This is a genomic window from Actinomadura scrupuli (assembly GCF_050971785.1).
Classification (GTDB): domain Bacteria; phylum Actinomycetota; class Actinomycetes; order Streptosporangiales; family Streptosporangiaceae; genus Actinomadura_E; species Actinomadura_E scrupuli.
In genome coordinates this window covers 967337-1342997 of the sequence record NZ_JBPCCU010000001.1, presented here as the reverse complement: position 1 = coordinate 1342997, position 375661 = coordinate 967337, and the positions used below count along the sequence as shown (strand labels likewise).

Annotated in this window: 344 protein-coding genes, 1 tRNA gene and 1 pseudogene (1 of these 346 only partly in view); 164 read left to right on the top strand and 182 right to left on the bottom strand. The window is 71.4% G+C overall.

All coding sequences use genetic code 11. The annotated features are described in order from the left end of the window. The first annotated feature begins 70 nt into the window (after positions 1-70). Positions 71-1132, top strand: a complete 1062-nt coding sequence (locus ACRYCC_RS06210) for a COG1361 family protein (RefSeq protein WP_433809569.1) — start codon at positions 71-73, stop codon at positions 1130-1132. A gap of 31 nt (positions 1133-1163) precedes the next feature. Here the strand turns inward: ACRYCC_RS06210 and ACRYCC_RS06205 are convergent, their stop codons facing one another. Further along, the gene (locus ACRYCC_RS06205; RefSeq protein WP_433809567.1) at positions 1164-2204 is read right to left on the bottom strand and encodes an endonuclease/exonuclease/phosphatase family protein; all 1041 of its coding nucleotides are present in this window, start codon (positions 2202-2204) and stop codon (positions 1164-1166) included. Positions 2205-2306: 102 nt separating this feature from the next. Then, positions 2307-4799, bottom strand: a complete 2493-nt coding sequence (locus ACRYCC_RS06200) for a glycoside hydrolase family 2 TIM barrel-domain containing protein (RefSeq protein ID WP_433809565.1) — start codon at positions 4797-4799, stop codon at positions 2307-2309. Positions 4800-4966: 167 nt separating this feature from the next. On the opposite strand from ACRYCC_RS06200, the gene ACRYCC_RS06195 reads away from it, so the two are divergent. Next, positions 4967-5569 carry a TetR/AcrR family transcriptional regulator gene (locus ACRYCC_RS06195; RefSeq protein WP_433809563.1) on the top strand — a complete coding sequence of 201 codons (603 nt, stop codon included), beginning with the start codon at positions 4967-4969 and terminating at the stop codon, positions 5567-5569. Positions 5570-6068: 499 nt separating this feature from the next. Here ACRYCC_RS06195 and ACRYCC_RS06190 read toward each other — a convergent pair whose 3' ends face one another. Next, the gene (locus ACRYCC_RS06190; protein WP_433809561.1) at positions 6069-6725 is read right to left on the bottom strand and encodes a hypothetical protein; all 657 of its coding nucleotides are present in this window, start codon (positions 6723-6725) and stop codon (positions 6069-6071) included. 251 nt (positions 6726-6976) lie between these two features. Here ACRYCC_RS06190 and ACRYCC_RS06185 point away from each other — a divergent pair, with 251 nt between their 5' ends. Together ACRYCC_RS06185 and ACRYCC_RS06180 are read left to right on the top strand one after the other, a co-directional pair. Next, positions 6977-7987 (top strand): permease, encoded by a 1011-nt coding sequence (locus ACRYCC_RS06185; RefSeq protein ID WP_433809559.1) that lies wholly within the window; start codon positions 6977-6979, stop codon positions 7985-7987. Next, positions 7984-8718: a TIGR03943 family putative permease subunit gene (locus ACRYCC_RS06180; protein WP_433809557.1), complete on the top strand. Its 735-nt coding sequence runs from the start codon at positions 7984-7986 to the stop codon at positions 8716-8718. Before ACRYCC_RS06185 ends, ACRYCC_RS06180 begins: the two co-directional genes overlap by 4 nt. Before the next feature lie 427 nt (positions 8719-9145). Here the strand turns inward: ACRYCC_RS06180 and ACRYCC_RS06175 are convergent, their stop codons facing one another. Beyond that, the gene (locus ACRYCC_RS06175) at positions 9146-9595 is read right to left on the bottom strand and encodes a MerR family transcriptional regulator (RefSeq protein ID WP_433809921.1); all 450 of its coding nucleotides are present in this window, start codon (positions 9593-9595) and stop codon (positions 9146-9148) included. On the opposite strand from ACRYCC_RS06175, the gene ACRYCC_RS06170 reads away from it, so the two are divergent. From ACRYCC_RS06170 to trpS, 5 genes are all read left to right on the top strand, one after another. After that, a complete protein-coding gene (locus tag ACRYCC_RS06170; RefSeq protein WP_433809555.1) occupies positions 9594-10280 on the top strand; it encodes a methyltransferase domain-containing protein in 687 nt (228 codons plus the stop codon). The two genes, ACRYCC_RS06175 and ACRYCC_RS06170, sit on opposite strands and share 2 nt — an antisense overlap. Before the next feature lie 367 nt (positions 10281-10647). Beyond that, complete coding sequence (locus tag ACRYCC_RS06165; protein WP_433809553.1) at positions 10648-11088, top strand: Hsp20/alpha crystallin family protein; 441 nt, start codon at positions 10648-10650, stop codon at positions 11086-11088. Between the two features lie 101 nt (positions 11089-11189). After that, entirely contained in the window at positions 11190-11630 is a 441-nt protein-coding gene (locus ACRYCC_RS06160; RefSeq protein ID WP_433809551.1) for a MerR family transcriptional regulator, read from the top strand. A gap of 82 nt (positions 11631-11712) precedes the next feature. Next, positions 11713-13344 (top strand): RNA-guided endonuclease InsQ/TnpB family protein, encoded by a 1632-nt coding sequence (locus tag ACRYCC_RS06155; protein ID WP_433809549.1) that lies wholly within the window; start codon positions 11713-11715, stop codon positions 13342-13344. A 175-nt stretch (positions 13345-13519) separates the two neighbouring features. Continuing rightward, complete coding sequence (trpS, locus tag ACRYCC_RS06150; RefSeq protein ID WP_433809547.1) at positions 13520-14641, top strand: tryptophan--tRNA ligase; 1122 nt, start codon at positions 13520-13522, stop codon at positions 14639-14641. Between the two features lie 56 nt (positions 14642-14697). On the opposite strand, the gene ACRYCC_RS06145 is transcribed toward trpS, so the two are convergent. From ACRYCC_RS06145 to ACRYCC_RS06125, 5 genes and pseudogenes are all read right to left on the bottom strand, one after another. Continuing rightward, a complete protein-coding gene (locus ACRYCC_RS06145) occupies positions 14698-15360 on the bottom strand; it encodes a response regulator transcription factor (RefSeq protein WP_433809545.1) in 663 nt (220 codons plus the stop codon). A gap of 13 nt (positions 15361-15373) precedes the next feature. Next, a complete protein-coding gene (locus ACRYCC_RS06140; protein ID WP_433809543.1) occupies positions 15374-16801 on the bottom strand; it encodes a sensor histidine kinase in 1428 nt (475 codons plus the stop codon). A gap of 10 nt (positions 16802-16811) precedes the next feature. After that, a complete protein-coding gene (locus tag ACRYCC_RS06135; RefSeq protein WP_433809542.1) occupies positions 16812-17585 on the bottom strand; it encodes a hypothetical protein in 774 nt (257 codons plus the stop codon). A gap of 62 nt (positions 17586-17647) precedes the next feature. Further along, positions 17648-18304 (bottom strand): annotated as a pseudogene (locus ACRYCC_RS06130) (ABC transporter ATP-binding protein); the annotation flags it as partial. Positions 18305-18622: 318 nt separating this feature from the next. Beyond that, positions 18623-20422, bottom strand: a complete 1800-nt coding sequence (locus ACRYCC_RS06125; RefSeq protein ID WP_433809540.1) for a glycoside hydrolase family 15 protein — start codon at positions 20420-20422, stop codon at positions 18623-18625. A gap of 450 nt (positions 20423-20872) precedes the next feature. Between ACRYCC_RS06125 and ACRYCC_RS06120 the strand changes: the two genes are divergently transcribed. Continuing rightward, complete coding sequence (locus ACRYCC_RS06120) at positions 20873-21079, top strand: hypothetical protein (RefSeq protein ID WP_433809538.1); 207 nt, start codon at positions 20873-20875, stop codon at positions 21077-21079. A gap of 109 nt (positions 21080-21188) precedes the next feature. On the opposite strand, the gene ACRYCC_RS06115 is transcribed toward ACRYCC_RS06120, so the two are convergent. Beyond that, entirely contained in the window at positions 21189-23057 is a 1869-nt protein-coding gene (locus ACRYCC_RS06115; RefSeq protein WP_433809537.1) for an alkaline phosphatase family protein, read from the bottom strand. Between the two features lie 184 nt (positions 23058-23241). Further along, positions 23242-24819, bottom strand: a complete 1578-nt coding sequence (locus ACRYCC_RS06110) for a carboxylesterase/lipase family protein (protein ID WP_433809535.1) — start codon at positions 24817-24819, stop codon at positions 23242-23244. A 166-nt stretch (positions 24820-24985) separates the two neighbouring features. Here ACRYCC_RS06110 and ACRYCC_RS06105 point away from each other — a divergent pair, with 166 nt between their 5' ends. Next, positions 24986-26263 carry a CaiB/BaiF CoA transferase family protein gene (locus ACRYCC_RS06105; protein WP_433809533.1) on the top strand — a complete coding sequence of 426 codons (1278 nt, stop codon included), beginning with the start codon at positions 24986-24988 and terminating at the stop codon, positions 26261-26263. A 33-nt stretch (positions 26264-26296) separates the two neighbouring features. Here ACRYCC_RS06105 and ACRYCC_RS06100 read toward each other — a convergent pair whose 3' ends face one another. After that, positions 26297-26776 (bottom strand): SRPBCC family protein, encoded by a 480-nt coding sequence (locus ACRYCC_RS06100; protein ID WP_433809531.1) that lies wholly within the window; start codon positions 26774-26776, stop codon positions 26297-26299. An 84-nt stretch (positions 26777-26860) separates the two neighbouring features. Between ACRYCC_RS06100 and ACRYCC_RS06095 the strand changes: the two genes are divergently transcribed. The 7 genes from ACRYCC_RS06095 (at position 26861) to ACRYCC_RS06065 (ending at position 32796) form a co-directional block, all read left to right on the top strand. Beyond that, positions 26861-27493 carry a TetR/AcrR family transcriptional regulator gene (locus ACRYCC_RS06095; protein WP_433809529.1) on the top strand — a complete coding sequence of 211 codons (633 nt, stop codon included), beginning with the start codon at positions 26861-26863 and terminating at the stop codon, positions 27491-27493. Between the two features lie 105 nt (positions 27494-27598). Further along, positions 27599-28390, top strand: coding sequence for a PIG-L deacetylase family protein (locus ACRYCC_RS06090; RefSeq protein ID WP_433809527.1), 792 nt, complete (start codon positions 27599-27601; stop codon positions 28388-28390). A gap of 10 nt (positions 28391-28400) precedes the next feature. Beyond that, on the top strand, positions 28401-29102 hold the full coding sequence (locus tag ACRYCC_RS06085) for a 4-carboxy-4-hydroxy-2-oxoadipate aldolase/oxaloacetate decarboxylase (RefSeq protein ID WP_433809526.1): 702 nt from the start codon (positions 28401-28403) through the stop codon (positions 29100-29102). Next, complete coding sequence (locus ACRYCC_RS06080) at positions 29099-29893, top strand: DUF1932 domain-containing protein (protein ID WP_433809524.1); 795 nt, start codon at positions 29099-29101, stop codon at positions 29891-29893. Before ACRYCC_RS06085 ends, ACRYCC_RS06080 begins: the two co-directional genes overlap by 4 nt. Positions 29894-29898: 5 nt before the next feature. Further along, a complete protein-coding gene (locus ACRYCC_RS06075; RefSeq protein ID WP_433809920.1) occupies positions 29899-30990 on the top strand; it encodes a 4-oxalomesaconate tautomerase in 1092 nt (363 codons plus the stop codon). Between the two features lie 67 nt (positions 30991-31057). Continuing rightward, positions 31058-32011, top strand: a complete 954-nt coding sequence (locus ACRYCC_RS06070) for a VOC family protein (RefSeq protein WP_433809522.1) — start codon at positions 31058-31060, stop codon at positions 32009-32011. A gap of 116 nt (positions 32012-32127) precedes the next feature. Beyond that, the gene (locus ACRYCC_RS06065; RefSeq protein WP_433809521.1) at positions 32128-32796 is read left to right on the top strand and encodes a GntR family transcriptional regulator; all 669 of its coding nucleotides are present in this window, start codon (positions 32128-32130) and stop codon (positions 32794-32796) included. A 73-nt stretch (positions 32797-32869) separates the two neighbouring features. Here the strand turns inward: ACRYCC_RS06065 and ACRYCC_RS06060 are convergent, their stop codons facing one another. The 5 genes from ACRYCC_RS06060 to ACRYCC_RS06040 form a co-directional block, all read right to left on the bottom strand. After that, complete coding sequence (locus ACRYCC_RS06060; RefSeq protein WP_433809519.1) at positions 32870-33649, bottom strand: FAD:protein FMN transferase; 780 nt, start codon at positions 33647-33649, stop codon at positions 32870-32872. After that, the gene (locus ACRYCC_RS06055; RefSeq protein ID WP_433809517.1) at positions 33646-34107 is read right to left on the bottom strand and encodes an FMN-binding protein; all 462 of its coding nucleotides are present in this window, start codon (positions 34105-34107) and stop codon (positions 33646-33648) included. The genes ACRYCC_RS06060 and ACRYCC_RS06055 overlap by 4 nt, the downstream gene beginning before the upstream one ends. Positions 34108-34123: 16 nt before the next feature. Next, positions 34124-35554, bottom strand: a complete 1431-nt coding sequence (locus ACRYCC_RS06050) for a ferredoxin reductase family protein (RefSeq protein WP_433809515.1) — start codon at positions 35552-35554, stop codon at positions 34124-34126. Positions 35555-35653: 99 nt separating this feature from the next. Then, positions 35654-37867 carry a WD40 repeat domain-containing serine/threonine protein kinase gene (locus ACRYCC_RS06045; RefSeq protein ID WP_433809513.1) on the bottom strand — a complete coding sequence of 738 codons (2214 nt, stop codon included), beginning with the start codon at positions 37865-37867 and terminating at the stop codon, positions 35654-35656. A gap of 152 nt (positions 37868-38019) precedes the next feature. Next, on the bottom strand, positions 38020-39345 hold the full coding sequence (locus ACRYCC_RS06040; protein ID WP_433809511.1) for an MFS transporter: 1326 nt from the start codon (positions 39343-39345) through the stop codon (positions 38020-38022). A 73-nt stretch (positions 39346-39418) separates the two neighbouring features. Here ACRYCC_RS06040 and ACRYCC_RS06035 point away from each other — a divergent pair, with 73 nt between their 5' ends. Further along, entirely contained in the window at positions 39419-40486 is a 1068-nt protein-coding gene (locus tag ACRYCC_RS06035; RefSeq protein WP_433809509.1) for an ArsR/SmtB family transcription factor, read from the top strand. Here ACRYCC_RS06035 and ACRYCC_RS06030 read toward each other — a convergent pair. Further along, entirely contained in the window at positions 40407-41645 is a 1239-nt protein-coding gene (locus ACRYCC_RS06030; protein ID WP_433809507.1) for an MFS transporter, read from the bottom strand. The genes ACRYCC_RS06035 and ACRYCC_RS06030 overlap by 80 nt on opposite strands. Before the next feature lie 86 nt (positions 41646-41731). Between ACRYCC_RS06030 and ACRYCC_RS06025 the strand changes: the two genes are divergently transcribed. Next, positions 41732-42670, top strand: coding sequence for a GlxA family transcriptional regulator (locus tag ACRYCC_RS06025; protein WP_433809505.1), 939 nt, complete (start codon positions 41732-41734; stop codon positions 42668-42670). Between the two features lie 40 nt (positions 42671-42710). Here the strand turns inward: ACRYCC_RS06025 and ACRYCC_RS06020 are convergent, their stop codons facing one another. Then, complete coding sequence (locus tag ACRYCC_RS06020; protein WP_433809503.1) at positions 42711-43055, bottom strand: ArsR/SmtB family transcription factor; 345 nt, start codon at positions 43053-43055, stop codon at positions 42711-42713. Positions 43056-43116: 61 nt separating this feature from the next. Between ACRYCC_RS06020 and ACRYCC_RS06015 the strand changes: the two genes are divergently transcribed. After that, positions 43117-43881, top strand: a complete 765-nt coding sequence (locus ACRYCC_RS06015) for an SDR family NAD(P)-dependent oxidoreductase (protein WP_433809919.1) — start codon at positions 43117-43119, stop codon at positions 43879-43881. Positions 43882-43943: 62 nt separating this feature from the next. Here ACRYCC_RS06015 and ACRYCC_RS06010 read toward each other — a convergent pair whose 3' ends face one another. From ACRYCC_RS06010 to ACRYCC_RS05965, 10 genes are all read right to left on the bottom strand, one after another. Continuing rightward, positions 43944-44417: a hypothetical protein gene (locus ACRYCC_RS06010; RefSeq protein WP_433809501.1), complete on the bottom strand. Its 474-nt coding sequence runs from the start codon at positions 44415-44417 to the stop codon at positions 43944-43946. Between the two features lie 11 nt (positions 44418-44428). After that, positions 44429-45037 (bottom strand): TetR/AcrR family transcriptional regulator, encoded by a 609-nt coding sequence (locus tag ACRYCC_RS06005; protein ID WP_433809499.1) that lies wholly within the window; start codon positions 45035-45037, stop codon positions 44429-44431. A 200-nt stretch (positions 45038-45237) separates the two neighbouring features. After that, positions 45238-46404 (bottom strand): acyl-CoA dehydrogenase family protein, encoded by a 1167-nt coding sequence (locus tag ACRYCC_RS06000; protein ID WP_433809497.1) that lies wholly within the window; start codon positions 46402-46404, stop codon positions 45238-45240. A 6-nt stretch (positions 46405-46410) separates the two neighbouring features. After that, the gene (locus tag ACRYCC_RS05995) at positions 46411-47136 is read right to left on the bottom strand and encodes an enoyl-CoA hydratase-related protein (RefSeq protein ID WP_433809495.1); all 726 of its coding nucleotides are present in this window, start codon (positions 47134-47136) and stop codon (positions 46411-46413) included. Then, positions 47133-48428: an amidohydrolase family protein gene (locus ACRYCC_RS05990; protein ID WP_433809493.1), complete on the bottom strand. Its 1296-nt coding sequence runs from the start codon at positions 48426-48428 to the stop codon at positions 47133-47135. Before ACRYCC_RS05990 ends, ACRYCC_RS05995 begins: the two co-directional genes overlap by 4 nt. 81 nt (positions 48429-48509) lie before the next feature. Next, entirely contained in the window at positions 48510-48893 is a 384-nt protein-coding gene (locus ACRYCC_RS05985) for a hypothetical protein (protein ID WP_433809492.1), read from the bottom strand. Beyond that, positions 48890-49597, bottom strand: a complete 708-nt coding sequence (locus tag ACRYCC_RS05980) for an ABC transporter ATP-binding protein (protein WP_433809490.1) — start codon at positions 49595-49597, stop codon at positions 48890-48892. The genes ACRYCC_RS05985 and ACRYCC_RS05980 overlap by 4 nt, the downstream gene beginning before the upstream one ends. Next, a complete protein-coding gene (locus ACRYCC_RS05975) occupies positions 49594-50280 on the bottom strand; it encodes an ABC transporter ATP-binding protein (RefSeq protein WP_433809488.1) in 687 nt (228 codons plus the stop codon). Before ACRYCC_RS05975 ends, ACRYCC_RS05980 begins: the two co-directional genes overlap by 4 nt. A 4-nt stretch (positions 50281-50284) precedes the next feature. Beyond that, complete coding sequence (locus ACRYCC_RS05970) at positions 50285-52399, bottom strand: branched-chain amino acid ABC transporter permease (protein ID WP_433809486.1); 2115 nt, start codon at positions 52397-52399, stop codon at positions 50285-50287. Beyond that, positions 52400-53770 (bottom strand): ABC transporter substrate-binding protein, encoded by a 1371-nt coding sequence (locus ACRYCC_RS05965; protein ID WP_433809484.1) that lies wholly within the window; start codon positions 53768-53770, stop codon positions 52400-52402. It abuts the gene before it with no gap. A gap of 406 nt (positions 53771-54176) precedes the next feature. Between ACRYCC_RS05965 and ACRYCC_RS05960 the strand changes: the two genes are divergently transcribed. The 9 genes from ACRYCC_RS05960 (at position 54177) to ACRYCC_RS05920 (ending at position 60440) form a co-directional block, all read left to right on the top strand. Continuing rightward, positions 54177-54647, top strand: a complete 471-nt coding sequence (locus ACRYCC_RS05960) for a pyridoxamine 5'-phosphate oxidase family protein (RefSeq protein WP_433809482.1) — start codon at positions 54177-54179, stop codon at positions 54645-54647. A 74-nt stretch (positions 54648-54721) separates the two neighbouring features. Further along, positions 54722-54853: a hypothetical protein gene (locus ACRYCC_RS05955; protein WP_433809480.1), complete on the top strand. Its 132-nt coding sequence runs from the start codon at positions 54722-54724 to the stop codon at positions 54851-54853. Continuing rightward, positions 54853-55383, top strand: coding sequence for a carboxymuconolactone decarboxylase family protein (locus ACRYCC_RS05950; protein WP_433809478.1), 531 nt, complete (start codon positions 54853-54855; stop codon positions 55381-55383). The genes ACRYCC_RS05955 and ACRYCC_RS05950 overlap by 1 nt, the downstream gene beginning before the upstream one ends. 4 nt (positions 55384-55387) lie before the next feature. Further along, a complete protein-coding gene (locus ACRYCC_RS05945) occupies positions 55388-56653 on the top strand; it encodes an aromatic ring-hydroxylating oxygenase subunit alpha (protein ID WP_433809476.1) in 1266 nt (421 codons plus the stop codon). Continuing rightward, positions 56637-56960 carry a hypothetical protein gene (locus tag ACRYCC_RS05940; RefSeq protein WP_433809474.1) on the top strand — a complete coding sequence of 108 codons (324 nt, stop codon included), beginning with the start codon at positions 56637-56639 and terminating at the stop codon, positions 56958-56960. The genes ACRYCC_RS05945 and ACRYCC_RS05940 overlap by 17 nt, the downstream gene beginning before the upstream one ends. Position 56961: 1 nt before the next feature. Further along, positions 56962-58170 carry a metal-dependent hydrolase family protein gene (locus ACRYCC_RS05935; RefSeq protein WP_433809472.1) on the top strand — a complete coding sequence of 403 codons (1209 nt, stop codon included), beginning with the start codon at positions 56962-56964 and terminating at the stop codon, positions 58168-58170. Further along, the gene (locus tag ACRYCC_RS05930; RefSeq protein WP_433809470.1) at positions 58160-58570 is read left to right on the top strand and encodes a nuclear transport factor 2 family protein; all 411 of its coding nucleotides are present in this window, start codon (positions 58160-58162) and stop codon (positions 58568-58570) included. The genes ACRYCC_RS05935 and ACRYCC_RS05930 overlap by 11 nt, the downstream gene beginning before the upstream one ends. Next, positions 58567-59655 carry an acyl-CoA dehydrogenase family protein gene (locus tag ACRYCC_RS05925; protein ID WP_433809468.1) on the top strand — a complete coding sequence of 363 codons (1089 nt, stop codon included), beginning with the start codon at positions 58567-58569 and terminating at the stop codon, positions 59653-59655. The genes ACRYCC_RS05930 and ACRYCC_RS05925 overlap by 4 nt, the downstream gene beginning before the upstream one ends. A gap of 2 nt (positions 59656-59657) precedes the next feature. Further along, positions 59658-60440 carry an acyl-CoA dehydrogenase family protein gene (locus ACRYCC_RS05920; protein ID WP_433809466.1) on the top strand — a complete coding sequence of 261 codons (783 nt, stop codon included), beginning with the start codon at positions 59658-59660 and terminating at the stop codon, positions 60438-60440. A 21-nt stretch (positions 60441-60461) separates the two neighbouring features. On the opposite strand, the gene ACRYCC_RS05915 is transcribed toward ACRYCC_RS05920, so the two are convergent. From ACRYCC_RS05915 to ACRYCC_RS05905, 3 genes are read right to left on the bottom strand one after another with little or no spacing between them, the layout of a single operon-like run. Next, complete coding sequence (locus ACRYCC_RS05915) at positions 60462-61244, bottom strand: enoyl-CoA hydratase (protein WP_433809465.1); 783 nt, start codon at positions 61242-61244, stop codon at positions 60462-60464. 10 nt (positions 61245-61254) lie between these two features. Next, positions 61255-62430, bottom strand: coding sequence for an acyl-CoA dehydrogenase family protein (locus tag ACRYCC_RS05910; RefSeq protein ID WP_433809463.1), 1176 nt, complete (start codon positions 62428-62430; stop codon positions 61255-61257). Next, positions 62414-63412, bottom strand: coding sequence for an acyl-CoA dehydrogenase family protein (locus tag ACRYCC_RS05905; RefSeq protein WP_433809462.1), 999 nt, complete (start codon positions 63410-63412; stop codon positions 62414-62416). The genes ACRYCC_RS05910 and ACRYCC_RS05905 overlap by 17 nt, the downstream gene beginning before the upstream one ends. Positions 63413-63606: 194 nt before the next feature. On the opposite strand from ACRYCC_RS05905, the gene ACRYCC_RS05900 reads away from it, so the two are divergent. Beyond that, positions 63607-64284: a TetR/AcrR family transcriptional regulator gene (locus tag ACRYCC_RS05900; RefSeq protein WP_433809461.1), complete on the top strand. Its 678-nt coding sequence runs from the start codon at positions 63607-63609 to the stop codon at positions 64282-64284. Between the two features lie 47 nt (positions 64285-64331). Further along, the gene (locus ACRYCC_RS05895; RefSeq protein ID WP_433809460.1) at positions 64332-64535 is read left to right on the top strand and encodes a hypothetical protein; all 204 of its coding nucleotides are present in this window, start codon (positions 64332-64334) and stop codon (positions 64533-64535) included. A gap of 25 nt (positions 64536-64560) precedes the next feature. Here ACRYCC_RS05895 and meaB read toward each other — a convergent pair whose 3' ends face one another. From meaB to ACRYCC_RS05880, 3 genes are all read right to left on the bottom strand, one after another. Continuing rightward, positions 64561-65439, bottom strand: a complete 879-nt coding sequence (gene meaB / locus ACRYCC_RS05890) for a methylmalonyl Co-A mutase-associated GTPase MeaB (RefSeq protein WP_433809459.1) — start codon at positions 65437-65439, stop codon at positions 64561-64563. A gap of 109 nt (positions 65440-65548) precedes the next feature. Beyond that, positions 65549-66691, bottom strand: coding sequence for a thiolase family protein (locus ACRYCC_RS05885; protein WP_433809458.1), 1143 nt, complete (start codon positions 66689-66691; stop codon positions 65549-65551). After that, the gene (locus ACRYCC_RS05880; protein WP_433809457.1) at positions 66684-68138 is read right to left on the bottom strand and encodes a class I adenylate-forming enzyme family protein; all 1455 of its coding nucleotides are present in this window, start codon (positions 68136-68138) and stop codon (positions 66684-66686) included. The genes ACRYCC_RS05885 and ACRYCC_RS05880 overlap by 8 nt, the downstream gene beginning before the upstream one ends. 54 nt (positions 68139-68192) lie before the next feature. On the opposite strand from ACRYCC_RS05880, the gene ACRYCC_RS05875 reads away from it, so the two are divergent. Then, positions 68193-68960, top strand: a complete 768-nt coding sequence (locus ACRYCC_RS05875; protein ID WP_433809456.1) for an SDR family NAD(P)-dependent oxidoreductase — start codon at positions 68193-68195, stop codon at positions 68958-68960. After that, a complete protein-coding gene (locus tag ACRYCC_RS05870) occupies positions 68957-69697 on the top strand; it encodes an SDR family NAD(P)-dependent oxidoreductase (RefSeq protein ID WP_433809455.1) in 741 nt (246 codons plus the stop codon). Before ACRYCC_RS05875 ends, ACRYCC_RS05870 begins: the two co-directional genes overlap by 4 nt. A 79-nt stretch (positions 69698-69776) precedes the next feature. Here ACRYCC_RS05870 and ACRYCC_RS05865 read toward each other — a convergent pair whose 3' ends face one another. The 7 genes from ACRYCC_RS05865 to ACRYCC_RS05835 all read right to left on the bottom strand — a co-directional run bounded on the left by ACRYCC_RS05865 (position 69777) and on the right by ACRYCC_RS05835 (position 77310). Further along, positions 69777-70754 carry an NADPH:quinone oxidoreductase family protein gene (locus ACRYCC_RS05865; RefSeq protein ID WP_433809454.1) on the bottom strand — a complete coding sequence of 326 codons (978 nt, stop codon included), beginning with the start codon at positions 70752-70754 and terminating at the stop codon, positions 69777-69779. After that, positions 70751-71800 carry a phosphotransferase family protein gene (locus ACRYCC_RS05860; protein WP_433809453.1) on the bottom strand — a complete coding sequence of 350 codons (1050 nt, stop codon included), beginning with the start codon at positions 71798-71800 and terminating at the stop codon, positions 70751-70753. The genes ACRYCC_RS05865 and ACRYCC_RS05860 overlap by 4 nt, the downstream gene beginning before the upstream one ends. Further along, positions 71797-73098, bottom strand: a complete 1302-nt coding sequence (locus tag ACRYCC_RS05855) for an acyl-CoA dehydrogenase family protein (protein ID WP_433809452.1) — start codon at positions 73096-73098, stop codon at positions 71797-71799. The genes ACRYCC_RS05860 and ACRYCC_RS05855 overlap by 4 nt, the downstream gene beginning before the upstream one ends. Before the next feature lie 66 nt (positions 73099-73164). Further along, the gene (locus tag ACRYCC_RS05850) at positions 73165-73947 is read right to left on the bottom strand and encodes an enoyl-CoA hydratase/isomerase family protein (RefSeq protein ID WP_433809451.1); all 783 of its coding nucleotides are present in this window, start codon (positions 73945-73947) and stop codon (positions 73165-73167) included. 1 nt (position 73948) lies between these two features. Further along, positions 73949-75037, bottom strand: coding sequence for an acyl-CoA dehydrogenase family protein (locus ACRYCC_RS05845; RefSeq protein ID WP_433809450.1), 1089 nt, complete (start codon positions 75035-75037; stop codon positions 73949-73951). Further along, positions 75024-75929: an acyl-CoA dehydrogenase family protein gene (locus ACRYCC_RS05840; RefSeq protein WP_433809449.1), complete on the bottom strand. Its 906-nt coding sequence runs from the start codon at positions 75927-75929 to the stop codon at positions 75024-75026. The genes ACRYCC_RS05845 and ACRYCC_RS05840 overlap by 14 nt, the downstream gene beginning before the upstream one ends. Beyond that, positions 75907-77310, bottom strand: coding sequence for a class I adenylate-forming enzyme family protein (locus ACRYCC_RS05835; protein WP_433809448.1), 1404 nt, complete (start codon positions 77308-77310; stop codon positions 75907-75909). Before ACRYCC_RS05835 ends, ACRYCC_RS05840 begins: the two co-directional genes overlap by 23 nt. A 136-nt stretch (positions 77311-77446) precedes the next feature. Between ACRYCC_RS05835 and ACRYCC_RS05830 the strand changes: the two genes are divergently transcribed. Continuing rightward, entirely contained in the window at positions 77447-78439 is a 993-nt protein-coding gene (locus ACRYCC_RS05830) for a 2Fe-2S iron-sulfur cluster-binding protein (protein WP_433809447.1), read from the top strand. Here the strand turns inward: ACRYCC_RS05830 and ACRYCC_RS05825 are convergent. From ACRYCC_RS05825 to ACRYCC_RS05790, 8 genes are all read right to left on the bottom strand, one after another. Further along, positions 78430-79482: a CaiB/BaiF CoA transferase family protein gene (locus ACRYCC_RS05825; protein ID WP_433809446.1), complete on the bottom strand. Its 1053-nt coding sequence runs from the start codon at positions 79480-79482 to the stop codon at positions 78430-78432. The two genes, ACRYCC_RS05830 and ACRYCC_RS05825, sit on opposite strands and share 10 nt — an antisense overlap. Then, positions 79479-80435: a TIGR03564 family F420-dependent LLM class oxidoreductase gene (locus tag ACRYCC_RS05820; protein ID WP_433809445.1), complete on the bottom strand. Its 957-nt coding sequence runs from the start codon at positions 80433-80435 to the stop codon at positions 79479-79481. The genes ACRYCC_RS05825 and ACRYCC_RS05820 overlap by 4 nt, the downstream gene beginning before the upstream one ends. 82 nt (positions 80436-80517) lie before the next feature. Beyond that, the gene (locus ACRYCC_RS05815; protein ID WP_433809444.1) at positions 80518-80919 is read right to left on the bottom strand and encodes a cobalamin B12-binding domain-containing protein; all 402 of its coding nucleotides are present in this window, start codon (positions 80917-80919) and stop codon (positions 80518-80520) included. After that, the gene (locus ACRYCC_RS05810; protein ID WP_433809443.1) at positions 80919-82496 is read right to left on the bottom strand and encodes a methylmalonyl-CoA mutase family protein; all 1578 of its coding nucleotides are present in this window, start codon (positions 82494-82496) and stop codon (positions 80919-80921) included. The genes ACRYCC_RS05815 and ACRYCC_RS05810 overlap by 1 nt, the downstream gene beginning before the upstream one ends. 42 nt (positions 82497-82538) lie before the next feature. Then, positions 82539-84011: a FadD3 family acyl-CoA ligase gene (locus tag ACRYCC_RS05805; RefSeq protein ID WP_433809442.1), complete on the bottom strand. Its 1473-nt coding sequence runs from the start codon at positions 84009-84011 to the stop codon at positions 82539-82541. Beyond that, the gene (locus ACRYCC_RS05800) at positions 84008-85186 is read right to left on the bottom strand and encodes an amidohydrolase family protein (RefSeq protein ID WP_433809441.1); all 1179 of its coding nucleotides are present in this window, start codon (positions 85184-85186) and stop codon (positions 84008-84010) included. Before ACRYCC_RS05800 ends, ACRYCC_RS05805 begins: the two co-directional genes overlap by 4 nt. A gap of 29 nt (positions 85187-85215) precedes the next feature. Further along, the gene (locus tag ACRYCC_RS05795; RefSeq protein ID WP_433809440.1) at positions 85216-86760 is read right to left on the bottom strand and encodes an AMP-binding protein; all 1545 of its coding nucleotides are present in this window, start codon (positions 86758-86760) and stop codon (positions 85216-85218) included. Positions 86761-86846: 86 nt separating this feature from the next. Continuing rightward, positions 86847-87422: a class I SAM-dependent methyltransferase gene (locus ACRYCC_RS05790; RefSeq protein WP_433809439.1), complete on the bottom strand. Its 576-nt coding sequence runs from the start codon at positions 87420-87422 to the stop codon at positions 86847-86849. 75 nt (positions 87423-87497) lie between these two features. Here ACRYCC_RS05790 and ACRYCC_RS05785 point away from each other — a divergent pair, with 75 nt between their 5' ends. The 3 genes from ACRYCC_RS05785 (at position 87498) to ACRYCC_RS05775 (ending at position 90011) form a co-directional block, all read left to right on the top strand. Beyond that, on the top strand, positions 87498-88331 hold the full coding sequence (locus tag ACRYCC_RS05785; protein WP_433809438.1) for a helix-turn-helix transcriptional regulator: 834 nt from the start codon (positions 87498-87500) through the stop codon (positions 88329-88331). Positions 88332-88528: 197 nt separating this feature from the next. After that, positions 88529-89248: an enoyl-CoA hydratase/isomerase family protein gene (locus ACRYCC_RS05780; protein WP_433809437.1), complete on the top strand. Its 720-nt coding sequence runs from the start codon at positions 88529-88531 to the stop codon at positions 89246-89248. Between the two features lie 34 nt (positions 89249-89282). Next, on the top strand, positions 89283-90011 hold the full coding sequence (locus ACRYCC_RS05775; protein WP_433809436.1) for an alpha/beta hydrolase fold domain-containing protein: 729 nt from the start codon (positions 89283-89285) through the stop codon (positions 90009-90011). Positions 90012-90066: 55 nt separating this feature from the next. Here ACRYCC_RS05775 and ACRYCC_RS05770 read toward each other — a convergent pair whose 3' ends face one another. The 4 genes from ACRYCC_RS05770 to ACRYCC_RS05755 are packed head-to-tail and all read right to left on the bottom strand — an operon-like array spanning position 90067 to position 93855. After that, the gene (locus tag ACRYCC_RS05770) at positions 90067-91386 is read right to left on the bottom strand and encodes an AMP-binding protein (protein WP_433809435.1); all 1320 of its coding nucleotides are present in this window, start codon (positions 91384-91386) and stop codon (positions 90067-90069) included. Positions 91387-91398: 12 nt separating this feature from the next. After that, positions 91399-92307, bottom strand: a complete 909-nt coding sequence (locus ACRYCC_RS05765; protein ID WP_433809434.1) for an alpha/beta hydrolase — start codon at positions 92305-92307, stop codon at positions 91399-91401. A 40-nt stretch (positions 92308-92347) separates the two neighbouring features. Next, positions 92348-93052 carry an SDR family NAD(P)-dependent oxidoreductase gene (locus ACRYCC_RS05760; RefSeq protein WP_433809433.1) on the bottom strand — a complete coding sequence of 235 codons (705 nt, stop codon included), beginning with the start codon at positions 93050-93052 and terminating at the stop codon, positions 92348-92350. Continuing rightward, positions 93049-93855 (bottom strand): TauD/TfdA dioxygenase family protein, encoded by an 807-nt coding sequence (locus tag ACRYCC_RS05755; RefSeq protein ID WP_433809432.1) that lies wholly within the window; start codon positions 93853-93855, stop codon positions 93049-93051. Before ACRYCC_RS05755 ends, ACRYCC_RS05760 begins: the two co-directional genes overlap by 4 nt. Before the next feature lie 293 nt (positions 93856-94148). Between ACRYCC_RS05755 and ACRYCC_RS05750 the strand changes: the two genes are divergently transcribed. The 3 genes from ACRYCC_RS05750 to mftR all read left to right on the top strand — a co-directional run bounded on the left by ACRYCC_RS05750 (position 94149) and on the right by mftR (position 97586). Further along, positions 94149-95666: an aldehyde dehydrogenase family protein gene (locus ACRYCC_RS05750; protein ID WP_433809431.1), complete on the top strand. Its 1518-nt coding sequence runs from the start codon at positions 94149-94151 to the stop codon at positions 95664-95666. Next, positions 95663-96754 (top strand): NAD(P)H-dependent amine dehydrogenase family protein, encoded by a 1092-nt coding sequence (locus tag ACRYCC_RS05745; protein WP_433809430.1) that lies wholly within the window; start codon positions 95663-95665, stop codon positions 96752-96754. Before ACRYCC_RS05750 ends, ACRYCC_RS05745 begins: the two co-directional genes overlap by 4 nt. A 196-nt stretch (positions 96755-96950) precedes the next feature. Next, positions 96951-97586 carry a mycofactocin system transcriptional regulator MftR gene (gene mftR / locus ACRYCC_RS05740; RefSeq protein WP_433809429.1) on the top strand — a complete coding sequence of 212 codons (636 nt, stop codon included), beginning with the start codon at positions 96951-96953 and terminating at the stop codon, positions 97584-97586. 18 nt (positions 97587-97604) lie between these two features. Here the strand turns inward: mftR and mftG are convergent, their stop codons facing one another. Next, entirely contained in the window at positions 97605-99167 is a 1563-nt protein-coding gene (gene mftG / locus ACRYCC_RS05735) for a mycofactocin dehydrogenase MftG (RefSeq protein WP_433809428.1), read from the bottom strand. A 168-nt stretch (positions 99168-99335) separates the two neighbouring features. Here mftG and mftA point away from each other — a divergent pair, with 168 nt between their 5' ends. From mftA to mftF, 6 genes are read left to right on the top strand one after another with little or no spacing between them, the layout of a single operon-like run. Then, positions 99336-99479, top strand: coding sequence for a mycofactocin precursor MftA (gene mftA / locus ACRYCC_RS05730; protein ID WP_433809427.1), 144 nt, complete (start codon positions 99336-99338; stop codon positions 99477-99479). A gap of 10 nt (positions 99480-99489) precedes the next feature. After that, positions 99490-99768 carry a mycofactocin biosynthesis chaperone MftB gene (gene mftB / locus ACRYCC_RS05725; RefSeq protein ID WP_433809426.1) on the top strand — a complete coding sequence of 93 codons (279 nt, stop codon included), beginning with the start codon at positions 99490-99492 and terminating at the stop codon, positions 99766-99768. Beyond that, positions 99765-101012, top strand: a complete 1248-nt coding sequence (gene mftC / locus ACRYCC_RS05720) for a mycofactocin radical SAM maturase (RefSeq protein WP_433809425.1) — start codon at positions 99765-99767, stop codon at positions 101010-101012. The genes mftB and mftC overlap by 4 nt, the downstream gene beginning before the upstream one ends. A gap of 36 nt (positions 101013-101048) precedes the next feature. Next, the gene (mftD, locus tag ACRYCC_RS05715) at positions 101049-102245 is read left to right on the top strand and encodes a pre-mycofactocin synthase MftD (RefSeq protein ID WP_433809424.1); all 1197 of its coding nucleotides are present in this window, start codon (positions 101049-101051) and stop codon (positions 102243-102245) included. Positions 102246-102275: 30 nt separating this feature from the next. Next, positions 102276-103046, top strand: a complete 771-nt coding sequence (gene mftE / locus ACRYCC_RS05710; RefSeq protein ID WP_433809423.1) for a mycofactocin biosynthesis peptidyl-dipeptidase MftE — start codon at positions 102276-102278, stop codon at positions 103044-103046. Between the two features lie 6 nt (positions 103047-103052). After that, on the top strand, positions 103053-104555 hold the full coding sequence (mftF, locus tag ACRYCC_RS05705; protein WP_433809422.1) for a mycofactocin biosynthesis glycosyltransferase MftF: 1503 nt from the start codon (positions 103053-103055) through the stop codon (positions 104553-104555). A 100-nt stretch (positions 104556-104655) separates the two neighbouring features. Here the strand turns inward: mftF and ACRYCC_RS05700 are convergent, their stop codons facing one another. Beyond that, a complete protein-coding gene (locus tag ACRYCC_RS05700; protein WP_433809421.1) occupies positions 104656-105228 on the bottom strand; it encodes a TetR/AcrR family transcriptional regulator in 573 nt (190 codons plus the stop codon). Positions 105229-105393: 165 nt separating this feature from the next. On the opposite strand from ACRYCC_RS05700, the gene ACRYCC_RS05695 reads away from it, so the two are divergent. Next, positions 105394-106935 (top strand): LVIVD repeat-containing protein, encoded by a 1542-nt coding sequence (locus ACRYCC_RS05695; RefSeq protein ID WP_433809420.1) that lies wholly within the window; start codon positions 105394-105396, stop codon positions 106933-106935. Further along, positions 106932-107585, top strand: a complete 654-nt coding sequence (locus ACRYCC_RS05690) for a DUF305 domain-containing protein (RefSeq protein WP_433809419.1) — start codon at positions 106932-106934, stop codon at positions 107583-107585. The genes ACRYCC_RS05695 and ACRYCC_RS05690 overlap by 4 nt, the downstream gene beginning before the upstream one ends. A 57-nt stretch (positions 107586-107642) precedes the next feature. Here ACRYCC_RS05690 and ACRYCC_RS05685 read toward each other — a convergent pair whose 3' ends face one another. After that, positions 107643-108260 (bottom strand): TetR/AcrR family transcriptional regulator, encoded by a 618-nt coding sequence (locus ACRYCC_RS05685; protein ID WP_433809418.1) that lies wholly within the window; start codon positions 108258-108260, stop codon positions 107643-107645. Positions 108261-108604: 344 nt separating this feature from the next. On the opposite strand from ACRYCC_RS05685, the gene ACRYCC_RS05680 reads away from it, so the two are divergent. Then, positions 108605-109810, top strand: coding sequence for a PucR family transcriptional regulator (locus ACRYCC_RS05680; protein WP_433809417.1), 1206 nt, complete (start codon positions 108605-108607; stop codon positions 109808-109810). Between the two features lie 55 nt (positions 109811-109865). Next, a complete protein-coding gene (locus ACRYCC_RS05675) occupies positions 109866-110546 on the top strand; it encodes a TetR/AcrR family transcriptional regulator (RefSeq protein ID WP_433809416.1) in 681 nt (226 codons plus the stop codon). A 156-nt stretch (positions 110547-110702) separates the two neighbouring features. Here the strand turns inward: ACRYCC_RS05675 and ACRYCC_RS05670 are convergent, their stop codons facing one another. Continuing rightward, complete coding sequence (locus tag ACRYCC_RS05670; RefSeq protein WP_433809415.1) at positions 110703-111896, bottom strand: thiolase family protein; 1194 nt, start codon at positions 111894-111896, stop codon at positions 110703-110705. Positions 111897-112226: 330 nt separating this feature from the next. Continuing rightward, positions 112227-113933 carry an N-acyl-D-amino-acid deacylase family protein gene (locus ACRYCC_RS05665; RefSeq protein ID WP_433809414.1) on the bottom strand — a complete coding sequence of 569 codons (1707 nt, stop codon included), beginning with the start codon at positions 113931-113933 and terminating at the stop codon, positions 112227-112229. A gap of 186 nt (positions 113934-114119) precedes the next feature. Here ACRYCC_RS05665 and ACRYCC_RS05660 point away from each other — a divergent pair, with 186 nt between their 5' ends. After that, the gene (locus ACRYCC_RS05660; protein ID WP_433809413.1) at positions 114120-114914 is read left to right on the top strand and encodes an SDR family NAD(P)-dependent oxidoreductase; all 795 of its coding nucleotides are present in this window, start codon (positions 114120-114122) and stop codon (positions 114912-114914) included. A gap of 43 nt (positions 114915-114957) precedes the next feature. Continuing rightward, complete coding sequence (locus ACRYCC_RS05655; protein WP_433809412.1) at positions 114958-115146, top strand: ferredoxin; 189 nt, start codon at positions 114958-114960, stop codon at positions 115144-115146. 87 nt (positions 115147-115233) lie between these two features. On the opposite strand, the gene ACRYCC_RS05650 is transcribed toward ACRYCC_RS05655, so the two are convergent. The 6 genes from ACRYCC_RS05650 to ACRYCC_RS05625 form a co-directional block, all read right to left on the bottom strand. Next, positions 115234-116442: an amidohydrolase family protein gene (locus tag ACRYCC_RS05650; protein WP_433809411.1), complete on the bottom strand. Its 1209-nt coding sequence runs from the start codon at positions 116440-116442 to the stop codon at positions 115234-115236. Positions 116443-116548: 106 nt separating this feature from the next. Next, positions 116549-117631, bottom strand: a complete 1083-nt coding sequence (locus ACRYCC_RS05645; RefSeq protein WP_433809410.1) for an acyl-CoA dehydrogenase family protein — start codon at positions 117629-117631, stop codon at positions 116549-116551. After that, a complete protein-coding gene (locus ACRYCC_RS05640; protein ID WP_433809409.1) occupies positions 117631-118839 on the bottom strand; it encodes an acyl-CoA dehydrogenase family protein in 1209 nt (402 codons plus the stop codon). The genes ACRYCC_RS05645 and ACRYCC_RS05640 overlap by 1 nt, the downstream gene beginning before the upstream one ends. A 2-nt stretch (positions 118840-118841) precedes the next feature. Beyond that, positions 118842-119618: an enoyl-CoA hydratase/isomerase family protein gene (locus tag ACRYCC_RS05635; RefSeq protein ID WP_433809408.1), complete on the bottom strand. Its 777-nt coding sequence runs from the start codon at positions 119616-119618 to the stop codon at positions 118842-118844. Next, positions 119615-120568: an acyl-CoA dehydrogenase family protein gene (locus ACRYCC_RS05630; RefSeq protein WP_433809407.1), complete on the bottom strand. Its 954-nt coding sequence runs from the start codon at positions 120566-120568 to the stop codon at positions 119615-119617. The genes ACRYCC_RS05635 and ACRYCC_RS05630 overlap by 4 nt, the downstream gene beginning before the upstream one ends. After that, entirely contained in the window at positions 120565-121713 is a 1149-nt protein-coding gene (locus tag ACRYCC_RS05625) for an acyl-CoA dehydrogenase family protein (RefSeq protein WP_433809406.1), read from the bottom strand. Before ACRYCC_RS05625 ends, ACRYCC_RS05630 begins: the two co-directional genes overlap by 4 nt. Before the next feature lie 109 nt (positions 121714-121822). Between ACRYCC_RS05625 and ACRYCC_RS05620 the strand changes: the two genes are divergently transcribed. Together ACRYCC_RS05620 and ACRYCC_RS05615 are read left to right on the top strand one after the other, a co-directional pair. Then, positions 121823-122629, top strand: coding sequence for a FadR/GntR family transcriptional regulator (locus tag ACRYCC_RS05620; RefSeq protein WP_433809405.1), 807 nt, complete (start codon positions 121823-121825; stop codon positions 122627-122629). A 34-nt stretch (positions 122630-122663) separates the two neighbouring features. Next, the gene (locus tag ACRYCC_RS05615; RefSeq protein ID WP_433809404.1) at positions 122664-123050 is read left to right on the top strand and encodes a nuclear transport factor 2 family protein; all 387 of its coding nucleotides are present in this window, start codon (positions 122664-122666) and stop codon (positions 123048-123050) included. A gap of 18 nt (positions 123051-123068) precedes the next feature. Here the strand turns inward: ACRYCC_RS05615 and ACRYCC_RS05610 are convergent, their stop codons facing one another. The 5 genes from ACRYCC_RS05610 to ACRYCC_RS05590 form a co-directional block, all read right to left on the bottom strand. Continuing rightward, positions 123069-124145: a Zn-dependent alcohol dehydrogenase gene (locus ACRYCC_RS05610; RefSeq protein WP_433809403.1), complete on the bottom strand. Its 1077-nt coding sequence runs from the start codon at positions 124143-124145 to the stop codon at positions 123069-123071. A gap of 161 nt (positions 124146-124306) precedes the next feature. Then, positions 124307-125506 (bottom strand): amidohydrolase family protein, encoded by a 1200-nt coding sequence (locus ACRYCC_RS05605; protein ID WP_433809401.1) that lies wholly within the window; start codon positions 125504-125506, stop codon positions 124307-124309. Between the two features lie 122 nt (positions 125507-125628). Then, complete coding sequence (locus tag ACRYCC_RS05600; protein WP_433809399.1) at positions 125629-126042, bottom strand: nuclear transport factor 2 family protein; 414 nt, start codon at positions 126040-126042, stop codon at positions 125629-125631. Next, complete coding sequence (locus ACRYCC_RS05595) at positions 126039-128372, bottom strand: CaiB/BaiF CoA-transferase family protein (protein WP_433809397.1); 2334 nt, start codon at positions 128370-128372, stop codon at positions 126039-126041. The genes ACRYCC_RS05600 and ACRYCC_RS05595 overlap by 4 nt, the downstream gene beginning before the upstream one ends. Positions 128373-128376: 4 nt before the next feature. Next, on the bottom strand, positions 128377-129333 hold the full coding sequence (locus tag ACRYCC_RS05590) for an LLM class flavin-dependent oxidoreductase (protein WP_433809395.1): 957 nt from the start codon (positions 129331-129333) through the stop codon (positions 128377-128379). Between the two features lie 244 nt (positions 129334-129577). Here ACRYCC_RS05590 and ACRYCC_RS05585 point away from each other — a divergent pair, with 244 nt between their 5' ends. The 4 genes from ACRYCC_RS05585 (at position 129578) to ACRYCC_RS05570 (ending at position 133380) form a co-directional block, all read left to right on the top strand. Beyond that, complete coding sequence (locus ACRYCC_RS05585; RefSeq protein WP_433809394.1) at positions 129578-129997, top strand: Zn-ribbon domain-containing OB-fold protein; 420 nt, start codon at positions 129578-129580, stop codon at positions 129995-129997. Then, positions 129997-131178: a thiolase family protein gene (locus ACRYCC_RS05580; protein WP_433809392.1), complete on the top strand. Its 1182-nt coding sequence runs from the start codon at positions 129997-129999 to the stop codon at positions 131176-131178. Before ACRYCC_RS05585 ends, ACRYCC_RS05580 begins: the two co-directional genes overlap by 1 nt. A 35-nt stretch (positions 131179-131213) precedes the next feature. After that, positions 131214-132056 carry an SDR family NAD(P)-dependent oxidoreductase gene (locus ACRYCC_RS05575; protein ID WP_433809391.1) on the top strand — a complete coding sequence of 281 codons (843 nt, stop codon included), beginning with the start codon at positions 131214-131216 and terminating at the stop codon, positions 132054-132056. A gap of 121 nt (positions 132057-132177) precedes the next feature. Continuing rightward, positions 132178-133380, top strand: a complete 1203-nt coding sequence (locus tag ACRYCC_RS05570; protein ID WP_433809389.1) for an amidohydrolase family protein — start codon at positions 132178-132180, stop codon at positions 133378-133380. A 72-nt stretch (positions 133381-133452) separates the two neighbouring features. On the opposite strand, the gene ACRYCC_RS05565 is transcribed toward ACRYCC_RS05570, so the two are convergent. The 4 genes from ACRYCC_RS05565 to ACRYCC_RS05550 all read right to left on the bottom strand — a co-directional run bounded on the left by ACRYCC_RS05565 (position 133453) and on the right by ACRYCC_RS05550 (position 138737). Continuing rightward, the gene (locus ACRYCC_RS05565; RefSeq protein WP_433809388.1) at positions 133453-134214 is read right to left on the bottom strand and encodes a histidine phosphatase family protein; all 762 of its coding nucleotides are present in this window, start codon (positions 134212-134214) and stop codon (positions 133453-133455) included. Continuing rightward, positions 134211-134501, bottom strand: coding sequence for an RsfS/YbeB/iojap family protein (locus ACRYCC_RS05560; protein WP_433809387.1), 291 nt, complete (start codon positions 134499-134501; stop codon positions 134211-134213). Before ACRYCC_RS05560 ends, ACRYCC_RS05565 begins: the two co-directional genes overlap by 4 nt. A gap of 298 nt (positions 134502-134799) precedes the next feature. Beyond that, positions 134800-137088, bottom strand: a complete 2289-nt coding sequence (locus ACRYCC_RS05555) for a CoA transferase (protein WP_433809385.1) — start codon at positions 137086-137088, stop codon at positions 134800-134802. Positions 137089-137096: 8 nt separating this feature from the next. After that, complete coding sequence (locus ACRYCC_RS05550; RefSeq protein WP_433809383.1) at positions 137097-138737, bottom strand: N-acyl-D-amino-acid deacylase family protein; 1641 nt, start codon at positions 138735-138737, stop codon at positions 137097-137099. Between the two features lie 162 nt (positions 138738-138899). On the opposite strand from ACRYCC_RS05550, the gene ACRYCC_RS05545 reads away from it, so the two are divergent. Next, positions 138900-140378, top strand: coding sequence for an aldehyde dehydrogenase (locus tag ACRYCC_RS05545; RefSeq protein WP_433809382.1), 1479 nt, complete (start codon positions 138900-138902; stop codon positions 140376-140378). Positions 140379-140447: 69 nt separating this feature from the next. Next, positions 140448-140786: a hypothetical protein gene (locus tag ACRYCC_RS05540; RefSeq protein WP_433809380.1), complete on the top strand. Its 339-nt coding sequence runs from the start codon at positions 140448-140450 to the stop codon at positions 140784-140786. Between the two features lie 49 nt (positions 140787-140835). On the opposite strand, the gene ACRYCC_RS05535 is transcribed toward ACRYCC_RS05540, so the two are convergent. The 5 genes from ACRYCC_RS05535 to ACRYCC_RS05515 all read right to left on the bottom strand — a co-directional run bounded on the left by ACRYCC_RS05535 (position 140836) and on the right by ACRYCC_RS05515 (position 148020). Next, positions 140836-141168, bottom strand: coding sequence for a hypothetical protein (locus tag ACRYCC_RS05535; protein WP_433809378.1), 333 nt, complete (start codon positions 141166-141168; stop codon positions 140836-140838). 62 nt (positions 141169-141230) lie between these two features. Beyond that, positions 141231-141950 (bottom strand): EthD domain-containing protein, encoded by a 720-nt coding sequence (locus tag ACRYCC_RS05530; RefSeq protein WP_433809377.1) that lies wholly within the window; start codon positions 141948-141950, stop codon positions 141231-141233. Next, on the bottom strand, positions 141947-145453 hold the full coding sequence (locus ACRYCC_RS05525; protein ID WP_433809375.1) for an indolepyruvate ferredoxin oxidoreductase family protein: 3507 nt from the start codon (positions 145451-145453) through the stop codon (positions 141947-141949). Before ACRYCC_RS05525 ends, ACRYCC_RS05530 begins: the two co-directional genes overlap by 4 nt. Then, positions 145450-146700 carry an amidohydrolase family protein gene (locus ACRYCC_RS05520; RefSeq protein ID WP_433809373.1) on the bottom strand — a complete coding sequence of 417 codons (1251 nt, stop codon included), beginning with the start codon at positions 146698-146700 and terminating at the stop codon, positions 145450-145452. Before ACRYCC_RS05520 ends, ACRYCC_RS05525 begins: the two co-directional genes overlap by 4 nt. Positions 146701-146772: 72 nt before the next feature. Next, the gene (locus ACRYCC_RS05515) at positions 146773-148020 is read right to left on the bottom strand and encodes a cytochrome P450 (RefSeq protein ID WP_433809371.1); all 1248 of its coding nucleotides are present in this window, start codon (positions 148018-148020) and stop codon (positions 146773-146775) included. A gap of 153 nt (positions 148021-148173) precedes the next feature. On the opposite strand from ACRYCC_RS05515, the gene ACRYCC_RS05510 reads away from it, so the two are divergent. Beyond that, positions 148174-149676: an aldehyde dehydrogenase family protein gene (locus ACRYCC_RS05510; protein ID WP_433809369.1), complete on the top strand. Its 1503-nt coding sequence runs from the start codon at positions 148174-148176 to the stop codon at positions 149674-149676. Between the two features lie 37 nt (positions 149677-149713). Here ACRYCC_RS05510 and ACRYCC_RS05505 read toward each other — a convergent pair whose 3' ends face one another. From ACRYCC_RS05505 to ACRYCC_RS05480, 6 genes are all read right to left on the bottom strand, one after another. Further along, complete coding sequence (locus ACRYCC_RS05505; RefSeq protein ID WP_433809367.1) at positions 149714-150883, bottom strand: aromatic ring-hydroxylating oxygenase subunit alpha; 1170 nt, start codon at positions 150881-150883, stop codon at positions 149714-149716. Positions 150884-151073: 190 nt separating this feature from the next. Further along, on the bottom strand, positions 151074-151541 hold the full coding sequence (locus tag ACRYCC_RS05500; RefSeq protein ID WP_433809365.1) for a hypothetical protein: 468 nt from the start codon (positions 151539-151541) through the stop codon (positions 151074-151076). Between the two features lie 26 nt (positions 151542-151567). Beyond that, positions 151568-152164: a TetR/AcrR family transcriptional regulator gene (locus ACRYCC_RS05495; protein WP_433809363.1), complete on the bottom strand. Its 597-nt coding sequence runs from the start codon at positions 152162-152164 to the stop codon at positions 151568-151570. 205 nt (positions 152165-152369) lie between these two features. Then, entirely contained in the window at positions 152370-153539 is a 1170-nt protein-coding gene (locus tag ACRYCC_RS05490; RefSeq protein ID WP_433809361.1) for an NAD(P)/FAD-dependent oxidoreductase, read from the bottom strand. A 78-nt stretch (positions 153540-153617) separates the two neighbouring features. Next, positions 153618-154913: an amidohydrolase family protein gene (locus ACRYCC_RS05485; RefSeq protein ID WP_433809359.1), complete on the bottom strand. Its 1296-nt coding sequence runs from the start codon at positions 154911-154913 to the stop codon at positions 153618-153620. Between the two features lie 11 nt (positions 154914-154924). Beyond that, on the bottom strand, positions 154925-155254 hold the full coding sequence (locus ACRYCC_RS05480) for a hypothetical protein (protein ID WP_433809357.1): 330 nt from the start codon (positions 155252-155254) through the stop codon (positions 154925-154927). Between the two features lie 373 nt (positions 155255-155627). On the opposite strand from ACRYCC_RS05480, the gene ACRYCC_RS05475 reads away from it, so the two are divergent. From ACRYCC_RS05475 to ACRYCC_RS05465, 3 genes are all read left to right on the top strand, one after another. After that, positions 155628-156305: a TetR/AcrR family transcriptional regulator gene (locus ACRYCC_RS05475; protein WP_433809356.1), complete on the top strand. Its 678-nt coding sequence runs from the start codon at positions 155628-155630 to the stop codon at positions 156303-156305. A gap of 132 nt (positions 156306-156437) precedes the next feature. Then, the gene (locus ACRYCC_RS05470) at positions 156438-157304 is read left to right on the top strand and encodes an acyl-CoA thioesterase (RefSeq protein ID WP_433809354.1); all 867 of its coding nucleotides are present in this window, start codon (positions 156438-156440) and stop codon (positions 157302-157304) included. A gap of 117 nt (positions 157305-157421) precedes the next feature. Continuing rightward, positions 157422-158189, top strand: a complete 768-nt coding sequence (locus tag ACRYCC_RS05465; protein ID WP_433809918.1) for an SDR family NAD(P)-dependent oxidoreductase — start codon at positions 157422-157424, stop codon at positions 158187-158189. A 112-nt stretch (positions 158190-158301) separates the two neighbouring features. On the opposite strand, the gene ACRYCC_RS05460 is transcribed toward ACRYCC_RS05465, so the two are convergent. From ACRYCC_RS05460 to ACRYCC_RS05410, 11 genes are all read right to left on the bottom strand, one after another. Next, complete coding sequence (locus ACRYCC_RS05460) at positions 158302-159144, bottom strand: NAD(P)-dependent oxidoreductase (protein WP_433809352.1); 843 nt, start codon at positions 159142-159144, stop codon at positions 158302-158304. Positions 159145-159181: 37 nt separating this feature from the next. Next, positions 159182-160000 carry an NAD(P)-dependent oxidoreductase gene (locus ACRYCC_RS05455; protein WP_433809350.1) on the bottom strand — a complete coding sequence of 273 codons (819 nt, stop codon included), beginning with the start codon at positions 159998-160000 and terminating at the stop codon, positions 159182-159184. A 110-nt stretch (positions 160001-160110) separates the two neighbouring features. After that, entirely contained in the window at positions 160111-160902 is a 792-nt protein-coding gene (locus ACRYCC_RS05450; protein ID WP_433809348.1) for an enoyl-CoA hydratase, read from the bottom strand. 11 nt (positions 160903-160913) lie between these two features. Then, positions 160914-162062 (bottom strand): acyl-CoA dehydrogenase family protein, encoded by a 1149-nt coding sequence (locus ACRYCC_RS05445; RefSeq protein WP_433809346.1) that lies wholly within the window; start codon positions 162060-162062, stop codon positions 160914-160916. Then, positions 162059-162910: an acyl-CoA dehydrogenase family protein gene (locus ACRYCC_RS05440; protein ID WP_433809344.1), complete on the bottom strand. Its 852-nt coding sequence runs from the start codon at positions 162908-162910 to the stop codon at positions 162059-162061. Before ACRYCC_RS05440 ends, ACRYCC_RS05445 begins: the two co-directional genes overlap by 4 nt. A gap of 120 nt (positions 162911-163030) precedes the next feature. Then, positions 163031-163543, bottom strand: coding sequence for a DoxX family protein (locus tag ACRYCC_RS05435; RefSeq protein WP_433809342.1), 513 nt, complete (start codon positions 163541-163543; stop codon positions 163031-163033). 87 nt (positions 163544-163630) lie between these two features. After that, on the bottom strand, positions 163631-165289 hold the full coding sequence (locus ACRYCC_RS05430; protein ID WP_433809340.1) for a thiolase C-terminal domain-containing protein: 1659 nt from the start codon (positions 165287-165289) through the stop codon (positions 163631-163633). Between the two features lie 160 nt (positions 165290-165449). Next, the gene (locus ACRYCC_RS05425; RefSeq protein ID WP_433809338.1) at positions 165450-166808 is read right to left on the bottom strand and encodes a cytochrome P450; all 1359 of its coding nucleotides are present in this window, start codon (positions 166806-166808) and stop codon (positions 165450-165452) included. A gap of 158 nt (positions 166809-166966) precedes the next feature. Then, positions 166967-168325, bottom strand: coding sequence for a cytochrome P450 (locus ACRYCC_RS05420; RefSeq protein ID WP_433809336.1), 1359 nt, complete (start codon positions 168323-168325; stop codon positions 166967-166969). Positions 168326-168374: 49 nt separating this feature from the next. Next, a complete protein-coding gene (locus tag ACRYCC_RS05415) occupies positions 168375-168566 on the bottom strand; it encodes a ferredoxin (RefSeq protein ID WP_433809334.1) in 192 nt (63 codons plus the stop codon). Between the two features lie 113 nt (positions 168567-168679). Further along, the gene (locus ACRYCC_RS05410; protein WP_433809332.1) at positions 168680-169540 is read right to left on the bottom strand and encodes a mycofactocin-coupled SDR family oxidoreductase; all 861 of its coding nucleotides are present in this window, start codon (positions 169538-169540) and stop codon (positions 168680-168682) included. A gap of 636 nt (positions 169541-170176) precedes the next feature. On the opposite strand from ACRYCC_RS05410, the gene ACRYCC_RS05405 reads away from it, so the two are divergent. After that, positions 170177-171694 carry an aldehyde dehydrogenase family protein gene (locus tag ACRYCC_RS05405; RefSeq protein WP_433809330.1) on the top strand — a complete coding sequence of 506 codons (1518 nt, stop codon included), beginning with the start codon at positions 170177-170179 and terminating at the stop codon, positions 171692-171694. Next, positions 171691-172896, top strand: coding sequence for a CaiB/BaiF CoA transferase family protein (locus tag ACRYCC_RS05400; RefSeq protein ID WP_433809328.1), 1206 nt, complete (start codon positions 171691-171693; stop codon positions 172894-172896). Before ACRYCC_RS05405 ends, ACRYCC_RS05400 begins: the two co-directional genes overlap by 4 nt. Here ACRYCC_RS05400 and ACRYCC_RS05395 read toward each other — a convergent pair. Continuing rightward, on the bottom strand, positions 172889-173332 hold the full coding sequence (locus ACRYCC_RS05395; RefSeq protein ID WP_433809326.1) for an SDR family NAD(P)-dependent oxidoreductase: 444 nt from the start codon (positions 173330-173332) through the stop codon (positions 172889-172891). The two genes, ACRYCC_RS05400 and ACRYCC_RS05395, sit on opposite strands and share 8 nt — an antisense overlap. Before the next feature lie 563 nt (positions 173333-173895). Between ACRYCC_RS05395 and ACRYCC_RS05390 the strand changes: the two genes are divergently transcribed. The 11 genes from ACRYCC_RS05390 to ACRYCC_RS05340 all read left to right on the top strand — a co-directional run bounded on the left by ACRYCC_RS05390 (position 173896) and on the right by ACRYCC_RS05340 (position 185246). Next, a complete protein-coding gene (locus ACRYCC_RS05390) occupies positions 173896-174732 on the top strand; it encodes an MlaE family ABC transporter permease (protein ID WP_433809324.1) in 837 nt (278 codons plus the stop codon). Beyond that, the gene (locus ACRYCC_RS05385) at positions 174732-175586 is read left to right on the top strand and encodes an ABC transporter permease (protein WP_433809322.1); all 855 of its coding nucleotides are present in this window, start codon (positions 174732-174734) and stop codon (positions 175584-175586) included. The genes ACRYCC_RS05390 and ACRYCC_RS05385 overlap by 1 nt, the downstream gene beginning before the upstream one ends. Continuing rightward, complete coding sequence (locus tag ACRYCC_RS05380; RefSeq protein WP_433809320.1) at positions 175583-176650, top strand: MlaD family protein; 1068 nt, start codon at positions 175583-175585, stop codon at positions 176648-176650. Before ACRYCC_RS05385 ends, ACRYCC_RS05380 begins: the two co-directional genes overlap by 4 nt. Further along, positions 176650-177792 carry an MCE family protein gene (locus tag ACRYCC_RS05375; RefSeq protein WP_433809318.1) on the top strand — a complete coding sequence of 381 codons (1143 nt, stop codon included), beginning with the start codon at positions 176650-176652 and terminating at the stop codon, positions 177790-177792. Before ACRYCC_RS05380 ends, ACRYCC_RS05375 begins: the two co-directional genes overlap by 1 nt. Next, positions 177792-178871 carry an MlaD family protein gene (locus ACRYCC_RS05370; protein WP_433809316.1) on the top strand — a complete coding sequence of 360 codons (1080 nt, stop codon included), beginning with the start codon at positions 177792-177794 and terminating at the stop codon, positions 178869-178871. The genes ACRYCC_RS05375 and ACRYCC_RS05370 overlap by 1 nt, the downstream gene beginning before the upstream one ends. Next, positions 178868-179908, top strand: a complete 1041-nt coding sequence (locus tag ACRYCC_RS05365; protein ID WP_433809314.1) for an MCE family protein — start codon at positions 178868-178870, stop codon at positions 179906-179908. The genes ACRYCC_RS05370 and ACRYCC_RS05365 overlap by 4 nt, the downstream gene beginning before the upstream one ends. An 8-nt stretch (positions 179909-179916) precedes the next feature. After that, on the top strand, positions 179917-180936 hold the full coding sequence (locus ACRYCC_RS05360) for an MCE family protein (protein WP_433809312.1): 1020 nt from the start codon (positions 179917-179919) through the stop codon (positions 180934-180936). Further along, on the top strand, positions 180933-182222 hold the full coding sequence (locus tag ACRYCC_RS05355) for an MCE family protein (RefSeq protein WP_433809310.1): 1290 nt from the start codon (positions 180933-180935) through the stop codon (positions 182220-182222). Before ACRYCC_RS05360 ends, ACRYCC_RS05355 begins: the two co-directional genes overlap by 4 nt. After that, entirely contained in the window at positions 182219-183193 is a 975-nt protein-coding gene (locus ACRYCC_RS05350; RefSeq protein WP_433809308.1) for a hypothetical protein, read from the top strand. Before ACRYCC_RS05355 ends, ACRYCC_RS05350 begins: the two co-directional genes overlap by 4 nt. A gap of 222 nt (positions 183194-183415) precedes the next feature. Beyond that, on the top strand, positions 183416-184273 hold the full coding sequence (locus tag ACRYCC_RS05345; protein WP_433809306.1) for an SAM-dependent methyltransferase: 858 nt from the start codon (positions 183416-183418) through the stop codon (positions 184271-184273). A 145-nt stretch (positions 184274-184418) separates the two neighbouring features. Continuing rightward, complete coding sequence (locus tag ACRYCC_RS05340; protein WP_433809304.1) at positions 184419-185246, top strand: SAM-dependent methyltransferase; 828 nt, start codon at positions 184419-184421, stop codon at positions 185244-185246. A gap of 71 nt (positions 185247-185317) precedes the next feature. Here ACRYCC_RS05340 and ACRYCC_RS05335 read toward each other — a convergent pair whose 3' ends face one another. From ACRYCC_RS05335 to ACRYCC_RS05305, 7 genes are all read right to left on the bottom strand, one after another. After that, on the bottom strand, positions 185318-186301 hold the full coding sequence (locus ACRYCC_RS05335; RefSeq protein ID WP_433809302.1) for an alpha/beta hydrolase: 984 nt from the start codon (positions 186299-186301) through the stop codon (positions 185318-185320). Between the two features lie 112 nt (positions 186302-186413). Continuing rightward, positions 186414-187499, bottom strand: a complete 1086-nt coding sequence (pqqE, locus tag ACRYCC_RS05330) for a pyrroloquinoline quinone biosynthesis protein PqqE (protein WP_433809300.1) — start codon at positions 187497-187499, stop codon at positions 186414-186416. Continuing rightward, the gene (gene pqqD, locus ACRYCC_RS05325; protein WP_433809298.1) at positions 187496-187771 is read right to left on the bottom strand and encodes a pyrroloquinoline quinone biosynthesis peptide chaperone PqqD; all 276 of its coding nucleotides are present in this window, start codon (positions 187769-187771) and stop codon (positions 187496-187498) included. Before pqqD ends, pqqE begins: the two co-directional genes overlap by 4 nt. Then, entirely contained in the window at positions 187761-188459 is a 699-nt protein-coding gene (pqqC, locus tag ACRYCC_RS05320; protein WP_433809296.1) for a pyrroloquinoline-quinone synthase PqqC, read from the bottom strand. Before pqqC ends, pqqD begins: the two co-directional genes overlap by 11 nt. After that, positions 188456-189337: a pyrroloquinoline quinone biosynthesis protein PqqB gene (gene pqqB, locus ACRYCC_RS05315; protein WP_433809294.1), complete on the bottom strand. Its 882-nt coding sequence runs from the start codon at positions 189335-189337 to the stop codon at positions 188456-188458. Before pqqB ends, pqqC begins: the two co-directional genes overlap by 4 nt. A gap of 1 nt (position 189338) precedes the next feature. Beyond that, a complete protein-coding gene (locus tag ACRYCC_RS05310; protein ID WP_433809292.1) occupies positions 189339-189467 on the bottom strand; it encodes a hypothetical protein in 129 nt (42 codons plus the stop codon). 70 nt (positions 189468-189537) lie between these two features. Next, the gene (locus tag ACRYCC_RS05305; protein WP_433809290.1) at positions 189538-191697 is read right to left on the bottom strand and encodes an outer membrane protein assembly factor BamB family protein; all 2160 of its coding nucleotides are present in this window, start codon (positions 191695-191697) and stop codon (positions 189538-189540) included. 239 nt (positions 191698-191936) lie between these two features. Between ACRYCC_RS05305 and ACRYCC_RS05300 the strand changes: the two genes are divergently transcribed. Further along, complete coding sequence (locus ACRYCC_RS05300) at positions 191937-192926, top strand: ThuA domain-containing protein (RefSeq protein ID WP_433809288.1); 990 nt, start codon at positions 191937-191939, stop codon at positions 192924-192926. Between the two features lie 137 nt (positions 192927-193063). On the opposite strand, the gene ACRYCC_RS05295 is transcribed toward ACRYCC_RS05300, so the two are convergent. The 8 genes from ACRYCC_RS05295 to ACRYCC_RS05260 form a co-directional block, all read right to left on the bottom strand. Then, positions 193064-193825: an ABC transporter ATP-binding protein gene (locus ACRYCC_RS05295; protein ID WP_433809286.1), complete on the bottom strand. Its 762-nt coding sequence runs from the start codon at positions 193823-193825 to the stop codon at positions 193064-193066. Further along, a complete protein-coding gene (locus ACRYCC_RS05290) occupies positions 193822-195642 on the bottom strand; it encodes a branched-chain amino acid ABC transporter ATP-binding protein/permease (RefSeq protein ID WP_433809284.1) in 1821 nt (606 codons plus the stop codon). The genes ACRYCC_RS05295 and ACRYCC_RS05290 overlap by 4 nt, the downstream gene beginning before the upstream one ends. Next, positions 195639-196508 carry a branched-chain amino acid ABC transporter permease gene (locus ACRYCC_RS05285; RefSeq protein WP_433809282.1) on the bottom strand — a complete coding sequence of 290 codons (870 nt, stop codon included), beginning with the start codon at positions 196506-196508 and terminating at the stop codon, positions 195639-195641. The genes ACRYCC_RS05290 and ACRYCC_RS05285 overlap by 4 nt, the downstream gene beginning before the upstream one ends. Positions 196509-196666: 158 nt before the next feature. After that, complete coding sequence (locus ACRYCC_RS05280; RefSeq protein ID WP_433809280.1) at positions 196667-197809, bottom strand: ABC transporter substrate-binding protein; 1143 nt, start codon at positions 197807-197809, stop codon at positions 196667-196669. A 30-nt stretch (positions 197810-197839) separates the two neighbouring features. Then, positions 197840-198214: a cupin domain-containing protein gene (locus tag ACRYCC_RS05275; protein WP_433809278.1), complete on the bottom strand. Its 375-nt coding sequence runs from the start codon at positions 198212-198214 to the stop codon at positions 197840-197842. Then, positions 198211-199971 carry a thiamine pyrophosphate-binding protein gene (locus ACRYCC_RS05270; protein WP_433809276.1) on the bottom strand — a complete coding sequence of 587 codons (1761 nt, stop codon included), beginning with the start codon at positions 199969-199971 and terminating at the stop codon, positions 198211-198213. Before ACRYCC_RS05270 ends, ACRYCC_RS05275 begins: the two co-directional genes overlap by 4 nt. Further along, positions 199968-200957, bottom strand: a complete 990-nt coding sequence (locus ACRYCC_RS05265; RefSeq protein WP_433809274.1) for a zinc-dependent alcohol dehydrogenase — start codon at positions 200955-200957, stop codon at positions 199968-199970. Before ACRYCC_RS05265 ends, ACRYCC_RS05270 begins: the two co-directional genes overlap by 4 nt. Further along, positions 200954-202435 carry an aldehyde dehydrogenase family protein gene (locus ACRYCC_RS05260; RefSeq protein WP_433809273.1) on the bottom strand — a complete coding sequence of 494 codons (1482 nt, stop codon included), beginning with the start codon at positions 202433-202435 and terminating at the stop codon, positions 200954-200956. The genes ACRYCC_RS05265 and ACRYCC_RS05260 overlap by 4 nt, the downstream gene beginning before the upstream one ends. Positions 202436-202789: 354 nt before the next feature. On the opposite strand from ACRYCC_RS05260, the gene ACRYCC_RS05255 reads away from it, so the two are divergent. From ACRYCC_RS05255 to ACRYCC_RS05230, 6 genes are all read left to right on the top strand, one after another. Further along, on the top strand, positions 202790-203569 hold the full coding sequence (locus ACRYCC_RS05255; RefSeq protein ID WP_433809271.1) for an IclR family transcriptional regulator: 780 nt from the start codon (positions 202790-202792) through the stop codon (positions 203567-203569). Between the two features lie 58 nt (positions 203570-203627). Then, on the top strand, positions 203628-204824 hold the full coding sequence (locus ACRYCC_RS05250) for a CaiB/BaiF CoA transferase family protein (RefSeq protein WP_433809269.1): 1197 nt from the start codon (positions 203628-203630) through the stop codon (positions 204822-204824). Next, positions 204821-205609: a citryl-CoA lyase gene (locus ACRYCC_RS05245; protein ID WP_433809267.1), complete on the top strand. Its 789-nt coding sequence runs from the start codon at positions 204821-204823 to the stop codon at positions 205607-205609. Before ACRYCC_RS05250 ends, ACRYCC_RS05245 begins: the two co-directional genes overlap by 4 nt. A gap of 87 nt (positions 205610-205696) precedes the next feature. Further along, positions 205697-206368 (top strand): TetR family transcriptional regulator, encoded by a 672-nt coding sequence (locus ACRYCC_RS05240; RefSeq protein WP_433809265.1) that lies wholly within the window; start codon positions 205697-205699, stop codon positions 206366-206368. A gap of 92 nt (positions 206369-206460) precedes the next feature. Then, entirely contained in the window at positions 206461-208314 is a 1854-nt protein-coding gene (locus ACRYCC_RS05235; RefSeq protein WP_433809263.1) for a bifunctional sugar phosphate isomerase/epimerase/4-hydroxyphenylpyruvate dioxygenase family protein, read from the top strand. A 302-nt stretch (positions 208315-208616) separates the two neighbouring features. Next, entirely contained in the window at positions 208617-208973 is a 357-nt protein-coding gene (locus tag ACRYCC_RS05230) for a hypothetical protein (RefSeq protein WP_433809261.1), read from the top strand. Positions 208974-209023: 50 nt separating this feature from the next. On the opposite strand, the gene ACRYCC_RS05225 is transcribed toward ACRYCC_RS05230, so the two are convergent. The 6 genes from ACRYCC_RS05225 to ACRYCC_RS05200 form a co-directional block, all read right to left on the bottom strand. Beyond that, entirely contained in the window at positions 209024-210607 is a 1584-nt protein-coding gene (locus ACRYCC_RS05225; protein ID WP_433809259.1) for a DUF4153 domain-containing protein, read from the bottom strand. Continuing rightward, positions 210604-211644, bottom strand: a complete 1041-nt coding sequence (locus ACRYCC_RS05220; RefSeq protein ID WP_433809257.1) for a sensor histidine kinase — start codon at positions 211642-211644, stop codon at positions 210604-210606. The genes ACRYCC_RS05225 and ACRYCC_RS05220 overlap by 4 nt, the downstream gene beginning before the upstream one ends. After that, a complete protein-coding gene (locus ACRYCC_RS05215) occupies positions 211641-212327 on the bottom strand; it encodes a response regulator (RefSeq protein WP_433809255.1) in 687 nt (228 codons plus the stop codon). Before ACRYCC_RS05215 ends, ACRYCC_RS05220 begins: the two co-directional genes overlap by 4 nt. A 129-nt stretch (positions 212328-212456) precedes the next feature. Continuing rightward, a complete protein-coding gene (locus ACRYCC_RS05210; protein WP_433809253.1) occupies positions 212457-213362 on the bottom strand; it encodes a hydroxymethylglutaryl-CoA lyase in 906 nt (301 codons plus the stop codon). Continuing rightward, positions 213359-214039, bottom strand: a complete 681-nt coding sequence (locus ACRYCC_RS05205) for a GntR family transcriptional regulator (protein ID WP_433809251.1) — start codon at positions 214037-214039, stop codon at positions 213359-213361. Before ACRYCC_RS05205 ends, ACRYCC_RS05210 begins: the two co-directional genes overlap by 4 nt. A gap of 36 nt (positions 214040-214075) precedes the next feature. Continuing rightward, complete coding sequence (locus ACRYCC_RS05200; RefSeq protein WP_433809249.1) at positions 214076-215308, bottom strand: CaiB/BaiF CoA transferase family protein; 1233 nt, start codon at positions 215306-215308, stop codon at positions 214076-214078. Between the two features lie 393 nt (positions 215309-215701). Here ACRYCC_RS05200 and ACRYCC_RS05195 point away from each other — a divergent pair, with 393 nt between their 5' ends. After that, positions 215702-216466: a MerR family transcriptional regulator gene (locus tag ACRYCC_RS05195; RefSeq protein WP_433809247.1), complete on the top strand. Its 765-nt coding sequence runs from the start codon at positions 215702-215704 to the stop codon at positions 216464-216466. A gap of 39 nt (positions 216467-216505) precedes the next feature. Next, positions 216506-217279: a glycoside hydrolase family 16 protein gene (locus ACRYCC_RS05190; protein ID WP_433809245.1), complete on the top strand. Its 774-nt coding sequence runs from the start codon at positions 216506-216508 to the stop codon at positions 217277-217279. 45 nt (positions 217280-217324) lie between these two features. Here the strand turns inward: ACRYCC_RS05190 and ACRYCC_RS05185 are convergent, their stop codons facing one another. Continuing rightward, positions 217325-217927: a TetR/AcrR family transcriptional regulator gene (locus ACRYCC_RS05185; RefSeq protein ID WP_433809243.1), complete on the bottom strand. Its 603-nt coding sequence runs from the start codon at positions 217925-217927 to the stop codon at positions 217325-217327. Positions 217928-218012: 85 nt separating this feature from the next. On the opposite strand from ACRYCC_RS05185, the gene ACRYCC_RS05180 reads away from it, so the two are divergent. The 4 genes from ACRYCC_RS05180 to ACRYCC_RS05165 all read left to right on the top strand — a co-directional run bounded on the left by ACRYCC_RS05180 (position 218013) and on the right by ACRYCC_RS05165 (position 221717). Continuing rightward, positions 218013-218750 carry an SDR family oxidoreductase gene (locus tag ACRYCC_RS05180; protein WP_433809241.1) on the top strand — a complete coding sequence of 246 codons (738 nt, stop codon included), beginning with the start codon at positions 218013-218015 and terminating at the stop codon, positions 218748-218750. A gap of 246 nt (positions 218751-218996) precedes the next feature. Continuing rightward, entirely contained in the window at positions 218997-219620 is a 624-nt protein-coding gene (locus ACRYCC_RS05175; protein WP_433809239.1) for a DUF4956 domain-containing protein, read from the top strand. 32 nt (positions 219621-219652) lie between these two features. After that, positions 219653-220456, top strand: a complete 804-nt coding sequence (locus tag ACRYCC_RS05170; protein ID WP_433809237.1) for a VTC domain-containing protein — start codon at positions 219653-219655, stop codon at positions 220454-220456. A 100-nt stretch (positions 220457-220556) separates the two neighbouring features. Then, the gene (locus tag ACRYCC_RS05165; protein WP_433809235.1) at positions 220557-221717 is read left to right on the top strand and encodes a M24 family metallopeptidase; all 1161 of its coding nucleotides are present in this window, start codon (positions 220557-220559) and stop codon (positions 221715-221717) included. Positions 221718-221757: 40 nt separating this feature from the next. Here the strand turns inward: ACRYCC_RS05165 and ACRYCC_RS05160 are convergent, their stop codons facing one another. Then, a complete protein-coding gene (locus ACRYCC_RS05160) occupies positions 221758-223749 on the bottom strand; it encodes a bifunctional copper resistance protein CopD/cytochrome c oxidase assembly protein (RefSeq protein WP_433809233.1) in 1992 nt (663 codons plus the stop codon). Beyond that, on the bottom strand, positions 223739-224302 hold the full coding sequence (locus ACRYCC_RS05155; RefSeq protein WP_433809917.1) for a copper resistance CopC family protein: 564 nt from the start codon (positions 224300-224302) through the stop codon (positions 223739-223741). The genes ACRYCC_RS05160 and ACRYCC_RS05155 overlap by 11 nt, the downstream gene beginning before the upstream one ends. Before the next feature lie 192 nt (positions 224303-224494). Between ACRYCC_RS05155 and ACRYCC_RS05150 the strand changes: the two genes are divergently transcribed. The 4 genes from ACRYCC_RS05150 to ACRYCC_RS05135 all read left to right on the top strand — a co-directional run bounded on the left by ACRYCC_RS05150 (position 224495) and on the right by ACRYCC_RS05135 (position 226956). Beyond that, on the top strand, positions 224495-225346 hold the full coding sequence (locus ACRYCC_RS05150; protein WP_433809231.1) for a DUF72 domain-containing protein: 852 nt from the start codon (positions 224495-224497) through the stop codon (positions 225344-225346). Positions 225347-225524: 178 nt separating this feature from the next. After that, positions 225525-226151, top strand: coding sequence for an MDR/zinc-dependent alcohol dehydrogenase-like family protein (locus tag ACRYCC_RS05145; protein WP_433809229.1), 627 nt, complete (start codon positions 225525-225527; stop codon positions 226149-226151). 3 nt (positions 226152-226154) lie between these two features. Further along, the gene (locus ACRYCC_RS05140; RefSeq protein ID WP_433809916.1) at positions 226155-226547 is read left to right on the top strand and encodes a zinc-binding dehydrogenase; all 393 of its coding nucleotides are present in this window, start codon (positions 226155-226157) and stop codon (positions 226545-226547) included. A 13-nt stretch (positions 226548-226560) separates the two neighbouring features. Then, a complete protein-coding gene (locus ACRYCC_RS05135; protein ID WP_433809227.1) occupies positions 226561-226956 on the top strand; it encodes a MerR family transcriptional regulator in 396 nt (131 codons plus the stop codon). Between the two features lie 138 nt (positions 226957-227094). Here ACRYCC_RS05135 and ACRYCC_RS05130 read toward each other — a convergent pair whose 3' ends face one another. After that, on the bottom strand, positions 227095-230928 hold the full coding sequence (locus tag ACRYCC_RS05130; RefSeq protein WP_433809225.1) for an alkaline phosphatase family protein: 3834 nt from the start codon (positions 230926-230928) through the stop codon (positions 227095-227097). A gap of 187 nt (positions 230929-231115) precedes the next feature. Here ACRYCC_RS05130 and ACRYCC_RS05125 point away from each other — a divergent pair, with 187 nt between their 5' ends. The 3 genes from ACRYCC_RS05125 to ACRYCC_RS05115 are packed head-to-tail and all read left to right on the top strand — an operon-like array spanning position 231116 to position 234863. Then, positions 231116-232486, top strand: coding sequence for an NtaA/DmoA family FMN-dependent monooxygenase (locus ACRYCC_RS05125; RefSeq protein ID WP_433809223.1), 1371 nt, complete (start codon positions 231116-231118; stop codon positions 232484-232486). Beyond that, the gene (locus ACRYCC_RS05120; RefSeq protein WP_433809221.1) at positions 232483-233721 is read left to right on the top strand and encodes an LLM class flavin-dependent oxidoreductase; all 1239 of its coding nucleotides are present in this window, start codon (positions 232483-232485) and stop codon (positions 233719-233721) included. The genes ACRYCC_RS05125 and ACRYCC_RS05120 overlap by 4 nt, the downstream gene beginning before the upstream one ends. After that, complete coding sequence (locus tag ACRYCC_RS05115; RefSeq protein WP_433809219.1) at positions 233718-234863, top strand: LLM class flavin-dependent oxidoreductase; 1146 nt, start codon at positions 233718-233720, stop codon at positions 234861-234863. Before ACRYCC_RS05120 ends, ACRYCC_RS05115 begins: the two co-directional genes overlap by 4 nt. A 78-nt stretch (positions 234864-234941) precedes the next feature. Here the strand turns inward: ACRYCC_RS05115 and ACRYCC_RS05110 are convergent, their stop codons facing one another. From ACRYCC_RS05110 to ACRYCC_RS05080, 7 genes are all read right to left on the bottom strand, one after another. Next, positions 234942-235334: a 4Fe-4S dicluster domain-containing protein gene (locus ACRYCC_RS05110; RefSeq protein WP_433809217.1), complete on the bottom strand. Its 393-nt coding sequence runs from the start codon at positions 235332-235334 to the stop codon at positions 234942-234944. Continuing rightward, positions 235331-236935: an FAD-binding protein gene (locus ACRYCC_RS05105; RefSeq protein ID WP_433809215.1), complete on the bottom strand. Its 1605-nt coding sequence runs from the start codon at positions 236933-236935 to the stop codon at positions 235331-235333. Before ACRYCC_RS05105 ends, ACRYCC_RS05110 begins: the two co-directional genes overlap by 4 nt. Continuing rightward, positions 236932-237912: an ABC transporter substrate-binding protein gene (locus ACRYCC_RS05100; protein WP_433809213.1), complete on the bottom strand. Its 981-nt coding sequence runs from the start codon at positions 237910-237912 to the stop codon at positions 236932-236934. The genes ACRYCC_RS05105 and ACRYCC_RS05100 overlap by 4 nt, the downstream gene beginning before the upstream one ends. A gap of 73 nt (positions 237913-237985) precedes the next feature. Next, a complete protein-coding gene (locus ACRYCC_RS05095; protein WP_433809211.1) occupies positions 237986-238366 on the bottom strand; it encodes a 4Fe-4S binding protein in 381 nt (126 codons plus the stop codon). Further along, on the bottom strand, positions 238363-239949 hold the full coding sequence (locus ACRYCC_RS05090) for an FAD-binding protein (RefSeq protein WP_433809209.1): 1587 nt from the start codon (positions 239947-239949) through the stop codon (positions 238363-238365). Before ACRYCC_RS05090 ends, ACRYCC_RS05095 begins: the two co-directional genes overlap by 4 nt. Beyond that, positions 239946-240701 carry an ABC transporter ATP-binding protein gene (locus tag ACRYCC_RS05085; protein WP_433809207.1) on the bottom strand — a complete coding sequence of 252 codons (756 nt, stop codon included), beginning with the start codon at positions 240699-240701 and terminating at the stop codon, positions 239946-239948. The genes ACRYCC_RS05090 and ACRYCC_RS05085 overlap by 4 nt, the downstream gene beginning before the upstream one ends. Beyond that, the gene (locus ACRYCC_RS05080) at positions 240698-241564 is read right to left on the bottom strand and encodes an ABC transporter permease (RefSeq protein WP_433809205.1); all 867 of its coding nucleotides are present in this window, start codon (positions 241562-241564) and stop codon (positions 240698-240700) included. The genes ACRYCC_RS05085 and ACRYCC_RS05080 overlap by 4 nt, the downstream gene beginning before the upstream one ends. Before the next feature lie 565 nt (positions 241565-242129). On the opposite strand from ACRYCC_RS05080, the gene ACRYCC_RS05075 reads away from it, so the two are divergent. Further along, the gene (locus ACRYCC_RS05075) at positions 242130-243470 is read left to right on the top strand and encodes a sensor histidine kinase (protein WP_433809203.1); all 1341 of its coding nucleotides are present in this window, start codon (positions 242130-242132) and stop codon (positions 243468-243470) included. A gap of 183 nt (positions 243471-243653) precedes the next feature. Here the strand turns inward: ACRYCC_RS05075 and ACRYCC_RS05070 are convergent, their stop codons facing one another. Then, positions 243654-243830 (bottom strand): hypothetical protein, encoded by a 177-nt coding sequence (locus ACRYCC_RS05070; RefSeq protein ID WP_433809201.1) that lies wholly within the window; start codon positions 243828-243830, stop codon positions 243654-243656. A 136-nt stretch (positions 243831-243966) separates the two neighbouring features. Between ACRYCC_RS05070 and ACRYCC_RS05065 the strand changes: the two genes are divergently transcribed. The 3 genes from ACRYCC_RS05065 to ACRYCC_RS05055 all read left to right on the top strand — a co-directional run bounded on the left by ACRYCC_RS05065 (position 243967) and on the right by ACRYCC_RS05055 (position 248924). Next, complete coding sequence (locus ACRYCC_RS05065; RefSeq protein ID WP_433809199.1) at positions 243967-244377, top strand: hypothetical protein; 411 nt, start codon at positions 243967-243969, stop codon at positions 244375-244377. A 100-nt stretch (positions 244378-244477) separates the two neighbouring features. Next, a complete protein-coding gene (locus tag ACRYCC_RS05060; protein ID WP_433809197.1) occupies positions 244478-246661 on the top strand; it encodes a DEAD/DEAH box helicase in 2184 nt (727 codons plus the stop codon). A gap of 694 nt (positions 246662-247355) precedes the next feature. After that, positions 247356-248924 (top strand): cellulose binding domain-containing protein, encoded by a 1569-nt coding sequence (locus ACRYCC_RS05055; protein WP_433809195.1) that lies wholly within the window; start codon positions 247356-247358, stop codon positions 248922-248924. 111 nt (positions 248925-249035) lie between these two features. Here ACRYCC_RS05055 and ACRYCC_RS05050 read toward each other — a convergent pair whose 3' ends face one another. Together ACRYCC_RS05050 and ACRYCC_RS05045 are read right to left on the bottom strand one after the other, a co-directional pair. Then, the gene (locus ACRYCC_RS05050; protein ID WP_433809193.1) at positions 249036-249503 is read right to left on the bottom strand and encodes a low temperature requirement protein A; all 468 of its coding nucleotides are present in this window, start codon (positions 249501-249503) and stop codon (positions 249036-249038) included. Next, positions 249416-250249 (bottom strand): low temperature requirement protein A, encoded by an 834-nt coding sequence (locus tag ACRYCC_RS05045; RefSeq protein ID WP_433809191.1) that lies wholly within the window; start codon positions 250247-250249, stop codon positions 249416-249418. Before ACRYCC_RS05045 ends, ACRYCC_RS05050 begins: the two co-directional genes overlap by 88 nt. Before the next feature lie 152 nt (positions 250250-250401). Between ACRYCC_RS05045 and ACRYCC_RS05040 the strand changes: the two genes are divergently transcribed. The 3 genes from ACRYCC_RS05040 (at position 250402) to ACRYCC_RS05030 (ending at position 253052) form a co-directional block, all read left to right on the top strand. Continuing rightward, a complete protein-coding gene (locus tag ACRYCC_RS05040; RefSeq protein WP_433809189.1) occupies positions 250402-251148 on the top strand; it encodes a sensor histidine kinase in 747 nt (248 codons plus the stop codon). Between the two features lie 44 nt (positions 251149-251192). Beyond that, entirely contained in the window at positions 251193-252086 is an 894-nt protein-coding gene (locus tag ACRYCC_RS05035) for an RNA polymerase sigma-70 factor (RefSeq protein WP_433809187.1), read from the top strand. A 210-nt stretch (positions 252087-252296) separates the two neighbouring features. Further along, positions 252297-253052, top strand: coding sequence for an SDR family oxidoreductase (locus ACRYCC_RS05030; RefSeq protein ID WP_433809185.1), 756 nt, complete (start codon positions 252297-252299; stop codon positions 253050-253052). A 60-nt stretch (positions 253053-253112) separates the two neighbouring features. On the opposite strand, the gene ACRYCC_RS05025 is transcribed toward ACRYCC_RS05030, so the two are convergent. The 3 genes from ACRYCC_RS05025 to ACRYCC_RS05015 form a co-directional block, all read right to left on the bottom strand. Then, a complete protein-coding gene (locus tag ACRYCC_RS05025) occupies positions 253113-254312 on the bottom strand; it encodes a hypothetical protein (protein WP_433809183.1) in 1200 nt (399 codons plus the stop codon). A 214-nt stretch (positions 254313-254526) separates the two neighbouring features. Then, the gene (locus tag ACRYCC_RS05020; RefSeq protein WP_433809181.1) at positions 254527-254964 is read right to left on the bottom strand and encodes a DUF8820 family protein; all 438 of its coding nucleotides are present in this window, start codon (positions 254962-254964) and stop codon (positions 254527-254529) included. 10 nt (positions 254965-254974) lie between these two features. Continuing rightward, positions 254975-256051, bottom strand: coding sequence for a DUF6745 domain-containing protein (locus tag ACRYCC_RS05015; protein ID WP_433809179.1), 1077 nt, complete (start codon positions 256049-256051; stop codon positions 254975-254977). Between the two features lie 157 nt (positions 256052-256208). On the opposite strand from ACRYCC_RS05015, the gene ACRYCC_RS05010 reads away from it, so the two are divergent. After that, a complete protein-coding gene (locus ACRYCC_RS05010) occupies positions 256209-256841 on the top strand; it encodes a nucleoside/nucleotide kinase family protein (protein ID WP_433809177.1) in 633 nt (210 codons plus the stop codon). 74 nt (positions 256842-256915) lie between these two features. Continuing rightward, positions 256916-258454, top strand: coding sequence for a protein kinase domain-containing protein (locus tag ACRYCC_RS05005; RefSeq protein ID WP_433809175.1), 1539 nt, complete (start codon positions 256916-256918; stop codon positions 258452-258454). A gap of 69 nt (positions 258455-258523) precedes the next feature. Here ACRYCC_RS05005 and ACRYCC_RS05000 read toward each other — a convergent pair whose 3' ends face one another. The 4 genes from ACRYCC_RS05000 to ACRYCC_RS04985 all read right to left on the bottom strand — a co-directional run bounded on the left by ACRYCC_RS05000 (position 258524) and on the right by ACRYCC_RS04985 (position 261143). After that, positions 258524-258934, bottom strand: coding sequence for a VOC family protein (locus tag ACRYCC_RS05000; protein WP_433809173.1), 411 nt, complete (start codon positions 258932-258934; stop codon positions 258524-258526). Between the two features lie 154 nt (positions 258935-259088). Next, a complete protein-coding gene (gene lysA / locus ACRYCC_RS04995; RefSeq protein WP_433809171.1) occupies positions 259089-260414 on the bottom strand; it encodes a diaminopimelate decarboxylase in 1326 nt (441 codons plus the stop codon). A 1-nt stretch (position 260415) separates the two neighbouring features. Then, positions 260416-260766 (bottom strand): Lrp/AsnC ligand binding domain-containing protein, encoded by a 351-nt coding sequence (locus ACRYCC_RS04990; RefSeq protein ID WP_433809169.1) that lies wholly within the window; start codon positions 260764-260766, stop codon positions 260416-260418. After that, the gene (locus ACRYCC_RS04985; protein ID WP_433809167.1) at positions 260763-261143 is read right to left on the bottom strand and encodes an SAV_915 family protein; all 381 of its coding nucleotides are present in this window, start codon (positions 261141-261143) and stop codon (positions 260763-260765) included. Before ACRYCC_RS04985 ends, ACRYCC_RS04990 begins: the two co-directional genes overlap by 4 nt. A 500-nt stretch (positions 261144-261643) precedes the next feature. Between ACRYCC_RS04985 and kdpF the strand changes: the two genes are divergently transcribed. The 7 genes from kdpF to ACRYCC_RS04950 all read left to right on the top strand — a co-directional run bounded on the left by kdpF (position 261644) and on the right by ACRYCC_RS04950 (position 271976). Next, entirely contained in the window at positions 261644-261733 is a 90-nt protein-coding gene (kdpF, locus tag ACRYCC_RS04980; RefSeq protein WP_433809165.1) for a K(+)-transporting ATPase subunit F, read from the top strand. Continuing rightward, entirely contained in the window at positions 261733-263403 is a 1671-nt protein-coding gene (gene kdpA, locus ACRYCC_RS04975) for a potassium-transporting ATPase subunit KdpA (protein WP_433809163.1), read from the top strand. Before kdpF ends, kdpA begins: the two co-directional genes overlap by 1 nt. Continuing rightward, entirely contained in the window at positions 263404-265575 is a 2172-nt protein-coding gene (gene kdpB, locus ACRYCC_RS04970) for a potassium-transporting ATPase subunit KdpB (protein WP_433809161.1), read from the top strand. Position 265576: 1 nt separating this feature from the next. Further along, positions 265577-266488: a potassium-transporting ATPase subunit C gene (locus ACRYCC_RS04965; RefSeq protein ID WP_433809159.1), complete on the top strand. Its 912-nt coding sequence runs from the start codon at positions 265577-265579 to the stop codon at positions 266486-266488. Positions 266489-266565: 77 nt separating this feature from the next. Next, positions 266566-269181 (top strand): sensor histidine kinase, encoded by a 2616-nt coding sequence (locus ACRYCC_RS04960; RefSeq protein WP_433809158.1) that lies wholly within the window; start codon positions 266566-266568, stop codon positions 269179-269181. Next, on the top strand, positions 269178-269855 hold the full coding sequence (locus tag ACRYCC_RS04955) for a response regulator (protein WP_433809156.1): 678 nt from the start codon (positions 269178-269180) through the stop codon (positions 269853-269855). The genes ACRYCC_RS04960 and ACRYCC_RS04955 overlap by 4 nt, the downstream gene beginning before the upstream one ends. A 102-nt stretch (positions 269856-269957) precedes the next feature. Then, positions 269958-271976: an APC family permease gene (locus ACRYCC_RS04950; protein ID WP_433809154.1), complete on the top strand. Its 2019-nt coding sequence runs from the start codon at positions 269958-269960 to the stop codon at positions 271974-271976. A 16-nt stretch (positions 271977-271992) separates the two neighbouring features. On the opposite strand, the gene ACRYCC_RS04945 is transcribed toward ACRYCC_RS04950, so the two are convergent. Next, positions 271993-272973, bottom strand: coding sequence for an SDR family NAD(P)-dependent oxidoreductase (locus ACRYCC_RS04945; protein WP_433809152.1), 981 nt, complete (start codon positions 272971-272973; stop codon positions 271993-271995). 184 nt (positions 272974-273157) lie between these two features. On the opposite strand from ACRYCC_RS04945, the gene ACRYCC_RS04940 reads away from it, so the two are divergent. Continuing rightward, positions 273158-273745 (top strand): TetR/AcrR family transcriptional regulator, encoded by a 588-nt coding sequence (locus ACRYCC_RS04940; protein WP_433809150.1) that lies wholly within the window; start codon positions 273158-273160, stop codon positions 273743-273745. 61 nt (positions 273746-273806) lie between these two features. On the opposite strand, the gene ACRYCC_RS04935 is transcribed toward ACRYCC_RS04940, so the two are convergent. Then, positions 273807-274589: a TetR/AcrR family transcriptional regulator gene (locus ACRYCC_RS04935; RefSeq protein ID WP_433809148.1), complete on the bottom strand. Its 783-nt coding sequence runs from the start codon at positions 274587-274589 to the stop codon at positions 273807-273809. Between the two features lie 195 nt (positions 274590-274784). On the opposite strand from ACRYCC_RS04935, the gene ACRYCC_RS04930 reads away from it, so the two are divergent. Continuing rightward, positions 274785-276041 (top strand): DUF6801 domain-containing protein, encoded by a 1257-nt coding sequence (locus tag ACRYCC_RS04930; RefSeq protein WP_433809146.1) that lies wholly within the window; start codon positions 274785-274787, stop codon positions 276039-276041. 528 nt (positions 276042-276569) lie between these two features. Here the strand turns inward: ACRYCC_RS04930 and ACRYCC_RS04925 are convergent. The 3 genes from ACRYCC_RS04925 to ACRYCC_RS04915 all read right to left on the bottom strand — a co-directional run bounded on the left by ACRYCC_RS04925 (position 276570) and on the right by ACRYCC_RS04915 (position 280664). Then, on the bottom strand, positions 276570-277469 hold the full coding sequence (locus ACRYCC_RS04925; RefSeq protein WP_433809144.1) for a hypothetical protein: 900 nt from the start codon (positions 277467-277469) through the stop codon (positions 276570-276572). A 208-nt stretch (positions 277470-277677) separates the two neighbouring features. Continuing rightward, positions 277678-279996 carry an ABC transporter permease gene (locus ACRYCC_RS04920; RefSeq protein ID WP_433809142.1) on the bottom strand — a complete coding sequence of 773 codons (2319 nt, stop codon included), beginning with the start codon at positions 279994-279996 and terminating at the stop codon, positions 277678-277680. Next, positions 279993-280664, bottom strand: a complete 672-nt coding sequence (locus tag ACRYCC_RS04915) for an ABC transporter ATP-binding protein (protein WP_433809140.1) — start codon at positions 280662-280664, stop codon at positions 279993-279995. Before ACRYCC_RS04915 ends, ACRYCC_RS04920 begins: the two co-directional genes overlap by 4 nt. A 138-nt stretch (positions 280665-280802) precedes the next feature. On the opposite strand from ACRYCC_RS04915, the gene ACRYCC_RS04910 reads away from it, so the two are divergent. After that, the gene (locus tag ACRYCC_RS04910) at positions 280803-281633 is read left to right on the top strand and encodes a sensor histidine kinase (protein WP_433809138.1); all 831 of its coding nucleotides are present in this window, start codon (positions 280803-280805) and stop codon (positions 281631-281633) included. Beyond that, on the top strand, positions 281630-282280 hold the full coding sequence (locus tag ACRYCC_RS04905; protein WP_433809136.1) for a response regulator: 651 nt from the start codon (positions 281630-281632) through the stop codon (positions 282278-282280). Before ACRYCC_RS04910 ends, ACRYCC_RS04905 begins: the two co-directional genes overlap by 4 nt. A gap of 15 nt (positions 282281-282295) precedes the next feature. On the opposite strand, the gene ACRYCC_RS04900 is transcribed toward ACRYCC_RS04905, so the two are convergent. Further along, the gene (locus tag ACRYCC_RS04900) at positions 282296-282838 is read right to left on the bottom strand and encodes an SRPBCC family protein (RefSeq protein ID WP_433809134.1); all 543 of its coding nucleotides are present in this window, start codon (positions 282836-282838) and stop codon (positions 282296-282298) included. Further along, positions 282838-283152 (bottom strand): ArsR/SmtB family transcription factor, encoded by a 315-nt coding sequence (locus ACRYCC_RS04895; protein WP_433809132.1) that lies wholly within the window; start codon positions 283150-283152, stop codon positions 282838-282840. The genes ACRYCC_RS04900 and ACRYCC_RS04895 overlap by 1 nt, the downstream gene beginning before the upstream one ends. Before the next feature lie 152 nt (positions 283153-283304). On the opposite strand from ACRYCC_RS04895, the gene ACRYCC_RS04890 reads away from it, so the two are divergent. Next, on the top strand, positions 283305-284111 hold the full coding sequence (locus tag ACRYCC_RS04890; RefSeq protein WP_433809130.1) for a hypothetical protein: 807 nt from the start codon (positions 283305-283307) through the stop codon (positions 284109-284111). A 6-nt stretch (positions 284112-284117) separates the two neighbouring features. Here ACRYCC_RS04890 and ACRYCC_RS04885 read toward each other — a convergent pair whose 3' ends face one another. From ACRYCC_RS04885 to ACRYCC_RS04850, 8 genes are read right to left on the bottom strand one after another with little or no spacing between them, the layout of a single operon-like run. Continuing rightward, the gene (locus tag ACRYCC_RS04885; RefSeq protein ID WP_433809128.1) at positions 284118-284573 is read right to left on the bottom strand and encodes a MaoC family dehydratase; all 456 of its coding nucleotides are present in this window, start codon (positions 284571-284573) and stop codon (positions 284118-284120) included. 27 nt (positions 284574-284600) lie between these two features. Continuing rightward, positions 284601-285518: an SDR family NAD(P)-dependent oxidoreductase gene (locus ACRYCC_RS04880; RefSeq protein ID WP_433809126.1), complete on the bottom strand. Its 918-nt coding sequence runs from the start codon at positions 285516-285518 to the stop codon at positions 284601-284603. An 11-nt stretch (positions 285519-285529) separates the two neighbouring features. Beyond that, complete coding sequence (locus tag ACRYCC_RS04875; RefSeq protein WP_433809124.1) at positions 285530-286912, bottom strand: DUF6351 family protein; 1383 nt, start codon at positions 286910-286912, stop codon at positions 285530-285532. Positions 286913-286947: 35 nt separating this feature from the next. Continuing rightward, entirely contained in the window at positions 286948-287895 is a 948-nt protein-coding gene (locus tag ACRYCC_RS04870) for a branched-chain amino acid ABC transporter permease (protein ID WP_433809122.1), read from the bottom strand. Next, entirely contained in the window at positions 287892-288755 is an 864-nt protein-coding gene (locus tag ACRYCC_RS04865) for a branched-chain amino acid ABC transporter permease (protein WP_433809120.1), read from the bottom strand. The genes ACRYCC_RS04870 and ACRYCC_RS04865 overlap by 4 nt, the downstream gene beginning before the upstream one ends. Beyond that, a complete protein-coding gene (locus ACRYCC_RS04860) occupies positions 288752-289429 on the bottom strand; it encodes an ABC transporter ATP-binding protein (RefSeq protein WP_433809118.1) in 678 nt (225 codons plus the stop codon). Before ACRYCC_RS04860 ends, ACRYCC_RS04865 begins: the two co-directional genes overlap by 4 nt. Next, complete coding sequence (locus tag ACRYCC_RS04855) at positions 289426-290205, bottom strand: ABC transporter ATP-binding protein (protein WP_433809116.1); 780 nt, start codon at positions 290203-290205, stop codon at positions 289426-289428. The genes ACRYCC_RS04860 and ACRYCC_RS04855 overlap by 4 nt, the downstream gene beginning before the upstream one ends. Next, positions 290202-291383, bottom strand: a complete 1182-nt coding sequence (locus ACRYCC_RS04850; RefSeq protein ID WP_433809114.1) for an ABC transporter substrate-binding protein — start codon at positions 291381-291383, stop codon at positions 290202-290204. Before ACRYCC_RS04850 ends, ACRYCC_RS04855 begins: the two co-directional genes overlap by 4 nt. A gap of 184 nt (positions 291384-291567) precedes the next feature. Here ACRYCC_RS04850 and ACRYCC_RS04845 point away from each other — a divergent pair, with 184 nt between their 5' ends. The 3 genes from ACRYCC_RS04845 (at position 291568) to ACRYCC_RS04835 (ending at position 293952) form a co-directional block, all read left to right on the top strand. After that, positions 291568-292422: a PaaX family transcriptional regulator gene (locus tag ACRYCC_RS04845; protein WP_433809112.1), complete on the top strand. Its 855-nt coding sequence runs from the start codon at positions 291568-291570 to the stop codon at positions 292420-292422. 208 nt (positions 292423-292630) lie between these two features. Then, positions 292631-293239, top strand: coding sequence for a hypothetical protein (locus tag ACRYCC_RS04840; protein ID WP_433809110.1), 609 nt, complete (start codon positions 292631-292633; stop codon positions 293237-293239). 119 nt (positions 293240-293358) lie between these two features. Beyond that, on the top strand, positions 293359-293952 hold the full coding sequence (locus ACRYCC_RS04835; RefSeq protein ID WP_433809108.1) for an Rv1733c family protein: 594 nt from the start codon (positions 293359-293361) through the stop codon (positions 293950-293952). Between the two features lie 77 nt (positions 293953-294029). Here the strand turns inward: ACRYCC_RS04835 and ACRYCC_RS04830 are convergent, their stop codons facing one another. Next, a complete protein-coding gene (locus tag ACRYCC_RS04830) occupies positions 294030-294959 on the bottom strand; it encodes a universal stress protein (protein WP_433809106.1) in 930 nt (309 codons plus the stop codon). Positions 294960-295196: 237 nt separating this feature from the next. Continuing rightward, positions 295197-295814, bottom strand: a complete 618-nt coding sequence (locus ACRYCC_RS04825; protein WP_433809104.1) for a TetR/AcrR family transcriptional regulator — start codon at positions 295812-295814, stop codon at positions 295197-295199. Positions 295815-295893: 79 nt separating this feature from the next. On the opposite strand from ACRYCC_RS04825, the gene ACRYCC_RS04820 reads away from it, so the two are divergent. From ACRYCC_RS04820 to ACRYCC_RS04795, 6 genes are all read left to right on the top strand, one after another. Beyond that, on the top strand, positions 295894-296907 hold the full coding sequence (locus ACRYCC_RS04820; protein ID WP_433809102.1) for a saccharopine dehydrogenase NADP-binding domain-containing protein: 1014 nt from the start codon (positions 295894-295896) through the stop codon (positions 296905-296907). Between the two features lie 52 nt (positions 296908-296959). Then, a complete protein-coding gene (locus ACRYCC_RS04815) occupies positions 296960-297847 on the top strand; it encodes an NAD(P)H-binding protein (RefSeq protein ID WP_433809100.1) in 888 nt (295 codons plus the stop codon). 58 nt (positions 297848-297905) lie between these two features. Then, complete coding sequence (locus ACRYCC_RS04810) at positions 297906-298994, top strand: beta propeller repeat protein (RefSeq protein ID WP_433809098.1); 1089 nt, start codon at positions 297906-297908, stop codon at positions 298992-298994. Between the two features lie 136 nt (positions 298995-299130). Then, positions 299131-299727, top strand: coding sequence for a hypothetical protein (locus tag ACRYCC_RS04805; RefSeq protein ID WP_433809096.1), 597 nt, complete (start codon positions 299131-299133; stop codon positions 299725-299727). A gap of 112 nt (positions 299728-299839) precedes the next feature. Continuing rightward, a complete protein-coding gene (locus ACRYCC_RS04800; RefSeq protein ID WP_433809094.1) occupies positions 299840-302266 on the top strand; it encodes a DUF8508 domain-containing protein in 2427 nt (808 codons plus the stop codon). 64 nt (positions 302267-302330) lie between these two features. Further along, a complete protein-coding gene (locus ACRYCC_RS04795; protein WP_433809092.1) occupies positions 302331-303026 on the top strand; it encodes a hypothetical protein in 696 nt (231 codons plus the stop codon). An 87-nt stretch (positions 303027-303113) separates the two neighbouring features. Here the strand turns inward: ACRYCC_RS04795 and nhaA are convergent, their stop codons facing one another. Both nhaA and ACRYCC_RS04785 read right to left on the bottom strand, forming a co-directional pair. Further along, entirely contained in the window at positions 303114-304436 is a 1323-nt protein-coding gene (gene nhaA / locus ACRYCC_RS04790) for a Na+/H+ antiporter NhaA (protein ID WP_433809090.1), read from the bottom strand. Between the two features lie 105 nt (positions 304437-304541). Continuing rightward, complete coding sequence (locus ACRYCC_RS04785) at positions 304542-305648, bottom strand: TetR/AcrR family transcriptional regulator (protein ID WP_433809088.1); 1107 nt, start codon at positions 305646-305648, stop codon at positions 304542-304544. Between the two features lie 110 nt (positions 305649-305758). Between ACRYCC_RS04785 and ACRYCC_RS04780 the strand changes: the two genes are divergently transcribed. Continuing rightward, positions 305759-306970 (top strand): cytochrome P450 family protein, encoded by a 1212-nt coding sequence (locus ACRYCC_RS04780; protein ID WP_433809086.1) that lies wholly within the window; start codon positions 305759-305761, stop codon positions 306968-306970. A gap of 35 nt (positions 306971-307005) precedes the next feature. On the opposite strand, the gene erm is transcribed toward ACRYCC_RS04780, so the two are convergent. After that, positions 307006-307791, bottom strand: a complete 786-nt coding sequence (gene erm, locus ACRYCC_RS04775; RefSeq protein WP_433809084.1) for a 23S ribosomal RNA methyltransferase Erm — start codon at positions 307789-307791, stop codon at positions 307006-307008. 285 nt (positions 307792-308076) lie between these two features. On the opposite strand from erm, the gene ACRYCC_RS04770 reads away from it, so the two are divergent. Together ACRYCC_RS04770 and ACRYCC_RS04765 are read left to right on the top strand one after the other, a co-directional pair. Continuing rightward, positions 308077-308868 carry an alpha/beta fold hydrolase gene (locus ACRYCC_RS04770; protein ID WP_433809082.1) on the top strand — a complete coding sequence of 264 codons (792 nt, stop codon included), beginning with the start codon at positions 308077-308079 and terminating at the stop codon, positions 308866-308868. 95 nt (positions 308869-308963) lie between these two features. Then, entirely contained in the window at positions 308964-309734 is a 771-nt protein-coding gene (locus tag ACRYCC_RS04765; RefSeq protein WP_433809080.1) for an SDR family NAD(P)-dependent oxidoreductase, read from the top strand. A gap of 101 nt (positions 309735-309835) precedes the next feature. On the opposite strand, the gene ACRYCC_RS04760 is transcribed toward ACRYCC_RS04765, so the two are convergent. Continuing rightward, positions 309836-311230: an FG-GAP-like repeat-containing protein gene (locus tag ACRYCC_RS04760; RefSeq protein ID WP_433809078.1), complete on the bottom strand. Its 1395-nt coding sequence runs from the start codon at positions 311228-311230 to the stop codon at positions 309836-309838. 349 nt (positions 311231-311579) lie between these two features. Here ACRYCC_RS04760 and ACRYCC_RS04755 point away from each other — a divergent pair, with 349 nt between their 5' ends. After that, positions 311580-313067, top strand: coding sequence for a GGDEF domain-containing protein (locus ACRYCC_RS04755; RefSeq protein ID WP_433809076.1), 1488 nt, complete (start codon positions 311580-311582; stop codon positions 313065-313067). Between the two features lie 19 nt (positions 313068-313086). On the opposite strand, the gene ACRYCC_RS04750 is transcribed toward ACRYCC_RS04755, so the two are convergent. Both ACRYCC_RS04750 and ACRYCC_RS04745 read right to left on the bottom strand, forming a co-directional pair. After that, on the bottom strand, positions 313087-313536 hold the full coding sequence (locus ACRYCC_RS04750; protein WP_433809074.1) for a protein-tyrosine phosphatase family protein: 450 nt from the start codon (positions 313534-313536) through the stop codon (positions 313087-313089). A 30-nt stretch (positions 313537-313566) separates the two neighbouring features. After that, complete coding sequence (locus ACRYCC_RS04745) at positions 313567-314448, bottom strand: hypothetical protein (protein WP_433809072.1); 882 nt, start codon at positions 314446-314448, stop codon at positions 313567-313569. Positions 314449-314674: 226 nt separating this feature from the next. Between ACRYCC_RS04745 and ACRYCC_RS04740 the strand changes: the two genes are divergently transcribed. The 4 genes from ACRYCC_RS04740 to ACRYCC_RS04725 all read left to right on the top strand — a co-directional run bounded on the left by ACRYCC_RS04740 (position 314675) and on the right by ACRYCC_RS04725 (position 318880). Beyond that, positions 314675-315670 carry a YihY/virulence factor BrkB family protein gene (locus ACRYCC_RS04740; RefSeq protein ID WP_433809070.1) on the top strand — a complete coding sequence of 332 codons (996 nt, stop codon included), beginning with the start codon at positions 314675-314677 and terminating at the stop codon, positions 315668-315670. 110 nt (positions 315671-315780) lie between these two features. Continuing rightward, the gene (locus ACRYCC_RS04735) at positions 315781-316830 is read left to right on the top strand and encodes an NAD-dependent epimerase/dehydratase family protein (protein ID WP_433809068.1); all 1050 of its coding nucleotides are present in this window, start codon (positions 315781-315783) and stop codon (positions 316828-316830) included. A 48-nt stretch (positions 316831-316878) separates the two neighbouring features. After that, positions 316879-318135, top strand: a complete 1257-nt coding sequence (locus ACRYCC_RS04730) for an amidohydrolase family protein (RefSeq protein WP_433809066.1) — start codon at positions 316879-316881, stop codon at positions 318133-318135. 91 nt (positions 318136-318226) lie between these two features. Beyond that, a complete protein-coding gene (locus tag ACRYCC_RS04725) occupies positions 318227-318880 on the top strand; it encodes an HhH-GDP family DNA glycosylase (protein WP_433809064.1) in 654 nt (217 codons plus the stop codon). 65 nt (positions 318881-318945) lie between these two features. On the opposite strand, the gene ACRYCC_RS04720 is transcribed toward ACRYCC_RS04725, so the two are convergent. The 8 genes from ACRYCC_RS04720 to ACRYCC_RS04685 all read right to left on the bottom strand — a co-directional run bounded on the left by ACRYCC_RS04720 (position 318946) and on the right by ACRYCC_RS04685 (position 329381). Then, on the bottom strand, positions 318946-321171 hold the full coding sequence (locus ACRYCC_RS04720) for an MMPL family transporter (protein WP_433809062.1): 2226 nt from the start codon (positions 321169-321171) through the stop codon (positions 318946-318948). Between the two features lie 185 nt (positions 321172-321356). Next, positions 321357-323525, bottom strand: coding sequence for a xanthine dehydrogenase family protein molybdopterin-binding subunit (locus ACRYCC_RS04715; protein ID WP_433809060.1), 2169 nt, complete (start codon positions 323523-323525; stop codon positions 321357-321359). Next, positions 323522-323983 carry a (2Fe-2S)-binding protein gene (locus tag ACRYCC_RS04710; RefSeq protein WP_433809058.1) on the bottom strand — a complete coding sequence of 154 codons (462 nt, stop codon included), beginning with the start codon at positions 323981-323983 and terminating at the stop codon, positions 323522-323524. Before ACRYCC_RS04710 ends, ACRYCC_RS04715 begins: the two co-directional genes overlap by 4 nt. A 144-nt stretch (positions 323984-324127) precedes the next feature. Continuing rightward, entirely contained in the window at positions 324128-325183 is a 1056-nt protein-coding gene (locus ACRYCC_RS04705; protein ID WP_433809056.1) for an alpha/beta hydrolase family protein, read from the bottom strand. A gap of 106 nt (positions 325184-325289) precedes the next feature. Continuing rightward, positions 325290-326459, bottom strand: coding sequence for an LVIVD repeat-containing protein (locus ACRYCC_RS04700; RefSeq protein ID WP_433809054.1), 1170 nt, complete (start codon positions 326457-326459; stop codon positions 325290-325292). 3 nt (positions 326460-326462) lie between these two features. Next, entirely contained in the window at positions 326463-327578 is a 1116-nt protein-coding gene (locus tag ACRYCC_RS04695; RefSeq protein ID WP_433809052.1) for an ABC transporter substrate-binding protein, read from the bottom strand. Between the two features lie 76 nt (positions 327579-327654). After that, complete coding sequence (locus ACRYCC_RS04690) at positions 327655-328497, bottom strand: ABC transporter permease (protein WP_433809050.1); 843 nt, start codon at positions 328495-328497, stop codon at positions 327655-327657. Then, positions 328494-329381 (bottom strand): ABC transporter ATP-binding protein, encoded by an 888-nt coding sequence (locus ACRYCC_RS04685; protein WP_433809048.1) that lies wholly within the window; start codon positions 329379-329381, stop codon positions 328494-328496. The genes ACRYCC_RS04690 and ACRYCC_RS04685 overlap by 4 nt, the downstream gene beginning before the upstream one ends. Positions 329382-329750: 369 nt before the next feature. Between ACRYCC_RS04685 and ACRYCC_RS04680 the strand changes: the two genes are divergently transcribed. The 6 genes from ACRYCC_RS04680 to ACRYCC_RS04655 all read left to right on the top strand — a co-directional run bounded on the left by ACRYCC_RS04680 (position 329751) and on the right by ACRYCC_RS04655 (position 336833). After that, positions 329751-330686 (top strand): ABC transporter substrate-binding protein, encoded by a 936-nt coding sequence (locus tag ACRYCC_RS04680; RefSeq protein WP_433809046.1) that lies wholly within the window; start codon positions 329751-329753, stop codon positions 330684-330686. Beyond that, positions 330679-331842 (top strand): MFS transporter, encoded by a 1164-nt coding sequence (locus tag ACRYCC_RS04675; protein WP_433809044.1) that lies wholly within the window; start codon positions 330679-330681, stop codon positions 331840-331842. The genes ACRYCC_RS04680 and ACRYCC_RS04675 overlap by 8 nt, the downstream gene beginning before the upstream one ends. Positions 331843-331888: 46 nt before the next feature. Beyond that, positions 331889-332920 carry a LacI family DNA-binding transcriptional regulator gene (locus ACRYCC_RS04670; protein WP_433809042.1) on the top strand — a complete coding sequence of 344 codons (1032 nt, stop codon included), beginning with the start codon at positions 331889-331891 and terminating at the stop codon, positions 332918-332920. Between the two features lie 204 nt (positions 332921-333124). After that, positions 333125-334081 (top strand): NAD(P)-dependent oxidoreductase, encoded by a 957-nt coding sequence (locus ACRYCC_RS04665; protein ID WP_433809040.1) that lies wholly within the window; start codon positions 333125-333127, stop codon positions 334079-334081. Continuing rightward, positions 334074-335318 (top strand): M24 family metallopeptidase, encoded by a 1245-nt coding sequence (locus ACRYCC_RS04660; protein ID WP_433809038.1) that lies wholly within the window; start codon positions 334074-334076, stop codon positions 335316-335318. The genes ACRYCC_RS04665 and ACRYCC_RS04660 overlap by 8 nt, the downstream gene beginning before the upstream one ends. A 75-nt stretch (positions 335319-335393) precedes the next feature. Beyond that, the gene (locus tag ACRYCC_RS04655; protein WP_433809915.1) at positions 335394-336833 is read left to right on the top strand and encodes an NAD-dependent succinate-semialdehyde dehydrogenase; all 1440 of its coding nucleotides are present in this window, start codon (positions 335394-335396) and stop codon (positions 336831-336833) included. Positions 336834-337516: 683 nt separating this feature from the next. On the opposite strand, the gene ACRYCC_RS04650 is transcribed toward ACRYCC_RS04655, so the two are convergent. Continuing rightward, entirely contained in the window at positions 337517-338914 is a 1398-nt protein-coding gene (locus ACRYCC_RS04650; protein WP_433809036.1) for a dihydrolipoamide acetyltransferase family protein, read from the bottom strand. A 34-nt stretch (positions 338915-338948) separates the two neighbouring features. Further along, positions 338949-341129, bottom strand: a complete 2181-nt coding sequence (locus ACRYCC_RS04645) for an alpha-ketoacid dehydrogenase subunit alpha/beta (protein WP_433809034.1) — start codon at positions 341127-341129, stop codon at positions 338949-338951. A gap of 139 nt (positions 341130-341268) precedes the next feature. Here ACRYCC_RS04645 and ACRYCC_RS04640 point away from each other — a divergent pair, with 139 nt between their 5' ends. Together ACRYCC_RS04640 and ACRYCC_RS04635 are read left to right on the top strand one after the other, a co-directional pair. After that, positions 341269-341799: a VOC family protein gene (locus tag ACRYCC_RS04640; RefSeq protein ID WP_433809032.1), complete on the top strand. Its 531-nt coding sequence runs from the start codon at positions 341269-341271 to the stop codon at positions 341797-341799. Between the two features lie 24 nt (positions 341800-341823). Next, positions 341824-342498 carry a GntR family transcriptional regulator gene (locus ACRYCC_RS04635; protein WP_433809030.1) on the top strand — a complete coding sequence of 225 codons (675 nt, stop codon included), beginning with the start codon at positions 341824-341826 and terminating at the stop codon, positions 342496-342498. Here the strand turns inward: ACRYCC_RS04635 and ACRYCC_RS04630 are convergent. From ACRYCC_RS04630 to ACRYCC_RS04615, 4 genes are all read right to left on the bottom strand, one after another. Beyond that, on the bottom strand, positions 342492-343112 hold the full coding sequence (locus tag ACRYCC_RS04630) for a YoaK family protein (protein ID WP_433809028.1): 621 nt from the start codon (positions 343110-343112) through the stop codon (positions 342492-342494). The two genes, ACRYCC_RS04635 and ACRYCC_RS04630, sit on opposite strands and share 7 nt — an antisense overlap. Positions 343113-343237: 125 nt before the next feature. Continuing rightward, positions 343238-343813, bottom strand: a complete 576-nt coding sequence (locus ACRYCC_RS04625) for a TetR/AcrR family transcriptional regulator (RefSeq protein ID WP_433809026.1) — start codon at positions 343811-343813, stop codon at positions 343238-343240. 177 nt (positions 343814-343990) lie between these two features. After that, positions 343991-345037 (bottom strand): PP2C family protein-serine/threonine phosphatase, encoded by a 1047-nt coding sequence (locus ACRYCC_RS04620; protein ID WP_433809024.1) that lies wholly within the window; start codon positions 345035-345037, stop codon positions 343991-343993. 287 nt (positions 345038-345324) lie between these two features. After that, a complete protein-coding gene (locus tag ACRYCC_RS04615; protein ID WP_433809022.1) occupies positions 345325-346014 on the bottom strand; it encodes a TetR/AcrR family transcriptional regulator in 690 nt (229 codons plus the stop codon). A gap of 229 nt (positions 346015-346243) precedes the next feature. Between ACRYCC_RS04615 and ACRYCC_RS04610 the strand changes: the two genes are divergently transcribed. From ACRYCC_RS04610 to ACRYCC_RS04560, 11 genes are all read left to right on the top strand, one after another. After that, positions 346244-347029, top strand: a complete 786-nt coding sequence (locus ACRYCC_RS04610) for an MlaE family ABC transporter permease (protein ID WP_433809020.1) — start codon at positions 346244-346246, stop codon at positions 347027-347029. Then, positions 347029-347907, top strand: coding sequence for an ABC transporter permease (locus ACRYCC_RS04605; protein ID WP_433809018.1), 879 nt, complete (start codon positions 347029-347031; stop codon positions 347905-347907). The genes ACRYCC_RS04610 and ACRYCC_RS04605 overlap by 1 nt, the downstream gene beginning before the upstream one ends. Before the next feature lie 70 nt (positions 347908-347977). After that, positions 347978-348994: an MCE family protein gene (locus tag ACRYCC_RS04600; RefSeq protein WP_433809016.1), complete on the top strand. Its 1017-nt coding sequence runs from the start codon at positions 347978-347980 to the stop codon at positions 348992-348994. A gap of 1 nt (position 348995) precedes the next feature. After that, positions 348996-350069 carry an MCE family protein gene (locus tag ACRYCC_RS04595; protein WP_433809014.1) on the top strand — a complete coding sequence of 358 codons (1074 nt, stop codon included), beginning with the start codon at positions 348996-348998 and terminating at the stop codon, positions 350067-350069. After that, positions 350069-351103 carry an MCE family protein gene (locus ACRYCC_RS04590; RefSeq protein ID WP_433809012.1) on the top strand — a complete coding sequence of 345 codons (1035 nt, stop codon included), beginning with the start codon at positions 350069-350071 and terminating at the stop codon, positions 351101-351103. The genes ACRYCC_RS04595 and ACRYCC_RS04590 overlap by 1 nt, the downstream gene beginning before the upstream one ends. Next, positions 351100-352152, top strand: a complete 1053-nt coding sequence (locus ACRYCC_RS04585; RefSeq protein WP_433809010.1) for an MCE family protein — start codon at positions 351100-351102, stop codon at positions 352150-352152. Before ACRYCC_RS04590 ends, ACRYCC_RS04585 begins: the two co-directional genes overlap by 4 nt. Continuing rightward, a complete protein-coding gene (locus ACRYCC_RS04580) occupies positions 352149-353162 on the top strand; it encodes an MlaD family protein (protein ID WP_433809008.1) in 1014 nt (337 codons plus the stop codon). Before ACRYCC_RS04585 ends, ACRYCC_RS04580 begins: the two co-directional genes overlap by 4 nt. After that, on the top strand, positions 353159-354448 hold the full coding sequence (locus ACRYCC_RS04575) for an MCE family protein (RefSeq protein WP_433809006.1): 1290 nt from the start codon (positions 353159-353161) through the stop codon (positions 354446-354448). The genes ACRYCC_RS04580 and ACRYCC_RS04575 overlap by 4 nt, the downstream gene beginning before the upstream one ends. Before the next feature lie 17 nt (positions 354449-354465). Beyond that, on the top strand, positions 354466-355269 hold the full coding sequence (locus tag ACRYCC_RS04570; protein WP_433809004.1) for a hypothetical protein: 804 nt from the start codon (positions 354466-354468) through the stop codon (positions 355267-355269). A 172-nt stretch (positions 355270-355441) separates the two neighbouring features. Beyond that, positions 355442-356095 (top strand): TetR/AcrR family transcriptional regulator, encoded by a 654-nt coding sequence (locus ACRYCC_RS04565; RefSeq protein WP_433809002.1) that lies wholly within the window; start codon positions 355442-355444, stop codon positions 356093-356095. 95 nt (positions 356096-356190) lie between these two features. Beyond that, positions 356191-356751 (top strand): NADPH-dependent FMN reductase, encoded by a 561-nt coding sequence (locus ACRYCC_RS04560; RefSeq protein ID WP_433809000.1) that lies wholly within the window; start codon positions 356191-356193, stop codon positions 356749-356751. A gap of 86 nt (positions 356752-356837) precedes the next feature. On the opposite strand, the gene ACRYCC_RS04555 is transcribed toward ACRYCC_RS04560, so the two are convergent. Further along, positions 356838-357302 (bottom strand): MarR family winged helix-turn-helix transcriptional regulator, encoded by a 465-nt coding sequence (locus ACRYCC_RS04555; RefSeq protein WP_433808998.1) that lies wholly within the window; start codon positions 357300-357302, stop codon positions 356838-356840. Positions 357303-357470: 168 nt separating this feature from the next. On the opposite strand from ACRYCC_RS04555, the gene ACRYCC_RS04550 reads away from it, so the two are divergent. Both ACRYCC_RS04550 and ACRYCC_RS04545 read left to right on the top strand, forming a co-directional pair. After that, entirely contained in the window at positions 357471-358247 is a 777-nt protein-coding gene (locus ACRYCC_RS04550) for a protein kinase family protein (protein ID WP_433808996.1), read from the top strand. 112 nt (positions 358248-358359) lie between these two features. After that, on the top strand, positions 358360-359127 hold the full coding sequence (locus ACRYCC_RS04545) for a GIDE domain-containing protein (protein ID WP_433808994.1): 768 nt from the start codon (positions 358360-358362) through the stop codon (positions 359125-359127). A gap of 25 nt (positions 359128-359152) precedes the next feature. Here the strand turns inward: ACRYCC_RS04545 and ACRYCC_RS04540 are convergent, their stop codons facing one another. Further along, positions 359153-360382: a sensor histidine kinase gene (locus ACRYCC_RS04540; RefSeq protein WP_433808992.1), complete on the bottom strand. Its 1230-nt coding sequence runs from the start codon at positions 360380-360382 to the stop codon at positions 359153-359155. Positions 360383-360515: 133 nt separating this feature from the next. Between ACRYCC_RS04540 and ACRYCC_RS04535 the strand changes: the two genes are divergently transcribed. The 4 genes from ACRYCC_RS04535 to ACRYCC_RS04520 all read left to right on the top strand — a co-directional run bounded on the left by ACRYCC_RS04535 (position 360516) and on the right by ACRYCC_RS04520 (position 366074). After that, entirely contained in the window at positions 360516-361355 is an 840-nt protein-coding gene (locus ACRYCC_RS04535) for an ABC transporter ATP-binding protein (protein WP_433808990.1), read from the top strand. Beyond that, the gene (locus tag ACRYCC_RS04530; protein WP_433808988.1) at positions 361352-363880 is read left to right on the top strand and encodes an ABC transporter permease; all 2529 of its coding nucleotides are present in this window, start codon (positions 361352-361354) and stop codon (positions 363878-363880) included. The genes ACRYCC_RS04535 and ACRYCC_RS04530 overlap by 4 nt, the downstream gene beginning before the upstream one ends. Before the next feature lie 3 nt (positions 363881-363883). Continuing rightward, complete coding sequence (locus tag ACRYCC_RS04525) at positions 363884-364600, top strand: YqeB family protein (protein ID WP_433808986.1); 717 nt, start codon at positions 363884-363886, stop codon at positions 364598-364600. 193 nt (positions 364601-364793) lie between these two features. After that, positions 364794-366074 (top strand): sensor histidine kinase, encoded by a 1281-nt coding sequence (locus ACRYCC_RS04520; protein ID WP_433808984.1) that lies wholly within the window; start codon positions 364794-364796, stop codon positions 366072-366074. A 57-nt stretch (positions 366075-366131) separates the two neighbouring features. On the opposite strand, the gene tsaA is transcribed toward ACRYCC_RS04520, so the two are convergent. After that, on the bottom strand, positions 366132-366548 hold the full coding sequence (gene tsaA, locus ACRYCC_RS04515) for a tRNA (N6-threonylcarbamoyladenosine(37)-N6)-methyltransferase TrmO (protein ID WP_433808982.1): 417 nt from the start codon (positions 366546-366548) through the stop codon (positions 366132-366134). A gap of 161 nt (positions 366549-366709) precedes the next feature. Here tsaA and ACRYCC_RS04510 point away from each other — a divergent pair, with 161 nt between their 5' ends. Continuing rightward, entirely contained in the window at positions 366710-368044 is a 1335-nt protein-coding gene (locus tag ACRYCC_RS04510; protein WP_433808980.1) for a serine/threonine-protein kinase, read from the top strand. A 46-nt stretch (positions 368045-368090) separates the two neighbouring features. Here the strand turns inward: ACRYCC_RS04510 and ACRYCC_RS04505 are convergent. Continuing rightward, positions 368091-368173 (bottom strand) — tRNA-Tyr (locus ACRYCC_RS04505). A gap of 329 nt (positions 368174-368502) precedes the next feature. Between ACRYCC_RS04505 and ACRYCC_RS04500 the strand changes: the two genes are divergently transcribed. Together ACRYCC_RS04500 and ACRYCC_RS04495 are read left to right on the top strand one after the other, a co-directional pair. After that, positions 368503-369741, top strand: coding sequence for a serine/threonine-protein kinase (locus tag ACRYCC_RS04500; protein ID WP_433808978.1), 1239 nt, complete (start codon positions 368503-368505; stop codon positions 369739-369741). Positions 369742-369864: 123 nt separating this feature from the next. Next, entirely contained in the window at positions 369865-370164 is a 300-nt protein-coding gene (locus ACRYCC_RS04495; RefSeq protein ID WP_433808977.1) for a hypothetical protein, read from the top strand. A gap of 77 nt (positions 370165-370241) precedes the next feature. Here the strand turns inward: ACRYCC_RS04495 and ACRYCC_RS04490 are convergent, their stop codons facing one another. Next, positions 370242-373811 carry a WD40 repeat domain-containing protein gene (locus tag ACRYCC_RS04490; protein ID WP_433808975.1) on the bottom strand — a complete coding sequence of 1190 codons (3570 nt, stop codon included), beginning with the start codon at positions 373809-373811 and terminating at the stop codon, positions 370242-370244. A 192-nt stretch (positions 373812-374003) separates the two neighbouring features. Beyond that, positions 374004-375661, bottom strand: partial view of a vWA domain-containing protein gene (locus tag ACRYCC_RS04485; protein WP_433808973.1) — the 3' portion only. Its footprint extends 337 nt past the window's final position; only the last 1658 of its 1995 coding nucleotides appear in the window; its start codon lies beyond the right edge, outside the window — the gene reads right to left on this strand; its stop codon occupies positions 374004-374006.

Below are 375661 nucleotides of genomic sequence, written 5' to 3'. Positions count from 1 at the left end.
GGGCGCCGCAGGGCGCCCACCCCACCGCACGTCTTCATCCGCCGCTCCCAGACACCCCGAGGATCACCAGATGCACCCGCCCAGACCGCGTACGACCACGGCCCGAGCCATCGCACAGGCCGCCCTCATGGTGCTGCTCGCCGCGCTCGGCTTCCTGGAAGTGGGAGCCGGACCCGCCGCGGCGGCGGACGGCGACGTCTCCTGGGCGGTCACGACGGCCTCCAACGACTTCGGGGCCGGCCGGCAGAACTACAGCTACACCCTCAACCCGGGCGGGCGGCTCAAGGACGGCCTCGTGGTCGTCAACCACGGCACCACGCCGCTCCACCTGGCCGTGTACGCCGCCGACGGGTTCACCAAGGAGGGCCGGCTCGACCTGGTGACCAAGGACGTGCAGTCGACCCGAGTGGGGGCGTGGGTGCGCACGGACCGGCCCGACGTGACGGTTCGGCCCGGCGAGTCGGTCGAGGTGCCGTTCACGGTCACCCTTCCGGGCGACGCCGCGCCCGGCGAGTACATGGGCGGCATCGTCACCTCGCTGACGCAGACCGGCGACGGAGTCCCCGTGGACCGGCGTCTCGGCATCCGGATCCGTCTGCGCGTGGGCGGACCGCTCAAGCCGAGCCTGTCGGTGGCGGACCTGCACCTGCGGTACTCGGGTACGCCCGATCCGTTCGGGAAGGGTGACGCCACCGTCACGTACACGATCCGCAACACCGGCAACGCCATCCTCACCGCCCGGCAGGCGGTGTCCGTTTCCGGCCCCTTCGGGCGCTTGGGCGGCCGCGCGGGCCCGATCGCCGATTCGCCCCAGCTGCTCCCGGGCGACTCCTGGAAGGTCTCCGTGCCGGTACACGGAGTGGCCGCCGCGCTGAGACTGACCGGGACGGTCACCGTCGTCCCCCTGCTCACCGACGCGTCGGGCTCCATCGCACCGCTCGCCGCCGCCGAGACCACGACGCGCGCCTGGACCGTCCCCTGGGCACTGCTGCTCCTCCTCGTCGTCCTCTGCGGGCTCGTCGCGGGCCTGGTCTTCCGGCGCCGCCGCCGGCGGGCCGAGCCCCGCGAGGACTCTCCCGTCCAGAAGGCCGCCGAGCAGGCGCCGCGCGACCGGGAGACCTCCGACCGGTAGCCGTTCGAGCCGGCAGGCTCGTGAGACGGTTCTACGGCCGAAGCAGCCGACCGCCCTGCGATCGGGCGGGCGATGACGCCGGCAGGCGCCAGGCTCCTCTGGTGTAGCAGTGATCGCTGGCGACGTGGTCGTCGCAGTAACCGCCGTAGGCACGGAAGGTGCCGGCCCGGTCGACCCAGATGTAGTCGATCTTCCGGTCGGGGACGGCCGGCCGGGCAAAGGTCCGCGGGTCGTTGTCCCAGTCCCCCCAGAGCGGGAAGGTGTTCCCGTTCACCAGGTCCCGCATTCGGGCGGAGTAGACGTCGGGGACCTCCGCGGGCGGGAGGTTGAAGTCGCCCGCGAGCACCTTCCGCCGCCCCGCCGCGAAGGCGGTGGCGATCTGGAGGTACTCGTTCGCCTGCTTCTGCGGGATGGTCAGCTCGGGGGGAGCGAGGGGATTCCCGCGCTTGGTGTCGAGATGCGTGGTGCACACGGTCATCGGACCGGCCAGCGTTCTCAGGTGGAGGCAGAGCATGGTGCGGCACTCGATCGTGGCGGCGCAGGTGGTGGCCTCCTGGGTCGGCAGGTACCGGGCCAGTCGTCCCTCGTACAGCCCGCCGGGATGGAGGATCGCGTTGCCGAACGGCCCGCTCGCTCCGTCGTTCATCGGGCCCGAGCACGAGTCGCGGCTGGGCTGGCTGTAGACCATCGTCCCGGCGACCTTCAGCGTGCGGGTGAGATCGTCGAAGTCCCGCTTGCAGATCTCGTTGAGGGAGATGAACCAGGCGCCGTCGGAGACCGCGAACCGCCTGACGAGGCCACGTGCCACCTTGACGTAGTCGCGGTTGGCGATGCAGGTGTCGTTCCCGGCGCACAGGTTGTACTGCTGGATCCGCACCGTCACGGCCGCCCTCGCCCGCAACGTCCGCGGCGCCTGCCGGCCGGCGGGGGCGGAGACGGAATAGGTCTGCGCCGCCGGAAGCCGCATGGTCTCCTCGACCACCCCGGAGGTCGCGCCCGTCGCGGCGATGACGACCCCGGCCACCATGACCACCGCCCCCGCCAGCGCCGCCGCGCGCGATCTCAACAGCATCGACGTCTCCCGTCGCGCGGCCTCGGCCGGTGAATCTCGCCGGCGGTCGTATCGGATTGTCCCAGCCGAGAATACGCATGTCAGGGCCGCCCGCCATCGGGCTCAGGTCGTGTGCTGCACGCTGTAGACCGTGCTGGCGTCGCGGTACAACGTGCCCTCACCCGGCTTGGAGACCTGGAGATCGAGGTAGAGGGGCCCCCGGGTGTCCGGCACGGTGAAGGTGATGGGCGACTGCCGTCGGCTGCCCAGCGCGAGGTCCGATGCGAACCGTCCTTCCTCCAGGACACGGCCGGCCGGAGAACCGGACCGTAGCCGCCAGGTGACGTTCAACCGCTCGCCCTGGAACGTGTCGTTGAAGAGCGTGAGCAACCGGGTGGTCCTTCCCGGAGCGACGGTCGCCGGTGTCGTGGGCCAGTCGCCGGCCTCGTCCGACATCTTGTTGGCGTCCCAGAACGCCGAGTCGATGACGGCCACCGGGTTGAACGCGTTCTGGATGAGCTTGATGGTCGGGTTCGCCCAGGGGTCCGGCAGGTTGTCCTCGCCGTAGATCGGGTGTGGCCCGTCGGGGTAGTTGATCTCGAGCTTCATGTCGGTGCGCTTCACCCCGGGGATGACGGAGGACCAGGCCGACAGGAGCGTGTACGGACGGGTGTCCGATGCGCCCTTCTCCCGCATCCTCATGGAGGCGGTCCCGAACCAGGCCATTCCCTGAGGGGTGCTGTCGACCCACCAGATGAACTCGCCCTGGCCGTGCGGCTTTCCCTGCGGACCGGCGCAGGTGCTCTCGGTGTACTTGCCGAACGAGAACCCGTCGTAGTGGCAGAAGACGGTGTAGTTGTCGTGCGGCAGGTCCGCGGAGTCGCCGTCCGTGCTGATCGGGCGGGTCGTGTCGTTGCTCATCACGGTGGCGTAGAGCGCCTCGTCGAAGTCGGGTCCGGCTCCGGGGTTCGTGAAGAACGCCACCCTCGGTTCGTTGGCCTGGCTCCACCGGAGCACCGACGCGTGGTTGCGGTCGCGCCGAACCAGGCCGGCCAGGTGCCCGATCATGTTGTCCCGGCCGGTGACGAAGTTCTCCCGGTTGTTGGAGCCGCGGATGGCGGTCTCGTCCTGGACCATGAGCCCGAGCTCGTCGCTGACGTCGAGCATGTACGGAGTCGCCGGGATCTGGTGGATCCGGACGCCGCTGTAGTTCAGGCGCAGGTAGTCGTCGACGGCCTTGGGCCATCCGCCGTTGCCCATCGACGGCCGCAGGAAGCCGGGAAAGGTGTCGTAGGCATCGCTGCGACCGTGGAAGTCGATGTTGTCGTAGTTCGCGCCCTGAAGGCTGTCCCCGCGGAAGTTCACCCGCTCGCCGTTGAGCTCGTAGTGGTCACCGACCTGCTCGATCTCCCGGAAGCCGAAGCGGACTCGCGCCTGGGACGGGACGACGGCGTGGTCGCCCACCTGGCCCCGGCCGGATGCCGCGCGAGCGGGAGTGAGCCTGACGACGAGATCGTGGAGCTGGGCCCGGTAACCCGCCCGGTACGGGACGTTCGGCAGCCAGTAGGAGGCCGGGCCGGCGCGCCAGTCCAGCGGGCCCACGGTCACCTTGGTCGTCGTTCCGGCCGGGACGCGCAGCGAGCGCTCAGGAACGGCGGGGTACTTCCAGTTCTTCCCGTTCCACGAACCGAGCCTCCCGTCCAGCACGACGTCCTGCGGGCGCCGGCCGTTGTTGGACACGTAGACGTCGTAGCTGAGCTGCCGCTTCGCCACCGAGGTCCGCACGACGGTGTCCGAGACGAAGACCGAGGGGAAGACCTCCAGCTCGGCGGAACGGAAGATCCCCTGCGCGACGTCGCCGGACCAGGACGCGCCCTCGGGCACGTTGTAACGACCGTCGGGCCCGACCATGGCCTTGCGGCCCTGGACCAGCAGCTTGATCTCGTGCGTCGTCCCGGGCTCGGCGAAGGCACTGATGTCGAAGACGGAGGAGGTGTAGGAGGTCACCTGAGAGCCCACCTGCCGGCCGTCCACCCACAGCGTCGCCCTGTGGTTGACGGCCCCGAAGTTCAGCCTCGTGACCTGCGCCCCGGGGATGTCGGGCACGCGGATGGTCCGGCTGTAGACGGCCTTGGACAGGTCGGTGTATCCCTGCTTCAGCCAGCCGCCGCCTGGCACCTGGATGGTCGTCTTCTTCTTGCCCGCCGGTGAGTTCACGCACGTCATGGGCCCGGTCGTGGAACCGAAGCTCCCCCCGCCCGTGCACACCGTGTTCGTGACCGGTGTGAAGTCCCACGGTCCGTCGAGGCTGACCACCCGGGTGGGCTCAGGGCCGGAGACACCGTTGAGGTACGGCGCCGCGAACGTCGGCGCGTACGACCGGGCCTGCGCGAGGGCGTGTGGAGCCGGCTTGCCGTATGACGCCGGGGCGACCAGCACGGACGCGATTCCGGTGGCCAGCAGGCCCAGGAACACGGTACGGCGCCGTCCGCTCGACCTGCGGCGAGAGGCGGGCTCGGCTCTCCGCGCGTCCTGGGAGCCTTGGCCCTCCTCCCGGGACGATCGCCTGAAGGGCCGCCGGGCCTGGCCGCTCGGGGGGTGAACTGGCTGGGTCATGTAGTGCTCCTGGATTCTCGTCGGCCTCCGCCGCCACCGCGAGGTCACACGAGAACGCTCAATTGTTAGCGCTCACACGGACCCGGGTGAACGTCACCGTAGGGAGTGACGTGGGAGAGCGTCAATACCTACTTCAAGTAAGTTTTTGGCCCGCGTATCGTTGGCGCATGTCCACCCGTCCGCCTCGGCGTGGCCCCTACGCCAAGGGAGTCGCCCGCCGGCAGGAAGTGCTCGAGGTGGCTCTCGAGGTGCTGGCCGCCAACGGGTTGCGTCACTCGTCGCTCGAGGACATCGCCACCCGCGCCGGTCTCACCCGCCCCGGCCTTCTGCACTACTTCGGCACCCGGGAAGAGCTGCTCGTCTCGGTTCTTCGCGCACGTCACGAACGAGATATCGAGCAGGCCGCCCAGCAGGACAGCCCCCATGAGCCGCTGGCGGCGCGTGTGGTCAGCGGTGTCCTCCGGCAACATCGGTCCCCCGGCCTGGTCCGGCTCGACGCCGCGATGGCGGCCGAGGCCACGGACCCGGCCCACCCGGCCCACCTCTACTTCCGCCAGAGATCACGCCGGCTCGAACACACCTACGCCCGGGCCATCGCCAACGAGATCGCGGCGGGCAGGGTCTCCCCCGACATCGACTGCGACCTCGGTGCGCAGCAGCTGAACAGCCTGATCGACGGGCTGCATGTCCAGTGGCTCATCGACCCCGGCCTTGACGTACGCGCGATCTTGACGAGCGCGCTCAGGCTGCTCCTCCCACCACCGAGGTGAGCGAGCCCGGATTGGGCAAAATGGCGCGACATGAGCCGACCAGGCGCCGTGGACCATTTCGGCGCGAGCCGCTACCGGTACCTCTATCCGCCCGACGGGGAGGGCATCTTCTGCGTCGGGAACGCCATCGAATGTGATCACCTCACCCAGGACGGTGCGGTGCGGATTCCCTGGGGTGGCTCGCCGCGGCCGGAGGACGTGCCCGAAATACGCTGCCTGGACCTGTGCCCCACCAGCGCTCAGCTACGGAGGCCGGGGTTGCCGGCGTTCCTGCCGACCCTGACGAATCTCGAGTCGTTGACGCTGCCGACGCCGCTGGTGGCCCACCTGGCGCCCGATGGCGTCGGCGCGGGCCTGGCGACGCTCGTCGTCGGCCATGACCACGCCTATCCGGAGCCGGCGGTTCCGCTCGGTGCCGACGTCGCCGTGCCGGGGCTGCGGGCTCTGATGTGGGTCAGCGCGACCGCCCCGCCGAGCCGGTTCGCCGCGAATACGGAGCTCACGACCCACTCATGGCCCGGAGCACCGACCGGGTCGCGCCGCCGATCGGACGCAGAACCGCGGCCATCACCCAGCGCAGGGTGCTCACCACCAGCAGATTCCATGCCCATCGCACCGCCACGAGAACCGGTCGCAGCACGGTCCGCCACAGCCACCGGAGCGGCCGGACGATCACCTGGTACAGCACCCGGCCGATGAACCGGACCACGACGTCGCCCGCACGCCGGCCATAGGACAGCGCGTCCCCCAGCACGCGGCCGAACGCGGCCAACGCCGGCCGGACGAAGCGGTACAGCGCCAGGACGACCTTCACGACGCCCTCGACGACCCACGCGATCGGCGTGACGATGATGATCGCCAGGACGGCGACGAGCCGGCGGAGCCCCCGTCCGACGGGCACGAGCAAATGGCGGTACAGGGCCCGCCCGACCGGCACGAGCACCGCCCGGTACAGCAGGCTCGCCGGGCGGACGACCAGCCAGAGCCACAGCCACCGCACCGGCGACACGACCAGCGTCAGGAACAGCCAACGCAGCGGTACGACGATCAGCATCCTGACCAGCCATCCGATCGGCCGCAGCACATAGGCGTTGAGGAAGCGGCCGATCAGCGCGACGGCCTCCCACAGCAGCCGGAGCGGCACCACTATCAACACCGCGATCACCCGTGCGGGCCACGCGATGCAGCCGGGCGGCCGTGGCTGAACCTGGGGGGCGGTCTGCGGTTTCGTCCGGTTCGGCTGCGGGGAGGTCGTCACGGTCGTCAGACGTTACTGCGGCCCGGCCGGTTCACTCCACCCGGCCAGAAGACTCGTGGCGTGACGCACGGCGCCGCTACGCTGTCGTCGGCGACGCCGCACACTGCCGGCCACGGCGGCCCCCGCGCCATACCGGAGGTACCTCACCCGTGACCACCACCGGAGCAGTCCCGGCCCCGGTCGACGACCGCGACGCGGACGACCGGGACGGCTGGCAGTTCAACTCACTGCACGTCCTGACCATGCTGGTGGTCCTGCTGGTCGCGCTGCAGGCACCGATCCGCCGGGCGTTGTCCGCGCCGGTGATGCAGAGCTGGGTGACCGTGTTCGTCGCGGTGGTCATCCAGGCCCTGCCCTTCCTCGTCCTCGGCGTGCTGCTGTCGGCGATCATCGCGGTGTTCGTCCCACCCTCGTTCTTCGCCCGCGCACTGCCGAAACAGCCCAACCTGGCGGTACCGGTCGCCGGGCTCGCCGGGGTGGTCCTGCCCGGCTGCGAGTGCGCCTCCGTGCCGGTGGCCGGAGCGCTCGTGCGCCGTGGGGTCACCCCCGCGGCGGCGTTGGCCTTCCTGCTGTCCGCCCCGGCGATCAACCCGATCGTGCTGACCGCCACCGCCGTCGCCTTCCCCCGCGACCCCCAGATGGTCCTCGCCCGGTTCGTGGCGAGCCTGTGCGTGGCGTGCGCGATGGGCTGGACGTGGCAGCGGCTGGGCCGCACCGACTGGCTGCGCCCACCGGCCCACCCCTCGTCCGACGGCCTCACCAAGGGAGCGGCGTTCTGGGGGTCGGTACGGCACGACGTGATGCACGCCGGCGGCTTCCTCGTCGTCGGGGCGATGGCCGCGGCCACCCTCAAAGCCGTGGTGCCGGCGGGCTGGCTGCACACCGCGGCCACCAACCCTGTGGTCTCGATCCTCACCCTGGGGATCCTCGCGGTGGTGTTGTCGATCTGCTCCGAGGCCGACGCGTTCGTGGCCGCGTCCCTGTCCCAGTTCTCCCTCACCGCCCGGCTGGCATTCCTCGTCGTAGGACCGATGATCGACCTGAAACTGTTCGCCATGCAGGCCGCCACGTTCGGCCGCGGGTTCGCGCTGCGGTTCGCCCCCGTCACCTTCATCCTGGCCGTCCTCATCTCGGCCCTGGTCGGGGCGGTGCTGCTGTGAACCGGCTCGCGCAGGCAATGGTGCTGTTCCTCGTCGGCGGCGCGTCGCTGCGCGCCAGCTCCACCGACCTCTACCTGCGCTACGTCAAGGCCGGGTTGCGCCCGCTGCTTCTCGCGGCCGGCATCGTCCTGATCGCCGCCGCCATCGCCACCGTCTGGTACGAACTGCGAGGGGCACGCGCGACCCAGGACGACCCGGCCGAGCCCGAGCACCCCGAGCCGCGCGATCACGCCCACCGCGAACCACGAATCTCCTGGCTGCTCGTCCTGCCCCTGCTGGGTCTCATCCTGGTCGCCCCGCCCGCACCGGGCTCCTACACCGCCAACCGCACCGGCACGGCCCTGCAACCACCCCCCGGCTTCCCCACCCTCCCCTCCGGCGACCCGCTCCGGCTCAGCGTCGTCGACTACGCCGGCCGTGCGGTCTACGACCGCAGCCGCTCGCTCGGCGACCGGCGAGTCAAGATCACGGGCTTCATCACCCTCGACCGCAGCGGCAAGCCCTACCTCACCCGCATGGTCCTCAACTGCTGCGCCGCCGACGCCCAACCCGTCAAGGTCGGCCTGGCCGGTCGGATCCCGCCCATCCTGCAACCCGACGCCTGGCTCGAGGTCGTCGGCACCTACACCGGCGAACAGACCAGAGACCCGATCAACAACCGTGTCATCCCGTTCATCGACATCAGCCAGACCAGACCGGTCCCGGCCCCGGACGACCCGTACGAGAACTGACCGCCTCGAGGAACTCCCGCGCCGGGCCGGGGACGTGCGGCCATCGGCAACTAGCCGCCCTCCCACGTCAGGGTCGAGAACGGCGCCGAGGCCATGAGAAAGCCCCGAGAGCGGTTGAACGTAGTTTGCTCGCGAGTAGCAGTTCCGTCTCGGGGCTTAAGTCCATGCTATGCGACACATGGGCGGCCATCGATGTGCGGGAGCTTTGGCCATATGGCCTTCAAGAAATCGTACGCCGCCGACGATTCCGAGGTCTCTTCCCTCAAATCCAATGCGGGATATCAGAAAGCCGAATTGGCACGGGGCTCGAGCTCGAAGGCCGCAAGCGCCACATCGCCACCGTGTCGCCGGCATGGGCCGACGGCGGCTACGCGGGGCGGCCGACCGGCCGGAACCAGTTCCGGTACGGACGGCGCAGATCTCAGGCTCAGCCGCCCCCAGTCGGCATCCGACTCGACGCGGTCTGGGCCGGCTGCAGTCGGTCGGCCAGAATTCCCTGGAAATGCGGGCACGTCATGATGTCGTCGTGCGGGCATTCCAAGCCGCCCTCGAGCATGTCGAGTGCGGCCTGTGCCCGGGCGATCCGTGCCAGCAACCTCTCGCGGTGGCGGGCCATCACCTCATGGCGGGCCGGTGCGGAAAGGGCGGCCAGCATCGTCCGGATGTCCGCGAGACCGAAGCCCGCCTCCTTCGAGATCAGGATCGCCGCCACCCGGTACACGTCCGCGTCGGCGTAGCGGCGGCGGTCGCCCGCGCGGGCCGGTGCCAGCAGCCCTTCCGCCTCCCAGTGGCGCAGCACGTGTGTCGGCAACCCGAACTGAGCCGCCACCTCGCCGATTGACTTCATGTCGACATTAAGTCGCACAATGACGGCCATGTCCACGTTGCTTACCATCCTCGACGGCCTTGACGACCTACCCCAGGCCCGTAACCTGCGGGAACGCACCTACCAAGCGCTGGGCGACACCGTTGTCGACGTCGGCTGCGGGAGCGGGCGCGCCGTCGGCGAGTTGGCCGCCCGTGGGGTGAGGGCCATCGGCGTCGACCTGGACCCCGCCATGGTCGAGATCGCCGTCCGGCGCCGGCCCGCGGGCGAGTTCCATGTCGCCGACGCCACCGCGCTGCCTCTCGACGACGGCTCGGTCACCGGCTACCGCGCCGACAAGGTCCTGCACGTCCTCGCCGAGCCCGAGCGAGCCGTCGTCGAGGCCCGCCGGGTTCTGGCCTCGAACGGCCGCGCGGTGCTCGTCGGCCACGACTGGGACACATTCGTGATCGACTCCGACGATCCCGCACTCACCCGCACGCTCGTCCACGCTCGCGCGGACGGCATGCCGAACCCGCGGATCGCCCGCCGGTACCGGAACCTCCTGCTGGACAACGGGTTCGTCAACGTCACCGTCGAGGTCCACACGATCGTGTGGACGGACGCCGCGATCCTGCCGATGCTCGCCACCATCGGAGAAGGCGCCTGGCTCGACGACCAGGCCGCCAGGGCACGCGATGACCGGCTGTTCGTCGCCGTCCCGATCTTTCTCGCTGCCGGGACTCGCGCCGGTTGAGTACCGGCCCGGCGTCGGCGGCGATCGTCGGAAATGTGGCGGGCGATGCGATACCCATCTCTGCAACTCCGGCTGCAAGTAATCGGCAAAACCGCGTCGGCACGCCGCATCGCCCCGTTCGCGCCAGGTTCGCGTCAGGACCGCGCAGCGGGAAGCCCCGGCTCCAGAAGTCACCGCTTGACTTCGCCGTTACCAGCGGGCGTACCGGCCACGAAGCCACCCATCCGGCCCTCCCCAGGGGTCCGGTCCTCGCCGCCACGGCTTGACAAACAGCGGGAGGAAACCTATAAATTGAATTGTAGGTTCTCTCTTGGGAGGAGAGGTGTCAGGAGGCCGACACAGGCCTGGTCTTCGGAGGTGAAGTGGGATGTTGCTGACGTCGATCGACCCTTTCGTGCAGGAGTTCGAGCGTCAGTTCGACCGGCTGACCCGGCAGGCGGCCGCGGAGGGTACCGGAGCGGTCATGCCGATGGACGGGTTGCGGCGCGCCGATGACGTGGTGCTCCGGTTCGACCTGCCCGGTATCGACCCCGACTCGATCGAGGTCACCGTCGACCGCGGAGTCCTGTCGGTGACGGCCCGCCGGGAAGAGGAGTACGACGAGGACGACCGGGTGTTCGTGCGGGAGCGGGTGATGGGCGCCTTCACCCGCCGGGTGTATCTGTCCGAGCATCTGGACGCCGAAGCCATCGAGGCCGCGTACAACAATGGCGTGCTGGCGGTGCGCATTCCGGTGATGGAAAGGGCAAAGCCGCGCAAGGTGGAGATCCAGCGGACCGCCGAGACCTCAAAGGCGATCAAGGGCTGACGTGGTCCGCGGCCGGTGACGACCCGGCTGGTGGAGGGCGGTCCGCCCGCCCACCGGCCGGGCGTCGCGATCCCGGGAGTGAAACGGATCGAGGTGCGGGCATGGCGCTCTCTCCGCTTGATGACGAACACGCGCCGCTGTACACGGTGGGGCAGGTCGCGTCGATGCTCGACGTCCGGCAGGCGTTCCTGCGCCGCATCGACGACCAGCGCGTCGTCTCACCTCGCCGGTCCCCGGGAGGACAGCGCCGCTACACGCGTCACGAGATCGGCCGGGTGCAGCAGGTCGTGACCATGATGGGCGAGGGCATGACCCTGCCCGCGATACGCCGGATCGTCGAACTCGAACACCAGCTGGCACAGATCACCCGCGAGCGCGACGAACTCACCCGGCGCCTGGTCGAACACCGCCGACAGCGAGGGGCGGCCGACGGACCACGGAGGCATCCTCGAGAAGGTGGCCGGCCGGACAGGTCTCAAGATCGCTCGGCCGGCCCGGACTCCCGGGACGGCCCCGGCCCCCGGACCGAGCGAACTCCCTGAAGGTGTCGGTGGTACCCGCTAGATTTCACGGTGGCCGGCTACCCGTGGGCCATCCGGTCCAGCGGCAGGGAGAGGCGAGGCGGTGACGGAGTCGGTGGTGTCGCGGCGCGCCTACCGCTACCGGCTGGACCCCACTCCACGGCAAGAACGCACATTGCTCCGAAACTGCGGTGCCCGGCGTTACGCCTACAACTGGGCGATCAGCATGATTCACGACGCCTTCGAGCAGCGGCGCAGCCTCGAGAGCGCCGGTGCACCCCCTGAGGAACTGCCGAACGCACCGACTTTCATCACCCTGAACAACGCCTTCAACGACTGGAAGAAAGGACGCACCGGCCCGGAGTCCCGGCTGCCCGGCTGGTGGACCGATCGCCACCCCGACCTGCACGCCCCCGAGTGGATACCGGACAACTCATGGGACGTCTACATGTGGGGGATCTACGAAGCCTCCGAGGCGCTGCAACGGTGGTTCAACTCCCGCAGCGGCAGGCTGCGCGGCCGAAGGATCGGTTTCCCCCAGTTCAAGGCCAAGAAGCGGGACAGTGCCCGGTTCAAGGTCACCGCCCGCGCCGCGGCCGCCCGGCCGATCGACTACCGGCACGTCCGGCTTCCCAAGATCGGGTCCGTGCACACCCGCGACCACATGAAACGGCTGGTTCGCGGGCTCGAAGCGGGCCGGGTGAAGCTGAAGCAGGCCACGATCCGGCAGGACGCCCGCGGAGCGTGGTGGATCGCGTTCAGCGTCGAAGAGACCACTGCCGGGCCGGTGCGGGCCACTCGCCGGATGCGCGACAACGGCGCCGTGGCGATCGATGTCGGTGTGAAGTCACTGGCCGTGCTGTCCTTCGGGGAGACCGTGCCCAACCCACGGTTCCTGGACGCGGCCGAACATGAGCTGCGGCGGGCGCGCCGGGCGGTGAGCCGCCGGGTGAAGGGCTCGAAGGGGCACGCTGCCGCGCGACGGCGGGTCGCCCGGCTGCACGCACGGGTCACCGGGCTCCGGCGCAACTACCTGCACCAGCTCACCTCGGTGCTCGCGCGCTCCTTCGCGCACATCGCCGTGGAAGACCTCAACGTGAAGGGCATGACCGCCAGCGCCCGCGGCACCAGGGAGAAACCCGGCCGCCAGGTCCGGCAGAAGGCCGGGCTGAACCGACGCATCCTCGACGCGAGTTTCGCCGAGATCAGGAGGCAACTGGACTACAAGGCCCGCTGGTACGGCGGCACCATCCAGGCCATCGACCGATACGCACCCACGTCGAAGATCTGCTCCGCGTGCGGGTGGCGACACCCAAACCTCACGCTCTCGGACCGGACGTTTCGCTGCGGCGGGTGCCGCGTCAGTATCGATCGGGACCTCAACGCCGCCTGGAACATCGCCCGGCTTGCCGCCGAGCACACCGATCACGCCTTCGCTCAAGGCGTCCAAGCCGTGAGGTTGCGTAAGCCCTTGCCCGGCCACGGCCGGCCACGGCACTTCCATCGAGCGGCGAACCTCGCACCGCGACACGGCCACAGCACCACCGTGGCCGCCCCCTGGGGCTCGGCGGGTCAGACGAGGAGACCGGGACCGCAAGGTCCCGGCATCCCCCACCCCCCGACGAACGGCCTACCGCGCGGCGGACCCCCAGCGCGACACGGGCCGGCACCGGCGGTCAGGGATGGCACACTAGACGGACGCGTGTCTGATGATCACTTCCCGGGGTCTCCATGACCCGGCGAAGCCGGATCACGTACTCTGACGTCATGCATCGTTTCTCGTGCCTGAGCTGGTGGCCGTCCTAGGACGGCCGTCTTCCATGCACGATCAGGGCCGTCCGGTTGGGCGGCCCTTTCTCTTCGGCGGGGGCTGATCCGGTCGGCGGGCCTCCGACTTCGAGGAGACTCTCGTGACCCACCCCATCACCGCGTCCGGCCCGATGGCACCGGTGACCGGATCACCAGTGCCGACCGACGGCTCGCTGACGCTGCGGGCCGCGCTGCGCCGGAGCGGCGAGCTGGAAGCACAGATCGCCCGAGATCCCGCGCGATTCCGGATCCTGACCGGAGACCGGCCGACCGGGCCGCTGCATCTGGGGCACTACTTCGGCACCCTGGCAAACCGCGTTCGCCTGCAACAGGCCGGCGTGGAACTGTTCGTGCTGATCGCCGACTATCAGGTGCTCACCGACCGCGACATCGCCGACCGCCTGACCGAGCACGTCGAAGGGCTGGTGGCCGACTACCTGGCCGTCGGCATCGACCCGGGCACCGCCACCGTGTTCGCCCACAGCGCCGTGCCCGCCCTCAACCAGCTGCTGCTGCCGTTCCTGTCCCTGGTGTCGGTCGCCGAACTCCAGCGCAACCCCACGGTCAAGGAAGAGATCGCCGTGTCACGGCAGGCGGCGGTCAGCGGCCTGATGTTCACCTACCCGGTCCACCAGGCCGCCGACATCCTGTTCTGCAAGGCCAACCTCGTGCCGGTCGGCAAGGACCAGCTCCCGCACCAGGAGCTCACCCGCACCATCGCCCGCCGCTTCAACGATCGTTACGCGCCCGCCGAGCCGGTCTTCCCCGTCCCCGACGCGCTGTTGTCGCAGGCCCCGAACCTGCTGGGCATGGACGGGCAGAAGATGAGCAAGAGCCGCGGCAACGCCATCGCCCTCTCCATGACCGCCGACCGGACCGCCCAGCTGATCAAGCGGGCCAGGACCGACGCCCACCGCCACATCACCTACGAACCGGACACCCGTCCGGAGGTCTCCAACCTGGTGCTTCTGGCAGCACTGTGTCAGGACCGCGACCCGCACCAGGTGGCCGAGGACATCGGACCCGGCGGAGCGGCCGCCCTCAAACGAGCCGTCACCGAAGCCGTCAACGAGTTCCTGCGCCCCATCCGGGCCCGGCGCACCGAGTACGTCACGGACCGCGGCCACCTGCGGCGTCTGCTCGCCGCCGGCAACGACAGGGCCTGCGTCATCGCCGAACGGACACTCGCTCAGGTCCGCACCGTCATGAGCACCAGCTACTGAGACAGACCCCGTGAGTGGTGCCCGTACCACCGCTGTGTCCTCACCGCGCGGCCGGCTCAGGTGGTCAGCGATCTGAGATGGTGCAGGACCGCGAGCACCCGGCGGTTGTCGCCTTCGGCGGGCGGTAGCCCGAGTTTGCCGAAGATCCCGGCCACGTGCTTTTCGACCGCTCCCGCGGAGACGGTGAGTGCGGCGGCGATCCCGGCGTTGGACCTGCCCTCGGCCATCAGGGCGAGTACGTCGCGCTCGCGTGCGGTGAGGGCGGTCAGTCCGTGGACGTGGCGGCCGCCGGCCAGTAGCTGCCCGACCACGTCGGGGTCGAGGGCGGTGCCGCCCGCGGCGACCCGGGCCAGCGCGTCGGTGAACTCGGCCACGTCGGCGACCCGGTCCTTGAGCAGGTAGCCCACCCCGGCGGCGCTCGCCGTCGTACCCGCCAGGAGACGAGCGGTGTATCTGGTCTCGATGTACTGGGAGAACACCAGCACGCCGGTGGACGGGTGGTCGTGGCGGATCTTGAGGGCGGCGCGCAGTCCTTCGTCGGTGTGCGTGGGCGGCATCCGGATGTCGACCACGGCGACGTCGGGATGATGGTGTCCGACGGCGGTGAGCAGCGCGTCGCCGTCGGCGACGGCGGCGCACACCTCGTGGCCGCGGTCGGCGAGCAGCCGGATGAGCCCCTCCCGCATCACGGCCGCGTCCTCGGCGATGACCACGCGCATAATCGCGATGCTTTCACGCTCCCCCGCCCGGTGCGGCGAGTGGCAGCTCGACGGTGATCCGGGTCGGCCCGCCGGGTGGGCTGTCGATGTCGAGCCGGCCGTCCACCGTGCTCACCCGCTGCAGCAGCCCGGCCAGGCCGCCGCCGCGGGCGGGGTCGGCCCCGCCCGTGCCGTCGTCGGTGACGGCGAGGCGGAGCACGCCGTCCCGCACGGTCGCTCGGAGTCCGATGAGGTGGGGCCGGCCGTGTTTGGCGGCGTTGGCCAGCAGCTCGGCGGCGCAGAAGTAGGCGATCGTCTCGATCGCCGGGGTCGGCCGATGCGGGATGTCGGTGATCAGCTCGACCGGGAGGGCGCTGCTGGTGACCAGAGTGGCGAGCGCGTCGTCCAGGCCGTTGTCGAGCGCCGGTGGGTGGATGCCCCTGACCAGGTCGCGGAGCTCGATGAGGGCCTGTTTGGCGTCTTCGTGGGCGGTGCCGACGAGGTCGCGGAGCTGTGCGAGGTCCATCGTGCCCTGGCCGTCGAGCTTCTCCCTGGCCATGCCGAGGGTCATCGCGAGGGCGGCCAGCCGGATCTGCGCGCCGTCGTGCAGGTCACGTTCGATCTGGCGTAGCAGAGTGGCGGCGTCCTCCACCGCCAGCGCCCGGGTGCGCTCCAGATCGTGGACCCGCTGCGCGAGCCGGTCAGGGCTGAGCATCACCCGCATCAACCGGCGGTCGAGCCTGGTGGCCGCCCTGGTCACCCAGGGCGCGACGAGGATCAGCCCCGCGCCCGCCGCGAGCGCGAGGAACGTGCCGGGGTAGGTGGTGACGTCGGCCAGGTGGCCGAGGGGGGTGATGATCGGGACCGGGCTGAGACGCGCGCCGGGTGGGTGGTTGCGGTACAGCCCCCACCAGAACGGATAGGTCAGGTTGATCAGCCCGGTGGCCCAGCAGGCGACGGCGTACCCCTCGAAGAGCGCGACCGGCAGTTTCACCAGCAGGTATGCCGTCGCCCGCCAGCCGACGCCGTCACCGAGCCGGGCGCCCAGCCGGCCGGCGGCTCCCCGGCCGGGTCGGAACGGCGAGGGTGCCGGGATCGATGCGCCGAGCAGCCGTGCCGCCAGCCGGCGGTGGACCGCGCTGATCCGGCGGGCGGAGGGTATCGCCAGGCAGAGCACCAGCAGCGCGGCGACGACTCCGCCGGGCGAGGCGTTCTCTCCCCGGCCGGGCGCCACCCAGCCGATCGCGAGGACGAAGGCCGCCGCGCCGACCGGCACGCCGACGCCGACCGGTACCGCCAGGACGCTGAACAGCAACTCGGCTCCGGCCCGGCGGGTGAACGGGGCACGCACGACGGCACGGGGGATCGCGAGAACGGTCGAGGCCGCTCCTGCGCCGGGGCTGCCCGCCTCCGGCGCGTCCGCACCCATCGGATCACCCCGCCCGTCCGCCGACGTGTCCACCGAAGCCCCTTCAGGCGTCCCGCCGTGTCAGCAGCCACCCGCCCGTGACCAGCAGCGCGGCGGCGTACAGGCACAGCGTGGCGAGCCCGGACCACGGCGACAGCATCTCAGGGTCCGGCCTCGCCACGGCGAGCGAGTTCCCGACGATCGCCATCGGGACGTACGCCCCCACCGCCGGGGCGATCCCGCCGATGAACTGCGCGACGATGTAGACGCCGCCGACCAGCACGGCGATGGCGGCCGGGGTGTGCCGGATGATGGCTCCCAGGCCGAGACCGATCAGGCCGATCAGGCAGAAACCGGTGCCGGACAGCACCACGGCTCGCAGCACCCCGGGCTGACCCAGCGCAGGCGCGGCGATGCCGGGCCGCAGGGCGGCCCCGCCGGCGAAGAACGCGATGAACGCCGTGACCTCTCCCACGGCCAGCGTCACCGCACCGAAGACCCCGGCCTTGGCGGCCAGCAGCAGCGGACGGTTCGGAATCGCGGCCAGCGTCGCCTGGATCATCCCGGAGGCGTACTCGCCGGTCATCACCAGCGCGCCCAGCACCCCGGCGAACAGCAGACCGGGGATGATGCCGGCCAGCGCGTTGTTGGTCAGGTCACCGGAGGCGTTCTCGGTGTTGAGACCCACGGCGACGCCGATGCCGATCGCGGCGACGGCGGTGACCGCCAGGGTCCACCACGTGGAGCGCAGGCTGCGCAGTTTGATCCACTCCATCCGCGCCGCCTGCGGGAACCGGTAACGGCCACCGGGCGCACGCGACGTCGTCGCGGCCGTCATGACGTTCTCCCCTGGTACTCGGCGCTGTCCGCGGTCAGCTCCAGGAACGCGTCCTCCAGCGATGCGGACCGGGCCGCCAGCTCCGCGACCGTCGTGTCGGCGAGCAGCCGGCCGGCACTGATGACGATCAACCGGTCGGCGGTCAGGGCCATCTCGCTGATCAGATGACTGGAGACGAACACGATCCGGCCCTCGTCGGCCAGCGACTTCATCAACGTGCGGATCCAGCGGATGCCCTCGGGATCCAGGCCGTTGACCGGCTCGTCGAAGAGCAGCACCCCCGGGTCGCCGAGCAACGCCGCGGCGATACCCAGCCGCTGCGCCATGCCCAGGGAGAACCTCCCCGCCCGCCGGTGCCCCGCACGCTCCAGGCCGACCAGACCGAGCACCTCGTCGACCCGTGAACCGAGGATGCCACCGCCGGCCGCCAGCGCCGCCAGGTGGGCCCGGGCCGACCGGCCCGGGTGGAACGCCCTGGCCTCCAGCAGCGTCCCGACCTCGCGCAACGGCCAGCCGAGCTCCTGGTAGCGGCGCCCGCCGATCCGCACCGTGCCCCGGTCGGGCCTGTCCATCCCCACCATCATCCGCATGGTGGTCGACTTGCCCGACCCGTTCGGGCCCAGGAAACCCGTCACCACCCCGGGCCGCACATCGAAACTCAACCCGTCGACCGCCGGAACCGGCCCGTAGCGTTTGGTCAGATCACGACACTCGATCATCAGACCTCCTCACGTGTCTGGCCTGAACGCTACGAATCCCACCGCCTGCGTGGAATGCGGATACCACCCGACTTGCCGCAGGGGGTTTTCCCCCGGCCGGCCGAACATGTCCCCGGTGCGCGCCACCAGGGCGTCGAGGGAGTCGAGGTCGCCGAGAGGAGGGCGGCACGCGATGCGCTTCGGTCTCGGCGCAGGCGTCCGGCTCGCGGCTCGCCACGACCCCGTACGCCGGCGGCCGGCCGTCCCGACGCTGGCCGAAGAGGAACCGGTCCGCACCCTGGGGGGTGCGGACCGGTCATGGAGCGTCAAGCGCGGCCGTTACTCAGCCGCGCTCGTCATGCAAACTGCGTTCAAGGCACCGAGGTGGGAGAAGGCCTGCGGCACATTCCCCAACTGGCGCCCCCTGTCCGACATTTCGGCCAGGAGACCGGTGCGGCCCCTGCAGGCCTGGAGCTTTGCCAGGAGCTCCTCAGCGCGTTCGTGCTCGCCGAGCAGCCTCCAGCACTGGACGAGCCAGAAGGAGCAGAGGATGAAACTGCCTTCCTTCTGACCACCCAGGCCGTCGTCGACCGCCTCCGCCTGGTACCTCTCGAGGAAGCCCTGCGGATCGGCTAGCTTCTCCGCGATCGCCTCCACCGTCTTCCACGCCGCGGGGTCATCCGGCTGGATGAATCCCTCGGTCAGCAGGAGCAGGCACGAGGCGTCGACGTTGTCGTCTCCGGGGGCGATGGTGAAGTAGCCCCCGGCGCCGACCGCGGTGTCGAAGATGTCGGCCTTGATGGAGTCGGCCTTCTCCGCCCACCTTTTCGCGTGACGTCGATCGCCCCAGAAAGCGGCGATGTCGGCACCCCGCTGCAGGGCGAGCCAGATGAAGAGTCGTGAGCTGGTGAACCTTTTCGGCTCGCCACGAATCTCCCAGATCCCACAGTCGGGATCGTCGGCCGCCTCCAGAGCGAACTCGACCAGGCTGATGACCATCGCCCAGGTCTGCTCGTCCAGTTCCTCGGACATCATGAGGTGTACCAGAACGATGACCTGGCCCCACATGTCGTTCTGCTGCTGGTCGTATGCATCGTTTCCGATGCGGACCGGCGAGGAACCCTCATAGCCGGGGAGGTGATCGAGGATCACCTCGTCCAGCTGGGTCTCCCCGTGCAGGCCGTACATGATCTGGAGCTTGCCGTGCGTGTCGAAGCACTTCACGACAAAGCGAAGAAAGTCCCGCGCCGGTTGCTTGTAGCCCAAGCGCCAGAGCGCTGAGACCGTCATGCACCCATCGCGGAGCCAGGTGAACCTGTAGTCCCAGTTCCGGGATCCACCGAGTGTCTCCGGCAGGGACGTCGTGGCGGCTGCCATGACGCCCCCCCACTCGTGACACAGACCGTAGAGGGTCAGTGCGTCACGGACGGTCTCGGGCTTCCACCGGGTGTCGGGCAGGTCTCCGGTCGCCAGCCAGTCGCGCCAGGCGCGAACGGTCCGGTCGACCGCCTTCTGAGCCTGTTTGAAACTCGTGGGAGGTCCGTTCTGCCCCCAAGAGAGGGCGACGAACGTGCCCTTCCCCTTCTTGAGGGTGAAGCGGGCTTTGGCGCGTGACCCCTGGTACTCCAGCGGGGAACCGGATGCCACCGTCACCTCCTGCCCGCTCATTTCCATGACCGCAGTGTTGTAGCCGTCATACCGGCGAACCCGCGTCCACGGGACACGCGTTCTGCCGTAGTCGGGGACCGGCTCGAGGTCGATCGTGACCTCCACGCTCCCCTCGGTGCAGATCACCTCTCGTACGAACGTCCGGCGAGCACCCTTCTTGCGGGTCCACTCCAGGGCGTCCCTGACCTTGAGAACCCCGGTCGAGGTGACCCAGGTCGTCTCGAGGACATTCGTCCCGGGGACGTACCCGAACGAGGTCGAGTGCTCGACTCCGACGGGGGCCACGCGGAAGTGACCGAGTCCACCCAGCAGTCCGGAGAAGAAGGTGTCCTTGTCGGCCTCCAGCGCGCCCGAGAGAACCCTGCCGTCCGGGGCGACGACGTAAGTCGTCCTCCGGTCGGAGAGAACCCCCAGATCCTCTATCCGGAAGGATCCTCTGAGCCGCGGTGTCTGTTCCAAACCCTGACGCATGGTCTGGTACTCCTTTTTGTTTGTAGGTGCACGGCCGCCGTTGCGACCGCGCTCCCGCTGCACCGAGTGCAGCGGGCTTTTCGGTACTGTCCGGGGGATTCGGACCGCCGCAACACGCCGGAAACAAAAATGCGACGTTGCGACCGGGTGAACTTTCACCGAAGAGACGCCGCTGAGGTGCCGTGATTCCCGGACCGGCACCGCGGTCGCACGGTGGGACACACGGCAGGAGCGGGGCGGGCCGCTGTACGTCCGGATTTCCGGACATGCCCATGGCGCGCGACACGAAGATCACACGATCCGGCACTCGATGCGATGGATCGAACACGGACACGAGGTCACGTGAAATCGATCTACGGGGACATCCCTCACCACAGACGATCTGCCATCGGCTCTCCGGTGGCGGTACCGTCGGAGACGACCCCGCCCGCCCGAGATCGGAGGCCCCCGATGACCGCCGCTCCGCGCCGCGACCACTCCGCGGAAGAACCTCTCCTCGACGCGCTCGGCTCGCTGGCCGACGCGCTCGCCCGGACCTCTCCGCGCCGCGTCCCCGTACGGTCTCCGGGTCTCCTCGGAGCACTGGCCTCTCTCCTGACCTCCTCTCCTCCCTCCACCGGCCCGTGCTTCGACAAGCCCAAGGGCACCCGCCGCTGACCTACATCGACTGACCGCCTATTCGGCTGCGAGCAGGTGGGCCGGGGGCGATGCGGTTCAGGGCCCGGATCGGGATGAAGAGGGTCACGCTGATCGGACCGTCCGGCCGTTACGGGGCGTGCGGGCCCTGCGGTCCGAAGGCGGTCAGGAACCGGTCGCGGAAGGTGTCCATCCGCCAGACCGGGGCGCGCGGAGCGGGCTTCAGGCCGTCCTGCCAGCCCCATCCGGAGATCCGGTCCAGGACGGTCTTGTCGTGGGCGACGATCGTGATCGGCACGTCCCGGTCGGCGTTGGCGCCGACGACGAGCGGGGCGGCCTGGTGGTCGCCGAGGAAGACGAGCACGAGGTCGTCGTCGCCGTAGGTCTCCACGTAGGAGATCAGGCTGTTCAGCGAGTACTCGATCGTGCGCCGGTACGCGGCGCGTACGCGGGTGGGGTCGCGCCAGGCGTTGCGCCACACGGTCCTCGGCGCGGCGCCGACTCTGGACTGGAGGTCGAAGACCGAGCCGTCGCCCACGCCGTGCCAGTCGACGAGCTGCCGGGGGGTGGGCGTCCAGGGCGAGTGGCTCGTGACGAGGGGCATCTCCGCCATGACCGGGGCGTGGCCCGGCGTCGCGCGCTCGAGGCGCTGGAAGGCCGACAGGGTGTACTGGTCCGGTGGGGTGCCCCAGTTGAAGGGCACTCCGCGATACCCGAGGTTGCGGCCGTCGTAGATCTTGTCGTAGCCGAAGAAGCCTCCCTCCGGCCACGCCCGCGTGTTGCCCGGCATGACCGCGACCGACCGCCAGCTCGCGCGCCGGAACGCGCCGTTGAGGGTCAGCCTGTCGCTCGCGACGAGGCTGCGGTAGCGCTGCTGGTTGTTGATCCACAGACCGGACAGCAGGGTCGCGTGGGCCAGCCAGCTCCCGCCGCCCGACGTCGGCGAGGTGAGGAAGGCGCTGCGGGAGGCGAACCCGGCGGCGCGCAGCCGGCGGGTCCCGTCGTCGAGCACCGCACCGACCTGCGACGCGTACTCCGGATCCTCGACCGCGTCGCGGCCGTAGCTCTCGACGAAGGCGAGGACGACGTCCTTGCCGCGCAGGCCGGTCAGCAGATCCTTGCCCGGGGTGTCACGGAAGGCGTCGACGGCGGCCTGCGCGGCGAACGCCTCCCGATCGTTCAGGTCCTCGCCCACCTGCCGCACGTGGCGATAGGCGAGGGCGCCCGCGCTCTTGGATGCGACCGGCACGCCCGGGACGATCTGCACGCCGAGCACGGCGGAGACGAGCCAGACGATCCCCAGCACCGCCACCGACCGGGTCGCCACGGTGTCGTGCCGGGCCACGAGCCGGGTCAGGCGCAGGACCGACAGCGTCATGAGGACGAGCACGGCGACGACGAGGACCACCACCGCGACCACGGTGCCGATCGCGCCGGCCCGGCCGACCGACGTGGTGAGAAACTCCACGCCGGCGCCGACGAAGGCCCAGTCGAGCATCGGGTCGAACGGCCGGGCGAGAGCCTCGAAGAAGCCCATGTCGAGGATCTTCACGATGACCAGCACACCGAGGCCCGCCCCGAGGAGTGCCGCCACCACCCGCCTCGCCCGCACCGGCAGGACGAGAAGGAGCGCGACGCCGAGCAGCCCCTCCACCGGGATGCGCACGAACGCCCCAGGTTTGAGGAGACCGACCTTCTCCGGCGCGAGGAGGGCGAACAGCACCAGCAGGCAGGCCAGTGCGGTGGTCAGCCACGCGAGGACGGGGCGCCTTCGCCGGGTGTCGCCGGCGGCGTCCGACGCCCCGTCCTCGTCCCCGGGGCTTTCCTCGGTGTCCCGGCGGTCGCCGGCACCTGGGGCGTCGTCGGTCGCGACGGTGCCGGCCGTGGCGTCCGCACCCGCGGCGTCGTCACCCGGCATGCTCTCCAGGCGGCCCTCGGTCGCCGGGCCGTCTTCCGCGGTCGCCTCCCCCTGAGCCGGCAGCCGACGAAGATGTGTCAAGAACGACAACCCGAACGCCCTTCCGCGCGAAGCCCCGCCATGTGGGCCGCCACCGCGAAAGCCGAAACGGCATGCGGACGAATCGGCGGCACCGACTGGGTGTACGGCCCACCGGCGGCGGCAGTTCAATCGTGGCCGGAGACCACCCGCCCGCGCCGCGGCGATGCCGTGAGCGCGCCGGACCTCAGTCCCACAACGCGCACTTGTGGTCGACGGCGAAGGTCGTGAACGGCGCGGTGCCCTGTGCGGTGAGCCGCTGCATCCGGGCCGAGCCGGAGGTGAACGCGGGCCACGCGGGGGTGCCCGGCCCGTTGGGGTTCCCGGTCCTGGCGAAGGTGGTCCAGTACGTGGTCATCTGGTCCGACAGCCGGAGTTGGCCGGCGGTCAGGCCGAGCGGCGGCGGCAGGCCCCGCACCGTGTCGAAGAGGTAGAGCACCTCCGCGGCGTGGTAGTCGCCCAGTGGCATGAGCGGGTCGGTGGCCGACAACGGCGGATCGGGATCGGCGAACTCGTAGGCGTACACCCTCTGCCCGGCGTTCGCCGCCGCGGCCTGGTCGGTGAGCAGCGCGGGGCAGGAGAAGAGGCCGTCGGTGAGCACCGCGGACAGCGCCAGGTCGGCGTCGTCGGCGGCCTTGGGCGGATAGGCGGCCCGCAGCTCCGGCGTGACCTCGCCCGCTCTGAGCCGGATCGCCGCCTCCAGGTCCGCGGCGTTCGCGCGGCGCAGCTTCAGCAGGTGGTACTGGAGCGCGACGAACAGCCTGCCCTCGTTCTTGTTGGTGCCCGAGATGAGCGGCACCTTGTTGTACCGTCCCGACGCCAGCGCGGTACGGGCGGGCTCCTTGATCACTTTGCCGTCGATCACCGGCGCCCAGGTGAGCCCGCCGACCGGGAGGACCTCCCCCGCGGCGGCCTGCAGATCCTTGAGCGGCTTGCCGCGCAGGCAGCTCACCGCCGTCTCCGGGACGGCGCAGCCGACCGCCTCGGCGAAGTCCCCGCTCCGCTCGTAGGCCGTGCTCGCCGGCACCGGCCCCAGGTCCGTGCCGGCGCAGCCGCCGCTCTCGGAGATGGCCCGGTGGAAAAGTCCCGCCGCCGTCGGTGAGATCAGCTGCATGCAGACGCTGTGGCCGCCCGCCGACTCGCCGAAGATGGTGACGTTGCCGGGGTCACCGCCGAACGCGCCGATGTTGTCGCGCACCCACCGCAGTCCGGCCTGCTGGTCGAGGAGGCCGTAGTCGCCGGTGGTGCCGGACTCCGCGGCCAGGCCGGACAGGGCCAGGAAGCCGAGCGGACCCACGCGGTAGTTCACCGTCACCACGATGACGCCGCCCTTGGTCACCATCGTCGTCGGGTCGTACATGCCACCCGAACCGGCGGTGTAGGCACCGCCGTGGATCCACACCATCACGGGCAGGTTCTTCGACTCGGCCGCCGGTGGGGTGTGGACGTTGAGCACCAGGCAGTCCTCGGCTCCGATCGGGAGCCCCGCCTGCGGGCACATCTCGCCCTGCCGCCGCGTGTCCCGTACGCCTGACCAGGGCGTCGCCGGTTGCGGCGGCCGGAAGCGCCGTTCCCCGGTGGGGGGCGCCGCGTACGGCACGCCCAGGAACCGGCGCCCGGCACCGTTGACGGTGCCGCGCAGGGTGCCGTTCCCGACCGTCACCAGCTCGCCCTGCGCCGCCGCCGACACCGAGGCCGAGGCGGGCATGACACCCACGACGAGCGCCATCGCGCAGAGTCCGAGCACAGCCCGAAAGAGACGCATCAGACACTCCTCGTCCACAGGGTCACTGGACGGTACGTGGCGGTGCGGTGGAACACTGCGCACCGATCGAAAAAAATTAATGAACAAATACTCACTCTGATGACAGCGGGTCGTGCATCATTTCGACCTGGGGGTACGAAGTTCGGCCGGACGCGGAGACAGCCAAATGGCGATCAGCAAGGGGTCGGGGCCAGATCACGGAGCAGGCGGCGGTGCGGACGAGATGACGGCCCTGCCGCTGGCCGGTGTGCGGGTCGTGGAGGTGGCCTCCCATGTGTTCGTTCCGATGGCCGGGGCGGTCCTCGCCGAGTGGGGTGCGGAGGTCATCAAGGTCGAGCACCCCGAGACGGGCGACCCGTACCGCGGGCTCGTCACGGCCGGCCTCCACAAGGTGCATCACGGCGTCGACGTCCAGTTCCAGGCGGCCAACCGGGGAAAGCGCTCGGTCGGCATCGACCTGAAGCACCCGGACGGGCGACGGCTGCTGTCCAGGCTGCTCGCGTCGGCGGACGTTTTCGTGACGAACCTGCGGCCTGCCGGCCGCAGGCACCTCCGTATCGACGTGGCGGACGCGCGGGCCGACAATCCGTCGATCATCTACGTGAGCGGGACCGCGTTCGGCCCCCGCGGGCCGGACGCGGGCCGGGGCGGATACGACGCCGGCGCCTACTGGGCGCGCAGCGGGATGCAGCAGATCTTCAGCGGGCCCGGCGACTCGTGGCCGGCGCCGCCCCCGCCCGCGTTCGGTGACGTGGTCGGCGCGCTCGGCATCGCCGCGGCCGTCGGTACCGCGCTGTATCGTCGCGCGGCCACGGGCGAGCCGTCCGTGATCGACGCCTCCCTGCTCGCAACGGGCATGTGGCAGGTCCAGATGGACCTGGTCAATGCCCGCATCGACCACCCCGGGACCGCCCGGCCCGCGCCGGACCGCTACGAGGCCCCGAACCCGTTGATGCTGGCCTACCGCACCGCCGACGACCGGTTCATCGTGCTGCAGATGCTCGCCCCCGACCGCAACTGGCCGGGCCTGTGCCAGGCGATCGGCCGGCCGGAGATGGCGGCCGACCCGCGCTTCGCCGACCTGGCCGCACGACGGCGGAACGCCCGGGCCTGCGTGGAGTGGCTCGACGGCGTCTTCGCCCAGCGGGACTTCGACGACTGGCGGCGGGTGCTGGCCGGCTTCGCGGGCGAGTGGGCCCCGTCGCTCCTGCCACACGAACCGGCGGACGACCCGCAGGTCCAGGCCAACGGCTACCTTGCCGAGGTCGACCTCGGCGGCGGCCGCTCGCTGCCCATGGTGGCCGCGCCCGTACAGTTCGACGGGCGACCCGGCCGGCCGGTGCGCGCCCCCGAGCACGGCGAGCACACCGAGGCCGTGCTGCTGGAGCTGGGCCTGTCCTGGGAGGAGCTCGGTGCGCTCAAGGACGACAAGGCCATCCCCTAGGGACGGCATGGAGGCGCCCGGCGGGGCCCGACGCTAGGGCCGGTGCGCGTACCGGGGGCCGCCGGCCATGAGGTGCTTGCGCACCAGCCCGTGCCAGCGGCGCTGCCGGTAGCGGAAGATCAGCCGCCCGATGAGCACCGTGAGCCCGGTGAAGGGGCCGGCGTCGATCTCGACGGTGTCGCTGTAGCGGCAGCGGTCCGGGCCGAGCGGTTCGGCGTGCAGCGTGTGGTTCCAGGTCCTGATCGGCCCGCCGTGCTCGTGCGAGCGCATGGTGCGGGTCGTGTCGTCGAGCGAGACCAGCCGCATCCTGTGCCGCCACAACGGGACGACGTGGAAGAGCGTGAGCCGGCCGCTGCCGTGTTCGGCCTGCCGGAACCTGCTGCTCCGGCCGGTCAGGGCGGGGAAGCCGAACAGCCCCCGGGTGACGTACAGGAACGAGCCCGGATACTGCATCGCGTCCCAGACCCGGTCGGCGCTGGTGGGCAGCTCGGTCTGGACGTGGATGGTCTTCATCGGTGACTCCCTCGGCTCTCTCCTCCTAGAATTGTGAGCAATCGCTCGATTTGCTGGCTACTCGCTTTTACGGAGGCCGGGTCGGTGACGTCCAGGCGGCTGCGGCCCCGCAAGGCTCCGCGTCAGGAGCGCGCAATCGAGACGCGGGCCCGCCTCCTCGCCGCGGCTGCTCGCGTTTTCTCCGAACACGGCTACTCCGCGGGCACCACCAACCGGATCGCCGAAGCCGCCGGCCACTCCATCGGCTCGCTCTACCAGTACTTCCCGAACAAGGACGCGATCCTGGCCGAGCTCGTCACCGCGCACGCCGAAGCGGGCATCGAGGCGATGACGCGGCGGCTGGACGCCGGGCTGCCGGACTCGCTGGAGGACAAGATCAGGCTGTTCGTACGGGTGGCCATGGACAACCATCGCGACGACCCGGCACTGCACCGGGTGCTGTTCGAGGAGGCTCCCCGCCCTCCCGAACTGCTCAGGATGCTGCACACCGCCGAGGAGCAGGCGATCGAGACCGCCCGCGGTCTGCTCGCGGCCGACCCGCAGGTGCGGGTCACGGATCTCGCGATGGCGGCACGCCTGGTCGTGAACTCGATCGAGTCGCTGGTGCACCGCTTCTATTCCTACGGCGAACCGGACGACGCCGGGCGGTTCGAGCACGAACTGGTCGCCATGCTCCACCACTACCTGACCGGCCGTGCGCCGGGAGCGCCGCGGTAGCCGGCCCTCGACCGTCCCGGGGGCGGCGGCCGCCCGCCGCTCGCCCGCTCCAGGCGACCCGGTTGCGGCAGATAGATGGTTGGCCATATTGTTGACAATCTCGTAGTGAATGATGCCATGCGGGCGATCGGCGGTGTCGCCGCCACGCACGGGAAACGGACGGGAATGTCGGCCAAGGGACCCCTGCTGGTCATCACCGCTCATCCAGGAGACTTCGTCTGGCGCGCCGGTGGGGCCATCGCACTGGCGACCCGGAGCGGGCAGCGCGCCGTGATCGCCTGCCTCAGTTTCGGCGAGCGCGGCGAGTCCGCCAGTCTGTGGCGCAAGGGGCACAGCCTGGACGAGGTCAAGGCGGTCCGGCGCGAGGAGGGCGAGAAGGCGGCCGGCGCGCTGGGCGCCGAGGTGGTCTTCTTCGACGCGGGCGACTACCCCCTGGTCGAGACGCCGGAGCTGACCCGGTCACTGGTCGGCCTGTACCGGAACCTGCAGCCGTCGGTCGTGCTGACCCACGCGCCGGACGACCCGTACAACATCGATCACCCCGTCGCCGGGGAGATCGCCCGCAGGACCCGGATCCTCGCCCAGGCCGCCGGGGTACCCGGTGACGGGGAGGTGATCGGCGCTCCCCCGGTGTTCTGCTTCGAGCCGCACCAGCCGGAGGTGTGCGGCTTCCGGCCCGACGTACTGCTGGACGTCACGCCGGTGTGGGAACAGAAGCTCGCGGCGATGCGCAGTCTCGGCGCGCAGGGCCACCTGGTGGAGTACTACAGCGATCTGGGCCGCCGGCGCGGGGTCCAGGCCAAGCGCAACAGCGGACCGAACCTGGGACTGCCCGTGGAGACGTTCGCCGAGGCGTACCAGCGGGTCTTCCCGCAGGTCACCTCAGAGCTGGGCTAGGAGGGCCGGCATGGCAGGGCACTTTGTCGTACGGAACGTGACACGCCCCGAGCCGGAGGTCGTACGGGGGCTGCGCGAGGCCGGCGTGGCCACGGTGCACGAGGCCCTGGGCCGTACGGGGCTCGTGGCGCCGGCCGTCAGCCCCCGGCTGGAGGGCGCGGTGATCGCGGGCCCCGCGATCACGGTGTCGTGCCATCCGGGTGACAACCTGATGATCCACGCGGCGGTGGAGATGTGCCGGGAGGGCGACGTCCTCGTGGTGACGACGACCTCTCCCTCCACCGACGGCATGTTCGGGGATCTGCTCGCGACCTCGCTGCTCGCCCGCGGAGTGGTCGGGCTGGTGACGGACGCGGGGGTGCGCGACATCGCCGCCCTGCGCGCGATGGGCTTCCCCGTCTGGGCGCGCGCCGTCTCCGCGCAGGGCACCGTCAAGGCCAGCCCGGGCTCGGTCAACGTGCCGGTGGTCTGCGGCGGCCAGGTGGTGCGGCCCGGCGACGTCGTGATCGCCGACGACGACGGGGTCGTGTGCGTGCCGGTCCGGTCGGCCCCCGGCGCGCTGGCCAGGGCGCGGGCCCGGATCGCGGCAGAGGAGGACAAGCGGGAGTCCTTCCGGTCCGGCGTGCTCGGCGTCGACATGTACGGCCTGCGCGAACTGCTGTCCCGGCTCGGGGTCAGCTATGTCGACGACCTGCCCGAGAGGGAAGCATGAAGCCGCACGTCGCCCTGCTCGGACTCGGTGAAGCCGGTTACGCGATCGCCCAGGGTCTCAGCGCACACGCGCACGTGACCGGCTTCGACCCGGCGTGGACGGAGCGCCCGGCCGGCTTCACCGTCACCGAGACCCCTGCCGAGGCCGTGGCGGGGGCACAGGTGATCATCGCGCTGACGGCGGCCGCCGATGCGCCCGGCGCGCTGAAATCCGCCCTCGGGCACACGGCGGACGGTGCGGCCTACCTCGATCTGTCCACCGGGAGCCCGGGCCTCAAGCGGGACCTGGCGGAGACCGCGACCGCGCACGGGCTGACCTTCGCCGAGGGAGTGCTGATGGCGCCCGTGCTCCGGCTGCTGGTGCGGACACCCGTCCTGGCCGCCGGCCCCGGGGCCGGGCGGGCCGCGGAGCTGCTGTCCGCCTGCGGGATGGACATCACCTCGCTCGGCGGGAAGGTCGGCGAGGCGGCGGCGCGGAAGCTGCTGCGCAGCATCGTGGTGAAGGGCCTGACCGCCCTGATGGTGGAGTCGTTGCGGGTCGCGGAGACCCAGGAGCTGGGGGAATGGTGTTACGACCACCTGGTCGGCACCCTGACCGAGCTCGACGGCGACGTGATCCGCGGGCTCCTCGGCGGCACCGCGCTGCACAGCGTACGGCGCGTGGCCGAGATGGAGGCGGCGGCCCAGATGGCCAGGGCGGCCGGAGAGCCCGCGACGATGACCCGGGCCACCGCCGAGGTCCTGAGGTCGGTGTCCGACCGGGGCGTTCCGCGGTGGGGGGCGGAGCCGTGACCACCATGGAGGAGATCGAGGACGTGGGGGTCCGGTGCATGCTGATGCGCGGCGGGACCTCGAAGGGGGCCTACTTCCTCGCGGAGGACCTGCCCGCGGAGGAGGACCGGCGCGATGATCTGCTGCTGCGGCTGATGGGCTCGCCCGACGCCCGGCAGATCGACGGGATCGGCGGGGGGCATCCGCTGACCAGCAAGGTCGCGGTGGTGTCGCGCTCGGCGGATCCGCACATCGACGTGGACTACCTGTTCCTGCAGGTGCAGGTCGCCGAGGCCCGGGTCTCCGCGCGGCAGACCTGCGGGAACATCCTGGCCGGCGTCGCGCCGTTCGCCCTCGAGCGCGGGCTGGTCCCGGTGGCCGGCGACACCACCGCCGTGCGCATCCGCATCGTCGACGGGGGCGTGGCCACCGCCACCGTGGACACCCGTGACGGCCGGGTGCGGTACGCGGGCGGCACGCTCATCTCGGGCGTGCCCTTCCCGTCCGCACCGGTGACCCTCTACTTCGAGGAGACGGAGGGGTCCACGTGCGGCGGTCTCCTGCCCACCGGATCGGTCCGGAACGACATCGCCGGGGTGGAGACGACCTGCGTCGACAACGGCATGCCCGTCGTGCTGATGGCCGCCGGGGCGTTCGGAGTGACGGGCTACGAGTCCCCCGCCGAGCTGGAGGGCGACGCGACGCTGAAGGCGAAGGTCGAGGAGATCCGCCTCCGGGCGGGGGAGCTCATGGGGCTGGGCGACGTGCGCACGACCACGGTGCCCAAGATGACCCTGGTGGCCGCCCCCCGCGACGGCGGCACCCTCTCGACCCGGACCTTCATCCCGCACCGGGTCCACACCTCCATCGGCGTCCTGGGAGCGGTCTCGGTCGCCACCGCCGTCCTCGTGCAGGGCTCGGTCGCCGCCGAGGTGGCCGCGCGCACGACGCCGGGAGACACCCTGCGGATCGAGCATCCGACCGGCCACTTCGACACCTCGGTCGAGGTGTCGGGGCACGGGACGGCCCTGCGCGTCCGCCGTTCGGGGGTGGTGCGCACCGCGCGCAAGCTGTTCGACGGCCGGGTCTGGCCGCGCCAGGACCACCCCCGGCCGTGAATCCGCAGTCCTGGGCACGCAGGCACCGTGAGCCGTCTGAGCACGGCAGCGGCCAAGAGGAGGTCCGATGCAGCCAGAAGCGTTCCGCGACATCGCCCATGTGGGATCGGTCGAGCTCTTCACCTCGGTACCGGAGGAGACCCGCGCCTTCTTCGTCGACCTGATGGGGATGAAGGAGGTCCACCGGGAAGGCGACTCGATCTACGTGCACTCCTGGGACGACTACGAGCGTTACACCGTGAAGATCACGGCCAGGGACCAGGCCGGCGTCGGCCGCACCTTCCTGCGGGCGGCCGGCCCGCAGGCCCTGCGGCGCCGGGTCGAGGCCGTCGAGGCGGCCGGCCTCGGCACGGGATGGAGCGAGTCGGAGTTCGGGCTCGGGCCCGTCTACCTCTGCACCGACCCGGACGGCCACGACCTCGGCCTGTACTACGAGACGGAGAGGTACGTCGCGACCGGGGAGCACCGGCCGTCGTTGAAGAACCAGGCTTCGGCCTTCCCCGGGAGGGGCGCGAACGTCCGGCGTCTGGACCACGTGAACTACCTCGCCGCCGACGTACCGGCCGCCTCCACCTTCATGACGGGCACGCTGGGCGCACGCGCCACCGAACAGATCGTCACCGACGACGGTGAGCCCGCCGCCATCTGGTACTCGGTCTGCAACAAGTCCTACGACCTCGTCTACACCGCCGACTGGCTCGGCGCGCGGGCACGCCTGCACCACGTGGCGTTCGCGACCGACACCCGGGAGGACATCCTGCGGGCCGCCGACGTCTTCCTCGAGGCGGGCATCCACATCGAGACCGGCCCGCACAAGCACGCCATCCAGCAGACGTTCTTCCTCTACGTCTGGGAGCCCGGCGGCAACCGCATCGAGCTGTGCAACGCCGGCGCCCGGCTGATCCTGGCCCCCGACTGGGAGGTCATCAGCTGGACGCAGGCGGAGCGCGCCAAGGGCCAGGCGTGGGGGCTGAAGACCATCGACACGTTCCACACCCACGGCACCCCCGTGATCACGTGATGCCCTGGTCCGCGGGCGACCCGGGTGAGCGCTTAAAGATCATGCGCATGTTCGGTACCTATAATGTTGACAACTTTCAGTCGCCGCTCCAGGCCGACCGACACGGGAGGAAGATCATGGGACCGGGCGATCCCCAGGATCTGGTCGTGAAGATCCGCCGCTCGGTGCTGGACGGGCACTTCACCGCCGGGCAGCGCCTCGTCGAGTCCGAGCTGTCCGACCTCTACCAGGTCAGCCGCTCCACCGTACGGCAGGCACTGCGCGAACTCGTCGCCGACGGCCTTGTCGAGGTGCAGCGCAACAAGGGCGCCCGCATCCGCGTGATCTCCACCGAGGAGGCCGTGGAGATCACGGAAGTACGGATGGTGCTCGAGGGCCTGCAGGCGGCGAAGGCCGCCGAGCGGGTGACGCCCGAGCAGGCCGAGCGGCTGCTCGCGATCAGGGAGGCGATGCGCGAGAAGGTGGCGGCACACGACCCGCTGGCCTACTCGGATCTCAACGCGTCACTGCACGCCCTCATCCAGGAGATCGCGGGGCAGGTGACCGCCCGCACCATCCTCACCCGGCTCCAGGGCCAGCTCGTCCGCCACCAGTTCCGGCTGTCGCTCCAGCCGGGGCGGCCCGCCGTCTCCCTCGGCCAGCACGAGAAGATCATCGACGCCATCGTCGCACGGGACCCGGACGGCGCGGAGGCCGCGATGCACGAGCACCTGCGCGACGTGATCACCCAGATCTCGGGTTCCGCGAAGCCCCACGCCGAGGCAGCGGTCCTGGCCAAGTCCTGAGGCCCCGGAACACCCGGACTCTCGTGCCTCCAGCTGAGCGGGGAAGCGTCACCGGCTCGCGTGGTGGTCGGCCCTAGGGCCAGCGGCGAGTGGTGCGCAGCAGACCCGAGGAGGTGACCAGCAGCGCCTCGTAGCCGTCGAGACCGTCGAGCCGGGCCAGCGACGCCGGGCCCTGCGCGGCGGCGGCGGCGGTGGCGTACACGTCGGCCCACAGCAGCTCCGGCCCGGCGACGGTGACCGCCCGCACCGACGTGGCCGGCCGGCGGGTGCGCGGATCGATGATGTGGGCACCGCGGTGGGCGGTGCCCGAGGTCGCCACCGCGCCGCCGGAGCGGGCCACGACCCGCATCACCCGGGCCGGGTCGTCCGGGTCCTCGATACCGATCCGCCACGGCGGCCGGCCGGCGGGTGCGTGCACCAGGACGTCACCGCCGGCGTTGACGCACCATCCGTACCCGTCCAGGCCCGCGAGGTGCCGGGCGGCGCGCTGCACCGCCCAGCCCTTGACCAGGCCGGACGGGTCGTACCGGGGGACGCCGGTGCGCGGGTCCGGCAGCCCACGCGGGTCGAACCAGCCACCGGTGCGCTCCCTCGCCTCCTCGCACAACGCCATCACCTCCGCCAGCGCGGGGTCGGCGTCGGCGAGGGCGAGCTCACCGCGCTCCCAGCGGGACAGGTCACTGTCGGCGCGGTAGGGGCTGAGCACGGCGTCGGCGTGGCACAGGTCGTCGAAGACTCCGGCGACGAGGTGCTCGACGTGCGCGTCGGACGGGTCGCCGCCGCGCACATGGATGCTGATCGGCAGGCCCATGATCTGCTCGACCCACGCCCGGCGCGGAACGGCGGTGGTCATGACAGGTGGGCGGCGTCGAGGGCGGCCTGCAGGGACTGCTTGTAGCCGTCGCTGGTGACGGTCGCGCCGGAGACGGTGTCGATGTCGGCGCTCTGGGAGGCCAGTGCCTCCTGATGCAGGACGGGCAGCGCATAGGCGTTGATCTCCTCGTCCCGGGGGTTGCCGTTCGGGTAGACCGGCACCGCGACATCCGTGATCTTTCCGCCGGTCACGGTGATGGTGACCTGCACCGGTCCCCAGCGGGTCTGCGCGACCGAGCCCTTGTAGGTGGTGGTGCCGCTCGGTGCGCCGCTCCCGCCGGCGGCCGTGCCGGTGGAGCCGCCCGGGGTCTCCGGGTTCCGGCCGGACGTGGCGCCCGCGCCGGCCGCCGTGCCGCCGCCCATGGTGCTGGTGCGATAGCTGAACAGCAGCACCAGCACCGCCACCGTGGACAACAGCCAGAGGGTGATCCGTCGCATCGTCACTTCCTTCGAATTACCAGGCGAACTGTTCGGTGTGCAGGTGATCGGCGCGGACCCCCGCGGTGCGCGCGGCGGCGCGCACCGCCTCGGTCCACGCGTCCGGACCGCAGACGTAGACGTGGGAACCGGCGATGGCGGGCGCGACTCGGCGCAGCGCCTCGACGTCGCCGTGGGCGGCCGATGTCAGCGGCAGCCACGAAGGCCGCGCGGAGCGCGGGCCGAACGCGTAGACCACCCGCACCCCGCGTTCCGCGGCCAGCCGGTCCAGCTCGCCGCGGAACGCCGCCTCCGCCTCGTTACGAGCCCGGTAGACCAGCGTGGCGTCGCCGGGGCGGTAGGGAAGATCCCACAGCAGGGCCAGCAACGGTGTGATGCCGATGCCGCACGCCAGCATCACCACCGGGCCGCCGGTGTACGTCTCGCCGGTCAGCCTCCCGTACGGCCCCTCGATGAGCGCCTTCGTCCCGGGCCGGAGGGACGCGATCCGGGCGCTGCCGTCGCCGAGATCCTTCACGGTGATACGGATGAGATCGCCACGATCGCCACGAGGGGGACCGGACAGCGAGTACGGGTGTGATCGCGACCAGCCGGGCCCGTCGAGAAAGCGCCACTGGAAGAACTGCCCCGCCCGGACCGGCAGCTTCTCCAGCCGGCGGCCCCGGAGATAGACCGAGGTCAGTCCGGGCCCCTCCGGCACGACGTGACTGACGGTCAGCCGGTACCGCCGGCTGCGCCAGGCGGGCAACCCGATGCGGTAGACCAGGACCGAGCCGGCCGACACCCCGTACACCGTCCACCAGTACGTCCTCGCCCACGCGGAACCGGCGAAGTCCGTGCCGGTCCACAGCTGGTGCGGGAGCGCGAGGCCCGCGCCGAGATAGCCGTAGAGGTGCAGCAGGTGCCAGGACTCGTACCGCAGCCGCCTCCGGGCGGCCCGCACCGACGTGACGACGACCATGACCAGCGCGGCGGTGCCGGCGGTGGCCAGCAGCATGCCCGGGTAGGAGACGATCAATTCCCATGCTTCCGCGAACACGTTGGCGTGGGTCGATCCGGCGTAACCGACCGTGATCAGCACAAGGTGGGCCAGCATCAGATGGAACGACGTGAACCCCGTCCACCGGTGCCAGCGGGCCAGGCGGTCCTGCCCGAACGCCCGCTCCACCAAGGGCACACGCGCCATCAGCAGCACCTGCACCAGCAGCAGATCCGACGCCCAGAGTCCGGTCAGCCGGCCGATCGCCGACACGGCGTCCGGGCCGCCGGCCAGTGCCTGCTGCACACCCCGCTCGCTCATCCAGAGCGCCGTCACGACCAGCAGGCTCAGCCCCGCGCCGGCACCGGCCGCGTCCGCCCACCAGCGAGGGGTCGGGCGCGGCCGGGCGACACCGGGCGAACGAGCCGATCGAGGCTCAGCGGGCCGGGACGCGGCTGTGGTCGTCATGCCCTCCACGATCGGCCCGGACGATGAAACCTACGATCACCTTCTCTGAAGGTTGCATGAGAAACCCGGCGCCCGCGGGCGGCCGTGGCCGGCAGGTCATCACCTGATCCTCCACAGCCCGATGTGGCCGTCGAAGCCGCCGGTGGCGAGAGTCGTGCCGTCCGGGCTGAACGCCACCGAGGTGAGGCCCCGCCCCGGGAGGGTGGCGGTGAGGCTGCCGGTGGCCACGTCCCACAACCTGACCGCGTTGTCGGAGCCGGTGCTTCCGCTGCTGGTGGCGAGAGTCCTGCCGTCGGGACTGAACGCCACCGCGAAGACGGCGCCGCTGCCGCCGCCGGTGAGAGTCCTGGTGGTACGGCCGGTCGCCACGTCCCACAGGCGAACCGTCTTGTCGGAACTGCCGGTGGCCAGGCTTCTGCCGTCCGGGCTGAACGCCACCGACAGGACGTAGTCGGCATGGCCGGTGAGGGTCGTGCCGATACGGCCGGTGGCCGAATCCCACAGCTGTGCCTTCCGGCCGGCGGCGCGGTTGCCGGCGCCGTTGCCGACGGTGGCCACGGTCCTGCCGTCGGGACTGAACGCCACATCGACGCCGGTGAGGGTTCTGGTGGTACGGCCGGTGGCCACGTCCCACAGCCGGACCGCCTTCTCGTAGCTGCCGGTGGCCACGGTCCTGCCGTCCGGGCTGAACACCACCGACACGCCGGCGAAGGTGGCGGTGACATGGCCGGTTCGGACATTCCACAGCCGCACGGTCTCGTTGTGGTAGGTGGCGGTGGCCAAGGTCCTGCCGTCCGGGCTGAACGCCACCGAGTCGACCGCGTCGTCATGGACGGTGCCGGCGAGCGTGGCCGCGAAGGTGGCGGTGGTGCGGCCGGTGGCCAGGTCCCACAGCCGTGCCGTCTTGTCGTAACCACCGGCGGAGGCGAGAGCCTTGCCATCCGGGCTGAACGCCACCGAGTCGACGTCACCGGAGTGCCCGGTCAGCGTGCGCTCCCTGCTGGGGGCGACCTGGTGAGCGGCCGGTGCGCCGGAGACGCCGGAGACGCTGGGAGAGATACGGGTGGCGCCAGGACGTGGCGAGGAGTCGAAGAGGACCACTCCGGCCGGAACGCCGACCGCCCCGGCCACGAGCACGGCGAGCAGCAGCCGGCGGCGGGTGGCTCCCGGCTTCGGAGCGGCGCGGATCGGGGGCGCCGTGGCGGCCTCCTGATCGGTCGGCCCGGTACCCGCGGCCGGGCCGGTCTCGGCGGGCCCGACCGTCCGCGGCCGGGCCTGCGGGCCGGTCCCCGGCCCGGTACCGCCGGTCCCCGGCCCGGTACCGCCGGTCTCCGGCTCGACTCCGCTGCCGTCCGGCTCGGCGGCGCCGGTCTCGGCGGGCGAGGCCGGGAGGCGGGGTCCCGGACCGGCGATGGTCGCCGGTGCCGTCGGCGGCCTGACCGGCGGAGCCGTCTCGGGTGGTGCCGTGTGCGTCTGCGGGGTCGCGGCGGCGGGCAGGGCACGGAGGGCCTCGCTGACCTGGGTGCCGGATGCGGGCCGGTCGCCGGGGTCCTTGGCGAGCAGGCGCAGCAGCAACTGTTCCAGTTCCGCCGGGACGTGCGGGCGTTCCGTGGTGAGCCGGGGCGGGGGTGCGGTGAGGTGCTGGTGCATCACGGCGGCCAGTGACGGGCCGGTGAAGGGCGGCCGGCCGGTCAGCAGGGCGTACAGGGTGCAGCCGAAGGAGTACAGGTCGGTGCGGGCATCGGCGGGCCTGCTCTCGTACTGCTCCGGAGCCATGTAGGCCGGTGTGCCCAGCAGCCTGCCGGGCTGGGTGAGCTGGGTGGTGGCGTCCGCGTAACGGGAGATCCCGAAGTCGCAGATCTTGACCCCGCCCTCGGTCAGCTTCATCAGGTTGGCGGGCTTGATGTCGCGATGCACCACGCCCTTGCGATGGGCGTAGGCCAGTGCCTCGGCCACCGGGCCCATCAGCGCCACCACCTGCTGGACCGGCAGCCCACCGGGGTCGCGGGTCAGCAGGGTGTTGAAGTCGGTGCCCTCCAGTAACTCCATCACGAAGAACGGATGCCCGTCGTGCTCTCCGATGTCGTGCACCACGGTGATGGCGGGATGCTGCAAGCCGCCCGCCGTCCTGGCCTCGTGACGCAGCCGGGCGATCAACGCCGGATCAGCGCCCAGGTCCGCCAGCACGACCTTGATCGCCACCCGCCGGCCCAATTCCTGATCGGCGGCCGACCACACCTCCCCCATGCCGCCCCGCCCCAGCCGGTCGGCCAGCCGGTACCTGCCGCCCAGCAGCACCCCAGGCTCCACCACGCCGCCTCTCTCAGCCACCCGCGGTCAAGACGAACTGGAGGGTGCTCCCCCGAATGCGACCCGACCAGAGCCTCTCAAAAAACGGCCCGTCCGTGCACCGGATCGGCGGCGAAGACCGCCACGCCGGTGGCCGCCTTCGCGGCCCGGCGGGATCACCGGCCATACGGACGATCGGCTACCGCCCGATCGTCCGAGCACGCCCGGGAGGGATCCGGATCCGCCGCCCGGTGGTGGATGCGCTGCCGCGCTGGACCGGGCCTCCGGCCGAACAGCACCACGAGGTGTCGGGCCAGGGCGAGCGCGGCGAGCAACGCCACGAGCGCGCACACTCCCGGCCATCCGGCCTGGCCGTAGGCGCGCACCCCGAGCCACGAGCCCGCGCTGCCGCCCAGGTAGGCACAGGTCATGTAGGCGGTGTTGAGCCTGCTGCGGGCGTCGGGACGCAGGGCGAGGACCCGTGCCTGGTTGGCGACCATGCCGGACTGCATCGCGACATCGAGCAGCAGCGTGCCGAGGATCAGGGCGGTGAGACCGGGCGCGCCGCCCGCGGCGCCTGCGGCGAGGACCACGGCCGAGACGAGGACCCCGAGCATGCAGACGAGGTTCACCGGATCGGGCCCCCGGCGGTCCACCAGGCGTCCGGCGAGCGGGGTGCAGAGCATGGTCGCCCCGCCGACCAGGGCGAGCAGGCCGACCGCCTGCGCGTCCAGGCCGTACGCCGGACCGGCGAGGAGGAGCGCCAGGCAGGTCCAGACGGCCGAGAACCCCGCGAAGATCGTCGCCTGGTAGAGGCAGGAACGGCGCAGGTCCGGCTCGGTGCGGAGCAGGCGCAGCGACTCGGCCAGCAGTGCCGGGTACGGCCGGCGCGAGGGCGGGGTCGTGACCGGCACCGCGAAGGCCAGGACCGCCGCGAGGACCAGGACCAGGACGGCGGCCACCAGGTACGGGGCCCGCCAACCCAGCCAGTCGCCGAGCGACCCGCTGAAGGTGCGGGCCAGCAGCATGCCGCCGATCGACCCGCTCAGCAGGGTGCCCATCACGGCTCCGCGGCGATCGGCGGCCACGAGCCCGGCCGCCAGCGGGGCGACGACCTGCGCGGCCACGGTGGTGACACCGACGAGGACGCTCGCGGCGACGAGCGGCGCGAGGGCGGGTGCGCAGCCCGCGGCGAGCAGGCCCGCGCCGGTCAGAGCGAGCAGGGTGACGAGGAACGTGCGATGCGGGAGCCGGTCGCCGAGCGGCACCAGCAGGAAGATCCCGGCGGCGTAGCCGACCTGGGTGGCGGTCACCACCAGCGCGGCGGAATCGGGTGACACCCCCAGCCCGGCGGCGACCAGCGGGCTTACCGCCTGCGGGAAGTAGATGTTGCCCACGGCCACGGCGCAGGTCACGGCCAGGATCAGGACCATCCGGCGGCTCATCTCGGCCCACCGGCCCGCCCGCGCCGCGTGCCGGGCCTGTGCGGATCGCCGTGCCATGGAATCGCAGGTGTCATGCCTCGAAGTCCACGGCACCGGCGTTCCGCCGCCAATCGATGTAGCGTACGGCTTAATGATCGACTTTGTGCTCGGCGTCGAGGACCTCGCGGACACGCGCTTCGCCGTCTCGCCCCTGAACGAGACCATGCTCAGCCTGCGGGTGCTGCAAGACCCGGGCCTGTCCGCGTTGCACCTCCCGTGGCGCAGGTCCGTTCTTGGTGGGCTCGGCGCGCTCGACAGCGGTCTGCTGATGTCCCTGGTCGGGGACACCCGCGCCCTCCCCGACTTCCTGACCCCGCGCCCCGCGAGCTTCGCCCCGGCCTTCGAGGAAGAACTCGCCCGCGTCCGCCGGGCCGCTCCCGATCTGGTCCGCCGCGACCTGCGGGCCGCGCACGCGCCGGGCTCGCTCCCCGAAGCCCTCCGGGACGCCACCGCCGCCGATGACGCGTCCGTCGTCGGGCTCCGCGATGCCCTCTGCGAGCTCCTGCGGCAGTACTGGGAGCTCGCCGTCCGGCCGATATGGCCGCAGGTCCAGCTGCTGCTGGAGGCCGACATGACCTACCGTGCGCGGCAGCTGGCCATCGGAGGCGCTCGCCTGCTGTTCTCCGACATGCACCCGAATCTGGAGTGGCGGAACGGCGTGCTGCACATCGACCAGATGATCGGCCGGCACCGCGTCGCGGCGTCCGGCCGAGGGCTGCTGCTCGTGCCATCGGTGTTCGCCCACAAACCCACGCCCCCGATCAGCCCGGAGGAACCGCCGCTGCTGGTGTATCCCAGCCGTGGCGTGGCCACGCTGTGGGCCCCGGCGCCGGCCACCGACGCGCCCGCGCTCGCGTCGCTGCTCGGCGTGCCGAGAGCGAGGCTGCTCCACCTCCTCGATGAGCCGCTGGCCACGGTGGAGCTCGCCCGCCGCCTGAGGGTGACCCCGAGTGCGGTGTCCCAGCACCTGCGCGTGCTGTACGCCACGGGCCTGGTCACCCGGGCTCGCAGCGGACGGCAGGTCCTGTACCGCCGCAGCCCTCTCGGCGACCGGTTGGCCGGCCGGCGTGAGCCCGTCGTCACCCCGGCTGGTCCCGGGCTCGGCGCAGCCGCCGGACCGGAGGCGTCAGCAGCAGGGCCGCGCAGACCGCGAAGCTGACGCCGGTGGAGACGAACAGCAGGTCCCGGGGGTCGACGAGGTCCGAGACCGGCCCCACCAGCGCCTGGCCGACGGCGACGCCGGCCACCGATCCGGCCACCTCGTAGGCGGTGACCCGGTTGAGGACGTCGGCGGCGACCTGCGTCTGCACGCTCGTCGACCACATCACCGACCAGAACGCCCAGGCCGCCCCGCCCAGCAGATGACCCGCCATCAGCAGCGGCAACGGCAGTTCCAGCGCCACCGACAGCGGGATGAACGCGAACGCGGACATGGCCACGCCGCCGGCGGCGAGCGGTCGCGACGGCCGGAACCGGATCGCGACCAGCCCGCCGAGGACGGTGCCGGCGCCGAAGCCGGCCATCACCCAGCCGTAGGCGGCCTCGCCGAGCCGGTCACCGATCAGGCGGGAGCTCAGCGGAATGTACGGGCCGAAGACCAGGACGCCGAAGAACACCCACATGAGGATCACCGACCACATCCAGCTGCGGGAGCGGAACTCCGTCCAGCCGCGGCGCAGGTCGAGCATGACCGTCGAGCGCTCCCTGGCCCCGGCGGCCGGGGCGAGCCGGATGAAGGCCAGGCACAGGCCGCTGAGCAGGAAGGTCGCCGCGTCGACGGCGTAGACGGCGCCCGCGCCGGTCAGCACCATCAGCAGGCCCGCGAGGACGGGCCCGCCGAGCTGGGTGGCCGCGTCGGCGATCTTGAGGGTGCCGTTGGCGCGCTGCGGATCCCCAGCGACGAGGGGCACCATGCCGTTGACGCCGGGCTGGAACATCGCGGCGGCCGTCCCGGACAGGAACGAGGCGGACAGCAGCAGCCACAGCGGCGGGGTCCCGGTGAAGAAGGCGACGGCCACCGTGGTCTGGGTGAAGATCCGTACGACGTCCGCGCCGACCATCATGGTCCGGGCGCCCAGCCGGTCGGCGAACACCCCGCCGAACAACACGAAGATCACGAATGGAGCGGTCCAGACGGACAGCACATAGCCGACGCCGGACACCCCGTAGATCGCGCCGACGGCCAGTGCCGCCGCGACGGGCATCATCGCGTCACCGAGCAGCGACACCACCCGGGCGGTGAAATACAGTGCGAAGTCCTTGGTCCAAAGCCTGGCCGACGCGGTGAGGGATTCTTCGCGGCCGAGAAGTGCGGTCATTTCCTGAGCTCCATGGGCACCATTTTCGACACCCTCTAAAGCCGGCCGCAGGCGTCCACAATGACATCATCAGGTACATTCGTGCCATGAGCCACCGCGTGGTCACCCTGGTGAGCCCGCCCCAGGAGATGTACCCGGTGACCAGTGCCTCCGCCGTCTTCGGCTACCACGGCCCGGACATCCCCCGGCACTACGACTTCGCGCTCTGCGCCGAGCGTCCGGGGCCGGTCCGGACGACCATGGGCGTGGACATGATCGTCGAGCGCGGGCTGGAGGCCCTCGCCGAGGCCGACACCCTGCTCATCTCCGGCTGGTGCGCGGACTGGGAGATCTCCCCCGAGCTCGGCACGGCGGTCCTCGCGGCCCACACCCGCGGCACGCGGATCATGGCCATCTGCTCGGGGATCTACATCCCGGCGAGCCTCGGCCTCCTGGACGGCCGCACCGCCGCCACCCACTGGGAGCTGACCGCCGAACTCGCCGCCCGCTTCCCGCGGGTCCGGCCCGACGCGTCCGTGCTCTACGTGGATCACGGTGACGTGGCGACGGCCGGCGCCTCGGCCACGACCGTCGACCTCTGCCTGAACCAGGTGCGGCGCGACCACGGCGCGGCCCTGGCGATGCGGATCGGCCGGCAGCTGGCGGCCGCCCCGCACCGGGAGGGCTGCCAGCGCCAGTACCCCGAGCTGCCGACCACCGGCCCGGTCCCCGACTCGCTCGCCCCGCTGCTCGACTGGATCACCGCCAACCTGGACCGGCCGCTGACGGTCGAGGACATGGCGGCCCGCTCCGGCGTTTCCCGCCGTACCCTCAGCCGTCACTTCACCGACCAGCTCGGCGTCTCCCCCGGCCGCTGGCTGCTCGACCGCCGCATGGCCAGCACCCGCGCCCTCCTCGAGGAGACCGACCTCCCCGTCGAGACGATCGCCCGGCGCGTCGGCCTGTCCTCGGCGGTGAACCTGCGCCGCCGCTTCCACTCCGCGCTGAACACCACGCCCGCCGCCTACCGGCGCTCCTTCCGCTGACCCCGGCCGGATCCGGCCGTGGCCCGCGGCAAGGGCCGGCTCACGGGCCGGGGCCGAGCGTGACGTCCGCGCCGACGCCGTCGGCGGCCACCACGGACAGCACCGTCGCCATCAGCTGGGGGAACCGGGTGTCGAGGTCATCGCGGCGCAGCTGGACGAAGCAGCGGGTGCCTTCCTGACGGGTGCGGGTGATGCCCGAGTTCCGCAGCACCTTCAGATGGTGACTCAAGGTGGATTTGGCGACCGGTGCCCGCAGCTCACCCCAGCCGCGTTCCCGGCCGTCGGCCAGCAGCCGTACGAGCCCGAGCCGGATGGGGTCGGAGAGGGCGGCCAGCACGCGGGTGATCGTGATCTCGCTCAGGTCGGGGTGGTGAGGATCCTTCACGCCTGCATGCTAGCTTCATTTGATATTCAACGAACATCGAACAACGGAGGTTGTCGTGACCATGTCAGACCCGGTGACCAGCCACTTCGCCGACCAGGTCGTGATCGTGACCGGAGCCGGTTCGGGCATCGGACGTGCCACTGCGGCGGCGTTCGCCGACGCGGGAGCGCACGTCCTGGGGGTCGGCCGCCGGGCGGACGCCCTCGCCGCGACCGCCGCGCACCATCCGGCCATCGTGGCGTTTCCCGCCGACCTCAGCCAGGACGGTGGGCCGGCGGCGGTCGTCCAGGCCGCCCTCGACCGGTGGGGCCGCGTCGACGTCCTGGTCAACAACGCCGGGATGTTCACCGCGATGCCGCTGGGCGAGGTCACCGCCACCCGCGTCGCCGAGGTGCTGGCCATCAACGTCACCGCTCCCAGCCTGCTGGCGAGCGCGGCGTTGCCGTATCTGAAGGTCTCCCGTGGGGCGATCGTCAACGTCTCCAGCACCTTCGGGCACCGGCCCGCGGCCGGCGCCGGCCACTACGGCGCGTCCAAGGCCGCACTCGAGCATCTGACCCGCAGCTGGGCGCTGGAGCTGGCGCCCGACCGGGTCCGGGTCAACGCCGTCGCCCCCGGCCCGACCGAGAGCGAGGCCCTGACCGCCGCCGGCCTCCCGAGCGCCGTGATCGACCAGATCAAGGCCGACGAGGCGGCGCGAATCCCGCTGGGCCGCCGCGGTGACCCCGCCGAGGTCGCCGCGTGGATCCTGCGGCTCGCCGACGCGCACACCGCCTGGCTCACCGGGCAGGTCCTCACCGTCGACGGCGGACTCGAACTGACCTGAGCGGCAGAACGGATCCCCGTCCCGGATCCGGTGGCAGGGCCCGGAGGCCGCGCCGGGACGAGTCAGGCGCTCCCCGAGGGACGGCGCAGTTCGCTCCGCCGGAAGACCTCGGTGACGTCACAGGAATCGACCGGAACGGCGGCCGCCGCGAGGGCCTGCGCCTTGAACGCCCGCGCGGCCGCGCTCAGCCGGTGCCGTATCGGGTCGACGCCGTCGCCGAGGTCCGCCGGCCAGCGGTCACCCCAGAGCCGCACCTCGACCAGCCTTGCGTCGAGCGCGTCGAGCACCATCCGCCGGACTCGTTCGTCGGAGCCGTACAGATCGGTGCCGACCGCGATGGCCTGCGGCTGCGGGCGCCGGACCGGTGACGCCAGCGTGCGCTCCAGGTCGACGGCGCGGGCTCCGAGGATCCGCAACGGCCGGGAATCGGCGCGGTCCGCGGTGAGCACCGTGACGTCCCACCCGGCCATCACCCGGTCGAACAGCCAGCCGCCCGCGAACCGCACCACGTCCACCATGCTGGGCGTGACGACCACCAGCCGGTGCCTCAGGGGGTGTCTGAGGGCGGGGCGAACTGCCGGGCGAGCGATCCGGTGTACTCCTTGAAGACATCGGTCAGCGGAATCGAAGGGTCGAGCAGCCATGATGTCTCTATCCCGTTGAGAAAGGCGACGATCTCCACCGCCTTGACGGCCGGATCCAGGTCGGCGCGGTACCTGCCTGCGCGTTGGCCCCGCCGGATCAGATGCGCCACGGTGTCGACCGCGGCCCGGTACCTGCCGAGAACGCGTCCGTGCAGCGGGGCATCGGGGTTGAGGTTCTCCGTGAGGAGGACGATGAACATGCCGACCAGATCGGGTGCCCGCTGGAACCGCTCCGGGACTCTTTCGAGTTGCTCGAGGATGTCGCCCGACCGGTCGGCATGGGTGTCGTCGTAGGCGTCGCGGGCGTCGAGAACCGCGTGGAGCAACTGCTCCTTGGACTCGAAGTGATGCAGCAGGCCCGCCGGGCTGACCCCGGCCTCCCGGGCGATCTGCCCGAGCGTCGTGCCCCGCCATCCGTTCCACGTCAGCAACCGCTGCGCCGCGGCCAGGATCCGCTGCCTGCGGTCCTCGCCCTTCGCGAGGAGCGCGGCATAGGGCCGTTGATCGGACATCTGACTCCCTTCAACCAACCTACTGAATTTATATTAGGTTGGTTACAGACCTGTGACAAGGGTCACATGAACGTCAACCGGCGTGCGTCGAGCCGCCGGGTCAAGAGGGCCGATCGCGCCGCGCCTGAGATCCCGCCGCGGAGCGGCCGGGGGCAGGACGGCCGCCCGGGCTCAGGACGGCCGACCCGGGTGCCGGCGGGTCACCAGCCCGGCCGCCCCTTGCCCGACACCAGCGACCGGGCGATGACCAGGCGCTGGATGTCGTTGGTCCCCTCACCGATGGCCATCAGCGGGGCGTCCCGGTACAGCCGTTCGACGATGAACTCCGCCGAGTAGCCGTAGCCGCCGTGGATGCGCATCGACTCCAGCGCGCACTTGATGGCGACCTCCGAGGCGTACATCTTGGCCATGCCCGCTTCGAGGTCGACCCGGCCGCCGGTCGCCTCGGCCCTGGCCGCCGCCCAGTAGGTGAGCAGCCGGGCGGCCTGGATCTCGGTGGCCATGTCGGCGAGCTTCAGCTGGATGGCCTGGAAGTCGGCGATCGGCCGGCCGAACGCCTCCCGGTCACGCGAGTAGCCGAGGGCCGCCTCGTACGCCGCCTGTGCCACCCCGACGGCCCGGGCGGCGATGTTGATCCGGCCCATCTCCAGCCCGCCCAGGACCTGCTGGAGCCCGCGGCCCTCCGCGCCGCCCAGGAGGTTCTCCACCGGCACCCGCACCTCGTCGAGGACGAGTTCGCAGGTCTCCGGTCCCTTGTACCCGAGCTTGGGCAGGTCCCGGGTGACGGTGAAGCCGGGCCAGGAGGTCTCCACGAGCAGCACCGACATCGCCTCGTGGGCCCGCTCCGCCCGCCCGGTCTTCACCAGGACGGGCAGGAGGCCTGCGACCCGGGCGTTGGTGATCCAGGTCTTGGTCCCCGACACCACGTAGTGGTCGCCGTCCCGGACCGCCATCGTCTCGATCCCCTGCAGGTCGGTTCCCGCACCCGGTTCGGTCAGCGCGATCCCCGACCGCAGCTCGCCGCTCGCCATCGCGGGCAGATACCGCTCCTTCTGCGCGGACGTGCCGTTGCGCGCGATCATCAGGCAGGCGACCGAGTGCGGGCCGATCAGCCCGGCCGCGCCCAGCCAGGCTCGGGCGATCTCCTCGAAGGCCAGGGCGTAGGAGACCCGGTCGGCGGAGAGCCCGCCGTACTCCTCGGGCACGTTCAGACCGAACAGCCCGAGTTCCCGCAGCCGTTCGACGATCTCCGTCGGGTACCGGCCGGTCCGTTCCCACTCGGGGGCGACCGGCACGATCTCCTTGTCGGCGAAGTCCCGGAGAGTCTGCTGGAACAGCCGCTGTTCGTCACTGAGCTCGAAGTCCACCCCGGCTCACCGTCCCGTCCAGACCGGCGGCCTGCGCTCGGCGAACGCCCGGGCACCCTCCACCGCGTCGGCACTGCGAAAGACCGTCTCGACCTCGGCCGGATCACCCCACCGGCGCTCGCGCATCAGCTTCTTGGTCATCGCGACGCCCAGCGGCCCGTTGCCGGTGATCCGCACGGCCAGGGCGAGGGCCTCGGCCCGCACCTGCCCGGCGGGAACGACCCGGTTCACCAGCCCGATCTCCTGGGCGCGCACCGCAGTGATCGGATCGCCGGTGAGTCCCATCTCCAGCGCGACCGCCATGGGCACCCGGGCGGAGAGCGTCGTCCCTCCCCCGGCCGCGAACAGCCCTCGCTTGACCTCGCTGATCCCGAGCTTCGCGTCCTCTGCCGCGACGACCAGGTCGCACGCCAGCAACAGTTCGAAACCCCCGGCCAGCGCCGGTCCGTTCAGCGCCGCGATGACCGGGGTGGCGACGCCCTGGTGGTAGAACCAGAGCAGTCCCTTGAAATCACCGCCGCTCCCGAACGCCTTCAGGTCGAGTCCGGCGCAGAAGACCGTTCCCGCCCCGGTCAGGACGATGGCCCGGACCTCCGGGTCGGCGTCCGCGGCGCGCAGCGCCGCGGACAGCTCGTCCATCAGCGCGGGATTGAGGGCATTGCGCACCTCGGGCCGGTTCAGCGTCGCCACCAGCACGTTGCCGACCCGCTCGGTCAGGACCACGTCGCTCATTTGGCCGCTGCCACGGCCGCGCGCGCCCTGGATCGGTACGCCTCGAGCTTGTCCGCGGGATCGATGATCCGGTGACTGCGCGAGCGGATGGAGACGTCGTGGCCTTCGGAGCGTTTGCGCAGGGCCGCGACGGTGGCCTGGTCTCGGGGGATGTGGGTGAAGGGATCGAAGGAGTACCACCGCATGGCGTTCTCGTGGGTCATCTTGCGGGTGTCCTCATCCGGCACCTGCCACTTGTCCAGCACCGCCGACAACTCCTCCGGAGCCCCCGGCCACATCGAGTCGCTGTGCGGATAGTCCGCCTCCCAGCAGATGTTGTCGATCCCGATGTCATGCCGCAACCGCACCCCCAACGGATCACTGATGAAACACGTCAGGAAATGCTCCCGGAACACCTCACTGGGCAACCTCCCCCCGAAATCCTGCAACGTCCAGGTGGCGTGCATCTCGAACGTGCGGTCCACCCGCTCCAGGAAGTAGGGGATCCACCCGGTGCCGCCCTCGGACAACGCGATCCGGATGGCCGGGAACTCCTTGATCACCCGCGACCACAACAGATCCGCCGCCGCCGAGACGATGTTCATCGGCTGCAACGTGATCAGCACATCCGGCGGCGAATCCACCGCCGGCACCGCCAACCGCCCCGACGACCCGATATGCACATTCAGCACCGTCCCGGTGTCGCACAGCGCCCGCCAGAGGGGGTCCCAGTGCTCGCTGTGGAAGCTCGGGTATCCGAGGACGGCCGGATTCTCGGTGAACGTCAGCGACCGGCACCCCTTCTCCGCCACCCGGCGCACCTCCGCCGCGCACAACTCCGGGTCCCAGATCGCCGGCAACGCCATCGGGATGAACCGCCCCGGATACGCCGCGCACCACTCATCGATGTGCCAGTCGTTGTAGGCGCGCACCAGCGCCAACGAGAAGTCGGGGTCGTCGGTGGCGAACAACCGGGCCGCGAACCCGGGGAAGGACGGGAAGTTCATCGACGCCAGGATGCCGCCCGCGTCCATGTCCTTGACCCGCTCGTGCACGTCGTAACAGCCGGGCCGGATCTCGTCCAACCCCTGCGGCTCCAGCCCGTACTCCTCCTTCGGCCGCCCGGCCACGGCGTTGAGGGCCGAGTTTGGGATCACCGCGTCCCGGAACTTCCACACATCGGTGCCGTCGTCACGGTGCACGAGCTGCGGGGCGTCGTCGCGGTAACGCTCCGGCAGATGGTTCACGAACATGTCGGGCGGCTCGATGATGTGGTCGTCAACACTGATCAAGATCAGGTCGTCCTTCTTCATGACGGCCCCTTTCAGTCCGAAGCGGGCAGCGGCTTGGCCGCTTTGAGGGTCATCGGGACACCGTCGGTGCCGGTGGGCCGGTCACCGGGACGCGGAGTCGGGGCTGGTGAGGTCATGCCGCACCTCCTTTTCGAGCAGGCGGTCGCCGAGCTGGGCCAGGTCGTAGGACTGGCGGGCCATCCAGAACCGCAGGAAGCCGGTGAGCGAATAGCGCAGGAAGAGCGCCGCGCCCACGACGCTCGCGCTGATCCCGCCGAGCCCGAGCGCGAGGGCGTCCCGCTGGACGAGCGCATTGCGGGTGCCGTGGGACATCAGGTAGGCCGACGCCCCGAGCACCAGGCCGAGCACCATCAGCGCCACCCCGAGGCGCAGCCAGAGACGGGCCCTCCCGGTGGCCGGGTCGGGGATCTTGAGTTCCGCCAGTTCGCGGACGAAGCGGTCCGCACGCGTCTCGGTCGAGGTCATGTGGAACTCCCCAGGTAGAGGGCGGACAGGTCGGCGCGCAATCCGCCGTCGGGGTGGCCCCGCCGTTCGACCCGGCCGCGCACCAGTACGGCCGCGTGGTCGGCGATGCCGAGGACGGCGGCCGCGAACTGCTCGACGACCAGCACGGCGACGCCCTGCCGGGCGATCTCGGCGACCTGCTCGTACAGCCGGCCGACGACCAGGGGGGCCAGCCCCATGGAGAGTTCGTCCAGCAGCAGTACGGCGGGATCGGTGGCCAGCCCCCGGGCGAGCGCGAGCATCTGCTGTTCGCCGCCGGACAGGGTTCCGGCGGCCTGTGCGGCACGCGGGGCGAGGGCGGGGAACCGCGCGAACGTGATCTCCTCGATCTCCTCGCGGGAGCGGCCGGTGAAGGTCATCATCAGGAGGTTGTCGCGGACGGACAGGTTGGGGAACACTCCGCGGCCCTCGGGGATCAGGCAGACCCCGGCGCGCGCCAGATCGCGGGGGTCGGCTCCGGTCACGTCCCGGCCCCCCAGCAGCACCCGGCCGGACCCGGCCGGGTGGACCCCCGCGGCGACCCGCAGCGTGGTCGTCTTGCCCGCCCCGTTCGGGCCGAGCAACGCCACCACCTGGCCGGCGGAGACGCTCAGATCCACGCCGTGCAGGACGGCGATCCGGTCGTAGGCGGCGCATACGTCGCGTAGTTCGAGCAGTGCGCTCATGCGTCCCCCAGGTAGGCCGCCAGGACGGTCTCGTCGCGCCGGATCAGCTCGGGCGGGCCGACCGCGATGATCTTCCCCAGGTCCAGGACGTACACCTCGTCGCAGACGCTCATGACCAGGCCCATGTCGTGTTCGACCAGGACGACGGCCATCCCGTCGCCGGCCAGCGAACGCAGCAGGTCGGCGAACCGTTCGGTCTCCTCGCCGTCCTGACCGGCCGCGGGCTCGTCGAGGAGGAGGAACGCCGGACGTACCGCCAGCGCCCTGCCCACCTCCACCAGGCGGCCCACCCCGGTGGGCAGTGTGTCCGCGTGAGTGTCGGCGATCGCCGTCAGGCCGAGCCTGCCGAGGATCTCGGTGACGGCCTGGCCCGCCCGCCGCCGTTCGGGTCCCAGTTCCGCGGCGACGAGCAGGTTGTCGCGGACACTCAGCCGGCCGAAGAGCTCCAGCCGCTGGAACGTCCGGGCCAGCCCGTGCCGGGCCCGGCGCGCGGGCCGCATCCGGGTGACGTCCCGCCCGTCGAGGAGCACCCGCCCCGACGAGGGCCGGCGCAGTCCGGACACGACGTCGAACAGGGTGCTCTTCCCCGCGCCGTTGGGCCCGATCAGTCCCGTGATCCGGCCGGCTTCGGCCGCCATGCCGACCCCGTCCAGTGCGCGGTTCCCGCCGAAGGCGACGGTCACGCCGCTAACCTCCAGCGATGCCACGGACCAGCACCCCCTCGTCCTCCGGCCGCCAGGCACGCCGCACGCCCCACCACTCCATCGGGACCTCGGGCTCGGCCGGCGTGGCCGCTCGCGCGGCCGCGTAGGCCTGCAGCGCCAGCGCCAGAACCAGCGAACCGCCCAGGAACGTCCAGCCACTGATCACGTCGCCGAGCCGCAGGACCCATCCCAGCGCGAGCCCGCAGAGCAGCACGGGAGGGGCGATCCGGTCCCGGGCCACCGGCTCCCAGCGGTGCCGCATCCCGGCCACGACGCCGCCGGGATTGTTGCCGATCCCGATCCCGGCCAGTCCGGGCAGCAGCGCGACGAGGTTCTGCGACCAGGGCGCCACCGCGACCAGCCCGCTCAACGGCACCACGAAGGCGGTACCGGAGAACAGGCCCGTCCCGACACTGCCGAGACCGGCGACGACCGCGATCAGGAAGATCGGCAACCCCGCCACGAAGTTGAACTGGTCGGCCGTGATCGACCGTTGCTGCATCCCGTACAGGGCCCCGCCGAGGCCCGCGATGCCCGCCGCCAGTGCGAACACCGCCACCTTGGCCACCAGCAGGTTGCCGCCGAGCGTGGCGTAGGCCGCCTCGCTGTCCCGTAGCGCGATCAGCCTCCGCCCGAACCTCCCGCGGCGCAGCGCCGCCACCCCGATCGAGGCGAGCGCGAGGCAGACCGCGGCGAGCACCATCAGTTCCGCCTCGGTGTCCAGCTGGAATCCGAAGAGCCGGGGCCCGATCACCTCCACCGAGCCCTGGTCGAACAGCGAGATCCGCACGCCGAGCAGGTCGAACGACGGCAGCGTGAAGATCCACCGATCGAGGACGACCGCGAAGGCGGCCGTCCCCAGCGCCAGGTACACCCCGGACAGACGCAGCGCCGGAAGCGCGATGAGCGCCCCGGCCAGCGCCGAGATGACGACCGTGGCGCCGAGCGCCCACGGCTGCCCATGGGCACCGAGGTGCGCCCACACGACCGCGCCGATCCCCGCCACGCTCAGCTGGCACAGCGAGATCTGACCCGCGAATCCGGACAGCGGGACGAACGACAACGCCACCACGCCGAGTGAGAAGATCGGCCCGTAGGTGATGAGGTCGCCCTGGCCCAGCACCGACGCCAGCACCACGCCGAAGGCCACGGTCGCCAGCGCGAACACCGCCGTCCCGCGCATCGTCGGCACCGGCACCTGGCGCAACCGGCGGTCCCGGCCCCGCAGCCGCCGGTGCGGGAACGCCAGCAGCGCCACGAACAGCAGCAGTGCGGGCGCGGCCAGCCGCACCCCCGGCAGATAGTCGTTCTGCGGGAGGTAGCCGGTCAGGTAGCTCTCCAGGCAGCCGACGACGATCGCGCCGGCGAAGGTGAGCGGAAGGCTCCGCATCCTGCCGAATATCGCGGCGCTGTAGGCGCTGACGATCAGCAGCGAGAGCTGCGCGGCGTCCAGCGCGACGATCGGCGCGATGAGGATGCCGCCGACCGCCGCCAGCTGGGTACCGAGCATCCACGCGACCCGGTTCGCCCGGACCGGATCGGCTCCCGTCAGCCCGACCAGCGCCCGGTCGTCGACGGTCGCCCGCATCTCCGTGCCGGTCCGGGTCCGGGTCAGCAGGATCCGCAGACCGGCCGCGACCGCCACCGCGACCACCATCGTGACGGCCTGATGCCAGGTGATGGTGGTCGGCCCGACATGGAAGGGCGTGCGATCGGCGAAGAAGGTCGGCAGCGACCGTGAGACGTTCGGATCCCAGATCCATCGGGCGACGGCGATGAGCCCGCTCAGCAGCGCGATCGTCATGACCAGCCGTTCGGCCTCGCCCAGAGCCTGCACGGGCCGCATCACGACCCGCTCGATCAGCAGGCCGAAGCCCGGGGCGAGCACGAGCAGCACCATCGCCAGGGCGACCGGGACCGGCCATCCCCAGCCGATGGTGAGCTGCCAGTAGGCGAACGCCGCGAACATGCCCGACGCCCCGTGCGCGAAGTTGAACACGCCGGTGGTGGTGTAGGTGAGCACCAGCCCGCTGCCGATGACCGCGTAGATCGCGGCTGTGCTCAGCCCTACAACACCGAAGATCAGGAATTGCTCCATCTACTTGAAGTCGTTCATGGTCTTGCCGACGTTCGCGAGGGTGAGCGGCTTGGTGTAGGGACCGGTGAACTTGTACGCGGGAGCGTCACACCGGTAGGCGCCCTGGTTGGGCTTGAAGTCGGCGGGCTTCCAGCCCTGCGGGGTGGCCTTCTCGACGTTGAAGCACTTCAGCGGGGCGTCGAGCTGGGAGAGGTCGACCGGAGCCTGGAGGCCGGCCCCCGTCCACGCGGTCTCCTTGACGGCGGCGTCGTAGACGCACTTGCGGGTGAGGTCGTCCCCGCAGGACGCGGCGGACTTGGTGAACAGCAGCCAGGCGGAGAAGGCCCGCAGCACCGGCAACGTCACGTGCGCCTTGGGCGCGTACTTGGCGAACAGGTCGATGACCTGCTTGGTCGCGGGGTTGGCGGAGGCGTTCTCCAGCGGGTAGACCCCGCTGAGGTCGGCCAGGTTGTTCTGGGAGGCCAGCGACTTGCCCGCGATCTGGAGGAAGGCGGGGTTGTAGGCGTTGTTGTTGGCGTCGACCCAGTCGAGCTTGTAGCCGATGTTGGTGAGGACCTCTTCGAGCTTGGCGAGCTGCCGGAAGTCCCCGTAGTACACCAGCCCCTTGACGCCCTTGGCCTTGATGGCCTGGGCGTAGGGGGTCCAGTCCGAGACGCCCTGGACCGGGAAGACGTCGGTGTAGGCGAACGTGGCGCCGGCGGCCTTGAGGCCCTCCTTCACCTGCTCGGTGAGGGCCTTGGTGATCGGGGAGTCACCGGAGAGCACGCCGACCTTGCCCGCCGAGCCCGGGTAGCCCTCCTTCATCAGCCAGTGGTAGTAACCCGCGTAACGGTTGTAGGACCCGCCGCCCGTCTGGGTGAGCTGCAGTTCCGAGCCGTTGTTCTCGAGCTGGACCGCCTGGGCGGGGAAGGCCGGCAACAGGCAGGACAGCCGGTCCTTGACGCCCGTGCCGTCCAGGGCCGCGCCACCGCCGACGAGCGCGAAGTCCTCGCGGCAGGATTCGAGCATCCGCTGGCGGACCTCGAACAGCTTCGTGTCCCGGACGTCGGCGACGAGCTTGCGGCCGTTGACGCCTCCCGCGTCGTTGCACCAGGACGTGAACACCTTCGCGGCGTCCACGAACTCCGGGTTCTTGGTGAAGCCCAGGTCGGTGAAGACGCCGACCTTGATCTGGTCCGCGGTGACCCCCTGCGCCGGGGTGCCGGTCGCCTTGCCGGACTTGCAGATGCCCTTCAGGTCACCGAAGTCGCCCGAGACGGCCTGCGCGGCCTTGGTGGGTGTCTCTTCGCCGTCGGAGCCGCTGCGGCCGCCGCATCCGGCGGCGAGCAGGGCGACCGCTGCGAGGGCGGCGATGGGGGTATGCGATTTCACGGGAAGTTCCTCCTCAGTGCTGTCCCCGATGACCGATGTGAATCAGGTGAGAGCCCTTGCCGCCTTGAGCTCGGTGGTACGAGGCCAGTCGAGACCGAGCAGGATCTGCCCGGTCCGGGGGTGAATGCGGGGTGGGCGTGCGACCCCGGGCTCCTCCAGCGGGAGCCCGTCACGGCTCCACCGGAGGACAGGTCCTCAGGTCCCGGGGTGATACCAGCGACCGGATCGACGGCGACCGCCCCGCGCACCGGGACCGGCTCGGCGGTCCGGCGGCGCTGATCCTCCTGGGGCGTCGTGACCATGAGCTGGAGGCAGTCACCTTCTACCGTCATCTGACATCCTCTCGCTGAGAGGAAGCTAGCTTCTCACTGAGCGAGAATCAACCATGCGTTTCAAGGGAGGAAGCATGACGGGACAGCGCAGAGGCATCGCGATGGCGATGACCGACGACGAGCGGGACGCCTTCCTGCGGACCCAGCAGGTCTGCCGGGTCGCCACCGTGGGCCTGAGCGGGCATCCGCACACCAGCGCGCTGTGGTTCGTGTGGGACGGAACCGCCCTGTGGCTCAACTCACTGGTCCGCAGCCAGCGCTGGGCCGACCTGGACCGCGATCCGCGGCTCAGCGTGATCGTCGACGCGGGAGGCGCCGACTTCCTGCGCCTCCGCGGGGTCGAGCTACAGGGCAGCGCGCAGATCGTCGGCGAGGTGCCCCGCAGAGGCGAGCCGCTCGACGCGCTCACCGGCCCGGAACGGCTCTTCGCGGACAAGTACGCGGGCGGTGGCGACTTCCGGTACGACGGCCGGCACGCCTGGCTCCGACTCTCCCCGAAAAAGATCGTGAGCTGGGACTTCGCCAAGCTCCGCCGAGGACGTTGACGCCACGGCCCCACCCGTGAAAACCTTACACTCAGAATTGAGAATGTTATTCTCTGAAAAGGGAAGGGGATCGTATGACCACCACCGCCCTGGTGACCGGTGCGGACCACGACCATGTCGCGGCGGCCCGTCCCCTCGTCCGTTCCCGGGAGGCCGGTCACCGCATCGGCCGGGCCGGCGGCGCCGGCCACCGGAGGCACCTCTGATGCGCCTCCCCCCGCTGCCGGGAGACCAGTGGGACGAGCGGGCGCGCACCGCGCTGGCCGGCCTGCTGCCCGAAGACCGGCGCGATCCACGCAATGCCGGAAACGCGCTGGCCACGCTGGTCCGCCACCCCGCCCTGACCGGGGCCTTCCTGACCTTCAACGCCCATCTGCTGCTGCGTTCCACGCTGCCGGCCCGCCTGCGCGAGCTGGCGATCCTGCGGGTCGCCCGCCGCCGCGGCTGTGTGTACGAGTGGACGCAACACGTGAAGCTGGCCGCGAGGGCGGGCCTGTCCGAAGCCGAGATCGAGGCCGCCGCGCGCGGCGAGGCCACCGACGGGCTCGAGATCGCGGTCCTCAACGCCGTCGACGAGCTCGACGACGACTCCGAACTGTCCGACCGGACCTGGGCCGCGCTCAGCGAGCACCTCGATGAGCGCCAGCGGATGGACCTGGTCTTCACGATCGGCGCCTACTGCCTGCTGGCCATGGCCTTCAACACCTTCGGCATCGAGCCCGAGGACGAAAGGTAGACCCGTGCCCCACTTCGTCAAGCCGGCGGAGGGAAGCTGGACCGAGCAGCACCCCGAGCTCGGGACCGGCCCCGTCGACTACACCGATTCCATCGACCCCGCCTACTACGAGGACGAGCGCGCCGCCATCTTCCGGCGCACCTGGCTGAACGTCGGCCGGGTGGAACGCGTCCCGCGCACCGGCACGTACTTCACGAAGGAACTGGCCGCCGCGGGGACTTCGCTGGTGATCGTCAAAGGCGCGGACGGGAAGATCCGGGCCTTTCACAACATCTGCCGTCACCGCGGCAACAAGCTCGTGTGGAACGACTTCCCCGGCGCGGAGACGGCCGGCACCTGCCGCCAGTTCGCCTGCAAGTACCACGGCTGGCGCTACGACCTCACCGGCAAGCTCACCTTCGTCCAGCAGGAGGGCGAGTTCTTCGACCTCGACAAGGCCGACTACGGGCTGAAGGAGGTCGCCTGCGACGTCTGGGAGGGCTTCATCTTCGTCAACCTCGACCCGCAGGAGACCCTCACGGAGTACCTCGGTGAGATGGCCAAGAGCGTCGAGGGCTATCCGTTCCACGAGATGACCGAGGTCTACACCTACACGGCGGAGATCGGCAGCAACTGGAAGCTGTTCATCGACGCGTTCGCCGAGTTCTACCACGCACCCGTCCTGCACCAGAAGCAGGCCGTCAAGGACGAGGCCGACCGGCTGCTCGGCTACGGCTTCGAGGCGCTGCACTACGACCTGAAGAGCCCCCACTCGATGATCTCGTCCTGGGGCGGCATGGCCCCGCCCAAGGACCCCAGCATGGTCAAGCCGATCGAACGGACCCTGCGCAGCGGCCTGTTCGGGCCCTGGGACCGGCCCGACATCGACGGCCTCGACCCCCTGCCCCCCGGCATCAACCCGGCCCGCCACAAGTCCTGGGGCACCGACTCCTTCGAGTTCTTCCCCAACTTCACGCTGCTGTTCTGGGCACCCGGCTGGTACCTCACCTACCACTACTGGCCGACCGCCGTGGACCGGCACATCTTCGAGACCAGCCTCTACTTCGTCCCGCCGAAGAACGCCCGCGAACGGCTGGCCCAGGAACTCGCCGCGGTGACCTTCAAGGAGTACGCCCTCCAGGACGCCAACACCCTGGAGGCCACCCAGTCGATGCTGGCCTCGCGCGCGGTCACGGAGTTCCCCCTGAACGACCAGGAGATCCTCCTCCGTCACCTGCACAAGGTCGTCGGCGACTACGTCAAGGAGTACCGCGATGCCGCTGCCCGCTGAGTTCGAGGACCTGAAGCCGTACGCGGCCTGGGCGCTGCCCACCGAACCGGAACGCTACGCCCGCCGCCTGGCCTCCTCCATGGCCGAGATGCAGGACTTCTACGACGCCGCCTTCCCCCGCTTGGAGGACGCGATCGCCTACTGCGACACGTTCGACTGGGACGACCTCCCCGACGAGGCCCGCACCCTGATGCACCTCATGCAGTCCCTGGTCATGGTGTCGTTCCCCGTGGAGGTGTGGAAGCAGCCCCGTGTCCCCGACAGCGGCGCCGCCTACCTGGACCTGATCAAGGAACCCGTGGTCTGACGTGCTGACGCTCAAAGCGGCCGGGCTGCTCGACCTCGACACGGGGCACATCGTCCGGCCCGGGATCCTGCGGATCGAGGGTGACCGGATCGCCGGTGTCGGTGGCCCGGCGGAAGGCGAGATCCTTGATCTCGGCGAGCTGATCCTCCTGCCCGGTCTCATGGACATGGAGGTCAACCTGCTCATGGGCGGGCGCGGCGAGACCGCCGCGTACTCACCGGTCCAGGACGATCCGCCACTGCGCATGCTGCGTGCGGTCGGCAACGCCCGCCGCACGCTGCGCGCCGGATTCACGACCGTCCGGAACCTGGGGCTGTTCGTGAAGACCGGCGGCTACCTGCTGGACGTCGCCCTCGCCAAGGCGATCGACGCGGGCTGGATCGACGGTCCCCGGATCGTGCCGGCCGGGCACGCGATCACTCCGACGGGCGGGCACCTCGACCCGACCATGTTCGCCGCGTTCGCACCCGGCGTGCTGCCGCTGACGGTCGAGGAGGGCATCGCCAACGGTGTCGACGAGGTGCGCCGGTCCGTCCGGTACCAGATCAAGCACGGCGCGCAGCTGATCAAGGTGTGCGCCTCGGGCGGGGTCATGTCGCACACCGGCCTGCCCGGCGCCCAGCACTACTCCGACGAGGAACTGCGCGCCATCGTCGACGAGGCGCACCGGCGAGGCCTGCGGGTCGCGGCGCACACCCACGGCGCGGACGCGGTACGGGCGGCGGTCGAGGCGGGCATCGACTGCATCGAGCACGGCTTCCTCATCGACGACGACGCGATCGCGCTGATGGTCGAGCGCGGGACCTTTCTGGTGCCGACCACCTTCCTGGCCGACGGCATGGACGTGTCCAAGGCCGCCCCCGAGCTCCAGGCCAAGGCGGCCGAGATGTTCCCGCTCGCCCGTGCGTCGATCCGGGCCGCCATCGAGGCCGGGGTGCGGATCGCGGTCGGCACCGACGCGCCCGCGATACCGCACGGCAAGAACGCGAGCGAGCTGGTCGCGCTGGTCGGACGCGGCATGAGCCCGCTGGCGGTGCTGCGGGCGGCGACCGTCACGGCCGCCGAGCTGATCTGCGTCACCGACCGGGGACGGCTCGCCGAGGGCCTGCTCGCCGACGTCATCGCCGTTCCCGGCGACCCGCTGCAGGACATCACCGTCACGCAGAACGTACGGTTCGTAATGAAAGGCGGAAAGGTCTTTGTCCACTGACGACCTGGTGGAGATCCACCAACTGCTCGCCCGCTACGCGGTGACCATCACCCAGGGCGACATCGAGGGGCTGCTCGGGGTCTTCACCCCCGACGGCACCTACAGCGCCTTCGGAGACACCTATCCCCTCGCCGAGTTCCCGGCGCTGGTCGCCGCGGCTCCCAAGGGACTGTTCCTCACGGGAACGGCCGCCGTCGAACTGTCCGGTGACACCGCGACCGGCACCCAGCCGCTGTGCTTCATCGACCAGACCACCCACGAGATGCGGATCGGCTACTACAACGACACCTACCGGCGGACCGCCGAAGGCTGGCGGCTGCGGACCAGGGCCATGACGTTCATCCGCCGGAGCGGGGCACATGACTCGGGACGCCCGCACGCCTACAAGCCCGGTGCATGAACGTCACGCGGTTCCGCGCTGATCTGGAGGCCTGGCTCGACGGTCACGACCTGTCCCCCGGGCCCGACCGCTCCCTGGACGGGCAGGTCGCTCAGCTCGCCCGGGTGCGTCGCGCCCTGTACGACGCGGACTGGATGCGCTACGGCTGGCCCGCCGAGGTCGGCGGGCTGGGCGGCCCCGCCGTGCTCCGGGCGGTGCTCGGCGAGGAGGTCGCCGGCCGTGGCCTGGCCGAGCCGGGCATCTATTCGATGGTCGAGGTCCTCGCCCCGACGATGATCTCCTATGCCCCGCCTCCGCTGGCGGCGGAGATGGTCCCCCTGCTGCTCAGCGGGCGTGAGCAGTGGTGCCAGGGGTTCTCCGAACCCGGTTCCGGCAGTGACCTGGCGTCCCTGACCACCCGGGCGGTCCCCCGCGGCGCCGACTGGGTGGTCAACGGCCAGAAGGTCTGGACGAGCCTGGCCCAGTACGCCGCCCGCTGCGTCCTGCTCACCCGCACCGGCCCGGGGCACGGCGGGATCACCGCTTTCTTCGTCGACATGGACGCCCCCGGCATCACCGTCAGGCCGTTGCGCACGATGCACGGCGTCGACGAGTTCGCCGAGGTGTTCCTCGACGACGTGGTCGTTCCCGGCGACCGGATGCTCGGCGTTCCCGGGGACGGCTGGCGGCTCGCGATGGACCTGCTCCCCCACGAGCGCTCCACCTGCTTCTGGCACCGGATCGCCCATCTGTACACGCGGCTGGACCGGCTCCTGGCCGAGACGACGGTGCCGGACGACGCCGCTCTCGGCGCCGCGTACCTGGCGCTGCACACCGCCCGCTGCCGGTCGCACGCGACCCAGCGGCGGCTGGCCGACGGGGCCCGGCTCGGCCCGGAGACCTCGGTCGACAAAGTGCTGCTGGCCGGCGCGGAGCAGCGCCTGTTCGACACCGTCCGCGATCTGCTGCCCGGCGTCCTGGAGCTGACCGAGTCCTCGTGGCGGCCGGACTACCTGTTCTCGCGGGCGGCCACCATCTACGGCGGCACCGCGGAGATCCAGCGCAACATCATCGCCCGCCGGCTACTGGATCTGGGGAGAGAGTGAGCATGGACGCCGCGGAACGGGACCTGCTCGCCGAGACGCTGCGCAAGGCGATGGCGGCGGCGACCGGCCGCGTCCTCGACCAGGCGATGGTCGAGCTCGGCTGGCCCGACCTGCTCGCGGAGCTGCCGGACGTCGCGGTGCCGCTGGTCTTCCGCCTTCTCGGCGAGACCGGGGCGCACGCCCCCCTGGTCAACGACGTCCTGCTCGACGCCGCGGGAGGCCGCGTCGGGGGCACCCTGCCGCTGCCCTATGCGGGCGGTTCGTGGGTCGTGTGGGAGCGCGCCGACCGGACGAGCGGCGCGCTGGACGGTGACCTGCCGTTGTTCCCGGTGCCGGACGGGGACCCGGTGGCGCTCGCCGCGGGCCGCCGGGCGCTCGGCTGGTGGCTGGTCGGCACCGGGCGGGCCATGCTCGCCCTCGCCCGGTCGCACGCTCTGGACCGCGTCCAGTTCGGCCGGCCCCTCGCCTCGTTCCAGGCCGTCCGGCACCGGCTCGCCGAGAGCCTCGTCGCCCTGGAGGGCGCCGAGGCGACCCTGGTCGCCGCCACGGACGACCTCGGCTCGCTGCTGGCCAAGGCGGCGGCCGGACAGGCGGCGCTCGTCACGGCCCGCCACTGCCAGCAGGTGCTCGGGGGGATCGGTTTCACCGCCGAGCACGGCCTGCACCGGCACGTCCGCCGCGCCCTCGTCCTGGACGGCCTGCTGGGCAGCGCCCGCGAACTGACCCGCGAGGCCGGAGCGCTCCTGCGGGAGGAACGCTCGGCCCCGCGGCTCGTTCACCTGTGACCGGCGCCGTGCGGTCCGGGCCTACTGCAGTTTCGCCTTCATCTCGTCCAGCTTCACCAGGATCGGGTAGCCGCCGACGCTGAGGGCGTTGCCGTGCCCGGTCTGGTGCACGTCGAAGACCGACTGGACCGCGGCGTGGAAGCCCTGGACGTCCAGCGTCTGGTTGACCGCGCGTTTGGCCTGGCGGAGCCCGAACGGCGGCATCGCGGCGATCCGCTCGGCCAGCGCCCTCGACTCGGCGTCCAGCCGGTCCCGCGGCACCACCCGGTTGACCATGCCGATCCGCTCGGCCTCCTCGGCGGTCAGCGGGCGTCCGGTGAAGAGGATCTCCTTGGCCTTGCGAGCGCCGAGCTCCCACGTGTGCCCGTGATATTCGACGCCCCCGATGCCCATGGTGACGACCGGATCGGAGAACAGGGCGTCCTCGGCGGCGACGATCAGGTCGCACGGCCAGCACAGCATCAGACCGCCCGCGATGCACCGCCCCTGGACGGCCGCGATCGACGGCTTCGGCACGTTCCGCCAGCGCAGCGTGTACTCCAGATAGCGGCGGCTCTCCGCCCGGTAGATCCACTCCAGGGTGATCTCCTCCGGCGGCGGCCAGCGGTCGTTCAGGTCGTGGCCCGAGGAGAAGTGCCTGCCCTCCCCGCGCAGGACGATCACCGCCACGTCGTCGTCCTCCGCGGCCCTGGTCCAGGCGGCGTCGAGCTCGTCGAGGAGTGCCGAGCTCTGCGCGTTGGCGACCTCGGGCCGGTTGAGGGTGAGGGTCGCGATCCGGTCGGCGACCTCGTAGAGAACGTTCACGTGGGACCTCTCAGCTTCGGGGCAGTCCGAGCACCCGCTCGGCGATGATCGTCCGCTGGATCTCGGAGGTACCGCCGGCGATGGTGCCGCCGAAGCTCCGCGCGTAGCGTTCGAACCAGCCGGAGGAGAAGACCTCCAGTCTCATGTGGGAGGGGTGCGCCGTGGTCGCGGGATGGGCGAGGGCGGCCGGCCCCGCCGCCTCCAGCGCTCGTTCCGTGGCGTTCTGAACCGCTTCCGAGCCGAGCAGCTTCAGGACGGACAGGGCCGCGACGTCCTGGTCGCCCCGCGCGGCACGCGCCAGGGCCGCGGACCCCAGCAGGCGGAGGGCCTGGGCGTCCATGATGAGCGTGGCGTACCAGTCGCGGTCCAGCGCCGCGGCCGGCCGGAAGTCGCGGATCAGGTCCTCCAGCCGCTCGGCGAAGCTCAGCCACAGCATGGTGCGCTCGTGGCCGAGGGAGCCGGTCGCCACCCGCCAGCCCTTGTGCAGCTCGCCGACGAGGTTCTCCGCGGGCACCCGGACGTCCTCGAAGAAGACCTCGTTGAAGTCCAGGTCGTCGGGGGCGGCGATCGAGCCGAACGGGCGGCGGGTCACGCCGGGCGTGTCCGTGGGGATCAGCAGCACGCTGATGCCCTTGTGCTTGGGCGCGTCGGGATCGGTACGGACGAAGGCGAGCAGGACGTCGGCGTCGTGCGCGCCGGACGTCCAGACCTTCTGGCCGTTCACCACGAAGTGGTCGCCGTCCAGGACCGCGCGGGTGCGCAGCGAGGCCAGGTCGGAGCCGGCGCCGGGCTCGCTCATCCCGAGTGCGGCGGTGAGCTCCGCGCGGAGGATCGGAACGGCCCAGCGCCGCTTGTGCTCCTCCGAACCGAACGAGAGCAGCGAGGCGGCGATGATGCCGAGGCCCTGGGGGTTGAAGCTGTGGTAGATCCGGCGCCGGGCCAGCTCCTCCAGGTGGACGTACTGCTGCAGGAGGGTGGCGTTGCGGCCGCCGAACTCCGGCGGGTTGCCGGGCAGCAGCCAGCCGTGGTCGAACTGGAGCCGCTGCCAGCGGCGGGCCCAGCCGGGGATATGGGCGCTGGAGCGGGACCGCTCCGAGGCCTCGGCCTCCGTGGGCAGATGCTCGGCGAGAAACGCCACGAACTCGGCCCGGAAAGCCTCGACGTCGGGGTCAAAGGTCAGCTGCACGGTACTCCTCGGCGATCAGGGCCCGGTGCTCGGCCGCGCCACCGAGCAGCAGCTCGCCGGCCTTGGCCCGCTTGAGCGCGAACTGCAGGTCGTTCTCCCACGTGTAACCCATGGCACCGAACAGCTGGTAGCCGTTGCGGAACACCAGGGACTGGCACTCTCCCGCGGCGGCCTTGGCCATCGAGGCGGCATCGCGGCGGCGCGGGTCGTCGGCGGCGATCGTCAGCGCCGCGTAGTAGGCGAGGGCGCGGGCCCGTTCGATCGCCACGTACATGTCGGCCGCCTTGTGCTGGACCGCCTGGAACGAGCCGATCGGGGCGCCGAACTGGTGCCGGGTGCGCACATGCTCGATGGCCAGGTCGAGGACACGACGGCAGGCGCCGACCATGGTCAGGGCCAGGCCGGTGAGGGCGACGTGGCGGGCCCGCTCCGGGTCGGCCGCGCTCCGGTCCTGGCCGGTCACCCGCACGCCGGAGAACACGACCTCGGCGACGTGCAGCACCGGATCGAAGACGGGGGTGCGCACGGCGGTCACCTCGCCGGCGGGAACGACGAAGACGCCCTCCCCGGTGACGACGGCGAACCAGTCGGCGCGGTCGCCGTCCAGGACGTGGTGCCCGGTGCCGTCCAACAGCCAGCCACCGCCGTCGCGGCGCGCGGTCACTCCGCCGAGCACTGCCGCCCCGGACTGTCCCGGCCGGGCGGTCTCCGGCGCGAGAGGGACGAACTGGGTCATCGTCGCCAGGTACGGCGTGGGATCGGTGGCCCGTCCCAGTTCCTCCAGGACGATCGCGAGCTCCACGGTCTCGGCGGGATCGGTGAGACCGGTCCAGCCGAGGTCGCCGTAGACCCGCCAGAGCGGAGCCGGGTCCACTCCGTCGTCGACGACCTGCCGGATCAGCGTTGCCGGGCATTCCTTGGCGACGGCCTTGCGTACGGTCTCCTGCCACAGGCGCTGGTCGGCGTCGAGCTCAAAGAGCATCCCGGCCTCCTGACAGCCCGGGGCCGGTCAGTTGGAAGTCCCCAGTCACGAAAATCCCCTCGCCGGTGTTTCGATTGTGCTGGTTTGAGAATAGCATTCTCATCAATGGGAAGTAAGAGTCTCGCTACCCTGCGTCGACACCGGCCGATCGGAGCAAAGGTGCCCTACCAATACCGTGCAGTAAGGTTTTACACATGGCGCAGAAGACTGATTCGCCCGTGAGCATCCCCAGCACCGAGCCGGCGTGGAAGCAGCGCGCGGTCGAGCGCTCCACCAAGGCCGCGAAACTCCGCGCCGAGCAGAGGGTGGAGCGGTTCCTGGACGCCGCCCAGGCGATCATCGCGGAGAAGGGCAGCACGGACTTCACCGTGCAGGAGATCGTCGATCGGTCCCACCAGTCGCTGCGCAGCTTCTACCAGCACTTCGACGGCAAGCACGAGCTGCTGCTCGCCCTGTTCGAGGACGCCCTGAACCGCGCGGCCGACCAGATCCGCGCCGCCGCGGCGGGCCAGCCCGATCCCCTGGACCGGCTCAAGGTCGCCGTCGAGCTGCTCTTCGAACTGTCCCGGCCCGACCCCGCGGTCCAGCGCCCCCTCTTCACCGACTTCGCTCCGCAGTTGCTGGTCTCGCACCCCGCCGAGGTGAAGATCGCCCATGCGCCCCTGGTGCGGCTGTTCACCGAGCTGATGACCCAGGCCGAGGCCGCCGGCCGGCTGCGCGCAGGCACCAAGCCGCGGCGCACGGCGGCCCTGACGATGCAGACTGTGATGTTCATCGCACAGACCAACGGCGCGTCCGCCGATGAGCACGCCCACCCCATCACCGCGGACGAGATCTGGGATTTCTGCGCCATGGGATTCGACCGCAGCTAGTCGAGAACACTATTCTCACAGCGGAAGAATTACCTTACACTGAGGCCATGTCCGCTGCCGCCGCGAGGGGCGCCGCCTCCGGCGTCACTCGTGCCCTCGCCGCCCTCGGTGCCAGTGCGTTCTTCGCCGAGATCGCGACCGCCTACCTCGCTCTCTTCGGCACTCCCGAACCCGGACGAGCCCTGCCGTACCCGCCCGGGCGGCCACCGGAGCCGTTTCCCTTCCCCGATCCGCGCCGGGAGCATCGCTGACCGGCTCGCGCGACCTGGACAACGGTCAACCGGCGGTCCCGGAGGACGGCCGGAGGAGCAGGTCGGCCGCTGTGTAGGGGTCGCCATGACCGTTGGCGACGTCGGCGGCGAGGCGGGCGAGGTCGGGATGGGCGCGCAGGCGGGTCTGCGCCAGCGAGAGGATCTGGGCACGGGCGCGGGCCGTCCGGCGGGCGAGGGTGTCGGACCGGTGATGGGCCTCGATCGCCTCGACCAGGGCGGGCAGTCCATCGCCTCGTGAGGCGACAAGGGTGAGGATCGGCATGCCGGTCTCGGTGTGCAGGTCGCGGACCGTCCGGTCGGCGCCGTCGCGGTCGGCCTTGTTGACGACCAGGAGGTCGGCGACCTCCAGCAGTCCCGCCTTCGCGGCCTGGACGGCGTCGCCCGCCCCCGGGGTGAGGATGACGATCGTGGGGTCGGCGACGGCGGCGATCTCGATCTCGGACTGCCCGACACCCACCGTCTCCAGCAGGATCAGGTCGTACGACAGGGCGGAGAGCAGCCGCACGGCCGCGGGGACCGCGGCGGCGAGCCCACCCAGATGACCGCGGGTCGCCAGCGACCGGATGAGCACCCCCGAATCGGTCGTGTGCGCGGCCATCCGGATCCGGTCGCCGAGCAGCGCACCGCCGCTGTAGGGCGAGGACGGGTCGACGGCGAGCACCGCCACTCGCAGACCGCGCTCCCGGTACGCGCCGACGAGCGCCGCGACGGTCGTCGACTTGCCGGCGCCGGGCGGCCCGGTCACGCCGACCACCCGGACCGGAACCGGGTCGAGGGCCGCCAGCACCTTCTCCCTGTCCTCGCCCTCGACCAGGCTCAGCAGCCGCCCGGCCGCCCGGAGAGATCCGTTACGCGCCGCGGCGACCAGGTCCTCGACGTTCATCGGGCGTGCGGGTCGACGAAGCAGCCATCGGGTGCGACGCCGCCGGCCGCCTCGGCGCGGCCACGCCGGATCGGGACGGTCGCCTCGTACGGGCGGCCGCGGCGTCGGGTCATGGGGCGTGGACTTCGATGACGGTGGCCGAGCCCATGCCGCCTCCCGCGCACATCGCGGCGACGCCGATGCCACCGCCCTGGCGGCGTAGCTGGTGGACGAGGGTGACGAGCATGCGCGCTCCGGTCGCGGCCACGGGGTGCCCGAGGGAACAACCGCTGCCGTTGACGTTCACCCGGTCGGGGTCCAGCCCCAACAGCCCGATGGTCGCCACGCACATCGCGGCGAAGGCCTCGTTGATCTCGAACAGGTCGACGTCGGCGACCTGCAGCCCGGCGCGGGCCAGAGCCTTGGGGATCGCCTTGACCGGGGCCAGCCCGGTCTCGGCGGGGTCGACGCCCACCGACGCCCAGGATCGCACCGTGGCCAGGGCGGGCAGGCCGAGCCGGTCGCTGGCCACCACCAGGGCGGCCGCGCCGTCGTTGGCACCGCAGGCGTTGCCCGCGGTGATACTGAACCCCTCGATCTCGGGATGCAGCGGTTTCAACGACGCCAGCTTCTCCAGCGTCGTGTTCCGCCGCGGGTGCTCGTCGACCGCGAACGTGCCATGCGGCGTCTCGATCGGCACGACCTCTTCGTCGAAGCGCCCCTCATCGATCGCGCGGACCGCATGGCGATGCGAACGCAACGCCCACGCGTCCATCTCCTCCCGCGACACACCTGCCTTGACGGCCGCGTTCCACCCCACAGTGATCGACATGTCCATGTTCGGCGCGTCCGGCCGATCCGGATGCGTCGGCGGAACCCACGGATCCACCCACTCCCCCTCCACCCGGAACCGGGCCTGGGGGGAGGTGGAGGCGGAGTTGACGCCGCCGGCGATGACGAGTTCGTCCATACCCGCGCGGATGCCGGCGGCGGCTCCTTGGACGGCGGCCTGACCGGCGGCGCAGTGCTGGTTGTGGGCCAGCCCGGCCACCGAGGTCAACCCGGTCGTCACCGCCGCGTGCCGGGCCAGCACCCCGCCGCCGTAGTGCCCCTCGCCCAGGATGACCTGGTCGATCAGGGCCGGGTCGAGTCCGGCCGCGGCGGCGGCGACCACGTGGTGGGCCAGGTCGTAGGCGGTGGTATCCCGCAGGGTTCCCTTCACGGCGGTGCCGATCGGGGTGCGCAGCGCGGACACGATGACGGCTTCAGGCATGCGAGGTCTCCAACTCGGCCAGTAGGGCGCGGCGTAGCAGCTTTCCGGTATCGGTCTTGGGCAACTCGGCGCGGAACACGATGGTGTCGGGGGTCTTGGAGGAGCGAAGCCGGTCCTTGACCCACCGCCGGATCTCCTCCGGGTCGCCGTCGCCGACCAGGACGGCGACGACACGCTGCCCCCATTCGGGATCGGGCAGACCTACCACGGCCGCCTCGACGACCCCGGGGTGGGCGAGGAGGACGTCCTCGATCTCGGCGGGGGCGATGTTCTCCCCGCCGCGGATGATGGTGTCGTCGGCGCGGCCCTCGATGAACAGGTACCCCTCGGCATCGAGCCGCCCCCGGTCGCGGGTGGGAAACCAGCCGTCGGCGTCCAGGACACTGTGCCCGCCGTACTCGCCGGAGATCTGCTCACCCCGCACGAAGACCAGCCCGGTCCGGTCCGGGCCGAGCGGCCGGCCGTCGTCCGAGCGGATCTGGAATTCCACCCCCGGCAGCGCCCGCCCCACCGACCCCAGCCGGGCCCGCACCACCGGGTCCTGCGACTCCAGCGCCTTGCGGTGGTCTCCTGGCCCCAGCACCGCGACCGACGACGCCGTCTCGGTCAGCCCGTAGGCGTTGACGAACCCGGCTCCCGGAAAGACCTGCAACGCCCGTTCCAGCACGGGGCGGGGAGTGCGCGCACCGCCGTAGGCCAGGCTGCGCAGCGTCGGGGTGGCGGCGTCGTCACCCTCGACCCGCGCGACGATCCGCGCCAGCATCGTCGGCACCAGCAACGCATGCGTGACCCGCTCCCGCCGTACCGTCTCCAGCCACTCACCCGCCTCGAACCCCGCCAGATACACCACCCGGCGCCCGGTGTAGAGATTGGTCAGCAGGTTCGCCAGCCCGGCGATGTGATACGGCGGCACCGCCACCAACGCCGCGTCGCCCTCCTCGGCAGAGGCGAACTCCAGAGTGTTCAGCACGTACGCGAGCAGATGCCGGTGCCGCAGGACGGCCGCCTTCGGGGCGGCGGTCGTGCCACTCGTGTAGAGCAGCACGGCGACGGCGTCCTGGTCCTCGCCTGAGGCGGACGTCTCCCCTTCCCCGCCGAGGGGACCCTGGGACGGCTGGTCCGCCGGTTCGAGGAGTGCGTCGAGGTCGGAGGGGCGCAGGACGAGGGCGCCCGGGTGGCGGTCCTGCAGGCTGCTCAGCTGCTGTTCACCGAGCCGGTAGTTGAGAGGGACGAAGGGGACGCCTGCCAGCGCCGCTCCGAAGAGGGCGACGGGATAGGCGAGATGGTTGGCGCCCAGGTAGAGAACCGCCGGGTACTTCCGGAATCGTCCGGCGGCGGTCTGGGCGAGGGACATGAGCTCGGAGGCGGTCAGCGAACGACCGCCGGCCGTCACCACCGCCCGGTCACCGGCCGAGGCCGCCATTTCCAGGATCATGACTATGTTCATGAGAATGATATTCTCCCAAACCAGAAGCCATACTTGCAAGAGAGGATAACATTGATGCAGATCAGTGGGAGCTCAGCCATCGTGGTCGGTGGGGCCGGTGGGCTGGGAGAGGCCACCGTGCGCCGTCTCCACGCGGCCGGGGCCAAGGTCGTGGTCGCCGACCTCGCCGATGACAAGGGCAAGGCCCTGGAGGAGGAGCTGGGCGTCCGCTACGTACGCACCGACGCCACCGACGAAGACTCCGTCCAAACAGCCATCGCCGAAGCAGAGGCCGCAGGCCCGCTGCGGATCTCGATCGACACCCACGGCGGACCCGCCACCGGAGGGCGACTCGTCGGCAAAGACGGCCAACCCCTCGACCTCGCCGGATTCCGCCAGACCATCGAGTACTACCTCACCGCCGTCTTCAACATCATGCGCCTGACCGCCGCCGCCATCGGCCGACAACAACCCACCGACGACGACGGCAACAGAGGCGTCATCATCAACACCGCCTCCATCGCCGCCTACGAAGGCCAAATCGGCCAACTCCCCTACGCCGCCGCCAAAGGCGGCGTCCTCGCCATGACCCTCGTCGCCGCCCGCGACCTATCCCCCCTCGGCATCCGCGTCGTCACCATCGCCCCCGGCACCTTCCTCACCCCCGCCTACGGCACCGCAGGCGACCAACTCCAAGCCTTCTGGGCCCCCAAAATCCCCCACCCCAAACGCATGGGACACTCACCCGAATACGCCGCCCTCGCCCACCACATCTGCGAAAACGACTACCTCAACGGCGAAACCATCCGCCTCGACGCCGCCCTCCGATTCCCACCCAAATGAGCCGCTCGCTCGAGGGGAAGGTCGCGTTCGTGGCCGGTGCCAGCCGGGGCATCGGCCGGACGGTCGCGATGGCGCTGGCGGAGGCGGGGGCGGCGGTCGCGGTCGCCGCGCGCTCGGAGCGTGAGGGACGGCTGCCGGGGACCATCCATGCGGTCGCCGACCGGATCCTCGCGTCGGGTGGCAACGCGCTGGCCGTGCCCTGCGACGTCACCGCCGAGCAGTCGGTCGAGGCGGCGGTGGCCGCGACGGTCGCCGAGTTCGGCGGAATCGACATCCTGATCGCCAATGCCGGGGTCCTCTGGCTCGGCCCGATCGAGACCACCCCGCTCAAGCGGTGGCAGCTCTGCCTGGACGTCAATCTGACCGGGGTGTTCCTTGTGACCAGGGCCGTTCTCCCCCATGTCAGGGCGCGTGGTGGTGGCTCGCTCGTGGCCGTGACGACCGGAGGCGTCGCGATGACCGACCGGGGCGCCAACGCCTACTGGGTCTCCAAGGCGGGCGTCGAACGCCTCTACCTCGGCCTGGCGACCGAGCTGAGGCCGGACAACATCGCGGTGAACTGCCTCGCCCCGTCCCGGGTCGTCCGCACCGAGGGCTGGCTCGCGGGCGGCGGCCAGGAGATCCCCCCGGAGATGGTCGAGCCTCCGGAGGCGATGGCGAGGGCCGCCGTGCTGCTGGCCGGGCAGGACGCGGCCGGCATCACCGGCACCGTCCAGCGCTCCGAGTCGCTCTGCTGAGGCGGGGACCGTACCGCACCGAAGGCCGCGGTCCCGGGGGCCGGTGCTCCCGGGACCTCGGCCGCATCAACCGGTACGGCTAAGGACCGTCCGAGCCCCGGGGGACGATGAGGACCTTGCCGACGGAGGTCCGCTCGGCCACGGCCGCCAGCGCGACCGCCGCCTCCTCCAGCGGATGGACGGCGTGGACATGCGGCTTCAGCGCTCCCGTCAGGAAGAGACCGGCCAGCTCGGCCCGGCCTCGCAGGAGGGCGTCGCGATCGTGCCGGGCCCAGCCGCCCAGGTCGAAGCCGTGCACGGTGACGCCCTTGAGCATCACCAGGTTGAGCGGAATGCTCGGGATGTGTCCCGCGGCGAAGCCGACGGTCACATAGCGGCCGCCCCAGCGCAGCGCGCGCAGTGCCGGTTCGGCGTGGTCACCGCCGACGGGGTCGAGAACGACGTCCGCCCCACCGGCCTCGGCGAGGCGCCGCTTGAGTCCGTCATAGGGCAGCACCACGTCGGCTCCCCTGGTCAGGCACAGGTCGCGTTTGGCCGCGGAGGAGGCGACGGCGATCACGCGCGCGCCGAGCAGATGTCCCAGTTCCACGGCCGCCAGGCCCACCCCGCCGGCCGCGCCGAGGACCGCCAGCGTCTCCCCCGCCCGGAGCCCCGCGACGAGGGTGAGTGCGTGGTGGGCGGTGGCGTGGGAGACGCCGGACGCGGCGGCGGCCAGGAGATCGGCGTCGGGCGGCAGCGCGGTCAGGCTGGTCGCGGGCACGACGACCCGTTCGGCGAAGGCCCCGACGAACACCGAACCCGACACCGCGTCGCCGGGCGCGAACCCCGCGACGCCGGGCCCTGCCTCGACGATCCGGCCGGCGAACTCGCTGCCGGGGGTGAAGGGCACCGGCGCGGCGACCTGGTAGGCCCCCTGGACGACGAGGATGTCGGCGAAGTTCACCGCGGCGGCGCGCACCTCCACGACGACCTGTCCGGGGCCGGCGTCCGGCTCGGGCACGTCCTGCACCGTCAGGTCGTCCAGGGAGCCGTGCACCGTGCAGCGCAGGGCCCTCACAGCTTGGTGGTGGCGGCCAGGCCGGCGGCTTGGCGCGCCATGTCGAGGACCACGTCGCCGTAGTAGGCCATCTTCTGGTTGTCGGCCTCACCGCGCACGAACCGGGCGTAGCCGCCCTCCAGGACGATGGCCATCTTGAAGCGGGCGAGCACGACGTAGTAGTCGATCTCGTCGACCGGGCGGCCGCTGACCCGCGCGTAGTACTCGAGCAGATCCTCGCGGTCGGGCATGCCGTGGTAGTCGACGTAGCCCGCGCGCGTGCGGTCCTCGTCGGCGTTGGGCCAGCCCATGACGACCCAGGCGAGGTCGAGCAGCGGATCGCCGACCGTGGCCATCTCGAAGTCGACGATGGCGGCGAGGCGGGCGGGACCACCGTGCTCGAACATGACGTTGGCGAACTGGTAGTCGCCGTGGATGATGCCGGGCGTCCAGGCCCGGGGGCGGTGGCCGCGCAGCCAGGCGGCGGCCTCCTCCAGGCCGGGTAGCTCCCGGAACCGGAACGCGGCGAGATGGCTCAGCCAGCGGTCGACCTGCCGGTCGTGGAAGCCGTCGGGCTTTCCGAAGCCCTCCAGCCCCCGCGCCTTCCAGTCGACCGAGCCGAGCTTGGCGATACCGTCCACGAGCTGGTAGGCGAGGCCGGCCCTGGCCTCCAGGTCGGTCCCGAAGGGCTCGGGCCACTTCTCGATCCCCATCGGCGACCAGCCGTCGACGTAGTTCATGAGATAGAAGGACGCGCCCATCACCTCGGGGTCGTCGCAGGCGGCGATCGCCTCGGGATGCGGGACGTCGGTGCCGTTGAGCGCGGTGAGGACGCGGTACTCGCGGAGCATCGTCTTGTCCCGGCCCGGGGGGACGATACGCGGGGGCCGGCGGAGGACCATCCGCTCGCCGCCGCGCAGCACCTCGAATATCTCGTTGGACGTTCCTCCGGAGATGTACCGCAGCTCGGGAACCTCACCCTGCCCGGCCAGCTTCTCGGCATCCATCCAGCGGGCCAGCCGCACCGGATCGATCAGGGCGGTGGAGGTCGGGGCGGTATCGGTCATGAGCTGGTCACCTCGTGTTCCAGTAGCGCGGCGATGCGTTCGCGGGCCCACGCGCGGCGGGCCGGCAGGTGCTCGGTCGGCCAGAGGCCGGGGGCGGCGCTGTGTTCCTTGAGGACCTCGCGGGCGACCGTCACCTGGTGGACCTCGGTCGGCCCGTCGACGACGGCCATGACGGCGGCGGCCCGCCACAGATCACCGAAGGGCATTTCGTTCGAGACGCCCAGCGCGCCGTGCAGGTGCATGGAGCGGTGGACGATGTCGTGCAGGACCTGGGGGGTGAGCAGTTTGATGGCGGCGATGTCCTTGCGGACGCGCCGGTAGTCGCGGTATTCGTCGATCTTCCAGGCGGTCCGCAGGACCAGCAGCCGGAACTGCTCGAGCTGGGCGTAGGACTCGGCGATCGCGGCCTGGACGAGTTGCTTGTCGCCGAGGACGCCCTGGCGGGTCTCGCGGGACAGGGCGCGTTCGCACATCATGTCGAGCGCCCACTGGCACTGGCCGACCACCCGCATGGCGTGGTGGACCCTGCCTCCGCCCAGCCGGGTCTGGGCGATGGCGAAGGCCTGGCCCTCGCCGCCGAGCAACGCGTCGCCCGGGACCCGGACGTCGTCGTAGCGGATGAGGGCGTGCATGCCCTCCTCCTCGCTCTCGCCCATGATGCCGAGGTGTCGTTCGATCCGGATTCCCGGGGTGTCGGAGGGGACCAGGAACATCGACATGCCCTGGTAGGCGTTCACCTCGGGGTCGGTGACGGCCATGACGATGACGAAGCGCGACGTCCTGGCGTTGGAGGAGAAGAACTTCCGGCCGGTGATCACCCAGCCGTCGCCGTCGCGCACGGCCCGCGTGGTGAACAGTGCCGGATCGGAACCGGCGTGCGGTTCGGTCATGGAGAAGCAGGAGAAGCACTCGCCCTCCAGCAGCGGGGTCAGGTAGCGCTCCCGCTGCTCAGGGGTGCCGTAGTGAGCGATGATCTCGGCGTTGCCGGTGTCGGGTGCCGCGGTGCCGAAGATGATCGGCGCCCAGCTCGAAGACCCGAGTATCTCGTTGATGAGGGCCAGCTTGACCTGGCCGAACCCCTGCCCGCCCAGCTCGGGGCCGAGGTGCGCGGCCCAGAGGCCGGCGTCCTTCACCCGCTGCTTCAGCGGCTGGACCAGCGGGGCGAGCTCCTCGTCCAGCGGGTGGTAGGCCCGCCCCGGATACACCAGGTCGAGCGGGTGGACGTTCTCGGTGGTGAACCGGCGGATCCACGCCAGCCGCTCCGCGAACTCGGGGTCGGTCTGGAAATCCCACGCCACGAAAGGCCTCCTTGCCTGGGGACGAACTGCGCGAGAATACAATTCTCGCTAGCGAAAGTCAGAGTCTCATTCCCCGGTCCCGGGTCCGGCCCCGGCGGTGAGCCTCCCGACGATGGAGCGGAAGTCGTCGGTCTGGAACGACTGGTCCTCCGCGGTCGTGGCGAAGTCGAGGGTGGCGAGGACGGCTCGTTCGAGGTGCAGGTTGAGCAGCCGTTTGGTGCTCTCGACCGCCTGCCGCGGCAGCCCGGCGATCCGTTTCGCGCACGCCAGGGCCTCGGCCAGCGGATCGGCGGCGACATGGTTGGCCAGCCCGAACGCGACGGCGCGGTCGGCCGGGATGCGCGCCCCGGTGAGCGCGTACTCCTTGGCGATGAGCAGGCTGGTGTGCAGGGGCCAGGTGAGCGGGCCGCCATCGGCCGCGACGAGGCCGACCTGCACGTGAGGGTCGGCGAGATAGGCGGTCTCGGCCATGTAGACGAGGTCGCTGAGCGCGACCAGGCTGCAGCCCAGGCCGACGGCCGGGCCGTTGACGGCCGCGACCACGGGGACGCGGCAGCGTGCCATGCCCAGGACCAGGTCGCGGCCGTGCGCGATGGTCCGGGCGCGCAGGCCGGCGTCGCGCCGCAACTCGTCCAGGTAGGCGAAGTCACCGCCCGCCGAGAACGCCTTGCCGTTTCCCGTGAGCACCGCGGCGCGCGCCTCCCGGTCCTCGCTCAGCCGCGGCCACAGCCGCGCCAGCCCGGTGTGCAGAGGCTCGTTGACGGCGTTGAGCGCCTCGGGCCGGTTCAAGGTGATGATCCTCAGCGGACCGTCCTCACAGACGTCGATCTCCTGCGGCAGGTCGTACATGTCAGGCTCCCAGTCCGAGGATCCGCGAGGCGATGATGTTCTTCTGGATCTGCGACGTACCGCCCATGACGCTCTGGGCGCGGCTGTAGAGGTAGGCGCTCAGCAGTTCGGGGTCGCGCGTCCCGCCCACGGCCAGCGCCGCGTGCCCGACCGACTGCTCGACCCAGGTCATGAGCAGCTTGTCCAGCGAGCCCTCGGGCCCGTGCGCGACCCCGTCGAGCCGTTCGGACAGCCGTCGCCGCACGTGCAGCCGGAGCATCTCGGTCTGCACCGCCGCCCAGGCGAGCTCGTCGGACGCGGTCCCTCCCGTCCTGGCCGCCAGATCGCGGACGAGCTTGCCGTACCGGGCCGAGTAGCCCAGCTCGGCGGGTTCGCGTTCGTGGCCGACGACCGTCATCGCCAGCGCCCAGCCCTCGCCCGGTTCGCCGACCATCTGATCCGCCGGCACCCGCACCCCGTCGAAGAGGACCTGGCCGAACTCGTTGGTCACCCCGTTCATCATCCGGAGCGGACGCTGCTCGATGCCCGGTTCGCGCATCGACACGACGAACGCCGACAGGCCCCGGTGGCGGGGCACGTCCGGGTCGGTACGGGCCAGCACGAGGCACCAGTCGGCGACGTCGGAGTAGCTCGTCCAGACCTTGTGGCCGGTCAGGACGTAGGCGTCGCCGTCACGGGTGGCGGTCGTCGTCAGGGAGGCGAGGTCCGAGCCGGCTCCGGGTTCGCTGAACCCCTGGCACCAGCGCTCGTCCCCGGCGATCATGCCGGGGAGGAACCGGCGCCGGAGCTCCTCGCTGCCATGTCTGCCCAGCCCCTGGACCAGGTAGCCGAGGCTGGGCCGGGGCGGTGCGCCCGAGCTCGCGAGTTCCTCGTCGAGGATGACGTCGTAGACGGGCGGCAGCTCCCGCCCGCCGTACTTCCGGGGCCACGACAGGCCGAAGAATCCGGCCGTGTAGAGCGCCCGGTGCCATTCGCCCTGCCGTCTCCAGTAGTCCTCTCCCGAGGTCGGGAACGTTCCGGCCCGCTCGGCCAGCCAGGTCCGCAGCCGGTCCCGGAACGCCGCCTCCGCCGGTGAGTCACGAAAGTCCAAGATCGATCTCCTCCAGCCGCACGGGGAACAGGTCGGTGGAGGCCAGCGCACGCCGCAGGTACACGTGGACGAGGCACTCCCAGGTGTTGCCGATACCGCCGTGCACCTGCACGGCCGTCTCACAGATGGTCCGGGCGGCGCGCGCGCAGTAGAGCTTCGCGATCCGGGCGGCCTGGATCGCCTCCGCCGGGGTCAGGGCGTCGACGGCCCAGGCCGCGTGCCGCAGGACGCTCACCGAGCCCTCGATCAGGGCGAGACCTTCGGCCAGCGGATGGGCCACGGCCTGGTACGACCCGATCGTCTTCCCGTACTGCTCGCGGACGTTGGCGTAGTCGCGGGCCATCGCGTGCGCGCCACGGGCCGCCCCCACCAGATCCGCGCACGTCACGACCAGCGCCAGCGCCCGCCACCGCCCCGCCGATTCCGCAGACAGCTCGCCGACCGGTTCGAGCGGGCCGAGTACGCCGGCGTTCCTCCTGGTCAGGTCGGCTCCGGGGACCAGAGCCCCGACCCGGCCGGCCAGGATCCGGTTCCCGCTGAGCGTCAGGACGTTCTTGACGCCCCGGGCGTCCGTCGCCTCGGCGTCCACCGCGATCGTCCAGGGCCGGGCACCGTCGGCGTCGTCCCCGCGCAGGCCGTCGGCGAGCACGGGGCCGAGGAAGGGAACGTCGACCAGGCCCCGGCCGAACTCCTCGACGACGATGGCGACCTCCACCCCGGACGCCCCGTCGGAGCGCAGGGTCCGCCAGCCGGTCGCGGCGACCGCCTTCTCCAGCCGTGCGACCCGGTCGTCGTCGGCCAGCTCGTGTACGGAGCCGGGGCCGAGATCGTCGGCCAGCCGGGCTGCCGCGTCACGCAGTTCCCGCTGTTCACGTGTCAGACGTGCGTCCATGGCGCTCCTTCAGGACTCGGCGCAGCACCTTGCCGGAGGGCAGGCGAGGGATCTCGGGCACGAGGACCACCCGGCTCGGCCGCTTGTAGGAGGCCAGCCGTTCTCCGACCAGCGCGATGAGCTCCGCGGGCTCGACCGGGCCGGACGTCGCCACGGCCGCGACGACCGCCTCCCCGTCCTCGTCGTCGGGGATTCCGAAGACCGCGCAGTCGGCGACGGCCGGGTGACCGTGCAGGACTGCCTCGACCTCGGCGGGCGCCACCTGGAACGCCCGCACTTTGATCATTTCCTTGGACCGGTCGGTGAGCCGCAGCCACCCGTGCGCGTCGAGGTCGCCGACGTCGCCGGTCCGGTACCAGCCGTCGCAGAAGGCCTCCGCCGTCGCCTCGGCCGGCAGGTAGCCGGCCATCAGCGACTCCGACCGCGCCTGGATCTCCCCGGTCTCACCCGGCCCGACCGGCTCCCCGGTCTCCAGCGACACCACCCGCAGGCGCACGCCAGGCACCGGGCGTCCGGCGCTGTCGAGCCGTGCCCGGTCGAGCGGGTTGCAGGCGATGACGGGCAGTTCGCTGGCCCCGTAGGCGGGCACCCAGCCGACCCCGGTCCGCCGGGTGACGGTCTCGGCGACGCTCCGCGTCACCGGCGTCGCGCCCCACATGATGAAGCGCAGCGACGAGAGATCGTACGATTCGAGCTTCGGGTGGGACGCCAGTGCCAGCGCGATCGGCGCGACGGCCATCTCCACCGTGATCCGGTCGGTCTCGATGTGGTGGAGCAGCCGGTCGAGGTCGAACCGGCGGTGCAGCCGCGACCAGGCCCCCGTCTCCAGCGCCGTGACGATGTTGAGCAGGCCGAGGATGTGCGAGGGCGGCGTCGCGATCTGAATCCGGTCCCGGGCCGTCAGCTCCAGCGCGTCCCGCCAGTGCCGTACGGCGGCGCCGAACGACGCGTGCGTGTGCCGGACGGCCTTCGGCAACCCCGTCGTGCCCGAGCTGAACACCAGCACGGCGTCCGCACCCGGATCGGGGTCGGGAAACGGGCCGCCCCCGGGCGTGACCGGCTCGTCCAGGTGCAGCATCGGCATCAGCTCGGCCAGCACCGGATGGTCGCCCACGGCGTGCGCCGGCTCCGTGATCGCCAGGGCGTACTCGGCCTCGCCCCGCTTCCAGGCCGGGCTGAACAGCACGACCGCCGCGCCCAGCCGCCAGATCGCCCGCACCGCGACCACGAACTCCGGGCGGTTGGACGCCATGAGCGCGACGCGCTCACCCGCCCGCACCCCTCGTCGCGCCAGCGTCCCGGCCAGCCCGTCGGCCAGCGCCTCCAGCTCCGCCAGGCTGTATTCCCGCTCCTCGAAGACGAGCGCGGCGCGCTCGCTCATGCCCTGTCCCCCGCGGTCCTCGGGGAGGACCCGGGGCCCGTCCGATGCGTGCTGCACGACATTGAGAGGCTCCCACCTCGTGAATGAGAATAGTATTCTCATGCTATCAGAATCTTAATATCAGAAGGAGCCGTCCATGCCGAGACCCCCTCTGTTCCAGCGCGCGACCGTCACGCGGATCGTGCGGGAGAACGCCGACGCACGGACCTTCGTGCTCGCTCCGCATGAGGGGCCGTTCAGTTACCGGGCCGGGCAGTTCTGCACGTTCCGCGTCCGCGTGGACGGCATGGAACTGCTGCGCTCCTACTCGATGTCGAGCGCCCCGGAGACCGATGCGGAGCTGATGACGACGGTGAAGCGGGTGCCGGGCGGCCGGGTCTCGAACTGGCTGCACGAGCACGTCGCGGAGGGCGACGAGGTCGAGCTGACCCGGCCCGCGGGGGTCTTCTGCCTGCGCGAGACCCGGGTGCCGTTGCTGGGGTTCTGTGGCGGCAGCGGGATCACCCCGCTGCTCTCGCTGGCCAAGAGCGCGCTGGCGACCACCGGGCGCGCGGTGCGGTTGCTGTGCGCGGACCGGGACCGGGAATCCATGCTCTTCGACTCGGCCCTCGGCGAGCTGGCCCGGCGGTATCCCGGCCGGCTCTCGGTGCTCCGCCATCTCGACGTGGAACAGGGCCTGGTCGGCCCGGCGGCCGTCCGGGAGTTCGTCGGGCCGGACGGCGACGCGGACTGCTACGTGTGCGGGCCGGAGCCCTTCATGGACATCGTGGAGGCCGCGCTGCCCGGACCGGGCCGGGTGTTCGTCGAGCGGTTCGGCGTCACGCCCACGCCCGTGGCCGATCCCGGCCCCGAACTCGAGGGCGAGATCACCATCGTGCTCGGCAACAGGCGGGTGTCGGTGCCCCCGCACGCCGGCGAGACCCTTCTGGAGAGCGCCCGCCGGGCGGGCCTCGCGCCGCCGTTCTCCTGCGAGGCGGGCAACTGCGCCACCTGCATCGCCAGGCTGACCGAGGGCGCCGTGAAGATGCGGGTCAACGACGTCCTGACCGAGGAGGAGGTCGCCGAGGGGTACGTCCTGACCTGCCAGAGCGTGCCGGAGACGCCGACGGTGACGGTCCGCTACGAGTGATCGGGCAGGCCGTCGTGCTCGCCCAGGCGGGGCGGCGGCCGGTACTCGGGGACGTGTCCCGCGACCCGGACGGGGCTGCCGACCAGGCGGTGGCCACCGGCGGTCACGATCATCTCCGGGGTCGCCGCCAGTGCCTCCGGCAGCGTCCGCACGGCCGCCGCCGGGACGCCCAGCGGACGCAGCCGGGACTCCCAGGCCATGGCGGTGTCGGCGGCCAGTGCCTTGGTCACGGCGGCCAGTACCTCCTCGCGCCGCGCCGCGCGCTCGGCCATGGTCGGGAAGCCCTCGACCCCCGCCTCGGCGGCGAAGGACTTCCAGAAGCCGTCGTGCGTGACGAACAGCGCCAGATACCCCTTCGCCGTCGGAAAGAGCTGAGCCGGTACGTAGTAGGAGTGCGCACCGTTGGGCAGGCGCTGCGGCTCCGTCCCGTCGTTGAGGTAGGCCGATGCCCGGTAGTTGAGCTGGGACAGCATCACGTCCCGCAGCGAGACCTCCACCTGCCCGCCGCGCCCCGAGACGATCTGGGCGAGCAGGCCGAGTGCGGCGGTGAGGCCGGCGGAGTTGTCGGCCGAGGAGTACCCCGGCAGTGTCGGCGGACCCGCGGGGTCGCCGGTGAGCGCGGCGACCCCGGTGGCCGCCTGGACGACGTAGTCGAAGGCCGGATCGTCGCCTGCCGCCAGGCCGAAGCCGGTGAGCGCCACGCACACGATCCGCTCGTTCCACCGCCGCAGGGCGTCGTAGGTGAGCCCGAGCCGGTGGATCGCCGACGGTTTCAGGTTGACCAGCAGCGCGTGCGCTCCGGCGGCGAGCTCGCCCAGGCGGAGCCGGCCCGCCTCGGAGGTCAGGTCGAGGCGGACACTGCGCTTGCCCCGGTTCAGGCTGGCGAAGTAGGAGTCGCCCACCTGCCGTGAGATGTCCCCGCCCGGTGGCTCGATCTTGGTGACCTCGGCGCCGAGATCGGCGAGCATCATGGTCGCGTACGGGCCCGCCAGCATGTGGCCGACCTCGAGGACGCGGATGCCCGTGAGCGGCCCACCGGTCATCTCAGCTCCGCCGCGAGCTCGGCGATCATCTCTCGGGTGCGGAGTTTGGAGGCGATCAGTTCGTCCCGGCCGTCGCCGAGCGGCAGCAACCGCACCGACAGATCGGTGACCCCGGCATCGGCGAACCGCCGGAACCGCGCCGCGATGGCCGCCTCGTCGCCCGCCGCGCACAGGTCACCGACGTCCCGGGCGTCTCCGTACTCCAGCAACCGCTGGTAGTTGGGAGAGATCTCCGCCTCGCCGAGGATCCGGTTGGCGCGCTCCCGCGCCGCCTCGACCTCCGACGGCCGGCACAGGCAGACCGGGATGCCCGCGACCACGCGCGGAGCCGGTCGTCCCGCGCCGTCGGCCGCCTTGGTGATGCGCGGCAGGACATGGTCGGCGACCGCCCGCTCGTCGGCCATCCACAGCACGGTCCCGTCGGCCCGCTCACCCGCGAGCGACAGCATGACCGGGCCGAGCGCGGCGACCAGCACCGGCAGCGGGGCGACGGGGCCGAGGTCCATCGGGTTGTGCACCGTGAACGTCGTGTTCTCGACGTCGACCGGCCCCGGTCCGCGCAGCGCGACGTCCAGGACCTCCAGGTAGTCGCGGGTGTACCCGGCCGGCCGCTCGTAGGGGAGCCCGAGCATGTCCCGCACGATCCAGTGGTGCGAGGGCCCGACGCCCAGTGCCAGCCGGCCGCCCGCGGCGGCCTGCGCGGACAGCGCCTGCCGCGCCAGCGCGATCGGATGCTGCGCCTGGAGCGGCACCACCGCGGTCCCCAGCTCGATCCGCGCCGTGCGCGCCCCCATCAGGGCCACCGCCACCAGCGCGTCGAGCTCCGTCGGAATCTGCGGCACCCACGCCGTGCTCAGGCCCGCGGAATCGGCCCACTCCACGTCCTCGATCATCCGCGCGACCTTCCGCGCCGAGTCGCCCCGCTCCGGCCCGATCATCACTCCGACCCGCATGATGCCTCCAAGTTGAAGATCCGGTTCAGTAGGACCGGGCAGGTCGGCCCGGCCGTCGCCCTCCGCACGCCGCGCAGAGGGTTCAGGGTGGGGCGGGGGTGCCGGTCAGCGCCCGCAACTCCGTCACGAGGACGTCGAGGGGGGTACCGGTCGGGAAGACCGCGGCGGCGCCCGCGGACCGCAGGCCAGGGACGTCGGCCTGGGGGATCGTGCCGCCGACGACGACGGCGATGTCGGCGGCGTCGGCGGCCCGGAGTGCCTCGATGGTGCGGGTGGTCAGCGCGAGATGCGCACCGGACAGGATGCTCAGACCGACGACGGCCACGTCCTCCTGGAGGGCGATCGCCACGATGTCCTCGATGCGCTGGCGGATGCCGGTGAAGACGACCTCGAAGCCGGCGTCGCGCAGCGCGCGTGCGACGATCTTGGCGCCGCGGTCATGGCCGTCCAGACCGGGCTTGGCGATCAGGACCCGGGCCGGCATCAGAACACCACCGGCTGCTGGAACTCGCCCCAGGCCGCCTTGAGCACGGCGACCATCTCCCCGACCGTGCAGTACGCGTTCGCGCAGTCGATCAGGGGGCCCATGAGGTTACCGGTGCCCTCCGCGGCACGCGCCAGGTCGTCCAGCCGGGCCCGGACCGCCGCGGGATCGCGCTCGGCCTTCACCCTGGCGAGCCGCTTCAGCTGCCGCTCGCGGCCCGCCGCGTCCAGCTCGTAGGTCGCGAGCTCGGGGGCCGGCTCGGCGGAGACGAAACGGTTGACGCCGACGACCGGCCGGGTGCCCGCCTCGATCTCCTGGTGGAGCCGGTACGCCTCGTCGGCGATCATGCCCTGCAGGTAGCCGTCCTCGATCGCCCGGACCATGCCGCCGTGCCGGTCGAGGTCTTCCATGATCTCGACGATGCCGGCCTCCGTGGCGTCGGTGAGCGCCTCGACGAAGTACGAGCCGCCGAGCGGATCCACGACCCGTGCGACGCCGGTCTCGTGGGCGAGGATCTGCTGGGTGCGCAGGGCGAGCGTCGCCGACTCCTCGCTGGGCAGCGCGAACGGCTCGTCCCAGGCGGCGGTGAACATCGACTGGACGCCGCCCAGCACCGAGGCCATCGCCTCGTAGGCCACCCGGACGATGTTGTTCTGCGCCTGGGGGGCGTACAGGGAGGCGCCGCCCGCGACGCAGCCGAAGCGGAACATCGACGCCTTGTCCGAGGTCGCCCCGTAGCGCTCCCGTACGATCGTCGCCCAGCGCCGGCGTCCCGCCCGGTACTTGGCGATCTCCTCGAAGAAGTCGCCGTGCGTGTAGAAGAAGAAGGAGATCTGGGGAGCGAACTCCTCGATCGTCATACGGCCGCGGGCCAGCACGGTGTCGCAGTAGGTGACCCCGTCGGCGAGGGTGAAGGCCATCTCCTGCACGGCGTTGGCCCCGGCGTCACGGAAGTGCGCGCCGGCCACCGAGATGGCGTTGAACCTCGGCACCTCGGCCGCGCAGAACTCGATGGTGTCGGCGATCAGCCGCAGGGACGGCTCGGGTGGCCAGATCCAGGTGCCGCGCGAGGCGTACTCCTTGAGGATGTCGTTCTGGATCGTCCCGGTGAGCGCGGCCCGTGGCACACCCTTGCGCTCGGCGGCGGCCACGTAGAACGCCAGCAGGATCGCGGCCGTCCCGTTGATGGTGAAGCTCGTGCTGATCCGGTCGAGCGGGATGCCCTCGAAGAGGATCTCGGCGTCGGCGAGGGTGTCGACCGCGACACCCACCCGGCCGACCTCCTCGCTCACCTCGGGGTCGTCGGAGTCGTAGCCGCACTGGGTGGGCAGGTCGAGCGCCACGGACAGCCCGGTGCCGCCCTGGTCCAGCAGATAGCGGTACCGGCGGTTGGACTCCTCTGCGGTACCGAAGCCGGAGTACTGCCGGAAGGTCCACAGGCGCCCCCGGTAACCGGAGGGGAAGTTCCCGCGCGTGAAGGGAAAGCGGCCCGGGTCGGGCGGCTCGGCATGCCGGTCCGCCGGTCCGTAGACCGGCTGGAGGGGGATGCCGGACGAGGTCTGGGCGAAGTCGTTCATCTCTGCATGCGTTTCTTTCGAAGAGAGAATGCCGATACCGGTTCACTGCCCGGCGGGGGCGGCCCGGTCCTGGCCGGCCTCGTGACCACGAAGCAACTGGTCCTTCATCACCTTGCCGGTCGCGTTCAGCGGCAGTTCGTCGAGGAACTCCACGTACCTGGGCACCTTGAACCCGGCCATCCGCGCACGGCTCCAGGCGATCAGATCCTCCGCCGAGACAGGGCCGTGCCGGACCACGAAGGCCTTCCCCACCTGACCGAGCCGCTCGTCCGGGACTCCCGCCACCGCGACCTGGGCGATGGCCGGATGCTCCAGGAGGAAGCCCTCGATCTCGGCCGGGTAGGCGTTGAAGCCGCCCACGATGAACATGTCCTTCTTGCGGCCGACGATCCGCAGGTGCCCCCGGTCGTCCAGCGTCCCGAGGTCTCCGGTGTGCAGCCAGCCGTCCTGATCGATCGCCTCGGCGGTCGCGGTCGGGTCGTCGAGGTATCCCTTCATGACGCTGTACCCGCGGACCAGCACCTCGCCGTCGCCGGCGATGCGCACCTCGACGCCGTCGCACGGCGTGCCGACCGTCGTCGCGATGTCCTCGAACGAGTCGCCGGGCCTGGACGCGGTGACCGTCCCCGCCTCCGTCAGCCCGTATCCGGTCATGATCGACTGGAAGGGCAGCTCGCTCCTGATCCGGCGGATGAGCTCCACCGGGATGTCGGCCGCGCCGGTCACGGCCGCACGCAGGGACGACAGGTCGCGCTCGCCCGGTGCCGACAGCAGCGAGTGGTAGAGCGTGGGCGGGCCCGGCAGCATCGTCACCTTCTCGCGTTCCACCAGGTCGAGCACCTGGTCTACATCGAAGACCGGCACCGGAATGATGGTGGCGCCGCGGATCAGGGACGCGATGCAGCCCGCCTTGTACCCGAAGATGTGGAAGAACGGGTTGACGATCAGGTACCGGTCGCCTTCCCGCAGGTCGGCCAGGTCGCACCACTCCGCGTACAGCCGGAGGGTCTGGGCGTGGGTCATCAGGACGCCCTTGGGCCGCCCGGTCGTCCCGGAGGTGAACGAGATGTCGCAGACGTCCTCGCCGCTCACCCCCCGTTCGAAGGGCGAGCCGCTGGAGAGGAAGTCCGACTTCAGGTCGATCACCGGTACGCCCGGGGGGCCCGCGTAGTCCAGGCCGAGGAAGCCCTTCTGGACGAGTACGGCCTTCGCCCCGCTCCGGCGGATGATGTCGCCCGCCTCATCCGCCTTGAACCTGGTGTTGACCGGAACCATCACTCCACCGGCGGTCAGCAGGCCGAACGCCGCGATGATCCATTCGGCGGAGTTGGGCGCCCAGATCGCCGCCCGGTCGCCCTTCTCGATCCCCGCCTCCGCGAAGGCGCCCGCGGCGACGCGGACACGGCCGGCCAGCTCGGTGAAGGTGAGCCGGACCGGCCCGTCCACGATCGCCTCGGCGTCGCCGAAGCGGTCGGCGGCGCTCAGCACCATCCGGGGGATGGTCTCCCACTTCATTTCGCGATGAGCCGGGCCAGGTTGCCGCCCATGATCTTGGCCTGGTCCTCTTCGCTCAGCTTGCCGAGGGCGTCGACGTAGGAGACCGGGTCCGCCAGCCCCTCGGGATGCGGGTAGTCCGAGCCGAACAGCACCCGGTCGACGCCGATGAGGTCGGCCAGCTCGGCCATGTCCTCCTCCCAGAACGGGCTGACATGGATGCTCTGCTTGAGGGCCGCGACCGGGTCGCCGGCGAACTCCGTCGGCATCTTCTTGTAGACGTCGGCCAGCGTCTTCAGCAGCGGCGCCACCCAGGACGAACCGTTCTCGATCACCGCGATCTTCAGCCCGGGGACCCGGAACAGTGCGCCGTGGCAGACCCACGAGGCCACCGCGTCCTGGATCGGCCGCCACTCGGCGATCGCCCGGAAGGCGTCCGCCTTGAACGGCAGCATCTCCTTGCCGCCGCCCTCCCAGTCGCTGGTGTACCGGGCGTAGCCGCTGTCGGAGGAGTGCATCGCGACCAGGACACCGTGCTCGACCACGCGCCGCCAGAACGGATCGAACTCGGGCAGCGCGAACGAGCGCGAACCGCCGTAGCCCGGAACGGGCGCGGGCCGCACCAGGATCGCGCGCGCACCGCGCTCGACGACCCAGTCGAGCTCGGCGATCGCCTTCTCCACGATCGGCAGGCTGATCACCGGGGTGGTGAAGATGCGGTCCTGGTAGTTGAACGACCAGGTCTCGTGCAGCCACTCGTTGAGACCGTGCACGACCGCGTGGATAAGTTCGGGTGAGTCCCGCATCCGCTCCTCGATGAGGGACGCCAGCGTGGGGAACATCAGGGTCTGCTGGATGCCCAGCTCGTCCATGAGCTTCAGGCGCGGCCCGGGCTCCCGGAAGGCCGGGATCGACCGCATCGGCTCGCCGAAGATCTCGCGGCGGCTCTTGCCCTCGGGGTTGCCCACCCGGAAGTAGTCCTCCATCGCGCCGGGGCGGGCGACGACCTCGAAGGTGGGGTTGGGGATGTACTCGCTGATCTGACCGCGGATCGCGATCTTCGTACGGCCGTTCACCTGCACGTACTGGATCGCGCTCCGGTATTGCTCCGGAAGGTACTTGGTCAGCGCCTCCTCGGTCTCGTACAGATGGTTGTCCGCGTCGAACAACGGATACGGCAGAACGCGCGACGACATGAGATCCTCCCTTGCTGATTGCGAGAATCTTATTCTCGACCCTGGCGTACTGCAATGTCTTGACGGAGAAGGAACTTCTGGATCTTGCCGCTGGCGGTGCGCGGAAAGTCGTCCACGGCGTGCAGTTCCTCCGGCCATTTCTGCCGGGCCAGCCCTGACCTGTGGAGATGGGCCCGCAGCTCGTCCATCGTGGGGAGGGGGAATTCGAGCCTCAGCCGTACGACCGCCGCGGCGTGTTCACCGAGTCGCGGGTCGGGAGCGGCCACCACCGCGGCCTCCGCGATACCGGGCATCGCGAGAAGCACCTCCTCGACCTCCAGAGCGCTGATGTTCTCGCCACCGCGGATGATGAAGTCGGCCTTGCGGTCGGTGATCGTGAGGTAGCCGTCCTCGTCGATCACGCCGATGTCACCCGTGCGGTACCAGCCGTCCTCGTCGAACGCCGCCTCGGTCAGGGCCTCGTCGGTGTAGCCGAGGCACAGATCCGGGCCCCGGCTGAGGATCTCGCCGTCGGCGTCCAGCCGGATCTCCGCGCCGGGCAGGACGTTCCCGTCGGTGTACAGCCGCTTGCGCTCGGGCGCGGTGTGCCGCGAGCCCGTGATCGACGGGTGCTCGGTACTGCCGTAGGAGCGGAACACCGTGATGCCGAGATCCGCCAGCCGGGTGGTGACCGCCGCCGGGACCGACGAGCCGCCGAGGCCCACGTACTTCATGTGCGGCAGATGCCGGGCCGTGAAGTCGGGATGGTCGAGGAGGCTCGTGACGTAGTAGGTCGCGCCGCCTCCCACCGTGAGGCCCTCGCCCGTCATCAGCGCCAGCGCCCGGCCCGGGTCCCAGACGTCGGTGAGGTTCACCGGCGTACCGTCCAGCACCGGGATCAGGAAGGCGTTCACCATGCCCATGAAGTGCCCCACGGGGGTCGCGGTGAGCTGCCGGCCCCGGTCGGGCGGGTAGAGCCCGGCGAGCTGGCGCGTCTCGCAGCCGAGCGTCCGATGGCTGTGGACGACGCCCTTGGGATCGCGTGTGGTGCCGGAGGTGAACGCGATCAGAGCGGGGCCCGCCGGGTCCGCCGCGACGGTGCCGGGCATGGGGTCGGCACTGAGCAGGTCGTCGAAGTCGCGCCCCACCACACCGACGATGGGCACTTCCGCGTACAGGTCGGGCTGGCACTCCATCCGCCCGAACCGCTCGGCCGTGACGAAGACGCGAGGCTCGATCGCGTCCAGGATGTAGCCGAGCTCCTTGCGCCCGTAGAAGTGGACGACCGGCACCACGGCCGCACCCAGGAACGCCGATGCCCAGAAGACCGCGGCGGCCTCCATCCAGTTGGGCAGCTGGAACGCGATCACGTCACCGGGGCCGACGCCTCGCGCGCGCAGGCCCCCGGCCAGCCTGCGCGCGACCCGCTCGACGTCACGGAAGGTCCCCGACCACGGCCGTACGGCCGAGTGCACGCGGAACGCGGCCTCGGGAGCTGCGGCGAGCCCACGCGCCAGGAGGTCACCGATCGTGTCCTGAGTCCACCAGCCCTCGGCTTCGTACCGCTTGACCAGCTCGGCGGGGATCGTTCGCATGGTGAGGGTTCCCTCCGTGAGACGAGAACTACACTCTCTCAGTCAGAGAAGGGAAATTCCAAGACTTGCCGGCCCGCGGCCGGGACCTAGAGATCCAGCGGCTTCCGCGCGCTGAACCGGAACTGGTGCTCGTTCGTCCTGGTCACGGTGACGTCGGTGAACCCCGCCGCCTGGAGCCGCCGGTCGAGGGTGTCGGGGTCGACCGGGACGAAGGTGTCGTCGATATGGCCGCCCCGGATCAGCTCCGTGTCGAGGGAGTCGACTCCCAGGAGTACCGCGCCGGGACGAAGGACGTGGTGCAGCCGTGCGAACAGCCGGTCCTGCTCCTCCGGTGACTCCATGTGGTGCAGCATCGAGAAGCAGGTCGCCGCCGAGAACCGGCCGGGCGCCAGATCGACGGTGGTGGCGTCGCCCTGGACGACCTCCACGGGAGCGTCCTGGAGCCTGGTGCGCAGTTGCGCGGCGAGGCCGGGGTCGATCTCGATGGCGGTCACCTTGGCGGTCAGTCGCAGGAGCAGGTCCGTGGTGAGCCCGGGACCGGGTCCGATCTCCAGCACGTCGTCGCCGAGGTCGGCCGTCTCCTGCAGCCAGGGCAGCAGTTCGGTGCGCAGCGTCCGGGCCCATTCGGGGCTCGCCAGGTAGGTCAGGTGGGACTGGTTCATCGCGCGGCCTCCGGGTCGGCCGGACGGTACGGCCGGTAGGCGGGAGTCATACCTCCATGAGTACAGTCATCGGCGATGACCGGCTTTGCGCGAACGGCCGATTCACCGCCCCCCGCGGCCACCTCCCGATGGGTGGCACTGCGCGGCGAGGCGGGAGTGGCCGCGGGGTCGTACTCGTACGAGGGCGACACCGCCGCCACCTCGTGGCACCGTCACGACCTGCACCAGCTCGAGTACGCCTTCGAGGGGATCGTCGAGGTCGAGACCAGGGCGGCGCGCCACCGCCTGCCGTCCCGGCAGGCGGTGTGGATACCGGCCGGGCTCGCGCACAAGAGCTCCTTCGACAAGGCCAGGACCGTCTCGGTGTTCTTCGATCCAGGGCTGGTACGCGACACGGCGGGGCGGGCCAGGGTCCTGCCGGTGGAGCCGGTCTTCCGAGAGATGATCATTTATGCCGCGCGCTGGCCGATAGGCCGCCCGGCCAGCGACGCCACCGCCGACTCCTACTTCGAGACCCTGGCCGGCCTCGTCCTCGAACGCCTGGACCACGAGCGGCCCTTCTACCTGCCGACCAGCCCGGACCCGCTGATCACGGCGGTCATGCGGTACACCGACGAGCACCTGGCCTCGGTCTCGCTCGACGAGGTCTGCCGTGCCGCCGCCGTCTCCGAGCGCACCCTGCGGCGCCGGTTCCGCACCGCGACCGGCATGACGTGGCGCCAGTACCTCCTGCACAGCAGGCTGCTGCACGCCATGACGCTGCTGATCCGGCGCGACGACACCGTGCTCGGCGTGGCCACGGCCGTGGGATTCGACAGCGCGAGCGCCTTCAGCCGGGCCTTCCAGGCCTACTCCGGGCAGACGCCCACCGCCTTCCGCCAGGAGAGGCCGAAGACGGCGAGCACCTGAGGACGCGGCGCGTCCGGAGGTGCCGTCGAGGCGGGACGACACCGGCTCGGCCCGGATCAGGTCATGCCGTCCAGGGGCCGCCGGACCGTGCCCGGGCCGGACAGGTAGATCGGCGTCCATCTGGATTGCGGCCCCCATCGGCGAATATACTGTTCGCGAAAAATGAGAATGCTCATATCACCGCTGGAGAGGCTGGCATGGTAGATCTTGAGCTGGAGCAGGGGCTGGCGGTCATCACCATCAACCGCCCCCAGGCCCGCAACGCCATCGCGCCGGCCACGATGGGCGAGCTGGAGAAGGCCCTCGACGCGGCGGCCGGCGCCCGGGCCCTCGTCATCACCGGGGCGGGCGACCGGGCGTTCGTCTCAGGAGGCGACCTGAAGGAACTGGCCGCGATCCGTACCGAGGACGAGGCGACGGCCATGGCGCTGCGGATGCGGCGGATCTGCGATCGGCTCGCGGCCTTCCCCGCCCCGGTGATCGCCGCGCTGAACGGCCATGCCCTGGGCGGCGGGGCCGAGGTCGCGGTGGCCGCCGACATCCGGGTGGCCGCCGACGACATAAAGATCGGATTCACCCAGGCGACCCTCGCGATCATGCCGGCCTGGGGCGGTGCCGAACGGCTCGCCGCGCTGGTCGGCAGAGGCAGGGCCCTCCTGCTCGCCGGCACCGGCTCCCTGCTCGGCGCCGCCGAGGCCGGGCAACTGGGGCTGGTGGACCAGGTCCTGCCGCGGGCCTCCTTCGCGGAGGGCTGGCGCTCCCTGGCCAGGTCGCTCGCCGACGGGCCCACCCGGGAGGTCAAGCACATCACGTCGGGTGCCGTCTCCGCGGAAGAGGCGGCGCGCACCTTCGCGCGCCTCTGGGTGGCCGACGAGCACTGGCAGGCAGTGGAAAGGGCGATGCGGCGTGGTAAGTGACCTGCGGATCGAAGCGAGCCCGGTGGGACCGGTCGTGCGCCCCCCGGGCCCCGTCGAGACGGTCGTCCTGTATCTGCGAGGTGACCGCGACCTCAGTGGCACCCCGCATGCGGCACTCGATCTGGCCGCACCCCTCGCCCTGCGGACCGGGGCCGCCGTCGTCTGCGCCCGCCACCGGCCCACCTTCCCCGCGGCACTCGAGGACGTCCAGGCCGCCTACCGCCACTGCCGGGCCTCCGGCCCGGTGGTGGTGGCGGGCGAGCGGGCGGGTGCCGGGCTCGTTGCGGCGCTGCTGATCCGCCTGCGCGATCTCGGCGCTCCCCTCCCCCGCCGCGCGGTGCTGGTCTCGGCGCTGCTCGACCTGACCCTGGAGGCGCCGAGCCTCAGTCTCAACGCGGGCGCCGATCCCACCTTCGACGTCGTCGAGCTCCGGCGGCACGTCACGCGGTACGCCGCCGGCAGCCGGCTGGCCGACCCCCTGGTGAGCCCGCTCTTCGCCAACCTGCACGGCCTGCCGCCGGTCCAGCTCCTGACGGCGGGCACCGATCCCCTGCTGGACGATTCGCTGGCGTTCGCCGCCCGGGCCGCACGGTCCGGCGTCACGGTGGACCTGCGCGTCCTGCCGGACGCGACCACGCTCCACCAGGAGGCGGTGGCGACGATGGCCCCCTTCCTGGCCGGCGACCGTCCCGACACGCACGGCGGGCCCGGCACCGCCACCGGCCGTGGTGACGCGGAGCGGCTGCCGATCTCTCCGCCGTAGGCCCGGTGCTCGCGGAGCCGCACCGGGCGGGGGTACCGCCGGCCTGGCCGGCCGTTCAGACGATCCTGGTGTCGTGGTCCTGCCAGTACGCCTCCCGCAGGAGGCCCTTGCGCAGCTTTCCGCTGGGGTCCCTGGGCAGCTCCGGCACGAAGTCGACGCCGCGCGGGCACTTGTACGAGGCGAGCCGCTCCCGGCAGTACGCGAGAAGCTCCTCCTCGGTCACGTCGGCCGCCGGCTCGACCACCGCGAGGACCCGCTCGCCCATCTCCGGGTCCGGGACCCCGATCACCGCGACGTCGGCGACGTCCGGGTGCATCACCAGGACGTTCTCGGCCTCCTGCGGATAGATGTTGACGCCACCGGACACGATCATGTGCGCGACCCTGTCGGTCAGATAGAGATAGCCGTCGTCATCGAGGTATCCGACGTCGCCCAGGGTGCGCTCGCCGAAGTAGACCACGCCGTCCTCGATATGGACGTCGCCGGTGGGCTTGCCCACCGACCCCGGGTGCGCCAGCCACTCCTGCGGCCCGATGGCCGTGTGGCCGTACCCCTCGGTCCCGGAGTAGTACTCGTGGATGATCGGGCCGAACCAGTCGAGCATCCGCCGTTTGACCTCGACCGGGCAGGGCGCGGCACTGTGGAAGACCAGCCGCAGGCTGCTCAGGTCCCTGGCGCGCTCCTCGGCCGGCAGCTTCAGGAGCCGGACGAACATCGTCGGGACGAACTGGGCGTGCGTGACCCGGTGCCGTTCGATCAGCTCCAGGCAGCCGGCCGCGTCGAAGCGGTCCATGACGACGAGGGTGCCGCCCAGTCTGAGCAGCGACATGCAGTACACGAGCGGCGCCGCGTGGTAGAGCGGGGCCGGTGAGAGGTAGACGGTGCCGGGGCCCATGCCGTACCGGGCCAGACCCAGCGCGATCTGCACGCACGCGTCCGCCTGGTCGCCCATCGGGCCCGCGGTGAGCGGCTTGCGCACGGGCTTGGGACGCCCGGTCGTGCCCCCGGAGTAGAGCAGCTCCCGCCCCTCGCACTCCTCCGGCTCCCGCGTGACGGGCGTGGCGAGAAGGCGCTCGTACACCTCCTCGGTGACCAGCAGCTTCCCCTCCACCATCTCGTCGATCTCGGCGGGAAGCAGGTGTGCGTTGACCGGCGTGTAGTAAAGGCCCGAACGCTGTGCGGCCCAGGCGACCTCGAGGAACGCCGCGCCGTTGGGCATCCGGATGGCGATCGAGTCTCCCGGCTTCTTGCCGAGCGCCGCCGCGAGGTGACGTGAGCGCGCGTCGAGTTCGGCGTAGGACACGGTCCGGCCGCCGCTCTCGATGACCGCGACCGCATCGGGCTGCTGCTCCGCCTGCCATCCCAGGTGATACATGGCTGGAGAATATCATTCTCCATTTATGGAATTAAGAGTCTTCTCTCGGGCCAGCACGCATTCCTCGGCGAACGACAGTACCTGCAGGTGATACGACAGAGCCGACAGCCCGAGGCTCAGGTTGTGACCGCCGCCCGCCTGCTCGTGGACGGCGACCCGGGCGGAGGCGGTGAACAGGGCCGCGACGTCGGCCAGCGCCGCCGGCCCGGCTCGCCACCACCTCTCGTGGTCGCCGAGGGTGTAGTGAACCGGGATGCGCACCCGGGCGGCGAGCCTCGGGAACTCCTCCATCCAGCGCTCCGCCTCAACGCCCTCGTAGGCGGGAGCGGGAGAGGAGATGCCCGCGCCGCCGGCGACCTCGGCCGGGTAGAGGCCCGGCGGCCCCCACAGCAGGTCACGCAGACCGGTTCCGGCACCGTTCGGCGACGGGCCGGCTCCCCTTCTCGCCGCCTGGACCGCGACGGCCCGGGGCTGCATCCGCCGCCCGGTGCCGGCGAGCTCCAGGCCCAGCAGATCCGCGCCCCGCTCGTCGCCCGCCATCCGCAGCGCCAGATCGCAGCCCCTCGAATGCGCCATCACGAACACACCCGCGCCCCGGGGACGCGACGCGAGCAGCCGCTCCACGGCCGCGTACGCGAGATCGACGCGCCGGGCGGCCGGGAACATCCGGCCGGCGTGCGCGGCGGAGTCACCGTAACCCGGGCGGTCGAGGGCGATGACGGTGAAGCCGAGCGCGGCGCCGGTCCGGAGCAGCGACAGCCGCGGCCGGTTCGGGGCGTCGAAGTACACCGAGGTCGTCGCACCGCCGTGCAGGGCGAGGACGACCGCCCTGGGCCGCGGCGCCTCCCGTACCAGCGCCGACATCGGAACGCCGCCGACCTCCACGACGTGGGCCGTCCCAGGGCCGTCTTCGGGCGTCATGCCGGAATCGGCATGACCTGCGCGGGCGAGGGGGCGCGGCTCATGTGTTGCGCCCGCCGTTCACGCCCAGGATCTGGCCCGTGATGTATCCGGCCTCGTCGGCGACCAGGAACGCGCAGGTGGCCGCGATGTCCTCCGGCCGGCCCACGCGACGGACGGGCGTCCGCTCGATGTGATCCGCTATCGAGCCGCCGAGCAGGTTGCGCTGCTCGGCCCTGCGCAGCATCGGGGTGTCGATGAAACCCGGTGGCACGGCGTTCACCGTGATGCCCTTCGGCCCGAGTTCCAGCGCCAGCGCCTTGGTGAGCCCGTTGACCGCCGACTTGGCCGCCACGTAGTGCGCCATGAACGCCTGGCCCGAGTGCGCGCTCGAGGAGGAGATGTTGACGATCCGCCCCCATCCGGCGTCCAGCATGTCGGGGAGCACGCCCTGGACGCAGTGGAAGACACCGTTCAGGTTGACGTCGATCACCCGCTGCCAGGCCTCGAACGTGAGGTCGGAGAAGCGCTTGAAGCCGTCCAGCCCGGCCGCGTTGACCAGGATGGTGATCGGGCCCAGGCGTTCCCTGACGGCGGCCAGCGCGGCGTTCACCTGTGCGGGGTCCGTCACGTCGGCCACCTGGGAGACCCCCGTGTCGCCGGGTTTGAGATCGAGCACGGCGACGTGGTAGCCGTCGGCGCTCAGCCGCTCGCTGATGGCCAGGCCGATGCCCGAGCCGCCACCGGTCACGACGGCGGTCTTCACGAGAGTGCCTCGTCGCCCACGATGGTGGTCCGGTGCAGGGTTCGCTCGGAGGCGACGTCGTACGGCAGCGCCTGGTGCAGCATGCCCGTGTTGTCCCACATCACCAGGTCGCCGACCTGCCACTCGTGGGTGTAGCAGAAGCGGTCCTGAGTGCACCAGGCGAGAAGCTCGTCAAGGAGCGCCCGGCTCCGGGCGGGCTCCATGCCGACGATGTGGTCGGCCGTCGCGCCGATCACGAGCGAGCGGCGGCCGTCGCGGCGCTTCCAGACCAGTGACGTCTCCTGCGGGCGCTGGGTGCGCCAGATCGCGAGCTCCTTCTCGGTCGGATCGGGCTTCACCAGCCGCTGCGCCGCCTCGAAGCTGTGCACCACGCGCAGATCGTCGTAGCGCTTGCGGTCCTCTTCGGACAGGTTCTCGTAGGCGGCGTAGGTGCTGGCGAACGCGGTCCCGCCGCCCACCATGGCCACGTGCCGGCCCGTCAAAGTGGTCGCCTTGATGGGCACCCGGTCGGTGGTGCCGTCCATGTGCCAGAAGAAGGTGCCCTTGAGGTACTCGGCGGACGGGTTCGTCGCCGGGTCGAGGGAAACCTTGAAGATCTCGTTTCCACCCAGCGTCACGACCTCGCCCAGCTTGCGGCTGAAGGCGAGCTGGGCTTCGTCATCCAGGTGCAGGCCACGGATGAGCAGGACTCCGCGCCACTTCAGTGCTTCCAGGCACCGGCTGATCAGCGCGGCGTCGAGCAAATCCTCGACGCCGGTGACCTCCACGCCCAGGTTCGGGCTCAGCGCTGTCGTCTCGATCACGAGAATCTCCCTTCCTAGTACGAGAATCCTAATCTCACCGGAGTCCCTTCCGGAAGCCCCGAATGACAACCTTGTGACGTATGAGACGTCGCCCAGCTCAGCGGCCACCGCGACAATCTCCGCCCCCGCGCGCGCAGGCTCCAGGCCGGACGATCGCCTTCTGAGCAGCAAATACCTCCGCGAAGACGGGCATCACGGGCGCCGGCAGACCGGCCGGGCCCGGCCCGGCCTCCTCGGACGATTGATTTGCAAATTATGAGAATGTAGTTTCCAGTCATTAAGAAGGAGACGGGATGAAATCTCAGGACAACGTGCCGATCGCCACGGACCCCGCGCGGGGAACCGGCGAGGACGGCATTCGGGCGCAGGACGCGGTGCGGCGCCTGCTCATCGACGGACGCCTCGTCGAGGCCGGACGGACGTTCCCCTCGGTCAATCCCGCGACCGGCGAGGTGCTCGGCCAGGCACCGGACGCCACGGTCGTCGAGGCCAGAGCCGGTGTCGCGGCGGCCCGCCGTGCGTTCGACACCACCGGCTGGCCGACCGACCCGGAGGCCCGCGTCCGGTGTCTCGACCAGCTCCACCGGGCGTTGACCGAGCACAGCGAGGAGCTGCGCGAGCTGACGATCGCGGAGGTCGGCGCGCCCCGCATGCTCACCTACGGCCCCCAGCTCGACGACCCCATCAAGATCGTCAAGTACTACGCCGATCTGCTCGAGACCTACCCCATGACCCAGGACCTCGGCGAGGTCGAGAGCCGGGGCCGGCGTCATCGCCGCTGGGTGGAGAAGGAGGCCGCGGGGGTGGTCGCCGCGATCATCCCGTACAACTATCCCAACCAGCTCGCGCTGGCCAAGCTGGCTCCCGCGCTCGCGGCGGGATGCACGGTCGTGCTCAAAGGCTCTCCGGACACGCCGCTGGTCACGCTGGCTCTGGGCGAGCTGATCGCCCGCCACACGGACATCCCGCCCGGCGTGGTCAACATCCTGACCTCGTCCGAGGCCGCGGTCGGCGAGGCCCTCACCACCCACCCCGACGTGGACATGATCAGTTTCACCGGCTCCACGGCCACCGGCCGCCGGATCATGGAAGCCGCGAGCCGTACGGTGAAACGCGTCTTCCTGGAGCTCGGCGGCAAGTCCGCCATGATCATCCTGGACGACGCCGACCTCGCCGCCGCCGCGATGTTCGCGGCTTTCACCATCTGCGCGCACTCCGGGCAGGGCTGCGCGCTCACCTCCCGGCTGCTCGTGCCGAGGGCACGGCACGACGAGATCGTCGAGCAGGTCGCGGCCGGCCTCGGCCGCGTGCGGTACGGCGATCCCGCCCATCCCCGGACGTACATGGGACCGCTCATCAGCGAGCGGCAGCGCGACAAGGTGGACGGGCTGGTGCGACGGGCCGTCGCGGCGGGCGCGAAGCTCGTGACCGGCGGCGAGCGCGTCGATCCCGGCTTCTTCTACACCCCGACCCTGCTCAGCGGGGTCGACCCGGACAGCGAGATCGCGCAGGAGGAGGTCTTCGGGCCGGTCCTCGCCGTCATCCCGTACGACGACGAGGACGACGCGGTGCGCATCGCCAACAACTCGATCTTCGGTCTCTCCGGCGCGGTGCACAGCGGTGACCAGGAGCGCGCCGTCGCGGTGGCCCGCAGGATCCGCAGCGGGACGTTCAGCATCAACGGCGGCGACTACTTCTCCGCCGACGTGCCGTTCGGCGGGTACAAGCAGTCGGGCATCGGCCGCGAGATGGGCGCCGCCGGGCTCGAGGAGTTCCTGGAGAGCAAGGCCTTCGGCGCGGTGGTCGCATGACGGCGGCACGGCAGGAGGAGCGTCTCCCGGCGCCCGGCGGCCCCGCGGAGGCGGCGCGGGCACCGCGCGGCGTCGTCCAGTGGGCCACGGGGAACATCGGCACCCACGCGCTGCGGTCGGTGATCGAGCACCCGCACCTTGCGTTGGCCGGGGTGTACGTCCATACGGAGGCCAAGGCCGGGGTCGACGCCGGCGAGCTGTGCGGGCTCGGGACGACCGGGGTCACCGCGACGCGTGACATCGAGGAGGTGCTCGGGCTCGGCGCCGACTGCGTCCTGTACATGCCGCGCTCCTGCGATGTCGACGAGGTCTGCCGGCTGCTGGCGTCGGGCGTGAACATCGTGACGACCCGGGGCGAGTTCCATCATCCCGCCGGCCTCGACCCCGCGGTCCGCGAACGGGTCGAGGCCGCGTGCGACCTCGGCGAGACCTCGATCCACAGCACCGGCAGCAGCCCGGGATTCATCACCGAGGCCCTCCCGCTGGTCCTGGCGTCGATCCAACGGCGGCTCGACGCCATCACGATCGACGAGTTCGCCGATCTCTCGCGACGCGACTCGCCGGGCTTGCTCTTCGACGTGATGGGCTTCGGCAAGCCTCCCGCGGAGTTCGACGAACGCCGGCTGTCGCATGGGCGGAGCAGCTTCGGCCCGTCGCTCCGTCTCCTCGCCGACACGCTCTCGATGCCCCTCGACTCCGTGGAGGCGAGCGGGGAGGTCGCGGTCGCCCGCCGCCCGGTCGAGATCGCCGCCGGGGTCCTGGCGGCCGGCACCGTCGCCGCACAGCGGATGACGGTGTCGGGGATGCGGGGCGGCCGGCCGGTGCTGCGCTTTCGCGCCGCCTGGTACTGCTCCACCGACCTCGATCCCGGATGGGACGTCCGCGCCACCGGCTGGCACGTCTCGGTCGAGGGCGACGCCCCGCTCGACCTCGACATCCACTTCCCGGTGCCCATCGAACGGTGGGCCGCGGTGTCGCCCGGACTGACGGCCAACCGCGCCGTCAACGCCGTGCCCTTCGTCTGCGCGGCACCCCCGGGAATCCGCACGACGGCCGACCTGCCGCAGATCGTCCCGGTGTTCGGGTGACCACACGACGGGGCGGGAACGCCGCGGATCTGCCCGCCGGCGTCCCCCCGCGGGGTCCGCCGGGCCCGGCGGGCCGATGAACACCGCCTTGCCGGGCCGGTCGTGGCAGCCTGGGAGACATGACAGGTGAGCTACGCGTACGGGACGAGCCGGCGGCCCCGGCCGCCAGCGCCCGGACGGCCGGGGACGGCCGCACGTGACGCATCCCGGCAGGGGCAGGCGCGGCGACCAGGCGGTGATGGGCAGGCCGCGGGTGACCTCACGCGCGGCCCTCGAACGGCTGGGCTTCGAGCTGTTCGCGCGGCAGGGTTTCGGCGACACCACGGTCGACGACATCGCCGCCGCCGCGGGCATCGGCCGCAGGACGTTCTTCCACTACTTCGCGTCCAAGAACGATCTGGTGTGGGGTGACTTCGAAGCCCATCTGCTGACGCTGCGGGAGCTCCTGGCCAGGACCGATCCGCGCACGCCGATGATGGACGCCCTCCGCGAGGCCGTCGTGGAGTTCAACCGGTTCGACGTCGCGGACGTGCCCTGGCACCGCCAGCGCATGGAGCTCATCCTGGGAGTGCCCGCCCTGCAGGCCGACGCGACGCTCCGCTATGCCTCCTGGCGGGCGATCGTCACGGAGTTCGTGGCGGAGCGCACCGGGCTGCCGCCCTCCGCGATGCTCCCCCGGCTCGCCGGCCACGCCCTCCTCGCGGCCGCGGTCTCGGCGTACGAGCACTGGCTGGCGGCCGAGGACGGCACCGGGCTGTCGGAGCTGCTGGCGGAGACCATCGGCCGGATCGCGGCGGGCCTGGACGGCCTGGAGCGCAGACCCGAACCGTGAAGCCTTCCCGCGCGGTGATCAGCCCAATTCCTGGCGGATGGCGTGGGCGATCAGCTCGCCGACGAGAACGGCCGTCGCGGCCGGGCCGCGCAGCGGCGCCGTCGGGAGGATCGAGGTATCGGCCACGCGAAGGCCGCTGAGCCCGTGCACCCTTCCGTAGGCGTCGACCGCGGCCGACGGCGCACCGGCCGGGCCCATCGGGACGGTGCCGCAGGTGTGCTGGGACGTGCCGAGCCGCGCGCGTATCCACCGGTCGAGCGCACGGTCGTCCGCCAGGATCTCCGGCCCGGGTTCCGCCGGTCCCGCGGCGACCTCGCCGAACGCGTCGGCGGCGATCAGGGCCGCCGTCGTCCGGACCGCCTCGCGCATCCGGCACCGGTCGCCGTTCGTCTCCAGGTATCCGTACTCGATGCGCGGCGGGACCTCGGGATCCGCCGACCGCGTGGACAGGCGGCCACTCGTCCGCGGACTCAGCACGGACACGAGGAAGGGCAGGGGCGCGCCGGGGACCGCCACCGCACCGCCGACCAGGCCGGCGATCGGCACGAGCGACTGCAGGATCTCCAGATCCCCCTCGGGGGGGCCGCCGGACGAGGACAGGTGCAGGGCGCCGCCCAGCCACGAACCGGACGGCTCGGCCATCGGCCGCCGGGGCGTCCACTCCATCACCACCTGAGGGTGATCGCTGAACGTGGCCCCGACCGCGGGGAGGTCCTGGACGACCGGAACGCCGAGACGCGCGAGGTCGTGTGCCGGTCCGATCCCCGACAGGTGCAGCACCTGCGGTGAGGCGAACGAACCGGCGCAGAGCACGACCTCCCCGGCCTCCACCACGAACCGTCGCCCGGCGTGCTCGGCCACCACGCCGGTCGCCCGGCCGCGGCTGACCGTCACCGAGCGCACGGTGCACCCACCCGTCACGGTGAGGTTCGGCCGTCCGAGCGCTCCCAGGAGGTAGGCGATCCCGGTGTTGATCCGCTGCCCGCCGACCGCATTCGACGGAAGGGGGCCGAAACCGGGAGGGTCCTGAGCGTTCTTGTCCGGCTCCTCCGGAAAGCCCATCTCGCGGGCCGCGCGGCCGAACGCCGCCACGGCGGGGTGGCCCACTCCGGTGCGGCGGACCCGGATCGGCCCGGTGCCCCCGTGCAGCGGACCGGCCCCGTGGTCGAGGTCGGTCTCCAGCGAGCGCAGGAACGGCAGGACGCGCTCGTACGACCAGAAGCCGTCGCCCACGTGCGCGGCCCAGCGATCGAAGTCCGCGCGCCGCGCCCGGACGAAGTAGCCGCCGTTGACGGTGGTGGAACCGCCGAGGATCCGCCCCCTCGGCACCGCGTACGGGCGCTCTGGGGTGAGATGGGCGGGATACGACCGGACGGAGCCGTGGCCCGGCTGCGCGCCTGGGACGAGCCGCGCGTCCAGTAGCCCGGTGGGGAACTCCGACACCCTCCTCGGCACCGGCCCGGCCTCCAGGACCCGGACCTCACGGTCGGGGTCCTCGCTGAGCCGAGCCGCCAGGACGGCTCCGCTGCCGCCCGCCCCGACCACGAGCACGTCCGGGTGTCGCGTCGCGCGGGTTCTCACGACGAGGAGTCACCGGAAGGGAAACCCGCAGGTGAACGAGCGACTTTCATCGGCGACCTATCTTTTGGCACTCAATGCAAATACTATTCCCCCCAAATACGCGCGATGTCAGCTAAGTCGTGTAAGTCGTACATCGCGATGGCCGCCACGTGCTCTGAGGGAGCTTCCATGAGCGAGACCCACGCCCTTGTCACCGAGCCCGCCGAAGTCGCCACCGGACTCGCCGCCGAAGAGGTGCACGACGAGGAGACCTCCGCCGCCGAGTCGCTCATCGAAGAGGTCTCGATCGACGGCATGTGCGGCGTCTACTAGGGACCGCACGGTGCCCGGGATCGACCTCGACGGCGCCTGGGACCTGCATCCGCAGGTCTCCGTGCGGCCGGAACCGTTCGGCGCGCTGCTCTACCACTTCGGGACGCGCAAGCTGTCGTTCCTCAAGGACCGGCTGCTGCTCGACGTCGTGCGCTCCCTCGCGGAGACGCCCTCGGCCCGCGCCGCCTGCACGGCGTGCGGCGTCCCCGCCTCCGACCTGCCGCGCTACCACGCCGCGCTGACGGCGCTCTTCCGGTCGTCCATGCTCGTCGAAAGGACCGCCCCATGACCGTCACCGCCCCGCGGGTGGCCGAGCCCGCGTCCGGGTCCCGGCTGGTCGACCTGTTCGAGTACGGGCTCGACGCGCCGATCTGCCTGACGTGGGAGCTCACCTACGCCTGCAACCTGGCCTGCGCGCACTGCCTGTCCAGCTCCGGGCGGCGCGACCCTCGTGAGCTGAGCACCGCGGAGGCCAAGGCCGTCATCGACGAGCTGGAGGCCATGCAGGTCTTCTACGTCAACATCGGCGGTGGAGAGCCGACCGTGCGCCCCGACTTCTGGGAGCTCCTGGACTACGCCACCGCGCACCACGTCGGCGTCAAGTTCTCCACCAACGGCGTCCGGATCACCCCCGCCGCCGCCCGGCGGCTGGCCGCCAACGACTACGTCGACGTCCAGATCTCCCTCGACGGCGCCACCGCCGAGGTCAACGACGCGCTGCGCGGCCCGGGCTCCTACGACACCGCCGTGACCGCCATGCGCAACCTCGCCGACGCCGGGATGAAGAACTTCAAGCTCTCGGTCGTCTGCACGCGGCACAACATCCCGCAACTGGACGAGTTCAAGGCGCTGGCCGACCGCTACGGCGCCCAGCTCCGCCTGACCAGGCTGCGTCCCTCCGGGCGCGGCGCGGACGTCTGGGACGACCTGCACCCGGCCCGCGAGCAGCAACGCGAGCTGTACGACTGGCTGGTCGCGCACGGCGAGGGGGTGCTGACCGGCGACTCCTTCTTCCATCTGTCCGCGTACGGGCAGGCGCTGCCCGGGCTCAATCTGTGCGGGGCCGGACGGGTCGTGTGCCTCATCGACCCGGTCGGCGACGTCTACGCCTGCCCCTTCGCGATCCACGAGGAGTTCCTCGCGGGGAACGTACGGCGGCCCGGCGGCTTCGCGGGGGTCTGGCGCGACTCCAAGCTCTTCCGCGACCTGCGGTCACCGCAAAGCGGCGGGGCGTGCAGTTCCTGTGCCTTCTACGACACCTGCAAGGGCGGCTGCATGGCCGCCAAGTTCTTCACCGGCCTGCCGCTGGACGGCCCCGATCCCGAGTGCGTCCAGGGCTACGGCGAGGAACTGCTCGCCAAGCGGCCCGAGGACCGGGCGGGCATCCCCAGGCCCATCGCGGATCACTCCCGCCGCACCGCTCCCGCCCGGGGGGGTCCGGTCCCCCTCACGCTCACGCGCCGTCCGGAGCTGGACCGGCCGCCGGTGAGCGCGTGCGCCGAGGACCCGCTGTCGGGCCTGCGGGTCACCTGAGTCCGCCCGGCAGCCCCCACCGAGGAGACAGCACAGATGAGCAGGAACCCCTGGTTCGAGACCGTGGCCGAAGCGCAGCGCAGGGCCGAGAAGCGCCTGCCGGGCATGGTCTACGGCGCGCTGGTCGCCGGATCCGAGCGCGGCCGGACGATCGACGACAACACGGACGCCTTCGCCGAGCTCGGCTTCGCCCCCCGCGTCGTCGGGCACCACGCGGTGCGGGACCTGTCCACGACGGTGCTGGGCGTGGAGACGTCGTTGCCGATCCTGATCTCCCCCACCGGCGTGCAGGCCGTGGACCCCGACGGCGAGGTCGCCGTCGCGCGCGCCGCCGCCAACCGCGGCGTCATCATGGGCCTGAGCTCGTTCGCGAGCAGGCCCGTCGAGGAGGTCTGCGCGGCCAACCCGAACGTCTTCTACCAGATGTACTGGAGCGGCGAGCGCGAGGCGATGGTGCAGCGGATGGACCGGGCGAGGAGCGCCGGGGCCAAGGCGCTCATCGTGACCCTCGACTGGTCGTTCTCCAACGGCCGGGACTGGGGCAGCCCCGCCATCCCGGAGAGGATCGACCTTAAGACCATGGTGCGCCTGGCGCCCGCGGTCCTGACCCGGCCCGGCTGGCTGTGGCGCTTCGCCCGCACCAGGAGCATCCCGGACCTCACCGCGCCGAACCTGCGGCCACCGGGCGGCGAGGCCCCGACGTTCTTCGGCGCCTACGGCGAGTGGATGAACACCCCTCCCCCCACCTGGGACGACGTGAAGTGGCTCCGCGAGGAGTGGGGCGGCCCCTTCCTGCTCAAGGGCGTGACCCGGGTGGACGACGCCAAGCGGGCGGTCGACGCGGGAGTCACGGCCCTGTCGGTCTCCAACCACGGCGGCAACAACCTGGACACCACCCCCGCCACCATCCGGCTGCTGCCGTCCATCGCGGAGGCGGTCGGGGACCAGGTCGAGGTGCTGCTCGACGGGGGCGTGCGGCGCGGCGGGGACGTGGCCAAGGCGCTGGCCCTGGGCGCGCGGGCGGTGCTCATCGGGCGCGCCTACCTGTGGGGCCTGGCCGCCAACCGGCAGGCCGGGGTCGAGAACGTCCTGGACATCCTGCGCGGCGGCCTCGACTCCGCGGTCCTGGGCCTCGGTCACTCCTCCGTGCACCAGCTCTGCCCGGACGACCTGCACATCCCGCCCGGCTTCGCGGTCACCCTCGGCCGTACGGCCGCCGAACCCGCGCGGTGACATGAACGGCCCAGACACGACCGGCGCGACATGACCGGCACCGGCACGACCGGCGATGCGGACTCCACGGACGCCCGCGACCTGGCGGGAGCGGTCTGGCCGTCCCTGCCCGCGGGCTCGCTCGTGCTCCTCCCCCTCGGATCCACCGAGCAGCACGGTCCCCACCTGCCCCTCTCCACGGACAGCGTGATCGCCCAGGTCGTCGCGGAGCGCGTGGCCGCGGCCCTCCCGCCGGGCGCGGCCGGTCCGCCGCTGGTCGCGCCGGCACTCGGCTACGGGTCGAGCGGCGAGCACGCGGGCTTCCCCGGCACGGTCTCCCTCGGCCACCAGGCCCTGCACGCCGTGATCGTGGAGACCACGCGCTCCCTGGCCCTGTGGGCGGAGCGCGTCGTCTTCGTCAACGGGCACGGCGGCAACGTCCCGAGCCTGCGTACCGCCGTCGGGCAGATGCGCGCCGAAGGGCACGACGTCGCCTGGGTCGGCTGCGGCGTTCCCGGCGGCGACGCCCACGCCGGCTTCACCGAGACCTCGGTCATGCTCTGTCTCGCCCCCGGGCAGGTGCGGATGGACCGCGCGGTCGCCGGCGACGACCGGCCGCTCGCGAGCATCATGCCGGAGCTCGTGGCGCACGGCGTCCGCGCCGTGTCGCCGTCGGGCGTCCTCGGCGACCCCTGCGGCGCGACCGCCGAGCACGGGCGGGAGATCGTGCGGGCGATGGTGTCGGACGCCGTCCGCAGGATCGCGGCCTGGCGCGCCGACCCCCAGGGCATGCTCCTCGACCCCGACGAACCGTCCCGGTAGCCGGACATGCCCCAGGATCACGACCCCGCCCGGACCGCCCTCCCGCCGGTATTCCCCATCGCCCTCGACCGCGGGACGTCCTTCTGGGCGGGTGGACGGGTGGCCACCGGCGGCGCCCCCTGGAAGGTCCTCCGCTTCAAGGATGCAGCCCTGCCGTACCTGGGCGTCCTGCGCAGGGCGGGGGCCCGGGGCGCCGCCGCCGACTCGGCGGTGGGACGGGCACTGGCCCGCCAGCTCCTCGACCACGGTCTCGCCCATCCGGTGCCGGCATCACGTCCCGGGCCGCACGCGGTGACCGTCGTCGTACCGGCGTTCGGGCGGGTCGATGAGCTGGAACGCTGCCTGGCCGCACTCAAGGGCCTGCCGGTGATTGTCGTGGACGACGGCTCCCCCGACCCGGGGCCGCTGCGCCGCATGGCACGAGCGCACGGCACCCGGCTGGTACGGCACGAGGTCAACCGGGGGCCGGCCGCCGCGCGCAACACGGGCCTGCGGCTGGCGGACACGCCGTTCGTCGCGTTCGTGGACTCCGACTGCCGGCCGGTGGAGGGCTGGCTGGACGTCCTCATCCCGTATTTCGACGACCCCCGGGTGGCCGCCGTGGCGCCGCGGATCGTCCCAGGTGCCGGGAGCTCCCGCCTGCTGGCGCGGTACGAGGCCGCGCGGTCCGCTCTCGACATGGGTTTCCGGCCGGCCCTGGTCCGTCCCAGGGCGAAACTGGGCTTCGTGCCGACCGCCACGCTCGTCGTACGGGCGGCGGTGTTGCGGGACATCACGTTCGACGAGGAGATGCGGCTCGGCGAAGACGTCGACTTCGTCTGGCGGCTGGCCGACCGCGGGATGCACGTCCGGTACCAGCCAGAGGCCCAGGTCGAGCACACCCCGCGGTTGGAGGCGCGGGCGTGGGCCCGCCGCCGGCACGAGTACGGCACGTCGGCGCCCGCGCTGGCCCGACGGCATCCCGGGCGGCTCGTCCCCCTCAGCCCGTCGGCCTGGAACCTCGCCACCCTGGCGTTCCTGGCGTCCGGTCACCCCTGGCGCGCGGCCTCGAGCGCCGTGCTCACCACCGCCCTGCTCACCCGCAGGCTGACCGGCACCCACGAGGCCTGGACGCTCAGCGCGGCGATAGTCGGCAAGGGCGTCATCGCCGACGCCGCCGCCATCGGCCATGCGCTGCGCCGCGAGTGGTGGCCCCTGGGCCTCGTCTGCCTGGCCGCCGGCGGGCGCAGCCGGGCCGCCCGCTGCGCGGCGACCGCCATGCTCGCCCCGGTGGCCCTCGAATGGCTGACCCACCGGCCCGCCCTCGACCCCGTCCGCTACACCGCCCTCAGGCTCCTGGAGGACGTGGCCTACGGCTCCGGGGTCACCGCCTCCGCCTGGCGGCACCGATCCCTCGAGCCGCTGCTTCCCAGGCTCCGGGACTCCCCTGTCCCCGCACTCCGGGACGGTGTGCGGTGGCTGGTCGGACGGCGGACCACCCGTCGTCCACCGGAGGGACGGCGCCGTTGATGTCGCCGGCGGCGTCGGAGGCGAGGAGGACGATGGCCGCGGCCCGCTGGTCGGCGGTGCGGGGCCGCCCGAAGTCGCGCAGGTAGGAGGCCCGGACGGGTCACAGGCCCAGGGCGGGCGCGATCACGTGGTCCACGTAGCCGTAGAGGAAGGCCGTGTCGAGGGTGTCGCCGAAGAGGTCCTCGCCGCCGAGGGCCCCCAGCAGCATGTTCTTGACATAGGGGAGGGCCTCGCAGTCGGCGGCCAGCTCGCCGCGGGCGATGCTGCGGGCCAGCACGCTCTCCAGCGCGAGGACCCCCGGCTTGACGAAGAACTCACGGAAGGCCGTCATCAACCGGGGATCGCGGTGTATGGCCTGCGTCATCGCCCGGTTCATCTCGCGGTCCAGGATCGTCCTGCTCCCGAACTGGTCGATGTAGGCCTTCAGATCGCCGATCAAGGTCCCGGTGTCGATGTCGTCGACCTTCAGCCTGTCGAGCGACCGCACGGCCGCGAGCACCAGCTCCGGCTTGCCTCCCCACTGCCGGTAGATCGTGGCCTTGCTCATGCGGGCGCGGGCGGCGACCGCCTCGACACTGAAGCTCTCGTAGCCCGCCTCGCGCAACTGGTCGAGCACCACCCCGAACAACTCCGCCTCGCGGTCGGGCGAGATCCGGCTTCGCCGCGTCCTCACCGCGTTTTCATCGGCGGCCACACATCCCTCCCCCGGAACACTCACCTGCGCGCATAACCAAAACGCGCGCGTTCTCTTACAGTAGGGCGGCCGTTAAGAGAACGACAGCGTTTCGCTAGCGACCTCGTGACACGGCCCGGAAGACCCACCCCTCCAGGAGCCGCCATGAGACCCCGGACCCCTTCCACCGTGCCGATCGACGCCGCCCCAGTCCCGGGCGGGCGCGACCCCGGCCGGGCACGGCGTGCCGGAAGGCGGGCGGCCGGAGCGCTGGCCCTGGCCGCGGCCGCCCTGTCGCTGACGGCCGGCGGCGTCGAGCACGCGACGGCGGTCGCCCCCGCCGACACCACGGTGCCCCGGGCGAACTGCGGGCCCGGGGCGGCGCCGGAGACCGGACTGCAGGGGCAGGTCCCCCTGGCGGACCGCACCAGCGGACGCAGCAAGCGGGGCTACCAGTGCAACCTGGAGCTGATCAGCCGGTACCAGGGGCAGGGGCAGGGCACGGTCGGCGCGTCCTACGGCAAGTGCCAGTATCTGGGCACCATCCTGCCGAGCGCGGTGACGGCCAAGCGGCCGGGCGTCAACGTCATCGACATGTCCGACCCGCGACGGCCACGGCTGACGGACTCGCTGCTCAGCCCCGCGACGCTCGCCGGGACCTGGGAGACGCTCAAGGTGCACCAGGGCCGCGGGCTGCTGGCGGCGGTGTCGGTCGGTGCCCTGTCCGGCGGGTTCTTCGTCTCGGTGTACGACGTCAGGACCGACTGCGCCCATCCCCGGCTGCTCAACGGGATCCGCGGGACGAAGCTGACGATGCCGGGCTTGTTCCCCGGCCATGAGGCGAGCTGGTCGCCCGACGGCCGCACCTACTGGACGACCGGAACGGTGGGCGGCACCATCGCCGCGCTGGACATGTCCGATCCGGCGTCCCCGCGGGTGATCTACAACGGGATCATCGGCCTGACCGACCACGGCATCGGCGTGAGCGGCAACGGTGAGCGGATCTATGTCGCCAACATCCCGACGGGCGTCACGATCTTCGACGCCGGCGACATCCAGCGCCGCAGGCCGCAGCCGCAGTTGCGCCGCATCTCCGAGACCACCTGGGCCGACGGCCTGGTCACCCAGCACGCCATCCCGTTCACCGACCACGGCAGGCCCTATCTGGTGGCGGTCGACGAACTGGGCTCCGGCGGGGTACGGATCCTGGACATCTCCGACGAGCGCCGGGTCACGACCGTCCGGCAGCTCAAGCTGGAGATCAACCGGCCCGAGCATCTGAAGACGCGGGGGGCCGACACCGCCAAGAACGGCATCTTCGGCTACGACTCGCACTACTGCACCCTCGACCGCCTGGCCGACCCCACCGCGCTGGCCTGCGGCTGGGCGCAGTCGGGGATCCGGGTGTTCGACGTCCGCGACCTGAAGCGGCCCCGCGAGATCGCCTACTTCAACCCGGCCGCCCAGGTCGGCAAGCGCGAACTGCTGCGCAACTCCGCGCACGCGTTCGTCCCCTTCGGCGCGAGCTTCTCCGACATCCTCGGCGACTACCCCGACAAGCCGCCGCTGTACACGGGCCCCACGGACATGACCGCGGACTGGTGCATGTCGCCGCCGCGCTTCGACGGCGACCGGCTGTGGGTGTCGTGCGACGACAACGGCGCGCTGCTCCTGCGCTTCACCAACAACGCCTATCCCCTGCGATGAGCGCACGGCCCAGCGCCGGGCGAGTGCTCTCGGCCATCGCGTTCATGGTGATCGGGGCGGGGACGGTGATGCTGCTGCCCGACCATGGCCCCGCGGCGGGCGCGGCGCGGGTCTCGGCCGCCGGCACGGTCGGCATCGGGTTCAGCCAGGACATGATCGTGCATCACCAGCAGGCCGTGACGATGGCCCAGGCGGTCCACGGCAGGGTCAGCCCGCCGGTGGCCCGGATGGCCTCCGCGATCGAGCTCAACCAGATCAAGGAGATCGGCCAGATGCAGGGCTGGCTCGCCCTCTGGAACGCCCCGCAGGTGCCCTCCGGCCCCCCGATGACCTGGATGGCCGCCGGCCACCAGGGCCACGCCGGCCGTCGCGGCCCCGGCGCGATGCCGGGGACGGCCTCGCTGCGGGAGATGGACCGCCTCGGCGAGGTCAAGGGCGAGGACGTGGACGTGTGGTTCCTGCAACTCATGATCCGCCACCACGAGGGCGGCTCGATCATGGCCGCCGCGGCGGCCCGGGACGCGACGAACCCGCACGTACGCGGCCTCGCCATCCTGATGGCCACCGGCCAGCGCCAGGAGATCGCCACGATGACCGGCCTGCTGTCCGCCCTCGGCCACCGTCCCCTGCCCGCACCGACACCGCCGTGAACGGCGGACATGCCGGCCCGGTGGAGTGAGACCGCGCCCGGCGCTCCCGGACGGCGCCTAGCGCGGCCCGGGTGCGTCCGGCACCGTGTTCGCCGCGGGCCCCTCGAACTGCTGGAGGCAACGCTCGACGAACTCGACGGTCTCGGCGTGCCCGGCGGACATGCCGAGCGACTCCTCGATCGCGAGCACCTGCGAGGCGGTCGTCAGCAGCACCATCATGACGATGGGCGGGACCGCCTCCGGATCGACCGTGCGGCGTTCCAACAGGCCGGACAGCGCGTCGAGCTGCTGAATGCGGACCTGTTCCGCGTAGTGCACGAGCTCCGCCCGCATCGCCTTGCGGTGGTTGGCCAGGGCGGCGAACTCCATCGTCAGCGCCGTGCCCCGCGGATCGGTGTTGAACTCCCACAGTGCCCGGAGCGGCTGCGGAGAGGCCAGCACCCGCGCCTGGCGTTCGAGCGCCTCCTCGGCGCGGCGGCGGAAGGCGGCCAGGAACAGATCGTCCATTGTGCGGAAGTAGTAGTGCACGAGCTGGGGTTTCAGGCCCGCCTTGGCGGCGACGCGCCGCGAGCTGACGGCGGCGTAGCCCTCCTCCAGCATGAGGCGCTCCGCGGCGTCGAGCAGGATCGCGCGGTTCTTGGCGTCCGGCGCGCCGATCCTGCGCGGCGATGCCATGTCGTTGACCTCCGCAAACTGTACGACCGTGTCCGCTGGACACTGCCGGCCATCATATCCACCCCGCGAGAGTGACCTTGACCACACGATTCAGTCTATGCTAATCAAGTGCTCAGCAATGCTGTGCAGGTGCTCAGCAGGGCCGGTCCGATCCGCCGCGGTTCGTGCGCGTGTTCGTAGGAGGCTCACCGAACTCCACCTGGAATACACCCCCGCCGTCTGAGCGACCACCCGAGAGGCCGCCATGCGCAACACCCGGACCGCCCCCAGGCGCCGCCGGGCCGGGCGCGGCCACTGTCGCATGGTTGCTTGAGGTTCGGAAGGCTGCCATGACCCAGATGACCATGACCATCCGTCCTGCCAGATCCGCCCCGTGGTGGGTGCTTCCTCCGGCTCTGGCCGACACGCTGCGGCCCGAGCTGGCACAGCTCGCCGACGAGATCGTGGAGGAGATCCGGCGCGGCGTCCCGGAGTTCGACCGCCCGCTGCAGGGTGCGTTCGGGGCCGGGATCCGGTTGGGCGTCGAGCAGGGCCTGCGCCAGTTCGTCGACCGCATCGCCGATGCCGCCACGCACCTGCCGCACGACCCGCGCGTCCCCCGGGCGCTGGGTCGCGGCGAGTTCCGTGAGGGCCGCAGTGTGGACGCCCTGCAGGCCGCCTACCGGATCGGCGGGCGCGCCGCCTGGCGCCGCTTCGCCGCCATCGGCATGAGCGCCGGTCACTCACCCGAGACCCTGTGCGCCCTGGCCGAGGCCGTCTTCGCCTACATGGAGGAAATCGCCAACCAGTCGGTGCAGGCCTATGCCGAACTGGCCACCAGGGCCACCGGCACTCTGCACCGGCGCAGACGCCGCCTGCTGGAACTGCTCACCGCTGACGCGCGGCCCGCCTCTCCCGAGACCCTCGCCCGGCTGGCGGCCGAATCCGAATGGCGGCTGCCCACCCACGTCGCGTGCGTGGCACTGGCCGGCTCCTGGCCGGACGGGCACCTGATGTCGCCCGCGGTGAGCGCGGACGCCCTCATGGACCTGGAACGCCCCGACCCGTTCCTATTGGTCCCCGATGCCGAGGGCCCCGGCCGCCAGGAGATGCTCGTACGCGCCCTGAACGATTCGATCTTCGCGATCGGCCCCACCGTCGAGCTCGCCGACGCGGCGCTGTCACTGCGGCTGGCCCGCCAGACCCTCGCCCTGTGCCGCCGCGGCATCATCGCCGCCGATCCGCCCGTGCGCAGCGCCGACCACCTCCCCACCCTGCTGATGCTCGCCGACGAGGGCATCATGAACCTCATGACCCACGGCGAGTACGCCCTGCTCGCGGAGATGGCACCCGCCAAACGCGGACGCCTGGCCGAGACGCTCCTCGTCCTTCTCGCCGAGGGCGGCACCGCCCCCGAGATCGCCCTCCGGCTCCACGTCCACCCCCAGACCGTCCGCTACCGCATGAACCAGCTCCAGGACCTCTACGGCGACCGGCTCCACGACCCCGACTGGCGCTTCCACATGCAGATAGTCCTGCGTATGCAAACCCTCCTGGCACGCGCTGTCTAGTATGGGAGTATGCGCACACTCACCACATCGGGAGCCCCGGCGGCGAGGAGACCTCGTGACTGAGCCGGCCACCCACTCGTCCAAACCCGCGGGCGACGCGCCCCGCCCGCGTCGACGGCTCACCGCCGAGGCGCGGAAGAGCTCGATCCTGGCCGCTGCGAGGCGTGCGTTCAGCGAGACCGGCGACATGAGCGGCACCACGATCAAGGTGATCGCCGAGCACAGCGGCATCAGCGAAGGAGTGATCTACCGCCACTTCGAGAGCAAGGACCAGCTGTTCCTCGAGGCCGTCGTCGAACCGCTCAAGAAGGCCGTGGACGATCTCGTCGCCGCGACCGCGGCCGTCGACCGGGACCAGCCCCTGACGCCCCAGCGGCAGCGCGGCACGATGAACGGCCTTTATCTGCAGCTCGTCTCGACGCTGGAGGAGATACTCCCGCTGCTCGGCCTGGTGCTCTTCGGAGACCCCCAGGTGGCTCGGCGGTTCTACCGGGACGACTTCTCGGTGGCCATGGACCGGCTGGCCGAGGCGTGGCGTGAGGTGGAGCAGCGGTACGGTTTCCCGTTCGAGTCTCCGGACATCTCGGCCCGCGCGGTGATGGGCATGGCGCTCATCCTGGCGCTGGAGAGCCACCACCGGAAGGACTTCGACCGTGACCGCGCGGTGGCCTTGATCAGCGATGGCACCGTCAAGGGTTTCTTCCCCACCATCGAGCCGGCGGGCAAGCAGCTCTGAACCGGTGGACCACGCCGGAAGCCCCCCTCGGCGCCGGGGGGCGCCGAGGGGGTCTTCCGCTCAGCGGACCCTGCCGACGTCCTGGCGACGCGATCGTGGCCATGCTGTTCCGTCCCTGACGATCGCCGCGCCGGGGCGGATGAAGTCACCTCGTCGTCATCGGGCGGGAGCCGGCACGTCGAGCACGAGTGCGGTGGCCATCCCGCCGCCGGCGCACATCGCGGCCACCCCGACGCCGCCACCGCGGCGACGCAGCTCGTGGGTGAGCGTGAGCACCATCCGGGCCCCGGTCATCGCGATGGGATGCCCCAGGCTGCAGCCGCTTCCGAGGACGTTCACGAGGTCCTCGTCGAGCCCGAGCGCCCGGGTCGCGGCGATGCTCACGGAGGCGAAGGCCTCGTTGATCTCCCAGAGGGAGACGTCCCCGGCCGACAGGCCGGCCCGGGCGAGCGCCTTCGGAATGGCGTCCGCCGGCGCCAGGCCGGTCTCGGCCGGTGGCACGCCGACCGATGCCCACGCCCGGACGGCCGCCAGCGGCTCGAGACCGTGCTCCTCCGCGAAGGACCGGTCGGCGACGACCATCGCCGCCGCGCCGTCGTTCACACCCGCCGAGTTGCCGGCGGTGATGCTGAAGTCCTTGATCTCGGGATGCAGCGGCTTCAGCGACGCGAGCTTCTCCAGGCTCGAGTTCCGCCTGGGGTGCTCGTCGACCGCGAAGGTGAACCGCGTCCCGTCACGACGGGTGACCTCGATGGGAAAGATCTCGTCCTCGAAGCTTCCGGCGTCGATTCCGGCGATGGCCCGCCGGTGGGAGCGGAACGCCCACGCGTCCATCTCCTCGCGGGTGATGCCGGCCTTCACCGCGGTGTTCCAGCCGACCGTGACCGGCATGTCCCTGATCGGAGCGTCGGGCGTCTCGCGGTGGCTGGGTGCGAGCCAGTCCTCCTCCCAGTCGTCGGTCCCCGGAACGCGCCGGTTCGTGCGCGGGGCGGTCGAGCTCGACTGGGCGCCACCGGCCACGACGACGCGGTCCATGCCGGCGATGATCGATGCCGCGGCGCTCTGCAGCGCGGCGAGCCCCGAGGCGCAGTGCCGGTTGTGGGCGATGCCCGGCGCGTTCACGAGTCCGGCCTCGATCGCGGCGTAGCGGCCGATGGCCCCGCCGCCGTAGAGCGACTCGCCCATCACGACGTCGTCCACGAGCTCGGGCGGGATACCCGATCGCCGCACGGCCTCGGCGACCGCCATCGTCCCGAGGTCGAGTGCGTCGACGTCGGCCAGCGACCCCTTGTACGCGGTCCCGATCGCGGTCCGGGCGCCCGAGACGATCAATGCCTCACGGCTCATCATGTGTCGCTCCTCTCGCGGAACACTCACCGGAGCACCGGGGTCGTCCAGTCCCCCTCGCGGGACGGCGGCTCATGTCACCCTTCCGACGTCATCGTCGGGAACCTGGGCGTCACATCGGCGCGGACGGCGAAACCGGGTCGGCAGTCCGTCTCCTTCACGCGGGGCACGGGGGTGTGAACCGCGCGCCCGGGCGATGCCTGGTGAAGAGGCCGGGCGCGCGCTTCGGCGGGAGTCCGCTTCGGCGTGCACGCGGGCACAACTGAGTGAGTGTTTCCTTACCTGTGCCCATGGTAACGCCGGCCTATGGCGACGGCAAGGGTGGACGGCCGGTCAGCCGGGGGTCACCAACCGCCCGGGCCGCTGCCCGGTCAGCTCATCGTGGTCGACGATGACGCTGCCGTTGACGATCGTGTAGTCGTAGCCGCGAGCGCGCTGGACGAACCGCTTCGCCCCGAGCGGGAAGTCGGCCACCATCTCGGGTGTGTGGAGGTAGAGGCCCTCGAGGTCGAGCACGTTCACGTCGGCGAAGGCGCCCGGCGTCAGGACACCCCGGCCCGCGAGCCCGAAGAGGTCGGCGCCCTCCAGCGTGAGCTTCCTGACGGCCCGGCCGATGTCGAGCAGACCCTCGTCGCGCACCCAGTGCCTCAGGAGGTAGGTCGAGTTGCCGGCGTCCATCGTCAGGGCCACGTGGGCACCGGCGTCGGCCACTCCCACCACGACGTCGGGGTTGGTGATCATCTGGGCCACCGCGTCGAGGTCCTGGTTGAGCACCGGGTAGTACAGGAGTCCGAGACCGCGGGTCTCGACCGTGTAGTCGAGGAACGCGGCGGCGGGGCTCGTGCCCCGCCGGGCGGCCTCGGCGGCCAGGCTGTTCTCAGGGCGCACGTCGTAGTCGGCCGACCCCGGCGGCATGAGGTAGAGCTTGGCCGGGTCCTTCGGTGCCAGCGGGCCGGACATCTCGGCCGGCCGCTCGGCCTCCGCGAGCAGCCGGCGCCGCACCGGCTCGTCGGCCAGCGCCTCCAGGCGGGCGGCGAACGGCCCGGCCATGAACTCGGCCCATGCCGGCAGCGTGTCGTAGGGCGTCCGGCCGGCCAGGCCGTAGACGATGGCGCTCCCCCGCACCGCCGTCATCGGGCGTACGTCGGCGCCGCGGCCCCGGGCCGCGGCGACCTGCTCCATCACCCACGACCAGAGGCCCGGGCGACGGTCGCTCTGCATGATGGAGAACGCCAGCGGCCGACCCGAGGCGCGGCTCACCTGCTCCATCCACGTCATCTCGGCGACGGAGTTCTGCCGGTCGGCGCCGTCACGTTCGCCGATCCGGGGCACGACCTGGAGAGTGCCCCGGCCGCGAGCGGCGAGGACGCCGGCGATGGCGGCGAGCTCGGCGGGCTGCGCGTGGGTGCCCGGCACCGGCCGGCCGCCGGGCACCGTGTGCATGAAGGTGCGCGACGTCGAGAAGCCGAGGGCGCCGTTGTCCATGGCCTCGGCCACGACGGCCGCCATGCCGGCGAGGTCGTCGTCCGTGGGGGGTGACTCGCCGAGGCTGCGCTCGCCCATGACGTAGTACCGCAGGGCGCAGTGGCCGATCAGGCCGCCCACGTTCACGCCCAGCTCGCGCTGGCCCACGGCCTTCAGATACTCGCCGTAGGTCTCCCAGCCCCAGCCCAGGCCCGCCATGATCGTCTCGGCCGGGATGTCCTCGACCGACTCCATCATCTCGGCGAGGTACCGCTCCTGACCGGGGCGGACGGGCGCGAAGGTGACGCCGCAGTTGCCCATCACCACGGTGGTGACGCCGTGGTAGCACGACGAGGTGACCATCGGGTCCCAGAAGAGCTGGGCGTCGAGGTGAGTGTGGACGTCGACGAACCCCGGGGTCACGAACCGGCCGGAGGCGTCGAGCTCGCGCCGCCCCCGGTCGCCGATCACGCCCACGCCGGTGATGCGGTCCCCGTCGATGGCGACGTCGGCCCGCCGCGGGGCCGAGCCCGTCCCGTCGACCACCTCGCCGTGACGGATCACGATGTCATGCATGGCTCACGTCCTTCCGCCGCCGGCCGGGATGCCAACAGAGCATGTGCTTACTCACTCTAGCTCCTGGGTCCAGGGCGCCAGCAAGTGAGAGTATGCGTTTACTTTGCTACAGTTGGCCGCGGTTCGGGTGCCACCTGCCCCCGACTGCTCACTTCGGGAGTGCTCTTGGGATCGATGGATGGCCGCGTGGCGATCGTCACCGGTGCGAGCCGCGGAATCGGGCAGTACATCGCCGAGCGGCTCGCGGCCGAAGGCGCGGCGATCGCTCTGGTGGCACGAACGGTCGCCCCCGGCTCGCCGTCCCTGCCGGGGTCGCTCGAGGAGGTCATGGACCGCATCCGGGCCGACGGCGGCCGGGTCGAGGCCGTACCCGCCGATCTCACCCTGCCCGAGTCCGTCGAGACGATCGTGGCACGGGCCGAGGCGGCGCTCGGCCCGGTGGACACCCTGGTGAACAACGCCGGCGTGAACTTCTACGGGCCCGCACTCGACATCACCATGCGCCGCTACGGGTTGATGTTCCAGATGATGGTCCACGCGCCGTTCCGGCTGTGCCAGCTGGCGGTTCCCGGCATGGTCGAGCGAGGACGGGGCTGGGTGCTGAACATCACCTCCAAGCAGGCCCGCCATCCGATGGGACCCCCGTACCCGGACTGGGCGAGCGACGGCTGCGTGCCGTACGGGATGTGCAAGGCGGCGCTGGACCGGCTCACGACCGGTCTGGCGGCGGAGCTGCACGGCTCGGGCGTGAGCGTCAACTCCCTCGGGACGTCCGGGCTGGTGATGACACCCGGCGTGGCCGTGGTCTCGCCGCACACGCCCGACAACGCGCCCGTCGAGGACGACAGCGCCATGGCGGACGCCGCCCTCAAGCTGTGCAGCGCACCCCCGGGCACGGTGACCGGCAGCGTCGCCTACAGCATGGACCTGCTCGGCCGGCCCTTCCCCGACGGGCCGTGGGCCCTGTCGGCCACGTTCTGATCGATCCGAAGCCCGTCGATCCGAAGACCAGGGAGAACGACTGATGAAGGTCACAGTGGATCCGGACCGGTGCCAGGGACACGCTCGTTGCTGGGACATCTGCCCGGAGGTGTTCGCACTCGACGACCAGGGGCACGGAGTGGTGCCGGCCCCCGAGGTGCCGGTCGAGTTCGAGGCCAAGGCGCGCCAGGCGGCGGCCAACTGCCCCGAGCGCGCCATCACCGTCCACTGAGGGCATGCCTCCCGCTCCCCCGGAGCGCCCGGCGGACCGCGTCGCCGCCGCCCTGCGCGGGCGGCGGCGACGGATGGCGGTGGGGCGTCAGGACCTGCCGATGGTGGCGGGGTCGGCCGGGGTGAAGTCGTAGACCCGGCAGGCGTTGCCGATGGTGATCTTGTGCTGCACGTCGTCGGGCAGGTGCCCGAGCCACTTGTTCGCCAGCTCGATCGTGTCGGGCCAGGTGGAGTCCGAGTGCGGGTAGTCGGCCTCGAGCATCACGTTGTCCTCACCGATGATGTCGAGCAGCCGGACGCCCGCCTGGTCCTCGATGAACGTCCCGAAGACGTGGTCCTTGAACAGCCGGCGGATGTCCGTGTTCAGATCGAACCGGGCCTCGCTCTTGTTCTCGCCGCGGTCGTGGGCGGCGTTCATGTCGATGTCGAAGCGGGACGCCCAGAACCGCTGCTTGTCGATGACCTGCTCGGCCCGCTCGAGGAAGTACGGGATCCAGCCGATCGAGCCCTCCGACAGAGCGATCTTCAGATTGCCGAACCGCTGGAAGTTGCCGCTGAACAGCCAGTCCAGCAGCGTGCCCGCCTGGTTGGCCGCCGCGGAGTACGCCATGAACGCGAGCGTCGGCATGTCCGGGGACGTGCGGATCAGGTTGGACGACGACCCGACGTGCATCGACACGACCAGGCCGGTCTCGTCACAGGCCCGCAGGACCGGGTCCCAGTGGTCGGTGTGGATCGACGGCAGTCCCAGCTTGGTCGGGTTCTCCGAGAACGCGATCGACTTGGCGCCGCGGGCGGCGGTCCGCTCGATCTCGGCCGCGGCGGCGACCGGGTCCCACAGCGGGATGATCATCATCGGGATGAACCTGCCGGGGAAGGCGTCCGAGAACTCCTCGAGGATGAAGTCGTTCCACGCCTGGACGCACAGGAGCCCGAGCTCCTTGTCCTTCGCCTCGTGGAAGATCTGCCCGCAGTAGCGCGGGAAGGACGGGAACAGCATCGACGACAGCACGAAGCCCTGGTCCATGTCGGCCACCCGGGCCGCGGGGTCGTAACAGCCGGGCCTCATCTCGTCGTAGGTGATCGGCTCCGGGGAGAACTCCTCCCGCTTCTTGCCGGCCACCGCGTTCAAGCCGGTGGTGACGATCTGGCGGTCCTCGTACACCCAGAACTCCGCGTCTCCGTCCCGAACCATCCGGGGTCCGGCGTCACGCCGGCGCGCCGGCAACCGTTCCTGCCACAGCCGCGCCGGCTCGATGAGGTGATCATCGACCGAGATGAACCAGTTGAACGACATGAAGACCTCCGAACCACTCGCCGGAACGAGCGAGACTATGAAAGCGAACGCTCACTACCATCTTAGGTGCGGGGTCGCCCGGGTGCCAGGGGCAAACGGCGACCGCTCAGCGGTAACGCTCGGCCAGGCGCCTGCGGTGGGCGGCGGGCGAGCCGAACAGCGAACGGTCGAGGACGGCGCGCTTGAGGTAGACGTGGACGCCGCTCTCCCACGTGTAGCCCATGCCGCCGTGCAGCTGCATCGCCTTGCCGACGACGTCGACCGCGGCACCGCACGCGTACGACTTCGCCATCGACGCCGCCACGGTGGCACCGGGATCGTCACCGGCCAGCCGGCGTACGGCGGCGGAGACGAGCTGCCGGGACACCGAGATCCGCACGAGCATGTCGGCGCACGCGTGCTTCACGGCCTGGAACGAGCCGATCGGGCGCCCGAACTGCTCCCGCACCCCGGCGTAGGCGACGGTCGCGTCCAGCATGGCCTCGCTCACGCCCAGGCTGTCGCAGGCGACGGCGACGGCGGCCCGATCGAGCAACCGCCGGACGGCGGCCACGGGATCGCCGCCGAACCGCCACACCGACGCCTCGCCGACTTCGACATCGTCCGCGGTCACGAGTGCGAGCCGCCGGGTCGTGTCCAGGACCGGCTGCGCGGTGCGGCCCAGCCCGGGGGCGTCCGGCTCGACCTCGACGATCACGGGCACGCCCTCGGGATCGAGCGCCGGCACCAGGAGCCGGCCGGCCTCCGCCCCGTCGGGCACGAAGGCCGCCCGGCCGTGCAACCGCAGCCCGTGTGACAGCCGCTCGACGCGGAACGGCAGCTCGCCGGCCGCGCCGCCGCTCTCGTCGCCCGCCAGCGCGACGGTCGGAACCACGCCGCCCGACGCCGTCTCGCGGAGCAGCCGGTCCCGGCCGGGACCTGGCTCCAGCAGGTTGAGCGTCCCCACACCGAGGACGACGGCCCCCAGGTACGGACCGCGCGTCGCCGCGCGGCCCATCTCCTCGAGGACGACGGCGACCTCGGCGAAGGTGGCGCCCGCGCCGTCCAGCGATCCCGGCGCCTCCAGCCCGAGCCACCCGGATCCGGCGATCAGCCGCCAGTCGACCCCGCCCTCGGGAGCCGCCTTGCCGAGCAGGTCGCGCGCCACCGCCCGGAGCTCGTGGTGGATCTCGGAGAAGTCGGCGGACATCAGCTTCCCCTAGGCTCTCGTGGCAGCCCGAGGCCGCGCTCGCCGATGATGGTGCGCTGGATCTCGCTCGCCCCGCCCGGGATCGTCCATTCCCATGAGCCGATGAAGTCGAGCACCCAGGCACCCGACTCCCACCCGCTCGAGACGGGTTTCCGCAGCACGGTGTGGGCGGCGAGCCCGGCGACCTCGGCGCCGAAGTCCATCATCCGCTGCAGCAGCTCGCTGTAGTACAGCTTGACGATCGAGGCCTCGGCCGGGCCGGCGGTACCGGCGTCGTGGCGTTCCACCAGGTCCCGGCAGAGCGCGCGGAGGCCGGCGACCTCGGTCTCCAGCACCGCCAGCCGGTCCCGCACCAGCGAGTCGTCGAGCAGGCGTTCCCCGCCGGGGCCCGGCCGGGCGCAGGATTCCACCAGCCACTGGAAGCCGCTGCCGAGCCGCTCCGCCAGCTCGAGCATCGTCATGCCGCGCTCGGCGCCGAGCGTCTCCTGTGCCACCCGCCAGCCGGCGTTCTCCGGCCCGACGAGCTGAGTGGCCGGGATGACGACGTCGTTGAGGAAGATCTCGCAGAAGTGGGACTCGCCGGTCGCCTGGCGGATGGGACGCACGTCGAGGCCGGGCGACCGCATGTCCAGCAGGAAGTACGAGATGCCGCGCCGCTTGGGAGCGCCCTCGTCGGTGCGGGCGAGGAGCAGGCACCAGTCGGCGTGCATCGCGCCGCTCGCCCACAGCTTCTGCCCATTGACGACGTAGGTGTCGCGCTGCCTGCGGGCGGTCGTCTTGAGGGCGGCGAGATCGGATCCGGCATCGGGCTCGGAGAAGCCCTGGACCCAGATCTCCCCGTCGAGGATCGCCGGCAGGTGCCGCCGGCGCTGCTCGTCGGTGCCGGCGGCGAGCAGCGTGGCCGCGGCGTGGTGGATCGCGACGAAGGCCAGGACCAGCCGGGGCGCGTCGTGGGCGGCGAGCTCCTGGTAGAGCACGATCTGCTGGGCGACGGACATCCCGCCGCCCCATTCCTTCGGCCAGTGCGGAACCGCGAAACCGGCCCGGCGGAGCTCCTGGAACCACGTCTTCTGGAAACGGACGAACTCCTCGTCCGGGACGTCCGTCTGCGCCTGCCGCCATCCGGCGGGGACGTGCGCCCGGCACCAGTCGCGCACGGCGGCGCGGAACCCGTCGAGGTCATCGAGGTCGCCGGAGGAGCGCGTCATCGTCAGCGCGCCTTCCGCCGGAGCACGAGCAGCCGGTCACGGTGCTCGCCGGACCGCATGGTGACGGCCTCGGCGGCGAAGCCGGCCTGCATGGCCCCGCTCAACGCCTGGGACAGGTGCATGTTGAGCACCCGCTTGGTGCCCCGGAGCGCCTCCACCGGCTGCGCGGCCAGCCGCGCGGCGAGGCGCCGGGCCTCCGGGAGCAGGTCCTCCGGAGCGGTCGTGCGCGTGGCGAGCCCGAGCTCGACGGCGGTGGCCGCGGCGATGCGGTCGCCGGTGTAGAGGTACTCGCGGGACCGCAGGATCGGGGTGAGCAGCGGCCAGAACGCGGCGCCGCCGTCCCCCGCCACCAGGCCGACGCTGACGTGCGGGTCGGCCAGGTGCGCGGTCTCGGACATCAGCACGATGTCGCACAGCACCGCGAGGCTGCAGCCGAGACCCACCGCCGCGCCGTTCACGGCGGCGATCACCGGCAGCGGGAAGCGGAGCATCTCCTCGATGATCTGCGCGCCCTCTCGCAGGCTCTCGTCCCGGGCGACCGGGTCGTCGAGGAAGGACGTGATCCAGTCCAGGTCGCCGCCCGCGGAGAACGTCCGTCCGGCGCCCGTGAGGATCACCACCTTGGCCGCCCGGTCCGCGGCCAGCTGCCGCCAGACGTCGGCGAGCGCCCGGTGCAGCGCCGCGTTGACGGCGTTCAGCTCGGCGGGCCGGTTGACGACGAGTGTGCGGACCGGGCCGTCGGCCTCGACGGTCAGCTCCTCGGGAAGGTCGTAGGTCACGGCGCGACCTCCTCCACGGCATCGGTGAACAGGCCGGTCAGGCCACGCCGGCCGAGCCTGCGGGTCAGCCGGTCGCGGGTCGCGGACGGGCCGAACGGCAGCCGCCGCAACGGCTGGCTGTAGCGCGAGAGCCACGACAGGCTCGTCTCGTCGCAGAAGCCGAGGGCGCCGTGCAGCTGGTGCGCGACCCGGAACACGATCTCGGCCGCCTCGACGGCGGCCAGCCGGAGCGCGAGCGCGTCGTCGAGCGCGTCGCCGCGGCCGGCCTGGACGCTCCACAGCGCGTACTTGGCGAGCACCTCGACGCCACTGCGCTCCATCTCGGCATCGGTCAGCTGGAACTGGACGCCCTGGAACTCCGCGAGCGGCCGGCCGAACTGCTCACGTACGAGCACGTACTCCCGGGTGAGGTCGATCGCCCGGTCGAGCATCCCGAGCAGCGTCCAGCACGGGAGGACCAGGCCGAGCGCCACGTCCTTCGCGCCGTCGCCGTCGATCGGCCTTAGGTCCAGCTCCGTGACGAACGCCGACGTGCGCGGCGGCGCGCTCGGCGGCCGGGCGACGGCCCCGCTGCGGCGGCCGTCGAGCGTCACCGCCGCCCAGCGCAGATCGAGGCCGGCCACCGCGCCGGCCGGGCCGGAGCCGACGACCACCACCAGCCCGTCGACGTCGAGGTCGGCGGGCCGGGAGAGCCGCTCGGCCACCGGATAGGCGATGGCCCGGTAACCGGCGCTGCGGCAGAGCGCGGCCGCCGCCTCCAGCTCGTCGGGATCGCCGCGGGGATCGAGCTCCCACGCGCCGAGCTCGCCGAGGACCGGCGCCACGAGACCCTCCCGGCGATCGGGCTCGCGCTCGGCCAGCTGAACGAGCCGGTCTCCCCCGGCCGCCTCGAGCGCCCGGAGCGCCTGCCGCCCGTAGCCCACCGCCTCCTCGCTCAGCTCGATGTTCACGACGCCGCCAGCAGGGCTCGGGCCAGCAGGATCCGCTGCATCTCGATGCTTCCCGACGCGACGGTGGAGGCCTGCGAGTAGCGCCAGTGGTCCTGCACCCCGAGGCGGAACCGGTGGGCCTCTTCACCGGCCGGCGACGCGAGCGCGACGATCTCCATGAGCACCTCGGCGCTCTCCTGGTCGAGCCTGGTCACCGCGATCCGGTAGGCCGCGGCGTCACCCGGCCGCACCCGGCCCTCGCTCTGCATCGACACCACCCGGTAGGCCAGCAGCCGAGCCCGCCGGCAGTGCGTGAGCATCCGCGCCCACCGGCCCCGGAGCTCGTCCGGCAGCTCGTCCCACCGGTCGCCGAGCACCGCGGGCGCGGCCTGCAGCAGGCGCTCGCAGCGGGCGTAGCGGGCGATGCCCACGCGCTCGAACGCCAGCACCTCCTGCACCACCTGCCACCCCTGGTCCACGGTGCCGAGGACGTCGGCCTCGGTGACCCGCAGGCCGTCGAAGAAGACCTCGTTGAGGTGGTGCGGCCCCATCATGCAGGGAATGGGCCGGACCTCGATTGCCGGGTCGGACATCGGCACGAGGAAGATCGTCAGCCCGTGCTGCTTCCTCTCCCCCTTCGACGTCCGGGCGAGCAGGAAGCACCACTGCGCCATGGTGGCGTAGGACGTCCAGATCTTCTGGCCGGAGACCCGCCAGCCGTCGCCGTCGGGGCGGGCCGCCGTGCGCAGCGACGCCAGGTCGGAACCGGAATCGGGCTCGCTGAAGCCCTGGCACCAGATCACCTCACCGCGCGCGATCGGCGGAAGATGCCGCCGCTGCTGCTCGGGGGTGCCGTGCCGCATGATCGTCGGACCCACCCAGTTGACGCCCATGTACTGCGCGCCCCGGGGCTCGTGATGGGCCCACATCTCCTCGCGGACCACGGTCTGCTCCCAGGCCGAGGCGCCGCGGCCGCCGAACTCCTCCGGCCAGGCCGAGCACAGCAGCCCGCGCGCGGCGAGCAGCCGGCAGAACTCCTGGGCGACCTCCAGGTCGGCCGGGTCGTCGGTGAACGCCCCGAGGAAGTCCGGGGGGACGTGCTCCTTCACCAGCCGGCGCAGCTCACCCCGGAGCGCGGTGGCGGCCTCGCCCATCGTGAAGTCCATGCCACCCGACGGTAGGACAATCCTTATAAGGTTTGCAATACTTGATGGAGTAAGCGGTGATGGCTAGACTGCCGCGCATGGTCCCCGAGCTCCACAGGAAGCGGCCTGCGTGACGAACGCCCGACCCAGCCGCGTCCCGCAGCACCGCATCGCGGAGACCGTCGCCGCGGAGCTGCGCGCCCGCATCCTGTCCGGCGCCGACGACTACCGGCTGCCCACCCAGGACCACCTGGTGAAGGAGTTCGGCGTCAGCCATCCCTCGATCCGGGAGGCCATCCGGATCCTGGAGACCGAGGGCCTGGTGACGGTCCGGCGCGGCAGCGTCGGGGGCGCCGAGGTGCACCGCCCCGACGGGTCGTCGGCGGCCTACCATCTCGGCCTCGCACTTCAGGGCGGCCGGGTCACCCTGGGGGACCTCGCGGCCGGCCTGCAGATGCTGGAACCCATGTGCGCCGGCGAGTGCGCCAGGCGAGCGGACCGCGCCGAGGTGGTCGTCCCGGTGCTCAGCGCCAACGTCGAGACCTCCGCCGGGCTGGTCGGCGACGGCATCGCGTTCACGCAGGCCGCTCGGGAGTTCCATGACCTGGTCGTCTCGTTCACCCCGAACGCGACCGTCCGCTACGTCGTCAGCAGCCTCGTCGCCCTGTGGTCGGTGCAGGAGGAGGCGTGGGCAGAGGCGCTCACCAGGCGCGGCGAGTACCCCTCCAGGGCCGAGGCGGAGAGCGCCGTCCGCACCCACCGGCGGATCGTCGAGGACATCGCGGCGGGGCGGGCCGCCGAGGCGGAGCGGGTGGCCCGCGCCCACCTCACCGCGACCCAGGAGCTGCTGCTCGAGCGCTTCGACGACGGCGTCGTGAACGCGTCGTCCGCCCTGGCGCGCCAGAAGATCCGATCCGGCCGGCACGCACGGATCTAGCGTCCGGCGCGGGCCGCACCAAGGAGATGACCGAATGCTCGACGACACGACGGTGGAAGACCTGCGGCGGCACTGGCACGAGGGGTGGAACCACGGCGACCTCTCCACGATCATGGCGCCGTTCGCCGCCGAGGTCGTCTTCAGCTCGCCGTTCGTCCCGAGGCTGACCGGCGATCCCGCGAAGACGACGATCGACGGGCACGACGCGTTGCGCTCGTACGTCGACCACGCGCTGCGCCGTACCCCGGGGATCCGCTACACGCTCGACGCGACGTACGCGGGCACCGACACGCTCGTGCTCGTCTACACCTGCCACTCCCCGGACGGCACCGTCCGGCGCGGGGCCGACTCCATGCGCGTGGACGCGGCGGGCAAGGTGGTCGAGTGGCGTTGTCACTACTCCCGGGACTCGATGGCGTAGGTCTCGCGGGCGGCGGAGCTACACGATGACGGTCCGCACTCCCTCCGCCCGGGTCATCAGGTCGATGCCGTCGTTGATCTCGTCGAGCTTGATGCGCCTGGTGACCATCGAGCCGAGGTCCAGCCTGCCGCTCTCGGCGAGACGGATGAACCGGGGGAAGTCGCGCAGGATCTGGGCCCCGCCGACGACGGACCCGGCGAGACGTTTGCCGGAGAACACCGCTTTCAGGGCCGGCAGCGTGAGGGTCTGGCCCACCGCCGGCATGCCGACGAGCGTCACCGTGCCCTCCACGCGGGCCATGTCGAAGGCCTGCACCATGAGCTCGGGACGTCCGACGACCTCGAAGGTGTAGTCGGCGCCGCGTCCGTCGGTCAGCGCCCGTACCTGCTCGACCGGGTCGCCCTCGGCCGGGTCGACGGTGTGCGTGGCCCCCACCCGGGTACTCGCCTCGCGCCGGCCCGGCACCGGGTCGATGGCGATGATGACCGCGGCGCCGGCGATGCGCGCCCCCTGGATCACCGACTGGCCGACACCGCCACAGCCGATCACCGCCACGCTGGAGCCCGGGACGACGGCGGCGGTGTTGAGGGCGGCCCCCACGCCGGTCGTGACACCGCACCCGAGCAGGGCGAGCTCCTCGTCTCCGAGATCGGTCCGCACGGGGAGCACCGACGCCTCGTGCACGACCATGGCCTCGGCGAACGTCCCGCAACCGCAGACCGCGGCGGCCCACCGGCCGTCACCGAGCTCGAACCGCGGCGCCCCGCTCACGGCCGAGTTGAGCTCGCAGTGGTTGGACATGCCGTTGACGCAGTGCCAGCAGTTCCCGCACGCCGGCGTGACCGACGCGAGGACGCGGTCCCCGACGCGGACCCGGCGCACCTCGGAGCCGACCTCCTCCACGATCCCGCACCCCTCGTGGCCGGGCACGATCGGAAGCGGCAGCGGCGACAGCCCATTGACGACGTTGAGGTCCGTGTGGCACATGCCGCTCGCGCTGATGTTCACCAGGACGTCCCGTGGCCCGACGCTCGGAACGGGGAGGTCCTCCACCACGAGCGGCCGGCCGGCCTCGTATGCGACGACGACTTTCACAGCTGAATCCTTGGAGATCCGGTCCTCCACCGACGGAGGACGGTTGGCGGCCGACCGCGGGCGGGGTCGGGCGAATGACGGCTCACTTCTCCCCGGCGGGGCCGCCACCACGGCATGGCGGCGGCGTGCTCACCGCGCCGGCCGGTCCCCTCTCCTGATGGCTAGCCCGGCAGTGCCGGCGCGTGGTCGCGCAGGCCGAGCAGCCCGGCGGTGTTGCCGCGCAGCACCTTGCGCGTGACCCCGTCGTCGCAGGCGGCGAGCCGGTAGACGTAGTCGCGGGGCTCCCGGAGTCCTTCGGGGTGCGGGTAGTCCGAGCCGAACAGGACGTGGTCGGCGCCGATGGCCTCGATGAGCTCGTTCACGTCGTCCTCCGGGAAGGGGCAGATCCAGAGGTGCTCCGCCAGGGCCTCGCTGGGGCGGGGTGGGAGTTTGCCGCCGATCATGGGGCCGCGGCGGCCGAGTGCCGCCGCCTTGTCGACCGTCTTGAACAGCGGCTTCAGCCAGCTAGAGCCGTTCTCGATCGAGATGATCTTCACGGCGGGATGGCGGCCGAACAGGTTGTGCAGCGTCAGTGCGATGAGCGTGTCGACGACCGGCCGCTCGGTGTTGCAGAGGGCCCACTGCAACGGGGACTGCATGTGGGAGGGGTTGCCGGCGTCCTCGGACCAGTGCGTGCCGTAGAAGTGGTTGTAGCCGCTGTTCGACACGTGGAACGCCACCGGGATCCCGGCCTCGCTCACGGTCGCCCAGAACGGGTCGAACAGCGGGTCGGCCGGCGAACGGCCCCCCACCGGCCCCGGGCAGAGATGCACGAGACGGGCGCCCGCGTCGATGACCCGGTGCAGCTCGGTCATGGCGTGCCCGAGGTCGAGAAGCGACAGCATGGGCGCGCCGAAGATCCGGCCGTCGGCGCCGTACCCCCAGTCCTCCTCCAGCCAGCGGTTGAAGGCCCGCAGGCTCGCGTACGTCAGCTCGACATCGTCCCTCATGTCGTACTCGACCGCGACGCCCAGGGTGGGGAGCACGATCGTCGCCTCGAGGCCCTGCTCGTCCATCAGCCGGAGCCGGGCCGGCTTCTCGATGAACGCCGGGTGGTCTCTGGCGTTGATCACCTCGCGGTGCGTGAACCCGTCGGCGACCTCACCGGCGAACAGCCCCTCCAGGGCGCCGGGCGCCGAGGCGTAGTCGCCGGGCATCACGCTCATGAACGTGCGCCGGCCCCCGAGGAAGATGCGGCCGAGACCGTCGGCGCCCCGCTCGACGCGTACGGTCATGTCCTTGTAGCGCGCCTCGATGTGACGGGAGAAGCAGTCGTCGGGCTCGTAGTAGTGCCCATCCGCGTCGATCAGCAGATAGTCCATCGCCGTGCACCTCCGGACAGCCCGTCACATCTCGTGCGTCCCATTAGAAAGTGAACGCCCAGTTACTAATGTTCCATCGCCGCCCCGGCCTGTCAAGGCGCGGGCCCGCCGGCCGCCCGGGGTTACGCCTCGTCCAAGGTGGCCAGGAGCGCGTGCGTGTCCTGCTGGAAGACCCTTATCTCCGCGATGCGCCCGTCGGCGAAGGAGAACAGCTCGACCACGTCGACGGTCGCCGAGCGGCCAGACGGCTTCGCCGTCCACGTCTGCGTGGTGATCTGCACGACGCGGTCGCCGCAGCCGAGGACGCGCGGATCGCCGATCGTCCGGTCCCAGTGCCGTGCGAACGTCACGCCCATCTCCACCATGCCGTCGCGGCCGCGGTGCCATCCGCCGTGCGGAAGCGACGCCGGTTGCTGGATCCGGAAATCCGGATGGAGCAGCTCGAACGCGCCGTCGTGGTCGCCGGCCCGGAACCGGCGCGCCATCTCGTTCACCAGCTCCACGGCGTCGATCCCGGCGGTGTCGCGTGTGCTCATGTCCTCTGCGCCTCCTCGTGCTCGGCCGGGCTCGCGATGTCCTCCATCTGCCGGGCGACCCTCGCGGCGAGGAGCGCATCGATCTCCGCACGGCCGAGACCCAGCTCGCTGAGGACCTCCACGGTGTGCTCGCCGATGCCCGGAAGCATCAGCCGTGGACCGCCGCCCGCCATGGGCCCGCACCGCACCAGCGGGCCGATCTGCTCGAAGCGGCCCCAGTCGGTGGTCTCGTACGACACCACCCGGCCGAGCCGGCGGTTCACCGGATCGTCGAGGATCGCGCGCCGGAAGCCGTCCCGGTCCAGCGGCTCGATGAGCTCGGCGAGGAGCCCCAGACCGCGCAGCCGGCCGACCCACTCCGCCGCGGGAGCCGTGCGGAACGCCGCTTCGAGCACCGACTCCGCCTGACGGGCGACGGCGTCGGCGGCACCGCCGCGCAGCGGCGCGTAGATCGCCGGAAGCGACGAGGCCTCCGGGAGGGCGGCCAGCCGCAGCCACGCCGCCCGGTCGGGGAGGACGAGCGCGAACCAGCCGCCGTCGCCGCACTCGTAGATGCGGTACCCGGGCCCGTATCCCGTCTGCCCCGGGTCGAGCTCGGGACCGCGCACGATCTCGCCGTCGCGCTGGAACACGCCGCTCTGCAGCAGCATCCCGGAGCCGACCAGGCTCGTCGCCACGCGCTGCCCTCCGCCGCCCGCCGCCCTCGCGTACAGGCCGGCCAGCACCCCGGTGGCGGCGACCCACCCGCCGGACATGTCGATCGGAATCCACGTCGCCGCCAGCGGGTCGTTGCCGGCGCCGCCGAGGGCCCGCTCGAACCCGGTCACCGCCTGCATGAGCGCGTCGTTCGCGGGGAACCTGGCCCGGGGACCGGTGGTGCCGAAGGCGGTGGCGTGGCAGTACACCGCGTGCGGGTTCAGGCGGGCGACCGTCTCCTCGTCGATGCCGAGCCGCTCCGACACCCCGACGCGGAAGTTGTGCAGGACGACGTCGGCCCACGCGAGCAGCCGCTCGACCACGGGCCGGGCCTCTGGGGCGCCGATGTCCAGCGCCACGCTGCGCTTGCCTCGCTGGCACGCCGCGACGGCGTACGCGGCGGCGCGCATCGCCTCGCCCCCGGGCGGCTCGACCTTGACGACGTCCGCGCCGAGGTCGGCGAGGATCTCGGCGGCGAGCGGGCCGGCCACGAACGCCGAGAAATCCAGGACGCGAAGACCGTTGAGGAGGCCCGCCCCCGTGCCGTCGGGCGGCGGCGGCCGGCTCTCGTCCCGGGGCGTGCGGCCGAGCGGGCGGATCGAGATCGGTGAGCCGACCACGACGTCGCGGTGGCTTCCGTCGGCCCGCGCGACGGCCAGTCCGATCTCGGCCAGATGGGGGTCGGCCAGCACCTCGCCGGGGCCGAACACGGGCTCGCACGCCACGCCCGCCTCCCGGAGGCGCCGGATCCAGTCATCGCGCGGCCGGGTCGCGAAGAACGACCTCCAGCGCGCGGCCCGCTCGCCCAGCCTTCCGGTCATCTGGTCGGTGTAGTAACCGTCGGCGCTGGGCTCGTCACCGAGGACCTCGATGATCGAGCGGTACATCCCCTTGCCGCCGACCCACACCTGGATCAGCTCTCCGTCGGCGCAGCCGTACAGGAAGTCCGGGAACGTCGAGCCCTTCTCCCAGTACCCCTCGATCTCGGGCGCGGCGCGCTCCGACCGGCCGATCATGCAGCCGAGCGTGGCGAGCATCCCGTCGTAGAGCGAGGTCTCGGCCCACCCCCCGACCCCCGTCCGCGCCCGGTGGCGCAGGAGCGCGAGCACCGACACGGTGAGCAGGGACGCGGTGCCGATACCGGACGCCCGGGCATCGACGAAGATCGGGCCGGGCCGGTGGCCGGCGAGCTGGGTACAGAGCCCGGCGGCCGCCTCCACCAGGAGGCCGAAGTCCGTGACGGTCCCCCTGGCGGTCCGGCCGGGGCGGCACCGGGCGTAGACGAGCGAGGGGTTCGACACCCGCAGGTCGCGGTGGCCCAGGCCCCGCCTTTCGACGAGCGCCTCCGGCCCGTACACCAGCGCGACGTCCGCGTCGCGCAGCAGCGCCGACACCTCGTCCCGGTCGTCGGTGGCGATGACCCGCTTGTCGCGGTGCCACGCCCGGCCCCACGGCACGTCCCGGTCGATCGGCATCGCCGCCGCACCCACCACCCGCACGACACTGGCGCCGAGGTCGGCGAGCACCATGCCGGGCACCCCTCCGGCCGGCCCGAGGCCGAGGTCGCTGGTGCCGGCGGCGAGCTCGACCACCGACAGGCCCACGCACGGCGGCACGGCGGCAGGTGCGCTCACGGCCTCACCCCGCCACGGCCGGCACGGACAGGCGCGGCAGCACTTCCTCGGCGGCGAGCGTGACCACCTCGAGGGTGTCGCCGGGCGCGGCCGGGGAGATCACGAAGTGACGGACCCCGGCGTCGACGTACTCCTGGAGCCGGGCCGCGACCTCCTCCGGCGTGCCGGCCGGGGCGATGCGGTCGAGCATGTCGCCCGGCTTGTCGCCGTAGGCGCCGCCGAGGAACGTGGCGACGTCGTCACGGGCGCGATCGCCGTCCCCGCGGATCGAGCAGTAGAGGTACATCATCCATTCGAAGCCGGCCAGGTCCCGGCCCGCCGCCCGCGCCTCCTCCTCGATGGTGCTCACCGAGCGGGCGTAGGCGTTCGGCGACATGAGGTACGGCATCCACCCGTCGCCCAGCCGGGCCGCGCGGCGCATGGCGAGCCGCTTGCGGCCGGACACGAGCAGCGGCGGCCCGCCCCGCCGCATCGCCGGCGCGCCGACCCCCGGCGGCCGCACCGGCCGGAGCTCCAGATCGTCGAATCGGAAGAACGTGCCCTGGTGGCCGGCCGGCCCGCCCCGCCAGAGCGTCCGGAGAATCTCCATCGCCTCGTCGGTCCTCGGGCCGCGCTCGCCGATCGGCACGCCGACGGCCTCGAACTCGTGGCGGAACTCGCCGCCGACGCCCACGCCGACCGACACCCGGCCACCGGACCGGGAGTCGAGGTCGGCGAGTTGCTTGGCCACGACCACCGGGTGGTACAGCGGCAGCAGGAGGACGGCGGTGCCCACCCGTACCCGCTCGGTCCACGCGGTCATCAGGGCGAGACGGGTGATCGCCTCGCCGGTCGGGCCGGGCGGCAGGAGGTGACCGCCCTGCCAGATCGACTCGATCGGAAGGCGCTCGGCCGCGGCCAGCCAGTCCCGATCCGGCTCCGGTATCGCCGCCGCCCCGAAGATGATGCGATCGTCTGGCAACCCGACTCCTTCGTGACGGCACTCGGGCCGGCCCTGGACGGCACCGACGGCCCGAAGATAGCAAAGGCTCACTTTCTCTCGGTAGTGGCTATAGTGAGCGAATACTTTCTTAGCTTCGGACGCCGGACCCGTGGGGAGGCACATGCCAAGGCCCGTGCCGTCGCGAGCGCCGGAGCGGGCGCGCCGCTCGACGCCGCGGGCCGGCCTCGGCACACCGCCCCGCCGGACCAGCGATAGGGGAAAGATGGACGCTTCGACAGGGATACCTCCCGCCGTCACCGAGGAGACCGAGCCGTTCTGGACCGCGGCCAAGGAGGGCCGCCTGGTCGTCGAACGCTGCTCGTCCTGTGGCGCCGAGTCGTTTCCGCCGAGGGGGATGTGCCGGTCCTGCCGCGCCAGAGCGATGGTCCCCGTCGAGATCACGAGTCGCGGGCACGTGTACAGCCTCACCGTCAACCACCAGCGCTGGCTTCCGGATCTCGAGGTGCCGTACGCCATCGTCCTCGTGGAGTTCGCCGACCATCCCGGGGTGCGGGTGGTGGGCCGGCTCCGGGGGTGCCCGCCGGAGCAGGCGGCCATCGGCATGCCGGTCGACGTCGGTTTCGAGCCGGGGCCGGGCGGCTTCGCCATCCCCAGTTTCGTGGCCGTCGGCGGAGCGGCGTGATGGGAACCGACCTCTTCGAGCGCCGGGTGGTGATCTCCGGCGTCGGCCAGTCCGTCATCGGCCGCCAGGTCGACCGGTCGGGCTTCCAGCTCACGATCGACGCCATCCTCGCCGCCGTCGAGGACGCCGGCCTGACGGTCGACGACATCGACGGCCTGGCGATGTTCCCGGGCGGCGGCGCGGCGAACCTGCCCGGCTACGCGAACGGGAACCTCTACGAGGTCCAGGACGCGCTGCGGATCAGGACGACGTGGCGTCAGGGGCTCGTCGAGGGGATGTCGCTGCCCTTCTACGGACCGGCGCAGGCGGTGGCCACCGGTCAGGCGCGCCACGTCGTCGTCTGGCGCACCGTGAAGGAGGGCAGCGCCGGCCGCGACGCCGGGGGCCGCCCCGCGTACGGCTCGACCAAGCCGGTCGCCGAGGGCCCGCTCGCCTGGCTGCTGCCCGTCGGAATGCTGTCGCCGGTCTGCCAGGTGGCCCCGTACGCCGCCCGCTACATGCACGAGTACGGCGTCACCCGTGAGCAGCTCGCGTGGATCCCGGTGACGCAGCGGGCGCACGCCGCCCTCAACCCGGACGCCGTGTACCGGTCGCCGCTGACCGTCGGCGACTACCTCGAGTCGCGGATGATCTCGTCGCCGATCTGCCTGTACGACTGTGACGTCCCCTGCGACGGCGCCACCGCCATCGTCGTCTCGGCCATCGAGACGGCGCCCGATCTCCGGGCGCCCGTCCGCATCGAGGCGATGGCCGGGGTCGTCGAGGGCAGGCCGTCGTGGGACCAGTGGGAGGACATGGGCCACGTGGGCTACGGCGCCGCCGCGGCGATGTGGGCGCGGACCGACCTCTACCCCCGCGACGTCGACGTGGCCGAGCTCTACGACGGCTTCACCATCGAAGTCGTCTGGTGGCTGGAGGCCATGGGCTTCTGCGGGACCGGCGAGGCCGGTGCCTTCGTCGACGGAGGCAAGCGGATCGCGCTCGACGGCGAGCTCCCGCTCAACACCTGGGGCGGCCAGCTGTCCGGCGGCCGCCTCCACGCCGCCTTCGGCCACACCGCCGAAGCGGTGCTCCAGCTGCGCGGGGAGGCCGGCGCAGGGCAGGTCGCCGGCGCGGAGGTGGCCGCGGTGACCAACGTCGGCGGCTTCGAGGCGGGCGCGGCGCTGTTGACGCGCTGGTAGCGGTGAACGGTTCGAACAGAGAAGAGGAGCACCAGATGGTGGAGCGTGCCGGCCGGGTCGAGAACAAGGTGGCGATCGTCACGGGGGCCGGCTCGACGCCGGGCCCGGGAATCGGCACGGGGAAGGCGACCGCGGTCGTGCTCGCCCGGGAGGGAGCGAGCGTCCTGCTCGTCGACCTGCACCCCGAGCGCGCCGAGGAGACGCGGCGGCTGATCGAGGAGGAGGGCGGCAAGGCCGTGGTGTTCGCCGCCGACGTCACCAGGGCGGCCGAGTGCGAGGCGATGGTCCGCGCGGCCGTCGACGCGTTCGGGACGGTGGACATCCTCGTGAACAACATCGGCCTGGCGTCGCTCGGGACGGTCGTGGACACGACCGAGGACGCCTGGGACCGGGCCCTCGACATCAACCTCCGGACCGCCTTCCTCGCCTCCAAGTACGCGATCCCGGTGATGGCCGGGAAGGGCGCCGGAGCGATCGTCAACGTGTCGTCGGTCTCGGCCCTGCGGGGTGACGGCACCGTCGCCTACTCGGCGGCCAAGGGCGGGCTGATCGCCATGACGATCGACATGGCGTACTCGCACGGCCGCCAGGGCATCCGGGTCAACGCCGTCGCGCCCGGCCACATCACCACACCGATGGTGATGTCGGTCTCCGCCCCTGGGGCCCGCGCCGAGTTCATGAACACCATGCGGTCCGAGGCGGGTCTGCTCGGGACGCCCGGCACCGGCTGGGACGTCGGCTGGGCTGCCGCGTTCCTCGCGAGCGACGAGGCCCGGTGGATCACGGGCACGACCCTTCCCGTGGAGTCCGGTGTGCTCAGCGTGACCCCGCTCATGATGGCCCCGCACCTGCGCGGCGTTCCCGAACCCGGCGAATGAGCGGACCCCGGGGCACGGCGCGGCGGCCCGTGGCGGCTCGGCGGTTGCGCCCCCACGAGGCCGGCCGTAGAGTAAGTGAGTAAATACTTTCTAAGTGCCTACGCAGAAGGAGCTCACGCGAATGGCCGACCAGGATGCAGCCGGGGCCGCTCTCTGCGAGCGGTACGCGGTCGCCGACGTCGACTCCCACATCATCGAGCCGGCCGACCTCTGGACGTCGCGCGTCTCGTCGAAGTGGGGCGACCTCGTCCCCCACGTGCGGTTCCACGAACGGCGGCAGGAGGATGTCTGGTACATCGGCGACCGGAAGCTGTACGGCGTCGGCGCCTTCGCCCAGGCCGGCTGGCCGGAGTTCCCGCCCTCGCATCCGAAGCGGCTCTCGGAGGCGATCCCGGCCGCCCTCGACCCGAAGGCGCGCCTCGCGTACATGACCGAGGCCGGTATCTACTACCAGGTCATGTACCCGAACATCCTCGGGTTCCACAGCCACGTGTTCCTCAACGAGATGCCTCGCGAGCTGGCGACCGAGTGCGTCCGGGCCTACAACGACTGGCTGGTCGAGTTCTGCTCGGCGGACTCACGGCGGCTCATCCCGATGATGATGCTCCCGTTCTGGGACATCGACGAGTCGGTCGCCGAGATGAAGCGGGCCTACGAGATGGGCCACAAGGGCGTCCTGTTCGCCGCCCGCTACGACAAGATCGGCCTGCCGCGCCTGGTCGACGACTACTGGGAGCCGCTGCTCGGCCAGGCCCAGGACATGGGCCTCAGCATGAACTTCCACGTGGGCTTCCTGGCGTCCGACGAGGAGCTCAAGGGCGCCGTCGACCAGTCGAAGAAGCTCGACTTCACCAAGGAGAGCGCGCTGGTCCTCCTCGGCAACGCCCAGAACGTCGCGGAGGTGATCCTCAGCGGCGTCTGCCACCGGTACCCGGACCTGAAGTTCGTCTCGGTCGAGAACGGCGCCGGCTGGCTGCCCTTCCTCGGCGAGAGCATGGACTGGCAGTGGCTGAACGTCGGTGCCCACAAGGACTACCCGGAGCGGATGCTCCCGAGCGAGTACATGCACCGGCAGATCTACTGCATGTACTGGTTCGAGCAGAAGTCCCTGCGGGCGGTGATCGACCAGCTCGCCGACAACCTCATGTTCGAGACCGACTTCCCGCACGCCACCAGCCTCTCCCCCGGCCCGGCCTCGGAATCGCCGAGCCCCCGCGAGATCATGGAGCGGTCGCTCGGCGGTCTCCCCGAGGAGACCATCGGCAAGGTGCTCCAGCACAACGCGACCAAGCTGTACGGGCTGGAGCCGCCGGTCCGGACCTGAGCGGCGCCTCGTCTGGGGGTGTCCTATGGGATTCGTCAAGCGATGATCTGGAAGCGCTGGTGCCGGTGACCGTCAGGCGTCGCTCTCGGTCCGGTCGTCGCTGAGGACGGGTTCGGGCAGGGTGCCGGCGTTGTGTTCGACGAGCCGCCAGCCTTTGCGGCCTTCTTTGAGGATGGACCAGCAGCCGTTGGACAGCCCGCCGGAGCGGCTGACGACCGCTCGCCCGAGACGAAGCCAACCTGGTCTTCTCGATGATCTCCAAACGATACGAGAAAGGCTCCATCCCGCTGACCAGCCACGAAGCCGAGTCGGGCCCGGTCTTCGGCTCCAGAGTTCCTCCGGGAAGCCGAGCCAGTGCAGCATACCGATGCGTATGGCGGCGCCGTGGGACACGACGACGAGGAGGCCCCCGTCGGGGATGCGTTCCAGGGCGCGTTCGAGGGCGGCGCTGAACCGTTTCGCGACCTGTTCGCCTGTTTCGCCGCCGGGGGGTTGCCAGCTGGCGTGTTCGTCGGGGTAGCGGGTGCGGATCTCGTGGTCGGTGAGTCCTTCCCAGACGCCGCCGCTGCGTTCGATGAGGTCGGGATCGTGGGTGACGGTGAGTCCGGTGGTGTCGGCGAGGGCCCGGGCGGTGGCCGCGGCGCGTTGCAGCGGGGAGGAGACGATCTCGGTGGGGCGTAGGGCGGCGAGGAGCCGTGCGGCGCGGGCGGCCTGTTCGATGCCGACGGCGTCCAGCGGAATGTCCGTCGTGCCTTGGAAGCGGCGTTCGACGTTCCATGCCGTACGGCCGTGCCGCATCAGGACGATCTTGCGCGATCCGCCTCCCGCCGTCACTGGCCCTCCCCGGCGCGTACGCGCTGCGCCGCGTGGGCGTTGATGTCCTCGGGCAGCGGGAGTGCCGGGCGTTCTTTCCGGAGGCGTTCGAGAGCGTAGTAGACGCGGTCGTCATCGTGCTGGATGTGCACGGCGACGTCGGAGTGGTCGAGCGGCCCCCACCGGCCTTCGGGTTCGCCCTCGCGTCGGATCGATCTGGCGTCGGCGTCTTCGCGCAGGCCCAGGTTGCCGGTCGCGGCCTCGGCGGCGATCTGAACCAGCCGGGTGGCCTTGTCGGATGCGGTCACGGTGGTGTCGTGTTCCTCCCAGCGAGGGTTGGGGCGTCAGTCACGATAGAGCCCTCGCTTACCGACCGGTCAGCAGTTCCAGGCCGATGTCCTGGTTGCGGGGCCGCTCGGCGATGGGCCGTCACGACGTGGACGTCATGGGGCTCGTGCTGGGTTGCTGGGTTGCTGGGTTGCTCATGCGGCGTGGGCGGTGGGTTTTCGGTGGGGTTGGCAGGGCTGCTCGTCGCGGAGCATGGCGTAGATGACGTCGCTGCGCCGGCGGGCCAGGCGCGGGAGAACGGCGGCGGCCGCCGATCCGTCAGTGGGCGCGAATGGTGCCGGACGCCGCCAGGGCCGCCCGCCGTCCGGCGTCGAAGCCCAGCGACTCGAGCACCTCGGCGGTGTGCTCCCCGAGCCCGGGAATGCCCGCCGGGGCGCGGGGCGCGGGTGCCGGACCGAGCCGGGGCGGGAAGCGCGGCTGGTCTACCCGGCCCCGGTCCCCCCAGTGATAGCCGACCACGCGGCCGAGCGCGCGGTTGACCGGGTCGTCGACGAACCCCGCCACGAAACCGCCGCGGTCGACCTCGGCGACCGGTTCGACGGGTACCCCCGCGGCGCGCAGCTCGGTCACCCAGGCCGCCGCGTCCTTGGCGCGGAAGGCCTCCTCGAGCAGCGCCTCCTCGGGCTGGGTGCCGCCCGGCCCGGTCCGGAGCGGGGGCGGTGACGCGGGCAGGCCGCCGGCCCCGACGACGTCACGCAGCCGGTCCCACGCTCCCGCGTCGGGCACGGCCAGCGCGAACCAGGCGCCGTCGCCCCCCTGGTAGATGCGATAGGCGGCGCCGTACCCGGTCTGCCGGGCGTCGAGGACCGGTCCGCCCACCACACGATCCGCCGCGAGGAACGCGCCCGACTTCAAGGTCAGCGCGGCGCCGAGCAGACTGCTCGCCACCGACTGCCCGCCGCCGCGGTGCCCTCGGGCGTAGAGGCCGGCGAGCACCCCGCAGGTCGCCAGCCAGCCGCCCGTGACATCGATCGCCCCCCACACCAGGTACGTCGGCGGCCGGCCGTCGCCGCCCTGGGCCGCCTCGACGCCCGACAGCGCCTGCATCAGCTGGTCGTTGGCGGGGAGGAGCGCGCGGGGACCGTGGTCGCCGAAGCCGCTGGCGAAGCTGTAGATCACGTCGGGGTTGGCCGCCCGCACCGTCGCCTCGTCGTACCCGAGCCGCTCGGCCAGCCCGACCCGCGAGTTGTGGTGCACCACGTCGCTCCAGCGGAAGAGCCGTTCGAGCACCGCCGGTGCGTCCGGCGCCTTCATGTCGAGGGCCACGGCGCGCTTCCCCCGCTGGCCGGCGGCGAACATCGGCTCCATGTTCCGGTGCACGTCGCCGGTGAGCGGCTCGACCTTGACCACGTCGGCGCCGAGTTCGGCGAGGACGAGCGGTGTGATCGGCCCGGCCAGGTAGGCCGACAGGTCGAGGACACGGACGCCGGAGAGGAGCCTCGCGGTGGGGAGGCCCGCCCGCGGCGCGCCGTCGCCGGCCGCCGTGACGTCGCCGGCCGCCGTGACGCGCACCACCGGACCGACCACCGTCATCGCTCCGCGTTCGGGGTCCCGGTGGTCGACGCTCAGGCCGGTCTCCCGGACATGCGGGTCCCGCAACGCCTCACCCTGGCGCCACACCGGCTCGCAGCGGAACTTCCGGCCGCCCAGGTCCTTGATCCACCAGTCGCGGTCACGGGTGGCGAACCGCGCCGCCCACCGCTCCCCGCGCCCGGTCATGGCCCCGCTCATCAGGTCGGCGTTGTAGCCCCGCTCGCTGGGCGGATCGCCCATGTGCTCGAGGAAGTCCTCGTAGGCGCCCTTGGCACCGAACCACAGCTGCACGTACTCACCGTCGGCGCAGCGGTAGGCCAGCGCCTCGGCCGGCCCCTGGTCCCTCCAGAGCAGCGTGGTCGACGGCGAGTGGTGCTCCACCCTCCCGAGGATCATCGGGAGGAGCGCCTGCAGGCCGTCGTACAGCGAGGTCTCCACGAAGCCGCCGAGCCCGGTCGCCTCCCGCTCGTAGAGACAGGCCAGCGCGCCGACGGTCGCGGAGAGCCCCGCCCCGGCGGCGGCGACGGCGAGGTCGCCGAACACGGGACCGGGCCGGTGGCCGCGGATCTGGGTGAGCAGCCCCGACCGGGCATGGACCAGCAGCTCCAGGTCGGGGAGCACGCCCAGCGCGTTGTGGCTCGGCCGGATCCGCACCACGACCAGCCGCGGGTTCGTACCGGCCAGCTCCCGGTAGCCCAGCCCCTGCCGCTCGGCCGACTCCTCGCCGCCGGCGACGAACACCACGTCCGCGTCGCGCGCGAGCGCGGTGACCGTCCCGGCGGCGCGGGCGGGGTCCTCGTGGTCGTCGACCTCGACGATCTCCTTGCCCCGGTCCCACACTCGCGCGAACTCCACGCCCGCGTCGAGCGTGGACCGGCGCGCCGAGCACACCCGGGTCACGTCCGCGCCCAGGTCCCGCAGCAACGTACCGGGCAGGCAGCCGGCCATCCCCGCGCCCACGGCGCTGACACCGAGCGAGACCTCGACGACGCGCAGCCCCTCCAGCGGCGCCATGGCCGCCCTCAGCCCCGGAGGAGCCGGCCGGGGGCGGCTCCGGCGACGTCCTCGCCACCGGCCCGGGTCGCCACGCCGTTGACCCACATGTGCTCGACGCCGGTACTGCGCACGATCAGGCGGTCGGCGCCGCCGGGCTGGTCGTGCACCCGTTCGACGGGCGTGGTGCCGACGGTCTCCGGGTCGAAGGCGACGAGGTCGGCGTGGAAGCCCTCCCGCACCAGGCCGCGATCGGCGATGCGGAACGCCTGGTGGGGATGCCCGGTCAGCCGCCAGACGGCGTGTTCGAGTGTGAGCGCCTTCCGCTCGCGGACCCAGTGCCCGAGCAGGTGGGTCGAGTAGCAGGCGTCGCACAGCTGGCTGGCGTGCGCCCCCGCGTCCGAGAGACCGAGCAGCGTGCGCTTGTCGGCGAGCAGTTCGCCGACCTCGTCGTCGCCGTCGTTGTCCAGGACGATCCGGAAGCGCGTGGCCATGTCGTCGCTCAGGGCCAGGTCGAGCATCAGGTCGAAGGGCGTCGTCCCGCGGTCGCTCGCGAGCCGGTCGAGGGGGATCCCGATCGCGTCGTGGTGGACCCGGGTCTCCTCGACACTGGTCTTCGGCCAGCGGTGGCTCCAGCCGTCGAGCGTCGCCGCGCGCGCCCTCTCCCGCCACCCCGCGTCGCGGTAGAGGCCGGCCCGCTCGGCGCGGGGACGGGCCAGCACGTCCTTCCACACGTCGATCTCGGCGAACGGGACGGGGTCGGACATGCTGATCTGCATGACGATCGGCCGGCAGGCGATCTGCGGATAGACCTCACCGGGGAGCAGGCCGCCGCGTTCGACCATGCGCAGCGCGGCACCCGGCTTGTCCGCACGTGCCATGAGCGCCGTCCAGGTGACGGGGACCCCGTAGCGCTCCGCGATCTCGGAGAACTGGTCGACGAACATCCCGGGGCCGATCGACACCTGCAGGATGCCCTTCCCGAGCTCCCCCAGCACCGACGCGATGGCGTACACCTCGTCGGGCTCGGCGTAACGGCTCGGCACGGGACGGCCGTAGGCGCCCTGATGGGCGGGCTGCCGCGAGGTCGAGAAGCCGATGGCACCGACCGCAATGGCCTCGCGCACGATGCGGCACATGGTCTCGACCTCGCCGGGGGTGGCCGGTCGTTCCTCGCCGCCGGTCACGAACAGCCGCAACGGCGAGTGCCCGATGAAGGCGCCCATGTTGAGGCGCTTGGGCCGCTGGTCGATGGCCGCCAGATACTCGGGGAACGTCTCGAAGCACCAGTCGATGCCCGCCTCGAGCGCCTCCAGCGACATGCCCTCGACGTTCTCGAGGGTGCGCACGATGATGTCGCGGTGCTCCGGAAGGGTGGGCGCGACCCCGAACCCGCAGTTGCCCATGACGACGCTCGTCACGCCGTGCCAGCTCGAAGGGGTGAGGTCGGCGTCCCAGAGGATCTGCGCGTCGTAGTGGGTGTGGACGTCGATGAAGCCGGGCGCCAGTGTCAGGCCGGCCAGGTCGACGACCTCGGTGCCCGGGCCGGGCGCCAGTTCACCGCACGCGCGAACCGCGGAGATGCGGTCGCCGTCGACGGCGACGTCGGCGGCCCGGGCCGGGCCGCCGGAGCCATCGATCAACGAAGCTCGGCGCAGGAGCAGATCCATCGGCTCTCCGATCGGTCGCCGGACGTGCCGGCCGCCGGCCGTCCGGAGGATTCGGTGGGACGGGCAGAAACTACGAGTAAGTCTTCACCTGCCAAGCTAACATAGCGGGCGTTCACTCATTATGCTACGGTTCAGGCGCCTGAGCCGAGCGTGGGAGGCAGCGTGGAAGACCGGCTGATGTATCGGCGGGAGTTCTTCATCGGCGGGTCCTGGACGGCACCGGCGGGCGACGGCCGGCTCGGCGTCATCTCGCCCTCGACGGAGGAGGCCGTCGGCGAGGTCCCGCTCGCCACGACGGCCGACATCGACCGCGCCGTCGGCGCCGCGCGCTCGGCGCTCGACGACGGGCCGTGGCCCCGCATGACGCCGGCCGAGCGGGCCGCCGTGCTCTCCCGCGCCGCCACCATCCTGCGCAAGCGCGAGGCGGAGATCGCCGGAGTCACCGTCGACGAGATGGGCTGCGCGATCAGCCAGGCGCCCACCGCCCAGACCGGAATGGTCGCCTCCCTGTTCGACTACTACGCCGAGCTCATCCGCACCTTCGAGTTCGAGCGCGAGGTGATCCTCGGCGATCGCACGGGTCTGGTGACGCACGAGCCCGTCGGGGTGGTCGCGGCCATCGTCCCCTGGAATGCCCCGGTCACCCTGGCCTCCTGGAAGACCGCGCCGGCGCTGGCGGCGGGGTGCCCCGTGGTGCTCAAGCCACCGCCCGAGGCGCCGCTGAGCAACTTCATCCTGGCCGAGGCCCTGGAGGAGGCGGGCGTTCCCGCGGGCGTGATCAACGTGGTGCCGGGCGGCCGCGAGGTCGGCGAGCACCTGGTGACGCATCCCGGCACCGACAAGGTCGCGTTCACCGGATCGACGGCGGCCGGCAAGCGGATCATGAGCCTCTGCGGCGACCAGGTGAAGCGGGTCTCGCTGGAGCTCGGCGGCAAGTCGGCGGCCATCGTCCTCGAGGACGCCGACGTGGCCGCAGTGATACCGAGGCTGGTGGCCGGGGGGATGCACCTCTCCGGCCAGGTCTGCGGCGCGCACACCCGGCTCCTGCTGCCCCGGTCACGGTACGCGGAGGCGGTCGAGGCGGCCGCCGCCGCGGCGTCGGCCGTGCCGGTCGGGGACCCCCACGACCCGTCCACCCTGGTCGGCCCGCTCGTCGCCGAGCGCCAGCGCGACCGGGTCGAGGGCTACATCGCCCTGGCCCTGGACGCCGGGGCCCGGCTGGCGGCCGGCGGCGGCCGTCCCGCCCATCTCCCGAAGGGGTGGTACGTCGCGCCGACGGTCCTGGCCGACGTGGACAACTCCATGCGGGTGGCCCGGGAGGAGATCTTCGGGCCGGTCCTCTGCCTCATCCCCTACGACGACGAGGACGACGCCGTCCGCATCGCCAACGACTCGCCGTACGGCCTCTCCGGCGGGGTGTGGACGGGCGAGCCGGCGCGGGGGCTGCGGGTGGCCCGGCGCGTGCGCACCGGGAGCATCGCGATCAACGGCAGCTACCCGCCGTTCCCGCTGGTGCCGTTCGGCGGGTTCAAGGAGTCCGGCCTGGGCCGCGAGCTCGGCCCGGAGGGGCTGCGGGGCTTCCTCGAGACGCGCAGCATCGGCCTGCCCGCCTCCCTCCGCTCGGGTACGGCGCGACCGTGAGCCGCCCATGGCCCCCGGCGCAGTGAGGGACCGGTCCCGGGACGGTATTCACTCGATTGGGGCCAGATCATGGATCAGGCGTCCCGCCTGCTCGTTCCGCGCTCGGAGGAGCCGCTCCTTCCGGCCACGCTCGAACTCGTCCGTCGCTGTCCCGCCCGGCCCGACTACATCGAGCTGTGCTTCACGACCTCCGAAGGCCGGCTGGAGTGGTGCTTTCCAGAGCCGGCTCGTCGCCGGAGGAAGGCCGCCGGCCCGCTCGCGCTGACGCTCGGGCCGTACGGCGTGCAGGCGCACCGGCTCCACGATGGCGCCCTCGGGCATGCCCTGCAGAGCTCCTCGGCCCTGCCGATGATCCTCGCCGGGGCGGACGTCCAGGTCGCGCGCAGGCTGGTCTGCTCAGGCCGGTAGCCGGTGCGGGGGCACGCGCGGCCCGCGGCCGGGCGTGCCACGCCGGCCGTCACTCGATGAGCTCGTAGAACGTGACCACCGGGGGCGGGTCGAGCCGCAGCGCGTCGCTCATCCGCATCCGGCCGGAGGCGGTACGGGCGCGCAGCTCCTTGACCGGACTGGTGAGATCATCAGCGTCGATCTCGTAGACCGCCAGGTACGCGGGCCGGGTCGGATCTGGCTCGGCGGCTTCCCCGTCGTGCACCTTGTAGCGGCGGGCGCCGACGAATCCCGGTACGGCACAGATCTCGGGCAGGTGCGTGTTGCTGTACCACTCGTTGTACTCGTCCTCGCGGGTGGGATCGCACGGACCGGACTGCACGACCATGATGCCCTTCGGCATGGGACCCCTCCTGGGTGTCGGTCGGCGACGCCGCCCCGGCGACGCCTCTGGCCGCGCCGGGCTCACGCCGACACGACCTCTTCTCGTACGGCGATGAACCACGACCGGCGGACGAGATCCTCCTGGCTTCCGGCGGCGAGGTTCTCGCGGAACCACTCGATCCGTGTCCGCAGGCTCTCGGCATCGTCGAAGTAGACCTCGTTCACCGCGTCGTAGGCCCATTCGCCGGACGTCCGCGGGCACGGATGGTTCTGGACGTAGGCATGGCCCCGGGCGTCGTCCGGGATGACGGTGGCGCCCGCCGCTCCCGGCCGGCGCACCTGACCCGCGTGGTTCCTCCACCGCTCGGAGAACTCCGCGGGGGTCAGCCCCTCGGCTCGCAGCGCGATGGCCATGTGCTTGAGCCTCTCGCCGCCGTCCCGCCACCGCCGCTCCAGCCATTCGGCGCCGCGCATGACCGACTCCTCGGCGACGACCACCGGGCCGGCGTTCCGGTCGACGACCGTGCCGGCCTGCTGGAGCAGCGGCCCTCCGGCAGGGGTGGCCAGCCACTCCTCGAAGCGCCGCAGGTGGTCGGCGCCGGTGAACCACTCGATGCCGATCCCGTCGTGCTTGGGATCGGGACCGGTGAGGCCGAGCAGGGTGGTGCACGCCACGACCCGGGACGGCCGCACGTCAGGCGGCGCGTGCGCGGCGCCGGCGACCGCCCGCGGCCAGGCCTCGCGGAACGCCTCGGCGGGCACGTCCTGCCGCCGCGTGGCGAACCGGAGCCGCTTGATCATGCGTGCGGCCCCGCGACAGCCGATCCCTGCCGCCGTAGCCCGGCGACGTCCTCCCGCCAGGCGGCCACGGCCGTCTCCTTGATCTCGGCGTAGCCCTTGATCGACATTGCCGATGCGGCGATGCGCACCAGCGCGTCGTACGGCAACAGGGACGACGACGGTCCGACGACCTCGCCGATCAACCGCTCGTACTCCTCGATGACGGCTCGCTCGGTGCGCCGTTCGTGATCCCACCCGAGGACGTCGAACGGTGTTCCGCGCAGCCCCTTCATCCGGCGGAGCACGTGGAACGCGAGCTCCCACGGCCTGCCCATCGGCACCTTCCGCATCATGCCCAGCCGGCGCAGGAAGCGCGGGTGGAGGTGGTACGTCACCGTGTACGGGCCCTCGATGCTCAGGTCGCGTGCGACCTCGTCGTAGTCGACCTTGAGGTGGAGCCGGGCCACCTCGTACTCGTCCTTGTAGGTGAGCAGCTTGAACCACGACTCGGCGACCGCCCGGGTGAGCGCCCAGTCCCGGTCGGCGTCGTCGCGCTCCGCCGCCTGTTCCACGAGGTCGAGGAAGCGCGCGGCCCGCCGCGCGTTCTGGTAGTCGGCCACCTGCGCGGCACGCCGGGTGAGCAGGTCGTGCAGCCCGGCCGGCAGGCGACGGCGCTCGGCCAGGCCGGCCGCCACCGCGAGCGCCCCGGGCGACGGGTCGAAGATGCTCCGCGCCCCGTGGTCGCCGTGCTCGGCGGCGTCGAGGGCCGCCTCGACGGCCGACGGCTCGTGCACCACCCAGCGGCCCCACTCGAACGCCGCGCGATTGTCGGCGGCGGCCCTGCCCTGGCGCATCGCCTGCTCGATGACGGCGAGCGGCATCGGCAGGCCGCCGAGCTGGAACGCCGCGCCGAGCAGGACCACGTTCGCCAGGAGGTGGTCGGCGAAGACCTTCTCGGCGATGCGCCTGGAGTCGACGAAGACGACACGGTCCTTGCCGACCCGCTCCGCGATCGCCGCTTCGAGGTCCGAGACGTCCGGCTGTGCCAGGTCGCTCTGCAGCATGGCCGTGGTCGGCGTGAAGTGCCGGTCGACGACGGCGATCGTCCGGCCGGGCCGGACCTTCCGGAGGTGGTTCGCGCCGGCGGCCTGCAGGATGTCGCCGGACAGGTACAGGTCGGCGCCGGCGTCGCTCACGGCCGCGGAGCCGAGGGCGCCGCCGTCCCGGGCCAGGTGGAGGTGCGACACGACCGCCCCCGCCTTCTGGGACAGGCCGGTCTGGTCCATGCCGCCGATCACGAACCCCGCGGTCTCGGCCGCGGACGAGATGACACGGCTCGCGGTGACGACGCCGGTGCCGCCGATGCCCGTGAAGTAGATGCCGTACCGCCCGTCGAACGACGGTGTCCCGGGAGCCGGCAGCGAGCCCGACGGCAGCGACGGCCGGGCCGGCCGGCCACCGTCCGGAGCCGGCGCCCCGCGCCGTCCGCGGCGCTTGGGCGTGATGGTCACGAACGACGGGCAGTTGCCGTCGAGGCACGTGTAGTCGCGGTTGCAGGACGAGTCGTGGATCTGCCGCTTCACCCCGAACTCCGTCTCGACCGGCAGCACCGACAGGCAGTTGCTCTTCGCGCTGCAGTCGCCGCACCCCTCGCACACGGCCTCGTTGATGACGACCCGGCGCGGCGGCTCCGGCAGCAGGCCGCGCTTGCGCAGCCGGCGGGCCTCCGCCGCGCACCGCTGGTCATAGATGATCACCGTGACGCCGGGAACGCGCCGGAGCTCCTCCTGCACCTCGGGGAGCCGGTCGCGCCCGAGCACCTCGACCCCCGAGGCCCACCGCGCCCTGCGGCCGTAGCGCTTGGGATCCTCGGCGCAGACGACCGTCCTGCGCACGCCCTCCGCCTCGAGTGCCCGCGTCATCGAGGGGACGTCCATCAGCCCCGTGACGTCCTGGCCGCCGGTCATCGCCACGGCCTCGTTATAGAGGATCTTGAACGTGACGTCGGTCCCGGCGGCGACGCTCGCACGGATGGCGAGCGTCCCGGAATGGCTGAGCGTGCCGTCGCCCAGGTTCTGGATGATGTGCGGTTCGGCGACGAACGGCGACAGGCCGATCCACGGAACGCCCTCGGCGCCCATCGGCGTCGGCGGAAGGCTTCTCATGCCCTTGTTGCGCGCCTCGAAGTACATGATCCCGTGGCAGCCGACGCCACCGCCGACCAGCGCGCCGTCCGGGACGACGGTGGACCGGTTGTGCGGGCATCCGCTGCAGTAGCCCGGCGCCCTGGACGGGAGCTGGATCAACGGCAACAGGGTCCGCTCCGGCGTCCTGTCCGCGCGGGGGGCGAGCGCGGGCAGGAGCCGGGTGAGGATCGCGGCCACCGCGGCCGGGTCCAGCTCGCCGGCCGAGGACGCGAGGGCCCGCCCGGACCGGTCGCGCTTGCCGAGCACCGGGACACGGCTTCCGGCCTCGTGCAGGATGCCGCGCAGTTGCGTCTCGACGAACGGCCGTTTCTCCTCGATGACGACGAGCTCGTCGACGGAGGCGGCGAACTCGGTGATCGTGTCCTCCACCAGCGGGTAGGTCATGCCCAGCTTCAGCACCCGCACGCCCGCGCCGGCGAGCTCGTCGGCGGGGACCCCGAGGTCGGCGAAGGCCTGGAGCACGTCGAAGTACGTCTTGCCGGCGCAGACCACGCCGAGGCACGCTCCCGGCGCGGCGCCCACGACGCGATCGAGCCCGTTGTGCCGCGCGTAGGCCTGCGCGGCACGGAGCCGGTGCTCCATCACCAGCGCCTCCTGGTCGGGCACGGCGTGCGGGCCGATCATCGCGAGCGGCCGATGTCGCCACGGCCGGCCGTCCACGACGGCGAAGGGATCGCTCGGGGAGTGCCGCTCGGGATCGAGGTCGACGGTGCCGACGCCGTCGGCGACGGCTGTGACGATCTTCAGTCCCACCCACGATCCCGAGTACCTCGAGAGCCGGAAGGCGTGCACCCCCAGGTCGAGCACGTCCTGCTGGTCCCCCGGGTAGAGCACGGGGACACAGGCGTCCTCGAAGGCGTACTGGCTGTCGCAGGCCAGCGTGGACGACTTCGCGGCCGGGTCGTCGCCGCAGAACATGACGGCGCCGCCGTTGGGGCCCGCTCCCATCGCGTTCGCGTGCTTCAGCGCGTCTCCGCAGCGGTCGAGACCCGGGCCCTTCCCGTACCACGCGCCGGCGACGCCGTCGACGCCGTCGTACTCGACGACCGCTCCCATCTGGCTGCCCCAGACGGTCACGGCGGCGAGCTCCTCGTTGAGTCCCGGGCGGTGGACGATCCGGTGCGCGGCGAGGACGTCGCTCATCTGGTCCAGGGTCAGGTCGAACCCGCCCAGCGGTGAGCCGGGGTATCCGGAGACCATCGTGGCCGTCGTCAGGCCGTCCCGCTCGTCCAGCCGCTGCCGGAGGACGAGCAGCTGCGCGAGCGTGTCGGCCCCGGACAGGATCGTCCCCGCCCGGGCTCGCCGGGTGCCGGTCACGGATAGACCTCGGGGTTGACGTACGCGAACTTCCCGTCCTTGAGGACGGCGCGCCGCAGGCCGGGCCGCTGCAGGACGGTCACGTCCTCGGCGGGGTCGCCGTCCACGATGACGAGATCCGCCAGGAAGCCCGCACGGACCTCCCCGATCTCGAGTCCGGCGACCGGTCCCATGTTGCGGGTGGCCGCGTGGATCGCCTCCACCGGCGTCATGCCCGCGAGCTCGACGTACCTCTGCAGCTCCGCGGCGTAGGTGCCGTGGTGCGTCCACTGGTGTCCGAAGTCGCCGCCGGCGAGGATCCGGATGCCGGACTCCCGCAGCCTGTGCAGCCCGTCCACCTGGGACCGGAACTCGTCGTGATAGCCCGACGCCTCGATCCGCTCGGGCGTCATGCCCCACGGCTCGGCGTGGCCGCTGACCATGGCGTACAGGTAGTGGAGGCCGGGGCACACCCAGACGTCGTCGCGCCGGGCCTCGAGCGCGCGCAGCGCCTCGTCGTCGAGGAAGCACGCGTGATGGATGATCCGGACGCCGGTGCGCGCCGCCATCGCGACGCTCGCCGACCCCCGGGCGTGGACCGTGATGAACGCGCCGTACTTGTCGGCCTCCTCGACGGCGGCGAGCAGCATCTCGTCGTTCATGTACACGTCGTCGGACGGGAACTCCGGTACCACCCCGTCGCCGGAGATGAACATCTTGAGCGCCCGCGCCCCCATGTCGCACTGCCGGGCGACGATCTCCCGCAGCCCCTTGGCGTCCGCGGCGACGTCCATCATGCCGCCGTCTCCCCCGAGCCCGCCCTCCTCCGCGATCATCGGGCCGCTGGGGACGATGCGCGGGCCCGGGATCAGCCCCCGGTCGATCGCGTCCTTCGCGAACAGGTCGTCGTACGGCTGGGTCACCCCGGCACCGATGATGAGGGTGTAGCCGCTCTCCAGGTACGTCCTGGTCACGGCGGCGACGTCGAGCATGTGCCTCCCGGCCGGCGCCGCGGCTATCGCGGCATGGTCGAACACGAAGTCCAGGGGCCAGCTGATGTGCGTGTGCGCGTCCCCGAGGCCGGGGAGCACGGTGGCGCCGTGCAGGTCGACGACCCGCGCCGACGCGGCGTCGAGGTCGAGCCGCCCCGCGGCGACCTCGGCGATGCGGTTCCCCTCGATCAGGACGTCACCGTCGAGCGGTTTCTCGGCCGGGTCGCCGGAGCAGGTGAGCACGCGTGCGTTCTTCAGGAGTGTCCGCTCGGCCATCTGCGATCTCCTTGCTCGAGCGAGTGTTGACGACGGATTCGCGCCGGACCGGCGGCGGCATGCGACGGAAGATCACGTCTCTGCGGCCGGGCCGTCCGCCGAACCGAGCCGCGGACCGGGCGTGAACGTGATGGGCAGGCTGAGGGGCGAGCGGGTCAGGCCGCGGTGATACCGGACGTCCGCGTCGTCCCGCAGCCGGATGTCGTCCAGACGCCGGAGCAGCTCTTCCAGCGCCACCTGCAGGTTGAGGCGAGCGAGGTTCGAGCCCGCGCAGCGATGCGGCCCGGCGCCGAAGGCCACATGCCGGTTCCGCTCACGGCCGAGCTCGAAGCTGTCGGGGTCCGGGAACTCGGCGTCGTCCCGGTTGGCCGAGGCCCAGTGGATCAGGACCTTGTCCCCCTTCTTGACCGACCGGCCGCCGAGCTCCGCGTCACGCACCGCCGTACGGCCGACGGAGATGAACGGAGGGTCGAGCCGCAGCAACTCCTGGACGGCGCTCGGTATCAGCTCCGGCCTGCTGCGCAGCAGGGCGGGAATCTCCGGCTCGTCACAGAACCTGGCGAGCATCAGCCCCAGCGCGCCGGCCGTGGTCTCCAGCCCGCCGAGGATGAGCAACTGCACCGTGCCGATGATCTCTTCCTCGGTGATGGGACGGCCGTCGACCTGGGCGTTCAGCACACCGTCGACGACGTCGCCGCGCGGCGGCCGGCCTCGCCGCTGCCGCACGAAGTCCTTGATCCAGTTGTAGAGGCCCAGCCAGCAGTCGCGCGCTTCCGGATCATCGGGGACCGATGACTTGGACGCCATGTGGGCGACCTTCTCGAGGTCGTCGGCGGGCGCGTTGAGCGCCAGGTCGAAGAACCCCAGGCTGGGGAACGGCCGGGCGAAGGCGTCCATGAACTCGCAGGTCCCGTCCTCGATGAAGTCGTCGATGAGACGGGTCACGAGAGCACGGGTCGGCTGCTCCCATCGTTCGATGGCGGCGGGGGTGAAGTACGGGTTGATGAGGCGCTTGAAGATGCGCTGCTCCGGCGGGTCGGCCTCGACCGGAAGGTTGCGGACGACCGTCGGCGCCCGCGACACCCCCAGACCATGGGCGGAGCTGAACACCTCCCAGTTCTGGGCGACCCGGAGAACGTCCTCGTACTTCGTCACCACCCAGAAGCCGCCGTGCTCCTCGCTGTGCGCCACGGGGCACAGCTCGCGCATGCGCGCCAGTGTGTCCGGCATGGTCGCGGCCAGCTCCGGAGACAGATGATCGAAGTGGTGCAAGCACCAGTCGTCGGGCATGGAGCCGGCCGTTGAGTTGGTCTTCGCCATCGCTTCCCCACCTGATCGGGCCGTGCGGGCAGCCGCACGGGCTACCGCAATATAACAAGGTGAGCGATTACTTTCTAGCGCTCCCATCCGCGAGGATGATAGTAAGTGAATACTCTTTTATGTGACCACCGGCCTCGCCACGGAGGAGTTCCCATGTCGACCGTCTCCCACAGCGGCACACCGGCGCCTGCCTTTCTCGACGGCCGCCCCAAGAAGCTGCTGATCGGCGGGCAGTGGGTGGAGGCGGCGTCCGGCAGGACCTTCCCGAGCATCAACCCCTCGACCGGCGAGGTGATCGCCGAGCTGGCCGAGGGCGGGGCGACGGACGCCGACCGTGCGGTCGCGGCGGCCCGGGCCGCGTTCGAGGGCCCCTGGCGGCGCGTGAAGCCGAGGGAACGCCAGGCCCTCCTGTGGGCGCTCGCGGACGCGGTGCAAGAGCACTACGAGGAGCTTCGGCTCCTGGAAGTGCTCGACATGGGCTCGCCGGTCGGCCGGCGCCGCTCCGGCACCACCCACGCCTGGGAAGCGGACGTGCTGCGCTACTTCGCCGGATGGGCGACGAAGATCCACGGTGAGACCATCCCGAACTCGATCCCCGGCTCGGTCCTGAGCTACACGCTCAAGGAACCGGTGGGGGTCGTCGCCGCGATCGTCCCGTGGAACAGGCCCATCAGCAACGCGGTATGGAAGATCGGGCCCGCGCTCGCCACCGGTTGCACGGTGGTGCTCAAGCCCGCCGAGGAGGCGAGCCTCGCCGCCATCCGCATCGGGGAGCTGCTGACCGAGATCGGCCTCCCCGAGGGCGTCGTGAACATCGTGACGGGCTTCGGCGAGCAGGTCGGCGCGGCGCTCACCGAGCATGCCGGCGTCGACAAGGTGGCGTTCACCGGCTCCACCGAGACCGGCCGGCGGATCATCCGGGCCTCGGCCGGCAACCTGAAACGGCTGTCGCTCGAACTCGGCGGTAAATCCCCTGACGTGGTGTTCGCCGATGCCGACCTCGCACGCGCCGTCCCCGGAGCGGCCATGGGCGTGTTCTCCAATTCCGGGCAGGTCTGCTGCGCGGGCACCCGCATCTACGTCGAACGGCCCATCTACGACGAGTTCGTCGACGGGGTGTCGGCGTTCGCGGACGGCCTCAAGGTCGGCAACAGCCTGGACCCGGAAACCCGGATCGGGCCCCTGGTGTCGGCCGAGCAACTGGAGCGCGTCACCGGGTACCTCGAGGTGGGACGCGAGGAGGGCGCGCGCACCACCGCCGGTGGCGCCCGGGTCGAGACCGATGAGCTGGCCAAGGGGTATTTCGTGGCCCCCACCGTCTTCGCGGACGTACGGGACGACATGCGGGTGGCCCGGGAGGAGATCTTCGGGCCTGTCGCGTGCGTCCTGCCGTTCGACTCGCTGGAGGAGGTCGCCGCTCGATCGAACGACACGGCCTTCGGGCTCGCGGGCGGCATCTGGACCCGGGACGTCGGCAAGGCGCACCGGCTGGCGGGCGAACTGCAGACCGGCACGGTATGGGTCAACACCATGCTGCTCTTCGACCCCGCCGTTCCCTTCGGTGGCTACAAGATGAGCGGATGGGGCCGGGAGATGGGGCAGCACTCGCTTGACGAGTACCTCCACGTGAAGTCGGTCTGGATCGACACGGCCTGAGGGCCGCGCCCGGCACCCCGCGCCCGGCACCTCGGCGCTATCCCGCGGAACCGCGCTCCTCGGCCGCCTGCAGGGCGGCGGCGAACCCTCGGTGCAGGTGCTGGGGAGCCGGCTCGTTGCGCCCGAACACGACCGTGTCGAGCAGCCCACTGCGGACACCGGGCTCGGTCCGCCCGGCGACCCAGAAGTCCTCTCCGTCGACCACCGTCTCGCAGATCCACGGCGCCATCTCCACGACCTTCGACCGCTCCTCGTCGCTCAGGTCGGGGCGAAGGTAGGCCGTGTGCAGGACCTCCGAGGAGTCGGCACCGACGGGGTAGATCTGCCACAGCTCGATGTGCCGGCTGTCGAAGGTCAGGCTCGTGTTGGGAAAGAGGGCGTACTGGTAGCTGAAGTGCTGTGCCACGTCGCCCCACTCCTCCTCCGGACGGCCCCGCAGCTCGTCGATGGATCGGAGCGCCGAGCAGTTGCGCAGGTGGGACCCGTAGGCGTCGAAGGTCAGCACGCCGCCGTAGGCGTACGACGCCAGCGTCCGCCGATGCAGGTAGTTGAAGTGGTAGTTCTCCCGGAAGGTGTCGAGGGTGACCTTCCAGTTGGCACCGACCGGATGGACGTGCGGCTCGCCGTGCGGTTCCCAGCTCGCGAAGTCGAACATGGCGAGCTCGTCCGCGAGTCCCGGGCCCAGGTAGTCGTCGATGTCCAGGGCGGAGCCCGGGCGGAGGCGGCCGACGACCAGCCCGTGGCCCTCGGTGACCGGCAGTTCCACCAGCCCCTTCTGCTCGAGGCACATCCCCTCGAAGGCGTCCGCGACGGGAACGCGGATGAGGCTGCCCTCGAGGTCATAGGTCCAGGAGTGGAAGGGGCAGGTGAACTTCTTCGCCTTACCCGCTCCGTCGGCGACCCGCACTCCCCGGTGGCGGCAGACGTTCGCCAGTGCCCGCACCCGCCCGTGCGCGTCCCGGGTCAGCAGGACCGGCGTTCCGCACAGGTCGACGGTACGGAACGTCTCCGGCCCGGGCAGGGCACCCGACAGGCAGAGGACCAGCGGCTGGTCGCGGAACAGGACCTCGAACTCCTGCTCGTGCCGCGCCTGCGAGTAGGTGTCGGTCGGCAGCTCCAGCACCTGGTCGGCGAGGTCGGTCGTGCGGTGCTCGATGTGGTCCAGCAACCGGCGGGCGAGGCCGCGCTCCAGGGCTTCCCTATCCACGGTCATCCTCCTCCGGCGAGTCGATGGCTCGCACCCGGGCGGGACCACGGGAGGGTCTTCGCCGGCTCGACCGCCGGCTCCGCCGCGCCGCCGTCACCTGAGGGCGTTCACACCAAGGGCAGGTGCCATTCTCGCCACTTGCGAGCAGCTTAGACAGTAATCGCTCACTCCGCAAGGATCGGCCGGCGCCTCAGGTGCTCGTGGACGAGCGCAGCAGTTCGCCGCGCCGGAACGTCTCGATCGCCTCTCTCGAATCGACCGGGACGGCGGCCGCGGCCAGCGCCTGCGCCTTGAACGCCCGCGCCGCCGCGCTCAGCCGGTGGCGCACCGAACCGGCTCCGTCATCGAGGTCCGCCGGCCACCCGTCGCCCCAGAGCCTTACCTCGACCAGCCCTTCGAGGGCATCGAGCGCCATCCGCCGCACTCGTGCATCGGAGCCGTACAGCCCCGCGTGGACCGCGAGGGCCTGCGGCCGCGGGCCGCGCACCGGAGACGCCAGCACGGACTCGAGATAGGCGGCGCGGGCCCCGAGGATCCGCAGGGGCCTGGAATCGGCGCGGTCCGCGGTGAGGACCGTGACGTCCCATCCCGCCATCACCCGGTCGAACAGCCAGCCTCCCGCGAGGCGCACCGCCTCGGCCATGTTCGGCGTCACCACGACGAGCCGGTACCTCAGCGTGCGTCCTACGGCGGAGCGAGCCGCAGGGAGAGCGATGCGATGTATTCCCTGAACACCTGGGTCAGCGGAATCGAAGGGTCGAGCAGCCATGATGTCTCTATCCCGTTGAGAAAGGCGACGATCTCCACGGCTTTGACGTCCGGATCCAGGTCGGTGCGGTACCGGCCGGCGCGTTGCCCACGCCGGATGCTGTCGGCGATGAGGCCGACCGTGATGCGGTGCCTCTCCAGAAACCGGTCGTGCAGCGGAGCGTCGGGGTGGAGGTTCTCGGTAAGGAGGACGACGAACATGCCGACGAGATCCGGTGCCTCCTCGAACCGCACGGCGCTCGCCTCGAGCTCCTCGAGGATGTCGCCGAACGGGTCGAACTTGGCTGTGTCGTAGGCGTCGCGGGCGTCGAGCACCGCGTGGAGCAGCCCCTCCTTCGACACGAAATGATGCAGCAGGCCCGCCGAGCTGACCCCGGCCTCCTGGGCGATCTGCCCGAGAGTGGTACCCCGCGACCCATTTCGTGTCAGCAGCCGCTGCGCCACGGCGAGGATCCGCTGCCGACGGTCCTCCCCCTTGGCGAGAAGCGCGGCATAGGGCCGTTGATCGGGCACGTGATTCCTTCCCCATGACCTACTGAATGCACATTAGGTTTCTCACGGGGGGTGTGACAACGGTTCCGTGGCGGCAATTTCGCACGAGAATCGGTCCGGGTACGGGGGCGCTCGAATGCGGGCACCTCGACGCCGTCGCCGCCGCCCGGACCATCGGCGAGGCGACCGCCCGCACCGGCCGGCGAGGGCGATCTCGGCAGCGCGGCTACGACGGCCAGGGGGCGTGGTCGACGACGAGTGGCCGGAGCTTGCGCAGCTCGAGCGGGCAGTTCCAGCCGAGCACGCCGACGACCTTGCCTTCGAAGGCGTAGCCGACGACGAACTTGCGGTCGGCCAGGTCGCCGTGCAGGACGATGCTCTCCGCGGCTTCCGGGAAGATGCCGTAGGCCTGGATACGGGCGTCGTACTGGTCGGTCCAGAAGTACGGGACCGGGGCGAAGGCCTGGTCCCCGCCGAGCAGGTTGACCGCCACCGCCGTGCCCTGCTCGGTGGCGTTCATCCGGTGCTCGACCCGCATACGCCGGCCGAAGTGGGGGTTGTACCAGGACGCGACGTCACCGGCGGCGTAGATCCCGGGGGCCGCCTGGCAGCGGTGGTCGCATTCCACGCCGTCGCCCAGCGGCAGGCCGGAGCCGGCCAGCCACCCGATGCCCGGGGACGCGCCGACGGCCACCACGACCACATCGGCGTCGAGCACCGAGCCGTCGGCCAGTTCGACGGCGACCACCCGGCCGGCGGCCTCGACGAACCGGGACACTCCGACGCCCAACCGGAGCCCGGCCCCGTGTTCCCGGTGCAGCCGGCCGACCAGTTCCCCGATCCGGGCCCCGAACTGCCGGTGCATGGGTACGGGCAGCGGGTCGACCAGCGTGACCTCCGAGCCCATCCGGCGGGCGGCGGCGGAGACCTCGGCGCCGAGGAAGCCGGCTCCGATCACGACGACCTTCGGGCCGCCGAGGAGCAAAGCGCGCAGCGCCAGGGCGTCGTCGAGAGTCCGCAGCAGGTGTACCCCGGCGAGGTCGGAACCCGGCAGGCGACGGGGAGCCACACCCGTGGCGATCACCAGTGCGTCGAAGGGAACCCGCTCCCCACCGTCCAGCAGCACCTGCCGCCCGGCGGTGTCCAGCCCGGTCGCGGTGCGGCCCAGCATCAGGTCCGCACCGAGCTTTCCGATCGCCTGTTCGTCGCGCAGCCACGCCTGTTCCGGTTCCCAGGCGCCGGTAAGGATCTGTTTGGACAGGGGCGGCCGGTCGTACGGCAGGTGCCGTTCGTCCCCGATCAGCGTCAGCGCGCCGTCGTACCCCTTGTCTCTCAGCGCTTCGGCCGCGGACAGTCCTGCGGCCGAAGCACCCACGATGACGACCCGTTCGGGCACGATGTCATTCCTCCACAGAGCCGGCCGGCGCCGGCGGCATCGCATCAGGTCGCCGACCCGCCGGATCGGCACGATGTGTCACTGCGCGGCGGCCGCCGCCTGCCGTGCCCTGGATCGGTACGCCTCGAGCTTGTCGGCAGGCTCGATGATCTGATGGCTGCGGGGCTGGATGGAGACGTCGTGGCCTTCGGAGCGTTTGCGCAGGGCCGCGACGGTGGCCTGGTCTCGGGGGATGTGGGTGAAGGGATCGAAGGAGTACCACCGCATGGCGTTCTCGTGGGTCATCTTGCGGGTGTCCTCATCCGGCACCTGCCACTTGTCCAGCACCGCCGACAACTCCTCCGGAGCCCCCGGCCACATCGAGTCGCTGTGCGGATAGTCCGCCTCCCAGCAGATGTTGTCGATCCCGATGTCATGCCGCAACCGCACCCCCAACGGATCACTGATGAAACACGTCAGGAAATGCTCCCGGAACACCTCACTTGGCAACCTCCCCCCGAAATCCTGCAACGTCCAGGTGGCGTGCATCTCGAACGTGCGGTCCACCCGCTCCAAGAAGTACGGGATCCACCCCGTCCCACCCTCCGACAACGCGATCCGGATGGCCGGGAACTCCTTGATCACCCGCGACCACAACAGATCCGCCGCCGCCGAGACGATGTTCATCGGCTGCAACGTGATCAGCACATCCGGCGGCGAATCCACCGCCGGCACCGCCAACCGCCCCGACGACCCGATATGCACATTCACCACCGTCCCGGTGTCGCACACCGCCCGCCACAACGGATCCCAGTGCTCACTGTGGAAACTCGGATACCCCAGCACGGCCGGATTCTCGGTGAACGTCAGCGACCGGCACCCCTTCTCCGCCACCCGGCGCACCTCCGCCGCGCACAACTCCGGATCCCAGATCGCCGGCAACGCCATCGGAATGAACCGCCCCGGATACGCCGCGCACCACTCATCGATATGCCAGTCGTTGTACGCACGCACCAGCGCCAACGAGAAGTCCGCATCCTCCGTGGCGAACAACCGCGCCGCGAACCCCGGGAACGACGGGAAGTTCATCGACGCCAAAATCCCACCCGCGTCCATGTCCTTCACCCGCTCATGCACGTCATAACAGCCCGGCCGGATCTCATCCAACCCCTGCGGCTCCAGCCCGTACTCCTCCTTCGGCCGCCCCGCCACCGCGTTCAGCGCCACGTTGGGGATCACCGCGTCCCGGAACTTCCACACATCGGTGCCGTCGTCGCGGTGCACGAGTTGCGGGGCGTCGTCGCGGTAACGCTCCGGCAGATGGTTCACGAACATGTCGGGCGGCTCGATGATGTGGTCGTCAACACTGATCAGGATCAGGTCGTCGCTCTTCATGACGGCCCCTTTCAGTCCGAAGCGGGCAGCGGCTTGGCCGCCTTGTGAGTCATCGGGACACCGTCACAACTCAGCTCGCCCGCTCCCGAGGAGGTGCAGAGCAGCTCGAGGGTCTCGTCGGCATCCACATAACGCTTGCCGATGAGCGTGCCGGCCTCCGGGCCGGGCACGCCGGACGGCGACGGCGACGGCCGGGCGGACGTCGCGGGGGCCATCGGGCTCCCCCCACAGGTGATCACCGGTCGTCCCTCGGCGGGAGCCCGGACGACGACCACCCGCGTGGTGCAGACCGTGCTGGCGAGCTGGGCACCGGGGCGCAGAGTCGGTACCGGTGGGGTCATGGCGCATATCCCCTTCGATGAGACGGTCGGTGAGCCTGGCGAGGTCCGGGCTGGTGGGCCGTCGAGGCGCGCAGGAAGGCTCGTATCGCACCTTCCTCTTAAAGGAGGAAACTATCTTCTCATCATCAGAGAATCAAGTATCCGGGTAAAGGTGCGACGTTGCCTCGCAGGCAGGGATCCGCACCGTCCCATCGCGGCGTTGACGCAGCCGCCCGCCCCGCCGACCTGCGGCCGCGGCCGGCCTGGCCTACCTGACGGTGAACGTGCTCAAGGTAAGATTCTCCGCGGGGGCAAATATGGCTCTCACCATCGTCGGAACATAAGCGATGTGAACGCAAGGTGCCTACCGGCACGGCGACGTAAGGTTCTTAACATGACCCAGGAGACAGATCGGCGCCCGAGCCTCCCGAACGAGGAGCCCGCGTGGAAGCAGCGCGCGGTGGAGCGTTCTACCCGGGCTGCGAAGCTCCGGGCCGAGCAGAGAGTGGAGCGCTTCCTCGACGCGGCACAGGCCATCATCACGGACAAGGGCACCACGGACTTCACCGTGCAGGAGGTCGTCGATCGGTCCCGCCAGTCGCTGCGCAGCTTCTACCAGCACTTCGACGGCAAGCATGAGCTCCTGCTCGCCCTGTTCGAAGACGCCCTGCGCCGTACCACGGACCAGATCCGGGCCGCCGCGTACGGCCAAGCGGACCCCATGGACCGGGCCAAGGTCGCCGTGCAACTGCTGTTCGAGATCTGCCGCCCCGACCCGAGCGTGCAACAGCCGTTGTTCACCGAGTTCGCCGCGCAGTTGATGGTCACCCACCCCGCCGAGGTGCGGATCGCCCACGCGCCGCTGCTCGCGCTGTTCACGGAGCTGATGACCCAGATCGAGGCCGCCGGCCGGTTGCGCCCCGCCATGAAGCCTCGCCGCGTGGCGGCCCTGATGATGCAGACGGTCACCTTCGCCGCCCGGTCCAGCCGTGTCCCGCAGGAGGAGAACACCCACCCCGTCACCGCCGAGGAGATCTGGGAGTTCTGCGCCAGGGGATTCGTGAGCAAGTAACGAGAAGCGTATTCTCAAAATTTAGAGTGTCACTTACACTGCGGGCATGTCCATTGTCATGACGGGCGTGGCCGGCCCCGGCCGCACCTTCCCCTGGTCCCCCGCCTCTCCCGACTCCGATCGGCCGTGCTCGTGACCGATCTCTGGAACGACCTGCTCGCCTGCCTCGACCTGCGCCGGCTCCCCTCAGGCCGGGGGCCCGGCACCGGCGATGCCGAGGGGGAGCGAGCCGAGGTCGACGGCCGCGACACCGCACGCGCCGATTTCGAGGGGCGTAACCAGCGGCTGAGCTACCAGCGGCTGTTCGGCGGGCAGCTGCTGGCCCAGTTCGCCCGAGCGGCGTCCCTTGCCTGCCCGGACAAGGTCGTCAAGTCCCTGCACGTGCTGTTCCCGCGCGCAGGCCACTCCGACGAGCCGGTCCGTTACGAGGTGGAGGGTCATCACCAGGGAAGCACCTTCGCGACCCTGACGATCGTGGCCCGGCAGAAGCGGGGTGTCCTGGCCACCGCTTCGGTGTCCATGCACGTCTTCGAGGAAGGGCTCGAACACCAGACCGTCGCCCAGGTGCCCTCGGTTCTCGGGGCGGAGCACCAGGTGAAGTTCGATCTGCTCCCGTGGGAGATCCGGGCGGCCACCGACCTGAACTCCCCGAAGCCGGAGCCGCCCGAGCTCGACCTCTGGATGCGCATACCGGCCGTCGGCCGGGAACTGACCCCCGCCCTGACCGCCTACGCGACCGACCTGACCATCATCGGCACGGCGCTGCGCCCCCTCGAAGGGCTCTGCCAGCAGGACGCCGGCACGGCGTTCACCTCCGGCGTCACCTCACACACCCTCTGGTTCCATCGGCCCTTCAGCACCGACGGATGGCTGCTGCTCCGCCAGCACAGCCCGCTGCTGGCGCACGGTCGCTGCTTCGGCCGGGGCGACGTCCTCACCGAGGACGGTTCACTCGTCGCCTCCTACGCCCAGGAGTCCCTGCTCCGCTTCCGGCGCTGACCCGCGGGTCTCGAACCTCCCTCGCGCCCTACCTCCCCAGGGCCGCCGGCCGGCGGCCTCGGGGAGAATAGTATTCTCCTCAATCAGAAGCTCTACTTGCAGAAGAGGGAAGTATTAATGCAGATCAGTGGGAGCTCAGCCATCGTGGTCGGTGGGGCCGGTGGGCTGGGAGAGGCCACCGTGCGCCGTCTCCACGCGGCCGGGGCCAGGGTCGTGGTCGCCGACCTCGCCGATGACAAGGGCAAGGCCCTGGAGGAGGAGCTGGGCGTCCGCTACGTACGCACCGACGCCACCGACGAAGACTCCGTCCAAGCAGCGATCGCCGAAGCAGAAGCCGCAGGCCCCTTGCGGATCTCGATCGACACCCACGGCGGACCCGCCACCGGAGGACGACTCGTCGGCAAAGACGGCCAACCCCTCGACCTCACCGGATTCCGCCAGACCATCGAGCACTACCTCACCGCCGTCTTCAACATCATGCGCCTGACCGCCGCCGCCATCGGCCGACAACAACCCACCGACGACGACGGCAACAGAGGCGTCATCATCAACACCGCCTCCATCGCCGCCTACGAAGGCCAAATCGGCCAACTCCCCTACGCCGCCGCCAAAGGCGGCGTCCTCGCCATGACCCTCGTCGCCGCCCGCGACCTAGCCCCCCTCGGCATCCGCGTCGTCACCATCGCCCCCGGCACCTTCCTCACCCCCGCCTACGGCACCGCAAGCGACCAACTCCAAACCTTCTGGGCCCCCAAAATCCCCCACCCCAAACGCATGGGACACTCACCCGAATACGCCGCCCTCGCCCACCACATCTGCGAAAACGACTACCTCAACGGCGAAACCATCCGCCTCGACGCCGCCCTCCGATTCCCACCGAAGTAAGCCACCCGCCGGAGAGGACAGGGCGGCCTTCCCTCCTCCCCGCGAGGGCGGAAGGCCGCCGGGGACGACCCCCTCACGTCATACGGACATCGGCCCGCCGTTCGCCTGTCCGCTACGCGCCCGGCTTCTCCCGCGGGGCAGACCGCTCGACGGACCTCATCGCACCGGCCAGGGCGTTGAGCGCGTCGTCCAGCGCACCGAGGTCCCCGCCGAGCTCGGCGACGACCTTCCTGGCGACGTCCACGTCCTTGCCCACGAAGCCGCCCGCCACCTCGGCGAACGACGCGACCGAACCTCTCGCCACGACACCGGTCAGAGCGCGGCTCGCTGCGCTTCCGTGCGCGAGCGCGTCGAGGAGCACCGCCTCCCCCACCCCCAGCCGGGTGGCCAGCGAGACCGCATCGGCGAGCAGCCCGAGGTGCGCCGCGAACAGCACATTGTTGACCAGCTTCACCCGCTGACCCGCACCCAGCGGACCGACGTGCAGCAGCGGGTCACCATAGCTCCGCAGTACGGGCCCGATCCGCGCCACGGCGTCGCCGGAGCCCCCCGCGAAGAGGGTCACGCGCCCGGCCGCCGCGTCGTGCGGGCCACCGCTGACCGGAGAATCGACCACCTGGATGCCGCGCTCCCCGGCGCGGGCGGCGATGGCCTCGGCCGTCTGCGGGCTCCCGGTGGTGTGCACCACGACGATGGATCCGTGCGGCATCCGGTCGAGCAGGTCGCCTCCCAGGCAGACGTCCCGTACCTGCTCGTCGGTGAAGACGCACACCAGCACGGCATCGGCACCATCGGCAACGTCACCGGCGGCGGTGACGACCTGGACGCCCTCCTCCTCGAGTGCCGCGCGCGTCTGCGCCGACCGGCCCAGCACGCGAACCTCGTGCCCCGCCCGGACGAGCCGGCGCACCATCGGACGGCCCATCCGCCCGGCCCCGACGAATCCGATGCGCATCAGGGCTCCTCCCCCGGCCGGCCGCGCTCCGCAGATCTCATCGCCGGTGGTCCATGCGCGCCAGGGCGGCGTCGGCAGCGGCCATGACGGTGCCCGCGGGAGCGTTCGCCGTGTCGGCGAGGTCGGCCACCAGCCGGGCGTCCTTCTGGAGCAGCGGTCCGGCATAGGCCGCGAGGCGATCGAGCGTGCCACCGGCGGCGGCGATGCTGCCGAGGGCGAAGCTGGACCCGCTGCCGTGGGAGATGACGTCGGCGAACCGCTCGGGGTCGACACCGAGCGCACGCCCGAGCTCGACCGTGCTGGCGGCGGTGCCGAGGTTGGCCGTGAACAGGACGTTGTTGAGCAGCTTGGTGACCTGTCCGGAGCCGAGCGGGCCGAGGTGGACGATCGGGTCGGCGTAGGTCGCGAAAACCGGCCGGCAGGACTCGACCGTGTCCGGTTCACCTCCCACCATCACGAGCAGACGGCCCTCGGCGGCCGCCGGGCCGCCACCGCTCACCGGCGCGTCGATCAGCGAGACGCCCTTCGTGCCGGCCTGGGCGGCCAGGCGGCGGCACGTGTCGGGGTGGACGGTGCTGTGCACGGCGATGACGCCGCCCTCCCGGAGTCCCGACAGCACGCCGCGTTCGCCGCAGACGACCTCCTCGACATCGGCGTCGCCGACCACGCAGAGGCAGACGAGGTCACTGGCCGCGGCCAGGTCCGCGGGTGACTCGGCGACCTTCGCGGGCGTGTCGGCGAACGGCTCGAGCGAGGCCTGGCGCCGCGCCCACAGCGTCATCGAATAGTCCGCGTCAATGATCCGGCGGGCCATGGGAGCGCCCTGACTGCCCAGGCCGATGAATCCGACACGCATCAGTGGACCTCCTGCTCGGATGGTCTGGTCACGGTCATTCCGTTCATTGGTTCTCCTGTCGGGCGGGCTGAACGCGGCCGTCACCGCCGACGATCGCCGTGGGCCAGGGCTCACTGGCTCTTGAGCCGGTCCTTCATCTCGTCGAGCTTCACGAGGATGGGGTAACCGCTGACGCTGAGCGCGTTCCCGTGCCCGGTCTGGTGGATGTCGAACACCGACTGGACGGCCGCGTAGAAGCCCTGCACGTCGAGGGTCTGGTTGACGGCCCGCTTGGCCTGGCGGAGTCCGAACGGGTCCATCTGGGCGATCTGCCGGGCCAGCTCCGTCGTGACCGTCTCCAGTTCGTCCAGCGGCACGACGCGGTTGACCATGCCGACCTTCTCCGCCTCCTCGGCGGTGACGGCCCGGCCGGTGAACAGGATCTCCTTGGCCTTGCGCGGGCCGAGCTCCCAGGTGTGGCCGTGGTACTCCACCCCGCCGATCCCCATGTGCACCACCGGATCGGAGAACTGCGCGTTCTCCGCCGCCACGATCAGGTCGCAGGGCCAGCAGAGCATGAGCCCGCCCGCGATGCACTTGCCCTGGACCGCGGCGATCGACGGCTTGGGGATGTTGCGCCAGCGCAGCGTGTACTCCAGATATCTGCGCGCCTCGATGCTGTAGATCGACTCCAGCGTGATCTTGTCTGGAGCCGGCCCGCTGCCCTTCAGGTCGTGCCCGGAGGAGAAGTGGCGGCCGTTGCCGCGCAGCACGATGACCCGTACGTCTTCGTCGGCCGCGGCCCGGGTCCAGGCCGCGTCCAGGTCGTCCAGCAGCGCCATGGTCTGGGCGTTGGCCGCCTCGGGCCGGTTCAGAGTGATGGTCGCCACGCGCTCGTCGACCTCGTAGAGAATCTGGTCCATCAGCGTCTTCCTTACCTGGGGAGGCCGAGAATTCGCTCGGCGATGATGTTGCGCTGGATCTCGGAGGTGCCGCCGGCGATCGTCCCGGCGAAGCTTCGTGCGTACCGCTCGAACCAGCTGCGGGTGAACGCGTCGGCGCTCATGTGGTTGAACGGGGCGGTCTGCGCGGGATGGACCAGGCTGTCGGCCTGGTGCGCCTCGAGTGCGTGGAGGCTGGCGGCCTGCACGGCCTCGGAGCCGAGCAGCTTGAGCACCGACAGCTCCGCCGGATCCCGATCGCCACCGAGCTGGCGGTAACCGAGCAGCCTGAGCGCCTGGGCGTCCATGAGCAGCGTCGCGTACCACTCCTCGTCGCTGGGCGCGTCCCTGATCAGGTCGTCCAGCCGCTCGGCGAAGCTCAGCCACAGCATCGTCCGCTCGTGGCCGAGGGAGCCGTGCGCCACGGTCCAGCCCTTGTGCAGGTCACCGATCAGGTTGTCCCGCGGCACCCGGACGTCGGTGAAGAACACCTCGTTGAAATCGAGGTCGTCGGGGTCGGCGATGGACCCGAACGGCTTTCTGACCAGTCCCTCGCTGTCGGTGGGGATGAGCAGGACGCTGATGCCCTTGTGCTTGGGAGCGTCCGGATCGGTGCGCACGAACGTCAGCAGCACGTCCGCGTCGTGCGCTCCCGAGGTCCACACCTTCTGCCCGTTCACCACGAAGTGGCCGCCGTCGAGCACCGCGCGGGTCCGCAGGCCGGCCAGGTCGGACCCGGCGCCCGGCTCGCTCATGCCGAGCGCCGCCGTGATCTCGGCCCGCAGGATGGGGACGGCCCACCGCCGTTTCTGCTCCTCCGTCCCGAAGGTCAGGATCGAGGCGGCGATGATGCCCAGGCCCTGCGGGTTGAAGCTGTGGTAGATCCGCCGCCGGGAGAGCTCCTCCAGATGGGCGAGCTGCTGCGGCAGCGTGGCGTTGCGGCCCCCGTACTCCGGGGGCTTGCCGGGCAGCAGCCAGCCCGCGTCGAACAGCGTCCGCTGCCACCGCCTCGTCCACTCCGGCATGTCCGCGCTCGACCGCGGACGCTGCACGGCCTCCGCCTCGGCGGGCACGTGCGCGTCGAGGAAGGCGGAGAACTCGGCACGGAACGTCTCGACCTCGGAGTCGGAGGTCAGCCTCATCGCAGCAGCGCCCTTCTGTGCACGGCGGCCGTCCCGAGCAGCAGGTCCCCGGCCTTGGCCCGTTTGAGATGGATCTGCAGCTCGTTCTCCCAGGTGAAGCCCATCGCCCCGAAGAGCTGCAGGCCGTGCTGGAACACCAGCCGCTGGCACTCCCCGGCGGCGGCCTTGGCCATCAGGGCCGCCCTTCCCCGGCGCGGGTCGTCTTCGGCGATGGTCAGCGCGGAGAAGAGGGCGAGCGCCCTGGCCCGCTCGATCGCGACGTACATGTCCGCGGCCTTGTGCTTGACGGCCTGGAAGGAGCCGATGGGCACGCCGAACTGGACGCGTTGCCGCACGTGCGCGACGACCAGGTCCAGGATGCGGCGGCAGCTTCCGACCGTGGAGATCGCCAGGCCCATCAGGGCCAGGTCCGGGATCCCGGGGACCAGGTCCGGCGCGTCCACGTGGGCCACGTGCAGGGTCGGGTCGAAGACGGCGACGCGTTCCGTGGCCACCTCCGAGCCGCTCACCACGACCACGCCGCCGCGGGTCACCAGCGCGATCTCCTCCGCCCTGTCGCCGTCCAGTACGAACCGCCCGGCGCCGTCGCACACGCCCGTCCCCGCCGCCGCGGGCAGCCGTCCGGCCAGCGGCGCGAACCAGGTGGTCGTGGCGAGGAAAGGGGTCGGGTCGGCGACATAGCCCAGCTCCTCCAGCACGATCGCCAGCTCCACCGGCGGAGCCTCCAGCCATCCCAGCTCCCGGTACGTCGCCCACAGCTGTTCCTCGGGCTGTGGCCGCGACTTGGCCACCGTCTCCCGGACCAGTTGCTGAAGCAGCCGCTGTTCCTCGTCGAACTCGAACTCCATGCGCGACCTCAGGTCCGTGTGAATACCCGGCCAACGGACTGGAGAATATCATTCTCCATCCAAGCAAGTAATAGTCTCGCCACGGCATGCCACGTGCGGGAGCCTTCCGCGGCGCGCGTCTCAGCCGACCGGCTCGGCCTTCTTGGCCTCCGGCCGCCAGAACGTGCCGAGCATGCCCGCGGTCGCGACCACGGCCACTCCGAGCGCGATGCCTCCGCCGGCCCAGCCGACCACGGCGATGTCGGCGGCCTCGTCCACCGACAGCCGCCCGGGCCCCAGCATGGCCAGCGCCACCGAGACCACCGCCAGCACGAGGACGTACTCGTATCCGTCCTTGAACACGAAGAACCCGTTCGGCCGGTGGGCGAGGATGCCCGCGACCAGCATCACGGAGATGACCGCGGCACAGGCCAGCGGTGTGAGGAGGCCGACCACCAGGAGCGCTCCCGCCCCGATCTCGGTGACCACGCTCATCCACGCCTGCAGCTTTCCGTGCCGCAGGCCGAGCCCGGCGAACCAGCCGGCGGTCCCTTCGATCCGGCCGCCGCCCCTCCAGTGGTTGTACCCGTGCGTGATCATCGTGGCTCCGACCACCACTCGCACGAGCAGCAGCGCGCCGACTTCGGCGTCCATATCTTTCCTTCCCGCCGGCTCGGTGCCGGCTTCGGCCTGGTCCGGGAATTCACCCCCGGCGATCTCCCGGAGCGCCATCGCCGAGGGTCATGCGTCCGTCCTGAGCAGGATCGCCCCGCCGGGTGTGAGGCCGCCGCTGCTGACCACGGCGACCCGGGCGCCGGGCACCTGTCGCTCTCCGCCCTCCCCGCGCAACTGGACGATCGCCTCGTGCACCAGTCCCATCCCGTGCGTACGTCCGTGCGACAGCTGGCCGCCGTGGGTGTTCAGCGGGAGCACGCCGTCTCTGGCGATGTTCTTCCCGCCCTCCAGGAAGTCCTTGGCCTCTCCGATCCCGCAGAAGCCCAGCGCCTCGATCCAGGACAGGCAGTTGAAGGTGAAGCCGTCGTAGAGCTGCGCCACGTCGACGTCCGAGGGAGTGAGCGACGTGCGCGTCCACAGGTGCGCGGCCGGTCCGAGGACCTGCGGCTCATGGGTCAGCGTGCTCTGCTCCCACTCGATCCGCTCGGTGATCTGGGTTCCGACCGCCTCGACCAGAACGGGCGGCTTCGCCAGGTCCCCGGCGGCGTCCTTCGCCGACACGATCACGGCGATGGACGCGTCGCACAGCACGTCGCAGTCGTAGAGGCCGAACGGGGTGGTGACGGGCCTGGCCTGGAGGTAGTCGTCCATCGTCATCGGGCCGCGATAGACCGCCGTCGGGTTGAGCGCGGCGTTGGCCCGCTGGTTCATCGCTATCCAGCCCAGCGTTTCGCGCGTGGTCCCGTAGCGGTGAAAATGCCGCTGGGCGTTCTGCGCCAGGGTGTGCGCCGCCGACGTCGCCCCGAAGGGCGCCATCCAGCCCGTCGTACGGCCGCTGGGCGGGGTGATCTTGCCGAGACGCATGAGCTCGCCGTACGTCGATTCCCAGAGTGTCCGGAAGCACAGCACGTGCCGGGCCAGCCCGCCGGAGACCGCCAGCATCGCCGCGATCAGCGAGCCGGCCGGGCCGAAGGTCTCCGAGGCGCCGTTGTGCCAGGCCGGCCGGATGCCCAGGGTGTCCTCGAGCCCCGACAGCCCCCCTTCCCCGAACCCGCCGGCCTGGATGCCACCCGGATACGTGGAGAGCCCGTCGATGTCGTCCAAGGTGAGACCGGCGTCCGCGACGGCGCGCTCGCACGCCTCCACGGCGAGCGAGAGGGGCGGGCGCATCAGCCGGCGTCCGATCTGGGACATCCCGATGCCGGTGATGGCGACCTGGTCCTCGAACTTCTCCCTGGTGAGCATCGGGCTCACGCGCTGCCGCATCCGCTCCGGCTCGATCTCGTCGGACGGCAGCGGCGCCGGCTCGCCCTGCTCGGCCACGGGCCGGAAGAGCGGCAGCCACACGTCCTCGACCTGCTCGAAGACGACCTCCATCCGCATGCCCAGCGTCAGCTGCCCGGGGTCGCACTCGACGGCGTTGGTCGTGAGCCGGACCCGTGGGTCCTCCTCGACCGCGACCTGCGCCACCACGTAGGGCGCGGGCAGCCCGGGCAGGCTGAACCGGTGGTTGACGGTGAATCCGATGAGCGTCGCGAAACCGGAGACGGCCCGCACGCCCATCTCGTGCTCGCGGCAGTACCGGCAGACCGGCCTCGGCGGATGGACCAGGGCCGAGCACGACCCGCACTCCTGAATGCGCAGCCGGCCATCGGCGCCCGATGTCCAGAAGAACTCGTTGTCCAGCGTGATCTGCGGCAGGGGACGTCCTGCGGATCCGGCCACGTCGTCTCCTCACTCGATGTCGGCGTGCCGGCCTTCGGCGGCGCGGCGGCGTACTGAACAGGTCTCCGGCCCACGGGTCACCGGTGGCGTCCGCCGGGCACCACCGCGTCCGGCCGGGAGCCCCCATGCCCGGTTCCGGGACCTCGGGATCGCGTAGGGCTCAGAGCTTCGCCCGCTCATGGTTGCGGGTGACCGGCTCGGCGAGCCGCTGCTCGTCGCAGACCTTCTGCAGGACGTCCAGGGTCTCGTCGAGCCCCCGCCCCAGCCTGGGGCCGGGGCTGAAGGTCGCCGGAAGGTTCCGCATGCCGTTGATGATGCCGATCGTCTCGTAGTGCACCGCGCCTCCGGGGTCGCACACGTAGTCCGGCATGCGGTCGAGCACCTGGATGATCATCCGCTTGAACACCGTACGCGCGACGTTGGAGCCGATGCAGCGGTGGATGCCCAGCCCGAAGCTGGCGTGCCGGTTACCCGTGCGCGCCAGGTCGACCTGGTCGGGCTCCGGGAACGCCGACGGGTCCCGGTTGGCCATCGCCCAGGACAGCCAGAGCCGCTCACCCTCCTTGAAGCGGGTTCCGGCGATCTCGCAGTCGGCGGAGATGGTGCGCCCGTCGCCTGGTGCCGGTGTGTAGAAGCGCAGGAACTCCTCGGTGGCGGAGTCCAGCAGCGTGTCGCGCTCCCGGCTGAGCCGGGCCCGCTCGTCCGGATTCTCCGACAGCCACTCCAGCGAGTGGGCGGTCAGCGCCGTCGTCGTGTCGAAGCCGCCGCCGATGATCAGAGCGAGTACTCCCAGGAGCTCGTCGTCGGGCGGCGTCCTGCCGTTGATGTCGGCGGTGATGAGCGCGTCCACCAGGCCGGGGCGGGGATTCTCGCGGATCTCCACGAGCCTGGCCTGCAGGTCCGCGATCATTCCGAAGAGCATCTGGATGACCCGCTCCATGTCGGGCGAGTTCGGCGGCGTGTAGATCGAGGCGTGCGCCGGCTCGTTGTAGAGCGACCAGTTCTTGAGCGGAATGCCCATCATGGCCATCGTGAGCGCGGCCGGTACGACGTTGGCCAGATCCTCGACGAAGTCGATCGCCCCTGTCTCGATCTTCTCGTCGAGGCAGGCCCGCACGAGTTCGTCGATCACCGGAACCCAGCGCTTGATCGCCGCCGGGGACAGGTACGGGTTGAGCGCCTGCCGGTAGTAGCGCTGGTCGGGCGGGTCCATCTCCAGGAAGCCGCCCCGGGTCGCCCCTTCGGCCGTCGGAATGGTGATTCCCTTGTATCCGCGCCGTTCATTGTGCACATCATGGTCGTTCGAGAGATATTCGGCCGACCGGGCGAGCTCGAAGACCTCACGGTTACCGCTGGCCACCCAATGGCCGCCATAGGTGTCCGACCAGGCGATGGGGCATTTGGCGTGCAGCTCCTGGGTGATCGCCTCGAATCGATGGCGGTATTCAGGCGTGTGCCGGTCGAAATGGTACCGGTTCTTCTTCCGGTCACCGTCGTCGGCGAGGTCTTCTGTGCTCACGGTGGAGTCCTCTCTCAAGGTGCGGAGCGCCGCCCGGACGGCTGCGACACATCAGGAAATCGAGATCTCCCCTCCGGCAGGACCCGGCCGCCTCCTGGACCTCGTCCAGGGCGCTCCCGCCCGATCGCACCTCCGGAAACCCCGGATCCGGCAGTGGCTCAGAGCTTCGCGCGCTCCTGCTTGCGGGTGACCGGCGCGGCGAGCTGCTGCTCGTCGCAGACCCTCTGCAGGTTCTCGAGGGTCTCGTCGAGCCCGGGCCCCAGCCGCTTGCCGGGGGTGAAGGTCGCGGGAAGGTGCTTCATGCCGTTGATGACGCCGACCGTGTCGTAGTGCACCGTGCCCGCGGGGTCGCACTCGAAGTCCGGCATGCGGTCGAGCACCTGGATGATCATCCGCTTGAACACCGTACGCGCGACGTTCGAGCCGATGCAGCGGTGGACGCCCAGCCCGAAGCTGTTGTGCCGGTTGTTCTTGCGGGCCAGGTCGATCTTGTTGGGCTCGGGGAACGCCGACGGGTCCTTGTTCGCCATCGCCCAGGAGACCCACAGGCGCTCGCCCTCCTTGAACTGGAATCCGAGCACCTCGCAGTCCTGGGAGAACGTGCGCCCGTCGCCCACCGCCGGATTGTAGAAGCGCAGGAACTCCTCGGTCGCGGAGTTCAGCAGGGTGTCCCGCTCCCGGCTGAGCCGGGCGCGTTCCTCCGGATTCTCCGACAGCCACTCCAGCGAGTGCGCCGTGAGCGCCGTCGTCGTGTCGAAACCACCGCCGATGAGCAGGCCCAGTATCCCGAGGACGTCCTCGTCGGACGGCTTCTGGCCGTTGACGTCCGCGTTGACGACCGCGTCCACCCAGCCCGGCCGGGGGTTCGCCTTGATCTCCTCCAGCTGCCGGGCGAGGTCCTGCATCATCTGTATGTGCAGACCGATGACCCGCTGCATGTCAGGAGAGTCCGGCGGCGTGTAGATCACGGCGTGCGCTGGCTCGTTGTAGATGGACCAGTTCTTGAGCGGGATCCCCATCATGGCCATCGTCAGCACGGCCGGAACGATATTGACGAAATCGTCGACGAAGTCGATCCGCCCTTCCTCGATCTTCTCGTCGAGGCAGGCCCGTACGATCTCGTCGATCACCGGGACCCAGCGGCTGATCGCCGCCGGGGACAGGTACGGGTTGAGCGCCTGCCGGTAGTACCGCTGCTCGGGCGGGTCCATCTCCAGAAAGCCGCCCCTGCCGGACCTCTTGGCCGCCGGGATGCTGATGCCCTGGTAGCCCCGGCGCTCACCCTTGACGTCGTGGTCGTTGGAGAGGACGTGGGCGCTGGTGACGAGCTCGAAGACCTCGCGGTGGCCGGCGGCGACCCAGTGGCCGCCGTGGGTGTCGGACCAGGCGATGGGACACTTGGCGTGCATCTCCTGGGTGATCGCGTCAAAGTTCTCGCGATAGTCCGGCGAATGCTTGTCGAACTGGAACCGGACCTTCTTGCGCTCTTCGTCGTTAACAAGATCTTCTGCGCTCACGGCGTTATCCCTCCCAGGGCGGAGTGCGAGACCGGACACCAGGTGATGTTCAGAAAATGGAGATCGCTCGTTCCGGGCAGGAATTGACGGCCTCGCTGACCTTCGCCTCGAGATCGGCCGGTACGTTCTCGTCGATGACCGAGGAGTGACCGTCGATCTCGCTGGGCTCGAATACCTCGGGAGCGACAATGGCGCAGAGCGTGTGCCCCTGACAGCGTTCCGAGTCGACTCGCACCTTCACGATGTTCCTCCCTGCCACAGTTGGATGGGTGTTCGCGCGTACCGGGCCCCGGCGGCGCCGGGGCCCGGCAATGCCCGGTCTTTGGAGCCCCCACGGCTCCGATGACGTCCTGGTCAGACGTGGTACTTGTGCCACTTGAGGTAGCCGCCGGCGTCGACTCGCATCTGCATGCCGGTCACGAACCGGGACTCGTCGGATGCGAGGAACAGCACGGTGTTGCTGATCTCCACCGGCTCGATGTGGGGGACCGGCATGGCCTGCTGCACGTAGAACCCCGGCTCGGCGTCCTCCCGGGTCGGCTTCTCCAGGTCCGGGCGGAACGCCCGGTACATCGGCTCGCTCTGCAGCATCGGAGTGTTGCAGTTGGTCGGATGCACGACGTTGGCCCGGATCCACCGCGGCGCGAGGTTCGTCGCCAGCTCGTGGACGTACTCGGACAGCGCGCGCTTGGTGTAGGCGTAACCGCTGCCGCCGGGGTTGGAGCCGGGCCGGTCCACCATGCCCTGCGGCATGAGCGCGGCGGCCGAGCCGACCGCGATGATGGAGGCGCCCTCGCCCAGGTGGGGAAGCGAGACCTGGATCGCGTTGATCGTGCCCATCAGATTGACGCCGACCACATCGGTCCAGGCCTGCAGCGGCGGCTCTCCCTGGAGCGGAGCGATGCCTGCCTGGGCCACCACGATGTCGAGTTTGCCGAGTTCGGCGATGCCCCGCTCCACCGCGTCGCGCAGCTGCCCGGCCTCGCGCACGTCGGCCTGCACCGTCACGGCCCGCTGCCCCTGCTCCTCGACCAGGCGGGCGGTCTCCTTGAGGTCCTCCGGCTTCGACATCGCGTAGCCGACGGTCTCGTAGTCCTGACACAGGTCGACCGCGATGATGTCAGCGCCCTCCTGGGCCAGCCGAACCGCGTGGCTGCGCCCCTGGCCTCGAGCCGCGCCCGTGATGAACGCGACCTTCCCCTGAACACGTCCCATATGCGCTGTCCTCTCTTCCGTGTTCCACCGCTCGCGGCCACCGGACGCGGCCGTCTCCGGCCCATCCGGTCGTGATCAGAACTGGGCTCGCCAACAGGCCCGGCAAGGCCGCCGTCCCGGACGGCCCCAGCGGCGCGGACTCGGCCGACGGCATCGGCCCGCCCTCGACGCGGGCAGCCGACGACCCTGCGCAGATGGCGCCCCCGCTAACCAGAGTGGTGATCGGAGACCAGGCGATCTCTGACGGCGGGCGGCACTCTCGTCGCAAGCACGATAATCATCCTTTCCAACATGAGAACCATACTCTCATGGTTGACTCTTCCGGAAGCCCCGTTCGGGAACCCAGCGCACGCCACCTCCGCCTATCCAGCGCAGGACAGGGGGTACGGCGCAGGGCGGAAGCCCCGCCACCGCCGGGTTTCCCGGTTCGCACGCCCGGCCCGGCCCGCAGCGGGACGGCCGAGCGGGTCCCGCCTCCCCCGGTGCCCACCGCGGGTCCCGACGGCATCGGCTCACCCGCTTCGGCCGGCGTCCGGCAGGCCCTTTCCGGGGCGCCCTGAAGTGGCCCCCTGCCTGCCGAGAGGTTGATTCGCCGAATATGAGAGTGTAGTTTCCTCTAACTGGCGAGGAGGCTAGATGCGATCTCAGGACACGACGGCGCACAGCGCGGGCGCCGAACAGGGAAGCGGAAAGAGCACAGCCCAGGCGACCGCCGCCGCCAAGCGCCTTCTGATAGACGGGCGGCTCGTCGAGACCGGACGGACGTTCGCCTCGGTCAACCCCGCGACCGGCGACGTCGTCGGCCACGCCCCGGACGCCACGGCCGTGGAGGCGGAGGCCGCCGTGGCGGCCGCTCGCCGTGCCTTCGACACCACGGCCTGGGCGACCGACGTACAACTGCGCATCCGGTGTCTGACCCAACTCCACCAGGCGTTGACCGAGCACAGCGAGGAGCTGCGCGAGCTGACGATCGCGGAGGTCGGCGCGCCCCGGATGCTCACCCACGGCGCCCAGCTCGACGACCCCATCAAGATCGTCAAGTACTACGCGGACCTGCTCGGGCACTACTCCCTGACCGAGGACCTCGGTGAGGTCGAGACCCGGGGCCAGCGTCATCGCCGCTGGGTGGAGAAGGAGGCCGCGGGGGTGGTCGCCGCGATCGTCGCGTACAACTACCCGAACCAGCTCGCGCTGGCCAAGCTGGCTCCCGCGCTCGCCGCGGGTTGCACGGTGGTCCTGAAGGGCGCACCGGACACACCACTGATCACCCTCGCGCTGGGAGAGCTGATCGCCTCGCACACCGACATCCCGCCCGGCGTGGTCAACGTGCTCAGCTCGTCGGAGGTCGTGGTGGGCGAGGTGCTCACCACCCATCCGGACGTCGACATGATCACGTTCACCGGCTCCACCGCCACCGGCCGCCGGATCATGGAAGCCGCGAGCCGTACGGTGAAGCGCGTCTTCCTGGAGCTCGGCGGCAAGTCCGCCATGGTCGTGCTCGACGACGCCGACCTCGCCATCGCCGCCATGTTCGCGGCCTTCGCCATCTGCTCGCACGCGGGGCAGGGCTGCGCCATCACCACCCGGATGCTCGTGCCGAGGGCACAGCACGACGAGATCGTCGAGCAGGTCGCGGCCACCATGGCCGGCGTGCCCTGGGGTGATCCCGGCGATTCCGGCAACCTCATGGGCCCGCTCATCAGCGAACGGCAGCGCGACAAGGTGGACGCCATGGTGCAACGGGCCGTCGCGGCGGGCGCGAAACTCGTGACCGGCGGCAAACGGGTGGATCCCGGTTTCTTCTACACCCCGACCCTGCTCAGCGGGGTCGACCCGGACAGCGAGATCGCACAGGAGGAGATCTTCGGCCCCGTGCTCGCGGTCATCCCCTACGAGGACGAGGACGACGCGGTGCGCATCGCCAACAACTCGATCTTCGGTCTGTCGGGGGCGGTGTACGGCCGCGACGAGGACCGGGCCATCGCCGTCGCGCGGCGGATCCGCAGCGGGTCGTTCAGCATCAACGGCGGCAGCTTCTTCTCCGTCGACACGCCGTTCGGCGGGTACAAGCAGTCGGGCATCGGCCGCGAGATGGGCAACGCCGGGCTCGAGGAGTTCCTGGAGCGCAAGACCTTCGGCGCGGTGGTCGCATGAAGCCGCTAGAGGGAATCCGCGTCCTCGAGGTCGCGATGTACGGCTTCGTACCGTCGGCGGGAGCCGTGCTCGCCGACTGGGGCGCGGACGTGGTCAAGGTCGAGCACGCCGTCACGGGCGACCCGCAGCGAGGGCTCCGGCAGACCGGCGCGCTCCGCGTCGAGGGCGACCCGAACCCCAACATCGAGCACGCCAACCGCGGCAAGCGCAGCATCGGCCTCCACCTGGGGCGGCCCGAGGGCAAAGAGGTACTGGACGAACTGGCCCGGCGCTCGGACGTGTTCCTGACCAGTTTCCTGCCGGCCGCCCGGCGCAGGTTCCGCATCGACGTGGACGACATCCGCGAGGTGAACCCGCAGATCGTCTACGCGAGGGGAAGCGCGCTCGGCCCGCGCGGGCTGGAGGCGGAGAAGGGCGGCTATGACGCGACGGCCTTCTGGGCCCGCGGCTCCACCGCGGCCAGTCTCACCCCGCCCGGCTCGGACGGCATAACCAACCCGCCCGGCCCCGCCTACGGGGACACCATCTCCGGCACCAACCTCGCCGGCGGCATCGTGGCCGCGCTGCTCAAACGCGAACGCACCGGCGAGCCGTCGGTCGTGGACGTCTCCCTGCTGGGCAGCGGCTTGTGGGCCATGGGGCATGGGGTGGCGGTGTCCCTCCGGCTCGGCCGGCCGATGGTGGCGTCCCCGCCGGGCTCCCACGCCTCCCCGACCAATCCCCTCACCAGCCTGTACCGCACGGCGGACGGTCGCTATCTGAGCTTCGTCATGTTGCAGCCCGCGAAGTTCTGGGCCGACGTGTGCCACCACGTCGACCGCCCCGACCTGGCCGACGACCCCCGGTTCGCCACCACCGAACAGATCGCCGCCCACACACCAGAGGCCGTGGAACTCCTCCGCGAAGCGCTCGCCACCCGCACCCTCGCCCAATGGACCGAACGCTTCGCCACCCTGGCCGGCCCCTGGGCACCCGTACAGGACTCCCTCCAGGTCGGCGACGACGCACAGATCCGCGCCAACGAATACATCCTGCCCGCAGGAGAACTCGAACTCGTCTCCAGCCCCGTGCAGTTCGACGTCACCGCCCCCCAGCTCCGGCCCGCACCCGAGTTCGCCGCCCAGACCGAAGAGATCCTCCTCGAACTCGGCCTGGACTGGGACCGGATCATCGCGCTGAAGGAGACGGGCGCGATCACCTGACCGTTGACCGGCCGGGGCCGATTCCCCGAAAGCCCGCTCCGGCCTTCGGGGAGCGGGCCTTCGGGGAGCGGCGCGCCCGTCCCGGCCGGGTGTGGTGCGCTAGCACTGCACCACACCCGGCCGATACCGGGACCCGCCCGGCACCGGCTCGTGCGCCGGTGCCGATGCCCGCCTGGATGTACCAGCCGCCGTTGACGTGCTTCGCTGGTGATGTCCGTTCCCCGGCGGCCTGCAGTGCCGCCTGGCCGTGCTGGTCGAGCAGCGCGACACGGTGACCCTGGCCGGCCAGGTGCCGGGCCACGCCCAGCCCGATTCCGGACGCGGCTCCGGTGACCACGGCCACCCGGCCCACCGGATCGCCCGAGGAGAACGCCGCAGGGTCGCGGTACACCGCCAACGCCTCCTCGTACCCGATCACACCATCATTGCTGAGCATCTGCCTAGCATTCCTGGTACTTGAGTAGCACAGACTGAATAATGTGGTCAAGGTCACTCATGCGAGCGGCCATGGCGACCCGGGACCCTCGGGCGACCCGTGGGGCCGCGCACCATGATCACGCACGCATCTCTTGCCCGGCGCGTCTTGACAATTGGACTCTCTGAACAATTTACTGTCGTTCTCCCCACACGGAGGTACCGCATGTTCAGAAACGAAAGTAGCGTTCTCACTCCAGGAAATGATCTTCTCTAGGGCGAGACACGGTAACGAGCCCCTACCCGAGACCGACGGGACGATGGCGTGCGTCATCGTCCCGGCCGAGCGCGTACGTGACCCTTCCCGGCCGGCCGCCCCACGTGCAAGCCTGTGGTCCCAGGTCGGGGGCGACCGCGGTCTTCGTCATCCGCCGCTGCTGAGCGCCTGCCGGCGCCGGCCCAGACAACATCATCGTGGCCGAGCGTGACCAGGATTCCGCACTGTGCGTGGCCGGGATCCGGTGACCCGGGAGCGCCCATCGAGTAGACGGAGGACAGGATGCGAGAACTGCGAGGAGCGGACTCGTGAGCGCGGTCCGGCCGGTTCCGGGGCACCGCGTCCGCCGGGCCGCGTCCCCGACGACGGAGTACCTGCGAAGGCTCGTGTTCGGCGGGCTGGAACAGTCGGGGCTGCTGATCTCGATTTCGCTGGAGGGATTCCGTAAGACCTGGGCCGTGCGCCGGTGGTGGGCCGAGTACGTGGAGCAGTGCTGGTTCATCGCGCGCGTCACGACCCTGCCCGTGATGCTGATCGCGCTGCCGCTGGGCGGCACGATCGCCCTTCAGGTGGGGCAGATCGTCCGCCAGCTCGGCGCGGACTCCGGCACCGGGGCGACGGTCGTGCAGGCTCTGGTCACGCAGGTGGCACCGGTGGCCGCGGCACTGCTGATCTCCGGGGCCGGTGGTTCGGCCATCACCTCCGACATCGGCTCGCGGCGGATCCGCGACGAGCTCGACGCCATGGAGGTCATGGGCATCAACCCCGTCCACCGCCTGGTGACGCCCCGGCTCTGGGCGGCCAGCACGGTCGGGGTCATGCTCTGCTCTCTCATCATTCTGGCCGGCGTCGCGGGCGGCTTCTTCTTCAACGTCGTACGGGAGGGCGTGACGCCCGGCTCGTACTTCGACGGCGCGACTTCGCTCCTCCAGCTCTCCGATCTGCTCATCACCCTGTTCAAGGCATGGGTGTTCGGCTTCATCGCGGCCTCGGTGGCGTGCTGGAAGGGCATGACCTGCAGTTACGGCCCCAGCGGCGTGGGACGCGCGGTGAACCAGGCGGCGGTCATCGCCGCGATGCTGGTCTTCGCCGCGAACTACGTGATCTCCACGCTGACCTACTCCCTCTTCCCTCCGAGGATCTGATGACCTCGCTCGTCCCGTACCGTGCCGCCAGCGTCGTCCGGCGCCGGGCGCGGCTGTCGCGCACTCCCGAGTTCCTGGAGTTCTGCATCTTCTGCGGCATGGTGCTCTACCACCTGCTGACCGACATCGTGCGCGGAAAGTATCTGAAGACCGTCTTCCGTCACATCAGCGACATCATCGCCGGAGTCGGCGCGGTCGTCATCGGCCTCGGCATGGTGCTGGTCATCTTCTTCATGTCGTTCTTCACCGGCACGACGGTCGGGCTCCAGGCCATTCCCGGGCTGCAGCGGCTGGGGGTCCAGTCGCTCGCCGGGATCATCGCCAGCTACGCCAACGTACGCGAGGTGACGCCGATCATCGCGGGCGTGGCCCTGGTCTTCCAGCTCGGTGCGTCGTTCACCGCCGAGCTCGGGTCGATGCGCATCTCCGAGGAGATCGACGCGCTGGAGGTGCTGGGGATCAACTCGCTGTCGTATCTGGTCTGTACCCGGCTTGCCGCGGCCCTGATGGCGCTGATCCCGCTGTATCTGCTCGCGCTGTTCGCCAGCTTCTTCGCCACCCGGTTGATCTCCGTCGGCTTCTTCGGCATCTCACCCGGGATCTACGACTACTACTTCCACCTGTACCTACCGCCCATCGACGTCTTCTACAGCGTCGTGAAAGTGGTCGTGTTCACGGTGATCATCGTGATCATCCACTGCTACCGCGGTTTCAACGCCAAGGGCGGCCCGGTCGGTGTCGGACTGGCGACCGGGCAGGCCATCCGGGAGTCCATGGTGGCGATCATCATGGTGAACCTGCTGCTGTCCTACATCTTCTGGGGCAACGGCGGAACAGTGAGCCTGACCGGATGAGAACCGTCGACCTCACACCGCGCTCCCGGCTCCGCTACGGCGTCATGGGGGCGGCCGGGCTCTCGGCCTCTCTCGTGCTGTCCTTCCTGGCCGCCCGGGAGACCCACCCCGGCGCGAGCTATCTGCGGGCCAGTTTCGGCCGGGCCGGCGAGGGGCTGGACACCCACTCGGACGTCAAGATCCGCGGCGTCAAGGTCGGCGGGGTCTCGTCGGTGCGCCTCACCGAAGACGGCCGGGCGCTGGTCACGATCCGGCTGAACCGTGGTGTCCGGGCGCCCGTCACCTCGGAGGCGGCGGTGGTCCCGCTGTCGGTGTTCGGGCCGAAGTACATCGACCTGCGGCCCGGCCAGGGCGAGGGGACCGGTCCGTTCCTCGCGGACGGCGCGCGCATCGCCAAGACCGCCGATCCGCAGGAGCTCACCGATGTCGCCGCACCGGCCATTCGCCTCTTCGACGCGCTCGCCCCGCAGGACCTGGCCACCATCATGAACGCGCTGGGCACCGGCTTCGGCGGCCGGGGCGAGCAGGTCGGCGGCCTGCTCGACGACTCGGCGAAGCTCCTCGACCTGACCGCGCGCCGCCGGAGCGACCTGGACGGCATCATCGGCAACGGCAGCGCGCTCGCCGATACGGCAGCCGCACACGGTGACCAGATCGGGCAGATCACCGACGACCTCAACGTGATCCTTCCTTCGGTCACCGGGGACCCCCAGCAGTTCGGCAGGCTTCTCTACGGCCTCGACCAGTCGGCGCGCACACTCGACCAGATCCTCGGATCCGACCCGGGAGGCCCCGGCCAGATCATCGACTCGGTCACGCCCATGGCCGGCACCCTGTACCGGTACCGCACCTACTTCCCCGACCTGCTCAGCGGCGGCAACTCCATCCTGACCCAGCTGGCCGGCATCGCCCGCGCGCCGGGGCCGCACAACACTCTGCTGTCCCGCGTGACCGTGCACATCAATCCGACCAACGTGCTGTGCGAATCGCTGCCCGGGCTCTGCGGGCCGATCGAGCCGGCGGTCCCCAACAAGCCGAATCCCGGTAAGAAGGCAGGGAACTGATGATTCGGCAATGGAGACGCCGCCGGCGCAAGTCCGGCCCGGACGGCCGTTCGGCGCGGAGATTCCTGGTCTTCGCGGTGATCACGACCGTGCTGACGGTTCTCATGGCCTTCCGCATCGTGGGCACGAACTTCGGCTCCGATGCGCGGCTCCGGGCCGCCTTCGACGACGTCAACGGCCTGCGGGCCGGCGACCTGGTCAAGGTGGCCGGCAGCCCGGTCGGCCGGGTGACGTCCGTCAAGGTCGTCGACGGCCGGGCCGTCGTCTCGATGGAGGTACGGTCGTCGCTCCGGATCCCGAACGACTCCTCGGCGGTCATCCGCTGGCGGGACCTCGTCGGCAAGCGCGAGGTCTACCTCGAACCCGGCTCCAGCCAGGTGATGGCCAAGGACGGGCAGACCCTGACCCGCACGAGGTCGGCGGTGGACCTGGGCTCGCTCATCAACGACCTGGGCCCACTGGTCGGCGGCATCAACCCCGAGAGCATCAACAAGATCCTGCAGTCGTTCGCCGTCGCCCTGGACGGCAACCAGGACAAGATCAACCAGATCACCGCCAACCTCGCGGCGCTGCTGCGGATGCTCGGCTCGCGGACCGGCACCATCCAGCAGATGATCGGCAACTACAAGACGGTCACGGACGCGCTGGCGGCCCGGGACCGGCAGATCGCCCAGACCATCGACAACCTGGCCGACCTCACCCAGGCCTTCGCCCAGGACCGCAGCGCCCTCGGCACCGCCACCGTCCGGCTGAGCGACATCGCGGCCAACCTCGACAAGGTGCTCGGAAACTCCGCTCCGGAACTCGGTGACATGGTCGACAGCACGAGCGATCTGATGGAGATCGCCCACCGCAACATGGGAGTGCTCGACAAGCTGGTCAACAACCTGCCCGCGGCGCTCCAGGCTCTCCTGACGGTCGTGGACGGCGGCCATTTCGTGCGGGGCAACGCGTTGTGCATCAACGTGGTCCACACCGACACCTGCCCGTTCCCGGAGAACCTGCCGCCTCCTCCTGCCGTCGCGTCCGGCAGCGGCCCGGCGGTGAGCGCCAAGGCGGCACAGCTGACGCCCGGCCAGCAGCAGGTCTTCCAGGCGATGGTCCGCATGCTCTTCCTGGGCAACCAGAACGGGGGCAAGTGATGAGACGACGAGCGAAGAACATGTTCGCCAAGTCGTTCCGCGACCGCGATCCCAAAGCCGTCGCGATGGTGGCGATCCCCCTGGCGGCCCTCGTGCTCATCGCGACCTACGCCTACGGCAATCTCGGCCTCGGCCAGGGGGGTTACACGGTGAGCGGTGTCTTCGCCGCCACCGGCGGCCTTCAGCGGGGCAGCGAGGTGCAGCTCGCCGGGGTCAAGGTCGGGAAGGTCACCGAGATCCGGCCCGACTTCACCCACGGCCACGTGGTCATCAGCTGGAAGGTCGACTCCGGCATCCGGCTGGGCCGCCGGATGCACGCCGACATCCGGCTGTCGAACCTGCTGGGCGGCCAGTACGTCAAGCTGTCGGGCCCGGTCGCCGGGCCTTATCTGAGTTCCCTGCCGGCCGCGCAACGGCGGATCCCGCTGGCGCGCACGAGCGTCCCGTACACGCTGAACAGCGCACTCGACTCCGCGTCCAACCTGGCGGGCAAGCTCGACGCCCGGTCGGTGGACCGGCTGCTGGGCGAGGCCGCGAAGGTACGGCTCCCCTCGCAGAAGGAGCTGGCGAAGATGCTGGCCGATCTGCGGAAGGTCAGCGCGACACTGAACGACTCTTTTCCTCAGGTCGCCGCCATCATCGCCAACAGCGGCAAACTCACCGACACGCTGGCCTCCAAGGACCGGCAACTCGGCCAGCTGCTCACCTACGGCGACAGCCTGCTCAAGGAACTGGTACGCCGCCGCAACGAGCTCGCCACGGCCCTGGGCAGCGGCAGCCGGGTCGTCAAGAGCCTCGACGACGTGCTCGCCAAGCACCAGAAGCAGTTGAACACGGTGCTCAACGACTTCCACCTCGCCGCGCAGACGTTGACCGGCGACAACCTGCCGTCACTGAACGTCGCCCTCGCGTGGTTCGGGCCCGCGTTCTACGCCCTGAGCACGTCCGGCAGCCGTGAAGGCCGATGGATCGAGGGCGGATTCGTCGGCTTCGGCCCGATCCAGCCGGGCGTGGTCGGCCCGCAACCCAATTTCAACCCGCCCAACTACCCCATGGTGCCGACAGGACAAGTCAAGTGACGCCACCGCCTCGCCATCTCCTGGCCGCCGCCGTCGCGGCCGTCCTGACCGTCTCCCTCAGCTCGTGCTCGGTCTTCACGAGCCCGTTGTCGGCCCCGGCGAACTACCGCGTCACGGCCTACTTCGCCAAGGCCGTGTCGTTCTACCCCGGCTCCCGGGTCCAGGTCATGGGCGTCAACATAGGCAAGGTCGACTCCGTCACCCCGGTGAACGGACAGGTCCGCGTCATCGCCTCCATCGACAAGAACGTGCCGCTGCCCGCCACCGCGACCGCCGCCATCGTGCCCCTGAGCCTGATCGGCGAACGCACCCTGACCTTCACCCCCGCCTGGCAGCCCGGCACGCCCAAACTCACCGACGGCACCGTCCTGCACCAAGACAGAACCCAAATCCCCGTCGAGGTCAACGACGCCCTCAAATCCTTCGGCACACTCCTCGACAGCTTCGACCCCACCAAAGCCGACAAAGTCCTCGCCAACACCGCCACCACCATCAACGGCAACGGACCCGCCTTCAACCAAGCCTTCCAACAAGCCGGACAGCTCATCACCAACCTCGCCGGCCAAGACCAGCAACTCCTCAAAGTCGCCGACAACCTCAACCAGATCGCCGGCGTCGTCCGCGGCCGGGAGAAGACCCTGGCCTCCCTGGTCGACAACTTCGCCCAAACCTCCAAGATGCTCTCCGACGAACGCAAGAGCATCCAGACCCTGGTCCAGGCCATCGCCGACCTCGCCAAACGCGGAAACGTCCTCATCAAGGCCTACCAGACGACCCTGCCCGGCGACCTGACGCGCACCGCCCAGATCGCCTTGATGGTCAAAGGCAACGCCGCGAACATCGGCCAGTTCCTCAGGGCGCTGCCGGGCCTCGGCTTCCAGTTCGTCAACGCCTTCAATCCGAAAACGCACACGATCACCACCCGGGTCACACTCGACAACTTCGTGCGCGCCTACCTGACCGCGCTCCTCAAAGAACCCAGGCCCAACTCGACGGTGCCGTGCCCGCTCCCGCCCCCCTACTCCAACTGCCAGTAGGAGCCACCGTGAGACCTGTCCTTCTCGCCGCGGTGCTCGTGATCTGTGGCGTCCTGTGCGGATGCTCGATCCAGACACTCCACGCGCCCAAGGGCCCGCTCACCCTCAGCGCCGACTTCACCGACGTCCAGAACCTTGTCACCGGGCACTACGTGAAGATCGCGGACGTCCCCGTCGGGTCCGTCACCAAGATCACTCTGGTGGGGAGCGGGAGCGGCTACCGGTCCCGGGTCACCATGTCGATCAAGAAGGGGGTGAAGATCCCCGTAGGGACGAGCGCCAAGGTCACCGTGACCTCGCTGCTCGGCGAGAACTACGTGCAGCTCGAACCCCCCGCGGGCAGGAACCTCACCCAGGGCCCCTTCCTCGCCGACAACGCCATGATCACTTCGACCAGCGCCAGCCCCGGATTCGAGGACATCGTCGGCCGGGCGGCCCCGCTGGTCGGCGCTCTCGCCGACAGCGACGTGCCAGGGCTCGTCCAGGCGGCCGGCACCGCGTTCGCCGGCCGCGGCCCGGAACTCAACGCGATGATCAGCAACGCCGGGACGCTGCTCGACACCTTCGGGAAACGCCGCAGGGAACTGGCCGAAGCCGTCGACGACCTCGCCGACCTGGGCAAGAAGCTCGCAGCCCACCAGGCTTCGATGGACCGCCTCCCCGGCCGCCTCGCCGGTGCGACGAAACTGCTGGCCGACGACCGGCAGAAGATCCTCACCGCGGTGCACTCGCTGTCCGCCCTCGCCAAGACCGTGAACGACACGGTGCTCATCGGCCACACCGACCAGATCCGCCGGCTCATCGAGCAGATCGGCCCCACGTTCGCGGTCCTGGCCTCCGACAAGGCCCGGCTCAGCGACCTGATCGTACGCGTCCAGGAGTTCGTCCACCGCATGCCCCGGCAGGTCTACAACGGCCAGCTCCTCACCTACCCCGTCCTCGAGTTCGACGGAGCGACCTACGGCGGCACTCAGACGGCGCCGAAGTCGCTCGCCGAACTCGTCCGCATGCTGGGCCCCCGCTCATGACCCGGCGCATCCAGGTCAACCTGGCGGTCTTCGCGCTGCTCGGCACCATCCTGTCGGTGTGGGCGCTGCGCAACGTCCTCAGGTTCGACGCCTTCTCGCACCCCTACCGGATCAGTGCGCAGTTCGCCAGCTCACCCGGGCTCCAGCCCGGCTTCGACGTGACCTATCTCGGAGTCGCGGTCGGGAAGATCCGCTCCGTGCGGCTGGACGGCCCGAAGGTGACCGTCCAGCTCTCCATCGACAAGAACCAGAAGATCCCGCAGGGCGTCACCGCCGCGGCGGCGCTCAAGTCCGCGATCGGCGAGCCCTTCATCGACCTGGAGCCGTCCCCCGGCCAGGCCGGCGCACCCCCCATGCGCCCCGGCGACACCATCCCGCTGGCCAGGACCAGCGTGTCCGAGACCTACGGCGACCTCTTCGCCGGAGTGAACAAAGCGATCAACGGCCTCAACCCGGAGAACCTCCGGATCGTCAGCCACGAGCTCGCGCTGGGACTCGACGGCCGCGGCGACTCGCTCAGGCTCACCGTCGACGGCGCCTCCCAGCTGGCCGGCACGTTCGCGCGGAACACCGGCACGCTCGACGGACTGATCACCAACCTGAGCTCACTGACCCGGGTTCTGGCCGGTCGGCACGCCGACCTGGCCACCGGGATCTCCAGCACCGCCGACCTCACCGCCTCGCTGGCCGAAGTCGACGACGCTCTCGTCCAGATCCGCGACAACACCCCTGACCTGCTGGCCAGATCGGCTCGGCTGCTGCGAGAGGCCGGCCCCGCGATGCGGTGCCTGATCAGCACGCTGGACACGGCGCTGCCCGTCGTGCTGTCCAAGGGCAACGTCGACGACTTCACCGAGGGCCTGCGCTGGTCGCCCCAGCTCGCCGACGCCATGACCGGAGTCCTGACCTACGTCAACGGTGACCCGAACCTCAACATCAAGTTCATCATCACCCCGACGCCGGTCAAGACGGCGGTCGAATACCGGGATCTGCGCCCGCTCCCCACGATCCCGCGGATCCCGACCTGCCCCGGCATCACCCTGCCCAAGCAGCAGATCCCGCCGATGTCCAAGCCGGCGGCCGCGAAATCGAACACCCGGAAGACCGCGGCCACCCCCGAGCCGGCCCAGATCGCGACCCGCGACAGCGCCGGCAGCGAACACCACGATCCCATGTCGTGGCTGATCTACATCCCACCCGTCGTGGCGGCTCTGATCCTGCTCAGAGTCCTCATGAACACGCTCAGGCTGACCTGGCGCCCGAGCCGGAGGAGGAAGAGCAAATGAAGGCCGAGAGCCCCCACGCGCCCACGACCGAGGAACGCCGCCCGATCGTCTACGAGAACGGCCCCGCGGACTTCGCCGCCGAAGACGGCAGCCCCGACCCCGGCACGGGCACCGGCACCGGCCCCGATCCCGACGGCAAGGACTCCGAGCACCAGGACGATGTGCTCGAAGACCGCGAACCCGAGAACGGCGAGTCCGCGGCCGGCGAGCCCGAAGTCCGTGCCTCCGAGGACGGCACGCCCAAGGACAGCACGCCCAAGGACAGCACGCCCAAGGACAGCACGCCCGAGAACAGCGCGGACGACGACGTACCGGATGCGGACGCACCGGATGTCGACCCGGTCGTGCGGCGCACGTCCCGGGTACGTGCTCTCGTACGGCGTGGCCGGATCCCCGTGACCAGCGGACTGCTGCTGCAACTCGTCCCCGCCGTCGCGCTGGTCGTGCTGAGCGTCCTTCTCGTCATCGTCTGGCGGCAGAACGCCGACCTGTCGGACGACGCGCGGCAGCGACGCGACCTGAACAGCAGCGCGGGCAAGGTCGCCAGCACCTTCTTCAACTGGGACTACCAGCACATGGACCAGTCCTTCGCCGCGAAGTACCCGCTGCTCACCAAGGCCGCCGCCGACGCGATCCGGCCCACGGCCGCCACCCTGACGAGCTACTTCACCGTCAACAAGGTCAGCTCCGCGGCCACCATCGGCGGCATCTACCCCGGCGAGATCAAGGGCGACGACGCCAACGTCATGGTCATCATCAACACGAAGGTGACCACCTCCAAATCGGTGCAGTCCAACACCGGGGCGACGGTCGCCATCAGCATGAAACGCGTCTCGGGCAAATGGCTGGCCGGCAACATCACCCTGCTCAGTTCGGGCGTGGAGTCCACCACCGACCAGAACGGGAAACCGCTGCCGAAGACCAATGGCTCCACCCAGCCGAACGCCATTCCGGGTCAGCCCACGCCGTGACCGATGACGGGGAAGTCGCCGGTACGTCCTCGGCTGGAATACGCTTTCGGTCACGGAGGGAATCTCACGCGCGCCGTTCTGCTGACCATCGTCGGTTTCCGCCTCCTCCCTGCTCGGGCGGGGAGATCGGCCCGAAAGCCGCCGAATGGCGGCCGCGTTCGCGGGATCCACTGGTCGGCGACCGGTAAAGTCGCCGGAGACGGCGAAAAGAGGCGTGCGCACGTGACCGAGGAAGCCCGGCGTGTGCCGGTGGGTGTGGATACGAGCACGCCCAACATCGCACGCATGACCGACTACTTCCTCGGCGGCAAGGACAACTTCGCCGTCGACCGCGAGGCCGCGGAGGAGCTCCTGGCGATCGCCCCTGAGATCAAGGTCATGGCGGAAGAGCACCATGCGTTCCACGGCCGGCTGGTCAGGCATCTCGTCGAGCGCGGCATCACCCAGTTCATCAACATCGGCTCGGGCCTGCCGACCCGGCGCAGCACCCACGAGATCGCTCAGTCACTCGCCGCCGACACCCGGGTGGCCTATGTCGAGAGGGATCCGGTGGTGCTCAACCACGCCCGGGCGATCCTGGCCAAGGCCCCCGGGACCACCGTCGTCGACGGCGACGTCATGCATCCCGACGAACTGCTCACCGACCCCGCGATCCAGCGGCTGCTCGATCTCGACCGCCCACTGGCGATGTTCATCTTCGGCATCCTGCAGTACATCCCCGACAGCCGCCGCCCCTTCGAGAAGGTCGCCCGGCTGCGGGACCTGATACCGGTCGGCAGCCATCTGGCCATCTCACACGTCGTCTTCGACATACGCCCCGAGCTGGCGGAGCCGATCGTCGACTTCTACCGCCGGTTCCTCAAGCGGGTCGAGGACCCCTCCCGCATGCTCCACCAGGTGCTGCCCTTCTTCGACGGGCTGGAACTGATCGAACCCGGCCTGGTCTACCTCCGCCAGTGGCGCCCCGACAACCCCCTCACCACCCAGACCTCCCAGAAGGGCTGGACCGTGGCCGGCGTCGGAGTGAAGACACAGGCCACGGACGGCCAGGTGCCGGCGGGAACCAGGACACAGCCGTAGCGGACCGGCCGGCCCGCAATGGCCCCACGATGCGCCGGCAGGAAAGCCGTTCCCGATGAATCACCGCGGAGCGGAAACCGGGGTCGGGCGCGCGGCTAGGATCTCCCAGAAGTCATGTGAGAATTGCCGGCCGAGGGGTTCCGCCGTGGCAGAGAACGCATCGGGGAAACAGCACCAGGCGCACGTCCCGGTCGAGAACGATGTGGCCGTACCGAGCGTGGCCCGCATTTATGACTACCTACTGGGCGGCAAGGACAACTACGCGGCCGACCGAAAGGCGGCACAGCAGCTCATCGACATCTCCCCCAACGCGGCGGTGGGGATACGTGAGAACCGGGCGTTCCTGCAGCGGGCGGTCCGGTATGCGGCTCAGGCCGGTGTCCGGCAGTTCATCGACATCGGCAGCGGGCTGCCGACCCAGGGCAACGTCCACGAGATCGCCCGTACGATCGCACCCGGCAGCCGGGTGGTCTATGTCGACAACGACCCCGTCGTCGCCGTCCACGGCCGCGCCCTTCTCCTCGACGACACCGGCAACACGGCCTTCGTCCAGGCGGACCTGCGGCAGGCGAAAAGGATCCTGCACGAACCCGCGGTGACGAAACTGATCGACTTCGGTCGGCCCGTCGCGATCCTGCTCGCCGCGGTCCTGCACTTCGTCTCCGACGCCGAGGACCCGCGAGCGCACCTGGCCGACCTCCGGGAGGCCACCGCACCCGGAAGCCTGCTCGTCCTCTCCCACGGCACCGCCGACCCCTTCCCCGAGAAAGGGGAGCGGGCGGCACAGGTCTACCAGGCGGCCACCGCGGGACTGTCGCTGCGCTCCCAGCCGGACATCCTCCGCTTCTTCGAGGGATACGACCTGGTCGAGCCCGGTCTCGTCTACGCACCCACCTGGCATCCCGAGGCGCCGCCCACGCTGAGCGATCCCCGCTCCAGCGGTCTGCTCGTCGGCATCGGCCGGAGAAGGTGAGTCCGGGAAGGCCCGATCACCGAGGTGGGCGGCCGCGCCCGGAGAGCCGGTCCGGGTAGATCTCGGCGGTCCTAGGTGCCGAAGGCCTGCATCACGGACGGAAGGGCCCAGCGCAGGTCGCGTTGCCAGTAGGGCCAGCTGTGGGTGCCGGGGCCGTAGTCGCGGTAAACGTGCGCGATGCCCAGCCGGGTCAGCTTGTCGTGCAGGGCGCGGGACATCTGCTGGACGGCGGACTCCGTGACCACCGAGGAGTCCGGCAGCGGCCGGGTGTCGTAGGGCCCCGGCAGGCCGTTGCCAGTGTAGATGCCGAGGTTGAGCCCGGCGAGATCGCCGGCGTGCTCCCAGGGATCGTGGGCGCGCCAGATGTCGGCGTTGAGCAGCTTGAGCCCCCAGACCGCCGTGGGCACGTCGAGGGTGGCGAGCGGGGAGATGTCGACGACCGCGGTGACCGGCAGTTGCCGGGTGTCGACCGCGCCGGAGAAGCTCATGGCCGAGGAGAACAGCCCGGGGTGGCGGGCGGCGTAGCTCATCGCGCCGAACCCGCCCATCGACAGCCCGGCGACGGCCCTGCCCTGCGGCCCCGCGGCCGTCCGGAAGTTCGCCTCGACCCAGGGGATGAGCCGGCCGATGTGGAAGGTCTCCCATTCCGGCGTCCCGTACGCGCCGAGGTTGTACCAGTTGGAGTACCACCCGCCCGGCCCCGCGTCCGGCATGACCACCAGGAGCGGAAGACCGGCGGTGATCGCTTCGGCGTCCCCCTTGTCGGTCCAGGATCTGTAGTCGTCGGTTCCGCCGTGCAGCAGATAGAGCACGGGGTAGGTCCGCTGCGGATCGGCCGCGTACCCGGTCGGCTGCAGGATCCGGACACGCACGTCCTGGCCGAGCGCATCGGTCGCCATGGTCACCTCGAGCAGCCGGTCGTCCAGCCGGCTGGCCGCGACGACGTGAATGCCGGCGGCGTCGGTGAGGGCGGGGGCGGCGGCCCATGCCCGGACGCCGGTGACCAGCGAGAGCATGGTCACTGCGGAGATCAGCCATGCAACGGTGCGCCTCATGACGCCGCCCTCATAACTCGGCCCGCGATGACCGGGCCGCGATGCCCGAACGTGACGACGATTGTGCGCTCCGAGAAGGGCCCCGACCATCCCTCTCACGGCAAGAGGCTTCTCACCCGCGCCGGGGGCCGGGGCGACGGTAGCTGAACTCCACCTCCGCGGTGGGGGTCTGGCCGTCTATCGCCTCGCCGACGAGGTGGTGGTCAGGTGAGAGGGCGCAGGCGGGGTCGGTGCGTGCGGCGTCGCCGGTGAGGGCGTACGCCTGGCATCGGCATCCGCCGAAGTCGACCTCACGCTGCGGGCATTCGCGGCAGGGGCCGGTCATCCAATCGGTCCCCCGGTAGGCGTTGAAGAGGGCGGAGTCCCGCCAGATCCAGCCGAGCGACCGGTCCCGTACGTTCGGCGGCGCCGGGTCCGGCATGCCGTACGCGGCCGGGCACGGCAGGGCGGTGCCGTCCGGTCCGACCGTGATCGACCGGGCACCCCAGCCGCCCATGCAGGGCTTGGGCAGGCCCTGGTAGTAGTCGGGCATGACCCAGACCAGCTCCATCCGGCGGCCGAGCCGTTGCCGCCAGCCGGCGACGGTCTCCTCGGCCCGGGTGAGCTGCTCGCGAGCGGGCAGCAGCGCCGCGCGGTTGCGCAACGCCCAGCCGTAGAACTGCGTGTTGGCCAGTTCGACGCGGTCGGCGCCCCACCGCACGCCCAGCTCGATGATCTCGTCGAGCCGGTCGAGGTTGTGCCTGTGCAGCACGACGTTGAGGCCGAACGGCAGGCCGGAGGCCCGGATCACCGCGGCCGCCCGCTCCTTGGCGCGGTAGGAGGGCCGTCCGGCGATCCGGTCGGAGCCCGGCTGCCGGGAGTCCTGAACCGAGAGCTGGACGCTGTCCAGCCCGGCCTGGACGAGCGTCTCCAGCCGGTCGGCGCCGAGACCGAGCCCGCTGGTGACGAGCTGGGTGTAGATGCCGGCGCCCTTCGCGGCGGCGACGATCCGCGCCAGGTCGGGGCGGAGCAGCGGCTCGCCACCGGAGATGTGCGCCTGCACGACGCCGAGGTCGGCGGCCTCCGCCAGGACCCGCTCCCAGTCGGCCGTGGCGAGTTCGGCGCCGCGGCGGACGAGCTCGAGGGGGTTGGAGCAGTACGGGCAGTGCAGCGGGCAGGCGTGGGTGACCTCCGCGAGCAGCGCCCACGGGGCGTTCACAGCACCCAGCCTTCCGCCCGTACCCGGGCCAGGAATTCGGGTACGTCCTCGGCGACCGCGGCCCCGGGGAAGGCCTCGGCGAGTTCGGCGACGATCTGCTCGGCCGTACGCCTGCCGTCGCACAACCGCAGGATGCGTCCCGCCTCGCCGGACAGCCGGACCGCGCGCTCGGGCATCAGCAGCAGGTCGGTCTCGCGGATCCGGTCGTAGCGCAGCACGATGGAGCGGGCAAGGGCCGGCCGCCAGCCGGCGGGCACGGTCTCAGCGGGCATGGTCCACCGCGTCCAGCAGCGACCACAGGACGTCGCACTTGAAGGTGAACGCGGCCAGCACCCGCTCCTGGTCGGCCGGTGCGGCCGCCCACCGGTGCACCAGGCCGATGGCCTCGCGCGCGTCGTGGCGGCCCTGGTCCACCCGGCCCTGGAAGTACCGGAGCCCGGCCGGTTCGATCCACGGGTAGTGACGCTCCCAGGCGGCGATCCTGGCCACCATCAGGTCGGGTGCGAACAACTCGGTCAGTGAGGAGGCCACCGCTTCGAGCGGCGTCGCGTCGCGGCAGAAGGTGACGTAGGCGTTGACGGCGAACCGGACGCCGGGCAGCACCCCTTCGCCCGACAGCAGCAGCCCGCGGTCCAGCCCGACGGCCTCGCCGAGCCGCAGCCACCGTTCGATGCCGCCGTCCTCGCCGTCCGTGCCGTCGTGGTCGTGGATGCGACGGATCCAGCCGCGCCGCAGCTCGCGGTCGTCCAGCTTGGCGAGGATCAGGGCGTCCTTGATCGGGATGTGCCGCTGGTAGTGGAAGCGGTTCAGGACCCATCGCCGCAGCTCCTGCGGGGAGAGCAGCCCCTCGTGCATCCGGAGGTTGAAGGGGTGGCGGTGGTGGTACCGCTCGTCCGCGAGAACCCGGAGCCGGTCCTCGAGCCGGCCGGCCTGTGCCGTACCCGCCAGTGCTGTGCTCATAGGTCGATCACCGCTTTCTCCCGGGCCACCTCGATGCCCATCCCGGCCAGCGTGCGGTGCTGCGGGGCGTTCGGGTCGACCAGCGGGTTGGTGTTGTTGAGGTGGGTGTAGAACCGCCTCGCGGCGGGCGACGCGGCCAGCCGCTCGGCCGTCTCGGTGATGGGCAGGTGCCCCATCTCGCGGGCGGTGCGGTCGGAGATCCCGCTGCGCCGTGGCTCCTCGTCGTCCCAGAAGGTGCCGTCGGCGAACACGCAGTCGGCGTCTCGCAACGCGTCGTCGAGCTCGGCCGGCCAGCCCGCGAGGCACGGGGCGTAGACGACGGCCGTGCCCGCCGCCCGGTCGGTGATGCGAAGAGCCGTCACCCAGGGGCCGGAATGGTCGATGCCCGCCGCGTACCGGGGGCGCTTGTCCGACATCGCGATGCCGTGGACCTCGAGGTCACCGAGCCGGACCGGCCGGTCCTCGTGGAGTTCCCGCCAGTCCAGCCCCGCGTAGGCGGCGAGGACCCGGTCCAGCCGGAGACCGTCGGACAGCGCGCCGAGGACCGCCGGCGGTGCCAGGATCTGGAGGTTCCGTGCCTCCCGCAGCCGCAGCAGCCCCAGGGTGTGGTCGAGCTCCGCGTCGGTGAGGATCACCCCGGCCACCGGCGTCTCCCGGTGGCCGGGTCCCGGCCGCAGCTCCGGGCAGGACTCGATCTGCGCGGCGACGTCGGGGGTAGCGTTGATCACCAGCCATCGGCCGGGGCCGGTCTGGACGGCGAGGGAGGCGTGGGTGCGCTGCAGGTCCGGGCACGTACGGGCGGCGGCGCACCCCTGGCACGTGCAGTTCCACTGGGGTACGCCACCGCCCGCGGCGGTGCCCAGGACCCGCAGCCGCACGTCAGGACCTGGCGCCGTAGTACGCGGTGACCTCGAGGGAGGTCTCGACGACCTGGTAGTCGGGCCTGCTCCAGCAGGCGGTCACCTCGGCGGCCTGCTCGGGGGTGCCGTGACCGTGTTGTTCAGCCATCCTCATTCTCCTTCGTGGTTGCCGGGCGGACCGCCCGGCGATCTGTGGCCGCCAGGACGACGCGCGGTGGTCACTGGACGACGATCTTGCCGGTGCTCTGGGGGAACACCGGGTCGTTGTAGAAGTACTCACCGGCCTCGGTGAACGTGTGGGAGTAAGACGTGCCGGGAGCCAGCCGCCCGGTGTTGAACTCGTGCCCGAAGAACGAGGCGGCACCGTGGCTGTGGGTGTTGTCGGCGGGGTTGACGAACGTGACGGTGGCGCCGACGGGGACGGCCAGGTGCTGCGGTGACATGGCGGTCTGCGCCACGATGTTCTCGGTGGTGCCGGGCGTCTGGGTGGCGCTGTTCCACACGCGTCCCAGGGTGACGGTGGTCCCGCTGACGGGGGCGACCCGGATCTGGTTGCGCTTCGAGGGCGGTGCCGGCGCGGCGGCGGGTGGCACGGACCCCCCTAGCTTGAAGGCCCACAGGTGGTCGCCCTTGGGGATGTCGGGGTAGGGCAACCCGTTGCCGCCGGCGAACACCGCGATGTACTGCTCGCCGTCGATCTCGTACGAGACCGGGCTGGTGTGCACTCCCGCGCCGGTCTGCCAGCTCCACAGCCTGCGGCCGTCGGTGTCGTCCATCGCGACCAGGACCCCGTCCGGGCCGCCCTGGAACATGACGCGGCCACCGGTGGTCAGGATCCCGTTGCCATGGGCGAGGGACCAGTCGCCCTCCTTGCGCCAGACGGGTCTGTTGGTGTGCGGGTCCACGGCGACGATCCCACCGGAGAAGTACTCCCCGTACGGGCGGGCGGTGTTGACCCTGCCGCCGTTGGTGTTGGAGTACGAGGAGTTGATCAGCCCGTAGCCGATGTAGAGGTGACCGGTGTGCGGGCTGAACGAGATGTGCGACCAGTCCGCTCCGCCGCCCGCCCCCGGGAACAGGATCGTCGCGTCGTCCCAGAAGGGGGTGAAGATCTTCCCCGTCGGGTAGTACGGCACCGGCCGGGTGGTGTCGTGGAAGCTCGGGGCCTGGTGGACGAAGGGCGCACCGCCCGGGAACGGCTGCGTGGGCCAGGTCTTCTGCCGGGGCTCCTGCGGCACCGGGCGTTCCTCGATCCCGTGAACGGGCTCCCCGTTGACCCGGTCGAGGATGTAGAACATGCCGACCTTGCTGCCGTACACCACGACCTTGCGCTTACGGCGTCCGATCCGCAGATCGATCAGGACCGGCGCCATGACGTTGTCGAAGTCCCAGATGTCATGGTGCACCGACTGGAAGTGCCAGCGGCGCTCGCCGGTCTTGGCGTCGAGGGCGAGCAGGCAGTTGGCGAACAGGTTGGTGCCGCCGCGGGTGGAGCCGTTGGTCCGCGGATAGGGGTTGCCGAAGGTCCAGTAGACCAGGCCGAGGTCGGGGTCGACGGCCGGGTGCATCCAGGTCACCGCGCCGCCGGTCCGCCAGGACTCGCCCTCCCACGTGTCGTTGCCGTACATCCCGGGCCCGGGCGCGCCCCAGAATGTCCAGGCGACCTCGCCGGTCGCCGCCCGCAGGGCGTACGCGCGTCCCCGTGCGCCGATGGTGCTGCCCTGCATGCCGACGTAGATCATGCCGTCCCAGTGGACGATCGCGCCGGCCAGCGTGCCGATGCTGCCGCCGCACTGCCCGTTGGCCGGATCGCAGCCGCCGTTGTCGCCGGTGCCCTCCAGGTCGGTGAGCAGTTGCCGCTGCCAGACGACGGCGCCGGTCTCCTGGTCGAGTGCGTAGACGATGTTGGCGCCCGAGGTGGTGAAGACCTTGCCCTCGGCGACCGCGACGCCCCGCATGTTGGTCTGCCTGGTGCCGACGCCGGTCTTCCACTTGGTGACCCCGGTCCGCCCGTCGACGGCGAAGACGTTCTGCTGGGTGGTCTGCACGTAGAGCACGCCGTCCTGGGCGACGATCGTGCTCTGCTGGGCCGCACTCGTGCTGCCGCCCTCGAGGTTGACATGCCATGCCCCGCCGAGCCGCGAGACGTTGCGCCGGGTGATCTGCCGGAGGGCCGAGTGGTTCTGGTTGCCCAGGTCCCCGCCGACCTTGGGGTAGTCCTTGCCGGTGGGGCCGAGACCGCCGGGTTGACGTGGGATGACATGCGGCTCCGCGCCAGGCTGCGCGGCGGCGGGCGGGGTCAGCGGGCGGAGGGCCAGGGCGCCGCCGGCGGTGGCGGCACCGGTCAGGAACGTCCGGCGTTCCAAGGGATCGGTCATGTGTGGCTCCTAGAGCGCGGCTGCCGAATGCTGAACCACTTAGTGGATCAACTGAACCGTCTAACGGCCGCAACCGTAAGCCGAGATTTTGAAACCCGCAAGACCTGCACGCGAAATGCGCTGTTGATAAGGGAAGGGTCTTGCTGGTCAGAGAAACGCATGAGATCGTCATGAAGCTCATGATGGTTCAATTGGTCCACTAGGCGGACCAGCGTCCTGAGCCGGAAGGAAGCACGCAGATGAAGAGACCTTCCTCGACACTCATGACCGCGCTGGTGGCGAGTGTCAGCACCGCGATCACCGTCGTCGCGGCCACCTTCGCCACGGGCCTGACCGCCTCGGCGACCGGACCGCGGAACACGCGGCCGAACCAGGGTGCCCAGGAGCTCGGCGACCCGGACTACGGCGTGTGCCGTGGCACCAGCGCGCGCTGCTACCACGACTGGGGCAACTTCGACCCGTCCAAGGGCTACAAGGTCCTGCTCTACACCCGCACCGCCGGACCACGCCACGCCGACCTCGGCCCCGCCCTCGGCACCGGCCTGAACCCCGCGCTGAGCCCCGCGAACGTGGTGCAGAACGCGATCGTGGGGCTCGGGCGGGACAACGGCTTCGGCGTCGACTGGACCGAGGACGTCGCCCAGCTGGCCAGCCCGTCGCAGCTGTTCAGGTACAACGCCGTGATCTTCTTCAGCACCTCCCGCGACAACCTCGACCTGCCCGCGCAGACCTCGCTGCGCCAGTACATGCGTGGCGGCGGCGGCTTCGTGGGCATCCACAACGCCTTCGGCACCGGGTACAACTGGCCGTTCTACGAGGGTCTGCTCGGCGGCGCCAACTACTACGACCACGGCCCGGTGCAGGCCGGCACCGTCCGCACGATCGACCGTCGTGACGCGTCCACCAAGGAGCTGCCCGCCACCTGGAGCTTCACCGACGAGTGGTACAACCTGGTGCCGTTCCCGACCAACGTGCGCTTCCTGGCCACGGTGGACGAGAGCTCGCTGGCTCAGGGCGCCAGGGGCTCCATGGGGCACCCGGGGCACGGCGACTTCCACCCGGTCGCGTGGTGCCAGTACTACGACGGCGGCCGGTCCTGGGTGACCACGCTGGGCCATGACGCCAAGGACTTCACCGACGACGCGACCTTCCCCGGAGCCACGCGGTTCCAGCAGCTGATCGTCGGCGGCATCGAGTCGGCCATGGGCAAGGAGCCCTTCTGCCGCTGAGCCCGCCGGCCGGTGGCGTCTCCCCGGGTGCTCTGGTGAGCACCCGGGGAGAGCGTCCCGGCTCATCGGCGAATCCACCGGATCAGGGCGAGCCCGGGGGGCCTGGCAGCAGGACGGCGCCGTCAGCGACCGCGCTCTCACAGCCCCAGGTAGATGCGGCGCACCCGGACGTCCCGGCGCAGCGTCTCGGAGCTGCCGACGATCGCGACCTCGCCGTTCTCCATGACGAGGCACTCGCTGGTGGCCTCGAAGGTCAGCTTGGCGTTCTGCTCGACGAGCAGCATGCTCAGGCCCTCCTCCCGGAGCCGCTGCAGGACCTGGAGGATCTCGTCCACGAGCTTGGGCGACAGCCCCATGGACGGCTCATCGAGCAGCAGCAGCCGGGGCCGCGCCATCAACGCCCGGCCGATGGCCAGCATCTGCTGCTGCCCGCCGGACAGCGCGCCCGCCATCCGGGCGTGCATCTCGCCGAGCACCGGGAACAGCTCGTACACCTCGGCCAGGCCCTGGCGGGTCTCGGCCTTCCATGGCCGGGCGTAGGCGCCGAGCAGCAGGTTCTTCTCCACCGACAGGCCGGAGAAGACGTGCCTGCCCTCGGGGACGTAACCGATGCCACGCCGTACCATGTCGCGGGCCCTGACCTTGGTGAGGTCATGGTCGCCGTAGCGGATCCGGCCCGAGCTGCGGGGCACCAGGCCCATCAGGGCCCGCAGCGTCGAGGTCTTCCCCGCGCCGTTGGCGCCGATGACGCCGACCGACTGGCCCGGGGCGACGGTGAAGCTGATCGACTTGACCGCGCAGACCCCTCCGTAGTGCACCGACAGTCCCTCGACCTCCAGCTCGGCTCCCTGTGCCGCCGCCGGGTCCTGCTCACTGGTCGTCGTGCTGGTGCCGCTCATCCGGTGACCTCCGTGCCGCTCGAGAGGGGAAGGGACAGCGGGGCGTCCGACATCGCCTCGTCACCCAGATAGGCCTCGATGACCGCGGGTGTGGCCACCACCTCGGCCGGGCCGCCCTCGGCGATGATCACACCGCTGGCCAGTACGGTCACCCGTTCGCACAGGGACATGACCAGGCCCATGTTGTGCTCGATGAGCACCACCGTGACGCCGCTGCCGCGGATCGACCGGACGATCTCGGCGAGCTGGCCGACCTCCTCGCCGTTGAGACCGGCGGCCGGCTCGTCCAGCAGCAGCAGCCGGGGGGAGCCCGCCATCGCCCGGGCGATCTCGATGCGGCGCTGGATCCCGTAGGGCAGCGAACCGGGCAGCGCCCCGGCGAACTCGGCGAGGCCGAACCGCAGCAGCAGCTCGTCGGCGTGGCGCTTCAGCGCCTGGTCCTGCCGCCAGACGCCGACCTGCCAGATCGCGTAGCGCCAGATCGCCCGTGTCCGGCTGCGGTCGAGCGCGACCAGCAGGTTCTCCCGGACGGTGAGGTTGCCGAACAGCCGGAGGTTCTGGAAGGTCCGGGCGACCCCGAGCTGGGAGAGGCGGTACGGCCGGGAGCCGGAGACCACCCGGCCGTCCAGGACCACCTGCCCGCCGGTCGCCCGGTACAGGCCGCTGACCACGTTGAACAGCGTGGTCTTGCCCGACCCGTTGGGCCCGACGATCCCGCGGATCTCCCCGGCGGCGACCGTGAGCGACACCCCGTCGAGCGCCTTGACACCGCGGAAGTGCTTGCTGATCTCCTTGATCTCCAGGAGGGGCTCCGGGTCATCGGCGGCGGCGACCGGTTCGTACGGCAGGAACGGCCGCAGCACGGCACGCTCGGTGCCGGTCCCGCGCCGCCGCCGCACCATCTCGCGCACCCGGGCGGGGATGCCCGCCAGGCCCGTCGGGGCGAAGACCACCATGAGCACGACGACCACGCCGTAGCCGAGCTGCGCGGAGGTGGAGAAGTCGGAGAGCCACTCGCGGATCAGGGACAGGCCCAGGGCGCCGACGACGCAGCCCACCAGGCTCTGCCGCCCGCCGATGATGACCATGGCGAGCAGGAGGAACATGTTGGCGACGCTGAAGGTGTCCGGTGCCACGTACCGGATCAGGCCCACGTACAGGATCCCGGCCATCCCGCCGTACAGGCTCGCGCACAGGAAGGCGGTCATCCGCAGCATCGGGATCTCCGCGCCGACGGCTCCCGCGGCGAGGGGGTCGTCGCGCATCGCCCGCAGCCGGCGGCCCAGTGGCGTGCGCACCACGAACAGGCCGAAGGCCAGCGAGACGGCGAAGACCACCACCTCCAGGTAGTAGTAGAGGTACTCGCTCGACAGGTCGACGCCGAACAGCGGCGGCACGGGGATCGCGGAGATGCCGTCCGCTCCCCCGGCCACGGAGGCGTTGGTGATCCAGTTGATGAACGCGAGCGCCAGCCCGAGCGTGACGATGCCCAGGTAGTGGGACTGCACGCGCAGTGCGGGCAGGCCGACGATCAGCCCCGCGAGGGCCGCGGCCAGCATCGCCAGGACGGCCGCGGTCCAGAAGCCCATCCCGGCCTGCGTGGTGAGGATCGCGGTCGCGTAGGAGCCCACGCCGAAGAAGGCGACCTGGGCGAGGTTGATCTGGCCGCCGATGCCCATGGCCAGGCCGAGGCCGATCGCCAGCAGGGCGAAGACGATCGAGACGTCCACCACGTGAATGGCGTAGACCCCGAGCTGGTACGGCAGGAGATAGGCGGCCAGCACCAGCAGGGCCAGCCCGCCGAGGCGGTACTTCATGCGCGGTTCACCGTCCTCTCGCCGAAGATGCCGGTCGGCCGGACCATGATGATCACGGTGAACACCACGAAGGTGACCAGGTCCGAGTAGCCCTGGAAGTGACCCGCGGCGAACGAGTCGAGGATGCCGATCCCGGCGCCCCCGATGATCGCGCCGGGGATGCTGCCGAAACCGCCCAGGATCGCCCCGGCGAAGCCCTTGATGCCCAGCGAACCGCCCATCGTCGGGTTCACGTACAGCAGTGGCCCGGCCAGGCCCCCGGCCAGCGCCGCCAGGCCGGCGCCGATGGCGAACGCGATCGCGTTGCTGCGGCCGACGTGGATGCCGACGGCGGTGGCCGCCTCGTGGTCCATCGCGACCGCCTGCATGGCGGCGCCCCGCTTGGTGCGCTGCAGGAACAGCACCAGCAGCAGCATGGCCGCCGCGGTGACCGCCAGCACGACCAGGTCATAGGTCCGGATGCGCACCCCGAACGCGTCCAGCGGGGCGGCCGGCACCGGATTGGCGACGGCTCGCCCGGTCGCGCCCCAGATCATGACGGCCAGCGCCTCCAGGACGATGCCGAACCCGATGGTGCCGATCAGCATCAGGTCGAAGTCCTTGTTCTCCAGCGGACGCAGCACCCGCTCGATGACGACGCCGACCAGGCCGGTGACCACGATCGCCACCGCCATCGCCAGCGCGAACGGGAGCTTGACCGACAGGTAGAACGTGGAGGCCACGTAGGCGCCGATCATCACCACGTTCCCGTGCGCGAAGTTGACCAGGCCCATGGTCCGGTAGACGAGCGAGAACCCCATCGCGACCAGGGCGTAGATGGCGCCGAGGCTGAGCCCGCCGACCAGGGTTTGGAGGAAGACCTGCATTGTTCTCCTTGCGTTCCACGAGTTGCGTTCCACGATGCCGACGCCCTCGCGTGCCCCGCGCCGCGTGGCGGAGCGGTCGACTCACAGCGGCCCGTTCCGGCTCACCGGACGGAGGTGATCCGATGAGCCGGAACGGGTCCATGGGCGGGAACCGGAGATCACCCTGCGGCGACGAGCTTCCCGTTCTTGATGGTCCCGATGGAGGTGGCGAAGATGCCCACCCCCGTCTTGTCGAAGGCGAAGTCGCCGAGCAGCCCCTTGTACCTGGTGGCCCGGATGGCGTCGGCGAGCTTCTGTCCCGTCGCCACACCCGAGCTCTTCAGGGCGGTCAGCACGATGTTGGTGCCGTCGTAGGCCTTCGCGCCGTGCAGTTCCGGGGCCTCGCCGTAGGCGGCCTGGTACGCGGCGGCGAACTTCTTCGCGGCGTCGCTCACGTCGTTGCTCAGGTAGGGCGTGCTGACGATGGTCCCCTCGACGTTGGCCGCACCGGCGGTGCTGGCGAACACCGGTGTGCCCTGCGGGGCCGCTCCGGCGAAGGGCGCCTTGATGCCCAGGTCACGGGCCTGCTTGACGATGAGGCCGGCCTCGACTTCCTCGGAGCCGACGAAGATCAGCTTGGGGTTCTTCTGCCGGATCCCGGTCAGGGCCGCGCTGAAGTCCTTCTGATCCGTCGTGACGACCTGGTCGGCCACCGGCTTCACGCCCCGGCTGGACAGCGACTTCAGGAAGGCGTCGCGCTCACCCTTGCCGTACGAGCCGTTGTTGGTGATCATCGCGATGCTCTTGATGCCCTGCTTGTCCACGACGTACTTGGCGAGCGTCTCGTCGTAGGTGGTGCTGGTCGGTCCGTTGAGGAACAGGAAGGGGCTGCCGAGAGCGGGCATGGCGGGTGACTGCCCCGAGGTGATGTTGGGAATCTGTGCCTGCCGCAGGGTCGGTGCCATGGCCAGCGTGACGGCGCTCTCCGCGGTGCCGATCATCGCCACGTACTTCTCGCCGCTGATCTTACGGGCGAGGTTGGTGCCGACCGTGGGGTCGCCCTGGTCGTCGAAGACGTCCAGCTGGATCTTCCGGCCGTTGATGCCCCCGGCCTTGTTCCACTCGCCCACGGCGAGCTTGGCGCCCTTGGACTCCCAGGCGCCCAGCGAGCTCAGCTGCCCGCTCTGTGCGTCGATGACAGCGATCTTGATCGGGCCGGTGCCGCCGGAGTCCGCCTTGCTGGACGAGCCCGGCGTACCGCAGGCGGAAACGGCAAGGGCCACGGCCAGCAGGCCGGCCGCGGGTGCGGAGAATCTGGACATGAGGGTCACCTCGGGGTGGTGGGGAGTGGGTTAGGTACGCGGAATCGAGCCGTGCGGGCCGTAGATGAAGACCAGCCACAGCGGTTCGCGCCCGGTGTTGACGTGCTGGTGCTTGACGCTCTTGGGGATGAACATGAAGGTGTGCGCGGCGAAGGGAGTGCGGCTGCCGTCCTCGGCCACCACCTCCCCGCTCCCCCGGACGATGAAGTTGATCTCTTCGGACTCGGGGTGGTCGTGCAGTGAGCTGGCCTCGCCCGGTTCGAAGATCGTCAGACCGCCGGTGAGGAACTCACTCGTGCGCAGGTGCTCGTCGACCACCTTGAAGACCTTGCGGCGGTGACCGCTGTCGTCGAGACCGAGCCAGGTGGGTGCGGCCTCGGTGAACGGGTCGATGACATGGATCATGAGATCCCCTCCTCGGGGAAGGCACCCTGGTAGATGTCCTTGATGTTCCAGTGCCCGGGTGTGGGCACCGGCTCATTGACCATCGGCACGTCCAGGACCGCCGGTCGGCGACGCTGGACGGCTGCGTTCAGTGCCGAACGGAGATCGGCGGGGGCGGAGATCCGGTAGCCGTCGGCGCCGCAGGCCTCACCGAACCCGGCGAAGTCCGGGCTGTAGGGCAGGCCGTCCGGATCGCGGAACTCGCATCCGTAGCTGGCACCGAAGTTGGCCGCCTGCAGATCCGCGATGGTGCCGTGGGCCCGGTTGTTCATCACCACGAAGATCACCGGGAGCCCCTGCTCGACGGCCATGGGCACCGCCGGCAGTTGCGCGCTCATGCCGCCGTCGCCGATGAGGGCGACCACGACGCGGTCCCGCTGGGCGATCTGCACGCCGACCGCGGCGGCCGGACCGAACCCCATGGTGGAGGCTCCGCCGGGAGTGATGAACCGGCCCTCCGCGGGCAGTTCGTAGCACTGCGCGACGCCGTTCTTGTTCCAGCCGACATCGGTGACCAGCACCGCGTCCGCGGGCAGCGCGTCGCGCAGGTCGCGCAGGATCCGCTCCGGGCGCAGCGGGAAGTCCTCGCTGCGGCCCCGTTCCCGGGAGTCGGCGAAGAGCCCGGTACGGACGGCGCGGATCCGGTCGCGAAGCTCGGGCCGGTCACCCGGTGGCAGGACCGCCGCGGCCCCGGCGATGGCCCGGACCGCGTACGTCACGTCGGCCACCGCTCCGATCTCCACTGGGTAGTTGCGCCCGATCTCGGCCTCGTCGATGTCGATCTGGATCAGCCCGCCGGAGGAGAAGTCCCAGGTGTAGGCCGGATCCCACGAGCTGGCGTCGGTCTCCGCGAAACGGGTCGCCAGGGCCAGCACGACGTCGGCGTCGCGGGCGTAGTCGTTGGTGGTCCGCAGGCCCCAGAAGCCGGGCATGCCCAGCAGCAGCGGATGGTCGTCGGGGACCACGCCCTTGCTCATGAGGGAGTGCACGATCGGGATGTCCAGGTGCTCGGCCAGCGACAGCAGCGCTTCCCGGCCCGGCTCCGAGCGCAGGCCGCCGCCGAGGTAGATCAGCGGCCGCTCGGCCCGGGCCAGGCGGTCGGCGATGCGCTCGGCGACCGGGCGGGGCAGGTCGGGCGCGGCGGTCTCCAGCGGCAGCGGCCGGCCGGTCTCCGCCACCTGCCGGGAGAACAGGTCCATCGGAACGTTGACCAGCACGGCACCGGGCCGGCCGGAGGTCGCGGTCCAGAAGGCGCGCTCGGTGAAACGGGTCAGGTCCTCGGCTCGGTGCACGTGCCAGGCCCGTTTGACGAAGGGCCGGTAGATGGCGGTCTGGTCCGCGTCGGCGTGGAGGTTGACCTCCTGGTGGGGGTGGCGGCCCCGGTAATAGGACGGGATGTCGCCGGAGATCGCGATGAGCGGCACCGAGTCCAGCGCCGCGGTGGCCACGCCGGTCACCGCGTTCATCATGCCCGGCCCGACGTGGAGCAGGACGACCCCGGGCCTGCCGCTGGCGCGCGCGTACCCGTCGGCCGCGTGTGCCGCCGCCTGCTCGTGCCGGCCGATGACGAAGTGGATGCCGCTGCGGCCCAGCGCGTCCAGCAGCGCGATGTTGGTGTGGCCACAGGTGCCGAAGACGTACTCCACGCCATAGGACTCGAGCTGGTGAACGAGCGCCTGCGCGGCGGACACCGTCCTGGTCTGGGCTTCCACGGTCATCGGGGGTTCTCCTCGGATGGGGATACGGTGATCCACGACTTGCCCGCGATGTCCGCGGCCTCGGCGAACGCGCGGGGCGCCTCGGCGAGCCCGAAGCGCGCCGCGAGCACCCGGCCGGGCCGCAGCCCGTTCTCGCCCAGGGCGGCGAGGGTGCGGGCGAAACCGCCGGGGTGGTCGTAGATGAGGCAGCCGCGCACGGTGAGGCGGTGCTGGACGAGGGTGAAGGTGGAGAGGCGCGCGGGGCGGATGCTCTGGCCCACCGCCACCAGCGTTCCGCCGGGGGCCGTGCGCCCGAGTGCCGCCTCGAACGCCTCGGGTACGCCCGAGGTCTCGATGACCACCGGGAAGGCACTGTGATCGTCGGCGAGCGCCCCGAGTTCGAGCGCGAGCTTCATCCGGCCGGCGTGCGGCTCCGTCACGGAGGCGACGCCGCCCGCGTGCTGGACGGCCAGGCACACCAGCAGGCCCTGGGCCCCGGCACCCACCACCAGGCAGCGATCGCCGGGCGCGACCCCGCCGATGCGCACGGCGTTGAGGGCCACGGTGAGCGGTTCGACGCACACCACGTCCCGCACCGGGCAGTCCTCCGGCACCGGCCAGGCGAAGCGGGCCGGGACCGCCACGCGCTCGGCCAGCATGCCCGGTTCGGAGATGCCGACGATGCGGCGGTCGCGGCAGCCCGCGGTCGCGCCGGAGACGCACGGTTCGCACACCAGGCAGGGGTAGTTGGGCTCGATGACGACGCGCTGGCCGACCCGGCGGTCACGCACGCCGGAGCCGACGGCACAGATCACGCCGAACGCCTCGTGGCCCAGCACCCAGGGCATCCGCGGAACCGCCCGCAGTCCGGAGACGACCGACAGATCCGAGCCGCACAGGCCGACGCCCTCCACGGCCACGATGACCTGCCCGGGCAGGCACCGGGGCTCCGGCCAGTCGTCGACGACCGCGACCTCGCCCGGAGCGACGAGAGTGACGGCCCTCACGCGTTCTCTCCCCAGACGGACATCCCCCGCAGCAGGAGCGTCTTGACGACCGTGTAGTCCTCGATCATGCAGCGCGGCGACTCCCGGCCGAAGCCGGAGTCCTTGACGCCGCCGAACGGCACGTGGTCCAGCCGGAAGTTGGACGAGCCGTTGACGATCAGCCCGCCGACCTCCAGCTCCCGCCAGGCCGTGATGACGCGGCCCAGGTCACGCGTGAACAGGCCGGCCTGCAGCCCGAAGCGGCTCGTGTTGCAGGCCTCGATCACCTGGGCGAAGTCGTCGTAGGGCAGGACCGCCACCAGCGCCCCGAAGACCTCCTGCGTGACCAGGGTCGCCTCCGGTGAGGGGTCGGCCACGATGGTCGGGGCGACGGTCGAGCCCGCCCGCTTGCCGCCGAGCACCACCCGGGCCCCGTCGGCGGCGGCCTCCTCCACCCAGCGGACCACCCGGTCGGCCGCCTCCTCGTCGACCATGGAGCCGACGTCGGTCGCCGGGTCCAGCGGATCTCCGACCCGCAGTGCCGCCACGGCCTGGGTGAAGCGGTCCAGGAACTCCTCGAAGCCGGCCCGGTGCACGTAGACCCGCTGGACCGAGATGCAGCTCTGCCCGGAGTTGCTGTAACCGGTCCGCGCGCAGACCCGCGCGGCCTCGTCGAGGTCGGCGTCGTCGCAGACGATGGTGGCGGCGTTTCCGCCGAGCTCCAGGACCAGGCGCTTGGCGCCCGCCGCCCGCGCGACGGCCGCGCCGGTGGCCGCGCTGCCGGTGAAGCTGATCACGCTGACCTCGTCCGCCGCGCACAGTGCGGCGCCGACCTCGCCACCGCCGTGCAGCAGTTGCACGGCCTCGGGAGGGGCGCCCGCCTCCAGCAGCAGCGCCACGATCGCCGCCGACGTCGCCGGGGCCTGCGGTGGCGCCTTGACGATGGTGGTGTTGCCCGCCGCGAACGAGGCCCCCAGCTTGTGGGCCAGCAGGTTGGCGGGCGCGTTGAACGGTGTGATCGCCAGGGCCACGCCGGCGGGCGCCCGGTAGGTGAGCGCGGTGTTGCCGACTCCGCGCGCCCACCCGGCCACCGGGAGGTTCTCCCCGCCGATCTGGCGGGCCTCCGCCGCGCACACCGTGAAGGTGTCCGCGACCCGGTCGATCTCGCCGCGGCCGTCCTTGACGGGCTTGCCCAGTTCGAGGGCGAGCAGCCGGGCCAGTTCGTCGCGGTTCCGTGCGGCCAGGGCCGCGGCCCGCTCCAGTACGGCGGCGCGCGCGGCAGGTGCGAGCGCCGCCACCACCTTGGCGTGGCTCCGCGCGTGGCCGAGGACCGCGGCGATGTCCGACGGCCGCGCCTGCGGTGCCCGGCTGACCACCCGGCGTGCGTACGGTCCGATCCGCTCGCTCTGCGGACCCTCCTCGGCCCACCCGCCGCCGATCAGTGCCGGCGCCTGGACCACACTGACCTGGGTACCGGCCGTGAGGATGGTGTCCAGCATCAAGCCCTCCTTGGACCGTGTGATGGTCTACTAGGACCACTCAGCGGACTTCGAGTAAGATATGAGCCATCTCTTGACCCTGGCAATAGCCGCCGCGAGGAAAGTTGCGACACCCGGCCCCCTTCTCCGCCGTGACCGTTGACGCGGGCCACCGCGGTTGATCACTGGGCGCAATGTACGAACCAGTGAGTTAGTTATAGTGACTCGGCTCACACAAGGGAAGAGGGAGGGCGAACTTTTCCCGCACCGACACTCAGACCGCTTGATGGTCTTGCTAGACCACTGTGCGGACTGCGTGTAATCTACGGACGGTTCCAGGGAATCGGACGCCGCAGATCGGGGAGACCGGAGACATTGAGCGCCACAAGCAACGACGGAGCCGAGTCACAGGGAGTGCGGAGCGTCCAGCGGGCGCTCGACATCCTCTCGCTCCTCACCGAGGAGCAGCCGTCGGTGTCCATCCGGGACATCGTCGAGGCGACCGGCCTGGCCAAGACCACGGTGATCCGGCTCGTGCAGACCCTGGAACAGAACGGCCTGCTGTGGGCCGCCCCCAACGGCTACCTCGCCGGCCCGGGGCTGTGGCGGTGGGCGCACCTGGCCCGCAGCAGCTGGGAGCTGCCGCCGGAGACCCAGAAGCTGATGCGCGACCTGGGCGCCCGGCAACGCGAGACGGTGAACCTCTACATGCTGCGCGACATCTACCGGGTGTGCGTGGCCCAGCAGGAGAGCCCGCAACCGCTACGGCACGTGGTGCACGTGGGCGACGAGCTCCCGCTCTGGGCCGGCGCCTCCTCCAAGGTGCTGCTGCGGGAGGCCCCCGACAGCCTGCTGGCCCGCATCGCCCGGGGCTCTCCCTACGGGGAGGGCCACGTCAAGCGGCTGCGTGAATGGATCGACGAGACCGCCTACCAGGGCTGGGCGGTCAGTCACGGCGAACGGGAGGACGGGCTCTCCGCGGTCGCCGTCCCGGTGCTCGGACGGTCCGGCGCGGTGGTGGCCGCGCTCTCGCTCAGCGGGCCCACGGTCCGTTTCGGGGACGACCGGGTCGACCAGTTCGTCGCCGACCTCAGACAGGTCGCCCAGCAGATGTCCGAGCGGGGCTTCGACCACCCGCTGAGTCCCTCGATCTGACCCCATCTCTCATCATCGCGGCGCCCGGTGTACCAGGGGCCGCGGAAGGAGCAGGCGAATGCGGGAGCGACCGCTCAGTGGTGTTCGAGTGCTCGACCTGACCAATGTGCTCGCCGGGCCCTACTGCAGCTACCAGCTGATGCTGCTCGGCGCTGAGATCGTCAAGGTCGAGGTGCCGGGCCAGGGTGATCTGGCGCGGCGCCTCGGTCCGGACCCCGAGCTCAACCGGGCCGGCCTGGGCACCTCGTTCCTCGCCCAGAACGCGGGCAAGAAGTCGGTCGAACTCGACCTCAAGGACCCCGCCGACCGGTCGACGTTCGAGGACCTCGTCCGTGGGGCCGACGTGCTGCTGGAGAACTTCCGGGCCGGCGTCATGTCGCGCCTCGGCTTCGGCTGGCCCCGCCTGCGGGAGCTCAACCCCCGGCTGGTCTACTGCGCCATCTCCGGGTTCGGCCAGACCGGCCCGATGAGCCAGGCACCCGCGTACGACCAGATCATTCAGGGTCTGTCCGGGATGATGAGCATCACCGGTACTCCCGAGACCGCACCCCTGCGCGTCGGCTTCCCCGTCTGCGACACCGTCGGCGGGCTGGTGGCGGCGCTGAACATCTCCGCGGCCCTGGCCGGGCGGGAGCGGACCGGCGAGGGCTGCTTCCTGGACGTGTCGATGCTGGAGGCCGCCGTCTCCGCGATGGGCTGGCCCATCTCCAACTACCTGGTCAGCGGTGTCGCCCCGGAGCCGATGGGGGACCAGAACGCCACGGCCGCGCCGTCGGGGACGTTCGACACCGCCGACGGACCGCTCAACATCGCGGCCAACCAGCAGCGGCAGTTCGAGACGCTCTGCGCGCTGCTCGACCGGCACGACCTCGTCGGCGACCCGCGCTTCGCCCAGCGCGAGGACCGCAGACTCCACCGGGAGGAGCTCAACGACGAGCTCAACGCCGCACTGCGCGGCCGGACCGCGCAGGAGTGGGAGCGGCTCCTCAACGCCGCGGGCGTGCCCGCGGCCAGGATCGTCACGGTGCCGCAGGCGGTGCGGCTGGACCAGCTGGCGCACCGCGGATTCTTCACCGATCTTCCGTTCCCGGACGGCTCCGGCCGGAGCCTGCGCGTCGTCGGCAGCGGCGTGCTGCACGACGACGAGGCACTGAGCGCACTGGAACCACCGCCACGGCTGGGCCAGCACAATGACCTGCGGGAGGAGCTCGCGGCCCGCTGGAACGCTCCCACGACAGAGGTGACCGCGCCATGACCGACGTCGACCCGACCGGTGAGGTCGCCGCCTGGTGGGGAACCGCCATCTCCCGCATGGAACCCGGAATCATCGAGCTGCGCGGCCGGCCCGTACAGGAGTTCATCGGCACCACCAGCCTCACCTCCATGGTCTGGCTGATGCTGCGCGGCGACCTGCCGAGTCCCGGCCAGGCCGCCCTGCTGGAGGCCGCGCTCGTCGCGGGCGTCGACCACGGGCCGCAGGCCCCGTCGATCGCCATCGCCAGGATGGCGGCCACCTGCGGCGTGGGGCTCAACAACGCGGTCGCGACCGGCGTCAACGTCCTCGGCGACGCGCACGGCGGCGCCGGGCAGCAATGCATCGAACTGCTCACCGACATCCTCGAGCTCGAGGCGGCCGGTACCGAGCTGGAGACGGCCGTGACAGAGGTGATCGCGGCGTGGCCGCGCTATCTGCCGGGCTTCGGCCACCGGTTCCACCCGGTCGATCCGCGCCGGGATCCGCTGCTGTCGCTGGTGGACCAGGCGGTACGGGACGGAATCGTCGCAGGTGACCACCTCCGCGCGGGGCGGGCGGTCGAATCCGCGCTCGGCCGGGGCCGGAGCAGGCCGGTCCCCATGAACATCGACGGCTCCACCGCGATCATCTATGCCGAGCTCGGCTTCCCCGCGCCGCTGGCGCGCGGCCTGTTCGTCCTCAGCCGGAGCATCGGAATCCTGGCCCACGCCTGGGAGGAGACCCAGCAGGGCCGGCGCAACAAAGGTCCCATTCCCCGGTCCGTCCTCCCCGCCTACCTCGGTTGACGGGGAGCGGCGTCAGGCGAGGAGCCGGCCCGCGACCGGCGACTAGACTGGGCGGCGATCTGGACTCTCCTCTCCTTCAGGAGCCGCATGCCCTCCTCGCAGCCCGCCACCACGGCGAACGGCGAGCGCCAGCGCGACGCCGAGCGCACCCGGGCGGAGATCATCGAGGTCGCCACCAAGGAATTCGCCCGGCAGGGGTACGACGGAGCCAGGGTCGACGAGATCGCCGCCCTCACTCGCACGACCAAGCGGATGATCTACTACTACTTCGGCGGCAAGGAGCAGCTCTACATCGCGGTGCTGGAGAAGGCCTACACCGAGGTACGCGCCGCGGAGGCCGCCATCGACGTGGCGCACCTGGCACCGATCGAGGCCGTACGCACGCTCGCCGAGCTGACCTTCGATCACCACGACGCTCATCCGGACTTCATCCGCCTGGTGGGCATCGAGAACATCCACCGCGCCGAGCACCTCCGCAAGTCGGACGTGCTCGCCAATCTCGCCGCCCCGATCAGCGTGCTCATCTCGCAGATCCTCGCCGCGGGCCGTGCCAGCGGCGACTTCGTCACTCCCGCCGACGCCATCGACCTGCACATGATGATCAGCGCCTTCTGCTTCTTCCGGGTGGCCAACCAGCACACGTTCGGCACGCTCTTCGAGCGCGACCTCACCGCCCCGGAGCACCGCGAGCGGCACCGGAAGATGATCGGGGAAATGGTCGTCGCCTATCTGACCGGCGCCGGCCGCATACCCGGCTAGAAACCCCGGCCCACCTCGCCGGAGACCCTTCCGCTTGTAATGTACGAACTAGTGTGTTAATTATGCGGGCACGTCCGGCTGCGGAGGATCACATGCGGAAATCCCTTGCCACGGTCTGCCTCAGCGGTTCGCTGACCGAAAAGCTCTCGGCCGCCGCCGCGACCGGATTCGACGGCGTGGAGATCTTCGAGAACGACCTGATCAGCTGCGCGTCCTCCCCCGCCGACGTCCGGCACCGGGCGGCCGACCTCGGCCTCACCATCGACCTCTACCAGCCGTTCCGGGACCTGGAGGCCGTCCCGGAGGAGATCTTCACCCACGGTCTCCGGCGAGCCGAGCACAAGTTCCGCGTCATGGCCGGGCTCGGCGCCACCCGGCTCCTCGTGTGCTCGAACGTCTCCCCCGCGGCGATCGACGACGACATGCTGGCGGCCGACCAGTTGCGGCGCCTCGCCGAGCGGGCCGCCGAGCACGGCATCGACATCGCCTATGAGGCGCTGGCCTGGGGCCGGCACGTCGACGACTACCGGCACGCCTGGGAGATCGTCGCGGCGGCCGACCACCCCGGTCTCGGCGTCTGCCTGGACAGCTTCCACATCCTGTCCCGTGGCAGCGACCCGGCCGGCATCAGGGACATCCCCGCCGAGAAGCTCTTCTTCCTCCAGCTGGCCGACGCACCCCAGATGAGCATGGACGTCCTGCAATGGAGCAGGCACTATCGCTGCTTCCCCGGCCAGGGCACCTTCGACCTGACCGGCTTCCTGGAGCACGTGCTCGCGGCCGGATACCGCGGGCCGCTCTCGCTGGAGGTGTTCAACGACGTCTTCCGGCAGGCCGACGCGGAACGCACCGCGGTGGACGCCATGCGCTCACTGATCGCGCTGGAGGACTCCCTCGGCGAACGCCTCCCCGCCGTCGAGCTGGCGGCGCTGCCCACGCCCGAGAAGCTGTCGGGGTTCGCCTTCGTCGAAGTCGCCGTGGACCCCCTGTCGGAGCCGGCCGCCGAGAACCTCCTGCTCGGCATGGGCTTCGCGCACACGGGACGGCACCGCACCAAGCCCGTGCAACTGTGGCAACAGGGCGAGGCCAGTGTCCTGCTCAACCGCGCCCACCCGGCGGACGGCAGGTGGCAGCGCGGCGACGCGGCGCTGTCCGCCCTCGCGGTGGAGACCGGCTCCCCCGGCCGGTCCGCCGCACGCGCCGACGCGCTCCTCGCCGTCCCGATCCCACGCCGCACCGGGCGCCACGAGGCCGACCTGCCCGCCATCACGGCGCCCGACGGGACCTCGCTGTTCTTCTGCCGGACCGACACCGCCCACGGGACCGGCTGGCTCGGCGACTTCGCGCCGATCGCCCCCCGGGAGCGCCCCGAGGGGGCCGGCATCACCGGCATCGACCATGTCGCGCTGTCGCAGCCGGCGAACCACTTCGACGAGGCCGCGCTGTTCTACCAGTCCGTGCTCGGTCTGCGACCGCGGACCAACGAGGAGATCGCCGACCCCTACGGCCTGGTCCGCAGCCGCGCCATCGCCGACACCGGCGGCCACGTCCGGCTCGTCATCAACATGCCGCTGCTCGGCGGTGGCCCGCTGCCTGAGACCTCCCGGTTCCAGCACATCGCGTTGCACTGCACGGACATCTTCGCCGCCGCGGAACGCCTGCGAGCCGGCCGGGTGCCGTCGCTGCCGATTCCGGCCAACTACTACGACGATCTCGCCGCCCGCACCGATCTGGAGAGCTCACTCATCGCGACCATGCGCGAATACGGAGTGCTGTACGACCGAAGCGATGCCGGCGAGTTCTTCCACTTCTACACCGCCATGCTCAGCAGGCACCTCTTCTTCGAGATCGTGCAGCGCGTCAAGGACTACGACGGCTATGGCGCGCCCAACACCGCGGTACGGATGGCGGCCCAGCACCGCCACACCACGATGTCCGGTGCGTGACTCAACACCCGAGCGACATACCTCCCAGACCGGGATCGACCGCCATACCCTCGGGTCGAAAGGCGCGTGTCGCCGAGCTTCGCTCCGCCACCCGGAGACGCCGGGACTGACGCCCCCGCTCCGGGCGGCACCGGGGGCTCGCCGCAGGCGCCTGTCATGGACAAAGAGCGGGTAATCATCTGCCCAGTCGGGCGCGGGAGTCGAAAACGAGCCCGGTCTCGGGGTAGGAAAGCGACGGCGCTGATGTCAGACGCACGGAGGGCACTCCACCGGCCACCCTGAAAGGACAGGTGTGCACCCAAATGATCCGTCAGGGAGTCACCGGTGCCGCCGTCCACGCGCGAAGGCTGACGCTGATCACGCTCGTCATGGCCTCCGGAGCCCTCCTGGCGGCACCGGCGAGCGCGAGGCCGGGCGGCTCAGGCCCCCATGGGACCGGTTTCCCCGACGATGGCCAGCACAATTCCGGGTCCATCAGCATGCACGGTGGAAACGGCCGGGCCAACCGTAACTTCCGGCAGGTGCTCAGCCATTCGACCAACAGTGGCCGGCAGCAGATACAGAACGCCAACATCAGCGGAAGGACGAACACCCAGCTCGGCTTCTGCAGGAAGAAGAACTGCGTCTGCCGAATCCGGCAGCGGCTACAGAGCCACTGACGAACGACCGGCCGCGTTCTCCAGGCTCAGGAGCCGCCCTCCGGGCATGGTCAGCACACTGGGGAGCGCTGGATCGGGTGACGCCGGAGCACGGCGCGGGCCCGGGTCCGCGAGAGGTTGAGGCCGGACCACGAGTCGCCGTGCCGGAGGGCGCCGGCGAGGGCGCGCAGGGTGCAGGAACGCTGTGGCTCGGGGAGACGGTCGAGAGCGGGGACCGCGTCGGCGGACAGGCCGGAGAGATAGGAGAGATCGGCGCTGCCGGTGTGCCGGAAATGGTCCACGTTGCGGGCGGCGATGAAACCGTCCGGGTTGAGCAGGCTCAGGGCCAGCAGCCCGGCCGCTCCGCTCATCGCGACCGCGCGGGGCAGCCAGGCCGCCCGGAGGCGGATGCCGGCGACGGCGATCAGCACGACGACCAGGCCCATCCAGAGCTCGAAGGCGTGCACCCACAGCCGCAACCTGGTCCAGCCGTACGTCTCCTCGTAGAGGTACAGCCGGCGCAGCGCCACGGCGACGACCACCAGGGTCAGCGCGCACAGCAGGCCGAGGAGCGTACGGACGGTGGCCCGGTCGGCCCGGCTCTCCAGCGGGGCGTAGCGGACGGCGACCGCCACGACCACGAGGACCAGACCGGTGACGATCAGTAGCTGCCAGAACCCCTGCCGGGCGTACTCCGCGTAGGACAGGCCGGTGCTGCGCAGCAGGCGGTCCTTGTCGGAGGCCAGCAGCACGTCGGCCTGGACCGCGGCGAAGCCGAGGAACAGCAGGTCGAGCGCGGCGACCGGGATGACCCAGGGGGTACGGCCGAAATGGGATGCCGCGGGCGGCCGGACGAACCGTGGCGGGGCGACGGCCAGGAACGCTCCGGTCAGCACGACGGCGGCGGTACAGCCGAAGACGAGAATCCGCAGCAGCAGCGGCCCTGCCGCGAGGTCGGGGAGCAGGCCGGTGACGGCCCGGCTGAACGCGGCGTCCGCCGTGGCGAACAGCCCGCCGAACACCGCGAGCAGTACGGCCGCGACGGCGACCGCGCCCACCACCGGCTCGATCGGCCGCCGCCTGGACCGGCCGAGCACGGCCAGGCCGCGGCCCGCCCAGAGCACCGTGTTCGGGGCGGCCAGCGGGAGTGCGAGACCCCCGCCGAGCAGATCGATCCAGGAGCGACCGCCGGTCAGGGCGTACGAGCCGAGGGGTACGGCCAGCGAGATCGCCAGGGCGGTGAGCCAGCCCGCGTCCACCAGGACGGGCACCACCAGCAGAGCCGACACGAGCGCGCCGAACACCATCGACGTGCGGTCCCGGCGGGCGACCGGGAACAGCGTGGCCGCCACGGCCACCCCCACGATCGGGACGTTCAGCCCAGGGCGCCCCGGGAACAACGCGGCGGCCAGGATTCCCGCCAGCGCCGCCCCGGCCGGCAACCTCGGGGAGAACGGCCGCCGCGCCGCCGGCCACTCGACCAGTCGCGGAACCGGCGGCCGCTTCGCCCCCGGCCCGGCCGCCACGACCGAACCCGACGAGGCCGAACCCGAGGAGGCCGAACCGGGCGGGGCCGTGTCGGCGGTCGCCGACCCGGACCGGCCTGGAGGTGCCGGCGAGCGCGGGCTGGTGGGGGGCTCGGGCAGATCGGTCATGACGATCCCAGGGGAGGTTGCGGAAGCAGGACACGGATGAGGCAGCCGCGCGGCGAGTCCGCGACGGCGATCTCACCGCCGTGCAGGTCCACCACCCAGCGGGCGATGGCGAGACCCAGGCCGGTGCCGCCACCGGGGGCGCCGGCGGGGGAGCCGGAGCCCCGGGAGAAGCGCTCGAAGACCTGGGCCCGCTCGCCGGCGGGGATCCCCGGACCCTCGTCCCGCACCTGCAGGCGGAGCGCGGCGGCCTGCGCCGTGGCGGTGACGGTGACGGCGCCGCCGGGCGGGCTGTGCCGGGCGGCGTTGTCGAGCAGATTGGCGACGACCTGGTGCAGGCGGTCCCGGTCCGCGCGGACGGTGAGACCGGGCTCGGCCCGCACCGTGAAGACCGGACCGGGATGGCCGACCCGGGCGTCCGCCACCGCGGCCTCCAGGAACGGGCCGATCTCGAACGCTGCCAGGTCCAGGGAGACCGCACCCGCCTCGACGCGTGACAGGTCGAGCAGCTGGGTGACCAGGCGGCCGAGGCGTTCGGTCTGCGCCAGGGCGCTTTCCAGCACCTCGGGCGTCGCCGGGGTGACGCCGTCCGCGACGTTCTCCAGGACCGCCCGCAGCGCGGTGATCGGGGTACGGAGCTCATGGGACACGTTGGCGACGAACTCCCGGCGCTGCCGTTCCACCTCGGCGAGATCGGCGGCCATCCGGTTGAAGGCCCGGCCCAGCTCGCCGACCTCGTCCCGGGAGGTCACCCGGACCCGGCGCCGGTAGTCGCCACGGGCCATCGCCCGGGCCGCCGCCGTCATCTCGCGCAACGGCGAGGTCATGCCGTGCGCCAGGATCTGGGTGATCAGGACGGAGATCAGCAGCGCCACCGGCAGCGTGATCCGGCCCCGGAACCCCAGGCCGTACCCCCACACCATCGTCAGCCCGCCGACGCAGGCGTTGCAGACGGCCAGCACACCGAGCTTGATCTTGATGGACCGCATCGGGTCGAGGGGCCGTGGCAGCGCCGTCCACATCCGGTGCAGCAGCCTCATGGAGTGATCTCCAGGGCGTAGCCGACGCCGTGGACGGTACGGATGAAGTCCGCGCCGAGCTTGCGGCGCAGTGCCTTGACGTGGGTGTCCACCACCCGGGTCCCGGAGCCGCCGGACCAGTCCCACACCTGTTCGAGCAGGACCGCCCGGGTCAGCACGGTTCCCGGCGTACGGGCCAGGCTGTCGAGCAGTTCGTACTCGATGGGCGTCAGGTGCACGGTCACCCCGTCCACCGCGACCTTGCGGGCGGCCCGGTCGATCTCCAGCGGGCCGAGCCGTACGACCTCGCGGGCGGGCGCCGACGCGGCCAGCGCGGCGGCGTGCTCCACCCGGCGCAGCAGCGTCCTGACCCGGGCCGTCAGTTCACGCATGCTGAACGGCTTGGTCAGGTAGTCGTCGGCGCCCACCGCGAGCCCGACGAGCAGATCGGTCTCGTCGTCCCGCGCGGTCAGCATCAGGACCGGGACCGGCCGTTCGGCCTGGATCCGGCGGCAGACCTCCAGGCCGTCGAAGCCGGGCAGCATGAGGTCGAGCACCACCAGATCGGGACCGTACGCCCGGAACGCCTCGACGGCGGCCGGCCCGTCGGCCACCACCCGTACCTCGAACCCCTCGGCGACCAGCCGGGCGGCGACCGCCCGCGCGATGGTGGGCTCGTCCTCGACCACCAGGATCCGTTGCATGGCGGCGAGCTTAGAAGCCCGTCGCGGAGATCTTGCGGGCGGTCTGTGGGGATTCTGTGAAGATACCGGTGGGAGCGAGCGGAGGCAGGCCGGGGACGGCGAGCGCGGAAGCCCGCCGGGACCGCGCGATCAGTGATCGGGTGGGAGGGGAAAGCCGCCCGCACGGCCGAGCAGGGCCGGCACCGGGGCGTGCAGCCGCTCGCCGAGCCAGGCGGCGGTGCCGGCGACCTCCGCCATGCGCACGCCGGTGGACACTCCCATCCGGTCCAGCGAGTAGAGCAGGTCCTCGGTGGCGATGTTGCCGGTCGCGCCCGGGGCGAACGGGCAGCCGCCGAAGCCGCCGGTGCTGGCGTCGAGCGCGGCGACCCCGTGCTCCAGCGCGGTGAGCGCGTTGGCGTATCCGGTGTTGCGGGTGTTGTGGAAATGGCACCGCAGCCGTACTCCGGGGGCGAGCCCGGCGGCGCCGTCCAGCAGGGTACGGACCTGGGCGGGGACCCCGACGCCGATGGTGTCGGCGAAGGCGATCTCGTCCGGTGCGGCTTCGGCCACCCGGCCGACCAGTTCGAGGACGTGACCGGCCGGGACCTCGCCCTCGAAGGGGCAGCCGAACGCGGCGGCCAGCGTGACAGTGGTCCGGAGCCCGGCCGCCCGGGCCTCCGCGGCGATACCCGCCCAGTTGGCCAGCCCCTCCCGCACCGTGCAGCCCTGGTTGCGGCGGCTGAACTCGTCGGTGCACACCACCACGACGTTGACCTCGTCGACACCGGCGGCAAGGGCCCGGTCCAGCCCGCGCGGGTTGAGCACCAGACCGGCGTAGGACACCCCGGGCGGGCGCGGCACCGCCGCCATCACCGCCTCGGCGTCGGCCATCTGCGGGACCCGCCCGGGATGGACGAAGGCGACCGCCTCGATCCGCCGCAGCCCGGCGGCCAGGCTGCGCTCGATCAGCGCGACTTTGTCGGCGGTGGGCAGGATCGCCGGCTCGTTCTGCAGGCCGTCGCGCGGGCCGACCTCCACCAGCTCGATCTTCGTCATGGGGCCCCGTCAGGGATCGAGGTCGTGGTCGGCTCAGGAACCGCGCCGAGGCTGTGCACGGTGGTCCGGGCCGCCAGGATGTGCGAGCGCATCACCGACTCCGCCCATTCGCCGTCGCCGGCGGCGAGTGCCGCGATCAGCTCGTCGTGGTGGAACATGCTGGCCCGGAGCCGCTCCGGTGCGTACTGCTTGAAGGTCCGGTAGACCAGCGGCACGTCGATGAACCCCCGGACCAGCCCCTCGATGTGGGCGTTCCCCGAGGCATGGGTGACGGTGAGGTGGAACTCCCCGTTGAGCTCGGTGAGCTTGTCCGCGGCAGGCCCTCCGGCCGTCGCGAGCGCCTTCATCTCCGCGGCCAGTTCCCGCAGCCTCTCCAGTTGCTCAGGCCGGACCCTCGACGCGGCCAGCCGGGCCGCGTAGCTCTCCAGCAGGGCGCGGGCCTCGTACAGGTCGTCGAGCTCCCGCTCGCTCCACGCGGTGACCCGGGCACCCCGATTGGGCACGAAGTCCACCAGGCCCTCGGCGTCCAGCCGGCGCAGCGCCTCCCGGATCGGCGTTCGCGAGACGCCCACGCGCTCCGCCAGTTCCGCCTCGCGGAGGCGGTCACCCCGGGGGAACTCCCCCGACACGATGCCGGCACGGATCACCGCGTACGCCGTCTCGACCGCCTTGGCCACGACCACACCTCCCGAAATCTCGCCGCGGACACGGTGTCACCCACCGCCCTCTCCTCCCTCCACGGCCGGGCCGGCCTCGCCTGCCGGACCGGCGTGGCCTCCGGGCCGGGCCGTGGTGGCGCCGAAGAGCTCGCCCACCTCCGCCTCATGCTGGCCGAGCGCCGCGCCGGGCCAGCGCACCGCACCCGGAGTCGCACTGAGTTTCGGTGTCACCCCCTGCATCGGGACCATGCCGAGGTCGGCGTCCTCGACCTCGATGATGCTGTTCCTGGCGCGGAAATGCGGGTCGGACAGCATCTCCCGCGCGGTGTAGACCCGGCCGGCCGGCACCGCGTGCTCGTCCAGCACACGCAGCAGCTCGTCCGCCGTCAGGCGTGCCGTCCAGGACGCGATCCGCTCGTCGAGCTCGGCCTGCCGCAGGCCGCGCGCCTGGTGGGTGGCGTACTCCTCGGCCGAGGCCAGCTCGGCGTCGCCCATCGCCGCGGCGAGCCGGCGGAACACGGTGTCCTGGTTGGCGGCGATCAGCACGTAGTCCCCGTCCCTGGTGGGATAGACGTTGCTGGGCGCCACCCCGGGCAGTACGGGGCCCGATCGCTGCCGGGTCACCCCGGCGAGGGCGTAGTCGGCCACCAGCGCCTCCGTCATCGCCAGCACGGACTCGTAGATGGAGACGTCCACCACCTGGCCGACCCCGGTACGGTCGCGGGCGCGGAGCGCGAGCAGGCCGCCCAGGGCCGCGTGCATCCCGGCCAGCAGGTCGCCGATCGAGACGCCCGTCCGGCTCGGTGGCCGGTCCGGCTCCCCCATCAGGTAGCGCAGCCCGCCCATCGCCTCGCCGATGGAACCGTAACCGGGCCGGTGGGCGTAGGGCCCGTCCTGGCCGTACCCGCTGACCCGGATCAGCACGATCTCGGCGTTGACCTCGGCCAGCTGGTCGTAGCCCAGGCCGTAGCGCTCCAGTGTGCCGGGGCGGAAGTTCTCCACCACGATGTCGGCCTGCCGTACCAGCTCCAGCACCCGGCACCGCCCGGCCTCCTCACGCAGATCCGCGGTGACGCACCGCTTGTTGCGCGCGATCACCCCCCACGACAGGGACTTGCCCTGGACCAGGTGGCCCCATTGACGCATGGGATCACCGACGCCGGGTTCCTCGACCTTGATGACGTCCGCACCGAAATCGGCCAGGATCTGACCGCAGTACGGCCCGGCGATCAACTGGCCGAGCTCGATCACCCGGACGCCCTCCAGGGGCGGCTGCGCCCTCGTCATCGGCACGTCTCACGGCGCTGGGTGTCGTGCATGTCATGGCTCCTCTTCTCGGTCGGCACTCCTGGTCGCGAGGTCAGGTGAAGGACCTTCCGCCCAGCAGCTGGAAGTGGGTTTGTATACCTTATGTCGCCAGCTGGCCAATGGGCAGGTGGGACGAGCGGCCAGAATGCCGTACGTCTTCACATAAGGCAGGTGCTGATGTATACAAACACCGGCCAGGCGGCACGCGCAGGCAGCGGCCCGGGCGAGGACTTCGGCCAGGATCCGGAACGGTCGGGCCGGGGAGGAGGGCCTCCGGGCCGGTCAGCGGATACCGCGGGAAATGAGCCCCAGAGGGCTTGCACCTGCCGCGACGGGAGGTCCTAGCGTTGCCGGCATGATCGGAGCAGACGCGTGATCGGGGCGGACGGCGGCGGACGCCGGTGGAGCATCGGCGAGCTGGCACAGGCGAGCGGGCTGACCGTGCGCGCGCTGCATCACTATGACGAGATCGGCCTGCTGACGCCCGGGGAACGTACGGCCTCGGGGCATCGCCGTTACACCGAGCGTGACCTGCGGCGGCTGTACCGGGTGCGGGCCCTGCGGGCGCTCGGGCTGTCGCTGGAGGAGATCGCGGGCGTGCTCGCGGACCCGGCGGACGACCTGGCGGCGATGCGCGGGCTGCTGACCGCCCAGCTGCACGGCCTCGAGTGCCATGCCGACCGGATTCAGCAGCTCACGGAGCAGATCCGCGGGTTGCTGAGCCGGATCGAGAACTCGTCGATGCCCGGCCCGGACCAGTTCATGACGACCTTGGAGATGATGTCGGTGTTCGAGACCTCGTTCACGCCCGAGCAGCGGGAGCAACTGGCCGAGCGCAGAGCCGGGCTCGGCCCCGAGGCCGTCGAGGCGGCCAAGACCGAGTGGGCCGGGCTGGTGGAGGAGCTTCTGCGCCACCTGCGGCAGGGCACTCCCCCCGGCGACCCTCAGGTGCAGACCCTGGCCGGCCGCTGGGACGCGCTGGGGAACCTGTTCCACGGTGGCGACGACCGGACCGTGGCCGCCGCACGGACGATGTGGCAGGACAACAGCGAGGAGCTCGGCCGGAGCCTGCCCTGGCCCGCGGAACGCATGCGCGACCTGGTCGGCTATCTGGAGCGGGCCCGGCAGGCCCGATGACCCGCGGCGCCTCCCAGGCCGTGATCGGTACGATGGGCCATGGTCAGATCGCGCCTCGAACTCGACGAGCGGTTCGGCGGCGACGCGCTGGACACCGGCGTCTGGTTCCCGTACTACCTGCCGCACTGGAGCTCGCGCGACCGGTCCGCCGCGACGTGGTCCCTTCAGGACGGTGAGCTGCACCTGAGCATCCCCGCCGACCAGCCGTTGTGGTGCGCCGACCTGCACGAGGAGCCGTTGCGGGTGTCATGCGTCCAGAGCGGGAGCTTCGCCGGCCCGCTGGGCGGCACGACCGGCCAGCAGCCGTTCCGGGAGGGCCTGAAGGTCCGCGAGGAACAACCGGAGATGTGGGGCTACACGCCGCTCTACGGTCAGGTCGAGGTGCGCATGCGAGGCGTCGTCACGGAGCGGTCGATGTTCGCGTTCTGGATGTCGGGCATCGAGGACCGGCCCGAGCGCTCTGGCGAGATCTGCGTCGCCGAGGTGTTCGGCGACGCGGTCCGCGACGGGTCCGCCGACGTCGGCATCGGGCTGCACCCGTTCCGCGATCCCGCCCTGGTGGAGGAGTTCTCCGCCGAGCCGATCGGGATCGACGTGGCCGGGTTCCACACGTACGGCGTCGACTGGCGGCCGGGGTCACTCGTGTTCACCATCGACGGCAGGGTCGTACGCCGGCTCGACCAGGCGCCCGGCTACCCGATGCAGCTCATGATCGGTGTGTTCGACTTTCCGGCCAGGGCCCCTGCCGGTGCCGAGGAGGTGCCGGTCCCCGAGCTGGTCGTCTCGCACGTCCGCGGGCGCCCGCTCACCTGACCCGGGCGAGCCTCCCGGCCGGGCCCGTGGCCGGAGCGCCGGCGGTCAGAGCGGACCGATCCCGAGCAGCAGGTTGGCGACGAGCGCCTCCGCGAACTCGTCGGTCAGCGGCTGGTCGGGGATGAGCAGCCGGTGGTAGCAGGCGCCCCAGAGCTGGTCGACGACCGTTTCGGAATCGACCTCGGCGCGCAGCTGGCCGCGCCGCTTGGCCCGCTCCAGCGCCTCGACGGCCAGTGCCCTGCGCGGGGCCGAGTAGCGCTTGCGATAGGCGGCCGACAGTTCGGGGTCGGTCTGGGCCTGGCCGATGATCTCCGGTATGACGCGACCCGCCCGGGTGTCACGGATCAGGTGAACGAAGGCGAGTACCTGGGTGGTGAGGTCGGTGTTGATGTCGCCGGTGTCGGGAAAGGCCAGGGTGGGTGCGACGACGTTGAAGTAGCCGTCGAGGGCGAGCGCCCCCTTCGAGGGCCACCACTTGTGGAGCGTCACCCTGCTCGCGCCGGCGAGGGCGGCGACCTTCTCGATGGTGAAGCCGGCCATCCCCTCCGCGAGCAGGAGCTCGCCGGCCGCCTGCAGGACCTCGCGCCGCACCTCGTCGGCCGGGCGTCGCCCGCGCCCCCTGCGGACGGGCTGAGGGGCCTCTGTCACACTCCACCTCCGGAGGACATATGGACGCTCTGTCCATAAGCCTGTTAATGTACATAGCGTACACAAATCTTCAGGGAGGACCATCGTGAGCACCACATCGAACCGCGTCGCCATCGTGACCGGAGGCTCGGGCGGCATCGGCCGCCAGACGGCCGAACGCCTGGCCGCGGACGGCTTCGCCATCGTGGTCGGCTACGCGGGCAACCAGGCCGAGGCCGAGGCCGTGGTCGCCGCCGTCACCGGGGCCGGTGGCCGGGCCATCGCGGTCCGCGCCGACGTCGCCGACGAGGACGCGGTGGCGGCGCTGTTCGAGGCGGCGGAGGCGGAGTTCGGTGGCGTGGACGTCGTCGTGCACACCGCGGGGGTGATGCTGCTGTCCCCGGTGGCCGACCTCGACCTGGACGTCCTGGACCGGATGCACCGCACCAACATCCGCGGCACGTTCGTCGTCAACCAGCAGGCCGCCCGCAGGCTGCGCGCCGGCGGGACCATCGTCAACTTCTCCTCGTCGGTGGTCGGTCTGGCCTTCCCCGGCTACGCCGCCTACGCGGCGACCAAGGGGGCGGTCGAGGCCATGACCCTGATCCTCGCCCGCGAGCTGCGCGGCCGCGATGTCACCGTCAACGCGGTCGCCCCCGGCCCGACCGCCACGGCCCTGTTCCTGAACGCCAACAGCGAGGAGGCCGTCTCCCGGCTGGCCGCTCAGCCGCCGCTGGAGCGACTGGGCACCCCGCAGGACATCGCCGAGGTCGTCGCCTTCCTCGCCGGCCCCGGCCACTGGGTCAACGGCCAGGTCATCCGTGCCAATGGCGGCATCATCTGAGCGACCCCGCCGACCCCGCCGGCTCCGCCCCCCGGCGGGCTCTCCCGGGCCCGCTCATGGACGCCATGCCCGGCCGGCCGCGACAGTTCTGTTTGATTCCCCCCTTTTTCCCCTAAGGCGATCATATCGGATAACACCGCTATAAATGGCGGCTATCGTCCTCTTCCTATCGTTCACCTCAGCATGGGGCCGATTTTACTCGGATATTCTTATGATGCAGTTAACGTTGTCGAATGGAAGTAGCTTATGGAAACGTCACAGTTCGCCGCTCGACTCGCACTTGATCTCGCCACGGTGTGCGTGTTGACCTTCGCGATCTATTGGCCACGCCATCGCCGCCGGGATCTGATTCCGGCGTACCTGGCACTCAACACCGGATTGTTCACGATCGTCTTGGCGCTGGCGAACGCCGGTGGCCATGGCGCATTAGCACTTGGTTTTGGCCTGTTCGGCGTGTTGTCCATTATTCGCCTGCGTTCGGACGCCGTGCAGTACCAGGAGGTGGCTTACTACTTCACCACCCTGGTGCTCGGTCTCATCGGTGGGATTCCCGCGCTGAGCCTGGGCAAAATCGCTTTCCTGGACGTCATACTGCTGCTCGTCGTCTATTTCGCGGATCACCCGCGGCTGTGCTCCCGGACCCGCCGTACGCTCGTCACCCTCGACACCGTGCACGCGCATCCGGACGCCCTGCGCGCGGACCTCGCCCGGCGGCTGGGGCAGCCGCTGCGCTGGACCGTCACCGAGGTGGACTACGTGCGCGACGTGACCGTCGTCGACGTCCGCTACCGGATCCCCCCGGACGGGGCGCTGACGGAGAAGAGCCGGCGGCACGACATGACGGAGGTCCCGTGGGGTGCGGCCAGATGACCACGCCGGCCGCCTGCGCCGTCATCCAGGCGGTGCTCGCCGCCCGGCCCATCGATCTGGAGACCGTGCGCGCCGGCGCCGAACTACTGACCCGCTGTGACCGCAGTTATGCGCTGCCGGCGCACGCATTCGCCTCCTTTGCCGCGCACCTGACCGACCGATCCATGCCCGACGGCGCTTTCCGCAGCCTGTGCATCGCCGACCGGCGCTGGTTCTCCTATCACTCGGTCTACTACGACACACCCGAACTGCAGTTGTTCGATGACCACCGGAAGGGCCGCCGCCGCCGCTACAAGATCCGCGAACGTCTCTATGTCGACAGCGGCGAGCGCCAGTTCGAAATCAAGCTGAAAGGGCCGCGCGGGGAGACCGTCAAGCATCGCACCGAGATCACCGAGCGTCCCGGCGTGCCGCGCTCTGCCGCGTGGAACCCGCACACTCAGCAGTTCACGGCCCGGATTCTGAAGCAGATCTACGGTGTGGAACTCCCCATGCCGATGTGGCCCTCTCTCGTCACCGACTACGTCCGCTCCACTTTCGCCACCGAGGGCCAGCGGATCACCTGCGACGTCGACCTGGTCTGCCGTGACCTCGCGACGGGCCGGGTCCTGCGGGCCGACCCCGAACTCGTCCTGATCGAGGTCAAGGCGGAGCAGCAGATCACCGCCGTGGACCGGCTCCTGCACCGGCACCGCGCCCGGCCACTGGAGTTCAACAAATTCTGCGCGGGCCTCGCCGCGCTCCGTCCCTCGCTGCGCGGCAACCTGTGGCGGCGGGACATGCGCCGCTTCTTTCCCGATTCGGGGTCTGCCGACCAGCGCGTCGGCCTGCTCTGAGCCGATCCGCGGGCGGTCGGGGACTCACCGGAGCCCTTCTCGCCGGTGCTGCCGAGCCGGTTGTTGCAATCGAGTGCAGTCGTGCCGCAGGATGCGCGGTATGTCAATTGATGACCGGCTTCCCGAGCCGCTGTTCTCCGCGCCGGAGATGCGCCGCCGCCGGGACGGCCTCCGCGCCGAGCTGGACCGCCGCGGCCTGACCCATGCCTTCGCCTACGGCGCGAACCGCTCCGGCAGCGGGGTGTCCTGGCTCACCGGGTGGCCGGTCACCCGGGAGGCACTGCTGATCGTCGGTCCGGAGGAGGCCGCCGACGTGCTCCTGGTGTCCTTCTTCAACCACCTGCCACAGGCTCGCCGGCTGTCGCGGGTGCGGGTCGAGTGGGCCGGCCAGAACGCGATCTCGGCCGCGTTCGAACAGCTCGACGCCGGCGGTGAGCGCCCCGCTCGTGTGGGGGTGGTCGGCCCGCTGCCGTTCTGGCACTACCGGGCGCTGGCCGGGCGGGTCACGGAGGTTGCCGACCTCAACCCGGCCTACACCGCGCTGCGCCTGGTGAAGTCCGCGGAGGAGGTGGCCGCCCTGCGGAAGGCCGCGGCGCTCACCGACACCGCGGTCCGGGCGCTCGAACAGGCGCTGCGCGAGGGGGCCACCGAACACGAGCTGGTCGCCGAGATCGAGCGGTCCTATGTCGCAGCGGGCGGCATGCACCAGATCCACTATCTCGGCGTCACCGGGATGGACAGTCCCTCGCAGTGCGTACCCGCTCAGTGGCCGACGGACCGGCGGATCCGCCGCCGCGACGTCGTCACCTGCGAGATCAGCGTCGCCGTCGCCCCGGAGTACGCGGGTCAGCTGCTGCGGACCTTCACCGTCGGCGCCGCCCCGACGCCGCAGTACGCGCGGCTGCACGCGGTCGCCGAGGAGGCCTTCGACGCGATCCGCGCACGGCTGCTTCCCGGCACGCACGCCCGGGAGCTCGCCGCGGCCGGAGCCGTCATCGGGCAGGCCGGGTACAGCGCGGTCGACGATCTCGTGCACGGATACGGCGGCGGTTACCTCCCGCCGGTCGTCGACGGCCCGAGCCGGCCGCTGAGCCCGGCGCCCGACCTCGTCCTGGCCGCGGGCATGACCGTGGTCGTCCAGCCGAACGTCGTCACCCGCGACCTGAGCGCCGGGGTACAGACCGGAGAGTTGCTGCTCGTCACCGACGACGGCGCCCAGCGCCTGCACGACTACCCGTACGGCCTGCACCAGGTCGGCTGACCGAGCGGGCAGGACGCCGTGGCCGGCCGCGGGGTGATGGTCACACGCGGCCCTCCCTCAGCGGGGCCGGCGACGCCGCGGCGGCCCTCGGCCCGCCGTCGACGGCGGGACCGGGCCCGCGCCCCTCGTCGCGGGCCCATCGCCAGGCCATCACCAGCAGGAACAGCAGGGTGGCGAGCTCGCCCAGGATCAGTGCGAGTCCTCCGCCGAACTGCTGATCGTGGAGTGCGGAGGCGCCCCAGGGCCGGGCGAGCGCCGCGTACCAGTCGGCGGCGAACACCCCGTCCGACCTGCTGATGGCGAGGCCGAAGACGGCGTGGAACGGCACGCCGGCCAGCACGTACAGCAACCGCTTGCCCGGGGCCGGCCGGTACGGGCCGGGCCCGATGACGAGCGCGAGGTAGCACATGCCGGTCACCACGAAGAGCAGCATCATGAGCGAGTGCAGCCAGTGGTCGCGAAGGGACGCCTCGAACAGAGGTGAGAAGTAGAAGCCGTAGAGGCCGATGATGAACATCATCAGCGTCATCACGGGGTGGGTGAGCCCTCGCACGAGCCGGCTGTGCAGGACGGCGAGCAGCAGTTCCCGGGAGCCGCGGTCCCCGGGGGCGGAGCCGGGGCGGAGTGCCCGCAGGGCCAGCGTGACGGGCGCGCCGAGCAGCAGCAGGATGGGCACGAGCATGCTGAGCGCCAGATGCTGCGCCATGTGGGCGCTGAACAGCACCATGCTGTAGCGGGCCGCCCCGCCGCAGGTCGCGAGCAGGAGCACCGCGAGGCCGGCGAACCACGCGAGGGCCCGGAGGAGCGGCCAGGCGACCCCGTCCCGGCGCAACCGGATCACTGCGGCCGTGTACAGGGCGCCGCTGATGACGATCAACGTGAACAGCAGCGGATCGATGCGCCAGTCGAGGAGATAGGCGCGCACGCCGACCGGCCCCGGCAGCGGGAAGCCCAGCAGTGCCTCGGTGGGGGTCCGCGGGCCCTCGTCGCGGGCGGGCGCCGCGGTCTGGGACAGTCCGGTGGCCAGCGCCATGGTGGCCGCCATCACGCAGATCTCGACCGCGGCGATCCGGAGGAAGGTGCGGGCGCGCCGCCCGTGCTCCAGGGCGGGGATGCTGACACCGCGGTGCCACCCGCCCAGCGCCCCGAGTCCGGCGAGTGCCACCACCTTGGCCACGACCAGGAGCCCGTAGCGGGAGCCCAGGTGCAGGCCGCCCAGCCGGATCCAGGCGTTGACCAGCCCGCTGGCCCCGACGGCCGTCAGGCAGACCGCCGCCAGCGCGCTGTAGCGGCGGACGACGCGGGGAAGCCGGTCGCCGACCCGCGTGGCGATCGCCACCAGCACGACCAGTCCGCCCACCCAGACGGCCGCGCCGGCGATGTGCACGGCGAGGCTGTAGACGGCCAGCGCGTGGTCGCCACTGGAGGCGGCGTGCCCGGTGAACACCGGCGGCAGCAGGCCGAACACCGCCAGGATCAGCAGGTATCCCGCTCCGCCGGGGGTGCGCGTCACATGGGCGGCGACCGACAGGAGCGTCGCGGCCGCGGTGACCGCGAGCAGCGCCCGTCCCTGGCTGATCTCGGTGAGGTAGCTCGACAGCTCGGGCCCCGAGACCGCCGTGGCCGGCGGCAACCCGAACAGGTCGCTGACCGACAGCACCGCGACGGCGAGTGCCGACACCCCCCAGAGGGCCGCGCTCACCGACGCGCCCCGCAGGCACCGTCGCCCGGCCGTGGAGAGCGCGCCCTCCTCCGACGGCAGGAACACCGCGACGGCCAGCAGCCACCCGACCGTGATCGTGCCGGCCGCGTTCATGGCGAGCCTGGCGAGGGGCAACGCGCTGCCGGCGAAGGAGCCCGCCTGCTCGAGCTCCGGCGTGGTCGACGCCTCGGGCGAGGCGATCTGCGGGGTCCGGCCGAATCGCAGCACGACGGCCAGGGCCACCAACGCCGCGATGGCGGCGGCGAGCCACAGCTGCCGCGAGACGGACGGCAGCGCGGAGTCCCGGCCCGGCCGGGCCTCAGCCGTCACGACGGCCCCGCCGGAGCGCCAGCACCGTCACGGCCAGCAGCACCGTGACCACCGCGGCGAGACCCAGCTGAGCCCACGGCGGTCCCGAAGACGCCTCCCGCCGGGCCGGCTGCGGGGCAGCGGGCGCGGGCGACCGCGACGCGGACACCGTGGGAGACGGTGCGCCCTCCGGTGGGCGGAAGGTGAACTCCCGCGCTCCGCGGACCACATGACCGTCCACCGACACCGTCCGGTAGGCCACCCGGTAGCGGCCCGGCGGGGGCAGCGGCCGCAGCGGCTGGCGGACCACCGCCCGGTCGACCGTGGGAGGGCCCGACTCCACCCGCGCGCCCGCCGGCCCGATCACCTCCACCGCGGTGAAACGACGGCTCACCGGCTGGTCGAACGTCAGCACCACCTCGGACGGCGCGGACGCCTGGACCGAGCCGTGCCCAGGGCTCATGGTCTTCAGCTCGGCGTGCGCGGCGGCCGCGGCGGAGGGCGCCACCACGGCCACCGAGGCCGCCAACCCGGCCGTCAGCGTCGCGCCCCGGCAGGCGAGATCCCGGTGCATCACGACATACCTCCGGAAGAAGGGAACCACGGCAGGTGCCTCACATCGGCTGTACGGCATGCCGGAACGGAAAAGTTCAGCACAGAGCCCTCGCGCCGGCCCGACCCTACGCCGTCGTCCGCCGCCGGTCCGGGCAAGGGCCCACCGGTCTTTCCCGTCGCCCATCGCCGGCCTTTCGGTAGCGTCCGTCGTATGAGGCTTCATGTGGGATGCGCCATGTGGACGCACGCGCCCTGGCAGGGGCGCCTCCTGCCCCACCCGCTGCCGCCCAAGGAGCGCCTGCGGGCCTACGCGACCTGGTGCAACGCGGTCGAGGGCAACACCACCTTCTACGCGACCCCGACGCGGAGCACCGTGGAGTCGTGGGCACGGCAGACCGCCCCCGACTTCCGCCTCGTCGTCAAGCTCGCCAAGTCGATCACCCACGAGCGCCGCCTCACCGGCGCCGACGAGGAACTCCGCGCGTTCCTGGACGCGATCGAACCGCTCGGCCCCCGGGCCCGTACCCTCTGGGTGCAGCTGCCGGGCTCCTTCGCCCCGGCCGACCTCGGCGCCTTGGCCGCCTTCCTGCGCCGCCTCCCCCGCTCGCACGACTACGCCGTCGAGGTCCGTCACCGCGCCTTCTTCGAGGACCCGCGAGCCGAGCAACAGCTCGAACGCGTCCTCGCCACCGCCGGTGCCGAATGGGTCCCCTTCGACACCACCACGCTCTTCCAGAGCCCGCCCACCAGCGACGCCGAACGCGAGGCCTGGACCAAGAAGCCACGTCTGCCCCGCCGCTCGCACGCCCTGACCGACCGCCCGGTCGTCCGCTACCTGGGCCGGGACGACGGCGCGCGGACGGTCGAGGGCTGGCGGCCGTGGGTCACCACGGTCACCGGCTGGCTGCGCGAAGGCCGCTCGCCCACCGTCTTCATCCACACCCCCGACAACGCCGACGCGCTGACCCTCGCCCGCCGCTTCCACGACGACGTACGGGCTCGCCTGCCCGAGCTCGAGGCGCTGCCCGAGCCGATGCCGGCCGAGCCGCTCACCCTCTTCTGACGAGCCGTGGCGGGACCGGTCGCCGGCCCGCGCGGGCCGGTGGCGGTGCCGGGACCGATCGCGAGGTCCTGATGCTCGGCGCCCGGCACGGCCGGGGCTTGCCCCTGACGGGCACGTCAGGGGTTAGCGTCACGGCACCGTGAACCGGCCGCGTCGCGGTCTGCCTGAGGAGCGCCCTATGCCCGACCTGCCCCGTACGTCGCGTGAAGTACGCCTCGCCACCCTGTCCGCCGGGCTGCCGCGCCCGGAGGACTTCGTCATCACCGAGACACCCGTGCCGGTGCCCGGACCGGGCGAGGTACTGGTCCGGAACCGGTTCTTCCATGTCTTCGCGGCGCTGCGCACCGTCATCGGAGGAAGCGTGGAGGGAGCGCCGTTCCCCGCCCTCCGCCCCGGCGACACCCTGTTCGGACCGGCGATCGGGGAGATCGTCACCGCTCCGGACGACAGTGGGCTACGGCACGGCGACCTGGTCTCGCACCGGCTGGGCTGGCGCGAGTACGCGGTCATGGCCGCCGCGCAGTGCTCCCCGCTGGGCGACGCGCTGCCCGATCCGGTCGCGCACCTGGCCCCGGGGCCGACGGCGTACGGGGCACTGGCCCACGGCGCACGGGTCCGGCCCGGGGACACGGTCCTGGTCTCCGGCGGCGCGGGCGGGGTGGGGTCGCTCGCCGGGCAGATCGCCCGGCTGCTCGGCGCGGGCCAGGTGATCGGCAGCACCGGTTCGCAGGAGAAGGCGGACCGCATGGTCGGCGAACTGGGCTACGACGCGGTCGTGGTCCGCGGCGCCGGGCCGCCGGCCTAGCAACTGGCGAAGGCGGCACCCGGCGGCATCGACGTCCTCCTCGACAACGTCGGCGGCGAGGAGCTGCGGGCGGCGGTGGCGGTCGCCAGGAAGGGGGCGCGTTTCGTCCTGGTCGGAGCGCTGTCGGGACAGTTGTCAGAGCACGGGACCGGAACCACGGCACCGGTCGAACTGGACTCGTTCCAGCTCATCGTCAAACAGATCACGATGCTCGGCTTCAGCGCTTCCGGCCTTCCCGGCGTTCAGGCGGAGTGGACCGACCGCTTCGCCGGCTGGCTGCGCTCCGGCGACATCCGCTTTCCCCATGTCCGCGTCGCGGGCATCGACGGCGCCCCGCGGGCGTTGCACGACATGATGAGCGGACGGTACCTGGGCACCGTCGTGGTGGCGCTGTAGAACGGGAGGACCGATGCGGATCGGCGACGCGGCGGCGGCAGCGAGCACCACACCACGCGCCCTGCGCTTCTACGAGCAGAGCGGGTTGCTGCCCCCTCCGCCGCGCACCGCGTCCGGACAGCGCCGGTACGGCCCCCGGGACGTGGCCCGCGTACGCGTCATCCGCGAGCTGTTGTCGCTGGGACTGACCATCGCCGACGTCCGTGGCTGCGCCGACCGCCTCGACCTGCTGGACGGCGACGCCCTGCCGCCCTACCGGGGGCCGGGCGCGTGCGCACGGCCCACCGGGGTCGTCGCGCGCGGGCGCGCCGCGCTCGACGCCGAGATCGCCCGCCTGACCAGGCTCCGCGAACGGCTCGCCGCCCGGGCCGGCGCGACCCCGCCGGCCGGGGCGCGCACCGGCGGGTAGGCCGGACCCGTCACGACGCGGGAAGCCTCGCGCGGTCAGGCCGCCCGCGCGGCGCGGAGCGGCTGCCGCCGTCTCTCACCCGGCGCAGGGCCTCCGGCGCGTCCCGGAGGCGCCGGAGGCTCTGCGACGTCCCGGCGGTCAGGGGCCGGTCTGCCCGCTGAGCAGCGGGCTGTCGACCTTCCAGGCGTTGCGCCTGCTACCCGGCCGCAGATCGTCGATGCCCAGGACGACCGGTCCGGCCTGGGTGGGATCGGTGGGCTGGAGCACCAGGACGGGGATGGCGAGGTTACGGATCAGGAACAGGTCGGGCTCGGGCGAACGGGGCACCGGCGTGAGGATCCACTTCTGGAGCTGGGGCAGCGGAAGGTTGGCGGGTGCCCCGGCCGGAAACGAGCCGGGCACGTACTTGACGTCCTGGATGATCCCGGGGCGGAGCGGGATCGGGATGCTCGACACGTCACCGTCACCGTCACCGGGGTCGGCATCGGGGTCGGGGTCGGCGTCGAGGTCGGCGGCCGCCCCGAACAGGCCGGGCACGTGCACGGTGAGGTACAGGTTGCTCACCCGGCTGCGGATGTACCAGGCCCCGTGGCCGGCGTCCTCGAAGGAGAAGTCCTGCGCGGCCGAGCCGTCGGCCGGGAGCTGCCACAGCTGGGCGCCTGGTTCGAGACCGCCGCCCTGCACGCCCAGCATCATCCGTGACGCGCCGAACAGGAAGTTGTACCGCAGGAACGGCCGGAACTGGGTCTGCCGCCGGCGCGTGCCGACGACCGCCGACAGGTCGTTGGCGACGGCGTACCGGGCGCCGAGGTAGGGCGGAGCCGTGCTCAGGAAGCGCCGCGCGATCGTCTTGAGGATCGAGGTGTGGTCGAAGTGCAGATCATTGCGGGGCACCGGCGCCGCGGCGGGCTCTTCCGGGCGGCCCTCCCGGCTCGCCGGGCCGTCGTGCCCGAACACCGTGCCGGCGCCCACCCAGGGCGAGACGACGAACGCGGGAACCCGTACGCCGTGGGTGTCGATCGGCAGCTCCGGGGAGACCCGGGCGGCCGCCGAGGGCGGGACGTGGTCGTAGAACCCGCCGTGCTCGTCATAGGTGATCAGCAGCAGGGTCTTGTCCCAGGCGGGGCTCGCGACCACCGCCTCGACGACCTTGGCGACGAAGTCCTGCCCGTCCTGGACGTTCGCGGGCGGCCCGTCGCAGTTGCTGCCCGGAGGCTGCTCGACGAACCGGGGGTCGATGAAGGTCACGTTCGGCAGGGTCCCGGCGCGCGCCCTGGCGAAGAAGCCGCGCTCCGGGTCGTTGGTGTCGACGATGGTGTCGCCGTCGAACGTGTGGCGTTCGAACAGTCTCAGGAAGGCGTTGCCCTCCTCGTAGTGGACCCAGGTGACGGGCCGGCCGGTGGCCGGATCGACCGCTCGGGACAGGTGGTCGAAGATGGTGTCGGTGAAGACGGGCCGCAGCGGGCTGGAGTTGTCGAACTCCCAGAAGCCCCTGCTGTCGAGGTTGAGCCGCCCGGTCAGCGTGTAGAACCGGTTGGGGAAGGTCGATCCCGGGTGGCTGGCGAACCAGCGGTGGCCGACGGCGAAGTCGCGGGCCAGGGCGTCGTAGACCGGCACCGTGCTCGCCGTGTGATGGCCCATGATCTGCCCGGCGATCGGGGCGCCGTTCTCCTCGGCGTAGGCCTTGACGAATCCGTCCATCAAGCCCCCGTTGATGGCGCGGTGCACCGGCTCGAAGCCGTGCGGCGGGTCCGGTGAGAAGAACGTGTCGGTGAGCGGGAAGGACGGGTAGGTCGTCCCCCGGTAGGTGTTGGACTCGCCGCCCTTGAGGCCGTCCACGTCGGAGCGGCCCGCGCCGCCCTGGCCGACGGGCAGGCTGAGGTAGCCGAGCATGTGGTCGAAGGACCGGTTCTCCATCATCAGCACCACGATGTGGTCGATGTTGGCGAGCGTGCCCGGGGAGAAGTCCCAGGCCGGGCTGGGCTGGTTCGGGGCCGGCCAGTCCGCCGGGACCTCGGGGACGAACACCTTGTGCGGACCTGAGTAGGAGATGACGATGTCGTCGCCCTGGAAGCCGACCTCGTTGATCACGATGTTGTTGCCGTCGACGTCCCGCGCGTCGTCGGCGGTCCCGCCGAGGAGGAAGGAGGTCACCGAGGAGTTGATGTCGTCGCGGGGCGACCGTCCGGTGATCTTGTCGGGCTTGGTGAGGTTCTCGAATATCTTGTCGCGGGCGTCCTGCCGGAAGAACCCGCCCGGATCGAACCGGCTCGACGTGACCAGGTGCACCTTGACGACGTCCTCGATGAACAGGCCGTACGCCGACGAGGCGCTGACCAGATCCACCGGCTGTCCCAGGAACGTGCCCGTGTAGCGGAAGAAGGTCAGGTTGGCGGTCTCGTCGATGTGGTCGATCTCCTTGGTCGCCTCCAGCTCCTGCATTTCGGTGACCCAGTGCAGCATGTCGACGACGGTCCGCTCGGTGCCGGACTCGTCCACGGTGCTGCCCAGCGCGAGCGTCAGGTTCAGCGTGAGCGAGAACTCCAGGAAGTCCATGGTGGAGAACAGCGCCCCGGTCGTCTCATGGGAGCCCTCGGTCTCGAAGTCGACGGTGAAGCTGAACGGCGCCGGGCGCGCGGGGTCGGCGGTGATGCCGAGAGTGGCGCTGTTGATGTCCCTGAGATAGAGGTCGCCGAGCCCGAAGAACGCGGTGAGCTGCCCGAGGCTGGTCGGGCTGCTGACATAGTCGACCCCGCCCCGTGCCGCCGTGATGATCGAGCGCACGTCGAGGTAGCTCTCCGGCAGCGTGTCCTCGTTGTACAGCCCGGTGTTGTCCAGGCGGATCTTGCGGAACGGCGGGTGGGGGCTGTCGTCGGTGTCGTTGCGGTCGTTGACGAACTCGTCGAACTTCTGGCGCACCAGGGCCAGCGGGATCGACTTCACCCGGGTGATCTGGTCGGCCGGGCGGTCGGCCAGCGGGGGCGCCGGGCGCGCCGCCACCGTGGGGAACGACGGGCCCTGGTAGACGCCGACATGCCTGTTGATGTTCTGGCTCAGGATGACCCCGCCGGTCCGGGAGGAGTAGACCGACCGCTTGGCCGCGAAGTCGGCCGGGTCGGCGAACTCGAAGGTCACCCGGTAGTCGAAGATCCAGCGGTCGTTGCCGTTCGGATCGATCGTGATGTCGACCTCGGGCAGCACCATGTCGGCGAGCGGGATCTCCGGCAGGGTCAGCGTGCCGTCGTCCGACGGCCAGCTGACGCTCTTGACCGGCCCGCCGTCGGGGAACTCCTGGTCCGGGAACAGGTTGAGGCCGACGGCGATGTCCTGGGCCGAGGTGGCGTTCAGCCGGTTGACGATCCGGACGTCCAGCCGGGTGTCGTGGTCCTTGTTGTCGTCGTGCGTGACGAAGTCCAGGGTGACCTTCTTCAGGACCGCGTTCGTCGCCGGCCGGGCGCGCACCGGCAACGGCCGCAGCGGGTTCTCGGCGCAGACGCCGTAGTGGTTCCTGTTGTCCTGGTCCAGGATGATGCCGGGGACCCCGGACTCCTTGGACGAGAAGCCGAACTCGGTGCCGTCGTCGAAGGTGAAGGTGACGCCGTAGTCGAAGACCCAGCGGTCGTTGCCGTTCGGCTGGACATGGACGTTGACCACCGGCAGCACGATGTCGTCCACGCTGACCGGGTCGGGCATCAGGGTGAGGTCGAAGGTGTGCGACGAGCCGTCGTCGAACTCGTCGTCGGCGGCCAGGCCGATGCCGTACGCGAGGTACGGGCTGGCGCCGTGGTCGCTCCGATCGCCGTCCTCGAGGTAGCGCCGATGGGCCAGCAGGTTCGCGACGAAGTCGGTGTCGCCGTCGGAGCCCTCCGTCGTGTTGAGCCGGTTCTTGACGAACACGTGCAGAACGGTGTCGTGATCCTTGTTGTCGTTCTGGGTGTTGAACGTGATGCTGACGCCGGTCAGATTCGGCATGGCGTGGATCCTCCTATCCTCCTTCAGGGTTCTCTGGTAGGTAGGCGTTCCACTCCGTTCCATCTCCTCGCCGATGACGACCGCCATGCTCGGCAGCGTCTGGATCCGCCTGACGTCGTCCCATCGGATTGTTGACGAGGAAACATGCTTTTCCTACTATGTAGATAGGAATTGAGGAGGCGACACGATGCCCACCGCGCGGCCCTCCGCCGTCAAGCAGGTCCACCTCGCGGCGCACTTCCCCGGTGTCAACAACACCACGGTCTGGTCGGATCCCAGATCGGGCAGCCAGATCGACTTCGGCTCCTTCGTCCGGCTGGCGCAGACCGCGGAGCGCGGCAGGTTCGACTTCTTCTTCCTGGCGGAGGGGCTCCGGCTGCGCGAGATGAAGGGCCGCATCCACGACCTGGACGTCGTCGGCAGGCCGGAGTCGCTCACCGTGCTGTCCGCGCTGGCGGCCGTCACGTCGCACCTCGGCCTGGCAGCCACGGTCAACTCCACCTTCAACGAACCGTACGAGGTGGCCAGGCGGCTGGCGACCCTCGATCACCTGAGCGGCGGCCGGGCCGCGTGGAACGTGGTGACCAGCTACGACTCCTTCACCGGCGAGAACTTCCGGCGTGGCGGGTTCCTGGCGGAGGCCGACCGCTACACGCGTGCCGCCGAGTTCCTCCAGGTCGCCCGGGAGCTGTGGGACTCGTGGCGAGCCGACGCGGTGGTGGCCGACCCGTCGGCGGGCGAGTTCGTCCGGCCCGACGGCATCGGCCCCTTCCACCACGACGGCCGGCACTTCTCCATCTCCGGGCGGTTCAACGTCCCTCGCGGCCCGCAGGGCCATCCGGTGATCATCCAGGCCGGGGACTCCCACGAGGGCCGAGAGTTCGCGGCCAGGGCCGCCGACGTCATCTTCAGCCGGCACAGCAGGCTGGAGGACGGGCGGGCCTTCTACAAGGACGTCAAGGACAGGCTCGCGAAGTACGGGCGCGAGCCCGCGGAGCTGAAGATCCTCCCGGCGGTGACGTACGCCCTCGGGGACACCGAGCAGGAGGCCGCCGAGCACGCCGCGGAGATCCGCAGGGCCCAGGTCGGCCCGGAGACCGCGATCGCCTTCCTGGAGGGCGTCTGGGGCAGGGACCTGTCCGGTCACGACCCGGACGGCCCGCTTCCCGACCTCGAACCCGACCTGGTGGAGGGCGTGTCCAAGGGCCGGGCGCAGTTCAGGGGGGACCGGGGCGCGATCGTCGAGCAGTGGCGGGCGGTGGCCCGGGAGAAGGGGCTGACGATCCGCGAGCTCGTCATCGAGGTCACCGGGCGGCAGTCCTTCATCGGGACCCCTCGTACCGTCGCCGACCAGATCGAGGAGTTCGTGCGGACCGATGCCGCGGACGGGTTCATCTTCGTGCCGCATCTGACGCCCGGCGGGCTCGACGACCTCGTCGACAAGGTCGTCCCCCTGCTCCAGGAGAAGGGGGTCTTCCGCGCCGACTACACCGGGCCGACGCTCCGCGACCACCTCGGCCTCACCGCGCCGCATCCCCGGGACGAGGCGTCCGCGTGACCGGGCCGGACCTTCATCTCGCCGTGGCGCTGGAGGGCACCGGATGGCACCCCGCGGCCTGGCGTGACCCGGCGGCCCGGCCCGCGGCGGTCTTCACGGCCGGGTACTGGGCCGGCCTGGTCGCCGAGGCCGAACGCGGGCTGCTGGACTTCGTGACGTTCGAGGACTCCCTCGGGCTGCAGTCCTCCCTGCGGGAGGGTCCGGACGGCCGCACCGACCAGATCCGCGGCCGGCTCGACGCCGTGCTGCTGGCCGCCCGGCTGGCACCGCTGACCTCCGGTATCGGGCTGGTCCCGACCACGAGCACGACCCACACCGAGCCGTTCCACGTCTCGATCGGCATCGCCACGCTCGACTTCGTGAGCAACGGCCGGGCCGGCTGGCGCCCGCAGGTGTCCCCCGGCCGGGCCGACGCCGCACATTTCGGCCGCCGGGACCTCCCCGGCCTCCCGATCGGCGACCGCGACGACCCCGCCCTGGCCGGCCTGGTGGCGGAGCTGTTCGGTGAGGCCGCGGACGCCGTCGAGGTCGTACGCCGCCTCTGGGACAGCTGGGAGGACGACGCGGAGATCCGCGATGCGCCCACCGGCCGCTTCATCGACCGCGACCGGCTGCACTACATCGACTTCGCCGGCCGGTGGTTCAGCGTCCGGGGCCCCTCGATCACCCCGCGCCCGCCGCAGGGTCAGCCGCTGGTCACCGCCCTGGCGCACGACACGGTGCCGTACGAGTTCGCCGCGCGCGGCGCCGACGTCGTGTACGTCACGCCGCACACCCGCGACCAGGCGGCCGCCATCGCCGGCCGGGTGCGCGCCGCGGAGGCCGCCGTGGGCCGGGACGGCGAGCCGCTCCGGATCTTCGCCGACCTGGTCGTCTTCCTGGACGACGACGCCTCCTCCGCCGCCGGCCGCAAGGCCCGGCTGGACGAGCTGGACGGGGCCGAGCTCGGCTCGGACGCGCTGATCTTCACCGGTACGCCCGGGCAGCTCGCCGAGCTGCTCCTCGACTGGCAGGAGGCCGGGTACAACGGCTACCGGCTGCGGCCCGGTGCGCTACCGCACGACCTGACGGCGATCACCCGTGGGCTCGTCCCGGAGCTGCAGCGCCGAGGGAGGTTCCGCCGGGCCTACGCGGCGGCGACGCTGCGCGGGCGGCTCGGCCTGCCCCGGCCCGCCAACCGCTACGTGGAGCCGATCCCGAGCAGGCCGTCCCCGGCCGGAGGGCCCTTGTCATGACCTCTCTCTCGATCCTCGATCTCGCACCGATCACCTCCGGAGGCACCGCGGGCGACGCGCTGCGCAACACGATCGACCTCGCCCGGCGCGCCGAGGCGGCCGGCTATCACCGGTACTGGCTGGCCGAGCATCACCTCACCCCCGGTGTCGCCAGTTCGGCGCCGGCGGTGCTCATCGCCCTGGTGGCGGCGGCGACGAGCCGCATCCGGGTGGGATCGGGCGCCGTGCAGCTGGGGCACCAGACCCCGCTGTCGGTGGTCGAGCAGTTCGGCACCATCGACGCCCTCCACCCGGGCCGGATCGACCTGGGGCTCGGCCGGTCCGGGCAACGCAGGGCCGAGCTCCAGAAGGCGGCCGACGACCCGCCCGGGCCGTCCGAGCCGCCCGCGGTGCGGGCCCGGGTCGAGAACGGCCTGCTCATCCCGCCGCCGTTCTCGTTCGCCAAGGTCGCCGGGGCCCCGCTGTTCACCCTGTACGCCGAGCTCCTGCAGCAGCCGGGCGCGCAGTCACCGGACTTCGCCGAACAGGTCGACGACATCATCGCCCTGCTGGCCGGCACCCACCGCTCCGCCGGCGGCATCGAGGCGCACGCCCAGCCCGGCGAGGGGGCCGGCGTGGAGCTCTGGATCCTCGGCAGCAGCGGCGGCCAGAGCGCCCAGGTCGCCGGGGAGCGCGGACTTCCGTTCGCCGCGAACTACCACGTCAGCCCCGCCACCGTGCTGGAGGCGGTCGAGGCCTACCGGGCGGCGTTCAAACCGTCGGCCGTGCTGGCGGCCCCGTACGTCATCGTCTCGGCGGACGTGGTGGTCGCCGCAACCGACGAAGCCGCCCGCGAGCTGGCGGCACCGTACGGGCTGTGGGTGCGCAGCATCCGCACCGGCCAGGGGGCGATACCCTTCCCCACCCCCGGCGAGGCCGCCGCCCACACCTGGACCGCGGAGGACCGTGCCCTGGTCGCCGACCGGGTCGACACGCAGTTCGCCGGATCACCGGAGACGGTCGTCGAAAGGCTGCGCGTGCTGCGGCGGGCCACCGGCGCCGACGAGCTGCTCGTGACGACGATCACGCACGATCACGCCGATCGGGTGCGCTCCTTCGAGCTGCTCGCCGAGGCCTGGCACCGGCGGGGCGCGGCGGAGTGACCGCCGCGCCGGTGGTCGCCGGAGACGTGAGCGACCGCGCCGTCCAGGAAGGCGGGCCGGGCCCGCGCGTCATGTACGTCACGGTCCGTCCTGGTCACCGCCCGGCTGGGCGGGCGGGGTCTCGATGACGTCGCGCACCCGCGCCGTGAAGATGTGGTTGGTGTCGAGCCGTGCGCCGGGGGTGCGGCCGCCGCCCCATCCGACGTACCGGCGGTAGAGCCCGAAGGCGTCCCGCGCCGCCAGCGCCACCTCGTCGGTGTGCGGGGAGCCCTTGGCCGCCGGGCCCGTCAGGGGCGCCACGTACAGCGCGTCGGCCGGGCAGTTGGCCTCGCACATGAAGCAGGTCTGGCAGTCGGACTGGCGGGCGATGACCGGCAGGCCGCCGGGCCCTCGGTCGAAGACGTCGGTCGGGCACACCTTGATGCACACGTCGCAGGACACGCAGCGCTCGGCGCTGACCACCTCGATCACAGTGATCTCCCCGGCAGCGGGTGGACGGGGTCCCAGGAGTGCGGGAGCGGTGCCTCCAGGGGCACGTCGGGCGCCGTCCAGAGCTCGTCGAGCCCGCCGGTGAGGATCCGGTGGGTGAAGCGCTCGTCGGTCGGCCTGCCGGCCAGCCGGTGCAGGCCGCGTGACTCGTCCCGGGCGAGTGCCGCGGTGTACATCCAGCGGGCGTGCGCGGTCATCGCCGCGGCCTCCCTGGCCCGCAGCCGTTCCCGGCCGGTGCCCGCGACGCCCTCCCGGGCCTGGCGCCAGACCTGGTCCAGCGACCGCAGCGACCGCCGCAGTCCCTCGGAGGTGCGGAAGTAGTTGCGGTCCAGCGGCAGCACCTCCTCCTGTACGGCCCGTACGATCTCGGCCGCGGGCGTACGGCCGGGAAGCAGACCGGCACCGCCCGCCGGGGTGGCCGGGGGCCGGGCCCGGCCCCGCGCGAAGTCCGCGGCCCCGGCGCCGGCCCAGGTCCCCGAGGAGATGGCCCAGGCGGCGTTGTAGGCGCCGCCACCGCTGATCGAGCCCGACACCAGCTCGCGGGTGGCGACGTCGCCGGCCGCGAAGAGACCGGGCACCGAGGTGGCGCAGGTGCCGTCGACGACGCGCAGGCCACCGGTCCCCCGCACGGTCCCCTCCAGCACCAGCCGCACCGGGTAGCGCTGCCGGAACGGATCGATCCCGGCCTTGTCCAGCGGGAGGAAGTAGTTCGGCTGTGCGGTGCGCATCGCCGCGTGCAGCTCCCGCGGTGCGCGGTCCAGCCGGGCGTAGACGGCCTGGCCGGCGGCGAGCAGCGCGGCGATCCGGTCCCGCCCGGCCAGCGGATGCGGCACGTCTATCTCCGTGCCGTCCTCCAGACTGTAGGACGCGAACTGCATCATCAGGCCCTTGGTGTGGTTGCCGTAGGCGGGCGAGAGCGCGTAGGCCGCGGAGAACTCCATGCCCGACAGCTCGGCGCCCAGCTCGGCCGCCATCAGGTGACCGTCGCCGGTGTCCACGTTGAGGCCGAAGGCTCCGGACAGGAAGGCGCAGCCACCGGTGGCCAGCACGACGGCTCCGGCCCGGACCGTCCAGGGCGCCGAGCCCTCCTGGCGGGCGATCCCGGACGCTCCCGCGACCACGCCCCAGGAGTCCTCCAGCAGCTCCAGCGCCGGGTGGTGGTCCAGGAGGGTGACGCCGAGCCGGTGCACCCGGCGCCGCATCCGGCGCATGTACTCCGGTCCCTGCAGGCTGCCGCGCCGCTGCGCGCCGTCCTCGTCGCGCGGGAACGGGTACCCCCAGGCGGCGAGGTCGCCGATGCGGCGGTAGGTCTCGGCGGCGACCCGGGCCATCCACCGCCGGTCGCCCAGCCGGCCGCCCGCGGCGAAGCGGGCGTCGACGGCGGCCTTCCGCGCGGCCGGATCCGGCGGCACGTACCAGAGGTTGTTGCCGCCGGAGGCCGCCGAGCCGCTGGTTCCGCAGTAGCCCTTGTCGGCGAGGACCACGCGCGCTCCGGCGGTGGCCGCGGCCACCGCCGCCCAGGTCCCGGCCGGCCCGCCGCCCAGGACCAGGACGTCGGTGTCCAGCTCGTCGCCGCCGGTCACGTCTTCGCCCCCGGCGCGACCCAGGAGTCGATGGTGAAGTCCTTGGCGATCAGCTTCTGCTGGAGCAGGAAGGTCTTGGTGCCGTCGAGCAGCTTCAGCCCGGCGTCGGTGAACGGCTGGTCCGGGACCTGGCTCCGCAGGGTGGTGGCCTTGGTGATCGCGGGAGGGTAGCCGCCGATCCTGGCGAGGTAGGCGGTGTAGTCGTCCCACTGCGCCTTGGCCTGCCGCCCGCCCTCGTTCTGCGCGGCCTGCCAGGTCTTGACGACACCGGGGTGCCGGTCGAGGAAGCTCTGGGTGACGACGGTGGCGGAGGTGCCGAGCAGGTTCGGGTGGTCCTTGGACGCCACGTCGATGACCGGCAGTCCCTTGCCCCGCTCGATCTCCACATTGGCCGAGACCAGCCCGCCTGCGTCGATGTCGCCCTTCTCCAGCGCGGCGACGATCGCCGGGGTGTACATGTTGATGATCTCCTTGGGCTTCACCCCGGCCTCGGCGAGCGCGCCGAGCAGGTAGCGGTGGATGTAGGAGCCGACCTGGACGGCGATCCGCTTGCCCTCGAGGTCCTTGAGGGTGGCGGGTCCGCCCTTCCTGGTGACGATGCCGGCGTCCTGGCCGACGGCCGCCTGGGAGATCAGCCGGGTGGGCAGGTTCTTGCCCCGGGCGACCAGCGCCGGGGTGTCGCCGTAGATGCCGAGGTCGAGGGACCCGCCGGCGAGCGCCTGGTTGAGGTCGGGCCCGTTCGGGAACGTCGCGACCTGGATCTTGGTGACCCCGAGGCTCTTGAGTGCGGGCAGGAGCTCGTCCTTGCTGTGCAGGTAGCCGACCGGGCCGGTCAGCTCGCCGCCCTTGCCGGTGCCGATCACGCCGATGCGCAACGTGATCGAGCCGTCCTTGCCGCCGGAACCCGACGATCCGCACGCCGCGAGCGCGGTCAGCAGCAGCGCGGCGAGAATCGGGCGGAGGAACCTGGATGTCACGGTCGTGCCTTTCGATGGAGCTTCTCAGCAGGTGGGACTTATGGGCGTTCGGGCCAGAAGGTGCTAGGAGGTGCTAGGAGGTGATGGAGTCGTCGGAGGCCGGCCGCGGGCGGGGCACACCGGGACGGGGCAGTGCCGGGCCGATCGCGCGCAGTGCCCCCGGGGTGCGGCCGCGGCCCCAGCCGATCTGCTCGCGGTAGCTGCCGAGGGCGCCCTCGCCGATGAGCCGTTCCTCGTCGAGCAGCTCGGAGTGGCGCGGCAGCGGGTGCGACTGGGGTGCGACGAACAGCGCGTCGACCGGGCAGTAGGCCTCGCACATGAAGCAGGTCTGGCAGTCGCCGTGCCTGGCGAGCACGGGTACGCCGTCGGGGCCGCGGTCGAACACGTTGGTCGGGCAGACCTCGATGCACTTGTCGCAGGTGATGCAGCGCTCGCGGGAGACGACCTCGATCACGACGCCACCGCCACGGTGGCCGCCGTCTCGGGGGCGATCCAGACCTCGTCGAGGCCGCCGGCCAGCAGCCGGTGGTGCTGAGCCGGGTCCTGGCCGGGGAAGTCCGCCCGCTTGTGCATGCCCCGGGTCTCGGTACGGGTCAGCGCCGCGTTGTACATCCAGCGGGCGTGCGCGGCCATCGCCGCCGCGGACCGGGCCCGTACGACGTCGCCGCCCTCGGCCCGCAGGCCCCGGCGCAGCTCTGCCCAGACGGCGTCGAGGGCGCCGAGCGCAGGAGTGAGCCGGTCCCCGTGCCTCAGCAGGTTCTTGTCGTAGGGGAGCACCTCCCGCTGCACCGCGGTGACGACCTCGTCGGCCGTGACGCCGCCGGGCGTTCCGGTGGGCCGCAGCCCCGCCCCGCCCGCGCCCCGGGCCGTACGGCCGGTGGCGCGGGAGCCCAGCTCACGCGCGTGCCTGGCGGCGGCGCGGCCGGCCCACGTGCCGGACGACATCGCCCAGGCGGAGTTGTGGCTGCCGCCGCCGGTGAACCCACCGCAGATCAGCTCCCGGGTGGCCGCGTCACCGGCGGCGTAGAGCCCCGGCACCGAGGTGGCGCAGTCGTCGCCGGTGATCCGGATCCCGCCGGTGCCCCGGACGGTGCCCTCGGCGAGCATCGTCACCGAGAACAGGTCGGTGAAGGGGTCGATGCCCTGGCGGTCGAAGGGGAGGAAGAAGTTGGGCTGGGCCAGCCGCATCGCCCGCTGGTCCTGCGGCGTGGCCTGGTCGAGCCGGGCCAGCACCTTCTCGGTCAGCAGGGTGCGCGCGATGACGGAGCGTCCCCGCTGGCTCCCGGCGCCCTCCAGCACACTGCCGTCCGCGTGGTAGAAGGTCGCGAAGGAGTAGAAGGCGGTCTTGGTGACGGAGGTGAACTCCGGTGCGATGGCGTACGCGTTGGAGAACTCCATGCCGGACATCTCCGCGCCGGCCTCGGCCGCGAACAGCGCTCCGTCCCCGGTGTTGACGTCGCAGCCGAGCGCCTTGCTGAGGAACGCGCAGCCGCCCGTCGCGAGGACGACCGCGCCCGCCCTGATGCGGTAGGCCTGGTCGTGCTGGCGGCGGTAGCCGGTGACCCCGGCCGCGGCGCCCTCCCCGTCGACCAGCAGTTCGGCGACGGGGCTGTGGTCCAGGATCCGCACGCCCGCGCGCTTGACCCGCACCCGCATCCGGCGCATGTACTCCGGGCCCTGCAGCCCCCGGCGGATCTGGGCGCCGTCCGGGCCGACCGGGAACGGGTACCTGCTGATCTCGGCGAGCTCGTTCATGTTCGCGTAGGTCTGGTCGAGCACGCGGTCCATCCACCGGCGGTCGGCGAGATGGCCGCCGAGCGCCTCGCGGCTGGCCTTGGCCGCCTCGCGGGCCGCCGGATCCGGCTGGACGTACCAGACCCCGGTGCCTCCCGAGGCCGTGGCACCGCTGGTCCCGAGGTAGCCCTTGTCCACGACGATGACATCGGCTCCCGTCTCGGCGGCCTTGACCGCCGCCCAGGAGGCCGCCGGGCCGCCACCGGCGATCACTACGTCCGCGGTGAGATCGAGTTCACTCATGGCTTCTCCTTGCGTTCGACGCTTCCGGGCTCGATGTCCTCGAGCTCGACGTGCACGCCCAGGCCCTGCAGCAGGGTGCGGCGGAGGGCGATGAAATCCGGGTGGTCGAGGGCTCTCGGCCGGGGCAGGCCGACGTTGATCTCCCGCGCTATGCGGCCGTCGGCGAGCAGCAGCGCCCGGTCCGCGAGCAGCAGCGCCTCCTCCACGTCGTGGGTGACGAGCAGGACGGCGGGCCTGCGCTCGGCCCACAGCTCGCCCACCAGCGCCTGCGCCTTGAGCCGGGTGAGGGCGTCGAGGGCCCCGAACGGCTCGTCGAGCAGCAGCAGCCGGGGTGTCCGGACCAGTGCCCGGGCGAGGGCGACCCGCTGCGACTCGCCGCCGGACAGGGTGAGCGGCCACGCGTCGGCGTGCGAGGCCAGCCCGACCTCCTCCAGCGCGGCGATGGCACGTTCCCGCAGCCGCGGTCCGTTGACGCCCAGGACGACGTTCTTCCAGACCCGCGCCCACGGCAGCAGGCGGTGCTCCTGGTAGACCACCGCGCGCTGCGCGGGCACGTGGAAGTCGCCGGCGGCGTCCGGGTCCAGGCCGCCGAGCGCCCGCAGCAGGGTGCTCTTGCCGGAGCCGCTGGCGCCCAGCAGCGCGACGAACTCTCCGGGCGCGATGTCGAGATCGACCGCGTCCAGGACGGTACGGTCACCGAACCGGCGGGTCAGCCCGCGGACCCGTACGCCCTCGTCCAGCGCCGTGGTCATCGCGCCACCAGCCCTCTCCGCCAGGCCAGCGCCCGGCGTTCCACGGCGCGGACCAGCAGGTCGGTGCCGAGCCCGAGCAGCGCGTAGACCATCAGCACCACGAAGACGGTGTCGGTCCGCATGAACTGGGTGGCCTGGTTGATGAGGTAGCCGATGCCGGAGCTGGTCGCCGACTGCTCGGCGACCACCAGGCTGAGCCAGGCGATGCCCAGGGACTGCCGCAGGCCCACCAGGATCTGCGGCAGCGCGCCGGGCAGCACGACCTTGCGGATCAGATCGAGCCGGCCCAGGCCGCAGGACTTGGCGGACTCCACGAGCCGCTCGTCCACTCCCCTGATGCCGTGGAAGACGTTGATGTAGAGGGGGAAGATCACGCCGATGGCGATGAGGGAGATCTTCGAGGTCTCGCCGATGCCGAACCAGATGATGAACAGCGGCACCAGCGCCAGGTGCGGCAGCATCCGCACGGCCTGCACCGGGGCGTCGATGATGTCCTCACCCAGGCGCGCGAGCCCCGCGAAGAGGCCGAAGACCAGGCCGATGGACAGGCCGATCGCCAGCCCCTTGAGCACCCGGACGAGGGAGACGCCGAGGTTGGCGAGCAGTTCCCCCGAGCCCAGCAGGCGGACGGCCTCGGCCAGGACCTGGGCCGGCGTCGGCGTGGTCGAGCCGAGCAGTCCCCTGCTCGCGCCGAGCTGCCAGCAGACCAGCACCGCGAACAGGCCGCTCACCCTGCGGAGCCTGCGCAGCGCCCCGGACGCTCTCGGCGCGGGCCTCGGAGCCGGGGTCGGTACGGACGGTGACGTGGGAGAGGTCGCCGGCCCGGAGGCGCCGGCGGGTGGATCGAGGACGTCGACGGACATGGTGAACACACCTCCGGCGCGAGAAGGCACGCCGAACGGGACCCTTGGAGGGTCGCGGGCAGGGGGGATCGCGGGTCGGAGACAGGACCCGGTCAGATGGGGAGGATTCGCGGGCGAGGGTGCCCGTCAGCTCGTCTCGAGGGCGCGCCCAGGGCGGACACCCGAGGCGAGGAAGCGTGTCAACAGCTTGCGCTGCACACGCGAAGCAGATCGATGTGACGCCGTGCCACCAGGTCAACCGCCGCGCTCATGGGGCCAGCATGCAGCACGTCCGGCCACGTGTACACCCCACCCCACCTGCGCCGGAGCCGACCGGCACCGCCCGGTTGGCAGGTTTATCGACAAAACCTACTGGTTTAGCAGGGATTATGCCCTCGCTGGGCCGATGTCGCACTCGTCAGGAAGTGACGGAGATCTCACCTTTACGCCATCGCCGAGCTCACGGGCATCGTGCCGAAAAGAATGCCCGGCCTTGGGACTGCCCTGGCCCCAGCCGAGCAGGTCTCTCTAGAAGGTGAACACCTCGCCTTCGGGAGGTCAGGTGCCGAACTGGAATCGATCATCCATGCGGGCCCGTACGACCATGGTCATCGGTGGCATCACGGCGTTGGTGTGCCTCGGGTTCAGCGCGCTCTTCCTCATCTACGTGCACGACGTCGAGGACGGCAGGGCCATCGCGCGGAGCACCACGGCCTGGGGCGGCGTGGTGCCCCTCATCAAACAGGGCAGACTCCCGCCGGTCCTGCCCTCCGGCAAGGGGGAGGCGATCCAGGTCCTGAACGCCCGCGGCCGGGTGGTCGCGGCGACCCCGCGGATGCTCGGCAAGCCGCCGATGGCCGGCTTCCGGCCGCCCGGCGGCCAGGTGCAGGCCTTACGAACACTGTGCCCTCCAGCGGGGCTCGAGGGCTGCTGGGCCGTCCGGTCGGCCAAGTCCTACCAGTCGGACGGGATCTGGCTGATCTATGCGGCGACCACCACGCCTCCCTGGTACGGGGCCTTGCCGGCGCTGCTCATGGCGATCATCGCGTCGGTTCTGGTGACGGCGCTGGCGGCGGCCGGGAACTTCCGGGTGGCCACCAGGAACATGGCCCCGGTGAACGCCATCCGGAGTGAGCTGGCGGAGATCACCGCGAGCGGTCTGCACCGGCGGGTGCCGGTGCCCGGCCACCAGCGGGAGTACGCGCTCCTGGCCGAGACGGTGAACGCCACCCTGGACCGGCTGGAGGGCGCCTACCAGCAGTTACAGCAGTTCACCTCGGACGCCTCGCACGATCTGCGGACCCCGCTCACCGCCGTGCGGACCCAGGTCGAGGAAGGCCTCATGTATCCGGAGGACACCGACTGGCCGCGGACGGCGGCCACGATCCTGACCGGGGTGGAACGGCTGCAGGCCATCGTCGCCGACCTGCTGACCCTCGCCCGGCTGGACTCCCGCCCGTCCCCCGTACGGGAACGCACCGACCTCACCGCGCTCGTCGCCGCCGAACTCGACCAACGCCCCTTCACTCTGAAGATCGTCAAAGATCTCCAGGAGTCCGTCTCCACCGAAGGCGACCGACTGCAGATAACCCGGCTGCTGGCGAACCTGCTCGACAACGCCGAGCGCCACGCCACCTCCCAGGTCACCGTGATCGTCCGGGCCGAGGGGTCCACGGCGGTGCTGGAGGTCACCGACGACGGCGACGGCATCGCACCCGAACTCCGCGAGGTCGTCTTCGAGCGCTTCACCCGGCTGGAGGCCTCACGCGCCCGCGACGCCGGAGGGACCGGACTGGGACTGGCGATCGCCCGCCAGACCGCCGAGGCACATGAGGGCACCCTGACCATCGAGGACAGCGAGCGAGGCGCCCGCTTCGTCCTGCGCCTCCCCCGGTACCGTCCTCCTGCCGTGATCTCCGAAGGGTGATCCGGCGTTCCATCCTCGGGGAGCGAGAACAGCAGGACGGAAGGTCGCCGACGACCGGAAACGACCCGGCGGCATCCGGCCCCTTGAACGGGGCACCGGTCGCAGGGATCATCGACGGCAGGCGCCCGGACCGCGACCTCCGAGAGGGTGGACGATGTTCTGCGCACACCGTGACAGCGGTGCTCACCGCTCGGGCCGTGCCATGGCGATGGTGGCCGGATCACTGCTGTGCCTTCTGATCGCCGGCTGCTCGGATTCGGGCGGCCGTCCGTCGCCCAGCGCGAGCGCACCCTCCGGTCCGGCCTCGGGCGCCGGCCCGGCCACCGAAGCCGTCACGCCCACGCCCACGCCCACTGCCACGCCCACCTCCCCGCCCACGATGTCGGCCGCCGAGGCTGATCTGAACGTACTGAGGAAGGGCGACTGCGTGGCGGCGCGCCTGTCACCGATCAAGACGGCCTGCGACTCGGCCGAGGCCGTGGCGAAGGTACTCGATATGGGAAAGCTCAAGCCCGGCGACCTGCTCACCGGATCCTCCATGCGGCGCTGCCCCGACGAGGCGGACGCGATCGTCAACGTGTCGGGCGGCCCCATCCCGTACACCAGCGCCGCACCGGGTCTGCGGCTGCCCGTCGGCTACCTCTGCCTGCGCAATCTGCGTCCGCCGCATCCGGGCGACCCCGGCAAGGGCGGCGGCGGCATCATCGTCGGCGACTGCGTCAACGTCGACAGCGCGAAACTGGTCACCGAGGTGCCCTGCAACGGAAGCGGGGAGAAGTCCGCGGACTACAAGGTCACCGAGATCACGGACTTGATCGCGACCGGAGACTGCCCGAAGGGCAAGGGCCGGATCTCGTTCAAGCCGCGCAACGAGTACATCCGGTCGTACTGCGCCAAACGGTTGTGAACGCCGCCCAGCCGCCCGTCACACTCCCGTACCCGCCCAAGAGAGCCGATCAGTGGTTGAATCGTGCGATTCGTCGGGCGGGAAGCGCGTCAGGGGGCGTATGGGCGGGAGCGAGTCAGCGGCCGGCCCGGAGCCGGCCGGCAAGCAGGCGCGCGCCGTCATCGGCGCGGCCGACCGGCTGCACGGCGCGGCGCGGACCCTGCTGTCCGAGCACGCCGAGGCTCGCCTGGCCGTCCGGCGCGCGCTGGCGCCGCTGACCGAGGATCTCGCCCGAGCCGAACTGGACCGCATCCCCGTGGCCCGGCTCAAGGAGGTCACCGGGGGGCGGCTGCGGCTGGGCCCGCTGGAGCGGTCCGGCTATACGACGGTCGGGCAGGTCCTGAGCGCGCCCGCGCACCGGCTGCGCTCGCTGCCCGGGATCGGCGCGCACACCGCCGCCCAGTTGCACGCCGCCGCGGAGCAGATCCGGGCGGCGATGCAGGAGTCCGTCGCGGTCCGCATCGACGTCGACGACCGTGACCCGCGTACGACCGCGCTCGTGGTCGCGCTGAGCCGGCTGGTGGCCGCCGGGCCCGAGCTCTCCCGGGCGTGCGCCACGGCCGGTCGCCTCGACACGGAACTGTCGGTGCTGCTGGCCGCCGCCGGGCCGGCGCGCGGCCGGCTGCGCGCGCTGCTGGCCGGGCGGGAGCGCCGGGAACACGCGCGCACGGCCGTCCTGCGGTTGACCGAACTGCTCGCCCGCGAGACGGCGGAGCGGACGCACCCGCTGCTCGGCCGGGTGACCACCGAGCTGCTCGGACGCCGGTCCGCGGCGGAGGCCTGGCGCGGGTTCGAGCGGTCGGCCCCGGAGTTCTACTCCGTCCTCGCCGAGAGCGTGGCCTTCGAGCACGACCCGGACGCTTCCCGTGGATTCGTGCCGGACGAGATCGCGGACCGGGTCAACGCGCAGCGTCTGGACGACACCCACCGGACGGTCTCGCTGCGCGGCTACCAGGCGTTCGGCGCACGGTTCGCCCTGGCCCAGCGCAGGGTGATCCTCGGGGACGAGATGGGGCTCGGCAAGTCGATCGAGGCCATCGCGGTCCTCGCACACCTGCGCGCGGAAGGCCACCGGCACTTCCTCATCGCCTGCCCGGCCAGCGTGCTGGTCAACTGGATCCGGGAACTCGAGGCCCGCAGCACCCTGCGCCCGCACCGCGTGCACGGCTCCGGGCGCGCCGCCGCACTCGCGGCGTGGATCGCGGAGGGCGGCGTGGCGGTGACCACCGTCGACTCCCTGCACACCCTGACGGTCCCGGGCGGGATCACGGTGGGGGCGCTGGTCGTCGATGAGGCGCACTACGTCAAGAACCCCAAGACGCGCAGGTCGCAGGCCGTCGCCGGGTGGTGCGAGCGGACCGAGCGCGTCCTGTTCCTCACCGGTACGCCGATGGAGAACCGGCTGGAGGAGTTCCGCAACCTCGTCCGCCACCTCCACCCGGACCTCGCCGACCGGATCGAGCCCGCGGCCGGGGAACTGGGCCCCGCCGGGTTCCGCAAGGCGGTCGCCCCGGTCTACCTGCGCCGCAACCAGAAGGACGTCCTCACCGAGCTGCCCGAGCTGGTGTCCACCGACGAGTGGACCGAGTTCGGCACCGCCGACTGGGAGCACTACCGGCAGGCGGTCGCGCGCGGCAACTTCATGGCGATGCGCAGCGCCGCCTACGCGGATCCGGAGAAGTCCGCCAAGCTGACGCGGCTTGCGGAGATCGTCGGCGACGCGGCCGAGACCGGCCTGAAGGTGGTGGTGTTCTCCTACTTCCTGGACGTGCTGAGAGCCGTGCACGAACAGCTCGGCCCCGGCGTCATCGGGCCGATCACCGGCGGCGTCACTCCCAACCGGCGCCAGGAGATGGTCGACAGGTTCTCCGCCGCGCCCGGTCACGCGGTCCTGCTCAGCCAGATCCAGGCCGGCGGGATCGGCCTCAACCTGCAGGCCGCCTCCGTCGTCATCCTGTGCGAGCCGCAGGTCAAACCCGCGCTGGAGGCCCAGGCCATCGCGCGAGCCCACCGCATGGGCCAGGTCCGCCGGGTCCAGAGCCACCGTCTCCTGACCGCCGACAGCCTGGACGAGCGCATGCTCCAGATCCTCGAGCACAAGACCCGGACGTTCGACAGCTACCTGCGCCGGAGCGACCTCGCCGAGTCCGCGCCGCAGGCCGTGGACATCGCGGAGAGCACGCTCGCACGCCAGATCGTCGAGGAGGAACAGCGGCGCTTCGGCCGGTCGTCCACCCCGGAGTAGGGCCGTCCGGCACCGCTCACCCATGCCCGCGACGCCGGCCCGCTCCACGCGGCGCACGGGCCCGGTACGCCGAAAACCCCGAGAAATCAAGGGCTTGTGGCGCCCCCGCGACCGGGTTAACATCGCGGTCAATTAAAAGGAAAGTTTCCTAACGGTCTACCGGGGGCTTGTTCGCATCTGGAGCGAGCCATGCCACGTAAGGTTCCGTTTCTTCTGCTCTTCGCGGTGCTCGGAGCACTGCTGTACGCCCCCGCCCGCCCGAGCGGCGCCGCGGGCACCGGCGGGACCGGCCCGCGGACCTGGGCGGCGCGGGCGCCGCCTGGGCCCAGGTCACGACGTCCTTCACCACATCGGCGCCGGCGGCCTCAGTCACGATCTTTGTCAACGGGTGGTACCGCCAGGGCCTTCATCACGCCGACGTCGTCGTCCTGGACGGGCCCACCGGCACCCCGCAGCCGCCCGGCACCACCACGAGCACAGGAGGCCCGCCACCCACCTCAGCCATCACGTCCGCGCCCCACCCCGACATGACGTTCCCCACGCCCGGCCTGGTGAGCGTCGAGAACGCGACCGGCGGCGCCGCCGGACCGCGAGCAGTCGCAGTCGGTCTCGCCCGCCTGCGGCGGGATCAGTCAGTCCGCCCACGAGTTCACCGACATCTTCCAGGCCTTCACGGGCTGAGTGGAGCACACCCATGAGAATCTTGCGTCTCGTCGTCGCGGCCGTGCTGGCCATGACCTTCACCACCACCGTGCTCAGCGGACCGGCCCTGGCCGCCGGGCTCACCGCGACCTTCACCAAGACCCAGGACTGGGGCTCGGGGTTCGAAGGCAAGTACACGATCACCAACGGCACGTCGAGCACGGTCAACGGCTGGAGCATCCAGGTCGACCTGCCCGCCGGGTACTCCGTGACCACCGCGTGGGACACCCAGATGACCCGCAGCGGGCAGCACTACACGTTCGCCAACCCGTCCTGGGCGCCGACGCTCGCCGCGGGCGCGTCCATCAGCTTCGGGTTCAACGGCAGCCCCGGCAACTTCAGCGGCGCACCGGCGAACTGCACCATCAACGGCGCGTCCTGCGGCGGCGGGACACCGCCACCGCCCGGCGCGCCGGGAGTCCCCGGCACCCCCTCGGTGACCGGCTCCACCGCGTCGGCGATCTCGCTGTCGTGGTCCGCTTCGTCCGGCACGGTCACCGGCTACCGCGTCTACGAGGGCACGACCGTCCGGGCCACCGTGACGGGCACCTCCGCCAGCATCTCGGGACTGGCCGCCTGCACGTCGCACAGCTACGCGGTGGCGGCGTACAACGCCAACGGCGAGTCCGCGAAGAGCGGCACGGTGACCGGGACGACCACCGGGTGCCAGCCGCCTCCGCCGGGGAGCAAGCTGCCCGGCGCCCCCTACCTCTACCTCGGCTGGGGTGACCCGCCCAGCGCGACCTCCGTCATGAGCTCGACCGGCGTCAAGTCGTTCACGATGGCGTTCATGCTCTCCGGCGGCGGCTGCACCCCGGCCTGGGACGGCAACCGTCCGCTGACCGGCGGCACCGACGCCTCGACGATCTCCGCGATCAAGTCCGCGGGTGGCAGCGTACAGATCTCCTTCGGCGGCTGGCAGGGCAACAAGCTCGGACCGAACTGCTCCTCGTCGTCGGCGTTCGCGGGCGCCGTCCAGCAGGTCATCAACGCCTACGGCCCCATCGCGGTCGACTTCGACATCGAGAACACCGACGAGATGGAGAACGAGGTCGTCCAGGACCGGATCCTCGGCGGACTGAAGATCATCAAGCAGAACAACCCGAACGTCAAGGTCGTCATCACCCTCGGCACCACCACGACGGGGCCGACGTACTGGGGCACCCGGCTGATCAACCAGTCCAAGGCCCTGGGCGTCAACGTCGACAACTACACGATCATGCCCTTCGACTTCGGCGGCGGCGCCGACATGTACGGCAGCACGGTCAGCGCCTCCGAAGGCCTGAAGAACGTCCTGAAGTCCGCCTGGGGCTGGGACGACGCCACGGCCTACAGCCACATGGGCATCTCCGGCATGAACGGGCTGTCCGACCAGCAGGAGGTGACGACCCCCGCGACCTGGACCCAGATCCGCGACTGGGCCAAGTCCAAGGGCCTGACCCGCCTCGCCTATTGGGCCGTCAACCGCGACCGCCCCTGCCCCGGCGGCGGTGTCGTGTCCAACTGCAGCGGCATCTCCCAGAACACCTGGCAGTTCACCCAGATCACCGCCGGCTTCTGACCCGCGAGGTCCGCTCCCCCGCGACGCCCGCCCGCCCCGCGCGGGCGGGCGTCCCGCGGGACCCGGCACCGCGACAGCCCGGTACCGGCTCCGGCGAGTGGCGCGACGGCGTCACACCGGGGCCGGCCCTTCGGCGGCGGTCGCCGGAGCCCACCGGCTCCGCGACCGGAGGGCCTCGCGTGCGAACGTCACCCCCAGCAGGAGCACGAGCACCACGGCGATGATCGTGAGCCCGGCGGCGACGCCGATGGCGGGCGCGACGAGCGCGGTGAGCAGCACGAGCACCGCCGCGCCGCCGATCGACTCCGGCCGCACCACGTTGCGGTGCAGGGGAGCGTGCAGCACCCACAGCATGACGAGCACCACGGCGACGGGAATCCCCACCGAGGCGACCACGGCCTGCGCACCCGCCTCGATGTGGTGCTCGCCCTCACCGGCCGACGCGACCGCGGCCTCGAGTCCCGCACCGAGCGCCGCCAGCGCCGCGAATATCAGGTAGTGCCCGTACCCCAGAAGAACGATGTGTTCCGCCGCGCCTCGAGCCCGTCGCCGGCGGGCTCGGAGAAGTAGATCCACCACAGCGCGAAGAGGATGACGAGGCCGGCCAGCGCGATGACGACGAGATGGGCGCTCAGCCCATGCGTGACCGCGCCCTGCACCGCGTTCGTCGCCGCGAGCACGCTCTCGCCGAGCAGGATGATCGTGAACAGCCCGTACCGCTCGGCGATGTGGTGCGGGTGCCAGGCCGTCCCTCCCGTACGCTCCGCGATCGGGGGCACGGAGAGGTCGAGCGCCACGAGCACGAAGTACACCCAGAGCGGCCCGTCGCCCGGCAGGGCGAGCCGGGACACCCAGAGCACCTGCACGAACGAGACGCCGATCGCGTAGCGAACAGCCGTCGTGCGCCCCTGGGGGTGCGCGACCGCGGCTCGCAGCCACAGGCTCACCAGCCCGACGCGCATGACGAGATAGCCGATCGTCACGGCGGTGAAGTCGCCCTCGAACGCCGCGGGCACACCGGCCGCGAGCACGAGCACACCGGCCATCTGCACCAGGGTCATGACGCGGTAGAGCACGTCGTCGGTGTCGTACGCGGAGGCGAACCAGGTGAAGTTCATCCACGCCCACCAGATGGCGAAGAAGACCATGAGGAACGGCCCGGCCGCCTGCAGGCCGTGGCCCTCCTCGGTCGCGTGGGCGAGCCGGCCCGCGATCTGTGACACCGCGGCGACGAAGGTCAGGTCGAAGAGCAGTTCGAGCGGGCTGGAGACCCGATGCGGCTCCCCCAGGTCACGGGCGACCATCCGGGTCCGGAGCAGCGACATGCACGTACTTTAGCTGCGGGTTCGGCGTGGCCTGGGCGGTGCCGGCGCAGCCCGCTCTGTCACGAACCCGGGGACTGCCCTGTCCTAGCTGGTGACCGGCTGGAAGAAAGGGCCGTTCATGCCGATCGCCGGAACTCCGGGGAGAGTAAAAGATGATCTCGATTCGCTGTGAACTCACGTGCGGCGACCCGTCCACCGACCGGGTGCCGTCCTGGCAGCACCGTTTCGCCGCCGACGCGGCCCACGAGCTGCGCACCCCCCTCGCCGGGCTCCGGGCCGAACTCGAGGAGGCCCGGCTGCACCCCGCCGAGACCGACCTGCCCCGGCTCCTCGGCGCGGCGCTCCGTGACGTCGGCCGGCTGGAGGCGATCACCGCCGACCTTCTCCTGCTCGTACAGGTCGCCACCGACACGCCCTCCCGGCACCGGCCCGTCGACCTCACCGCCACGGTCCATGCCCATGCCCTCCAGCGGACCGGCGGCCCGGACATCCGGTTGCGGACGGCGCCCGCGGTCACCGTCGACGCGATCCCCGCCCACCTGGACCGGCTGGTCGGCAACCTGCTCGACAACGCCCGCAAACACGCCCGGCACGAGATACAGGTCCAGGTACGCCACCAGGACGCCGGCGTGGAACTCACCGTCACCGACGACGGACCCGGCGTCCCCGCCCAGGACCGCGAGCGCGTCTTCGCACGCTTCGCCCGGCTCGACAACGCCCGCTCCCGCCACGACGGGGGGACCGGCCTCGGCCTGGCCATCGCCCGCGAGATCGCCCACGCCCACCACGGCACCCTGCACGTCGAGGACGCCCCCGGCGGTGGAGCGCGCTTCGTGCTCCGGCTTCCCCTCTCCGGCACAGCGCCTACCAGCGGGAACGGCCGATCACCTCGCCGGTAAAATGAAAGATCGCACGGCAGAAAGGGGCGGGGGCGATCGCGATCATGCACTCAGGACACCCACCGGCGAGTGCACTGGATCAGGCCGCCTCGGTCTTCGACGGTCTGCGCCCCCGGCTCTTCGGCATCGCCTATCGCATGCTCGGCAGCGCGGCGGAGGCCGAGGACATCGTGCAGGAGGTCTGGGTACGGTGGCAGACCACGGACCGCGCGGCCGTCCTGGACCCGCCGGCGTTCCTCGCCACGGCGACGACCCGCCTGGCGATCAACGTCGCCCAGTCCGCCCGGAAGCGCCGCGAGACGTACGTCGGCACCTGGCTTCCCGAACCGGTGGACACCAGCGCCGGCCCCGAAGCCGGAGTCGAGCGGGGCGAGGCGCTGGAACTCGCGGTCCTGCTCCTCCTGGAGCGGCTCTCGCCCACGGAACGAGCGGCGTACGTGCTCCGGGAGTCGTTCGACTACCCGTACGGCCAGATCGCGGCCATCCTCCAGCTGGGTGAGGCCAACACCCGGCAGCTCGTCAGCCGGGCGCGCAAACGCATCGCCGCCGGGCGCCGCACACCGGTGAGCTCGGCAGCGCATCGCCGGCTTCTGGAGGCCTTCATCGCCGCGGCCCGGACAGGCGAGCTCGCCGCACTGGAGGAGCTCCTCGCCTCGGACGTCGTCAGCTACTCGGACGGCGGGGGCGCCGTGCGTGCCGCGCGGATCCCGGTGATCGGCCGTACCCGCGTCGCGAAGGTCGTCAAGGCGTTCGCACCGTCCTTCTGGCCGGGAGCGACGGTCGCCTGGGTGGAGGCGAACGGGCAGCCGGGCGTGCTGGTCTCGCACGGGGAGACCGTCGTCGCGCTCGTCACCATCAGCGCCTCGGCGGAAGGCATCGACCAGATCTTGTGGGTGATGAACCCGGCCAAACTCGCAAGGTTCTCACCGGCGCGGTGAGAGGCACGTCACAGCACCACGCCCGGCCCCGAGCGCGCCCGCCCCACCGGTCCGGGCGTGCGGCACTCGTGGTCGCACCAGCTGTCACAGACGCGGCCGCTGCCCGGTCTCTCCTCCTGCAGGTCTGATCAAAACCGTCGATTCAGACGGCCGAAGTGCAGAGACGTCCTGCCGCCGCGGCGGCCGGACGACAGCGAAGAAGGGGAGATCATGAAAATTGTGGTGATCGGCGGCAGTGGGCTCATCGGCTCCAAGCTCGTGTCCAAGCTCCGCGAGCAGGGTCATGAGGCGGTGGCGGCGTCGCCCAGCTCGGGCGTCAACTCCGTCACCGGCGAAGGGCTGGCCGAAGCCTTCGAAGGCGCCTCCGCGGTCGTCGACGTGTCGAACTCCCCCTCCTGGGAGGACGCGGCGGTGCTGGAGTTCTTCGAGACCTCGACCCGCAACCTGCTCGCCGCGGAAGCGGCCGCGGGGGTGGGGCACCACGTCGCATTGTCGGTCGTGGGGAGCGAGCGTCTCCCGGAGAGCGGCTACTTCCGTGCGAAGATCGCGCAGGAGAAGCTGATCAAGGATTCCCCGGTCCCCTACTCGATCGTGCGTGCGACGCAGTTCTTCGAGTTCCTCAAGGCCATCGCCGACGCCGCCACCCACGGCGACACGGTTCGCCTGCCGCCCGCGCTCATCCAGCCCCTCGCGGCCGAGGACGTCGCCGGAGCGCTGGCCGACGTCGCGGTGGGCCCGGCGGTGAACGGCACCGTCGAGGTGGCGGGCCCCGAGCAGTTCCGTCTGGACGAGCTGATCCGGCGAGGTCTCAGCGCGCACGACGACAAGCGCGAGGTGATCACCGACGCCGACGCGGGCTACTTCGGCGCGGAGCCGAAGGAGCGCACCCTCATTCCGGGCGATGACGCGCGGCTCGCCCCGACCCGTTTCGACGACTGGCTGAGCCGCTCCACCGCCGGCGGGTGATCGGCTGCGGAGGCGGCCCCGCCGGTGACCGGCGGGGCCGCTTCCGCGGCGGCGTTCCCGTCAGCCGTCCGCGTGGACGCCGAGGTCGTGCAGGATCACCGACAGGGCATACGGGGAGATGGTGTGCCGGTCGTGGGTGGCGTCTTCGACGAGCTCCCAGTGGCCGTCCCCGATGACCGCGGCGCGGTGGCTGACCGCGGGGGCGTAGCCGCGGTGCCCGACGCCGCTGAAGCAGCAGGGATCGAAGCGGTTGAGGATCTGTATCTGCCGGCGGCCGGGACCCACCGCCGCCATCAGGTACAGGTCGAGAAAACCGGCGATGGCGTAGAACCCCGGCAGGGCGTCTCTGCGCTGTTCCCAGTCGCCGGTGGTGGAGCACGCGTTCGGCGGCGCCGACCGCAGGTAGAACGGCACGGATCCGGCCGCCGGGTAGCTGCGGGTGACGCGGGGATCGATGGCCGCGTACACGGTCGTGGTCCATCCCCCGCCGGACAGGCCGATCATCTGGACCGAGGTCGGCCGGTAGGTCCTGGTCACGTGGTTGAGCGCGATCGCGACAGGCTCGAGGAAGAAGGTGAGGGCCGAGAAGCCCGCCGACTCCCACCGGGCGAGGTCATCGTGGGAGGTGATCACGGTCCGTCTCCTCGCGTCGCCCGGCTCCGTGATCGACGGGGGGTTCCAATGCTTGAACGGCATGGCGCAGGCCAGTACCGAATATCCCCGGTCCAGCAGGGCCTGCGTTGTGCGGAGCATGGTCCCGAGCGGCTCGCCATGGCCGTTGTGGTAGACCGCCAGTCTGCGGTTCCACTCGCACTGCGGCAGCACGTGAAAGAGCCTGGACGAGACCGCGTGCGCGAGCGGAACGCTCAGCTCGTCGATGCGCCGCAGGCTCCGGAGCGCGGCGAGTTCCGGTACCGCGACGTCCTGTCTGACGCGCGGCGCACCGAAGGGAAGGCCCGCGCCCTTCCACACGTAGTCGATCAGTGCCGCCCGTCTGGACACCAGGTCGCCGACGCTGCCGATGGTGATCAGAGACTCGACGTCGACACCGGTGGCCTCCCTCGGCATCGCCTTGTAGGCCATGCCGTGACGTGCCGCGACCTCGGCGTTCACCGGCCCGACCGGCCGCGGCGGTACGGAGGCACCCGCCACCGGGGACGCGAGTGCGCGGGCAGGCGGAGTCACCGCCGCGAGCGAACCGCCCGCCACCGCTCCGCCCATACGCCGCAGCAGCTCACGCCGGTTCACCGCATCCGTCATCCGGCCCCGTCCCCCAGTCCCCGGCCACGCTCTGCGACCGTTCTACCGACCGCTCCGGCCTCGGCGACGACGACGCGCCGGGCCTGCGCCGAAGACCGGCCGGGCGGCCGCGGGTCCGGACCGCGGCCGCCCGCCCTGCCGCCCGCCCTGCCGGACGGACGGACGGCCGGACGGACGGACGGACGGACGGACGGCCGGACGAGGGTGCCGGGAATCAGTCGGCCACGAGGCGTGCCCGGTGGCCTTCGTGCTCGCGCTGCCTCCGGATGACGTAGGCACCCGGCGTACAGCCCGAGGCACCGTGCTCGGGATGCAGCAGGTAGGCGGCGGCCGAGGTCTCGAAGATGCCGATCGCCAACCCCTCGGGGTCCGACACGCCGGTCGTCCACCGGCACGTGCCGGGGTCTGCGACGAGGGTGTGCGGGTTGCCCCCGGCCGCGCCGCGCAGCAGCTCGACCCCCTCGGGAGGGACGTCCGTCCAGGCGGCTCCGGGCCAGGCCCGCACGGAGGCGCCGATGACGGAAAGGGGGATGACGATGAGGTCGCCCTGGGCCTGGAGTCCGTCGACGACGGGGATGGTCACCGACTGCTCGAGGTGGTCGAGCACGGCGAGCCCGGTCTGCCGGGAGAGCGAAGCAAGGGTCACGGTCATGGAGTTCACCTCAGGTTCGGCGGACGAGAAGGGAGTACTGCTCGGCGGACAGCCCGTAGGTCCACGCGGCGGCGGCGACGGGATCGTCGAAGAAGCCCGGCACGGTCAGCCCGTACCGGCGGCGGCGCCCGTCGCGTTCGACGGACCCGTTGACGGCGAGGAGCACCCTGGTCCGCTGCCGCAGGTCGTAGAGGTGCAGGTCCGAGCCGGGGTTGCCCGGGTCCCGCGCGGAGGCGACCAGCCGCAGCCCGGCCTGGTCGATGTAGGACGCCCAGCCGAGGTGCTCGATCGCGCACCGCCTGACCTCGACGTTGGCCTCCCGGCTGATCCGCGCGACGCTCGGATCGGCGATCACCCAGCCGGGCACGTGCGTCCCGTGCCAGGCGTACGCGTCCCACCCGTCCGGGTACCGCACCGCGGGGCCGTCCGGCCTGTGCAACCGCACCTCGCCCTCGTCGCCGCACACTTCCGTGTGCACGGCGAGGGGCCGCTCGGAGATGACGCACACGCCCTCACGGGGCCACCACCAGCGGCACGACCGGGCCACTGCCGCCCACAGCTCGAACCGCCGGGTCTGCTCGGCGGTGAAGACCGCACCGGCCACCCGGCGCAGGGCGTCATAGTGGGCGATCCAGGAGACGCACTGCGTCCCGTACCAGCCTCCCGGGTGATATCCGGTGTCGTGCGCCGCCCGCAGCGGCATGGACAGCGAACTGGAGGACCGCGAGAGCGGGCTGCGGACCTTCTGGCGGATCAGCCGGTCCATCGGCTGATGGACCCATCTGACCTGGGCGTCGAGCTCGCGGCACAGTTCCCTCATCAGCGCCGCGAACCGGCGTGGCAACGGCCATTCGGACAGGCGCTCGGCGGTCTCCGAAGGCCGTGGCCGGACACCCGGCGGTACGGTCGCCAGGGCCGCGACCGGTGAGGCGACCCAGTGGAAACGCGGTGGAGCGAGCCCGATCAGGCGGTACAGCCCGGAGATGGCGGCCTGCGCGGCCGGACGGTCGGCGGGCAGCGTCGACGACGCCCGGCCCAGCCATTCTTCGCGAATTTCAGCAGCTTCCCGCTGCACGAGAGCGCTCACCGGATGACGGTGGTCTCGTCCTTTCTCACGATCATGTCCGGCATGGTGACAGACCGGCACGGCGTCTGTCCAGGCGAATGTCCGCCGCCGCGCCGAGGCGAGCTCCCCCGGGAAGGGCGCCACCGACGATCACCGGCGGATGCTGCAGGATGAGGGAATGCGGGCACGACCGATCTCTCCCGAGCTCGTGGTCGAGGAGCTGTGCGACCGGTTGGCGGCGACTCCGCGCGAGGGCCGGCTGCGCGTCGCGGTCGACGGGCCCCCGGCCGCGCTGCCGGAGAAACTCGCCGACGCCCTGGTCGGCCCGATGCGCGCCCGGGGCCGGGAGGTCGTACGGGTGTCGGCGCGCGACTTCCTGCGGCCGGCCTCGCTGCGCTACGAGTTCGGGCGGTACGACCCCGACGTCTACTACGACGACTGGCTGGACGTGGGCGGTCTCGTCCGGGAGGTGCTGGCCCCCCTGGCGCCCGGCGGCACGGGAAGGGTGCTGCCCCGCCTGTGGGACAGCGCCCTCGACCGGTCCGCCCGTGCGCCGTACGTGGTCCTTCCGGTCGGCGGCATCCTGGTGCTGGACGGCGCGCTGCTGCTCGGCCGGGGACTTCCGTTCGACCTGACCGTCCACCTGAGCCTGTCAGCCGGGGCATTGGCCCGCCGCACGGCGGCGGACCAGGCCTGGACGCTGCCCGCGTACGCCCGCTACCACGAGCAGGTCCGGCCGCTGCGGACCGCGGACCTCGTGGTCAGGGTGGACGATCCCCGCCATCCGGCACTGGTCATCGACGCGGAATGACGCGCGACCGGCGGAACGGGCCCGGCGCTTCTATGGTCGAATGGTCCGACATCCGAACGACCACCCGGAACCTCATGAGCGCGTCGTTGCTGTACTGGCTGCTGGGAACGGCGGTCGCCACCGCCCTGGTGTACCGCTCCGTCCACGTCGTCCCGCAGGCCCACGTGGACATCATCGAACGGCTGGGGCGCTACCGCCGGACGCAGGAACGCGGCGTCCACCTCGTCGTACCGCTCCTCGACCGGGTGCGCACGCGGGTCGACCTGCGCGAACAAGTGATCAGTTTTCCGCCGCAACCGGTCATCACCAGCGACAGCCTGGTGCTGTCGATCGATCACGTCGTGTGGTTCCAGGTCACCGATCCGGTGGCCACGACCTACGACGTCGCCAACCACGTCCATGCGATCGAGCAGCTGGCCGTCACGACGCTGCGCCGCACCATCGGGGAGATGGACATCGAGACCGCCCTGGCCTCCCGGGACGCGATCGAATCAGCCATCCGGGCGGAGCTCGACGAGTACTCCTCGAAATGGGGCCTGCGGGTCCACCGATCGCAGCTGAAGTCGATCGAACCGCCCGCGGCCCTGCAGGATGCGATCGAGCAGCAGACCCGTGTCGAGCTGGAGCAGCGGGCCGCCGAAGCCCGCGAGCGGATGGAGCTCAAGGCCGCCACGATCAGGGGGCGGCTCCCGAACCGGCCGCGGCGGGGTGCGGCGGCGACCCCGGTGGACGGTTCGCTACGACCCGGTGATCCTGACCGGCTCGGGCCGTACCGGCTGACCGCCCGGCTGGGGGCGGGCGGGCAGGGGGTGGTCTACCTCGCCAAGGGCGACGACGCGGAACAGGTCGCGATCAAGGTGATCCGCGATGACTGGGTGTCGAACGGGCAGTTCCGGGAGCGGCTCACCCGGGAGGCGGAGTCGGCCCGTAAGGTCGCCGCGTTCTGCATCGCGCGGGTCCTCGACGCCGATCTGTCCGGGGAGTTCCCGTACATCGTGAGCGAGTACGTGGCCGGGCCGTCCCTGCAGGAGGACGTCCGGGCCCGGGGCCCCCGCCCGGCCACCGCGCTGTACCGGCTCGCGGTGTACACGGCCACGGCGCTGATGGCGATCCACGACGCGGGGATCGTGCATCGCGACTTCAAGCCCGGCAACGTGCTGCTCGGCCCGGACGGGCCGCGCGTCATCGACTTCGGAATCGCACGCGCCCTGGAGGGCGGCGACGCCACCATCACGCACGGCCTGATCGGGACCCCCTCCTACATGCCGCCCGAGCAGTTCCGGAGCGAGCCCGTCGGGCCTCCCGCCGACGTGTTCGCCTGGGCGTGCGTGATCGTCTATGCGGCCACGGGCAGGCCTCCGTTCGGCGACGACCGCGTTCCGGCGGTGATGCGCCGCATTCTCGACGATCCCCCCGAGGTCGGCGAGCTCGAACCCCGGCTCCGGGGCCTGATCCTCCAGTGCCTGGAGAAGGACCCCGCGCGTCGCCCGACGGCCCGGGCGATCCTGCTGCGCCTGGTCGGGCGCGACGATCACCGGCCCGGTGGCCTGCAATCGGCCCGGCAACTGATCCAAGCCGCCCGCGACACGCTCGAGGACCCCCCGGCCCGGTAGGCGCGGGGAGCAGCCGCCTCGGCCGCCGCCGTCCAGGACGGGACCAGGGCGGGACCAGCGGTCGGCGGGTCAGGCCTGCTGACCGATGTTGACCATCCAGGAGATGCCGAACCGGTCCACGCACGCGCCGAACTCGTCGCCCCACATCTGCTTCTCCAGGGGGACCGAGACGGTGCCGCTCTCGGACAGCTTCGCCCAGTAGCCGCGCAGCTCCTCGGCGTCGTCCCCGCTCAGGGAGACCGCGATGTTGTCACCGGGGCGGACCTCCATCCCCGGCGGGGGGTCGGAGGCCATGAGGGTGAAACCGCTGTCGGTCTCGAGCATGGCATGCATGATCTTGTCGGCCAGGACGGGGTCCTGCATGCCGGACTCACCGAAGGTGTTCAGCGTCAGGGTGCCGCCCAGGACACTCTGGTAGAACTCCATGGCTTGCCGCGCGTTACCGGCGAAGCTGATGTACGGGTTGAGACGAGAGGCCACGGGATGCTCCGATCGTGCCGAGGGTCAATCGTTGCGGACCGGCCGGGCGCCGGAAACGGATGCTCACGGATGCCGGAGCCGCCCACCACTCGACACCCTATTCAGTGCCGCTCTCCCCCGGGGAGTCCCCGCGCAACCAGGTGCATCACGGGACTCAGCCGACGTCGCGGCGGAGCAGGTCGGCCTCGGTCTCGCGGCGGATCAGCAGCCTGCTGCCGCCGTCGTGCACGGCGACGACCGGGGGCCTGCCGACCAGGTTGTAGTTGGAGGCCATCGAGTGGTGGTAGGCCCCCGTACAGGGGACGGCCAGCAGGTCACCGGGACGCAGATCCGCGGGCAGACGCACATCGTGCACCAGCACGTCGCCCGCCTCGCAGTGCCGCCCGACGACGGTCATGGTCCGGTCCCCGGCGGCGGACCTGCGCCCGACCAGCCGAGCCGTGTAGCGGGCGCCGTACAGGCTGGGCCGTGGGTTGTCGCTCATGCCGCCGTTGACGGTGACGAAGATCCGGCCGGTCGCGCCGTGTTTGACCCCCAGCACCCGGTAGAGGGTGCTGCCGGCACGGGCGCTGATGGCCCGGCCCGGTTCCAGGGTGATGCGCGGCACCGGAAGGCGGTGGGCGGCGCAGGCCGACCGTACGGCGGCCAGCAGCGGGCCGGCCAGGGCGGCCGGGTCCAGCCCTTCGTCTCCGGGCAGGTACGGCACCGCGAAGCCGCCGCCCAGGTCGAGCTGGGACAGCACCACACCGTGCTCGTCGCGGATCGCCGCGAGCAGGTCCACCATCCTGCGGGCGGCCTGCCGGTAGGCCTCGATGCCGGCGATCTGCGAGCCGATGTGGCAGTGCAGGCCGAGGAGGGTGAGCCCGCGCTGGGCGAGCACCCGGCGTACGGCGTCGGCGGCGGCCCCGGAGGCCAGCGAGAAGCCGAACTTCTGGTCCTCGATCCCGGTGGCCATGGCCGTGTGGGTGTGCCCGTCGATACCGGGCGTCACGCGCACCAGCAGCCCCTGGGCGCGCCGCTCCACATGGGTGAGCGCGGCGAGCCGGGTGATCTCCGCGGCGGAGTCGACGACGATCCGGCCGATGCCGTACTCCTGGGCGGCCTTGAGATCGTCGGGCGTCTTGCCGTTGCCGTGCATGAGGATCCGCCCGGCGGGAAAGCCGGTGGAGCGTGCCACCGCGAGTTCACCGGCGGAGCAGACATCGAGCGAGAGTCCTTCCGCGGCGATCCACCGGGCCATGGCCCGGCACAGGAACGCCTTGCCGGCATAGGCGATCTCCGCATCGGGGAACGCCCTGCGGAAGTCCCGGCACCGGCGGCGGACGTCGGCCTGGTCCAGAACCTGGACCGGGGTGCCGTACCGATGCGCGATCTCGCTCAGCCGTACTCCGCCGACCACGAGGTCGCCGTCCTCGGCGGGCCGCGCGGTGGCCGGCCACACCCGGGCGTCCAGGAGTTCCCTGTCCTTGGTCACGAGCATGTCAGTCGCCTCCGTGGTACATCGATGTCCGCGCCGCGACCTCGCGGAGCAGCAGGCAGGTGTCGGTCTCGTCGGCACCGAACAGGCGTATCGCCCGGACCTCCGCCGCGAGTTCGTCAGGGGTCGCGCAGACCAGCCTGACCTCGTAGTCGAAATCGCCGGCGAGCGACCACACGCCGCAGACGGCGGACCGGCACAGCAGCCAGGCTTCGAAGACCTCCGGTACGGTCTCGGCCGCCAGCCGGATGCGGGCGAAGGCCTCGACGGCGCCGGGGCGGCCGCTCGGTGTGGTGACGATGGCCGACGGCAGATCGTCGTCGAGCGTGCCGGGCAGGGCGTAGATGCGCGTCATCGGCTCGTGCCGATCGTCGCGCGGGCGGCGCCCACGGCGGCCGGCGACGGCCGGCCGAGCCCGGTCACCGCAGGTGCGGCCACCGGCGCGGGCCGCGGGACGTTCCTGACCCGCGCGGTCTGGGCCAGGTCGGCCACGATCAGCACCGGGTCGACCTGGATCCGGGCGATCCCCAGCGGGACCAGTAGCCCGCGCAGTGCGTCCTCGGCCAGCCGGATCCAGTCCTGGGCCGGTCGCGCGGCGGCCTGCAGCGCCTCCCGCGAGGTGAAGGCGATCCCGACCCGCGGCCCCTCGGGCAGACGCGCGGTCAGCGGGGTCACCGTTCCCGCGGCCGAGCGGCGTACCGGGACGAAGAGCGGCTCTTCCGCATCCTCCATGATTTTGTGCTCCTGTTCACAAGCGATCTCACCAGCGATCGGACAGGCTCACGCTAAGTACGTTTTGGGGGCTTTTAGCGGTCCGTTACGGGATCAATACGGCGCAGCGCCCATCCCTGACGCGGCCTTGACGCGGTGGCCCGACCTGCGTGGGCGGCCGGTCGGTTCCGGCGCCGACGCCGCTCCCGCGTCCGGAGGGGCCGGGGCGTTAGGAGGTCGTTAAGGCGGGAGCGGCCCGCGATAAGGAACCGTCAAGACCCCACGATCGGCCCCTTATCAGGCGTTTTACTCCTTGACGGTGCCCCCGCTGCGGGGCACGGCGGGTATCGCCAGCCGGTGCGGGCGATGCCGGCGCACCGTGGTGTACGCGGAATGGTCCGCCGGCGGCCCGCCTCGGCGATCTGATCAAGGAAACGAGAAATGGCTGTCCTGGTGTTCATCGTGCTGACGGTGGCGGTCTTCGTCCTGCTCGGCCTGGTTCAGATGGCGGTGGAGAAACTGTGAACGTCGACAACCTCGTCGGCCTCATCCTCTCGGTGCTGCTCGCCGTCTTCCTCGTCGTCGCCCTGCTGTTCCCGGAGAAGTTCTAGTGAGCACCGCGACTGCCGGGATCGTCTTCGCCGGCTCCCTCGTGCTCGCTCTGGCGCTGGTGTACCGGCCGCTGGGCGACTACATGTACCGCGTCTACTCCGGTACGCGGCACTCGCGCGTCGAGCGGGTGCTGTACCGGCTGATCGGCGCCGAGCCCGCGACCGAGCAGACCTGGGGCGCCTACGCCCGTAGCGTGCTGGCGTTCTCGGCCGTCAGCGTGCTGTTCCTTTTCGGGTTCCAGCTACTGCAGAAGTACCTGTGGCTGCACCTGGTCGATCCGGGCACCACGGTGACCCCGGATCTGTCGTGGAACACCGCGATCAGCTTCGTCACCAACACCAACTGGCAGGCGTACTCGGGCGAGTCCACCCAGGGGCACCTGGTGCAGATGGCCGGCCTGGCGGTACAGAACTTCGTGTCCGCCGCCGTCGGCATGGCCGTCGCGATCGCGCTCGTGCGGGGTTTCGCCCGCAGGCACACCAGCGAGCTGGGCAACTTCTGGGTGGACCTGGTCCGCGGCACCCTGCGGATCCTGCTGCCGATCGCGTTCGTCGCGGCGATCGTGCTGATCGCCGGCGGTGCGATCCAGAACTTCCACCTGCACTCCCAGGTCGCCGACACCCTGGGCGGCATCAAGCAAACGATCACCGGCGGGCCCGTCGCCTCGCAGGAGGCGATCAAGGAGCTGGGCACCAACGGCGGCGGGTTCTACAACGTCAACTCCGCGCACCCGTTCGAGAACCCGGCGACCTGGACCAACTGGCTGGAGATCTTCCTGCTGATGGTCATCGCGTTCTCGCTGCCGCGCACCTTCGGGCGGATGGTCGGCAGCAACAAGCAGGGATACGCCATCGTCTCGGTGATGGGGATCCTGGCGATCCTGAGCATCACGTTGACGAACGTGTTCCAGCTTCAGCACCACGGCACGGTGCCGACCGCGATCGGCTCCTCGATGGAGGGCGTCGACCAGCGGTTCGGCGTGGCGGACTCGGCGACGTTCGCGGCCGGTACCACCCTGACCTCGACCGGGGCGGTGAACTCCTTCCACGACTCCTACACCAGCCTCGGCGGCATGATGACGATGTTCAACATGCAGCTGGGTGAGGTCGCGCCGGGCGGTACGGGTTCGGGGCTGTACGGGATGCTCATCCTCGCGGTGATCACGGTGTTCGTGGCCGGGCTCATGGTCGGCCGGACCCCGGAGTACCTCGGCAAGAAGATCACCCCCCGCGAGATCAAGCTCGCCTCCTCCTACTTCCTGATCACCCCCCTGATCGTGCTGGTGGGTACGGCGGTGGCGATGGCGTTGCCGGGCGAGCGGGCGGGGATGCTCAACACCGGCCCGCACGGCCTGTCGGAGGTGCTGTACGCGTTCACCTCGGCGGCCAACAACAACGGGTCCGCGTTCGCCGGGATCACCGTCAACACGCAGTGGTACAACACCGCCCTCGGCCTGGCCATGGTGTTCGGCCGGTTCCTACCCATGATCTTCGTTCTCGCACTGGCCGGTTCGCTGGCCAGGCAGGGCACCACGCCGGGGTCGGCGGGCACCCTGCCCACCCACCGGCCGCAGTTCGTCGGCATGGTCGCCGGCGTGACGGTCATCCTCGTCGCCCTCACGTTCCTGCCCGCGCTCGCGCTCGGGCCGCTGGCAGAAGGAATCCACTAGATGTCCACCCGAACCATGCAAGTCTCGCCCTCGGGTCCGGAGCCGTCGGCTCCGGTGTCCCCGGGCCGGGTCCAGGGCGGGCTGCTCGATCCCGCGATGCTGCTCAGGTCACTGCCGGACGCGCTGCGCAAACTCGACCCGCGCACGCTGTGGCGCAACCCGGTGATGTTCATCGTGGAGATCGGCGCGGTGTGGTCCACCGTGCTGGCGGTCAAGGACCCGTCCTTCTTCTCCTGGGCGATCGTGTGCTGGCTGTGGGCGACCGTCGTGTTCGCCAACCTCGCCGAAGCCGTCGCCGAAGGCCGCGGCAAAGCCCAGGCCGACACCCTCCGCAAGGCCAAGACCGACATGATGGCCCGCCGCCTCACCGGCTGGGCTCCGGGCCGTACGGCCGGTGAGGAGTACCTGCCGGCTCCCCTGCTCCAGCAGGGCGACTTCGTGGCCGTGGAGGCCGGCGAGGTCATCCCCGGTGACGGCGACGTCGTCGAGGGCATCGCGTCGGTCGACGAGTCGGCGATCACCGGCGAGTCCGCTCCCGTCATCAGGGAGTCCGGCGGTGACCGTTCCGCGGTCACCGGCGGCACCAAGGTGCTGTCGGACCGGATCATCGTCAAGATCACCCAGAAGCCCGGCGAGAGCTTCATCGACCGGATGATCGCCCTGGTCGAGGGAGCGAACCGGCAGAAGACCCCGAACGAGATCGCCCTCAACATCCTGCTGGCCGCACTCACGATCATCTTCGTCTTCGCGGTCGCGACCCTCCAGCCACTGGCCATCTTCTCCAAGGCCGGCAACCCGGGCGTCCCGGACACCTCGGCACTCGACAACCATGGTGTGACCGGCATCGTCATGGTCTCGCTGCTGGTGTGCCTGATCCCCACCACCATCGGGGCACTGCTGTCGGCGATCGGCATCGCCGGCATGGACCGACTGGTGCAGCGCAACGTCCTGGCGATGTCCGGCCGGGCCGTCGAGGCCGCCGGAGACGTCAACACGCTGCTGCTGGACAAGACCGGCACGATCACCCTGGGAAACCGGCAGGCCTCGGAGTTCGTCCCGGTCGGCGGTGTCACCGAGGACGAGCTGGCCGACGCCGCCCAGTTGTCCAGCCTGGCCGACGAGACGCCCGAGGGCCGCTCGATCGTGGTCTACGCCAAGCAGTGGTACGGGCTGCGGGAGCGCTCCCCGGGTGAGCTCAGCCATGCCGCCTGGGTGCCGTTCACCGCGCAGACCCGGATGTCGGGCGTCGACCTGGGCGGCTCCGATGCGGGCTCGGGTCACCTGCTGCGCAAGGGCGCGGCCACCGCGGTCGCGGACTGGGTCCGCGAGCAGGGCGGCCTGGTCCCGCCGCAGCTCGGGCAGGTCGTCGACGGGATCTCCGCCTCCGGCGGCACCCCGCTGGTCGTCGGGGAGGTCGCCGCCGGGCAGGCGCGGGTGCTCGGCGTCATCCACCTCAAGGACGTCGTCAAGCACGGCATGCGCGAGCGGTTCGCCGAGATGCGCACCATGGGCATCCGCACCGTCATGATCACCGGCGACAACCCCCTCACCGCCAAGGCCATCGCCGACGAGGCCGGCGTCGACGACTTCCTGGCCGAGGCGACCCCCGAGGACAAGCTCGCCCTCATCAAAAGGGAACAGGAGGGCGGCAAGCTGGTCGCGATGACCGGGGACGGCACCAACGACGCCCCCGCCCTCGCGCAGGCCGACGTCGGCGTCGCGATGAACACCGGGACGTCCGCCGCCAAAGAGGCCGGCAACATGGTCGACCTCGACTCCGACCCCACGAAGCTCATCGAGATCGTGGAGATCGGCAAGCAGTTGCTCATCACCCGCGGGGCGCTGACCACCTTCTCCATCGCCAACGACATCGCCAAGTACTTCGCGATCATCCCCGCGATGTTCGTCGCGCTCTACCCGGGCCTGGACCTGCTCAACGTCATGCGGCTGCACAGCCCGCAGACCGCGATCCTGTCCGCGGTCATCTTCAACGCCCTGATCATCATCGCCCTGATCCCGCTGTCCCTGCGGGGGGTCGCCTACCGGCCCAGCAGCGCCTCCAAGCTGCTCAGCCGCAACCTGCTCGTCTACGGCCTGGGCGGCATCGTCACGCCCTTCATCGGCATCAAGATCATCGACCTCATCATTCAATTCCTTCCGGGGATGTCCTGATATGCGTATTCCAACCTGGATCCGCCAGCACCTGGCCGCGCTCCGGGCGCTGCTCGTGCTCACCGTGGTCACCGGCATCGTCTATCCCCTGGCGGTATGGGGGGTGGCGTTCCTGCCGGGCCTGCACGACAACGCCGAGGGCTCCCTCGTCAGGGCCGGTGGCAAGACGGTCGGCAGCGACCTGATCGGCCAGCTCTACCTCGACGCCGAAGGCAACCCGCTCAAGCAGTACGTCCAGGGCCGCCCCTCGGCCGCCGGCGACGGCTACGACATGACCTCCACCAGCGCGAGCAACCTCGGTCCCGAGTCCATCGTCGACACCCTGCCCGACCCGGCGATCACCAAGGCCGGCAAGGAGGACGAGAACGCCTCACAGAGCCTGCTCACCCAGGTGTGCTCCCGCAGCCACGCCGTCGGGCGGCTGGAAGGCGTGGACGGTGCCCGGCCGTTCTGTACCCCCGGCGGCGTCGGAGCGGTGCTGTCGGTGATCGGCCCTCGCGACGCCCGTGGCGAGGTCGTCCACCCGACCCGGGTGGTCAGCGTCAACGAGGAGTGCCCGGCCACGCCGTTCCTCGCCGCCTACCGCGGGGTGAAGGTCGAGTGCGCCACCTACGGCCAGGACTACTCCACCGGCCAGATCGTCCCGATCCGGGGGAACGCCCCGGCGCACCCCACGGTCCCGGCCGACGCGGTGACCGCGAGCGCCAGCGGCCTCGACCCGCACATCTCCCCCGCGTACGCCCTGCTGCAGGCGGCCCGGGTGGCCAGGGAACGCGGAGTCCCACGCGACCGGATCGTCAAGGCCATCAAGGACAACGAGGACGGACGGACGCTCGGCTTCCTGGGCGAGCCCCGGGTCGACGTCCTGAAGCTGAACATCGAGCTGGACGGGAAATACCCGTTCCGCGGCTGAGCGTCCGCTGACCCGTGGCGTGTCACCGGGGTTCCCGCCCGATGACACGCCACGGCCGCGGCGGAGGGAGGTGTCCGATGAGGGGGAAGCTGCGGATCTACCTCGGCGCCGCACCGGGCGTCGGCAAGACGTTCGCGATGCTCGACGAGGGGCACCGGCGGCTCCAGCGCGGCACCGACGTGGTCGTCGGCTATGTGGAGACCCACGGCCGTCCCCGTACGGCCGCGCTCCTCGAGGGACTGGAGTCGGTGCCGCGCAGGACGGTGACCTACCGCGGTGCGAGCTTCACCGAGATGGACCTCGACGCGGTGATCGCCCGCCGCCCGCGCGTGGCGCTGGTGGACGAGCTGGCCCACACCAACGTGCCCGGCTCGCGCAACGACAAGCGCTGGCAGGACATCGAGGAACTGCTGGACGCGGGGATCGATGTCATCTCCACCGTCAACGTGCAGCACCTGGAATCGGTCAACGACGTCGTCGAGCGGATCACCGGGGTCCCGCAGCGGGAGACCGTGCCGGACGAGGTGGTGCGCAGGGCCGACCAGGTCGAGCTGGCGGACATGGCACCCGAGGCGCTCCGGCGCCGGATGGCGCACGGCAACGTCTACCCACCGGAGAAGGTGGACGCGGCCCTCGGCAACTACTTCCGCGTCGGGAACCTCACCGCGCTGCGCGAGCTCGCGCTGCTCTGGCTGGCCGACAAGGTCGACGACCAGCTGGACCGCTACCGGGCCGACCACGGCATCACCGGGACCTGGGAGGCCAGGGAACGGGTCGTCGTCGCGCTCACCGGCGGGCCGGAGGGCGAGACCCTGATCAGGAGAGCGGCCCGGATCGCCGACCGCTCCAAGGGCACCGACCTGTTCGCCGTCCACATCACCCGCAGCGACGGCCTGACCGGTGCCGGCCCCGCCAACCTGGCCCGGCAGCGCGCCCTGGTCGAAAGCCTGGGAGGCACCTACCACCAGGTGGTCGGCGACGACATCCCCGAGGCGCTGCTGGACTTCGCCCGCGGTGTCAACGCCACCCAGCTCGTGCTGGGTGCGTCCCGGCGCGGCCGGTTCGCCCAGATCCTCTCCCGCGGCGTCGGAGTGAGCACCACCGCGCTGTCCGGCGCGATCGACGTCCACATGGTCAACCACGAGGACGCGCGGCGGGGCCGCCGGGCGGATCGGCTGCCGGCACTGACCCGGCGGCGCCGGGTGGCCGGGCTGGTCCTGGCCCTGGCGGGCATGCCGCTGCTCGCCCTCCTGCTGGCCGGGCTGCGCGGCGAACTCGCCCTGCCCTCGGACATCCTGATGTTCCTGGCCGGTGTGATCGGGGTCGCGCTGGTCGGCGGTCTCTACCCGGCGCTGGCGGCCGCGATCCTCGGGTCGCTGCTGCTCAACTACTACTTCACACCCCCGCTGCACGAGTTCACGATCGCCGAGCGGGAGAACGTGCTGGCCCTGGTGGTCTTCCTGGCCGTGGCGGCGGCGGTCAGCGCCGTGGTGGATCTGGCCGCCCGGCGTACCCGCCAGGCCGCGCGGGCCGGCGCGCAGGCGGCCGTGCTGGCCACCCTGTCGGGCAGCGTGCTCCGCGGGGAGCACACGGTGGAGGCGATCCTGGAACGGCTGCGGGAGACCTACGGGATGAGCGTGGTGACGTTGCTGGAGCGCCCGCCCGGCATCCCGGTGACCCCGGGCCGCCAGCGTGACCCGCAACGCTGGCGGGTCGCGGCCACCATGGGAGGCCGTCCCTGCACCAGCCCGGACGACGGCGACGCCGAGATCCCGATCGACGACGACCTCGTCCTCGTGCTCTGCGGGCGTACCCCCTCCGCGGCGGACCAGCAGGTGCTGGAGGCGTACGCCGCCCAGGCCGCGGTGGCGCTGCGCCAGCAGCGGCTGGAGGAGCAGGCCGGTCGGATCCGCCCGCTCGCCGAGGCCGACCGGATGCGTACGGCACTGCTCAGCGCGGTCAGCCACGACCTGCGTACCCCGCTGGCCTCGGCCAAGGTGGCGGTCGAGAGCATGCGCAGCCCGGACGTGCACTGGAGCGAGGAGGACCTGCGCGAGCTGCTGGACACCGCGGCGGAGTCGCTCGACAGACTGGACCGGCTCGTGTCCAACCTGCTCGACATGAGCCGGCTGCAGGCCGGAGCCCTCGGCATGTCCCGCCGGCCGCTGGCCGTGGAGGACGTCGTCCCGCGCGCCCTGGACTACCTCGGTGCGGAGGCCGGAGGCGTCCGGGTCCAGATCTCCGAGGCCGTCCCCGAGGTGCTGGCCGATCCTGGGCTGCTGGAACGCGTGCTGGTCAACCTGGTCTCCAACGCGCTCCGCCACACCCCCGCCGGTCAGGACGTCCTGGTGAGCGCCAGCGCGCTCGGCGACATGGCGGAGATCCGGGTCGTCGACCGGGGACCGGGCATTCCCGTCGCCGAGCGCGATCGGGTCTTCCGGCCCTTCCAGCGGCTCGGAGACCGCGACAACTCCACCGGTGTCGGGCTGGGACTCGCCCTGTCGCGCGGCCTGGCGGAGGCGATGGGCGGCGCCATCGTGCCCGAGGAGACACCCGGCGGCGGCGTCACGATGATCCTCAGCCTGCCCGTCGCAGCCCGCCCGCCGGAGGACAGGGCCGTCGTGGCCGGGGAGCGGGGCGCCGAATGTCCGGAGCCGGCCGAGGTACGAGCAGAACGGGGGCATGGACCATGACACGCATCCTGGTGGTGGACGACGAGCCGCAGATCCTGCGGACGCTCAGCCTCAACCTGCGGGCGCGGAGCTACGAGGTACGGACCGTGCCCGAGGGACGGCAGGCGCTGGGGCAGGCGGCCGGCTGGCATCCCGATCTGATCATCCTCGATCTCGGCCTCCCCGACCTGGACGGAGTGGAGGTGATCGAGGGTCTGCGGGGCTGGACCCAGGTGCCGATCATCGTGCTGTCCGGCCGGGTCGGCAGTCGGGAGAAGGTGGAGGCCCTGGACGCCGGAGCCGACGACTACATGATCAAACCGTTCGGCATCGAGGAACTGCTGGCCAGGATCCGGGCCGTCACCCGGCGCGGCACCAGCGCCGATCCCTCGCCGATCGTCCCGGTCGGGCCGTACCAGGTGGATCTGGCGCGCAAGACCGTCACGGCCGAGGAGCAGAGCGCGCCGCACCTGACACCGACCGAATGGGGCATCCTCGCCCTTCTCCTGCGCAACCCCGGCAAGCTCATCTCGCAGCGCGAGCTGCTCGCCGAGGTGTGGGGCCCCGGCCATGTCAGGGAGACCCACTACCTGCGGGTCTACCTCGGCTCGCTGCGCCGCAAGCTCGAAGCCGACCCGTCCCGGCCCCGCCACCTCATCACCGAGCCCGGCATGGGCTACCGCTTCGAGCCGTGACGTCGCCAGAGCCCGTTAAGGAGTCGTTAAGATCGCCACGCTGCGCGTCAGAGCGGCGTTAGGGAGACCGGACCCGTGGCTTTCGGGCGGTTCTCTATAAGTGTGAGCAATCTTGTCCTCAACGTTCCCAAGCGGTTCCTGGTGGGGCGTCCGCTGCGCAACGAGCAAATGGGCGAGACGCTGCTGCCCAAGAAGCTGGCACTGCCGGTCTTCTGCAGCGACCCGCTGTCATCGGTGGCGTACGCGACCGAGGAGATCCTGCTCATGCTCAGCCTGGGCGGGCTGGCGCTGCTCCATCTCACCTGGTGGGTGGCGGCGGCGGTCATCGTGCTGCTGCTGGTCGTGGTGGCGTCCTACCGGCAGACCTGCCACGCCTACCCCAACGGCGGTGGCGCCTACACCGTCAGCCGGGAGAACCTCGGCGTCAACGCCTCGCTGATCGCCGCGAGCGCGCTGCTCATCGACTACGTGCTCACCGTGGCCGTCTCGGTGGTGGCCGGGGTCGCCAACGTGGTCTCGGCGTTCCCGGCCCTCGCCCCCCAGGCCGTGACGATCTCCATCGGGCTGGTCGTGCTGCTCGCGGTCGTGAACCTGCGGGGGGTCAAGGAGTCCGGCACCGCCTTCGCCATCCCCACCTACGGCTTCGTGGCCAGCGTGCTGCTGATGATCGGGGTCGGGTTGTGGCGGTCCCTCTCCGGGCACGTCCCGGTGGCCGAATCCGCGCACTACGGCATCCACGCCACGCAGAGCGCGAGCGGGCTGCTGCTGGTCGCCCTGGTGCTGCGCGCCTTCGCACAGGGGTGCACGGCGCTGACCGGCGTCGAGGCGGTCAGCAACGGGGTGCCCAACTTCAAGCGGCCCAAGAGCCGCAACGCCGCCGCCACCTTGCTGATCATGGGTGTGCTGGCCGTCACGATGTTCGCCGGCCTCACCGCGCTGGCCCTGGCCGCTCACGTGCACGTCACCCCCCATCCGGCCGAGCTGACCGGCACCCCCGCCGGGTACGTGCCCAGGACAGTGATCGCCCAGGTCTCGGCAGCGGTCTTCGGGGGCTCCTCCACACCGTTGTTCTTCCTGGTCCAGGCGTTCACTGCCGCGATCCTGGTGCTGGCGGCCAACACCGCCTTCAACGGCTTCCCGATCCTCGCCTCGATCCTCGGCGAGGACGGCTTCCTGCCCCGGCAGTTCTCCCGCCGCGGTGACCGGCTGGTCTTCAGCAACGGCATCGTCATCCTGACCCTGCTGGCCGCGCTGCTGATCTGGGCGTTCGACGCCAGCACCACCCGGCTGATCCAGCTCTACATCCTGGGGGTCTTCGTGTCCTTCACGCTCAGCCAGGCGGGCATGGTCCGGCACTGGAACCGGCTGCTGCCCGGCACCGCGGGCTCGGACCGCCGGGCCATGCACCGGTCCCGGGCGATCAACGGCTTCGGCGCCCTGCTGACCGCACTGGTCCTGGTCGTCGTGCTGATCACCAAGTTCACCCACGGCGCCTACATCGTCTGCATCGCCCTGCCGATCATCTTCCTGATGATGAAGTCGATCCGCAGGCACTACGACCGGGTGGCCGCCGAGCTGCAGCCGGGCGACGACCCCGTCGCCCTGCCCAGCCGTATCCACGGGGTGGTCCTGGTCTCCAAACTGCACACCCCGGCCCTGCGGGCGCTGGCCTTCGCCCGCGCCACCCACCCCAGCACCCTGACCGCGCTCACCGTACGCGGGTCGGCCGCCGAGACCGAGGCCATGCAGCGCGAGTGGGAGGAGCGGGACATCCCGGTGCCGCTGACCATCCTCGACTCGCCCTACCGGGACATCACCGGCCCGATCCTGGACTACGTCGGCCGGATCCGGCGAAGCAGCCCACGCGACGTGGTGTGCGTGTTCATCCCCGAGTACGTCGTCGGCCACTGGTGGGAGCACCTCCTGCACAACCAGAGCGCTCTCCGGCTCAAGGCCCGGCTGCTGTTCCGGCCCGGCATCATGGTCACCAGCGTCCCCTGGCAGCTCGGCTCCGCCCTCGGCAAGGACGCCGCGACCGGCGGGCACCCCGAGGACGCCCTCACCCGCCAGGAGGCCGGCACCCTGGCGGCACGGCACCGCGTCCGCTCCGGGACGGGCTAGCCGTACCGCCCGGGGCTCAGGTCGACGCGCCCTCAGCGGCGAGTTCTCCTCCGGCACGGGCGAGCATGTCGATCGAGACCTGCCACAGCCGGGCGGCCTTCCCGGGGTCGAGCGCGTACGGGGCGACACCGCGGCGGATGCCGGGCCGGACCGGGCCGGCCTCCTCGCAGTCCTCGAAGTAGCGCCCGGAGACACCCTCGACCAGGGGCGAGGCCGCCAGCAGCACCGAGGTGGCCGCGCCCTGCTCCACCGTCTTCCAGGACACCCCCGTGCTCTCCGGCTCGAACGAGGCCGGGGAGTTGGAGATGTCGCCGATGTGGCGCGACAGGTTGGTGGCGGTGATGCGGCCCGGGTTCAGCGCGTTCACGGCGATCCGCTCGGGAGCCCAGCGCCTGCCGGCCTCGACCGCGAACAGGATGTTGGCCGTCTTGGACTGGCTGTAGGCCTGCCATGGGTCGTACGGGTGCTGCTCGAAGTTGATGTCGTCGAACAGCACCTCGCCGTTGAGATGCCCCACCGAGCTCACGACGACCACGCGCGCGTCCCCGGCCGCCGCGAGCGCGTCGTGCAGGCCGGTGGTCAGGGCGAAGTGACCGAGATGGTTGGTGGCGAACTGCATCTCCCAGCCCTGCGGGGTCCGCATCTCGGGCGAGGCCATGACGCCGGCGTTGTCGACCAGGATGTGCAGCGGCCCCTCCCAGGCGGCGGCGAACGCCCCGACCGACGCCTGGTCGGCCAGGTCGAGCGGTGCGACCAGCACGTTGGTGTTCCCGGTGGTGGCGACGATGTCGCCGGCGGTGCGCCGACCGGCTTCCAGGTCGCGCACGGCCAAGGTCACCTCGGCGTTCGCGCCGGCGAGCGCGCGGGCGGTCTCGACGCCGATACCGGAGGCCCCGCCGGTGACGATGGCGCGCCTGCCGCTGAGGTCGACGCCCGCGAGGACCTCGGCGGCGGTGGACTGCGCGCCGAACGGAGTGGTGATGCGGTCGCTGTTCATGTTGCTGCCCTTCTGCCGGCCCGCCGATGCCGTGTCCGCGACCCGGGGATCTCCGGGTGGGTGCGCATCGGAAGGCGACCCCGTAAACTCGTAAGTGGAGCCGCGTCCACTTAATCGCAGCATAAGCGGACCCGGCTCCGCATAGCAACCCGGTACCCCCGCCCGCCCAGAGCCAGGAGCGAACGTGCCATCCGAGAGAGCCCGGCCACTGCGTGCCGACGCGCGCCAGAACCAGGACCGCCTGCTGGAGGCGGCAGCACGGGCGTTCGCCCGGGACGGGTCCGAGGCGGCGCTCAAAGCGATCGCCAAGGACGCCGGTGTCGGGATCGGGACGCTCTACCGGCGCTTCCCCACGCGTGAACGGCTGGTGGAGGCGACGTACAGGAACGAGACCGCCCGGCTCTGCGCAGCGGCTCCCGGGCTCCTCGAGACCGCGCCCGCGACGGAGGCACTGCGCACCTGGATGGACCTCTTCGTCGACTACATGGCGACCAAGCACGGAATGGCGGACGCCCTCCACGCGGTCCTCGTCACTGAGGGCGACCTGCGCATGCGTACCCGGGATCTGCTCACCGAGGCACTGACGGCACTCATGGCCGCGGGGGTCGCGGACGGCACGATCCGCCCGGACCTCGCCCCGGACGACGTGCTCATGGCCCTGGGCGGCGTGACGCTCATCGCGGGCGAACCAGACCAACGTGACCTCGCCGGCCGCCTTCTCGACCTCCTCATGAACGGCATCGAACGCCACGACGGCCCCGCCCCGCGATGACCTCCCTCGCCCTCTGGCCGGACGGCGACGGGCCCGATGCCGGTGTGGCCGTCAGGGGCCGTCAGGAGGCAGGGGGCTCGCCGGAACCGCCCTCCCCTGGGCCGGCGTCCGGCGGGACGGCGTCCGGCGGGACGGCGTCCGGCGGGACGGCGTCCCGCGGGACGGCGAGGATGCGCTCGATGATGGCGGTGGCGGTGTCGGTGAGCGCGGGCAGCGCGGCGGTGGTGCCGTCAGCGGCGTGGGCGAGGACGAGCTCGCCGATGGCGCCGACCGCGGCGAGGTAGCTCTCGTCGGGAACCGGAGGCAGTGCGGGGTGGCCGGTGTCCCGCCACAGCCGCAGGAGACCGGCGATCTGCCGGTAGGCGGCGTTGCGGCCGTTGAGCGCACGGCGGCCGACGGCGGGCAGCTCGATCATGATGCAGCGGACGAACTCGGGTTCCTGGGCGCAGAGGTCCAGGTAGGCACGGACGCTGGCGCGCAGGACCGCGGTCGGGGCGGGGTCGTGGGTGTGGTCGCGGGTCGTGCCGATCAGATGGTGGACGATCACGTCCCGGGCGGCGGTGACCGCGGCGAAGAAGCAGGTCTCCAGGTCGGCGAAGTGCGCGTAGAAGACGTTGCGCGAGACCCGGGCACCGCGGACGACGTCGGTGACGGTCGTATGCCCGTACCCCTTGTCCGCGACCACGGCGATCACGGCGCGCAGCAGCCGGGCGCGCTGGGCATCGCGGACGGCCTGGCCGGGCAGGCTGCTACGGCCCCGGGGCAGGCCGGGGCGGCCGGGCTCGTGGGTCCCGGCGAGCCGCAGGCCCGATGATGCGGCTGGTTCAGGGGGCAACTCGGTCATCCCGGGGTTCTGTGGGGATCCATGCCGAGCCCAGCTCGACCGCCGGTCACGTCCTCCCCAGGTCACCGCGGGTGATGTGAAAGCCGTTGCTAACCGGGACTTGCGAGCCCTGCAAGTCCGAACATATCCGGCACGTCCGTCCGAACGCAGGATGTCGCCCAGTAGTACTCATCCGTACTTTTTGAGGAGGACAGGATGCGTGGACGACAACGCCACCGCACCCCGGCACGACCCTGGACGGGAAGGCTCCGAAGGGCCCTTGCGATCTCCTGCGGCGCGGTCGCGATGCTCGCTCTCGCCGTGGTCCCGGCCGCGCACGCACTGCCGCCGGCCGGCGTCCCGGCGATCGGTGTGGACGCCGGCAGGTTCAAGCTGCCGATCGGCTGCACCGTCACCCTCGCCGGCGTGCCGGTGTTCTACCTGCCCACCGACGTGGACGTACAAGGTGTGGCCCCGGTCCAGCTCGGTCCGGGCCAGGAGTTCTGGCTGACCCAGGGATCGGGGAGCATCACCTTCCCGTCGTGGCTGACCTCGCTGGCGGGGATCATCGCGATCGACAAGGTCGATGCCAAGATCACGGATCTCAGCATCGGCGCGAGCACCTCCACCCCTGAGTCGATCAACATCGCCAAGGACGAGCCGTTCGAGATCAAGGACATCCCGCTCACACCCGGTCAGCCGCTGAAGGTCGGCCTGCCCCTCCAGGGCACCTTCGACGTCGGGCCGTTCAAGGCCGCCACCAGCGGGGCCACGACCCTGAAGTTCGACGGGGCGGTCGCCGAGGTGAACCTGAAGTCATCGGCGGGCTTCACGCTGCCGATCAAGGCCGACTGCAAGGCCACGAAGGGCAACGCCCTGCTGAAGATCGGCATCGGCGGCCCGGCCGGGCAGCCGCCCGCAAAGATCACCGGCGCGCCGCTGAACTTCGCCGAGCCCGCCTCCAACGAGCTCGCCGGCATCATCCACGCCCCCTACTCCTGCACGCTCGGCGGTGACCCACTGGACGTCGGCATCGCGGTGGGCGCCAACATCCCGCTCGTCGTCAAGAAGGGCGGCTCCTTCTCCTTCACCCAGGCCTCCGGGGCGCTGACCCTCCCCGCGGCCACCGTGAACAAGCTGCTCGACAAGGGCTACACCACGGCCGCCGGCAAGGTCACCACCCTCGACCTGAACGTCGAGGGCGGCACCCCGGCCGTGCAGAACGTCGCCGCCGACGCGATAGCCATCCCGCCGACGACCTTCGTCCGGGACCGGCCGACCGTGATCCCCCTGCCCGCCGGCGGCACCCTCACCGCAGGACCGTTCAAGCCCGTCTCCGGCGCCCAGAGCGTCGCGGTCTCCCTCGGCGGCGCGGCGGCCGAGTTCACCTTCAACGGCTCGGGCACCACCTCGAAGGCCACCTGCACAGCCCCCTCCCCCAAGGTCTACCTGGTGGAGAACCCCGTCACCTGACACTCCCGGCCCGGCTCCCCGCCACCCCGGCGGGGAGCCGTCACACCTCGGCCGGAGGCCCTGCCGTGGACCGCGCCCACTCGCCGGCGCAGGCGGCCGCGGTCTTGAGATGCCCTCGTACGCACCCACGGGTCGGGGGGATCCCCTCCGCATTGCATTTGCCCTGACCACCCCCACGCGGCCTTCGCCCTGACCGGCCTTTGCCCTGACCACCCCCACGCGGCCTACACGCACCCGCAGGCAGCCTGACGACGACCAAGGACCGGGGCCGCGTCTTGGTGGTCAGGGCAATGCAACGGGAAAACAGCACCGACCCGCCTGCTCTAGAAACGGACAGATATTCACATCGCGAGGCGTTGCGGAAATCCCCTGCCCCGATCCACGAAGCACCCACGCGGTGTACTCGCAATGGGCGTCCACGCTGGGTTGCCTCCAGGGGACCCCATCTGAAAGATCAGCTGAGGAACCGGCTGACGCCATTCAGGGAAACCGGAATCGAGCCGTCCTCGAATGGCCAGGGACGACCGCTCAGTCGAAGAGGTCCTCAACGGAACAGGCCGTGGCCGCGCGCTTGATCCAATGGTCGAGCCGGTCCAGGTCCGTGCAGGAGGTGATCTGTGCGCGCGCTTGCTCGGACACCGGCAGACCACGGCCCGCCAAGAAGGAGAGCAACGCCCGAGCCTCGCCCTGGACTTCCCCTTCGGCCTTACCCTCAGCCTTGCCCTGGCCGAAGTACTCGCGGGCGAAGGCACTTTGGTACTCGTAGGTGTCCGTAGTCAAGATCTCCTCCAGACTGCGCTGGGCTGCGGCAGACAGCCGTGACAACACGTATTCATAGTACTTCGCACCGACGTCGGCCCGGTGCTTGAGGGTTTCCATTCCCGCGCAGAAAGCCTCCAAGACCGCGCGGCCGTCGGGTCCGTCCGCATGGCTGACGACGCTGAGCACCGCGAGTTCGGGCATTTCGCGTGCCTTGTCAGCATTTGTGACGGCGGGAGACTTCGCCAGGTTTATCACCAGTGGTTTCAGGTCCCAACCCGGGTGACCTGTCTCGATCAGTTCGGCGCATTTCGCGGCGGTCTCGGCATCGGGGCACAGCACCAGCAGCGTCACCGGGCATTCCTGACGGGCCCGCAGGGTGGCCAGATACACCGGCCAGGTATATCTCTTGCGATCAAGGTCCTGGACTCGGGCACGGAGCTGCACTTCCACGATGATGGCCAGCTGGGAGGCGCCTGGGTCGCCCAGGATGACGGTCGCGTCGCAGCGGTACTCCGTGGGATCGCAGTCGTTGAGCGTCTCCGACCCCAAGCGGACCTGGGTGTGGGCTGGCACTTTGAGGCCGAAGAGGGTCTCCAGCAGTTCGGGGGCGAGCTCAGGCCGATTGCGGAACAGCTCCAGCGGTAGCTCGTGATCGGTCGATGGCACGAGACCGGAGACTATAGGTAATCATTCGACTACGAAGAGTGAATGGCAAAGTAAATGTGGGATGCCGTTGGGCGCTCGGCGCGAAGCGTAGCTCCCGCCGGAGACGGCGCCTGCGGCAGGCGTGTCCTGGCTGGCCGAGGCGGTCACCCCTCAGGAACTGGCCACGGCCATCGCCTGCGTCGGCGGACGGCCGTGGCCTTCCCTGTGATCATTCGCTGCGCAGCGCCGTCGCGGTCTTCAGCCGGGACGCCCAGCCCGCCGGGACCAGGGCACCGAGAATGCCGATGGCGACCCCCGCCGAGGCGAGCACTACCAGGCTGAGCGGTCCGTACACCTGGATGTAGGCGTCCGGGAGGGTGACCCCGCCGGCCTCGCCGGTGACCGGCATGACCAGGTGATGGGCGACGACGCCGACGGGGATCCCGATCAGCCCACCGGCCAGGCCCAGGGCCAGCATGGAAGTGATCACCATGGCCATGATCTGGCGTGGGGTGGAACCGAGGGACTTGAGAATGCCGAAGTCGCGCGTGCGGTCCCGGGTGTTGAGGACCACGGTGTTGAAGACGCCGAGGGTGGACACGACCGTGAGGCCGAGCGTGAGCGTCGTGACGAGGCCGAGCAGGACGGCGTCCAAGTCGTCTCCCCGCACGCCGATCCCGAGCCGGTCGCCCAGCACCGAGTGGAGGGATTCGGCGTAGGCCTGCGCTCGCACGCCCTTCTTCAGGCCGATCTCGAAGTAGGTGGCCTGCAGGCCGGGCACGAGCGCGGACATCGTCTGCCAGTCGGTGATGATCTGGTCCTCGCCCACCGCCTCGCCGACGATCCGCAGGGCCGTCCGGCGGTCCTGGACCAGGACGTACACGGTGTCGCCCATCTTCAGGTCGGTGGCCTTCATGAACGCGCTGGACACGACGACCTCGGCCGGCCCGCGGAGCCATCGGCCCCGGGCGAGATCGTAGCCGTGCCGGGAGAAACCGTCCCGGTACGCCTTCAGGTCGACGGTCTCGTTCATCCCGACCACGTGCACGGCCCGGACCGCGCAGGGGGTCAGCAGCCGCGTCCCCGGCAGACCCCTCAGCCGGCTCTCGGCCTGTGCGCCGCTCACCGCGGGGGCGGGTTCCGGCTCGTCCTTCCTCATGGGCGGGGGACCTGCGTCCGGCAGGGCGGTGTCGACGGACACCGCGGCGACCTCCGTTCGGGCGGCTCCCACCGAGTAGGCGTCGATCGTCCAGAGCAGGCCGGTGGCGAAGGTCACCGCCGCGACCCCGAACGCGACGGCCGCAAGAGTGAGCGCGCTGCGGCCCGGCCGGGCGAAGGGCAGGCCGAGGCCGAGGCTGACCGGGCGCGGCAGCGAGGCTTTGGCCAGCACTCGCTGGACGCGCAGCGCCCTGCCCCGGCGCGGGACCGCGCCGGCGCTCACGGCTTGGGCCGCGGACAATCTGCCCGCGCGTACGGCGGGCACCAGGGCGGTGACCACGACCAGGGCGCAGATGCCGGCGATGGCCGCCACGTCGACCCAGGGGGCGACTCCGTTGGCGACCGGCAGGTCGAGCGCCTCACCCGTGCTCGCGGTGAGGAACTTGGCGAGCAGGTTGCCGATGACGACACCGCACGTGCAGCCGACGACACCGGGCACCGCGATCATCACGACGTAGACGCCGCTCACCTGGGCGGGGGTGAACCCGAGCGCCTTGAGCACACCGATGTGGCGGTAGCCGGAGACCACCGCGCCACTGACCACGTTACCGATGATCAGTACGGCGGCGATCAGGCCGAGCACCCCGAAGACCAGCAGGAAGGGGACGGCGACCTTGACGTTGTTCGCGGAGTCGAGCTTGGGGACCAGATAGGACTGGCTGCCGGTCACGGCGCCGGACGGCAGGCCGGTGGTGACGGCGGAGACTTTGGTCGAGGAGTCGGTGAAGCGGTAGAGCATCTGGAAGTCACGCGGGTGAAGTGCCTGCGCCTGGGCGGGGGTGACCCAGGCATCGGCGGACTGCGTGATCGACCTGACGACGCCGACGATGGTCAGCCTCGGGCGGCCGGGAGCCTCGACCTGCTTGCCGACGGGCGAGCAGCCTTCGCCCCCGCAGCGTACGTGCGGGTCCCTTCTGATCACGATCTCGCCGGGCCCGGCGAGCCAGCGCCCCTCCGTCAGGACGAGGTGGTCCACCGGGCCGTTCTGATCCGCCCTGCCCACCACCGTGATCGGGCCGGGTCGCAGGCCGATGAACCCGGTGGTCTCCACGACCACACTGGCGAAGGGGCCGGCGGCGGCCTTGACCCCCGGCAGGTGCGCGGTGGCACCCAGCCGGTCCGCCGAGACCTTGCCGCCGTCGTACGACACGTTCAGATGCGCCCCCTGCAACCGGGCGAAGGCCTTGTCGAACGGCGCGTCCACGGTGGCGAGCAGGCCCAGCGCCAGCACGATCGTCGCCGTCGAGACCAGCACCACCACCCCGATGATCAATGTCTGGAGCCGCCGTTTGCGCACGGCCGCGCGGGCCGCCCGCCAGGTCGCCCTCATCGGACGGCCTCGGTGACCCGGCCGTCGGCGAACTCGATGACCCGGTCGGCGCAGCGCGACGCGAGGCGCTGGTCGTGGGTGACCATCAGCAGCGTCTGGCCGATCTGGTTGAGGTCCTGGAGCAGATCCATCACCTGCTCGCCGGACTGGCTGTCGAGTGCCCCGGTGGGTTCGTCGGCGAGCAGCAGCGCCGGGCGGTTCATGAGCGCCCGTGCAACACCGACCCGCTGGCGCTCTCCCCCGCTGAGCACCGCCGGATAGGCGTTGCGGCGATCGGCGATGCCGAGCTCCTCGAAGAGCTCCATCGCCCTGGCGTGGGCCTGCTTGCGCGGCGTCCCGATCAGCTGTGCGGCCAGGACCGCGTTGTCCAGCGCCGGGAGGTCGTCGAGCAGGTTGAAGAACTGGAACACCATGCCGATCCGGCGGCGCCGGAACTTGGCGAGCGCGGTCTCGTTCAGCTTCGACAGGTCCTCGCCCTGGACCACGATCGAACCCGACGTCGGGCGGTCCAGCCCCGCCACCATGTTGAGGAGCGTCGACTTCCCGCTGCCGGACGGCCCCATGACCGCGACCGCCTCACCCGGCCGGATGTCCAGCGTGACGCCCGCCAGCGCGGTCGTCTCCCCGTACTCTTTGCGCACGTCCGTGAGCTGCACCAGATGTTCCATGCCGCGACGTTAGAGCCGCCACCGGCGGGCGGGCCATCGGGCTCCGGATGCAACTCCGCGCCGGTGTCATCCGGGCGATGTACGGTTTTCGCCCGCCCGGATGATGCACACCCGCCCGAAGGCCACCACGATGGGGGGATGCTGGTACGCCTGGCCTGCCTCGTGGCGATCGCGGTCTCCTCCTACGCCGCCGCGGGCACCACACTCCCGCTGCCGGGCTGGAGCGTCCCGTGGATCGCCGCCGCCGCGCTCACCCCCCTGTATCTCGCCGCCAGGATGCGCCGCATGAGGATCCGGGAGCTCGGCGAGCGGACGTGGCTGCTGGAGAAGGAGCGCGAGAGCGCCGCCCGGCTCGCGGTCGAGGGCGAACGAGCCAGGGTCGCGCGGGAACTCCACGACATCGTGAGCCACAGTGTGAGCGTGATGGTCGTCCAGGCCGGGGCGGCACGCCACGCTCTCGAAGAAGGCGAGACCACCGACGCGCTGGCCGCCGTGGAGAAGACCGGCAGGGACGCGATGACGGAGCTCAGGCACCTGCTGGGGGTGCTCGCTCCGGATCAGGAGGGCACGGACGCGCTGGCCCCCCAGCCCGGCCTGTCGCGCCTCGGCACGCTGGTCGACCGGGTCGCCTTCGCCGGCCTCCCCATCGAGGTCACGATCAACGGAAAGCCCAGGCCGCTGCCGACCGGGATCGACGTCACCGCCTACCGCGTCGTACAGGAGGCGCTCACCAACGCCCTCAAGCACGCGCCGGGCTCCCGCGCCGAGGTCATCATCGCCTACGGCACCCGCAATCTTCGCCTGGAGGTGCTCAACACCGGCTCGAACGCTCCCGCGAAGCAAGGCGAGGGGCGCGGCCTGATCGGCCTGCGCGAACGAGTGGCGCTGTACGGCGGGGACCTCGACGCCCGGCGCCGGTTCGGCGGCGGCTACCGCGTCCGGGCCCGGATTCCCCTGGACCGCCCATGACCCGAGTCGTGATCGTCGACGACCAGACCCTGATCCGCACCGGATTCCGGATGATCCTCACCAAGGGCGGCATCGAGGTCGCCGGTGAGGCCTCCGACGGCGCCGAGGCCGTGACCCTGGTCCGGCGGCTGCGGCCCGACGTCGTCCTGATGGACATCCGGATGCCCGAGATGGACGGGCTGGAGGCCGCCCGCAGAATCCTCGAGCACGACCCCGCCTGCAGGGTGCTCATGCTGACGACCTTCGATCTGGACAGGTACGTCTACGCCGCGCTCGCCGCCGGGGCCAGCGGTTTCCTGCTCAAGGACGTCACCCCCGAGCACCTCGTGGCCTCCGTCCGGCTCGTCAGCACCGGCGACGCCCTCCTCGCCCCGTCGATCACCCGCAGGCTCATCGAGCGCTTCGCCCGCGCCGACCGGGTCCCCGAGATCCACCGTGACCTGTCCGCGCTGACCCCGCGCGAGCTGGAGGTCCTGCGGCTCTTGGGCCGGGGCCTGTCCAACACCGAACTGGCCGCCGGCCTGCACCTCAGCGAGGCCACGGTGAAGACCCACCTGGCCCGGATCTTCGCGAAGCTGAACCTGCGCGACCGGGCCCAGGCGGTCGTCCTCGCCTACGAGACGGGTCTCATCACTCCCGGCGACTGACCTGCCGGTGCGGCGCTACCTCGACGGCCGGGCGTCGGCATCCGACGGCACTCCCGGGACAGGTGCGCCTGAGGGCATGCCCGCGGCGACGTAGGCGTCGAAGTGCGCCTGCCACGGCTCGGCGGTGGGGCTGTGCGGGCCGTCCGCCCGCTCACCTGCCAGGTGTTTGCCGAGCTCGGCGAGGCAGACGCTCCAGCCGGCGGCGTTGCGGGCCGCGGCGTCAGGTGCCTGGAGCACGTTGACGAGGGTGAGCCGGCAGCGCCGGGCATCGACCGGTTCGAGGTCCAGGTGCAGTTCCTCACCCGACCAGGTGAAGGCGAGGCGCCGGGGCGGCTCGTAGACCAGGACCGTGCCGGTCGTCGGGCCGACGTTCGGATCGCCGGAGAAGGCGATCGTCCCCCCGGCGCGCGGCTCGATCTCGACGGCCGAGGGGAACCAGTGCGCCAGCTCCTCGGGCCGGGCGACGGCGTCCCAGACGCGCTCGATCGGGTGGTCGTAGGTGCGCTGGAAGCGCACGGCCGGGCGGCCTTCGTGACGAACAAAGGTTCCGCGGTCCATCAGATCTCCTTCGTCGTGTCGAGGTGGTGCCCGAGGGCGTCGAGCCGGTCGTTCCACAGCCGCCGGTAGGGCGCGAGCCACGCGTCGAGCTCCGTCAGCGGCGTGGGGTCGAGCGCGTAGATGCGCCGTTGCGCGTCCCGGACGACGTGCACGAAGCCCGCGTCCCGCAGCACGCGCAGGTGCTTGGACGTGGTCGGCTGGGTCAGGCGGAGCTCATCGACCAGCTCGCCGACCGTACGGGGCCGCTCGCGCAGCAACTCGAGCAGCGCCCGGCGGTTCGGATCGATCAGAACGGACCAGATCGTGTCGGGCACCTCTACAACATGCCATACGAAGCATATACGCGGCAAGGCATGTAAAAGAGAGACCCACGCCGTGCCGCCGGTGCGGAAGCGTGCGTAGTAGATCGTGATACGGCTGGACGAAATGTCGCCCGGGTACCCTCGATGTCGCGCGACAATCAGGCATGGACAAGAACGATCTCGGCGAAGTCGCCGAGCAGTGGTTCAACCGGTACTTGGACGATCGCGGCTACACGTTCCAGGAGAAACCGGATCCGGGTGGCGCGAGGCGCGCGGGCCGTCTGGTGCAGGCGGGCGATCGACCGGTGCTGTGCGAGGTGACGGCGTTCACCGCCGACGGGCGGTTCGAGGACATCGCCGTCCCGGAGATCGGAGCCGAGGAGATCCTCGTGGGCGAGCCGGTGGCCCGCGATCTGACCGAGACCCTCCAGCCGATCCGCGAGCAGATCAGCGCCGCCGCGTCGGCCGGGCTGCGGCGGTGGAAGGACAAGGACGGGCCGCTCGTCCTCGTGCTCGCCGACCCGATGGACAAGCCGATCCCGCTGGAGCCGTCCCTGGTCGTCGCCGCCATGTACGGCGACCCCGAGGACGCCCGGCCCGCCGCCGGGGAGCCGGCGTGGGTCGCCGGCGAGAAGGGCCGGATGACGGCGAGGTATCCCTCCGTCAGCGCGGTCGCGGTGCTGCGTCTGCGCACGTACGCGCAGGACTGGGTGGACGCGTGGATCTCGGCCAACAGCCACGCCTACTCCTCCGCCGCGCAGATGCTCACCGCGATCCGCAGGTACGACCACGCGGCGCCGGACGGCGACTACGTCGTCCTCGACGTGTTCGAGACGCTCAGCCCCGAGGCCGTACCCCTGCCGCGCGACATCTTCAACGGCCCGCGCGACGCCAGGTACGGCCCCACCCCGGAGGGCGACGGCCTGATGCCCGTGCCCGTCGGCCCCGAGAATCTCAGCCGGGTGCCGTGACCGCGCTCAGCGGTAGAACCGGGAGACGCTCTGCAGCACGCAGGCGGGCTTGGGCCCGCCTTCGATCTCGATCGTGCCGTCCACGGTGATCTGCACGCCGTCACCGGCGACCTCCTCCACGCCGGCGAGCCGGGCGGCGAGCCGGATGCGGGACCCGACCGGGACGGGGGCCGGGAAGCGGACCTTGTTGAGGCCGTAGTTCACCTTGGTCGTCACGCCCTCGACGTCCAGGAGCTCGGTGAACATGGGGATGAACAGCGCCAGCGTCAGGTGGCCGTGCGCGATGGGGGTACCGAAGGGGCCGTTCTCCGCCCGGGCCGGGTCCACGTGGATCCACTGGTGGTCGTCGGTGGCGCCGGCGAAGGCGTCGATGCGGCTCTGGGAGATCTCCAGCCACTCGCCGGGGCCCAGTTCCCTGCCGCTCAGCCCGGCGAGGTCGTCGACGTGCGCGTTGATGGTCATCAGAACTCCTTCAGAGGGGTCGGCCCGTCAGGTCTCCGGGATCACGGGAGCGGGAATGCCCACGGTCTGGGGCTCACGGCCGAGCGTGGTGGGCCAGGCCGTGGCGATCGTCTCCGGGGTCCAGCCGCCGACGGCGTACGCCACCGAGACCTCCTGCGGGTGGGACCAGAGCGCCAGCTTGTCCCCGCCGATACCGATGCACTGGCCGGTGACGTCGCGCGCGGCGGCCGAGGCGAGGAACGGCACGAGCGGCGCGCAGTCCTCGGGGACGCCGAAGCCCTCGCCCATGCGCAGGAAGTCCGGCAGCGGCCGTCCCTCGCGCTGCGCCTGGATGTACGGGGCGAACGCGGGGATGGTCTCGGTCATCGCCGTGGCGGCCACGGGGATGATCGCGTTCACCGTGATCCGGGACCTGGCCAGCTCCATCGACCAGGTGCGGGCCAGGGCGGCGATGCCCGCCTTCGCGGCGGAGTAGTTGGTCTGGCCGAAGTTGCCGCGCTGCCCGGCGGGGGAACCGACCAGGATGAGCGACCCGCCGTCGCCCTGTTCGCGCATCCGTACGGCGGCGGCCCTGGCGCAGGTGAAGGTGCCGCGCAGATGCACGCCGATCACCGTGTCGAAGTCCTCGTCGGCCATCTTCCACAGCACTTTGTCGCGGAGCACCCCCGCGTTGGTGACCATCACGTCCAGCCTGCCGAAGGCCTGCACCGCGCGGCCGACGAGCCGGTCGGCCGCCGCGGCGTCGCCGACGGCCACGACCTCCGCGACGGCCTTGCCGCCCGCCTCGGCGATGGTCGTGACGGCCTGCTCCGCCACCTGCTCGTCGACGTCGTTGACCACGACGGAGGCCCCCGCGCGAGCCAGCGCGGTGGCGTAGGCGAGGCCGAGGCCCCGTCCGCTGCCCGTCACCACGGCCACCTGGCCGCTCAGATCGATGTCGTTCACGGGAGTTCCTTTCAGCTCTTCGGTACCGGGGACCACACGGCGAAGGGACGGAGGTACGGCGCCGGCCGGTAGGCGACGAAGCGCCCGGCGCCCAGCCCGGTCGCCGCCGCCCGGTCGTTCATCACCCGGGGAGTCGCGGCGTCGCCCCAGCGGCCGGTGGCGATCCGCTGCTCCAGGGACCCCAGGGCCGCCAGGGTCTCGGCGGGTGTGAACAGGCAGTGGCCCGCGGCGTGGACGTAGGTCTGCCGCAGCAGGCCCGCTGATCCGGACACCCGCGCGACGTCGCCGTACGCCCGTTCGTGCTGAACCGGCACGAGCCCGTCGCCCGTGGTGTGCACGGTGAGCAGCGGGATGCGCAGCCTGCCGCCGAAGGCGACGTTGCGCCGCATGTACTCCGCGGCGGGGCGGTCGGCGGAGATCCGCGGCGCGGAGTTCAGCGTCTTCAGGTCGGCCTGGAGATCGAGGCCCGCCGTCCGGTACAGGGCCTCGACCTCGTCGCGGTCCACCGACGCGGCGAGCTGCCGGCGGTAGTCGATGCCGGTGTTCCAGGACATGTTGCCGCCGGCGCGGGTCTCCGCCTCCTGCCGCCAGGGCAGCGCGGGCAGCATCGTGCCGCGCAGGTTCTGGTACTGGTCGAGCTGCTGGGCCGCCCAGTCCTCCGGCCCGGGTTCCGGGACGGACGGGTCCGACCAGCCGGGCATGTCGTGCAGGGCGGCGGCGAGCGCGATCCGGGCGCGTCCCGCCGGGCTCTGCTGTGCCCGGTCGATCGCGGCCTGCATGGTCTGCATGCCCGCGAACGCGGCCGACTGGCCGCCGATCCGTACCAACGGCACGTCGGCGCCGGGCGCCAGCAGCGTCTTGGCGGCGAACGTGGCGTCCAGGGTGGAGTTCCAGTTGGCGTTGCCGCCCGCCATCAGCCCGCAGAGCGGGAGTGCGCCGTCGAACCGCGCCGGATGACGCTCGGCCAGCGCACCGGTGACCAGGCCGCCGTAGGACTGGCCCCAGGCGATGGTCCGGCGGGCCCGGCCGAACCGCCGCTCGAAGGTGTCGAGGGTGGCGAGCTGGTCGGGGACCGCCTCCTGCGCCGCCCAGCCGTTGCGGGCGTAGGACGAGCCGATCAGCGCGTAGCCGCGGGCCAGCAGCCGGTCGTGCTCGACGGTCCCCGGTGCGTTGCGGGCGGGGTTCGGCAGGCCGAGCATGGTGTAGCCGTGACTGAACAGCAGCACGGTGCCGTTCCACGTGGCGGGCTTCTCGATGAGGTAGGTCGCGCCGTCGGGCAGCGTGCCTTCCAGGTGTACGGGCTCGCCGCCGGCGAGCGCGGGCCCGACCGGACCGAGGATCGGGCTGAGCGCGGCGGCGGCGAGCAGGGCGAGGACGCTGCGGCGAGAGGACATGGGGGTGGGTCCTTCCGGTTGAGGCGCGGCCGGGGTCAGGGGGAGGTTCGGGCCAGATCGGATTCCGCGGGGACGTCGGGGCGAGAGTCCTGCCGGGCGGTGCGGCGGCGCTCCCACCACGTGGTGACGCTGGGCACCAGGCCGCGCGGGAGGAAGAGCACGATCAGGATCAGCAGCGCCCCGTACACCGCGTACGACAGGACGGTGGGGGCGGCGGCGGGCATTCCCTCCTGGGTGCCGATGTCGTTCAGCACCTGGAGCAGGAGCGTGATGACGGTGGCGCCGACCAGCGCGCCCCAGATCGTGCCGGCACCGCCGACCACGGCCATCACCACGTACTCGAAGGACATCAACACGGGGAACGAGCCGGGTGAGACGTAGCCGATGTAGAAGGCGTAGATCCCGCCGGCCAGCCCGGCGAAGCCCGCGGACAGGCTGAAGACCGCCAGCTTGTAGGTCGCCACCGGCACGCCGGAGGAGGCGGCGGCGACCTCGCTGGTGGCCAGCGCGCGCAGCGCCCGGCCGGGACGTGACGCCACGACGTTCCTGGTGATCAGCACGACCAGGGCGAGCGCGGCCAGCGCGAGGAGTGCGTAGGCGCGGTCGCCGGAGAACTCGTATCCGCCGATCCGGAGCAGCGGCACGCCCTGCAGGCCGATGTCCCCGCCCGTCCACTCCTGCTGGCCGACGAGGTTCAGCAGGATCAGCTGCACGGCCAGGGTGGCGAAGGCGAGCTGATGCCCCCTCAGCCGCAGCAGCGGAATGCCGAGCAGGGCGGCCGCCAGCGCCGCGGCCGGCGGGGCCGCCAGCAGGGCCAGCCAGGTGGGCTGTCCATGGGTGGCGAGCAGGGCCGCCGTGTAGCCGCCGATCAGGTAGAACGACGCCTGGCCGAGCGAGACCTGGCCGGCGTAGCCCATGAGCATCGACAGCCCGGTGACGACCATCGCCGACAGCAGCAGCAGGACGAGCACGGACATCGTCATCGTGCGGCCTCCTCGTGAAGCGTGGTGCGCCGCGAGGCCTGCCAGATCATGATCGCGAGCATCAGGGTGAGCGCGACCACGGTCTGGTACGACGCCTCGTAGTAGCCGGCGACCATCGCCTCGGCGACGCCCAGGGTCAGTGCCCCGGCCAGCGCGAGGCCGGGGCGGTTGAGCCCGCCGAGGATCGCGGCGGCGAACCCGTTGGTGATCAGCAGGACGTCGCTGTTGTAGGAGATGGGCAGCAGCGGGGTGAGCAGCACGCCGGCCGTGCCGCCGAGCGCCCCGCCGAGCGCGAACGCGATCAGGCCCATCCGGGTGACGCCGATGCCGATGGCCCGCGCCGCGTACGGGTTGGACGCGCACGCGGTGAGCGCCTTGCCGGGATAGGTGCGGGTGAAGAAGAGGGTGAGCAGCGCGAACACGACCGCGGTGACGCCGATGACGAGGAACGACTGCGTCTGGACGTGGGCGCCGGCGAGCTCCACGGCACCGCGGAGGCCGGGGAAGGACCGCGGGTTGTCACCCCAGACCAGGATCTCGACGGCGTAGGCCAGGAATCCCACGCCCAGCGTGACGATCAGCGCGGACTGCGGGGTGGTCCCCGGCTTGCCGATGGCCAGCAGCCCGACCAGCAGGCCGACGCCCGCGGTGACCAGCACGGCGGTGAGCTCGGCGAGCCCGTGCGGGAGCCCGGCGCTCAGCAGGGACCCGGCGGTCAGGCCGGCGACGACGGCGAACATGCCCTGCGCGAAGTTCACCACGTGGGTGACCCGGTGGATCGTCACCAGGCCGCTGGCCAGCAGCGCGAAGCCGCAGCCGACCGCCAGCCCGGAGATGAGGTACTGCAGGAAGGCGCTCATCTCGGCGGGCCTCCCAGGTAGGCGTCGATGACCTCCGCGCTCTCCGACAGCTCGGCGGCGCTCCCCCGGGCCCGGATGCGGCCGGCCTCCATGACGTAACCGCGGGTGCACAGGTCGAGGGCGAGCCGGGCGTTCTGCTCGATCAGCAGCACCGCGAGCTCGCGTTCGGCGTTCAGCTCCCGGAGGTGCCGGGCGAGCTCGGCGGTCACCAGCGGCGCGAGACCCAGCGACAGCTCGTCGACGACGACCACGTCCGGATCGGCCATGAGCGCCCGGCCGAAGGCGACCATCTGCTGCTCACCACCGGACAGGGTGCCCGCGCGCTGGTCCCGCACGCGCACCAGCCCCGGCAGGACCTCGTACACCCAGGACGTGTCGCGGGCCCCGCGCTCGCGGCCACGGCGCCACGCGCCCAGCGCGAGATTGTCCTCCACGCTGAGTTCGGCGAACATCTGCCGCCCCTCCGGCACCAGCGCCGGGCGCCCGGACAGCCGGACCCGCCCGGACACCGGCCGGACGATGCCGAAGATCGCGTTGACCAGCGAGGTCTTGCCCGCGCCGTTCGGGCCGATCAGCGCGACCAGCTCGCCCGCCCCGACCTCGAGATCGACCCGGTCCACGGCCGTGGCGGTGCCGTAGCGCACGACGACGTCCTCGACCTCGATGACGTTCATGACTCCTGCTGCCCGAGGTAGGCGGCGATGACCGTGGTGTCCGCCCGGATCTCGGCCGGTGTGCCCTCGGCGATGTGCCGCCCGAGGTCGAGCACGCTGATCCGGTCGGCGAGCCGGGCCACGAACGCCACGTCGTGCTCCACGAGCATCGTCGTCAGGCCGTCCGCGCGCAGGCTCTCGACCAGCTCGGCCAGCGCCTCGCGTTCGGCGGCGCGCAGCCCCGAGGCCGGCTCGTCCAGCAGCAGGAGCCTGGGCCGCGCGCACAGCGCCCTGGCCACCTGCAGCGAGCGCTGCTGGCCGAGCGGGAGCACGTCGGCCGGGCGGTGGGCCCAGTCCCGCAGGCCGACCCGGTCGAGGGCGGCCAGGGCGTCGGCCTTGATCTCGGCCTCCTCGTGCCGGTGCCGGGGCAGCCGCAGCGCACCGGCCAGGAAACCGTGGCGGGTACGGGCGTGCGCGCCGACCATCACGTTCTCCAGGGTCGTCATGCCGAGGAACACGCGGGCGGACTGGAAGACGGTCGCGATGCCGTGCCGGGCCCGTGCGTGCGGGGTCAGCCGGTCGATGCGCCGGCCGTCGTAGGTCAGGCCGCCGTGGTCCGGGGACAGGTGACCGTTGATCAGGTTGAAGAGGGTGGACTTGCCCGCGCCGTTCGGGCCGATCACGGCGCGGGTCTCGCCCTCCGCCACCGTCAGGCTGACGTCGCGGACGGCGTAGACGCCGCCGAACGCCTTGCCGACGTCGTCGATCTCGAGCAGCGGGGCCGGCGGTGAGGTCATCCGGCGGCCTTGGCGGTCGCGGCGAGCCGGACTGCGGACCACTCGGTGGGCACCAGCTTGCCGGCCTTCACCTGGTTCATGGAGATGTCGGTCGGCTTCAGACCGGAGTGGTCGGTGGCGGAGTAGGTGTACCGGCCCGCCGGGGTCACCAGGGACAGCGACTCCAGGGCGTCACGGATCTTGCCGCGGTCCGTGCCGCCCGCCTTCTCGATCGCCGCGGCCAGCAGCTTGACGCCGGAGTACCCGTCCATCGCGAACTGCGGCGGCGCGTAGCCGTACTTCCGCGTGAACGGCTCGGACATCTCCTTGACCGACTGCTTGAGCCTGCCGTCCGGCAGCGTGTCGCCGACCACGCCGATGGCGCTCTGCACGTACACGCCCTCACTGGCGCCGCCGACGGGGTCCAGCCAGAGCTTGCTGGCCTGCGAGCCCGTCATGAACAACGGCAGCTTCAGGCCCGACGTGGGGAACTGCTTGGCCAGCGTCACGCCGGGGGCACCGCTGGCCCACGCGACGAGGGCCTGGGCGCCGGAGCCGCGCACGTGCGTGAAGATCGGGCTGAAGTCGCTCGCCGTTGTCTCGTAGGGCTCCTCCTTGACGATCGTGACGCCGTACTGGGAGGCGTACCGCTTCATCCCAGCGAAGCCCGCCTGGGCGTAGGAGCTCTTGGTGTCGTAGGCGACCGCGACCTTGCCGATCTTGTGTGCCTGGAAGTACTGGAGCATCGCCTCGGCGTACTTGGACGAGATCGCCGGGACCACGAAGGTGTACTTCTGTACCGGGCTGACCTGCTTGTCGGCCGGGGCCAGCGAGATGTAGGGGATCTTCGCCCGCTCGGCCAGCGGCTCGACCGCGAGACCGACGTTGGAGAAGGTCGAGCCGATGATCGCGGTGACGTTGCGGGACTTGAGCTTGTTGAAGTGCAGTACGCCCTGGTCGGGGGCGGTCTTGTCGTCGAGGGTGATCAGCTCGATCTTGCGGCCGTTGATGCCACCGGCCGAGTTGATCTGGTCCACCGCCAGGTCGACGGTCTTCTTGGCCTCGCCCCCGAGCGGGGCGTAGTTGCCGGTGAGCGACTCGATGAAACCGATCTTGATGGTGTCGCCACCGGAGCCACCCGAACCACAGGCGGTGAGGGCCAGAGCGGCCGCGGCGAGCAAGGGGATGAGCTTGCGCATGGAAGACCTCCTGGGGGTGGATCGGGTCTGCCGAGCCCCTCCCGGCTGCGAGCCGGGTGGAGAGGTATGCTGAACTTAGGCGCGTATTTCACGACAGTCAATAATCTGCCCAACAATAATCGAACCGCTCGCTGCCGGGCTCCGGACGGACCTGGCCGCGCAGGCGGGAGAGGAGCCGGACCAGGTGCATCCAGAGCCCCCCGAAGACGACTCGCCTCGGCTCCGGCCGCAGTCGCTCATGCTCACGTTCCTCGGCAACTACGTCCTCCAGCGGGACATCGCCGTCTTCTCCGGCAGCTTCATCGAGCTGTTCGGGCGGCTGGGGGTCGGCGAGCACGCGATCCGCTCGACGCTGACGCGCATGGTCGGCAAGGACCTGCTCTCCCGGCACCGGCAGGGCAGGCGGATGCACTTCGGGCTCACCGAGAGCTCCACCCGGATCCTGCTCGACGGCGAACGCCGGGTGTGGACGGCCAGCGCAGTGAACGACGACTGGGACGGGCGGTGGACGGTGCTCGCCTTCTCCATGCCCGAGTCCTGGCAGGACCGCAGGCACGGACTTCGCTCCCGGCTCACCTGGGCGGGGTTCGGGTCGCTGGGCAACGGGATGTGGATCGCCCCGTCCAGGGTCGACGTCGCCCCCCTCGTGGCGGGCCTCGGCCTGAACGGCCACGTCAAGGTGTTCAGCGGTGCCGCGGAGCAGCCGACGGACGTCCCGGAGATGATCCGCGACGCCTACGATCTCGACCGCCTCGCGGCCGGCTACCGCGCCTTCCTGGACCGCTGGGACCGTCCGGACCCGCTGCCGGGCGCCCCCGACGACCTGGCCCGGTTCCTCTGGATGACCACCGAGTGGCTCCAGCTCATCCGGATCGACCCCCGGCTGCCGGCCGAGCACCTCCCGCCGGAGTGGCCCGCGTACCGCGGCGAGCGGGTGCTGCGCGAGCTGCGCACCCGCTACGAGGAGCCCGCCCGCCTCCTCGTGGACGCGGTCCTGGAGTACATCCCGGTCGGCCGGCCACGGAACGTCATCGTGTGACCACCATGGGCGAGAGCCCTGATACGGACCGAATCCGGCTCCGTACCAGCGACTCACGCCGGTCGAGGCGATCGCCGGCACCGGCGGTGGCCGCGTGGCGGCCCGCGCCCGATCGCCCTGGGCGCCCTCGTTTCGCCTAAAGTGTCAGCCGGTCGCATGACAGACCCCGGCCGGGACATCCGGCCCGCGTTGCGGAGGGTGGAGTTCCGTGGCAGCCGTTCTCCTCAAGGTGGAATCCAGCCCCGGCGACAGGAACACACGCGTCCTCACCATGACCGACGAGGGGCTCGACGTCTCCGGCGTGAGCTTCGCCTGGCCGGAGATCGACCGGGTCAGATACGGCGCCGTGGACAGCTATGTCAACGGCGGCTACGTCGGCACCACCTACCGCATCGAGGTGGGGAACGCCGCGAGGAAGAAGACGCGCTTCAAGCTGACCTCGCGCACGACCGGTGTGCTGAAGAACAAGATCGACCACGAACGGCGGGAACGCAATCGAGCGGAGTGGATCAAAGCGGTCGAGATCCTCGAGGAGCGGGTGTGCGGCCGCCTGGCGGCCGAGGCGGTGATGACCGTGCGCGGGGGCGGCACGGCCGAGTGCGCGGGGGTGCGGCTCGACCCTCAGGGTGTCCGCAGGAGCGGCCCTTTCGGCAGGTCCGTCGCCTGGCAGGACATCGCCGGCACCGAGGTGAAGCATCCCTATGTCCGCATATTCGCCCGCAGGGGCGAGCAGCCGAAGAAGGCGATCAAGGTGCCCATCGGAACCTGGAACGCCGTGCTGCTCCCGCGAGTGATCGAGGCGCTCTCCCAGCGGTGAGCGGCCGGAGTGCGACAGCGCGGACCAACGGCCCACTCCCCCGGGACCTGTGGCCCCTGCCCCCGTCCCGGCGCCCGGCCGTACCGTCGAGAGAGGTACAAAGGCTGGGGAGGAACCCGATGGAGGCCGAGCCGCACCGGATCCTGTCGAGACTGGATCGTGCCCGGCGGCGGGCCGGGCTGGACCGCAACCCCATGAGGCGCCGCGAAGATCACATCCAGTCGGCCGTCGCCCTGCTGCTGGTGGCGCTCTACCTGGTGGCCGCCTCCCTGGCGGTGTTCCCGATCGGCTCCCACGTGTACGCGGCGGGAGTGCGTGCCGAGAAGACGCAGGCCACCGAACGCCACCGGGTCGTCGGGACGGTGACCGACCCCACCGCGACCAGGACGGCGCGGGTGACCTGGCGGGAGGCCGACGGCACCTGGCACACGGCCGACTACCAGGGCAGCAAGGTGCTCACCGACGGGAGGACCCGGGTCTGGGTCGACCGGTCCGGTCATCTCACCCCGCAGCCCCGCAGGCATTCTCAGACGGTCACCGACACCGGCATGGCCGCCGTCGGGGTGATGCTGATGCTGGCCATCTCGTTCAGCATCCCCTACTACGCGACCCGGCGGCGGATGGACCGCAACCGCTACCGCCGGTGGGACGCCGACTGGGAACGGGCGGGCGTCCGCTGGGGACTGCCCGGAAACCGGCCCGACCAGTGGTGACCGACCCCGACCCGTGGTGACCATAGTGGTGACCATGAAGGCATGAGACCGGTTCCGGCGACCGCTCCGTCCGCCACTCAGGCGGCTTCGGCCGCCGGGCACTGCTTGGGGCCGCGCTGGTACCGGGACCGGTTCGGCGCGTGGACCACGGCCACGGGACAGGGCGCCTCGTGCAGCACCGCCTGGGCGACCGGACCGAGCAGCATGCCGGGAGCCGAGCCGAGTCCCCGGTCTCCGACGACGAGCAACGTCGCGTCGCCGGCCGCCGCGAGGAGTGCGCGGCGCGGGGACTCGATCTGGAAATCGGTCTCCAGGGGTACCTCCGGCCAGTTCGCACGCCACGGCGCGATGGCCCTCTCGAACCGGGTCTGGGCCTCCTGGCGCACCGCCTCCGGATCGGTGAAGGCGGCCCGTTCGGGGCCCGGCAGGGCACCCGGATCCCACCAGCTGCAGAGCACGTGCACCGTCCCGTCGCGCAGGGCGGCCTCCTGGAAGGCGAATCCGAGTGCGGCCTCGCTGGTCGAAGAGCCGTCCACGCCGACGAGGATGCGTACGGGATGCGGGCGCCCGGCCGGCAGCGGCCGGACCACGATGACCGGGCAGACGGCGTAGGCGGGAACCTGCGCGGCGACCGAACCGACCGGAAGTTCCTCGAAGCCCCCGTTGCCCCGGGAGCCCAGGACGATCAGCTCCGCGCCGCAGCCCGCGTCGAGTATCGCGGCATGGGGCAGGCCCTTGACCAGCAACGGCCGGACGTCCAGCTCGTCGCCGAGCCTGCGCGCCGCGGTCACACCGCTGTTCAGGACGACCTGGCCCATCTCCTGGGTGATCTTCGCGATTCCGTCCGTCTGCTGCCGGAAGGGATAGGGCCAGTGCCAGGCGTGGCAGACCGTGAGCGGGAGCTGCCTGAGCCGGGCCTCCTCCACTCCCCACTCCAGGGCCTGCTCGCTCTGCGGGGAGCCGTCATAGCCGACGAGGATGTGCGGGTCGCATCCGGTCCCAGCCATCTCCTGTCTCCTTCGGATCGCGCGGAAGGCTCCGTCGCACCGCTCTCCTGCCGCGTCAGTCGCTACCCGCGGGCCTGCCGCCTCATCGGTTCGTGGTCTCTCCCCTGCTCGCCGGCACGCCCTTGCCTCCAGCGTGGGCGGATACGACTCCGCAGGTCAGGGCCCAAGGTCCCGACTTCGCCGTCCGATCGGTTCTGCCCGCCGTCAGCCGGCATCCCGGCCGCGGACGGCGCCCTCCTAGCGGCCGTGGTCGTCGTCCGGCGGGCCGGGTGTGAGCGCGCCGAGGAGGCGATGCGCCTCCTTCACCACCGCGGGCAGCCTTTCCGCCGGGTCGTCGGACCGGGCGAGGTGCATGCCCGCCTGGCACAGCGCCCCGAAGATCAGCTGGCAGCGGGCGTTGAGGTCGCCGCCGACGATCCGGCCGTCCGCGGCGGCGGCGCGCAGGGCGCCGGTCAGCACCCGTAGCGTGTGCTCGTAGTCGATCTCGCGGACCGTCTCCCAGCCGAGCACCGACGGCCCGTCCAGCAGCACGATCTGCCGGAACCGGGGGTCCAGGCAGTGCTCCAGGAAGGTCTGGCAGCCCCGGAGCAGCCCGGACCAGGAATCCGGCTCCCGCCCGGCGGCCTGTTCCAGCATCGCGGCGATCCGCTGCTGTTCACGGGTGAACACCACCCGGAACAACATGGCCTTGGTGCGGAAGTGGTGATAGGCCGCGCCCTTGGTCACTCCGGCCGCCGCGGCGACCGCCTCCATCGTGGTGGCGGCGTAACCGTCCCGGCCGAACAACTGCTCTGCCGCGGCGACGAGGCCGGCCGTCGTCGCCTCCGAGCGCTCGGCCTGAGTGCGTCGAGTCATGTCACCCCCTTGACGGGCCCTACGGAGGGAACGTACGTTCGAATCAAGTTACATACCCCCGGTATGGAAGTGAGTGGTCATGACCACGAGGGTCATTGCAATCTACGGCGCCAACGGGCACACCGGGCGTCTGGTGGCCGCCGAGCTCCTGGCCCGGGGCCAGGACGTCGTGCTGGCCGGGCGCGACGCCACGGCGCTCCGGGCGATGGCCGGCGAGACCGGCGCACGCGCCCATCCGGCCGCCCTGGACGACGCGGCGGCCCTGCGCGAGCTCGCCGAGAGCGCGACGGTGCTGATCCACTGCGCGGGGCCCTTCTCGGTCACCGGCGAGCCGGTCGCCTCGGCCGCCGCCGAGGCGGGCTGTCACTACGTCGACCACGCCGTCGAGCCGCACCATGTCAAGCACATGTTCGACGCGTTCCAGGCACCGGCCCAGCGCAACGGCGCCACCATGATCCCCGGGCTGAGCTTCTACGGCGGTTTCGGCGACCTGCTCGCCGCCGCCGTGACCGACGGCCTGACCGACATCGATCGGGTGACGATCGCGTACGCGGTGACCGGCTGGCGGATGACCACGGGGGCACTGAACACCGCCCGGCAGCTGTTCGCCGAGACCCAGCGGATCACCTTCTCCGACGGCGTGCTGCGGGTGGGCTATGTGGAGCCCCGCAACACCGTGTTCCCCTTCCCTCCGCCGCTCGGCCCTCGCACGATGATCGCCCCCGTGCCCTTCCCGGAGGTCGTCACCGTCCCCCGGCACGTGGCCACCCGCGAGGTCGAGGCGATGCTGACCGCCAGAACCTTCGAGGAGGACGAGGTGTTCACCAGCGAGGACGCCGGTGCGGAGGCGCGGGCGCGGAGCGAGTTCACTGTCGCCGTCCAGGCGATCGCGGGCCGGGCGGGCCGCGCGGGCCAGGTGTCCGGGCACGACCTCTGGCGGGCCGGCGCGCTGGCCTCGGTGGAGGCGGCCGTCCGGCTGGCCGCCGGCGAGGGGCCCGCCAAGAGCGGCGTCCTCAGCGCCGCCGAGGCCTTTCCCGCCGGCCCCTTCCTCTCCGCGCTCGAACGGCTCGGCGCGTTCACCCTCACCCTGTGAGACCCGAACCCTGTGAGACCCGAACCCTGTGAGACCCGACGGAGGAGACACCATGGAACCGGTACTGGTCACGGGAGCCGCGGGCGGCCGGCAGGGTTCGACCGGCCGGCATGTCGTACGGATGCTGCTGGAGCGCGGCCAGGCCGTGCGGGCGTTCGTGCGCACCGATGACGCGCGGGCCGCGGAGCTCCGGGCCGCGGGGGCGGAGGTCGTCGTCGGCGACCTGCGAGAGATCACTTCGGTGATCCCGGCCGTCCGGGGCGTGCGCCGGGCGTTCTTCACGTACCCGGTGACCGACGGCATGCTCGACGCCGCGGCCGTCTTCGCCGCCGCGGCCCGGCACGAGGGGCTGGAACGGGTGGTGGAGGTGTCGCAGCTGGCCGCCGACCCCTATGCCGGCACCCCGCACATGCGCCGGCACTGGGTGGCGGAGCAGCTGTTCGACCGGGCCGGCGTGGGCGCGGTCCACCTGCGGGCCGCGGTGTTCTTCGAGAACCTGGCCGTCCTGGTGCGGGCGGGCGGCGGGCACGAGCTCGCCCTTCCCCTGGGATCGCCGGAGACGGTGCTGCCGCTGATCGCGGGGACCGACGTGGCCCGGGTGGCGGCCGGTCTCCTCACCGGGCCGGGCGGCGCGGCCGACCCGATCTGCCTGCTGACCGGCGAGGTCATGACCATCGGCGAGGCCGCCGCGGCCTTCGGCGACGGGGTGTCCTACCTCGACCGCGACCCGCGCGAGTGGGAGCGCACGGCGACGGGGCTCTACCGGGACCCCACCGCGGTCGAGCACCTGTCCCACCTGTGGGAGCTCTTCCGCACCATCGGAAGCGGCCACCACCTCTACCAGGTGACCGAGGCGATCCAGCAGATCGGCGGGCGCCCCCCGCAGACCCTGCGCGAGTTCGCCCGTGCCCGGACCACCGGGAGCCCGTCCCCGGCATGACGGGCGAACTGTCGGATAGTGACAAGACTTCTAGATTGATGAACACCATTATTCTTCTATGAAACGCGCCCTGGCCATCTTGGCCCTGCTCTGTTGCATCGCACCTGTGGCCGCTCCGGCCGCATCCGCCCAGACCGCCGCCGGGGACTGGCGCCGCGTCGGGCTTCCGTTCCTCTGGCCGAACGCCGGACTCACCGACATCTCGGCGGCGGGTCCATCCGACGTCTGGATCACCGGTGTGCAGGGGGCGATCTGCATCCCGCAGATCGCCAGCTGGGGCTGCTCGTGGAGCAGCGACGGCAACCCGGTCGCCCGCCGCTGGAACGGCTCGGCGTGGAAGGAGTACCCCCTGCCGGGTTACAGCGGCAACGGCCAGCTCTCGATGGTCACCGCGGCCGCGCCCGACGACGTCTGGGTGGCCTCCGACTTCCCGTACCAGCCGCGTTACCTGGCCCACTTCGACGGCTCGGCGTTCACCAAGATCGAATCACCGGTGCCCGACGCCTATGTCAAGGTGTTCGCCGGCCAGAGCGGCACCTGGCTCACGACCTCGGTCCTCAACGGGGACACCGGCTTGTACCGCAGGGTCGGCGGCACCTGGCAGGCCACCCCGGCCGGTGACATCTCGTACCTGATGGACGTACGGGCGCGCACCGCCACCGACGCGTGGGCCGTGGGCGCGCTCCGGGGATCGGGCTTCGACCGTGCCGCCGTGGCCCACTGGGACGGCCAGGCCTGGCAGCCGGTGGCGTACCCCCGCAACGACCCGAGGCTCACCGGGGTGCTGCCCGTCACGGCCACCGACGTCTGGGCCACGGTGAGCGGCGCCGGCTACGTCGTCCGGTGGAACGGCTCCGCCTGGTCGCAGGTGGACCTGCCCGCCGGTGTCACGAACGTGGAGCTGGTCCTGGACGGCTCGGGCACCGTCTGGGCGGGCGGCCAGGAGACGGTCATCGTCGACGGCTACCCCCGGCGCAGACCGATCCTGATGTCCTACACCGGCGGCGCCTGGCAGCGCGTCACCCTGGCGACGCCGTGGGGCGCGTCCGAGATGGCCATCAGCGGGCTGACCTCGGTGCCCGGCACCGGCGCGATCTGGCTCGCCGCGAACTCCACGATCGGCCCCGTCGTGCTCACCAACGGCTGACCCGGGTGGAGGGGACGCGCCCAGCCGGGCGCGTCCCCTACCGTGGGAACGGTGACTGCGCGACCGGGCCGTACTCGCCGTGCCCCGGCCGCCGCGAGACGCTCGGCGGTACACCGCACCCGATGAAGGACCGCTCATGAAAGGCTTCGGCCGCCGCGAGTTCCAGCTGGTCCTGCTCCGGCGCATGGCCGACTACCAGCCCGATCTCGTCGCCTCCGCGCTCCGCTCGCTCGACGCCTCGCATACCGAGTCGCGTCAGGTCAACGCCAGATGGCAGCGCATCCTGCGGTCGGCGCGGTTCCCCCGCGACGAGCGCCGGCTCCGGTGGGTGCTCGGCCCGCCGGAGGGCGCCGCGGACCGGCGCTGGGGCGACGTGGTCTGCCGTGCCGCCTGGTGGTCCCTGCCGCTCTGGCCCGACCTGCGGTTCGAGGCGCTCCTGGGACCCGACGGGTCGATCCTGCACGAGTGGCTGGTCCGGCCGGAGGCGGCCCCGGCGCCGTGGCCGGGTCACGTCTCGGAGCTGACGCCGTGGGAGTACGTCGTCGGCGACGTGGCCGCGCGGTTCGCGCCGGCCGGGCACCGGGCCGACAACGTGCCGAGCCGATGGCAGGTCACCTTCTCCGCGCCCGGCGGCGACGGTGACGGCGGTGACGGCGCGCGCCCGTACGTCGCCCACTTCGTCTGGGGGCTGTTGCAGGCCGTGGAAGAGCCACCGGCGCGAGCGCCCCGATAGGCGCGGAGGCCGGAGAATCTGGCCGCTGCCTGCCACTGACCTTCTCGGCGGCGTCATCCTGTGTTCATCATGGTGGCCGACGATACGATCTTGTCGGCCATCGGAGGATCTCGTGCGTGCTGGTGTTCCCCCCCGCCTCAAGAAGGCGACCACGATCGTCACGGTCTGCGGGCTCGCCTTCGCCGGTACGCTCGTCGCCGCCGGCGCCCCCGCGTCCGCGACGCCGTCCGCGTCCGTGGTCGTCAACGAGGTGTACGGCGGTGGCGGGAACTCCGGCGCCACCTACACCAACGACTTCATCGAGCTGGCCAACCGCGGTGAGACGGCCGTGAGCCTGGCCGGCTGGTCGGTGCAGTACCACTCCGGCGGCGCGACCGGCGCCTGGCAGGTGACACCGCTGAGCGGCTCGATCCCGCCGGGCGGGGTCTACCTGGTCGGCGAGGCGCCGGGCGCGGGCGGCACGCAGCCCTTGCCGGCGCCCCAGGCCACCGGCACGATCAGCATGTCGGCCACCAGCGGCACGGTCGCCCTGGTTTCCAACGCCACCGCGCTGACCTGCGCCGACTCGGCGTCCTGTCAGAGCGGCTCGGTCGATCTCGTCGGCTACGGCACCGCTGCGCTCCGGGAGACGGCTCCCGCCGGCGGGGCGTCGAACACCGACTCGGTGCAGCGCAACGGCAGGCCCGACAGCGATGACAACTCCGGCGACCTGTTCGCCGCCGCCCCGACGCCCGGCGCCGCGAACCCGTCCGACGGCGGCGGGGGCACCGGCGGAGGCGAGCCGGGGCCGCTGCGCATCCACGACCTGCAGGGCACCGGCTGGCTGTCGCCGCACAACGGCGAGCAGGTCGTCAACGTGCCGGGCATCGTCACCGGCATCCGGCCGGTGGGCAGCAGCAGGGGCTACTGGATCCAGGACCCGAACCCCGACGCCGACCCGGCCACCAGCGAGGGCATCTTCGTCTTCACCTCCTCACCCGGCGTCGCGGTGGGCGACTCCGTCCTGGTGTCGGGCGGCGTCAAGGACTTCTACCCGCTGTCGAGCGGCGACACGGTACCGGCGACCTCGAACCTGTCGGTGACCGAGATCGGCAGCCCGACCGCGATCGTGCTCTCGCACGGCGAGTCGCTGCCCGCCGCCGAGGTCATCACCCCGGCCACCGTGCCCGCCGCCTACGCGCCGGACCTCGGCGGCGGCAACATCGAGTCCACTCCGGTCGACCCCGCACGCTCGGCGCTGGACTTCTGGGAGTCCCGGGAGGGGATGCGAGTCCAGGTGGACGACGCCAGGGTGGTCGGCCCGTCGAACGGCTTCGGCGAGCAGTTCGTCACGACCAAGCCGGCGCAGGCGACCACGTACCGCGGCGGCACCGAGCTCCTCGCCGGGAACGCCATCCCCTCCGGCCGCATCGAGGTCGTACCGGCCGACGGCGGCAGACCGGGCACGTCGGTCGGCGACGTGTTCACCGGCGCGACGGCCGGGCCGGTCGACTACTCCCAGTTCGGCGGGTACACCATCGCCGCGACGCAGCTCGGTGCCGTCCAGCGCCGCGACCTGCCGCCGGTCGTCGCGGCCGCCCAGGGCTCCCGCGAGCTCGCGGTGGCGACCTACAACGTCGAGAACCTCGCGCCCGGCGACCCCGCGGCGAAGTACGCGCGGCTCGCCCAGGGAGTGGTCACCAACCTGGCCGGGCCCGACATCGTCGCGGTGGAGGAGGTACAGGACAACTCGGGCGCGGCCGACGACGGCGTGGTCCCTGCCGACCAGACACTGGCCAAGCTCACCGCCGCGATCGTCGCCGCGGGCGGTCCCCGGTACGACTGGCGCGCCATCGACCCGGTGAACGACCAGGACGGCGGCCAGCCCGGGGGCAACATCCGGGTGGTGCTGCTGTTCAACTCGGCGCGGGTGTCGTTCGTCGACCGCGGGCCGTCCTCGGTCAACCGCTCGGTCACCGGCACCTCGGTCGGGAAGATCAAGGGAAGACCCGCCCTCAGCCTGTCGCCGGGCCGGGTCGAACCCGCCGATCCGGTGTGGAACGCGAGCCGCAAGCCGCTGGCGGGCGAGTTCCGGTTCCGCGGCAGGACGGTCATCGTCATCGCGAACCACTTCAACTCCAAGCTCGGCGACCAGAACGCGGACGGGCGCTTCCAGTACCCGGCGCAGCCGTCGGCCACGCAGCGCGTGGGTCAGGCCACGGTGGTGCACGACTTCGTGAAGAAGATCCTGCGCGTGGACCGGAAGGCCGGCGTGGTGGTGCTCGGCGACCTCAACGACTTCCAGTTCAGCCCGGCGCTCACGGCGCTGCGGACCGGGACGACCGATGGGTCCCGCGCACCGATCCTGACCGACCTGATCGGCACGCTCCCGGTGAACGAGCGGTACACCTACGTGTTCAACGGCGTCTCGCAGGCGCTCGACCACATCCTGGTGAACACGCGCAGCCGCGGCGTGGAGTACCAGGTGGTCCACATCAACGCCGAATACGCCGACCAGGCGAGTGACCACGACCCGCAGATCGTACGGCTGCGGCCGTAGCCCGCATTCACCCAGGTCACGGGGGCGGGATCCGGCTCTGCGCCGGCCGCGATACGGTCCTGTCATGCCCCGATCAGCCGACTCCGTTCCCCCGCCGTCCCCGGTGACGGCGGACGATCTCGACCGGGCCGTCCAGCTCGCCGTCGCCGCCCTCCGCGAGGCGCCCGCGGCGGCCTGGGACGGCAAGGCCGGTTCGCTGGAGTGGGACTGCTGGGAGACCGTCGAGCACCTGAGCGACGACCTCTTCGCCTACGCCGCCCAGCTCGGCCCCAGGACACCGCCCCTGGACGGTGAGGTGCCCTTCGTGTGGGAGAGCCGGCGGCCCGGCGGCCCGGCGAACGTGATCCACGCCGACCGCGCGGCGGGGCCCGCCGGGCTGCTGCAGGTGCTGGAGGCGAGCGGCGCGCTGCTGGTCGCCATGGTGCGTACGACACCGTCGCGGGTCCGTGCCCACCACGCCCACGGCGTGTCGGATCCGGAGGGCTTCGCCGCGATGGGAATCGTGGAGACGCTGGTGCACACCCACGACCTGGCCGAAGGGCTGGGGCTCACCTGGACGCCGCCCGCCGATCTCTGCTCGCGCGTGCTCGCCCGGCTCTTCCCGGACGCCCCGCAGGCCACGGACCCCTGGCCCACCCTGCTCTGGGCCACCGGCCGCGCCGAACTCCCCGGCCGCCCCCGCCTCACGACCTGGCGCTGGTACGGCACCCCCCGGCCGGAACGGACCGGGAACACCTCGGGCCCGGCCGTCCCCCGGTGACATGACACCGCCTTCCCCTCCGTGATCATGCAATCGTTCGTCGAACGATTGCATGATCACGGAGGGAAGAGGGCGGCGGAGGCTGGGTCAGGGGTGGCCGGGGGCGGGGTCCTGGTAGAGATCGGGGATGCCGTCGTGGTCGGTGTCGATGCTCTCCCGGGCGCACAGACGCCGGTAGACGCGGTTGCGCCAGCGGAGGACGAGAGCGGCCAGGACCGCGGCCGTCAGGGAGCCGAGCAGGATCGCGGCCTTGACGTGATCCTGACGGCCGGCGCCCGCCGGGAAGGCGAGTTCCCCGATCAGCAGCGAGACGGTGAAGCCGATGCCGGCGAGCAGGGCGATGCCCAGCACGTCCCACCAGGACAGATCCTCGTCCAGGGTGGCGCGGGTGAGGCGGGCGAGCAGGTAGGTGGCGCCGAACACCCCGACGAGCTTGCCGGTCACCAGGCCGAGCCCCACGCCGAGGCCCGCCGGGTCGCGCACGGCCGCGCCGATGCCGCCACCGCCGAGCGAGACCCCGGCCGACACCAGCGCGAACAGCGGGACGGCGACGCCGGCCGAGATCGGGCGCCAGCGGTGCTCGAACCGTTCTGAGAGTCCCACCCGTTCGCCCTTCCGGGCCACGACGGGGACGGCGAAGCCCAGCAGCACCCCGGCGATCGTGGCGTGTATCCCGGAGGCGTGCATCAGCGCCCAGGCCAGCACCGCCGGCGGCAGCAGCAGCCACCACCGGGTGATCCGGAGGCGGGTGAGCAGGCCGAAGATTCCGATCACCAGGAGGGAGCCCAGCAGCGGCAGCACACTGATGTGACCGCTGAAGAACACGGCGATCACGATCACCGCCAGCAGGTCGTCGACCACCGCCAGGGTCAGCAGGAACGAGCGCAGCCCGGACGGCAGGTGGGTGCTGATGACGGCCAGCACCGCCATGGCGAACGCGATGTCGGTGGCCATCGGCACCGCCCAGCCCCGCGGTGTCCCCCCGGTCATCGACGCGTTGACCGCCAGGTAGACCAGGCTCGGCACGAGCATGCCGCCGACCGCGGCGACGATCGGCAGCACCGCCCTGGACGGGGAGCGCAGGTCGCCCTCGACGAACTCGCGCTTGAGCTCCAGGCCCACCACGAAGAAGAACACCGCCAGCAGGCCGTCGGAGGCCCACTGCGCCACGGTCAGGTCCAGGTGGGGTCCGGCCGGCCCGAATTTGGCGCCGGTGAAGGCGGCGTAACCGCCCCTCCACGGGGAGTTCGCCCACACCAGGGCCACCAGGGCGCCGCCGAGCAGCACCATACCGCCGATCGTCTCACTGCGCAGCGCCGACGCCACCGCCTGCGCGCGGCGCCAGCTGGGGTGCGCGAACAGACGCTTCTGCGGCGAGGGCGGCGAGGGCGGCGAGGGCGGCGAGGCCATGAGACGACTCCGGAATGTAGACGGCACGACGAGGACTGCGCCGACCAGACTTCCCGGCTCTCCACGATCACACTAACCCACCGTGCCGGCCCCGGCCGAGTGCGGCTAGCCGGGGCGGTCCTCCGGCGAGGCCGGGTGCCGGCCGGCGGAGGCGGCCGCGTGACACGCGCCGCGGCCGTCGGCGCGGGCGACGACACGGCCCGCCTCGACGCGGACGGCGGTCTCGGTGGCGTCGCCGACGGCGGGTACGCCGGCCGCCGCCGCGAGGGCACCGGCCTCGTCGTGCACCACCTGCAGGCGTGGCCATGCCGACCGCGGGAAGGCCTGGCGCAGGCAGCCGCACAGCTCGGCGACGACCAGCCGGGCCAGCGGCGCCAGCTCGTCCGGATCGCCGGTGACCAGGACGACGGTGACCTCGGCCTGGGACGGTGCGGCCCGTACCGCCTCCTCGGCGGCCCCGAGCCGGTGCAAACCCAGGATCGCCACCACCCCGTCGCCGGTGAGCCGTGCGGGCTCGCCGGTCACCGCGTCCGTCGCGCGCGGCGGCGACCACGGCTCGTCGGCATCCCGGGCCGGCGGGACATAGGGCAGGTGCGGGGGCGGCCACCCGCCGCCGAGATCCAGGCCGGTCAGGTGCTCGCAGACACCGACGACGTCGAAGGGGTCGAGAAAACCGGGCGCCGCGGCGTCCATCTGGGCGGCACCGTGCAGGGTGGCGAGCACCGCCTCCGCGACGCGCACCCGCCGGCCGGCCGGAGCGGCGGGGGGCCGCGACCGCTCCAGGGCCAGGCCGAGCAGGAGCGCGTCGAGCTTCATCAGCTGCGCGAACGACAGGCGGGTGCGCTCCTCCGCGAGGATCTCGGGCATCAGGTCCATGCCGAGCCGGGCCGGGCCGTGCTGCTCGTCGGTGGTGAGCGGTAGCCGGGCGACCCAGGCACGGGCCAGCGCGCCGAGCGCTTCGCGGGCGGTGCGGCCCGGCTCCGGGTGTGGTGGCTCGGGTGCGCGTTCGGCCAGGTCGGCCAGGACGGCGAAGTACAGGGCGCGCTTGCCGGGGAAGTTGGAGTAGACCCCGCCGCGGGTGAGCCCGGCGCGCTCCGCGATGCCGTCGACCTTGGCGTCACGGAAGCCGCGCTCGGTGAACTCGTCCCGGGCGGCGGTCAGCACCTTCGCGCGGTTGCGCTCCTGCATCTGGGCTCTGGTCAGCCGGTCCATCGTGCTCCTCGTCCCGGCGTATTGCCGTGCGCTCCGATCCAAGATACCGTGACCATCCAGATGATGAGATCATGTGTTCTGAACATGTGAATCCTGGGAGGGATCCATCCATGACCGGTGCCAGCCAGGATGCGGACGACGTCCCCGAGATCGATCTCACCGACCCGGAGGTCCTGCGCGACCCCTTCACCGCCTACGGGCACGCGCGAGAGCGCTCGCCGCTGGCGCGGCTCATGATCCCCGGCCTCGGCCCGATGTGGGTCCTCACCCGGCACGAGAACGCCAGGGCGATGCTGGGCGACCCGCGGTTCGAGATCAACACCGGCAGCTTCCTCCGGCCCGACGTGCCCGAGGACTGCCTGCCCTACATGCGGACCATGAGCGAAGTGGACGGGCCGGCGCACACGCGGCTGCGCAGGCTGGTCTCCCCCGCGTTCACCGCGCGCCGCGCCGCCGAGTTCCGGCCGCAGATCGAGCCGATCGTCGAGGACCTGCTCGCCGGCCTGCCGGGCCATGCCGAGCAGGGCTCGGTGGACCTGCTGCGGCACTTCGCGCGACCGCTGCCGATCGAGGTCATCTGCGAGCTGGTCGGCGTGCCGGAGTCCGACCGCCCGCGGTGGCGCGAGTACGGAGCGACCATCGCGGCGGGCTCGGGCCGGGGGTTCGCCGAGGCCATCCCCGGGATCATGCACGGCGCGAAGGCGGTGATAGCGCGCCGCCGCGACCGGCCCGCCGACGACCTGGTCTCCGACCTCCTCCACCTGCAGGCCGAGGACGGCGACCGGCTCGACGACGTCGAGATGGTGACGCTGGTCTGGCACCTGGTGCTCGCTGGGCAGACGCCCACGAACCTCATCGCCAACGCCGTGGCGGCCCTGCTCTCCCACCCCGGGCAGCTCGCCGCGCTGCGTGCGGACCCCGGGCTCATGCGTCCCGCCGTCGAGGAGCTCACGCGCTGGTGCGGGCCCACGCTGCTGTCGATACCCCGCTACGCGCGGGAGGACGTCGAGCTGTGCGGCACACCGGTGGGCAGGGGTGAGCCCGTGATCGCCGCGATCGCCGCCGCCAACCGGGACCCGCGCGTGTTCGCCGACCCCGACCGGCTCGACCTCGGCCGGGCAACCGGCCCCCAGGGCCATCTGGGCTTCGCCCATGGGCCGCACTTCTGCCTCGGTGCGTCGCTGGCCCGGGTCCAGACCGAGGTCGCGCTCACGGCGCTGCTGCGCCGTTTTCCCGATCTGGCGCCCGCCGTCGCCCTGGAAGAGGTGCGTGCCCTCGACCCCGGCACCTGGCGGCTGACCACGCTGCCGGTGACCCTCTGACGCGGTGTAGGGGCGAGAAGGTCCTGTCCCTCATCTCAGCGGCCGGGCGTCCGGACGTCGCCGCGGGTGAGGTGCCACAGCGATGCCCACTGGTGGGCGGTGAGGTCCTTGGGCAGTGCCTGGGGGGACACGCGGTTGCGGCGTTCCCAGTCGCGCAGCGCCCGGCGGCCGAGCCGGCCCGTCCCTTCCAGGATCTCGCGCAGGCCGCGCCCCCTGCCGGTGAAGACCTGCTTGACGAAGTCCTGGTATCGCCGGCGGTCGACGGCGAGCGGGGTCGCCCTGCGGCTCATGCTGAGCAGACCGCCGTCGACGGAGGGGACGGGGCGGAACGACCTGGCGGGGACCCGCGCGTGCAGCTCGAATTCGTACCACGGCCACCAGCTCGCGGTGAGCATGCTGGCGCCTCCCACTCCCGCCCGCCGGCGGGCGACCTCCCACTGCACCAGCAGGACCGCGGTGTGCCAGTGGTCGGTGGCCAGGAGCCGCCTGAAGATGGAGGTCGTCAGGTGGAACGGGATGTTCCCCACGATGACGTACGGGTGCCGGGGCAACCGGTAGCGCAGGATGTCCGCGCAGACGACGGTCACGTTGCCCGGGGCGCGGCCGCTGAGCCGCCGGGCGGCCCCCGGGTCCAGCTCGACCGCGGTCAGCGGCCTGCCCTGGCGGCTCAGCGGCAGGGTGAGGGCGCCGTCCCCGGGCCCGATCTCCACGATCGGCCCGGTGGTTCGTGCCACGAGTTCGTCGATGTCGCCGATCACCGAGCGGTCGGTGAGGAAGTTCTGACCGAGCTCGTGTCGTCCGCCCTGATAGGGGTGAGGCATGGGTATGTGCTCCGCGAGGCAGTTCGGAGCCGGGCAGCGCGAAACGCCGCACCGGCGCTGGCCGAGGTGCGGCGGAGCTGGTCGAAGAGGAAGGTCAGCCCGCCGCTAGGCGCGGCGGAGCCTCATGAAGCACGCGAGCGCGACGTTCGGACCCATGCACGGCACCTTAGTACTCGTCACCCGGGACCGGCCGGAATTTCGTTCCCGCCGGGTGTCCGCCGGCGCCGGCCCCGTTCGTCGGAGAGGAGAAGGACACGGATCCGGGCACGACCACAGGGAGAAATCATGAACAAGGTGACCTCGGCGGATGGCACCCCCATCGCCTTCGAGCGGTCGGGCGAGGGCCCGGCGGTCATCGTGGTGGGCGGTGCGTTCAACGACCGGGGATCGGCCGGCCCGCTCATGCGACTGCTGGCGCCCCGTCTCACGGTGATCGGCTATGACCGCCGCGGCCGGGGCGACAGCGGCGACACCCCGCCGTACGAGGTCGAGCGTGAAATCGAGGATCTCGCCGCCCTCATCGCCGAGGCCGGCGGGCCGGTGTCGCTGTACGGCCATTCCTCCGGCGCGGTCCTCGCCCTGCGCGCGGCCGCACACGGACTGCCCGTCTCCAGGCTCGCGCTGTACGAGCCGCCCTTCGAAGCCGATGACGACGCCGCGCGGCGAAGCGCACGGGAGTACGCCGCGTACCTGGCCGAGCTGCTGTCCAAGGGCGACCGGGGCGGCGCGGTCGCACTGTTCATGACCAATGTGGGGCTGCCGCCGGAGATGGTGGAAGGGGCGCGGTCCGCACCGATGTGGCCGGGGCTGGAGGCGATGGCGCACACGCTGGCCTACGACTCCGAGGTCATGGGGCACGCCGGCAGCGGAGGCACGATGCCGGCCGGCCTGGTCGGCGGGCTGCCGACCCCCGCTCTCGTCCTCGCCGGCGAGGCCAGTCCCGCGCGGCTGACCGACGCGGCCCGGCGGGTGGCGGACACCCTGCCGGAGGGGCGGCTCGTCATCCTGGCCGGCCAGACGCACGACGTGGACCCCGAGGTGCTCGCCCCGGTCCTGGCGGACTTCTTTGCCGGCTAAGTCTGGACCATGTGGTCCATTCTGTTGATATCGTCTGGACTACGTGGTCCATTTTGTGGCCGCGCCAACACATAACGATCACAGGGGACTTCAGCATGGGCACACGCCTGGAGCACAAGACGGCGCTCGTCACCGGCGCGACCAGCAACATCGGCCGGGCCATAGCGGTCGCGTTCGCGGCGGAGGGGGCGCACGTCGTCGTCACCGGCCGGAGCAAGGAGCGCGGCGCCGAGGTCATCGAGGAGATTCGGGCCGCCGGTGGCCGCGCCGACTTCGTCCTGGCGGACCTCGACGGCTCCGCGAGGGCGTCGGAAGACCTGGCGGCCGAGGCGACCCGGGTGCTCGGCGGGCGCATCGACGTGCTCGTCAACAACGCCGGCATCTACCCCGCCCCGTCGACGGCCGCCACCGACGAGGCGACCTTCGACCAGGTCTACGCCGTCAACGTCAAGGCGCCGTTCTTCCTCACCGCGGCCCTCGCCCCCGCGATGGCCGAGCGCGGCAGTGGGGCGATCATCAACCTAGGCTCCTGGATCGTCCGCCTCGGCATCCCGCTCGGCTCGCTCTACAGCTCCACCAAGGGTGCGATGGAGACGCTGACCAGGGCCTGGGCTGCCGAGTTCGGCCCCGCGGGCGTACGCGTCAACGCCATCTCGCCCGGCGTGATCCTTCCGTCCCTCCCCGAGGGCGCCGGCGCCGATCTGGCCGAGTCGCTGATGCGCGGCACACCCGCCGGTGGCAGCGGCACCCCCGACGCCATCGGGCACGCCGCCGTCTACCTCGCGAGCGAGGAGTCCGCGTTCGTGCACGGCACCGTGCTCGACGTGGACGGCGGCCGGGTGAGCGTGGCCGTCGTCGCCGCGTGACGGCGAGGACCGGTCCTGGAACCGGATTCGTCGTCGGGTGCGCGCACCGGACGACGGCCATGGCGTCCCCGCCTCCGCGCAGGGACGCCATGGCGCGCCTCTCAGCGCAGCAGGACCCTGCCCAGCTCCGCCGTCCGGCCGGCGATGCCCAGCGTGCCGGGGTTGAACGCGGTGCCGGTCGCGACGCTGATCCCGGCGGACGAGCCGGTGAACACCCAGACCGCCCCCTCGTACCCGTTCTCGCCCGCCGCTCCGGCCGTGAGGTCGGCCCTGCCGTCGCCGTTCACGTCGGCGAGCGCGAGGTCGTCCCCGAACCGGTCGGACCGTTCGGCGGTGCCGGGCACACCGGCGGTGTCCTGTCCGAACATCTGCGCGCCGGTGGTGGTGAGACCGTCGCCGGCGCCGTACAGGAGGGTGACCGCCCCGGCGCTCAGCACGGTGCCGACGGCCTCGCCCGGCGCGCCGATCGCGAGGTCGGCCCTGCCGTCGCCGTTGACGTCTCCGGTGGACAGCGCGTCGCCGAAGTCGTCCACGGGCTCGTCGGTGCCGGGGACCCCCTCGGTGGCCTGGTCGATCACCCGGGCCGCGCCGAAGCCGCTTCCGGTGGCGAGCCTGACGGTGATCTCGTTGTTGCCGCCGGTCACGAGGTCGGCCTTGCCGTCGCCGTTGAAGTCCCCGCCCGCGAGGTCCGCGTAGCTGGTCTCCTCGCTGAAGATCGGCTGGGATGCCAGGCCGGAGGCCGAGCCCTGGTAGACGACGAACCGGCGGAATTCATGGTCGGGACTGATCGAGCTCCAGTAGACCGAGGCCGCGAGGTCAGCGATGCCGTCTCCGGTGTAGTCGGCGGCGGTCGTCATGGTGGAGGCGTTCTCCCCGTCGCTCCCCCCGACCTGGGTCCTGGTCCCGGCGAGGCTTCCGGTCCCGAGCCCCCGGTAGACCCAGATGGCTCCGTTCGCCCCGACGGCGAGATCCGGCGTGCCGTTGCCGTCGAAGTCGCCCGCCGACAGGGACGTCCCGAACCCGCCACCCTGCGTGATTTCGACCGCGCGAGTGGACAGCCCGCCGGGACCGCCGTAGACGAGGGTGACCCGCCCGCCGCCCAGCGGACCGCCGCCGCCGTCCTCACCCGGCGCGCCGATCGCGAGGTCGGCGTAGCCGTCGCGGTCGAAGTCCGCCGAGGCGAGGGCCGAGCCGAAGCCGTCGTACTCTTCGGAACCGCCCGGGATGCCGGCGCTGTTCTGGCTCACCACCTGGCGCTTCGCCGTGTCGGGACCGGCGGCGCCCCCGTACACCACTGTGACGAATCCCGTGTTCACGACGCTGCCGACGGTGCCGGCCGGGCTGCCGAGGGCGAGGTCACGACGACCGTCGCCGTTGAAGTCGCCCGCCTTGGCCGGCGCGGCGGCCGTCGCGGCGGAGGTGACGGCAGGGAGGCCGGTGAGCCCGACGGTGACGGCCGCTACGGCCCCCACGACGGTCACGGGTCGGATGTGCATGCGCTGCCCCTGTCAGGAGACGAATAAAACTCCGATTACGGACAAGACGCATTCTGTTAATACCGGGTTTACGGATACGCCATACGGTGTCCGGATAAGGCCAGTGGGCCGAGAGCCCGGCCGTCCGCCGAGGTGGGCCGTCAGGCGGTCGCCACTGGACTGCCAGATGGCCACGAGCGGCCCCCGTTCCCCGCCGGGCCCGTTACCGCACTGGTGACCCAACGGTCCTCTGCGACACCTAGACCAATCCGCGCAAATTGTGCATCTAGGTAGTGGTTTGACTCTACTGTGTAGCTATCGTCCGGGGCTGTTGACCAGGGGGCGCGGCTTGGTCCTGATAGCGCCGGGGATGCGTTCCCGGGTACCCGCCTGGATCCGCTATCTCCTCGCCGTCATGCTCGTCATCGTGGTGTACTACGTCGCCGCTCTGTGGGAGCCGGTGGCGTACCTCATGCAGGCGGTGCTCTATGTCGGCGTGAGCCTCAGCGTCGTGGTCGCCCTGTGGTGGGGGGTCCGCCGGTACCGCCCCTCGTACCCGAGACCGTGGCGGCTGTTCATGCTCGGCCAGCTGGCATGGTGGACCGGCGACGTCTGCTACACGATGACGGAGGTGTTCGCAGGCAGGGTGGGGTTCCCCGACCTCCCCGACCTGATCTACCTCACGGGCTACCCGCTCTACGCCACAGGGTTCGTCATGCTCATCCGCCGGCGCACGCCCGGGTGGGACCTGCCCAGCGTCATCGACGCGCTGGCCATCGTGACGGGCCTGACCCTGCTGGTGTGGATCTACGTCATCAGCCCCATCGCGCTGGTACCGGGCTCCTCGTCCGGTGATCTCGCGCTCGCCGTCGCCATTCCCGCCCTGGATCTGCTGCTGCTGGTCATCGGTACCCGGCTGCTGCTCGGCGCGGGGGAACGGACCACCTCGTTCTGGCTGCTCGAGGCGGCGCTGGTGGTGATGCTGCTCAGCGATGTCGGCTACAGCACCGAGTCGCTCCTGGGCCTCTACCACTCCGGCAACCACCTGGACGCCTGCTGGCTCTCGGGCTACGCGCTGCTGGGCGCCGCCGGGCTGCATCCCTCCCTGTCCCGGGTCGCCGAGCGCTCGCCGACGCCGGAGCCGCGGGCGGGCCCGGCCCGGCTCATCCTGCTGGCCGTCGCCTCCCTGCTGGGACCGGCCACACTGGGCCTGCAGTACGCGCTGGGCAGGCCGCTCCACGTACCCCTGATCGTCGGTGGCTGCACGGTGCTGACCCTTCTCGTGCTGTGCAGGCTGGGACACCTGGTCGCCACGCAGCAGACGATCGCCGTGACCGACGGGCTGACCGGCCTGTACGCCCGGTGGTACTTCGAGGAGGCACTGCGTATCGAGAACGACCGGGCCCGGCGCAGCGGGCACCCGCTGTCCGTGCTGCTCCTGGACGTGGACCACTTCAAGCAGGTCAACGACACCTACGGGCACCACGGCGGAGACCAGGTGCTCCACGAGATCGCCCGCCGGCTGCGCACCCTGGTCAGGCCGGGAGACCTGGTCGCCCGGCACGGCGGTGAGGAGTTCGCCGTACTGCTGCCGCAGACCGCGCCCAAGGAGGCCGCCCGGGTCGCCGAGCGACTGATCGAGGGCATCGCCTGCCACCCCTTTCCCGTGACCGCCTCCACCGCCATCACCGTCACCGTCTCGGTCGGCATCGCCGGCGGGACCTGGCACCTGCTCGCCGGCGGCGACCTGCCCATCCTCGCGGACGAGGCGCTGTACGCGGCCAAGGCGGCGGGCCGTAACCGCTACGTGGTCGCCGAGGACCTCCGGCCGGTCATGCAGGCCAGGAACCAGCACTGAACGGGACGTACGCCTGGGGTCAGGTCCCGGTGTGGGTGGAGAACCAGATCACCCACCGGCGTTGCCAGGGAGTCTCGGCCGCCCGGTGGTGGTAGTGCTCGCGCGTCCACGCGAGGGCCGCACGCGGAGGCAGACCCGAGAGCGTCGCCAGGCACGCCATGACGGTGCCGGTCCGGCCGACGCCTCCGTGGCAGGCGACCTCGGCGGCCTCGCCTGCTCGCGCGCGGTCATGCAGGCCCGCGATGGACCGGGCGGCGGCGTACCGGTCCAGGGGAAGCAGGAAGTCCGGCCAGGGGATCCACTCGGACGGCCACGGCAGCGAACTCTCATGGCGGTGCCGAAGCCGTGCCGAGCCGAGGTAGAGCGCGAAGTCCGGCAGCGGGCCGGTGGGCGCGGGATCACGCAGCCCGCGCCCTCGAACCCAGGTGCCGTCGGGGAACCGGATCGAGCCGGTGAGCGGTGCCGTCATGGGGAGATTGTCCGTGACGCGAGCCGCGGCTCATGCGGAGGGCATCGTGGCCGAGGTGTCATGACGGGGCACGATCGTGACCGCCAGCCCGATCAGCAGGAGCCCGGCGGTCAGGACCGGGACCGACACGCGTCCGCCCCCGAAGAGCAGCGTGGCGGCGATCAGCAGGTACGTTTTCGCGATCACTGTGGCGACGAACACCACGGTGATCATCCGGCAGCGCTGCAACGCGATCTGCAGCTGTGCCACCCCCAGGCCCCCCGCCGCCACGAACAGGTAGGGGTAGACGGTGGCCGGCGCATCGGCCCGCGACTCCGACAGGCCCTTGACCGCCAGCTCGGCGGCGCCGATCAATATGCCGGCGCTGATCCCGTACGCCACCCCGTTCAGGGGACGGGCGTGCTGTCCCATCGGCCGCAGATCACCGGCGGAGAACAGTGCCACCGGCAGCACCAGCGAGGGGACCACCACCGCGGCCAGCATCAGCGGCGAGGGCGCGGACGGGCCGGGGCCGCCGGATCCCGTCACCGATCCGGCGACCATCACGCTCGCGGCCGCCATGAGCAGCAGGCAGCACCATTCGCCACCGCTCAGCCGCTCCTCGAAGTAACCGAAGGCGATCGCGACGAGGAAGATCAGCCCGGCGACGAAGACCGGCTCCGCGATCGCCAGCGGGAGCGCGGCCAGCGCCACCAGTTGCAGGCCGACCCCCAGCCCCATGATCAGTGCTCCGAGGAGCCAGATGCGGTTCGTGATGATCTGTACCGCCGTGTGCACCACGTGGGCGCCGAGCAGGCGCTGCATCCTCGACGCGGCGACCTTGAAGAACGCGATCCCGAGGAAGTAGACGCCGCTCGAGGCGAAGGCCACCGCGATCCCGGCCGCTGACCCTCCGGAAGCCACACCGCTCATCCGACATCTCCTCGAAGCGCCACCGATGGCCGCGTGAGAGAACCCTAGACTCTTGTTAGCGTTCCGCCAATACCTCTTGTCGCTGTGCTAACAAACCCCTTCCGCATGTGAGCGCACCCGGGCTGCCGAGCTCAGGACACCGGGCCACAGGATCTCCGGGCCGGCACGCATGACCTCGGCAGGGTGGGAAGGATGCGGGGCAGCGTTCCCGTGGCTGGAGGCCTGGATGGGTGTGGTCGGTCGGCTCGACGGCTACCAGCGGCGGCACCGCTGGCTGGGGCTGCCGCTGGCGACGGTCTACAAGTTCATCGACGACCAGGGCAACCACCTCGCGGCGCTCGTCACCTACTACGGGTTCCTGTCGCTGTTCCCGCTGCTCATGCTGCTGGTGACGTTCCTGGAGTTCCTGCTGGGCAACGACCTCGGGCTGCAGCGATGGGTGCTGCGCTCGGCGGTGAACCAGTTCCCGGTCATCGGAGAGCACATCACGCAGGACATCCGCTCACCGCGGGGCAACGGCCTCGCGGTGACCGTCGGCATACTGGTCAGCCTCTACGGCTCGATGGGCGTGGCGCAGGCGGCGCAGAACGCGATGAACAGGATCTGGGGCGTGGCCCGCAACGACCGCCCCAACCCGTTCCTCTCCCGGCTGCGCAGCCTGCTGCTGCTGGTGGTCATCGGCGGCGGGGTCCTGTTCACCACCCTGGTCTCCGGCGTGGTCACCCGGGTTCCCGGCTACGGCCTGCTGGTGCACACCCTCGCCACGGTCCTGGCGGTCGGGCTGAACTCGGTGCTGTTCACGGTGGCCCTGCGCATGCTGACCGTCCGTCCCCTGACCGTGCGGGAGGTGCTCGGCGGTGCGTTCGGCGCCGCCGTGACCTGGCAGCTCCTGCAGTGGGCGGGGGGCTACTACCTCACCCACCTGCTCAGGGGAGCCAGCGCCACCTACGGAGTGTTCGCCCTGGTCCTCGGCTTGATCGCCTGGATCTACCTCGGTGCGCTCACCCTCATCCTGGCCGCCGAGCTGAACGCCGTCCGGGTGGAGCGGATGTGGCCGCGCAGCCTGCTCACCCCCGTCACCGACAACGTCCGCCTCACCCGGGGCGACCGCAAGGCGTACGCGTCCTACGCCGGCACCGAGCAGCACAAGGGATTCCAGACCATCGAGGTCGGCTTCCACCAGGAGCCCCGGCCGGACCAGGGCGACGACCCGCCGACCTGACCCGTTCCGGGCGGTCACCCGGGATCAGCCGCCGAAGGGTCTTCTCGCAGGTGAATGGCGGTCGCCCTCGCCGGGTAGGTGGATGAGGAGCGAACAGGGGAGGGGGAATCGTGCGCGTCGTCGTCATCGGTGCCACCGGCAACGTGGGCACCAGCACCGTCCAGGCCCTGGCCGCCGACGCGGCCGTCACCTCCATCGTCGGCGTCGCCCGGCGCTCGCCGGAGTGGACGGCCCCGAAGACCGAATGGGCCATGGCGGATGTCACCGAGACCGACCTGGTGCCGCTGCTGCGCGGGGCGGACGCGGTGATCCATCTCGCCTGGCTCTTCCAGCCCACCCATGACCCGATGGTGACCTGGCGGTCGAACGTGCTGGGCAGTGCGCGGGTGTTCCAGGCCGTGGCCGAGGCCGGAGTCCCGGCCCTGGTCCACGCGTCGTCGGTGGGCGCCTACTCACCGGGGCCCAAGGACCGGGCCGTCGACGAGAGCTGGCCGACCCACGGCTGGCCCGGCGCCGCCTACAGCCGGGAGAAGGCCTACGTGGAGCGGCTTCTCGACGGCTTCGAGGCCGGCCATCCGGAGTGCCGGGTGGTGCGGCTGCGGCCCGGGTTCATCTTCAAGCCCGAGTCCGCCGCGGCTCAGCGGCGGCTGTTCGCAGGTCCGCTCCTGCCGGGCCGGCTGGCCCGGCCGGGCCTCATCCCGGTGGTCCCCGACCTCGACGGGCTCCGCTTCCAGGTGCTGCATTCCGCCGATGCCGGCCAGGCCTACCGGCTGGCCGTGGTCCGGGACGTTCGCGGCCCGTTCAACCTGGCGGCCGACCCGGTGATCGGCCCGGACGAGCTGGCGGCGCTGCTGGGCGCCCGCAAGGTGCACGTCCCCGCCCGCGGTCTGCGCACCGTCCTCGCCGCGGCATGGACCCTCCGGCTCCTGCCGGCCTCACCGCAGCTCCTCGACCTCGTGCTCCGGGTACCGATCATGGACGTCTCCCGGGCCCGGACCGAGCTCGGCTGGGTTCCCGAGCACACCTCGCTCGACGCGCTGCGCGACCTCCTCGAGGGGCTGCGCGCGAACGAGGGCATGCCGACGCCGCCGCTGTCCCCCGCGACCGGCGGGCCGTCCCGGCTGCACGAGTTCCTCACCGGCGTCGGCAAGAGGCCCTGAGGCCGAAAGGGAGGACAGCGGTCCCTCCGTGGCCACACCATGTGCCCCATGGACGTTCCAGAGCTGGTGGTACGGCACGCGCGACTGCGGGGGCGCCCGGGACTGTGGACGCTGGCGGCCGGTGACGGCAGGCTGGCCATGGTCGTGCCCGATGACCCGAGATCGGATCTCCGGGCACCGGTGACCCTCGACGCGGACGGCGCGCTGGTGACCGAACCGTTCGTGGACGCCCACCTGCACCTGTGCAAGGCGCACACCCTCGATCGCGCCGGAGCGGCGGCACTGTCCGACTACACGTCGGGGACCATGGGCGCCGCGATGGGGGCGATCGAGAAGGCCGCCGAGGTCAAGCTGGACCAGACCTACGACGCCGTCCTGGGCCGGGCCCGATCGGTGCTCGTCGAGTCCGTACGGCATGGCGTGCGCGCAGTGCAGGCCTTCGCCGACGTCGATCCGCGGGCCGGCCTCACCGGCCTGGACGCGCTGCTGGCCCTGCGCGCGGAGTTCCGCGGCCTGGTGGACGTCACGGTGGTGGCCTTTCCCCAGGACGGGCTCCTGCGCGACCCGGGCACCGAGGAGCTCATGGTGGAGGCCGTCCGGCGGGGCGCCGACGTGGTCGGCGGCATCCCGTGGATCGAGTGGACCGACGCCGACGCGGCCGAGCACGTCGATCGCATGACCGATCTCGCCCGCGCGCACGGCCTGCGCGTGGCGATGCTGGTCGACGACGCCGGCGACGCGGGCCTGCGCACCACCGAGATGCTGGCCACGGCCCTGCTCGAACGCGGCATGGCGGGGCGTGGAAGCGCGCAGCACGCCCGGGCGATGGCGCTCTACCCGCAGCCCTACCTGCGCCGGCTGATCGGGCTGTGCCGGGCCGCGGGGCTGGGGTTCGTCAGCGATCCGCACACCGGGCCGCTGCACCTGCCGGTCTTCCAGCTCGCCGACGCCGGCGTTCCCGTCGCGCTCGGCCAGGACGACATCGAGGACGCCTACTACCCCTTCGGGCGGCACAACCTGCTGGAGGTGGCCTTCCTCGGTGCCCACCTGCTGGAGGCCAGGACCGACACCGCGCTGGACAGGCTGTACGACATGATCACCCTGGACGCCGCCCGGGTGATCGGCCGCCCCCGGCCGGGCCTGACGGCCGATTCTCCGGCCGACTTCGTCGTCCTGGACGGCAGCACCGTCCGGGAGGCGCTGACCCGGCACGCGCCACCGCGGCACGTGGTGGTCGGCGGCCGGGTCGTGGCGAGCACCCGCTCCACGACCGACTTCGGCCCCGCCGTGCCCCGGCGTCCCTGAACCGTGCAAACCGCGGCCCTGGACGCGGGCCCCCGGTGCGGCGCGGTCCGGGCGGCGAATGCCGCTCCCCTGCACGGGGTAGTCGGAACTCATGACGAGGGAAGCCGAGACCGTGGTCAGGACGCTGCTCGACCGCTACGGGAGCACCTATGCGCAGGAGGCGGGCATCCGGCTCGCCGACAAGCCCGGTCCCCTGTACCAGTTGCTGGTGCTGGCCAACCTGCTGAGCGCGCGGATCTCGGCCGACATCGCGGTGGCGGCCGCCCGGGAGCTGTTCGAGGCCGGTTACCGCACGCCGCGCGCCATGCGGACGGCGAGCTGGCAGGACCGCGTGGACGCGCTCGGACGCGGCCACTACCGGCGGTACGACGAGCGCACCGCCACGATGCTGGGCGACGGCGCCGAGCTGCTGGAGGACCGCTGGAACGGCGATCTGCGGCGGCTGCGCGAAGAGGGCGGCGATGATCCGAAACGCATCGGCGAGCTGCTCACCGAGTTCCCCGGCATCGGCCCGTCGGGAGCAGAGATCTTCCTCCGCGAGGTCCAGGCGGTCTGGCCGGGCGTGGCGCCCTACTTCGACGACAAGGCGCTGGCCGGTGCGGGCGAGCTCGGCCTGCCGCGCGACCCGCGGAGGCTGGCGGCGCTCGCCGGTTCCGGGCCCGGCCCCGCCCGCCTCGCCGCGGCCCTGATCCGGGTGTCGCGCAGCAAGACCGCCGCCGCGGAGGTGAAGGAGAACGCCGGGTGAGGCGGCCGGCCCGGGACCTTCCCGCCAGAGCGGGACGGTCCCGGGCCGCACCACGGCCGCTCCCGTCAGACGGAGCTCGGTGCCAGGACCGGGACCTCCGGAGTCTCCTTCGGACCGGTCTCGTGGGAGGTCTGGGGCAGCCACCCGAGCCAGCGCGGCAGGTACCAGTTGCGCTCGCCGAGCAGCTTCATCACCGCGGGCAGCAGCACCGCCCGGACGATCGTCGCGTCGATCAGCACCGCCGCGGACAGACCCACGCCGATCTGCTTGGTGGACAGTTCGGAGAGCCCGGCGAAGACCGCGAAGACCGCGACCATCACCGCCGCCGCGCTGGTGATGACGCCCGCGGTGGCGGTGATGCCATGGCGCACCGCGTCCTCGTTGCGCAGGCCCCGGTCGTGTCCCTCGCGGATCCGGCTGATGATGAAGACGTGGTAGTCCATCGACAGCCCGAACAGGATCGCGAAGAGGAACAGCGGGAGGAACGCCGCGATCGAGCCGTTCGAGGTGAACCCGAGGAGCCCCTCCGCCCAGGTGTGCTGGAAGACCAGGACCAGCACGCCGTAGGCGGCCGCCACCGACAGCAGGTTCAGCAGGATCGCCGATATCGCGACGACGATCGAGCGGAACGCGGTGAGCAGCAGCACGAAGGCCAGCAGCAGCACGAACCCGATGACGTACGGCATCGCGTCCTTCATCTGCTCGTTGAAGTCGTGCGACCCGGCGGTCGACCCGGTCACGTACGCCTTGGCCCCGGGGACGTCCGCGAACGCCGCGGGGATGACCCGCTCGCGCAGCGTCAGCAGCGCGTGTTCGGACTTCGCGTCGGTGCCGTTGCCCACGAAGCCGATGCCGGCGACCGCGACCGTGTGCGCGGGGTTGACCTCGACCTCGAAGGGTGCCCGCATCTCACCGGTGGCCAGCGCCAGATCCCGCAGCTTGTTCAACGCCGCGCTCATCTGGGGGGTGGTGACGTCCGGCGCGGTCACCACGATGCTCGCCGGGTCGGCGCCGCCGGGGAAGTCGTGCTGGATCCGGTCGAAGGTCTGCATGATCGGCAGCTTGCGCGGAAGACCCTCGGCGCCGGGCAGCGCCGTGTGCATTCCGAGGGCGGGCAGCGCGAGCGCGACCAGCAGGCCGCCCGAGAGGATCGCCCACACCGCGGGCCGGCGCAAGACCCTGCTCAGCAGCGCGTTCCAGAACCGCCGGCCGACCCCCAGGTTGTGCATGCGCCGGCCGATCCACGGCAGCCTTCCCCGGCCGACGCGGTCGCCGAGCAGCGACAGCAGCGCGGGCAGCACCGTGATCGAGCCGAGCACCGCGACGAGCACCACCAGGATGGTCGCCTCGGCGATCCCCGAGAAGGTGGCGTCCCCGGCCAGGAACATGCCGGCCATCGCCACCACGACGGTGAAGCCGGAGACCAGGACGGAGCGGCCCGAGGTGGCGGCCGCGATCCGCAGCGCGTCGGCCCGCGACGCTCCGGCCTCACGTTCCTCGCGTTCGCGGCGCAGGTAGAACAGCGAGTAGTCGACGCCGACGGCCATCCCGACCAGCAGCATCACCTCGGTGGCGGTGTCGTTGACGTGCAGCAGGTGGCTGATCGGGCCGAGCAGCCCGGCCGCCGCGAGATAGGCGGTGAAGGCCAGGCCCACCGGCAGCACCGCGGCCACCAGCGCGCCGAAGGCGAACAGCAGGATCAGCAGCGTGATCGGCAGGGTGAGCGCCTTGGCCCGGTTCAGGTCGTCGCCGAGCGCCTTGTCGAGTGCCTCGTCCGCGCTGGCGTCGCCGAACTCCTCGACCCGCAGCCCCGGGTGCGCCTTCTGCACGCCCGCGACGGCGTCCAGCAGCGTCTGCACCCGCGTGCCGGCGGTGTCCGGGTCGCCGGCGATGTCGAACTGCACGAGCGCCGAGTGCCGGTCCTTCGACACCGCCCCGGCCCCGTCTCCCCCCAGCGGCGAACGGATGTTCTGCGCCTGCCCGGTGGCCCGTACGGCGGCGAGCGCATCGTTGATCGCCGCGCGGAACGCCGGGTCGTCCACGGTCCCGGTGTCGCTGTGCACGAACACCATCTCACCGGCGTGCCGGTCGAATCCCGCCGCCTGGACGATCCGGTCGGCCCGGCCCGAGTCTCCCGGCTCACTTTCCGCGTCACCGATGCGTTCCGTGCCCATCGCGCCGCCGATGACGATGCTCAGCGCCACGAACACGACCCATATCCCAATCGCCCACCAGCGGTGCCGGGCGCTCCACGCTCCGGCGGCGGCCGCCACATTTCTTCCCTGGCTCATCTGTGCCTCCAGCATCCCGACGGGAGGCGTGACAGCCGCGCTGTCGTGGCATCTCTCGTCTGCGAGGAGCGTAGGAAAGTGCGGACCGGCGGCCCATCCGGCGACCCACCCGGTCGCAGGTGGGGGTCACCCCTGCCGGAGCGGGGGTTATCCCCACCTTCGGCCGTCGGCCCGCAGGCGGGAGGCTAGTCGTCCATGGCGGCGACGATCCGCCCGGCGGTGATCGGCAGGTCCCGGACCCGTACGCCGAGCGCGTCCGCCACCGCGTTGCCGATGGCGCCCGCGGTGGGGCCCTGCGAGGCCTCCCCGGATCCGACCGAGGGCTGGTCCGGCCGGTCGACCAGCTCCACGACGACCTCCGGCACCTCGGAGAACCGGAGGATGGGGTAGCTCTCCCAGTCGTCGCTGGTGATCCGGGTGCGGTCGAAGCGCACCTGCTCCTTCAGGGTCCAGCTCGTGGACTGGACCGCCCCACCCTCGATCTGGTTCACGACGCCGTCGGGGTTGACCACCCGGCCCACGTCGACGGCGATCGTGAGCCGCCGGACGCGTACGTCGTGCACCGCCTCCACCTCGGCCACCACCGCGCAGTAGGCACCGCTGTCCTTGTACCGGGCGAAGGCGATGCCGTACCCGACACCGTCCTGCCCGGCCTGCCGGGACGGCCAGCCGCCGGCCGCCGCGGCCCGCCGCACCACCTCGCGCGCCCGCGGATCGGCCAGGTGCGCCAAGCGGTACTCGACCGGGTCGCGTCCGGCCGCGGCGGCGAGCTCGTCGACGAAGCACTCGGTGGCGAAGACGTTGAGGTAGGCGCCCAGCGTCCGCAACGCGGACGTACGGAGCGGTGTCGTGAGGGCGCGATGCGCTCTGATGGCCCGGCGCCCGATGGTGTAGGGCGGCACGGCGTTGCGCGCGGTCCCGGCACCGGCCGCGAGCGGCGGGTCTGCCGACGGCGGGAGCGGGTGCGGTCGCGCCAGATGAGCCGCGCCCAGCAGCCCCGGGGATCCGGCGTAACCGGGCCGTGCCGTGTGCCCGTAGCTCCACACGTCGTAGGTCCACGAGACCAGCCGCCCGTCCGGCCCGAGGCCGGCGGCGACGTCGGCGACCATCGCGGACCCCACCGGGCTCCACGCCAGCTCGTCCTGGCGGCTCCACACCACGTGCACCGGCCTGCCGGGGACCGCGCGGGCCAGGAGCACCGCGTCGAAGGCCGCGTCGTCGGCGCCGTTGTGCCCGTACGCGCCCGCGCCCTCGACGTGGTGGACGGTCACGGTGGCGACGTCGACTCCGGCGGCTTGGGCGATGGCCCGGCGCAGCGGATGGATCCCCTGGCTGTGCGACCAGACGGTGAGCCCGCCCTCGTCCCATCGCGCGGCGCCGCAGCTGGGCGCGATGGACGCGTGGGCCAGGAAGCCGCGGCTGTAGGTCGCGGTCAGGCTGCGCGCCGCGGGCGCCTCCGGCGCGCCGTCCTCGCGGACGACGGTGGTCTCGGCCGGGGTGCCGCGCAGCAGCGCGTGGATCGAGCCCTCCTCGGGCAGGGTGTCCTCCTGCCGCCACCGCCCGGTACGGCGCAGGGCTGCTGCCGCGCTCTCCGCCGCGGCCTCGGTCTCGGCCACGACGCCGAGGAAGTCGCCGTCCCGGACCACCGCGACGACGCCAGGCAGCCCTTCGACGGCGCGGTCGTGGCCGAGCAGCCGCGCGCCCCGGGACGGCGGGCGTACGACGCGCCCGGCGAGCTGCCCGGGGAGGGAGAGGTCGTGGATGAAGCGGGGCCGCCCGGTGACCTTGTCGGGAAGGTCCACACGACCCGCGCTGGTCCCCACCACGGGATGTTCGGCCGGCGGCGCGGGCGCGGCGCGGCCGGAGATCTCGCGGTCGAGGTCGACCCGCCCGGACAGCTCCCAGTACGACGTCGTCCGGTCACCGTGCCGGCTCCGCAGGACGCCGTCCGTCACGATCACGTCGCCGGCGTCGACCCCGAACTCCGCCGCCGCCTCGCCGGCGAAGAGGGCGCGGGCCTCGGCGCACGCCATCCGCAGGGCCTCGGCGTCGGCGACCGACATGCTCCCCGCGGTGAGGCCCTGGTCCGGACCCGCCGCGGTGGTGGCCGCCAGCACCTCGACGCGATGCAGCGCGACCCCGAGCTCGTCGGCGGCCAGCTGGCCCAGCGCGGTCAGGATCCCCTGCCCGAGCTCGGCCTTGCCGCTGAACACCTGGACGGTGCCGTCGCCCCGGACCGCGAGCCACTGCGACACCCGGGGGTTGGCCTTGAGGCCGCGCGGCAGGGCGCCGCGTTCCCGTGCGGGACGGTCGCCGCCGGTGGAGGCGCCCGCCGTGGACGCCCCGGTCGTCACGGGTGCTCCTGCCCGGCCCGCACCACGGCCCGGATCATGCGCCGCTGGGCGCCGCAGCGGCAGAGGTTGCGGTCCAGCGCCGCGGCCACCTCCGGCTCGTCCGGCGCGGGGTTGCGGGTGAGCAGCGCGGCGGCACTGACCAGGACGCCCGACACGCAGAACCCGCACTGGGCGGCCTGCTCGTCCAGGAACGCCTGCTGCAGGGGGTGGAGGTCGTCCGGCGCGCCGAGTCCCTCGACGGTGACGACCTCCTTGCCCGCGGCCGCCCACAGGGGCGTGTCGCAGGACGGCGCCGGATGGCCGTCGAGCAGCACGAAGCACGCCCCGCACAGCCCGACGCCGCACCCGAAGCGCGTCCCCTTGAGATCCAGGTCCTCCCGCAGGACATGCAGCAGGCTGGTGTCCGCGTCGGCGTCCACCGAGTGCGGAACACCGTTGACGGTCAGCTCGTGCGGCACGTCGTCTCCTCTGCCGGGCGGTCGCGGTCCGGCTGTCGCGGACGAGGGCCGGCGATGGCGCGAACGGTCACGGTCACCTTCCTGGTCGGTGCCGGCGGCTCGGCCACCGGTGTCGTCGGGGAGTCCTGCGAGGGCGCCGGAGGCCTACCGCAGCTGGTCGCCCATCCAGTCCGCGATCATCGGACGTGCCTGGTACGACAGGTTCGAGACGCCGTGGTTGCCCTCCGGGTGGTTGACGAAAATCCCCTGCGGGGTCTCCGCCGCCTGCCGCTCGGTCTGCTGCCACGGGATCAGCCGGTCCAGCCTGCCGGTGACGTAGAGCGCCGGAACCGTGATCTTCTGGCAGACCCCCTCGAGGTTCAGCTCGCTCGCCAGTCTCCTGCCGTCGGCGTCGTCCGCGGCCCCCGACTTGACGACGAAGGTCTGCCGCGTCATCGGCGGGAGGTCGTCCCACATGTCGCCGAAGCAGAACGGGCCGCTGATGCCGGCCACGGCCCTGGCCCGCGGCTCGAACGCCGCCGCCCGGGGTGCGTAGTAGCCGCCGAGGCTGACCCCGAAGATGCCGATCCGCCCGTGGTCCAGATCCGTCCGGGCCGCCAGCAGGTCCAGCAACGGGGTGACGGCGACCTCGTAGTCGGGCCGGATGGGGATCGTGAGCCCGGTCTCGCCCTGGCCGGGCCCGTCGAGCGACACCGTGGCCATCCCCCGGTCCAGGAACGCCTGCTCGAGGTCGAAGAACTCCTCCTTGGTGGAGTCCAGCCCGGGGATGAGGACGACGTACGGCGGCCGGTCCGCACCGGGCGGGCGGCGGAGGTTGGCGTACTCGGTCCCGCCGTCGATCGCGACCTCGAGCCGCTCGGCGGTGGGGTCCAGCCTTTCGTGCGCGAGACGCATCTCCGCGACGGTGCGGCGCATCGCCTCCTCTGCGAGGTCGAGGTCGAGCATCCAGACGAACTTGCCGAAGTGGCGGTCGACGGAGGCGCGGCGCCACGCGTGACCGGCGGTGTGCCGGTGGCCGGCCGCATCGGCCTCCCGGGCGAACTCGGCCTGCTCGTCGGCGGTCCGGTTCCACTCCGGCAGCCACTGGTCCCAGGTCTCGATGCGCCTGGTGGTCCGGACGAAGTCGTTGTAGTCAACGCCGTTCTGGATGAAGCGGGGCGCCCAGTGCGCGAGGGCTGCTTGTACTTCGGCGTCGGGCATGCTGGTTCCTCCAGGACGAGGACGGAATACGGGTGGGAATGCGGGCGGCGGCGGACGTCGCCGCCGGGGCCCGGCCTGGCGCCGTGGGGAGACGGCACCAGGTCGGCTACATCAGGGCGGCGAGCTCCCCCTCGGGCTCGAGCACGAACAGCCCGCCATGCGTGCGATCGGTGACCCAGACGAGGCCGTCGCGGTCGACGAACAGGTCGTTGGCCTGCGGAGCCGCCTGGCCTGGAGGCGTCTGCGAGACCCAGTGCGCGATCTCGCGGGGACTCGCGGGGTCCTGCAGGTCGTAGACCCGGACCCCCGCGCTGAAGTACGTCGCGAAGATCAGGCGCCCGCTCTGGTACGACCCCCTGCGGTTCTCGTGCAGGCAGTGCGGCCCGTACCGCATGGGCAGCGCGTCGAAGTCGCCCGCGGGCTCCGGCAGGGCGGTGAGATGCCGCGGCCGGGCCGGATCGGCGACGTCGATCAGGTGGATCCGCCGGGACGGCGCGTTCGGCCCGTCGTGCTGCTGCTCGTCGGTGACGACGAGCAGGTCCCGGCCGGGCAGCGGAAGGCACGTGTGGGTGGCACCGCCCTCCCACCGGCAGAAGCCGATCGGCCGGGGGAAGGACGGGTCGGCGACGTCGAGGACCACCAGGTTCACGTCGTCGTACCCCAGGTAGGCGATGTCGCCGTCGAGGAGCGCGTGATGCGCGGCGTGCCGCTGCCCGGCCGGCCAGTCCGGCTGTTCGCCGCCGGCCGTCCATTGGCCGGGCCACCACCACCGGCCGGCCTCCACCGGCCGGCGTGGATCCGACATGTCCAGGATCACCCAGATCCGGTCGGTGAAGCCCTCCGGCGTGACGGAGACGTGGGCGTACCGCCCGCCCTCCCACACGATCCGGTGGACGCCCTTGCCGGTGGACGCCCAGAAGCCGATCCGCTCCGGCGCCAGGGGATCGGCGAGGTCGTACACGGCGAGGCCCGCCGAGTGCGGCCCCAGCGGCCCGGTGGGCCGGTAGGGGAAACGCTCGTGGTTGACCAGCAGGAGGCCGTCGGCGACCTGCACCTTGTGCGTGTGCGTGTTGTCCGGCGCCGGCCACTGGGCCACCAGCTCCGGGCTGCGGGGATCGGACACGTCGAGGATCGAGGTGCCCGCCCTCGACGTGCCCGCATGACCGACGTACACGACGTCCTCGTGCCGCATCACCTGCATCCCGTCGCCCTTACCGGCGAGGTCGTGGTGTGCCAGCAGCCGCAGGCCCTTGGCGTCGGCGGTCTCCACTCGCATCGGTCACAGGTCCTTGAGGGCCGGGTTGAGCGGCAGTCCCAGGGCCTTCTGCGCGCGCCAGAGCGGCATCAGGTAGGTGTACTTCCGCCAGTCGGTGCCGGGGGGCACGTTCTTGAACCCGATCTGGTCCTGGATGAACTTGTCCATGTCCGCCGGCTTGAACCCGCCGTCGCCCACGTGGTAGGTCGGTGCGTTCTCCTGGCCGTAGACATTGGCGTACGCGGGCGGGATGTCGTACTTCTTGCTCCGCATGAGGGCGAGCACGGCGTCCTTGTTGGCCTGGTTCGTAATGAACTGGCGGGCCTTCAGCGTGGCGGCGAGGAACGCGGCCACGGTCTCGGGGCTGTCCTTGAGCAGCTTGTCGGCGGACCAGCCGTTCTGCGGCACCTGCCGGGTCTGCTGGAACAGCACCTTGCCGCCGGCCGCCTGCAGCAGGGCCTCGTGGCGCAACTGGATGCTGGCGCCCTTGACGGTGCCGGCGATGATCGCCTGCAGCCGCGAGTTCGACTGGCCGCCGGTGCTGACGATCTTGACGTCCTTGGCGGGGTCCATGCCGTTGGCCTGGAGCAGTTCCCGCAGGATGGCGTCGTTGCGGCTGCCGAACTGGCCACCGGTGATGGTCTTGCCCTTGAGGTCGGCCGCCGAGTTGATCCCCTTGCCCACGCCCAGGATGTTCGCCTCGCCACCGAGGTAGACCGAGAGGAACCGCACGCCCTCGTTGCTCTTCTTGGCCGCGGCCATCGCCGTGTCGGAGTCGTACAGGGCCATGTCGAGCGAGCCGCCGATGAGCGGCGGCAGGGGGTCGTCGACGGTCTTGACCTCGACCTTGTCGATGCCGAATTCCTTGAAGTAACCCTTGTCGAGCGCGACCTCGATGTCCTCGTGGAAGAGGTAGTAGTCGTTGTCCACCCCGACCACCAGGCTCTTCTTGACCTTGGTCTTGTCGATCGTCGCGTTGATCTCGTCGGCGCTCTTCGGCAGGCTCGCCTTGGTGACGTCCAGGGCGGCGCCACCGGCGCCGGCACCGCCGCCGTCACCGTCGCCACCGCAGGCGGCCAGCGATCCCGCGAAGATCACCGAGATACCGACCGCTCCGATGAATCTGGTCAGTCTGTTCATTGCTGTGACTCCTGCTCTGCCAGTGGCAAGGTCTGAATCGGGGTGGGCGACATCGTCGGGGCATCCGGGGGTGCGATCACGTGCGGGAGGTGTCCCGCCACGGCGCGGCACGCTGCTCGAGCCAGCGCATCGCCTGGATGAGGGTCACGGACATGACGGCGAGCAGGAGCAGGACCGCGTACAGCATCGGCGCGTCGAACTGCTGGCCGGCCCGGTCGAGCAGGAAGCCCAGGCCGTTGCCGCCGCCGCCGAGCAGCTCTCCGATCAGCATGCCGACGAGGCCGCGGGCGATGCCCTGGTTCACACCGGCGATCACGAACGGCAGCGTGTACGGGAGGATGATCTTGGAGTACGTCTGCGCGGGGCTGGTCCCGAACACCCGCCCGGCACGCAGCAGCGAGGGGTCGACGGTCTTCACACCGGCCATGCAGTTGACCATGATCGGGAAGACCGCCGACAGCACGATGATGGTCAGCTGCATCGAGTTGCCGAAGCCCATGATGAGGATCAGCAACGGGATCAGGGCGACCCGGGGCAGTGACGTCATCGCCCAGACGTAGGGGCTCAGGATCAGGTCGGCGATCCGGCTCGCACCCATCAGCAGGCCGATGGGGATGCCGATGACCGCGGAGATGGCCAGCCCGATCAGGAAGTTCGTGATGCTGTGTTCCAGCTGGGGCCAGATCGTCCCGTCGGAGAAGCCGTTGTAGAGCGCCGAGAACATCGCCGACGCCTTGGGGAAGAACAGCGGGTTGACCAGCTCGGCCCGCGCGACGAGCTCCCAGAGCAGGAAGAAGATCGCGAGGTTGACGATGGTCACCGCCGTGCTCCGGAACGGAGCGAACTTGCTGACGGCGATCGTCTCGATCTGCGGGCTGCGCTGCGCGCTCGCCTGGCCGGTCGGCACGACTTGCGTCATCGGGTCTCACCTTCCTGCTGCGCGAGGGACGACTTGGCGCCGAGCGCCTCGTCGGAGAGGAGCTCCCAGAGGTGGCTGCGGATCTCGCCGAATCGGGCCGATCGCTTGATGTCGTTGCGCTCGTCGAACCGGGGGCGCGGCAGGTCGACGTCGATGATCTCCCGGATCGTTCCAGGGCGGTTGGACACCACCACGATGCGGTCGCCGAGCGTGATCGCCTCGTCGATCGAATGAGTGATGAACACGACGGTCTGCCGGGTCTTGGCGATGATCTTTTCCAGCTCGGCCTGCATGGCCTCCCGGGTCATGGCGTCGACGGCCCCGAACGGCTCGTCCATCAGCAGGATCTCCGGCTCGCTGACGAGCGCCCTGGCGATGCCGACCCGCTGACGCATGCCGCCGGAGAGCTCATGCGGATAGGACTTCTCGAAGCCGAGCAGTCCCACCAGTTCCAGGGCGCGGTTGATCCGGCCCGCGCGTTCGGACTTGGGAACACGCCCGCGCCGGTTCTCCATCGCGAACTCCACGTTGCGCTCGACGGTCCGCCACGGGAGCAGGGCGTAGTCCTGGAAGACCATCGCGCGGTCCGCCCCCGGGCCGGCCACCTCCACGCCGCGCACCTTGACCGTGCCGGAGAGGGGTTTGACGAATCCCGCGATCATGTTGATCAAGGTGGTCTTGCCGCACCCGGACGGGCCGACGATGGCGAGGAACTCCCCCTGACCGACCTTGAGGGAGATGTCGCGCAGCGCGATCAGCCGGGTGTGCTCGCGCTTGTTGTCATATCCCGCACTGACACCGACCGCCTCGATCAGCGTGGAGCCGAGAGCACTCGCGTGTTCCTCGGCCGGATGGTCGGTGTCCGGGGACTCGACGTGCACCATGTCAGCTCCTTGCTCGATCGGTGCGTGGCGCTTCTCTGGGTGCCAGCGCTAACAGGCTGTGACGCGATTCACACTGCAATCGTTTGCGGCAGATTACCGAAACATGTCGGTGGCGTCAACAACTTCTCTCCCGCCGACTTCACCGCCCGGCACCGGCCGGATTCCCGGCCCCGCGGGGATCGTCCGGGAGCGGGCTGATCACTCGCCCTCCCTGCGGTGATACCCGATAGGCGGGCCGGTCTCGACGGCGCCTCCCGGGCGTCATCCGGGGGCGTCGACCGCAGTGCGGCCAGGCCTGAGCGAGCGGACCCACACGTGACATCGTGCCATCATGATGGCCTCACGGATACAAACGATTGCGAGCGCTTCATGATCACCATTCGGCTCGGCACGTTCACTCCGTCGGTCCTCCTCGACGTCTGCCGCCGTACCGGAACACTCGAACGCGCCGGTCTCGCGGTCGAGGAGAGTCCGGTGCCGTCCTCCCCCGCGCAGTTCGCCTCCCTGGAGAGCGGCGAGCTCGACGCGGTGTTCACCAGCCCCGACAACGTCATCGCCTACCGCTTCGTGGCCGACAACCCGCTGGGACGGCTGATCGAGGTCTCGGTGGTGGCGGCGCTCGACCGCGGCCTGGGTCTGTCGGTCTGGACCGCGCCGCCGTTCCCGTCGGCCGAGCAGGTGCGCGGCGCGGTCGTCGGGGTGGACGTGCCGACGTCGGGGTTCGCCTTCGTCGCCTATGAGCTGCTGGCCCGCCTGGGCCTCCCCCGGGACGCGTACACGCTGGCGAAGCTCGGCGCGACGCCGAAACGGGCCGACGCCCTCGCCGGCGCCTCGATCGCCGCCACCGTCCTCAACGCCGGCAACGAGTTGCGCGCCGAGTCGCGCGGTTGCCACCCGCAGCTGCGCGCGAGCGCGATCGGACCGTACCTCGGGACCGTCCTCGCCCGCCGCGACGACGCGGGCCGGCAGACCCGCGACGCCGTCGACCGGCTCGCGGACGCCCTGCTCGAGACCGCGTCCGCCGTCCTGCGGGGGGAGCACGACGACCGGGTGACCGACGCGGCCACGCGGCTCCTCGGGCTGGGCCCCCGTGACGCATCCCGCCACCTGGCCTGCCTGTGCGACCCCCAGGAGGGCCTGGTGGTCGACGGGATCGCGGACCGCCCGTCGATCGCCACCCTCGTCTCGCTCCGCGCGGCGTACCTCCCCCACGCGGGTCTGTCCGCGGTGCTGCCGGCGCTCCCGGAGTGGGTCCTGCCCCGCGCGCTCGGTGAGCCCTCCGCCGCCGACCTCAGCGATGGCTGACCGGGAAGAACTCCGCCCCATCCTCCGCAGGCTTCAGTCGGCCAACTACGCGAGCGTGTTCGACCGGTACACGATGCCGCCCAGCCTGGTCGCGATCTCGGCCGGGCTCGACGTGCCGATCTCGCAGGTGGCGGCCGCGGCGAGCGCGTACTTCCTCGCCTACGGGCTCATGCAGCCGTTGTGGGGAATGGTGTCGGAGCGGGCCGGGCTGGCGCGCACCATGCGCTGGGCCGCGCTGGCGGGAAGTTGCGCGACGGCGGCCTCGATGTTCGCCCAGGGCTCCGCGTCGCTCATCGTGACGCGGGTGCTCGCCGGCGCCTTCTTCGGGGCGATCGTGCCGACCTCGTTGATCTACGCGGGCGGCGCCTTCCCCTCGGAGTCCCGCCAGCGCGGCCTCACGACCCTCATGAAGGGCAACGCCCTCGGCACGGCGATGTCGACGGTGGTGGCCGGCGGGGTCGTGGCGGTCCTCGGGTGGCGATGGGTCTTCGCACTGAGCATGGCGGTCGGGTTCACCGCGTGCGTCTTCCTGACCCGGCTGCCGGAGGCCCCCCGGCCCCCGCGGCGCAGCTCGTCGCTCGCCCCGATCCGGCGGGTCCTGGGCAACCGTGCCGCGCTGATCCTGTTCGCACTGGTCTTCCTGGAGGGCGGCGCCATCATCGGCTGCCTCACGTTCGTCCCCGCCGCGATCGAGTCGGCCGGCGGCGGCACGGTGCTGGCATCCTCGACGATCACCCTGTACGGCGTCGGGGTGCTCGCGCTCGCCGGGGTCGTGGGCCGGCTCTCGCGGCGCTTGTCGGCATCGCGTCTCATCGCCGTCGGCGCGGGGTGCGGCGCGCTGGCGTGCGCGCTGATGGCGGGTTCGCCGACCGTCGCGGTCGCCTTCCTCTGCTGCGCGCTGCTCGGCGCCGCCTGGGCCTTCTCGCACTCCTCGCTGCAGACCTGGGCGACGCAGGTCGCACCGGGCGAGCGCTCCACCGCGGTCTCCTTCTTCGCGGCCAGCCTCTTCGCGGGCAATGCCGCGTCGGCGGCCTCCGGCGGGCATCTGCTCGGCACCGGTCACCTGTGGGCGCAGTTCTCCGGCTGCGCCGTGCTGCTCGTGATCGTCGGCGTCGCGGGCGCGGTCGCGCGTGCTCGCTGGGAGCGCGCCGGCTGAGGCCGCCAGAGGCTTCCCACCGCTTCGCGCGGGGTACTGTGCTCGCGTGCACCGAGCCACGCTGAAGGAAGTCGCCAAGAAGGCGGGGGTCCATCCCGCCACCGCCTCGCGTGCGCTCAACGCCTCGACCCGCTCCATGGTGAACTCCGCGACGGCCGAGCGGGTGCTGCGGGTGGCGAAGGAACTCGGCTACACCCCCAACCCCATCGCCCGGAGCCTGAAGACGGCACGGTCGTCGAGCGTCGGCGTGGTCCTGCCGGACCTGACGAACCCGATCTTCCCGCCCATCGTCCGCGGCATCGAGGACATCCTCCGGGACGTGGGCTACAGCACGTGGATCGTCAACACCGACAACGATCCCGAGCTGGAGTCCTCCGGCGTGGACTCCTTCCGCCAGCGCAGCATCGAGGGCTTCGTCTTCGCGACGGCCCGCCTGCACCATCCCCTCATCGAGGAGATGGCCGACGCCTCCCTGCCGCTGGTCCTGGTCAACCGCCGGGTCTCGCGGATCGACATCCCCTCCGTCACCGCCGACGACGCGACCGGCGTCAGCCTGGCCATGAACCACCTCTACGGGCTGGGCCATCGGCAGATCGCCCACCTCGCGGGCCCGCAGGACCTGTCCACCGGCCTGTACCGCAAGCGGGCCTTCCGGCAGTGCCTGGAGGACCTCGGGCTCCCGGCCGAGCCCCGGCGGATCGCCGCCTGCGAGGCGTGGTCGGAGGACGCCGGCGACCGGGCGCTCACCGCCCTGCTCGACAGCGGCGTGCCCTTCACCGCCGTCGTCGCGGGCAACGACCTCATCGCCCTCGGCTGCTACGACGCCCTCAAACGGCGCGGGCTGCGCTGCCCCGAGGACATCAGCGTCGTCGGGTTCAACGACATGCCGTTCATGGACAAGGTCAGCCCGGCGATGACCACGGTCCGCATCCCCCAGTACGAGATCGGCGCGGAGGCCGCCCGGCTGCTGATGGAGATGCTGCAGGATCCGGCCCGTCATCCAAGGTCGCTCCTGCTGCCCCCCACGCTGATCGTTCGTGACTCCACGGGCGCGGTTCCCGCCGCCCCGCGCGCGTGACGCTTCCCTGACGCTTCTCTGACGCGCCCCCGGCCCGCCGTGGCCGCCCGCTGACCCGCCGCCGACCCCCGAACGGCGCTTCACGGAGCCGCTCGAACAGTGCAATCGTTCGTTACCTAGCTGCGGAACCCTTTGGTGTGTTGACTTCCCGAAGTGCAGATACCATGATGCAACCGATTGCAGTCGGAAGTCAGGAGTAAGTGAATGACCACAGCGAGAGACGCGCAGGCAACTCCGATCAGAGTGGGGTGGATCGGTGTGGGCCGGATGGGCCTCGCCCTGGTGCGCCGGCTCCTCGACGCCGGCCACGACGTCGCCGTCTACAACCGGACCCGGAGCAAGGCCGAGCCGCTGGCGGAGCACGGGGCCAAGGTCGTCGACCGGCCGGTCGACCTCGCCGATCGTGACGTGGTGTTCATCATGGTCTCGGCCTCCGCCGATCTCGAGGCGGTGACCATCGGCGACGGTGGCCTGCTGACCGCGAGCGACGACACCCCCCGCATCATCATCGACTCCTCGACCGTCTCGACCGAGATGTCGGAGCGGATCCGCGCCGAGGCGTCCGGTCGCGGGACGGCGTTCCTCGCCGCTCCGGTGAGCGGGAACCCGTCGGTCGTCGCCGCCGGGAAGCTGACCTTGGCGATCTCGGGCCCGCGCGCGGCGTTCGACGAGAGCGAGCCGCTGCTGAACCTGCTCGGCAAGGGTGTGACGTACGTCGGCGAGGGCGACCAGGCCCGGCTGGTGAAGATCGCGCACAACGTCTTCCTCGGCATCGTGGCGCAGTCCCTCGCCGAGATCACGGTCCTGGTCGAACGGGGCGGCACCAGCCGTGCGGCGTTCCTGAACTTCCTCAACGACTCGGTGATGGGCTCGACGTTCACCCGCTACAAGACCCCCGCGTTCGTCAACCTGGACTTCACTCCGACCTTCACCAACGTCCTGCTGTACAAGGACTTCGCCCTCGGCCTCGATGCCGCCAGGGAGCTCAAGGTGCCGATGCCGGTCGCCGCCCTGGCCGCCGAGCTGGTGGCGTCGGCGGTCGGCGCCGGCCACACCACGGAGGACTTCGCGACGCTGCTCCTGGAGCAGGCCCGCCGCTCCGGCCTCGAGCTCACGCCGGAGAACGCGGCCGTCGACGACGGGCTGAGCAACGATGGGTGACATCCGTCCGCTGCCCGCCCCCGGCCACATGGGGGTCGACTACGAGCAGCGCGTCGACTTCGACCGGTTGCGCGGCTACCGGCTGGAGCGGGCCCGTGAGTCGCTCCGGTCCAGTGAGTGCGGCGCCTTCCTGCTGTTCGACTTCTACAACATCCGCTACACCACGCAGACCTGGATCGGCGGCGCGCTCGGCGACAAGATGACCCGCTACGCGCTCCTCACCCGCGACGGCGAGCCGATGCTGTGGGACTTCGGGTCCGCGGCCAGGCACCACCAGCTCTACTCCCCGTGGCTGGAGCCGGAGAACTGCCGGGCGGGGATGCTCGGGCTGCGCGGAGCCATCGACCCGAGTGCCGGGCTGATGGAGTCGGCCGTCCGCGACATCAAGCGCCTGCTGATCGACGCCGGCGTGGCGGACGCCCCCGTCGGCGTCGACATCGTCGAGCCGCCGTTCCTGTTCGAGATGCAGCGCCAGGGGCTGACCGTCGTGGACGCCCAGCAGCTGATGCTGGACGCGCGGCAGATCAAGTCCTCCGACGAGATCATGCTGCTGACCCAGGCCGCCGCCATGGTCGACGGGGTCTACCAGGACATCGTGGAGGCGCTGAAGCCGGGCATCCGCGAGAACGAGATCGTCGCCCTGGCGAGCAAGCGGCTGTACGAGATGGGATCAGATCAGGTCGAGGCGATCAATGCCGTCTCCGGCGAGCGCTGCAACCCCCATCCGCACAACTTCTCCGACCGGCTGATCAGGCCCGGCGACCAGGCCTTCTTCGACATCATCCAGTCCTACAACGGCTACCGGACCTGCTACTACCGTACGTTCAGCGTCGGCAGCAGCACCCAGAGCCAGCGCGACGCCTACACCAGGGCCCGCGAGTGGATGGACGCGGCGATCGCGAAGGTGCGTCCGGGCGTCGGCACCGACGAGATCGCCCGGGTCTGGCCGGCGGCGACGGAGTTCGGCTTCCCGAACGAGATGGCCGCCTTCGGCCTGCAGTTCGGCCACGGGGTCGGGCTCGGCCTGCACGAACGGCCGATCATCTCCCGCCTCAACAGCCTCGACAACCCGCTCGAGGTACAGGCGGGCATGGTCTTCGCGCTGGAGACCTACTGCCCCGCCTCGGACGGGTTCTCCGCGGCGCGCATCGAGGAAGAGGTCGTGGTGACCGCCGACGGGGCCAAGGTGATCACGCTGTTCCCCGCGCAAGAGCTGTTCGTCGCCAATGCGTACTGACAACCAGTCCCCGCCCGGAGATCCGGAGGAGCTTCCGTGACCACCAGTGAGATCGTCCCCACGAGCGTCGACGGAATCGTCGGCTGGTTCCCCCACGACCTGTTCGTCGGCGGCGCCTGGCGGCCCTCGGCCGACGCCGGCCGGCTCGACGTCCTCGACCCGGCGACCGGCGACAAGATCGCCTCGGTCGCCGACGGCACCGTCGAGGACGGGGTCGCGGCGGTCGACGCGGCCGCCGCGGCGCTGCCGGCCTGGTCGGCCGTCCCTCCCCGGCAGCGGGGTGAGATCCTCCGCCGGGCCTTCGACCTGATGACCGAACGCGCGGAGGACCTCGCCCGCCTGATCGTGCTGGAGAACGGCAAGGCGCTGCCGGACGCCCGCTCGGAGGTGGCGTACGCCGCGGAGTTCTTCCGCTGGTACTCCGAGGAGACGGTGCGCCTGCGCGGATCGATCCAGACCTCGCCGAGCGGCACGAACAAGATCGTGGTCAACCACCTGCCGATCGGCGTGAGCGTCCTGGTCACCCCGTGGAACTTCCCGGCGGCCATGGCGACCCGCAAGATCGGGCCCGCCCTGGCGGCCGGCTGCACGGTGATCCTCAAGCCGGCCTCCGAGACCCCGCTGACCGCCCTGGCCGTCGCCGCCCTCCTGGCCGAGGCGGGCGTCCCCGACGGCGTCGTGAACGTCGTCCCGTCCAAGCGGTCGGGAGCCGTCGTGGGGCGGATGCTCGACGACCCACGGGTCCGCAAGCTGTCCTTCACCGGATCGACCGAGGTCGGGCGGGTGCTGCTCGCAGCGGCGAGCAGGTCCGTCGTCAGCTGCTCGATGGAGCTCGGCGGCAACGCGCCCTTCCTCGTCTTCGCGGACGCCGACCTCGACGAGGCCATCGACGGCGCGATGATCGCCAAGATGCGCAACGGCGGCGAGGCCTGTACGGCGGCGAACCGCTTCTACGTGCACGCGGACGTCGCCGACGAGTTCTCCCGGCGGCTCACGGCCCGCATGGCCGAGCTGCGGATGGGCAGCGGCCTGGACCCGGACGTGCAACTGGGGCCGCTGGTGAACGCCGAGTCGCAGGACAAGGTCGCCGAGCTGGTCGCCGGTACGGTGGCGCTCGGCGCCACGCCTCTCACCGGCGGCACGACCCCCGAGGGGCCGGGATTCTTTTACCCCCCAACCGTCCTCACCGGCGTGCCGCCCGAGGCGCCGATCCTGTCCGAAGAGATCTTCGGGCCGGTCGCGCCCATCGTCACCTTCGAGGACGAGCGGGAGGTGATCGCGCTCGCCAACGCCACCGAGTACGGCCTGGTGGCGTACGTCTACACCGGCGACCTCGCCCGGGGCATGCGGGTGAGCGGCGCCCTGGAGGCCGGGATGGTGGGCCTCAACCGCGGTGTCGTCTCGGACCCCGCCGCGCCGTTCGGGGGCGTCAAGCAGAGCGGCCTGGGCCGCGAGGGCGGCCACGAGGGCATGCTGGAGTTCACCGAGTCGCAGTACATCGCCGTGAACTGGTAATCGTCCCCCGCTGAGGCCGGACCCCCACCGCCGTACGGCGCCGCCACGGTGCCGGCGTGGGGGTCCCGTCCTGGTACGCCCTCGTCCCTGGTCACGGCCAGGTCGCGATGGACGCCCTTCGGGTTCCGGTCCGGGGAGGAAGCCCTCTCCCACTGCATTTGCCCTGACCACCCATACGCGGCTTCCTGCTCCATTTGCCCTGACCACCCATACGCGGCTTCCTGCTCCATTTGCCCTGACCACCTCTACGCGGCTTCCTGCTGCATTTGCCCTGACCACCCCCACGCGGCTTCCCGCTGCATTTGCCCTGACCACCCCCACGCGGCTTCCCGCTGCATTTGCCCTGACCACCCCCACGCGGCTCCCTGCTGCATTTGCCCTGACCACCCCCACGCGGCTTCCCGCTGCATTTGCCCTGACCACCCCCACGCGGCTTCCCGCTGCATTTGCCCTGACCACCCATACGCGGCTCCCTGCTGCATTTGCCCTGACCACCTCTACGCGGCCCGTCGGCCAAGCGGCCCGAGGCCGCGCATGGGTGGTCAGGGCAATGCAAATGGAGAACAGCACCGCCCCCTGCCCCGGAGAAAGCATCGCCCCGGCCAAGGCTTGGGGCTCCCGTCCAGAGGGCCGGTGTGCCTCCGTCCGGTCGAGGGCGCCGGTGGGAGGGGCGCCACACCGCCTCAGACCAGGAGCTGGAACGGCTGCTCGACCACCCGCTGGAAGGCCCGCATCCACTGGGCGGCGAGGGCGCCGTCGACGGCGCGGTGGTCCACGGACAGCACGACCGTCATCCGGGTCGCTACCTCGACCGTCCCGTCGACGACGACGGGCTCGGGACGGCCCGCGCCGACCGCCAGGATCGCGGCCTGCGGCGGATTGATGATCGCTGCGAACTCCTCGACCCCGAACATCCCCAGGTTGGTGACGCTGATCGAGCCGCCTTCGAGATCGTGCTGGCGGAGCCGTCCGTCCGCCGCCTGCCGCACGTAACCCTTCACCGCCGTGGCGACCGCGCCGACCGACATCGAGTCCACCGAGCGCAGGACGGGTGTGACGAGGCCGCGCTCCGAGGCGATCGCGACCGCGACGTCGACCGTGTCGAACCGCAGCAGTGCGTCGTCGGTCCAGATCACGTTCATCTGGGGCACGAGAACGTGCGCCCGGGCGACCGCCTTGATGACGAGATCGTTGACGGAGATCCGCTCCGGCGACACGGCGTTCAGCTCCTCCCGCAACGCCAGGAGGGGGTCGATCGTGCAGGTGCCCTTGAGGTAGAAGTGCGGGATCGTCTGCTTGCTCTCCGTCAGCCGCCGGGCGACGGCACGGCGCAGCGGCGAGTGCGGAGCCGGGTGCGACCCGGCCGCCGCCGGGCTGCCGGCCGGCGTTCGGACCGCCGGAGCCACCGCTGGAGCGACGACCGGAGCCACGGCGGACTCCGCGGCAGGGCTCCCGGCGCGTTCCGGAAGGGGCTCCGCGGCGGAGCGCCCGGCAGGTGACGCATCGCGCTCGGCGAGCACACGTTCGACGTCACGGCGGACGATGCGCCCGTTGGGCCCGGTGCCGGTCATCTCCCGCAGCGACAGGCCCGACCGCTTGACCATCTGGCGTGCGAGCGGGCTGGCGAAGACGCGATCACCACCGGCGGGCCCGCCCCGCGCCTCGTGCCGTACAGGCTCGGCGCCGGAGGCGGGCGCGAGCTCGGCCCCGGAGACGGGCGCGGGCTCGGCCCCGGGCACCGGCTGCCGTACGGGCTCGGCCACCGGGCCGGCGACCGTCTCGCCCACCGGGCCGGACACGCCGAGCTGAGCGAGCACGGCGGCCAGGTCGCCGACCGTCTCGGCCGGGTCGCCGAGGACCGCGACCGGCGATCCGACCTCGACGTGCGAGCCCGCTGCCACGAGCGTCTTGAGTATCAGCGCGTCCGACTCGGCCTCGACCTCGACGATCGCCTTCTCGGTCTCGACGACGACGATGGGATCACCGGCGCTGAAGGCGGTGTTCTCCGGGACCAACCATTCGGCGAGCACCGCCTCGGTCGCTCCCGCCGCGACCTCGGGCATGCGTAGCAGCCTGGCCATGTCTTGCTCCTCGCTTCGGTCTGTCGTGGGTCGGTCAGGCGGCTGCCAGCTCGCGGAGCGCGGCGATCACGTCGTCGGTGGTGGCGATCGCGGCCTGCTCGAGCACCTTGCTGATGCTGGGCGAGGCCTCGCCGCCGGTGACCCGGTGGATCGGTGCGTCCAGCCAGTCGAACAGGCGCCGCTGGATCTCGTCGGCGAGCCAGCCGCCGTAGGAGGTCCCGATCGCGCCCTGCTCGACGATGAGCACGTTGCCGGTCTTCTTGACGCTGTCCTCGATCGTGGCCCAGTCGAGGCTGGCCCGGTCCAGCCAGCGCAGGTCGATGACGTCGGCGCTCACGTCCGGCACCGCGTCGAGCGCCTCCAGGCAGGACCCGACCATCGACAGGTAGGAGATCACCGTGAGGTCGCTCCCGGTCCGCCGGACGGCCGCCCTGCCCACCGGGATGCGGTAGTCGAGGTCGTCGGTCGGCGCGGTGCCGGTGCCCGCGTAGAGGTCGACGTGCTCCAGCACGACGACCGGGTCCTGGCAGGCCAGGGCGGTGTTCATCAGCCCGACGTAGTCGAACGGGGTCGACGGGGCGACCACCCGTAGACCCGGCGCGGTGGTGAGGATCCCGGCGGGGTCCATCGAGTGCTGCGAGCCGTAGCCGGTCCCGGCGGCGAGCTTGCTGCGCAGCACGAACGGGACCGGGCTCTCTCCTCCGAACATGTGGCGGGCCTTGGCGATCTGGTTGAACAGCTGGTCGGCGGCGACCCACATGAAGTCGGCGTACATGAACTCCACGATGGGGGTGAAGCGGCCGTCGAGCGCGATCCCGCCGCCGAGCCCGGCGAACGCGTTCTCACTGATCGGCGTCCCGAGGACCCGCTCGGGGAACTGCTCGATCGCGCGCTTGGTGGCGCCGTTGGTGCCGCCCTTGAGCCGGTGGACGTCCTCGCCCATCACCACGATGCCCTCGTCGGTCTCCATCCGGCGGCCGATGACGTCGCTGACGACCTCGATGAAGCGCCGCTCCTCGAGTTCGCCGGCGAAGGTCGCCTCCTCCTCGTAGCGGCTGCCCGCCAGCTCGCCGAGATCGCCTCGTACGCCGACGTCGACGAAGCTCTGGTCCGGCCATTCCTCCGCCCGGATGCGGCGCCGGCCGGGCTTTCCGCCGGGGACCGGCTCGAGGATCGCGTCGCCGATCTCGCGCATGACCGTCACGACCTCCTGGCGGGCCGCCTCGATCGCGCCCTCGGTGACGAGGCCGCGCCGCAGGACGTGCGCCCTGAGCGCCGTGAGCGGGTCGCGATCCCGCCACGCCTTCTCCTCGGCCTTGTCGCGGTAACCGAAGGCGCTGCCCGGGTACGGCCCGTTCTGGTGGAAGAAGCGGTAGACGTCCGCCTCGATGAGCGTGGGACCGTTCCCGGCCCGCATGTGCGCGAGGGCCTCGGTCATCGCGGTGTGCACGGCGACCAGGTCCATGCCGTCGACCCGCCAGCTCGGGATGTTGAAACCGAGGCCCCTGGCCGACAGCCGTGGCTCGGCCGTCGACTCGCTGACGTGCGTCGACACCGCGTACTGGTTGTTCTCGATGAAGAAGCAGATCGGCAGCTTCCAGGCCGCCGCGAGGTTGAAGGTCTCCAGGACGGATCCGATGTTGACCGCGCCGTCACCGAAGTAGGTGACCGCGACGGCGTCGGAGCCCGCCTGCCGGTGCGCCCACGCGAACCCCGCCGCCTGCGGGACGCCGCCGCCGACGATGGCGTTCGTGCCCATCGCGCCGGCCTCCCGCCAGCGCAGGTGCATCGAGCCGCCGCGCCCGTGGCAGAACCCGCGGGTGAGCCCGCAGATCTCGGCGAGCGTGCGGTCCAGGACCATCCGCACCTGATCGGTCAGTTCGAGCAGCGAGCCCGACGCGGGCTGTGCCACGTGGCCGAGTGCCTTGGCCAGGAACTGGTGGTGCCCGCGATGGGATCCGTTCACGACATCGTCGCTGCGCAGCGGGAACACCGAGCCCACGGCACCGCCCTCCTGCCCGATGCTGGAGTGCGCGGGGCCGTGCACCAGGCCCTGACCGGCGAGTTCGAGCACGTACTCCTCGAACGTCCGGATCCACAGCATCTGGCTCAGCGCCCCGAGCAACAGGTCCGGATCAGCGGCGTCCCAGTCATCGCGGGTGACCGTGAGCTCGACCCACGGAGAGGCCGCGGTGAGGGTGTTGTGCGCGGGCATGTGCTGGCTCCTCGTGCTGACTCGTTGACCGCAGCATGCCACATGATGGATCCATTGAGAACCCTGGACTTCCCCATTATGCCTGGTGGCCTTGAAAGTTGGCCGTCCAGCCGCCACGATGATGACGAGAATGGATCCAATGACTGGGAGGTACACCGTGGTGGCAGCGGACGGCCCCATCCCCGGGCTGACGAGGGTGGACCACTTCGGCTTCACCGTCCCCGACCTCGAGCAGGCACGCGCCTTCCTCGTCGACGTCCTCGGGTGCGAGTACATGTACAGCCTCGGCCCGTACCAGGACTCGGGCACGTGGATGAAGGACCACCTGAACGTCGACCCCAGCGCCGTCATGCGGCAGTTGCACTTCTTCCGGCTCGGCGGCGCCGCGATCTTCGAGGTGTTCGAGTACGAGGCACCGGACCGCGCCGAGACCCAGCCCCGCAACAGCGACGTCGGTGGTCACCATGTCGCGCTGTACGTCGAGGACCTGGACACCGCCGTCGGCTACCTGCGCGAACGCGGCATCACCGTGCTGGGCGACCCCACCGCCAGCAGCGGGCCGAGCCTCGGGCAGCGCTGGGTATACTTCCTCGCACCGTGGGGGATGCAGTTCGAGCTGGTCTCCTATCCCCACGGCAAGGCGTTCGACCGTGATCCCGCGCCGGCATGACCGAGCCCGTGTCGAGAGGTACGTGTGTCACGACGTAGCCCGCGGCCGACGGCACTGACGGCGAGCCAGCGGATCGCCGACCAGCTCCGGGAGCGGATCCTCGCGGGAGAGCTCGCGCCCGGCACCCGCATCATCCAGGACGACGTCGCCGAAGAGCTGGACTCCAGCCGCCTGCCCGTACGGGAGGCGCTGCGCATCCTGCAGTCGGCCGGCCTCGTGGTCATGAAGTCGAACCTCGGTGCCTGGGTCTCCCGGATGGATCTGCGCGACTGCGAGGTCTCCTACAAGATCCGCGAGCGGCTCGAACCGCTCCTGCTTGCCGAGAGCATGCCCCGGCTGACCGGGCAGGATTTCGACGAGCTCGACCGCCTCCAGGACGAGATCGAGGCGACCGACGACGTGGAGCGCTTCCTGGTGCTCGACCGGCGGCTGCACTGGGTGACCTATCAGGGCAACGACGTCGCCGAGCTGGAGGCGATCGTGGCACGGCTGTGGGACACCACGCAGCACTACCGCCGGGCGTTCACCCTCCTCGCGGGCCGGAGACGCCAGTGGGTGATCAACGCCGAACACCGCCTGCTCATCGACGCGGTCCGCCGGGGCGACCACGCCTCGGCCGAGCAGACCCTCGCCCAGCACATCCGCCGGACGCGCATCGAGCTCGGCCAGCACCCCGAGGTGTTCGAGGCCGGTCACTGAACGCGGCAGTACAGATGTCCCCAGGACGTCGCGGCGATGGACACGACCGCGGCCAGCAGGAGACCCGCGCCCCCGTGCCACCGCAGCAGGCCGGCCCCGAGCAGCGCGCCCGCCGCGATCGCGGCCACCGCGGCGACCCGGCGCCCGGCGCCACCACCGGAGTCACGGCCAAGGGATGACTCGGCCGCCAGGCTGATCAGGGTCGACGTCACCACGACCGTCGTCACGTCCTTGATCGCGACGACCCGCGCGGTCGCGCCCTGGATGCCCATCGCGGCGCCCAGCAGAGCGGTGACCGGCAGCGCGATCGCCCGCGACGGCTCGTCGTCGGCCAGCAGCACCAGGCCGAGCACCAGCAGCACTGCGGAGGAGAACGCCAGCAGCGACGTGGTCATGACGGTCCAGCCGCCGGTCGCGCCGCGCAGGGCACGCCCGGCCGCCAGGGCACCCAGCAGGAACGCCACGAGGGCGAGCAGCGGCCCGACGATCGGCAGTCCCTCGCTGCCCGCCAGCGCCATGCCCAGGATCACGACGTTGCCCGTCATGTTGCCGGTGAAGACCCGGTCGAGCCCGAGATAGCCCACCGCGTCGACGACACCCGTCGTGAAGGTCAATGCGATCATCGGCGCCAGCGCGCTCGACGACGTGCCTCGAGAAGGCGCCAACAGTTGCACGAAGCCTCCCAGGCCACCAGCGATGCAATCGATTGTATAGCAGCATCGCCGGCCCGGGGCGCCGTTCAGCCGGTCGGACCACCCCGAAGGTACTCGAACAGGTCGTCCACCAGATCCGCCGGCCCGGCCCGCCCCTTGCCCTCGGCCGACAGATGCCCGGCGAGCGCCAGATCGACGGCCCCGTGCGCCAGCGCCAGCAGCAGCGCGGTGAGCCGCTCCGGATCTCCGGCGGGCAGCAGCCCGTCGCGCTGCGCGCCGTCGACCATCTCGACGAACAGGCCGCGCGTCGCGGTCGCGGCGGCGCCGAGCTCGGGCGTCCCCTTGGACCAGGGGCCGTAGACGAGCTTGAAGCGGACCGGGCGGGCCAGCGCCCACTGGACGTAACCGTGCAGCGCCGCGCGGACGGCCCCGCCGGGCGGCCGCCGCCCGGCCATGAGCCCGGCCAGCGCGGAGCCGCGCTCGGTCAGCTCTCGGGCGGCGACCGCGGCCAGCAGGGTCTCCTTGTCGGCGAAGTGCTTGTAGGGCGCGTTGTGGGACACCCCGGCGAGCCTGCCGACCTCGCGCAGCGTCACGGCCTCCAGGCCGCCGGCGTCCATCAGCTCGGCGGCGGCCTCCACCAGCGCCTCGCGCGTCGTGCCCAAGCCGGTTCCCTCCGCCGGACGACCGAAGTTGACCTCGTCAACGTCGCACGGTGGATCAGCGGAGTCAACTGAGCCCCTACCTGCGCTTCCGGCCCGCCGCGACGGCTGCCGACCCGGTCTCGCCGCGCCGTCCAGGGCCCCCGGGGACCGCGGCCGCCCGGTGTCCGCGCGGGCCGGTCACCGGTGCCGGATCAGGAGCATCGCGGCGTCATCGGCGATCGGCCCGCCCACATGGCGCACCAGATCGGCCCGCAGGTGCTCCAGCGCCTCCTCGGCCCCCATCGTCATGAGCAGGTGGGCACGCTCCCGGAGCGGATAGAAGAGGCCCGCCTCGTTGCGGGCCTCGATGACCCCGTCGGTGTAGAACAGCATCTGATCACCCCGGGCGAAGCACATGCGGTACGGCCGCAGTTTCGCCACGTCGATCAGGTCCGTCATGCCCAGCGGCGGCGAGGGGTCGCACAGCTCCACGAAGCGGACGTCACCCGCGGATGTGATCATGAGCGGCGGCGGATGGCCGCAGCACAGCAGGCTGATCTGGTCGTGGCTGAGCTCGGCGAGGATGGCGGTGACGAACTTCTCCCCCGACAGCAGCCGGTTGAGCGTCGTCTCCAGACGGGTGACCACGCCGGCCAGGTGCGCCTCGTCGTAGGCCGCCTCGCGGAACGCGCCGAGCACCGCGGCGGCCGTCTCCACCGCTTCCAGGCCCTTGCCCTGGACGTCCCCGACCAGGATGCGGACCCCGTACGGGCTGGTGACGACCTCGTACAGGTCGCCTCCGATCCGCGCCTCGGCGGCGGCCGAGGTGTAGCTGACCGCGACCCGCACCGGACCGGCCGACCGCGGCACCGGCCGCAGCAGCACGCGCTGCGCCACCTCGGCGACGGTGCGGACGGTGGCGAGTTCACGTTCGCGTTGCTGCCGCCCGGCGCTCGCCAGGGCACTCGCCACCGTCACCCCGGCGATCGAGCCCAGGATCAGGTAGACGTACCGGTGCCCGAAGATATGGTCGTACGCCGCCATCGCGAGGCAGAAGCCGATGGCGAGCAGGCCCACCAGCACCGCCCGCTGGATCCCGCCGCACAGGCTGGCGAACGCCGGCCCCAGGGCGAGCAGCGGCAGGTAGCGGTACTCGGGCCCGGCCGCGACGTCGATGAGGACGACAGCGCCCATCACCGCGAACGGCAACCATCGCAGGAGCGGATCGGCTCCCCTGATCGACATGGCGTCTATGACCCATCACCCGTCCCCGTGCCACTGTGCCTTCGGAGCCCGCCACCGGGTCGATCTGGCCCGTCCCCCCGGTCGGCCTGCTCCCCCGTGGGCCGGCCAGGCCGTGACCGGATGGTGCACGGCCGGGCGAGCGGGCTGAGCGCCTCCCGCTCGCGACCTCACCGAAGTCCTGCCGACCCGTATTCAGTCTGACCCACGCGACGGGTCTTCACCCTGCTTATGGCGGGGTTGGGCGAGGGAACCGCAGGTGGCGGCGCGGTGCCGTCATGATCGGCGCGTCAGCGCTGCGGGTCGTGGGCGGCGTCCAGGACCGGGGGCAGCACCCGGTCCACCAGCGCCAACAGCGCCTCCTCCAACAGGACCCTGGTCTGCTCGGCGCTGAGGCGGCCGCCGTCCAGCCATTCGCGGCCGACCGCCTCGACCAGTCCGCTGTAGGCGCGCAGCAGGGCACGGACTTCGGGGCGGGTCTCGGCGAGCGCGGCCAGGCCGACCATCTCGGCCACCGCGTCCACGGCACGGGACCGGGCGGCGTCCACGATCGCGTCGAGTTCCTTGTCACGTCCGGGTCCGCCCAGCCCGGTCGCCGCCTGCATGACTCCCGGCTCGCGGCTGAGCAGTTCCATCCAGCCGGAGACTCCGGCGGCGACCCGGTCCCGCAGCGAGGCGCCCGCCACATATCGGGGAGCCCGGACGACGGGAGCGGCGAGCAGGTCCTCGACCAGGGCCAGGTAGAGCTCTCGCCTGGTCCCGAAGTAGTGGTTGACCAGGCCGCGGCTCACCTTGGCGGCGATCGCGATCTGGGTGTTGGACACCGCCTGGTAGGGGCGGTGCTTCAGCAGCCGGCGCGCGGCCGCGAGGATCTGCGCACGCCGTTCGTCGTGGCCCAGCCGGGTTCCCGCACGTACGTCGGCCGAGGCGGCGGCGCCGATCGGAGCGGCGGACCGCTCCCCGTTCAGCTCTGTGGTCACTGGGGCTCCCTGTCCCGGTAGCCGAACCATAGAAGACTATTGACGGACTGACAACAGTTCTTGGCGGTCCGCCAATAAGACGGGACGCCGCCGGCGGCGCGCCTCGAAAGTCGTTGACTTTCCGCCAAGATATATTGGCGTGCCGTCAATATGCCTCTAGGGTGGCCAAGTCCGTGATGGCCGGAGCGACGCGGACGAGCGTCAGGACCACGACCGGGAGGTGGCCGGGATGACCAGCGTGCAGATGCCACTGCGGGTACGCGGCCTGCTCACCGAGGTCGGCGAGCTCTTCGTGATCTCCCTGGAGGGGCTGCGGCGCACCTGGGACGTGCGCAACTGGTGGTGGGAGTTCGTCGAGCAGTGCTGGTTCCTGGCGAGGGTGACCAGCGTGCCGGTGATCCTGGTGTCCCTGCCGCTGGGCGCGACGGTGGCCCTGCAGGTCGGGCAGCTCGCCGGCCAGCTCGGCGCGCAGTCGGCGACGGGCGGCGCGGTGGTCGTCGGCCTGGTACGGGAGGTGGCGCCGATCGCGGCCGCGCTCATCATCGCGGGAGCGGGCGGGGCCGCGATGACCGCCGACATGGGCGCCCGGCGGATCCGCGACGAGCTGTCGGCGATGGAGTCGATGGCGGTGAACCCCGTCCACCGGCTGGTGACACCGCGCCTGTGGGCGGCCAGCACGGTCTCGACCCTGCTGGCGTCGCTGGTGATCATGGCCGGGGCGGCCGGCGGGTTCGTGTTCAACGTGCTGCTGCAGGACGTGACGCCGGGAGCATACTTCGACGGGGCGCTGTCGCTGCTGCAACTGTCGGACCTGCTGGTCACGCTGTTCAAGGCATGGCTGTTCGGCCTGATCTCCGCCGCCGTGGCGTGCTACATGGGCATGAACTGCGCCGCCAGCCCGGTGGGCGTCGGGCGAGCCGTGAACCGGTCGATCGTGGTGGCCTTCATGCTCGTGTTCGCCCTCAACTACGTGATCACCACCGTGTACTTCCTCGCCTTCCCCCCGGTGATGTGATGGCGTCCCCGCTTCCGTCGCTGCGCTCTCCGCGCCGGCTCACCGAGGGCGCCCGGCGGCGCGCCGCCGACACGATGCTGACCTTCGCCGGCCTGTCCGACTGGCCGGTCTTCATCGCCAAGGTGCTGTTCTACAGCTTCCGTGACGTCATCTTCCGCCTGAAGTACGGCAAGACCGTGATCCGCCATGTCAGCGACATCGTCGTGGGCGTCGGCGCCACCGTGGTCGGCGGCGGCATGATCTTCGTGGTCTTCACCATGGCGTTCTTCGTCGGCACGGAGGTCGGGCTCCAGGGCTACACCGGGCTGCAGTCGATCGGGGCCCAGTCCTTCATGGGCCTGGTCGGCAGCTTCGCCAACGTCCGTGAGATCACCCCGGTGATCGCGGCGACGGCGCTGGCGGCCCAGTGCGGGTCGGCGTTCACCGCCGAGCTGGGCGCGATGCGCATCTCCGAGGAGATCGACGCGCTGGAGGTCATGGGCATCAGCTCGCTGGTCTACCTGGTGTGCACCCGAGTGGTCGCCGCGCTGATCGCCCTGGTGCCGCTGTACCTGATCGCCCTGTTCGCCAGCTTCTTCGCGACCCGCCTGATCAGCACCAGCTTCTTCGACCTGGCGCCGGGCGTCTACGACTACTACTTCCGGCTCTACCTGCCGACGATCGACCTGGTCTACAGCGCGATCAAGGTGGCGGTGTTCTCCTTCGCGGTCATCGTCATCCACTGCTTCTACGGCTATCACGCCACGGGCGGGCCGGTCGGCGTCGGCCACGCCGCCGGCCGGGCCATCCGGCTGTCGATCATCGTGATCGTCACCCTCAACCTGCTGCTGTCGTACCTGTTCTGGGGACAGGGCGCGACGGTGAGGCTCAGCGGATGACGGCCACGGCGAGCACCACCGGACAGGTGGCGGGCGGCCCCGGCGGCGACGCGACGGACGGGGGTACGCGGTGATCACGGAGATGTCGCTGCGCCGCCGTCTGGCGATCAGCGCGGTGACGGTGCTGACGCTGGCGGGCCTGCTGTTCCTGCTGCTGGCGGATCCGTTCGGCACGGAGGGCGTGCGCTACGACGCCGAGTTCGGCCACGCGGGGCAGGGCCTCGGGACCGGCTCACCGGTGCGGATCCGCGGCGTGCAGGTGGGCACGGTCTCGGTGGTACGGCTGGGTGACGACGGGCGGGCACGCCTCACGCTGCGGCTGGACTCCGGGGTGCGGGTACCCGGCTCGGTGACCGCCTCCATCGAGCCGGCCTCGGTGTTCGGCCCGAAGTTCGTCGACCTGATCCCCGGCGGCGGTGAGGGCACCGGCCCCTACCTGCCCGCGGGCGCGCTCATCACCCGGACCTCCGACCCCACCGACCTGTCCGACCTGCTGGCGGAGGCCGGGAAGACGGTCTCGGCGGTCGATCCCGCCGAGGTGTCCACCATCGTGCACACCCTCGCCGTCGGCCTGGGCGGCCAGGGCCCGATCCTGCGCTCCACCATCGACGACACCGGCACTCTCATCGACGTCGCGCACCGGCACCGCGGCGACGCCCGCCGGTTCCTCGCGGACGGCGCGGACCTGACGGAGACGCTGGCCGGAGCGGGCGGTGATCTCGTCGCCGTCACCGGCGACGCCGACACGATCATCTCGGAGACCGCCGCCGGTGGCCGGGGACGGCTGGGCGCCTTCGCCGACGGGCTGAGCGACGTGTCCGCCCTGGTGGCCCACGGGCTCGACAAGCGCGGTGGCCAGCTCGGCGAGGCGTTCCGCAGCGGTGAACGGGCGACCTCCGTCATCTACTCCCAGCTCGGGCTGCTCGGTGACGGGGTCCGCGCGGGCAACGCGCTGCTGCCGGTCTACAACGACCTGACCCGGCTGCCCGGCCCGGGCGGCAAGCACTACCTCGCCGTCCACGCGTACCTGCCGGGCAATCCGTGCGAGCTGATCCTCGGCCTGTGCGGCCCGAAGGGGGGACGCTGACATGCCGGCCGAACACATCGTGGGCGCACGGGCCCGTCTGCGCCGCGCGACCCTCGCCCGCCTGGTCGTCTTCCTGACGGTGACGGGGCTGCTCACGGCGTTCATCGGCATCCAGATCAAGCGGGTGAGCTTCACCGGCGGCTATCACCTCTCCGCGACGTTCGAGGACGCCAGCGGGCTGCGGGCCGGCGACCAGGTGAAGATCGCCGGTGCGCCGGTGGGCCGGGTGGACAGCGTGCGCGTGGTGGACGGCCGGGCCCGCGTCGGTTTCACCGTCGACGACGGCGTCCACGTCCCGGCCGACAGCCAGGCCGCGATCCGGTGGCGGGACGCGCTCGGCCGCCGCGTGGTCTACCTGATGCCCGGTACGAGCCCGGACAGCATGCGGCCGGGCACGCACATCACCCGCACCCGGTCGGTCGTGGACTCCGGCGAGCTGATCAACGACCTGGCGCCGCTGACCCGGAGCCTGGACGCCGACCAGGTCAACCAGCTCCTCGTCTCGCTCTCCCAGGCGCTCGACGGCAACGCCGACGACCTCGGCGACCTCATCGCCAACGTCGACACCCTGTCCGCCACGATCGCCACCCGCCGCCGGACCCTGAGCCGGATGCTGGCGGACTACTCGACGGTCACGGCCCTGATCGCCCGCCGCGACAAGCAGATCGGGCAGTCCGTCGACAACCTGGTCGAGCTGAGCGGCGCGTTCACCCGCAACCGGGCGCTGATCGACGACACGCTGGTGCAGCTGTCGCTGCTGGCCCGTACCTCCAACGACGTGCTCGGCAAGAACAGCGACCAGCTCGGGCAGGTGCTGGCCAGGCTGGCGGTGCTGACCGGCGGCGTACGCCGCAACACCGCGGTGCTGGCCCAGGTGCTGCGGGAGGCGGGCCCCAAGCTCCAGCACATCTTCGCCGCGGTCGACAACGGCCGGTTCATCGACGTGGCGGTGCCCTGCGTGACGCTCGTGGCGCCACCGTGCCCCTACCCGACACGCCTGCCGGGCTCGCTGGAGGGCAGCGGGCCGGTCACCTCCGGGTCCGCGCTGCGGCGGCTCATGATCGGAGGCGGCTGATGGCGCTGAAATCGTTCCGCGACCGCAACACCATCGCCGTCGGGCTGGCCTCGGCGTCCGTGCTGGTGCTGCTGGTGGTCGGGGTGTTCCTCACCGGCACCCTGGGGCTCCTGCGGGACCGCTACACGCTGACCGGGGTCTTCCCCGACACCGGCGGCCTGCGATCCGGCGACGACGTCCGGGTCGCCGGCGTACGGGTCGGCGAGGTGACCTCCGTGGCCCCCGACTTCTCCCGCGGCCAGGTCCTCATCACCTGGAAGGTCGACAGCGGGATCCGCCTGGGCACCGGCACCCGCGCCGAGATCAAGATGGCCAACGTGCTCGGCGGCCGTTACCTGCGGCTGTCCGGTCCGGTCTCCGCTCCGTACCTCAAGGACCTGCCCGAGCGGCAGCGGCGGATCCCGCTCCAGCGCACCCAGACCCCCACCACCGTCAACGACGTGCTGTCCGCGTCCACCCGGGCGGTGTCCAAGCTCGACACCGCCTCCCTCAACCGGATCCTCGACGAGCTGAACGGGCTCGGCGCGGCCGACCGGGGGCGGCTGGGCCGCTCGCTCCGCAACCTGTCCGCGCTCGCCGAGACCGTGAACGCCGACAACCCGAAGATCAACGAGCTGCTGACCAACGGGGACCGGCTGCTGGCCCTCGCCCACGCCAAGGACCGGCAGCTGTCCCAGCTGCTCACCAACATCCAGGCGCTGCTGGCCGAACTGCGGGAGCGCCGCACCGAGCTCACCACCTTCCTCGGCAGCGGCAGCGAAGTGGTCCGCAGCCTCACCACGCTGATCGACACTCATCAGGCCCAGCTGGTCGGGGTCATCGCCGACCTTCGCGCCACCCTCACCACTCTGCGCCCGCGCCTCGGTGATCTGGGCACCGTCCTGTCCTGGGCCGGTCCCACCCTGACCGGGCTGTCCGGCGTGGGCGGGTACGGGCCCTGGGTGGAGGTCGTCGCGACCGGCCTGGGTCCGCTGTCCCCCCAGGACCTGGCCTCACTCGCCACCGGCACCCCCGCCTCGGGAGGACGCCCATGACAACGATTCCGGTGCGCCGGGCCGCCGCGATCGCGGTGGTGCTGGCGCTCGTGGTGCCCGCGGGCGGCTGCTCTGCCGTCTCCCCGTCGGGAGGCGGCTACCGGATGAGCGCCTACTTCGCCAAGGCGCCCTCGCTCTACCGGGAGTCCCGGGTCAAGGTGATGGGCGCGGACGTGGGCACCATCACCGCGATCACGGTGGACGGGACCCGGGTACGGGTGGACTTCACCGTCGACCGGAAGGTCTCCGTACCCGCCGACGTGCGCGCCTCGATCCAGGCCGCCGACACCCTCGGAGACCGCAGCGTCGTGCTGTACCCCCCGTGGCGGCCCGGGATGGCCAAGGCCGCGCCCGGCACGGTCATCCCGCAGGAACGCACGCAGCTGCCCGTGGAGATCGACGAGGCGCTGGCCGCGTTCACCCGGCTCAACTCGGCCATCGACCCGCGCAGGCTGGGCTCGGTGGCGCACTCCGCCGCCACCGCGCTGGACGGCAAGGGGGAGGATCTCAACTCCGCACTCCAGGACACCGCCACGCTCACTCACAACCTCGCCGGTCAGGATCAGCGCATCGTGCGGCTGGCTCAGGGCCTGCACGACCTCGCCGTCGCCCTCAACAGCACGGACCGGGATCTGGGCGCCGCCATCGACTCGTTCTCCACCGCGAGCGGCATGCTCGCCGGCGAGCGCGAGCGCCTCCGCTCGTTCCTGGCCGGGATGGTGGCGATCTTCCGCAAGAGCGGCGCCCTGATCACCGCCTACCAGGAGACGCTGCCCGGCACGGCCGCGAACCTGTCCGACATCGTGATGACCCTCAAGGCCGGCAGCGACTCGCTCACCCAGATCATCAAGATGCTGTCGAAGTTCGCCGACGTCGTCGTGAAGGGCTGGGACCGCAAGAACCACGTGGCCGTCATCCGGATCGTCCTCAACGCCACCGTCCGCGCCTGGCTGCAACCGCTGTTCGACGCCATGGGCTGGGGCATGGTGCCGTGCGTGCCCGGCAACCCGGCGCTGGCCAACTGCCCCCCGGCGAAGGGAACCCCATGACGCTCGTCCCTTCCGCACGCGCGGCGGCCCCGCTGCTCGCCGGGGCCCTGGCGCTGTCCCTCACCGGCTGCTCGCTGCAGACGGCCGGCGGCCCGCGCGGCGACGTCCGGCTGTCGGCCACCTTCGACGACGTACAGAGCCTGGTCGTCGGGCACAGCGTCCAGATGTCGGACGTGCGGATCGGCACGGTGACCGGCATCCGCCTCGACGGCTACCGGGCCCGGGTCACCATGTCCCTGCAGAACGGCCGGCGGATCCCCACCGGGACCACCGCGACCGTCGCCAAGACCTCGCTGCTCGGCGAGAACTACGTCCGGCTGAACCTGCCGCCCGGCGGGAACCTGCGCACCGGCCCCTTCCTGGCCAACGGAGCGCTGATCACCCAGACCTCGGTCGCACCGGACCTGGAACGGGTCACGCAGAGCGTCGGGCCGCTGCTGACGGCGCTCAGCGGCCAGGACCTGGCCACCGTCGTCGACGCCTCCAGCACCGCCGTCGCCGGAAAGGGCAAGCGGCTCAACCAGCTGATCGCCCGGGCCGCCCAGATCAGCGACAGCTACGCCGCCGCCAGCGACGACCTGGCCCGCACCCTGGACTCCCTCGGCAGGCTCGGCCGGACCCTGTCGGCGGGCGGCCGCCAGATCGACCAGCTGCCCGGCAACATCCTGCTCGCCACCGAGCGGCTGCGGAGCGACCGCGCACAGCTCAAGCGAAGCCTGCAGGAGCTTCTCCGGCTCGGCCGGTCCTTCAACGCCCGCATCCAGGAACGCCATGCCGCCCGCCTGAGGGCCCTGCTGGTACGCGCCGACGCCATCCTCGCCGCCGCCGTCCGAGGCAGGCAGCAGCTGAAGACCCTCGCCACCACCATCGCGAACTTCCTGCGCAGCCCGTCGGTCTCCTACGGCGGCCAGGCCCTGATGCTGGTCTGGCTCAAGGGATTCCTCCCCTCGGGCGACGGCGGCCCCGGCACGCGCACACCGGACCTGACCAGGCTGGCGGCACCGCGATGATGAGAACCCGCATCGCGGTCAACCTGCTGTTCTTCGCGCTGCTCGGCGTCGTCCTGGCGATCTGGGCGGCGGGCAGCCTCGTCCACATCGACGCCCTCGAACGGCCCTTCCCCGTCACCGTCGACTTCGCCTCCTCCCCCGGCCTGCACAGCGACCTGCAGGTCACCTACCTCGGCGTTCAGGTCGGCCGGGTGGGCTCGGTCGACCTGCGGCCCGGCAAGGTCGCCGTCCGGCTGGAGCTGGAGCGCGGTGCCGAGATCCCCGCCAACACGGGGGCCCAGGTGCTGCGCAAGTCCGCCATCGGCGAGCCGTACATCGATCTGACCGCCCCCTCCGTGCCCTCCTCCGCGCACCTGAAGGCCGGCGACCACATACCCGTCTCCCGTACCCGCGCGACCGTCGACTACAAGCACCTGTTCGACGGTCTCGGCGCCACCCTGAAGGCCGTCGACCCGGCCGACGCCCGGGTCCTGGTCCATGAGCTCGCCGCCGGCCTCGTCGGCCGGGGCGACTCCCTGCACGACCTCATCGGCGACACCCACCAGCTCACCGCCACCCTGGCCGCCAACGCCGGGCTGCTGGACGAGCTGTCGATCGAGCTCACCGAGCTCACCCACACCCTCGCCGCGCACCGCGCCCAGCTCGCCTCGGGCGTGGACGACCTCGCCGCGTTCACCGCCTCGGTCAACGCCTCCCGCCGGGACCTCCAGGCCGTCCTGCAGCAGGGGCCCGGCTTCACAAAGCGCGTGAACGCCCTGCTGCAGACCGCCCGCCCCGGCCTGGACTGCCTGCTCGGCGCCGCCGCCGAGCCCGGCCCGCCGATCTTCACTCCGGCCGCGACGGCCAGTGTCCACCACATCCTCACCATGCTCCCCACGTTCCAGGCGCTGCTCGACGACACCGCGGTGGTCACCCCGCAGGTCACCTACCTGCGGGCCACCGCCCTGTTCTCCATCGCCGGCCCGCGGGCCGCCGCCGAATACGCCAGGCCCACCCCCAAGCCCGTCACCCCCCGGGTGAACACCTGCCCGGCCTCGGCCACCGGCGGGACGAACCGTACGGCGGCCACGGCGCCCGCCGGCCCGGGTGCGGCTCCGGCTCGTACGGGAACGTCCACCGCCGCACCGGAGCAGGCCGTACGGCCGGTGAGCTCCACCGGGTCATCGGCCTCCCGGTTGCTGCCGCTGCTCCCGATCGGGCTCGCCGCAGCCGTCCTGCTCGCCACCGCCGCCCGCAGCACGCGCGCCCTGTGGGCCCTGCGGCGCCGCAACCGCCCGTCCCGCTGACCCCGTTGGAGTCCCTCATGCCCGTCAACGCCACCGACGACAAGCCGAGCCCGGCCACCACCGGAGCCGGCACCGACCAACCCGGCACCGGGGACGGCGCGGAAACCGGCACCGAGACCGCGGTCGCCACGGAGCCCGAGGCCGAGGCCGCGGTCGCCACGGAGCCCAAGACCACAGCGGACCCCGAGACCGCAGCGAAGCCCGAGGGGGATGCCGAGGCCGGGGAGAAGGCGGGCGGCGCGGTCCGGCGGCTCGTGGCCAAGCGGCCCGGCTGGGCGCTGACCGCCAGGGCGCTGGTCGTCCTTGCCCTCGCCGCCGCGGTGACCACGGCGGCCCTGCAGTGGCACCGGGCCGACCGGCTCGACCAGCGGGAACGTACCCGGCAGCAGGTCGCGGCCCGAGCCGGCCAGTTCGGGCAGGCCCTGCTGAGCTACGACCACACCCGCCTGGACGCGGCGCGTAAACGGGTCCTCGGCATGGCCGCCACGGATTTCGGCAAGACCTACGACGTCGCCTTCACCGGCGGCCTGCAGGACGCCATCACCAAGCTGAAGGCCGATGCCACCGCAACCGTGCGCACGGTCTACGTCAGCGCCGTGGACGGGAGCAACGCCAAGGCGATCGTCGTCATGGACTCGGAGGTGAAGAGCTCCGCCGGCACCCGGCGCGTCCTCGGCTCGTACCTGGAGATGGAGCTGGTGGAACAGCACGGCCAGTGGCGCGTCAACGCGGTCAACTCCATCGGTGCCATCAACGAGAGCCTCACCAAGAACGGCGGCGCACCGGCTCCCTCGACGGCGGCCCCGACCGCCGCCCCATGACGGCCGGGCCATGCCCTGCCGCCGGCCACCGGGGCGCACGCCGCGCCGGGCCGGCCGCACCGGCCGGGCAGGCCACCGCTGGTAACGTCCTGGGATTCCGTTGACGAGTCGCCGGTCCCTGCCGGCACCACAATGGACGAGGGCACCGGAGCGCCAGGAGACGGCGGGAACCATGGCAGCACAGACCGGCGGGCGATCGCGTGTCCGCAAGGACCACGACGAGCGGCGCGAGCAGATCCTGGAGTGCGCGCGGGTCCTGTTCCGCGACCGGTCGTACGAGACGGTCTCCAACACGGAGATCGCGGCGGCGGCCGGGGTGAGCCGCGGCCTGCTCAACCACTACTTCGGCACCAAGCGCGAGCTCTATCTCGCGGCGGTGGAGCAGCTGCTGAACGTCCCGCCGATACCGGTGCCGCCGTACGTGGAGGGGGCCAGCGCCCGGGACCGGGTCGGCCAGAGCCTCGACGGCTGGCTGGAACTGCTGGAACGCAACTCCGAGACCTGGCTGGCCGCGATGGACCGGATGGGCGCCGGGGGTGATCCGCAGCTCGGCCTGCTGCTGGACGAGGCCCGTGAGAAGGCCGTGGACCACATCACCGAGGTGGTCGGGCTCCGGCCGGCCGCCCACGACCACCCCGAGGTGCGCGCCGTGCTGCGCGCCTTCAGCGGCATGGCCGAGGCGACGTCGCAGGAGTGGCTGAGGCGCAGGCGGCTGACCCGCGCGCAGGTCCGGACGCTGCTGGAGGAGACCCTCCTCCATCTCATCGGCGAGGTCCTGCCCCAGGTGATCGAGTCGCCGGAGACGTCCCCGCCGGCCGAGCACTGACCCCCGGCCTGGGAGGACTCCCGGCTTTTGTTGACGCATCAGCGTTTATTGCCTAGATTGTTGACGCGCCAACAAACCTACAAGGAGTGACCCCCATGACCAAGATTGCGATCATCCTTGGCAGCACCCGTCCGGGCCGCAACGGCGAGCCCGTCGCCCACTGGGTGTACGACATCGCCAAGCAGCGCAGCGACGCCGAGTACGAGCTCGTCGACATCGCCGACTACAACCTGCCCCACCTCGACGAGGCCGCGCCGCCCTCGCTGGGCCAGTACACCCAGCCGCACACCAAGGCGTGGGCGGAGAAGATCGGCTCGTTCGACGGCTACGTGTTCGTCACCCCCGAGTACAACCACTCCACCTCCGGTGCGCTGAAGAACGCCATCGACTTCCTCTACCGCGAGTGGAACAACAAGGCCGCGGGCTTCGTCAGCTACGGGAGCGTCGGCGGCACCCGCGCCGTCGAGCACCTGCGCCTGGTGATGGGCGAGCTCCAGGTCGCCGACGTCCGCGCCCAGGTCGCCCTGTCGCTGTTCACCGACTTCACCAACTTCAGCCAGTTCACCCCGGCCGCACACCAGACCGAGGCGGTCGGCGCCGTCCTCGACCAGGTGGTGTCCTGGAGCAAGGCGCTCGCCGGCGTGCGGGCCGCCTGACCCGCCCGCCTGGCCCATCCGCCAGGTCGCCCGGCCGCCCGACCCTGGAAGCGCCGGCGGCCGGGCAGACCGGCCCGCGGAGCCGGTCAGGCCCGCTCGGCCGCGAGCCCCTTGAGCAGGCGGTCGAACACCGTGGCCAGCGTTTCGAGCTCCTCGTCCGACATCGGGTCGAAGAAGTATCGAAGGACGGTCTCCGCGTGCTCGGGCGCGGCGCCCTCGATGGCGGCCCGCCCGGCGCCGGTGAGCCGCACCATCGAACCCCGCGCGTCCTCCGAGCACTCCTCACGGGCGACCAGGCCGCGTTTCTCCATCCGGCTGACCTGATGCGACACGCGACTGCGGTCCCAGCCGACCTCGGCACCGAGCTCCCGGGCCCGCAGCACTCCGCCGGGGGCGGCCGACAGCGGCACCAGCAGCGCGTAGTCCGCCCCGGAGAGACCGGAGTCGCGCACGAGCTGCTGCTCCAGCGCGCCGTACAACTCCCGCTGCAGGTCCCGGTACGCCTGCCAGACATTCGCCTGCCGCTCGTCGAGCCATCGCGGTTCCGTCATGACGCCATCGTACTGCTTTTGTTGACGCATCATTAAAAAGGTGCGTAGTTGCGGTTCGGCGGGTCCCGTTCCGGCTGCTCGCCCGGGCGAACTTCGCTCCGGATCGAGGCGTCACACGTGGCGTACCCGGTCCGCCGGCGAAGCCGGGCATCGGTGATGGAGGCAGGGATGTCAGATCCACGACCACGGCCGCTCAGGCCCGGAGACCCCGACCGGCTCGGCTCTTACCACCTGACCGGTCTCCTGGGCGGAACCGAGCAGGAGGCGGTCTACCTTGGCCGGCGGCCGGGCGGGCCACTGGCCGCCATCAGGCTGCGGCACTCGCGGTTCGCCGGCGACGAGCAGGCCACCGCGCGCTTCACCCGGGCGGTCAGCGCCGCCCGGCGGGTGCCCGCGTCCTGCACGGCCCCGGTCCTGGACACCCGGACCAGCCGGTACGGGCAGTACGTGGCCACCGAGTACATCAGGGGCGAGTCCGTCGAACGTCTCGTGACGCGCAAGGGGCCGCTGGGCCGGGCCGCGTTGAACCGGCTCGCCATCGGCACGGCCGCGCTGCTGACCGGCGTTCACGAGGCCGGCGTCGTGCTCCGCGAAATGGCCCCGGCCGACGTCATCCTGGGGCCGGCGGGACCGCGGATCGTCGGCTTCCGATCCGCCGTGCTGCTGGAGCCGGTCGCCGCGCGGTCCGGCGGGACGCCCGGGATCGGCACCGCACCCGGTTCCGCCGCGGAGAGCGGCCCGGCCTTGGACGTGTCCGCCTGGGGCGCCCTCATCATGTTCGCCGCGACGGGCGTTCCGCACCGGCCCGGCGCCCTCCAGACGGACCCGGCCGGGACGCTCCTGCCGGAGCGGCTGCGCAGCGCGGTCGCGACCGCCCTCGACGAGCGGCCCGGGCGGCGGCCCACGTCGGTCAGCCTGCTGAGAGCCCTGCTCGCCGAAGACTGACGCCACGGCTCCGGCCGGTGCCACCGGGCATCGTCTGCGACAATGCTCCCCGGTAGCCTTCGATCCCCGCCGTGCCCGCATCCACGGCTCGCCGGCCGCCAAGGTGGGCGCAATGTTCGTATGGCTGTTCATCGGCGTCCTCGGCATCGCGTTCATCATCGGAGCGGCCAGGGAGCAGCGCAGGCTACGAGTGATCAGCAATGCCGCCACGGTCCGCTGTGCCGACGTGGCCGGACGGGCGACGGCCACCGACGGGCTCTGCGAGGTGGCCGGCACCACGGAACCCGGCCCGGACGGCGTGCTCGAGGCTCCGCTCAGCGGCCTCCCGTGCGTCTGGTACCGGGTACGGATCCTGGACCGGCCCAGGCAGCGCTTCGGCGGCAACTTCGTCAGACTGGCCACCCCCGTCCTGGACGTCTCCTCGCCCGCGGCCTTCGGCCTCCGGGACGGCTCCGGCCGGGTGCGGGTGGTCCCGGAGAACGCGCACGTGGAGGCCGGCCGGCCGGCGCTGGTGGAGACGGAGCCGGTGGTGCTGGTGGACGGTGAGCCGGAGCCGGGCACCTTCGGCGGCAGCGCACGGCCGGTCCTCGGCCCCGAGGTCCGGCTCAGGCCCGGCGGGCGCTACAAGTACCACGAGTGGCTGCTGCCTCCGGGGTCCCCGGTGTACGTCCTGGGCCGCGCCGCGCTGGATCCGGAGACGGGCGAGCCGGTCATCCGCCGGCCGGAGAGCGGCCCGTTCCTCATCGGCGCCGGAACCGAGGCGGAGGTCGTCGCCCGGATACGCCGGAACGTGCTGCGGGCCTACGGCTGCGGAGGCGTCATGGTGGTCGTCACGTTCGGCATCCTCATCACCAACGTGACCCTGCTGCTGCTGGACTGAGCCGGCGTCCGTCCCCGTGACGGGCTCACTCCGGCCACGGCAGCCAGGCGCGGAGCCGGAAGTCGCCGCCGAGAGTACGGCCGTGCTCCAGCCGCCCGCCGACCAGGTCCACGCGTTCGCGCAGGCCGATCAGGCCGGCGCCCGCACCGGGGAACCGTTCCGCGGCCACCGCCGGGGACAGCGCGTTGCGCACCTCGACGGTGAGCTCGGCACCGTCCGAGCCGCCCACGGTCACCAGGACGCCGGCCGTGGGCGCGTGCTTGCGGGCGTTGGTGAGGGCCTCCTGGACGATCCGGTAGGCATGGCGCCCGATCCGGGCGGGCACAGTGGACAGATCACCGATCCGGTTGTCCAGGGTGACCGGCGTGTCGGCCAGCACCGATTCCTCGATCAGGGCCGGAAGTGCGGTCAGCGTGGGCTGTGGACGCTCCTGGTCCTGGGCGTCGGGGCTCTCGCGGAGCACCCCGATCACCTCTCGCAGGTCCTCCATGGCCTCGTAGGCGCACTGCCGGATGACTCCGGCGGCGCGCGTCTCCTCCGCGGAGGCGCCCGGGCGGAACTCCAGCGCGCCGGCGTGCACGGCCAGCAGGGAGATCCGGTGCGCGAGGACGTCGTGCATCTCCCGGGCGAGCCGTTCGCGCTCCAGGAGCCGCGCCTCCTCGACGCGCAGCCGCTGTCCCTCCTCGGCCTGCCGGGCCCGGTCCCGCAGCGAACGGACGAGCAGGCGGTGGGATCGGACCAGCATGCCCGAGGTGATCAGCACGGCGTCCAGCAGCACGACCACCACCAGCGCCTCCACGTACTGGCGCGTCGTGGCGGCGTCGAGCGGGTAGAGGACGAGGAGCGGGGCGAGGTGCACCGTGGCTACCGCGGCGGTCACCCGCCACGAGCGGCGCAGCGCGACGTTGAACACGGCCACGAAGGTCACACCGAAGGCGACCGACGAGATCAGCGTCCCGGCGAGGATCAGGGCCAGCGCCAGCCAGACCGGCCGGCGCCGCCGCAGCAGGAGCCCCAGGCAGGCCAGCCCGCCGACGATCAGATCCAGGAGGAGCGGGGGCATCTCGGACTGCGGCTTGTCGGCCATCGTGGCCAGCAGGAAGAGGACCCCCAGCGCCGCACCCGCGGCGAGGTAGCCGACGTCGACGGCCCACGACCAGGTGCGGCGGGCGGCACGCCCCCGCCGTGGCGGGCGCCCGGCCAGATCCTCCGACGTGACGCGCGAGTCCAGCACCCGGTCTCTCCCTCGTCTCACTGCCGGCCACGCTACTTCCCGAGGGCACCGTCCCGGCAGTGGCCAGGGGTCTACGCAAGTCTCGACTTTGGTCTAGGCGAAATGGCACGTCGGCCGAAGCCCCGGCCGGCCCGCGGCCGGAAGACTCGTGATCATGACGAATACCGCCCCCATCACGGCCGAAGAGCCCGACCGGCCCGACCGGCTGACCGGCGACTCCGCCGGCGGCCGTCCTGACGACCATGCCGGCGGGCTCGCCGCACGGGCCGAAGCGGTCACCAAGGCGTACGGCAGCGGCGACGCCAGGGTGATCGCCCTGGACGGCGTGACGCTCGGCATACCCCGCGGCCGGTTCACCGCCATCATGGGACCGTCCGGTTCCGGGAAGTCCACGCTGATGCACTGCATGGCCGGGCTGGACACGGCCGACACCGGGCGGGTGCTGATCGGCGAAGTGGACCTGACGCGGCTCGACGACAGGCGGCTCACCCGGCTGCGCCGCGACAAGGTCGGTTTCGTCTTCCAGGCGTTCAACCTCGTGCCGACGCTCACCGCGCTGGAGAACATCACGCTGGCGATGGACATCGCCGGCCGCCGGCCGGATCAGGGCTGGGTGGACTCCCTCATCGACACCGTCGGGCTGCGCGACCGGCTCCGCCACCGGCCCGCCGAACTCTCCGGCGGGCAGCAGCAGCGCGTGGCCTGCGCCCGGGCACTGGCGAGCAGGCCCGACATCGTCTTCGCGGACGAGCCGACCGGCAATCTCGACTCGCGTTCCGGTGCCGGGCTGCTGTCCTTCCTGCGCGACTCCGTACGGAAGATGGGGCAGACCATCGTGATGGTCACCCACGACCCGGTGGCCGCCGCCTACTCCGACGAGGTGGTCTTCCTCGGTGACGGGCGGATCGTCGACCGGCTGCCCGGCCCGACGGCGGCGAAGGTGCTGGAGCGCATGAAGGGCTTCGAGCCCGCCGAGGGAGGCGCGGCCCGATGATGACCAAGCTCACCCTGCGCAGCCTGGCGGCGCACAGGCTGCGGCTCGGGCTGACGGCGCTCGCGGTGATCCTCGGGGTGTCGTTCGTGTCGGGCACGCTCATCTTCAAGGACACCACGACGCGCAGCTTCGACGGCGTCTTCACCCAGGTGTACAAGGACGTCGAGGTCATCGTCGCGGCGGAGCAGTCGTTCGCCGCCTCCGAGGACGATCCCGCACGCCCGATTCCGGAGTCGGTGCTCACCACCATCAGGACGAAGGTCCCCGGCGCCGCCACGGCCGAGGGCGCCAGCGAGGGCTACGCGGCCATCGTCGGCAGGAACGGCAAGGTCATCGGCGGTGCGGGGATGACACAGCTCGGCGGGGACTGGAGCGACGACCTCGGCACCGAGATGCGGATCGTCTCGGGGAGCCCGCCCCGCGCGCCCGACGACATGGTCATCGACTCGGTGAGCGCGGGCAAGGGCGGCCTCAAGCCCGGCGACCAGGTCAAGGTCCTGACGCAGGGGCCGACCCGGACGATGCGGCTCACCGGCGTCTTCACCCTCGGGTCGTCGGGCGGCCTGGCCAAGTTCCTCACCTACGCGCTGTTCACTCCCGAGACCGCGCAGCGGCTCCTGGTCAAGCCGGGGCACTACTCCGAGATCTACGTCCACGCCCGGCGCGGTGTGTCCACCGAGCGGCTACGCGACCAGACCGCCGCCGTGCTGCCGGCCGGCTACGCGGTGACCACCGGGCAGAGCGAGACCGAGAAGGCCAAGGCCGAGATCAAGCAGGTCTTCGACATTCTCGCGATCTTCCTGCTGGTCTTCGCCGCCGTGTCGGTCTTCGTCGGCTCGTTCATCATCTTCAACACCTTCTCTATGCTGGTCGCCCAGCGCACCCGGGAGCTGGCGCTGCTGCGCGCCGTGGGAGCGAGCCGCCGCCAGGTGACCCGCTCGGTCCTGGGCGAGGCGACCGGCGTGGGGCTCGTCGGTTCCACCCTCGGCCTCGCCGCCGGCGTCGGGCTCGCCCTGGGGCTCAGAGCGCTGTTCACGCTCCTCGGCATCGAGCTGCCCAGTACCCGCCCGGTGCTCGCCGCCCCCACCGTCCTCTGGTCGTACGCGGTCGGAATGGTCGTCACCCTGGTGGCGGCGTACTTCCCGGCCCGGCGGGCGGCGAAGATCCCGCCGGTGGCGGCCATGCGGGACGACCTCGGCCTGCCGGAACGCTCCCTGCGCGTCCGGGCCGCCATCGGGACCGTCCTGATGCTGCTCGGCGCGGGGGCGCTGGCCGGCGGGCTGGCGGGATCGGGTGAGGACGGGGCGAGCCTGGTGGGCCTGGGAGCGGCGCTGGTCTTCCTGGGGATCGCCATGCTCAGCCCGCTCCTCAGCCGGCCCGTCACGGGGGTCCTGGGCTGGCCCTTCGCCCGCCTGGCCGGCACGGTCGGCCGGATGAGCAGGGAGAACACCCGGCGCAACCCGCGCCGGACGGCGGCCACCGCGTCCGCTCTGATGATCGGGCTGGCCCTCGTCGCCATGGTCTCGGTGGTGGCGCAGTCGATGAAGGTCTCGGTGGGCAACGCGTTCGACCGCGGTTTCGGCGCCGACTACACCATGCAGGCGGCCGGCGGTGGCGGCTTCAGCCCGGAGGCGGTCACGGCGGTCTCCCAGGCGCCCGGCGTCAACGCCGTCACGCCGGTGCGATTCGGCACGGTCAAGCTGGCGGGCGAGAAGAGCCCGGTGATGGTCGCGGACCCGCTCGCCCTCGCCCGGCCGATCGACCTCGAGATCGACGGCGGCACCGGCGGGCTCGGCCCGGACGAGCTGCTCGTCCAGCGCAAGGAGGCCCGTGCGTGGGGCTGGTCGGTCGGCAGCACCGTCGCGGGCGAGTACCCCGACGGGGTGAAGGCGTCGTTCCGGGTGGCCGGGATCTACGCCGACAACCAGATGGCGGGCAGCCCGTACATCATGGCCCCGGACGGATACCGGCCGCACGCCGCCGGCGAACTGGTCCAGCTGGCCTACGTCGACGTCCAGGACGGTGCGCGGGCCCGCCGGTCGCTGGAGTCGGCGCTGGCCGCCTACCCCAACGTCACCCTGCTGGACCGCCAGGAGACCAAGGCCAAGGCCCGCGGCGAGATCGACCAGCTGCTCACCATGATCATCGCGCTGCTGGTGTTGTCGATCATCATCGCGGCGCTCGGCATCGTGAACACCCTCGCGCTGTCGGTGATCGAGCGCACCCGGGAGATCGGCCTGCTCCGCGCGGTCGGCATGAGCCGCCGCCAGCTGCGCCGCATGGTCCGGTACGAATCGGTGGTCATCGCCGTGTTCGGCGCCACGCTCGGCCTGACCGCGGGGGTCCTCTTCGGGTGGGCGCTCCAGCGGGCGATGGCGGAGGAGGGCGTCAAGGTGCTGAGCATCCCGTTCGGCCGGCTGGCCCTGTACGCGGCCGCCGCCGCGCTCATCGGGGTCATCGCCGCGATCTGGCCCGCCCGGCGCGCCGCGAGGATGGACGTCCTCCGCGCCATCACCAGGGACTAGCCGATGGAATCAGAGAAGTACGAGGGTGCGACCTTCGTGGCCGCGCCACCCTGGGCGCTGCCCCTGGTGTGGGTCGGGTTCCCCCCGCTGGGCGCCGGAGCCGGATGGCTCCTGAAGGCGGTGGCGGGCTGGGTGGCGGCACTTCGGTGGGCGCCGTTCCGGGGGCCGTTCAAGCTCGTCGATTCGATCCCCGAACCGCAGGTCACGATCGCGGCGCTGATCCTGGGTGGACTGGCCGGTCTGGCGCTCGCCCATCAGGTGGCGAAGGAGAACCTCACCGTCACCGTCTCCGCCGAGCAGGTCGCCCTGGCACGCGGCGGATCCGTACGGGCGATCACGCGGGCGTCGGTCAGCGCCGTCTTCCTCGACGGCAAGCTCCTCGTCCTGCTCGGCCAGGCGACCGAGGAACTGGCCAGGGAACCCGTCGACCTGAGCGCCGACCGCCTCCGCGACGCCTTCCTCGCGCACGGATTTCCCTGGCGGAAGGACGGTGACCCGTACGAGGACGACTACCGGCAGTGGGTGGAGGAGACCGCCGGCCTCCCCCCGGGCGCCGCCGCGTTGCTCAAGGCCCGCGCGCGGGCGCTGGCCAGAGGCGACAAGGACGACGCGGCGGACCTGCGCGCGGAGCTGGCACGGCTCGGCATCGTGCTCCGGGACCAGCGAAAGCACCAGTACTGGCGGCGCGCCGGCCGCCCTCCGGCGGATCCGGGTGGGTGACGGTCGAGGAGGAGCCGCGGGGAAACGGCTGACGCCAGGATCTTTACCATCACTTGGGCGTCTTGTGCTTATTTTGGAGCACATGACTTGGAGGAGGCGGGTGCACTGACCTCCGGGGGGTCAGGTGCTGAACTGGAACCGATCATCACTTTGTGTCCGCACAACGCTGGCGGCGACCGCCATCGCGGCACTTGTGTGCCTCGGGATCGGCGTCTTCGTGCTCGTCCTGGCAGGAGTGGAGAGCGCCGGTGACGCGCGGCAGGACGCCATCGAGGCCTCGGACACGACCAAGTCCCTCCTCAAAGAGAACCAGCTCCCGCCGGTGCTGCACAGCCCGAACAAGACGATCCAGGTGGTGAACGCCCAGGGCCGGGTGGTGTCCACCAGCCACGTACTGCTCGGCAAGCCCCCGATGGCCACCTTCCGGCCGCCCGCCAGCCAGGTGCAGGCCACGCGGACGCTGTGCCCTCCGGTCGGCATGTCGGGCTGCCAGACCGTCCTCGCGGTCAAGTCCTTCCAGCCGGACGGCATCTGGCTGATCTACACCGCGTTGCCGCAGCAGCCCTGGTACGGAACCAAGAGACTGCTGTTCGCAGTGGCCGGCACGGGGCTGTTGATCACCGCACTGATCGCCGCCGGGACCTTCCGGGTGGTCTCCAGGACCCTGGCTCCGGTGGACGCCATCCGCAGGGAGCTGGCGGAGATCACCGCCACCGGTCTCGACCGGAGGGTCCCGGTGCCGAACCACCATGAGATCAAGCTGATGGCCGAGACGGTGAACGACACCCTGGACCGGCTGCAGGGGGCCTACCAGCAGTTACGGCGGTTCACCTCGGACGCCTCCCACGACCTGCGCAGCCCGATCACCGCCGCGCGGGCCCAGCTGGAGGAGGGGCTGATGTACCCCGACGACACCGACTGGCCGCGAACCGCCACCACGGTCCTGACCGGCATGGACCGGCTGCAGGCCATCGTGACCGACCTGCTCACGCTCGCCCGGCTGGACGCCGGCGCGCCCCTCACCCGGGAGCCGACCGATCTCGGGCAGCTGGTCGGCGGCGAACTCGAGCACCACGACTACCGCGTGCCGATCGTCAGCCGGCTCCAGCCCGGTGTCTTCACCGTGTGCGACCGCCTGCGGATCATCCGGCTGCTCACCAACCTGCTGGACAACGCCCAGCGTCACGCCAGGTCGCAGGTCACGGTGATCGTGAAGGCGGACGGGTCCACGGCCGTCCTCGAGGTCGCCGACGACGGCGCCGGCATCGCCCCGGAGTTCCGCGGGAAGGTCTTCGAACGCTTCACCCGGCTGGAGGCCTCACGCAACCGGGACGCCGGGGGCACCGGACTGGGACTGGCCATCGCCCGGGAGATCGCCGAGGCGCACGAGGGCACGTTGACCATCGAGGACAGCGAGCGGGGAGCCCGCTTCGTCCTGCGCCTGTCCCGGTGCGACGCTCCCGCGGACCGGTGATCACCGCCGCGGCCACCGACCTCGCGATCGGACGCCCCGCCGGTCGCCCCGCGGTGGTCAGCGCTCGGATATCGGGTCGAGCACGGGCTTGACGTCGACGATGGGCGTTCCGTTCAGCGCCTCGAGGTTCCGTACGCGCGCCCTGGTGCCGTCGATCGAAACGATCTCCACCCGGTGCAGCCCCACCGGATTCGGCCGGTCGGGCGAACGCGTGCTGAAGACCCCCTGCCGCGACCTCGACCGATCTCCGCGGGGGTGCACGACCAGCGTGGTGCGATCGGCGCGATCCAGCCAGGTGAGCAGGATGACCTCGGCCCCCGGCCGGAGGTCGCGCAGGCCCTCGCGCACGTCCTCCTCGAAGACCAGCCACGCGTCCGGTGACCCCTCGTCGCCCTGCTTGGGGGCCTGGTCGCGCTCGGCCAGCGGGGATTCGACCCGGCCGATGGGCCGTACAAGGAAGTCATCACCGGTCACGAGATCTCGTCCCTCTCCCTCTCGGCATGGCGGGCATGCCACAGAGCCAACATTTCGCCCATGAGCGTAACGTCCACGGACCTGACGGGTGGGCGACCAGGCAGGTGAATCGGGACGAATCCCGGGTAAGGGGCGGAGTCCGATCAGTAGAAGGGACATCCGTGGCTGAACAGGTGCCGCCCGAGGCGCGGCCGCTTCTGCTGGAGGACCCGGCCACGATCGGGGACTACCGCGTACTGGGCCGACTGGGATACGGCGGGATGGGCGCGGTCTACCTGGCCGCGGACGCAACGGGCGCCGCGGACGCCGCGGGCCCAGGGCCCGGCGGCGGCGCGGGGCCGATGGTCGCCATCAAGACCCTGCACCCCTGGCTCGCCGATGACGAGGCATCGCGGTCACGGTTCCGGGCGGAGCGGGATTTCGGGCGCCGGGTGTCGTCGTTCTGCATTCCGCGCGTCCTGGACGACGACATGGACGGGCCCCGCCCGTACATCGTCACCGAGTTCGTCCGGGGTCTCTCGCTGGCGGAGCACGTACGGTCCGGAGGGCCGCTGACCGGGGACTCCCTGGAGGCCGTGGCCATCACGGTGGCGGCGGCGCTGCTGGCCATCCACACCGCCGGGCTGGCGCACCGTGATCTCAAGCCGGCCAACGTGCTGCTGTCCCCGGACGGCCCCAAGGTGATCGACTTCAGCATCGCGAGTGATCTGGAGTCCACCGACAGGCTCACCCAGACGAACGTCGTCATGGGCAGCCCCGGCTGGATCGCGCCGGAAAGGCTGACCGGGGGGCCCGGCTCCTACGCCTCGGACGTCTTCGGCTGGGGCTGCGTGGTCGCCTTCGCCGCGACCGGGCTGCCTCCCTTCGGCTCCGGCACGGCGCTGGAACGCACCGCACTGATCCTCGGCGGCCGTCCCGAGCTCGACGGACTGCCCGGGCCATGGCGGCGCCTGGTGACCTCCGCCCTGGCCCAGGATCCCGACGCACGACCCGACGCCGACGAGCTGCTGCGCACTCTCCTCGCCTCCCGGGGACCCTCGGCGCACCCGCACGGGGCCGCCGACGTCATCACCACTCTGTGGACGCTTCCGGCGCCCCCACCACGGTCGGCCGCGGAACCGCCGTCCGGGCCGTCACCGGCGCCACCACCGGAAACCGTGCCCGCGGCGCCGTCCGGGCGGCGGAACACGGTGACCGCATGGGCGGTCACGGCCGTCGCCGTGACCGTCGCCATGGCGGCGACGGTCGGCGGCACGGGGGCCCCGCCCTCGCCGGAAGGATCGGCCACCGGCATCCCCGGCTCGAAGCGGTCACCCGCCGCCTCGGCCGGAACGAGCCGGAGTCCCGCCGTACCGGCGCGCTCACCCGCGCACGGTCCGACGGACCCGATCCAGGAGGCCACGGGCGCCCGGGTGCCGCCACCGAAGGCCGCGAAGGAGAAAGCGAAGACCAAGAAGCCCAAAGGGCCGAAGAACTCGCACGGCGATGGTCCGTGAGGCCGTGGTCGAGCGGTGTCCGGCCCCGCGCGAGGACCGGTGAGTGTGGGGTGGGTGGGATTCGAACCCACTCAGCCAGCAGCACCTGGGTTACAGCCAGGCCCGACTCTCCAGCGTCGGCGCCACCCCATCTGCGATTCCGCGGGGAAGGCGTCACCAGGCCGCTGCGGCCGCGCCGCTCAGCGAGCGGGAAGCGTGCCGGGACGGGCGGGTGACGCCTGGTGCAGCCGATATCGACGCTGCTCCATGGCCGTCCCTCCGTCCGGTACGGTCGCCGTGCCCCGGCGAACTCCCTCCACAGTGCCAGGGCACCCCTACGGTCACAACGCATTTTCGACCCGGGGTCCGCACCGGCTTGTCCGCCTGGTGGAGCCGCAGACCCGGGCGTCGGCCGCGCCATGGTGTTCCATGTGCTCATGGCAGATTCCCGGCGCTCTCGCGAACCCAGGCCGCACGTGGTGACCGGTCGACCCGGGCGAGTCGTGGCCGGGCGCATCGTGTTGATCGACCGGATCGGCTCCGGCGCGGCAGGCACGGTGTGGCGTGCATTCGACCGCCGTGACGTCCGCTACTGCGCCGCGAAGCTCATACACGCGGAGATCGGCACCACCGCCGCGCTGCGGGCGATCCGTGAGCGTTCGCTACGGATGGCGCATCCACACGTCCTCATCCCGCACGGCTGGTCGGCCGATGACGATGACATGGTGCTCGTCATGGACCTGGTCCACGGTGGGTCGCTGGAGACCTTGATCAACGACTATGGGGCGCTTCCCGCCGCGTACGCCGCACAGATTCTGGCGCAGCTTCTCGCGGCTCTCGGTCACGTCCATGCCGAGGGGGCGGTCCACCGTGACGTGAAGCCGGCCAACGTGCTGCTGGAGGCGACCGGCGACGGACCGCCGCACGCGCGCCTGATCGATTTCGGAGCCGCGCTCCATCCCGACGGCCGGCGCTTCACCACGACCGGCTTTGTGGTGGGCACGCTCGGCTATGTCGCGCCCGAGGTACTCGAAGGAGGCGATCCGGGGCCGCGGCAGGACCTCTACTCCGCAGGCATGGTCGCCTGGCAGATGCTCACCGGGGCCGCCCGGCCCGAGGTCGGACCGCGGTTCGGTTCGGCGCCGGAAGGCGTGCCGCCCGCGCTGTGGTCGGTCGTCGTCGGCCTGTGCGCTCCGGACCCGCATGACCGCCCAGCCGACGCGATGGCCGCGGGCGAGTTGCTGGGCGGCTGCGGGCTGGTACTGGAGTCGCCCACGCGCACGGCCGACGGCGAGGTGATCGAGATCTTCGACCAGCTCGGTCCGCTACCCCAGGGCTGGGAGCCATCGGGGCTCCTGCCGCACGAGACCGGGGCGGAGCGGAGCCGGGGGGCGGAGCCGGTCAGGCCCGCGCCGTCGCACCGTCGGCGGCTCGTCGCCGCCATGATCGTGGTGGCGGTGGGCGTGCTGGCGGTGGGCGGCGTGCTGGTCGTCCGAGACCCCTCGGGTCGCGGGTCGGGCGTGCAGCCCTCTCCCTCTCCCGCCTCCGTGCCGCCGATGCAGAGCTCATCGCCGACGGAGGGGACGCGGCCCGACGACCGTGCCGGCGGTCCCTGCGGTTGGCAGGACGTCGGAACCGTCGAGACCACGGCGGACGGCCGCCGGGTGCGTTGTACGTTCCGTTCCGGCGGCACCTACTACTGGCGGCAGGTCGGCTGACGGACCCACCGCCCCGGCTTGGCCGTGCGGCTGCGTCCTGCGGTGGCAGGACGCAGCCGCACGGCCGTTCTCCACAGTTCGCGTGTCTCATGAGACATCGGCCCGGGTCCCGGCCGGTGCCCGATGACCACGGCGCGCGAGCTGATCGAGTCCTTCGACCCTGACGACGGCTTTCTTCTGGCCGACGGTTTCGACGAGGCGATCTTGGGAGTCGTGTCGGGCTGGTGGGCAGGGAATCACAACCGTTCAGTGATCCTCTACGACTACGAGAAATGCGTTCAGGTCCTCGTCGGCGAGGGCATGGACGAGCTCGAAGCCCACGAATTCATCGAGATGAATCTCGTTGCCGCCTATGTGGGTGAGGGGACACCGGCGTTCGCGATGGTCTACCGGCAGCCGACGATCATGCCGTTTGATCTCTGAGGTCGTCTTGTTGTCGGGCTGCCTTCACCGTCGCCGGGGCTGCCAGTTGCTGTGGTCACCGACCGTCGTGGCCCTGGTCAGGCTTCGTGGTCGACGCGTCGGATCTCCAAGCGGGCCACGGATGTTCCTGCGAGTATCCAGATCTGATCGTTGGAGGCCATGGTCAGCGCTCGGATGGTCTGATCGTCCATCCACTGCGTGACTGCCGTCGTGGACACGGTGTCCCAGATCCGCACGGTCGTGTCCTGGCCGCCGGTGGCGAGGAGAGTGCCGTCAGGGGTGAAGGCGACCGCGTTGACGGGGCCCGTGTGACCCTGGAGCGTGGTGTGCTGGCCGGAGACGAGATCCCAGATGCGCACAGTGGTGTCCTGGCCGCCGGTGGCGAGGAGAGTGCCGTCGGGGCTGAAGGCGACCGCGTTGACAGGGCCCCAGTGACCCTGGAGCGTGGTGCGCTGGCCAGAGGTCAGGTCCCAGACATCGATCTTGCCGTAGCCAGCGCAAGCCAGCTGGCTGCTGTCGGAGCTGTAGGCCAGCGCCTTGATCCAGTCGTCGGATCCCTTGAGGATGGTGTGCTGGCCGGTCGTCGGATTCCAGATCCGCACCGTCCTGTCGGTGCTGCCGGTGGCGAGGTGGTTGCCGTCGGGGCTGTAAGCCGCTGAGAGCACCTGGCCGTCGTGTCCAGTGAGGATGGTTGATCGGCCGGTCGCCAGGTCCCACACCTGAACCGTCCGGTCGCTGACGGGAGTGCTGAGGTCCACGTCGTCAACGCTGTAGGTCACCGCGATCGGCGAGTCGACGTGACCGGGAAGGGCGGAAGCCTGTCCTGTCGTCAAATTGATCGTCAGAGGGCTCGTGAGCGTCCGGCCGCTCGTCGCTAGTCGGCTTCCGTCGGGGCTGAAGGCGATGACGGTCACCGTCTGATTGCTTGCGGGGAGAGTGGTGTGCCGGCCATCTGGATCACGTATCTGAATCGTCGAGTCGTCATGGCCGATAGCGATGCGGCCGCTGTCGGGATGGAGCGCGAGTGAGGTCGCGCGAGCTTGCTCGGGCGCGAGGTGGTCCACCGCGTCCGTCGCCCACACTCGGATCACCGAGTCCTCGCTTCCGGTGGCGAGTCGAGATCCGTCAGGGCTGAAGGCGATCGACGATATCGGCCCGAGGTGCCCGATGAGCGTGCGGTACAGGCCGGAGGCCAGGTCCCAGATACGGACAGTCTGGTCCTCGCTTCCGGTGGCCAGCAGGGCGCCGTCGGGGCTGTATGCCACTGCGGTCACGATGCCGTTGTGTCCGGTAAGAGTGGTGTCCTGGCCTGTGGTCAGGTTGTATACGGAGACAGTGTGGTCGAAGTGGCTGAAGGCGAGGTGGGTTCCGTCCGGGCTGTAGGCCATTGAGGGAATCCAGCCGGATCGCTGGGTGAGCGTGAAGTTCCGGCCGTCGTGCGGACTCCAGATCTGTATCCTTCCGTCGCTGCTTGCAACAGCGAGGTGCCTTCCGTTCGGGCTGTAGGCCAGTGAGCAGATCCAATGGGACCGCTGACCGAAGACGGGGCCCCGGCCGGCCCCCGCGGCTGTCGAAACGGACGGCTGGGCGAGGGTGAGGTACCGGCCACTGGACAGGTCCCGTACTCGTACGGCTCCGCTGTCGTTTCCAGCGGCGACATGGCTCCCATTGGGGCTGTGGGCCACTGCGGTCACTGGGTCCTCGCGGCCAGTGAGGGTGGTCTCCTGCCCGGTGGCCAGGTCCCACAGCCGTACCGTCAGGTCTTTCTCCACGACGGTGAGCTGGGTTCCGTCCGGGCTGTAGGCGACCGATCGCACCTGGTCGCTCTGTGCGCTGACGCCCTCGCCGGTGGCCGGATCCCACACCCACACGGTTCCGTCGTGGCTTCCCGTGGCGAGGTGTGCGCTGTCGGGACTGAAAGCCACCGACGATACGCGTCCGGCGTGAGCGGGCAAAATGTGTTCGAGAGGGCTGGTGACGGGGGTGAGGGAGCTTGGGGTGAGGGGTGCGATCCATCGCCCGCTGTGGGATGGGGTGAGGCCGGCGGCCCATGCGTTGATGGTGGAGTCGGGGTGGCCGAGGAGCCGCCCCGCGAGCTGGCTCGTGAGAAAGCCGGGACTGACTGCGAGCGCTCTGGCGGAAATGGCGAGCGCGCGACAAATGGCCCGGGTCAGGGGAGTAGGGGCCTCGGCGTAATCGACGAGGAGTTCGGGGAGGCTCGCCGTGGAAATCCGGTGGAGCATCCAGCGCGGATCGGCAAGGAGGTCCGCGAGCGGGTCCGTTTCACCGGCTTGGTGGAGGTGCCAGGCGAGGTTCTCCGAGATGTAGCGGTCTTCCCTGGCCGCGTCGACCCATCCTGCTGGATGCCGGGTCTGCCAGCCCGTGATCAGGCGCCGATGGGCGTTCTGGAGGTCGGGGGCGTCGGGATGCTGGCTCATCGCGTCGTACTGCAGGTCGTGCGCGATGAACCAGTCGTCGCTGTCGGAGAGCAGTGAACGGCCGCAGAACTCCTCCAAAGCCTCGGACAGCGCATAGGGATCGGGCAGGGAATCGGCCCATAGCGCCTCGGCAGCCGAGCGCGGAAAGGCTCCCCGGCCGGCGAATACGGCAAGTTCCAGATAGCGGTCTCGCAAACGCCCACCGATTCTCGCCTCACCGGGCGTCTGGAGGGGTAGATCGTCGATTCCAGCGTCGATCGCGGCTCGCAGAGTTCCGTATCGGTAGACCGGGTCGAACTGACCCGAGATCCGCTCCAGGTCGCGGTCCACCAGCGCGATTACTTCCTGCGCTGACCGGCCTCGAGCGATCATGGCCCCGGCCATGGCAATTCCGAGCGCGAGATCTCCCAGCCGCGCGCACAACGCCAGCGCGTCTGCTTCCGACACCGGCCGGTCAGAAGTCCAGCGCTCAAGAAGCGCCAGCGCCTGCTCCCGCGTCAGTTCATCCACGGCGATCTGCCGGGCGTTCACCGCCCGAGCCAGGTCGCGATTGCGGGTGGTGAACAGCAAGGACGTGGCCCCGAGGCTGGTGAAAGCACGCAACAAAGCGTCATTCCATACGTCGTCCAAGACGATCAGCAGCCGCGAGCCACCCAGCAGTGCCGTCACCGCGTCTCGTGCCTCACTTACGCTCGGATACACGGCACTCTCATCGCCGAGCCGGTGGCCCAGCTGCATGAGCAGGGACAACGGATCCACCGACGGTCCGGCGGCCAGCCAGGTCACCTGCCTGAAGCGACCACGAAATCGCCCCCTGATCAACGGAGAATGCGCTGCGGCGGCCGCCAGTGTGGACTTGCCCGTTCCGCCCAGGCCGACGAGTGCCACCGTTCGCGCCCTGCCCCGAAGCGCCGAGCCCACCATCGCCAGCAGCTCCGGGCGGTCCACATACCGCGGCTCCAAGCGCGGAGGCTCACCCCAGAACCCCGCGCCACCGGCCAGCGCACGCCTGCGCGTGCCGTCCCGCCAGGCCACGATCGACTCGCTGACAAACGATCCGGCTGCCCCCGCCGCGATCGCGACCACCACGGCGAATGGCTGCCGAACCCACGACGGCCAGCTCTCGGGAATCCAAGCACCCGCAGCTGCCAGCGCGCCGCTCGCCACCACGAGGAAAACCCACCACGCCACCCGGCGCCGACGCCCCATCACCTCAGAATCGACCAGCTCCGCCGGCCGAGCCACCCAAGCCAGCGAGTGAGCCCTGATCGTGACCGGCGAGGCCGACCACGCGGTCGGGCATCAGCTCTCCTAAGCTCGGCCAGGCACTGGCGTAGGCAGAAGGACGGCGCTGAGACATCCGCCAACCGTGGGGAGAACGGGCCCGTCGTCACCTCGTCGTCACCTGGGGGGCCCGGGCGGCCCACCGGGACCTGGGAAGTAGGGCGGTGTGCCGGCGCCCGGGAAGGAGGGCGGCTGCGGGCGGCGGCGCCGTGCGTACAGCAGGGTCCCGATCAGCGTGCCGACGGCGAGAACACCGGCGGCCGCTCCGATGATCCACCAGGGCTTCCCGGACTCGGCCGAGACGTTCCGGGTGGCCAAAGGCGTCCTGGCAGAGGGGTTGGACCGGGTGGTCGGCGAGGCGCCAAAGGCGTCCGTCCCGGCGGCGGCACCGGCGTACTGCGGGCCCTTCTCCGGCGTGCCGACGACGGCGACGTCCATGGTCACCGGGATCGCGTTCGGCGGGTCCCCTCCGTCGGCATGAGTGCCGAGTTTGACGGCGAAGTAGTACCACCCCGCCACGCTGTAGGGGTTGAGCTTCTGATCTGTGAGCTCGCGGTTGCGATAACGGATCGGGGGACTCGAGAACCCGCCGGTCTTGGGATAGAGGTACGGGGCGTCCAGCGTCTTCGCCTGCCCTGCGTAGTACGTGGTCTCCCAGCCGAGCGTCTTACGGGATGGCGTGTACATCTCGGAGCGAATGTCGACCGACGTCTTGTTGTTCGGATCGGCGGGATAACGCACCCGGTAGGTCAGGGCCTGGCCCCAGTCGAGCCGCACCCTGTAGAACAACCACTCGCCATAGCGGATCTGCTCGGTGTAATGGCCGGAGCCGGGCAGAGCGGCGGCGGTGCCGAAGGACGCGCCGCCCGCGACCGGCCGGTCAGGTCCGCCCGGGTTCTGAAAAGCGACGAACTGGCGGGCGGGCTCCGGCCCCTTGTCGCCGGTGACCGGCGGTTCCAGGCCGACCTGCAGCTCGATGGGCGGCCGTGCGGCGCCGTCGGCCCCCGGCATGCCGGGGCCTTGGGTGAAGTACACCTCGAAGGTGTAGCGACCGGGGTTCCTACAGTCCGGGATCGGTGTCCGGGTCTTGGAGGCCAGACCGTCCCAGGTGAGCTCGACGCTCAGGGGGCGGCTGTCCTGTCCGTGGATCGCGAACTCGCCGTTGGCGTAGTTGCAGTCGGTGCCGTTCAGCCCTTTCACCCCGATGGTGAGCCCCGTACCGTCCAACGAGTCGTGCCCTCCTGTGAAGGGCACGGTCGCGGAGATGTACACGGTGTTGCCGGCCGGGACGTCGACCGAGTAGTAACGCTTGATGGGGCCCAGAGTGTCCTGGTAGGCGCCGGGGGTGAGGACCGGCGCTCCCTGCAGCGTGTCCGATCCGGTGACCGGAGTGCCGGCCGGCTCGTAGTTGCGCAACGCCGACGCGGTGACCCGGCCCAGCGCCCGCCCGAGCGAGGAGGCGTCGGGAACGTTGGTGTACGTGCCGCCTGAGCTCTGGGCGATGCAGGTCAACTGGTCTCTGGCCTTGGGGTCGACTTGGTAGCCGACGGTGTGGATCCGCAGGTTGACGCCCTGCTGGGCGAGTTCCTTGGCCACGTCGCACGGGGCGGGCGGCGCACAGGTGTCCTCTCCGTCGGAGACCAGCACGATCGAGCGCGGACCCTCCTTGGGGGGTGCCGCGGCGGCGGTCCGCAAAGCCTGCCCGATCGGGGTGTAACCACGGGGCTTGACCGCGTTCGCAGCCCGAACAATGCCGGCCTTGTCGAGCGGACCGA

What these genes read in the sequence shown, in the direction of transcription:
- ACRYCC_RS06210 (WP_433809569.1), top strand. Translation starts at nt 71, where the DNA reads ATGCACCCGCCCAGACCGCGTACGACCACGGCCCGAGCCATCGCACAG.
- ACRYCC_RS06205 (WP_433809567.1), bottom strand. Translation starts at nt 2,204, where the DNA reads ATGCTGTTGAGATCGCGCGCGGCGGCGCTGGCGGGGGCGGTGGTCATG.
- ACRYCC_RS06200 (WP_433809565.1), bottom strand. Translation starts at nt 4,799, where the DNA reads ATGACCCAGCCAGTTCACCCCCCGAGCGGCCAGGCCCGGCGGCCCTTC.
- ACRYCC_RS06195 (WP_433809563.1), top strand. Translation starts at nt 4,967, where the DNA reads ATGTCCACCCGTCCGCCTCGGCGTGGCCCCTACGCCAAGGGAGTCGCC.
- ACRYCC_RS06170 (WP_433809555.1), top strand. Translation starts at nt 9,594, where the DNA reads ATGTCCACGTTGCTTACCATCCTCGACGGCCTTGACGACCTACCCCAG.
- ACRYCC_RS06175 (WP_433809921.1), bottom strand. Translation starts at nt 9,595, where the DNA reads ATGGCCGTCATTGTGCGACTTAATGTCGACATGAAGTCAATCGGCGAG.
- ACRYCC_RS06165 (WP_433809553.1), top strand. Translation starts at nt 10,648, where the DNA reads ATGTTGCTGACGTCGATCGACCCTTTCGTGCAGGAGTTCGAGCGTCAG.
- ACRYCC_RS06160 (WP_433809551.1), top strand. Translation starts at nt 11,190, where the DNA reads ATGGCGCTCTCTCCGCTTGATGACGAACACGCGCCGCTGTACACGGTG.
- ACRYCC_RS06145 (WP_433809545.1), bottom strand. Translation starts at nt 15,360, where the DNA reads ATGCGCGTGGTCATCGCCGAGGACGCGGCCGTGATGCGGGAGGGGCTC.
- ACRYCC_RS06135 (WP_433809542.1), bottom strand. Translation starts at nt 17,585, where the DNA reads ATGACGGCCGCGACGACGTCGCGTGCGCCCGGTGGCCGTTACCGGTTC.
- ACRYCC_RS06125 (WP_433809540.1), bottom strand. Translation starts at nt 20,422, where the DNA reads ATGCGTCAGGGTTTGGAACAGACACCGCGGCTCAGAGGATCCTTCCGG.
- ACRYCC_RS06120 (WP_433809538.1), top strand. Translation starts at nt 20,873, where the DNA reads ATGACCGCCGCTCCGCGCCGCGACCACTCCGCGGAAGAACCTCTCCTC.
- ACRYCC_RS06110 (WP_433809535.1), bottom strand. Translation starts at nt 24,819, where the DNA reads ATGCGTCTCTTTCGGGCTGTGCTCGGACTCTGCGCGATGGCGCTCGTC.
- ACRYCC_RS06105 (WP_433809533.1), top strand. Translation starts at nt 24,986, where the DNA reads ATGGCGATCAGCAAGGGGTCGGGGCCAGATCACGGAGCAGGCGGCGGT.
- ACRYCC_RS06100 (WP_433809531.1), bottom strand. Translation starts at nt 26,776, where the DNA reads ATGAAGACCATCCACGTCCAGACCGAGCTGCCCACCAGCGCCGACCGG.
- ACRYCC_RS06085 (WP_433809526.1), top strand. Translation starts at nt 28,401, where the DNA reads ATGGCAGGGCACTTTGTCGTACGGAACGTGACACGCCCCGAGCCGGAG.
- ACRYCC_RS06080 (WP_433809524.1), top strand. Translation starts at nt 29,099, where the DNA reads ATGAAGCCGCACGTCGCCCTGCTCGGACTCGGTGAAGCCGGTTACGCG.
- ACRYCC_RS06075 (WP_433809920.1), top strand. Translation starts at nt 29,899, where the DNA reads ATGGAGGAGATCGAGGACGTGGGGGTCCGGTGCATGCTGATGCGCGGC.
- ACRYCC_RS06070 (WP_433809522.1), top strand. Translation starts at nt 31,058, where the DNA reads ATGCAGCCAGAAGCGTTCCGCGACATCGCCCATGTGGGATCGGTCGAG.
- ACRYCC_RS06065 (WP_433809521.1), top strand. Translation starts at nt 32,128, where the DNA reads ATGGGACCGGGCGATCCCCAGGATCTGGTCGTGAAGATCCGCCGCTCG.
- ACRYCC_RS06060 (WP_433809519.1), bottom strand. Translation starts at nt 33,649, where the DNA reads ATGACCACCGCCGTTCCGCGCCGGGCGTGGGTCGAGCAGATCATGGGC.
- ACRYCC_RS06055 (WP_433809517.1), bottom strand. Translation starts at nt 34,107, where the DNA reads ATGCGACGGATCACCCTCTGGCTGTTGTCCACGGTGGCGGTGCTGGTG.
- ACRYCC_RS06050 (WP_433809515.1), bottom strand. Translation starts at nt 35,554, where the DNA reads ATGACGACCACAGCCGCGTCCCGGCCCGCTGAGCCTCGATCGGCTCGT.
- ACRYCC_RS06040 (WP_433809511.1), bottom strand. Translation starts at nt 39,345, where the DNA reads ATGGCACGGCGATCCGCACAGGCCCGGCACGCGGCGCGGGCGGGCCGG.
- ACRYCC_RS06035 (WP_433809509.1), top strand. Translation starts at nt 39,419, where the DNA reads ATGATCGACTTTGTGCTCGGCGTCGAGGACCTCGCGGACACGCGCTTC.
- ACRYCC_RS06030 (WP_433809507.1), bottom strand. Translation starts at nt 41,645, where the DNA reads ATGACCGCACTTCTCGGCCGCGAAGAATCCCTCACCGCGTCGGCCAGG.
- ACRYCC_RS06025 (WP_433809505.1), top strand. Translation starts at nt 41,732, where the DNA reads ATGAGCCACCGCGTGGTCACCCTGGTGAGCCCGCCCCAGGAGATGTAC.
- ACRYCC_RS06015 (WP_433809919.1), top strand. Translation starts at nt 43,117, where the DNA reads ATGTCAGACCCGGTGACCAGCCACTTCGCCGACCAGGTCGTGATCGTG.
- ACRYCC_RS06005 (WP_433809499.1), bottom strand. Translation starts at nt 45,037, where the DNA reads ATGTCCGATCAACGGCCCTATGCCGCGCTCCTCGCGAAGGGCGAGGAC.
- ACRYCC_RS05995 (WP_433809495.1), bottom strand. Translation starts at nt 47,136, where the DNA reads ATGAGCGACGTGGTCCTGACCGAGCGGGTCGGCAACGTGCTGGTGGCG.
- ACRYCC_RS05990 (WP_433809493.1), bottom strand. Translation starts at nt 48,428, where the DNA reads ATGAAGAAGGACGACCTGATCTTGATCAGTGTTGACGACCACATCATC.
- ACRYCC_RS05985 (WP_433809492.1), bottom strand. Translation starts at nt 48,893, where the DNA reads ATGACCTCGACCGAGACGCGTGCGGACCGCTTCGTCCGCGAACTGGCG.
- ACRYCC_RS05980 (WP_433809490.1), bottom strand. Translation starts at nt 49,597, where the DNA reads ATGAGCGCACTGCTCGAACTACGCGACGTATGCGCCGCCTACGACCGG.
- ACRYCC_RS05970 (WP_433809486.1), bottom strand. Translation starts at nt 52,399, where the DNA reads ATGGAGCAATTCCTGATCTTCGGTGTTGTAGGGCTGAGCACAGCCGCG.
- ACRYCC_RS05960 (WP_433809482.1), top strand. Translation starts at nt 54,177, where the DNA reads ATGACGGGACAGCGCAGAGGCATCGCGATGGCGATGACCGACGACGAG.
- ACRYCC_RS05955 (WP_433809480.1), top strand. Translation starts at nt 54,722, where the DNA reads ATGACCACCACCGCCCTGGTGACCGGTGCGGACCACGACCATGTCGCG.
- ACRYCC_RS05950 (WP_433809478.1), top strand. Translation starts at nt 54,853, where the DNA reads ATGCGCCTCCCCCCGCTGCCGGGAGACCAGTGGGACGAGCGGGCGCGC.
- ACRYCC_RS05940 (WP_433809474.1), top strand. Translation starts at nt 56,637, where the DNA reads ATGCCGCTGCCCGCTGAGTTCGAGGACCTGAAGCCGTACGCGGCCTGG.
- ACRYCC_RS05925 (WP_433809468.1), top strand. Translation starts at nt 58,567, where the DNA reads ATGAACGTCACGCGGTTCCGCGCTGATCTGGAGGCCTGGCTCGACGGT.
- ACRYCC_RS05920 (WP_433809466.1), top strand. Translation starts at nt 59,658, where the DNA reads ATGGACGCCGCGGAACGGGACCTGCTCGCCGAGACGCTGCGCAAGGCG.
- ACRYCC_RS05905 (WP_433809462.1), bottom strand. Translation starts at nt 63,412, where the DNA reads ATGCTCTTTGAGCTCGACGCCGACCAGCGCCTGTGGCAGGAGACCGTA.
- ACRYCC_RS05900 (WP_433809461.1), top strand. Translation starts at nt 63,607, where the DNA reads ATGGCGCAGAAGACTGATTCGCCCGTGAGCATCCCCAGCACCGAGCCG.
- ACRYCC_RS05895 (WP_433809460.1), top strand. Translation starts at nt 64,332, where the DNA reads ATGTCCGCTGCCGCCGCGAGGGGCGCCGCCTCCGGCGTCACTCGTGCC.
- meaB (WP_433809459.1), bottom strand. Translation starts at nt 65,439, where the DNA reads ATGAACGTCGAGGACCTGGTCGCCGCGGCGCGTAACGGATCTCTCCGG.
- ACRYCC_RS05885 (WP_433809458.1), bottom strand. Translation starts at nt 66,691, where the DNA reads ATGCCTGAAGCCGTCATCGTGTCCGCGCTGCGCACCCCGATCGGCACC.
- ACRYCC_RS05880 (WP_433809457.1), bottom strand. Translation starts at nt 68,138, where the DNA reads ATGAACATAGTCATGATCCTGGAAATGGCGGCCTCGGCCGGTGACCGG.
- ACRYCC_RS05875 (WP_433809456.1), top strand. Translation starts at nt 68,193, where the DNA reads ATGCAGATCAGTGGGAGCTCAGCCATCGTGGTCGGTGGGGCCGGTGGG.
- ACRYCC_RS05870 (WP_433809455.1), top strand. Translation starts at nt 68,957, where the DNA reads ATGAGCCGCTCGCTCGAGGGGAAGGTCGCGTTCGTGGCCGGTGCCAGC.
- ACRYCC_RS05860 (WP_433809453.1), bottom strand. Translation starts at nt 71,800, where the DNA reads ATGACCGATACCGCCCCGACCTCCACCGCCCTGATCGATCCGGTGCGG.
- ACRYCC_RS05850 (WP_433809451.1), bottom strand. Translation starts at nt 73,947, where the DNA reads ATGTACGACCTGCCGCAGGAGATCGACGTCTGTGAGGACGGTCCGCTG.
- ACRYCC_RS05840 (WP_433809449.1), bottom strand. Translation starts at nt 75,929, where the DNA reads ATGGACGCACGTCTGACACGTGAACAGCGGGAACTGCGTGACGCGGCA.
- ACRYCC_RS05835 (WP_433809448.1), bottom strand. Translation starts at nt 77,310, where the DNA reads ATGAGCGAGCGCGCCGCGCTCGTCTTCGAGGAGCGGGAATACAGCCTG.
- ACRYCC_RS05830 (WP_433809447.1), top strand. Translation starts at nt 77,447, where the DNA reads ATGCCGAGACCCCCTCTGTTCCAGCGCGCGACCGTCACGCGGATCGTG.
- ACRYCC_RS05825 (WP_433809446.1), bottom strand. Translation starts at nt 79,482, where the DNA reads ATGACCGGTGGGCCGCTCACGGGCATCCGCGTCCTCGAGGTCGGCCAC.
- ACRYCC_RS05820 (WP_433809445.1), bottom strand. Translation starts at nt 80,435, where the DNA reads ATGCGGGTCGGAGTGATGATCGGGCCGGAGCGGGGCGACTCGGCGCGG.
- ACRYCC_RS05815 (WP_433809444.1), bottom strand. Translation starts at nt 80,919, where the DNA reads ATGCCGGCCCGGGTCCTGATCGCCAAGCCCGGTCTGGACGGCCATGAC.
- ACRYCC_RS05810 (WP_433809443.1), bottom strand. Translation starts at nt 82,496, where the DNA reads ATGAACGACTTCGCCCAGACCTCGTCCGGCATCCCCCTCCAGCCGGTC.
- ACRYCC_RS05805 (WP_433809442.1), bottom strand. Translation starts at nt 84,011, where the DNA reads ATGAAGTGGGAGACCATCCCCCGGATGGTGCTGAGCGCCGCCGACCGC.
- ACRYCC_RS05800 (WP_433809441.1), bottom strand. Translation starts at nt 85,186, where the DNA reads ATGTCGTCGCGCGTTCTGCCGTATCCGTTGTTCGACGCGGACAACCAT.
- ACRYCC_RS05795 (WP_433809440.1), bottom strand. Translation starts at nt 86,760, where the DNA reads ATGCGAACGATCCCCGCCGAGCTGGTCAAGCGGTACGAAGCCGAGGGC.
- ACRYCC_RS05790 (WP_433809439.1), bottom strand. Translation starts at nt 87,422, where the DNA reads ATGAACCAGTCCCACCTGACCTACCTGGCGAGCCCCGAATGGGCCCGG.
- ACRYCC_RS05785 (WP_433809438.1), top strand. Translation starts at nt 87,498, where the DNA reads ATGACCGGCTTTGCGCGAACGGCCGATTCACCGCCCCCCGCGGCCACC.
- ACRYCC_RS05780 (WP_433809437.1), top strand. Translation starts at nt 88,529, where the DNA reads ATGGTAGATCTTGAGCTGGAGCAGGGGCTGGCGGTCATCACCATCAAC.
- ACRYCC_RS05770 (WP_433809435.1), bottom strand. Translation starts at nt 91,386, where the DNA reads ATGTATCACCTGGGATGGCAGGCGGAGCAGCAGCCCGATGCGGTCGCG.
- ACRYCC_RS05765 (WP_433809434.1), bottom strand. Translation starts at nt 92,307, where the DNA reads ATGACGCCCGAAGACGGCCCTGGGACGGCCCACGTCGTGGAGGTCGGC.
- ACRYCC_RS05750 (WP_433809431.1), top strand. Translation starts at nt 94,149, where the DNA reads ATGAAATCTCAGGACAACGTGCCGATCGCCACGGACCCCGCGCGGGGA.
- ACRYCC_RS05745 (WP_433809430.1), top strand. Translation starts at nt 95,663, where the DNA reads ATGACGGCGGCACGGCAGGAGGAGCGTCTCCCGGCGCCCGGCGGCCCC.
- mftA (WP_433809427.1), top strand. Translation starts at nt 99,336, where the DNA reads ATGAGCGAGACCCACGCCCTTGTCACCGAGCCCGCCGAAGTCGCCACC.
- mftC (WP_433809425.1), top strand. Translation starts at nt 99,765, where the DNA reads ATGACCGTCACCGCCCCGCGGGTGGCCGAGCCCGCGTCCGGGTCCCGG.
- mftD (WP_433809424.1), top strand. Translation starts at nt 101,049, where the DNA reads ATGAGCAGGAACCCCTGGTTCGAGACCGTGGCCGAAGCGCAGCGCAGG.
- mftE (WP_433809423.1), top strand. Translation starts at nt 102,276, where the DNA reads ATGACCGGCACCGGCACGACCGGCGATGCGGACTCCACGGACGCCCGC.
- mftF (WP_433809422.1), top strand. Translation starts at nt 103,053, where the DNA reads ATGCCCCAGGATCACGACCCCGCCCGGACCGCCCTCCCGCCGGTATTC.
- ACRYCC_RS05695 (WP_433809420.1), top strand. Translation starts at nt 105,394, where the DNA reads ATGAGACCCCGGACCCCTTCCACCGTGCCGATCGACGCCGCCCCAGTC.
- ACRYCC_RS05690 (WP_433809419.1), top strand. Translation starts at nt 106,932, where the DNA reads ATGAGCGCACGGCCCAGCGCCGGGCGAGTGCTCTCGGCCATCGCGTTC.
- ACRYCC_RS05685 (WP_433809418.1), bottom strand. Translation starts at nt 108,260, where the DNA reads ATGGCATCGCCGCGCAGGATCGGCGCGCCGGACGCCAAGAACCGCGCG.
- ACRYCC_RS05680 (WP_433809417.1), top strand. Translation starts at nt 108,605, where the DNA reads ATGACCATCCGTCCTGCCAGATCCGCCCCGTGGTGGGTGCTTCCTCCG.
- ACRYCC_RS05670 (WP_433809415.1), bottom strand. Translation starts at nt 111,896, where the DNA reads ATGATGAGCCGTGAGGCATTGATCGTCTCGGGCGCCCGGACCGCGATC.
- ACRYCC_RS05665 (WP_433809414.1), bottom strand. Translation starts at nt 113,933, where the DNA reads ATGCATGACATCGTGATCCGTCACGGCGAGGTGGTCGACGGGACGGGC.
- ACRYCC_RS05655 (WP_433809412.1), top strand. Translation starts at nt 114,958, where the DNA reads ATGAAGGTCACAGTGGATCCGGACCGGTGCCAGGGACACGCTCGTTGC.
- ACRYCC_RS05650 (WP_433809411.1), bottom strand. Translation starts at nt 116,442, where the DNA reads ATGTCGTTCAACTGGTTCATCTCGGTCGATGATCACCTCATCGAGCCG.
- ACRYCC_RS05645 (WP_433809410.1), bottom strand. Translation starts at nt 117,631, where the DNA reads ATGTCCGCCGACTTCTCCGAGATCCACCACGAGCTCCGGGCGGTGGCG.
- ACRYCC_RS05640 (WP_433809409.1), bottom strand. Translation starts at nt 118,839, where the DNA reads ATGACGCGCTCCTCCGGCGACCTCGATGACCTCGACGGGTTCCGCGCC.
- ACRYCC_RS05625 (WP_433809406.1), bottom strand. Translation starts at nt 121,713, where the DNA reads ATGGACTTCACGATGGGCGAGGCCGCCACCGCGCTCCGGGGTGAGCTG.
- ACRYCC_RS05615 (WP_433809404.1), top strand. Translation starts at nt 122,664, where the DNA reads ATGCTCGACGACACGACGGTGGAAGACCTGCGGCGGCACTGGCACGAG.
- ACRYCC_RS05605 (WP_433809401.1), bottom strand. Translation starts at nt 125,506, where the DNA reads ATGGACTATCTGCTGATCGACGCGGATGGGCACTACTACGAGCCCGAC.
- ACRYCC_RS05600 (WP_433809399.1), bottom strand. Translation starts at nt 126,042, where the DNA reads ATGAGCACACGCGACACCGCCGGGATCGACGCCGTGGAGCTGGTGAAC.
- ACRYCC_RS05585 (WP_433809394.1), top strand. Translation starts at nt 129,578, where the DNA reads ATGGACGCTTCGACAGGGATACCTCCCGCCGTCACCGAGGAGACCGAG.
- ACRYCC_RS05580 (WP_433809392.1), top strand. Translation starts at nt 129,997, where the DNA reads ATGGGAACCGACCTCTTCGAGCGCCGGGTGGTGATCTCCGGCGTCGGC.
- ACRYCC_RS05575 (WP_433809391.1), top strand. Translation starts at nt 131,214, where the DNA reads ATGGTGGAGCGTGCCGGCCGGGTCGAGAACAAGGTGGCGATCGTCACG.
- ACRYCC_RS05570 (WP_433809389.1), top strand. Translation starts at nt 132,178, where the DNA reads ATGGCCGACCAGGATGCAGCCGGGGCCGCTCTCTGCGAGCGGTACGCG.
- ACRYCC_RS05555 (WP_433809385.1), bottom strand. Translation starts at nt 137,088, where the DNA reads ATGGCGCCGCTGGAGGGGCTGCGCGTCGTCGAGGTCTCGCTCGGTGTC.
- ACRYCC_RS05550 (WP_433809383.1), bottom strand. Translation starts at nt 138,737, where the DNA reads ATGGATCTGCTCCTGCGCCGAGCTTCGTTGATCGATGGCTCCGGCGGC.
- ACRYCC_RS05540 (WP_433809380.1), top strand. Translation starts at nt 140,448, where the DNA reads ATGGATCAGGCGTCCCGCCTGCTCGTTCCGCGCTCGGAGGAGCCGCTC.
- ACRYCC_RS05535 (WP_433809378.1), bottom strand. Translation starts at nt 141,168, where the DNA reads ATGCCGAAGGGCATCATGGTCGTGCAGTCCGGTCCGTGCGATCCCACC.
- ACRYCC_RS05530 (WP_433809377.1), bottom strand. Translation starts at nt 141,950, where the DNA reads ATGATCAAGCGGCTCCGGTTCGCCACGCGGCGGCAGGACGTGCCCGCC.
- ACRYCC_RS05520 (WP_433809373.1), bottom strand. Translation starts at nt 146,700, where the DNA reads ATGGCCGAGCGGACACTCCTGAAGAACGCACGCGTGCTCACCTGCTCC.
- ACRYCC_RS05515 (WP_433809371.1), bottom strand. Translation starts at nt 148,020, where the DNA reads ATGGCGAAGACCAACTCAACGGCCGGCTCCATGCCCGACGACTGGTGC.
- ACRYCC_RS05510 (WP_433809369.1), top strand. Translation starts at nt 148,174, where the DNA reads ATGTCGACCGTCTCCCACAGCGGCACACCGGCGCCTGCCTTTCTCGAC.
- ACRYCC_RS05485 (WP_433809359.1), bottom strand. Translation starts at nt 154,913, where the DNA reads ATGAAGAGCGACGACCTGATCCTGATCAGTGTTGACGACCACATCATC.
- ACRYCC_RS05480 (WP_433809357.1), bottom strand. Translation starts at nt 155,254, where the DNA reads ATGACCCCACCGGTACCGACTCTGCGCCCCGGTGCCCAGCTCGCCAGC.
- ACRYCC_RS05475 (WP_433809356.1), top strand. Translation starts at nt 155,628, where the DNA reads ATGACCCAGGAGACAGATCGGCGCCCGAGCCTCCCGAACGAGGAGCCC.
- ACRYCC_RS05465 (WP_433809918.1), top strand. Translation starts at nt 157,422, where the DNA reads ATGCAGATCAGTGGGAGCTCAGCCATCGTGGTCGGTGGGGCCGGTGGG.
- ACRYCC_RS05460 (WP_433809352.1), bottom strand. Translation starts at nt 159,144, where the DNA reads ATGCGCATCGGATTCGTCGGGGCCGGGCGGATGGGCCGTCCGATGGTG.
- ACRYCC_RS05455 (WP_433809350.1), bottom strand. Translation starts at nt 160,000, where the DNA reads ATGCGTGTCGGATTCATCGGCCTGGGCAGTCAGGGCGCTCCCATGGCC.
- ACRYCC_RS05450 (WP_433809348.1), bottom strand. Translation starts at nt 160,902, where the DNA reads ATGGACCAGATTCTCTACGAGGTCGACGAGCGCGTGGCGACCATCACT.
- ACRYCC_RS05445 (WP_433809346.1), bottom strand. Translation starts at nt 162,062, where the DNA reads ATGAGGCTGACCTCCGACTCCGAGGTCGAGACGTTCCGTGCCGAGTTC.
- ACRYCC_RS05440 (WP_433809344.1), bottom strand. Translation starts at nt 162,910, where the DNA reads ATGGAGTTCGAGTTCGACGAGGAACAGCGGCTGCTTCAGCAACTGGTC.
- ACRYCC_RS05435 (WP_433809342.1), bottom strand. Translation starts at nt 163,543, where the DNA reads ATGGACGCCGAAGTCGGCGCGCTGCTGCTCGTGCGAGTGGTGGTCGGA.
- ACRYCC_RS05410 (WP_433809332.1), bottom strand. Translation starts at nt 169,540, where the DNA reads ATGGGACGTGTTCAGGGGAAGGTCGCGTTCATCACGGGCGCGGCTCGA.
- ACRYCC_RS05405 (WP_433809330.1), top strand. Translation starts at nt 170,177, where the DNA reads ATGCGATCTCAGGACACGACGGCGCACAGCGCGGGCGCCGAACAGGGA.
- ACRYCC_RS05400 (WP_433809328.1), top strand. Translation starts at nt 171,691, where the DNA reads ATGAAGCCGCTAGAGGGAATCCGCGTCCTCGAGGTCGCGATGTACGGC.
- ACRYCC_RS05395 (WP_433809326.1), bottom strand. Translation starts at nt 173,332, where the DNA reads ATGCTCAGCAATGATGGTGTGATCGGGTACGAGGAGGCGTTGGCGGTG.
- ACRYCC_RS05385 (WP_433809322.1), top strand. Translation starts at nt 174,732, where the DNA reads ATGACCTCGCTCGTCCCGTACCGTGCCGCCAGCGTCGTCCGGCGCCGG.
- ACRYCC_RS05380 (WP_433809320.1), top strand. Translation starts at nt 175,583, where the DNA reads ATGAGAACCGTCGACCTCACACCGCGCTCCCGGCTCCGCTACGGCGTC.
- ACRYCC_RS05375 (WP_433809318.1), top strand. Translation starts at nt 176,650, where the DNA reads ATGATTCGGCAATGGAGACGCCGCCGGCGCAAGTCCGGCCCGGACGGC.
- ACRYCC_RS05370 (WP_433809316.1), top strand. Translation starts at nt 177,792, where the DNA reads ATGAGACGACGAGCGAAGAACATGTTCGCCAAGTCGTTCCGCGACCGC.
- ACRYCC_RS05355 (WP_433809310.1), top strand. Translation starts at nt 180,933, where the DNA reads ATGACCCGGCGCATCCAGGTCAACCTGGCGGTCTTCGCGCTGCTCGGC.
- ACRYCC_RS05350 (WP_433809308.1), top strand. Translation starts at nt 182,219, where the DNA reads ATGAAGGCCGAGAGCCCCCACGCGCCCACGACCGAGGAACGCCGCCCG.
- ACRYCC_RS05335 (WP_433809302.1), bottom strand. Translation starts at nt 186,301, where the DNA reads ATGAGGCGCACCGTTGCATGGCTGATCTCCGCAGTGACCATGCTCTCG.
- pqqD (WP_433809298.1), bottom strand. Translation starts at nt 187,771, where the DNA reads ATGCCCGCTGAGACCGTGCCCGCCGGCTGGCGGCCGGCCCTTGCCCGC.
- pqqC (WP_433809296.1), bottom strand. Translation starts at nt 188,459, where the DNA reads ATGAGCACAGCACTGGCGGGTACGGCACAGGCCGGCCGGCTCGAGGAC.
- ACRYCC_RS05310 (WP_433809292.1), bottom strand. Translation starts at nt 189,467, where the DNA reads ATGGCTGAACAACACGGTCACGGCACCCCCGAGCAGGCCGCCGAGGTG.
- ACRYCC_RS05305 (WP_433809290.1), bottom strand. Translation starts at nt 191,697, where the DNA reads ATGACCGATCCCTTGGAACGCCGGACGTTCCTGACCGGTGCCGCCACC.
- ACRYCC_RS05300 (WP_433809288.1), top strand. Translation starts at nt 191,937, where the DNA reads ATGAAGAGACCTTCCTCGACACTCATGACCGCGCTGGTGGCGAGTGTC.
- ACRYCC_RS05295 (WP_433809286.1), bottom strand. Translation starts at nt 193,825, where the DNA reads ATGAGCGGCACCAGCACGACGACCAGTGAGCAGGACCCGGCGGCGGCA.
- ACRYCC_RS05290 (WP_433809284.1), bottom strand. Translation starts at nt 195,642, where the DNA reads ATGAAGTACCGCCTCGGCGGGCTGGCCCTGCTGGTGCTGGCCGCCTAT.
- ACRYCC_RS05285 (WP_433809282.1), bottom strand. Translation starts at nt 196,508, where the DNA reads ATGCAGGTCTTCCTCCAAACCCTGGTCGGCGGGCTCAGCCTCGGCGCC.
- ACRYCC_RS05280 (WP_433809280.1), bottom strand. Translation starts at nt 197,809, where the DNA reads ATGTCCAGATTCTCCGCACCCGCGGCCGGCCTGCTGGCCGTGGCCCTT.
- ACRYCC_RS05275 (WP_433809278.1), bottom strand. Translation starts at nt 198,214, where the DNA reads ATGATCCATGTCATCGACCCGTTCACCGAGGCCGCACCCACCTGGCTC.
- ACRYCC_RS05270 (WP_433809276.1), bottom strand. Translation starts at nt 199,971, where the DNA reads ATGACCGTGGAAGCCCAGACCAGGACGGTGTCCGCCGCGCAGGCGCTC.
- ACRYCC_RS05260 (WP_433809273.1), bottom strand. Translation starts at nt 202,435, where the DNA reads ATGCTGGACACCATCCTCACGGCCGGTACCCAGGTCAGTGTGGTCCAG.
- ACRYCC_RS05250 (WP_433809269.1), top strand. Translation starts at nt 203,628, where the DNA reads ATGCGGGAGCGACCGCTCAGTGGTGTTCGAGTGCTCGACCTGACCAAT.
- ACRYCC_RS05245 (WP_433809267.1), top strand. Translation starts at nt 204,821, where the DNA reads ATGACCGACGTCGACCCGACCGGTGAGGTCGCCGCCTGGTGGGGAACC.
- ACRYCC_RS05240 (WP_433809265.1), top strand. Translation starts at nt 205,697, where the DNA reads ATGCCCTCCTCGCAGCCCGCCACCACGGCGAACGGCGAGCGCCAGCGC.
- ACRYCC_RS05235 (WP_433809263.1), top strand. Translation starts at nt 206,461, where the DNA reads ATGCGGAAATCCCTTGCCACGGTCTGCCTCAGCGGTTCGCTGACCGAA.
- ACRYCC_RS05230 (WP_433809261.1), top strand. Translation starts at nt 208,617, where the DNA reads ATGATCCGTCAGGGAGTCACCGGTGCCGCCGTCCACGCGCGAAGGCTG.
- ACRYCC_RS05225 (WP_433809259.1), bottom strand. Translation starts at nt 210,607, where the DNA reads ATGACCGATCTGCCCGAGCCCCCCACCAGCCCGCGCTCGCCGGCACCT.
- ACRYCC_RS05220 (WP_433809257.1), bottom strand. Translation starts at nt 211,644, where the DNA reads ATGAGGCTGCTGCACCGGATGTGGACGGCGCTGCCACGGCCCCTCGAC.
- ACRYCC_RS05215 (WP_433809255.1), bottom strand. Translation starts at nt 212,327, where the DNA reads ATGCAACGGATCCTGGTGGTCGAGGACGAGCCCACCATCGCGCGGGCG.
- ACRYCC_RS05210 (WP_433809253.1), bottom strand. Translation starts at nt 213,362, where the DNA reads ATGACGAAGATCGAGCTGGTGGAGGTCGGCCCGCGCGACGGCCTGCAG.
- ACRYCC_RS05200 (WP_433809249.1), bottom strand. Translation starts at nt 215,308, where the DNA reads ATGACGAGGGCGCAGCCGCCCCTGGAGGGCGTCCGGGTGATCGAGCTC.
- ACRYCC_RS05190 (WP_433809245.1), top strand. Translation starts at nt 216,506, where the DNA reads ATGGTCAGATCGCGCCTCGAACTCGACGAGCGGTTCGGCGGCGACGCG.
- ACRYCC_RS05175 (WP_433809239.1), top strand. Translation starts at nt 218,997, where the DNA reads ATGGAAACGTCACAGTTCGCCGCTCGACTCGCACTTGATCTCGCCACG.
- ACRYCC_RS05165 (WP_433809235.1), top strand. Translation starts at nt 220,557, where the DNA reads ATGTCAATTGATGACCGGCTTCCCGAGCCGCTGTTCTCCGCGCCGGAG.
- ACRYCC_RS05155 (WP_433809917.1), bottom strand. Translation starts at nt 224,302, where the DNA reads ATGCACCGGGATCTCGCCTGCCGGGGCGCGACGCTGACGGCCGGGTTG.
- ACRYCC_RS05150 (WP_433809231.1), top strand. Translation starts at nt 224,495, where the DNA reads ATGAGGCTTCATGTGGGATGCGCCATGTGGACGCACGCGCCCTGGCAG.
- ACRYCC_RS05145 (WP_433809229.1), top strand. Translation starts at nt 225,525, where the DNA reads ATGCCCGACCTGCCCCGTACGTCGCGTGAAGTACGCCTCGCCACCCTG.
- ACRYCC_RS05135 (WP_433809227.1), top strand. Translation starts at nt 226,561, where the DNA reads ATGCGGATCGGCGACGCGGCGGCGGCAGCGAGCACCACACCACGCGCC.
- ACRYCC_RS05130 (WP_433809225.1), bottom strand. Translation starts at nt 230,928, where the DNA reads ATGCCGAATCTGACCGGCGTCAGCATCACGTTCAACACCCAGAACGAC.
- ACRYCC_RS05125 (WP_433809223.1), top strand. Translation starts at nt 231,116, where the DNA reads ATGCCCACCGCGCGGCCCTCCGCCGTCAAGCAGGTCCACCTCGCGGCG.
- ACRYCC_RS05115 (WP_433809219.1), top strand. Translation starts at nt 233,718, where the DNA reads ATGACCTCTCTCTCGATCCTCGATCTCGCACCGATCACCTCCGGAGGC.
- ACRYCC_RS05090 (WP_433809209.1), bottom strand. Translation starts at nt 239,949, where the DNA reads ATGAGTGAACTCGATCTCACCGCGGACGTAGTGATCGCCGGTGGCGGC.
- ACRYCC_RS05085 (WP_433809207.1), bottom strand. Translation starts at nt 240,701, where the DNA reads ATGACCACGGCGCTGGACGAGGGCGTACGGGTCCGCGGGCTGACCCGC.
- ACRYCC_RS05080 (WP_433809205.1), bottom strand. Translation starts at nt 241,564, where the DNA reads ATGTCCGTCGACGTCCTCGATCCACCCGCCGGCGCCTCCGGGCCGGCG.
- ACRYCC_RS05075 (WP_433809203.1), top strand. Translation starts at nt 242,130, where the DNA reads ATGCGGGCCCGTACGACCATGGTCATCGGTGGCATCACGGCGTTGGTG.
- ACRYCC_RS05065 (WP_433809199.1), top strand. Translation starts at nt 243,967, where the DNA reads ATGGGAAAGCTCAAGCCCGGCGACCTGCTCACCGGATCCTCCATGCGG.
- ACRYCC_RS05060 (WP_433809197.1), top strand. Translation starts at nt 244,478, where the DNA reads ATGGGCGGGAGCGAGTCAGCGGCCGGCCCGGAGCCGGCCGGCAAGCAG.
- ACRYCC_RS05055 (WP_433809195.1), top strand. Translation starts at nt 247,356, where the DNA reads ATGAGAATCTTGCGTCTCGTCGTCGCGGCCGTGCTGGCCATGACCTTC.
- ACRYCC_RS05045 (WP_433809191.1), bottom strand. Translation starts at nt 250,249, where the DNA reads ATGTCGCTGCTCCGGACCCGGATGGTCGCCCGTGACCTGGGGGAGCCG.
- ACRYCC_RS05040 (WP_433809189.1), top strand. Translation starts at nt 250,402, where the DNA reads ATGATCTCGATTCGCTGTGAACTCACGTGCGGCGACCCGTCCACCGAC.
- ACRYCC_RS05035 (WP_433809187.1), top strand. Translation starts at nt 251,193, where the DNA reads ATGCACTCAGGACACCCACCGGCGAGTGCACTGGATCAGGCCGCCTCG.
- ACRYCC_RS05030 (WP_433809185.1), top strand. Translation starts at nt 252,297, where the DNA reads ATGAAAATTGTGGTGATCGGCGGCAGTGGGCTCATCGGCTCCAAGCTC.
- ACRYCC_RS05025 (WP_433809183.1), bottom strand. Translation starts at nt 254,312, where the DNA reads ATGACGGATGCGGTGAACCGGCGTGAGCTGCTGCGGCGTATGGGCGGA.
- ACRYCC_RS05020 (WP_433809181.1), bottom strand. Translation starts at nt 254,964, where the DNA reads ATGACCGTGACCCTTGCTTCGCTCTCCCGGCAGACCGGGCTCGCCGTG.
- ACRYCC_RS05010 (WP_433809177.1), top strand. Translation starts at nt 256,209, where the DNA reads ATGCGGGCACGACCGATCTCTCCCGAGCTCGTGGTCGAGGAGCTGTGC.
- ACRYCC_RS05005 (WP_433809175.1), top strand. Translation starts at nt 256,916, where the DNA reads ATGAGCGCGTCGTTGCTGTACTGGCTGCTGGGAACGGCGGTCGCCACC.
- lysA (WP_433809171.1), bottom strand. Translation starts at nt 260,414, where the DNA reads ATGCTCGTGACCAAGGACAGGGAACTCCTGGACGCCCGGGTGTGGCCG.
- ACRYCC_RS04990 (WP_433809169.1), bottom strand. Translation starts at nt 260,766, where the DNA reads ATGACGCGCATCTACGCCCTGCCCGGCACGCTCGACGACGATCTGCCG.
- ACRYCC_RS04985 (WP_433809167.1), bottom strand. Translation starts at nt 261,143, where the DNA reads ATGGAGGATGCGGAAGAGCCGCTCTTCGTCCCGGTACGCCGCTCGGCC.
- kdpB (WP_433809161.1), top strand. Translation starts at nt 263,404, where the DNA reads ATGTCCACCCGAACCATGCAAGTCTCGCCCTCGGGTCCGGAGCCGTCG.
- ACRYCC_RS04965 (WP_433809159.1), top strand. Translation starts at nt 265,577, where the DNA reads ATGCGTATTCCAACCTGGATCCGCCAGCACCTGGCCGCGCTCCGGGCG.
- ACRYCC_RS04960 (WP_433809158.1), top strand. Translation starts at nt 266,566, where the DNA reads ATGAGGGGGAAGCTGCGGATCTACCTCGGCGCCGCACCGGGCGTCGGC.
- ACRYCC_RS04955 (WP_433809156.1), top strand. Translation starts at nt 269,178, where the DNA reads ATGACACGCATCCTGGTGGTGGACGACGAGCCGCAGATCCTGCGGACG.
- ACRYCC_RS04945 (WP_433809152.1), bottom strand. Translation starts at nt 272,973, where the DNA reads ATGAACAGCGACCGCATCACCACTCCGTTCGGCGCGCAGTCCACCGCC.
- ACRYCC_RS04935 (WP_433809148.1), bottom strand. Translation starts at nt 274,589, where the DNA reads ATGACCGAGTTGCCCCCTGAACCAGCCGCATCATCGGGCCTGCGGCTC.
- ACRYCC_RS04930 (WP_433809146.1), top strand. Translation starts at nt 274,785, where the DNA reads ATGCGTGGACGACAACGCCACCGCACCCCGGCACGACCCTGGACGGGA.
- ACRYCC_RS04920 (WP_433809142.1), bottom strand. Translation starts at nt 279,996, where the DNA reads ATGAGGGCGACCTGGCGGGCGGCCCGCGCGGCCGTGCGCAAACGGCGG.
- ACRYCC_RS04915 (WP_433809140.1), bottom strand. Translation starts at nt 280,664, where the DNA reads ATGGAACATCTGGTGCAGCTCACGGACGTGCGCAAAGAGTACGGGGAG.
- ACRYCC_RS04910 (WP_433809138.1), top strand. Translation starts at nt 280,803, where the DNA reads ATGCTGGTACGCCTGGCCTGCCTCGTGGCGATCGCGGTCTCCTCCTAC.
- ACRYCC_RS04905 (WP_433809136.1), top strand. Translation starts at nt 281,630, where the DNA reads ATGACCCGAGTCGTGATCGTCGACGACCAGACCCTGATCCGCACCGGA.
- ACRYCC_RS04900 (WP_433809134.1), bottom strand. Translation starts at nt 282,838, where the DNA reads ATGGACCGCGGAACCTTTGTTCGTCACGAAGGCCGCCCGGCCGTGCGC.
- ACRYCC_RS04890 (WP_433809130.1), top strand. Translation starts at nt 283,305, where the DNA reads ATGGACAAGAACGATCTCGGCGAAGTCGCCGAGCAGTGGTTCAACCGG.
- ACRYCC_RS04885 (WP_433809128.1), bottom strand. Translation starts at nt 284,573, where the DNA reads ATGACCATCAACGCGCACGTCGACGACCTCGCCGGGCTGAGCGGCAGG.
- ACRYCC_RS04875 (WP_433809124.1), bottom strand. Translation starts at nt 286,912, where the DNA reads ATGTCCTCTCGCCGCAGCGTCCTCGCCCTGCTCGCCGCCGCCGCGCTC.
- ACRYCC_RS04870 (WP_433809122.1), bottom strand. Translation starts at nt 287,895, where the DNA reads ATGACGATGTCCGTGCTCGTCCTGCTGCTGCTGTCGGCGATGGTCGTC.
- ACRYCC_RS04865 (WP_433809120.1), bottom strand. Translation starts at nt 288,755, where the DNA reads ATGAGCGCCTTCCTGCAGTACCTCATCTCCGGGCTGGCGGTCGGCTGC.
- ACRYCC_RS04860 (WP_433809118.1), bottom strand. Translation starts at nt 289,429, where the DNA reads ATGAACGTCATCGAGGTCGAGGACGTCGTCGTGCGCTACGGCACCGCC.
- ACRYCC_RS04855 (WP_433809116.1), bottom strand. Translation starts at nt 290,205, where the DNA reads ATGACCTCACCGCCGGCCCCGCTGCTCGAGATCGACGACGTCGGCAAG.
- ACRYCC_RS04850 (WP_433809114.1), bottom strand. Translation starts at nt 291,383, where the DNA reads ATGCGCAAGCTCATCCCCTTGCTCGCCGCGGCCGCTCTGGCCCTCACC.
- ACRYCC_RS04835 (WP_433809108.1), top strand. Translation starts at nt 293,359, where the DNA reads ATGGAGGCCGAGCCGCACCGGATCCTGTCGAGACTGGATCGTGCCCGG.
- ACRYCC_RS04830 (WP_433809106.1), bottom strand. Translation starts at nt 294,959, where the DNA reads ATGGCTGGGACCGGATGCGACCCGCACATCCTCGTCGGCTATGACGGC.
- ACRYCC_RS04825 (WP_433809104.1), bottom strand. Translation starts at nt 295,814, where the DNA reads ATGACTCGACGCACTCAGGCCGAGCGCTCGGAGGCGACGACGGCCGGC.
- ACRYCC_RS04820 (WP_433809102.1), top strand. Translation starts at nt 295,894, where the DNA reads ATGACCACGAGGGTCATTGCAATCTACGGCGCCAACGGGCACACCGGG.
- ACRYCC_RS04815 (WP_433809100.1), top strand. Translation starts at nt 296,960, where the DNA reads ATGGAACCGGTACTGGTCACGGGAGCCGCGGGCGGCCGGCAGGGTTCG.
- ACRYCC_RS04810 (WP_433809098.1), top strand. Translation starts at nt 297,906, where the DNA reads ATGAAACGCGCCCTGGCCATCTTGGCCCTGCTCTGTTGCATCGCACCT.
- ACRYCC_RS04805 (WP_433809096.1), top strand. Translation starts at nt 299,131, where the DNA reads ATGAAAGGCTTCGGCCGCCGCGAGTTCCAGCTGGTCCTGCTCCGGCGC.
- ACRYCC_RS04795 (WP_433809092.1), top strand. Translation starts at nt 302,331, where the DNA reads ATGCCCCGATCAGCCGACTCCGTTCCCCCGCCGTCCCCGGTGACGGCG.
- nhaA (WP_433809090.1), bottom strand. Translation starts at nt 304,436, where the DNA reads ATGGCCTCGCCGCCCTCGCCGCCCTCGCCGCCCTCGCCGCAGAAGCGT.
- ACRYCC_RS04785 (WP_433809088.1), bottom strand. Translation starts at nt 305,648, where the DNA reads ATGGACCGGCTGACCAGAGCCCAGATGCAGGAGCGCAACCGCGCGAAG.
- ACRYCC_RS04780 (WP_433809086.1), top strand. Translation starts at nt 305,759, where the DNA reads ATGACCGGTGCCAGCCAGGATGCGGACGACGTCCCCGAGATCGATCTC.
- erm (WP_433809084.1), bottom strand. Translation starts at nt 307,791, where the DNA reads ATGCCTCACCCCTATCAGGGCGGACGACACGAGCTCGGTCAGAACTTC.
- ACRYCC_RS04770 (WP_433809082.1), top strand. Translation starts at nt 308,077, where the DNA reads ATGAACAAGGTGACCTCGGCGGATGGCACCCCCATCGCCTTCGAGCGG.
- ACRYCC_RS04765 (WP_433809080.1), top strand. Translation starts at nt 308,964, where the DNA reads ATGGGCACACGCCTGGAGCACAAGACGGCGCTCGTCACCGGCGCGACC.
- ACRYCC_RS04760 (WP_433809078.1), bottom strand. Translation starts at nt 311,230, where the DNA reads ATGCACATCCGACCCGTGACCGTCGTGGGGGCCGTAGCGGCCGTCACC.
- ACRYCC_RS04755 (WP_433809076.1), top strand. Translation starts at nt 311,580, where the DNA reads ATGCGTTCCCGGGTACCCGCCTGGATCCGCTATCTCCTCGCCGTCATG.
- ACRYCC_RS04750 (WP_433809074.1), bottom strand. Translation starts at nt 313,536, where the DNA reads ATGACGGCACCGCTCACCGGCTCGATCCGGTTCCCCGACGGCACCTGG.
- ACRYCC_RS04745 (WP_433809072.1), bottom strand. Translation starts at nt 314,448, where the DNA reads ATGAGCGGTGTGGCTTCCGGAGGGTCAGCGGCCGGGATCGCGGTGGCC.
- ACRYCC_RS04740 (WP_433809070.1), top strand. Translation starts at nt 314,675, where the DNA reads ATGGGTGTGGTCGGTCGGCTCGACGGCTACCAGCGGCGGCACCGCTGG.
- ACRYCC_RS04730 (WP_433809066.1), top strand. Translation starts at nt 316,879, where the DNA reads ATGGACGTTCCAGAGCTGGTGGTACGGCACGCGCGACTGCGGGGGCGC.
- ACRYCC_RS04725 (WP_433809064.1), top strand. Translation starts at nt 318,227, where the DNA reads ATGACGAGGGAAGCCGAGACCGTGGTCAGGACGCTGCTCGACCGCTAC.
- ACRYCC_RS04720 (WP_433809062.1), bottom strand. Translation starts at nt 321,171, where the DNA reads ATGAGCCAGGGAAGAAATGTGGCGGCCGCCGCCGGAGCGTGGAGCGCC.
- ACRYCC_RS04705 (WP_433809056.1), bottom strand. Translation starts at nt 325,183, where the DNA reads ATGCCCGACGCCGAAGTACAAGCAGCCCTCGCGCACTGGGCGCCCCGC.
- ACRYCC_RS04700 (WP_433809054.1), bottom strand. Translation starts at nt 326,459, where the DNA reads ATGCGAGTGGAGACCGCCGACGCCAAGGGCCTGCGGCTGCTGGCACAC.
- ACRYCC_RS04695 (WP_433809052.1), bottom strand. Translation starts at nt 327,578, where the DNA reads ATGAACAGACTGACCAGATTCATCGGAGCGGTCGGTATCTCGGTGATC.
- ACRYCC_RS04690 (WP_433809050.1), bottom strand. Translation starts at nt 328,497, where the DNA reads ATGACGCAAGTCGTGCCGACCGGCCAGGCGAGCGCGCAGCGCAGCCCG.
- ACRYCC_RS04685 (WP_433809048.1), bottom strand. Translation starts at nt 329,381, where the DNA reads ATGGTGCACGTCGAGTCCCCGGACACCGACCATCCGGCCGAGGAACAC.
- ACRYCC_RS04680 (WP_433809046.1), top strand. Translation starts at nt 329,751, where the DNA reads ATGATCACCATTCGGCTCGGCACGTTCACTCCGTCGGTCCTCCTCGAC.
- ACRYCC_RS04675 (WP_433809044.1), top strand. Translation starts at nt 330,679, where the DNA reads ATGGCTGACCGGGAAGAACTCCGCCCCATCCTCCGCAGGCTTCAGTCG.
- ACRYCC_RS04665 (WP_433809040.1), top strand. Translation starts at nt 333,125, where the DNA reads ATGACCACAGCGAGAGACGCGCAGGCAACTCCGATCAGAGTGGGGTGG.
- ACRYCC_RS04660 (WP_433809038.1), top strand. Translation starts at nt 334,074, where the DNA reads ATGGGTGACATCCGTCCGCTGCCCGCCCCCGGCCACATGGGGGTCGAC.
- ACRYCC_RS04650 (WP_433809036.1), bottom strand. Translation starts at nt 338,914, where the DNA reads ATGGCCAGGCTGCTACGCATGCCCGAGGTCGCGGCGGGAGCGACCGAG.
- ACRYCC_RS04645 (WP_433809034.1), bottom strand. Translation starts at nt 341,129, where the DNA reads ATGCCCGCGCACAACACCCTCACCGCGGCCTCTCCGTGGGTCGAGCTC.
- ACRYCC_RS04640 (WP_433809032.1), top strand. Translation starts at nt 341,269, where the DNA reads ATGACTGGGAGGTACACCGTGGTGGCAGCGGACGGCCCCATCCCCGGG.
- ACRYCC_RS04620 (WP_433809024.1), bottom strand. Translation starts at nt 345,037, where the DNA reads ATGTCGATCAGGGGAGCCGATCCGCTCCTGCGATGGTTGCCGTTCGCG.
- ACRYCC_RS04610 (WP_433809020.1), top strand. Translation starts at nt 346,244, where the DNA reads ATGACCAGCGTGCAGATGCCACTGCGGGTACGCGGCCTGCTCACCGAG.
- ACRYCC_RS04605 (WP_433809018.1), top strand. Translation starts at nt 347,029, where the DNA reads ATGGCGTCCCCGCTTCCGTCGCTGCGCTCTCCGCGCCGGCTCACCGAG.
- ACRYCC_RS04595 (WP_433809014.1), top strand. Translation starts at nt 348,996, where the DNA reads ATGCCGGCCGAACACATCGTGGGCGCACGGGCCCGTCTGCGCCGCGCG.
- ACRYCC_RS04590 (WP_433809012.1), top strand. Translation starts at nt 350,069, where the DNA reads ATGGCGCTGAAATCGTTCCGCGACCGCAACACCATCGCCGTCGGGCTG.
- ACRYCC_RS04585 (WP_433809010.1), top strand. Translation starts at nt 351,100, where the DNA reads ATGACAACGATTCCGGTGCGCCGGGCCGCCGCGATCGCGGTGGTGCTG.
- ACRYCC_RS04580 (WP_433809008.1), top strand. Translation starts at nt 352,149, where the DNA reads ATGACGCTCGTCCCTTCCGCACGCGCGGCGGCCCCGCTGCTCGCCGGG.
- ACRYCC_RS04575 (WP_433809006.1), top strand. Translation starts at nt 353,159, where the DNA reads ATGATGAGAACCCGCATCGCGGTCAACCTGCTGTTCTTCGCGCTGCTC.
- ACRYCC_RS04570 (WP_433809004.1), top strand. Translation starts at nt 354,466, where the DNA reads ATGCCCGTCAACGCCACCGACGACAAGCCGAGCCCGGCCACCACCGGA.
- ACRYCC_RS04565 (WP_433809002.1), top strand. Translation starts at nt 355,442, where the DNA reads ATGGCAGCACAGACCGGCGGGCGATCGCGTGTCCGCAAGGACCACGAC.
- ACRYCC_RS04560 (WP_433809000.1), top strand. Translation starts at nt 356,191, where the DNA reads ATGACCAAGATTGCGATCATCCTTGGCAGCACCCGTCCGGGCCGCAAC.
- ACRYCC_RS04555 (WP_433808998.1), bottom strand. Translation starts at nt 357,302, where the DNA reads ATGACGGAACCGCGATGGCTCGACGAGCGGCAGGCGAATGTCTGGCAG.
- ACRYCC_RS04550 (WP_433808996.1), top strand. Translation starts at nt 357,471, where the DNA reads ATGTCAGATCCACGACCACGGCCGCTCAGGCCCGGAGACCCCGACCGG.
- ACRYCC_RS04545 (WP_433808994.1), top strand. Translation starts at nt 358,360, where the DNA reads ATGTTCGTATGGCTGTTCATCGGCGTCCTCGGCATCGCGTTCATCATC.
- ACRYCC_RS04535 (WP_433808990.1), top strand. Translation starts at nt 360,516, where the DNA reads ATGACGAATACCGCCCCCATCACGGCCGAAGAGCCCGACCGGCCCGAC.
- ACRYCC_RS04530 (WP_433808988.1), top strand. Translation starts at nt 361,352, where the DNA reads ATGATGACCAAGCTCACCCTGCGCAGCCTGGCGGCGCACAGGCTGCGG.
- ACRYCC_RS04525 (WP_433808986.1), top strand. Translation starts at nt 363,884, where the DNA reads ATGGAATCAGAGAAGTACGAGGGTGCGACCTTCGTGGCCGCGCCACCC.
- ACRYCC_RS04495 (WP_433808977.1), top strand. Translation starts at nt 369,865, where the DNA reads ATGACCACGGCGCGCGAGCTGATCGAGTCCTTCGACCCTGACGACGGC.
- ACRYCC_RS04490 (WP_433808975.1), bottom strand. Translation starts at nt 373,811, where the DNA reads ATGGGGCGTCGGCGCCGGGTGGCGTGGTGGGTTTTCCTCGTGGTGGCG.